The 461,373-nt window shown below is 59.4% G+C and carries 450 protein-coding genes, 6 tRNA genes, 1 rRNA gene and 2 other RNA genes (2 of these 459 cut by a window edge); 219 read left to right on the top strand and 240 right to left on the bottom strand.

Translation table 11 applies throughout. From position 1 onward, the window contains the following. The 3 genes in view from ASAC_RS04250 to ASAC_RS04240 are tightly spaced (at most 55 nt apart) and all read left to right on the top strand, a layout consistent with a single transcriptional unit that may run on beyond the window. Window positions 1-339 carry the 3' portion of a hypothetical protein gene (locus ASAC_RS04250; RefSeq protein ID WP_013266767.1) on the top strand. Its footprint begins 252 nt before the window's first position, so the window shows 339 of its 591 coding nt (coding positions 253-591); the start codon falls outside the window, past its left edge; the stop codon is at window positions 337-339. A gap of 55 nt (window positions 340-394) precedes the next feature. Further along, window positions 395-928: a hypothetical protein gene (locus ASAC_RS04245; RefSeq protein ID WP_013266766.1), complete on the top strand. Its 534-nt coding sequence runs from the start codon at window positions 395-397 to the stop codon at window positions 926-928. A gap of 26 nt (window positions 929-954) precedes the next feature. Then, complete coding sequence (locus ASAC_RS04240; protein WP_013266765.1) at window positions 955-1,518, top strand: cysteine hydrolase family protein; 564 nt, start codon at window positions 955-957, stop codon at window positions 1,516-1,518. Here the strand turns inward: ASAC_RS04240 and ASAC_RS04235 are convergent. Beyond that, entirely contained in the window at window positions 1,497-2,615 is a 1,119-nt protein-coding gene (locus ASAC_RS04235) for an MFS transporter (protein WP_013266764.1), read from the bottom strand. The two genes, ASAC_RS04240 and ASAC_RS04235, sit on opposite strands and share 22 nt — an antisense overlap. Next, the gene (locus ASAC_RS04230) at window positions 2,605-3,819 is read right to left on the bottom strand and encodes an MFS transporter (protein WP_013266763.1); all 1,215 of its coding nucleotides are present in this window, start codon (window positions 3,817-3,819) and stop codon (window positions 2,605-2,607) included. The genes ASAC_RS04235 and ASAC_RS04230 overlap by 11 nt, the downstream gene beginning before the upstream one ends. A gap of 92 nt (window positions 3,820-3,911) precedes the next feature. Between ASAC_RS04230 and ASAC_RS04225 the strand changes: the two genes are divergently transcribed. The 4 genes from ASAC_RS04225 (at window position 3,912) to ASAC_RS04210 (ending at window position 7,326) form a co-directional block, all read left to right on the top strand. Continuing rightward, window positions 3,912-4,490: a hypothetical protein gene (locus ASAC_RS04225; RefSeq protein ID WP_013266762.1), complete on the top strand. Its 579-nt coding sequence runs from the start codon at window positions 3,912-3,914 to the stop codon at window positions 4,488-4,490. A gap of 51 nt (window positions 4,491-4,541) precedes the next feature. After that, window positions 4,542-6,104 (top strand): bifunctional ADP-dependent NAD(P)H-hydrate dehydratase/NAD(P)H-hydrate epimerase, encoded by a 1,563-nt coding sequence (locus tag ASAC_RS04220; protein WP_013266761.1) that lies wholly within the window; start codon window positions 4,542-4,544, stop codon window positions 6,102-6,104. Window positions 6,105-6,158: 54 nt separating this feature from the next. Further along, the gene (locus tag ASAC_RS04215) at window positions 6,159-6,716 is read left to right on the top strand and encodes a hypothetical protein (protein ID WP_013266760.1); all 558 of its coding nucleotides are present in this window, start codon (window positions 6,159-6,161) and stop codon (window positions 6,714-6,716) included. Window positions 6,717-6,783: 67 nt separating this feature from the next. Further along, window positions 6,784-7,326 carry a hypothetical protein gene (locus tag ASAC_RS04210; protein ID WP_013266759.1) on the top strand — a complete coding sequence of 181 codons (543 nt, stop codon included), beginning with the start codon at window positions 6,784-6,786 and terminating at the stop codon, window positions 7,324-7,326. Here ASAC_RS04210 and ASAC_RS04205 read toward each other — a convergent pair. The 9 genes from ASAC_RS04205 to eno all read right to left on the bottom strand — a co-directional run bounded on the left by ASAC_RS04205 (window position 7,323) and on the right by eno (window position 14,336). Continuing rightward, window positions 7,323-8,114 carry an SDR family oxidoreductase gene (locus ASAC_RS04205; RefSeq protein WP_013266758.1) on the bottom strand — a complete coding sequence of 264 codons (792 nt, stop codon included), beginning with the start codon at window positions 8,112-8,114 and terminating at the stop codon, window positions 7,323-7,325. The genes ASAC_RS04210 and ASAC_RS04205 overlap by 4 nt on opposite strands. A 74-nt stretch (window positions 8,115-8,188) precedes the next feature. After that, window positions 8,189-8,455 carry a hypothetical protein gene (locus ASAC_RS04200; protein WP_148217140.1) on the bottom strand — a complete coding sequence of 89 codons (267 nt, stop codon included), beginning with the start codon at window positions 8,453-8,455 and terminating at the stop codon, window positions 8,189-8,191. 109 nt (window positions 8,456-8,564) lie between these two features. After that, entirely contained in the window at window positions 8,565-8,789 is a 225-nt protein-coding gene (locus ASAC_RS04195) for a CDGSH iron-sulfur domain-containing protein (RefSeq protein ID WP_013266756.1), read from the bottom strand. 74 nt (window positions 8,790-8,863) lie between these two features. Beyond that, window positions 8,864-9,610 (bottom strand): substrate-binding domain-containing protein, encoded by a 747-nt coding sequence (locus ASAC_RS04190; RefSeq protein WP_013266755.1) that lies wholly within the window; start codon window positions 9,608-9,610, stop codon window positions 8,864-8,866. A gap of 60 nt (window positions 9,611-9,670) precedes the next feature. Beyond that, on the bottom strand, window positions 9,671-10,054 hold the full coding sequence (locus tag ASAC_RS04185; protein WP_013266754.1) for a M67 family metallopeptidase: 384 nt from the start codon (window positions 10,052-10,054) through the stop codon (window positions 9,671-9,673). Continuing rightward, entirely contained in the window at window positions 10,055-10,558 is a 504-nt protein-coding gene (locus ASAC_RS04180; RefSeq protein WP_158303790.1) for a metallophosphoesterase, read from the bottom strand. Window positions 10,559-10,612: 54 nt separating this feature from the next. Next, the gene (locus ASAC_RS04175; RefSeq protein ID WP_013266752.1) at window positions 10,613-11,743 is read right to left on the bottom strand and encodes a site-2 protease family protein; all 1,131 of its coding nucleotides are present in this window, start codon (window positions 11,741-11,743) and stop codon (window positions 10,613-10,615) included. Beyond that, entirely contained in the window at window positions 11,740-12,984 is a 1,245-nt protein-coding gene (locus ASAC_RS04170; RefSeq protein WP_013266751.1) for an adenosylhomocysteinase, read from the bottom strand. Before ASAC_RS04170 ends, ASAC_RS04175 begins: the two co-directional genes overlap by 4 nt. A gap of 53 nt (window positions 12,985-13,037) precedes the next feature. After that, window positions 13,038-14,336, bottom strand: a complete 1,299-nt coding sequence (gene eno / locus ASAC_RS04165; RefSeq protein WP_013266750.1) for a phosphopyruvate hydratase — start codon at window positions 14,334-14,336, stop codon at window positions 13,038-13,040. 158 nt (window positions 14,337-14,494) lie between these two features. Here eno and ASAC_RS04160 point away from each other — a divergent pair, with 158 nt between their 5' ends. Then, complete coding sequence (locus ASAC_RS04160; RefSeq protein WP_013266749.1) at window positions 14,495-14,815, top strand: hypothetical protein; 321 nt, start codon at window positions 14,495-14,497, stop codon at window positions 14,813-14,815. A 3-nt stretch (window positions 14,816-14,818) separates the two neighbouring features. After that, a complete protein-coding gene (gene cutA, locus ASAC_RS04155) occupies window positions 14,819-15,154 on the top strand; it encodes a divalent-cation tolerance protein CutA (RefSeq protein ID WP_013266748.1) in 336 nt (111 codons plus the stop codon). Between the two features lie 263 nt (window positions 15,155-15,417). Here the strand turns inward: cutA and ASAC_RS04150 are convergent, their stop codons facing one another. Beyond that, window positions 15,418-15,993: a hypothetical protein gene (locus ASAC_RS04150; RefSeq protein WP_013266747.1), complete on the bottom strand. Its 576-nt coding sequence runs from the start codon at window positions 15,991-15,993 to the stop codon at window positions 15,418-15,420. 146 nt (window positions 15,994-16,139) lie between these two features. Between ASAC_RS04150 and ASAC_RS04145 the strand changes: the two genes are divergently transcribed. Then, entirely contained in the window at window positions 16,140-17,357 is a 1,218-nt protein-coding gene (locus ASAC_RS04145; protein WP_013266746.1) for a pyridoxal phosphate-dependent aminotransferase, read from the top strand. 107 nt (window positions 17,358-17,464) lie between these two features. Then, complete coding sequence (locus ASAC_RS04140) at window positions 17,465-18,544, top strand: NAD(P)/FAD-dependent oxidoreductase (protein WP_158303789.1); 1,080 nt, start codon at window positions 17,465-17,467, stop codon at window positions 18,542-18,544. Here the strand turns inward: ASAC_RS04140 and ASAC_RS04135 are convergent. From ASAC_RS04135 to rtcA, 3 genes are all read right to left on the bottom strand, one after another. After that, entirely contained in the window at window positions 18,541-19,353 is an 813-nt protein-coding gene (locus ASAC_RS04135) for an SAM hydrolase/SAM-dependent halogenase family protein (RefSeq protein ID WP_013266744.1), read from the bottom strand. The two genes, ASAC_RS04140 and ASAC_RS04135, sit on opposite strands and share 4 nt — an antisense overlap. Window positions 19,354-19,486: 133 nt before the next feature. Next, on the bottom strand, window positions 19,487-22,426 hold the full coding sequence (locus ASAC_RS04130; RefSeq protein ID WP_013266743.1) for an alpha-amylase: 2,940 nt from the start codon (window positions 22,424-22,426) through the stop codon (window positions 19,487-19,489). A 138-nt stretch (window positions 22,427-22,564) separates the two neighbouring features. Beyond that, the gene (rtcA, locus tag ASAC_RS04125) at window positions 22,565-23,626 is read right to left on the bottom strand and encodes an RNA 3'-terminal phosphate cyclase (RefSeq protein WP_013266741.1); all 1,062 of its coding nucleotides are present in this window, start codon (window positions 23,624-23,626) and stop codon (window positions 22,565-22,567) included. Window positions 23,627-23,704: 78 nt separating this feature from the next. On the opposite strand from rtcA, the gene ASAC_RS04120 reads away from it, so the two are divergent. The 5 genes from ASAC_RS04120 (at window position 23,705) to ASAC_RS04100 (ending at window position 27,251) form a co-directional block, all read left to right on the top strand. Further along, on the top strand, window positions 23,705-24,589 hold the full coding sequence (locus ASAC_RS04120) for a P-loop ATPase/GTPase (RefSeq protein ID WP_013266740.1): 885 nt from the start codon (window positions 23,705-23,707) through the stop codon (window positions 24,587-24,589). Between the two features lie 111 nt (window positions 24,590-24,700). After that, entirely contained in the window at window positions 24,701-25,294 is a 594-nt protein-coding gene (locus ASAC_RS04115) for a DUF981 family protein (RefSeq protein WP_148217138.1), read from the top strand. A gap of 80 nt (window positions 25,295-25,374) precedes the next feature. Continuing rightward, the gene (locus tag ASAC_RS04110; protein ID WP_048812801.1) at window positions 25,375-25,815 is read left to right on the top strand and encodes a YbbN family protein; all 441 of its coding nucleotides are present in this window, start codon (window positions 25,375-25,377) and stop codon (window positions 25,813-25,815) included. A gap of 128 nt (window positions 25,816-25,943) precedes the next feature. Continuing rightward, window positions 25,944-26,474 (top strand): DUF123 domain-containing protein, encoded by a 531-nt coding sequence (locus ASAC_RS04105; RefSeq protein ID WP_148217137.1) that lies wholly within the window; start codon window positions 25,944-25,946, stop codon window positions 26,472-26,474. A gap of 93 nt (window positions 26,475-26,567) precedes the next feature. Beyond that, a complete protein-coding gene (locus tag ASAC_RS04100; protein WP_013266736.1) occupies window positions 26,568-27,251 on the top strand; it encodes an HAD-IB family phosphatase in 684 nt (227 codons plus the stop codon). Here the strand turns inward: ASAC_RS04100 and ASAC_RS04095 are convergent. Together ASAC_RS04095 and mtnA are read right to left on the bottom strand one after the other, a co-directional pair. Next, entirely contained in the window at window positions 27,238-28,527 is a 1,290-nt protein-coding gene (locus ASAC_RS04095; RefSeq protein ID WP_013266735.1) for an NADP-dependent isocitrate dehydrogenase, read from the bottom strand. The genes ASAC_RS04100 and ASAC_RS04095 overlap by 14 nt on opposite strands. A 55-nt stretch (window positions 28,528-28,582) precedes the next feature. Then, on the bottom strand, window positions 28,583-29,686 hold the full coding sequence (gene mtnA / locus ASAC_RS04090; protein WP_013266734.1) for an S-methyl-5-thioribose-1-phosphate isomerase: 1,104 nt from the start codon (window positions 29,684-29,686) through the stop codon (window positions 28,583-28,585). A gap of 73 nt (window positions 29,687-29,759) precedes the next feature. On the opposite strand from mtnA, the gene ASAC_RS04085 reads away from it, so the two are divergent. Next, window positions 29,760-30,260, top strand: coding sequence for a DUF2299 domain-containing protein (locus tag ASAC_RS04085; RefSeq protein WP_013266733.1), 501 nt, complete (start codon window positions 29,760-29,762; stop codon window positions 30,258-30,260). A 12-nt stretch (window positions 30,261-30,272) separates the two neighbouring features. Beyond that, a complete protein-coding gene (locus ASAC_RS04080) occupies window positions 30,273-30,737 on the top strand; it encodes a hypothetical protein (RefSeq protein ID WP_013266732.1) in 465 nt (154 codons plus the stop codon). Here the strand turns inward: ASAC_RS04080 and ASAC_RS04075 are convergent. From ASAC_RS04075 to ASAC_RS04060, 4 genes are read right to left on the bottom strand one after another with little or no spacing between them, the layout of a single operon-like run. Next, the gene (locus ASAC_RS04075; protein WP_013266731.1) at window positions 30,727-31,488 is read right to left on the bottom strand and encodes a GTP cyclohydrolase IIa; all 762 of its coding nucleotides are present in this window, start codon (window positions 31,486-31,488) and stop codon (window positions 30,727-30,729) included. The genes ASAC_RS04080 and ASAC_RS04075 overlap by 11 nt on opposite strands. Before the next feature lie 2 nt (window positions 31,489-31,490). Continuing rightward, a complete protein-coding gene (ribH, locus tag ASAC_RS04070; protein ID WP_013266730.1) occupies window positions 31,491-31,958 on the bottom strand; it encodes a 6,7-dimethyl-8-ribityllumazine synthase in 468 nt (155 codons plus the stop codon). A 40-nt stretch (window positions 31,959-31,998) separates the two neighbouring features. Continuing rightward, a complete protein-coding gene (locus tag ASAC_RS04065) occupies window positions 31,999-32,682 on the bottom strand; it encodes a nucleotidyltransferase domain-containing protein (RefSeq protein ID WP_013266729.1) in 684 nt (227 codons plus the stop codon). Window positions 32,683-32,741: 59 nt separating this feature from the next. After that, on the bottom strand, window positions 32,742-34,469 hold the full coding sequence (locus ASAC_RS04060) for a hypothetical protein (protein WP_148217136.1): 1,728 nt from the start codon (window positions 34,467-34,469) through the stop codon (window positions 32,742-32,744). Between the two features lie 64 nt (window positions 34,470-34,533). Here ASAC_RS04060 and ASAC_RS04055 point away from each other — a divergent pair, with 64 nt between their 5' ends. Continuing rightward, window positions 34,534-35,628: an ATP-NAD kinase family protein gene (locus tag ASAC_RS04055; RefSeq protein WP_013266727.1), complete on the top strand. Its 1,095-nt coding sequence runs from the start codon at window positions 34,534-34,536 to the stop codon at window positions 35,626-35,628. 217 nt (window positions 35,629-35,845) lie between these two features. Here ASAC_RS04055 and ASAC_RS04050 read toward each other — a convergent pair whose 3' ends face one another. From ASAC_RS04050 to ASAC_RS04025, 6 genes are all read right to left on the bottom strand, one after another. Further along, window positions 35,846-37,114 (bottom strand): ABC transporter ATP-binding protein, encoded by a 1,269-nt coding sequence (locus ASAC_RS04050; protein WP_013266726.1) that lies wholly within the window; start codon window positions 37,112-37,114, stop codon window positions 35,846-35,848. Beyond that, a complete protein-coding gene (locus tag ASAC_RS04045) occupies window positions 37,111-38,475 on the bottom strand; it encodes an ABC transporter ATP-binding protein (RefSeq protein WP_013266725.1) in 1,365 nt (454 codons plus the stop codon). The genes ASAC_RS04050 and ASAC_RS04045 overlap by 4 nt, the downstream gene beginning before the upstream one ends. Further along, complete coding sequence (locus tag ASAC_RS04040; RefSeq protein ID WP_013266724.1) at window positions 38,472-39,434, bottom strand: ABC transporter permease; 963 nt, start codon at window positions 39,432-39,434, stop codon at window positions 38,472-38,474. Before ASAC_RS04040 ends, ASAC_RS04045 begins: the two co-directional genes overlap by 4 nt. Beyond that, window positions 39,431-40,372 (bottom strand): ABC transporter permease, encoded by a 942-nt coding sequence (locus ASAC_RS04035; RefSeq protein WP_013266723.1) that lies wholly within the window; start codon window positions 40,370-40,372, stop codon window positions 39,431-39,433. Before ASAC_RS04035 ends, ASAC_RS04040 begins: the two co-directional genes overlap by 4 nt. Before the next feature lie 222 nt (window positions 40,373-40,594). Next, window positions 40,595-43,483 carry an ABC transporter substrate-binding protein gene (locus ASAC_RS04030; protein WP_013266722.1) on the bottom strand — a complete coding sequence of 963 codons (2,889 nt, stop codon included), beginning with the start codon at window positions 43,481-43,483 and terminating at the stop codon, window positions 40,595-40,597. Window positions 43,484-43,619: 136 nt separating this feature from the next. Next, window positions 43,620-44,570: an isoaspartyl peptidase/L-asparaginase gene (locus ASAC_RS04025; RefSeq protein ID WP_013266721.1), complete on the bottom strand. Its 951-nt coding sequence runs from the start codon at window positions 44,568-44,570 to the stop codon at window positions 43,620-43,622. Window positions 44,571-44,742: 172 nt separating this feature from the next. Here ASAC_RS04025 and ASAC_RS04020 point away from each other — a divergent pair, with 172 nt between their 5' ends. Both ASAC_RS04020 and ASAC_RS04015 read left to right on the top strand, forming a co-directional pair. Then, complete coding sequence (locus tag ASAC_RS04020; RefSeq protein ID WP_013266720.1) at window positions 44,743-45,465, top strand: ABC transporter ATP-binding protein; 723 nt, start codon at window positions 44,743-44,745, stop codon at window positions 45,463-45,465. Beyond that, window positions 45,452-46,156: an ABC transporter ATP-binding protein gene (locus ASAC_RS04015; RefSeq protein WP_238523585.1), complete on the top strand. Its 705-nt coding sequence runs from the start codon at window positions 45,452-45,454 to the stop codon at window positions 46,154-46,156. The genes ASAC_RS04020 and ASAC_RS04015 overlap by 14 nt, the downstream gene beginning before the upstream one ends. Window positions 46,157-46,158: 2 nt before the next feature. Here the strand turns inward: ASAC_RS04015 and ASAC_RS04010 are convergent, their stop codons facing one another. Together ASAC_RS04010 and ASAC_RS04005 are read right to left on the bottom strand one after the other, a co-directional pair. Further along, window positions 46,159-47,109 (bottom strand): branched-chain amino acid ABC transporter permease, encoded by a 951-nt coding sequence (locus ASAC_RS04010; protein ID WP_013266718.1) that lies wholly within the window; start codon window positions 47,107-47,109, stop codon window positions 46,159-46,161. Then, a complete protein-coding gene (locus tag ASAC_RS04005; RefSeq protein ID WP_013266717.1) occupies window positions 47,099-47,989 on the bottom strand; it encodes a branched-chain amino acid ABC transporter permease in 891 nt (296 codons plus the stop codon). The genes ASAC_RS04010 and ASAC_RS04005 overlap by 11 nt, the downstream gene beginning before the upstream one ends. Window positions 47,990-48,487: 498 nt before the next feature. On the opposite strand from ASAC_RS04005, the gene ASAC_RS04000 reads away from it, so the two are divergent. Next, window positions 48,488-49,795: an ABC transporter substrate-binding protein gene (locus ASAC_RS04000; RefSeq protein ID WP_238523644.1), complete on the top strand. Its 1,308-nt coding sequence runs from the start codon at window positions 48,488-48,490 to the stop codon at window positions 49,793-49,795. Window positions 49,796-49,868: 73 nt separating this feature from the next. On the opposite strand, the gene ASAC_RS03995 is transcribed toward ASAC_RS04000, so the two are convergent. Then, window positions 49,869-51,074, bottom strand: coding sequence for an amidase (locus tag ASAC_RS03995; RefSeq protein ID WP_148217135.1), 1,206 nt, complete (start codon window positions 51,072-51,074; stop codon window positions 49,869-49,871). Window positions 51,075-51,140: 66 nt separating this feature from the next. Between ASAC_RS03995 and ASAC_RS03990 the strand changes: the two genes are divergently transcribed. Further along, on the top strand, window positions 51,141-53,375 hold the full coding sequence (locus ASAC_RS03990) for a bifunctional alpha,alpha-trehalose-phosphate synthase (UDP-forming)/trehalose-phosphatase (protein ID WP_013266714.1): 2,235 nt from the start codon (window positions 51,141-51,143) through the stop codon (window positions 53,373-53,375). Then, window positions 53,375-54,511: a glycosyltransferase family 2 protein gene (locus ASAC_RS03985; RefSeq protein WP_013266713.1), complete on the top strand. Its 1,137-nt coding sequence runs from the start codon at window positions 53,375-53,377 to the stop codon at window positions 54,509-54,511. The genes ASAC_RS03990 and ASAC_RS03985 overlap by 1 nt, the downstream gene beginning before the upstream one ends. Here ASAC_RS03985 and ASAC_RS03980 read toward each other — a convergent pair. Together ASAC_RS03980 and ASAC_RS03975 are read right to left on the bottom strand one after the other, a co-directional pair. Next, on the bottom strand, window positions 54,498-55,385 hold the full coding sequence (locus tag ASAC_RS03980; protein ID WP_013266712.1) for a metallophosphoesterase: 888 nt from the start codon (window positions 55,383-55,385) through the stop codon (window positions 54,498-54,500). The genes ASAC_RS03985 and ASAC_RS03980 overlap by 14 nt on opposite strands. A gap of 4 nt (window positions 55,386-55,389) precedes the next feature. Further along, complete coding sequence (locus tag ASAC_RS03975) at window positions 55,390-56,550, bottom strand: pyridoxal-phosphate dependent enzyme (protein ID WP_013266711.1); 1,161 nt, start codon at window positions 56,548-56,550, stop codon at window positions 55,390-55,392. Between the two features lie 113 nt (window positions 56,551-56,663). Here ASAC_RS03975 and ASAC_RS03970 point away from each other — a divergent pair, with 113 nt between their 5' ends. From ASAC_RS03970 to ASAC_RS03950, 6 genes are all read left to right on the top strand, one after another. Continuing rightward, the gene (locus ASAC_RS03970; RefSeq protein ID WP_013266710.1) at window positions 56,664-58,097 is read left to right on the top strand and encodes a SelD-related putative sulfur metabolism protein; all 1,434 of its coding nucleotides are present in this window, start codon (window positions 56,664-56,666) and stop codon (window positions 58,095-58,097) included. After that, on the top strand, window positions 58,090-58,356 hold the full coding sequence (locus ASAC_RS03965; protein ID WP_052296727.1) for an acylphosphatase: 267 nt from the start codon (window positions 58,090-58,092) through the stop codon (window positions 58,354-58,356). The genes ASAC_RS03970 and ASAC_RS03965 overlap by 8 nt, the downstream gene beginning before the upstream one ends. A 104-nt stretch (window positions 58,357-58,460) precedes the next feature. Further along, window positions 58,461-58,607: a hypothetical protein gene (locus tag ASAC_RS07860; protein ID WP_013266708.1), complete on the top strand. Its 147-nt coding sequence runs from the start codon at window positions 58,461-58,463 to the stop codon at window positions 58,605-58,607. 52 nt (window positions 58,608-58,659) lie between these two features. Continuing rightward, window positions 58,660-59,661 (top strand): galactose-1-phosphate uridylyltransferase, encoded by a 1,002-nt coding sequence (gene galT / locus ASAC_RS03960; RefSeq protein ID WP_048812980.1) that lies wholly within the window; start codon window positions 58,660-58,662, stop codon window positions 59,659-59,661. Between the two features lie 33 nt (window positions 59,662-59,694). Further along, window positions 59,695-60,765, top strand: a complete 1,071-nt coding sequence (locus ASAC_RS03955; protein ID WP_048812979.1) for a galactokinase — start codon at window positions 59,695-59,697, stop codon at window positions 60,763-60,765. A 43-nt stretch (window positions 60,766-60,808) separates the two neighbouring features. Continuing rightward, window positions 60,809-61,528: a hypothetical protein gene (locus tag ASAC_RS03950; RefSeq protein ID WP_013266705.1), complete on the top strand. Its 720-nt coding sequence runs from the start codon at window positions 60,809-60,811 to the stop codon at window positions 61,526-61,528. Here the strand turns inward: ASAC_RS03950 and ASAC_RS03945 are convergent. After that, the gene (locus tag ASAC_RS03945; RefSeq protein WP_158303788.1) at window positions 61,520-62,434 is read right to left on the bottom strand and encodes a dihydrodipicolinate synthase family protein; all 915 of its coding nucleotides are present in this window, start codon (window positions 62,432-62,434) and stop codon (window positions 61,520-61,522) included. The two genes, ASAC_RS03950 and ASAC_RS03945, sit on opposite strands and share 9 nt — an antisense overlap. Window positions 62,435-62,545: 111 nt before the next feature. On the opposite strand from ASAC_RS03945, the gene ASAC_RS03940 reads away from it, so the two are divergent. Next, a complete protein-coding gene (locus ASAC_RS03940; RefSeq protein WP_238523583.1) occupies window positions 62,546-63,691 on the top strand; it encodes an MFS transporter in 1,146 nt (381 codons plus the stop codon). On the opposite strand, the gene ASAC_RS03935 is transcribed toward ASAC_RS03940, so the two are convergent. From ASAC_RS03935 to ASAC_RS03925, 3 genes are all read right to left on the bottom strand, one after another. Beyond that, window positions 63,688-64,413, bottom strand: coding sequence for a methylenetetrahydrofolate reductase (locus ASAC_RS03935; RefSeq protein ID WP_013266702.1), 726 nt, complete (start codon window positions 64,411-64,413; stop codon window positions 63,688-63,690). The genes ASAC_RS03940 and ASAC_RS03935 overlap by 4 nt on opposite strands. Before the next feature lie 75 nt (window positions 64,414-64,488). Continuing rightward, window positions 64,489-65,244, bottom strand: a complete 756-nt coding sequence (locus tag ASAC_RS03930; RefSeq protein WP_013266701.1) for a sulfite exporter TauE/SafE family protein — start codon at window positions 65,242-65,244, stop codon at window positions 64,489-64,491. 81 nt (window positions 65,245-65,325) lie between these two features. Further along, window positions 65,326-66,174 carry a geranylgeranylglycerol-phosphate geranylgeranyltransferase gene (locus ASAC_RS03925; RefSeq protein WP_013266700.1) on the bottom strand — a complete coding sequence of 283 codons (849 nt, stop codon included), beginning with the start codon at window positions 66,172-66,174 and terminating at the stop codon, window positions 65,326-65,328. A gap of 70 nt (window positions 66,175-66,244) precedes the next feature. Between ASAC_RS03925 and ASAC_RS03920 the strand changes: the two genes are divergently transcribed. Then, entirely contained in the window at window positions 66,245-67,156 is a 912-nt protein-coding gene (locus tag ASAC_RS03920) for a beta clamp domain-containing protein (RefSeq protein ID WP_013266699.1), read from the top strand. On the opposite strand, the gene ASAC_RS03915 is transcribed toward ASAC_RS03920, so the two are convergent. The 6 genes from ASAC_RS03915 to ASAC_RS03895 all read right to left on the bottom strand — a co-directional run bounded on the left by ASAC_RS03915 (window position 67,142) and on the right by ASAC_RS03895 (window position 73,515). Beyond that, window positions 67,142-68,560, bottom strand: coding sequence for an aldehyde dehydrogenase family protein (locus tag ASAC_RS03915; protein WP_013266698.1), 1,419 nt, complete (start codon window positions 68,558-68,560; stop codon window positions 67,142-67,144). The genes ASAC_RS03920 and ASAC_RS03915 overlap by 15 nt on opposite strands. A gap of 12 nt (window positions 68,561-68,572) precedes the next feature. After that, entirely contained in the window at window positions 68,573-69,085 is a 513-nt protein-coding gene (locus ASAC_RS03910) for a cob(I)yrinic acid a,c-diamide adenosyltransferase (protein WP_013266697.1), read from the bottom strand. Between the two features lie 131 nt (window positions 69,086-69,216). Further along, the gene (locus ASAC_RS03905; protein ID WP_013266696.1) at window positions 69,217-69,777 is read right to left on the bottom strand and encodes a hypothetical protein; all 561 of its coding nucleotides are present in this window, start codon (window positions 69,775-69,777) and stop codon (window positions 69,217-69,219) included. 6 nt (window positions 69,778-69,783) lie between these two features. After that, the gene (locus tag ASAC_RS07925) at window positions 69,784-69,942 is read right to left on the bottom strand and encodes a hypothetical protein (protein WP_013266695.1); all 159 of its coding nucleotides are present in this window, start codon (window positions 69,940-69,942) and stop codon (window positions 69,784-69,786) included. Between the two features lie 216 nt (window positions 69,943-70,158). After that, window positions 70,159-72,294 carry an ATP-binding protein gene (locus ASAC_RS03900; RefSeq protein WP_013266694.1) on the bottom strand — a complete coding sequence of 712 codons (2,136 nt, stop codon included), beginning with the start codon at window positions 72,292-72,294 and terminating at the stop codon, window positions 70,159-70,161. After that, a complete protein-coding gene (locus ASAC_RS03895) occupies window positions 72,295-73,515 on the bottom strand; it encodes a DNA double-strand break repair nuclease NurA (RefSeq protein WP_013266693.1) in 1,221 nt (406 codons plus the stop codon). It lies immediately after the preceding gene. 115 nt (window positions 73,516-73,630) lie between these two features. On the opposite strand from ASAC_RS03895, the gene ASAC_RS03890 reads away from it, so the two are divergent. The 5 genes from ASAC_RS03890 to ASAC_RS03870 all read left to right on the top strand — a co-directional run bounded on the left by ASAC_RS03890 (window position 73,631) and on the right by ASAC_RS03870 (window position 79,473). Continuing rightward, window positions 73,631-74,299 (top strand): glycosyltransferase, encoded by a 669-nt coding sequence (locus ASAC_RS03890; RefSeq protein WP_013266692.1) that lies wholly within the window; start codon window positions 73,631-73,633, stop codon window positions 74,297-74,299. Window positions 74,300-74,432: 133 nt separating this feature from the next. Then, window positions 74,433-76,310 carry an APC family permease gene (locus tag ASAC_RS03885; RefSeq protein WP_013266691.1) on the top strand — a complete coding sequence of 626 codons (1,878 nt, stop codon included), beginning with the start codon at window positions 74,433-74,435 and terminating at the stop codon, window positions 76,308-76,310. A gap of 66 nt (window positions 76,311-76,376) precedes the next feature. Beyond that, window positions 76,377-78,551: a glycoside hydrolase family 31 protein gene (locus ASAC_RS03880; RefSeq protein WP_013266690.1), complete on the top strand. Its 2,175-nt coding sequence runs from the start codon at window positions 76,377-76,379 to the stop codon at window positions 78,549-78,551. Window positions 78,552-78,593: 42 nt separating this feature from the next. After that, entirely contained in the window at window positions 78,594-78,941 is a 348-nt protein-coding gene (locus tag ASAC_RS03875; protein ID WP_013266689.1) for a DsrE family protein, read from the top strand. Window positions 78,942-78,990: 49 nt separating this feature from the next. Beyond that, window positions 78,991-79,473: a deoxyuridine 5'-triphosphate nucleotidohydrolase gene (locus ASAC_RS03870; RefSeq protein WP_013266688.1), complete on the top strand. Its 483-nt coding sequence runs from the start codon at window positions 78,991-78,993 to the stop codon at window positions 79,471-79,473. On the opposite strand, the gene ASAC_RS07640 is transcribed toward ASAC_RS03870, so the two are convergent. The 3 genes from ASAC_RS07640 to ASAC_RS03855 are packed head-to-tail and all read right to left on the bottom strand — an operon-like array spanning window position 79,468 to window position 81,255. Beyond that, window positions 79,468-80,073, bottom strand: coding sequence for a LysO family transporter (locus ASAC_RS07640; RefSeq protein WP_013266687.1), 606 nt, complete (start codon window positions 80,071-80,073; stop codon window positions 79,468-79,470). The two genes, ASAC_RS03870 and ASAC_RS07640, sit on opposite strands and share 6 nt — an antisense overlap. Further along, complete coding sequence (locus tag ASAC_RS03860) at window positions 80,045-80,344, bottom strand: hypothetical protein (protein WP_013266686.1); 300 nt, start codon at window positions 80,342-80,344, stop codon at window positions 80,045-80,047. The genes ASAC_RS07640 and ASAC_RS03860 overlap by 29 nt, the downstream gene beginning before the upstream one ends. 53 nt (window positions 80,345-80,397) lie before the next feature. After that, the gene (locus ASAC_RS03855; RefSeq protein WP_013266685.1) at window positions 80,398-81,255 is read right to left on the bottom strand and encodes an amidohydrolase family protein; all 858 of its coding nucleotides are present in this window, start codon (window positions 81,253-81,255) and stop codon (window positions 80,398-80,400) included. A 139-nt stretch (window positions 81,256-81,394) separates the two neighbouring features. Between ASAC_RS03855 and ASAC_RS03850 the strand changes: the two genes are divergently transcribed. The 3 genes from ASAC_RS03850 (at window position 81,395) to ASAC_RS03840 (ending at window position 85,047) form a co-directional block, all read left to right on the top strand. Beyond that, entirely contained in the window at window positions 81,395-82,918 is a 1,524-nt protein-coding gene (locus tag ASAC_RS03850) for a PINc/VapC family ATPase (RefSeq protein ID WP_048812795.1), read from the top strand. 61 nt (window positions 82,919-82,979) lie between these two features. After that, window positions 82,980-84,038, top strand: a complete 1,059-nt coding sequence (locus ASAC_RS03845) for a HesA/MoeB/ThiF family protein (RefSeq protein WP_013266683.1) — start codon at window positions 82,980-82,982, stop codon at window positions 84,036-84,038. A 10-nt stretch (window positions 84,039-84,048) separates the two neighbouring features. Next, window positions 84,049-85,047, top strand: a complete 999-nt coding sequence (locus tag ASAC_RS03840; protein ID WP_013266682.1) for a pyridoxal-phosphate dependent enzyme — start codon at window positions 84,049-84,051, stop codon at window positions 85,045-85,047. Here the strand turns inward: ASAC_RS03840 and ASAC_RS07855 are convergent. The 3 genes from ASAC_RS07855 to ASAC_RS03830 all read right to left on the bottom strand — a co-directional run bounded on the left by ASAC_RS07855 (window position 85,025) and on the right by ASAC_RS03830 (window position 87,955). Next, window positions 85,025-85,174 (bottom strand): hypothetical protein, encoded by a 150-nt coding sequence (locus tag ASAC_RS07855; RefSeq protein ID WP_013266681.1) that lies wholly within the window; start codon window positions 85,172-85,174, stop codon window positions 85,025-85,027. The two genes, ASAC_RS03840 and ASAC_RS07855, sit on opposite strands and share 23 nt — an antisense overlap. Before the next feature lie 324 nt (window positions 85,175-85,498). Continuing rightward, complete coding sequence (locus ASAC_RS03835; RefSeq protein WP_238523582.1) at window positions 85,499-87,418, bottom strand: aldehyde ferredoxin oxidoreductase family protein; 1,920 nt, start codon at window positions 87,416-87,418, stop codon at window positions 85,499-85,501. Between the two features lie 147 nt (window positions 87,419-87,565). Next, window positions 87,566-87,955 (bottom strand): single stranded DNA-binding domain-containing protein, encoded by a 390-nt coding sequence (locus ASAC_RS03830; protein WP_013266679.1) that lies wholly within the window; start codon window positions 87,953-87,955, stop codon window positions 87,566-87,568. Window positions 87,956-88,084: 129 nt separating this feature from the next. On the opposite strand from ASAC_RS03830, the gene ASAC_RS03825 reads away from it, so the two are divergent. Continuing rightward, on the top strand, window positions 88,085-88,441 hold the full coding sequence (locus ASAC_RS03825) for a DsrE family protein (protein ID WP_148217266.1): 357 nt from the start codon (window positions 88,085-88,087) through the stop codon (window positions 88,439-88,441). A gap of 56 nt (window positions 88,442-88,497) precedes the next feature. Beyond that, window positions 88,498-88,575, top strand: a tRNA-Val gene (locus tag ASAC_RS03820). 7 nt (window positions 88,576-88,582) lie between these two features. On the opposite strand, the gene ASAC_RS03815 is transcribed toward ASAC_RS03820, so the two are convergent. Both ASAC_RS03815 and ASAC_RS03810 read right to left on the bottom strand, forming a co-directional pair. Then, window positions 88,583-89,155 carry an MBL fold metallo-hydrolase gene (locus tag ASAC_RS03815; RefSeq protein ID WP_013266677.1) on the bottom strand — a complete coding sequence of 191 codons (573 nt, stop codon included), beginning with the start codon at window positions 89,153-89,155 and terminating at the stop codon, window positions 88,583-88,585. Window positions 89,156-89,248: 93 nt separating this feature from the next. Continuing rightward, window positions 89,249-90,610 (bottom strand): hypothetical protein, encoded by a 1,362-nt coding sequence (locus ASAC_RS03810; protein ID WP_148217132.1) that lies wholly within the window; start codon window positions 90,608-90,610, stop codon window positions 89,249-89,251. 189 nt (window positions 90,611-90,799) lie between these two features. Between ASAC_RS03810 and ASAC_RS03805 the strand changes: the two genes are divergently transcribed. Next, a complete protein-coding gene (locus ASAC_RS03805) occupies window positions 90,800-91,465 on the top strand; it encodes a DUF3834 domain-containing protein (RefSeq protein ID WP_013266675.1) in 666 nt (221 codons plus the stop codon). An 81-nt stretch (window positions 91,466-91,546) separates the two neighbouring features. Here the strand turns inward: ASAC_RS03805 and ASAC_RS03800 are convergent, their stop codons facing one another. Beyond that, window positions 91,547-92,800 (bottom strand): MFS transporter, encoded by a 1,254-nt coding sequence (locus ASAC_RS03800; RefSeq protein WP_202965438.1) that lies wholly within the window; start codon window positions 92,798-92,800, stop codon window positions 91,547-91,549. A gap of 69 nt (window positions 92,801-92,869) precedes the next feature. Between ASAC_RS03800 and ASAC_RS03795 the strand changes: the two genes are divergently transcribed. Together ASAC_RS03795 and ASAC_RS03790 are read left to right on the top strand one after the other, a co-directional pair. Beyond that, window positions 92,870-93,472, top strand: a complete 603-nt coding sequence (locus ASAC_RS03795) for a TENA/THI-4 domain protein (RefSeq protein ID WP_013266673.1) — start codon at window positions 92,870-92,872, stop codon at window positions 93,470-93,472. A 105-nt stretch (window positions 93,473-93,577) separates the two neighbouring features. Then, the gene (locus ASAC_RS03790) at window positions 93,578-96,475 is read left to right on the top strand and encodes a PEGA domain-containing protein (RefSeq protein WP_013266672.1); all 2,898 of its coding nucleotides are present in this window, start codon (window positions 93,578-93,580) and stop codon (window positions 96,473-96,475) included. On the opposite strand, the gene ASAC_RS03785 is transcribed toward ASAC_RS03790, so the two are convergent. The 4 genes from ASAC_RS03785 to ASAC_RS03770 all read right to left on the bottom strand — a co-directional run bounded on the left by ASAC_RS03785 (window position 96,476) and on the right by ASAC_RS03770 (window position 100,681). Further along, a complete protein-coding gene (locus ASAC_RS03785) occupies window positions 96,476-96,805 on the bottom strand; it encodes a hypothetical protein (protein WP_158303787.1) in 330 nt (109 codons plus the stop codon). It lies immediately after the preceding gene. A 72-nt stretch (window positions 96,806-96,877) separates the two neighbouring features. Beyond that, window positions 96,878-97,963: an L-threonylcarbamoyladenylate synthase gene (locus ASAC_RS03780; protein ID WP_013266670.1), complete on the bottom strand. Its 1,086-nt coding sequence runs from the start codon at window positions 97,961-97,963 to the stop codon at window positions 96,878-96,880. 78 nt (window positions 97,964-98,041) lie between these two features. After that, entirely contained in the window at window positions 98,042-99,181 is a 1,140-nt protein-coding gene (locus ASAC_RS03775; RefSeq protein ID WP_338028407.1) for an MFS transporter, read from the bottom strand. Between the two features lie 93 nt (window positions 99,182-99,274). Beyond that, window positions 99,275-100,681, bottom strand: a complete 1,407-nt coding sequence (locus ASAC_RS03770) for a YeeE/YedE thiosulfate transporter family protein (RefSeq protein WP_202965437.1) — start codon at window positions 100,679-100,681, stop codon at window positions 99,275-99,277. A gap of 225 nt (window positions 100,682-100,906) precedes the next feature. Between ASAC_RS03770 and ASAC_RS03765 the strand changes: the two genes are divergently transcribed. Both ASAC_RS03765 and ASAC_RS03760 read left to right on the top strand, forming a co-directional pair. Further along, a tRNA-Ala gene (locus ASAC_RS03765) sits at window positions 100,907-100,982 on the top strand. 224 nt (window positions 100,983-101,206) lie between these two features. Then, window positions 101,207-102,460 (top strand): Cdc6/Cdc18 family protein, encoded by a 1,254-nt coding sequence (locus tag ASAC_RS03760; protein ID WP_013266667.1) that lies wholly within the window; start codon window positions 101,207-101,209, stop codon window positions 102,458-102,460. Here ASAC_RS03760 and ASAC_RS03755 read toward each other — a convergent pair. Both ASAC_RS03755 and glmM read right to left on the bottom strand, forming a co-directional pair. Then, window positions 102,429-102,815 carry a Trm112 family protein gene (locus tag ASAC_RS03755; protein ID WP_013266666.1) on the bottom strand — a complete coding sequence of 129 codons (387 nt, stop codon included), beginning with the start codon at window positions 102,813-102,815 and terminating at the stop codon, window positions 102,429-102,431. The two genes, ASAC_RS03760 and ASAC_RS03755, sit on opposite strands and share 32 nt — an antisense overlap. Then, the gene (glmM, locus tag ASAC_RS03750; protein WP_013266665.1) at window positions 102,812-104,200 is read right to left on the bottom strand and encodes a phosphoglucosamine mutase; all 1,389 of its coding nucleotides are present in this window, start codon (window positions 104,198-104,200) and stop codon (window positions 102,812-102,814) included. The genes ASAC_RS03755 and glmM overlap by 4 nt, the downstream gene beginning before the upstream one ends. A 265-nt stretch (window positions 104,201-104,465) precedes the next feature. Here glmM and ASAC_RS03745 point away from each other — a divergent pair, with 265 nt between their 5' ends. Continuing rightward, the gene (locus tag ASAC_RS03745; protein ID WP_013266664.1) at window positions 104,466-104,969 is read left to right on the top strand and encodes an SPASM domain-containing protein; all 504 of its coding nucleotides are present in this window, start codon (window positions 104,466-104,468) and stop codon (window positions 104,967-104,969) included. Here ASAC_RS03745 and ASAC_RS03740 read toward each other — a convergent pair. The 3 genes from ASAC_RS03740 to ffs all read right to left on the bottom strand — a co-directional run bounded on the left by ASAC_RS03740 (window position 104,959) and on the right by ffs (window position 106,577). Further along, a complete protein-coding gene (locus tag ASAC_RS03740) occupies window positions 104,959-105,546 on the bottom strand; it encodes a DUF973 family protein (protein ID WP_013266663.1) in 588 nt (195 codons plus the stop codon). The two genes, ASAC_RS03745 and ASAC_RS03740, sit on opposite strands and share 11 nt — an antisense overlap. Before the next feature lie 86 nt (window positions 105,547-105,632). Continuing rightward, window positions 105,633-106,253 carry a DUF973 family protein gene (locus ASAC_RS03735; protein ID WP_013266662.1) on the bottom strand — a complete coding sequence of 207 codons (621 nt, stop codon included), beginning with the start codon at window positions 106,251-106,253 and terminating at the stop codon, window positions 105,633-105,635. A gap of 14 nt (window positions 106,254-106,267) precedes the next feature. Next, an RNA gene (gene ffs, locus ASAC_RS07710) (signal recognition particle sRNA) lies at window positions 106,268-106,577 on the bottom strand. 197 nt (window positions 106,578-106,774) lie between these two features. Here ffs and ASAC_RS03730 point away from each other — a divergent pair. Continuing rightward, window positions 106,775-108,343: an aldehyde dehydrogenase family protein gene (locus tag ASAC_RS03730; RefSeq protein WP_013266661.1), complete on the top strand. Its 1,569-nt coding sequence runs from the start codon at window positions 106,775-106,777 to the stop codon at window positions 108,341-108,343. Between the two features lie 60 nt (window positions 108,344-108,403). Here ASAC_RS03730 and ASAC_RS03725 read toward each other — a convergent pair whose 3' ends face one another. Both ASAC_RS03725 and ASAC_RS03720 read right to left on the bottom strand, forming a co-directional pair. Beyond that, entirely contained in the window at window positions 108,404-109,903 is a 1,500-nt protein-coding gene (locus tag ASAC_RS03725; protein WP_013266660.1) for a carboxypeptidase M32, read from the bottom strand. 49 nt (window positions 109,904-109,952) lie between these two features. Further along, entirely contained in the window at window positions 109,953-111,548 is a 1,596-nt protein-coding gene (locus tag ASAC_RS03720; RefSeq protein ID WP_013266659.1) for an APC family permease, read from the bottom strand. Window positions 111,549-111,667: 119 nt separating this feature from the next. Here ASAC_RS03720 and ASAC_RS03715 point away from each other — a divergent pair, with 119 nt between their 5' ends. The 3 genes from ASAC_RS03715 to ASAC_RS03705 all read left to right on the top strand — a co-directional run bounded on the left by ASAC_RS03715 (window position 111,668) and on the right by ASAC_RS03705 (window position 115,967). Then, complete coding sequence (locus ASAC_RS03715; protein WP_013266658.1) at window positions 111,668-111,949, top strand: MoaD/ThiS family protein; 282 nt, start codon at window positions 111,668-111,670, stop codon at window positions 111,947-111,949. A 94-nt stretch (window positions 111,950-112,043) separates the two neighbouring features. After that, window positions 112,044-114,962: a pyruvate, phosphate dikinase gene (ppdK, locus tag ASAC_RS03710; RefSeq protein WP_013266657.1), complete on the top strand. Its 2,919-nt coding sequence runs from the start codon at window positions 112,044-112,046 to the stop codon at window positions 114,960-114,962. Between the two features lie 63 nt (window positions 114,963-115,025). Then, on the top strand, window positions 115,026-115,967 hold the full coding sequence (locus ASAC_RS03705; protein ID WP_048812791.1) for a hypothetical protein: 942 nt from the start codon (window positions 115,026-115,028) through the stop codon (window positions 115,965-115,967). Here the strand turns inward: ASAC_RS03705 and ASAC_RS03700 are convergent. The 5 genes from ASAC_RS03700 to ASAC_RS03680 form a co-directional block, all read right to left on the bottom strand. Continuing rightward, complete coding sequence (locus ASAC_RS03700; RefSeq protein WP_013266655.1) at window positions 115,951-119,457, bottom strand: S53 family peptidase; 3,507 nt, start codon at window positions 119,455-119,457, stop codon at window positions 115,951-115,953. The genes ASAC_RS03705 and ASAC_RS03700 overlap by 17 nt on opposite strands. Window positions 119,458-119,636: 179 nt before the next feature. Beyond that, window positions 119,637-119,945, bottom strand: coding sequence for a TIGR00304 family membrane protein (locus ASAC_RS03695; RefSeq protein WP_013266654.1), 309 nt, complete (start codon window positions 119,943-119,945; stop codon window positions 119,637-119,639). A gap of 12 nt (window positions 119,946-119,957) precedes the next feature. After that, window positions 119,958-121,163, bottom strand: a complete 1,206-nt coding sequence (locus ASAC_RS03690) for an MFS transporter (protein ID WP_013266653.1) — start codon at window positions 121,161-121,163, stop codon at window positions 119,958-119,960. Window positions 121,164-121,205: 42 nt separating this feature from the next. Then, complete coding sequence (locus ASAC_RS03685) at window positions 121,206-123,119, bottom strand: glycoside hydrolase 5 family protein (protein WP_013266652.1); 1,914 nt, start codon at window positions 123,117-123,119, stop codon at window positions 121,206-121,208. 45 nt (window positions 123,120-123,164) lie between these two features. Continuing rightward, the gene (locus ASAC_RS03680; protein ID WP_013266651.1) at window positions 123,165-124,286 is read right to left on the bottom strand and encodes a hypothetical protein; all 1,122 of its coding nucleotides are present in this window, start codon (window positions 124,284-124,286) and stop codon (window positions 123,165-123,167) included. Window positions 124,287-124,354: 68 nt separating this feature from the next. Here ASAC_RS03680 and ASAC_RS03675 point away from each other — a divergent pair, with 68 nt between their 5' ends. Together ASAC_RS03675 and ASAC_RS03670 are read left to right on the top strand one after the other, a co-directional pair. After that, window positions 124,355-124,984 carry an IS607 family transposase gene (locus tag ASAC_RS03675; RefSeq protein WP_013266650.1) on the top strand — a complete coding sequence of 210 codons (630 nt, stop codon included), beginning with the start codon at window positions 124,355-124,357 and terminating at the stop codon, window positions 124,982-124,984. Further along, window positions 124,968-126,206 (top strand): RNA-guided endonuclease InsQ/TnpB family protein, encoded by a 1,239-nt coding sequence (locus ASAC_RS03670; RefSeq protein ID WP_013266649.1) that lies wholly within the window; start codon window positions 124,968-124,970, stop codon window positions 126,204-126,206. The genes ASAC_RS03675 and ASAC_RS03670 overlap by 17 nt, the downstream gene beginning before the upstream one ends. Here ASAC_RS03670 and ASAC_RS03665 read toward each other — a convergent pair. From ASAC_RS03665 to ASAC_RS03635, 7 genes are all read right to left on the bottom strand, one after another. Then, on the bottom strand, window positions 126,181-126,474 hold the full coding sequence (locus ASAC_RS03665) for a hypothetical protein (protein ID WP_013266648.1): 294 nt from the start codon (window positions 126,472-126,474) through the stop codon (window positions 126,181-126,183). The two genes, ASAC_RS03670 and ASAC_RS03665, sit on opposite strands and share 26 nt — an antisense overlap. 94 nt (window positions 126,475-126,568) lie before the next feature. Further along, window positions 126,569-127,228 carry a restriction endonuclease gene (locus tag ASAC_RS03660; protein WP_013266647.1) on the bottom strand — a complete coding sequence of 220 codons (660 nt, stop codon included), beginning with the start codon at window positions 127,226-127,228 and terminating at the stop codon, window positions 126,569-126,571. Between the two features lie 19 nt (window positions 127,229-127,247). Then, the gene (locus ASAC_RS03655) at window positions 127,248-128,444 is read right to left on the bottom strand and encodes a radical SAM protein (RefSeq protein WP_013266646.1); all 1,197 of its coding nucleotides are present in this window, start codon (window positions 128,442-128,444) and stop codon (window positions 127,248-127,250) included. A gap of 115 nt (window positions 128,445-128,559) precedes the next feature. After that, window positions 128,560-129,450, bottom strand: coding sequence for a coenzyme F420-0:L-glutamate ligase (locus ASAC_RS03650; protein WP_013266645.1), 891 nt, complete (start codon window positions 129,448-129,450; stop codon window positions 128,560-128,562). A 33-nt stretch (window positions 129,451-129,483) separates the two neighbouring features. Then, complete coding sequence (locus ASAC_RS03645; RefSeq protein ID WP_013266644.1) at window positions 129,484-130,761, bottom strand: ABC transporter permease subunit; 1,278 nt, start codon at window positions 130,759-130,761, stop codon at window positions 129,484-129,486. Further along, on the bottom strand, window positions 130,758-131,657 hold the full coding sequence (locus tag ASAC_RS03640) for an ABC transporter ATP-binding protein (protein ID WP_013266643.1): 900 nt from the start codon (window positions 131,655-131,657) through the stop codon (window positions 130,758-130,760). Before ASAC_RS03640 ends, ASAC_RS03645 begins: the two co-directional genes overlap by 4 nt. 55 nt (window positions 131,658-131,712) lie before the next feature. Continuing rightward, a complete protein-coding gene (locus ASAC_RS03635; protein ID WP_083774032.1) occupies window positions 131,713-132,384 on the bottom strand; it encodes a DedA family protein in 672 nt (223 codons plus the stop codon). 132 nt (window positions 132,385-132,516) lie between these two features. Between ASAC_RS03635 and glcS (ASAC_RS03630) the strand changes: the two genes are divergently transcribed. Further along, window positions 132,517-134,118, top strand: coding sequence for a glucose ABC transporter substrate-binding protein GlcS (glcS, locus tag ASAC_RS03630; protein ID WP_048812790.1), 1,602 nt, complete (start codon window positions 132,517-132,519; stop codon window positions 134,116-134,118). A 56-nt stretch (window positions 134,119-134,174) separates the two neighbouring features. Here the strand turns inward: glcS (ASAC_RS03630) and ASAC_RS03625 are convergent, their stop codons facing one another. Continuing rightward, window positions 134,175-134,624, bottom strand: coding sequence for a pyrimidine dimer DNA glycosylase/endonuclease V (locus ASAC_RS03625; protein ID WP_013266640.1), 450 nt, complete (start codon window positions 134,622-134,624; stop codon window positions 134,175-134,177). 86 nt (window positions 134,625-134,710) lie between these two features. Here ASAC_RS03625 and ASAC_RS03620 point away from each other — a divergent pair, with 86 nt between their 5' ends. Together ASAC_RS03620 and ASAC_RS03615 are read left to right on the top strand one after the other, a co-directional pair. Next, complete coding sequence (locus tag ASAC_RS03620; protein ID WP_013266639.1) at window positions 134,711-135,436, top strand: 5-formyltetrahydrofolate cyclo-ligase; 726 nt, start codon at window positions 134,711-134,713, stop codon at window positions 135,434-135,436. Beyond that, on the top strand, window positions 135,437-135,952 hold the full coding sequence (locus ASAC_RS03615; protein WP_013266638.1) for a class I SAM-dependent methyltransferase: 516 nt from the start codon (window positions 135,437-135,439) through the stop codon (window positions 135,950-135,952). It begins immediately after the preceding gene. Here the strand turns inward: ASAC_RS03615 and ASAC_RS03610 are convergent. After that, a complete protein-coding gene (locus ASAC_RS03610; RefSeq protein ID WP_013266637.1) occupies window positions 135,949-136,329 on the bottom strand; it encodes a hypothetical protein in 381 nt (126 codons plus the stop codon). The two genes, ASAC_RS03615 and ASAC_RS03610, sit on opposite strands and share 4 nt — an antisense overlap. A gap of 265 nt (window positions 136,330-136,594) precedes the next feature. On the opposite strand from ASAC_RS03610, the gene ASAC_RS03605 reads away from it, so the two are divergent. The 5 genes from ASAC_RS03605 (at window position 136,595) to ASAC_RS03585 (ending at window position 140,714) form a co-directional block, all read left to right on the top strand. Next, on the top strand, window positions 136,595-137,479 hold the full coding sequence (locus tag ASAC_RS03605) for a helix-turn-helix transcriptional regulator (protein WP_013266635.1): 885 nt from the start codon (window positions 136,595-136,597) through the stop codon (window positions 137,477-137,479). A gap of 45 nt (window positions 137,480-137,524) precedes the next feature. Next, window positions 137,525-138,310, top strand: coding sequence for a class II glutamine amidotransferase (locus ASAC_RS03600; RefSeq protein ID WP_013266634.1), 786 nt, complete (start codon window positions 137,525-137,527; stop codon window positions 138,308-138,310). Then, window positions 138,307-139,170, top strand: coding sequence for a DMT family transporter (locus tag ASAC_RS03595; RefSeq protein WP_013266633.1), 864 nt, complete (start codon window positions 138,307-138,309; stop codon window positions 139,168-139,170). The genes ASAC_RS03600 and ASAC_RS03595 overlap by 4 nt, the downstream gene beginning before the upstream one ends. 375 nt (window positions 139,171-139,545) lie before the next feature. Continuing rightward, a complete protein-coding gene (locus ASAC_RS03590; protein ID WP_013266631.1) occupies window positions 139,546-140,448 on the top strand; it encodes a ribokinase in 903 nt (300 codons plus the stop codon). Window positions 140,449-140,483: 35 nt separating this feature from the next. Next, entirely contained in the window at window positions 140,484-140,714 is a 231-nt protein-coding gene (locus tag ASAC_RS03585) for a hypothetical protein (protein ID WP_013266630.1), read from the top strand. Here the strand turns inward: ASAC_RS03585 and ASAC_RS03580 are convergent. The 3 genes from ASAC_RS03580 to ASAC_RS03570 form a co-directional block, all read right to left on the bottom strand. Next, window positions 140,701-141,393, bottom strand: a complete 693-nt coding sequence (locus ASAC_RS03580) for a hypothetical protein (RefSeq protein WP_013266629.1) — start codon at window positions 141,391-141,393, stop codon at window positions 140,701-140,703. The genes ASAC_RS03585 and ASAC_RS03580 overlap by 14 nt on opposite strands. Before the next feature lie 33 nt (window positions 141,394-141,426). After that, the gene (locus ASAC_RS03575; RefSeq protein WP_013266628.1) at window positions 141,427-143,736 is read right to left on the bottom strand and encodes an Oligosaccharyl transferase STT3 like-protein; all 2,310 of its coding nucleotides are present in this window, start codon (window positions 143,734-143,736) and stop codon (window positions 141,427-141,429) included. A gap of 66 nt (window positions 143,737-143,802) precedes the next feature. Next, window positions 143,803-144,858, bottom strand: a complete 1,056-nt coding sequence (locus ASAC_RS03570) for an encapsulin (protein WP_013266627.1) — start codon at window positions 144,856-144,858, stop codon at window positions 143,803-143,805. A gap of 146 nt (window positions 144,859-145,004) precedes the next feature. On the opposite strand from ASAC_RS03570, the gene ASAC_RS03565 reads away from it, so the two are divergent. After that, on the top strand, window positions 145,005-145,418 hold the full coding sequence (locus tag ASAC_RS03565) for a DsrE/DsrF/DrsH-like family protein (RefSeq protein ID WP_013266626.1): 414 nt from the start codon (window positions 145,005-145,007) through the stop codon (window positions 145,416-145,418). A gap of 54 nt (window positions 145,419-145,472) precedes the next feature. Here the strand turns inward: ASAC_RS03565 and ASAC_RS03560 are convergent, their stop codons facing one another. From ASAC_RS03560 to ASAC_RS03525, 8 genes are all read right to left on the bottom strand, one after another. Further along, entirely contained in the window at window positions 145,473-145,823 is a 351-nt protein-coding gene (locus ASAC_RS03560) for a hypothetical protein (protein ID WP_013266625.1), read from the bottom strand. A 52-nt stretch (window positions 145,824-145,875) separates the two neighbouring features. Further along, window positions 145,876-146,547, bottom strand: a complete 672-nt coding sequence (locus tag ASAC_RS03555) for a B3/B4 domain-containing protein (RefSeq protein ID WP_013266624.1) — start codon at window positions 146,545-146,547, stop codon at window positions 145,876-145,878. Window positions 146,548-146,587: 40 nt separating this feature from the next. Beyond that, window positions 146,588-149,149 (bottom strand): ABC transporter transmembrane domain-containing protein, encoded by a 2,562-nt coding sequence (locus ASAC_RS03550; protein WP_013266623.1) that lies wholly within the window; start codon window positions 149,147-149,149, stop codon window positions 146,588-146,590. Between the two features lie 74 nt (window positions 149,150-149,223). Then, window positions 149,224-150,486: a metal-dependent hydrolase family protein gene (locus ASAC_RS03545; protein WP_013266622.1), complete on the bottom strand. Its 1,263-nt coding sequence runs from the start codon at window positions 150,484-150,486 to the stop codon at window positions 149,224-149,226. Window positions 150,487-150,528: 42 nt separating this feature from the next. Beyond that, complete coding sequence (locus tag ASAC_RS03540) at window positions 150,529-151,659, bottom strand: hypothetical protein (protein WP_013266621.1); 1,131 nt, start codon at window positions 151,657-151,659, stop codon at window positions 150,529-150,531. A 43-nt stretch (window positions 151,660-151,702) separates the two neighbouring features. After that, the gene (locus ASAC_RS03535) at window positions 151,703-152,170 is read right to left on the bottom strand and encodes a hypothetical protein (protein ID WP_013266620.1); all 468 of its coding nucleotides are present in this window, start codon (window positions 152,168-152,170) and stop codon (window positions 151,703-151,705) included. 84 nt (window positions 152,171-152,254) lie between these two features. Beyond that, a complete protein-coding gene (locus ASAC_RS03530; RefSeq protein WP_048812787.1) occupies window positions 152,255-152,599 on the bottom strand; it encodes a YbjQ family protein in 345 nt (114 codons plus the stop codon). Between the two features lie 59 nt (window positions 152,600-152,658). Then, window positions 152,659-153,942, bottom strand: a complete 1,284-nt coding sequence (locus ASAC_RS03525; RefSeq protein ID WP_013266618.1) for a hydroxyacid-oxoacid transhydrogenase — start codon at window positions 153,940-153,942, stop codon at window positions 152,659-152,661. Window positions 153,943-154,077: 135 nt separating this feature from the next. Here ASAC_RS03525 and ASAC_RS03520 point away from each other — a divergent pair, with 135 nt between their 5' ends. The 9 genes from ASAC_RS03520 (at window position 154,078) to ASAC_RS07850 (ending at window position 162,189) form a co-directional block, all read left to right on the top strand. Beyond that, complete coding sequence (locus ASAC_RS03520; RefSeq protein WP_013266617.1) at window positions 154,078-154,887, top strand: N-acyl homoserine lactonase family protein; 810 nt, start codon at window positions 154,078-154,080, stop codon at window positions 154,885-154,887. Window positions 154,888-154,942: 55 nt separating this feature from the next. Next, entirely contained in the window at window positions 154,943-156,736 is a 1,794-nt protein-coding gene (locus ASAC_RS03515; RefSeq protein ID WP_013266616.1) for an aldehyde ferredoxin oxidoreductase family protein, read from the top strand. A 127-nt stretch (window positions 156,737-156,863) separates the two neighbouring features. After that, window positions 156,864-157,448 carry a hypothetical protein gene (locus ASAC_RS03510; RefSeq protein WP_013266615.1) on the top strand — a complete coding sequence of 195 codons (585 nt, stop codon included), beginning with the start codon at window positions 156,864-156,866 and terminating at the stop codon, window positions 157,446-157,448. A 75-nt stretch (window positions 157,449-157,523) separates the two neighbouring features. Further along, window positions 157,524-158,264 carry a hypothetical protein gene (locus tag ASAC_RS03505; protein WP_013266614.1) on the top strand — a complete coding sequence of 247 codons (741 nt, stop codon included), beginning with the start codon at window positions 157,524-157,526 and terminating at the stop codon, window positions 158,262-158,264. Next, a complete protein-coding gene (locus ASAC_RS03500; protein ID WP_048812785.1) occupies window positions 158,248-159,006 on the top strand; it encodes a hypothetical protein in 759 nt (252 codons plus the stop codon). The genes ASAC_RS03505 and ASAC_RS03500 overlap by 17 nt, the downstream gene beginning before the upstream one ends. Beyond that, entirely contained in the window at window positions 159,003-160,424 is a 1,422-nt protein-coding gene (locus tag ASAC_RS03495) for a hypothetical protein (RefSeq protein ID WP_013266612.1), read from the top strand. The genes ASAC_RS03500 and ASAC_RS03495 overlap by 4 nt, the downstream gene beginning before the upstream one ends. 67 nt (window positions 160,425-160,491) lie before the next feature. Beyond that, window positions 160,492-160,995, top strand: a complete 504-nt coding sequence (locus ASAC_RS03490; RefSeq protein WP_013266611.1) for a 4Fe-4S dicluster domain-containing protein — start codon at window positions 160,492-160,494, stop codon at window positions 160,993-160,995. 381 nt (window positions 160,996-161,376) lie between these two features. Continuing rightward, window positions 161,377-161,679, top strand: coding sequence for a hypothetical protein (locus tag ASAC_RS03485; protein WP_148217128.1), 303 nt, complete (start codon window positions 161,377-161,379; stop codon window positions 161,677-161,679). 339 nt (window positions 161,680-162,018) lie between these two features. After that, the gene (locus ASAC_RS07850) at window positions 162,019-162,189 is read left to right on the top strand and encodes a hypothetical protein (protein ID WP_013266609.1); all 171 of its coding nucleotides are present in this window, start codon (window positions 162,019-162,021) and stop codon (window positions 162,187-162,189) included. Window positions 162,190-162,278: 89 nt separating this feature from the next. Here ASAC_RS07850 and ASAC_RS03480 read toward each other — a convergent pair whose 3' ends face one another. Then, window positions 162,279-163,430 (bottom strand): AAA family ATPase, encoded by a 1,152-nt coding sequence (locus ASAC_RS03480; protein ID WP_202965464.1) that lies wholly within the window; start codon window positions 163,428-163,430, stop codon window positions 162,279-162,281. Window positions 163,431-163,585: 155 nt separating this feature from the next. Here ASAC_RS03480 and ASAC_RS03475 point away from each other — a divergent pair, with 155 nt between their 5' ends. Next, the gene (locus ASAC_RS03475) at window positions 163,586-164,968 is read left to right on the top strand and encodes an extracellular solute-binding protein (protein ID WP_048812972.1); all 1,383 of its coding nucleotides are present in this window, start codon (window positions 163,586-163,588) and stop codon (window positions 164,966-164,968) included. Between the two features lie 228 nt (window positions 164,969-165,196). Here ASAC_RS03475 and ASAC_RS03465 read toward each other — a convergent pair whose 3' ends face one another. Further along, window positions 165,197-165,736 (bottom strand): class I SAM-dependent methyltransferase, encoded by a 540-nt coding sequence (locus ASAC_RS03465; protein ID WP_148217127.1) that lies wholly within the window; start codon window positions 165,734-165,736, stop codon window positions 165,197-165,199. Between ASAC_RS03465 and ASAC_RS07780 the strand changes: the two genes are divergently transcribed. Then, complete coding sequence (locus ASAC_RS07780) at window positions 165,684-166,376, top strand: ABC transporter substrate-binding protein (protein WP_158303786.1); 693 nt, start codon at window positions 165,684-165,686, stop codon at window positions 166,374-166,376. The two genes, ASAC_RS03465 and ASAC_RS07780, sit on opposite strands and share 53 nt — an antisense overlap. Window positions 166,377-166,415: 39 nt before the next feature. After that, on the top strand, window positions 166,416-166,910 hold the full coding sequence (locus ASAC_RS03455) for a hypothetical protein (RefSeq protein ID WP_013266603.1): 495 nt from the start codon (window positions 166,416-166,418) through the stop codon (window positions 166,908-166,910). 117 nt (window positions 166,911-167,027) lie between these two features. Here ASAC_RS03455 and ASAC_RS03450 read toward each other — a convergent pair whose 3' ends face one another. After that, entirely contained in the window at window positions 167,028-168,056 is a 1,029-nt protein-coding gene (locus tag ASAC_RS03450) for a glycosyltransferase family A protein (RefSeq protein ID WP_013266602.1), read from the bottom strand. A 162-nt stretch (window positions 168,057-168,218) separates the two neighbouring features. Here ASAC_RS03450 and ASAC_RS03445 point away from each other — a divergent pair, with 162 nt between their 5' ends. Next, entirely contained in the window at window positions 168,219-169,331 is a 1,113-nt protein-coding gene (locus ASAC_RS03445; RefSeq protein ID WP_238523643.1) for a glycosyltransferase family 4 protein, read from the top strand. A gap of 157 nt (window positions 169,332-169,488) precedes the next feature. Here ASAC_RS03445 and ASAC_RS07970 read toward each other — a convergent pair whose 3' ends face one another. Next, on the bottom strand, window positions 169,489-169,614 hold the full coding sequence (locus ASAC_RS07970) for a hypothetical protein (RefSeq protein ID WP_013266600.1): 126 nt from the start codon (window positions 169,612-169,614) through the stop codon (window positions 169,489-169,491). A gap of 86 nt (window positions 169,615-169,700) precedes the next feature. Between ASAC_RS07970 and ASAC_RS03440 the strand changes: the two genes are divergently transcribed. Next, entirely contained in the window at window positions 169,701-170,822 is a 1,122-nt protein-coding gene (locus ASAC_RS03440) for a glycosyltransferase family 4 protein (protein WP_013266599.1), read from the top strand. 85 nt (window positions 170,823-170,907) lie between these two features. Here the strand turns inward: ASAC_RS03440 and ASAC_RS03435 are convergent, their stop codons facing one another. From ASAC_RS03435 to ASAC_RS03425, 3 genes are all read right to left on the bottom strand, one after another. After that, entirely contained in the window at window positions 170,908-172,044 is a 1,137-nt protein-coding gene (locus ASAC_RS03435) for a glycosyltransferase family 2 protein (RefSeq protein WP_013266598.1), read from the bottom strand. A 359-nt stretch (window positions 172,045-172,403) separates the two neighbouring features. After that, window positions 172,404-173,477 carry a glycosyltransferase family 4 protein gene (locus tag ASAC_RS03430; protein ID WP_013266596.1) on the bottom strand — a complete coding sequence of 358 codons (1,074 nt, stop codon included), beginning with the start codon at window positions 173,475-173,477 and terminating at the stop codon, window positions 172,404-172,406. 49 nt (window positions 173,478-173,526) lie between these two features. Then, window positions 173,527-175,263, bottom strand: a complete 1,737-nt coding sequence (locus tag ASAC_RS03425) for a hypothetical protein (protein ID WP_013266595.1) — start codon at window positions 175,261-175,263, stop codon at window positions 173,527-173,529. 311 nt (window positions 175,264-175,574) lie between these two features. Here ASAC_RS03425 and ASAC_RS03420 point away from each other — a divergent pair, with 311 nt between their 5' ends. Beyond that, window positions 175,575-175,829, top strand: coding sequence for a hypothetical protein (locus ASAC_RS03420; protein WP_013266594.1), 255 nt, complete (start codon window positions 175,575-175,577; stop codon window positions 175,827-175,829). Between the two features lie 60 nt (window positions 175,830-175,889). Further along, window positions 175,890-176,030 (top strand): hypothetical protein, encoded by a 141-nt coding sequence (locus ASAC_RS07845; RefSeq protein ID WP_013266593.1) that lies wholly within the window; start codon window positions 175,890-175,892, stop codon window positions 176,028-176,030. Here the strand turns inward: ASAC_RS07845 and ASAC_RS03415 are convergent. Both ASAC_RS03415 and ASAC_RS03410 read right to left on the bottom strand, forming a co-directional pair. Then, complete coding sequence (locus ASAC_RS03415) at window positions 176,019-176,831, bottom strand: glycosyltransferase family 2 protein (RefSeq protein ID WP_013266592.1); 813 nt, start codon at window positions 176,829-176,831, stop codon at window positions 176,019-176,021. The two genes, ASAC_RS07845 and ASAC_RS03415, sit on opposite strands and share 12 nt — an antisense overlap. Continuing rightward, entirely contained in the window at window positions 176,828-177,811 is a 984-nt protein-coding gene (locus ASAC_RS03410) for a glycosyltransferase (RefSeq protein WP_238523630.1), read from the bottom strand. Before ASAC_RS03410 ends, ASAC_RS03415 begins: the two co-directional genes overlap by 4 nt. A 94-nt stretch (window positions 177,812-177,905) precedes the next feature. Between ASAC_RS03410 and ASAC_RS03405 the strand changes: the two genes are divergently transcribed. Beyond that, the gene (locus ASAC_RS03405; protein WP_048812782.1) at window positions 177,906-178,943 is read left to right on the top strand and encodes a glycosyltransferase; all 1,038 of its coding nucleotides are present in this window, start codon (window positions 177,906-177,908) and stop codon (window positions 178,941-178,943) included. Between the two features lie 25 nt (window positions 178,944-178,968). Here ASAC_RS03405 and ASAC_RS03400 read toward each other — a convergent pair whose 3' ends face one another. After that, a complete protein-coding gene (locus ASAC_RS03400; protein WP_274376797.1) occupies window positions 178,969-179,229 on the bottom strand; it encodes a glycosyltransferase in 261 nt (86 codons plus the stop codon). A 608-nt stretch (window positions 179,230-179,837) separates the two neighbouring features. On the opposite strand from ASAC_RS03400, the gene ASAC_RS03395 reads away from it, so the two are divergent. Further along, complete coding sequence (locus ASAC_RS03395; RefSeq protein WP_013266588.1) at window positions 179,838-181,046, top strand: glycosyltransferase family 4 protein; 1,209 nt, start codon at window positions 179,838-179,840, stop codon at window positions 181,044-181,046. A 262-nt stretch (window positions 181,047-181,308) separates the two neighbouring features. Continuing rightward, complete coding sequence (locus ASAC_RS07995; RefSeq protein WP_083774026.1) at window positions 181,309-181,668, top strand: glycosyltransferase; 360 nt, start codon at window positions 181,309-181,311, stop codon at window positions 181,666-181,668. 49 nt (window positions 181,669-181,717) lie between these two features. On the opposite strand, the gene ASAC_RS03385 is transcribed toward ASAC_RS07995, so the two are convergent. The 3 genes from ASAC_RS03385 to ASAC_RS03375 all read right to left on the bottom strand — a co-directional run bounded on the left by ASAC_RS03385 (window position 181,718) and on the right by ASAC_RS03375 (window position 183,327). Further along, window positions 181,718-181,918, bottom strand: a complete 201-nt coding sequence (locus tag ASAC_RS03385; RefSeq protein WP_013266587.1) for a glycosyltransferase family A protein — start codon at window positions 181,916-181,918, stop codon at window positions 181,718-181,720. Continuing rightward, window positions 181,911-182,099, bottom strand: coding sequence for a hypothetical protein (locus ASAC_RS03380; RefSeq protein WP_048812780.1), 189 nt, complete (start codon window positions 182,097-182,099; stop codon window positions 181,911-181,913). Before ASAC_RS03380 ends, ASAC_RS03385 begins: the two co-directional genes overlap by 8 nt. Window positions 182,100-182,169: 70 nt before the next feature. Then, window positions 182,170-183,327 carry a glycosyltransferase family A protein gene (locus ASAC_RS03375; RefSeq protein ID WP_048812779.1) on the bottom strand — a complete coding sequence of 386 codons (1,158 nt, stop codon included), beginning with the start codon at window positions 183,325-183,327 and terminating at the stop codon, window positions 182,170-182,172. 440 nt (window positions 183,328-183,767) lie between these two features. On the opposite strand from ASAC_RS03375, the gene ASAC_RS03370 reads away from it, so the two are divergent. Beyond that, on the top strand, window positions 183,768-184,724 hold the full coding sequence (locus ASAC_RS03370; protein WP_048812778.1) for a glycosyltransferase family 4 protein: 957 nt from the start codon (window positions 183,768-183,770) through the stop codon (window positions 184,722-184,724). Here the strand turns inward: ASAC_RS03370 and ASAC_RS03365 are convergent. From ASAC_RS03365 to ASAC_RS03310, 14 genes are all read right to left on the bottom strand, one after another. Further along, a complete protein-coding gene (locus tag ASAC_RS03365) occupies window positions 184,721-185,635 on the bottom strand; it encodes an FkbM family methyltransferase (protein ID WP_013266583.1) in 915 nt (304 codons plus the stop codon). The two genes, ASAC_RS03370 and ASAC_RS03365, sit on opposite strands and share 4 nt — an antisense overlap. A 17-nt stretch (window positions 185,636-185,652) precedes the next feature. Then, window positions 185,653-186,504 (bottom strand): hypothetical protein, encoded by an 852-nt coding sequence (locus ASAC_RS03360; protein ID WP_013266582.1) that lies wholly within the window; start codon window positions 186,502-186,504, stop codon window positions 185,653-185,655. Window positions 186,505-186,568: 64 nt separating this feature from the next. Then, window positions 186,569-186,784: a glycosyltransferase gene (locus ASAC_RS03355; RefSeq protein ID WP_048812777.1), complete on the bottom strand. Its 216-nt coding sequence runs from the start codon at window positions 186,782-186,784 to the stop codon at window positions 186,569-186,571. A 97-nt stretch (window positions 186,785-186,881) separates the two neighbouring features. Further along, a complete protein-coding gene (locus tag ASAC_RS03350) occupies window positions 186,882-188,024 on the bottom strand; it encodes a glycosyltransferase family 2 protein (protein WP_048812776.1) in 1,143 nt (380 codons plus the stop codon). An 83-nt stretch (window positions 188,025-188,107) separates the two neighbouring features. Next, window positions 188,108-189,085 carry a dTDP-glucose 4,6-dehydratase gene (locus ASAC_RS03345; RefSeq protein WP_013266579.1) on the bottom strand — a complete coding sequence of 326 codons (978 nt, stop codon included), beginning with the start codon at window positions 189,083-189,085 and terminating at the stop codon, window positions 188,108-188,110. A 3-nt stretch (window positions 189,086-189,088) separates the two neighbouring features. Continuing rightward, window positions 189,089-190,132 (bottom strand): glucose-1-phosphate thymidylyltransferase, encoded by a 1,044-nt coding sequence (locus ASAC_RS03340; protein ID WP_013266578.1) that lies wholly within the window; start codon window positions 190,130-190,132, stop codon window positions 189,089-189,091. A 1-nt stretch (window position 190,133) separates the two neighbouring features. Continuing rightward, on the bottom strand, window positions 190,134-190,985 hold the full coding sequence (locus tag ASAC_RS03335) for an SDR family oxidoreductase (protein WP_013266577.1): 852 nt from the start codon (window positions 190,983-190,985) through the stop codon (window positions 190,134-190,136). 9 nt (window positions 190,986-190,994) lie between these two features. Further along, window positions 190,995-191,552 carry a dTDP-4-dehydrorhamnose 3,5-epimerase gene (gene rfbC, locus ASAC_RS03330; RefSeq protein WP_013266576.1) on the bottom strand — a complete coding sequence of 186 codons (558 nt, stop codon included), beginning with the start codon at window positions 191,550-191,552 and terminating at the stop codon, window positions 190,995-190,997. A gap of 122 nt (window positions 191,553-191,674) precedes the next feature. Further along, window positions 191,675-193,210 (bottom strand): lipopolysaccharide biosynthesis protein, encoded by a 1,536-nt coding sequence (locus ASAC_RS03325; protein WP_013266575.1) that lies wholly within the window; start codon window positions 193,208-193,210, stop codon window positions 191,675-191,677. A gap of 280 nt (window positions 193,211-193,490) precedes the next feature. Next, window positions 193,491-193,832 carry a class I SAM-dependent methyltransferase gene (locus ASAC_RS07775; RefSeq protein WP_148217123.1) on the bottom strand — a complete coding sequence of 114 codons (342 nt, stop codon included), beginning with the start codon at window positions 193,830-193,832 and terminating at the stop codon, window positions 193,491-193,493. Between the two features lie 483 nt (window positions 193,833-194,315). Next, window positions 194,316-194,945: an FkbM family methyltransferase gene (locus tag ASAC_RS03320; protein ID WP_013266573.1), complete on the bottom strand. Its 630-nt coding sequence runs from the start codon at window positions 194,943-194,945 to the stop codon at window positions 194,316-194,318. Window positions 194,946-195,043: 98 nt separating this feature from the next. Beyond that, window positions 195,044-195,307: a hypothetical protein gene (locus tag ASAC_RS03315; protein ID WP_013266572.1), complete on the bottom strand. Its 264-nt coding sequence runs from the start codon at window positions 195,305-195,307 to the stop codon at window positions 195,044-195,046. 265 nt (window positions 195,308-195,572) lie between these two features. Then, entirely contained in the window at window positions 195,573-195,707 is a 135-nt protein-coding gene (locus tag ASAC_RS07965; protein ID WP_013266571.1) for a hypothetical protein, read from the bottom strand. 318 nt (window positions 195,708-196,025) lie between these two features. After that, window positions 196,026-196,856, bottom strand: coding sequence for a G1 family glutamic endopeptidase (locus tag ASAC_RS03310; protein ID WP_013266570.1), 831 nt, complete (start codon window positions 196,854-196,856; stop codon window positions 196,026-196,028). A 347-nt stretch (window positions 196,857-197,203) separates the two neighbouring features. Here ASAC_RS03310 and ASAC_RS03305 point away from each other — a divergent pair, with 347 nt between their 5' ends. After that, on the top strand, window positions 197,204-198,529 hold the full coding sequence (locus ASAC_RS03305; protein ID WP_013266569.1) for a sulfatase-like hydrolase/transferase: 1,326 nt from the start codon (window positions 197,204-197,206) through the stop codon (window positions 198,527-198,529). Between the two features lie 39 nt (window positions 198,530-198,568). Continuing rightward, a complete protein-coding gene (locus ASAC_RS03300; RefSeq protein ID WP_048812775.1) occupies window positions 198,569-198,847 on the top strand; it encodes a hypothetical protein in 279 nt (92 codons plus the stop codon). A 69-nt stretch (window positions 198,848-198,916) separates the two neighbouring features. On the opposite strand, the gene ASAC_RS03295 is transcribed toward ASAC_RS03300, so the two are convergent. From ASAC_RS03295 to ASAC_RS03285, 3 genes are all read right to left on the bottom strand, one after another. Further along, window positions 198,917-202,003, bottom strand: a complete 3,087-nt coding sequence (locus ASAC_RS03295; RefSeq protein WP_013266567.1) for a hypothetical protein — start codon at window positions 202,001-202,003, stop codon at window positions 198,917-198,919. 289 nt (window positions 202,004-202,292) lie between these two features. Further along, window positions 202,293-202,646: a DUF488 domain-containing protein gene (locus ASAC_RS03290; RefSeq protein ID WP_013266566.1), complete on the bottom strand. Its 354-nt coding sequence runs from the start codon at window positions 202,644-202,646 to the stop codon at window positions 202,293-202,295. A gap of 62 nt (window positions 202,647-202,708) precedes the next feature. Further along, on the bottom strand, window positions 202,709-204,931 hold the full coding sequence (locus ASAC_RS03285; RefSeq protein ID WP_013266565.1) for a cbb3-type cytochrome c oxidase subunit I: 2,223 nt from the start codon (window positions 204,929-204,931) through the stop codon (window positions 202,709-202,711). A gap of 69 nt (window positions 204,932-205,000) precedes the next feature. Between ASAC_RS03285 and ASAC_RS03280 the strand changes: the two genes are divergently transcribed. Next, window positions 205,001-205,438: a hypothetical protein gene (locus ASAC_RS03280; RefSeq protein ID WP_013266564.1), complete on the top strand. Its 438-nt coding sequence runs from the start codon at window positions 205,001-205,003 to the stop codon at window positions 205,436-205,438. Between the two features lie 53 nt (window positions 205,439-205,491). After that, window positions 205,492-205,767: a helix-turn-helix domain-containing protein gene (locus tag ASAC_RS07990; protein ID WP_083774025.1), complete on the top strand. Its 276-nt coding sequence runs from the start codon at window positions 205,492-205,494 to the stop codon at window positions 205,765-205,767. Here the strand turns inward: ASAC_RS07990 and ASAC_RS07770 are convergent. From ASAC_RS07770 to ASAC_RS03260, 4 genes are all read right to left on the bottom strand, one after another. Then, window positions 205,666-206,343 (bottom strand): hypothetical protein, encoded by a 678-nt coding sequence (locus ASAC_RS07770; protein ID WP_048812774.1) that lies wholly within the window; start codon window positions 206,341-206,343, stop codon window positions 205,666-205,668. The two genes, ASAC_RS07990 and ASAC_RS07770, sit on opposite strands and share 102 nt — an antisense overlap. A gap of 193 nt (window positions 206,344-206,536) precedes the next feature. After that, window positions 206,537-208,093, bottom strand: a complete 1,557-nt coding sequence (gene glcS, locus ASAC_RS03270) for a glucose ABC transporter substrate-binding protein GlcS (RefSeq protein ID WP_013266561.1) — start codon at window positions 208,091-208,093, stop codon at window positions 206,537-206,539. 192 nt (window positions 208,094-208,285) lie between these two features. Beyond that, window positions 208,286-209,242 (bottom strand): AAA family ATPase, encoded by a 957-nt coding sequence (locus ASAC_RS03265; protein WP_013266560.1) that lies wholly within the window; start codon window positions 209,240-209,242, stop codon window positions 208,286-208,288. A gap of 171 nt (window positions 209,243-209,413) precedes the next feature. Beyond that, entirely contained in the window at window positions 209,414-211,840 is a 2,427-nt protein-coding gene (locus tag ASAC_RS03260; protein WP_013266559.1) for a thermopsin family protease, read from the bottom strand. Window positions 211,841-212,238: 398 nt separating this feature from the next. Here ASAC_RS03260 and ASAC_RS03250 point away from each other — a divergent pair, with 398 nt between their 5' ends. Next, the gene (locus ASAC_RS03250) at window positions 212,239-214,218 is read left to right on the top strand and encodes a Sip1-related alpha-galactosidase (RefSeq protein WP_013266557.1); all 1,980 of its coding nucleotides are present in this window, start codon (window positions 212,239-212,241) and stop codon (window positions 214,216-214,218) included. A gap of 2 nt (window positions 214,219-214,220) precedes the next feature. Here the strand turns inward: ASAC_RS03250 and ASAC_RS07960 are convergent, their stop codons facing one another. The 5 genes from ASAC_RS07960 to ASAC_RS07985 are packed head-to-tail and all read right to left on the bottom strand — an operon-like array spanning window position 214,221 to window position 216,265. Next, entirely contained in the window at window positions 214,221-214,352 is a 132-nt protein-coding gene (locus ASAC_RS07960; RefSeq protein ID WP_013266556.1) for a hypothetical protein, read from the bottom strand. Window positions 214,353-214,367: 15 nt separating this feature from the next. Beyond that, window positions 214,368-215,537: a glycosyltransferase family 2 protein gene (locus ASAC_RS03245; protein WP_013266555.1), complete on the bottom strand. Its 1,170-nt coding sequence runs from the start codon at window positions 215,535-215,537 to the stop codon at window positions 214,368-214,370. 38 nt (window positions 215,538-215,575) lie between these two features. Then, window positions 215,576-215,905 carry an ABC transporter ATP-binding protein gene (locus ASAC_RS07635; RefSeq protein ID WP_052296726.1) on the bottom strand — a complete coding sequence of 110 codons (330 nt, stop codon included), beginning with the start codon at window positions 215,903-215,905 and terminating at the stop codon, window positions 215,576-215,578. Next, the gene (locus tag ASAC_RS07765; RefSeq protein WP_052296725.1) at window positions 215,902-216,093 is read right to left on the bottom strand and encodes a P-loop NTPase family protein; all 192 of its coding nucleotides are present in this window, start codon (window positions 216,091-216,093) and stop codon (window positions 215,902-215,904) included. The genes ASAC_RS07635 and ASAC_RS07765 overlap by 4 nt, the downstream gene beginning before the upstream one ends. Next, window positions 216,008-216,265, bottom strand: coding sequence for an ATP-binding cassette domain-containing protein (locus tag ASAC_RS07985; RefSeq protein ID WP_158303784.1), 258 nt, complete (start codon window positions 216,263-216,265; stop codon window positions 216,008-216,010). The genes ASAC_RS07765 and ASAC_RS07985 overlap by 86 nt, the downstream gene beginning before the upstream one ends. 293 nt (window positions 216,266-216,558) lie before the next feature. Here ASAC_RS07985 and ASAC_RS03235 point away from each other — a divergent pair, with 293 nt between their 5' ends. Then, on the top strand, window positions 216,559-220,443 hold the full coding sequence (locus ASAC_RS03235) for a hypothetical protein (protein ID WP_148217121.1): 3,885 nt from the start codon (window positions 216,559-216,561) through the stop codon (window positions 220,441-220,443). Here the strand turns inward: ASAC_RS03235 and ASAC_RS03230 are convergent. Together ASAC_RS03230 and ASAC_RS03225 are read right to left on the bottom strand one after the other, a co-directional pair. Continuing rightward, the gene (locus ASAC_RS03230; RefSeq protein WP_013266553.1) at window positions 220,440-222,005 is read right to left on the bottom strand and encodes a hydantoinase B/oxoprolinase family protein; all 1,566 of its coding nucleotides are present in this window, start codon (window positions 222,003-222,005) and stop codon (window positions 220,440-220,442) included. The genes ASAC_RS03235 and ASAC_RS03230 overlap by 4 nt on opposite strands. A 3-nt stretch (window positions 222,006-222,008) precedes the next feature. Beyond that, window positions 222,009-223,979, bottom strand: a complete 1,971-nt coding sequence (locus ASAC_RS03225) for a hydantoinase/oxoprolinase family protein (RefSeq protein ID WP_048812971.1) — start codon at window positions 223,977-223,979, stop codon at window positions 222,009-222,011. A gap of 128 nt (window positions 223,980-224,107) precedes the next feature. Between ASAC_RS03225 and ASAC_RS03220 the strand changes: the two genes are divergently transcribed. After that, window positions 224,108-225,016 carry a prenyltransferase gene (locus ASAC_RS03220; protein WP_048812771.1) on the top strand — a complete coding sequence of 303 codons (909 nt, stop codon included), beginning with the start codon at window positions 224,108-224,110 and terminating at the stop codon, window positions 225,014-225,016. A gap of 81 nt (window positions 225,017-225,097) precedes the next feature. After that, window positions 225,098-225,541, top strand: a complete 444-nt coding sequence (locus tag ASAC_RS03215; protein ID WP_048812770.1) for a GNAT family N-acetyltransferase — start codon at window positions 225,098-225,100, stop codon at window positions 225,539-225,541. Here ASAC_RS03215 and ASAC_RS03210 read toward each other — a convergent pair. Next, window positions 225,533-226,555 carry a zinc-binding dehydrogenase gene (locus tag ASAC_RS03210; protein ID WP_238523640.1) on the bottom strand — a complete coding sequence of 341 codons (1,023 nt, stop codon included), beginning with the start codon at window positions 226,553-226,555 and terminating at the stop codon, window positions 225,533-225,535. The genes ASAC_RS03215 and ASAC_RS03210 overlap by 9 nt on opposite strands. Before the next feature lie 136 nt (window positions 226,556-226,691). Between ASAC_RS03210 and ASAC_RS03205 the strand changes: the two genes are divergently transcribed. Both ASAC_RS03205 and ASAC_RS03200 read left to right on the top strand, forming a co-directional pair. Then, window positions 226,692-227,018, top strand: a complete 327-nt coding sequence (locus ASAC_RS03205; protein WP_013266548.1) for a hypothetical protein — start codon at window positions 226,692-226,694, stop codon at window positions 227,016-227,018. Between the two features lie 44 nt (window positions 227,019-227,062). Then, window positions 227,063-227,524, top strand: a complete 462-nt coding sequence (locus ASAC_RS03200; protein WP_048812769.1) for a phosphate-starvation-inducible PsiE family protein — start codon at window positions 227,063-227,065, stop codon at window positions 227,522-227,524. Here the strand turns inward: ASAC_RS03200 and ASAC_RS03195 are convergent. Beyond that, window positions 227,478-228,272, bottom strand: coding sequence for a creatininase family protein (locus ASAC_RS03195; protein ID WP_013266546.1), 795 nt, complete (start codon window positions 228,270-228,272; stop codon window positions 227,478-227,480). The two genes, ASAC_RS03200 and ASAC_RS03195, sit on opposite strands and share 47 nt — an antisense overlap. Before the next feature lie 42 nt (window positions 228,273-228,314). On the opposite strand from ASAC_RS03195, the gene ASAC_RS03190 reads away from it, so the two are divergent. The 3 genes from ASAC_RS03190 to ASAC_RS03180 all read left to right on the top strand — a co-directional run bounded on the left by ASAC_RS03190 (window position 228,315) and on the right by ASAC_RS03180 (window position 230,494). Beyond that, the gene (locus ASAC_RS03190; protein ID WP_013266545.1) at window positions 228,315-228,794 is read left to right on the top strand and encodes a hypothetical protein; all 480 of its coding nucleotides are present in this window, start codon (window positions 228,315-228,317) and stop codon (window positions 228,792-228,794) included. Window positions 228,795-228,828: 34 nt separating this feature from the next. After that, window positions 228,829-229,482 (top strand): hypothetical protein, encoded by a 654-nt coding sequence (locus ASAC_RS03185; RefSeq protein ID WP_013266544.1) that lies wholly within the window; start codon window positions 228,829-228,831, stop codon window positions 229,480-229,482. Window positions 229,483-229,576: 94 nt separating this feature from the next. Continuing rightward, the gene (locus tag ASAC_RS03180; RefSeq protein ID WP_013266543.1) at window positions 229,577-230,494 is read left to right on the top strand and encodes a hypothetical protein; all 918 of its coding nucleotides are present in this window, start codon (window positions 229,577-229,579) and stop codon (window positions 230,492-230,494) included. On the opposite strand, the gene ASAC_RS03175 is transcribed toward ASAC_RS03180, so the two are convergent. Both ASAC_RS03175 and ASAC_RS03170 read right to left on the bottom strand, forming a co-directional pair. Beyond that, entirely contained in the window at window positions 230,491-231,840 is a 1,350-nt protein-coding gene (locus tag ASAC_RS03175) for a RuvB-like helicase (protein ID WP_013266542.1), read from the bottom strand. The genes ASAC_RS03180 and ASAC_RS03175 overlap by 4 nt on opposite strands. A gap of 79 nt (window positions 231,841-231,919) precedes the next feature. Continuing rightward, window positions 231,920-232,738 carry a DMT family transporter gene (locus ASAC_RS03170; protein WP_013266541.1) on the bottom strand — a complete coding sequence of 273 codons (819 nt, stop codon included), beginning with the start codon at window positions 232,736-232,738 and terminating at the stop codon, window positions 231,920-231,922. 62 nt (window positions 232,739-232,800) lie between these two features. Here ASAC_RS03170 and ASAC_RS03165 point away from each other — a divergent pair, with 62 nt between their 5' ends. Continuing rightward, window positions 232,801-233,427 (top strand): hypothetical protein, encoded by a 627-nt coding sequence (locus tag ASAC_RS03165; RefSeq protein WP_013266540.1) that lies wholly within the window; start codon window positions 232,801-232,803, stop codon window positions 233,425-233,427. Here ASAC_RS03165 and ASAC_RS03160 read toward each other — a convergent pair. Beyond that, window positions 233,424-233,816, bottom strand: coding sequence for an Sjogren's syndrome/scleroderma autoantigen 1 family protein (locus ASAC_RS03160; RefSeq protein WP_420805107.1), 393 nt, complete (start codon window positions 233,814-233,816; stop codon window positions 233,424-233,426). The genes ASAC_RS03165 and ASAC_RS03160 overlap by 4 nt on opposite strands. Window positions 233,817-233,974: 158 nt before the next feature. Here ASAC_RS03160 and ASAC_RS03155 point away from each other — a divergent pair, with 158 nt between their 5' ends. Continuing rightward, a complete protein-coding gene (locus tag ASAC_RS03155) occupies window positions 233,975-235,081 on the top strand; it encodes a thioredoxin family protein (RefSeq protein ID WP_013266538.1) in 1,107 nt (368 codons plus the stop codon). 54 nt (window positions 235,082-235,135) lie between these two features. Beyond that, window positions 235,136-236,263 (top strand): tRNA sulfurtransferase, encoded by a 1,128-nt coding sequence (locus tag ASAC_RS03150; protein WP_013266537.1) that lies wholly within the window; start codon window positions 235,136-235,138, stop codon window positions 236,261-236,263. On the opposite strand, the gene ASAC_RS03145 is transcribed toward ASAC_RS03150, so the two are convergent. Further along, window positions 236,238-237,962, bottom strand: coding sequence for a chloride channel protein (locus ASAC_RS03145; RefSeq protein ID WP_013266536.1), 1,725 nt, complete (start codon window positions 237,960-237,962; stop codon window positions 236,238-236,240). The genes ASAC_RS03150 and ASAC_RS03145 overlap by 26 nt on opposite strands. A 79-nt stretch (window positions 237,963-238,041) precedes the next feature. Between ASAC_RS03145 and ASAC_RS03140 the strand changes: the two genes are divergently transcribed. The 9 genes from ASAC_RS03140 to ASAC_RS03100 all read left to right on the top strand — a co-directional run bounded on the left by ASAC_RS03140 (window position 238,042) and on the right by ASAC_RS03100 (window position 250,832). Further along, window positions 238,042-239,244 carry a pyridoxal phosphate-dependent aminotransferase gene (locus ASAC_RS03140; protein WP_013266535.1) on the top strand — a complete coding sequence of 401 codons (1,203 nt, stop codon included), beginning with the start codon at window positions 238,042-238,044 and terminating at the stop codon, window positions 239,242-239,244. Window positions 239,245-239,279: 35 nt separating this feature from the next. Further along, window positions 239,280-240,725 (top strand): complex I 51 kDa subunit family protein, encoded by a 1,446-nt coding sequence (locus ASAC_RS03135; RefSeq protein WP_013266534.1) that lies wholly within the window; start codon window positions 239,280-239,282, stop codon window positions 240,723-240,725. Window positions 240,726-240,730: 5 nt separating this feature from the next. After that, window positions 240,731-242,887: a 2Fe-2S iron-sulfur cluster-binding protein gene (locus ASAC_RS03130; RefSeq protein WP_013266533.1), complete on the top strand. Its 2,157-nt coding sequence runs from the start codon at window positions 240,731-240,733 to the stop codon at window positions 242,885-242,887. Between the two features lie 49 nt (window positions 242,888-242,936). Beyond that, entirely contained in the window at window positions 242,937-243,356 is a 420-nt protein-coding gene (locus ASAC_RS03125; RefSeq protein ID WP_013266532.1) for a hypothetical protein, read from the top strand. Between the two features lie 169 nt (window positions 243,357-243,525). Next, window positions 243,526-244,542 carry a glycosyltransferase gene (locus tag ASAC_RS03120; protein ID WP_013266531.1) on the top strand — a complete coding sequence of 339 codons (1,017 nt, stop codon included), beginning with the start codon at window positions 243,526-243,528 and terminating at the stop codon, window positions 244,540-244,542. 217 nt (window positions 244,543-244,759) lie between these two features. Further along, window positions 244,760-246,661 carry an indolepyruvate ferredoxin oxidoreductase subunit alpha gene (gene iorA, locus ASAC_RS03115; protein WP_013266530.1) on the top strand — a complete coding sequence of 634 codons (1,902 nt, stop codon included), beginning with the start codon at window positions 244,760-244,762 and terminating at the stop codon, window positions 246,659-246,661. Beyond that, complete coding sequence (locus tag ASAC_RS03110; protein ID WP_013266529.1) at window positions 246,652-247,257, top strand: indolepyruvate oxidoreductase subunit beta; 606 nt, start codon at window positions 246,652-246,654, stop codon at window positions 247,255-247,257. The genes iorA and ASAC_RS03110 overlap by 10 nt, the downstream gene beginning before the upstream one ends. A gap of 51 nt (window positions 247,258-247,308) precedes the next feature. Further along, window positions 247,309-250,083: a GH116 family glycosyl hydrolase gene (locus tag ASAC_RS03105; RefSeq protein WP_158303783.1), complete on the top strand. Its 2,775-nt coding sequence runs from the start codon at window positions 247,309-247,311 to the stop codon at window positions 250,081-250,083. Between the two features lie 41 nt (window positions 250,084-250,124). Continuing rightward, window positions 250,125-250,832 carry a carotenoid biosynthesis protein gene (locus ASAC_RS03100; protein ID WP_013266527.1) on the top strand — a complete coding sequence of 236 codons (708 nt, stop codon included), beginning with the start codon at window positions 250,125-250,127 and terminating at the stop codon, window positions 250,830-250,832. Here the strand turns inward: ASAC_RS03100 and ASAC_RS03095 are convergent. Beyond that, window positions 250,819-252,474, bottom strand: a complete 1,656-nt coding sequence (locus ASAC_RS03095; protein WP_148217120.1) for an ABC transporter permease — start codon at window positions 252,472-252,474, stop codon at window positions 250,819-250,821. The two genes, ASAC_RS03100 and ASAC_RS03095, sit on opposite strands and share 14 nt — an antisense overlap. Window positions 252,475-252,783: 309 nt before the next feature. On the opposite strand from ASAC_RS03095, the gene ASAC_RS03090 reads away from it, so the two are divergent. Further along, window positions 252,784-254,523: a hypothetical protein gene (locus ASAC_RS03090; protein WP_048812765.1), complete on the top strand. Its 1,740-nt coding sequence runs from the start codon at window positions 252,784-252,786 to the stop codon at window positions 254,521-254,523. A gap of 123 nt (window positions 254,524-254,646) precedes the next feature. Here ASAC_RS03090 and ASAC_RS03085 read toward each other — a convergent pair whose 3' ends face one another. Together ASAC_RS03085 and ASAC_RS03080 are read right to left on the bottom strand one after the other, a co-directional pair. Further along, window positions 254,647-254,916, bottom strand: coding sequence for a hypothetical protein (locus ASAC_RS03085; RefSeq protein ID WP_202965463.1), 270 nt, complete (start codon window positions 254,914-254,916; stop codon window positions 254,647-254,649). A gap of 5 nt (window positions 254,917-254,921) precedes the next feature. Beyond that, window positions 254,922-256,160: a YeeE/YedE thiosulfate transporter family protein gene (locus ASAC_RS03080; protein ID WP_013266523.1), complete on the bottom strand. Its 1,239-nt coding sequence runs from the start codon at window positions 256,158-256,160 to the stop codon at window positions 254,922-254,924. 274 nt (window positions 256,161-256,434) lie between these two features. Between ASAC_RS03080 and ASAC_RS07840 the strand changes: the two genes are divergently transcribed. Both ASAC_RS07840 and ASAC_RS03075 read left to right on the top strand, forming a co-directional pair. Further along, on the top strand, window positions 256,435-256,611 hold the full coding sequence (locus ASAC_RS07840; protein ID WP_158303782.1) for a hypothetical protein: 177 nt from the start codon (window positions 256,435-256,437) through the stop codon (window positions 256,609-256,611). Window positions 256,612-256,616: 5 nt separating this feature from the next. Then, a complete protein-coding gene (locus ASAC_RS03075; RefSeq protein ID WP_013266521.1) occupies window positions 256,617-258,053 on the top strand; it encodes an MFS transporter in 1,437 nt (478 codons plus the stop codon). Window positions 258,054-258,108: 55 nt separating this feature from the next. Here ASAC_RS03075 and ASAC_RS03070 read toward each other — a convergent pair whose 3' ends face one another. From ASAC_RS03070 to ASAC_RS03040, 7 genes are all read right to left on the bottom strand, one after another. After that, the gene (locus ASAC_RS03070; protein ID WP_013266520.1) at window positions 258,109-259,629 is read right to left on the bottom strand and encodes an ABC transporter substrate-binding protein; all 1,521 of its coding nucleotides are present in this window, start codon (window positions 259,627-259,629) and stop codon (window positions 258,109-258,111) included. Between the two features lie 114 nt (window positions 259,630-259,743). Then, window positions 259,744-260,427, bottom strand: a complete 684-nt coding sequence (locus tag ASAC_RS03065) for a TTX_0299 family putative ATP pyrophosphatase (protein WP_013266519.1) — start codon at window positions 260,425-260,427, stop codon at window positions 259,744-259,746. A 39-nt stretch (window positions 260,428-260,466) separates the two neighbouring features. After that, a complete protein-coding gene (locus ASAC_RS03060) occupies window positions 260,467-261,036 on the bottom strand; it encodes a GNAT family N-acetyltransferase (RefSeq protein WP_013266518.1) in 570 nt (189 codons plus the stop codon). Between the two features lie 168 nt (window positions 261,037-261,204). After that, window positions 261,205-261,768, bottom strand: coding sequence for an acetate uptake transporter (locus ASAC_RS03055; RefSeq protein WP_013266517.1), 564 nt, complete (start codon window positions 261,766-261,768; stop codon window positions 261,205-261,207). 4 nt (window positions 261,769-261,772) lie between these two features. Next, on the bottom strand, window positions 261,773-263,752 hold the full coding sequence (gene acs, locus ASAC_RS03050; protein ID WP_013266516.1) for an acetate--CoA ligase: 1,980 nt from the start codon (window positions 263,750-263,752) through the stop codon (window positions 261,773-261,775). A 119-nt stretch (window positions 263,753-263,871) separates the two neighbouring features. Continuing rightward, window positions 263,872-264,852, bottom strand: coding sequence for an amidohydrolase family protein (locus ASAC_RS03045; protein ID WP_013266515.1), 981 nt, complete (start codon window positions 264,850-264,852; stop codon window positions 263,872-263,874). Window positions 264,853-264,911: 59 nt separating this feature from the next. Then, window positions 264,912-265,316, bottom strand: a complete 405-nt coding sequence (locus ASAC_RS03040) for a helix-turn-helix domain-containing protein (RefSeq protein WP_013266514.1) — start codon at window positions 265,314-265,316, stop codon at window positions 264,912-264,914. A 144-nt stretch (window positions 265,317-265,460) separates the two neighbouring features. Between ASAC_RS03040 and ASAC_RS03035 the strand changes: the two genes are divergently transcribed. Beyond that, a tRNA-Arg gene (locus ASAC_RS03035) sits at window positions 265,461-265,536 on the top strand. A gap of 251 nt (window positions 265,537-265,787) precedes the next feature. On the opposite strand, the gene ASAC_RS03030 is transcribed toward ASAC_RS03035, so the two are convergent. Then, a complete protein-coding gene (locus ASAC_RS03030) occupies window positions 265,788-267,380 on the bottom strand; it encodes an N-6 DNA methylase (protein ID WP_013266513.1) in 1,593 nt (530 codons plus the stop codon). 392 nt (window positions 267,381-267,772) lie between these two features. Between ASAC_RS03030 and ASAC_RS03025 the strand changes: the two genes are divergently transcribed. The 5 genes from ASAC_RS03025 to ASAC_RS03005 are packed head-to-tail and all read left to right on the top strand — an operon-like array spanning window position 267,773 to window position 270,557. Continuing rightward, on the top strand, window positions 267,773-268,129 hold the full coding sequence (locus ASAC_RS03025) for a 30S ribosomal protein S24e (protein WP_148217119.1): 357 nt from the start codon (window positions 267,773-267,775) through the stop codon (window positions 268,127-268,129). After that, entirely contained in the window at window positions 268,129-268,311 is a 183-nt protein-coding gene (locus ASAC_RS03020; RefSeq protein WP_013266510.1) for a 30S ribosomal protein S27ae, read from the top strand. The genes ASAC_RS03025 and ASAC_RS03020 overlap by 1 nt, the downstream gene beginning before the upstream one ends. Beyond that, the gene (kae1, locus tag ASAC_RS03015; RefSeq protein WP_013266509.1) at window positions 268,271-269,326 is read left to right on the top strand and encodes a KEOPS complex N(6)-L-threonylcarbamoyladenine synthase Kae1; all 1,056 of its coding nucleotides are present in this window, start codon (window positions 268,271-268,273) and stop codon (window positions 269,324-269,326) included. The genes ASAC_RS03020 and kae1 overlap by 41 nt, the downstream gene beginning before the upstream one ends. Beyond that, window positions 269,305-270,003 carry a Kae1-associated kinase Bud32 gene (locus ASAC_RS03010; RefSeq protein WP_238523626.1) on the top strand — a complete coding sequence of 233 codons (699 nt, stop codon included), beginning with the start codon at window positions 269,305-269,307 and terminating at the stop codon, window positions 270,001-270,003. Before kae1 ends, ASAC_RS03010 begins: the two co-directional genes overlap by 22 nt. 11 nt (window positions 270,004-270,014) lie before the next feature. Continuing rightward, the gene (locus ASAC_RS03005) at window positions 270,015-270,557 is read left to right on the top strand and encodes an XTP/dITP diphosphatase (RefSeq protein ID WP_048812968.1); all 543 of its coding nucleotides are present in this window, start codon (window positions 270,015-270,017) and stop codon (window positions 270,555-270,557) included. Here the strand turns inward: ASAC_RS03005 and ASAC_RS03000 are convergent. The 3 genes from ASAC_RS03000 to ASAC_RS02990 all read right to left on the bottom strand — a co-directional run bounded on the left by ASAC_RS03000 (window position 270,520) and on the right by ASAC_RS02990 (window position 272,670). Continuing rightward, a complete protein-coding gene (locus tag ASAC_RS03000; RefSeq protein WP_013266506.1) occupies window positions 270,520-270,792 on the bottom strand; it encodes a hypothetical protein in 273 nt (90 codons plus the stop codon). The genes ASAC_RS03005 and ASAC_RS03000 overlap by 38 nt on opposite strands. 67 nt (window positions 270,793-270,859) lie before the next feature. Beyond that, window positions 270,860-271,576, bottom strand: a complete 717-nt coding sequence (locus tag ASAC_RS02995) for a DUF364 domain-containing protein (protein WP_013266505.1) — start codon at window positions 271,574-271,576, stop codon at window positions 270,860-270,862. 74 nt (window positions 271,577-271,650) lie between these two features. Continuing rightward, a complete protein-coding gene (locus ASAC_RS02990) occupies window positions 271,651-272,670 on the bottom strand; it encodes a radical SAM protein (protein ID WP_013266504.1) in 1,020 nt (339 codons plus the stop codon). Window positions 272,671-272,854: 184 nt separating this feature from the next. On the opposite strand from ASAC_RS02990, the gene ASAC_RS02985 reads away from it, so the two are divergent. Together ASAC_RS02985 and ASAC_RS02980 are read left to right on the top strand one after the other, a co-directional pair. Further along, window positions 272,855-273,544 (top strand): peroxiredoxin, encoded by a 690-nt coding sequence (locus ASAC_RS02985; RefSeq protein WP_048812967.1) that lies wholly within the window; start codon window positions 272,855-272,857, stop codon window positions 273,542-273,544. 140 nt (window positions 273,545-273,684) lie between these two features. Further along, window positions 273,685-274,650: an AbrB/MazE/SpoVT family DNA-binding domain-containing protein gene (locus tag ASAC_RS02980; protein ID WP_013266502.1), complete on the top strand. Its 966-nt coding sequence runs from the start codon at window positions 273,685-273,687 to the stop codon at window positions 274,648-274,650. Between the two features lies 1 nt (window position 274,651). On the opposite strand, the gene ASAC_RS02975 is transcribed toward ASAC_RS02980, so the two are convergent. Beyond that, window positions 274,652-275,806 (bottom strand): acyl-CoA dehydrogenase family protein, encoded by a 1,155-nt coding sequence (locus ASAC_RS02975; RefSeq protein WP_013266501.1) that lies wholly within the window; start codon window positions 275,804-275,806, stop codon window positions 274,652-274,654. A 134-nt stretch (window positions 275,807-275,940) separates the two neighbouring features. Between ASAC_RS02975 and ASAC_RS02970 the strand changes: the two genes are divergently transcribed. Together ASAC_RS02970 and ASAC_RS02965 are read left to right on the top strand one after the other, a co-directional pair. Further along, window positions 275,941-276,378, top strand: coding sequence for a peroxiredoxin (locus ASAC_RS02970; RefSeq protein WP_048812966.1), 438 nt, complete (start codon window positions 275,941-275,943; stop codon window positions 276,376-276,378). A 137-nt stretch (window positions 276,379-276,515) separates the two neighbouring features. Further along, window positions 276,516-277,949: a hypothetical protein gene (locus tag ASAC_RS02965; protein ID WP_013266499.1), complete on the top strand. Its 1,434-nt coding sequence runs from the start codon at window positions 276,516-276,518 to the stop codon at window positions 277,947-277,949. Here ASAC_RS02965 and ASAC_RS02960 read toward each other — a convergent pair. The 6 genes from ASAC_RS02960 to ASAC_RS02935 form a co-directional block, all read right to left on the bottom strand. Continuing rightward, window positions 277,939-279,117 (bottom strand): aminotransferase class V-fold PLP-dependent enzyme, encoded by a 1,179-nt coding sequence (locus ASAC_RS02960; protein WP_013266498.1) that lies wholly within the window; start codon window positions 279,115-279,117, stop codon window positions 277,939-277,941. The two genes, ASAC_RS02965 and ASAC_RS02960, sit on opposite strands and share 11 nt — an antisense overlap. 53 nt (window positions 279,118-279,170) lie before the next feature. Further along, window positions 279,171-281,447, bottom strand: coding sequence for a heavy metal translocating P-type ATPase (locus ASAC_RS02955; RefSeq protein ID WP_013266497.1), 2,277 nt, complete (start codon window positions 281,445-281,447; stop codon window positions 279,171-279,173). Next, the gene (locus ASAC_RS07690) at window positions 281,444-281,608 is read right to left on the bottom strand and encodes a YHS domain-containing protein (RefSeq protein ID WP_013266496.1); all 165 of its coding nucleotides are present in this window, start codon (window positions 281,606-281,608) and stop codon (window positions 281,444-281,446) included. The genes ASAC_RS02955 and ASAC_RS07690 overlap by 4 nt, the downstream gene beginning before the upstream one ends. A gap of 83 nt (window positions 281,609-281,691) precedes the next feature. Then, window positions 281,692-285,147 (bottom strand): MMPL family transporter, encoded by a 3,456-nt coding sequence (locus tag ASAC_RS02945; protein ID WP_013266495.1) that lies wholly within the window; start codon window positions 285,145-285,147, stop codon window positions 281,692-281,694. Between the two features lie 233 nt (window positions 285,148-285,380). Beyond that, window positions 285,381-287,192, bottom strand: a complete 1,812-nt coding sequence (locus ASAC_RS02940; protein ID WP_420805106.1) for a urocanate hydratase — start codon at window positions 287,190-287,192, stop codon at window positions 285,381-285,383. A 309-nt stretch (window positions 287,193-287,501) separates the two neighbouring features. Then, window positions 287,502-288,920: an APC family permease gene (locus tag ASAC_RS02935; RefSeq protein ID WP_083774015.1), complete on the bottom strand. Its 1,419-nt coding sequence runs from the start codon at window positions 288,918-288,920 to the stop codon at window positions 287,502-287,504. A 363-nt stretch (window positions 288,921-289,283) separates the two neighbouring features. Between ASAC_RS02935 and ASAC_RS02930 the strand changes: the two genes are divergently transcribed. Genes ASAC_RS02930 through hutI form a run of 3 tightly spaced genes read left to right on the top strand, consistent with a single transcriptional unit; the run spans window position 289,284 to window position 292,905 of the window. Then, window positions 289,284-290,183 (top strand): arginase family protein, encoded by a 900-nt coding sequence (locus ASAC_RS02930; RefSeq protein ID WP_158303781.1) that lies wholly within the window; start codon window positions 289,284-289,286, stop codon window positions 290,181-290,183. A 60-nt stretch (window positions 290,184-290,243) separates the two neighbouring features. Next, the gene (locus tag ASAC_RS02925; protein ID WP_013266491.1) at window positions 290,244-291,656 is read left to right on the top strand and encodes an aromatic amino acid ammonia-lyase; all 1,413 of its coding nucleotides are present in this window, start codon (window positions 290,244-290,246) and stop codon (window positions 291,654-291,656) included. Window positions 291,657-291,666: 10 nt separating this feature from the next. Next, complete coding sequence (gene hutI / locus ASAC_RS02920; RefSeq protein ID WP_052296723.1) at window positions 291,667-292,905, top strand: imidazolonepropionase; 1,239 nt, start codon at window positions 291,667-291,669, stop codon at window positions 292,903-292,905. Here the strand turns inward: hutI and ASAC_RS02915 are convergent. From ASAC_RS02915 to ASAC_RS02900, 4 genes are all read right to left on the bottom strand, one after another. Then, window positions 292,891-294,384 carry an amidohydrolase gene (locus ASAC_RS02915; protein WP_013266489.1) on the bottom strand — a complete coding sequence of 498 codons (1,494 nt, stop codon included), beginning with the start codon at window positions 294,382-294,384 and terminating at the stop codon, window positions 292,891-292,893. The two genes, hutI and ASAC_RS02915, sit on opposite strands and share 15 nt — an antisense overlap. 4 nt (window positions 294,385-294,388) lie before the next feature. Next, window positions 294,389-295,513 (bottom strand): glycine cleavage system aminomethyltransferase GcvT, encoded by a 1,125-nt coding sequence (gcvT, locus tag ASAC_RS02910; protein ID WP_013266488.1) that lies wholly within the window; start codon window positions 295,511-295,513, stop codon window positions 294,389-294,391. 51 nt (window positions 295,514-295,564) lie between these two features. Then, complete coding sequence (locus tag ASAC_RS02905) at window positions 295,565-296,518, bottom strand: aldo/keto reductase (RefSeq protein WP_013266487.1); 954 nt, start codon at window positions 296,516-296,518, stop codon at window positions 295,565-295,567. A 63-nt stretch (window positions 296,519-296,581) separates the two neighbouring features. Further along, the gene (locus ASAC_RS02900; RefSeq protein ID WP_013266486.1) at window positions 296,582-297,424 is read right to left on the bottom strand and encodes a fumarylacetoacetate hydrolase family protein; all 843 of its coding nucleotides are present in this window, start codon (window positions 297,422-297,424) and stop codon (window positions 296,582-296,584) included. Between the two features lie 138 nt (window positions 297,425-297,562). Here ASAC_RS02900 and ASAC_RS02895 point away from each other — a divergent pair, with 138 nt between their 5' ends. From ASAC_RS02895 to pgsA, 8 genes are all read left to right on the top strand, one after another. Then, window positions 297,563-297,841, top strand: coding sequence for a U6 snRNA-associated Sm-like protein LSm6 (locus tag ASAC_RS02895; RefSeq protein WP_013266485.1), 279 nt, complete (start codon window positions 297,563-297,565; stop codon window positions 297,839-297,841). A 62-nt stretch (window positions 297,842-297,903) separates the two neighbouring features. Next, on the top strand, window positions 297,904-299,055 hold the full coding sequence (locus tag ASAC_RS02890; protein WP_013266484.1) for an inositol-3-phosphate synthase: 1,152 nt from the start codon (window positions 297,904-297,906) through the stop codon (window positions 299,053-299,055). Between the two features lie 104 nt (window positions 299,056-299,159). Then, window positions 299,160-299,996, top strand: a complete 837-nt coding sequence (locus ASAC_RS02885) for a sulfite exporter TauE/SafE family protein (protein ID WP_048812760.1) — start codon at window positions 299,160-299,162, stop codon at window positions 299,994-299,996. Window positions 299,997-300,035: 39 nt separating this feature from the next. Next, window positions 300,036-300,797 carry an SDR family NAD(P)-dependent oxidoreductase gene (locus ASAC_RS02880; protein WP_013266482.1) on the top strand — a complete coding sequence of 254 codons (762 nt, stop codon included), beginning with the start codon at window positions 300,036-300,038 and terminating at the stop codon, window positions 300,795-300,797. Between the two features lie 83 nt (window positions 300,798-300,880). Then, window positions 300,881-301,723: a lysylphosphatidylglycerol synthase domain-containing protein gene (locus tag ASAC_RS02875; protein WP_013266481.1), complete on the top strand. Its 843-nt coding sequence runs from the start codon at window positions 300,881-300,883 to the stop codon at window positions 301,721-301,723. After that, entirely contained in the window at window positions 301,711-303,006 is a 1,296-nt protein-coding gene (locus ASAC_RS02870; protein ID WP_013266480.1) for a glycosyltransferase family 4 protein, read from the top strand. Before ASAC_RS02875 ends, ASAC_RS02870 begins: the two co-directional genes overlap by 13 nt. After that, a complete protein-coding gene (locus ASAC_RS02865) occupies window positions 302,933-303,691 on the top strand; it encodes a polysaccharide deacetylase family protein (protein WP_083774012.1) in 759 nt (252 codons plus the stop codon). The genes ASAC_RS02870 and ASAC_RS02865 overlap by 74 nt, the downstream gene beginning before the upstream one ends. A gap of 6 nt (window positions 303,692-303,697) precedes the next feature. Continuing rightward, complete coding sequence (gene pgsA, locus ASAC_RS02860) at window positions 303,698-304,276, top strand: archaetidylinositol phosphate synthase (protein ID WP_013266478.1); 579 nt, start codon at window positions 303,698-303,700, stop codon at window positions 304,274-304,276. Here pgsA and ASAC_RS02855 read toward each other — a convergent pair. Continuing rightward, complete coding sequence (locus ASAC_RS02855) at window positions 304,273-305,016, bottom strand: DUF72 domain-containing protein (RefSeq protein ID WP_013266477.1); 744 nt, start codon at window positions 305,014-305,016, stop codon at window positions 304,273-304,275. The two genes, pgsA and ASAC_RS02855, sit on opposite strands and share 4 nt — an antisense overlap. A gap of 164 nt (window positions 305,017-305,180) precedes the next feature. Between ASAC_RS02855 and ASAC_RS02850 the strand changes: the two genes are divergently transcribed. Continuing rightward, a complete protein-coding gene (locus ASAC_RS02850) occupies window positions 305,181-306,860 on the top strand; it encodes an MFS transporter (RefSeq protein ID WP_013266476.1) in 1,680 nt (559 codons plus the stop codon). On the opposite strand, the gene ASAC_RS02845 is transcribed toward ASAC_RS02850, so the two are convergent. Further along, the gene (locus ASAC_RS02845; protein WP_048812757.1) at window positions 306,839-307,516 is read right to left on the bottom strand and encodes a diacylglycerol/polyprenol kinase family protein; all 678 of its coding nucleotides are present in this window, start codon (window positions 307,514-307,516) and stop codon (window positions 306,839-306,841) included. The genes ASAC_RS02850 and ASAC_RS02845 overlap by 22 nt on opposite strands. A 48-nt stretch (window positions 307,517-307,564) precedes the next feature. Then, on the bottom strand, window positions 307,565-308,734 hold the full coding sequence (locus ASAC_RS02840; protein ID WP_013266474.1) for an MFS transporter: 1,170 nt from the start codon (window positions 308,732-308,734) through the stop codon (window positions 307,565-307,567). 145 nt (window positions 308,735-308,879) lie between these two features. Between ASAC_RS02840 and ASAC_RS02835 the strand changes: the two genes are divergently transcribed. The 5 genes from ASAC_RS02835 (at window position 308,880) to ASAC_RS02815 (ending at window position 315,633) form a co-directional block, all read left to right on the top strand. After that, window positions 308,880-309,551: an MBL fold metallo-hydrolase gene (locus ASAC_RS02835; RefSeq protein WP_013266473.1), complete on the top strand. Its 672-nt coding sequence runs from the start codon at window positions 308,880-308,882 to the stop codon at window positions 309,549-309,551. 171 nt (window positions 309,552-309,722) lie between these two features. After that, window positions 309,723-310,007, top strand: a complete 285-nt coding sequence (locus tag ASAC_RS02830) for an H/ACA ribonucleoprotein complex subunit GAR1 (RefSeq protein WP_013266472.1) — start codon at window positions 309,723-309,725, stop codon at window positions 310,005-310,007. A gap of 6 nt (window positions 310,008-310,013) precedes the next feature. Next, window positions 310,014-310,940, top strand: coding sequence for a TFIIB-type zinc ribbon-containing protein (locus ASAC_RS02825; RefSeq protein WP_048812753.1), 927 nt, complete (start codon window positions 310,014-310,016; stop codon window positions 310,938-310,940). Window positions 310,941-311,008: 68 nt separating this feature from the next. Further along, a complete protein-coding gene (locus tag ASAC_RS02820) occupies window positions 311,009-315,040 on the top strand; it encodes a DEAD/DEAH box helicase (protein WP_013266470.1) in 4,032 nt (1,343 codons plus the stop codon). 38 nt (window positions 315,041-315,078) lie between these two features. Beyond that, a complete protein-coding gene (locus ASAC_RS02815; protein WP_083774010.1) occupies window positions 315,079-315,633 on the top strand; it encodes a DUF998 domain-containing protein in 555 nt (184 codons plus the stop codon). A 2-nt stretch (window positions 315,634-315,635) separates the two neighbouring features. Here ASAC_RS02815 and ASAC_RS02810 read toward each other — a convergent pair whose 3' ends face one another. The 4 genes from ASAC_RS02810 to ASAC_RS02795 are packed head-to-tail and all read right to left on the bottom strand — an operon-like array spanning window position 315,636 to window position 318,923. Next, window positions 315,636-316,061: a CBS domain-containing protein gene (locus ASAC_RS02810; RefSeq protein WP_013266468.1), complete on the bottom strand. Its 426-nt coding sequence runs from the start codon at window positions 316,059-316,061 to the stop codon at window positions 315,636-315,638. A 57-nt stretch (window positions 316,062-316,118) separates the two neighbouring features. Next, complete coding sequence (locus ASAC_RS02805) at window positions 316,119-316,937, bottom strand: lipoate--protein ligase family protein (protein WP_013266467.1); 819 nt, start codon at window positions 316,935-316,937, stop codon at window positions 316,119-316,121. After that, window positions 316,927-317,205 carry a lipoate protein ligase C-terminal domain-containing protein gene (locus ASAC_RS02800; protein ID WP_013266466.1) on the bottom strand — a complete coding sequence of 93 codons (279 nt, stop codon included), beginning with the start codon at window positions 317,203-317,205 and terminating at the stop codon, window positions 316,927-316,929. Before ASAC_RS02800 ends, ASAC_RS02805 begins: the two co-directional genes overlap by 11 nt. Window positions 317,206-317,252: 47 nt before the next feature. Then, window positions 317,253-318,923, bottom strand: a complete 1,671-nt coding sequence (locus ASAC_RS02795; RefSeq protein ID WP_013266465.1) for an acyl CoA:acetate/3-ketoacid CoA transferase — start codon at window positions 318,921-318,923, stop codon at window positions 317,253-317,255. Window positions 318,924-319,013: 90 nt separating this feature from the next. Between ASAC_RS02795 and ASAC_RS02790 the strand changes: the two genes are divergently transcribed. Then, window positions 319,014-319,724, top strand: a complete 711-nt coding sequence (locus ASAC_RS02790; RefSeq protein ID WP_013266464.1) for a phosphoglycolate phosphatase — start codon at window positions 319,014-319,016, stop codon at window positions 319,722-319,724. A 101-nt stretch (window positions 319,725-319,825) separates the two neighbouring features. Here the strand turns inward: ASAC_RS02790 and ASAC_RS02785 are convergent, their stop codons facing one another. After that, the gene (locus tag ASAC_RS02785; RefSeq protein ID WP_013266463.1) at window positions 319,826-321,115 is read right to left on the bottom strand and encodes an MBL fold metallo-hydrolase; all 1,290 of its coding nucleotides are present in this window, start codon (window positions 321,113-321,115) and stop codon (window positions 319,826-319,828) included. A gap of 98 nt (window positions 321,116-321,213) precedes the next feature. Between ASAC_RS02785 and ASAC_RS02780 the strand changes: the two genes are divergently transcribed. Continuing rightward, window positions 321,214-321,558, top strand: a complete 345-nt coding sequence (locus ASAC_RS02780) for a nascent polypeptide-associated complex protein (protein ID WP_013266462.1) — start codon at window positions 321,214-321,216, stop codon at window positions 321,556-321,558. On the opposite strand, the gene ASAC_RS02775 is transcribed toward ASAC_RS02780, so the two are convergent. After that, on the bottom strand, window positions 321,545-322,282 hold the full coding sequence (locus ASAC_RS02775) for a helix-turn-helix domain-containing protein (protein ID WP_013266461.1): 738 nt from the start codon (window positions 322,280-322,282) through the stop codon (window positions 321,545-321,547). The two genes, ASAC_RS02780 and ASAC_RS02775, sit on opposite strands and share 14 nt — an antisense overlap. A gap of 193 nt (window positions 322,283-322,475) precedes the next feature. Here ASAC_RS02775 and ASAC_RS02770 point away from each other — a divergent pair, with 193 nt between their 5' ends. Then, complete coding sequence (locus ASAC_RS02770; protein WP_013266460.1) at window positions 322,476-323,342, top strand: sulfite exporter TauE/SafE family protein; 867 nt, start codon at window positions 322,476-322,478, stop codon at window positions 323,340-323,342. Between the two features lie 12 nt (window positions 323,343-323,354). Beyond that, complete coding sequence (locus ASAC_RS02765) at window positions 323,355-323,753, top strand: DUF1634 domain-containing protein (protein WP_013266459.1); 399 nt, start codon at window positions 323,355-323,357, stop codon at window positions 323,751-323,753. Between the two features lie 5 nt (window positions 323,754-323,758). Here ASAC_RS02765 and ASAC_RS02760 read toward each other — a convergent pair whose 3' ends face one another. The 3 genes from ASAC_RS02760 to ASAC_RS02750 form a co-directional block, all read right to left on the bottom strand. After that, complete coding sequence (locus tag ASAC_RS02760) at window positions 323,759-325,678, bottom strand: AMP-binding protein (RefSeq protein ID WP_013266458.1); 1,920 nt, start codon at window positions 325,676-325,678, stop codon at window positions 323,759-323,761. Between the two features lie 112 nt (window positions 325,679-325,790). After that, complete coding sequence (locus tag ASAC_RS02755; protein WP_013266457.1) at window positions 325,791-326,585, bottom strand: aldo/keto reductase; 795 nt, start codon at window positions 326,583-326,585, stop codon at window positions 325,791-325,793. A gap of 333 nt (window positions 326,586-326,918) precedes the next feature. Then, window positions 326,919-328,241, bottom strand: a complete 1,323-nt coding sequence (locus ASAC_RS02750) for a lyase family protein (RefSeq protein WP_013266456.1) — start codon at window positions 328,239-328,241, stop codon at window positions 326,919-326,921. Window positions 328,242-328,370: 129 nt separating this feature from the next. On the opposite strand from ASAC_RS02750, the gene ASAC_RS02745 reads away from it, so the two are divergent. Genes ASAC_RS02745 through ASAC_RS07880 form a run of 3 tightly spaced genes read left to right on the top strand, consistent with a single transcriptional unit; the run spans window position 328,371 to window position 330,113 of the window. Further along, the gene (locus ASAC_RS02745) at window positions 328,371-329,234 is read left to right on the top strand and encodes an ABC transporter ATP-binding protein (RefSeq protein ID WP_013266455.1); all 864 of its coding nucleotides are present in this window, start codon (window positions 328,371-328,373) and stop codon (window positions 329,232-329,234) included. Then, window positions 329,221-329,958, top strand: a complete 738-nt coding sequence (locus ASAC_RS02740; protein WP_013266454.1) for an ABC transporter permease — start codon at window positions 329,221-329,223, stop codon at window positions 329,956-329,958. The genes ASAC_RS02745 and ASAC_RS02740 overlap by 14 nt, the downstream gene beginning before the upstream one ends. Then, the gene (locus ASAC_RS07880) at window positions 329,955-330,113 is read left to right on the top strand and encodes a hypothetical protein (protein ID WP_013266453.1); all 159 of its coding nucleotides are present in this window, start codon (window positions 329,955-329,957) and stop codon (window positions 330,111-330,113) included. The genes ASAC_RS02740 and ASAC_RS07880 overlap by 4 nt, the downstream gene beginning before the upstream one ends. On the opposite strand, the gene ASAC_RS02735 is transcribed toward ASAC_RS07880, so the two are convergent. Then, on the bottom strand, window positions 330,114-331,532 hold the full coding sequence (locus tag ASAC_RS02735; protein ID WP_148217116.1) for a threonyl-tRNA synthetase editing domain-containing protein: 1,419 nt from the start codon (window positions 331,530-331,532) through the stop codon (window positions 330,114-330,116). It abuts the gene before it with no gap. A gap of 40 nt (window positions 331,533-331,572) precedes the next feature. Continuing rightward, window positions 331,573-332,364, bottom strand: coding sequence for a sugar phosphate isomerase/epimerase family protein (locus tag ASAC_RS02730; RefSeq protein ID WP_013266451.1), 792 nt, complete (start codon window positions 332,362-332,364; stop codon window positions 331,573-331,575). A gap of 199 nt (window positions 332,365-332,563) precedes the next feature. Between ASAC_RS02730 and ASAC_RS02725 the strand changes: the two genes are divergently transcribed. Continuing rightward, on the top strand, window positions 332,564-333,799 hold the full coding sequence (locus ASAC_RS02725) for an FprA family A-type flavoprotein (RefSeq protein ID WP_013266450.1): 1,236 nt from the start codon (window positions 332,564-332,566) through the stop codon (window positions 333,797-333,799). Here ASAC_RS02725 and ASAC_RS02720 read toward each other — a convergent pair. Then, entirely contained in the window at window positions 333,774-334,304 is a 531-nt protein-coding gene (locus ASAC_RS02720) for an inosine/xanthosine triphosphatase (RefSeq protein ID WP_013266449.1), read from the bottom strand. The genes ASAC_RS02725 and ASAC_RS02720 overlap by 26 nt on opposite strands. Window positions 334,305-334,432: 128 nt before the next feature. Here ASAC_RS02720 and ASAC_RS02715 point away from each other — a divergent pair. Further along, window positions 334,433-334,519 (top strand) — tRNA-Ser (locus ASAC_RS02715). A gap of 19 nt (window positions 334,520-334,538) precedes the next feature. Here the strand turns inward: ASAC_RS02715 and ASAC_RS02710 are convergent. The 6 genes from ASAC_RS02710 to ASAC_RS02685 all read right to left on the bottom strand — a co-directional run bounded on the left by ASAC_RS02710 (window position 334,539) and on the right by ASAC_RS02685 (window position 341,363). After that, window positions 334,539-335,738 carry a DUF1464 family protein gene (locus tag ASAC_RS02710; RefSeq protein WP_083774008.1) on the bottom strand — a complete coding sequence of 400 codons (1,200 nt, stop codon included), beginning with the start codon at window positions 335,736-335,738 and terminating at the stop codon, window positions 334,539-334,541. Window positions 335,739-335,742: 4 nt separating this feature from the next. Beyond that, window positions 335,743-336,690, bottom strand: coding sequence for a beta-ribofuranosylaminobenzene 5'-phosphate synthase family protein (locus tag ASAC_RS02705; RefSeq protein WP_048812961.1), 948 nt, complete (start codon window positions 336,688-336,690; stop codon window positions 335,743-335,745). Between the two features lie 266 nt (window positions 336,691-336,956). Further along, window positions 336,957-337,511, bottom strand: a complete 555-nt coding sequence (locus ASAC_RS02700; RefSeq protein WP_083774007.1) for a DUF4382 domain-containing protein — start codon at window positions 337,509-337,511, stop codon at window positions 336,957-336,959. Window positions 337,512-337,593: 82 nt separating this feature from the next. Beyond that, complete coding sequence (locus tag ASAC_RS02695; RefSeq protein WP_013266445.1) at window positions 337,594-339,138, bottom strand: radical SAM/SPASM domain-containing protein; 1,545 nt, start codon at window positions 339,136-339,138, stop codon at window positions 337,594-337,596. Then, on the bottom strand, window positions 339,125-340,564 hold the full coding sequence (locus tag ASAC_RS02690; RefSeq protein ID WP_013266444.1) for a B12-binding domain-containing radical SAM protein: 1,440 nt from the start codon (window positions 340,562-340,564) through the stop codon (window positions 339,125-339,127). Before ASAC_RS02690 ends, ASAC_RS02695 begins: the two co-directional genes overlap by 14 nt. Before the next feature lie 106 nt (window positions 340,565-340,670). Then, on the bottom strand, window positions 340,671-341,363 hold the full coding sequence (locus ASAC_RS02685; protein WP_202965462.1) for a cyclase family protein: 693 nt from the start codon (window positions 341,361-341,363) through the stop codon (window positions 340,671-340,673). A gap of 110 nt (window positions 341,364-341,473) precedes the next feature. Here ASAC_RS02685 and ASAC_RS02680 point away from each other — a divergent pair, with 110 nt between their 5' ends. Further along, on the top strand, window positions 341,474-342,997 hold the full coding sequence (locus tag ASAC_RS02680) for a DUF2139 domain-containing protein (protein ID WP_202965461.1): 1,524 nt from the start codon (window positions 341,474-341,476) through the stop codon (window positions 342,995-342,997). Here the strand turns inward: ASAC_RS02680 and ASAC_RS02675 are convergent. Both ASAC_RS02675 and ASAC_RS02670 read right to left on the bottom strand, forming a co-directional pair. Next, window positions 342,991-343,680, bottom strand: coding sequence for a PHP domain-containing protein (locus ASAC_RS02675; RefSeq protein WP_013266441.1), 690 nt, complete (start codon window positions 343,678-343,680; stop codon window positions 342,991-342,993). The genes ASAC_RS02680 and ASAC_RS02675 overlap by 7 nt on opposite strands. A 112-nt stretch (window positions 343,681-343,792) precedes the next feature. Then, window positions 343,793-344,281: an HIT domain-containing protein gene (locus ASAC_RS02670; RefSeq protein WP_013266440.1), complete on the bottom strand. Its 489-nt coding sequence runs from the start codon at window positions 344,279-344,281 to the stop codon at window positions 343,793-343,795. Between the two features lie 77 nt (window positions 344,282-344,358). Between ASAC_RS02670 and ASAC_RS02665 the strand changes: the two genes are divergently transcribed. Next, window positions 344,359-344,601: a DUF504 domain-containing protein gene (locus ASAC_RS02665; protein WP_148217114.1), complete on the top strand. Its 243-nt coding sequence runs from the start codon at window positions 344,359-344,361 to the stop codon at window positions 344,599-344,601. Further along, on the top strand, window positions 344,598-345,944 hold the full coding sequence (locus tag ASAC_RS02660) for a BUD32 family EKC/KEOPS complex subunit (RefSeq protein WP_013266438.1): 1,347 nt from the start codon (window positions 344,598-344,600) through the stop codon (window positions 345,942-345,944). Before ASAC_RS02665 ends, ASAC_RS02660 begins: the two co-directional genes overlap by 4 nt. Here the strand turns inward: ASAC_RS02660 and ASAC_RS02655 are convergent. Next, on the bottom strand, window positions 345,934-346,878 hold the full coding sequence (locus ASAC_RS02655) for a winged helix-turn-helix transcriptional regulator (RefSeq protein ID WP_013266437.1): 945 nt from the start codon (window positions 346,876-346,878) through the stop codon (window positions 345,934-345,936). The genes ASAC_RS02660 and ASAC_RS02655 overlap by 11 nt on opposite strands. 112 nt (window positions 346,879-346,990) lie before the next feature. Here ASAC_RS02655 and ASAC_RS02650 point away from each other — a divergent pair, with 112 nt between their 5' ends. Then, window positions 346,991-348,112 (top strand): tryptophan--tRNA ligase, encoded by a 1,122-nt coding sequence (locus ASAC_RS02650; RefSeq protein WP_013266436.1) that lies wholly within the window; start codon window positions 346,991-346,993, stop codon window positions 348,110-348,112. Window position 348,113: 1 nt separating this feature from the next. On the opposite strand, the gene ASAC_RS02645 is transcribed toward ASAC_RS02650, so the two are convergent. From ASAC_RS02645 to ASAC_RS02620, 6 genes are all read right to left on the bottom strand, one after another. Then, window positions 348,114-348,563 carry a CopG family ribbon-helix-helix protein gene (locus ASAC_RS02645; protein ID WP_148217113.1) on the bottom strand — a complete coding sequence of 150 codons (450 nt, stop codon included), beginning with the start codon at window positions 348,561-348,563 and terminating at the stop codon, window positions 348,114-348,116. Beyond that, window positions 348,553-348,957 carry a metal-dependent transcriptional regulator gene (locus ASAC_RS02640; RefSeq protein WP_238523624.1) on the bottom strand — a complete coding sequence of 135 codons (405 nt, stop codon included), beginning with the start codon at window positions 348,955-348,957 and terminating at the stop codon, window positions 348,553-348,555. Before ASAC_RS02640 ends, ASAC_RS02645 begins: the two co-directional genes overlap by 11 nt. A 95-nt stretch (window positions 348,958-349,052) precedes the next feature. Continuing rightward, window positions 349,053-349,541, bottom strand: coding sequence for a GNAT family N-acetyltransferase (locus ASAC_RS02635; protein WP_013266433.1), 489 nt, complete (start codon window positions 349,539-349,541; stop codon window positions 349,053-349,055). 2 nt (window positions 349,542-349,543) lie between these two features. Then, window positions 349,544-350,032 (bottom strand): GNAT family N-acetyltransferase, encoded by a 489-nt coding sequence (locus ASAC_RS02630; protein WP_420805103.1) that lies wholly within the window; start codon window positions 350,030-350,032, stop codon window positions 349,544-349,546. Then, window positions 350,029-351,384, bottom strand: a complete 1,356-nt coding sequence (locus tag ASAC_RS02625; RefSeq protein ID WP_013266431.1) for an NAD(P)-dependent malic enzyme — start codon at window positions 351,382-351,384, stop codon at window positions 350,029-350,031. Before ASAC_RS02625 ends, ASAC_RS02630 begins: the two co-directional genes overlap by 4 nt. A 129-nt stretch (window positions 351,385-351,513) precedes the next feature. Then, the gene (locus ASAC_RS02620; protein ID WP_013266430.1) at window positions 351,514-353,193 is read right to left on the bottom strand and encodes a long-chain fatty acid--CoA ligase; all 1,680 of its coding nucleotides are present in this window, start codon (window positions 353,191-353,193) and stop codon (window positions 351,514-351,516) included. A 163-nt stretch (window positions 353,194-353,356) separates the two neighbouring features. Between ASAC_RS02620 and ASAC_RS02615 the strand changes: the two genes are divergently transcribed. Beyond that, window positions 353,357-353,947 (top strand): hypothetical protein, encoded by a 591-nt coding sequence (locus ASAC_RS02615; RefSeq protein WP_013266429.1) that lies wholly within the window; start codon window positions 353,357-353,359, stop codon window positions 353,945-353,947. Here ASAC_RS02615 and ASAC_RS02610 read toward each other — a convergent pair. Continuing rightward, window positions 353,944-354,216, bottom strand: a complete 273-nt coding sequence (locus ASAC_RS02610) for a stationary phase-response protein (protein ID WP_013266428.1) — start codon at window positions 354,214-354,216, stop codon at window positions 353,944-353,946. The two genes, ASAC_RS02615 and ASAC_RS02610, sit on opposite strands and share 4 nt — an antisense overlap. 99 nt (window positions 354,217-354,315) lie before the next feature. Then, window positions 354,316-355,173 carry a DMT family transporter gene (locus tag ASAC_RS02605; RefSeq protein ID WP_048812750.1) on the bottom strand — a complete coding sequence of 286 codons (858 nt, stop codon included), beginning with the start codon at window positions 355,171-355,173 and terminating at the stop codon, window positions 354,316-354,318. A gap of 130 nt (window positions 355,174-355,303) precedes the next feature. Here ASAC_RS02605 and ASAC_RS02600 point away from each other — a divergent pair, with 130 nt between their 5' ends. Then, window positions 355,304-356,194 (top strand): MBL fold metallo-hydrolase, encoded by an 891-nt coding sequence (locus tag ASAC_RS02600; RefSeq protein ID WP_048812749.1) that lies wholly within the window; start codon window positions 355,304-355,306, stop codon window positions 356,192-356,194. Here the strand turns inward: ASAC_RS02600 and ASAC_RS02595 are convergent. Next, complete coding sequence (locus ASAC_RS02595; protein ID WP_048812748.1) at window positions 356,191-356,940, bottom strand: helix-turn-helix domain-containing protein; 750 nt, start codon at window positions 356,938-356,940, stop codon at window positions 356,191-356,193. The two genes, ASAC_RS02600 and ASAC_RS02595, sit on opposite strands and share 4 nt — an antisense overlap. Window positions 356,941-357,117: 177 nt before the next feature. Here ASAC_RS02595 and ASAC_RS02590 point away from each other — a divergent pair, with 177 nt between their 5' ends. Then, on the top strand, window positions 357,118-358,206 hold the full coding sequence (locus ASAC_RS02590) for an MFS transporter (RefSeq protein WP_013266424.1): 1,089 nt from the start codon (window positions 357,118-357,120) through the stop codon (window positions 358,204-358,206). Here ASAC_RS02590 and ASAC_RS02585 read toward each other — a convergent pair. From ASAC_RS02585 to ASAC_RS02575, 3 genes are all read right to left on the bottom strand, one after another. Beyond that, window positions 358,203-359,108: a mechanosensitive ion channel family protein gene (locus ASAC_RS02585; RefSeq protein ID WP_013266423.1), complete on the bottom strand. Its 906-nt coding sequence runs from the start codon at window positions 359,106-359,108 to the stop codon at window positions 358,203-358,205. The genes ASAC_RS02590 and ASAC_RS02585 overlap by 4 nt on opposite strands. A 135-nt stretch (window positions 359,109-359,243) precedes the next feature. Further along, on the bottom strand, window positions 359,244-359,591 hold the full coding sequence (locus ASAC_RS02580) for a hypothetical protein (RefSeq protein WP_048812957.1): 348 nt from the start codon (window positions 359,589-359,591) through the stop codon (window positions 359,244-359,246). A gap of 16 nt (window positions 359,592-359,607) precedes the next feature. Next, window positions 359,608-360,492, bottom strand: a complete 885-nt coding sequence (locus ASAC_RS02575; RefSeq protein WP_013266421.1) for an eIF2B alpha/beta/delta subunit family protein — start codon at window positions 360,490-360,492, stop codon at window positions 359,608-359,610. Window positions 360,493-360,618: 126 nt separating this feature from the next. Here ASAC_RS02575 and ASAC_RS02570 point away from each other — a divergent pair, with 126 nt between their 5' ends. The 5 genes from ASAC_RS02570 to ASAC_RS02550 all read left to right on the top strand — a co-directional run bounded on the left by ASAC_RS02570 (window position 360,619) and on the right by ASAC_RS02550 (window position 364,654). Continuing rightward, window positions 360,619-361,890 (top strand): ABC transporter substrate-binding protein, encoded by a 1,272-nt coding sequence (locus tag ASAC_RS02570; protein WP_013266420.1) that lies wholly within the window; start codon window positions 360,619-360,621, stop codon window positions 361,888-361,890. Beyond that, window positions 361,871-362,860, top strand: coding sequence for a FecCD family ABC transporter permease (locus ASAC_RS02565; RefSeq protein ID WP_013266419.1), 990 nt, complete (start codon window positions 361,871-361,873; stop codon window positions 362,858-362,860). The genes ASAC_RS02570 and ASAC_RS02565 overlap by 20 nt, the downstream gene beginning before the upstream one ends. Next, complete coding sequence (locus ASAC_RS02560; RefSeq protein WP_013266418.1) at window positions 362,854-363,597, top strand: ABC transporter ATP-binding protein; 744 nt, start codon at window positions 362,854-362,856, stop codon at window positions 363,595-363,597. The genes ASAC_RS02565 and ASAC_RS02560 overlap by 7 nt, the downstream gene beginning before the upstream one ends. Before the next feature lie 55 nt (window positions 363,598-363,652). Next, a complete protein-coding gene (locus ASAC_RS02555; protein WP_013266417.1) occupies window positions 363,653-364,288 on the top strand; it encodes a superoxide dismutase in 636 nt (211 codons plus the stop codon). Window positions 364,289-364,402: 114 nt separating this feature from the next. Then, window positions 364,403-364,654, top strand: coding sequence for a ferredoxin (locus ASAC_RS02550; RefSeq protein WP_013266416.1), 252 nt, complete (start codon window positions 364,403-364,405; stop codon window positions 364,652-364,654). 72 nt (window positions 364,655-364,726) lie between these two features. Here ASAC_RS02550 and ASAC_RS02545 read toward each other — a convergent pair whose 3' ends face one another. Continuing rightward, window positions 364,727-365,239 carry a DUF1641 domain-containing protein gene (locus tag ASAC_RS02545; protein ID WP_013266415.1) on the bottom strand — a complete coding sequence of 171 codons (513 nt, stop codon included), beginning with the start codon at window positions 365,237-365,239 and terminating at the stop codon, window positions 364,727-364,729. A 73-nt stretch (window positions 365,240-365,312) separates the two neighbouring features. Here ASAC_RS02545 and ASAC_RS02540 point away from each other — a divergent pair, with 73 nt between their 5' ends. From ASAC_RS02540 to ASAC_RS02490, 11 genes are all read left to right on the top strand, one after another. After that, window positions 365,313-365,654: an MGMT family protein gene (locus tag ASAC_RS02540; protein WP_013266414.1), complete on the top strand. Its 342-nt coding sequence runs from the start codon at window positions 365,313-365,315 to the stop codon at window positions 365,652-365,654. Between the two features lie 32 nt (window positions 365,655-365,686). Beyond that, complete coding sequence (locus tag ASAC_RS02535; RefSeq protein ID WP_013266413.1) at window positions 365,687-366,898, top strand: MFS transporter; 1,212 nt, start codon at window positions 365,687-365,689, stop codon at window positions 366,896-366,898. A gap of 44 nt (window positions 366,899-366,942) precedes the next feature. After that, entirely contained in the window at window positions 366,943-367,578 is a 636-nt protein-coding gene (locus ASAC_RS02530; protein WP_013266412.1) for a thiaminase II/PqqC family protein, read from the top strand. A gap of 50 nt (window positions 367,579-367,628) precedes the next feature. Then, a complete protein-coding gene (locus tag ASAC_RS02525) occupies window positions 367,629-368,681 on the top strand; it encodes a potassium channel family protein (RefSeq protein ID WP_013266411.1) in 1,053 nt (350 codons plus the stop codon). After that, window positions 368,678-369,496: a carbohydrate kinase family protein gene (locus tag ASAC_RS02520; RefSeq protein ID WP_013266410.1), complete on the top strand. Its 819-nt coding sequence runs from the start codon at window positions 368,678-368,680 to the stop codon at window positions 369,494-369,496. Before ASAC_RS02525 ends, ASAC_RS02520 begins: the two co-directional genes overlap by 4 nt. Window positions 369,497-369,556: 60 nt before the next feature. Further along, window positions 369,557-370,216 carry a hypothetical protein gene (locus tag ASAC_RS02515; RefSeq protein ID WP_013266409.1) on the top strand — a complete coding sequence of 220 codons (660 nt, stop codon included), beginning with the start codon at window positions 369,557-369,559 and terminating at the stop codon, window positions 370,214-370,216. Continuing rightward, window positions 370,213-370,497 (top strand): winged helix-turn-helix domain-containing protein, encoded by a 285-nt coding sequence (locus tag ASAC_RS02510; protein WP_048812746.1) that lies wholly within the window; start codon window positions 370,213-370,215, stop codon window positions 370,495-370,497. The genes ASAC_RS02515 and ASAC_RS02510 overlap by 4 nt, the downstream gene beginning before the upstream one ends. 94 nt (window positions 370,498-370,591) lie before the next feature. Continuing rightward, window positions 370,592-371,863 carry an NAD-dependent epimerase/dehydratase family protein gene (locus tag ASAC_RS02505; protein WP_013266407.1) on the top strand — a complete coding sequence of 424 codons (1,272 nt, stop codon included), beginning with the start codon at window positions 370,592-370,594 and terminating at the stop codon, window positions 371,861-371,863. Between the two features lie 5 nt (window positions 371,864-371,868). Beyond that, complete coding sequence (locus ASAC_RS02500) at window positions 371,869-372,915, top strand: glycosyltransferase family 4 protein (protein ID WP_048812745.1); 1,047 nt, start codon at window positions 371,869-371,871, stop codon at window positions 372,913-372,915. A gap of 7 nt (window positions 372,916-372,922) precedes the next feature. Further along, window positions 372,923-374,023, top strand: coding sequence for an MFS transporter (locus ASAC_RS02495; RefSeq protein WP_013266405.1), 1,101 nt, complete (start codon window positions 372,923-372,925; stop codon window positions 374,021-374,023). 60 nt (window positions 374,024-374,083) lie between these two features. Continuing rightward, a complete protein-coding gene (locus tag ASAC_RS02490; protein ID WP_013266404.1) occupies window positions 374,084-374,878 on the top strand; it encodes an inositol monophosphatase family protein in 795 nt (264 codons plus the stop codon). On the opposite strand, the gene ASAC_RS02485 is transcribed toward ASAC_RS02490, so the two are convergent. Further along, window positions 374,853-375,938, bottom strand: coding sequence for a pelota family protein (locus ASAC_RS02485; RefSeq protein WP_013266403.1), 1,086 nt, complete (start codon window positions 375,936-375,938; stop codon window positions 374,853-374,855). The two genes, ASAC_RS02490 and ASAC_RS02485, sit on opposite strands and share 26 nt — an antisense overlap. 78 nt (window positions 375,939-376,016) lie before the next feature. Between ASAC_RS02485 and ASAC_RS02480 the strand changes: the two genes are divergently transcribed. After that, a complete protein-coding gene (locus ASAC_RS02480; RefSeq protein ID WP_013266402.1) occupies window positions 376,017-376,688 on the top strand; it encodes a V-type ATP synthase subunit D in 672 nt (223 codons plus the stop codon). Here the strand turns inward: ASAC_RS02480 and ASAC_RS02475 are convergent. Then, the gene (locus ASAC_RS02475) at window positions 376,660-376,911 is read right to left on the bottom strand and encodes a hypothetical protein (RefSeq protein ID WP_013266401.1); all 252 of its coding nucleotides are present in this window, start codon (window positions 376,909-376,911) and stop codon (window positions 376,660-376,662) included. The genes ASAC_RS02480 and ASAC_RS02475 overlap by 29 nt on opposite strands. A 116-nt stretch (window positions 376,912-377,027) precedes the next feature. Between ASAC_RS02475 and ASAC_RS02470 the strand changes: the two genes are divergently transcribed. From ASAC_RS02470 to ASAC_RS02430, 9 genes are all read left to right on the top strand, one after another. Continuing rightward, window positions 377,028-377,843, top strand: a complete 816-nt coding sequence (locus tag ASAC_RS02470; RefSeq protein ID WP_013266400.1) for a nicotinamide mononucleotide deamidase-related protein — start codon at window positions 377,028-377,030, stop codon at window positions 377,841-377,843. Then, the gene (locus ASAC_RS02465; RefSeq protein ID WP_013266399.1) at window positions 377,824-378,018 is read left to right on the top strand and encodes a hypothetical protein; all 195 of its coding nucleotides are present in this window, start codon (window positions 377,824-377,826) and stop codon (window positions 378,016-378,018) included. Before ASAC_RS02470 ends, ASAC_RS02465 begins: the two co-directional genes overlap by 20 nt. Window positions 378,019-378,078: 60 nt before the next feature. Further along, complete coding sequence (locus ASAC_RS02460) at window positions 378,079-378,528, top strand: metal-sulfur cluster assembly factor (RefSeq protein ID WP_013266398.1); 450 nt, start codon at window positions 378,079-378,081, stop codon at window positions 378,526-378,528. Window positions 378,529-378,570: 42 nt separating this feature from the next. Further along, window positions 378,571-379,242 (top strand): ribonuclease HII, encoded by a 672-nt coding sequence (rnhB, locus tag ASAC_RS02455; RefSeq protein WP_013266397.1) that lies wholly within the window; start codon window positions 378,571-378,573, stop codon window positions 379,240-379,242. A gap of 2 nt (window positions 379,243-379,244) precedes the next feature. Continuing rightward, a complete protein-coding gene (locus ASAC_RS02450) occupies window positions 379,245-380,309 on the top strand; it encodes a tRNA (guanine-N1)-methyltransferase (RefSeq protein WP_013266396.1) in 1,065 nt (354 codons plus the stop codon). Window positions 380,310-380,426: 117 nt separating this feature from the next. After that, a 5S ribosomal RNA gene (gene rrf, locus ASAC_RS02445) occupies window positions 380,427-380,548 on the top strand. Between the two features lie 93 nt (window positions 380,549-380,641). Beyond that, window positions 380,642-381,583 carry an ABC transporter ATP-binding protein gene (locus ASAC_RS02440; RefSeq protein WP_013266395.1) on the top strand — a complete coding sequence of 314 codons (942 nt, stop codon included), beginning with the start codon at window positions 380,642-380,644 and terminating at the stop codon, window positions 381,581-381,583. An 80-nt stretch (window positions 381,584-381,663) separates the two neighbouring features. Then, the gene (locus tag ASAC_RS02435) at window positions 381,664-382,623 is read left to right on the top strand and encodes an ABC transporter ATP-binding protein (RefSeq protein WP_202965459.1); all 960 of its coding nucleotides are present in this window, start codon (window positions 381,664-381,666) and stop codon (window positions 382,621-382,623) included. A 75-nt stretch (window positions 382,624-382,698) separates the two neighbouring features. Beyond that, window positions 382,699-383,106, top strand: coding sequence for a hypothetical protein (locus ASAC_RS02430; RefSeq protein ID WP_013266393.1), 408 nt, complete (start codon window positions 382,699-382,701; stop codon window positions 383,104-383,106). On the opposite strand, the gene ASAC_RS02425 is transcribed toward ASAC_RS02430, so the two are convergent. From ASAC_RS02425 to ASAC_RS02380, 10 genes are all read right to left on the bottom strand, one after another. Then, window positions 383,107-384,168 (bottom strand): DHH family phosphoesterase, encoded by a 1,062-nt coding sequence (locus ASAC_RS02425; RefSeq protein WP_013266392.1) that lies wholly within the window; start codon window positions 384,166-384,168, stop codon window positions 383,107-383,109. Further along, window positions 384,146-384,685 carry an HIT family protein gene (locus tag ASAC_RS02420; protein WP_013266391.1) on the bottom strand — a complete coding sequence of 180 codons (540 nt, stop codon included), beginning with the start codon at window positions 384,683-384,685 and terminating at the stop codon, window positions 384,146-384,148. The genes ASAC_RS02425 and ASAC_RS02420 overlap by 23 nt, the downstream gene beginning before the upstream one ends. After that, the gene (locus ASAC_RS02415) at window positions 384,686-385,336 is read right to left on the bottom strand and encodes a hypothetical protein (RefSeq protein WP_013266390.1); all 651 of its coding nucleotides are present in this window, start codon (window positions 385,334-385,336) and stop codon (window positions 384,686-384,688) included. It lies immediately after the preceding gene. Between the two features lie 4 nt (window positions 385,337-385,340). Next, window positions 385,341-386,321 carry a DNA repair and recombination protein RadA gene (gene radA / locus ASAC_RS02410; protein ID WP_013266389.1) on the bottom strand — a complete coding sequence of 327 codons (981 nt, stop codon included), beginning with the start codon at window positions 386,319-386,321 and terminating at the stop codon, window positions 385,341-385,343. 152 nt (window positions 386,322-386,473) lie between these two features. Beyond that, complete coding sequence (locus tag ASAC_RS02405) at window positions 386,474-387,721, bottom strand: MgtC/SapB family protein (protein ID WP_148217112.1); 1,248 nt, start codon at window positions 387,719-387,721, stop codon at window positions 386,474-386,476. 54 nt (window positions 387,722-387,775) lie between these two features. Next, the gene (locus tag ASAC_RS02400; protein WP_013266387.1) at window positions 387,776-388,927 is read right to left on the bottom strand and encodes an alkaline phosphatase family protein; all 1,152 of its coding nucleotides are present in this window, start codon (window positions 388,925-388,927) and stop codon (window positions 387,776-387,778) included. A gap of 70 nt (window positions 388,928-388,997) precedes the next feature. Next, window positions 388,998-390,455, bottom strand: a complete 1,458-nt coding sequence (gene gatB / locus ASAC_RS02395; RefSeq protein ID WP_013266386.1) for an Asp-tRNA(Asn)/Glu-tRNA(Gln) amidotransferase subunit GatB — start codon at window positions 390,453-390,455, stop codon at window positions 388,998-389,000. Next, window positions 390,452-391,891, bottom strand: coding sequence for an Asp-tRNA(Asn)/Glu-tRNA(Gln) amidotransferase subunit GatA (gene gatA, locus ASAC_RS02390; RefSeq protein WP_013266385.1), 1,440 nt, complete (start codon window positions 391,889-391,891; stop codon window positions 390,452-390,454). Before gatA ends, gatB begins: the two co-directional genes overlap by 4 nt. Before the next feature lie 2 nt (window positions 391,892-391,893). Continuing rightward, the gene (locus ASAC_RS02385; protein WP_013266384.1) at window positions 391,894-392,199 is read right to left on the bottom strand and encodes a hypothetical protein; all 306 of its coding nucleotides are present in this window, start codon (window positions 392,197-392,199) and stop codon (window positions 391,894-391,896) included. A 41-nt stretch (window positions 392,200-392,240) separates the two neighbouring features. Then, window positions 392,241-393,299 (bottom strand): phosphate signaling complex PhoU family protein, encoded by a 1,059-nt coding sequence (locus ASAC_RS02380; RefSeq protein WP_013266383.1) that lies wholly within the window; start codon window positions 393,297-393,299, stop codon window positions 392,241-392,243. A gap of 115 nt (window positions 393,300-393,414) precedes the next feature. Between ASAC_RS02380 and ASAC_RS02375 the strand changes: the two genes are divergently transcribed. After that, a complete protein-coding gene (locus ASAC_RS02375; protein ID WP_013266382.1) occupies window positions 393,415-394,035 on the top strand; it encodes a trimeric intracellular cation channel family protein in 621 nt (206 codons plus the stop codon). On the opposite strand, the gene ASAC_RS02370 is transcribed toward ASAC_RS02375, so the two are convergent. Next, window positions 394,013-395,578 (bottom strand): radical SAM protein, encoded by a 1,566-nt coding sequence (locus tag ASAC_RS02370; RefSeq protein WP_013266381.1) that lies wholly within the window; start codon window positions 395,576-395,578, stop codon window positions 394,013-394,015. The two genes, ASAC_RS02375 and ASAC_RS02370, sit on opposite strands and share 23 nt — an antisense overlap. Window positions 395,579-395,805: 227 nt before the next feature. Between ASAC_RS02370 and ASAC_RS02365 the strand changes: the two genes are divergently transcribed. After that, a complete protein-coding gene (locus ASAC_RS02365; protein ID WP_013266380.1) occupies window positions 395,806-396,597 on the top strand; it encodes an aldose 1-epimerase in 792 nt (263 codons plus the stop codon). On the opposite strand, the gene ASAC_RS02360 is transcribed toward ASAC_RS02365, so the two are convergent. Then, window positions 396,594-397,340: a CoA-transferase subunit beta gene (locus ASAC_RS02360; protein WP_148217111.1), complete on the bottom strand. Its 747-nt coding sequence runs from the start codon at window positions 397,338-397,340 to the stop codon at window positions 396,594-396,596. The two genes, ASAC_RS02365 and ASAC_RS02360, sit on opposite strands and share 4 nt — an antisense overlap. Continuing rightward, window positions 397,340-398,173 carry a CoA transferase subunit A gene (locus ASAC_RS02355; protein WP_048812955.1) on the bottom strand — a complete coding sequence of 278 codons (834 nt, stop codon included), beginning with the start codon at window positions 398,171-398,173 and terminating at the stop codon, window positions 397,340-397,342. The genes ASAC_RS02360 and ASAC_RS02355 overlap by 1 nt, the downstream gene beginning before the upstream one ends. 113 nt (window positions 398,174-398,286) lie before the next feature. Between ASAC_RS02355 and aspS the strand changes: the two genes are divergently transcribed. From aspS to ASAC_RS02330, 5 genes are all read left to right on the top strand, one after another. Next, the gene (gene aspS, locus ASAC_RS02350) at window positions 398,287-399,615 is read left to right on the top strand and encodes an aspartate--tRNA(Asn) ligase (RefSeq protein ID WP_048812954.1); all 1,329 of its coding nucleotides are present in this window, start codon (window positions 398,287-398,289) and stop codon (window positions 399,613-399,615) included. Then, window positions 399,615-400,190, top strand: coding sequence for a DUF429 domain-containing protein (locus ASAC_RS02345; protein WP_013266376.1), 576 nt, complete (start codon window positions 399,615-399,617; stop codon window positions 400,188-400,190). The genes aspS and ASAC_RS02345 overlap by 1 nt, the downstream gene beginning before the upstream one ends. 93 nt (window positions 400,191-400,283) lie before the next feature. After that, window positions 400,284-401,345 (top strand): phosphoesterase, encoded by a 1,062-nt coding sequence (locus ASAC_RS02340; protein ID WP_148217110.1) that lies wholly within the window; start codon window positions 400,284-400,286, stop codon window positions 401,343-401,345. Between the two features lie 83 nt (window positions 401,346-401,428). Beyond that, on the top strand, window positions 401,429-401,782 hold the full coding sequence (locus ASAC_RS02335; protein WP_013266374.1) for a transcription factor S: 354 nt from the start codon (window positions 401,429-401,431) through the stop codon (window positions 401,780-401,782). Window positions 401,783-401,868: 86 nt separating this feature from the next. Continuing rightward, a complete protein-coding gene (locus ASAC_RS02330; RefSeq protein WP_013266373.1) occupies window positions 401,869-403,014 on the top strand; it encodes a glycosyltransferase family 2 protein in 1,146 nt (381 codons plus the stop codon). Here ASAC_RS02330 and ASAC_RS02325 read toward each other — a convergent pair. Continuing rightward, window positions 403,011-403,373: a hypothetical protein gene (locus tag ASAC_RS02325; RefSeq protein ID WP_013266372.1), complete on the bottom strand. Its 363-nt coding sequence runs from the start codon at window positions 403,371-403,373 to the stop codon at window positions 403,011-403,013. The genes ASAC_RS02330 and ASAC_RS02325 overlap by 4 nt on opposite strands. Before the next feature lie 140 nt (window positions 403,374-403,513). Between ASAC_RS02325 and ASAC_RS02320 the strand changes: the two genes are divergently transcribed. From ASAC_RS02320 to ASAC_RS02305, 4 genes are all read left to right on the top strand, one after another. Then, on the top strand, window positions 403,514-404,398 hold the full coding sequence (locus ASAC_RS02320; protein ID WP_013266371.1) for a DUF655 domain-containing protein: 885 nt from the start codon (window positions 403,514-403,516) through the stop codon (window positions 404,396-404,398). Then, window positions 404,395-405,147 (top strand): 16S rRNA (adenine(1518)-N(6)/adenine(1519)-N(6))-dimethyltransferase RsmA, encoded by a 753-nt coding sequence (rsmA, locus tag ASAC_RS02315; RefSeq protein ID WP_013266370.1) that lies wholly within the window; start codon window positions 404,395-404,397, stop codon window positions 405,145-405,147. The genes ASAC_RS02320 and rsmA overlap by 4 nt, the downstream gene beginning before the upstream one ends. After that, window positions 405,120-405,743, top strand: a complete 624-nt coding sequence (locus ASAC_RS02310) for a methyltransferase (RefSeq protein WP_013266369.1) — start codon at window positions 405,120-405,122, stop codon at window positions 405,741-405,743. Before rsmA ends, ASAC_RS02310 begins: the two co-directional genes overlap by 28 nt. 72 nt (window positions 405,744-405,815) lie before the next feature. Beyond that, window positions 405,816-406,130: a hypothetical protein gene (locus ASAC_RS02305; protein ID WP_148217109.1), complete on the top strand. Its 315-nt coding sequence runs from the start codon at window positions 405,816-405,818 to the stop codon at window positions 406,128-406,130. A 4-nt stretch (window positions 406,131-406,134) separates the two neighbouring features. Here ASAC_RS02305 and ASAC_RS02300 read toward each other — a convergent pair whose 3' ends face one another. Both ASAC_RS02300 and ASAC_RS02295 read right to left on the bottom strand, forming a co-directional pair. Then, complete coding sequence (locus tag ASAC_RS02300) at window positions 406,135-406,512, bottom strand: hypothetical protein (protein WP_013266367.1); 378 nt, start codon at window positions 406,510-406,512, stop codon at window positions 406,135-406,137. Window positions 406,513-406,547: 35 nt separating this feature from the next. Continuing rightward, the gene (locus ASAC_RS02295) at window positions 406,548-406,817 is read right to left on the bottom strand and encodes a hypothetical protein (RefSeq protein WP_013266366.1); all 270 of its coding nucleotides are present in this window, start codon (window positions 406,815-406,817) and stop codon (window positions 406,548-406,550) included. 330 nt (window positions 406,818-407,147) lie between these two features. On the opposite strand from ASAC_RS02295, the gene hxlB reads away from it, so the two are divergent. Beyond that, window positions 407,148-407,729 carry a 6-phospho-3-hexuloisomerase gene (gene hxlB, locus ASAC_RS02290; RefSeq protein ID WP_048812953.1) on the top strand — a complete coding sequence of 194 codons (582 nt, stop codon included), beginning with the start codon at window positions 407,148-407,150 and terminating at the stop codon, window positions 407,727-407,729. A 3-nt stretch (window positions 407,730-407,732) separates the two neighbouring features. Then, window positions 407,733-408,470, top strand: coding sequence for an RNA methyltransferase (locus ASAC_RS02285; protein WP_013266364.1), 738 nt, complete (start codon window positions 407,733-407,735; stop codon window positions 408,468-408,470). Here the strand turns inward: ASAC_RS02285 and ASAC_RS02280 are convergent. Then, window positions 408,467-410,272 carry a ribosome biogenesis/translation initiation ATPase RLI gene (locus ASAC_RS02280; RefSeq protein ID WP_013266363.1) on the bottom strand — a complete coding sequence of 602 codons (1,806 nt, stop codon included), beginning with the start codon at window positions 410,270-410,272 and terminating at the stop codon, window positions 408,467-408,469. The two genes, ASAC_RS02285 and ASAC_RS02280, sit on opposite strands and share 4 nt — an antisense overlap. Before the next feature lie 32 nt (window positions 410,273-410,304). Beyond that, window positions 410,305-410,991 (bottom strand): metal-dependent hydrolase, encoded by a 687-nt coding sequence (locus ASAC_RS02275; RefSeq protein ID WP_013266362.1) that lies wholly within the window; start codon window positions 410,989-410,991, stop codon window positions 410,305-410,307. A gap of 105 nt (window positions 410,992-411,096) precedes the next feature. Between ASAC_RS02275 and map the strand changes: the two genes are divergently transcribed. The 8 genes from map (at window position 411,097) to ASAC_RS02240 (ending at window position 421,125) form a co-directional block, all read left to right on the top strand. Then, complete coding sequence (gene map, locus ASAC_RS02270; protein WP_013266361.1) at window positions 411,097-412,008, top strand: type II methionyl aminopeptidase; 912 nt, start codon at window positions 411,097-411,099, stop codon at window positions 412,006-412,008. A gap of 59 nt (window positions 412,009-412,067) precedes the next feature. Further along, a complete protein-coding gene (locus ASAC_RS02265; RefSeq protein ID WP_013266360.1) occupies window positions 412,068-413,180 on the top strand; it encodes a DUF1512 domain-containing protein in 1,113 nt (370 codons plus the stop codon). Next, window positions 413,180-413,464 carry a hypothetical protein gene (locus tag ASAC_RS02260; RefSeq protein WP_013266359.1) on the top strand — a complete coding sequence of 95 codons (285 nt, stop codon included), beginning with the start codon at window positions 413,180-413,182 and terminating at the stop codon, window positions 413,462-413,464. Before ASAC_RS02265 ends, ASAC_RS02260 begins: the two co-directional genes overlap by 1 nt. Window positions 413,465-413,522: 58 nt before the next feature. Beyond that, window positions 413,523-413,801: a hypothetical protein gene (locus ASAC_RS07760; RefSeq protein WP_013266358.1), complete on the top strand. Its 279-nt coding sequence runs from the start codon at window positions 413,523-413,525 to the stop codon at window positions 413,799-413,801. Between the two features lie 141 nt (window positions 413,802-413,942). After that, window positions 413,943-415,601 carry a thermosome subunit alpha gene (thsA, locus tag ASAC_RS02255; RefSeq protein ID WP_013266357.1) on the top strand — a complete coding sequence of 553 codons (1,659 nt, stop codon included), beginning with the start codon at window positions 413,943-413,945 and terminating at the stop codon, window positions 415,599-415,601. A gap of 149 nt (window positions 415,602-415,750) precedes the next feature. After that, complete coding sequence (locus tag ASAC_RS02250; protein ID WP_013266356.1) at window positions 415,751-418,648, top strand: DEAD/DEAH box helicase; 2,898 nt, start codon at window positions 415,751-415,753, stop codon at window positions 418,646-418,648. A gap of 29 nt (window positions 418,649-418,677) precedes the next feature. Continuing rightward, a tRNA-Glu gene (locus ASAC_RS02245) sits at window positions 418,678-418,755 on the top strand. A 135-nt stretch (window positions 418,756-418,890) separates the two neighbouring features. Then, the gene (locus ASAC_RS02240; RefSeq protein ID WP_013266355.1) at window positions 418,891-421,125 is read left to right on the top strand and encodes a hypothetical protein; all 2,235 of its coding nucleotides are present in this window, start codon (window positions 418,891-418,893) and stop codon (window positions 421,123-421,125) included. Here the strand turns inward: ASAC_RS02240 and ASAC_RS02235 are convergent. The 3 genes from ASAC_RS02235 to ASAC_RS02225 form a co-directional block, all read right to left on the bottom strand. After that, window positions 421,111-422,055 carry a heterodisulfide reductase-related iron-sulfur binding cluster gene (locus ASAC_RS02235; RefSeq protein ID WP_013266354.1) on the bottom strand — a complete coding sequence of 315 codons (945 nt, stop codon included), beginning with the start codon at window positions 422,053-422,055 and terminating at the stop codon, window positions 421,111-421,113. The genes ASAC_RS02240 and ASAC_RS02235 overlap by 15 nt on opposite strands. Beyond that, entirely contained in the window at window positions 422,052-422,375 is a 324-nt protein-coding gene (locus ASAC_RS02230; RefSeq protein ID WP_013266353.1) for a 4Fe-4S dicluster domain-containing protein, read from the bottom strand. The genes ASAC_RS02235 and ASAC_RS02230 overlap by 4 nt, the downstream gene beginning before the upstream one ends. A gap of 65 nt (window positions 422,376-422,440) precedes the next feature. Next, the gene (locus tag ASAC_RS02225; protein ID WP_013266352.1) at window positions 422,441-423,223 is read right to left on the bottom strand and encodes a radical SAM protein; all 783 of its coding nucleotides are present in this window, start codon (window positions 423,221-423,223) and stop codon (window positions 422,441-422,443) included. 126 nt (window positions 423,224-423,349) lie between these two features. Here ASAC_RS02225 and ASAC_RS02220 point away from each other — a divergent pair, with 126 nt between their 5' ends. Continuing rightward, entirely contained in the window at window positions 423,350-424,198 is an 849-nt protein-coding gene (locus ASAC_RS02220) for a hypothetical protein (RefSeq protein ID WP_048812741.1), read from the top strand. On the opposite strand, the gene ASAC_RS02215 is transcribed toward ASAC_RS02220, so the two are convergent. Next, window positions 424,131-425,000, bottom strand: a complete 870-nt coding sequence (locus ASAC_RS02215) for a hypothetical protein (protein ID WP_048812740.1) — start codon at window positions 424,998-425,000, stop codon at window positions 424,131-424,133. The two genes, ASAC_RS02220 and ASAC_RS02215, sit on opposite strands and share 68 nt — an antisense overlap. 355 nt (window positions 425,001-425,355) lie before the next feature. Here ASAC_RS02215 and ASAC_RS02210 point away from each other — a divergent pair, with 355 nt between their 5' ends. Both ASAC_RS02210 and ASAC_RS07620 read left to right on the top strand, forming a co-directional pair. After that, a complete protein-coding gene (locus tag ASAC_RS02210) occupies window positions 425,356-428,289 on the top strand; it encodes an adenosylcobalamin-dependent ribonucleoside-diphosphate reductase (RefSeq protein ID WP_013266349.1) in 2,934 nt (977 codons plus the stop codon). A gap of 217 nt (window positions 428,290-428,506) precedes the next feature. Beyond that, entirely contained in the window at window positions 428,507-429,043 is a 537-nt protein-coding gene (locus ASAC_RS07620; protein ID WP_013266348.1) for a signal peptidase I, read from the top strand. On the opposite strand, the gene ASAC_RS02200 is transcribed toward ASAC_RS07620, so the two are convergent. From ASAC_RS02200 to ASAC_RS02185, 4 genes are all read right to left on the bottom strand, one after another. Further along, window positions 429,040-431,079, bottom strand: a complete 2,040-nt coding sequence (locus ASAC_RS02200; RefSeq protein WP_013266347.1) for a DNA topoisomerase I — start codon at window positions 431,077-431,079, stop codon at window positions 429,040-429,042. The two genes, ASAC_RS07620 and ASAC_RS02200, sit on opposite strands and share 4 nt — an antisense overlap. Before the next feature lie 171 nt (window positions 431,080-431,250). Continuing rightward, window positions 431,251-431,607 (bottom strand): DNA-directed RNA polymerase subunit F, encoded by a 357-nt coding sequence (locus ASAC_RS02195; protein WP_013266346.1) that lies wholly within the window; start codon window positions 431,605-431,607, stop codon window positions 431,251-431,253. Between the two features lie 18 nt (window positions 431,608-431,625). Beyond that, on the bottom strand, window positions 431,626-431,925 hold the full coding sequence (locus ASAC_RS02190) for a 50S ribosomal protein L21e (protein ID WP_013266345.1): 300 nt from the start codon (window positions 431,923-431,925) through the stop codon (window positions 431,626-431,628). A gap of 217 nt (window positions 431,926-432,142) precedes the next feature. Next, entirely contained in the window at window positions 432,143-432,430 is a 288-nt protein-coding gene (locus ASAC_RS02185; RefSeq protein ID WP_013266343.1) for a DNA-directed RNA polymerase subunit K, read from the bottom strand. A gap of 92 nt (window positions 432,431-432,522) precedes the next feature. Here ASAC_RS02185 and ASAC_RS02180 point away from each other — a divergent pair, with 92 nt between their 5' ends. Next, window positions 432,523-432,909 (top strand): hypothetical protein, encoded by a 387-nt coding sequence (locus tag ASAC_RS02180; RefSeq protein ID WP_013266342.1) that lies wholly within the window; start codon window positions 432,523-432,525, stop codon window positions 432,907-432,909. Between the two features lie 53 nt (window positions 432,910-432,962). Here the strand turns inward: ASAC_RS02180 and ASAC_RS02175 are convergent, their stop codons facing one another. Next, window positions 432,963-433,358: a hypothetical protein gene (locus ASAC_RS02175; RefSeq protein WP_013266341.1), complete on the bottom strand. Its 396-nt coding sequence runs from the start codon at window positions 433,356-433,358 to the stop codon at window positions 432,963-432,965. A gap of 133 nt (window positions 433,359-433,491) precedes the next feature. On the opposite strand from ASAC_RS02175, the gene pyrH reads away from it, so the two are divergent. Next, entirely contained in the window at window positions 433,492-434,181 is a 690-nt protein-coding gene (gene pyrH, locus ASAC_RS02170) for a UMP kinase (protein ID WP_013266340.1), read from the top strand. A gap of 71 nt (window positions 434,182-434,252) precedes the next feature. Here the strand turns inward: pyrH and ASAC_RS02165 are convergent, their stop codons facing one another. Genes ASAC_RS02165 through ASAC_RS02150 form a run of 4 tightly spaced genes read right to left on the bottom strand, consistent with a single transcriptional unit; the run spans window position 434,253 to window position 438,374 of the window. Beyond that, window positions 434,253-435,656: an ATP synthase subunit B gene (locus ASAC_RS02165; protein WP_013266339.1), complete on the bottom strand. Its 1,404-nt coding sequence runs from the start codon at window positions 435,654-435,656 to the stop codon at window positions 434,253-434,255. Beyond that, window positions 435,653-437,455 carry a V-type ATP synthase subunit A gene (locus ASAC_RS02160; RefSeq protein ID WP_148217247.1) on the bottom strand — a complete coding sequence of 601 codons (1,803 nt, stop codon included), beginning with the start codon at window positions 437,453-437,455 and terminating at the stop codon, window positions 435,653-435,655. The genes ASAC_RS02165 and ASAC_RS02160 overlap by 4 nt, the downstream gene beginning before the upstream one ends. A gap of 5 nt (window positions 437,456-437,460) precedes the next feature. Further along, window positions 437,461-438,054, bottom strand: coding sequence for a V-type ATP synthase subunit E (locus ASAC_RS02155; protein ID WP_238523637.1), 594 nt, complete (start codon window positions 438,052-438,054; stop codon window positions 437,461-437,463). Between the two features lie 11 nt (window positions 438,055-438,065). Continuing rightward, window positions 438,066-438,374 (bottom strand): V-type ATP synthase subunit F, encoded by a 309-nt coding sequence (locus ASAC_RS02150; RefSeq protein WP_013266336.1) that lies wholly within the window; start codon window positions 438,372-438,374, stop codon window positions 438,066-438,068. 168 nt (window positions 438,375-438,542) lie between these two features. Between ASAC_RS02150 and ASAC_RS02145 the strand changes: the two genes are divergently transcribed. The 4 genes from ASAC_RS02145 to ASAC_RS02130 all read left to right on the top strand — a co-directional run bounded on the left by ASAC_RS02145 (window position 438,543) and on the right by ASAC_RS02130 (window position 443,314). Beyond that, window positions 438,543-440,606 (top strand): V-type ATP synthase subunit I, encoded by a 2,064-nt coding sequence (locus tag ASAC_RS02145; RefSeq protein WP_013266335.1) that lies wholly within the window; start codon window positions 438,543-438,545, stop codon window positions 440,604-440,606. Window positions 440,607-440,768: 162 nt separating this feature from the next. Further along, on the top strand, window positions 440,769-441,269 hold the full coding sequence (locus tag ASAC_RS02140; protein WP_013266334.1) for a PadR family transcriptional regulator: 501 nt from the start codon (window positions 440,769-440,771) through the stop codon (window positions 441,267-441,269). 65 nt (window positions 441,270-441,334) lie between these two features. Continuing rightward, complete coding sequence (locus ASAC_RS02135; protein ID WP_013266333.1) at window positions 441,335-442,189, top strand: SAM-dependent methyltransferase; 855 nt, start codon at window positions 441,335-441,337, stop codon at window positions 442,187-442,189. A gap of 66 nt (window positions 442,190-442,255) precedes the next feature. After that, window positions 442,256-443,314, top strand: a complete 1,059-nt coding sequence (locus tag ASAC_RS02130) for a site-2 protease family protein (RefSeq protein WP_013266332.1) — start codon at window positions 442,256-442,258, stop codon at window positions 443,312-443,314. A 16-nt stretch (window positions 443,315-443,330) separates the two neighbouring features. Here the strand turns inward: ASAC_RS02130 and ASAC_RS02125 are convergent. Next, window positions 443,331-443,408: transfer RNA gene (locus ASAC_RS02125), tRNA-Val, on the bottom strand. A gap of 132 nt (window positions 443,409-443,540) precedes the next feature. Between ASAC_RS02125 and ASAC_RS02120 the strand changes: the two genes are divergently transcribed. Continuing rightward, window positions 443,541-444,272: a TatD family hydrolase gene (locus ASAC_RS02120; RefSeq protein WP_048812738.1), complete on the top strand. Its 732-nt coding sequence runs from the start codon at window positions 443,541-443,543 to the stop codon at window positions 444,270-444,272. On the opposite strand, the gene ASAC_RS02115 is transcribed toward ASAC_RS02120, so the two are convergent. The 5 genes from ASAC_RS02115 to ASAC_RS07755 are packed head-to-tail and all read right to left on the bottom strand — an operon-like array spanning window position 444,212 to window position 449,068. Then, a complete protein-coding gene (locus ASAC_RS02115; protein WP_013266330.1) occupies window positions 444,212-444,991 on the bottom strand; it encodes a diphthine--ammonia ligase in 780 nt (259 codons plus the stop codon). The genes ASAC_RS02120 and ASAC_RS02115 overlap by 61 nt on opposite strands. Continuing rightward, window positions 444,988-446,286 carry an asparagine--tRNA ligase gene (gene asnS / locus ASAC_RS02110; RefSeq protein ID WP_013266329.1) on the bottom strand — a complete coding sequence of 433 codons (1,299 nt, stop codon included), beginning with the start codon at window positions 446,284-446,286 and terminating at the stop codon, window positions 444,988-444,990. Before asnS ends, ASAC_RS02115 begins: the two co-directional genes overlap by 4 nt. 43 nt (window positions 446,287-446,329) lie before the next feature. Continuing rightward, a complete protein-coding gene (locus tag ASAC_RS02105) occupies window positions 446,330-447,319 on the bottom strand; it encodes a flippase-like domain-containing protein (RefSeq protein ID WP_013266328.1) in 990 nt (329 codons plus the stop codon). Beyond that, complete coding sequence (locus ASAC_RS02100) at window positions 447,309-448,784, bottom strand: B12-binding domain-containing radical SAM protein (protein WP_420805105.1); 1,476 nt, start codon at window positions 448,782-448,784, stop codon at window positions 447,309-447,311. Before ASAC_RS02100 ends, ASAC_RS02105 begins: the two co-directional genes overlap by 11 nt. Before the next feature lie 32 nt (window positions 448,785-448,816). Then, window positions 448,817-449,068, bottom strand: a complete 252-nt coding sequence (locus tag ASAC_RS07755) for a hypothetical protein (RefSeq protein ID WP_148217107.1) — start codon at window positions 449,066-449,068, stop codon at window positions 448,817-448,819. A gap of 156 nt (window positions 449,069-449,224) precedes the next feature. Here ASAC_RS07755 and ASAC_RS02095 point away from each other — a divergent pair, with 156 nt between their 5' ends. The 3 genes from ASAC_RS02095 (at window position 449,225) to fen (ending at window position 452,992) form a co-directional block, all read left to right on the top strand. Beyond that, entirely contained in the window at window positions 449,225-451,447 is a 2,223-nt protein-coding gene (locus tag ASAC_RS02095; RefSeq protein WP_013266325.1) for a CDC48 family AAA ATPase, read from the top strand. 170 nt (window positions 451,448-451,617) lie between these two features. Beyond that, window positions 451,618-451,902, top strand: coding sequence for a hypothetical protein (locus ASAC_RS02090; protein ID WP_048812736.1), 285 nt, complete (start codon window positions 451,618-451,620; stop codon window positions 451,900-451,902). Window positions 451,903-451,939: 37 nt separating this feature from the next. Continuing rightward, window positions 451,940-452,992: a flap endonuclease-1 gene (gene fen, locus ASAC_RS02085; protein WP_013266323.1), complete on the top strand. Its 1,053-nt coding sequence runs from the start codon at window positions 451,940-451,942 to the stop codon at window positions 452,990-452,992. Between the two features lie 188 nt (window positions 452,993-453,180). Here fen and ASAC_RS02080 read toward each other — a convergent pair whose 3' ends face one another. Together ASAC_RS02080 and ASAC_RS02075 are read right to left on the bottom strand one after the other, a co-directional pair. Beyond that, window positions 453,181-453,771 carry a transcription elongation factor NusA-like protein gene (locus tag ASAC_RS02080; protein WP_013266322.1) on the bottom strand — a complete coding sequence of 197 codons (591 nt, stop codon included), beginning with the start codon at window positions 453,769-453,771 and terminating at the stop codon, window positions 453,181-453,183. 120 nt (window positions 453,772-453,891) lie between these two features. Continuing rightward, entirely contained in the window at window positions 453,892-455,502 is a 1,611-nt protein-coding gene (locus ASAC_RS02075; RefSeq protein WP_013266321.1) for a CTP synthase, read from the bottom strand. A gap of 75 nt (window positions 455,503-455,577) precedes the next feature. Between ASAC_RS02075 and ASAC_RS02070 the strand changes: the two genes are divergently transcribed. Together ASAC_RS02070 and ASAC_RS02065 are read left to right on the top strand one after the other, a co-directional pair. Beyond that, window positions 455,578-456,051: a Holliday junction resolvase-like protein gene (locus ASAC_RS02070; RefSeq protein WP_158303780.1), complete on the top strand. Its 474-nt coding sequence runs from the start codon at window positions 455,578-455,580 to the stop codon at window positions 456,049-456,051. Between the two features lie 34 nt (window positions 456,052-456,085). Then, on the top strand, window positions 456,086-457,399 hold the full coding sequence (locus ASAC_RS02065; RefSeq protein ID WP_013266319.1) for a tRNA (N(6)-L-threonylcarbamoyladenosine(37)-C(2))-methylthiotransferase: 1,314 nt from the start codon (window positions 456,086-456,088) through the stop codon (window positions 457,397-457,399). Here ASAC_RS02065 and ASAC_RS02060 read toward each other — a convergent pair. Continuing rightward, window positions 457,386-457,787: a PIN domain-containing protein gene (locus tag ASAC_RS02060; RefSeq protein WP_013266318.1), complete on the bottom strand. Its 402-nt coding sequence runs from the start codon at window positions 457,785-457,787 to the stop codon at window positions 457,386-457,388. The genes ASAC_RS02065 and ASAC_RS02060 overlap by 14 nt on opposite strands. Window positions 457,788-457,803: 16 nt before the next feature. Next, window positions 457,804-458,670: an NAD(+)/NADH kinase gene (locus ASAC_RS02055; RefSeq protein WP_013266317.1), complete on the bottom strand. Its 867-nt coding sequence runs from the start codon at window positions 458,668-458,670 to the stop codon at window positions 457,804-457,806. A gap of 82 nt (window positions 458,671-458,752) precedes the next feature. On the opposite strand from ASAC_RS02055, the gene rnpB reads away from it, so the two are divergent. Further along, window positions 458,753-459,070, top strand: an RNA gene (rnpB, locus tag ASAC_RS07660) — RNase P RNA component. A 16-nt stretch (window positions 459,071-459,086) separates the two neighbouring features. Next, window positions 459,087-460,142 carry a class I SAM-dependent methyltransferase gene (locus ASAC_RS02050; protein WP_013266315.1) on the top strand — a complete coding sequence of 352 codons (1,056 nt, stop codon included), beginning with the start codon at window positions 459,087-459,089 and terminating at the stop codon, window positions 460,140-460,142. On the opposite strand, the gene ASAC_RS02045 is transcribed toward ASAC_RS02050, so the two are convergent. Next, window positions 460,139-460,897 (bottom strand): DUF1614 domain-containing protein, encoded by a 759-nt coding sequence (locus ASAC_RS02045; protein WP_013266314.1) that lies wholly within the window; start codon window positions 460,895-460,897, stop codon window positions 460,139-460,141. The genes ASAC_RS02050 and ASAC_RS02045 overlap by 4 nt on opposite strands. 172 nt (window positions 460,898-461,069) lie before the next feature. Between ASAC_RS02045 and dcd the strand changes: the two genes are divergently transcribed. Further along, window positions 461,070-461,373, top strand: the 5' portion of a protein-coding gene (gene dcd / locus ASAC_RS02040; protein WP_013266313.1) for a dCTP deaminase. It continues 248 nt past the right edge of the window; only the first 304 of its 552 coding nucleotides appear in the window; the start codon lies at window positions 461,070-461,072; the stop codon falls past the right edge of the window.

Below are 461,373 nucleotides of genomic sequence, written 5' to 3'. Positions count from 1 at the left end.
GTGGTCGGCATAATAACAACTGCTCTCGTGAGCCGCAGCCGGGGACTCCTGCTCCTTGAGGTGCTTTACCTGGTCAACTCAGCTATAGTAATAATAGTGACGCTCCTGTTGAAGTTTAAGATCAGCATACACGTCTCAACGGCGTCCGCCATAGTTACCGCAATCGTTTACCTGGACGGCCTCTCGCTGCTCCCCCTCTTTGCTATACCGGCCGCCCTGACGTGGGCTAGGGTTAGGCTGGGAGTTCACACGATAAGGCAGGTGGCTGCAGGCTGGGCATTCATGCCGTTAACCCTTGTGCAGCTGTTCCTTTACCTGGGCCCCGCGTTCAAGCACTAAGGCTGGCCGCTTCAGCTTAGAAGGTCCAGGGCCACAGCCTCCTGGGCGGTCAGCGATGGCAAGGCCCATCTACGGCAACGGCTTCTTTCACGTCACCCCTGGGACCATATTCTATACCATAGTGTTCGAGTACTCCGACGAGGAGGAAGAATATTACAGTCTGATCAGCAGAGGGAGCGAGGGAGAAGAGGAGGAGAGGCTTAGGGCTGAGATGCAGAGGATTCTTGACGATGAGAGGATCGTAATAAACAGCTCCTACTCAAGGGCGCTCGTGCTCTCAGCCAAGGCCGAGGTCAGGGGCTTAAGGAGGCTCTCGTCGGCCACGTTCTTCATAGAGATACCTTACAGGCCCCTGAGCGGCACCAACACCTATGAAAACATGTATGAGGAGGCCGTGGCGGAGTACGACTACACCGTCTACTGGATAATGCCGAGGGGAGGAAGGATAAAGAGCTTTGACATAAGCGGCGAGGCCAGGCTCTCGGAGGACGGCAGGGTGCTCTCCGTCAGGGTCAGGAGCGGCACCAAGGTGAAGGGCTATGAGAGCGTGGCCTTCGAGCTGCCCCAGCACGTCAGTGTTAATCAATAAATACCTGGAGAACAGCTGTTCTCTAGGTGAGCGCTTTGAGGCCCGCGCTTGTAATTGTTGACATGCTTAATGACTTCATTGATGGGGCGCTCGCGACCCCGGAGGCCAAGGCCACGGTGGCCCCCGCGAGAAAGGTCCTTGAGGCCTTCAGGCGCAACGGCTGGCCAGTCATATACGTCAATGACGCCCACTACCCGACAGACATAGAGATGCCCCTCTGGGGGCCGCACGCCATGAAGGGGACCAGGGGGGCCGAGGTCTACAGCGAGCTGGCGCCCAGGGAGGGCGAGTATGTCCTCGAGAAGCACGCCTACAGCGGCTTCTTCGGCACGGCCCTGGACCACATACTTAGGTCCCTCGGCGTTGATACGGTAGTCCTAGTGGGGCTTGACGCGGACATATGCGTCAGGCACACGGCGGCAGACGCCTTCTTCAGGGGCTACAAGGTTGTCGTTGTTAGGGACGCGGTGGCCGCAAGGATTGACAAGAACTGGGAGACCTACTACAAGAAGGTCTACGGCGCGACCGTGCTCAACAGTGACGAGGTGGAGAGCTACCTCAGGTCAGCTCAGCCTATTACAGCGAGGTAGCCTACGGACGAGGCCATAGCTATGGAGGCCATGAGGGCCCACCCATAGGAGGCCCCCAGGGAGTAGGCTGCTGCAGCGAAGATGGCCGAGGAGAGGTTCCTTCCAATAGTATTAGCTATGCCGTAGAGGCTCATGTGGGACCCCCTGGCCCTAGGGGAGCTGAGCTCCGCAGCTACCGCCGAAGAGACAGGCATCACTATCATTTCGCCCAAGGTAATTAGCATTATGTCCAAGGCGGCGGCCGGGACGCTGTTGACCATAGGCATGAGGCCGTAGCCCAGGCCGTAGATTGCCATGCCCGTGGCGAGGGACTTGGCCGGGCTGTGCGCGCTGGCCTTCCTAGCTACCATGTCCTGTAGTAGAACTACCATGAGGCCGTTTATGGCCAGCAGCGCCCCAGAGTAGCTCGTGCTTATCCTCAGAAACCCTGAGAAGTACTGCACGAGCGGGTAGCCCATGAGCCCAGCTATTATAAAGGTCATGAACGTGGGGGCCAGGAACTTCACCATGACAGGGGTCGGCCTCTCGAAGGCGACGGCCAGCTCGCTCCTTGGCGGCTCACCAAGCCCCCAGAGGGCCGCCAGGGAGGCCGCCAGGACGGCCGAGGTCACCGCGAGGAGCCACCTAAAGCCTATGAGCGCGTAGAGCTCCCCGCCAACAGCTATTCCGAGGGCCCAGCCGAGGTTGGAGCCGACCCTGAGCCTTCCGTAGGCCTTCACCAGGCTGGAGTGCTCGCTGAAGTAGTCCCCCACTATTGCCATGCTGGCGACCGAGTAGGCGTTGGAGAAGAAGGACTGAACGGCGAGCAGCACCTCTATGGCTGTAGCCCTCCAGAGGAGGGCCGCCACGGCCAGGCTGAGGGACGCCACGAGCCCGCTCATAAACATGGTCCTCACCCTTCCCGTCCTGTCGCTGACGTAGCCGCCGACCACCTGGCCCACGGCGCTGGCCACCGCAAGCGAAGCGTAGAACTCTGAGACCACCGCCAGGGGCTCCCTGAAGTCAAGGTTAAGCGCCAGCCCAGCGAAGGGCAACGCTATAGAGAAGCCCAGCACCCTCAGGGCGCCTATTATAGCTAGCCTGTCCTCAGGCCTCAACTCCAGCGCTTGACCCCCTTAGCCTTGCCTCGTCAGCTCCGAAGAACCTCCTATAAAGGTATATGTTAGCCCCCATGGCCACGGCGTAGGCCAAGAACGGCACTGCGTAGAGGGGCATGAGGCCGAGCAGTGATGCGTCCTGCAGGTAGAAGAACGGGGAGCCTATGAAGGTGCCAACTGATGAGAGGAGAAGCCTTGACCCCTGGTTGTAGCCTGAGACCCTCCCCCTCTCCTCGGGCGGGGTGAGCTCGAGCAGGAAGGACTGCTGCACAGGTATTGCTATGACCCTCAGCATGGGGTACGCTAGGTAGAGGCCCACGGCGGCCCAGAAGTTGCCGACCAGGGGGAACGCCAGCATTATGGGTATCGTGAGCCCCCTGGTTATGTATATGCTCCTCAGGAAGCCCAGGGACTCCTCAAGCTTCGGCGCCAGCAGCATTGAGAACGTGGCTATAAGCGACGCGGCCGTTGTCACCTCGCCGGTCAGGTACCTCGGGGCGTCATAGACATAGATGAATATGGGCACTATAAATGGCACAGTGAGGCCGTTGGTGAGGCCGTTGAGCATCCCGGTCACTGAAAACTTAAAGGCGTTGACCTTGGACTTCATGCTCAGGCCCCTGGCCCTCACGTCTGGGAGCCTGAGCTGCGGTATGAGCAGCATCGAGGCAGCGCTTATCACGGTGGCCAGAAGGAGCTCCTCCCTGTAGTTAAACATGCCGCCGATCAGAGTTCCAGCCGCGGCTGTGACGCTGCCTATGAAGGAAAGCAGCGATATGAGCTTCGTCCTGTTGCCCCTGTGGGTTAGGTCAGCTATTATGGCGTTCTGCACGGGCCCCACGACGCCCCCGACGCCTCCCGCCCCCATGGCTCCGGTGGCTGATATGCCTCCGAGTATGGCAGCCGCGAACGCTGTGGCTAGGTTAAATTTAACAAGCATTACTATGGGCGTCAGCACCAGGAGGACGGAGGATATGTATAGCGAGGCCTTCCTTCCAATGAGGTCAGCCATGTAGCCGACTATGATTGAGAGCCCCGCTGTGGCAAGCCCCGCCACGGCGTACATTATGCCGAGCTCAAAGAGGCTCCCGTGAAGCAGCTCACGCACCATGTAGGGGAACACTATAAAGAGTATCCCGGCTGCGACGCTCCTCACGGACCTCAGCACGCTCAGGTAAACAAGCGACCTGGTGGGCTCCTTCATTTGGCTACCCCTAAGCGTAAATTTTCCATATATCTCTATTAGAAATATCTAGCCTTTAAATTTGCGCCCTGGAAGCGCCATGGGTGAAGCGAATGGAGGACAGCTTCAGGAGGCTTGAGGACATAGATATCTCGAAGTATAACATTAGGCAGGAGCAGTACGCGGTCATTTACCCCATAACGGTGATGCCCAGGGAGTCAGTCTACAGCGTCTACCTGGAGGCCCAGAAGAGGGCCATGCAGGCAGGCATAGCGTTCCTGAGCGGCGGCGTCAGCAAAAGGCTTGTGGTGAGGCAGCTGAGGCCCCAGGACCTTGGCCTTCCTGGCCCTGAGTGGATGTTTCAGGTCAGGAGCGGCAGGAACACGCTTCTGAGGTACAGGGTCAGGGACGACCAGGCGATAGTGATATTTGGATTCTACAACCAGTCGCCCTCGCCGAAGGTTGTCCAGCTAGAGGTCCTGCGAGGGGGCGTCAGAAGGCTCATAATAGTGATGCAGGAGCTCTACACTAGAGGCTATGACCCCATGGGCGTGCTGGCGGACTTCGAGGTCTTCAGGCCTGGCGACGAGGTGGAGCTAATAGGCCACGCAATAGGTGAGGGGGAGGAAATACTGGGAGTAATGGGCTACGTGGCCGAGCCCGAGGGAAGGCTTAACAGGGCCGGGCTCTAGCCCGTGGCCACTTAAATAGAGCCTTGGACCCCAGAGTCAACGGGGTCAGGCTTGGAGCTGGAGTGTCCCGGTTTTATCAGGAACCCAGAGACTTGGACCACTGAGGACACCAGGGCCTACGAAACAAACACCGTGTGGCTCGGCCTCCCCCTGCTCCTCCTCATGGAGAACGCTGGGAGGGCCGTGGCAGACGCCGTCGAGTGTGTCCTGGGTGACGTGAGGAACAGGAAGGTCGTAGTTTACGCTGGCAAGGGGGGCAACGGCGGGGACGCCATAGTAGCGGCGAGGCACCTGGCCCTGAGAGGGGCTGACGTCACAGTTTACCTCCTATACGACCCAAAGCTCATGGAGCACAGGGACGCCGCGCTGAACCTGCAGCACCTCCAGAGGCTTAAGACGGTAAAGGTGGTACACCTTGACGACCCCAGGGACTACAGCCCCCAGGAGGCCGATGCGCTCATAGACGGCATACTGGGCATAGGCGTGAGAGGCAAGCTGAGGGAGCCCGTCGCCAGCGCCCTGGCAGCCTTCAACGCGTCCAAGGGCCTCAGGGTTGCCGTGGACATACCGACTGGCCTCGACCCTGACACTGGGAAGGCCGTCGAGGGGACCGCGAGGGTGGACATAACTGTGACCATGGGCACGCTTAAGCCAGGGCTTCTGGCCGACGAGGCTAAGCCTTACGTGGGTCAGGTGCTGGTGGCCGACATAGGGATGCCGAGGGACGCCTACATTTACGCCGGCCCTGGCGACGTCGCCGCCAGGATCCCAAGGAGGCCCAGGGACGCCTACAAGGGGGGCAACGGCAAGGTCCTGAGCGTCGGCGGCTCCTACCATTACTTTGGGGCGCCGTTCTACATGGCCTCCGCAGCGCTCTACGCCGGGGCAGACCTCTCGTTCCTGGCGGCGCCCGAGGACGTGGCGAGGTCCGCCGCCACGGCGAACCCAGGCATAATACCGGTGCCGCTCAAGGGCGATATCATTACTAGGGAACACGTTAAGGACCTGGTCGAGGAGGCCAGGCACGTGAACGCGGTCGCAATAGGCCCAGGGCTCGGCACCGCGGAGGAGACCAAGCAGGCTGTGGCGGAGTTCCTCGAGGCCATAAGGGGCAAGCCAACCGTCATAGACGCTGACGCCCTCAAGGCTGTCGCTGAGCTCAGGCCTAAGCTGTGGCCAGAGGCCGTGCTAACGCCTCACAGGGGCGAGGCCAGGATGCTCGCGGGCCACGACGGGGAACCCCAGGAGCTCGCGGCAGAGATAGCCAAGACCTACGGCGCTACCGTGATAGTTAAGGCGCCTAAGCCCCCGGGCGACGTAATATGCAGCCCCGACGGCAGGTGCAGGTTCAACCTGACGGGCCACCCAGCCATGGCAGTAGGCGGCACCGGGGACGTGCTCACTGGGATAACCGCGGGCTTCCTGGCCAGGAGGGCCGCCCTCTCAAAGAGCTTGGAGCCTCTCAACATAGCTGCTGCGGCCGCTTGGACCTCTGGCAGGGCGGGCGAGCTGGCGGTCGAGGAGAAAGGGGATAACATAACGGCAATTGATGTGTTGAACAAGGTCCAGGCGGCCATAAGGGAGGCCTACTCGCTCATCTCGGGCGGCGGCTGAGCCCTTCTCAAAAATTTAAACAATGACAGACGTCTAAGGTCTCGGCTGACTAGTATGCTTATTGAGTGCAGGAACGGCATCTACGTCAGCTTTGGCACGTGCGAGGGCGTCAAAGGCTACAGGGGCCCTGCTCATTGCATGGTGTACCTGAGGAGGGCCGAGGGCGGCGTCAGGCCGCTGGCATCAATGGGCCAGGCAGTTTCGTACGGGCAGGGCTCGGCCAGGAGGTGGCTCTACGCGGCCATTGGGGTGGCACTTGACGTCCTGCTCACTCTTATCCTCTCCCAGACGAAGGCAGTGACCTCCCAGGGACTTTACTTCGCTGCTGCGGCGCTGGCAATAGTTGTTATCGCGGTGGTCCTAAGGGCCAGGCCCTCACCCGCACGGAGGTTTTCCTCAATTTCAGTCATGACTAGCAGGGACGAGCTCTGCAAGGCGGAGGGCGTGGAGTTCGTAACCATAACGTCCGCCGAGGAGCGGGAGGGCCCTGGGGGCGCGAGGCAGGTAGTTGTTACAATGGCAAACGGCGTCAGGGCTACGCTTTACTTGAGCGACAGGGAACTTGAGCGGCTTAGGACTCAGGGCGTTCTGAGCCCAACGCCCACATATTGAAGTCCTACGTGTTAGCGCTCATCCTTGTGCAATCCTTTTTAACACGCGCTTAGCTTTAGGCCTTGAGATGGACAGGGATAAGGCCTGGCTGTCATACGTTCAGAGGTGCAGGGCCGGCGCATGGGTAGTCACAGGCATGTGCTCTGGACCCGACAACGAGGAGTACTCCTGCGCTATCACTATATTGTCGGGGTCTGTGGCGGAGAGGCCCATCGGGGAGGATCTAGTAATGGGTGCCGCTCGGAGCAAGAGAAGGAGCGTCTACCTGGCGGAGGCCGCGGCCGCCGTGTTAACTGGTTTGAGCTTGGCCATCTCATCGCTTAACCTGAGGGGTTCCCTAGTCATAGTCCTCGGCCTAGTAGCTGGCGCCTTGGCCTTCCTTGATTCCATGCTGTTATTGGGCAGCTCGCTTAGACTTAGCAGGGCGCTGAGGGAGTCATGCAATCCCAGTGGGCTTCAACAATATCATATACTGTCTGTCCAGGTAGTCAAGGGTAGGCTTATGAACGAGGTCCTCATAAAGTTAAGCGGAGGTCACAGGGCCAGAATAAGGGTCAGCAGGAGAGTCCTGAGCAGGCTAGGGCTCAGCGCGTACCTCGAGCCCCTCTAAAAGACTCCGTGCAGCAGCCCGCCGTCAACCGGTATGGCAGCGCCGCTCACGTAGCTGGCCCTGTCGCTCAGGAGGAACTCCACCACCTCCCCGACCTCCTCCGGCTTTCCTATCCTGCCTAGCGGGACGTCAGCCATTTCTATTTTGAGCTCCTCCTCGTAGCTTATGCCCTTAGCCCTGGCCCTGCTCTCTATCACCTGCCTCGACCTGTCAGTCTCTATGTTGCCGGGCAGCACCATGTTGACCCTGATGCCGTACTTGCCCAGCTCCCTGGCCAGGGTCCTGGTCAGGCCGGCCAGGGAAATCCTTATCACGTTGCTCAGCGCCAGCACCTCCACGGGCTCCCTTATGGCAAAGCTTGAGAGTATCACTATGCTTCCCCTGCTGGCCTTAAGGTAGGGCAGCGCCTCCTGCACGAGCCACACCGCGCTCAGCATCAGCTGCCTGGCGCCGAGCTCCCAGTCAGCAGGGCTCAGCTCCTCGAACTTCCCTGGCTTCGGCGGCGGCGCTATGAAGACGAGGCCCTCGAGCCCTCCCATTGCTTTAACCGCCTCCGAGACAAGTTTCACCACGCCCTCGCGGGCGGTCATGTCGGCCACAACGCCGTGCACCCTGCCCAGGGGGGACAGCTGCCTCAGGGCGTTGTTCACGTGCTCCTCGGAGCTGCCGTTTATCGTGACCTCATGCCCCCTCGAAAGCATGACCTTGGCGACTCCAAAACCTATGCCCCTGCTAGAGGCCGTTATTAAGGCCCTCAGCCTTAGCCACCTAGGGGAAGCTGAGACCACCAGTTAAAATGCGTAGGCCCGGTGATGTAATGTAACCGCTGACTGATGAGGACCCACTGCAGCACTGAGGGCCTTCACGTGACGCCCGCGGCCTGCTGAGGCTTTGCAACTAGGTCACCTATGACGTCCATGTTATGATAGCTTGCGAACCCCAGCAGCTGGTCAAGGTCCTCGACGAGTTGCCTCTTGTAGGCGCTCATCACTATAAACTCTATCCTTGAGTCGTCGTCGCTCCTCCCCCTGAGCTCCTCAAGCCTTGCGTCAACGCTTCCTATCTCCTCAAGGACTTCAGCTATCTCCTCCTTAAGGAGCCTCTCCACGTGAACGTCCAGGCACTCCAACAGGGACACCAGGAGGTAGTAGGCATGGAGACCATTAACGCCAACAGGGGAAATAATACCTAAGAACAAAAGAAAAGAAGAAAGAAGAGGGTTATTATTCAGGCCTGATTTACTTGCCCTGCCCCTCAGGGTAGTAGCTTATGAGCTCGACCCTCGTGCCGTCAGGCTTATAGACGTAAATCTTACCTGGCTCCTCGTTCAGGGTCAGCTTATGATGGCCGTCGCAGTACGGCTTGTTCTGGGAGAGGCCGCAGGCGCATATGTGGAGTTCCTTTCCGTTATCTAACTTTATGATATAAGGATGGTTCCTCTCATGAAGCACTATCCTTGCCATTTCCGCTCACAGGCCATTGAAGAGCTTATTAGTTAAAAAGACTTTTTAATATAGAACTCATCTGAGTTGCTTTATCAACTTCCTATCCACTTGAAGCCGTAGGCCTCATAGGCAGCCTTAAGTTCATCCCTTGAGTTCACCAGGACCCTGTAGGCCCTCCTGGCGTCCTCGCTGGCGCCGCTCAGGAGCGCGAAGGCCAGCCGCCCCCTGAGCTCAGGCTGCGGCACCACGTAGTTGAGGCCCCAGTACCTGGCCTCAGAGATCCACATGACGCCGGCGTCTATCACGTTGCCGTAGAGCAGGGGCGGTATCTCCCTGTGGTGAACCCTAGTTATGAAGGAGCGGGACGCCAGCGACTCATACCCTCCGCAGGACCTCTGTATGGCGTCCCTTACCTGGGCGCCTATGCCCTCGGTCACAGGGTTTGGTATAGCAAGCCTTGGGATCTCCCTGATGTCGCACCATGAGCTGACGTTAGGCCTTGACCCCCTGTAGGCCAGCACTATAGTGTCCTCGACGTACTCATACCTTTCCTCAAGCTGTAGGCCCTCCAGAAGCGCTGGCGGCAGGGAAACCACCTGGGGCCTGGCCGAGAAGGTAAGTGTCCCCACCTTAAGCGGCGCCCCGAGGGCCCTCTGCCTCACTATTCCAGGAGGTATGGTCTCTATGTAGGCCCTTATGCCGCTCCTCAGGAGGATCTCAACGATCTTGTCGACTAGGAACCACTGGTTGCCAGCGAAGGACATGGGAACGCCATCGGTATAGCCATGTATGTCAGAGAGCGAGTCATAGGGAGGCAGCGTGAGCTCCACGGCCTCCATGGTCGGTCACAGGCGCCTCAGCGGCCCCCTTTCGCAAAAGGGCTTTCGTTTATACTCGGACTACACAATTTCAATAGCTATCTCTTCAGGCGCGTCATTGCTTAAAACCCACGCCCTTAGGCCGCTCCTCGAGGCTATTATCCATGGAAGCGGCCAGAGCCTCATGCCCTCGGCGTCCTTATCGCTTGGCACAGGGAGGCCGCCGGGATGCGTGTGGTAAAGCGCTACGACCTCCACTCCTAGGTTCTCTGCTACTGCATAGCCGGCAACTATGTCGAGCGGGTTGGCCATGAACTCAGTCGGCGACCTCAGCACGTTCTCGGCCGGCTCCAGCGCGAGCACCCTGTTGCCTATCCCAAGGCATAGCCCCGTCTCCTCGCTCCTCCCCATGGAGAGCATCCTGAGGTGCTCCGCGAGGCCCCTGCCGATAACTAGGCTCCTCAATCAGCTCAGCCTCACAAGCTTAGCCGCCATGGAGGTCGTCTCAAGCAAAGCCATGTACGGTCCCCCAAGGAATGAAGCCAGCGGGCCTGGGTTCAGTATCAGCACCCCCCTCTCATAGGTGAGCTCCTGCTGGTGGGTGTGCCCATAGAGGACCCCGCTGTACCTGCCCGACTCAGCAAGAGCGTGGGCAAGCTCAACGGTGCTATCAGCAGGCCCCTGGCCGTGCATTACGAGGATCCTCCTTCCATCTATGTCCAGGACCCTTGGCCACCTCCCTATCCTGCCTCCAAGCGACCTGGCAACCTCGCTTAACATCTCAAACTCGCCGTCGTTGTTGCCAAAAACGGCCTCCACCCTCGCCCCAGATTGACCGAGCTCCCTGAGCGTGAACGGCGATATTATGTCGCCCAGGTGTATGATAAGCTTTACCCCAAGGGACTTCACCTTAGCGGCCGCCAGCCTCATAGAGGCCACATCGTCATGCGAGTCACTTATGACGGCCATTAACAAGGCGTTACCCCCTCTGGCGTGGTTGGGGGAACTTATTTTCCTTAGCACTCACGGGAGCCTGACGGGCGCGAGCGTCAGGAGGCTTATTATGAGGAGCAAGGTTGCCATCTCAACCCCAGCTGATATAGCGTAGCCTAGCCTGCCCGCGGCCCTTGACAGCACCTCCCTGAGCATCTGCCCCCCGTCGCTCTCCACGCCGAAGCCTGGGAGCGGGAAGGCGAAGGGGGCGGCGTTGATGAGCGCTAGGCCCATGTTAACAACGTAGAATGACGTGAGGAGCTCCACGAGCCAGTTGAGCCTGAAGCTCTGGACAACCTCTATGCCTATGTGGTCCACCCCGGCAGGCTTGACGACTGTCACGGCCTTTTCAAGTCCGTTGTATATCACGGTCAGGGTGACGTTGGCAGGCGCCGCGCCCTCAGCGCCGGCCTTTATCAGTTCCTGGAGCCCCTGGGTGACGGTCCTCACGGGCGCGCCGTTTATTGCTATGATTTTCATGCCGGGCAGCAGGCCAGCGACGTAAGCTGGGCTGTTCGCCTCCACGGACACTATGGTTATGCCGGAGGCCAGCGACGGTATAAGTAATGACATGATGTAGGCGAAGAGGAAGCCCAGGGCAACGTTGGAGGCCACGCCGGCCGCGTATATCATTACCTTTGACCTTAGCGGGGCAGCCTTGAGGGACCCCTCGTCTGGCTCCACAAAGGCCGCGGGCACGAAGGCCATTAGCAGCAGGCCGGCCCCCTTCACGGGCACGCCAGCGGCCCTTGAGACAATGGCGTGGGAGAACTCGTGAACTAGGACAGCCACGCCAACGGCTATCAGTATGAACATGAACTCATAGAGGCCTACCGTGACCCCCGGTATGAGGGGCACGAAGCCCTCGGCGCTCGCCTGCGGGGCCCTGACGAGGTACCTCTCAAGGAACAGGGAGCCGCTGACAAAGTAGAAGTAGCCCATGGCAAAAGCCGTCGCCGCCAGGCCCGCAACGCCGTAAACTTTTACAAGCTTTGACTCAAGCCCCGGCCTCAGGGGGCTCCTGGAGTATCTCAGCCTGTAAATCAGGATAAAGGGGTAAACCGTGAGGCCTTCGACCTTTCGGTTCCTCAGGCTAACGTATAGCAGGAGCCAGGCCACAACAAACAGGGCCGCCGCCAGGACCGCAGTGGCTCCATTCATTTCCAGCTCCTCAGGTACTCCTGCTGCTCCGGCGTGAGTTCATCTATATTTATGCCCATGGTTCTTAGCTTCAGCCTGGCCACCTCCTGGTCCTGCTCAAGGGGCACGTCATAAACCTTGGGCTGCAGCCTCCCCCTGTTGTTTATGTGATATAGAACCGAGAGGGCCTGGTTAGCGAAGCTCATGTCCATGACCTCGCTTGGGTGTCCCTCAGCCGCGACCAGGTTGACGAGCCTTCCCTCTGCCAGGAGGTAGAGCCTCCTGCCGTCGGGCAGCACGTACTCCACGGTGTTCGGCCTTATCTCCCTCTTGGACTTTGCTATGGACTCCAGGTCCGTCACGCTCACCTCAACGTTAAAGTGGCCGGCGTTAGCAAGTATCGCCCCGTCCTTCATCTTGAGCATGTGCTCCTTCCTTATGACGTCCTTGTCCCCCGTGGCCGTTATGAATATGTCGCCCAGGGGCGCGGCCTCGTCCATGCTCATCACGTCAAAGCCGTCCATAACCGCCTCAAGGGCCCTTATCGGGTCAACCTCGGTGACTATAACCCTGGCCCCCATGCCTCTGGCCCTTATTGCTATGCCCCTTCCGACCCAGCCGTAGCCGGCTACCACAAGCCTCTTGCCCGCGAGGAGCACGTTAGTGGCCCTGAGCACGCCGTCCAGCGCGCTCTGGCCGGTGCCGTACCTGTTGTCGAAGAGGTACTTGGTCAGCGCGTTGTTAACTGCTATGACGGGGTAGAGGAGCCTCCCGCTGGCCTCCAGGGCCTTGAGCCTTATGACCCCTGTTGTAGTCTCCTCGTTGCCCCCAATGACGTTCTTAGCCACGCTGGGCATCTCCTCGTGGAGGGTCACATGGAGGTCAGCGCCGTCATCTACCACTACGTCAGGGGAGGACCTGGCGGCCTCCCTTATGGCCTCAAAGTACTCCTGCTCGTTCATGCCCCTCCAGGCCCTCACCGCTATGCCTTCATCGGCCAGGGCCGCGGCCACGTCGTCCTGCGTTGAGAGGGGGTTGCTTGGCACCAGGGATACCTCGGCGCCCCACGCCTTCAGGGTCCTTATGAGCACGGCCGTCTCCTTGGTGACGTGAAGGGCCGCTGAGATCCTGTAGCCCCTCAGGGGCTTCTTGTCCTGGTACCTGCGCCTGAGCTCCATAAGGACGGGCATGTGGGCCTCGGCCCACTCTATCTTAAGCCTGCCCTCGCCGGCGAGCGAGGGGTCCTTGACCTTGACCTCCACTTGGCTTCCCCGGCCTAGGGAGGGGCCGCTAAAAATAAGCTCAGATGTGGGCCTCAGGCCCTGGTAATGAAGGGCTCCCTGCCTGCGTAGGTCGCCATCGGGCCCAGGGAGTCCTCTATCTCAAGGAGTCTGTTGTACTTGGCCAGCCTCTCGCTCCTGGCCGGGGCGCCGGTCTTTATCACGCCGGCGCCGACCGCAACTGCGAGGTCAGCTATGAACGGGTCCTCGGTGTCCCCGCTCCTGTGGCTTATGACGGGCCTTATGCCGGCGTTCCTGGCGACCCTTATGTAGTCCAGGGTCTCCGTGAGGGTGCCCACCTGGTTTACTTTGACCAGGGCCCCGTTGGTCGCCCTGGCCTTGATGCCCTCCTGCAGGTACTTGACGTTAGTAGCGTAGAGGTCATCGCCAACTATGAGGACCCTGGAGCCGAGCTTTGCAGTTATCTCAGAGAAGTGCTGCAGGTCCTCCTCGTGGAAGGGGTCCTCGAGGTAGGCTATGCTGAACTCGTCGACAAGCTGAACGTAGAGGTCGAGGAGCGAGCCAGGGTCGTACAGCTTTCCGTCAACCCTGTAGGCCTTCTTCTCAGGGTCGTAGAACTCTGAGGAGGCCGCGTCAATGCCCAGGAAGAAGTCAGAGCCCAGCTCGTACCCTGCGGCCTTTATGGCCGCCCTCAGGGCCTCGAGGGGCTCCCTGACCTCGTTCATAGGCGGCGCGTAGCCCCCCTCGTCGCCCACATTAGTTGACGTCTTGCCATACTTGTCGCTTAGGTAGCTCTTGAGGGACTTGTAGACCTCAACGGCCATCCTCATGGCTTCAGTGAACGTGGGGGCGCCTGCAGGTATTATTATGAACTCCTGGAAGGCTAGGTTGTTGCCCGCGTGCACTCCCCCGTTTATGACGTTCATGAGGGGGGTCGGCAGCACCTTAGCTCCTGGCCCTCCAAGGTACTCGTAGAGCTCAACCCCTGAGGAGGCCGCGGCCGCCTTAGCTACCGCTATGCTGGTCGCGGTGGTGACGTTACCTCCGAGCCTTGACTTGTTAGGGGTGCCGTCTATCTCTATCAGGACCCCGTCTATAAGCGACTGCTTCCTTGAGTCGAGGCCTATGAGCCTGGGGGCGACTATGGTGTTAACGTTTGACAGCGCCTGGTTAACTCCCATGCCGCCCCAGCCCCTGCCGCCGTCCCTCTTCTCTATGGCCTCCTTGCTGCTCTTGCTAGCCCCGCTGGGCGCTATGCCTACGCCTACCCCAGCCTTCGTCTTAGCTATTACCTTAACCGTGGGGTTTCCCCTCGAGTCGAGGGCTAGGACGCCGTGCACCGAGGATATAATGAAGTCCTCGTCGCTGGCCACTCAGCTCACCGCGTGGCCAGTGAGGGCCCTAGGTAAAAAGCGATGGGCTCCGCCTACGCCGCCACAGGCCTTGACCGAGGCCTCTTATTAAGCTGCAGACGCAAGGCACCCTATTAGGTATTTTAACGCTAAGGGTCAGGAGGCCAGTGGGCGGAAGCTTGCCAAGGAAGTCCAAGGGTAAGTCAGGGGACCCGTTCACGTGCCCCGTGTGCGGCGTCAGAGTCACGGACCCAGAGAGGACTTGGACGCTGGTGTCGCCAATACCTGACAGGGAGGGAAGGGTGACGATAACAGTTATGGGCGCCTTCAGGTGCCCCAACGGCCACACCTGGAAGGCCGTGATAAAGAAGTTCAAGAGCGGCGAGGAGGAGGGGGCCGGGGTCCCGCAGACCACTGAAAAGGAGGAGGGAGAGACCATAACGCTCGACCTAAGCGACATACAGAACTTTAACGACGAGCCGCCCGAGGAAGAGGGCTAGGCCTTGGCGGCCCTCGTGGTCCTGGTGACGGCGCCCAAGGGCGACGGCACCAGGATAGCCAAGGAGCTGCTGGACGGCAAGGTAGCGGCCTGCGTTAACGTGATACCTGGGGTCCACAGCTCCTACTGGTGGGAGGGCAAGGTAGAGGAGGCTGAGGAGGACCTGCTTATAATAAAGACCACGGAGGAGGCCTACGACAGGCTTGAGGAGCTCATAAGGAGGGTCCACCCGTATAAGGTGCCTGAGGTCCTGGCGCTCAGGGTTGAGAGGGGGCTTCCGGAGTACCTCTCCTGGCTTGAAGGCTCAGTTTCGCCCAGGGGTCAGCAGGCTAAGGCTTGACCCAATGTTCCCCCTCGCTTTTAACCGTCAAAGTGTGATATTACCTTGAGGCAAGTTGTCCAGGAGGAGCTCAGAGCTATTAGAATACGTTATAGTTGAACATGTGGCCAAAATAGCCAGCGGCCTTGAGAGCCCCGAGAGCGCCGAGCTCGGAATCCTTTCAGGCCACTACGCCGAGGCTGTAAAGCTTGTCGGCATGAGGCTGAGGAGCCTTAAGGATGGGGTTCTCACCTGCGCCCTCTGCAATGAGAGGAGGGGATCCTTCACTCCTCGGGGCTACTACCTTCACCTTCTTCGCTCTCATCACCCTGAGATCCTTGATCTTGTGAGACAGGAGGCCTCAAGGATAGCAGGAGCCTCGCGAGCCTCGGGGCCCTTACAATCCTGATCCCGTCCTCCAGCTGGAGCACGACGTACTCAACGTCGTCCTCTGCCTTGAGCGGCCCGTCGAATATGTAGGTGTCTGGCGGGGCGTCGTACCACTCCAGCGAGCTCAGGGAGAACTTTGCCATGCCCTCTGTTTGAACTGAGGAGAGGGAGCCTAGCCTTATAACCGCGAGCTTCAGGAGCCTCCTGGGCAGGGCGCTCAGCTGCCTGGTTCCCGCTCTGTCCCTGACCCCCTCGCCAATGACGTACTTGGTCTCGGGCGTCTCACCAACGATTATGACGAAGTCCCCCTTCCTGTTCCTCATTAACTTGTCGGCCTCAGTAAGCATCGAGTCCAGGACGTTGCCGCTGACCTCTATTGTGTCATCGGCGACTGGGTTCATCACCTCAAGCTCCACTGGGCCTATTGTCAGCGTCCTCCTTTTGAACCACCTAACTTGCAGCTTTGCCAATAGGCTCCCCCTCTAGTTGTCCTCTCCAAAGCGTATTTAATACGTAGTAGCGGGTTCTCTTATAGATTAAATACTTCAGATGTCCCTATCTGTATCTCAAATCCTTATAATTTCTGACAGTACAAGTTAACTTTGGTGCCTGAAAATTGTCGAATGAGCCTCCGACGCTGGGGCTCAAGCAGGAGATGTTTTTAATACAGGGAGAGAGCGCCTTCAGCTACCTCCCGATTATAAGGGAGCTTGAGTCCAAGGGAATTAAGGTTATCAGCTTTGGCATAGGGCAGCCTGACTTTCCGACGCCCAAGCACATAAGGGAGGCGGCCAAGGACGCCCTTGACCAGGGCTTCACGGGCTACACGGAGACGGCCGGCATACCGGAGCTGAGGGAGGCCATAGCCGACTACCTCAACAGCAGGTATAAGTCCGACGTCAAGCCAAACGAGATAATAGTTACCACGGGCACCAAGACCGCCCTCTTCATGGCAGGGGCGGCCTACCTGAGGCCCGGGGACGAAGCGTTAATAATAGAGCCCAGCTACTACGCTTATGCCCAGGTCACGAAGTTCTTCGGCGCTAGGCCAAGGTTTGTGAGCATGGACTTCGAGCCGGGCAAGGGGTTCAGCCTCGACATAGGGAAAGTTGAGGAGGCCATAACTGACAGGACCAGGTTGCTCTTCCTCAACAACCCCAACAACCCGACTGGCGTGGTAATAGGCCCCAGGCAGGTAGAGGAGCTAATGGAGGTGGCGGCGAAGAAGAACGTTATAGTGGTCGCTGATGAGATCTATGATAACTTCATATATGAGGGGGAGTTCGGCAGCACAATAAGTCACTCGGGCTGGAGGGACAACCTCCTCTACATAAACGGCTTCTCCAAGACCTTCTCGATGACTGGCTGGAGGCTGGGCTACCTCGTTGCAAGGCGCGAGGTCATAAGCAGGATGCTTGACTTGGCAGTTTCAATATACAGCTGTGCAACCAGCATAGCTCAGAAGGCCGGCGTGGCCGCGCTCAGGGGCGACTGGACGCCCGTGAGGAACATGATAGACGAGTTCAGGAAGAGGAGGGACGCGCTCTACAACCTGCTGAAGGAGGTCCCTGGCTTCGAGTCCTACAAGCCGCAGGGCGCCTTCTACATGTTCCCGAGGGTCTCGCAGCTCATGAAGGCCCTAGGGCTTGACAGCGTGGACAAGCTGGTCAACAGGCTTCTTTACGAGAAGGGAGTCCTAGTGCTGCCCGGCACCACGTTCCCTGACAGGCTGGGCAGGGACTTCGTGAGGTTCAGCTTCGCCACGTCCATGGATAACATAGTTGAAGGCGTCAAGAGGATAGCCGAGTTCGCCGCGGAGGCCATGAGGAGGTAACCGCGCCGCCATCTGTAACCTCTAAGTCAATCCCTTCTTTTGGACACGGCAGCTACATGCTAATGCTAATAACCCTCCAGGACTACCGTCAACGTACAGGTGCGATGTTGCATAGACGAGGAAGGGCCGCAGTCGTAGGCGGCGGCCTCTCAGGCCTCTGGATATCTTATGAACTTGTTCGAAGAGGCTATGACGTGACCCTCTATGAGGCGAACTCCGTCGGCTATGGGGCCTCATCAAGGGCCGCGGGCATAATATCGTTACAGCTTCCTAGGTCATTACTTGGATATGCCATAGAGGGCGTGAAGGCTTATGCAGAGCTCGGAGTGGAGAGGATGACAAAAACCTTATGGATACCAAGGCCTGAGGAACTTCACTGCATTAAGGACGTAATCTCCACCCTGAGGCTCGAGGGCATAGACGCTGACGTGCTGAGGCTCGAGGAGTTAAGAGGGCTAAACCTGAAGCTCGCTGGCGACGACGATTTGCCCGTTTCCATTATGGTGCAGGGGGTAGTAAGTCCGGGCGACGCCCTAGGTCACCTGACCAAGGCTTTGGCCGACGCGAGCTTCACCTTGAAGGAGGGTCCCGTAATCCGAAAAGGTGACAGGCTCTTCTATAATGGCCTTGAAGTGGAGGCGGACCTGAAGTTCATAGCGGCGGGGCCCTGGACGCCAGAGCTCGTCGGCTTAAGGGACAACTTCACTATATACAGGTGCTCTGCCCACAGCGTGCGGGGTCAGACGCCTAACGTGATAGTTGAAGACGACATAAATGGCTTCTATGTGGTGCCTGAGGCTGAGGGCCAGGCCATAGTTGGGGGTGGGGACTCCCAGCTGGTGAGGCCTGAGGATGGCTTCAGGCTATCCCAGGGCGAGGCGTATGAGGTGCTGGAGCTTGTGGCCGCCAGGCTGCCTGACGCCGAGAACTTCTACCCCGTCTCATCGTGGGCAGCGCCGTGCATATCAGCCTCAGACGGCATGCCTGTGGTCGGCGAGCTCAACGGCTATTATATACTCACTGGCCTCGACGGAGCCGGACTCACGCTTTCACCAGGCCTAGCAAGGCTAGTAGTGGACGTCGCCGAGGGAGTCAGCAAAGAGGACGGCAGGCTCTCGCCTAGAAGGCTCTTATATGGAAGGCTCAACGGCCCCAGGGAGCCCTTTGACAGGCTCTGCGAGTGCTAAGGTATCAGCGACACCTCATCACCTACGTTAACGTTAAGCTTCGAGGCAGCGCTGCCCTGGTTTATCGCGAGCTCCACGAACCCGAAGCTGTTTATGTAAGCTATGGCGTCCCCAGGCCTGACGTCAGCGAAGGTCCTGCCAGTGGTGAACAGGTGCTGGGTGCCCTTGACGTTTACCACTAGCCTGCCGCGCGGCAGCCTGTACTCCCTTGTCGTGAGCCCTAGGGCGACGTTGCCGAACTTGTCTATGTAGACCACCCTCGTGCGCGTGACGCCCTCTGAACGGAAGCTGTACCTGAGGCGAAGCGACACCAGGGAGCCAGCTGGTATAGGGGTGGCGAACTGGGACGGTGGGACCCCCTTGGCTATGAGGGCCGCCGCTGGAGCGAAGACGTCCCTGCCGTGGAACGTGTATGAGAGCGGCCAGGAGTTGAATGCCTTGACGCCGGCCAGCGAGCGGACCCTGGAGTAGTTTATTGCATAGGCCTCCCTTATGCCGTCCTCTGCGGCGGCCTCATAGGCCACTCCGTTGTCGGGTGCTACAAAGTAGTAGTTGTTGGTTCTTATGACTACTGCCCTCCTGCTGGTCCCAACTCCGGGGTCAACTACTATCATTATTACGGAGCCCGGCGGCAGCCACCTGTATGAGGAGTACGTTATGTAGCTCCCAGCGAGCACGGAGAAGTGCGGAACCTCGTTATCAATTCTTATCACGTTTATGGAGGGATCCACGTACTTTATGACGGATTCCACAATGCCGTCATAGACGGAATCCCCGAAGTCAGTTATTAGCCCTACAAACCCGGACAAGGTCCCCGCCTAGGAATTCTTCAGCGGCCAATTAACAATAAACGCGTTTTGTGGCCCAGCGGAGTCCTGAGCTTAATCAGGGAAAAGGGGAGAAAAAGAAGAATGATTAAAGGGGTCAGAGCTTTAGCCAAGCTTAGAGCCTAAGGTATCCAGCTATGACCGCTATTATAACTGCGACTATAACCAACGTAACGACTACCCAGACGCTGTAGTCGCTGGGCTGCGGTGTCTGATGGGTGGTCTCAGGCGCCGTGGTGTTCACGTTAGCTATGTGCACCGCGTTAACGTTGAACGTTACGTTGCCGAGCCCGAAGGTGCCGCTGGAGATCAGGAGCCCATACTTGCTGAAGGGCACTATGTAGGAGCCCAGCTGCGATGCGTTCAGCGGGGCGTAGATATAGACTGAGACTGGCGACGAGGGCCTGAAGTAGACGCCCTTAACTATTGCTATGTCAACGCCAGGGTACAACGTTACCTCAGCGCTCGCGTTGGCGGTGCCGTTGCTCACGACAACTATCACGTGGGACGCTATAGGCAGCGGCGCGCCGAGGCTGTCGTTTATGAACACGGTCACTCCCTTCAGCCCAGGCAGCGGTATGGCGCCGCTTGGAGTTATCTCAGAGAGCTGGGACTTGACGTAGTTTACTATGGCACTGTCATATATTATGGGCTGCACGGAGAACCACTGCGGCCCATAGTTGGGCGGCCCAGCCTGCCACGTCCAGTCGCTGCCCTCGCTGACGTAGAGGTAGTTCCACAGCGAATAGTACATGTAAAGCGGGTTGGCCTCAGTGTAGCCAGAGACGTTTACATAGGCGGGCATATGGGTCATGGCCTCGAAGGCCGCTGTGCTGGCGTTCGGCGCGTGGGCAAAGGAGAGCGGCACCAGGGGCGACGTGGGCATGCCGAGCACGTTTGAGAATGCCACCAGGTACTCCCTGGCCTCAGTCACATTCCTCCAGATGAGCACCTTGCCTATGTAGCCGTTGTTCCAGTTGTTGAGGCTGAGGGCCCAGCTCTCCTCCGGCAGGTTTGTCAGCACGGCTGACACGCCGTGGGTTGCTATGGCCTGGTCAACTGTCTGGGTGACAAGCCATCCCTGGCCCTCGGCGTTTGAGAGGGCCTGATATATGGCATAGAGGTCCTCGCCGGAGAGCGGCATCGGGTTGAATATTATCGGGTTCTCGCCGTCAAGGGCAACCACTACGACACCTCCTGGGTGCTCCATGTAGACCTTGGCCAGGTACTGGAGCAGCTCCTGCTCCGTCAGCTGCGGCGACTGGTGGAAGAAGAGGAACGCGAACTCGTTAGAGAGGTTAGTGTCCCTGAACAGCACGTAGATCCTCTGGCCCAGGGAGTTCTGAACTACGTAGACTCCGTAGGGGCCGTTGTTAAGGCTTCCTGACACGACCGTTAGGTCGGGCGCCATCTGAACGAAGGCCTGGTAGTCCAGCACGGTGGCGTTAATGCCCGTCTCATTGTAGAGCCAGACCAGGCCCATGTTGAAGGCCATCTCTGGGGTCCAGGCGCCGTTGGGCACGACACCGAAGACGTACTCGGTCATGTTCTTGCCCATGAGTATCTGTGCCAGCAGGTCGGAGGACCAGCCGTTATCATATTCTATTGCCATGAGCGGGTGGTAGAAGGGCACCGTGAGCACCTGGAGCCTGCCCTCCTTGACTAGCTTTCTGTAGAGGCTCAGCGTGTACTCGGTGGCGTTAATGTCATGGGTTACGTTGACGCCGGATGTCGTGAAGGTGGGGCTCGACTGGTGCAGGAAGGCCTCCCACTGGTAGAGGAGCACTGGCGTGAAGTCTATGGTTACGTTTAGGTTGGGGAACTCGTTGAGCAGCATCGCCTGCAGCTCGTAGGCTCCCACGAGCTGCCCGTTCCAGTCCATATCCTGGCCCGTGTGAATTTGAACCCACGGCTGGCCCCAGGTGCCGTTGGGCTCTATGTAGAGAGGCTGGTGCATGTTCCACACTATCACGACGCTTATGGGCTTCTTGCCGGTGGTGTTAAGCACGTAGAGCTGCGGCAGAGACGTGTTCTGCCACAGGCCTGAGGTGCCTACCAGGAAGTACACGTTATAGATGCCCTGCGGGTAGTTGATGGGGAAGCTGAACGTCAGGTTAGTTGTTCCCGACGGTATTGTAACTGTCGAGTTGAAGACTGCCTTAGTTCCCACGACAAGGGCCACGTCGTAGCTTGCGGCCGGGCCCTCGTTCTGCACTGTAACGTTGACCTTGGCCTGCTCCCCGACAAGGTAGACGTACTCGTTATAGTAGGCGGCAACGACGTGCACAGGGGTGTAGACGTCCTGTATTGCGAAGTTCGCGCTGGAGCTCACGTTGCTGTTGTGTATCCAGGCCCCAGTGGTGTTGTCATGATAGACCCACTGAACCCACTGGCCGGGCTCAAAGGGGCCTATCATCACGGTGTAGTTGCCCCAGAGAGGGTTGTAGTGCATGACGCTCACGTTATTTCCTGGCTTGCCAACCGTGTTGTACCAGGGCAGGCCCGTCTGCGGGCCGGTTGTGAGGCCCCACCACAGCAGCAGGGTATCCGGCGGCCTTCCTATGGTAGTTATAACTATGGAGCCGTTCGGCAGCACCCAGGCCCTGGTGAAGCCTATTATGTTAGCTGGCGGGTTAATTATGACGTTCCAGTTCCAGAACGGGTGGTTGTCGTAGTTTAGCCAGGTGCTCCCGTTCACGTTGAAGACGTAGCCTATCCACGTGCCATTCTTGAACGGCCCCACGGTGGCCTGGAAGGCCCCTATCGAGCTGTTGTAAGTCATTGGGGTCTCCATGTTCCCCGGGGTGCCGTTGACCGTACTCCACGGCCCCTGCGGGTACGGCTCTACGCCCCACCAGAGCAGCACCTTAGATGAGGGGGGCACTCCGTAGAGGTAAACGGTAAGGTAGCCAGTGGGCGTCACCGTGAAGTTAGAGTAAACTTCGTCACTTTGAGCCAGGGAGACGCGGGGTCCCAGCGACGTGAAGGGAGCTACTAGGGCGGCTACCACTAGGGCTAGCGTGAAAGCCGCAAGGACTTTCCTAAGGGCTTCCATAACTTACACCGCCGTAGTCGTAAGCTATCTTGTTTTTAACTTTTATGCTAATATGTATACACGTAAATACAGGGTTATACTTCATATACAGCAGCTGAGCGTCATTAACGGACTACATGGTGGCTGATTATATGCGGCCTACAGGAGGCCCAGGCCCTTGACTGTTGCAGTGAAGGGCGACCCAGGCTTTCCCTCAACTGATATCGAGGCCTCAGGGGCCATTATCTTGATTAGCTCCACCACCGTGCTGGCGTGGGAGGTCAGCGAGGCTCCTCCCAGCCTGCTGACCCCGCTGCCCAGGACAGCGTATATTAGAAGCATGTCAGAGGAGTGCCTGTCCAGCGCCATCCCAGTTAAGAGGTCCTGCATCAGTGAGGTGGCCGCCTCCCTGCCAACTCGCTCCGCGGGCTTGCCCTTCTCTCCAAGGGAGTCGCCGCCCAGGACGGAGTTCTCCGTGAGGGCCCACACCACGATCCCGCTTCCGGGGCCCAGGTGCGGGTCTGGCCTGCCCTCGTAATGCTCAGCTTCAATATTGACTGGCACCCCGAGGCCGCTGAGCGCCTCGCTCGCAGCCCTAGCCTGCCTTATGGCCACGTGCGCTGGGAGCCTGACGCAGTGGCTGAGGCCCTCGATCCTGATGAGCCTCCCCGCGCGCACCAGGTCAACGGGCCTGAGGGCCCCGTTCCTTCTAACCTTAACTACGACCTCGCCCCCACCCCTTGGATAGTGCCCCCTCCTGATGAGGTCTAAGTCTAGCTCTACGTTAAACTTAGATAGGAGGGGCCTCAGGACGAAGCGGTAGTAGTCTATCGGGGGCGACTTGGGCACGTCCGTGCCCCCTCTGACGCGGACCTTGACTTCGCCCTCGGCGGCGACCATGAGCGGCATTATGGCCTGGAGCAGGAGCGTTATGCTGCCCGCGGTGCCTATGTCAAAGCTGTACTCGCCCCCTGATATCTTGCCAGGGTAAAGGGTCACCTCGGTGGAGCCGAGCCTGGCGCCCTCAACCTTGCCGTGCGACATCTCCTCTATGGCCTTGACGGACTCCAGGTGCTGGTGCTGTAGTCCAGGCCTTGACCTCTTGACCCTTATGTTGTAGACCCTCACCGGCACCCCAAGGACAGCCGCCAGGGCTAATGACGTCCTCAGCACCTGGCCCCCTCCCTCTCCCATGCTGCCGTCCACCTGGAGCACCTTCATTTGCCTCCCTCTGGCCACGACAGAGGCTAAGCCGTATATGAGATAAAGGCTTACTGTTTCACGAGTCGGGGACAGAAGTTGAAGGTGCTAGTGGCAGGCCTAGTGCCAAGGAACTCAGGCAAGACGACGCTGGCGGCGAGCTTAACAGCTCAGCTGATACGGGAGGGCTTTACTGCGGCGCCTTCAAAGCCGGTGGGCGCCACGGACCTGTGGGGCTCTCCAGACGCGGCTGCATACACGCGCAGGCTTCACATCCTAACCACGGAGGACGGATACGTGCTGTACAAGGCGTCGGGCGAGAGGCTCCCAGTGGAGATAGTGAACCCCGTCGGGGCCCTGCTGGTCCCCACGCCAAGGTCGAAGTACCCCAGCAGGACAGCGTATGAGGCCTCGCTCTCACAGCCGTACTCCAGGGCGGCCCTCCTCAGGATAACAAGCTGCGTCGGCGGCAGCTCCAGCGTCCACCTGGTCAACTCCGCCGCGCTCTCAAGGGTCACCCGTCCCGTTGAGCAGGAGGTCCAGGACATAGTTTCATACCTGACGCCTCCCCCGGTCCAGGTAAATGAGCAGGTCGCCGAGGGCATATTCATGGGCTCAGCCAACGAGGCCGCCGACAGCTGCATAGCTCTTGAGGAGAGGTCAAGCGATGTGGTAGTAATAGAGTCTAACAGCGACGTTGCAGCCCCCACCTCAGCCTCGGCCGCCCCAGACCTGGTTGTCCTGGTGTCGCCGGGCGAGGCCTACATAGTCGACGGGAGGAGGTACAGGAACGCCATGGAGATCCTAGTAATGGACGGCAAGCCGTGGGTCTCCAAGGCCTCGGAGCTCTTTGAGCTCACGGGCTACGTGAGCAAGGTTGAGCTGCCCCTGCTGGAGGACCCCCGCGAGGGCTACGGGCCCGAGGTGACGGACCCCATAGTTGAGGCGATAAAGAGCGCGGCGACCTCGGGAGGCAAAGCCTAAGGATCGCCTTCAGCGGCCCCGCGTTATTTAGGGTCAATAGGGGTACGAACGTACTCTCATTAGAGAAAACCTTAAATATCGTGATCTCTAACTAGAGAAAGGGGAAGGAGCGTGGCGGATCCTCTATTCGTGGACACGCTCGACATTTGGCTCGCTGTGCTGGCCTGGGGGCTCCTCACGGCGGCCGCCTGGGTGACCTACAGGTTTGTCATGGGCAGGGGGCAGCAGGCCGACAGGGGCTTTGGGTACGCCTTCCTTGCTATAGGCGTCTACGCCTTAGTGATGGGCCTCTGGGGCTCCATGACGTGGCCTCTGCCAAGCTCTTACAACATAGTGCTTATGGATCCATACGCCCTTTACGGGGTCGCGCTTCTCATGATAGGCCTCGCCCTTATAGCCGGCGTGGACCTCAAGGGCCCCACGATAGCCATAGCGTTCCTCTCCATCTCTGTCCTGATATATGCAGCTGACATAGCTAAGTATCACCTAACTAACTCTCCTGCAGCAGCGGCGGCGCTGTTCGTATTGGTAGGGCTCTCTGGAATACTTGGTCCATTCCTTAACCTGAGCAAGTCATCAAAGTACGTCGCATACCTAGAGGTAATACTGCTCGTCTTGGCAGCCCTGCTGTCAGCATACATAGGTGGCATGGCCACGTTTGAGCACACGGCCGACTGGGCAAAGTGGGTACCCTTCTACGGGTGAATAATGAGCTACAAACTCGTCCTTTTCCTGTTATTTTCTTTTCTCATCACTTGAATAGGGGAGGGCTGAGGCGCAGGGCAGTGTCATCAGATGTTATACCTAAGGCCGAAGGCGTTTACGTCTACAGCAAGGGTAAGGGCTGGTCAAAAGCCGGCTGCTTAAGTCCATCATCCCTCAGCGACGGCCTGAACCTGATATACTTTAGGAACAACTGGTGCGCCTCCTGCGCTGTGTTGGACCTCAAGATGCCTGACATAGTTGAAATGTACTACTGTAGGGCGACAATTTACGTGGTCTCGTGCACTTGGTTCACTACAATGTGCCTTGACACGATGGCAAGGAGGGCCTTCCAGCAGTTCAAGATTAAGGACTCCCCTACGCTCTACTGGGCCGTTGTGTCCCAGGGGAGGCTGCTCAAGGAACTGCGCATGATAGGCGTTCCCTCGCTGTCGGAGCTGAAGAAGTACGTGGCCTCAAACTTGGGCGTCAGGCCCTGCGTCCCGCGGGCCAGGCCAAAGTAAAGGACAGGGCAGCGACGGCCTAATCTTGGCTTGCTCATGGCGCAGGCCCGGTTCCTAGCACATATAAGCGCACATAAGTATAATACTTCCACCTACGTGCATCAACCTAAGGCGGCGGGTGAAGTAAGTTGTGCCCGGAGGGAGCCCTTAGGGGCAGTGACGCTCTCCGGGGTATCAGACGCCGCCCTGACGGCGTCGTTGACGCTCTGCCCTCCTGTAAGGGGGTCTACGCCATTTGCTTCAGGCTCGACAGCCCAGTTATCGTTATGGGCAGAGGAGGCAAGGTGTTGGGCTCGGCCGGGCCAGGGCTTGTGCTATATGTAGGCAGCGCCGGGGGGCCAGGAGGGCTTAGGTCGAGGATTTCAAGGCACTTCTGGGGTGCCGACCGCTGCTGGTGGCACGTAGACTGCATATCGAGGGCTGCAGCCTCCGTCGAGTTCATATTCTACAGGGTTGGGAGCTCTGGCGTTAAGGCGGAGGACGAGCTGGCCGGGCGGCTAATGGAGCTCGAATCGCTGAGGCCCGTGGGAATGCTTGGGGCCACGGACTCTAAGAGGCCTCACATGTTCATATGCAGCGACAGGGCCGCGGTGGTGTCGCTTCTCAAGTCTGTGGGGACACTTGTTGATTTTGGTGATGACCATGTCGGTGGGACATAAGCAATTGAGGTGCCCGTTCACCTCGACTAAGGTCCTTATGGGTTAAAAATCATAAAGCCCCCAGGCCCCCAGGGCCGGGGGACCCGCGGGACATTGAAGGTTAAGGCAGTGATATTTGACGTTGACGGCGTCCTTACAGAGGTTAAGAGCAGCTGGGGCTTCGTCCACGAGACCCTTGGGGTCGCCGACAGGGCCAGGCGGTACGCTGAAATGTTCGAGAGAGGCGAAATAACATACCAGGACTGGCTTAGGCTGGACACCGGCCTCTGGGTTGAGGCAACAGGAGGCCAGATAACGAGGTGGGACCTGGAGAGGATATTATCAAGGATACCGCTGAGGCCGTGCATAAGGGAGGTCTCGATATGCATCCACAGGATGGGTAAGAGGATAGCCCTGTTGAGTGGAGGCATAGACCTCCTAGTCGCAAGGGTCGCTGACGTGGTTGGCGCTGACCTGTGGATGGCGAACCAGCTGAGCTTTGACTCCAGGTGGAGGCTGGTTCCCGGGGGCGTGGCGGCGGTGGGGGTCAACAAGGCCAGGGCCATAAAGCTCCTCGCAGGGGAGCTCGGGGTTAGCCTCGGCGAGGTCATGTATGTCGGCGACTCGCAGTGGGACGCAGGGGCCATGAAGCTTGTAGGCTACCCGGTTGCCATGGGTGATGATGCGTCCCTCGAGGGCGTGGCGAAGTATAGGGTGAACAGGCTCTCAGAGGTGTGCGACCTCCTGAAGAAAATAGAGGGTGAAGGACAAAAGTGGGAGGGCCTCACTGGCCCTTGAGGGCCTTGAGGTCCGCGTGCCTTATGTAGTCAATTAGGACATCCGTGTACTCCGTAGTCGATATCGGTGTTATCCCTCCCATCTCCCTGGCCAGGTCATAGGTAACCTGCTTGTGGGCAATTGCCTGCCTGACGGCGTACTCAACCAGCAGCCTGACCTCCGGCCATCCCACGAAGTCGCTGAGCAGGTACATGCCGCTCAGTATCTCGGCGGTCGGGTTTATGACGTTCTTGCCTGCGTACTTGGGGGCGCTGCCGTGGACGGGCTCGGCGACGGCCACGCCGTCACCCATGTCAAGTCCTGCGGCCATTCCAATGCCGCCCACCAGGGCGTTGGCTTCGTCGCTTATGTAGTCCCCGTTCAGGTTGGGAGTCACTATCACATTATAGTCGCCGGGCCTAGTTATTATCTGCTGCAGCATGTTATCAGCTATCCTGTCGTTAACTATTATCTTGCCCTCGGGCGCCTTGCCTCCATACTTAGTGTTTACCTCGTCCTCGGTGACAACGTAGTCCCTGAACTCCGAGAGTATGAGGTCGTAGGCCCACTGCCTGAAAGCGCCTTCAGTGTACTTCATTATGTTACCCTTGTGCATTATTGTGACGTGCTTGTAGCCGTTCCTTATGGCCCACTCCATTGCCCTCCTGACGTGCCTCTGCGTCCTCCACTTGGATATTGGCTTGATGCCTATACCCGTGTCCGGGGTCAGCTCTATTCCGAACTCCTTCTTGAGGAAGTCCCTCAGCTTCTGGGCCTCGGGGCTGTCGAAGGACCACTCAATGCCAGCGTAGACGTCCTCAGTGTTCTCCCTAAATATCACCCAGTCTATCTTTTCTGGGTGGCAGTGCGGGGTCGGCTGGCCATACCACTTGACTGGCCTGACGTTTGAGTATAGGTCAAGCACCATCCTGAGGGTCACGTTGAGGCTCCTGAAGCCTCCTCCCACGGGGGTGGTCAGGGGCCCCTTGAGGTTGACGCGGGCCAGCTTGAAGGCCTGAAGCGTTCCATCAGGCAGCAGGGAGCCGCACTCCTTCTGGGCCTCCTCGCCGGCGGCCACCTCCCACCAAACTATTCTCCTGGTGCCGCCATAGGCCTTGTCAACGGCAGCGTCAAGCACCTTCTTGGCGCTCTCAACGATCTCAGGCCCTATGCCGTCTCCCTTGAAGTAGGCCACTATCAGGTTATCAGGTACTATGAGCTTGCCGTTCTCAAACCTTGCCAGCTGGCCCTCCGAAGGAGGCTTAGCCTCGTCTGCAGTGCAGGGGTGAGAGACCATGAAAGGTCCCAGGCAGAGGGGTACATACGAGGCTTTAAAAAGGTTAAATGTAGCTTTATTCCGTTAGGCCTATGATTTCCTTTAAAGTTTTCTCGTAGGGCCTCCTCGCCACGCCCTTCTCAGTTATTATGCCAGACACGAGCTCGGGGGGCGTTATGTCAAAGGCTGGGTTCCAGGCCTCGACGTCATCAACTGTTATCGTTAGACGGCCTAGGACCGTTTTCACCTCGTCCGGCGACCTCTCCTCAATAACTATTGAGTCCTCGCCCACCACGGGCTGTATCGTGCTCGTGGGGGCCGCCACGTAGAACTCCTTGCCGTTGGCGTTGGCCGCGAGCGCCAGGTTATAGGTGCCTATCTTGTTCGCCACGTGACCACTGAGCGTTATCCGGTCAGCGCCAACTATTGCAAGGTCAGCCATGCCCCTCCTGAAGAGCAGTCCTGAGGCCCCGTCAACTATCAGGGTCACGGGTATGCCGTCCTTCTTGAGCTCCCACACCGTCAGCCTGGCGCCCTGGAGCAGGGGCCTCGTCTCGTCAGCGTATACCTTTATGCTCTTGCCCTCGTGCCAGGCGTACCTTATGACTCCCAGGGCCGTTCCAAAGCCCGCGGTTGCGAGGGAGCCGGTGTTGCAGTGCGTCACTATCCTGTCGCCGTTATCTATTAGCTTGGCCCCGTTCCTGCCCATGTTTACGTTGTTCTCAACGTCCTCGACGTATATGGTGAAGGCCTCCCTCAGCACGGCCTCCCTTATGGCGTCAGCGTCGTTCTCGACCTCAAAGGCCCTCTGCGCGGCCCTCCACGTCCTGTCAAGGGCCCAGAACAGGTTGTAGGCCGTGGGCCTGGTGGCTGCGAGGACGCCGTAGGCCTCCTTTATTTCATTCATCAGCTCTTCAGCCCTCTTAGCCTTAGAGTGCACGGCCGCCAGCGTGAGGCCAAAGGCCGCCGTGACGCCTATGGCCGGCGCGCCCCTTATCTCCATGTCCTTTATGGCCCTGGCGACCCTGTTGTAGTCCTTAGTCCTTATGTAGACCTCGTTCCAGGGCAGCTGCCTGGTGTCTATCCAGACGAACTCGTTAGTGTTGAGGTCGTAGTAGAGGGGCTTTATGGTAAGGAACTCCTTGAGCCTGTCAAGCCTGGACAGCAGGTCCTCCAGCAAAGCTCTCGCCCAAGGTTAACGGCATTGAGAAGGTTAATAACTGTGTGTAGTTAGAAGCTATCAGGCGTCTGGTTTGGGGCTCAAGGACGACGTGGCCAGGTGGCTCAAGGACGAGGAGATAGACGTTGACGAGGTTCCAGTGCCCGCGGGGGCGCCGGTCGAGTGGGCCCTCAACGCTACCGTGAAGGCCCCACTCAGGGTCCTGCTGGGGGTTCAGAAGCCCAAGACCAAGGCTGACAGGCTGGTGATAAGCATGGTCGTCAAGGTGGCCGACCAGCACAAGGCAGCGCTGTCCTCAATGGCTCCAAAGGAAAGGGCAAAGCTCATGAGCCAGCTGCTGGTCAACGTAACATCACTGTGCCCATCCTGCATAATAGTGTTTCAGCCCCAGCTCGACTTACCGGACACGATAGTTGTCAGCAAGGTAATATACGACGAGAACATAGGGCCCTCGGCTATAGGCGAGAGCGTGAGGGTGCTGGTCAATGAGTATGCGCTCATAGTGAGCTTCTTCAACGCAGAGGTGGCCCACGTGGACCAGGGCCCTGGGTTCAGCACGGTTATCCACATGTGAGGTGCCTTCGTCTTGGTCAAGGTGAAGCCCGCGGCCATCCTGGCGTCCTCCAGGTGCCTTAAGGTGGCCGCCCCCCTTGAGGGCGCACCGCTCGCCGCAGAGCCTGAGGTTGAGAAAGCGATAAACGACGCCTACCTCTCGTTCTCTCAGTGGAGCCCTCCAGCTGGGTGGGACTCCGTCAGGCTTTCCCTATGGTATGCCACTGTTTACGGGGGGCTTGTACTTATGTACACGTGCGGCCCAATAACACCTATATCTAGGGTTACGACGTCGGTAGGGATAGACATAACGGCCACAGATGACACGCCTCAAAGGGCGCTCGACGACTCCAAGGTCCTGGCCGCCTGGGCCAAGCTGTGGGCTGGGAATGAGGAGGAAGGCCTAAAGGAGCTCGAGGGGCCCCTGGAGTTCCCCCGAGGTCACTCCTGGAGGGCCGGGGGTCCCATCAAGATCGCCACGAGGGGTATCATGTATTAGCGGCCTTTCCCTCACCGCTTGAGGCCGTCACGGGGGCCCTAAGGTCATCCATGACCTTTACGTAGGCGGCCCCCCTGTGGCTCCTGATCCAGTCGAGCGACTTAGTGGCAAGCTCAGCGGCCCTTCTAGGCGTGACCGAAACTCCCACCCCAACCTTAACCCTGTCAGTCTCGGAGAGCCTCCTGGCGAGGGCCTCGTAGTTGTCAACAGGCATTACCACAAGTATGTTGTCACCTCCAAGGTACTGAGCTATGCCGCCGTACAGCCTGGCCTCCCTTGAGACGTAGTGGAGCAGCTCCTGAACCCTGTGGAAGGCCTCCAGGGGGTCGGTCCTCTCGGTAAGCCCTGTAACGTCGTCAAGGTCCACGTGGCCGAGGACCGAGACCTCCTGGCTGCATCCCTCCCGCTGGCCTCCGGCGTTCCCCCTTAGCAGCGCGAATGCCATTGAAACAGCCGCGGCAGGGCTTCGTGAGGCGGCCGTGGAGTACCTCACTTCAACGGGCGACTCCTCCCTTATGGAGTCCACTATGGCCCTTATGTCGCCATCCGAGAGCCCGCTGGTGAGGAGTAGGAGGTAGTCGTACCTCAGGGGTATGGCAAGGCCTCCCCTTGAGGAGGCCGCCTCCTGCGCCCTGCTGTAAATCCTTGACTGCTCCTCCTGTATCCTCCACTCCCTGTCGCTCCCGAGCAGCTCTGTCCACTCCCTGTACCTCGCGAGCTCCACCAGTGTTACCTTGACGCACTCGCTCAAGATCACTCCACCACTAGCGTCTGGCCCGGAGTGTAGCTGAGGGCTGACATTTCTCTCTGCCTCCTTACCAGCTTCACGGCGGCCTCTATGGCCCTCCTTGAGTACTCCTCTATCCTCTCGAGGGCCTGGGCCCTGGAGGCCCCTGGGCCTATGACCCCGAGTGTCACGGGCTTGTTGTACTGGAGCGACAGGTCCACGAGGGCCCTTGTGGCCTGGTTGGCTATCAGCTCGTCGTGTTTTGTCTGCCCCTGGATTACGGCGCCTATCACTGCAACCGCATCAACGTAGTCAAGCTTTATCACCTGGGCCACGCCAAAGGGGGAGTCGAAGAAGCCTGGCACGTGGAACACCACTGGCACCTCGGCCCCGAGGAACTTGGCGTGGCTCAGCGCCTTCTCCTCCATCATCTTGGTTATGTCATAGTTGAACTCCGAGACCACGAGGGCTATCCTCACGGGCTGCGCCGACATTTTCAGCTCCCACCTGCCTAGTGCCCTTCAAAATAAAAGCCTAGAGGTCCACGGCCCTCCTGAAGAACTCGTTCCTCCCCGCAATCCTCCTCACCGCGTCCTCTATGGGCTCGTCCGGGGGAACCTCGACCTTAAGGAAGGTGCCGGTCCTCCCCACTTCCCTCCTCCTGCTGAGGACCCTAAGCCTCTCCTCAACGGTGTCCAAGCTTATGTTAAGCAGTCTCGCCACCTCAGCCTCGTGGCCGGCCACGGGGTACTCTATGTGGCCGTCCTCCGTGGGAACTATTAGGTTCAACTCCTTGTTGACCCCCGGGACCCTGAGCCCCTTCCTGAGGCCGTCCAGGTCAAGCTTCCCTCCCCAGGAGTAGAACTCGGCCTCCCTCTTCCTCATCCTGCCCAGGGGGAAGCTGACGGTGACCTTGAGGTCTGGGTCAAGGTAAATGTAAGCCTTTGGGACGTAGTTGGGGGTCGCCTGGACTATCTCCTTGGCGTACGGCCTCAGGCCGGCGGCCTCAAGCCTGACCTCAACCATGAATGGGGACACGTTATCAAGAACTACTACATCAACGTCACTGGACGGCCTCACGTCACCCCTGGCAACGCTGCCGTACACGAAGGCGCTGAGCCCGCCCAGGGCCCTCAGCAGGACCTCGGCCAGGGCCCTCTTCCCCCGCAGGATCTCCCATCGCTCAGAGTCGTACTTTACCCTTACCCCCTGTATCAAGCCTCCTCTGGCCTGCTGTGTTAAGCCAAGGGCTTATAGTTGATTGAGGCGTGGCCGCGTCATGAGTAAACAAGCCAGTACTCCTGGTCGGAGCACACGTAAAGGTAAAGCCCTGGCTTGAGCTGGGGCAGGGACTGCCCGACCGCCAGGGGGCTTCCAAGGGAGACGCGGAGCCCCTCAACCTGCGCGGGGAACAGCAGCCCAGGGCAGGGCAGGGTCACGTTAGCTCCAGGTATCACGGCCAGCACGGGCCCTGACTCCAGGACCCCGTTGACAAGTACGGGCCTGCTGTTATATACTGAGGGCGACAGGAACACGCTGTAGGAGGAGTCGTTGACCTCAAGCAGGTACGCGAGAGGCTCCACGTAGAACGCGCGCCTGGCCCAGGCGGCGCCGCTGACGTAGCTGCCATAGTTAGTGTAGTTAAAGGTCAGGTTAGAGGTTATCGGTATCATGACCAGCTCGGGGGACTCCACAGATATTGAGCTGCTCTGTATGAGGAAGGTGCCGTTACCGAAGTACTCGGAGGCCTCGCCCAGCCTGGTCTGGAAAGTTACCTTGAAGGGGCCGTACATTGCCATTAGCTTCCCGGCCACGTAGGCCCTCTCGCTGGCATTGGTGTAGACCGGCACTGAGTAGAGCGAGAGCGGCGACGGAAGGCTGATGTTCACGTAGGAGCCTCCCGTGACGTGGTAGACCTTCAGGCTCAGGGAGGCGTTAAGGTTTATCGTGGTGGGCCAGTATATCAGCGGGTCGTGGTAGAACATCACGTAGTAGGCGAGGTTTATGGGCCCCAGGGTTGAGCCGTAGCCCGTCGCGGTGGAGTTATAGCGGTAGTAGTACGTGGTGTTAATTATGGGGTTGCCTATGAACCACTTAGAGGTGAAGTTGCCCGAGTAGCCCACCAGCGACGCCAGGACAGTCGACAGGATAGTGGTGTAGGGGCTAGAGATGAACCCTCTGACGCTGACGCGGCCCGTGTAGTTAACTAGGTCGCCCGGGCCCCCTATTGCTATGCCCACCGCGCCCCTGCTCGGTATATCGTAGGCTGCCACCGCCAGGTTCTGTCCGGAGACGTTAATGTAGCCCAGCAAGGTCACGTAGTCGCCGGCCGAGGGGTTCACTGTCCCGCTGAGGCTCCTGCCCCCTGAGGTGACAACTACGTTGATGTAGCTGAGCAGCTTCCCCGACAAGTGGACAGTCACGTTGACCTCCCCCAGGTACTCAAGCGTGGAGTTACCCCCGTCGAGCCCAGAGATGTAAACCATGTCAAGGGCGGCCGGGTAGGAGTCCGGCCCAAGGTACGCCTGCGAGGGCCCCGTCGCCTGGTAGCCCCCTCCGGCGTCGGAGATGTTCCACCCGCACGCCTTAGCTATGAGCGGATCTGAGGACGCCGAGTAGGCGAACATGGCCCCGCTCGAAGTCACCAGGTACACGCTCACGTTCTGGCAGGCGGAGTAGTTGCCCGGCAGCGGCAGGGCCTCCGATGAGCTGACCAGCCTGTTAACCCTCTCTATAAACACGTTGCCGTTGGCCTCAACTATAGCATAGGAGATGTTAAGCGGGGAGTTGGGCGACACCATCAGGTAAAGCCTGGAGCCGTTTACCAGGAGCTCTAGCTTAGGAGGGGTCGCCTCCTCCGCTGCCCTCTGAAAGAGCTGCGACGACACCTTCTCCGAGTAGCCTACGATCTCGGAGCCCATCCTGACGAGCGATATGGCGGCGAGGAGCACCACGCCAAGGACTATGAAGGCGCCTATTACCTCGCTCAGGGACCTCCTGCCCATTAACTTCACCACAGGTGGCGCAGGTTAAAGAGCATCCCTCACCCCCCGCTGAAAGTGAAGCAAAATGAAGGGCAGGGTTGGGCTTATAGTCAACCCAATAGCTGGCATGGGGGGCAGGGTGGGCCTGAAGGGGACGGACGGGGACGCCTACCTGAAGGCCCTTAGCCTTGGCTCAAAGCCCGTGGCCCCCTCAAGGGCCAGGGAGTTCCTGAGGTCCCTGCCTCGCGGCGTGGAGGTAGTGGCTCCCAACGGCATCATGGGCGAGGAGGAGGCCGCTGAGGAGGGCCTCAGACCTGCGGTGATTCGATGCGCGAGTGAAGGCAAGTTGACGAGCGCTGAGGACACCAGGAGGTGCGCCTCTATGATGATGAGTCAGGTGGACTTAATAGTCTTCGTTGGAGGGGATGGCACGGCCAGGGACGTAATCAGCGCGGTCGGCTGCAGGGTGCCAATACTCGGCGTGCCCTCAGGGGTTAAGATGTACAGCGGGGTCTTTGCCGAGACGCCGGCCGCGGCGGCTGAGGCCCTGAGGAAGTTCCTCAGCGGGGAGGCCGAGCTGGTCAGGGCCGAGGTGCTTGACATAGACGAGGAGGCATTCAGGAGGGGCGAGCTCATGGTCAGGCTTTACGGCTACGCCATGGTCCCCAGGGCGCCGGAGGTCGTGCTGGAGGGCAAGGACTCCTCAAGGCATGACCTGGAGGAGCTTAAGTCCATAGCGAAGTACGTAGTTGAGAACATGGAGCCAGGGACCCTCTACCTCCTGGGGCCTGGGACCTCGGTGGCAGCGATAGCCGAGGAGCTGGGGGTCCCTAAGACCCTTCTCGGCGTGGACGCAGTCTACGACGGCAAGGTGGTGGGCCTGGACCTCAACGAGGCCCAGATACTCGGCCTGCTGAGGACCTACCATAAGGCTAAGGTTGTGTTATCCCCGCTTGGAGGCCAGGGCTTCCTGCTGGGTAGGGGGAACCAGCAGCTCAGCCCCCAGGTGATAAGGGCGGTTGGAGTAAACAACATTATAATAGTCGCAACCAAGGACAAGATCTCAAGGCTTAAGGTGCTCCGTGTCGACACCGGCGATGAGGAGCTTAACAGGCAGCTCAGGGGCTACAGAAGGGTCACAGTTGGATATGGCGAGGAGGCGGTTATCAGGGTGGAGTGAGGGTCCAGGAGGTGACAGGGGTGAGGGTCATCGGAAGCCCCCACAGCCTGAGGCCGTGAGGGTTCCAGTGGGTCGCGGCGCTTTGGCCTGAGGGCTTGGAACCCTCAGGTTTTGGCGCTGCGGCCCTTTAGTGGCCCTCTCCCCTGTCACCGCTGTTCCTACTACTGGCCCAGTATATATAAGGGGTCAGGCTAAGAAAAGATCTCTATTCAAGGCTTCAGGTCTGAAGCCTTGGGTTAACCAGGTGGCACGCCGCATAGTGGCCCTCGGAGACAGCCCGCATCGGGGGCTCAGCGTACCTGCTTAGCTTTATAATGACCCTGCCGTCCTCCTCCTTGACCGACTCTATGGACTTAAGGGCCCTGACCCCCTCCGACTCGTTGTCTATTATGGACTTCAGCTCCTCTGATGAGATGCCGCTGACGGCCAGGGTAAGCTCGTCTATTACCTTAATTGAGAGCCTGTTGCTAAGCTCAGAGTACCTGGCCTCAGAGAGCCTGGTGAGGGCCTCTGCGACCTCGTCAGAGGTCCACCCGCAGGTCGCCACTGCCACCGGGCACCTCTCGTGGAACCTGCACCCCTTGGGAGGGCTGACAAGGCTGGGCACGTCTCCCTTGAGCACCACCCTCTGCATCAGTTTACCCACCTGGGGCACCGAAGATATCAGCGCCTGCGTGTATGGGTGGGCGGGGCTCTTTATCACGGCCGACTTGGGGCCCTTCTCCATAAGCTTGCCGGCGTACATAACGTATATCCTGTCGGCCATGTATGAGACCACGGAGATGTTGTGAGTTATGAGGAGCATGGCCATGTTGTACTTCTCCCTAAGGTCCTTCAGCAGCTCAAGTATCTCGGCCTGAACTGAGACGTCCAGGGCGCTGGTGGGCTCATCGAGCACGACGAACTTAGGGTTGGTGGCTATGCCCCTGGCTATGGCAACCCTCTGCCTCTGCCCTCCGCTGAGCTCGTGCGGGTACCTGTCGGCGAACTCCCTGGGTAGCTGCACCTCCTCCAGGAGGTCGTAGACCCTTGACATTGCCTTGTCCCTGCTGGCAAAGCCCGTCTCTATCATTGGCTCGGCTATGATGTCTGCTATCCTTAGCCTTGGGTCAAGCGACGAGTAGGGGTCCTGAAAAACTATGCCGACCTCCCTGCGGAACTGCTTGAGGGCTGACCCCCTCAGCTTGAGGATGGAGTACCTGGACGCTATCTTCTTGGCCGATTCAAGGTCGTTCCTCTCAACTGCGGCGTCATAGTTCTCAAGCTCGTTGTCAGGCACCTTGAACAGCACGTCGCCTGCCGTGGGCTCAAGGAGCCTTATCAGCAGCCTTCCAAGGGTGCTCTTCCCGCTGCCGCTCTCGCCCACCAGGCCTACTATCTCTCCCTCCTTGACCTCAACGCTGACGTTGTCGACAGCCCTTACGTAGGCCCCTCTGACGCCCTTGACTGGGAAGTACATCTTAAGGTTCCTTCCAGCTATTATCACTGCCTCTCACCTCCGGCGTAAAGCCAGCAGGCCACCCTATGCCCATTGCCGAGATCTACGGTCGGGGGCTCCCTGGACCTGCAGACCGGCATGGCAAACGGGCACCTGGGGTGGAACATGCACCCGCTCGGCGGGTTCCTCAGGTCAGGGACCTCGCCCTTTATGCCCTTGAGCTCGTGCGGCTCTATGGTAGGCACGGCCTCAAGGAGCATCTGCGTGTAGGGGTGTTTGGGCTCCTTGAAGACAGCCTCCTTGGGGCCTACCTCGACCACCTTCCCTGCATACATTATAGCTACCCTATCGGAGACCTGGTACAGCACGCTCAGGTCGTGGGATATGAACATGAAGGCTGAGCCTATGTCCTCCTTGAGCTCCTTGAGGAGCTCCAGTATCTGGGCCTGTATGGTCACGTCCAGGGCGCTGGTGGGCTCGTCAAGTATTACTAGCTCAGGGCTATTAATCATAGCTGTGGCTATGACAACCCTCTGCCTCATGCCGCCGCTCAGCTCGTGCGGGTACATCTTAACCACTTTCTCGGGCTCGGGCATGCCGAGCAGGCCCAGGAACTCGGCCGCCTTGATGTAGCCCTCCTTGATGAGCTCCCTCCTCACGATTGAGGAGATGATCGGCGTCTTAGGTATCCTGTTCGTCCTGGCCACGTCCTCCAGGGGTTTCGCTAGCATTGGGCTGATCTTCTGGCAGCAGAGGTTAAGGATCCTGAGCTCCTTGACTATGTCATGTATGTCCTTCCTTCTCCAGATAGCTATAGCCTGGTCATCAAGGCCCTCGAGCCCCCTAGCCTTGACGAACTCCCTCAGGTTGTCATAGTCGTTAGATTTGAGGTAACCTAAGATGGTCTTAACGTCGTCCTTTGTGGCCCTGGCCCTCGCAAGCCTCCTCTTGGCCAGGAGCGCGGGGTTGTGCTGAAGCACCACCTCAGCTATCTGGTAGCCCACTGGCAGCACAGGGTTAAGAGTTGTCATAGGCTCCTGGAACACCATTGATATCTTGGTGCCCCTTATACTCATCATTTTCTTGTGGAGCCTCTTTAGAACGTCCTCGTTTTTATCGGCCTTGAACTTCTTTGCCTTCTTGAAGTACTCCCTGAGAGGCGCAACTACGTCAAAGCCGTCAACAAGGACCTGGCCGTCAGTTACGGCGGCGTTCCTGGGTATAAGGCCCATTATTGTGAGGCCCAGCGTGCTCTTGCCGCAGCCGCTCTCCCCCGCCACTCCGAGCACCTCACCCCTGTAGATCTCCAGGTCAACTCCGTTCAGCGCCTTGTAGATGCCTCTTCTGGTGTAGTACGCGAGCCTGAGGTTCCTGACTACAACCACTGGGGCCCTGTCGTTCCCACTCATAGCGAGCTCCTCCTCCTCGGGTTAATCACGTCCATGAGGCCCATCCCCATCAAGTAGACCGCAACTGCAAATATCACGATGAAGGAGCCGGGCACTATGACCGTCCAGGGGGCTGTGGTGAGATACTGGATGCCAAGCGTGGTGAGGTAGCCCAGCTCTGGGAAGTTGGAGACTGGCAGGAAGCCGATGAAGGCCAACGTTGATATGACGAGCATTATGGTCCCGAGGTCCATTGACATCTGCACCAGCACTGGGGGCAGGGCGTTGGGAAGTATGTGCCTAAACATTATCTTCACGTTGCTGGCCCCGGCGGCCCTGGCGGCCTCTATGAAGGTCATCTCCTTCACCTGAAGCGTGACGCTCCTGGTGTACCTGGCGTAGAGCGGCCACCAGACAACTATGAGCGCTATTAGGAGGCTCTTCAGGTCCCTCCCAAGCACGTAGCCCACGGCAACCGCTAGGACTAGGTAGGGGATGCTGAAGAATATGTCCGTGAGCCTCATGAGCACGTCGTCAACTATGCCGCCCAGGTAGGTGGCCAGTATACCTATGACTATCCCAATGGAGGCCCCTGGAAGCACGACTGCGACGGAGAGGGCTAAGTCGACCCTTATTGACTTTATCACAGCCCTGAGCAGGTCAACGCCCGGGTAAGTTGTGCCCAGGGGGTGCTTCCAGGACGGGGGCTGCGGTATAGGGTTGGCATAGTTAGGAACCAGCACGTAGGGGTGCCTGAGGCCCAGCGCCCACGGCGCGAACTGGACGAGCAGGGCGTCAATAACATACGCTAGGACTATTATGAGGCCGGCTATGGCGGGCTTATTTGAGAAGAACACCTGAAGGGAGAGCTTCCTCTCGGGCGTCAGAATTGAGAGGGACCTCCGCCCTCTGGCGAACGTCACAGAAAGCGCTAAGATCACGAAGGCGGCGGCCGCAGCTACTGTGGCAAGCATGTTCATCCCAGCCTCACCCTCGGGTCCTTAAGGGCAAACACTATGTCAAGCACGAGGCTGACCGTTATGAATATCAGGCCGAAGAGCAGGGTCCCGGCCATAATTCCCCCCATGTCGTTCTCCTCCATGGCAAGAGTGAGCCAGTAGCCTATGCCAGGGTAGTTGAATACGTCCTCAACGACAACTACGCCGCTCAGCATGCCGGCCACTGTGTAGGCGAAGTTCGTGTAGACCGGGAACATAGCGGTCGGCCTGGCGTGCTTGTTTATAACAACCCTCTCCGGCAGCCCCTTGGACCTGGCGAACTTAACATAGTCCTGGTCCAGGACCTCAAGCATGGAGGCCCTGAGTATGTTTATGACCCCTGCCATGACGGCCAGCGCCAGCGTGAATGCGGGCAGCAGCAGGTGCTCAAAGGCGCTCAGGGCCACGGGCCAGTCCCTGTGTATTATTGCATCTATAAGTATCACGTGAGTGGGGTAGGAGGTTCCATCGCGGTACCAGCTGACCCCGGCCAGGAGGGCGGTGTTGACGGTTCCTGAGATGGGCAACGCCTTGAGGTAGACCCCGAAGATGATTATCAGGGCAAATGCTATCAGGTAGATAGGCATGCCGTAAAGGCCATATGAGATGACCCTTATAGCTATGTCATCTGGCTTGTCCCTCCTGACGGCGGACCAGGTGCCCAGGGGTATCCCCATAAGCCATGTAAGTATGCCAGCGACTATTGCTAGCATTGCCGTGTTGGGGAAGAAGATCTCTATGGCCTGGGTAACGGGGCCGCTGAAGAAACTCGTGGCAGTGAAGCCAAGGTTGCCGTGAAGCACCGCGTCAAGCCAGTAGAAGTACTGAACGTAGAGGGGCTGGTTGAGGTGGAACTTCTCTATTAGCATCTGGATCTGCTGCTGCCTTGCGGGCCCCGTGAGCCTTGGATTTATGTACATGGCTAGGAGCTTTGTGACTCCGCCGACGTGAATTAAAGCGAAGACCAGTACTGTGAGCCCTATTAGCGTGGGTATGTAGTAGAGAACCCTCTTAAGTATGTATTGCCAGAGCTTTATTTTAAACCACCCTCCACGGCAACGGAGAACAAAAGTGGAACCTAAAAAGCGTTAGGGTGTGAAAAATCAATAAAATATTAAGATTATTATTTGAAAATCTGTTGGCTAACCTTTAACCCACCAGAAGTACCAGCTGTCGCCGGAGCCCCCAACCATTGGGTTCTCCTCCCACGATATCATGCCCATGTAGCCGTGCATGTACGGCTTGATGACCCAGTACTCGTTGGGCTGTATTGTGTAGACGTACATGTAGAGCTCTATGGCCATGTCCTCAGCCTGCTTGTAGTAGGTGGAGGCGGCAGTCACGTTGTTGGCTAGCTCGGCGGCGTCGGCCTTAGTGATTACATTGTTCAGCTCCTGGTACTCCATGGCCTCCTGCCAGAGCCACTTGCCTATCTCAGGCTCGACGCTCGGGCTCAGCCCCGGGTAGCTTATCTTTGACTGGTTGAAGTACGCGCTGAGGTTCTCAAAGTACTGCACGGTCCACCCGTCAGGGCTTGGGTACGTTCCTCCCTGCTCGTACATGGCGTTTATGAAGTCCGAGGCCAGCGGGTAGTCAGCTATCCAGCCCAGGTAGTATAATGGCATTGGGTTCTGGCCTGGTATCTCGTCACTTATTATGGTTGAGAACGGCAAGTATATTGGCACAGCGTTTATGTTCGGGTCTATGTTGTGCAGGGCCGCTGCCCACATCTGGGCGGCGGTGTAGTCGGTGGTGTCGCCGCTTGATATCACTATCGGGAAGTAGACGCTTATGTTGTAGAACCCGCTCTCCTCCAGCAGCTGCTTAGCGTATGTGAGGTTGAAGGTCGGGCACCCGGTGAGCTCAGACGGCGGGAAGTAGTAGTTCAGGCCAGGTATGAGCACGCCGCAGTAAAGGCTGCCGAAGTTGAAGTGATACTTCACGTTGCCAACTATGTCGTCTATGTACTCGGTGTAGTTGAAGGCGTAGGCGAAGGCCTCCCTGACGAGCGGGTTGGCGAAGTACCAGCTCGGTATGTGGTAGGCCGGGTTGAGCTGGTGAAGCGCTGACTGGCTCACGTTGTTTACGAACACGAAGAAGAACTCGCTGAGCGTTGGGAACTCGTAGAGCTCTGCCTGGCCCTTGGACTCGAGGGCCTCAAGGCTAGGTATGAAGCTGCTAGGCAGTCCAGTCACTATGTCGGCCTGGCCTGAGGCGAACAGCTCGTAAGCGGTCGTCGGGTCCTTGACCCACTCTATGATCACGGTGTCGTTGGGCCTCGGGAAGTAAGTTATGTTCGTGGGCCAGTACGGGTTAGGCTTGAGAACCACGCTCTGGCCCGGCGTGTAAACGGCTATGTAGTATGGCCCGGTGAACCCAGCGCTTGGGCCCGAGGGCCACTGGACCGCCGTGTTGTAGCTCCCCTCGCTGCAGGTCTGCTCGTAGCTGTAGAAGGCCTCCGCCAGCTGGGTGAGGTTGTGGTCGTAGAGCCCCGTGAGGTTTATGCCGTCGCCGACCTCCTCAAGCCACTTGGCGTCAAGGACCCCTCCTCCAAGTGGGTCAGCTATTGCGGTGAAGAGCGCCTCAGGCGATGTCGGCTGTGCCAGGTGGAAGGTCACCGTGTCGGTGGTGTTGTCGTAGGTTATGGCGTTCACGATCTCCTCCGCGCCCTGAGTGTCGTTGGGGGAGGTCACAACGAAGGTGAACGGCGTGTAGTTGGGTATGAGGTACTGCGTGAGTATCCAGCCTGGGGTTCCCGGAGTGCCGCCGGCGCAGAGCATGTCCCTTATGACGCTGTACCACACGTCATAAGCTGTTATGGGGTCGCCGTTGGCGGCCCTGAGGCCTGGCCTCAGCTGGAAGGTGTACTCAGTGTAGTTGGAGTTAATGCCATGGCCGACGGTCGGCACGTACTCGGCAAGCATCGGTATGAACTTGGTCGTGTTAGCGCCGAAGTACTGTATAAGTGTTCCGTAGATGTTGGCTATGACCTCAAAGCCCACGCTCTCATAGTCTATGTCTGGGTCAAAGCTGAAGGGACCTCCTGGCACGTTCTCGGCAACCACAATGGTGCCTGGGTTAGGCACACTTATGAGTGGGCTGAATACAGCGAACGGCGAGCTGGTAGAGCTGACGGCTATGGTGTAGTACGTGGTATACTTGTACGTTGCCTTGGTAGTTATGTTCTCAGTGACTATCGTGAGCGACACGGCGTAGAGACCTGGGGAGCTGTAGCTTACCTTTATGTACTTCTCCTTCGGCTCCAGGTAAGTGGTGTTGCCTGACCCTGTTAGCCACACCTGCTCGGCGTAGCCCGTGCCGTTGACTGAAGGTATAGTTATCGTCGTGCCGTTGCCGAGGTTCCAGACGTACTCCTCTATGGTCATGTTGGTGCCCGAGGGCGGCTGCAGGAAGCCCGCCGAGAGGTTGACCGGCTGGCCCACGCTGACGACTGGAGTGGTGGGGCTGACGAGCGTTATCACTGGCACTGTTATGAGCTGGGCGTAGCTCTCGTTGAACTGCGGCGGGGCCACGAGGACCTCAAGCAGGTTGCCCTGGGAGCTGCCCACGAGCTGGCCGTTCTTATATATGGCGTAGTACACCAGGTAGTGGCCTGGGTAAGCGTAGTATACTGATGCGTAAGACTTGGTGGTGTTAATTACAGATCCATTGCCTGTGTAGACGAGGACGTAGCTGCCAGCTGATGGTGTAAATGTTGATATGGTTATCGATATGGGGGAGCCCGCGGTGGTTGAGTAGGAGCTGAGGGCCGCCGGCGACATGGTGTAGGTAGGTGATATAGGGGTGGTAGTAGTGGTAGTGGTGGTAGTTGTCGTGGTCGTCGGGCTGGTACTTGTAGTAGTAACAGGTGTAGTGGTAGGAGAAGTCGTAGTTACATGGTGCCTGGTAGACGTGTAGGCAAGGTAACCGCCTACGGCCACTATAACCACTATTACAATGATTATTGCCGCGAGGGCTGTGGTCGAGAGGGACCTTCTGTTATTTGAACCTATACTATGCCTGCCTTTCATAAAATCACCACTTTCCTGGCACTGGGAGACTCCTCCCAATGGGAATATTTAAGGCTTATCCTATCAGAAAGGGACCCATTAACATATATACATTTCAAAAATTTACTTTATTCTTTTAATATTACAATTTTGGTTTCTAGGGGTGGCCCTCAGGTAGGCCAAGCACCAGGAGCCTCGTGCCGTCGGCTACCCCCCACGGCATTGCGTTAGTGTTCGCATCGCCCCACGCGTTGCCCATAAAGTCTATCCCAATAAGGCCCGCGGTGCCAGGGCCGAAGGTATCCGTTATGAGCTTTATCTGGGACTCCACGGCCTGTGTAATGTCCCCTCTCTGAGCGTAGGCCAGCGACGCCCTAAGGCTGAGGCCCAGTGACATGATGTACTCCCCTATGCCCGTGGCCGCAAACGCCGAGAGCCTGTCAGCGTAAAGCCCGGCCCCAACAATGGGGGAGTCCCCGACCCTGCCGGGGAACTTCATTATCACGCCCCCGGTGCTCACCGCGGCCGCCAGCCTTCCGTCCGAGTCCACGGCAACGGCCCCCACGGTGTCGAGGCCCACCTCCTTGGCCATGGCGATCCACCTCCTCGCCAGCTCGTCGTCGCCCCCGCCGCTCTCCTTGAGCTGCCTCCACCTCTCCAGCGACCTCCTGCTGGGCCCTGGGAAGGGCTCAAGGCCAATTCTCTTAGCCAGCTCGTCAGCCCAGCTGCCCACTATCATTACGTGCGGGGTCCTCTCCATAACTGCCTTCGCCAGCCTGACTGGGTTCTTCGGATATGTCACGGCCGCCACAGCGCCAGCCCTCAGGTCGTGGCCCCTCATGACGGCAGCATCCATAGTTACGTGGCCCCTCAGGTCTAGCACCGAGCCCACGCCAGCGTCAAAGACGCCGGAGTCCTCCATGGACGCCACAGCCTCAACGACCATCTCAACGCTGCCCCCGTTCCTTGAGGCCCTCATGCCGTTTTCCAGGGCCTCCCTTATTGCTCTGCTCACGGCCTCCTTGTCGGCGTTTTTCCACGCGCCGGCTCCGCCGTGAACTACCACGGCGGGCCTCGAGAGCCTGATGGGCCTCTCGGCTATGTTCATAGTCGGCCTCCTCGCAGGCCTGCGATCTCTAGGACTTTAAGGTTTAGGACTTTGAACGTAACTGGGGGTCTTCGCACAGGGCTCTTAAGGGGCGGGAAACTAATACCTGGGTCGGGGTTACACATATTTCTTTCCTACCAGAAAACCCTACACAAGGCGCGGGGAAGAAGGGTTGCTAGAGGCGGAGTCGCTGGTCAAGAGCTTCGGCAAGCTGATCGCGGTTGACCACTTCAGCATGAACATAGAGAGGGGCGAGGTAAAGGCCCTCATAGGCCCTAACGGCGCAGGCAAGACTACGTTTGTCAACCTTGTGACGGGGGCCCTGACCCCAGACGAGGGAAGGATAAGGCTTGACAGCAGGTGCATAGTCAGGTTACCATCGTACAAGAGGGCCAGGCTTGGCATAGCTAGGACCTATCAGATACCCAAGCCATACCCGAACCTCACGGTGCTGGAGAACGTCATGGTGTCGTCCATCTACGCCGCGGGCCTTGAGGGGGAGGATGCGATGAGCGCCGCCGTGGAGGCGCTTAAGTACGTGGGCATTTATAACATGGCAGACAAGCTGGCCTCGGAGCTCAACGCAGAGCAGCAGAAGCTCCTCGACTTTGCCAGGGCCTTAGCCGCCAGGCCCAAGTACCTTCTTATTGATGAGATAGGGGCTGGCCTGAGCGTTGACGAGCTTGAGGGCCTGGCCTCAAAGATAAGGGCCGTGGCCAAGCAGGGGGTTGGAGTGCTCTACATAGGGCACATAATGAAGATGGTGAAGTCCGTGGCCGACTGGGTTATAGTAATGAACGAGGGCAGGAAGGTCACCGAGGGGACCTACGACGACATAGCCAATAACGAGGAGGTCATAAAGATTTACCTGGGTGAGAAGGGTGCAGTCGAATAACCCCATACTTGAGGTCAAGGGCCTCTGGGCAGGCTACGGAAAGCTCGTGGTCGTCAGGGACCTGAGCCTCTCGCTGGAGAGGGGGACCACCACGCTGATACTTGGACTTAACGGGGCTGGAAAGACTACAACCCTTAAGACTATAGCGGGCATACTGCCTGCCATTAAGGGCAGCGTAACATTTGAGGGAAAGGACGTAACTCACACGCCGTCCTTCCAGAGGGCCAGGATGGGGCTGGTCATGATAACTGATAACCCTGTCTTCCCTGACATGACCGTGTCCGATAACATAAAGCTTGCCGCGAGGACAGGGGACAGCAGAGTTGTCCAGGAGGCAGTTAAGTACTTCCCTGAGCTCTCGAAGTTCCTCTCCTTCAGGGCCGCCTCTCTCTCGGGTGGCCAGAGGAAGATGCTGGCCATGGCTATGGCCATGGTCTCTAAGCCGAAGGTCCTGCTCCTCGACGAGCCTTCAACGGGCCTCTCCCCGCTGATGGTGTCCAAGGTGGTGGGCTACGTGAAGTTGCTCAAGTCACTGGGGATAACTATACTTCTAGCCGAGCAGAACCCATCATTTATATCAGTGGCCGACTACGTGATGGTTATGGAGATGGGCAGGGCCAAGATCTTTGGGAGGGCCGAGGAGGTCGGCAAGCTGGAGGACGTCAGGAAGACTTTCTTCCAGGTGACCTAAGGCTACGGCAGCCTCAGGTGCGCCTTCCTGTTGAGCAGGTCCACCAGGCCCCTTGGCATAAAGAGTATCAGCAGCACCAGAAGTATGCCAAATACTATGTTAAGGTACTCCGTGTAGTAGATGCCTATGAACTGGTAGACGCTGCTCAGTATTATAGAGCCCAGTATGGGACCTGTAAGGGTCCCAGCGCCGCCGAATATCGCGTAGGTTATCACGTAGACGTCGGTGGCAACGCTGAATATATCAGGGTAGAAGAACGAGACGTACCAGCCATACATGGCCCCGGCGACAGCTGCCATGAGGGCGCTGATGAGCCACGCCAGGCCCCTTATTAGGGGGACGTTGACGCCGTCCATCGACGCTGTGAGCGCGCTACCCCTTATGGCCCTGAGGGCCAGCCCATAGCGGCTGTACTTAACCAGCGACGTCACGGCCAGGAATACCAGGAGGAGCACAAAGGTCACGTAGTACGTCAGGTTGGGGTCATAAATGGTCACCAGCGACGCGCCCTTGCCGCCGCCGGTCCACCTTGCCAGCTCCGAGGACGCCACGAGGTAATTTACTGCCAGCAGGGCGGCCAAGGTGGCTATTGCGAAGTAGTGGGACCTGAGCCTGAAGAGGGGCAGCAGGACTGCGGCGACGGCCATTGATATTGCTATGCTGAAGATGAACGCCAGGGCGGGGTGAAGGCCGAGGACCAGGCCTATGTAAACGCCGTAGGCTCCAAGGCCGTAGAACACCGTGTAGCCGAAGGGAAGGTAGCCCGTGAAGCCATATATCATATTTATTCCGAAGGCCAGCATCATGTAGATCATCATGCTGAGGAAGAAGAACTGGTTCCTGTAGGCCAGCGGGCCGGCCAGGAATATGACGGCCAGGACAGCTGCTAGTATGGCCAGCTCCTTGGCCTCCCTCTTGCCGAAGCCCACGGGGCTCCTCAGCTCAGACCTCACGCTGCTCACCTCCCAGCAGGCCTCCCGGCTTTGCCACGATTATCGCTAGCAGCGCGATGAACACTATGGCGTATGCGAGCGACGGCACGAAGACCTCAAGCACCTGGTAGAAGACGCCGAATATGAGCCCCCCTATGACGGTGCTCAGCGGGTTTCCCAGGGCCCCTATGATGACTATCGTGAAGGCTATCGCAGTTATCTGCGTCCCCGCCGCGGCGTAGATGTTGCCAAAGACGTACGGGGTGAAGGCGCCGGCCGCGCCGGCCAGGGCTATGCCGTAGGAAAAGGCGAAGAGGGCCACCAGCTTGGAGTTCACGCCGAGGGCTGCCGACTGTTCGGGGTTCTGCATCATAGCCCTGGTGGCCCTGCCGAGGCCCGTCATCTCGAGGTAGTAGTAGGTCAATACGAGCACTGCCGCTGAGACGCCGGCCATTACTATGAAGGCCTTGGGTATGCCGTGGCCCATGAACTCAACGGAGCCCCCTAACAGCGCCGAGAAGGGGAGGCTGAGCGGGTACTCGCCGAATATAAGAGTCGCTATAGCTTCTATGAACATGGAGATGCCGAAGAAGGCTATGAACGAGAACATCTCAGGGTCTGAGCTGCCCTGAAGCCTCGGCACTAGGACGTAATAGAGGGCTATGCCAACAACGAAGAACAGCAGGAACGCGGCCACCATGGAGCCGAGGCTGTTAAGCTTAAACGCTGAGAAGAGCACGAAGGCCAGGTAGCCGCCCATAACTATTAGGTCGCCGTGGGCTATGTTGACCATTCTGACCACGCCGAAAACCAGGTTCAGGCCCAGCGCCATAAACGCGAAGTAAAGGCCTTCAAGGAGGCCGACGACCAGGGCATATCCTACCAGTGGGCCAGCGTTCAACCTGTTGCAGCCTCTGGTCAACGTGGTATACACGCCTGGACTTAAAAGTTGATTTCTAGGCCGTCATGATGGGGGCTTGCACCCTTTTGTAAAGCAAGGCGCGGGCCCTTTCATTGGTGGGCCTCGGGAGCGCCTGTAATGCTATTTACGTAACTGCTAGTTACTTTAGGCTACTGAAGGTGCCACTGTGAAGCCCGGCGACAGTTGCAAGGCAGAGGGAGGGCGCCCAACGAGGTCTCATGGTCCCTGAGGCTAGGTAGCTCGTAGGCGGCGCCTGTCGAGGAGCCTGTTGAGGGAAAGGATTATAAGGCCAGCTATTAGCAGCGGCTTTTCGTGACTGTTGATCAGGACGAGGGCCAAACCATGGCCATTCTCTCGGTTGCTTTGCTAAGGGCGCCCCGGAAAACTTTGGGAATAATGATTAGCGACCATGATATAAATTAATACCCTGGCAGCCCAACTGTAGTCACACGATATAATAGGTGAACTTTGAGCGAGGTGACGGGTGTTTTGAGTAGGGTCCGCAGAAGTATATCAACAACCGCCCTGGCGGTCATTATCGTGGTAGTAGTCGTAGTAGCTGTTATAGGAGGATACTATGCATATATATCAACTAAGAAGCCCTCCGTCAAGTACATAACCATTGGCGTGGTCTACGACTCGAGCGGCGAGTTCGCGTCGTCGTCAATGCCAGAGTACGAGGGCCTTGAGCTCTGGGCGAGCTGGGTCAACAGCCACGGCGGCATATACGTCAAGCAGTACGGCAGGAACCTCACGGTTAAGGTAATAGCCCTCAACGCGGCCAGCAACCCGTCCACTGCCGAGAGCGACTACGAGACGCTAGTCAACACTTACCACGTGGACGTGCTTGTGGCTGACTTCGGCTCAGTGATGACAGCGCCCGCGGTGAGCTTCACTAACGCCAGCCACGTGCTGCTGTGGGACGTGACGGGCAGCTCGTTCAAGTTCTTCACTAACAACAACTACATAATATTGACCAGCCTGCCTGTCTCGCCGTACTTCGTCCTCTACGTCCCAGGGTTCCTGCACATGCTAGGAATTCATAATGTTGCAGTGGTCTATGATGATAACGACTTCAACGCCTACCAGGCGTACTTCCTGGCCCCAGGCCTGAGCAGCTACGGAATTAAGGTGGTCTACAACACGAGCGTGGCGACGTCAACGTCGCAGTACACCAGCCTAGTGGCAGCGATTGAGAGCCTACACCCGCAGGCGGTGCTTGAGCTTGGCTATCCGACTAACGATGAAGCCTTCCTCTCGCAGGTGGAGGCCTCGCACGCCTGCTTCCCGCTCGTGTTAACCAACTTCCCAGGCCAGCTGCTCCCAATATTTGTGAGCAGCGAGCCAACAGCGGTCAACGGCACCTTCACCCTGGCCTACCCGCCCATAGTGGAGTACACGCCGCAGGTGGCCTCAAAGCTGGGCCTTCAGTGGTTTGGGCCCACGCTGCCCCAGTTCGAGAGCATGTGGGTGAACTTCACCCACACGTCGCCTAACTTCCTGGCAATAGCCGGCTTCAACGCTGGACTCATAATCCAGCTTGCCATACAGGACGCGGGCACGCTGAACCAGGCCGCGCTCAAGCAGGCCGTGCTCAGCGACGTAAGCGGCAAGGTGATGACGATAGACGGCATATTCAACGTGACCTCAAACGGGATGCAGGTTGGTGAGAACCCAATACCTGCCCAGGTCTTCGTCTGGCCCAACGGCACAACTACGGTCAACCTGCTCTACCCGTCCGAGTACGCCAACGCCACGGCGATCTACCCAGAGCCCTGTCCATGAACTGGTCACCGGTCATTAACTCCTTTTAGCCAAGGCATGCCCTCATAATCCTTCCCTTTTCTTTTTTATAATCTTATAGGCTCAGTATGCGCTCAGCCAGCTCTAGGAGCTCCAGGTCCTCCCCAGGCCTCCCTATAAGTTGAAGGCCCACCGGCAGCCCATTGACCTTAAACATGGGCACTGAGATGGCAGGCGCCCCAACTAAGGGGGCAAGCCACGAGTTGCCCGTCAGCAGGTCCCTCACTGGTCCATCCTCCTTGCCCAGCACCTCATCTATCCTCGGCGCCGGTATTGCCGTTGATGGCAGTATCATTGCATCGAATTTCCTCATGACAGACGTGAACTCGTCCTTGACCCTCCTCATAACCTCCAGCGCGGTGGCGTAGTCGGTTGCCTTGAACTCCAGCCCCCTCTCAAGGAGCCTCCTGACGTCCGGGAAGTACTCCTGCCACCTGTCCCTGAAGGGCAGGTGCACGCTGGAGGCCTCGGAGAGCCTTATCACTGTGAACGACTCCCTGCCCCTGGCCCTGGCTATGGGGAGGTCAACCTCAGCGGCGTTCAGCCTCGCCGCCAGGTCCCAGAAGGCCCTGGAGACGTCCCTGTCGGCTACCAGGAGCCCCCTTGGCACCGCAAGCCTTGGCTGTCCACGGATCGGCCTGGCCTTCCTCCTTCTGACCATTATGGCCTGAAGGGCCCTCCTCAGAACGTCAAGGTTTGACGCTATGACTCCGACCTCGTCAAAGGTGGGGGCAAGCGGGAAGACCCCGGCCTTGGGAGTTGAGCCCGAGGTGGGCCTGAAGCCGAAGACGCCGCAGAGGGAGGCCGGGATCCTCACTGAGCCTGCAGTGTCAGTGCCTATGGCCACCTCAACTATGCCGGCCGCCACGGCAGCGGCGCTGCCCCCGCTGCTCCCGCCGGCTATCCTGTCCTTGTCAAGGGGGTTCCTGGTGGGCCCGAAGACGGACGACGTCGTGGTCGCCCCTGAGGCGAACTCATGGGCGTTGCTTTTGCCTATAATTACAAAGCCCGCCCTGCGCAGCCTGGCAACTACAGCCGCGTCCTCCCTGGGCACGTAGTCCCTGAATACCCTTGAGCCCATGGTGGTCCTGAGGCCCTTGGTGTATATTATGTCCTTGATAACTATTGGGATGGGCGTCAGGCCCCTCCTGGCCACCGCGTTGGCCTCTGCCTCGGCCCTCTCGTTAACCGTGACAACCGCGTTTATGTCGGTAAGCTTTGCGGCCTTCTCAAGGGACTCGTCGATCTCCAAACTTTGCACCTGTATACCTACGCCTGCTTGAAAATATATGCCTCTTAGCCTCCTTGAGAGCCAAGGAGGGTCAAGGTGTCAAGCAACATATCTTACCTGCTGGGCACGTCAAGGCTGCTGTTGGTGTCCAACAGGCTCCCGTTCACGGTCAAGGTGGACCAGAAGGGCCAGGTAAGCCTAGCGCCGAGCACGGGGGGCCTGGCCACAGGCATGAGGCCGCTCCTGGAGAGCGGCCTAGCCACATGGGTGGGCTGGCCGGGCATCAGCGAGGAGGCCGCGGGCAACCTCAGGGACTCAATAAGCAAGACCCTCAGGCTCAGGGGCGTAGTCCCGGTCTGGCTTAACTCAAGGGAGATAGAGGGGTACTACGAGGGGTTCTGCAACAGCACCATATGGCCTCTCTTCCACTACTTCGTTGAGAGGGCAGCCTACGATGAGGACTACTGGAGGTGGTACGTGGAGGTCAACAGGAAGTTCGCCGATGTGGTGCTCCAGGCGTACAGGAGGGGCGACGTCATATGGGTTCACGACTACCACCTGATGCTGCTCCCCTCGCTGCTGAGGGAGAGGCTGGGGGATGACGTCCCCATAGGGTTCTTCCTTCACATTCCGTTCCCCTCATTTGAGGTCTTCAGGCAGCTGCCCTGGAGGGAGGACATAATAAGGGGGCTCCTCGGGGCTGACCTCATAGGCTTTCACACCTACGATTACATGAACTACTTCCTTGAGAGCGTCAGGAGGCTCCTCGGCATAGAGCACTACCTTGGCGAGCTAAAGTACGGCGAGAGGAGCGTTAAGGTCGACGTCTTCCCGATGGGGATAGACTTCGGGGGCATCAGGGCGGCGGCCATGGGCGAGGCCGTGGCGGCCAAGTACAACGAGTTGAGGAAGAAGCTGGGCGACGTCAAGGTAATATTCTCAATAGATAGGCTTGACTACACGAAGGGCCTGCCCGAGAGGCTCAGGGCCTTCAAGAGGCTCCTTGAGAAGTACCCCGAGTACCGCGGCAAGGTGTCCTACATCTTCGTGGTCTCCCCCTCAAGGGAGAGGGTTGAGGAGTACGCCAGGCTGAAGAGGGAGATAAACGAGCTTGTGAGCGAGATAAACGGCCAGTTCTCAACGCTGGAGTGGACCCCAGTCATTTACATAAGGAGGTTCATACCCGAGGAAGAGCTGTTGGCTTTGTACAGGCTTGCCAACGTGGCCCTCATAACGCCCCTCAGGGACGGCATGAACTTGGTGGCGAAGGAGTACATAGCTGCCAACGTCGGCCACAACGGCGTCCTTATAATCAGCGAGGGGGCAGGCGCGTCGAGTGACCTGGTGGAGGCCATAGTGGTGAACCCCAACGATTACGATGGCGTTGCAGACGCGCTGAAGAGGGCCCTTGACATGAGCGACTATGAGCGCGAGAACAGGATGGCCTCCCTCGAGAGCAGGGTCTCAAGCTATGACGTTAACGCCTGGTCATATGACTTTGTATCAACGCTTCTGTCCTTCAAGAAGACCCAGGCAGCGGAAATAGAGGAGGCCAGGACCAGGAGGCTTTCAGGCGTGCAGCTCACTATGGTTGTGAGCTCCTTCATAGCGTCAAGGAGCAGGATACTCTTCCTTGACTATGACGGGACGCTAGTGCCACTCACGCAGTTCTCGTGGATGGCTAGGCCTGACGAGGAGCTCAAGGGGCTGCTCTCCAGGATAGCGTCAAAGCCGAACACTAAGGTGGTTATAGTGACCACCAGGTCAAGGGCCTCGATAGAGTCCATGCTGGGCGACGTCAAGGGCATTGAGATAGCTGCAGAGAATGGCGGCTGGCTGTACATCGACGGAAAGTGGTCCCAGGGGGTGGCAGCGAGCGACCTGAGCTGGAAGCAGGAGGTGATGAAGATATTCACGTCGTTCACCAAGAGGACCCCCGGCTCCTACGTCGAGGAGAAGGACTTCTCAATAGTTTGGCACTACCGTAACGTGCCCAGCGAGCTCGGCGAGGCCAGGTCGAACGAGCTGATGGACCTGCTCTCGAGGTTCATAGCCGTTCACCCTAACCTGGCGGTGGTCAGGGGGCCCATGAGCATAGAGGTCAGGCTGGCGGAGCTCACCAAGGCGAGGGCGGCGCTGAACTGGCTCTCCAGGGGAAGCTACGACTTCATATTTGCGGCCGGGGACTCGGGCGACGATGAGGACCTGTTCGCGTCGCTTCCCCAGGGAGCCATAACTGTCAAGGTGGGCTATGGCCCCAGCAAGGCGAGGTACTACGTGGCAAGCCCCCAGGAGCTGAGGGAAGTGCTCCTAAGGCTGGCTGAGTCGTGATGGCCCCGCTAAAGTACCTCCTCTACTTCTTGGCCTGGCTGCTCTCAGCGGTGACCACAGGGATCTACGTCTACGGCATAATCAAGTTCAGGGGGAGCTACTCCCTCCTAAGGAAGCTCGAGGACGGCGAAGTGAGGAGGCCGGTGGAAGTGGTAGTCGCTGCCAGGAACGAGGAGCGCAGGATAGGGGGACTCATGAGGTCCCTCTCGTGGCAGCCGCTCAGGGAAGTGGTCCTAGTTGATGACAGCAGCTCTGACGGCACCGTCAGGAAGGCTGAGGAGGAGCTCAAAGGGGTGAGCCTTAAGGTTATCAGGGCGGACGGCCCTCCGCCGGGCTGGCTCCCCAAGCCCCACGCGCTGGAGCTGGGCGCCAGCAGGGTCAGCCTAAGCTCCTCAATGCTCTTCCTTGACGCCGACGTAAGGGGTGACCTTCATGACGTGATAGTGACGGCCTCCACAGTGAGGCCTGGGGAGCTGGTGGCCTTTGAGCCGAGGTTCGTCTGCAGGACGTCGCTGTGCAGGCTCACCCAGCCGCTCCTCACGTCAATAGTTCACGGCTTCTTCGGGTTTGACAGGGCCCTCAACCCGAGCGACAGGCACTCGATGATGTTCGGCTGCTGCTGGTCTATAGATCCATACTCCTTCTGGGAGTCCGGGGGCATGGCCCAGGTGCGGGACTCCATAGTTGAGGACAGGACTTTGGCCGTGAAGCTCAAGGAGAGGGGCTTCAGGCTGAGGCCTTACGACGCCAGGGGGAGCCTGCTGGTCGAGTCGTGGGGCACGGCGAGGGACTTCGTTAACCTCATAAGGAGGGTCTCCTACGCGGTGGCCAACGTCATGAGCCTGCCGTCCTACTTGGCCTTCTCGGTGGGCGTTACGATCTTAATGGTCTGGCCCCTTGTGATGATCCCGCTGGCGGCGCTGGGCCACCCCCTGCTGGCCCTCGGGCCCGCCATCACCTACGCAGCGCAGGCGGCGTTCACTGCCATGGGCCAGAGGCTGGAGGGCATAAGGGGCCCCTGGTTCCTCGCGTCGCCGCTTGCCGGGGCCCTGGTTGCCTATGGGTTTGTCAGCGCGAGGTTCAGGCCCATCTCATGGAAGGGCAGGAGCCTCAGGCCGAGCGTCACAGGCACTTAAGTATGAGGCCGTCACTGTCAACTATAAGGGCCCCGGCCCTCCCCCCGTGGTACCTGCTTGAGAACACCGTTATCACCCCGCCGCTGACCTCGCGCCTCGAGCGCCACTCGTTGCACTTGAGCGTCCCCACGGGCCTGCCGTCGTGCCTTATCGCGAAGGCCCCGTCGACGACCTCATGCCCTCTGATTATTAGGTCCAGGCCGTTCTCCCTGAGGAACGAGGACCACGCCAGCCTTCCGTAGTAGTAAATTCCGGGACCCCTAGGGTTGGGCTCAAAGTACTCCGCGTCGCCGTTTGGGTCGTTCCACAGCATTTGGAAGAGCACGTCGTCAGCCAGCTCAAGGTAGCGTCTGGTGCCCTTGACGCCCGAGTACTGCAGCTCAACGTTGCTAAGCGATATCGGCACGTCAGGCCTCGCGCAGTCAGCGCACGGTACGCCGCCGTGGACTAGGAAGGCCCCAAGGCCCACCGCGGCAACAGGCAAATGCTGGTATGCCTCTACCACGTGCGAGAAGAGGTCGGTGGCCTGCATGTATAGCACCTCCTCGTAGAACCCGTAGCCCTCGTTCATCCTGGGGTCCTCGTGGTCGCCCCTCAGCGGTACGAACCTGTTGGGCTCGGAGCTCGCGAGGCTGAGGACCTTAACTATGGTCTGGGAGCTGTTCGGCCCTCTGTCAACGTAGTCCCCTAACATTACGGCTTTGTCTATCGAGAACTCGTCCACCAGCTGCTCAAACCTGTCGACAACTTCATCATATCCATGTACGTCGCCGAGTATTGCTATGCTTTTGGCACCGTCGAGGTGGACTATCAGGGGGAGCCTCCTGAGGGCTTCAACCGCGTCATCGACTACCTTGATGGCCTCCTCCCACAACTCCTTAGTCCCCCAGCCTTGAGAGGTAGCGATCTAAGTACTTAATGCCGTGGTCAGGAACCACTACTACGTAGTCCCCCTCCTCCAGCTTGCCCTTCTTGAGCAGGGCCGCCACGGCCGCGCCCCCGCTCATCCCAAACAGGAGGCCGTTGGTCCTGGCAACAGCTATCGCGGAGTCCATGGCCTCGGAGTCCGTGACGTCGATGATTTCATCGGGCCTCTCAGCCATGGGCCACCACTTTGAGGGGTCCTGCCTCCTGATGCCGGGTATTATGCTTCCCTCGGCCGGCTGCACGCCGAAGACCTTGACGTCAGGCCTCCTGTTCTTGAAGTAAAACGCTATGCCAGCGGAGTGGCCGCGGGTGCCAAGCGTCACGAATATGCCCCTGAGCTTGAGGCCCAGGAAGTTCGCCTGGAGGTCTATCTCCTTGGCCGTCGTCCCCACGTGCGTGAGCGGGTTGGCAATGTTTTCAAACTGGTTGGGCATTATGGCGCCCTCGGCCTTGGCCTCCGCAATGGCTGACGGAAGGGCCTCGACTGTCGATGAGCCCCTCACCACGACCTCGGCCCCGAGGATCCTAAGCATGGAGGGGCCGAAGCCCTCAGCAGTGGTCGGCACGTATATCCTGGCCCTCAGGCCCAGGGCGGCTGAGAGGGCGGCGAGTGCTATGCCGGTGTTAGAGGAGGACACCTCAAAGATTTTCCTGGCGTCGGGATTCCTTGATAGGGCCTCCATCAGCACCCCGAGGGCCGTCCTGTCCTTTATGCTCAGGCTGAGAGGGTTGTACCACTCAAGCTTGGCCCACACCCTCACGCCTGGCCCCCAGTCCCCCCTCAGCATAACCATGGGAGTTGGACGGTCGTTGCTGAGGAGCTCCATGACGTCCCTGTAGGCCCTGTACTCATTGGACATGGCGTTGTCATAGAATCCCAGCGCCTCAAGCGGTATGGGCCCGCCCTCCCTTAGGCCCTCGCTGACGGGGGCCAGCCTGCACCTGAGCCACCTCAGGGCCCAGTAGTCGACGGCGCCGTCAATTACCCTGTCTCCCTCCACCGCGAGCGAGGAGGCCACCGAGTTGGACCTCAGCATGGACCTCATGGAGTTCAGCAGCTCCTCCAAGCTTACCTCTTCTGCCTTCAGCTCCTCAAGGGGCCTCAGCCTCAAGCTTACACCAGCCTAGCCGTGCCGCTGCAGCTTAAGGACTTTTAACAGGCCATGTAATTCTCTTTATAAAAAAGGCTTAAATTCTCTACTAGAGAATGTTATCGTGAACGGCCATGGTGAGCGAGGAAGTTAAGGAGAGGCTTCGCAGGGTAAGGCAGATGGCGGCCCACTACAGGTCCCTGGGGGCAGACCCCATGTCCTTGGCTGCGGGCTGCTCCGTCAAGGTGGACCTGCTTAGGGTTGTGTACCCTGCCATGAAGTCCCTGAGGTCCAGGCTCGGCGAGTCCATAGAGATAGCCGAGAGGGAGGACGCAGACGTGTTCGTTGGAGACCATAATGACTTGGAGGTAGTCAGGGCGGTGTCGCCCCTGGGGACTGAGTTCGAGCCCAGCAGGAGGCTCTCAAGGCCTGCCAGGGCCGCCGTGCTAATACAGGCGTACCAGCTTAACGCTGAGTCCCCGGAGAAGTTCGCAGCCAGCGTGGAGCCCGCGTACAGGTCGCTCGCCAAGTGCGCGCCGCGCATAAGGATAGGCAAGGGGCACTCAATAGTGACCCCCTTCAGGGAGGACGAGTTCATACTCGCGGACCTGGTCTCGTCAGGAAAGGGCGACGAGTTCATAGCGATAAACAACGACACCATGCACATAATAGATCCTACCCAGGACCCCCTGGACATAAGGCAGGTCTCGGGGGCGCTGTCGAACGCGCTCAACGACCTGTTTGTAATAGGGGTCCACAGGGGCCTCATGATAGCGCCTGTGATAAACGCCCCTAGCCAGGATCTCAAGGAGAGGCTAATTGAGAACGCCCGCGAGTTCTCAAAGTCCATAGGGGCAGAGGTTCTAGACGTGCCGGGACCTGGCAGGGGAAGGCTCCTCATGGGGGCCACGGTAATGGGCTACAGCGACAGGCAGCCGCCCCAGTTCCACGACAGGGTGAGGCCGGGCATGAAGGTGATAGCGACGAGGCCGCTGGGTGAACTGGCGCCGATAACTACCTACCTCACAGCGGCGATAGATGAGAGCGTCGTTGATGAGCTTGAGGCCGAGGGGATAAGCTTTGACGAGCTGGAGAGGCTTAAGGAGCAGGCCGTCAACATAATATCATCGCCCAACAGGGCGGCGGCTGAGGTCATCGAGAAGTACCTGCCTGCCTTCGGCGAGGAGTACAGCCCGGACGAGCACATAGCTGCGACCACGGACGTGACGGGGCCCGGAATTTACGTTGTCAAGGAGCTGGCGGACCTCTCGAGGACGACGATAAGGATAGACCAGTTCCCGCTCCTGTTCCCGGAGATAGCCAGGTTCGCCACGGAGCACTTCATAATGCCGAACGCCACCGCCGGGACCAACGGGGGCTTCATAATAATAGCCCCCGAGCAGGTGGCTGACGACATAGTGAGGGACCTGAGGTCAAGGGGCTACTCGCCGTCAATAATAGGCGAGGTCGTGGCCAAGGGGACGCCGAAGGTGATAGCGCCCAGGGATATTTCATATTATATATACGATGAGGCCATACTCTCTGAGCTGGGTGCGGGAGGTGCCTGAGGCCTGCAAGAGGATCAGGGTGACCGGCGTGGTTCAGGGGGTCGGCTTCAGAGCCTACGTGAGGAGACACGCCACTATGTTAGGGCTGACAGGCTACGCCAAGAACATGCCTGACGGCAGCGTTGAGATAGTGGCCCAGGGCCAGGAGAAGTCCATAGAGGAGCTTCTCCAGCAGCTGAGGGAGAGCCACTTCGACATAGATAACATAGAGGTTGAGGACCTGACGGGCTGCAACTACGCCCACTTCACAACCATGTGAGGTGACCCACCATAGCTGACAGGGCGTCAAAGGTCCTTGACCTCAGGGGCCTCGACTGCCCAGAGCCAGCCATACTTCTTTACCGAGAGTTCGGGAAGCTGAGCGTGGGCGAGTGGGTTGAGGCTGAGGTTGACATAAAGGAGTGCGCCTTTGTCGCGGCAGAGCTCATAAACAGGAGCGGCTTCGGGGTGGCCACGGTTGAGGAGCTGGGAGCCAGGCGGTACAAGGTGAGGGCGATCAGGACGAGGTAAAGCGATGCTGCCTTATATTTTCAAGGGGGACCCACTGCCCCCGGCGGGCAACTTGAGGGAGCTGAGGTACAACCCGCTCACCGGCCAGTGGATAATGGTTTCAAGCGAGAGGGCCAAGAGGAGGTGGAGGCCCCAGGGGTACTGCCCGTTCTGCCCAGGGGCTGAGGAGACGGGCTACGGCTGGGACGCCCTGGTGCTCCCCAACAGGTTTGCCGTGCTCTCAAGGGAGGCCGAGCCCGTGATGGGCGGCGACATACTCAGGAGGGCCCAGGCCTACGGCGACTGCGGCGTGATAGTTGAGACGCCCGAGCACAACGTTAAGGACCTGGACGAGCTAAGCCTTGACCACGTGGTCAAGGTACTGAAGCTGTGGCAGCAGGTGACTGCCAAGGAGATGTCGGACAGGAGGATAGTCTACCTGGCCATATTCAGGAACAAGGGCGAGGAGGTGGGGGTCTCGCTCACTCACCCCCACGGGCAGTACTATGCCATGCCGTTCTTCCCGCTCAGGCCAAGGCTCATGGCTGACAACGCCAGGAAGTACTACAGGAGGTTCGGCAGGTGCGCCTTCTGCGACATAGTGAGGAAGGAGCTTGAGGACAAGGAGAGGGTGGTCTACTCAAACGGCGGCTTCGTCGCCTTCCTGCCCTACTACGCCTCGTGGCCCTTTGAGCTCCACATATACCCCCTCAGGCACGTCCAATACATAACTGAGCTGAGCGACGAGGAGCTGAAGTACATGGCGGACGCCCTTAGGGCCTCACTGGGGGCCCTTAACGCCCTGTTCTCAAGGCAGATGCCCTACACATTCAACCTGTTCCAGGCGCCCCTCAAGGGAAGGTGGCCCTTCCTTCACATGCACCTTGAGATATACCCGCTGCTCAGGGACAGGGACAAGCTGAAGTACGCGGCTGGCATAGAGATGTCCACCTGGGACTTCACCTATGACAGCGTGCCGGAGGAGAACGCTGGGCTGCTGAGGAGCGCCTGTGAGTCCGTGAAGCCCAGGCTTGGCCTCCTTGGAACGTGCGGCGCGGGGCCAGGCATTATTTAGGTGGGACGCCCACAGGGGCCCAGGAGGCTTAACATGATAACGGTTAGGTCGCCTGGCAGGGTTAACATAATTGGCGAGCACACGGACTACGCCCTGGGCTACGTTATGCCCATGGCCATTCAGCTGGGCACCACCTTCACCGCTGAGCCATCCCTGGACGAGAGGACGTGCATATTCTCAGAGGCCATGAAGGAGGAGCTCTGCTTCGGTGACGAGCTCGTCAGGGAGGGCAGGTGGATAGACTACGTCAAGGGGGTCTACTATGCAATAAGGAGCAGGGGGCTCAGGTACATGCACGTCAGCGGCAGGCTCAGCGGGGACCTGCCCATGAGCTCTGGCCTCAGCTCCTCGGCAAGCCTCGAGATGGCAATAGCCGTCGCCCAGAACGAGCTGGCGAGGCTGGGCCTCTCTAGGCTTGAGCTGGCCCGCCTGGGGGTCACGGCGGAGAACGAGTTCCTTGGGATACCGAGCGGCATCCTGGACCAGTTCGCTGCCGTGATGGGCAAGGAGGGCAAGGCGGTGTTTACGGACACGGAGACCCTTAACTACGAGTACGTTCCAATACCTGAGGACGTAGAGTTCCTGGTGTTCCACACGGGCATAAGGAGGGCGGTGGCAGGCACTGAGTACTCAGAGAGGGTCAAGGTTGTTAAGTCCGCCCTCAGGGCCCTCGGGGTGAGCTCGTCAAAGTACGTCAGGGAGGAGCAGCTTTCAAGGCTTGATGAGCTGCAGAGGAAGAGGCTCGGCTACGTCATAAGGGAGAACTCCAGGGTCCTGGCCGTGAGGGACGCCCTGAGGAGCGGCGACGTGGTGACGACCGGCAGGATACTGACGGAGGCCCACTGGGACCTTGCGAGGAACTACGAGGTCAGCGTGCCCGAGCTCGACTTCTTCGTGGAGTTCGCCACCTCCCACGGAGCCTACGGGGCGAGGCTAACGGGCGCCGGCTTCGGGGGTGCCGCCATAGCACTGGTTGACAGGGGCAAGGGGGAGCAGCTCGGCAGGGAGGCCGAGGAGGAGTATGTGAGGAGGTTCCCGCACAGGCCGCAGCACTGGGTGGTGACCCCCGCTGAGGGGGCAAGGGTAATTGACGTTAGGCCTTAAATTCACTTTAACCTTGCGATGCCAGGCTCAGAGGGGGTAGCGATTGGACAGGCAGACGGTTATTGAGGGCGTGGCCCTCATAATAATAGGGGTTATCGCGCTGGGCCTCTACCTGGGCCTCGCGATGAGCCAGCTCACGATATATTACCCACTCAGGGGCTCATCGTTGGCTGAGAACCCGACCTATGAGGCTCTCTTCTACAACGTGAGTGCAAGGCTTTACCATGAGAACAGCACTGGGTGGGCCCTGATAATGGTAAGGTTCAACCAGACGCAGCCCCCGTTCATGGTCATGGGAGTCTACGTTGTCCGTACAGGTGGATCTCCTGTAATAGTGGCGTCGCTGCAGAGCCTATCGCTTCAGCCCACGGAGGTCCTAGAGTCAGCCCAGCCCTTCGTGCTTAATGAGACGGAGCTGGAGCAGCTGCCGCACCTCGTCTACTACCTTAACGGAGCCCCCTACGCCGCGGCCCAGCTAAACGTGACCAACATAACTAACGGCAACCTGAGGGGGTCCATAACGTCCTACTATGACCTGAGCACTGGAAACCTGCTCTTCGCTAACTTGACCTACGTCTATGCCAATGGCACCCCGTACTCGACCGCCATCTATAAACTCTATAATGTGACCGTGCTATTCTATCACGACGGGGTCCTCAGGGTTCAGGACGTGCCCTTGGTCTACTTCGCCTACGGGGTCCTCGCGCTCGTGGCCGGCGTTGGCATGGTGCTTGGGGCAATCAGAATAGTCGGCTCAGCCTAGCTCCCTCCTGACCTCGTCAACTATTTTTATGGCATCCCTCATCTCATCGTCGCTGAGCGGCCTGAGGGGCTCCCTCACGAACCTCTTCACCGGGGTTCCCATGGCCTCCAGTACGGCCTTTATTACAGCCGGCGACTCGACCCCCTGCCCGCTCATCCAGTACAGCCTGCTCAGGTTAAGTATAACATTGTTAAACTTCTCCGTGAGCCCCCAGTCCTTTGACTCGAAGGCCCTTATGAGGCTCACGTAGGGCTCAGGCATTATGTTGCCGAGCCCTGGGACGACGCCGTCGCCTCCCGCAAAGAGGGTCGGGAGCAGCATGTAGTCAAGGCCTGTCAGCACGCTGAAGTCCTTCCTCACCGACTTGACTTCCCTTATCAGCTCTACCAGGTACGAGAAGTCCGCGAACGTGACCTTAGCCGCCGACACGTTGCTGAACTCCTTGGCCAGCCTCACGTAGATGCTGACCGGCACGACAACCCCGGTGTTCAGCGGGTTGTTGTATATTATCACAGGCACGTCAACGCTCCTGGCCACCGCGGAGAAGTGCCTGTACATTACCTCATCAGAGGACCTGTAGAAGAAGGGGGGCAGAACAACAACGCCGTCTGCGCCGACGTTAATGAACTCCTTTGCCATCCTGACGGAGTCCTCTGTCCTCAGGGAGCTGACGCCTGGAAGCACCATTATCCCTGAGGGGGCGACGTTGACTGCCGTCTTGACCAGCCTGAGGGCCTCGTCAAAGGTCACGTGGACGAACTCGCCCGTGGTGGAGTTTGGGAAGAGGCCGTTGACGCCGCTCTCCACGAGCCTCTTAACGTGCCACTCGAAGGCGTCATAGTCTACCTTGAGGTCAGCGGTGAAGGGCGTTATGAGAGGCACGACGACGCCTTCAACCCTGGGCAACCTTACCACCCAGCTTCCCTCGGCGTGGAGCATTAATAGGGCCACAGGTCCTCGGCTGTTGGCGTTATTTATTGCGCTGGGCAAAAGGATTCCCAGCGGCTGGGGCTAACAATGAAAGGACGGCCGGACGACCCAGAAAGATCGCGCGGAGTGATGAGGATATCGCTTTACAACCTGGTAAACGGCATGACCAGCAGCGCCTACTCGCCTTACCTTTCATTTATAGGGGCCTCCCTGGGGCTCTCAGGCTACACCCTTGGCATAGTCTCAACCGCAGGCACGTTCTTCACTAACATGGCGCAGTACTTCTCGTCAGTGACGAGGAGCAGGGCGAGGCTCCTGGTACTTGAGGGGAACTTAGTTAGGGGCCTCGGCCTCTTCCTTATGCTGTTCTTCCTGAACAGCCACATCATATACACCATTCTAGTCGCCGTGATTATGGCGGGCTCAGGCGTAAGCTCCATGGGCCTCTCCCTCCTGAGTGAGTACTACAGCAGGGGAAGCAGGAGCATAGTTTTGTCCAGGATGGCCTTCTACTCGGCCCTGGGCTCGCTTCCTGTAATAGTGGCGGGAGGCCTGTATATGGCCACTAACGTGGAGCTGGCTAAGTACATCTTCGTCGCATCAGCTGTGGTGACCACCCTTTCCACTTTCATAGTGTTTGACCTGCCCTACGACGAGCCCCAGGGACGAAGGTCCCTCAGGCTCTCCGCCAAGGGGCTTGAGAAGTTCCTGGCGTTTAACTTTGTCTACATGATTGTGTGGTCCTTCGCCTGGCCCCTCTTCCCCCTCTCGCAAATTTACATATTTAAGATGACGACCGAGCAGGTGGCCATAATAAACGTCATAGCCACCTCCTCAACGGTTGTCGTCCAGAGGTTCATAGGGGGGTTCATAGCTAGGAGGATGAAGCTCTCCATGTTCCTGGGCAGGCTCACCAACACCTTCTTCGCGCTGGCCTACGCCGTGTCACCCAACATTTACGGCATATACGTATCCCAGCTCCTGGCAGGCCTGGCCAACTCAATAAATAACGTGGCCTACTTCTCATACCTCGTCGATAAGGTGGAGGACAAGAGGGCCGCCATAGGCACCTACAGCGTCGTCATGGGCGTGGGGGCCTTGATAGGGGGCGAGCTGGGCGGCTGGGCCTTCGAGTACCTTAAGGCGATAGAGGGCTACGAGTGCCTCAGGCAGCTGATGCTGTACACGGCGATAGCCAGGGCGTCGGCGGCCTCCCTCTTCCTGCTCCTCTAAAGCGCCGCCCTGGCCTCCCTGAGGGCGTTGAGCTGGGACTCGAGGTCCCTGGGGGAGGAAACTATGACCCCGTCCACCACGTCCCTGAGCCTCTCCACGGCCTCCCTGACCTCGCTCATGGTAATGAGCTCCTCCCTGGGGATGGATCTAAGCGCATCGGCGTTGGCTTCAGTGAGCAGCACCAGGTACACGTAGAGCTTAGAGCCCCTGAGGTGGGCCTCCCTGGCCACCTCGCCCACGAGGCCCGAGCGCCAGGGCCTCGTTATCACGTAGAAGTCGGCGCCCGAGGACACCCTCCTGAGAACCTGGTCCATAGGCTTAGCGAGGCTCAGGAGGTGGCCGACCCTCACCCTTATCCCAAGGGACCTTATTACCGCTGCCATGGCCTCGGGGTCAGTGTTGCATGGGTCGCCAAGGGTGGGCCTGTCCCCCCTGAGGAGGAGCAGCCTCGAGATCCCCGCGGCCTCTATTGACATGGCAATGTTGATCGCGCCGAGGGGGCTGACGTCTAGGAGCCTCAGGTGAGCTATTAAGTCTGCCCTGCCGTCCAGGGCCGACTTAATGGCTGCAGCCATGACAGGTGACGAGGGGGCCGGCGCGCCGAGCGGTGCATCGGGCACGTCAAGGGAGTCCGCCAGCTCAAGGAGCCTTGACGCCGCCCTCGCCATCTTCTCCAGGGACCTCTTGGGCGGCAGCTCAGCGATCAGCTCAAGGTCTCCCAAAACCCTCGCCTTTCAGCTCTGCTTCAGAGGCCGCGCTTATAAATTACAAGCCCAGCTTGACTGCACGTAACTCTTTCAAATTATTTTAACCAGCTCACTTATAGTGGTCAGCACGAACACGCTCCCGAGGAACTTGTATATGGTTGATGACTTCATCCTGTTGGCCAGCCTTGCAAAGTATATGCCGGAGAGCATTGCAACGACGCCTATTATTACTGACGCCATGACGTCTGACATGCCGTCAGCTATGTAGGCCTCAGCCCCTGAGGCCGCGGACATGAACATGGCTAAGGTGGCGGTCCCTATCATCCTCTTGACCTCCATTGAGAAGAGGAGCATCATTATGGCTATGAACATTATCCCCCCGCTGGCCCCAAGGGTGCCCGTCACCAGGCCTACCACGAAACTGAGGGCAGGCGCAAGTACATAGGCGGCCCTGCCCAGTCCCAGGCTTCTCACGTTCAGCGACGGGCTCTTGGATCTCCTAAATGACACGTAGGCCATGTATGCGGTGAAGGTGGAGAAGGCTATCTCAAGGGCCCTGACGGGGGCCCTGAAGGCTATGGCTGAGCCCACCTGGGCCCCAAGGACGGCCCCAAGGCCTATGAGTACGGCCTTCTTAACGTCGACGTTCCTGTGAGTGAAGTAAACGTATATCACCGAGGTAGTAGTTATGACGTCGACCAGGAGGCTTGAGCCTATGGAGTCCTTAAAGCTAAGGCCTAGGTAGGAGAGGGCCGGAACCACTATAAGGACGCCGCTGGAGCCCGTTATCCCCGTGAGGGCGCCGACGGCCACCCCTATGAGCACGAGGGCGTACAGCGGTATCACGTGTGTCATAGCTTGGTCCAGGGAGGCTATAATGTGTAAACTAACTCTTTAAAGTTTTTGTAAATAATTAAACCGGTAACGTCAGCCAAGCGCGCCGAGGGCGAAGCCCAGGAGGGCCAGGGGAACCACGTAGAGCTCCACGTCCTTGACCCTGGTGGCGACGTCCTTTGTGGGCGACCTCACCAGCTTTAGCGACTCATAGATGAACACCAGGTCTACCGCTGCTATTGGCACGCCGTAGTAAATGGGGTTGGCTATTCCAAGGAGCGGCGGCAGCGGGCTGAGGGCTATTGCCGCCAGGTAGAAGGCCATGGAGGCCAGGGAGGCCTTCGCAGGGCCGTGCACCACTGCCAGCGTCCTAACCCCGTGGAGCCTGTCGCCCTCGACGTCAGCGACGCCCTTAGCTATCTCCCTCCCCACCATGGAGAGGAATATCATGAGGGTCTCGAACACTATGGCCATGTTGACCCCGCCCCCCATGAAGGCGCCGTAGAGCAGCGGCGAGACCCCAGTGAAGGCAACCATGAAGTTGCCCAGGAGGCCCGTCCTCTTCGTCACAGTGTCGTAAAGTACCGCGTCAACGTAGGACACGGCGGCCACGGTCAGCTCCGGCAGGCCCATAACTGCTGAAATAGCGAGGCCTACCGCAGACGTCAGCCAAAAGAGGGCCTTGGCCTCAGCCACGCTCACCCTGCCTGAAGGTATGGGCCTCCCGGGCGAGTTAACCATGTCAATCTTGACGTCAACTATGTCGTTGAGCACCATGGCTGACGACGTCAAGGTGTAGGCCACCAGGAACCCCATGACTATCGAGGCCACGGGCGGAAGCCTGCCGTGGCCGGCGACGAAGGCCCCAACTATCACTATGATTCCCATCATGACGCCGTTGACGGGCCTCATCAGCTCCGCGTAGGCTGCGGCCTTTGACAAGCAGGGCCCCAAGAACGCTGGGGCCGTCCGCTTATAAGCTGTAATAGCTATCTACAAGAGGGGACAGGGCTTGAGCGAGCTTGAGTCGCAGTTCGGCAACGCCGTGGCCAGGTTCAGGTACCCTGACGCCAAGATGTTCAGGTCGATAATAGACTCTCTGTCCGACATCATTGAGGAGGCGGCTTTCACAATAACCAAGGACGGGGTCAAGGTCTCTGGGCTGGACCCGGCCAAGGTTGCCTACGTGGAGGTTACGATACCTTACTCGAGCTTCCTCGAGTATGAGCTCTCCCAGGACTCCGTCACCATGGGGGCCAACCTGGCCTCGCTGTCCAAGGCACTTGTTGACACTAAGAAGGGCAACAGCGTTGAGTTCAGGGTCTCCCAGTCCCAGGTGCTTATAAAGGTCGAGGGTCAGGCCAGGAGGGTCTACCTGCTCCCTAACATAGAGGTGGCCAGCGAGATACCTGAGATGAAGCTGGAGCACGACGCTGACATAAAGATAATGGCGGACCCCTTCAGGAGGGCCGTAGAGGACGCCGGCGAGTTTGGGAACGCCGTGGAGTTCGAGGCCACGGACACATACTTTGCAGTAAGGGCCAGCGGGGAGAGGCGCGCCGAGGCGAAGTTCCTCAGTGGCTCCGGCTCCCTGATATCGCTTGAGGTCAAGGAGAGCGCCAAGGCTGTTTATGACTACAGCTACCTGGACAAGGTGCTGTCGCTAACCAAGGTCGCCGAGCAGGTGGAGGTCATGTTTAAGACCGACAACCCGCTTGAGCTTAGGCTCGACTCGCCCAGCTTCTCAGTTAGGTACGTGCTGGCGCCGTACACTGGCGAGGCCGCCGGTGAGGAGAAGACGGGCAGGAGGTCGAGGAGGAAGGAGGCTAAGGAAGAAGAGGCCGCGGAGTCCGAGGAGTCGGAGGAGGCCGAGGAGAGCGAGGGAGAAGAGGAGGAAGAGGAGGGCTCGTCAGAGGAGGAGTAACGAGGTCCTGGTCGTGGGCACCTCGGGCCCCTCACCAAAGTACTTAACGGGGTCGCCGACGACGTGACATAGGGCCTTCAGGGCCTCAAAGGAGTCGTCCCTTCCCCTTATTATTACTCCCTGCCTTAACTTGGAGAGCTGCAGGGCGGCGCTCACACTGCCATAGACCAGCACGGCGGTGCTGCCCTCAATCATGGCTGCTACCTGCGAGGCCTCTGAGCAGTCGTCGTAGAGGGACACGGATACTATAGGCGCCTGGACGTCGGTCCAGAGGAGCTCCGCGCCCCTGGGCACGTCGCTTATCACCAGCGGCGAGACGTAGTTGCCGTTAACGTTAACTTCGTCGGAGAGCGACGCGCCCTTGGAGGCGGCGTCGTTTATGAGCTTCACGGCCCTGTCCACGAGCCCCCTAGTCCTCAGCGGCCCCACGTCCTTGCCCTCCAGCGGGCTTCCAACGCTGAGCTGCGATATGTAGTCCTCCATTGAGTCGAGGAGCTCCTCGCCAAGGCGCCTAGACGCCAGCACCCACCTCACCGAGCCGCAGGCCTGCCCTGCGTTGGAGACCGCGGAGTCAACTACCTGCCTAGCCAGGGACTCTATGTCGTTGGGCTCGCCGCACAGGAGGAGCGCAGCCCTTCCTGAGCAGTTGGCTATCACGTTGCTGAACGTCCTGCTGACTGAAAGCCTGGTAGACTCCCTGCCAAAGAGCACCGTTGCCGCGACGTCCTGCTCCGTCAGCCTGCTGTAGCCGTTCATGTTGACAAGGGACACGAAGTCCCCAAGGTCAGTGCCCCTGAGTATTGCTACGGCTGCGGCCGTCGAGGCGGAGGCCCCCCAGGGGGACTTGACCACTGCTGGCATGCCGTTGGCGAGGAGCGAGGCGGCGCCAGCTACGGCGCCGAAGAAGGGCGACGTGAAGGGGGGCAGGACTAGGCCTACGCCCTCCCTGGAGTGAACTGTGGTCGAGGTCCACTCGCCGCTCATGTCGAAGTGAAGCCTGCCCGTGAGCGAGCCTCCCCTGGCGCTGGCAAGCTCCTGGGCCTGTGAAAGTATGGCCTGTGAGGCCTCAACCTCGTCCCTGGCCTCGGAGAGCTTCTTGCCCGTCTCCATGGAGATGACCTTTATAATAATGTCCTTGTAGTCATCTATGGCGTCAGAGGCCTCGAGGAGCGACTCGACCCTGTCGGAGGGCGACATAAGCGAGAGGGAGTCGTACCTGAGCCTGAAGGCCGGCGAGGGGTCGGGCGGGACGGTTATGTAGTACCTGAGGCCCAGCGGGGTCTCAACCCAGACTCTCCTGCCCTGCTCGCTGGCCTGCCCCCCGACCACGTACCTAACTCCGAGGCCGTCGTCCGTGACGAGGACCTCGTCTATTGATTTCAGGAGCCCGGGGACCTCGCTCAAGGCCTACACCTCCTACACGGGCTCCTCAGGGTAGCCCATGGCGGTGGCCACGTAGACTGCCAGCGCGAACAGGGCGCTGCTCAGCCTGTTGACTATCTTCAGCGCGAGGGGGTCTATCTTGTACTCCCTAGAGGCCCTTACCATGACCCTCTCAGCCCTCCTGACCACGGCCCTGGCCACGTGCAGCGCCGCCGCGGGGCTGGGGCCCGCGGGCAACACGAAGTTCTTGAGGGGGTGCCTGCCATAGTAGTTATCTGCCATGTCCTCAAGCCTCCTCAGGTCGTCCTCCGTCACCGAGACCCTTCCCGAGGCCGTGTAGCCGACCCTGAAGATGAGCCTCTGTATGTACTCCAGGTCGGCCAGCACGTCAGTCATGTAGCTGGGGACGAGCGACCTGGCGAGCCCAACGAAGCTGTTGGCCTCGTCCAGGGAGCCCATTAGCTCCACGAGGACGTGGTCCTTTGGGACCCTCTCGTTGAGGAGGCTGCAGTATGTTGTGCCCTCGTCGCCCGTCCTAGTGAACACATGGGGCAAGCGCTTCCACCGCCTGGCTAAGGCCTGCCAGGGTAATAAAGGCTGGGCTCAGCGCCGCTAAGCTAATACCTGGCCTTCTCCCCGCCCCTGAAAGGGCGAGGCTTGTAATTAATTCATATCCGTCACGTGTTGGCGCTGTAGTCGCTGAGTATCGACCTGACTACCGCGGCAGCTGTGTCGTGCGCCCTCGCTCTCCTGTCGAGCTCCTTTATGAACTCGCTGACCCTGCCCTGGGCCTCGGCCCTGGAGAGCTCCATGGCTACCCTCTCAATGGCGTCAAACAGCTCGCCGTCCTTGATGTTCTGGGCAGCGTACCTCATCACGGCGTTAGCCAGCGGGGCCCTCTTATCGTCGAGCAGCACTGTAGTGTCGACCTCAAACCCCACGTACCTGTAGATAGTCCTTATCATCACTTCTGCCTTGACCTTGCCGAACACTACGTAGGAAATTCCATTCTTAACGTCGTTCACCGCAACCGTGGAGAGGTACATGGTGCCGGTCTCGTCCACGTCGCCGAGGGCTGGGTACTTGACCACCTCAAGGCCGTCCTCAGCGAAGGCGCTCCTCACGGCCTCGTAGAACCGGTTGAAGGCTTTCGCGTCTGAGTAGGCCACTGCCATCTCCAGCAGCTCCTCGTTCATTGAGACTACGTTCATCAGCTTCTGGGCGATGGGGTCCTCCAAACTTCTTCACCCGTTGTTGCCCAGCGTGGGCAGCGGCTGCCTCTCCACCACGTCGCCGTCCTCTACGTACACGGCGGCCAAGTTAATGACTCCCAAATCAACGAAGGCCCCTAAATTACCCTTGTTTTCATGTGGTATTTTCGACCTCAACTGGGACGTGAGCATACTAACCCCTCCTAACCTAGTTATAAACTACCTCCAGTCGGTCTAAATCGCTTCCCCGCGCCACTTTTCCTTGAACTTTAAGGTCAGCTTGAAGCCCTTCGGTAAATAATCCTCTTGGCCACAACGAGTTTAACGACGCTAGCCCTCTTCATTCTCTTTCACTCACTGTTCCTCAGCGCATTTCTTTATGGTTTCTCGATAAGTCGCCAGCCGACGCTAGGCTGATATGTCATAGTGCATTGTCAGTGGCGTGGTGGTCTGGGCGAACACGTAGCCCTCCCTGAAGGCGTAGCTTACTATGGCCATGTACCTGTCCTGGAGCCTCGGCAGGTACTGCTTAACCTCCTGGGGGAGCGAGAGCGACTCCACCTGGGACTCCTCGCTCCTGAGCAGCACCTTGGTGTTAGTGAGCTGTATTACTATGCTGTTAAGGTCCTTGGGGCTGTGGGTGCTGAAGACTAGCCCTATGCCCCTTGACCTCCCGAGCCTGGCTATCCTGGAAATCATTGCTGAGATCTCGCTGACCTCTTCCGCCTCCTCCTTGGACCTACCCTCACTTGGGAAGAACTGGTGCGCCTCATCTATGAAGATAACTACCTCAGGCGAGTCCCTCTCCCTCCTCCTCCAGGCCTCGTGCTTCCACGCTATGATCCTCTCAAGCATCCTGTACGTAAGCACCCTCAGGGACTCGGGGCCTCCCTGGGAGCTCTCGAGGCCCTTCCTGAGGTCAAGCACCACGGGCACCTGCAGCAGGTTGGCCTCCCTCACGATGCTCTCCCAGCTGGGCTCCCTGAGGACCTCAAGGCCCTTGTCGGAGACTATCATGACGTCAACGAATCCAGTGTCCAGGAGGGCTGAGACCCTCCTGAACAGGGCCTCAACCGTGCTCCTGTGCGGCATGAGTGACAGTATTACCTTGGTCGTGAAGTCCACAGCCTCGTCGAGCTTGACGGCGCTGGCCCTCCCTCTCTCGTCGTAGCCCACGAGCTTCAGGAGCGGTATGTCCTCAGGGCTCGCGGCCTCCTGGGACTCCCTCCAGTTGGCCACGTAGTTACTCATGAGCTCCCAGGCCATCTTCATGGCCTCCTCGTCGGATGGACCCTTCCTGAGCTTCATCAGGGCGACCAGCAGCGCCGCCTGCAGAATCTCCATGGGTGGGTTGAACTTGAACTTGGCCTTGAACTTCCTCCTTATTGAGGCCAGCATGCTCCTTGCCAGCTCGCTCAGACCCGGCATGAGGCTGACGAGTGAGTCAGTGGTGCTCCTGCTGGTGTCGATGAAGTACGGCACCAGGGCCAGCCTAAACGGGAGCCCCTGCGCCTCAAGGTACGTCAGGCCGGTGGAGTCCGACACCTTGTGCTTTAAGTCGGCCTCAACTTCGCTCTCAAGCAGGGGAGCTATGACGTCCCTGACGTACTCCTTACCAAGCTCCCTGAGGACTTCAACGTACTTGCCTCCCTCCCTTGAAGCCCAGATCTCACCGAGGACCTGGGCAGTTATGGGCAGGACCACCATTACTCCGGGGGGCGGCGACACGTTGGAGTAGGCGTTCTCGTAGACCTCACGGGGCTCTGGGGGCCTCTGGGGCTTCATGGGCAGCTGAACGAAGTCATCATTAAGGTCAACTATTATTGCCGTGAACCCCCTCCTTGAGTTGCTGTAGGCGGCGGTTATCATGTTCTTAAGCAGGGTCGTCTTTCCGGCCCCGGTGGTGCCCACTATCAGTATGTGGTGAAGGAACGTCTGGACCGGCAGCTTAACTGGTATTCTGCCGCCCTCTATGAGGCCTCCCGGCGTGGCGAGGCTGCCGAGGACAACGCCCTCCGAGGGCAGGTCCAGGAGCTCCCTGAGGGTCTGGGGCGATGGGACAACGACGGGGGCCTGGGGCTCTATGCTCTTGACCGCTGGCCTCGGCGACGGGTCCCCGTCGCCCTTCTCCAGGACCAGCTCCCCCTCTATTATGGCGTCGGTTATGAGCCCCCTGGGCTCGACGCTGTTAACTATGGGGCTCACTGGGGGCTGGAGGCCCATCATGGCGAGCTCGTCCCTCCTGTTTATGGATGTGACCCTCACAAGGACGAGCCTCAGGTCCTTGGGGTCAACTATGACCAGGTAGTCGCCGACCCTCTGGAAGGGCGCCTCCCTCTCCCTGTAGTAGGTCGAGGGGTCTATGACGAACTCTATCCTGGAGCCCTCGCCCACCTTCACCTCGTTGAACCTCGAGACCCTGCCCACCAGCTTGCCGACCCTGTTGGCCTTCTCATAGGCGGCCCTCAGCATCTGGTCTAGCCTGTCCACCTCGCTCTCGACAGCCTTGAGCTTGTCGAGCTGCAGCCCCTCCTTGTCAGCCAATTACTCCTCACCCTCCCCTGCCAGCCCCCTAAGCTCGACCTCGCTCTCGTAGCCCAGCCTGCCGCCCAGCCCCACGACCTCCTTAGCCAACAGCGCTCTTAAGGAGGAGGTCAGGGCCTTGGCCCTCCTGTCGCTCATGGAGACGCTCACAGGCTCGAGGCTCTCCCTGGCCAGGGAGTCACCAAGGAACGCCTGGAGCGGGTCCACATTGAACTCCTCAAGCATGTTAAGGGTCTCCTCCGTGTACTCCAGCCTGAAGACCTTGGACCTGACGCCGAGCTTCTGCCACGCGCTGGGCATCATAATTACGTACTCCACTATCTTCTCTATGCCGTCGCCGCCCTTAACTATTATCTTTGGGGTAACATATACCCTGCCCGGCACCTCGTCCACGCACCCCAGCGAGGCCAGCCTCTGCAATATCATTGCGTCGGTCTCGCCGGACGCCGAGAGGCCGCAGCCCTCCAGGAGCCTTGAGTATGTCGGCGATGAGGAGAGCATGAAGCTCCTCTCAACCCTCTTGACGACCCCTATCACAGGGACGCCGGCGGACTCCAGCTGCTTAACGGCCTCATACCTCTGAACCATGAGGTTGCCGACGCCCTTGCCCTGGCTTATGAATATGGGTCCGTCGAGCATGACCACGGGCCTCCTGCCCGCCTCGGCGAACGCCCTGGCTATCTGCTCAACTGGGACCTCCATGGCCCACCTCTCGAGCGAGAGCCTGGCGTAGTCCGCGAGCTTAGATATAAACGACTGGGACAGGTCTGAGGGGCTTGCAATTACTGAGGCCACGCCCTCCTGCTCAGGGAGCTCGACGGCCCCGTGGGGCACTACATATATGAAGGGCGGGGGCGAGGGGCCGCAGCTCATGGGCTCGCCGTAGAGCGACGGGTAGTCGCACAGCTCCACGGGGCCCGGGCCTGACACCGAGAGGGCGGAGACTACTATGTCAGCGTAAGGCGTGGCCAGGAGCCTGGTGCTGGTGTCAACGCCTATGTGCACCATGTCCTTCGAGTAGCCCGGCACCCTCCTGGGCAGAAGGGGCCTCGAGGCCCTCTCGAACATGTCCACGGGCCCCCTGTCCTCGTCGCTTGACGCCTCAAGGATCTCAGAGAGGCTAAGTGACGACCTGCCGCTTCTCCTGGAGCTGCTGCCCGGGTTAAGCAGGTTCTTTGCGAGCTCGCCTACTATCTCTGAGACAGACGGCGTGCTGCTCACCAGTTATGCTCGTGGTAATAACGTTACAGTAATACCTAATAAAGGGACTCCCCTCCGGGTACGGCTATTATTCCCTGAAACTGCAGGAAAGTAATACGGAAGAGCCTTGATCTCAGTGGTTACAGCTGCCTACAACGAGGCGGAGAACGTCCCAAAGCTCGCCGAGAGGCTCAGGGCCGCGCTGAAGGGCTACGACCACGAGATTATACTGGTCGACGACAGCTCGCCTGACGGCACCGCGGCTGTGGCGGCCAAGTACTTCGACAGGGTCATAGTTATGAACAACGTGGGCCAGACCGCGAGCCTCCTGGAGGGCATCAAGGAGGCCTCAGGAGACCTAGTGGTTACTATAGACGCGGACCTAGAGAACCCGCCCGAGCTCGTGCCGGGCATCATTAAGGCCGCCAGGGACATGGGGTGCGACGTGGTGGTGGCGTCGAGGACCTGGCTCCCGAGGCCCGCCGAGGTGATAGCCTCAGCAACCCTCGGAAGGCTCCTGGGCGTCAGGGACCTCTTCTCCAACTTCAGGGTCTTCAGGAGGTCCCTCCTGGCTGACTATAACCTTAAGCTTGGGGAGACCTTCGGCTGTGAGCTCCTGGCGGCCTCGAGGCTCAGGGGGGCAAAGGTCTGCGAGGTGCTCTACAGGCCGCCCCCAAGGAGGCGGAGCCCCAGGATCGGGGGGACGCTTAAGGCTAACATCAGGGCGACGCTCGCCTGGCTCAAGTGCGCTTACTTCTACGTCGGCCTCTCCACGGCTAAGGCCCTGGGCCTAAACGCGGTCTAAGTGGTGTTATAATATGCGTCCACCTTCTATGGGATAGACGTTATTGCTAAGAACGCGCTTCATAAACCCGTGCGGTCCATATCATAATATTTTTAAAGATCATTCAGTGGGACCCCTGTTGGTGTTTTAGCGTATGAGTAGCGAGGAGAGAATTCAGAGGGCTGAGAGCACAGACAGGCAGCTCAGGAAGTCCCTGTCGTTCATAGACATAACTGCGCTGGTCTTCGGCGCCCTGGTGGGAAGCGGGTGGCTCTTCGCCTCCTACTACACAGCAATGGCGGTAGGTCCGGCGGCCTTCATATCATGGATAGTCGCTGGGGTGCTCATGCTCTTCGTAGCCCTTGCCTTCGCTGAGCTCTCTGCGGCGATACCAAAGTCGGGCTCAATAGTGAGGTACCCCCAGTACACGCACGGCAGCTTCGCGTCGTTCACGCTCTCATGGTCCTACCTCGTAGCCTCCCTGAGCGTGGCCCCGGCGGAGGCGATAGCGGTAGTCACATACCTCGCCATATTCTTCCCGTGGCTCTACACCAGCAAGACGACGCCCCTGGGAAGCGTCACCGTGCTCACGGCCCCTGGCGTTGCCATAGCCTTCGCGCTGCTGACTGCGTTCTTCCTGATAAACTACTATGGAGTTAACATAATGGGCTCAACCAACACGTTCCTGACCTACATAAAGTTCGTGGTGCCCATAGTCACGGTGCTGCTCCTCCTGGGCCTCGCGCTGCACCCAAGGAACTTCAGCACCCCGTCGTTCGTGCCCTACGGCACGGCCCCGATCATAATGTCTATATCTACTACCGGCATAGTGTTCTCATACCTGGGCTTCAGGCAGGGCCTTGACTTTGCGGGCGAGGCGAAGAACCCGCAGAGGGACGTGCCCCTCGGCACTATACTTGGCTTCGTGATGGGCATAATAGTCTACGTGCTCCTGCAGGTCTCCTTCACGGGGTCAATACCGTGGTCGGCCCTTGGCCTCAGGCCCGGAAACTGGACGGGCCTCTCCGCCACGCCCATATCAGCGGCCCCGTTCTTTGAGGTGGCCAGGCTCTCAAGCTCCTCGGCCCTGAGGTGGTGGAGCTGGGGCGTCATGGTGGGCGCCATAGTTGCCCCCATAGGCACCGGCCTGATATACATAGGCACTGTTTCAAGGGTTCTCTACGGCATGTCGACGAACGGCAGCATACCGGAGAGCTTCATGAAGCTCAACAGGCACAGGGTGCCCTGGGTAGGGCTGCTAATATCATGGCTCATAGGGGCCCTTTACCTGCTGCCGTTCCCCTCGTGGGCCTACATAGCCAGCCTGACGGTGTTCGCCACGGTGTTCACCTACACCATAGGCGGGGCGGCGGTCCCAGCGCTCAGGAAGCACGCTCCCGAGATAAGGAGGCCGTTCAAGCTCTGGGCCCCGACAGTTATGGGAGGCATAGCCTTCATAGCGGCCTACATGATAGTCTACTGGGCGGGGTTCAGCACCATGTGGATAGCGGTGCCGCTAGTGCTCGCAGGCTTGCCCATCTTCTACATTTACGTGGCGCCGCGCTGGTACAGCGTCAGCAGGTCCCTGGGAGTCGCCCTCGGCGTGACCTACTGGGTCGTGCTGGCGCTCACCACGTACTTCCTCATATACAGGGGCATAGTGCTTCCCTGGGCCTCAATAGGTTATGGGCCCCTCGCGCTCAGGCAGTCCTACCAGGTTGACTTCTGGGCCTTCGTGCTGGTCAACCTGCTCACGACCGTCGGCTTCACGCTGGTCATATACTCTAAGGGCAACGATGAGCTGAGGCAGGAGATAAGCTCGGGCTGGTGGGTCATAGCTGCCCTCTTTATCGGCCTAGTGCTTGTGTTCTACGGCACCCTGGGCCCCTTCGGGTCCAACGCGCCCATAGGCTACCCGCTTGACGACGTGAGCACAGCGGTGGTGGCCGCAGTTCTTTACGTGTTCGCGCTCTTCAGCGCTCGCAGGACCAAGGACCTTGAGGCCCTGGTGCAGACACTCAAGGGCCCCTAACTTAAAACTTGATTAACGTAGGTCCTTTTATTCACTTTTTAACTTCACTCCTTGTAGGGGCTCAGCTTGCCCACGTTTAGGTTTGATGAGAGCAGGTTCAGGGCTGTAAGCTTTCTTCCCTCGTCCAACAGGGCCTTCGTGGACAGCTGTATAGCGAGCGACGCCGGCAGGATATGCGTCTCCCAGGTCAGCGAGAGGACCATAAGGATAGCCGAGCCTGAGGCCAAGGACTTCAAGGCCCAGCAGCTGGGGTCGCCCGAGCTCGTCACAGGGGATTACAGGGTGCAGCTGCTGCCTCACATCAGGGTAACGCGCGGGGGCGTGACGATCTTTGAGGAGTGGGAGCCGGACGACAGGCTGGTGCGCGGCGCTAACAGGACTTGGGTCGACCCTCTCTTCGTTGACGTGAAGCCCACGGAGAGCTGGCTCAACTACCGCACCATAGTTACCGGCAAGGTGACCTGCGCTGACGGCAGGGCCTGCAGCTCCTTCGCCGTTTCACTCAGGCCCGGCGAGCCGCTGTATGGCCTTGGGGAGCACTTCGGGCACATAAACAAGAGGGGAGGCGAGTTCATAACTTGGGCGGCGGACGCGCCCTCGACGCCCAACTACGCCACCTACGTGCCCGTGCCCTTCATATGGTCCCCGAGGGGCTGGGGGCTCCTTGTAAACACCTACTCCCCGGTTTACTTCGACCTCGGCAAGAACTCGTACGACAGGCTCCTCATCATGGTCAGGGGCCCCCTGGACCTCTACCTCTTCCTGGGAAGCCCAAAGGAGATACTGGCGGAGCTCTACAGGCTGACCGGGACCCCCAAGGCGCCTCCGCCCAAGTGGAGCTACGGCTTCTGGCAGAGCAAGTGCGCCTACTACAGCCAGGACGAGGTCCTTAGCGTCGCCAGGGAGCTGAGGAGCAGGGGCTACCCGGCCGACGTCATCCACATAGACCCGCCGTGGGAGGGCAACTGGAAGAAGTACAGGTGCGACACTATAGACCTTGAGTGGGACACGTCGGCCTTCCCGGACCCCAAGGGGCTGGTGGACGAGCTGCACAGGATGGGCTTCAGGCTGTCGCTCTGGATGAACCCTTACATAGAGCCCGGCACCAGGCTGTGGGCCAGGCTTGAGAAGTACATGGTCAAGTCAAAGCTGGGGGGCCTTGCAACCCCGGCAGCTGACTGCCAGAGGAGGGAGGGGGCCGGCATAGTGGACCTGACGGACCCCGAGGGCTTCAGGGCCTTCAAGGAGGCGCTCAAGGACCTGGTGCTTCCATACGCGGACGTGATAAAGGCTGACTACGGCGAGGCCGTACCGGAGGAGGCGGACTTCAGGAACGGCATGAGCGGCGAGGAGGCCCACAACTACTACCCGCTCCTATACATGAAGGCCGTCTACGAGGCCACGGTGGAGGCCAAGGGCTACGGCATAGTCTGGGGCAGGTCAGGCAGCACGGGCGTCTGGGCCTACCCCCTGAACTGGGGCGGCGACGTGCCCTCAAGCTGGGAGGGGCTAAGGCAGGCCATAAGGGGGCTGCTCTCATACCACGCCAGCGGCGCCTTCTTCGGCTCCTTCGACGTGGGGGGCTTCATAGGGAGGCCGAGCGACGAGCTGTACCTCAGGTTCCTCCAGGCGGGGGTAACTGTGAGTCACGTGAGGGCCCACGGCGTGACTGACAGGGAGCCTTGGAAGTACTCACCCAAGGAGACCCTTGCAGCGCTCAAGCTGCGCTACAGGCTGCTGCCCTACCTCTACTCGGAGTCATGGAGGTCCGTAGAGGAGAGGGTGCCGCTCGTGAGGCCGCTGCCGCTCGAGCACCCTGACGACCCCAACGTGTATGACATAGATGACGAGTTCTACCTGGGCTCGAGCCTGCTGGTGGCCCCGATAGTTGAGGAGGGCCAGAGGGGCAGGGGTGTTTACCTGCCGGAGGGGAGGTGGATAGACTACTTCACGGGCAGGGAGTACGAGGGCGGCAGGTGGGTGACCATATCATATGACTCGCTCGACAGGTTCCCGCTGCTGGTCAAGGAGGGCTCAGTGATACCACTGCTGGGGGTTGAGGTCGACCACGTGCCTGACGGCCGCTTCAGCCCAGTGGAGTTCCACGCGTTCAAGGTGACGGAGGCGGAGTACCCCTACTACGACGACGGCGCCAGGGCCGCGGTAAGGTGCAGGGGAGGCACCTGCTCGGCTGAGGGGATGCCGGCGGACGTCAAGTACACGTTTATCTACCACGGCTGAAGCGTTTAATCCCACCGAGCACTCAGGTCAAGGGTGGCGCGCATGGTAAAGATATTTGTAATCTGCACGGCTGGGAGGGACGACATAAACAGGGTCAACATGGCCATAAACTTCGCCCTCGGCGCCAGGAAGAACGCGGGCGCCGACGTGTCATTCATGTTCCTCGGCAGGGGCGTTGAGTACCTTATGAAGAACGCGGCCAACGCAGACGAGGTGAGGAAGCAGATAGAGCAGATGAAGCAGGCCGGCATAGACGTGGCCTACTGCAGTGTCTCAGCCAAGGGGCTCGGGCTGACGCCAGACATGCTGATAGAGGGCGTTGAGCCCGTGATGGGCGGCGTCCACACGGCTAAGAAGGTACAGGAAGGCTATGAGGTTGTCTCCTTCTGACCCTCTAGACCCACTCGCTTCTTTAGGCCTAGACCTTGAGTTATCCCAGGTGCAGGGCTTGGCTGTCCCGGGCCACGCGGCCAGGTCTTACATAAGGGACTCCGTGGACGAGCAGGTTCAGCCGGCGGGCGTCGACATAAGGCTGGGGGAGGTCATGGAGTTCCTGAACGAGGGCGAGCTGAGGGCGAGCTCCAAGAGGCTCCCCGACGTCAGGCCAGTGAAGCCAGTGGACGGCCTTTACAGGCTCCAGCCTGGAGCCTACAAGATAAGGTTCCTTGACGTTGTCGCAGTTCCCCCGGACGCCGTCGGCATCTGCTACCCCAGGAGCACGCTGCTGAGGATGGGGGTCACCATCTCATGCGCGGTGTGGGACCCCGGGTACACGGGCAGGGGGGAGGCCCTCATGATAGTGGCCAACCCCCATGGGGCCGTCATAGAGCAGGGCGCCAGGGTGGCCCAGATGGTGTTTATAAGGCTCGAGTCGAGGCCCTCCTCGCTCTACAGGGGCTCATACCAGGGCGAGAACCTATAGCCTGACGACGGCAGGCACTATAATAGGAATTAGCAGGGTAAGCACCACCCCCTGGACAAGGCCCTCAAGGCCTGTCTCGGGCCCGGCGTACCTAGTTATGACGCCAAGCGTGGTGTCCATCGACGTGGCGCCCCCCATAACGACGGAGCCCTCCCCTATGAGCCTGTCAATCGCGGGGAAGAGGGCGAGGGTCAGGTCCTCCCTGAGCTGGTTTGCCACGAAGCCTATGACACCCATGGATGGGCTGAAGAGCGACAGGAACGGCCCTGTGAAGGAGTACCAGCCCGAGCCCAGGGCGGCGGCCACGGTGAGCCTCAGCGGGAGGCCCAGGAGCTCGGCAATGGCCAGCCCCGCCGCGGCGTCACCCACGAGCGCGGCGGCGGTGAACATGAGGCCCACGGAGAGTATCCTCCTGCCAGCACTGGCGAGCCTCCTCCACGAGAGGCCCACGTAGGCCCCGGCAGTCGCGACAACTATATACAGGAAGATGTAAGCGTAGGGCAGCACGTCGTCTGGCCTTGGCCTCAGCGCCGCCCCCAGGGCAATGCCTATAACAAACGCGGAGGCCGTCCTAGCCGCTGCCCTTAGCTCTTCCCTCAAGCCTCCTCAGCCCCCACTCAGCTATATAGGCCCCCAGGATGCCTGGAAGGACCGCTATCAGCAGGGAGGCCGCTGTTATACTTACTGCGCTCCTCCCTATGGAGAGCACCTCGGAGCCGACCACGAGGCCCATTGAGAACACGAGGGCCAGTATGAATATGGTTGACGTCGTGTCAAGGACCTTTAGGTGGCCCGACCCCTTGCCCTCGAGGGCGAGACCAACTATGAAGCCCACGGCCAGCGAGAGGTAGAGGATCTCCTCTAGGCTCACCTCAGTAGCCCCTCAGGAGGGCCGCGAAGTTTTAGATTAAAAGGGTGCACTCGTCATGCGTAGCCCAGCCTTCTGTAGAGCTGGGCCGCCTCGTTCAGGTGCTTCCTGCCTATCCTCATGTGCTCCCCCATCTCCACAAGTACGTCCATGCCAGCTATGAGGCTCTCGAGCGTGGCGTGGGACGTGTAGATCCTCCTTATCTCGTCCTCGCCGGCCTTGTATATCAGCATAGCTGGGGGCTTCGAGGCGTCATAAACCGCCACCTCGGCGGGCCTGTTGGGCTCTATGAGCGTCTCCTCAAGCCCCGCCAGCTTCCTGAGGGACTGGCTCAGCGAGAGCGCGTCGCCAAGGTCCTCGAGGCCGTAGCCTCCTCTCCCGGTCAGCACCAGGTGCTCCCTGTCGCCGTCCTCAACCTGGCCCCCTGGGCAGTCCTTGCCGCCTATGGTCACCATCCCCCTCAGTATGGGCTGTATGGAGAAGGCCTCCGTGCACGACGGCCTGGCGACGCCGTAGAAGCCGCCTATCCTGCGGGCCAGGTCAAGGGCGAGGGAGCTTGAGAGGCTCTCGACCAGGGCGGTGGTCACCCCCATCATGTGGAGCTCGTAGACGCCCGGCAGGGAGGCTGTGAACAGCTCCTCGTCCTTGAGCCTCCTGTAGAGCTCTATCCTAGCCGTCAGGGAGGGCCTCGCATACCTTATGGGGTAAGCCGCCACATCTGCCACGGCCGTGAGCCCGGGGACAACGACCCTCCCCTCGCCGCCTATCACCAGCGTGGCGTCCTGTATGTCATCGGGGGCGGGCTGAGGCCCCACGTCCCTTATTATGCCGTCCTCTATGTAGACGTAGGAGTCCCTTATGACCTCCTTGCCCGTGTAGACCGCCGCCGCGTTAATCAGCACGGTGAGGGTCATCTTTCATCCACGTTCCCTTTGGTCTTCCGTGGGTAATTACGCGTGTCGGATCGCTCCTCCCATTGAGGAAGTCCTCAGTCACGTGAGAGGTTAAAATCGCTGGACTTTATGCTTACAGTGGACTAAGGGGCCAGATGGGTTGAGCGGTGAACCGACGACCTACGTAACAGATGTGGACTCCATAGTTGACGGTAGCCTCAGGAAGCTCGTGGAGTCAGGCAAGGTTATGGGCAGGGTGGTTATACCGAAGGGCGCAGTCGACTACTTCTACTCGGAGGCCAAGGCCGGCAGGAGCGTGGGCTTCACGGGGCTCCAGGAGCTCGACAGGCTGGCCAGGGAGGCTCCCAACGGCGTAACCATAGAGGTCTCAGCCGAGGTGGAGGGCGAGAGCTACGAGAGGCTCAAGCTGTCCGTGAGGGACTACGCGCTGAGGCGCGGGGCCGTCCTGGTGACGAGCGACCCCATACAGGCCCAGGCGGCCCAGTTCATAGGCGTCAAGGTGCTCTACACTGGCATGCCCAGGGAGGGCAAGCTCAGGATAGAGGAGTACTTCAACGAGAAGACAATGAGCGTACACCTCAAGGAGGGGGCGGCCCCGCTGGCTAAGGTAGGGAGGCCCGGGAGCTGGCTCTTCGTGAAGCTCTCTGACAGGCCGCTTGAGAGGTCAGAGCTTGAGGAGATGGCAAGAGAGATAATCGAGAGGGCGCTGACTACAACTGACGGCTTCGTCGAGATAGACAGGAGCGGCTCCACCATAGTTCAGCTGGGCGACTACAGGGTCGTCATAACGAGGCCCCCGCTGAGCGACGGGTGGGAGATAACCGCGGTGAGGCCGATAGCGAAGCTCAAGCTTGAGGACTACAACCTGCCTGAGAAGCTCATGGACAGGCTCCTCTCGAGGGCTGAGGGCATACTCATAGCTGGGTCGCCCGGCGCCGGCAAGACAACGTTCGCCCAGGCCCTGGCCGAGTTCTACGCCAGCAGGGGCAAGGTAGTGAAGACCATAGAGTCGCCGAGGGACATGAGGCTCTCGCCCTCTATAACGCAGTACTCCAAGAACTACGCTGACATGACGGAGCTCCACGACATACTCCTGCTCTCGAGGCCCGACTACACGGTGTTCGACGAGATGAGGGACGACGAGGACTTCAAGCTCTACGTGGACCTCAGGCTGGCCGGCATAGGCATGATAGGAGTTGTTCACGCCACGACGCCCATAGACGCCGTCCAGAGGCTGGCCACCAGGGTGGAGCTCGGCATGATACCAAGCATCATTGACACTGTAATATTCATAGACAGCGGCCAGGTCAGCAAGGTGTACGAGCTGGGCATAACTGTCAAGCTGCCGACGGGCCTCAAGGAGGAGGAGCTCGCCAGGCCGGTGGTGGAGGTCAGGGACTTCCTGACTGGCGAGCTGGAGTACGAGATGTACACCTTCGGCGAGCAGGTCATGGTCATACCCGTGGGCCAGAGGAGGTCATCGCTCAGCATAGAGGACAAGGTCTCAAGGATAGTCCCAGGCGCCGAGGCCGAGGTCAGGGACGGGGCCCTCATAGTTAAGCTCCCCAGGAGGGCGAACCTGAGCTCGAGGAAGGTCAGGAGCCTCAAGAAGCTCGCTAAGGAGGAGAACCTGGACCTGAGGTTCGTGCCGCGCGAGGACTGAGCCAGTCGGACAGCCTACTAACGTTCAAAAACTCGCTGGGCCACGCCCAGCTGGGAGCTTTATGGCCTCAGCTGACGTTGCCGAGGTCCTCTCTAGGTTCTCAAGGGAGGCCCTGGTAAAGGGAATAGGGCAGGAGGGCGTCAAGAGGCTGAGGGAGTCGAGGGTCGCAATAATAGGCTGTGGGGCCCTCGGCTCCACCGAGGCTGAGCTGCTGGCCAGGTCAGGGGTAGGGTTCCTGAGGGTCGTTGACAGGGACGTGGTGGACTACACCAACCTCCACAGGACCCACATGGTGGGCGAGGCGGAGGCCGAGCAGGGGGTCCCCAAGGCTATAGCCTGCAGGGACGGCGTGGCGAGGATAGACAGGTCGGTTAAGGTTGAGGCTTACATAGACGACGTTGACTCGGACAACATAGAGGACATAGTTAAGGACGTTGACATAGTGCTTGACGGCACGGACAACATGGACACCAGGTTCGTGATAAACGAGGCCGCGGTGAAGTACAACAAGCCGTGGGTCTACGCCGGCGTGAACTCCTGGTATGGCACTGTGATGCTCATAGAGCCCGGCAGGGGGCCGTGCCTCAGGTGCCTCATCCCCGAGGGCCAGGAGGGGCAGCAGGCCTCATGCGATATCATACCTGCAATAGGCACCGTGACAACTATAGTTGGCGCCATGGCCGCCAACCTCGCTATAAGGTACCTGGCGGGCGACGGGCCCGAGCCAGGGGTCCTGTACTCGATAGACGCCAGGGAGAACACCGTTGAGAAGGTTAAGGTAGAGAGGAACCCCTCGTGCCCCGTCTGCGTCAGGAGGGAGTTCAAACTCCTCTCAAGGCCCCCGAGGTTCGGAGTTATCAGCAGGGTCTGCGGCAGCGAGGCGTTCAAGCTCAGGCTCCCGCTTGACGCCCCTGAGCCCCAGGACCTGGCATCCAGGCTTTCAAGCAGGTTCAGCTGGGTGGTCTCAAGGCCCAACTACGTGAAGGTGGTCACTAAGGAGGGGGTGAGCGTCACAGTGCTTGGAAGGAGGGTCGTAGTGATAGAGGGAGCCATGAACGAGGACGACGCCAGGAGGGCCTACGACGAGGTGGCTGAGGCCGCGGGGCTCCCTACCTACTGAGGTGCGGGCCTTGGCCTGGAGGCTCGTGTGCCCCAGGTGCGGCTTCAGGGGCGAGGAGGGCAGGTACTACCACAGGTGCCCCAGGTGCGGCTCGCCGCTGGAGTTTGAGGGGGAGAGGCCGAGGTACGGGAGGCTCCTCGGCGAGGGCTCAACCCCCCTTGTCTACAGGGAGACGCCGCTCGGCCCCATAGGCTTCAAGCTGGAGTACGTCAACCCGACGGGCAGCTTCAAGGACAGGGGCACGGCCTACTCGCTTCAGCTCGCCAGGGACCTCGGCTACAGGTGCGTGGTCGAGGACTCGAGCGGCAACGCGGGCATCTCCACGGCCGCCTACGCCTCGTTCCTTGGGCTGGAGGCCGTAGTGGCGGTGCCCAGGACGGCGGCCCCCTCCAAGAAGTCAATAATAGCGTCGCTGGGGGCCAGGGTGGTCGAGCTCGACAGCAGGGAGGAGGCGGCCAAGTACGCGGAGGCCATGGCTGGCAGGTGCTTCTACGTGGCCCACTCTGTGAGCGCCGCCTTCCTTGAGGGGATGACCTCAGCTGGCAGGGAGGTGCCAGAGGGCTCCGCCGTGGTGGTCCCCTCGGCCAGCTTCTCGCTGTTCCTTGGCATCTGGAGGGGCTCAGGGGGCAAGGTCAGGCTGTACGCCGTGCAGGGGGTGCAGAACGCCACCCTCAGGGGCCTCGTGGAGCCCATAGCCGTTGGCTCCGGCAGCACGTCGTCCCTGGCCGACGGCCTGGTGCTCCCCTCGGCGCCGAGGGCCCAGGAGGCCGCTGATGCCATAAGGAGGAGCGGGGGAGGCCTGGTGCTGGTCTCGGACAAGGAGATAGCGGAGGCCACCAGGGACCTCTGGTCCATGGGGCTCATGGCTGAGCCCACCTCGGCCTCGGCATATGCAGCCCTGAAGCTCCTGAGGGAGGTGGGCGTTGACGTGGGCGGGTTCATAGCCGTGCTCACGGGCAGCGGGCTGAAGTTCTACGACCTGGTCTCTAGGATCCGCACCTTGACCTGAGCTCCTCAACGCAGGACCTGACGCACTCCGCGAAGTCCTTCCCTCCCAGGCTGACCTCTGCGCACCTCTCCCTGCAGACCTCCACCACGTGGCCCCTGGTGAAGGGGTCGCACTCGTCGGAGCTCACGGCAGCTCGTGTTACCAGCCCCGGAGACGTTTATCAACTTTTGTATACAGTATTACAAGGGTATTTTCAGGTAAATATTAGGAGAAACCTTTTTTAGGCTTTTTGGATTCTATTAAATATTTGGAGAAGAGGTGAGAAAAATGGAGAGGGGGTACAGGCAGGCTAACAGGCAGAACCAGAGGCTTGAGGCCGTGGCTGACCTATACATCACTATCTACAGGGTGAGGTCCGGGTGATAAATAGTCCCTGCGGCCGTCACGACCACTGTTGGTGAAAAGCTTCCTTTTTTCCTTCAACGTCCGCTTTGTAGCATTTATCTGGATCTCAGTCAGACAATTTGCCGAGCTTCTGGAGCTGCTCCTCAACGTCCTTCATGCCAAGCCTTTCAAGCGTTGACCTCCTTATGTAGCCAGTCCTCCTGTCCCACCCAAAGGCATCGTAGGCCTCATCTACAAGGCCGTCTGGGCTCTCAACCTTGAGCCCCTTGGCGGGCCCCGTGAGTATAGGCGTTATCATCCTCTTGGGCAGCCTGTCGTGCTCCCTGGTGAACCCCTCCCTGAGGTTGAAGGCCCTCTTCAGGTTCCACGTCCTCTCGCCGGCCAACAGCACGTCCTGGGGGGTGGTCTCTATGCCTGTCAGCGCTGTGTATATCCTGGCTATCCTCCTTGGACTTATGACCCCGCTCTCGGGCCCCGCCGAGTAGAATATGCAGAGGCCCACGTTGTTGAAAGCCTCCCCGTAGCTGGCCAGCGCCCTGTAGGCTATCCCCTTGCCGACTCCCGTCTCGGCGAGCCTGTCAGGCAGCGGCCACGGGAGGCCGAAGTCCTTGAGGCCGGCGTCCACCTGCATCATGTCGTACGACGGGTATATTGGGTGCACGTGGCAGGCGCCCCTCGGGCTTATTGCATACTGTATGGCCAACAGCTTGGACTCGACCCTGGGGTCGTGGGCGGGGAACTCGAGGCCCTTGACATGGTTCACCAGCTCCTCGGCGCCCCTGCCTATGGCCTTGGCGGCCCTGTAGCTCCCCTCCGCCAGCAGGTTCCCGAAGCCCTTCCTGTAGGCTATCATCTCGACAAGCTTCACGTGTGTCTCGGGGTCGTTCCACCTCAGCTCAAGGCCGCCGGTGTCCTGCTTCGTTATTATCCCCTTCTGGTACGCCTCTATGGCCCACGCTATCGTGTGCCCCGTTGATATGGTGTCCAGGCCGTAGTTGTTGGCGAGGTAGTTGACCCTTATTATGGCCTCCATGTTGTCTATCATGTTCATGGGGCCGTTCATGTCGGCAGTCTCGTACTCGGGGCCCTCGTTGGGCGGGGTGGCGAAGGGGCCGTAGGCGACGTAGCTGTACCTGCTGCACCCTATTGCGCAGGCGTGGCACGCCCTCCTCTTTATCATGTAGTTCCTCTCGAGCGTCTCGTGCGACACCCTGTCGGCCGCCTCAAAGTAGCCAGTCTCAAAGTTCGCCGTGGGGAGCCCTCCCATGGCGTTGGTTCCCAGGAGCCCGCCTATGGTGCCGTGCTGTCCCATGAACCTCTGGCCTGGGTCGGCCTTTATGCCTCCCTGGGCCTCGAGCGCGGCAGCCATGAAGCCCTCCGGGTCGTAGACGTCTATCCCCTCGCCGCCGGCCGCCACCACGGCCTTGAGGTTCTTCGAGCCCATGACCGCCCCTCCGCCCGTCCTGCCGGCCGCCCTGTCATAGTCGTTTATTATGGCGGCGAATCTGACCAGGTTCTCCCCAGCCGGGCCTATGGCGGCCACCGAGGCTTCGTGAACCCCTGTGTCATCCCTGAGGGCGTCAGTGACCTCATGTACTGTCATGCCCCAGTACCTCTTTGCGCTCCTTATCTCAGCCCTGCCTGACTCAAGGTACAGGTAGACGGGCTCGGGGGCCCTGCCCCTTATGACTATTAGGTCAAAGCCGCTGTACTTCATCCACGAGCCGAACTTGCCCCCTGACCTCGTCTCCCCCCAGCCGCCCGTCATGGGGGCCTTGAAGGCCCAGTATATGTTGCCGCTGCCCGGGGCCAGGGTCCCCGTGAAGGGGCCGGCGGTGGCTATGAGAATGTTGTCGGGCGACAGCGGGTCTACCCCCGGCTGAAGCTCATCCCAGAGCACCTTGGCGGCGTAGCCGAGGCCTCCCATGTACATCTTGACGTAGTCCAGCCTTAGCTCCTCCACGCTGGTCTTGCCAGCGGAGAGGTCAACCCTCAGGATGCGGCCCTTGTAGCCGTACCACTTCACAGCAAGTCCCAGCCTGTCGGGGAGGCCAAGCCGTATAAAGTGGAGCTCAGGCCTGTAAGGCCTATCCATGACTATAGGAGGGCTTAGTATTAAGACGCAGACTATAGCTCAAGGAAGAATTAGTCTAAAACAAGGTGATAGGGAGGGTTAAAACCTGCGGCTCCTCCCGAAGCCGCGCCTCCTGGGCGGGGCGTCCTCAACTACCTTGTCGGAGAGGTTGTTTGACGTGTTCACGTTCTCTATCTGGGCGTCCGACTCGCTCAGGGTGCCGCCGCGGCCCAGGTTCAGCCTCATGTGGCCCTTGAAGGTGCCCACGAAGCCGTTCCTGACGGTTATGACGGCGCCCGGCCTAACGGAGTCTATGTTCCTGTCCCACAAAGTCATGAGTATGCTGCCGCTCTCGTCTCCAACTAGGGCATCGGCAACCCTGTGGGTTGACCCGTCCCTTCCGCTCACGCTCCTGGGCTCCTCAACCTTGACAACCTTCACAGTGAGGCTGTCAACGTTGACGCCAGGAGCCAGGTCCTTTACCTGCACTCCTATTTACCCAGTTCCCGTTGGGCGGGGCCCTTATAAGCTAAGATGAAGTACTTGGAGGGCGACGTGGCTGAGCTAGTCAATATCAACATTTTTAAATATCGCTGGAGGGGGGAGCCCTGTGGGAACATGAGGCTGCTCTTCGTCGTGATGGATGACCCCTCAGGCCTTGAGGGGTCCATAAGGGCCGCCCACGCCTTCCACTACGCAGTGGGCCTGGCGAAGGCAGGCCACGAGGTTAAAGTATACCTCGACGGCCCGGGCGTCAAGATACCGGTGTCGGAGTCGCCCTACAGGGGGCTCAGGCCAGCGTTTGAGGAGGTGCTCAGGAACAACCTCCTTCTGGGGGCCTGCGGCTACTGCGCCTCCCCTCCGCACCTGAACCTGAGGGAGAGGCTCAAGGGGTTCAGGCTCATAGGCGATGAGGAGCACCACTACGCCTTTGAGGACCTGGTGGCGCAGGGCTACCAGATAATAATGGCTTAGAACTTAAGGCCTGGCACAAAGCTTTAATTGGTTCCCCTTGAAGCTCTAGCGCTGGTGGGCCCGTCGTCTAGATTGGTTAGGACGCCGCCCTCACACGGCGGAGGTCGCCGGTTCAAGTCCGGCCGGGCCCACCACCTTCAGTCACAGCGTTATGGGCCTCCCGTGGCCAGGGTAGATGACCTTGGGCCTCAGCTCAAGGAGCCTCCTGAGGCTCTCCTCGGCTAAGGCGTAGTTCACGTTAAGGGCCCTGGAGGGCAGCGAGGGCCTCCCGTTGCGGCTCACTATAGCGTCGCCGCTGAACATCACTTCGTCCTTAACGTAGGCCGTGCTGCCCGGCGTGTGCCCTGGGGCGAGCACCGCCCTGTAGCCCTCGACCACGTCACCTTCGTTGACCCTGACATCTACGTGGACGGCCCTGGCCCTGAGCAGCGCCTGGAAGATCGCCGTCAGGGCGCTGCCCGAGGGCCTGGCCCTCCCCTCGATCACGTCGGCCTCCAGCGAGGGGGCAACGACCCTGCAGTTGAAGGCCTTTACAATTTCAGCCGCGTACCTGACGTGGTCCACGTGCTGATGCGTTATGAGGAGGTACCTGACCTTCACCCCGTGCTCCTCGGCCACCCTGGCCACGTCGCTGGCCCTGGCCCCGGCGTCTATGAGGATCCCGTCGCTGGTGAGGTAGGAATTTGACATGCCCTTTATGCGGAAGACCTCCACCTGGCGGACGCCCAGGTGGGAGCGCGGGGAGAAGGTAAAACGCGGGCCGGCCTGGACCAAGAAAAATAGGCTTGGTGTGAAGGCTAAAGCCTCTCAGCTGGCCGTCCTAGGCCTCACGTAGAGGGGCGCCAGCGCGTTGAGGAGCAGGTCAAGCCCTGAGACCGCCAGGGCCGCCTCAAGCAGTGTAGGTATCAGCGTCATTGTGTAGAACTGGACCCCGAGGTAGCAGAGGAGGAGGGAGGCGAAGGTGAGGTAGGCCAGGTACCTCTTGGCCTTGCCCCCTTCCTTAACTATGTAGTCCACGGCGAGCATGGTGGCGGCCAGCAGGGGTATTATCATGAATGCGGTGACCAGGTGCCCCTTCATGAAGGCGTCATCGAACATGTAGCCGGGTCCCCCGCTGGGCGGCTGGCCAGGGCTCCCGAAGCCGAAGAAGGCCTCGTTGAACTCTATGAAGTAGCCTATGCCTACAAGTATGGCCATGGCTGCAACCCACGTGGCCAGGGTGGCGAGCCTGTAGAGCCTCTCGGCGTTCTGTCCAGACCTGGCCAGGTACGCGAGCGGCCCAACGTAGAGGGCCGCGAGCACGAGCATAGCTCCCCAGCCGGAGAGCCCTGTGGTGAAGTCGTCAAGTGCCAGCCCGTTGACCCCCTGAGGCCCGAAGGGGGCTATGGTAGGTATTGAGTAGGTGCCGACGCCCGAGGCCCAGTACAGGTAGGTGAAGACGATGACGCTGGCGAGGCCTATAATGAGGCCTGCAGCCGCGGCGGCCCTCGCCCTGCCCCTGAGCTCGGAGTACCCGAACCAGATAGCGGTGAGCCCAACAATGGCGTCACCCACCGCTGGGAGCATCTGGTGCGAGTGCGACGTCACGAGGTCTGACACAAAGGTCTGGTTACCAACGGCGTTAACTGTGGAGGCCAGGAAGGACAGGTGCCACGTCTGCGGCATGAGCGATACAATTCCATAGATGGGGGCGAGGGCTATTGACACGCCGGCGGCCAATATCAGCAGGAAGGGAGCCCAATACGCCTTGAGCCAGGCCCTCTCGCGGGCAGCCTTGAGGAGCGCTGCAACTATGACAGCGAGGGCCACCAGGTAGAGCAGCACGTCCCTGACGCCCTGGACCGCGTAGTTGGCCAGCGAGGAGGGGTAGTAGTTCTGAAGTATAGCGTTACCCACGAACGTGAGGGCGAGGGTCGGGTAGGTGGCGTAGTTTGCCAACAGCTTGGCCCAGCGGGGCAGGCCGAGCAGCTCGCACGCAAGTATTGCCAGGAGCAGGGTCAGGGGTATCATGAGCGCGTGGTAGACCGCCTGGGTCGATGAGTCGAAGTCGCCCGGCGATATCCAGTTAGCGCCGAGCAGCGGTGATATGGCGAACAGGACGGCGGTGTAAACAGCTATCGCGGTTAAGTTCTTCCGGGGGTCCGAGAGGAAGGAGTCTCCAGCTGACACCTTCCCACCAATTCTATTATAAGAGAAAGGGTCGTATATAAAGTTACTTATTTTGTAAAAATAAATATATGCGAGAAAATACTGGTTCATACTCCTTGCGGCCGCTGTAGTAAATAATTTATCTTAAATCATGTGATATATAGAAGCGCTTAATAGTGACGGCGGTCCCAGCGGCTGAAGGTGACCGGGATGGCCGTTAAGGTGCTTGCTGCCCCAGGGCCAGTCTCATACCCGCTTGTGGTGGCCGAGGACAGGGCCAACATATCACTGGAGTTCAGCAAGGAGGGCTCGGCGGACGCCGTGGCCGACTCGGTAGTGTCGCTGATCAGGAGAGGGCTGAGGGTGGACTACGTGACCGTGAGGGAGCTGATGACCGTTTACCCCGAGCTGAGGGGGCCAAGGGTGGGCGTGTGGAGGAGGGGGTCAGCCGCCGACGTCCTGGTCAGGGCCGCCATGGACATGTACGGGGTCAGGGCGTCGCTGGTCTACGCGGACGAGTGGCAGCAGCTTTACAGGATGCTCTCCTCGGGGGAGGTTGACAGCGCGGTCCTGAGCATAGCTATGGTCAACAGGAGGCCAACCCTTGAGGCCATGGTGGGGGCCCCCGGGGCGTGCGGGGTGAGCGTGCTTAACGCGGACGCCCTAGGCTACGTGAGGGAGGCCTACGAGCTTGGAGTTAACATGATGAGGAGGGACCCCGAGGCCTCAGCTGACCTGATAGCCTCAAGGCTGCCCATAAGGGTCCCCAGGGACTTCGTGCTGGGCATAATAAGGAGCGCCGAGTACTTCTTCAGGCCAGCGGAGGACGTGGGGAGCTTCACGAGGCTCGTGATGAAGTACCTGGGCAACGCTTAACTCCCGCGGGGCCACTGGAGCCTAGGGATGACGAGAGGTCTCATTGGGCTAAGCCGTGGCCGAAGCGCTCTTCGCTGACCCTCAGGCCATGTTCCTGAGCTCGTTGAATATGTAGGCGGAGCCTCCCAGCATAGCTCCGGCTATCACATAAGTGTACCCGAAGCCGACCGAGTTGGCCAGGAAGCCCGAGGCCAGGGACCCGGCGAAGTAGGCCGAGCCGGTGAGCGTGCTGTAGAGCCCGAGGCCCCTGCCCTCCCTGTTGCCCTTGAGCACCTCAAACACCATTACATTGGAGGCCGTGAAGAAGGTGGCAAAGGCTATGCCGGCGGCCAGGGGGTAGAGCGTGAGCCCCGTGCCGAGCAGGTAAACGGGGCCTCCTCCCGCGGACGTGGCAATTCCAATTCCTATGTAGGAGGCCCCCCTGGCCAGGAGGGCCCTGTAGGAGGCCCCGGCGTTGCCCTTTGAGGCGGCTATTATCCTGGGTGCGAGCTGGAACCCGGCCACCTGGGCCGCCATGCCGGCTGATATTACCAGGAAGACCTCTGACCTGGAGAGGCCCAGGGCCCTCAGGCCGTAGGGGTAGAGGGTGTTAAATATGCCGGACGAGACGTAGAATATAGTTATTGCTATGAACAGCATGGGCACGTAGGCCGCGGGGCTCCTGCCGAGCTTTATGAGCCTCAGGGGCTTGAAGGTGCTCTTTGATGGCAGCCTCAGGAAGAACGTGGGCACCAGCTTTATCCTGAGCAGGAAGCCCTCAATTATGTGGAGCAGGGACTCCCTCTCAAACGAGATCGGCGACCTGGGCACCGTGAGGGAGGCCCACGCCACTGAGGCGGCTGTGATCATTGTCATAACCTCAACTATGGTCCTGGTGGGCATGAGGCCCGAGGCTATGGCAGCGGTCACGTCCCCCGAGAAGTAGCCGACGGAGGAGAGCATGTTATACCTTGAGTAGGCGGAGCTCCACCTGGACTTCTCTATGGTGTCCATTATCAGGACGCTGACCGCCATGCCTACGGCTGAGGAGAAGAGGGACGCGGCGGCGTAGTACGCCGCCACCTCGGCCAGGGAGCTCGAGAAGGCCAGGGCGAGGAGTGAGAGCAGGGTGCCGGCGAGGCCTACGGTCAGCACGTCTTTCCTGTCGTACCTGTCTAGGGCGAAGCCCCATATCAGGGAGGCCAGTATGGAGGCCGCGGTGCCGGCTGATATAGCGTAGCTTACCCCCACCGCCCCTCCCCTGAGCTCGTAGACCTCAAGCGTCACCAGCGTGGAGAGTGGCCCCATGGCGAGGTTGAACGGTATCAGCGATATCATCCAGTCCCTGCGGTTCAAGCTCTTCCCTTGAAAGTGTAAAGAGGGCCCTCTTTAAAGCCGAGGAGCCCTAAGGCTCAGGGGTTTCGGGTGGGCCGCGTACTTGACGAGCTCAGGGGCTATGTGGCCGACCTGACCAGGCAGGTGGAGTCATCGCTGCAGGGCCTCGGCCCAAGCCTTGAGGCCCTCAGGAGGTTCGTGGTGAACGAGATGTACATAGCGCCCTACGACTACAGGGCGCTCTCGCTCTTCGTCCCCAAGGCGGCCGCTGACGACGAGGTGGACTTCATAATGGGCCTCCTCGAGGGAGGGCCCAGGTGGATAAGGAACATAAGGTCGCTCGCGGGGGAGCTGGGGGTGTCCTACAGCCCTGACCAGGTGAGCCCTGACGCCGTGGCCTACTCCCACTTCCTGACGTGGCTTGGCGTGAACGGCACCATGGGCGACCTGGCGGTGCTGGTCGGGGTCAACTTCAGGTCGTTCTGCGTCAACACCAACGTCCTGGCCGAGTGGGCCGAGTCCCTCGGCGTGAGGTCTGCCGGCTTCCTCAGGTGCAGGGGGATAGACGAGGCCAGGGAGTCGCTTGCAGAGGCCATAGCTGAGAGACACCTTAACATGGAGATGTACAGGCACGTGGCCCTGTCGGCCCAGACCTATGAGCTTAACTTCTGGAGGCACGTGGGCGGCCGGTAACACCGAGGGCGGCCCTCCATGGGGCTGCGGCTTAAGCCGAGGCGAGTAACGCAATTAGGTTCCCCTTAGCTTGAGTTAGCACCATGGGGCGCGCCCTTGTTAAAGGTGTGGACAGCAGCGCTGCTGATATTATTTATAGCGGCAGCCCTAGGTCCCTACGCTGCCAGTACCTCAGCGAAGGCCTCGGCGACCCTGCCAGTCCTCCTTAACGGGAGCTCCGTGGGGCTCTGCTACCCCTACCTCATAGCCCAGGGCGGGGTGCTGGACCTGGCGACGGGCTCCTTCACTGACCCTTGGCCTGGCGACGTCGCCCTGGGGGCGTCATGCGGCGACGGCTTCATAGCGGTCCTGGGGTACCAGGGCACCTACTTCCTGTACTCCTCCAACGCGTCCCTGGCCTGGGTGGTCAGGGAGCCCTACTCAGACATAATAGGCGTGTACAGTGGGATGGTGGTCTACAACCTGAGCAACGAGGCCTACGTCGAGGGCCCAAGGGGCACGGCGGCTGTGATCCCCCTGCCCCAGGGCTCCCGGGTCCTGTCGTTCAGCTACGCCAACGGCCCCCTGCTCCTCGAGGACGTCAACGGGACCCTTGAGCTCCAGTCGCCCCAGGGCGCGCTTCCGCTTAACGTGAGCGGCTCCGGCGGGCAGCCCACGGGCATCCTGAACGGGACGAGGGCCTACGTCTTCGGCTACGTTGACGGCCAGGGCCCCATGCTCTTAATATTTGACGTCAGCGCCAGCCCCCTGAGGGCAGTCCCCGTGGGGGAGTTCGTCGCCAGCTTTGTGCCGCTCGCCGTCTACAGGGCTCAGGGCGACGAACTCGTTGTCCAGGGCCCCCCAGGGCTGGAGCTGGTGACCGCCTGCTGCGGCAGGACCAGGGCGCAGGTCATAGGTGACGCGCTGCCGGTGCCTGACGGCTACTACGTGCCATCCTCGGGCTACAGCTACGTCATGAGCGGGGGCTCCTGGATCCCTGTCCCAGGGCTTGAGGTGGCCTCGCTGGGAGGGGTGGCCTTCATAACCGACTACAACGGCGTCACCTTGCTCGCGCCGGCCGTGCCTACAACCTTGGTCGCGGAGGCTCCCGTGTACGGCACGCTTAACATAAGCGGCCTCCTGGTCCAGCTGAACCTCACGCCCGGAGCATATGAGCTTCCTACCCCCTCCCTGCTGCTCGTCGGCAACAGGCTCCTTGACCTGCTTGGGGGCACGCTGGCCTACCCTGCCAAGGTAGGCGGGCCCGTGAGAGCAGTTTACGTTGTAAGGCCGCCGGCCGTCTCGCCGCTGGAGGTCTTCAGGCAGGTCACCTACATGGCCTCAGGGGGTGGGTCCCTCCTGCTGGTGGTGCCGTCAAAGGCCATAGTGCTCTCCCCTGGCGTTAATGTTACTGTGTCGCCTAGGCCCCTGGTCATCCCCGGCGAGTGGCTCTACGGGGGCCTCGGGCCGGGCGGGATAGCCCTGTACTCGGCCAACGGCACCGTCTACGTGTTCAGCTACAGCGGGAGCCCCGTGGCGGCCTACAGGGCCAACATAACGTTCGTGCCCACCTACATGGGGGTCTACAGGGCCTACGGCGGCTACTACGTCATGGTGGAGTCCTCAGGCCCCTTCGGCGCCTACATGTACGTCTACGGCCCTGGCGGCGCCAGCGAGTACCGGCTGCAGTCGCCGGTTGTTGAGGACCCGTCCTCTGGAGTTGCAGTTACGCCCGCGGGCGTTCAGGCTCCCGGGCTCAACATTAGCCTGCCCGCCGTTGTGAGCACCGCCTCAGTCAACGGGGCCTCGGCCGCCTTTCAGGGGGCTGACGGCAACCTGTACATAGTGAACCTGAGCTCCATGACGGAGTACGTGGTGATGCCCGCCTGGGGCGGCTACCTGAGGTACGCGCCGATGCCTGGGGGGCTCCTCGCAATATACAACAAGAGCAGCTTCACCGTCGAGATAGTTAGCTACGAGGGCCTGGTCCAGGGCGCCTGGCAGGTCAACATCTCAGCGTCGCCCCCCTCGGCTGTCATATACATAAATGGCACGAGGGTCGGCGTGGGCTCCGCCACGGTCTACGACATAGCGACGCCAATTAACGTAACCGTCTCTGCCGCGGGCTACGCCGCCTACTCCTCCACGGTGCTGCCCCTGACGTCTGAGGACATAAAGGTCAGCCTCAGGCCCGTCACCGTATACGCGACGCTCTCGGTGGTCTCACCCATACCCGTGAGCTACGTCGAAGGCTACATAAATGGGTCAAGCTTTAGGCTGCCGGTCAACTCGAGCCTCCAGCTTCTCTCGGGAATCCCCTACGAGGTCGAGGTCAACTACTTCTACCCGCTTAACGTCTGCGCCCCTGTGAGCGAGACAGTTATAATGAAGTCCAACGGGACCATCGAGGTCAGCTGTAGCCTCACGACGCCCGTCTTAAAGCTGGTCAGCTCGCTCCCCGCCTCAGTTAAGGTCAGCAAGTCAGGCGTTACCGTGTTCTCTGGCCAGCTGGAGCCCGAGGCGCCTCTCTACCTGCCCGTGGCGCCGGGGAGCTACGACGTGCTCTCTACAGCTAACGGCCTCTCAGCCAGCATTAAGGTCAACGCCACGCTGCCCCAGCTTTACTCCTACAACGTGACGCCGACGGCGCCGCCCGCCCCTCCCAGGGGCACAATAGAGGCGGTTAGCAACGTGAGCTCCGCCTCTGTTTACGTCAGGTTCCCCAACGGCACACTTGTGGCGGTCGGCGTTGGCCGCGTGGAGGTCTCCGTCTCCCCGGGCCAGTACGTGGTCTCGGCGGAGGGCACCGGCTACGTGGGAGTTAACAGGACCGTGACGGTCTCCCCAGGCTCCACTGTGAACGTTACCCTGGGCCTCGTCCCCGTCAGGCGCGGGGCCCCCGTTGTGAGGAACGTTAAGTACTACATTATAGCCGGGGCCCTGGCCGCCACTGCGATAGCGGCCTACATGGGCTACTCCTACTACAGGTCAAGGTCCCCCTACCAGGAGCAGCAGGAGATCTGATCACTGGGCCGCCCTGTTGAGGAGGGCTAAGAACTTTGACGGTATGCCCGTGCTGAGCATCTCCACTGCCAGCTCCACGTCAGCCGAGGAGGCCCCGAGGCCAAGCCTCAGGGCCGCCCTCAGGGCCGCCCTGACGAGGCTCTCAGGGTACCTGCTCGCCGCAAGCCTGTAGGCCCTGACAGGGTCCTCCATGAGGTACTGGACGAAGCCCCTGCCCACGGTCTCCCTGAAGTAGACCTCCAGGTCAGCCAGGAGGCCCAGGGCGGCCCTCCTGAGGCCGCGCTCTAGCATGAGGGCTTCAGGGTTCCGCGCGCTCGAAATAGGCTTCACCAAGCCTTAGCTTTGGAGCCCATTGGTTAAAAGCGAAGGCGTGCGGCCAGGCCAGCTACCTTGAATGGGGCTCTAGACGCGGATAATACTGAAGCCGCTGGCCTTCCTGGCCCTGTTCATGACCGCGAGGCCCAGGCCCCTCTCCTCGAAGCCCTCCATGAAGGCCTCGTCCACGTCAAGCATCTCGTCAATGGCCCTGAACGTCTTGAAAAGGTTCCTGGCGACTATGAATATGTTGCTCCTCGGGCCGAGCACCAGGTGCCTCAGGCCCTGCTGCTCGTAGTACTGGGCGGTCTCGGAGGAGCAGAGTATTATGGGCCTCGCCCCCTTGGCTATCTCCTGCTTAACTACCTCAGCCACCTTGGCCGCGTAGGCCTTTAGGTCGCTGTAGTCCCCCTCAACTATGGTCAACCTCTTGAAGGGGGCGTAGTGCCTGTACTTCATGCCGGGGGCCAGGGCCACGTCGGCCTGCCCCAGGCCCCTCGCAAACTGCGGTATAACTACCTCCTTGCCCAGCTCCCTCTCTATCTCCTCCACCGGCAGCCCCCCGGGCCTCAGGAGGACCGGCGGGTCCCTGGTCATGTCAACTATCGTGGACTCAACGCCGTAAACGGTCTCGCCAGAGTCAATTATGACGTCAGCTCTGCCGTAGAGGTCCCTTACCACGTGCTCACCAGTTGTAGGCGAGGGCCTGCCGGCGAGGTTAGCGCTGGGGGCGGCTATTGGGACCCCGCTCTCCCTTATGAAGGCCAGGGCCACTGGGTGGGCGGGCATCCTGACGGCCACTGTGGGCCTCCCGGCAGTCACCTCCGGGGGCACCTTGTCCGACTTCCAGAGCAGCAGGGTCATGGGGCCCGGCCAGAACCTCCTGGCTAGCTTCTCTGCCTCAGGGGGTATCTTAACTGCCACCTCGTAAAGCTGGTTGAGCGAGTGTATGTGAACTATGAGGGGGTTGTCCATGGGCCTCCTCTTGGCTATGAACACCTTCTTGACGGCCTCGGGGTTGTAGGTGTCAGCCCCAAGGCCGTAGACGGTCTCGGTGGGGAAGGCCACTATGCCACCCGCCCTTATAGCGGCGGCCGCCTCCCTCACCAGGTCCATGTCTATGTTCTCCGGGTCTATCCTCAGTACCTTGGTGTTCACCCTGAGGTCCTCCAAGGGCTGTCACTAAAGGTTAAGTGACATCCGTAAGGTTTAAACGTTATTTATAAATTAAGAAATATAAAATATCTAAAGTTAATGAGGCCCCCTGCCTCCCGCGGGCCTCAGCGCCCTGTAGGGGCCCCTGAACTTGGCGTAGATGCTAATGTCATACCCTACCTTTATCATCCCCGCCAGGAGCACCGGCAGCTGGACGGCCCCAACGCTTACCAGGGCGCCAACTATTGCACCGCCCGGCAGGGAGGCCAGCAGCCTAGCGGTGTTAGTCAGCGAGTTGGCCGGGGCCAGGTCCTCCCTGGGAAACACCTCGGACATGAAGGCCTGCCTCGTAGGCACGTCCATCTGGGAGAGCGACTGCCTTGCCAGCAGCGTGGCCGCCGCCAGGGTGAAGTTGGGCGAGAGGGCCACGCCGACAAGGAAGACGTTAGACGCGAGGTGGCTGAATACCATGATGTTTAGGTTGCCATAACGCCTTGCCAGCGGGTACGTGGCCAGTATGGAGACCCCGGTTAAGGCTAACGCTACGGAGAAGAGCGGCCCAAGCCTGTTCAGGCCGACGCCGTAGCGGTAGTGGAACCAGAAGGAGAGCAGGGACAGCGACACGAGCCCCCCTCCGAAGGCGTCGGCCGCAAACATGGCGGCCAGCAGGGCGGCCGTTGACCTCGACCTCTCGTTAGAGAAGTACCTCTTGCCTGGCCTCCTGGCCGGCATTGTGAGCCTGGAGTAGAGGGCCAGCATCGCCAGGCCTGAGGCCACGAGGCCCAGGTAGACCGCCCTGAGGTCCCTGAGGGGCGTCACGGCAAGGCTTCCCAGCGACGAGGCGGCGTAGCCAAGGAAGTTGTAGATCGTGTATGCCATCTGGGGGTCCCTGGAGACCAGCGGTATCACTGACGTCTCGACGGACTGGTACGGCCCCGCCTCGGTGCCCGTGGTGCTTATGTTGCCAAGCGCCAGGAACGCCATTATGACAGCCACTTCCCTGGAGGCGTAGAGGGCGACGCCGCTGGCGGCCGTCAGCGCCGACATTGCCATCAGGGTCAGCCTGAGGCCCTGTCCGTGGAGCCTGGCCACCAAGAGGTTTGACGCCACGTTGCCTAAAACCATGAGCACAACGGCAGCGCCGACGTAGAGCGGTCCAAGTCCGAGCGACTCCAGGTACAGGGGCGTCACGACGCTGACAGCGGCCGAGCTCAGCACCCTGATTAACTTAACCAGGTATAGCGACAGCTCCTGCGGAGTCAGGGCCCTATCCTGGTAGCCTCAAAAAGGGGGAGAGAAAAATAAAAATTAAGGTTGTTGAGCTGAGGTTTATTTCCTGAAGCCCCACTTGTTTATCCTCAGGCCGAGCACGCCGTAGAGGGTTATCCAGGCGCCTATAAGCACGAATATCATGAAGACGAAGCTTGATATGGCCATCTGGGTGTTGCCGCTCAGTATGTGCCCGCTGGCGCAGCCGTTGGCCATCCTGGCGCCGAAGAGCACCAGGTAGGCGCCGAAGAAGCTGCCGAGGGCCCTCTTGGCCTCGCTGTCGCCGAACCTCCTGGCCCACAGGGTCGGCACCTGCCTCCTGTAGCCCATGAACCTCCTCGTGACGAAGAGCGAGCTTATCAGCGCTCCCAGGAAGGTGCCGAGGTCGCTGAAGGGCTCCCAGCCTATCTCGCTGAAGGGCTTGTCGTACGGCACCCCGTTCTTGAAGCCGAGGCCTCCGAAGAGCTGCCAGTAGGGGTTAGCGGCTGCCCACCTCGGGTTGATGGCGTAGGCTATCTGCGCGCCTATCCATGAGAACGTGGTGGACTCGCCGAAGATCTGCCTGAGGTAGATAACGGCCACGGCCGTCACTGTGAAGGCTATGCCCAGCAGTATGATGGACCTCGAGTTCCTTATGCTGCTCTCGTTGGTCAGCCTTGTTATGAACTTGTTAGCCTTAGGGTACTTCCTCATCTCCTCAGCTACGACCTCCTCCCAGACGGTCGACTCCTTGCTGGCGCCCGACAGGTGGTAGGCGCAGGACTGCCTCACAGGCTGCCCTGGGTACCTTGGCAGGAACATGAACATGCTGAACATTATTATGAAGAACACCACTGCAACGGCAAAGTACCCGAGCCTGTCAGACATGCTGAAGCCAGCCAGAGTGGCCCAGGTTATTGGGCCGAAGTTGAGGGTGTTCCAGAAGAAGCCCCTGGCGGCGCCGAATATCAGCGACCAGGTGAGGGCGCCGAGCAGGCCGCCTATCACAGCGTATATGGCGTCCCTCCTGCCCTGGCCGAGGCTTATCCATATCAGCCCTGGGAAGTACCCTGAGAGGCCAACCCCTATGCCGAAGAGCAGGCCTCCAACTACAATGCCGGGCACGAAGAAGTCCTTGATGCCGAAGTGGGGCGCGGTGCCAGGTATCAGGTAGAGGCCGTAGAGGAGCAGGGCCCCAAGCCCAATGGCGAAGCCGAAGCACACCATTAGGAACCTGTCCTGGAAGGACACGACCCTCCAGACTATGTCAGGGTCACCCCAGTTCCAGATCTCCAGCGGGGTGGCCAGCACGAAGCCCGCAAGTATGCCGAGGAGCAGCGGGGCAGGCTGGTGGTGCAGGTCAAGCTGGAAGTAGAGGCCAAGCCCGAGGAGTATTATGGCGAGCGCCAGCAGGACGCCGCTTATGGTCCAGTAGGCCTCCCTGTCCCTCTTCTCCTCGGCCTCCTGCGGCACAGTTGGATTCGCCACGGTATTCACCTCACAAAAGGTGAAAAGATGTAAAACAAACTTATAAAAGTTTATTGTTTAATTAAATGCATTTTTAAGAGTTATATTTTTGGCCTATATAATTAAGTTATTAAAAAGAGTTTCAAAATTCAATTATTCTAATTAATGTTCCATTTTTCTAAATTTTCCTGCGGCTCCAGCTGTAAGCTTTTTAATGCTTCCCTAAAGTATTGTTAATGGCCCTGTGGGCCGGTAGCTCAGCTGGAAGAGCGCTCGGTTGGCATCCGAGAGGTCCCGGGTTCAAGTCCCGGCCGGTCCACCAGGGCCCCTAATTATGCCTTCGATCGCTAAGGCCTCATAGAGGCCTGCCGCAGAAGCCCTGGCAGGCCCGCAGGGCCTGCTGCTTCGTCCTGCGGCCAAGACATCAGTTAAGCCCATGGGCCTGCCAGCCGCGCGGAGGGCCCTGGGCCCCTTAGGTCACCAGCCCCAGTGTTACTGTGCCCTACCTCTGCTCACCGCCTAGCTGCAAGGCTTCCTCTGGAGCCGGTGTTTCCCTTGGACGAGATAGACAACATATTCGAGGCCGCCGCCAGGAGCAGGGTGTTCAAGAACAGGGAGGTGCTGCTCCCCGACTACGTGCCCCTAGAGCTGCCGCACAGGGAGGCTGAGATAAAGAGGCTGGCCGAAGTGGTGGCCCCGGCCCTCAGGGGCGAGAGGCCCAGCAACGCGTTCATCTACGGCCTCACGGGCACCGGGAAGACGGCGGTGACGAAGTACGTGCTGAGGAGGCTTGAGGAGCTTGCCAAGGCCAGGGGCTCCAGCGTGTCGTGGATATACGTCAACGTGAGGCAGAGGGAGACCCCGTACAAGGTGCTCGCCGACATGGGGGAGCAGCTGGGCCTCAGGGTGCCCTTCACGGGGCTCTCCATAGGGGAGCTGTTCTCAAGGATAGTCAAGAGGCTCTCAAAGCTTGAGGGCGTCTACATAGTTGTGCTCGATGAGATAGACTTCCTGGTCAGGAAGGGGGACGATGTCCTGTACGACCTGACCAGGATAAACGAGCACCTGCCCAGGGCCAAGGTGTCGCTGATAGGCATAACTAACAGCGTGAAGCTCGTGGACTCCCTGGACCCCAGGGTCAAGAGCAGCCTGGGCGAGGAGCAGCTGGTATTCTCGCCCTACAACGCTGAGCAGCTGAAGGACATACTCTCCAGGAGGGCCTCCATGGCGTTCAACGAGGGCGCGCTGGAGGAGGGAGTCATACCGCTTGTGGCCGCCCTGGCGGCCAGGGAGCACGGCGACGCCAGGAGGGCCCTGGACATGCTCAGGGTGGCGGGGGAGATAGCTGAGAGGGAGGGGGCTGACAGGGTGAGCGAGGACCACGTCTACAGGGCCAGGCAGGAGATAGAGAGGGACAAGGCCAGCGACGTCATAAGGACCCTGCCCCTGCACAGCAAGCTGATACTGGCGGCGATACTCAAGGCCTCGTTGACGTCGCCGGAGGGGAGGGCTACCACGGGAGAGATATACGACGCCTACAGGCAGCTGGCCTCGTCCCTAGGCCTCGAGGAGGTGACCCTGAGGAGGGTGAGCGGCGTCCTCGGGGAGCTCGACATGCTGGGCATAATAAGCAGCAGGGTGATAAGCAGGGGCAGGTACGGCAAGACAAGGGTAGTTGAGCTGGCCGTCAGCCCTGACACGGTGATAGGCTCCCTCTCGGAGGACCCCACGGTGGGCTCAATGGTCCAGTCAATGTCAACTAAGGGGCTCACTGGGAAGAGAGGGAGGGCCACTTCATGAGCTTCCTCACGTCCTCCGGCACCCTGTCAAGGTGTGAGGTGAGCCAGGCCACGTCCTCCTTAACCTTCCTGAACTTGTCGTCCAGCATCCTCGGTATGCCGTCAATTATTGGGTACCACCTGCCGCAGCTCCTGCAGACTAGGACCCCCTCTACGACGTCCTTGTTGACGCACTGGGCGCAGGTCTCCAGGGGCACCTGGGCCGCGGGCCTCCTGAGCAGGTAGCAGGTCTCCCTGCACCTAACCTTGGCTGGGTCAACGTTGGCCCTGCTCTCGTCAACCCTGAACTCTACCAGCACCAGGTCAGGGCTCTTGCACACGGGGCAGGCAAGCAGCTCAAAGAAGTAGTACCTCACTTCCCGGCTCCCCCGCACCTGGAGCGGTACAGGTCCTCGACCTGCTTAACTATGGCCTCCGCCCTCTCCCTTGTCCTGGCCTCCACCGATATCCTCATTATTGGCTCGGTCCCGCTGGGCCTCACGAGGACCCAGAAGTCGTCGCCTATCACCTTGACCCCGTCTATGGTTATCTGCCTGTAGCCCGAGAAGGCCTCCTTGACGGCCTCGACGCCGCACAGCGCCTGCTCCCTGGTGGCCTCCACCTTGGTCTTTATGGCGTAGTACTGGGGCAGCGAGTCGTAGAGCTCCCCGAGGCTCCTGCCCTCGAGGGCAAGCATGTAGAGGGCAAGGGCTGTGGTCATGCCCCCGTCCCTGACGGTGTGATGTGGCACGTGCATGTAGCCGCCGTTGTCCTCGAAGCCGCTTATGGCCCCTCCCTCGCTTAATATTGTCCTCGCTATGGTGACGCTGCCCACGGGCGTCCACCTGACCTCAACGCCCGTCGGCCTCAGGTACTCCTCGACCAGCTGGCTGCTCGAGACGGCGGTGTAGGTCCTCATGGGCAGGCCCTTCCACCTGCCGCTCTCAACAACGAAGCGAGTCAGCAGGGCGCCTGCCCTGTCGCCCCATATGAGCCTCCCCCTCTCGTCTATCAGTATGGCCCTGTCGGCGTCGCCGTCGTGGGCAACACCCATGTTGACGCCCGCCTCCCTCACGAACCTGAGCGTGAGGGCAAGGTTCTCCTCGTTGGGCTCCGGGTTCCTCCCCGGGAAGCCGGGGTCGAGGTTGCAGTTCACAGTTATGGCCCTAACCCCCAGCTCCCTGAGTATCAGGGGGGTCGTGACGGCGCCGACGCTGTTGGCGCAGTCCACTAGGACCGTGAACCCCTTCTTCGCTATAAGGTCGCTGTCGACCTGGGAGACGACCGCCTTAACGTACGTGTCTATGACCACCTGGCTCACGTCGGCGACGTCATATACCATTGACCTCCACGGCAGGTTGGTCTCGTGGCCCTTGAAGTAGTAGTCCTCTATTATGGGCTCCCTCTCGTGGGGTATCTCAACGCCGTCGTGCTCAATCACCTTTATTCCGTTGTACTCCCTCGGGTTGTGGCTGGCTGTTATCATGACGCCCCCGTCAAAGCCCAGGGCCTTGACCCCGTACTGCATTGTGGGGGTGGGCACCATGCCGGCGTAATACACCTTTACCCCCTCAGCCATGAGCCCCGCGGCAACCGCCCTGGCCAGGGCGTCCCCAGCTGCCCTGGCGTCCCTGGCCAGCAGCACCCTGGACCCGGGGCCGAAGTAGGCGCCTATGGCGTGCCCCATCTTCAGTGCGAAGGTGGGAGTCATGAGGTCCCCGACAACCCCCCTGACGCCGTCAGTGCCAAACAGCTTAGCCAAGGCTTCCCCCGCTGCTGTGAAGTTGGGCAGGCTATTAACCCTTCAGCCGGCGGCTGCTCGCCTTGGCCGCGAGAGTCGCTTTAACGGAAAACCACTTATACGTGGTAACATTATCTGATAAGTGGTGAAACATTGGAGAACCTGGGCATGAAGATCAAGGGATTCCTGGCGCTCAGCAGGCTGCCGTTCCTGACGCCTGGGCTCTCGCCGTTCATAGCAGGCCTCCTGCTGGGCTGGGAGCAGGAGGGCCTCAGGTTTTACGGCCTTGACGCCGAAGGAGGCCGTCTACGTTGTCAGGAGGGCAGCGGAGCTCCAGGGCAGGTCAAACCTGGTGATAGCTCCCATAGGCGTGCCCTGGTACTACGCTTACCTTGCCTCCAAGTCAGGCCTGCCCCTTGGCGTCTCCAGGTACTTCGTCTACGGCTGCGCCGCAGGCAGGGGGATGTTCTACATAAAGCCTGACGGCGAGGTCTGGCCCTGCCCGTTCCTGCCCGTCTCAGCCGGCAACGCGGCCAGGGAGCCGGCCTCAAGGATATGGAACAGCCCCCTGTTCAGGTCCCTGAGGTCAAGGGACTCCCTACAGGGGGCCTGCGGGTCCTGCAGGTTCAAGGAAGTCTGCGGCGGCTGCAGGGCAAGGACCTACATAAGGCATGACAGCCCCTACGCCGAGGACCCCCTATGCCCGCTCTCAAATGGGGCTGAGGACCTGGTCAGGGCTGTCGAGGCTGCCGAGCCGACGCCCTGCACTGCCCCCATAGTCATAGGGTAGGGGGCGACACTGTAGGCGCCGCGCCTGGCTGGCTCGCCTGGGAGGCCCTCAGCTGCCCCTCAACCTCGCCCAGGCCGACGTAGTCTAATATGAGGCCCACCAGAGGGAGGAACGGCACGAAGAACAGGGCGGTGAGTATCCCGCCTATCTTCAGGGTGCTGTTGTTGTAGGCGCTGCCTACGCTGTAAAAGCCCACGCCAATCATCACAAACCCCACGATTATTATTACCAGGCCCATTATCGCCACCGCGGCGCCGCCGAGGAGGACTATGAACATCAGCAGGATTCCGAGTAACGCTATCGCCAGGCCCACAACAATGAGCATCACGCCGGAGGCCCCTAAGGACCCTCCCTTGCCCATGGAGGAGAGCGTGGTGAAGCCTCTCCTGAGGTTCATAAGCGCCATCACGGCTAATACTAGGCCTATCAGCAACGACACGACTTCAACTATTGGCGATGCCGAGTGGGTTATGAAGCCAGACACGTAGAAAACGCTGCTCAGGAGGTCTGATATGAAAATGTAGATCAGGCCCCTCTTGAGGTCCCCAACTCCCTCAAGCTCGCCGCTGTTGGACAAGCATAACACCAATGTATAGCGGTATAGCCCATATATATGTGTTAACAGGCGTTTTTACTAGTGCTTTTAAAATTTTTTGTGCGCAGTTAACTCTTTGAACCGGCGGCCTGGGTGCCAAGCTTTGTCTCCACCTCGCCCAGGCCCACGTAACAGAATATGAGGCCTACGAAGCTGGTTATGAGCAGCGGTATGGCCACCAGGATGCCGCCCGCCTCAAGGATGCCGTTGTTGTAGGAGGAGCCGACCTCAAAGAAGCCCACGCCTATGAAGATATACCCAACCACGATGATAACCAGGCCAACCATTATGAGCAGGAGGCCCCCTATGAGGCTCAGCAGAGCCCCTACTATGACTATCAGTATCCCGACAAGGACCACTATGACTCCCGCGGAGCCCGTGAGGCCTCCCCTGCCGGCAAGGGCCAGCATGCTGAAGCCCTCCCTGAGGTTGACAAAGGAGAGGACCATCAGGACCAGCGATACGACGCCCAGGGCCACGGCCGCCGTCAGGGCCCCCAGGGCGGCCGCCCCGCCGTAGCTCACGTACCTGACGTGCACCATGCCAGGGCCAACTATGGTCCTGGGGTACCCGGTTAGGCCAAAGCCCAGGGCGACCACCGCCGGCAGAAGCATGAGGAGCAGCGGCACTATTATCATGTAAAGCGCTCCTGACCTCAGCCTCCTTATGCCCTCGAGCTCCTGCGACATCCTCTCACCGCGGGCGCGCGGACCCCCGCCGCGTTCCCGGAACCAGGTCAGGCTTTAACCCCGCGGCTCCTCACGCCCAGTCACCACGAACGTCAACGGCCGGGCTAGGTTGCTCCCTTCCGGGCCTGGCCAGGTTAGCCCGGCTGAGGCCGTCAACGCCCGTCCTCCGGCGGGCGCTCGGCCACCGTTGACCCCGTGGGCTGGGCGCTCACAGTTACCGCGGGAGCCTTGGCCTGGCCCTGTGGCCCGCGGCGGAGTTACTGGCCCCCGCGTGGCGCCCTCGGGCCATGGGAGGGAGGCGGCCCCTCCGGCCCTTCCCGCGCGCCCAACACTAAAGCCTTGGGGGAAGTTAAAAGCTACCCCTGGCTTGCACTGACAACCCTAAGTTATCCTGGGTCGAGGGACGCTTCGTCTTGATACTGTATTAATACACATCTAAGATATTTAATCCGTATGTATATATTTTCAAGGGCACCCCGCTTATTGTCCCCTTGGCCCACCGCCCTCCTTGGCGAGCCTCCATGCCATTCGTGAACGAGAACACATACAACAGGTACGTGGCCGAGGGCAGGGAGGAGGAGTTCCACAGGCTTTACGAGGCGGCCCTCGAGAAGGTGAAGGAGGAGCTTGGCAGGGAGTACCCGATCCTGATAGGCAAGGAGGAGGTCAGGACGGAGAAGAAGATTGTCGAGAGGTCCCCCATAGACACCTCCATAGTGGTGGGCGTCTTCCAGTCAGGGAGCGTTGAAGACGTCTCACGCGCTGTTGACGTGGCTAAGGCCGCGTTCAAGGAGTGGTCCTCCGTTGACTGGAGGGACAGGGTCGAGCTGTCGCTGAAGGCGGCGGAGGAGATAAGGAGGCAGAAGTTCGAGCTGGCGGCGCTCATGACTTACGAGAACGGCAAGAACAGGTTTGAGAGCGTCGCAGAGATAGACGAGACTATAGACTACTTCACGTACTACGCCCACATACTTGAGGAGAACAGGGGCTTCGTGAGGGAGATGGAGAGCCGCATATACAGGAACGAGCACGCCTACTCCGTTATGAGGCCCTACGGCGCGTGGCTGATAATGGCCCCCTTCAACTTCCCGGCAGCAATAACGACAACTATGACCCTCGGCGCGGTGATAACAGGCAACACAGTAGTGGTGAAGCCGTCGCCCCACACGCCGCTCCTGCCCTACAAGATGGTTGAGGCCATGAGGAGGGCAGGCTTCCCGCCGGAGGTCGTCAACTACATAACCGTCGAGAACGAGGTGATAGCCAAGTACCTCGAGACTGACAACAAGTTGGACGGCCTCGCCTTCACGGGCTCCAAGGAGGTGGGCCAGAGGCTGCTGAAGCAGTTCATAAACATAAGGCCAAGGCCGGCCGTGCTGGAGCTGGGAGGCAAGAACGCCACGATAGTGACCGCCAAGGCGGACCTGAACAAGGCGGTCGAGGGGGTCTTCAGGGGAGCCTTCGGCTTCGGGGCCCAGAAGTGCTCGGCCACCGCCAGGGTCTTCGTTGAGGCCCCAGTTTACGACAAGTTCGTGGAGATGCTCGTGGAGAGGGTCAAGAATGCAGTCATAGGCGACCCGAGGAGGAGGGAGACGTTCCTCGGGCCAATAATAAACAAGGCCGCGGTGGAGAAGTACAGGAGGTTCATAGAGCAGGCCAAGAGGGAGGGCGGGAGGATACTAGTGGGAGGCCGCGTCATTGAGGAGGAGAAGAGCTACCTGGTCGAGCCCACAGTGGTCGTGGACCTGCCGTACACCAGCGACCTCTGGAGGACGGAGCTCTTCGTGCCGATACTGCTAGTGATGAAGGTGGACAGCCTGGAGGAGGCGGTAAGGTACGCCAACGACGTGGACTACGGCCTGACCGCTGGGATATTCTCAGAGGACCCGAAGGAGGTCCAGTACTTCTTCGACAACATAGAGGCCGGCGTCACCTACGCCAACAGGGTGGTGGGCTCCACGACCGGCGCTATGCCAGGCGTGCAGCCCTTCGGAGGCTGGAAGGGCTCAGGCTGGACCGGCAGGAACGCCGGAGGGCCGTACTACCTGCTCTCGTTCATGAGGGAGCAGGCCCGGACCTGGTACGACTGAACTCAAAAAGGAACCCTTTAGCTTAGTTTCTTTTCAGCTCTTCCCTCTTTTCTCTTCTCTTTAGTGTTTGAGGTACTTTGATGACAGGTAGTCCAGGAGCCTCTGGGCGTTGTACTCCTCCCCTAGCTGCCTCCTCAGCAGCTCCTTCGGGGCGTAGGTTGCCCCGTACTTGTGCACAAGGTCCCTCAGGAACGACTTTACTGTGTCAAAGTCGCCCCTGGTGACGTAGCTGTATATGTCCCCCACGCGCGAGCTGAACGCGAAGTACATCATGGAGGCCACTATGTTACCCAGCGTGTACGTCGGGAAGTAGCCTATGGTTCCGTGGGCCCAGTGCACGTCCTGGAGTATGCCCTCGGCGTCGTTCTTTGGCCTCACGCCTATCAGCTTCTCGCTCTCGTCGTTCCACATCTCGGGCAGCTCGTCAACCTTGACCTCGCCGTTTATCATGAGCTGCTCCAGCTCGAACCTCAGGAGTATGTGCAGGTTATACGTGACCTCGTCGGCCTCCGTCCTTATGAGGCTCGGCCTCACGGTGGCGAAGTACCTGTAGAGGTCGTCCTCGCTTATGCCCTTGGTCAGCCCGAGCTCCTGGTCAAGCACGGGCTTTATGAGGGAGGCGAAGGCCCTGCTCCTGCCTATGACGTTCTCCCAGAACCTGCTCTGGCCCTCGTGAACCCCCAGGCTCACGCCAGACCCTATGGGGGTCATGGCCAGCTCGGGGTCGACCTGGAGCTCGTAGGTGGCGTGGCCGAACTCGTGAACCACGCTGAACAGGCTCCTCTTGAAGTCAAAGCCCTCGTACCTGGTGGTTATCCTGACGTCGTTGACCCCCATGTTGGTCGTGAACGGGTGTGGGCTCACGTCAAGCCTCGCCCTGTCCTGGGGGAACTTGAGTAGCTCCAGGACCCTCTGGTTGACCCTCCTCATGGCCTCCTCCTGGTACTTGGCCTCCTCCAGGGGGCTGGGCACGGTGTAGTAGCCGTCACTGACGACCTTGTCGAGCAGCCCCCTGAGGCCAGGGCCAAGGACGTCAAAGACGGCCTTCACGTCCCTGGTCCTCAGGCCCTCCTCGTACAGGTCAAGCAGGGCGTCGTAGGGCACCTCCTCGTAGCCCAGCTTCTCCGCCATCTGCTTGTTCAGGTCTATGAGCTTCTGGAGGTACGGCTTGAACGCGCTGAAGTCGGACCTCCTCTTGGCCTCGCTCCAGGCCATGAAGGCCTCAGAGGAAGTCTTGGCCATCTCGTAGGTCAGGCTCGGGGGCACCTTCCTGGCTATCCTCAGCTCCCTGTCGACTACCCTGACGACCCCCCTCTCGTAGTCGTTGAGGTTCTCCTGGGCCTTGGCCCTCTCGACTAGGGAGACGAACTGGTCGCTCAGGAGCAGCTCCTGGTACAGGGCCCTCAGCTCGGCGGTGGCCACAGCCCTCTCCTCGACGCCCTTAGACGGCATGTAGGTCTCCTCGTCCCACCCCATGAGTGACATGGCGTGGTTCAGGGCCCACAGCCTCCTGTACTTCTCAATAAGCTCCTTTATGACAGGATTCTCAAACTTAGGCAAGGCGGACCCCAGCTCTAGGAGCGGTGCGGGATATAAATGGTTAGCACCTTCACCCCTTGGACTCCAGCCTCTCCTCCTCCACTATGTTCACAGTGACCCCAGCGCTCCTGTAGGCCTCAGGCCTGGAGCGCGAGAGCCACGCGGTGTAGCCTATTGAGAACGCCAGCAGCGCGACGCCCACAATTACCGCCTGAGTCACTGGGAACTGAGGCGGCCATATGGACTCAACGAGCACGAACGCGAATATGGCCGTTGCCAGCGCCGGCAGGAAGTAGTGGAGGAGCGGGTGCACCACCTTGTTGAGCCCGAAGTGCCTCTCCCTGAGCCTCCTGAACATAACCATGACTGCGGTGTTGTTTATGAAGTGGGCCGTTATGAAGCCCACTAGGGCTATGGTAGTGAGGAAGTCAAAGGCGTTGCCCAGCGCCGTGACTATCCTCTGCGAGGTGGCGGGCAGCGCGAGCATGGCCAGCGGGCTGACGCCGCTGTAGTAGCCAACTATGAATGCGGACGCCACGGCGGCAGCGCTCGAGGCCACCCCCACGAAGAGCAGCGACTTGCTCGGGGTCACCCACCTGGGGTGCACGTATGAGAAGAACTTCGGGAGTATGCTGTCCCTCCCCATGGCGAAGTAGACCCTGCCCGCGTTTGACTGCATGGCGACGCTGTCTGAGAAGGCTGAGTTGAAGGCGAAGAGGGCAAGCATGAGGCCGCCAGCTATGCCCAGGTACTCGGTGTAAACTATTATGCCAGGTATGGCGCTGCTCGCGAAGGAGGTCAGCCTGTCGGTCCCCCACCCCACGGTGAGGCCGTAGGCCACCTCTGTCAGCACGACCCCAACTATGAGCACCCCGAGCACAAGGGCCTTGGTTATGTCCCTGCTCCTCCTCACCTCCTCGCCCAGCGGGGCGGAGCCCCCGTAGCCTATGAAGCTCGTGAGCCCAAATATCATGCCCAGCCCCAGGGCGGCCATGGGCCCCCCGTAGGCCTTCCAGTGGGGCCCGTATATCGCCTGCCAGGCGAAGGGGTCGAAGACCTTCCACGTGTTGTCGGGGGCCCTGAGTATTATTATGAGGGAGGTGATTGCCAGAAAGCTGACCTCAGTAAGGGCAGCGTACCTGAGGAACTTCATCTGGGGCCTTATGCCAACCGCGGCCAGCGCTATGGGGACCATTATGAAGACCACTATGAACGGCAGCCACACCCACCCAGGGAGGCTGACGCCCCAGAAGTAGTGGACGACGCCTGGCAGCACCACCCCGGCGACGTAAACTGGTATGGCCGCCGTGCTGGCTATCTGGTAGACCGGGTACATGAGCCCAGTCACTATGGCTGGGAAGGGCCCGAAGGCTGTGGCGACGTAGCCGTAGTAGCCCCCTGCGCTGGCGTGCCTCCTCGAGAGGTGGTAGAGCGTGTTGACCTCTATGAACATTGTCAGCGTGGCCAGGAGGAAGGCCAGGGGCGTCAGGACGAAGGCGAACGCCGCCGCGGACGTTATGAACGCCACGGTGTCGCACGCGGGCGCCATGGCAGCTATCTCCTGGGCTACGGCCTCAAGGGTTCCCACGACCCCCCTCCTAAGCCTTGGGACTGCCCTGGCTGCGCGGGGCTTTTCCTTGCCCTGGGCTGAGCTCGAGCTCCTCACCGGCCTCTGGAGCTCACAACTTGTGCATAAAAACCTTTGTATTTTAAAATCCGTGTGCACAAGGAGTGTACTGGCTAAAGCCCTTATCCCTTGGGGCCCAGGGACGGCGGGGCTGCGGGTTGAAGGTCAACGTTATGTATGGCGGCGAGCTGGCCTCCATGGCAGGGGTCAGCAGGGAGACCGTGGAGCTCCAGGAGGGCTCGACGCTGTCGGACCTGCTGGCATATATTGAGAGGGCCCACGGCAGGAGGCTCCTGGAGGCCCTGGGCAACAGGCTTCTCCTCCTGGTCAACGGCAGGTCGGTCAAGCCCTCCGAGGTGAGCAGCCTGAGGCTGTCCGAGGGCGACTTCGTCTCGCTCCTGCCCCCGGTCCTCGGGGGCCTGCGTGGGCGTACAGTTTAGCCGCGTTTATTTTTCAGAAACTTTATATTAAACTAAATGAAAGCTAAGCTTTTATAAGAAGCTTTATACAGCGCAGCATGGGAAGTGGGATAAGTTGGCAAGGACAGGGCTGGTCCTATGGTTTGAGGAGGCCGACTGGAGGGACAAGAAGCTCCTTGGCGGCAAGGGCGCCTCTCTCGCCCAGATGACCCAGATAGGCCTTCCCGTGCCGCCGGGGTTCATAATAACCACCGAGGCCTGCCGCAAGTTCTACTCCTCCAGGAAGGCGGAGATGGACGAGCTTGAGAGGCAGCTCAGGGGCAACCCGCCGCCCGCGGTGAGGGATGAGATAATAAAGAAGATATGGGCCCTGATAGACCAGTGCGACCTGCCTGCCGGCCTAATGGAGGACGTCAGGGAGCACATGCAGGAGCTGGAGAGGAGGACTGGCAAGAAGTTCGGCGCAGCAGATGGCATACCGCTCCTGGTCTCAGTTAGGTCGGGCGCGGCGCTGTCAATGCCAGGCATGATGGACACCGTCCTCAACCTGGGACTTAACGACAACAGCGTCCAGGCCCTGGCAAAGGCAACGAACAACGAGTGGTTCGCATACGACGCCTACAGGAGGTTCATACAGATGTTCGCCAGGATTGTGCTGGCCCTGGACGAGAAGCCGTTCAACGACGCCTTCGACAGGAAGAGCGAGCAGTTCGCCAGGGAGGCGGAGACCACGTACAAGGACGAGCTTGACGCCATAAGGAAGCTCTACCCTGAGTACACTCCAAGGCTGGACGCCCAGCCGCCGAAGGACATAGCGCCCAGGCTGTGGGCCCGCTCGTTGGAGCTCATAAAGGAGCTGGTGGGCGAGTACAAGGACCTAGTAAGGAAGATGTGGGGCGAGTTCCCGCAGGACCCGTATGTGCAGCTCGAGCTTGCCATAAGGGCGGTGTTCAGGTCCTGGATGAACCCGAGGGCAATATTCTACAGGATAGCGAACAACATAACCCCTGACATGGCGGACTGCACGGCCGTGAACGTAGTAACGATGGTCTTCGGCAACATGGGCTGGGACTCGGGCACGGGCGTCTACTTCACCAGGGACCAGTCCACGGGCGAGGACAGGCCATATGGCGAGTTCCTGCCCAACGCCCAGGGCGAGGACGTCGTGGCAGGCATAAGGACCCCGCTGGGCCTCGACGAGCTCAAGAAGAGGATGCCGGAGGTCTACAACCAGCTCATAGAGGCGGGCAAGAAGCTCGAGCAGGTGAACAAGGACGTCATGGACATAGAGTTCACGGTGGAGAGGGGCAAGCTGTACTTCCTGCAGAACAGGCCCGCAAAGATGACCCCGCTGGCCAGGGTCAGGAGCGCGGTCGAGATGGTGAAGGAGGGGCTGCTGACGAAGGAGGAGGCGCTGCTCAAGGTTGACCCAGAGCAGGTGAGGAGGCTGCTCTACCCGACCATAGACCCCAAGGTTAAGGCCACGCCTATAGCCAAGGGACTGCCGGCCTCACCTGGGGCCGCCAGCGGCCAGGTGGTCTTCAACCCTGACGACGCCGTCGAGTGGGCCAAGCAGGGCAAGAAGGTCATACTGGTCAGGGTTGAGACCAAGCCAGACGACGTCCACGGCTTCTACGCCGCCCAGGGCGTGCTGACCTCAAGGGGAGGTATGACCTCGCACGCGGCCATAGTGGCCAGGGCCATAGGCAAGCCGGCCGTCGTCGGCGCAGAGGCCATAAAGATAGACTACGACTCCAAGACTTTCACGGTGAACGGCGTCACAGTGAAGGAGGGTGACTGGGTAACCATAGACGGCAACAGCGGCTCCGTCTACCTCGGCGAGCTGCCAACCGTGACCCCGGAGCTCGGAGGGTGGCTCGACGAGCTGCTGAAGTGGGCCGACGAGGAGAGGAGGCTGGGCGTCAGGGCCAACGCGGACGTGCCAGAGGACGCCATGATGGCCAGGAAGTTCGGCGCCGAGGGCATAGGGCTGCTGAGGATAGAGAGGATGTTCAGGAAGCCTGAGAGGCTGGAGGCCCTGAGGAGGGTCATACTGGCAGCTGACGACAAGGAGAGGGAGGCCCACATGAAGGAGCTCGCCGACATGATAAAGCCCGACTTCAAGGAGATGCTGGACATAATGGACGGCAAGCCCGTGGTCATAAGGCTCATAGACCCGCCGCTCCACGAGTTCCTGCCCTCAAGCGAGGAGCTGCTGGCGCAGATCTACGACCTCAGGGAGCAGAGGGAGAAGGCCCAGGCCTCCGGCGACGCCGCCAAGGTTAAGGAGCTTGACCAGAAGATAGCTGAGCTCCAGGGCCTCTACAACAGGGTCAAGGCGCTGCAGGAGGCCAACCCAATGATGGGACACAGGGGAGTCAGGGTGGGAGTGACCTACCCGGTGATATACTACTACCTGACCAGGGCGATGGCTGAGGCTGCCGCGGAGCTCATAAAGGAGGGCAAGCGCCCCGTGCTTGAGATAATGGTGCCGCAGGTGTCCGACGTGAACGAGATAAGGTTCGTCAAGAACAACGCCATACTGCCAGCGCTCAGCGACGTTGAGAAGGAGTACGGCGTCAAGCTCAACGTGAAGATAGGCACCATGATAGAGACCGTGAGGGCCGCCCTGACCGCCAGCGAGATAGCTAAGGAGGTTGACTTCTTCAGCTTTGGAACCAACGACCTGACCCAGGCCACCTTCAGCTTCAGCAGGGACGACGTTGAGAACAAGTTCATGAACCAGTACCTCGAGAAGGGCATACTGGCCAACGACCCGTTCGACACGGTTGACGTTAAGGGAGTCGGGAGGCTCGTGGAGATAGCCACCAAGGAGGGCAAGGAGGCCAACCCCAAGCTAGAGGTTGGCGTCTGCGGCGAGCACGGCGGCGACCCGGCCTCAATTAACTTCTTCCACGGGGCCGGAGTTGACTACGTGAGCGCCTCGCCGTTCAGGGTGCCCGTCGCCAGGCTGGCCGCCGCGCAGGCCGCGGTAAAGGAGAAGCTGGGCATCAGGGGAGCTGTAGGCGAGTGATCGCCTCCCCTTTATCAATTTCATTTTTATAACATGCCCCTCCTGGTCGGGGCGGGAGGCAGGTTGAGGGCCCCAGCTGCGGCAGCAGTCCTGCTGCTAGTGGCGCTCATGGCAATAGCGCCGGCCATGGCGGAGTGCGGGCCCGCCATATCTGGCGGCGAGGCGGCCTTCGCTTATGCGGAGAGGGCCTACCACAGCTACCTCTTCGTGAACCTGAGCTATGACAGCGAGCTAAACGAGCTCATGATAAACGCCTCTTACGCGAACGGCACGGCGTGCAGCTCGCTGGCGTCGAGGGCCAGGGCCCTCGAGTCGCAGGGCCCGCTGATCCTCGCGAGGGCCAGGTCGGACTTCTGGACGCTCATGGGCTCCGTCATAGCCTCAGTTGTTGCACTCTCGCTTGGCGCCTTCGCCTCAGTCAGGTACGGCAGGAGGCTAACCTGGAGGCTCTGGATGTACGCGCACAGGAACTACAAGGTGGTCCTCAGGGAGGGCCCCAGGAGGGAGGCCAGGCCCAGCGAGGCGGGCCCCGAGAGGTTCCCGCTCTACGTGGCCGGGCTCTTCATAGTGCTCGCCATAGGCCTGTCAGGGGCCACCCTGGCCCAGCTGTACTGGAGGCCCGGCCCCTTCAGCGTCATAGCCCTCCTCAACAGCAACCTGGAGATAGGCGATTACCCTCAGGAGCTACTGCCCAACTCCAACGTGACGCTATACGTGCTCATAAAGAACGAGATGAACGACGTCATGCTCTACCAGGTCAGGGTCGGCGTGCTCAACGCCTCCCTGCCCCCGGGGCCCTCGTCGCTTAACGAGTCCATAAGCGGCTACGACCTATACATGGTTATACCCTCGGGCCACAACGCCACGGCGCCCATAGTGCTGAGGGCCCCCGCGAGGCCGGGGCAGTACAAGCTGCTGCTACTGCTGTATTATTATAATGTAAGCACCGGGAGCTTCTACTACTCGGGCCTGTTCAACCAGCTTTACTTCAACGTGACCGGCTAGGGCGCCTCATGAGCAGGAGCACGGCAACCAGCAGCGCGGCCCCCAGGGACGCGGCCACGGCAAGGTTCCTGTAGCCCGCCGACGCTGTGGCCCTCTCCCTCTGGGGCTGGACGGCGCGGGCCTGCTGCACAGGGGCTATGTAGGGCCTCGAGGAGGAGATCGCTATGGAGCGCTGCGGGGTCCAGCCGGTTATCCTCGCTATCTGGTACTGGCCCCCGACGGAGCCTATGGTTGAGTAGCTCGAGGTGTAGTTCGAGCCCGGCCCCAGCACAAGCCTGCCCACGCTGGAGTACCTGAGGTAGAGCCTGCTGTTGATGAGAACCACCTCGCTGGCGCTCACGTAGTTCATGCTGACGACGCTGTCATATATTATGAGCTCGCCCTCAGCGTCGTCAAACTCAAGGCCGAGCGTGCTGTTGCGTATGTAGTTCACGCCCTCGAAGTAGCTCCAGGTTATGTTGCCCCTGTAGCCCTCTATGGTGACGTTGTTAAACATGGCGCCGCTGGCCTCAAAGGGGGGCGTCAGGGCCTCGTTGGCGTAGTAAGCCACCCTGCCCTCTATCACAGATGTCTGCGAGTACGTCAGCACGTTGCCGAAGGGACTGACCCCAGTGACCACTATGTACCACTCTTCCCCCTTGCCCACCTCGAAGGGGCTCACGTTGCCTATGGAGCTCGGCCCGGGGAGGTAAGCCTGGCCCACCCAGAGGCCGAGGGTCGAGTTGTAGTAAAGGGGCACCTCCACCTGCTGGCTCGCGTTCTCGTAGAGCTGCCTGAGGCTGGCTGGGACTATGGTGGCTGAGAAGAGGCCGTACCTCACCGGGGTCCCGTTCTGGTACGTGATCCTGGCCTCTATGGTGACCCTCCCGCCGCCCTCAACTATGGGCGGCAGCACGGCCACCTCAGCGCTCAGGGGCTGCCCCACGTATATCATGTCGACCCCGTAGCCCTCCACGAGGCCGCCCAGCGTGGTGGAGTTGTAGGAGGCGTTGAGCAGGACCCAGTAGAGGCCCGGCTGGGCCTGCCTGGGCACCCGGAGGAGGCCATAGTAGAGGCCGGAGCCCGTCAGGGGAACCTGCGAGGAAGCGGCGTTGTAGCCCGCCGGGCTCACCAGGCTGGCCGTGACGTTGGAGCCGTAGAGTATTGCGTTGAAGAGGTCAAGTCCCGTCTGGGACGACACCAGGGCCGTGGTCTCTATGGGCGGCACCGGGATCCCTTCAACTATTACATAACCTCCCTCGGGCACGGCGCCTGGCATGGAGAGGACCTGGGGGAACAGGAGGAAGAGCTGCATGAGGTCGCCCATGTATATGGGCGTCAGGCCGTAGGCCTGACCTGACAGCCTGATTATATAGTAGCCTGGCGGGGCGGTGAAGTTTATGCTCGAGGTCCCCAGCGTTATGGGCTGCGAGTAAACCTCGGTGTAGGTGTTGTTGAGCGGGTTGTACCTGAGGACCTCCACCTCCATGCTGACGTTGCTCGGGGCCCCCGTGGGCGAGGTGGCGAAGGCGGCCAGCGGCACCCCGAGGTACGGCATGTACGGGTACATGGGGGTCGGGAGGGACATGGCGCCGAAGTAGCCCACGAAGGCCTCGACCGCGTATGAGGCCCAGGAGCCTTTGTAGCTGCCGCTTACCTCGATTAAGGCGGGGCCCGATGAGTTCAGGGGCACGTGAAGGAACGCCTCCCAGAGCCCCCTGGTGGAGTTAAAGTACATGGGTTCCTCAGCAACCACGCCGTTCATGAGCTTCAGGCTGGCGACGAAGGAGCCGTTAACCACCTCGGAGCCTCCGTAGGTTATGTTCGCGCTCACGTTAAGCGTGGAGCCAGGCTCTATGAACTGGGACGCGTTGCCCAGGAGCACCTTTATGGAGAGGCCCCTCTCATGGACCATTGAGAGGTAGCGGGCCAGGTTGCCGGCGTTTATAGCCCCAAGCCCCGTGACTAGGTTGTAGCCGTTGGACGCGACCCAGGGTATGTTATAGCCAAATGTCACGGGTATGAACGCGCTCCTCGTGGACGAGTTAGAGTACAGGCTGTAGAGCGTGGGCGCTATGAGGCCGAGCCCGTGGCCCACGTAGCCCTCGACCAGGGCCAGGAGGCCGGCCACAAGCTGGACCGCCTCGCTCGTGCCGCCGGCCAGGACCGTCTCGTTGTCCTCAGCGACCATAATGGCCCCTGGGAATATGTTTGCGTTGGCCGAGACGTCCGGCACGGCCCTGCCGTGCGGGAAGCCCTCGGGGGGCCTGGGCACGACGCCCTCCTGCCACCACGGCATCGGCTCATACGCGCTGTAGCCGCCCGTGGAGCCGCCCACGTTCTGCATGTACGGCACGAAGCCCGCCGAGGACCACGCGGTCTGGACGCTCGAGTTCCCGCTTATATAAGTTGTCGTGCCCCCCACGGCCAGCACCCAGGGCGAGGAGGCAGGGTAGTTGACGTCGCCGACGGGCCCAGCGCTGTAGCCCATGCCCCCGCCGTCGCCGCTGGCCGCCAGGAATGTTATGCCCTCAGCCGCTCCTAGGGCGTAGTAGACGTCGCTCAGGTAGACGTTGTAGTAGTAGAAGCTGAAGCCATAGTAGGAGAACGCGGACTCCGGTATGCCGAAGCTCTGGCTCACTATTGAGACGTTGTCGTGCTGGTCTATGTAGGCTATTATAGTGGACAGCGGAAGGGCGCCGCCCGCCACGTACAGGTATATGTGGGCCCTCGGCGCAATGGAGTGCACTGCCTCCACGTCCAGGTCTATCTCCACGTCCCAGCCCGTCAGCACGCCCAGGTTAGGGTTATATGGGCCTATGGGGACGACCGTTATGTTCGCCGGCGGGAGGCCGACGAGGGAGTCGTAGTAAGCTACGTCCTGGAGCAGCGTCGGGTTACCGTAGAAGTCTATAATTCCTACGTTGACCCCCTGACCCTCGTCGCCGAGCGAGTAGAGGTACGTCGCGTTGTAGGCCTCGGCAAGCGAAGTCATGGGGTATACCTCCTCGGGGTATGAGACGTTAACTTCATAGAGGGACCTAAGCCTGATCAGGTCCTGCTCAGTTACCAGGAACTTAGGGGTGCCCAGCACTACTCCTGTAATGTTAGATATGTAGGGCACGGGCCACGGGAACTTGCCCCTGTACCCTGTGACGGCGTAGTAGCTGGAGGTGCCGTTGCTGAAGACCCCTATGGAGACGCCGAGGGCACCCTCAACGGCTGAGGCCGGGCCGCTGAAGGCAATCATTGAGCCTGCAACCGCTATCACCCTCAGGCCGTGGGACCTGAGGTAGCTTATGGCCTTGGCCACCTCGGCCTCGGGGTAGAACATGCTTGCCGCCTGGGAGGGCGTCAGGAACTTACGGTAGAGGGGCGAGCCGGGGTCGCTGACGGCCTGGGCGTAGTAGAATATGAGGGGCACGTCCCTCAGGGGCACGTAGAGGACTCCAACTACGTTGACATTACTTGGAAGGGGCCCCACGTACTTGAAGCCCCTCAGGCCTCCCATGTAGCTAAATACTATACTGTTAGGGCTGGCGGGCCCAGCGACGGCCTTAACGTAGCTTACAGGAAGGGCCGCGGCAGCGATGATGATTGCCAGGAGAACTGTTGATATGAGCTTAGCCCTCAGAGCCAGTCGCCCAGGAGGCTCTGCCGGCCGGTGGGCTTAAGCTTAAGCTGTTATTTTCAAGTGGGCCTCAGGAGCAGCGCCGCCAGGGACTCCGCCCTAGGCAAAGTCATGCCCCTGGCCAGCAACATGAGGGCTATCGATATCACTATCAGCACTATTGCTAGGACCATGGCTATTATGGCCATCTTCCACGAGGTGCCAAACACTATGGGTATGGGGCCTATCATGACGACGCCGCCGGCCTGCACCTGGCCCTTGGCCTGGGAGGACTGCCTGTAGGCCTCGTAGACGCCGGCCGCCACTATTATGAACATGCCAACAAGTATTATCAGGAAGCCTATGAGGAACCAGGCCGCGGCGTTCATGTAATCACCACTTTACTCCTCCGCCCGAGCCTTAAAGGCCTTGCCTCCCCTGTCGAAGTAGCTGAAGAAGGCGTAGTAGAGCACTGGGTCGAGCACGGAGATCCCCGCGGCCGCGGAGAACACTGCGACGAAAGCGCCGACCTGGAACAGCACTGAGCCGGCTGCAGCCGCCGCGCCGTAGGGGAGCCTCCTGAACACGCCAGTTATGCTGAGGCCCCTGGACCTCTCCGAGGGCTCGTAGAGCTCCATGCTGACGTTCTGCCTTATCGGCAGGGCCGCCTGGTAGAGCCCGGTCCTAATTGCATATATGGCCCCAGCCAGGGCCAGGGGCCTTGAGAACGGTATGGCCGCCAGCAGCAGGGAGCCGAGGCCCCTCAGCACAAGTATTGACCTCACGGGCCCCATGGCCTTCTCCGCGAGGGGCGCGATGAGGGCCCCCGCCGCGGCGGCCGCGTAGGAGGCGTCGTATATCAAAGAGACCTGGAAGTCGCTCGCCCCCAGCTCCCTGAAGTAGACAGGCAGCAGCGACATGACCATTCCGAGGCCCAGGCTGCCGAAGAGGCCCGCCAGCGAGACCTTGCCTATGTTCTTGGCGGACCTCCTGGGGACAGCGCTGGTGGGCCTGTGCGCCCTGTCGGGCTCCTCCGAGACGAGGAGCACGAGCGCTGACGTGGCCACAGTTATCAGCAGGGCCACGGCGAAGAGCTCAAGGTAGTAGCCCCCTGAGGCCCTCATGATGGCCCCTGAGAAGGCCGAGCCCGCCAGGGCCGAGGCTATGGCCGCCATCATTAGGTACGAGTAGACCCTTGTCCTTGCCTCAGGGCCGACCCTGCTGGCCACCATGGCAGTCTGGAGCGGCGCCACCGGGCCGCCGCCGGAGCCCCCGCCTATGGGGCTCATGGTGAGCCCGAAGGCGGCAGACGCCATGAGCGCGGCGTAGCTCCTGGTGGAGAGCACTATGGCGTAGGTGCCCGCCGGGAGCAGCGACATTATGGCCAGGGCCTTCCTCCTGCTGTAGAGGTCGCCGAGCCACCCGCTCGCAAGCGTTAGAACGGCGCTGCTCAGCGTGGCTATGAGCGTGTAGAGGCCGATCATCTCGTAGGAGAAGCCCACGTACTTGAGGTAGAGCGGGAGCAGGAAGGCCACGTAGCCGAAGCTGAAGCTCCTCAGGGTCCTCACGGCGCCAAGTATGTAGATGTCCCTGGAGTAGTCGCTCAAGGCAGCTCAGGGGAGCCGTGAGTTGGGAGGGTAAATAACTTATCAGCCAAACCTTATCACTGCGACGCCCCTGGGCGGCATCACGGCCTTGCCCTCCCTCACCTGCGAGTTGCCGGCGACCAGGTCGCCCTTGACCGGCAGCGAGGCCGTCAGCTCGCCCGGCCAGTGGCTTATCATGAAGGCGAGTCCCCTGCTGCCATCGCTCAAGACCTGGACCTCAACCCTGGGGTCGTCGCTGGCGGTGGGCTCAACGCCAGCCTGCACGGCTAGGGCCCTGTAGAGGGCGGCGTAGGGCGACCAGTCGCTCACGTAATACAGGTCCGCCAGCACGGCCTCAAGCGGGAACAGCGACAGGATCATCCTTCCGCCGCCCCTCCTGGCGGCAAATGCTATTGGCCTGCCGTTGGCCGTTGCCATTACCTCAGCGTCCACGGGCCTGACGTCATAGGTCAGCACGGGCTGCTGAAGCCCAACTGTAACCTCGTGCCCCGCCCTCAGGTCGCCGAGGTCCGCCTCGAGCCTCAGCCTGACAGAGCCCTCAAGCCTCACGCCAGGGGAGCCCACCCTCAGGGCGGGCTCAACGCCAAAGAGCTCGCCCCACATGTGAGTGGCCGACTCGTGCATGAAAACCATCTGGCCGAGGCCCCTGAGAAGCGAAACGTAGACGAGCCTCCCGCCCTCGGCAAGCCTGAGCAGCCTCCTCCAGGTCACGGTGAGCCCGCTTATGGTTGAGGGGAACATAACAAGCTTCCTCGGGTCGTCCTCCCTGAGCTCGGGCTCATACCTTATCGATGCCTGGGCCCCCGCCATGGTTAGCAGCTGGTGGGCCAGCAGCGTCGGCCTGGCCACCTGGTAGAGGCCCCCGGCCCACCTCCTGTAGTCGGCGAACTGGTACTCGCCGAACACGTAGAAGGGGGCCACTATCAGCGCCTTTGAGCTCCTCCTGAGGCCCTCAAGTCCAAGGCCTTCAAGGGCCTCGAGCTCCCTTGAGAACCTCCTGAAGCTCTCGGCGGAGGGCTTAGGCCTTCCGTCCCTGTCGAACAGGCCGAAGCCAAGCTCAAGGGGCCTCCAGAGGTAGGGCGTGTCGGCCTCGTCAGGGAAGTCGGAGAAGCACCAGACGAAGGCCCCTGAGGCCCGGTGGGCCAGGGCCGCGTAGAGCGCCTCGTAGATGAAGGCGGCCCTGTCGGCCTCCGAGTACTGAAGGCTGCTGAAGCCGAACTCCTCGAGTATGACGGGGCTCTGGCCGTCGTCGGAGAACAGTTCAAGCATGCCAGAGTATAGGTAGCCGTGCCTGACTGGGTCGCTGTCGTAGAGGTACAGGTGGGGGCCCACGTAGTCGGTTATGCCCCTGACCAGGTGGGGCGTCTGCCCGTAGCTGTCAGGCACGTCGCCCGCGCTGAAGACGTGGCCGCTGTCCACTGAGCTTATGGCCTGCCTGACGGCCCTGAGCAGCGTCAGCTCCTCCTCAGGCCTCGAGGCCCTCCTCACCAGGCTCATCTCGTTGCTCAGTATCCAGCCCCCCAGGCCCCTGCTGTCCCTGACCCTCTCTGCCACCTGCCTGGCGAAGCTGGCGGCGCCCTCCACAGCCTTGGGCGAGTATATGTCGTTGTCTGGGGCCCACGGTATCCCCCAGTTCCTGCCGCTCATGTGGCCCACCAGGAGCGTCACGAAGCCGGCAATGTTGTTGTCGCCGAGCCTGTCAAGAAGCCACCTGAGCCTCTCAAGCTGCCGCTGGTCCACGTCGCCGCTGGAGCTCACGAAGTCCTGGTCAAGGAGGAACAGCCTCACGGCCCTGACCCCTATGGACTTCATGGCATTTATGTCTTCAAGCAAGGCACCCTCGTCCCAGTCCCTCCACATCCTTATGTTGGTCCTCCTTGGCCAGTAGTTGACCCCGAGCAGGAACCTGAAGGAGCCGTCGGTGACTACCAGGTTCCCCCTGGCCTCGGTCCTCAAGTTGGCCCACCAGGCGCGCAGCCATTGACAAAACTAAAAGGGTTGCTAATGCCCGCGCCTTAGAAGCGTGGCGGCGACCGCTGCTATTATGGCTATCAGCGCGCCGACGGCGAGGTACAGGTAGGCCTTGGCGGGCGACCGCGCGGCGGGCTGCTCCCTCATAATTGAAGCTATGTCGGTAGCGCTCACGCTGGCGGTGGTAGTAGAGTTGGACGAGGGGATAACAATTAAGGCCCTTCCCGAGTAAACGTCATCGGGGCTCGTGAAGTTAATTGTCATCTTTGAGCCCGCCGGCGCCACAGCTATTAGGAGGGGCATCGGGCTGAACAGGCCCCCGCCCGCGCCAAAGCCCCCCACCTCGAGGGCAGCGTACACGTCGTCGCCCAGCGCTGACACGTAGCCGGTGCTAACGTAGTGGCCGCCGGTGACGTTGACCTCAAGCACTGGCAGGAGCGCGCCGTCAGCCAGCCTGTAGACTTTAAAGAAGTCAAGCGAGGAGGGCTGAGGGCCGAAGTCGCCGTACTCTTCTACAAAGTCCTGGTTGCCCTGGGTCACTATCATGACAAAGAGCAGGGAGCGATGGCTTGGAAGCCGCGAGGTTGCGGCCAGGGTCACCTGGCCAAGGTCGTTAACCCTGTAGATTTGCAGCGTGGAGAGGTTGTAGAGCGCCAGGAGGTCCCCCTGGGCGTTAGCGAACAGGAGGCCCTTCATGCTCAGGTTAGCCAGCACCTCGAAGCCCTGCTGGGTGACGTTTACAAGCTCCACGCTGCCGACGCCGCGCATGGAGCTGGGCCTCGCGAGCGCCAGGTAGCCCTGCCCCGTGACACCGGCTATGAGCGCTCCAGGGACGCTGACGTTTATGATAACCCTGCCGGAGGGCGTGACCTCCAGGAGCCTGACGCCGCTCAGGGATTGGCTAAACCTTGGGCTCCACAGCACGTAGAAGACATCATTGACCTCGACGAAGCCCCAGGGCATGCCGCCGCTCACGAGCGTTAAGGGCTTTGACCAGCGGCCGTCGTAATAACAGGAGTACCTAAGCGAGCCCGTCGTGCTGTTTGAGAGGTGAAGCCCTCCCGACAGGTAGGCCCACGCAAGGCACAACTTGCCATGGTCCGTGAAGGCGTAGAGCCTCGTGGCATTAACTAGGGGTAAATCCTTTTTCATTATAATTCATTACAATAGAAATCCTTTTATATCTATTCATTATCACTAATCTAGCAGGGTTTGCCTGAGTGGAGAGGCTGCTGAGGCCTAAGGAGGCCTGCCAGCTCCTAGGGATATCATACTCAACGCTCCTGCGGTGGATCAGGGAGGGGAAGATAAGGGCGGCAACAACTGAGGGCGGCAGGTACAGGATACCTTACAGCGAGGTAAAGAGGTACTTGGAGGGGAGGGAGGGGACAAGGGCGGTAATCTACGCAAGGGTCTCGTCAGCAGACCAGAGGGAGGACCTGGAGAGGCAGATAAACTACCTCACTAACTACGCGACGGCAAAAGGTTACAGGGTAGTTGAAGTGCTAAAGGACGTCGCCAGCGGGCTCAACACGCAAAGGAAAGGGCTGCTCAAACTGTTCAAGCTGGTCGAGGGGAGGGGCGTAGACGTCGTGTTAATAACATACAAGGACAGGCTGACGAGGTTCGGCTTCGAGTACATCGAAGAGTTCTTCTCGGCAATGGGCGTCAGGGTCGAGGCAGTTTTCGGCGAGGAGCCGAAAGACGCCGCGCAGGAACTCGTGGAGGACTTAATCTCCGTTATCACGTCGTTCGCTGGCAAGATTTACGGAGTGAGGAGCCACAAGAAGACGGCCCTCGTCCAGGGAGTAAAAAAGCTGTTGGGTGAGCTGAGTGGAGCGGACGGTTAAGCTGAGGGTCAAAGTTGACCACGCCACGTATTCAGCACTTAAGGAGGTCGAGAGGGAGTACAGGGAGATCCTTGAGGACGCAGTAGACTACGGGCTTCGGAACAGCACGACGTCGTTCACTAGGATCAAAGCAGGCGTTTACAGAGTTGAAAGGGAGAAGCATAAGGACTTACCGTCTCACTACATCTACACGGCCTGCGAGGACGCGAGCGAGAGGCTGGACAGCTTCAAGAAGCTCAAGAGGAGGGGCAGGGCCTACACCGACAGGCCTTCGGTGAGGAGGGTCACCGTCCACTTGGACGACCACCTCTGGAGGTTCAGCCTCGACGAGATCTCGATAGCGACAAAGGGAGGAAAGGTTCGCATCTCGCCCACGTTCCATAAGCTCTTCTGGAGGTACTACAACGGCGGCTGGAGGATAGCGGGCGAGGCCAGGTTCAGGCTCGCAAAGGGCAACGTGGTTGAGCTGTTCATAGTCTTCAAGAAGGAAGAGCCGAAGCCTTATGAGCCGAAGGGCTTCACCCCAGTAGACCTTAACGAGGGCTCGGCCTCCGTGCTTGTTGGCGGGAGGCCGATCCTCTTGGAGACCAACATCAAGAAGATCACCCTGGGCTACGAGTACAGGAGGAAGAGGGTACAGAGCGGCAGATCCACTGAGGACAGGGACGTCAGGAGGAGGCTAAAGAGGCTTAGGGAGAAGTACAGGAAGGCCGACATAAGGAGGAAGCTGGCGAGGCTTATCGTTAAGGAGGCCTTCGAGAGCAGGAGCGCGATAGTTTTAGAGGACCTGCCGAAGAGGGTTCCAGAGCACATGATAAAGGACGTGAAGGATCCCCAGCTCAGGCTGAGGATCTACCGCTCGGCGTTCTCCTCAACTAAGAACGCCATCATTGAGAAGGCCAGGGAGTTCGGCGTTCCCGTGGTCTTGGTGAGCCCCTCCTACACCTCTTCCACGTGCCCAGTCCACGGGTCGAGGATCGTCTACCGACCCGATGGGGGCGCTGCCCCGAGGGTCGGAGTCTGCGAGAAGGGAGGGGAGAGGTGGCACAGGGACGTCGTGGCGTTATACAACCTGAGGAGGAGGGCTGGGGATGTGAGCCCAGTGCCGTTGGGCTCGAAGGAGTCCCATGACCCGCCTGCCGTTGGGCTAGGCAGGTGGCTGAGGGCTAAGTCCCTACGCCTGATCGTGAGTGAACTTAAAATGATTGAGATGAAGGCGTAGGGACAAACGGCACGGGGGGCAGCGGCGCAGGCGACGCGTACCCCTCGTTGAGGACGTAGCCGCCCATGTTGGTGGTGTTGTCGCCGACCAGGTAGGTGTAGTAGATGTACAGGGACCCGCGGTAGGCCAAAAGGCTGACCTGCCCTGACAGGGCCAGAGGGCTGACCACGATTAAGCTAACCGGCGCGGCGCTGGCGACGCCAATCAGCAAGGAGGCCAGGGCTGCGGCCTCAAGGACAACAACGGCCAGGAGCTTGATTAACTTCACATTTACCTCCGGCGGTTTTGCGGCCGGGCTAAGTTAAATGTACAGCGGGGCTCACAGTGGGCTGCATCAACGGCCGCTTAGCTACTAGCAGCTTCTAAAGGCCAGTGTCGATGCCCAGCTCGTCTACAACCGCCTCAAGTTCCCTGGTGAAGCCGCTGAGCTGCAGCACGGGCACCACGGCGACCCCGTTGACAACCTTTGGCAGGTCCTCCCTGAGGACCACCAGGGCTGGCAGCAGCCTCCTTGGCATGTCTGGGAGCCCGAGGGACCCCCAGAGGGCTATCAGCCTCCTGGCCCTCTCAGCGTGCCTTAAGGCCGCCTCCGCTATCCTTGAAGGTGAGCTCGACCTGTAGGACCACCTCTTGCAGTCAACGACGACGCCTCGGTCGCCCTCAAGGCCAAGCACGTCGACCTCGAGGCCTCCCCTGCCCGGCACCCTGAGGTTCCTCCACACGCGGAGGCCGGCCTCGCTCAGGGCCTCCGCCACCAGCCCCTCAAAGTCCCTCCAGCTGAGGAGCCTTGACACGGCCTCCGGGTCAGCCCCGAGCCTCACAGCCGCTGCCGCCAGGAGGGCCCTGTTGAGGGGGCACGCGGAATCTCCCTCAAGCCTCAGGCCGCCGACCTCCTCCATCCTGCTCAGGTAGGCCTGGACAACGTCACGGCTGAGCCCGGCCCTCGAAGCGACGTCGCTCAGGGGCACGCAGCCCTCAGAGCCCAGCAGGGCCAGGGCGACGTCGGTGGCGGGGCCCAGCAACGGCGGTCCCGGCGCTGGCTCAGAGGCTCGCCCTTATAGCCATAGCCCTTATGTGGGAGACCTTAATGTAGAAGAGCTTCATGAGCAGGCTGACCGCGTAGAGCCCCCTGCTGGTGGGCACTATGCTCCTCCCCGTGTCCTTGACGAGCCCGAGCAGCTCCATTAAGAGCAGCTCCCTCGGCATGGCCCTGTAGACGCCCCTCCCGAACTTCCTCCTGAAGCCGTCCTTGTCAAGCCCGAGGCCGTAGAGGCCGTAAAGCGCGTAGAGCCTCTCCTCCTCTTCCCTGCTGAGCCTCCTGGCAAGGCTTACGGTTGGCTCTCCCTTGGCCACGAGCGACTCATACTTAGATATGTTGAATGTGTTGGCCGTGAAGAGCCCCCTGAGGTGGCTCATGGCCCCCGCCCCGACACCAACGAAGAGGTCTGAGTCCACTATGTACTCATCACTGAGGCCGCCGGACGACTTAGAGAAACACCAGGCCGTCAGTTGGGTCAGGCCAAGCCTCCTGGCCTGGCTGACGGCGAGCCTGTAGAGGGCCCTCTCCCTTTTCTCACTGCACGGGCAAACGGTGGCCGGCTCCCTTATTGAAGGCATGAGGGGGTAGAGGGTCAGCTGGTTTGCCTTGCTGTTGTAGAACGCCTCGACCTCGTCAATGAGGTCCCCCTCCCTCTGCCCGGGGTAGTTGAAGATTATGTCAACGTTGACTGTCTTTACCCTGGAGCAGGCCTCTATGGTCGAGAGTATGGCCTCCGAGCTTATCCTGGGCCTCCCAAGCCTGGCAAGCCTGTCCGGGAAGAAGGACTGGACCCCAAGCGATATCCTCGTGACCCCGGCGGAGGCCAGCATCGAGACCTTGTTGTCGTCAACGTCATAGGGCGAGCCCTCGACAGAGGCCTCCACGGCCCCCTGGTAGGACCTTATAACGTCGAGGAGCTCGCACACGCCCTCGGTCAGCATGGTGGGGGTGCCCCCTCCCACGTAGACCTCAGGGAAGCGGGCGCCCTCCCAGCGGCTCATGAGGCCCTCGACCTCAGCCGTCAGGGACTTGACGTAGGCCCTGGCAGCAGCCTCCCTGTAGGGGACGCTGAAGAACACGCAGAAGGGGCACATGAAGGGGCAGAAGGGGACGTGAACGTAGAGGGGCAGGGGGCCCTCGGGCTCCGACAGCTCAAGGCCGTCGACCAGCTCAACGTTAAAATTAAATCTGTCCATCATCTTTTTAACAAAGCTCTCAAACGTGAGCTGTCCCCTGTATAAGTTAGTCCTGGGAGAGATAAAAGCTTTCTATGTTAAGAGAAAACGGCGCTGTCGGGCGACTGAGGGCCTGGCCTTAGGGAGCGAGGTCGCCAACAAGCTTGGCTAACGCGTCAGGTCCCAGGGCCCTCAGGCTCGCCCTTATCACGGCCCTCAGCGCCTCGGTGGGCTGCCTCATGGAGAAGTCCCTCAGGCCGCCCTCGTACCACTCGTAGCTTATGCCCCTCACTACAACCACAGGTATTGACTCGCTCGTCTGCCTCGCCAGCAGGGCGGCGGAGGCGCAGACCTCGTTAGCAATATGGTCGACGCCGCCGTACTTGGGCACCCCGTTCCTGTCGGGCTTCCCAAAGCCCCTGTCGACGGGCCTTATGCCGTAGGAGCCTATGGCCCTGTCAGTCGAGGCGCCGGCCACGCTGACCTCCGTGTCGCAGAGGACGACGGCCACCCTGGCGCCGCACCTCGAGGCTATGCTGTTAGAGAGCTCCCTGGCCTCGGCGTCCGGGTCTGGGGGAGGCACTGCGTAGAGGCCCCCGGGCACGTTGGAGGCGTCTATGCCCGCGTCAGTCCATATCATGCCTGAGCGCCTCACTATGAAGAGGTAGGGGAACCTCTCAAGGGCCCTCCTGGCGGCCTCCGCGTCATACGCCACGTCCTCGAGCCTCAGCACGCCAGAGTCGTAGAGCTCCTTTACAGGTATGACGCCAAGAACGTCGTCGCTCTGGCTTAGCACAAGCTCAACCCACCTGGGGTCCATGCCCAGGGCCGACGCTATCCTAATGGCCCTCTCGCTCGGCCTCACCTTACTGACGTCAAGCAGGTAGCCCTTGGCCTTGGACACGACCTTGCTGGCCACCGCTACCACGTCGCGGTCCCGGAGGCTTACGGAGGAGCATATGAGTGAGGCCAGGTCGTCGCCCTTCCTGACCTCGGGCAGCTCGACGCCTATGAGGGACGCCTCCCTCAAGGGACTCCCCCAGTCCCAGTGGCCAGGAGGTAATTATGGCTCGCCAGACCTTGAGTACAGCGCTATGGCGGCCGCTATGGGGACCACAGCCCACGCCGCCAGGGAGGCGGCGGCCTCGGAGTAGCTGACGCCTGACTGAAGCAGCGAGGAGACCCCCAGGTAGCCGCTTATGATGGAGCCCGCGGCCCCCAGGGGCCCAGCGTAGACGAGCCAGGGCCGCTGCGCTATGGCGGCCGCTATAAAGCTGAAATTGAACAGGTAGAGGACTATATAAAGGATGACGGCTATGGCTATGAAGTGCCCCCTGGTGGCCGCGGAGACGAGGTAGAGGAGCGAGTAAAACGCCGCCGCGCTTGCAAAGGAGGCAGCGAAGACCACGAGCGCGTCGCTTAGGGTCACCACGGGCCCAGCCATGAGGTAAACTATGAGCCCCAGGGCCGCTGAGGCCAGCAGCGCTGAGATCAGCAGGGCCAGGAGGCCGGCGGAGTACCTTGAGGTCAGCAGCTGTCCCTTGGTTATGGGCCTGGCCAGGAGGAACTCTATGGCCCTGGTTGACCTGAGCCTCGCGAACAGGTCATTGGTCAGGAACAGGGCTACGAGTGGCAGGAACTCGGCCATTATGTTGGCAGCTGTGGCCATGGGCTGGAAGGCCACTGACTTGAGCTCCAGCTCAGGCGGCATGAGCTCTGTGGTCTCATTTGTCGCGGAGCTCGAGTTAACGGGCACCGCGGTGATAACCACCGCGGGCTCAGGCCCTACCTTGACCTCGGCCCTCCATATGCCGGGCCCGTACTCGCCCAGGTACTGCGCGGCCGTGTAATTGATTATCCTGCCCCTGAGCCCGAGCTCCGCCTGGCGCACGTAGACCTTGAACTCCCTGGCCCCAGGCTCGGGGTAGACGCTGAAGAACAGCGTCGCCCTGCCCGCCCTCAGGTTGACGTTAACCAGCGCCGCGGTGCCCAACATAACTGACCTGTTGGCTCCGTTCACGTAGACGGGCCCTATTCCCACTCCGCTCCCAATCAGGACGTAGCCGCTGGAGTTGGTGACCAAGACGCCCGGCGACGAGTTGGGGTATATCACGTAGATCCTTGCGTTGCCCAGGGGGCTCCCGGAGGGGCTGAGCAGGAGGCCCAGCGAGCTGCCGTTGTGGAAGGGCTCGATCACAATGTAGTAGGGCGCTATTGACCTCGACAGGCTGAGCTCCAGGTAAGCTATGCCGGCGCCCAGGGCAACCACCGCTATCACTATTATGATCAGGGCCTTGTTGAGGAGCGACCTCCTCAGGTCGTAGAGCGCCGCCCCCTTCAACTCCCCTCACCCCCTATGAGGGAGAAGAAGTACTCCTCCAGGCCGCCGACCTGGGTCACCTGCATGACCTTGTAGCCCCTGGCCACCAGCTGCGACGTCACCTGGTCAGGGCTCGCCCCTGAGACCTCGAAGGAGTCCCTGCCCATCGCCCTGGCCTTGCCGAGCTGCGAGAGCACGTCAAGGACCTTGTCGTCAGGGTTAGCGACGACTACCTTCACGGCTGCCCTGGCCTCAGCCATTATCTCATCCATGGCCTTCACTGCTATCGCCCTGCCCCTGTGTATGAAGACCACCCTGTTGGCCACGTTCTGCACCTCGCTCAGTATGTGCGAGGAGAACAGTATTGCCTTGCCCCCCTGCCTTGAGTCGAGGGCGAACTTCCTGAAGAACGCTATGCCCTGGGGGTCAAGGCCGTTGAGCACCTCGTCAAAGAGGTAGTTGTCAGGGTCAGATATCATGGAGGCCGCCAGGGCGAACCTCTTCCTCATTCCCTGGGAGTACTCCCTGAGCCTCCTGCCCTCCGCGCCCGAGAGGCCCACCTCGGCCAGGAGCCTCTCGGCTAGCTCATCTGCCTGCCTCCCAGTTATGTTATAGTAGCCCGCCAGGTAGACCAGGTAGTCCTTGGCCCTGAAGTCGTCCTCGAAGTTGGGCAGCTCCGGCACCCACCCGACCCTCCTTGACGCCTCGACCTTGTCGCTCACAATGCTTATGCCGTCTATTATCGCGTCCCCGGAGGTAGGCCTCAGCACCCCGGCCGTGACCTTTATTGTCGTTGTCTTGCCGGCGCCGTTAAGGCCAACCAGGCCGACCACCTCGCCGTTGTTGACGGAGAACGTAACGTGCTCAATCCCTCGGGCCCTTCCATAATACTTTGTCAAGTCCTTGAGTTCTATCAAATTCAGACGCCACTCCCTGCTCCGCTTGAGACGCTAATAAACGCTGGCCCGGGACCTACGCCCTGAAAAGCATCACGAGGCCAAGGATCACTAGCCCCGCGGCCCCGGCGTAGTCAAGCCACGGCGAGGATATTATGGCGTAACCGAAGCTGTAGCCCAGCCAGGCCAGGAGGGAGTTCCAGGCCACCGAGCCCGCCAGGGTGTACGCCAGAAACCTTGCAACGGCCATCCTGAAGAGCCCAGGAGGGGCTGATATGTACGTCCTCACGGCGGGCAGCACCCTGCCAACTATAACGGCCAGGCCTCCCCTGCTGGCGAAGAACTCCTCGGCCCTCCTCAGCTCCTCCCTGCCTATGCCAAGGGTCGATGAGTACCTGTAGAGGAGCCCTCTCCCGCCCTCCCTTGCTATAAAGTAAAGCGCTGCTGACCCCAGCAGGTTGCCGGCAGTTGACGCCAGGACCACGCTGATGAGCCCCTGCGGCGACCTGAAGTGAAGGGCCGCCAGGGGGACGACGACCTCGCTTGGCACTGGTATGGCAGCGCTTTCAAGGGCCATGAGCCCCGCGACCCCCGCGTAGCCCAGCCTGCCTATGGCGAGCTCCGTCAGCCCTGCAATATACGATATCAGCGCCGAGTCAGGCCTCACGGCCTTGAACGCTGCCAGCCCGGCGCCAACTGCTATTACTGCGACGGCGAGCCAGCGGACGGCGTTCAATTGTTCTCCCATACGTGGTACCTACGCAGGGCATTTTAATTGTAGGCCTGCGCCTCGGCAACGCTTGATAAAAAACGGCAATACCTACGTGTATACATGTCAGGCTTTTAACTCTCAGGGCTGTGGCTAAAAGGTGTGAATGAAATGAGCTCGAGGTCCTTGAGCTCAGCGGCCATAGCGGCCATAGTTATAGTCATCGTGGTGGTCGCCGCCGTTGGCGGCTACCTCGCGTACGTCTCGACGAGGCACCACGTGACCACGACAACGCCGACCACTACCACAACCAGCGTGACGACGCCGATAACGACAACTACAACTACAACGGTCACTACCATAACGTTCTACACGTGGTGGGCCACTGAGGGCAGGATAGCGTTAGACCACGTCATCAACGCCTTTGAGGCCGCCTACCCCCAGTACGTGATAAGCCCTGAGGTCATACCAGGCGCTGGCGGCACCAACGCGAAGTTCGTGGTGCTTGGCATGATGGCGGCCGGCAAGCCCCCCGCGGCCTTCCAGGCCGACACGGGCCCCCTGATAGCCTCCTACGTGCTCGCCGCCCCCAGCGGGGCGAGGAGCTTCGTCAACTTCACGCCGATAATGATGAGCATGAAGGGCCTCTGGGACAATGTGGTGCCTGCGGTAGTTGAGGCCAGCGCCTACAACGGCACAATGCCCTCGGCGCCCATAGACCTCGAGAGAGGGGCGCTGCTGTTCATCAACATGAAGGCGCTAAGGCAGTACAACCTGCCGCTGCCAACAAACATGAGCACGCTCATCTACGACACCGTTCAGCTGGCCGAGCACGGCGTCACCCCGTGGATGGTGCCAGGCGCGGACGGCGGCTGGGACCAGCTGGAGCTCTGGAACAACATATATCTGTCCCTGCTGGTCCAGAACTTTGGACCCGTCGGAGGCGCCAGGGTATACCTTGAGACCATGTACGGCGTTGTTGACCTTGGCAACTCCACCATACAGAGCATAATAAACGAGACTGACTACCTCTTCCTCAACTTCACCTCCTACGACTACCCCGGCTGGCAGGACCTCACCTGGACCCAGGGCCTCAGCGACCTCATTGATGGGAAGGCCGTGTTCCAGGCCAACGGGAACTGGGTGCCGCCCTACGCGTACGACTATGACAACACCACCATATACCCTGCCACCGAGCCCTACATAAGCTGGCCCAACGTGACCGTGGTCGCCGAGCCGTTCCCGGGCACACAGGAGGTCTACGCGATAGCCATAGGCTCCATAGGCGTGCCCGCAGGGTTCCCGACCACCCAGGAGGGCGTCACGTTCGCCGAGTTCTTCATGTCCTACCAGGGGCAGGTGACGTGGGGCACGTGGAAGGCGGTGCCCATGTACAAGAACGCGACCTCGCCGAAGTGGTGGTCATTCGCGCCTTCAAGGTACGTCGACTGGGAGCAGGCCATATCGACGCCGCCCGACCAGTTCGTGTGGTGGATGCCCGACGGGGGCACCTTCGCTGACGTCTTCGGCACCTGGATATCTCAGCTCCTGGCCCTGCAGGAGGTGGGGAAGCCCTACATACCTGTCTACAACAGCCAGTTCGCCTCAATGATGCACGAGGAGTGCAGCGAGTGGTATGCCGCCGCCAAGGCAGGCCTCGGCTACCTGGGCCTCTCGGGCAAGCCCTTCGACGGCTACTACCCGCCCTGGGTCATAGCCTCGACGAACTCCGTGAACACGAGCTACGTGTGCCCGACGTACTCACTGCCGTGAGGTGGCGGCATCCCAACGTCTTTTTTCCCTGAAGTCCTTGCCTCAACACTTCCTTTTTAACCTTCCCTCCTTTCCTTCACCCTCTCCCAGGGCTCCACATCGCCTTCAATTACGTAAAACAGCGGGTGCGGCCTCACCTCCCTGACGTTGACAAGCGCCCTGTACCTCTCTGGGTCCCTTGCCGTGAGCTTGGCGAGAAGGTGCCTGAACTCATAGGCAAGCTGCCCGCTTGTGACTGGGACCCTCTTCACTGAGGTGCTGTACTTAACGACCCTGCCCAGGTCAAACCTGTAGCCCCTCCTGACCCCCTCAAGGTAGACGTAGTAGAGGTAGCTGCCTATGTAGAGCACAGGGTCCCTGGTGGCACTGAACCTGAGCAGCTGCGGGTGGTTGACGTAGCCCCTGGTCATGCCCATCAACGCCCTCTGGGCCAGGAGGCCCTCCCTCCAGAGGGCTACAAGCCCCCTGGCGTCAAGGTATGACGGATCTATGGACCAGAGCCTCAACGCTCCCAGGCTCCCAGGCTGAGGCCGCGGGCCAAGCTAAAAGGCCCCGGGCCCATAACTCAGGGCGAGAGCTGGGAGCCTTGGATGTGGCTGACGAGAAGCAGTCGCTCAGGCAGATGATATGGGACCTCATGGAGAGGACCAACGTGGCCTCGTTTCCAAGGCCAGTCCACGGGAGGATACCCAACTTCGTGGGCTCCAGGAGGGCGGCCGAGAACCTGGCGTCAACAGAGGAGTTCAGGAGGGCCAGGGTAATCAAGGTCAACCCGGACTCCCCGCAGAGGCCTGTCAGGGAGCTGGCCCTGAGGGCCGGGAAGCTGGTGCTCGTGCCGACGCCGAGGCTGCGGGGCCAGTTCTACCTCCTTGACCCGTCCAGGGTGGACCCGGGCTACGCGTCCTCAATAACGGGCTTCACCAGGGTAGGCGAGAAGATAGACGTGGAGTCGGCGCCTAACATAGACCTTATAGTGGTCGGCTCCGTGGCCGTGTCGCCGGGCGGCTTCAGGGTGGGCAAGGGGGAGGGCTACAGCGAGCTCGAGTACGCCATGTTGAGGGAGATGGGGAAGGTGAGCGACTCCACGCCAATAGCCACCACAGTGCACGACGTTCAGGTAGTCAGCGACGTCCCCCACATGCCCTACGACGTGCCTGTTGACATAATAGCGACTCCCACCAGGGTCATAAGGGTGTCGCCGAGGCGGCCCAGGCCCCCCGGGCTGCTCATGGAGTACCTGAGCGACGGGAAGGTTCAGGACACGCCGTACCTTAAGGCCTACCTCCAGAGGACTGGAAGGTGGCCGAGGAGGTCATAATTGGTCGGCGACAGGGAGCTGGCGGCCAGGTATGACTACGGCGCAGAGGCCTACGACGAGCTCTACGGCCAGGAGCAGGTAGAGAAGTACGAGGTCGGCCTCAGGCTCCTGCCGCCCAGGGGCAGAGTTATTGACGTGGGCTGCGGCACGGGGCTCCTGCTGGAGTACATGGCATCCACGGGCCTCATGAGCGACGTGGAAGAGCTAGTGTGCGTCGACATCAGCGGCTCCATGCTCTCGCTGGCGTCCAGGAGGATATCGGCCCTGTGCCCTGAAAGGTGCGCGGCCATCATAGCTAACGCTGAGGCCCTGCCCTTCAGGGACGCGACGTTCGACGTGGCCTACTCCTTCTCTGTGGTGAACCTCCTCGAGTACCCCGCGGCGGCCGTCGCGGAGATAGCCAGGGTCTCCAGGTCCTCGCTGGTCACCCTGGTCCCCAGGGTGAGCGACTACAGGCCGGGCGGCTGGAGGCGCGCGGGCATGGCCGGGAAGGACGAGGCCTACGTGAGGCCTTAGGCGCCTATTATGGGCAGGGGCACCTCCCTGCCGCTGTTCATGTAGGCGTAGGCCACGGCCGTTATGGCCAGGTTTATGAGGACCACGAGCAGGCTCACTACCTCGGTGGTCACGTCAAGGTTTGACTGCACCAGCAGCCAGGCGATCACGACGTTAAATATGACGCTCACGGCAAGCATGGACCTCCTGTAGCCGGCCATGGTGAGGCCGAGGGAGCCGGCCATGCCTATCAGTATGAATATCATGCCGCCAAAGAAGGTGTAGAAGTCATGCCTTAGGGCAGGCCCTCCCACGGCCAGGGCCACCAGGAGGAAGACTATGGCTATGATCAGGTCCGCGAGCAGGGCCCCGACCATCAGGTAGGTCGAGTACTTCAAGCCGCATCCCACCCAGGCATAGGCTCAGCGACATTTATGCATTTAAGTTGTGGGGGCCCGGCACGCAAGGCGTCAGTACTCCGCCTTATATTTTGTCTTAATCAAAGGCATAGCGGTGGTCAGGACGTCCCAGGAGCAGAAGGCCAAGAAGAGGAGGGGCGGCTGCGGCCAGTGAGGCCGCGGGCAGTTAACGTCAACTTTTTTGGCATCGCTAAGTTGCTAAAGCTTAAGAGCCAGGCCAAGCCTGATACCACAGGTCGCCCTCATGAGGCTTATGGCTGTCGCCCTGGCCATACTGCTGTTGGCCATGCTCCCCGCTGCAAGGGCGCAGGCCACCTGTTACTCGTCACGCGCCTCTATAGATGTGGCCGGCGACCTGAGCCTCTGGGCGGCCTACAACGTCACCAGGGCCCCCGCGCTCATAGCGCTCCCTGCGACCTCCCCAGTGGCCTACCAGGCGGTGGAGAACGGCACGACGCCCCTGCCGGTAAGCTACAACGGGACTGACCTGGAGGTCGCGGTTGACGAGCCCGGGATAGTTAACGTGAGCTACCTGACGCTCCAGGCCACCTCAAAGGCCGGCGACCTGTGGCAGGCGCAGCTCTACATGCCCTGCGAGGGCTGGCTTGTCATGCCCCCTGGCTCAGCCCCGGTCCAGGTGAGCCCGATCCCCATACAGGTGAGCTACACCGACAGCTCACCGGAGCTCCTCCTGCCCGAGGGCCAGGTCTCGGTGGACTACATGCTGTCGCCCATTACTACCACGCCGGCGCCCGTGACAACAACATCGAGCACCCCGACCACCACGGTCACCAGGCACCCCGCGAGCTCTGAGTATTACATGGTGGCGGCCGCAGCTGTGGTGATAGCTGCGGTCGCCGCGTTCCTCGGCCTCAGGGCGGCCAGGGGGTCCAAGGAGGGGGAGGCCGCTGGGCCCGAGAACGCGCTTGACGACAGGGACAGGGCCATACTCGACGCCCTGGCCAGGAGGGGAGGGGAGGCGACTGCGTCGGACCTGATGAAGGACACGGGCATACCTAAGACGCCCATGTACAGGAGGCTCTCCAAGCTCGAGAGCATGGGCTACATAGACGAGTACATGAAGGGAGGGGTCAAGGTCTACAGGTGCAGGAGGCCCGGCTGCAGGTGAGGCTAGGCATAAGAGCCTCACCGCCTCGTCCTCCCCGGGAGCCCTATGTGCAGGATGTTGGGGGCGGCCTCCTCCTCGCCGGGCGAGGTCAGGCTGCTGGTCTCATGCCTGGCCAGGGCCGCCCAGAGGGACGTGCTGAGGCATGACGAGGTCCACGGCGACGGGTGGGGCATGGCGGCCTACTCGCGCGAGGGGCTGTTAGTCAGGAGGAGCGCCAGGCCCATATTTGATGAGCTCAGTAATGCGAACTCCCTTCAGCTGCCCGCCGGGGAACAGCTTGTCATGGTGCACGCCAGGGCGGCCTCGGACAGCTCGAAGGTCGGCATAGCCTACTCCCACCCCTATGAGGCCCTCAGCGCTGACGGCAGGAGGCTCTACCTCCTTGCCCACAACGGCTCAGTGGACAGGGAAGGCCTGGGCAGGGCCCTGGGCCTCGGGGAGCTCTCGGGCAACTACGTGGACAGCGAGCTGGCCCTTATGGTGATAGCCAGGGAGGGGCTCAGCGAGGGGGCGCTTGAGCTCCTGAGGAACTACACGGAGACGGCCCTGGACCTCCTGATAATGGAGGTCGACAGGCCCTCGGGCGCCGCGAGGCTCTACGCCTACAGCTACTGGAGGGACCCAGGCGAGGGCGAGTACTACGAGCTCAGGGTCATCAGCGCGGGCTCGACAACTGCCGTTGTTTCATCTACCGTCGCCAAGTACTGCGAGGCGCTCGGGCTGAGGCACAGCGGCCTTGGCCCAGGCAGGCTGGTCATGGTGGGCGAGCTCTCCGTCAACAGCTCAGGGGGCCTCACGGGCTTCAGCCGCTGGCGGGGGCCAACGCCTTGAGACCCCTCGGGGACGCCGCGGCCCTGGCCACAGCGATGATATGGGCCTACGCCAGCCTGGCATACAAGCCCTTCATAGCCAGGCTCGGCGCCCTCAGGACCAACGTGATGAGGATGCTCTACGCCTCGCTGGCCACCCTCCCCTTCGCCCTGGCCCTCATGACGTTTAAGGAGGGGGAGGCCTTTGCCGTCCTGAGCGGGGTCCTCTCGCTCAGCGTCGGGGACACCATGTACCTCGCCTCCATAGGCTCGGCGGGCCTCTCCGTGGCGGCCCCGCTCTCCTACACCTACGTCATACTGGCCGAGGTGATATCAACCGTGCTCCTGGGCGAGAGGCTCACGCCGGGCCTGGCGGCGGCTGGGGCCCTCATAGTGGCTGGCGTCGCGCTTATCAGCGTTGGCCCGGGCGGCAGGGCGTCGCCGAGGGGCGTGGCAATGGCCCTGGGGGCCTCGGGGGCCTGGGCCCTCGGGCAGGTGATGATAGGCCTCGCCGACGCCGGAGGGGTGCCGCCCGTGGTCATAGCCTTCCTGAGGGTGGCCGCCTCGGGGGCCCTGCTGGCGGCGGGGCTGAAGCTGGCGGCTCGCCTCAGGGGAGGCGACGCCGGCCTGATGAGCGCGCTCAGGAGGACGGCCCGCTCCTCCCTCCCGCTGGTGGCCGCCCTGGACCTCGGCCTCGGCGTCACGCTGTTCGCCCTCTCGGTCAGGGCATCGGGCTTCGACCAGGCCGTTGTGATTGTCAGCTCGCTCCCCCTCTTCGCTCAACTCATGGCGTGGCTCTCGGGGGCTGAGAGGCCCAGGCCAACCGAGGTGGCAGGGGCGGCGGCCGTGGTTGTCGCCGTTGCAGTCGCCTTCATGGCCTAGCCAGGAGGCCCTTCACCGAGGCCCTTGCGAGTGTCCCTCAGCCCCTGAAGGCGATCCGCGCTCCACACGCGTTCATCGCTGTGGGCCCGCGCCACGGCTCTTCACTGGTCGCAGGGAAGGAGCCCCGCTGGCCGAAGACTTTCGGCTCCCGCCGTCAGTTAGCATAACCGCCGCTGGCCTCTTCGGGATCTACGTGCACAAAGGCGTTTCCCTTGAGGTCGCAGGGCAGGGTCCTCCAGCCGCTCGGCAGCGGGTAGCTGAAGCCGCCCACTCTGGCACCTAGACATCCAGGTTATATCCCATGTGCAGGGCCCTCAGCATGGCTCAGCTGGGCCGCGGCGACCGTGAAGGCTAAAGCCCAGGCCAGGACTGCCCTTGCCGGCAGCCGCCGTGAGGCCCCAGCTAACCTCGGTGGGAAGCTACAACGTAGATTACTACATTGTGGTCGACAGGCTGCCCATGCCGGGCGAGACCCTCAAGGCCAGGGAGCTCTACGTTGGCCACGGAGGCAAGGGCTCAAACCAGGCAGTCTCGGCGGCCAGGCTCGGCGCCTCTGCAAGGCTCATAGCGGCCGTTGGCAACGACGAGGAGGGCAGAGAGGCCCTGAGGTTCCTCTCTTCGGAGGGGGTTGACGCCTCAGGGGTCTCCGTGAAGCCGGCGAGGACCGGCAGGGCGTACATAATTGTGGGCGGCGGCCAGAACATGATAGTTGTGGACCCAGGCGCTAACTCCATGCTAAGCGAGGAGGACGTCCTCAGGTCGCTGCCGAGGGGAGGGGCGCTGATGGCATCACTTGAGGTCCCGCTGAGCGCCGTCAGGGCCGCACTGGAGGCCTTCAACGGGGTCAGGGTGCTCAACCCAGCTCCGGCGACCCCTGAGGCGAGGGATCTAGCAAGGCTGGCTGACGTGATAACACCAAACGAGGTGGAGGCGCTCCAGCTCACAGGGGCCTCCTCGCCGGCCGAGGCCGCTGAGAGGCTCCTTGAGCTTGTCCCCGCGGTGGTCATAACTCTGGGCGAGAGGGGCGCCCTGGTGGCCGAGAGGGGCAGGGGCAAGGCTATCATAGAGGCCCCCAGGGTTGAGGCAGTGGACCCCACGGGGGCAGGGGACGCGTTCAACGCCGCCCTGGCCCACTCGCTGGCCTGCGGCCTTGACCTCGTGGAGGCGACTTCAGTTGCGGTTAGGGCGGCATCATATAAGGTCACCAGGAAGGGGGCCCTGGGCCTCAGGGCCTCCGAGCTGCTCAGCCTCGGCCTTGAGATCCCCTGCAGCAGATAATAGGCCCGCCCGCCGTCTCAGGCCGGGGAAGGGAAGTGAGGCTGCTGCTCTTAGTTGTCCTCCTCGCGGCCGCCGGAGGGCTCGGCGTAACCGCGCACGTGGCCCTTGGCCACGGCCTGTTCCTGGTCCACCTCCTCAGGGTGGTCCACGTCATTCACGCCGCTGGCCGCGCCGGCCCCAGGGGGCCCGTCACGTCCAGCGGACCCTCCAACCTGCTGATATCAAGGACGTTGACCGGCATAGCCGTGCTCCCTAGAGCAGGTTAACCAGGTCCCCGTACCTCCTCAGCACCTCCTCGCCCTCTGAGAGCTTAAGCCACGAGAGCCAGGTGACGGCCACGGGGCTGACGCCGTGCTGCCTCAGGGACTCGAGGAGCCTCACGAACTCCACGTCGCCCTGCGGCACGGGGACGCCAGCCCTCTCCCCCACGGCCTTAACGTACTTCTTGACTATCCTGTCCGGCATGGCGGTGTCCACGCCACCCATCATCCTGAGGTACTGGTAAGTTATGAGCCCCACGCCCCTCACTGAGCCCACCGGGTCAGACCTCCAGCCCTCAAGCCTTGACTGCGACGCCCAGGACCTGAGCCTTGACCTGTCGTCGCCCCCGAAGCGCAGCAGGGAGGAGGCCACCCCCTTGGCGACAGACCACGACCTCCTGTTCCTCCAGTACCTCAGCAGGAGGCCCTCGTCAGCCGAGGCGAGGTCCTCCAGCCCCCTTATCCTGCCGGAGTCCACGAGCTCCTCCTTGAACCTGAGCACCCTGGGGACCACGGCGGTGAAGTAGCTGAGCCCCGCCGACGTGAAGGAGGCGTCAACAACCATGAGGACCGCGCTGCCTCCCCACCTCATGGAGTTGAGGCACCTCTTGGCGAACTCCTCGGCCGAGGGCTCCGACTCCAGCTCTTTGGCCAGCTCCCTGGCGAGCCTCGAGGGGGAGTCCAAGGCGTTCCCCTGAGCCCTCTCGCGGCCCCAGCTTTAAGGCAGTCCTCCCCACCTGTAGAGGAACACTATGACCGCGTAGAAGTACGTGACCCCTGCCCCCTGCCAGGAGTACGGCACTGAGACGAAGAACGCCACGGGCACGTAGTAGGGCTCAGGGCTCGGGGCGCTCACGGGGGCCGGGACAATGCCTCCCGTGGGGGTCACGTAGGCCACGGCCGCCGGGGTGAACGAGGAGGCGCTCCTGAGCCACGAGGCCCCCTGGCCCAGGACGCCGTAGTTGCCCAGCTGCGAGAGGCCGTACATAATGAGGTCGTATATGGTGGTGTTGAGCGTGTTACTCACGTTCTTGGCCGGGCCGCCCGCAAGGCCGGGGAACTGGAGCACCTCGACGTTGGACTGGTAGCTGACGGAGGAGTAGCCTGTGAACAGCGCCTGGCCCGAGTAAGGGTTGACCCTGCCGGCTATCCTGAGCATCTGGTATGACTTGGCCATGTCGCCCAGGCCGTAGGTCACCGCGTAGACCCCTGGGCCCACGCTGACCACGTTGGGGAACGGCATTATGGTGACGGAGCCCGTGGAGTTGTCGTATATGCCGAGGAAGACGTCGTATACCATGACGTACGTCTCGTTCGCCGGGAGCCTCAGCATCCTCAGGTAGGCCCCGGACTGCTCTACGGGGGCCGTGAGGGCGTCGGCGACGAGCTCTATCTGGGTGCCGTTTATAGTTGAGCCGTCGACCACGGACGCCCTGTTGGCCAGGACGCCCACCCAGTAGCCGTAGTCCCACCAGGTCACCACCACCGAGCCCGGGGGCGTCCTTTCCTTGACGTAGCTGAGCGCGAGGGGCCAGGCGTTGTTGACTGGAACTATAACCTTCCCGTCGGGGGACCTCAGGGCCCCAAGCCAGCCGGTCTCTATTGAGGGCGCCTCGAGCTGGAGCGCGCTGTAGTCGACGGAGGCGTAGTAGGCCATGGACGCCAGCACTATTGCCGCCAGCAGGGCGGCCCCTATCGCCGCGCCCCTGCCAGCAGCCTGCCGGGGCCTGCGGCGCCGCGAGGCGCCGTAAGCGGGCCTAAGCGACCCGACCAGGGCCACTGACACCCCTCCCGCTATTATCGCGTAGAGGGCCGCCGACGGCAGGTAGTAGGCCTGGTTGACGGAGGCGTAGGTGAAGATAACCATGAGCTCCAGCGACACCACGACCATGGCGTCAGTGGGGGATGGCGCCAGCCTTCCGGTGGCCCTGCCCGCGATCATGGTAGCCACGCCTATCAGCGACAGGACGAAGAAGGGCGCATACGATGATATCACCTGCTGCGGCGGGACGCCCATGTACTCCTGCACCGTCAGGGGCACCACAGCCCCGGGCGGCGGGGTCACGCCGAGGCCCATGAGGACCCTGGAGGGGAGGCTCACCATGCCTGAGGCCACAGCGACCGCCGCGAGGCCGGCCAACACCGCGAGGGTCCACGCGTGCACCCTGAGCCTGCTGAGGCCCCTTAGCCTGGTAAGCGCGAGGTACTCAAAGGCGTAGGCGAGCAGGGACGCCTCGGCCGCCAGCCCGACCCCCCTGGTGAAGACGTGGGGGCTCACGGCCGGCGAGGTCAGGGCCACGGCTGCAAAGGCCGCCCAGGCGGCTAGAAGCCTCAGGAGGCCCGGCAGGGAGGGCTCGTTCAGGAACGGCTCAGTTACCGCTAACAGGGCCACGACGAGGGCCATGTACTGGTAGCCTCCCCAGAGCCACGCTATGAGCCCCCCTGAGGCCCCGGCGGCGGCCGCCATCGCTATTGACGTGGTCGCTTTCGGCGCCCTGTACGACCTGGCCATGAAGTAGAGCGGGTAGGGGAGCAGGGCTATGCCGTCAAAGACCTTGGCTGGGTCGGTGGCAAAGCCGTGGTCCAGCACAGTTATCGGCAGGAAGGCGAAGCCCGCCGCGGCCGTCAGGGCAGCCACGGAGCTGCCCCTGGCCTCCTTCACAGCAAGGTAAACGCCTATCACGCCGAGCACCGCAAAGGCCACCGGGGACAGCGAGAGGGCGACCTCGACGCTGGCCCCCGTGAGCCTTGACGCCAGGGCCGAGAGCCACGGGAGCCCGAGGTACTCGCTGCTCAGGAAGTCCCTGCCCCACGGGTACCACCAGAGGGCCGAGTGGGCGAGGCCATGGAGGCCGCCGAGGCCGTGGGAGTAGAAGTAGTTAGCAAGCCAGAGGTACTCATATGGGTCGACCTCGCTAAGCGTCGGCCCGTACCTCAGGTACGGCACTAGCCTCAGGGCTGCAGTGAGGGCCGCGATCAGGGCCAGCAGGACGTACTCGAGGGCTCCCCTGAAGGCCTTTCCCCTCATCAAGTCTTCTCACGAGAATGACAGGGGCCAACTTAAAAATACTTTGTGAATAATTATAAATAAAAATCAGCCCGTAATTACGGCTATGGCCTGGGGCGACTTGACCCTCACGGCTGCGGTCTCCCAGATGGCGAACCTGTGGGAGCTCCCGCTGGGGCCAAGGTAGTCAAGCCTCAGGTCCGAGCCCACCACTACGTCAGCGACGTCAGGGTAGGGCGGAACCAGGATGGCTACGCCGTCGCCCACGCCAGGGGAGACGACGACCCTGTCGACCAGCCTCGAGGCCCTGCTCAGCTCGTCAACCCCGGCTGGGTCAACCACCGAGGCCAGCCTGGCCCTCGTCGAGGGGGAAATTATCAGCAGGTAGGAGGGGTACCTGACCTTCAGGTCCTCCAGGGCCTTGGCCAGGAGGGAGGTGAACGAGCCTGGGGACGACCAGCTGCCGGCCTCCTTGACCGAGGCCGAGGACGCCAGCGAGTTGGCTATGAGCGCGTCCTCCTCGAGGCCAAGGAGCGAGGCGGCCCTGGCGGCTGAGGCCGGCCTGAGGGGGGCGGAGAGCCTGCGGGAGTAGTCTATGAGGTCCTGCTCCACATCGAAGTAGGTTATGAGCCTCGAGAGCTGCACGGGCTGGGAGGAGGCCTTAATCACGTCCCCCTCGGTTATGGCCTCTGATGGGGCCACGAGGGAGCCGTCGCCCAGCACCGTCACTGGCAGTGAAGACCTCAGGGCCCTGGCCCTGCCCAGGGCCTCGGCTATGGCCGACCTGAGGGACTCGGCCTCCTCGCCGCTCAGCGGCCCAAGCGGCTGTGGGTCCCTCGGGTCGCCCTGGACCTTAACCTGGCCGCTGACCAGCGAGGCCACCTCCTTGGACCCAGCCTCCAGCTCCTTGACCTGCTCCGGGTCAAGCCTCCTGAGCAGCTCGAGGAACTCGCCGAAGTGGGTCTTCTCCTCGCCGGCCACGTCCAGGAGGACCTTCCTCACGGATTCGTCGCTCACGGCGTCGGCGAGCTGCTGGTAGAGGTTTATGGCGTCGAGCTCAGCTATTATGGCAAGCCTCACCGCCTGGGCGACCCCTGAGCCCTCAACCCTCTGCGAGGGCTCCGTTGGATTCCTTGAGAGCAAGCGCTGCACCGCGCTTTTGTGGAGCTGCAGGTTAATATTGATATGCAGTCGTGGGAGGCGAAGGGGCCAAGCCGTGAGCTGCACGTTTTTCTCTAAATAGAAAAAATAAATGGACCCTCTCTATTTATAGAAAGTGGGTGCGGGGCTTGGCAGGGAAGGTCTCGATATTCCTCATATCCCCGACCTACGAGAAGCTCCTCTCGGCCGCGGTGATAGCTCAGGGCGCGGTCGCTGAGGGCATGGAGGTCTTCATTTTCCTCAGCTTCGCCCAGGTGGCCTTCAGGAGGGGCGAGGTCGAGAGGTTCTCGAAGCTAGGCAAGGACTACGAGGAGTACAGGGACGCGGCCATGAAGTACCTGTCGCAGAGGAACGTGAGCTGGCACTCGATGCTGAGGGACGCCAAGAGGGAGGGCAAGGTGAGGGTCGTGGCGTGCAGCCTCGTGGCTGACATGCTAGGGCTCAAAAAGGAGGACTTCGACCCAGGCCTAGTAGATGACATAGCCGGGGTAGCCACCTTCCTCAGCGAGGCCGCCTCATCCGATGTGATCCTCTACATATGAGCCGCTAGCCCGTAAAAAGCCCCTACCATCCCCCTTCTCTTTCTCCTTTTTTATTTACTTGAAGAAGGCCACCGCGGCCCCTATCAGGAACCCCACGAATATTATGATTGACGTGAACAGGGGCTCTATGATGCCCAGGAACGGCGCGAGCGACCTGAGGCCCTCCGCCAGCTCCGTCGTGTTGCCTGAGGCCACACCGGCGGCCAGGGACTTGAAGTTCAGCGCGCTGATCTTCCACACGCTCAGGAGGTCGCCTACTATTAGTATAAGGAAGAACGCAATTATGTACTTAAGCCCCTTGAACAGCACGTACCCGGCGCCAAAGCCGAGCAGGAACTCTATTATGGTGATGGCTATGCCCGTCGGCGACGAGAGGCTGACTCCCAGGGCCTGGAACATGTTCACCGTTTCCCCACCGGGAGGAAAGCCTTGGCAAAGGTTATAAGTTGATCAGCACTTAGGCCTCGCAGGTGGGGCCCTCCTGGGCCCAGCCCACCGCTGAGGACAGCTTGACCGTGAGCTCAACGGCCTGGCCCACCAGCCCCTTCTCAACCCCTGGGACGCCGGTGCCCACTATCAGCGCCCTCCTGGTGGACTCCCTCACCGAGGTTAGCGATGAGTCCCTGTGGGCGTAAAGGTGCACCACCACGCCCCTGGAGTCAACCATTATTGGGTACCCCTCGGGCAGCTCCTGCTCCCTGCCCCCTATGGGGTAGAACTTGACCCTGCCCCTCGACAGCGTTATGGTGAACGGAGGGGAGGCCAGGTCGAGGTCGTAGATGCCTATGGGCACGAGGGTCCTCAGGGAGGCGAGGTTTCCCGCGTCAACCAGCGGGCTCACCCTGGGAAACTCGCCCCTCAGGGCCCTCCTCGCCAGCGCCTCGGAGCTCGGCCTCACCTTGGTGGGGTCTATGCCGAGCCTCCAGAAGAAGTCCCTGTAGGCCCTGACCACCGGGTGATACTTGAGCCCATCAAGGGTGAGGGAGGACCTCAAGTAGGCCACGTAGTCTGAGACGACGCCGCCCAGGGGGTCGCCGTCGGCCCTTTCCCTGAGCTCAACCGTGGTGTAGACCACAAAGACGCCCCTTCCCCTGGCCTCCTCGGAGACCTTGACCAGGTCGCAGCTCAACCCTGCCCCCGCGGACCCTGGGCCCCGAGGACTTTTGGGCTTAGCCGACCGTCTCCCTGAGCAGCTTAAGGCTCCTGCCGTCGAGCTGGTCAGGGTAGACCTCGTATATCACGCCGCTCCTGCTGTCTATCACGGCTATCCTGTTGTTCAGCAGCAGGACGTCGCCCCTGCTCTGGGACAGCACGGAGGCCTCGAAGCTCCTGGAGCCGTCCACTGCTATCACCCTCCATGAGAGCCCGTCGCCCGTGGCCACGATGTCCTTGATCCTGGAGACCCTGTACTTCACCAGGCCCCTCCTTATGGCGTCGGCCAGGGCCCTCCTGGAGGCCTCGTCAAGCCTGTTCATGTCAAGTATTATGGCGACCTCGTTGCCCTCGCCGTCGTAGAGGCCAACAACCTCGGGATGGGTTATCGGGAAGAGAAGCTTGGGCCTCAGGCCCCTGTGCGTGACCCCGTCTATGCTTACGTCCACAAGGCTCCCCCTGCCCGAGGGCATAACCTTGACCGCTGACGGGTCCTCTACGATCGGCGCCTCCCTCGCGGGCCTGGGGGGCGGGGGCGGGACGTACTCGCTGTAGCCGTAGGACGACATGAGCTCGTAGAGCTTGCCGTGGGACTCCATGAGCTCCCTCGGCGTGCCGACCTCCACCACCCTGCCGTCCTCCATTACCACCACCTGCTCGGCCCCCATGATCTCGACCGGGTTGTGGGTTATCATTATGGTGGTCCTCCCCCTTGTCAGGTTAGTTATGGCCTGGTACACCAGCGTCTCGCTCTCGACGTCAAGGTTTGACGTGGCCTCATCAAGTATGACCAGGTCAGGGTCCTTTATGAGCGCCCTCGCTATCCCAACCCTCTGCCTCTGCCCGCCAGAGAGGTACGTGCCCCTCTCGCCGGCTATCGTGTCATATGCCAGCGGGAACTGGGCTATCTCGCCATGTATCATGGCGGCCCTGGCGGCCTCTATTATCTCCCTGGGGCCCACGGGCCTCTCCGCCCCGAAGGCTATGTTGTTCCCAATCGTGTCGTAGAACAGGGTCACGTCCTGGGGCACGTAGGCCACCCTCGACATGAAGTACCTCCTGTCAATCCTGCTCACGTCGACGCCGTCAACGGTTATTGAGCCCTCCTGGGGCCTGTAGAGGCCGAGGAGCAGCTTGACCAGCGTGCTCTTGCCTGAGCCGGAGCGGCCCACTACGGCTACCCTCGAGCCTCCCCTGACCCTTATGTTCACCCCCTTGACCACGGGGACCAGCGGGTCGTAGCCGAACGTCACGTCCTTGAACTCCACGTCGCCCCTCATGTTGGGCCTCTCACTGCCTCCCTGGCCCGAGGCTGGGGCCTCGAGCAGCTCCCTGAGCCTGTCGGCAGAGGTGAGGGACTGCTGGACGAAGGGGAGCACGTTTCCCAGGTTGTTTATCGGCGCGTAGAACTGGCTCGCGTAGGCAACAAACGCCACCAGGACGCCCAGCTTAACCGCGCCGCTTATGACCTCTGTGCCCCCGACCCACCATATGACTACCGTGGCCAGGGAGAGCAGGAAGCCCAGGAGGGGCCAGTAGGTCTGGTTCATGATTGTTATGTCTATGCTTGACCTGAGGAGCCTCCTGAGGCCCGACTCAAGCCTTGAGCTGACGGCCTCCTCCTTGCCGAAGGACCTTATGACAACGTAGTTAGGCACGGTGTCGTTTATGAGTGAGGTGACGTCAGCGCTGTTCCTCCAGTTCCTGTGGTAGAGCCTGTGCGACTTCCTCCTGTAGCTGTATATCATGTAGGCCACCAGGGGCACCGGTATGACTAAGTAAATGGCCAGCCTGGCGTCCATGGTGAAGAGTATGACGCCTATGCCTATCACAGTGAGCACGTTGGTCAGCACTGTCGGCAGCCCCCAGACCATGAGCCAGTTGGTGTTGCCGGCGTCCGTGGTGAGCCTTGAGAGTATCCTTGACGGCGTCACCCTGTCTATGAACGACGCCTCGACGTTGTTGACCACGTGCCTGTAGAGCTCATGCCTTATGTGGTTTATTATCATGGAGCCGGTGGAGTTCAGCACGTAGTTCTGAACCGCAGACACTATGGTGAGCGCCACGTAGGAGCCCAGGAGCGTGGCTATGAGCTCTGTAAAGAGGCCGCGCGGGTGAGTTGGACTTTCAAGGACGCTGTCTATGAGCACCTTCAGCAGGTACGGGGGGACCAGGTTGAGGGCGGTGGCCACGAGGGCCAGGGAGGTGCCTATTATGAGCCTCCTCCTGTAGGGCCTCGCGAAGGTGTAGAGCCACCTTATAGTGCTCGCCCTCCTCTCCCTCCTGCTGCCGCCCCGCCCCGCCTGCTCGCCCTCAGCCCTGAGCCTCCTGTTTATGGCCTCAGCCATCCTCCTGAAGTCCTCCTCCCTGGGCCTGGTGAAGTAGAGGGCCTCCACCTGCCTCCCGTCGTTCAGCTCAAGCACAAGCCTGCTGACGTTAACCCCTGGCTCCACGAAGGCCCTCCTAACGTCGCTGAGCCTGGCTATCACCCTGCCGTCGGCCAGCAGCGCCTCGTCCGTGAGCTCAACGTTTATGCACGCGGGCGTCAGGTCAGGGCCCAGGTCGGCGCAGGCTCTCAACGCGGTTCCCTTTTCCCATTAAGGAGTGAAAGGGACGCATTTACGTGTTAGGGTAACTTTTAACAGGTGAAAGGTCAGGCCCTGGTGGTCAGGTCCTTAATTACCTCCCCTCCCCTGACCACCAGCTTTACCCTTGACCTGTCGGTGAGGGCCCTGACGTTATCAAGCGGGTTGCCGTCGACGAGTATGAGGTCCGCCAGGGCCCCCTTGGCTATTATGCCCGCCCTGCCCTCCAGGCCGGCGGCGTAAGCTGCGTTCCTGGTGGCAGCTATGAGGGCCTCCTGCGGGGTCATGCCGACCTTCTCGACAAAGATTGCCACCTCCTCCGCGTTCTCGCCGTGCCTGCCCACGCCGCCCGAGAAGTCCGTGCCCGTGGCCAGCCTCACGCCCATCCTGTAGGCCCTCCTTATGTTCTCTAGGTGTATGTCCGCCAGCTCAGCTATCTTCCTCATGCCCCACTCGGGCACCCCAAGCTTCTGGCCCTCCTCCAGCAGCCTGTAGTCGATGGCGAACGTGGGCACGCAGGTCGCCCCGGCCTTGAGGACCTCCTCCGCGGCCTCCTCGTCCATCATGTCGCAGTGGGCCACTATCTTGACCCCTGCCCTGGCGGCGTTCACTATGCCAGCCTTGCCCTCCGCGTGGGCGTGGACCCACCTGTTGGCGGCCCTGGCCTCGTCTACAATAGCCTTCAGCTCCTCGAGCGTGAACTGCCTGTACTCGGGCCTGTCCCTCTGGCTTAGGACCCCTCCCGACGCCATGACCTTTATGAAGTCGGCCCCCTCCCTCATGGCGTGCCTGGCGGCCTTCCTGCACTCGGCCTCCCCGTCGCATATCAGCGACGCGAACGGGGTGAGCTTCCTGGTGGTCCTGTAGTCGACCCACTCAACTGGTAGGTAGTGGACGTCGGCGTGGCCGAAGGTCTGCGAGAGCACGGGGCCCGCGGCCACCACCCTGGGCCCCCTCACGGTGCCCTCGGCCACGGCGTCCCTCAGGTGAAGCCCAACTATGCTGCCGGCGTCCACCACTGTGGTGAAGCCCGCGTCGGCCAGGGCCTCCAGGTCCCTCACGGCCCTGGCGAAGAAGACGCCTATGGGGGTCACCAGGTCCTCCTCTATCCTCCCGCTCCTTGAGCCCGTGAGGTGGAGGTGGGCGTCTATGAGGCCAGGCATCAGGAACATGCCCCTGGCCTCCACCACCCTGGCCCCCTCAGGGGGGCTGACCTCGCCCCTGGTCCCGACGTCCTCTATTACGTTATCCTTTACTACTACAGTGCCCCTGAAGGGCTGCCTCCCGGAGGAGTCGAAGATAAGCGCGTCCTCTATAACGAGCGTGCCCACCGTCAGGCACCTGGCCCAGGGAGGCCAGGCTAAAATATAAGCTTAAGGCTTGTCCCTCCTGATGACCTTGAAGTACGACCCCCCGGCCAGGGCGAAGGCGCCTGGCACCAGGGGCGAGGTGAAGGGGCCCAGGAAGTTCACTACGGCGAGGACCAGGAGGCTGGCCGTCACCCTGCCGGTGTTGAGCATGAGGTGCCTGTTGGTCATGTACTCGGCGAACCTGTCGTGCCTCATGGAGTTCCACGTCTCTACGTCAACGAAGGTCACCATCTGCCCCATGAACGAGGAGGCCACTAGGTACGCCGGGGCCGCCCTCCAGGTCACAGCAGTGGCGGCGGCTGACGCCATAAGGGCGGCGGAGGAGTACAGCACCAGGTTGCCAGCGCCGAGCCTGCTCGCCATCCACCTCCTGGCCCTCACGACGGCAACCCCGAGGACGTTGAGCGCGTAGTTGAACTCGGCGAACCTGGAGTAGCTGTCGCCGAAGTAGACGTACGTCAGTATGGGGTTAACGTAGGACGTGGAGTAGCCGTAGCCGAAGAGCATCGAGAGCGCGGTCACGAGGCCCCCGTACCTCCTGTCCCTGGCTGGGAGCGAGGCCATGTGGAGCACCGAGAAGCTCCCCAGGCTCGGCCTGAGGCTCGGCATTAGGGCGCTGGCCACCGCGAGGCCGACAGCCGATGAGGCGAAGAGCACGTAGTAGCCCGAGGACCTGAGCGCCGCCAGGACGCCGCCGTAAATGGCTGGCAGCGCCAGGGACGAGGCGAACCCCAGGTAGGAGAGCCTGTTGAAGAACGTCAGCCTGTCGCTTATGAACTCGTAGTAGACTATGTCCCAGCCGCTCCAGTAAAGCCCGGAGGCCACCCCGTAGAGTGCAGCCAAGGGAGGCACGCAGCTGTGGGCCCTGGGGCCCAGGGCCAGGAGGGTGAAGTAGAAGGCCGCCAGCAGGGCGAGGCCCGGCCTGTAGAGGGAGGCCGTCGACCTGAGCCTGCCGCTTGACATGCCGACGGCTATGTAGGTCGCCAGTATGAAGGCCGCGCCCACTATGTAGAACTCCACGGAGACCTCCATGGAGCCCCCGGTGAAGAGGTAGAGGCCCAGGACCGGCGACGATAGGCCGTTGGCTACGCTGAAGGTCCAGCTGGCCCACAGCAGCCTCGAGCCCCTGTCCAAGGGCCTGCCCCAACGTCCTGGGCAGGGCTAAGCTTTAAGCTGGCTACAGGTACCTGTCGAGCTCCCTGTAGAGCTCCTCCCACTCCTCGCCCTGCCCAATTATCCTGCCCCTCACCAGGGCCTGGTAGAGGTCGTGAAGGACTATGTGGTGGAACTTCTCGTCCCTCAGCAGGAGCTTGAGCACGAAGGTCAGCTGCAGGTTTGAGGCCACGGCGGGGTCCCTGAGCTGGGACTCGAAGAACTTGATCGCGTCCTCCTCAGTAGCTATGTGCTCCCTTATGTCGTTAAGCGTGCCCTCGAACTCGTCAACGCTGAGCTCGCTTTTCGTGAGCAGCTCCTCCGCTATCATGAGCAGCTGGTAGTGCTTCTCAGAGTCAACGGCTATGGCCGTGAGCACGGCCCTCACCAGGGGGCTCCTGGCCCTCCTGGCGGTCTCGGAGAGCCTGTTTGCGTGGGCCACCTCAGTCTTGGCCCAGCCCTCGAGCCTGGCCCTGAGGTCAGCTGATGACATCGGTGCCACGCGACTTACAGGAGACCCTCACACACTTTAAAGCGTTTGGCCTTGCCAGCTGTGTGAGCCGCGAGGCCAGACGCCTCAGGCGGTGGGCTCGACCACCACGGCGGTGCCGTAGGCTATTATCTCGTCCATCGTCTCGCCTATCTCGTTTGAGTCCAGCCTGAAGGCTATGACCGCGTTGGCGCCCATGCTCTTGGCGTGCTCCACCATCCTCTGTATGGCCTGTATCCTAGCCTGCTCTGACATCTCCGTGTATTCTTTGATCTCGCCCCCGACCAGGGACCTGAGGCTCGCGAGCAGGTTGCCCCCGAGCCCCCTTGACCTCACCGTTATGCCCAGGGCCACGCCCAGGACCTTGACAACCCTGTGGCCCGGCACGTCGTTGGACGTCGTGATTATTATGTCAGTGCTCGTGAAGCTCAAAGTTTCACCTGGGAGGAGGGAGGGCATACCAAAATAAAAGGGCTCATATAAAGGTGGGGCTACTCGAGCATCTCGCTGTAGAGCCTCCTTAGGTCGTCCTTGCTTATGGCCTTGGGGGACAGCACCAGCAGCCTCTGCTGCGCCCAGGCGCCCTCTACGAGGCCGTCGAGGTCTGACCTGCTGAACCCTATCTCCTTGAGGTTGGTCGGCACGTGCAGGTCCTCGAGGAGCTTCAGGTAGAAGTCAAATATCCTCTCGCCCACCTCCCTCGGCGTGCCGCTGTCGTCAAGCCCCAGGGCCCTGGCGACGGCCCTGAACTTGTCCTCGTTGTATGGGGCCAGGAACCTGAAGGCGTAAGCCGCGGGTATTGCCGTGCTTATCCCGTGGGGGACTATCGGGTAGCCGAAGTCGTAGTCCGGCGGGTGCCAGTCCCTCACCATGCCAGCTATGGGGTAAGCCATGGCGTGGGGCACGTGGACCCCGGCGTGGCCGAAGCCCAGGCCTGCCAGGTTAGCCCCGAGCTGCATGTAGTACCTGGCCTCTATGTCGTATGGGTCCGCGTAGGCCCTCCTTATGTACTTGGCCGCCCAGGTTATCACCGGCAGGAAGAGGTCGCCTATGGGCGTTGAGCCGGCGTAGACGGGCCTCTCCGCTGGTGAGACCGCGGGCCTCGCTGTGTAAGGGTGGGCCGTTATGGACTCTATGGCGTGGTTAAGCACGTCGAGCCCGGTGGAGGCAGTCACCATTGGGGGCATGCTAACCGTCGTCAGCGGGTCCACTATTGCCACGGACGGCCTGAGGTACTGGTTGCTCACGCCTGTCTTCACGTGGAGCCTCTTTATGTCCAGCACGGCCACGTTGGTGTTCTCAGCGCCCGTGCCCGCGGTTGTAGGTATGGCTATCATGGGCTTCAGGGGGCCGGGAGGGGACATGCCCTTGCCCACGGGCCTGTTCACGTAGTCCATCAGGTCCGCCGGGTAGCTGTAGAGGAGGTTCAGCAGCTTGGCCGTGTCGATCGTTGAGCCGCCCCCCAGGGCGACGAAGCCGTCGAGCCTGAGGTCCCTGACCTTTGAGAAGCCCTGCACTATGGCCTCGTCGTCAGGCTCCACGTGGACGTCGGTGAAGACCTCCACCTTTATGCCCTGGGACTCGAGGCTGCCCCTCACCTGCTCCGCCAGCTTGGTCTCGGCGAGCCTCCTGCCGACGACCAGGAGCACGCTTGTCATGCCAAGCCTCCTGGCCTCGTAGCCGACGTCCTTCGAGGCACCTAGGCCGAACTTGATGTAGGGCAGGTTTATCACGAACACGGAGTCCGTGAGCTCCGAGTACGCCAGGTACGCCACGCTCTCACCGCGATTCGCGGGCTGCCTGAAGTGTTAACCCTGGGCATGGCCTGAATTATTAATGTCCCACTGTATTTATCTTACAAGATATATAAAATAAGAGCGACAAAGGGGGAAGGCCAAGGGGTGAGTCGGTTGGCTGAGACGGGCGTCAAGCACGCGTACCTTTTTGACTACGGCCTTATGCAGGCGGAGTGGGGCTGGTTCCTTCCCGACCCCGCCACGAACGGCCAGAGGGACAAGCCTAGGAGGTGGGTCGAGTTCCCCATGGCAGGCGCCCTCATAGAGCACGAGGACGGCTGGATAATGATAGACTCGGGCCCGAGCCCCGACGCGGCCAGGGTGTGGCCCAAGGAGTCCTTCGAGGCCTTCCCGGTGGTCAGGTTCACGCAGGACAACGTGTCGGTGAACCAGCTCAAGCAGCTGAACCTTAAGCCCGAGGACATAAGGGCAATAATATTCACGCACCTGCACCTGGACCACGCCGGCCAGGCGTACATGTACAGGGACAGCGCCTACCTAATAGCCCACAGGCTCGAGCTCCAGCACGCCCTGACCCAGATATGGGAGGGCAAGTACGGGGCCTACGTGCCCTCGGACTTCGAGCCGCTCAAGGGGGCCAGGTGGGTGCTGGTTGACGAGGAGAGGCTTGAGATCCTTCCAGGCATAGAGGTCATACACACGGGGGGCCACACGCCGGGCCACATGGTTGTCAAGGTCGAGGCCCCCAACGGGGACACGTGGTACTTCATGGGCGACTTCTTCCACATGCCTGAGGAGTTCGAGACAGAGAGCAAGGGCTGGCTGCTCTACAACGGGGACCAGTTCGAGTCGTTCACAAGGAAGATGAAGTTCTGGACGTCATCTAAGAGGGTTCACATGTTCATGACCCACGACCCCACCAACTGGCAGAAGTACCCGAGGATACCCAGGCCCCTGTTCTGAGCCGTAGGGGCGCTGTCTTAATACTTCTCTTTTTCAGCTGGAAAGGGGGCTGGGCTTGGGGAGCTTCAGCAGGCTCATAAGGGTCGACCTGGGCAGCGGCGAGGTGAAGTACGACGAGCTGAGGGACGAGGACGTGAGGGCCTACCTGGGGGGCAGGGGCATAGGACTCCTGCTCGCGCTTAAGGGGGGCTACGGCAGGCCCCAGGACCCCCTCTCGCCGGAGCTGCCCCTCATAATTGCGTCCGGCCCCCTCTCAGGCGCCGGAATACCCCTCTCGTCGAGGGCCACGGCCGTGTTCTTCTCGCCGCTGAGCAGGAGGTGGAGCTACTCCACGGTGGGGGGCTCCCTGGCTGTGATAATGAGGTACGCGGGGGCCGACGTGCTAATGGTGACGGGCAGGGCCCAGAGGCCCTCATACATAGTGGTCGAGGGGGGCAGGGCCGAGGTCAGGGACGCCTCGGGCCTCTGGGGCATGGGGACCTTCGACGCCGAGAGGGCGCTTAAGGAGGTCCACGGCCAGGAGGCGGCGGTGGCGGTCATAGGCCCGGCGGGGGAGAACCTGGTGCCATTCGCCTCCATAAATCATGAGACGTGGAGGCAGTTCGGCAGGTCAGGCGGAGGCGCGGTCATGGGCTCAAAGAACCTGAAGGCTGTAGTCTTCGTGCCGAGCGGCAGGTCCATCGAGGTCGCGGACCCCGAGAGGACCTGGTCAATGATAAGCTACATGACCCAGAGGCTCGCGACGGCAGCTAAAAGCTACAGGGACAACGGGACCCTGGGCACCATAGACGCGGCCAACGGCACCGGCTTCTTCCCCTCGCTCTACTGGACCGGGGTGTCGGCCCCGGGCTGGAGGAGGATCTCGTGGTACGAGGTGCTCAGCAAGAACTACTACGTCGGGAAGAGGGCCACGTGCCTCCACTGCCCCGTGGCCTGCCACAAGGTGGTCACCTCCAGGAGGTACGGGGGCTACTACGAGCTGGAGTACGAGACCACAATGGCCTTGGCCGGCCTGACGGGCGTCGTGGACCCGGACGAGCTTATACAGCTCGCCTCCCTGGTTGACGACGTGGGGCTGGACACCATAAGCACTGGCAACGTGCTCGGCCTGCTGGCGTACCTGACGGAGAAGGGCTACGTGGACCCATCAGAGGGCGTGAGGTTTGGGGACGCGCAGCGCTTCAGGGAGCTCATAACGGCCATAGCAAAGAGGGAGGGCATAGGCAAGGTGCTCTCCATGGGGACCAGGGAGGCCGCCAGGGCCCTGGGGCACCCCGAGGTGGCCATAGAGGTCAAGGGCCTTGAACCTGCGGGCTACGACCCGAGGACGCTGAAGGGCATGATACTGACATATGCTGTAGCGGAGAGGGGCGCGGACCACCTGTGGAGCAGCGGCTACGCCATAGACATACCTGGGCTGGCCGGGGGCAGGCAGGCCACGGGCGAGGAGAAGGTCAGGGCCGTCATGGACCTTGAGGAGAGGAACGCGATTTACGACAGCGCGGTGCTCTGCAAGTTCGGCAGGAACGCCTACGGCTGGAGCGAGCTGGTCCAGGTGCTCAACGCCGTGACCGGCTTCAGCTACGACCAGGCCTCGCTGAGGGAGACGGCAGAGAGGATAATAGTTATACACAGGTACATGAACGGGACCACGGTAGAGGATGACAAGCTGCCGCCCAGGTGGCTCAATGAGCCCGTGGAGTTCGATGGCAAGAGGTACGTCGTGGCTGAGGAGGAGTGGAGGCGCATGGTTATGACGTACTATAAGCTCAGGGGCTACGACGAGGAGGGGAGGCCAACAAGGGAGACCCTTGAGAGGCTGGGCATACTTAAGGCCGCCGGCGGCTGAAGGCCATGACCTGCCCCCTGTGAAATTAGAGTTAAAGTAATACTTAAATCACTTTTTCTTAAGAAAAAACATATTAATTAAAAAGAAAGTTTTTAAGCGGCTCCAACAGGCACTTAGCGGTGAGAGCATGAAGGGTTACTTGAAGGTAGCCATGCTGGCATCCTTGCTGGCGGTGGCCCTGGCGGCCCCCATGGCGGCGGCGCACATCATATTTGTCTACAAGGAGCAGGTTAACTTCAACGCGGTAACGCCGGTGCTCTTCAAGCCCGGCCCCGAGGCAGCAGCCGTCCAGCTGAGCTTATATAATGTGACGGGCAAGACGGGCCAGAGCGGGGCTTTCATACAGCTTACCATACCAGTGACTAACGCGACCTACGAGTACGTGTATCAGGCCCTTGAGCTCTACGTCAACAACGCCTTCGGGCAAGGCACCCCGGAGCTCTCGGTGGCCTCTTGCAGCTACACGGGCTCAGCCACTTTGACCAGCGTGACGCTCGTGGTCTATCCAACCACCGACAGCAGCCCCGGCCAGGGGCAGAACATAACTATAACACCGTCGACTTCAGCCTGCACGGCCTCTGGCACTGCGACGTTGACCCAGGGCACAACGTATTACGTTGACTTCAAGGTGCTCCCTACCATACCAGTGCCGTATGGCAGCAGCGGCACCCTAACCCTGTACCTTGAGGTCGAGAACGTAACGTCGTCGTGACGTCTCACGGCCCCTTTTACGTTCGCGCTGCCCTGCTTACTAGAAGGAGGCCTTAAAGGGCGGCAGGGGGCAGCCTTGGGCAACGATGAGGTCAACTACGCTTACGCCGCCGTTGTAATAGTGGTCTCGGTCCTAGGCGCGCTTGTAGTGCTGAGGTACCTGGGACCCCTTGGCCGCCCCCTGCCCGAGCCCCCGTTTAACGTCAGCCTGGTTAACGTCAGCGGCGTAGGCGACAGGCTTTACGTTAACATAACGATAAGCGACTGCCGCGTGAGGCCCCTCGGGGGCTCAGTGGAGGTCTACCTGGGCGACAGGGTGGTGGGCTACAGCACCTTTAACGCGACTTGCGGAATCAACACTGTCTCGCTGCCCCTCCAGCCCCAGCTGGTGGGCTCTGAGGCCAGGTTCGCTGTCAACGTGTCCCTGGGCGACAGGGGCTACGTGATCTCATACTTCGAGAGGCTGGTCACGGCGGTCATGTCGCTGAGGCCCGTTAACGTAACCTTCGAGGACGGCGAGCCGCTCCTGTTCCTGAGCTACGTCTCGCCGTTCCCCGTTATGATCTCCGCGGGTCAGGTCACCTACATAAACTACAACCTGTCCGCCCTGGCGCTCTCAGGGTGCGTGACCCCCAGGGCACTGGCGCCGGCCGGCCAGGGGACCGTCAAGCTTCAGCTGCTGAACTGCAGCTATGAGGATCTTAGCGCGCTGAGGCCAGGGGACGTCTACCAGATCAGGGCCCTGGCCAACGTCACCTACATCTCACCTTACGGCAACGTGACGCAGGAGGTGGGCCTCCTTGGCTACCAGGGCTAGGATCTTGGCCGCGGCCGCCGCGTCCCTGATAATAGCCTCCCTCGGCGCCTTGGCCGCCCTGCCGGCGGTGGTCGCAGACGCGAGGTACTACTACATAGGAGTTGGCCTGGTCTCAAGGGTAGTCACGCCCACCTACTCCAAGGTAACAGTCTACCCTCCCATGGCCGTCCCCGAGGTGCTCCTGGGGGCCTCAGCAGTTTACATAGCGTTTAACAGGAGGGCCAGGGCGGCCTACCTCGCGCTCGCGGCCCTATCCTATTACTTCACCGCAGCCCTGGAGGTGGCCGAGGGCCTCAGGGGGCTCGGGGGCCTCACCATAAACTACGGCCCCTCGTCAGCCCTCGTGGTGCCCGGCGCCTCGGTCAGCCTCAACTACGCCTCCGTGGCCCTGCTCACGGCTTCAGCGGGGGCCGCCTTGGCTGCCTCGGCCTGGGGCGAGGTCAGGAAGATTGTTGAGGCCGCTGAGGCCCTGGCGAGGAGGAGGTTCGGCGTCGGCCTTGAGGAGCTCAGGAGGAGGAGCCCGGGGCTCGCCAGGGCGGTTGAGCTCTACTCAAGGTACTCGCCGGGCTACGGCGAGGCCAGGTCGCACATATATGACGAGGGGGAGCCGGTAAGGGAGGTCGCCGACAGGGAGGCCAGGAGGATCTTCGGGGTAGGCATAGATGAGCTGGAGAGGACGAAGCCGTGGGCAGCCAGGGAGATAATGAGGAGGGCCAGGTACATAAGGAGGCGCAGGGCTTGAGGAGGGCAGCCCCGCTGCTGCTAGCATTTGCAGTGCTCGCCGCCCTGGCGGTGGCGGAGGCGGACCTTATCATAGTTTACAGGGCAGCTGTAAGCCTGGAGCCCGTGGCAAGCCCTGTAGTTTATAAGGCCTCGGCGCCCGCGTGCGGGTTTGCTCCCAACCTCTCCGTGCTCTACTACGGCGCTGTTCAGGGCTCAAGCGGCTACGCCTTCACGCTCCTGGTCCCAGCCCAGCGGGGCTATGAGTACAAGCTGCAGTGGCCCATATCAGTGTTCACGGCGGCGGAGAACGGCACCGCGACGATATCCCTTGGAGGGGGCTCGACTACCATCAGCGTTCGGAGGGGGGACACCTACCTGTTGTACCTGCTCTCCGGCGCCCCGCTGTCGAGCGTTAGCCTCTCCGGCAGCCTTGCCTTCAGCCCCTCCTCGGCCCTGGGGCTCAGCTTCGTCTACGGCCTGAGGACGGCGGTCCACCAGCCGCCCCAGGGGGCGGCGCTGAGCTTCGTTGACGGCCAGTCGCTCCAGACCACTATGTACTACCAGGGCGACTATGACGGCACGCCAAGCGGCGGGTGGCCCTACGACCTAGGCCCCTCGGCGGCCGAGGCCTACTACTGGGACCTGTGGTACGCGGGCTCGGCCGCCCAGCCAGTAATGGACATGACTGGCTACCTGCAGGAGTACTACGGCAATCTTCAGTACGCCCCCTCGGCCGGGGCGGTCCTCTGGAGCTACAGCTATGCAGGAGGGCATAACCTGACGATCGCCGCAGTGGTAACCTACAGCAGCCCAAGCCTGGCCCTGGGCCACGGGGTCTACTTCTACCTCTTCCTGGCGCCGCAGGGCAAGGCGGCCAACCAGTCAATACCATACGTTTCCTCGGAGAGCCTGAGCCAGCCCCCTTCGCCAGTCATGGGCGACGTCATGTACCCGGCCTCCAATGGCTCCTACCTGGTGGTCCAGTTCGACCCGGCCTGGTACTACAACCTCTCGTTGGCCACGGGCCCGGGCATCGGGGGCAGCAGCGGCCCCTGGAACGCCTGGGTGGTGAGCGTCACCGTCGCCGGCAAGGGGAAGAAAGCTGGGCTCACAGCAAACTTTGAGCCAAGCCCGAGCCCTAACCTTGGCCCTCCGTGGAGCGGATGGGACGGCGTCGGCTCCTGGAGCCCGACCCCCTGGGTCCCAGGGCCAGGCGACTACGTCCTCGTGTGCGTCACCTACGACCCGTCCAACGGCTACATATACGGCAGGGCCGTGGACCTGAACTACCCCTTCTACAACTCCACCTTCAGCGAGTACGTGGGCAGCTACTTCAGCCCGCCGGCGGCTGGAGCCTACTACGTCGGCGTCGGCTCAGGCACGGGCTACCTCTACGCGGCGGACTGGGGCCTCGTGTGGGCCTGGGCGGGGCCTTAGAAGCCTTTTCGGGCCCCCGTGGATATATTGAAATACTCTAGTCGGCCTGATACCCTGGGAGGACCCCTTGAAGCAGCTCATTGCCATTCCTGAAAGGTGCACGGGCTGCGGGAGGTGTGAGCTCGCCTGCAGCTTTGAGCACTTCAAGGTCTTCGACCCGGAGCTCTCCGCTATCCACGTGCTGAGGCTCGAGAGGGAGCCCCTGGACGCCCCCCTATTCTGCATACAGTGCGGCCTCTGCGCCGTGGACGGAGTGTGCCCGCACAACGCCATCTACAGGGACCCCAACACGTTCTCGGTGGCGATAGACAGGGCAAGGTGCGACGGCTGCGAGAGGTGCGTGGAGGTCTGCCCCTACGGAGTGATAACGATTGACCACCTCGAGAAGAAGGCCGTGAAGTGCGACCTCTGCGGCGGCGACCCGCAGTGCGTCAAGGCGTGCCCTGAGAACGCCCTGGCATACGTTGACGTCAACGAGGCCGCCTACTACAAGAGGTACTTCTTCGCCAAGCTGCAGGAGAAGTTCATGGTTCCCATAGTCCCCTACCCGGCCAGGGGCTCGACGAGCTGAGGGCCTGTGGCTGGACTTACCGCGCCAGGGCCCACTCCCTGGTAGCTGTTTAGGTCGTCCGCCCGTAAACTGCAGGACCAGCAACGCGAACCCTAACGCTCGGCGGCCACATCATGGCTTGCTTGACCAAGGCTCGCAGGCCTATCTCTGGACGGGCGGGGCGGATACCTTCAGCGCCGCCAGCCGCGAGGTGATAAGGTGAGGGCGGTGAGCTGCAGGCCTGTGGGCAGTCCTGTAAGCCTTCATCCTTCAGGGCGGGGAGGGTGTCAGGACAGTTTTGCATCACTCCTACGATGCAAGCACAGTTATGATCATGCGCTCTGCTAATCAACGTGACATTTTTAAGCATTGAAGTTACAAAATAGTTAACTGGCGATATAAGTGACAGGAGATGTGTTGCACGACAAGCAGTTCTGGGAGGGCCTCGTAGTACATGCGGTCTCAACGCTGTTTGAGGAGTTCATAACAATGTCCGCTACAAGCGCCCTTGCACACGAGGGCGTTACCAATAAGAACGTCACGTTCATCGTTAAGGAGGCCACGAGGCTAGTCTCCGCATGGATGTTCTACGTTCTCTTCAACTACCTCAAGAAGCCAGCGTGGGCCGCGATGACCGCAGGCACTATAATTGCCATATCCATATACGACCTGCTGAACTACTTCCTCGAGAAGGACGTCAGCTAGCCGCGTCAGCTGCTCTTGCCGCCGCTAACGCAGTTGGCATGAAGATGGCTAGGATAAGGTCGGCAGAGGCGCAGGCGCCCCCAGCGGCCTCCCCGTGGTCACCTCTACAGCCAGTACCGATGCCAGTAGTCCAGCAGGAGGCCCGTTAAGAAAAAGGGCAACTGTGAGTGCGACAAACATGCCATCTGTCAGCGCGGCTAACGTCCCAAGCGTTAACGTTGCTAATACTCCCAGTGCTAATGTTTCCAATAAACCTAACGTTATAACTAACCTATCCGGTTACTTCTACCACGCCCTCAGCTTTGCTGCGCAAGCTTCGGCACCGCTATAATCACTCTTGTGGGCTCTGGCACAGCTGCCTACATAACTGGCACCCTGTCCGGGGTCAGCAGCGCCTGGGCCGTGAACGGCGGCAACGCTCTGTCTTCTGGGGTCATCTATGAGTTCCAGCTTCACATGCTTAACGGCGACGTGATGTCAAGCGTGTCCAACGCCGCGTTTATTAGCTAATAATTATAATTATTTATAAACAATTGCGCGGATACTGGGTGAGGTAACAAAAGGTTGGCAGGCCTCGCCCTGGAAGAGGCGGGAGGAAGTCAGATCCTAAGGCTGTGAGTAGTCTCGCTCCCGCCCTGCCGTTGGAACGCCCTCCTGATAAGGACGTCAGCGGGCCTGTAAAGGTCGCCCTCCCTCGTGAGGAACGAGGCGTCCACGAGGTTCCTGATGAGCAGTGTGACCTGCTTGTCGTCGACCCTAGCCCCCTCCCTGGCCTCAAGGGCCCTCTTCACGTCGCTCCACGTGCAGCCCTCCCTGCAGGCCTCCATGATAGTGTAGTACCTCTCCCTTGCAGCCTCCCTGCCAACGAGGAAGCCCCTGAACTCCTGCCTGACCAGCTCGACGCCCGTTGATATGGTTTTGTTGAGGGCCTCCCTGTGGTCCCTGAGCTGCATGTAGTAGAAGCCGTAGTACGTCAGCCACCCGGGGATCCCTCCGAGGCTGTCGTAGGCCTCCTCGACCTCGGCCTCGGGGACCTTCATGCCGACCTCCTCAAACCCCCTCCTCAGGAACTCGAGCGAGAGCCCCCTGCTGAAGGGGCCCACGTTGATCTCCGTCACGGCCCTGCCGTAGAGCGGCGACCCAGGGTCGTTAAGCCTAAGGAACCTGTACACCATGCCAACCTCGCTCCCGGTGAATATGAACCTGACCCTCAGGTTGTCGTATGCGTAGGCTATGGGGTACAGCAGGTCGTAGCCCTTCAGCCTCCTCAGCTCCTGCGACTCGTCAAACACCACGACTGGCCTCCTCCCCTCTTCCTCAGCTACCTCCGAGAGCCTCTCAAGGACGTCGCTTATCTCCGCCCTGTCCCCTGGGCCCCAGGAGAGCCTGACCTCGACGCCCGCCAGCCTGACACCCCTCAGCCCCCTGAAGGCCTGCCTGAGCCTCTCGGGCCACGAGTTGATGGCCCCCTCAAGCTCCTGCACCAGGTCCCTGTAGGTTATGTACGCCCTCCCCTCGAACTTCCTCATGTCAAGGTAGACCCACAGGGCGTCCTCCTGTCTCATCAGCACCTTAACAATGGACGACTTGCCGCTCCTCCTGAGGCCGAGGAGGAGCGTCACCGGGTAGTTGATCCCTGACCTGAGCGCCTTCAGCTCCTCCTCCCTGTCAAAGAGGTCCCTGGGGTCCTCCTTCGGCCTGGGGTCGAATAGCAGGGTACCTCCCCAGTAACTGGGTACCTCCCCAGCCAATAAGGGCCGCGCGGCCGAGGCCCAGCCCGTGAGGCGGGATGCCATGAAGGGGCCTCCGACGGCCAACGGGGCCTGCCGCCCCGCCGCGGGGCCCGGAGATGAACGTTCAGCAGGGCTGATTACTTATGGGTTTCAAGTAAACCCCGGTGGGGCCAGTGAGGTGGACCGTGGCGGCCGCCATCATAATAGTAGTCGCGGTGGCGGCCTCCCTGGCAGCCTACCTCTACAGGCCAGCGAGGCAGGTCACCATAACCGTGGTGACTTACAACGACGTGGCCCCCGTAGTTGAGATGGCGGCAGAGGAGTTCGAGGCCCAGCACCCTGGCGTCAAGGTCAGGGTGGTCTCGTACCCGTGGGACACCTACGTGGAGCAGGAGATCACGGTGCTCAAGGCCGGGAGCCTGGAGTACGACGTAGTAACCTTCACCCCCACCTCCTCCCAACTCATAGCCCCCTACCTGGTCCCCCTGAACACGAGCTACTTCAACTGGAGCGACATAATAGCTGACCAGGAGGACTTCGGAGGGCTCTACTACAACGCCTCCTCGGGCAGGGCAGAGGTCATAGGGATAGCGTTCCAGACCTGGGTTGAGCTGTTAGCCTACAACGCCACGCTTTTCAACAACGCCACCCTGCAACACGAGTTCCAGGAGGAGTACGGCTTCAGCCTCAACCCCTGGACCTGGGGCAACTGGAGCCAGGTTGTAGACGCAGACAAGTTCTTCGTGAGCCACAACATAACAAAGTACGGCTTCCTGGTGGAGGACGAGCCGAAGCACGAGCTTATAGACACGTTCCCGGCTATCTTCGAGTGGTACTACATGCACAACCAGAGCCTCAACTGCGGCAACCCGGCCGGCCTCCCGGGCTACGGCACAATGTTCATGGGGTGCGTGCCCAGCTGGTGGGGCCACGGCTTCCCGCCGCCCGCGTTCAACAGCACTGCAGGCGTTGAGGCCCTAGAGACCCTCAGGGAGCTGGTCAGCTACGAGCCCCCGCCGTCGCAGCTTGCCATAGGCTACAGCGCCCTGGTCAGCATACTCTCCCAGGGGAGCTCGGCTGGGGCAATAGCGTGGGCCAACGACATAATGGGCATGAACTCCAGCGTCGCCTCCCAGCTCCTGATGGCCCCCCTGCCGGGGGGCTACGGCGAGCCCGGGTCCACGTTCCTGGGAATAAGCAGGTACTCGCAGCACAAGCAGCTCGCCCTTGAGTTCCTGCAGTTCATAGTGAGCCCACAGTTCCAGGTCAGGGCCTTCTACGCCCAGGGCTCGCTGCCCATATCAAGGGAGGCCTACCTGCAGGTCATGAACAACGCCTCCCTGCCGGCCTATGAGAGGGAGTGGCTCAGGGCCATACTTGTCGCTAACGAGAACGCCACTGCCACGCCGCCAACCCTCCCCCAGACCTACCCCGTGCTCATACCCTCCTTCAACGGGCCCGTGTTCGAGTGGCTGTCGTCGCCGACATCATCTCCTATGCAGGTGCTCCAGCAGGCCGCCAGGGCGTGGGTGGAGGCGCTGGGCGGCGGAGGCTGACTTAGCGGCGCGCCGGCCGGTGCGACGAGCATAACAGTTAAGCCTGAAGGCCGCTAGGCAAAGTCTCCCCCTGACTCTTTTTCCTCACCGGCCCGTCCCTGTCGGTCACGCCCTTGATGTCTGCGGCCCTCTCACTGGGGCTCCAGCTTTGCGGTCTGCCCGCTACCTTGAGGATGTCCCTTAGCGAGCCCAGGTCGCACATTGCAAGCTCGCCCAGGGGCTGCCGCCTTAGGCCTTCCTGAACCTTGAGCACACGAAGCCCTCAGCCCCGCTGTACTCCCTCGGCTCCTCCTCCCTTGGCTCGTCGAGGGGGCCGTAGGTCAGGGTCGCGAAGTGTCCCTCTGGCCTTAGCCCGGCCGAGACCGCCATGGACTCCACCTCGTCGACGTCGTAGAACTTAGCAATGGAGTAGAACGGGTGCCCGGCCCTGCCGAGGCCGATGTAGTGCTGCCCCCAGGGCGAGCTCCTGGCAACAATGCAGCTCACCAGGACGCCTCCCCTAACGAGGGCCCTCGAGGCCTCAGCCATCGCGGCCGCCGGGTCGCTGAGGAAGCAGAGCGTCACAACGAAGATCACAGCGCTGACCGAGGAGTCCCTCAGCGGCAGCGCCTCGGCCCTGCCCTGGACGCTCTGCACCCCCCTCCTCAGGGCGAGCCTGGCCATGTTTACGCTCGGCTCCACGCCGAGGCAGCCAAGCCTTGAGGCGAAGAAGCCCGTGCCCGAGCCTACCTCGACGCACGGCCTCCCGGCCCCCTCGACGGCCTTCATAAGAGCCTTCACCTCGTTCTCCGCGGTCACGGCGTTCCTGGAGAACCAGGAGTCGTACCTTGAGTGCAGCCTCTCGAAGGGCTCCCAGCCCAAGCGGCCACCCGGACTGCTGCGCCCGCTTAACGTAAAATTACTGAGCCCCGCCCGTGCCGCCCTCGCTCATAGGCGGGTTCAACTCAACCGTGGTGAGCGTGGCGAGCTCCTTGCGCCGCCGGAGGGCAACGTCAGCGGCGCAATACACTGGCTAGAGGCCCACGGCTGGAGGTTTGTCAACGGCCAGCTCTACGCCCCCAACGGGACTGACGTGTCGGACATACAGATGACCATAATTGAGCCCTCCGGCGAGGCCGACTACGACGAGTCAGCCGTGCTCATAGCCGACGAGCTGAAGGCCATCGGCCTTAACGTGGTGCCCGAGACGCTGCCCTTCAGCACCTGGTTCTCGGACCTGCTCAGCGGGGACTACTGGATGGCGAGGTTCTGGGGCATGGGGGCAGTGCCCGTGGCGGCCCAGCAGTTCCTGGCCAGGCTCTCGCCCAAGACTACAAATGAGTCTGCAATGGGCTTCGGGGGCTTCATGTGGATAAACCTCTCCCAGTACCCCTTCATGGAGTACATCAACGAGGCCATGCAGTACTGACTCGTCAACGAGACGCTCTACGAGAAGTACATAAACGACGTGGGCATGCTCTGGGTTGAGACTCTGCCCTCCATATCGCTGCTCTACCCGTACTCGCCCTACGAGTACATTAACGAGACGATAACTGGGTTCCCGAGCCAGGGCCACGACTACTGGGCGTCCTACTGGCTCATAGGGTGGCCCGCGGCGCTCCTGTGCCTGCACCTGGTGAACCAGAGCGTGCCGGAGCCCTGGTGGTACTACTACAGCGCATACTCGATGAGCCAGGTGCCTGAGCAGTGGGTCACGAGCAACGACCCGTACGTGACGACGGTCACTACGACAACGCCCGTGACCACCACGAGCACTACAACTACGACCACCACCGCGGTGACCTCGGTTACGACGTCTACCGTAACGGTGACGTCAACAAGCACCAGCACGTTCACAACAACTGTGTACAGGTACGTTACCTCAGCCGGCGACATAGCAGCCGCCGTGGTCGTGACGGCCGTGGTGGTGGCCCTGGCGGTGTGGGCCGTGAGGAGGAAGTAGTGCGCGTCGCGCTTCCTTACCTAGCTTCTTTTTTTAAACCTGTGTGGGGGCCCAGCAGACTTCCCTCCCTTTCTTTCTTTTTCTCTTCTTCCCTCCCTTTTACTCTCTCACTTCTTATTATTGTCCGCCGGCCAGCCACCTGGCTTTCCAGTACAGCTCCCTTAGCCTGTCAGGCGCCTTTGACATGAGGGAGTCCGCCACCATCACAAGGTAGTTCCTTGCGCTCACCGAGCCCAGCCTCCTCAGGGCCTGGGCCTGCCGGAGCCTGCGATACAGCGTGACCGTGAGCCTCTGGCCGGCGGCCCAGGAGGGCATGGAGGCGATCTCAACGGCCCTGAAGGCCTCAAGGTGCTCTACGTACCTCTCGCACGGGGTGCCGGCCAGGTACGACTTGACTAGGTGGGCGTCGAGGGCCCAGGCGTAGTATGACCTTGCCAGGGCCCTCAGCGAGCTTGCCATGTCGCCCGACCTTGAGGAGTACGAGTGCGACGTGGTGGCCCCCGTGTGGACCCTCCAGTAGGTCAGCGGCCTGCCCATGAGCAGGAGGAGGCCCCTGCCGCGGCGGAGCGCAGAGGCCAGCGCGGCGAGGTCGGGCGACGAACGGACATACCTCAGGGGACCGCCCTCAAGGACATGCCTCCTGGCCGCTATTGAGCTGTTGTTGTGGAAGCCCCCGGGGTTAACTAGGGCCGCGTAGCAGGCGACCTCCGTGGGGGGCAGCGGGATCACCACGTCATGACTGAGGCCCTGAAGGGGTCCCAGGCTGGAGCCGCCCTCGTCAATGACCTCCTGGCCGTTGTGAAGGTATATGAGCCCTGGGAGGTCAGCGAATGCCTTGTAAACCACCGAGAGCCTCTCAGGGAAGTACATGTCGTCGTCCTCAAGGAAAGTCACCACGTCCCCCCTGGCCTCCTCGAGGCCAATCGCTATCTTGCCCCCGAGGGGCACTACGTCAGTGATTATGTTCTTCCAGCCGTTCCTGAGAATTATCTCGTCGCTCTCTTTGTCATCAAAGTTCTTGACAACTATTACCTCGAACCTGTCCCTGGGGAGGGTCTGGGCCTCGAGGCTTCGCAGCGCGTAGGGCAGGTACTGCTTTCTGTTATGCGCTGTCACTATGACGGAAATCAGCTCTCCTGAGCTCAAGCTGCAGACCGGGTATGGCTATCTTGGACGCCTTTTTAGGTTGATGAGGTAAGCCGGCTTAGGGTAAAAGCCCTGCAATGGGGCCACCACGTCAAACCGTGGAGAACCCTTATACTTCTGTTGTGCGATAGTTAGCATTGGGCGCCGCGGCAATTGAGGATAGTGCAAGTCTCGCCGTTCTACTCGCCTGTCGTGGGCGGCGTGGAGGAGGTAGTGAGGAGAATAGCTGAGTACATGGCCTCAAGGGGCCACGAGGTCCACGTAGTAACGTATAACAGGCTCAGGTCGGACGGCCTCGGCTCGCTGCCAAGGGAGGAGGTAATCAACGGGGTCCACGTGATAAGGCTGAGGCCAAGGTTTACCTGGAGCCACGGCTCGTACAGCCCTGAGCTTCCTGACGTAATAAGGTCCCTGAGGCCCGACGTAGTTCACGTGCACGTATGGAGGCACCCCCACGTCTTCCAGGTGGCTAGGCTCAAGGGAGAGCTCGGTTTCACTGCTGTGCTTCACGGCCACTCCCCCTTTCACACGCTAAGCCAGCTGGGCCTCGTCACCTGGCTTTACCACAGGCTGGCTGACGCCTTCGGCAGGGGCGCCCTGGCTGCGTATGATGCGTATATCGCGCTGACCTCCTATGAGTCCAGGGTAGTTCAGGGGCTTGGCCTGGACGAGGGGAAGATTCATGTCATACCAAACGGGATCGACGAGGACAGGTGCAGCGCCGACTTAGACTCGAGGAGCGGCTCCGCGGTGCTATACCTTGGGAGGGTGAGCAAGTCCAAGAACTTGGGGCTCCTGGCCAAGTCTATGGAGTACGTCAGGGGCAAGGCAAAGGAGGTGAAGCTGGTCATCGCGGGCCCGGACGAGGGCCTGGTTAATGAAGTTATCAGCTACGTCAGGTCCCACGGAGTTAAGGCAGAGTACCTTGGAGCCGTCAGCGAGGGCGAGAAGCACAGGCTCTACTCTGCAAGCGACGTCTACGCCTTCCCGTCTACCTTTGAGCCCTTCGGGATAACGCTCCTGGAGGCTGAGGCTCATGGCACGCCGCCAGTCATAACTGGGCAGGGAGGGCAGGTGGAGGTTGCCCCTCCAGGCGTCGTAGGCCTGTGGGCTAGGCCTAAGCCAAGGGACTTCGGCGAGGCCATAGCTGAGCTGCTTACCAATGAGAGCCTAAGGAGGAAGCTAGCCTATCAGGCCAGGCAGTGGTCCCAGAGGTTCACGTGGGGCAGGCTGCTCCCCAAGTATGAGGAACTTTACGGAAAGCTTACGGCATAGTATTGCTTCTCTCATATTTCAAGTATATTTCAAGCTCCTCAACCTAGCCAGATCAAATCGAATTTTCCATTTACGTTACACGCCGTAAACTCATAATAAACCTTGCATCTAAAAGTAATTAAAAGGTAAAGGGGACAAGGTAGTATAGTGCAAGGCGCTAAGGTATTGATGGGCCTTGGCTACTACGAAGGGGCTTAGTCACTGTGGTGAACTCCCTGGCCGAGTACCTTCCAAAGCATGGGGTTGAGTTCATCAGGTCCTTTGGCTGAGACATCATGGCCATGGAGTACGCCTCGCTTTACAGAGAGGCTGTGGGCGAAAGGAACTAAGAGGGCCCCAGCGACCAGCATTAGGGGAGCTGGCAGCGGGTTGAGGATAGTTCACGTGGTTCACAGCTACTGGCCCGCAGCAGGCGGGATTGAGAACGTCGTGAGGGCCTTAGCTGAAGGCATGGCCTCGAGGGGCCACGAGGTCCACGTTGTAACGGCAGCTTACGGGGGCAGGCCCAGGGAGGAGGTCGTTAATGGGGTTCACGTGCACAGGGCCAAGTCTATTAGGCTTGGCTTCCCTGACCTGACGTACCCCCTCTATGTGCCCAGGGAGCTGCTCAGGTCAGCTGACATAGTTCACGGGCACAGCCAGAACAGCCTCTTCACGGTAAAAATCCTGGAGGAGGCGAAGGGCCTCGGCGCTAAGACAGCGCTGCACTTCATGGCGGTTGACTCCCTGGGGGACCACCCAAACCCCCTGGTGAGGCTCATAGGCCCGCTTTACGGCAGGAGGAACGTCAGGGTCGCCCTTAAGGCCAGTGACCTCAGGCTGGTCAAGAGCCACAGGGACGCTGAGTTGCTAAGGGCAAGGTATGGGGTTGAAACGGTTTACGTGCCAGACGGCGTCGACGAGAGGCTCCTGACAATGCCCAACATGGCTGAGAAGTTCAGGGAGAGGTTCGGGGTTCACGACCCGTTCGTGGTCTACGTGGGGAGGCTGCACAGGCTCAAGGGCGTGGACGTGCTCATAAGGGCCATGACTGTTGTAAAGAGGGAGTCACCAGAGCTCAAGGCAGTGGTCGTGGGGCCGGGGGACCAGGGGCCTTACCTGGCGCTCGCCGAGAGGCTCGGGGTCAGGGACAGGGTGCTCTTCACCGGCTACGTTGACGAGGAGGCAAAGGTTGGGGCCATAGACGCGTCCCTGGCCCTCGCGCTGCCGAGCGTCAGCGACTACGCCGAGGCCTTCTCCCTGGCAATAACTGAGGCCTGGGCCAGGGGCAAACCAGTCATAGCGTCCGCGGTCGGCGAGGTGCCATACAGGGTCAAGAACATGGTCAACGGCCTCCTGGTCCCCCCTAGGGACCCACGGGCCTTGGCTGAGGCCATACTTTTATTAGCACGCGACCCCTCGCTGGGGGGGAAGCTAGGAGCAGAAGGGAGTAAATCGGTATTGTCATGGAGCGAAGTTATAGACCATCTATTGCGTATATATCAAGCTTGAATGTTAATATAAGATTAGGATCTGCATCGTTTAGATTAAATGTCAATGGCGCTATTTTGTAAGGGATTGCATGAATGCCTGAACGCTATATGGCGTAGTAAATCTTCCTAGTAACGCCTCCTGCAAGATCATATAGCGATCTCCTTAAGGGCGTGATGGGCATATAGCCTCCGATCCATAATAAGAGCGACCCAAACGTTAATATGATCGAGCTCATCGCAGCCCTAGCTTTGTTTTCATCATGTAACTGCTTAAGCTTTATGGCGCATCTGAGGTAACCATATAGCTCCTTCAACGATGTCGGGAACTCGTTATAGACGTAACGCAGCTCTTTAAGAGGTATAGCGTAAAGGTGAAGTTTACTACCTACGGCAAACAGTCTATACCTGTTACACCTGCAACTCTTTGGGTAAAGGTTCCCTATAAGTTGATTGCCATTAATATAAAAGATTTGATAGAGAGCCTCCCTGTATAAGGCTTCTAAGCGTTTACTACGTTCCTTCCATGCATTGCTGAAAGACGATGTATTTTTTTGATGAAGCCTATAGTAGGTTAGTTGTCCCATATATATAGCAAGTAGGCCCTCAGAGTTCCTAGCTACCGAGCCTATAAAGAAGTCAAGAGCTAGTTTAAGTGATCTTAGGTTCTCCTTGTAATCCTCTAGCACGGCTTTTCCGATAGCCATAGAGCTGCTGTTAAAATCGTGAAGCCCGATCACCCTAATAAGGGAGGGCTCTTCAAAAAGGCATAGGCCAAGTCTTTGGTTGACTTTTAGAAGAGCTCTAGACTTTACTAAATAAAGCCTTTCTGTAGCCGAGGATTTCAGTTGAGTATATAGGATGTTCCCTTGTTCATCAATAGGTTTTTGTGAGTTGTAGAAATAGACAACGTCAGTAACAGATTTAAAAGTAGTGTAGACCTTCTCGAGCCTGTCCTCCCTGTACATGTCGTCGTCATCCAGGAAGGTTATTATGTCGCCCTTTGCCTCCTCGAGGCCCGCTAATAGGAACCTGCCCTGGTACTGCTCGTCGCTGTAGACTTCCTTCCAGCCGTTCCTGCGAATTATGCTGTCGCTAACTGGATCCTCGAAGTTCTTGACCACAATTACCTCGAACCTGTCCCTGGGGAGGGTCTGCGCCTCGAGGCTTCGCAGCGCGTGGGGAAGGTACTGTTTCCTGTTGTAGGCGGTGACAATAACGGAGATCAGGCCTTTTGAGCTCAATCTGTAGACCGAGTATTGGCCTTCTAGGCACGTTTTAAATTTATTGAGGCAGCGGTTCTTAAGTTTCTTGCAATAGCGATTATCGAGATGTTGTAGTAGAACCCTTGTAGTTCCGCGTAAGCTAACAGAAGGACGCTGCCTTGAGGAGGCGGAACTCACAGTCAACGCCTCCTAGTTCCCCTAAGAACCCGAGAGCCTTGGCTGCTGCCATAATCACGATATATAATGACAGCGGCCTGGCTTACAAGCTAGGCCTTAAAGGAAGGGACGGAGTATATACGTGGAATCAGGTCACTGATAAACTACTGTCACTATACGCTGCCGGCAAGGCTTAGGTGTCTCGCACGCTAGCGACCAAGTTAGCCCTTATTGATAATTTCGTGGAGCAGGGACTCGTACTCCTTAGCCACAGTCATGTAATCATACCGCTTAGCCCAATTGACCCCTGCCTCACTAAGCCTCCACCAGAGGTCCTCGTCGTTAATGAGTCTCGCCAGGGCCTCCGCAAATGCCTCAGGCCTCAGCTCTGGGACCCTTAGCCCGTTGACGCCATCCATAACTACTTCTTCAGGGACGGCCTCGGAGACGATGGGAGGCGTTCCGCTTGCCATGGCCTCAACTGCTACGTAAGAAAAGGTCTCATAGCTAGACGGCAGCAACAGGGCCTTTGACCTCGAAAGCATGTCAGCCTTGACTTCCTCACTGGCATTGTCAAGAGGCAGGACCCACTCGGGCACTTCACCTAAGAAGTTTTTTACAGAATTTGAGGCGCCGGGGCCTATTACCGCCAGCCTTAAGTTATAGCCCCTGTCCCTCATCATTTTAACCGCGTGAATGCTTATGTCGACGTTCTTCTCACCCCTGGTTCCTATATGGACAACCAGCGGCTCCCTGTCACCTCTTGGCCTAAAGGGCTTCAGGTCAACTGGGTTGTAGATTACCCTGCCACACCTGACGCCAGCTGATAACGCCTCTGAGCTGGACTTTTTGGAGACGCACACTACAACATCATAGGATTTGTAAAGCCTCCTATAAAGCCACCTCGCGACCCTGGAGCGAAGCCTTGTCACATTATGAAGCACAGCCACCCTTGGCCTGAAGGTTAAGGGGGCGACGCCGCTAATTATAATGGCGTCGGCGTCCCACTCCCTGAGGACCCTACTCCCCCTGAGGAGCCAGTCAATGGACACGCGCGGCTCCGGGTGAGAGCTTACGTGGCCTCGTATGGTCAAGACGTCAATAGACTCTATACCATAAACTCCCTTAAGGTAGTCGTTAAAGTCGCTGTAGCCATTTGGCGCGTCCAGCAGGCCCCAGCTCATCAGCGCGACCCTGTGGCCAAGGAGGGCCAGGCCCTTAGCCAGGGTCGCCGTGAACCTTGTGACGCCATCCATGTGAGTCAGTGAATCCCTCCTAGCAACCACTATCCTCACGGACTCCTGACCCCGCCCTTTGCACATAGCGTTAACAAGAAATTAAGGTTTACCTCATCAGGGCCAGGAACCCCACCGGGGCATCTATCACAATGCTGTTATTGTATTCTGCGAGAAGGACGTTGGAGTAAAGCTTTAGATAATCGCTGCAGGAGGAGTACGCGGAGTAAACAGAGTAAGGCTGATAATAGAACCCCATGTAGCCAGGCGTGAACCAGCTCTCGCTGAGGGTCTCGTTGCACCACTCTTCCGCTGGTATAGGTGGCAGCCAGTAGGCTATTATTGTGTTGGGCGCCAGTTCACCGGGCACCGCCACAGTGAAGTTAGAAGTCAACGCTGGTTCTCCGTTACTTGTAACTATCCACCAAATCCCCAGGTCCCACCCAACTTCGGGGAATGCTACAGCTGGGTACCCAGCGAAGGAAGCGTAAAGGCATAAAGGCGTTAAGACAATGACTGGGGCTAAAGCCACTGCAACGGCGGCCCTCCTGTGTGATTTAACTTCAACTAGGGACGCAAGTATTACCGCGAGGACGCCTATGAACATCAGAGGCACCCTGTCAGCCCAGCCAACAGCGCCAAGGCCTAAAGTCAAGGCTGCCCCGACAAGTCCCGAAAGCCCCAGAGCCCCCATGAGGGCCCTGTGCTCGGGCCTCCTGAGGCTCAGCGCTACCGCTATTGCAAAGGGTATGAGAAGCTCGGCGATGTAGGCCGCAGCCTTAACTTCAACTGCGACGTGATATGAGGGCATGGCCCTCACAGTGGCCTGGTATATTAGCTGAGGGGCGCGGGAGGTGAGCCTCCTCAAGGTGCTTATAGTCAGGCTCCAGTAGTAGTGAATTCCCTGCTGAACAAAGCCGTAAGAGTCGTAGACGCCCATTATTAGGTAGGCCGCCGTTACCGTCAGCAGCGCCTTAGCTGTAAACGTCCTTGAGTTCGACTTGCCTGGGAACATTAAGTAGAGGAGCCCGCCCCCGAAAAAGGCCACCCCTGCTAGGGCCGCTATGAGCTCGTGAGTATAGACCGCCGCGAGAGTCGCCACGAGGAGCATAGCTAGGGACCTTCTGTCCCTTTCCCTTAAGGCTAACACGAAGGTGGCCGCCGCTATGGTAAAAGTCACCGTTCCATAGTGATCCGACACGGACTCTGGAATGTCGGACCACAGAACTATGGAAAGAGGTATCGCTACCGCTGCGGCTCTCCTGCTGAGGCCCAGCGACCTCGCTAATAGGTAGGTCGCGGGAGCCATGAGAAGCGACATGAGCTCCGGAACCCACTTAATCACGAAGTAGAACGGCGGGTCCTTAAACCAGGTGGGGTGGCCCCAGAGGACAAGTATCGCCTCAGCTAGAGTGAACCAGAGGGACCTGTTGAGCCACATGAAGTCAGGCCATGGAGTTAGGTGGCCGTACTCCGCTATATACATGGCACGGAACATGTGATTAAAGGAGTCCTCGAAGTCAGTTATGTAATACCTATCTGCAAGGTCAGGGACCAGGAACCTGACGCTAACGACAGTTAGGGCAGACATCACTATAATGAGGGCAGTCCACCTGCTGCTGAAACTCTCGCTGAGGGCCGCGTAAAATGCCATCATCAGCGACAGAAGCGTTATAAGCGTTCCAATAACGCCTAAGGCAGTCGCGTGTGAAAGGGGTCCATAGACGTCGCTGACCCCAAACACCTCATTGCCCACCTCCTCGAAAATGACGACATAATATATAATGAGGGCAAGAAGGACAGCTATTGCAAGCGTAATTAATGATGTGCGGCCCTGTCTAGTCACTGCCGAGGCCTCGCTTCACTATCTTAGGCACATTAAAAATGGTTTATGGGATCACGACTTCTTGTCAAGTTCTACTGCCCTATTTGGATAAGGCTTTTCCTTCGCGTAACAGTATATATAATATATGATATGAAACAGAAATTTTAACATGATTTGATGAAACGTGTCATGCCAAAGAGCAAACTCTATCAACCTCAGTTTCCTCTGGCACAGTGCTAGGCTTGCTCAAAAGAGGTTTCTGCATATAAAGGGCCTACAGGAACATAGGCTATATTCTTGCATAGCTATGTTATCAGTGTAGGACTGAAAACTTGATAATAACCCTGGTTGACGACACAGACCTCTCCGTGCCTGGGAAGGGGCAGCAGGTCAGGACCTACGAGCTGTACTCGAGGGTCGCCAGGAAAGCTGAGGTCAGACTCGTGACGCAGGGGGCCAGCCACCCCGAGAGGCTCGCCTGGGCCTCAGAGCTCAGGGTCGTCAGGCCGCTCCCAGGTAGGGCTGCCGCCTGGGTCGGAGGCATAAGCTCGCTGGCCCGCAATAACGGAGGCTACCAGAGGCTCTGAGTTCATAATTGCTGAGCACGTATACGGCATTAACAGGTGGGCGTCCCTTGTCCCAGGGCCTTGTTCAGCATTAGCCAAGACCTGGGCAGCATCGTAACCAACCTTGCGGGGAGGGCCAGGGGGCCCTTCTCAGGCAGGGCCAAGCTCCCTACGTGGGACGAGCAGGCCTCAAGGCTCCTTGACTTCCTCTCATCCGTTTAGCCTGCTCAGGGCCTCAGCCATGTACCTCCTCATGGCCCTCTCCTCGGCCTCTGACCTATGGGACCTGGAGATGCTAGCGTGGTGAAGATGGTAAACTGGGTTGCCCGACGTGTATGCGTAGAGGTACCCCTTTGCTGCCAGCATTACCCCAAGGAGCTGCTCGAAGCCCCTCGCCGCCCCCAGGTCCCTGTCCTCTGGGAGCCTCAAGCCGTCAACCGCCTCCTTTCTAAGGGCCATGTTTACGGCCCTGAAGGGGAGGGATATGCAGTCGCCGTTAGGTATGCAGGGCCCGTGCCTGACTCTCAGTCCCCTGTCAACGAAGACCCCCCTTGCAAACGCCTCAAGGCCTGGGTAGGGTCTCACTAGGTTAGCCACGTAGAGCCTCCTGTAGAGCTTTACGAGGGCGCTGTCGTCGGGACCCTTCACAGGGCCCCTGTCCCTCTCATAAAGTATGTCGCGGCTGCACGCCCCGGCGAAGGCCCTGGGCAGCCTTCCTAACAGCTCCTCGTACTTCAGCAGGAGGGGGGAGGGGGCCACTGCATCATCGTCTATGATTACTATGATTTCCCCCTCGGCGGACTCCAGGCCCTGGTTGACGGCCCCCGTGACCCCAACGCCCCTCTGGGGGTAGGCCTGTATAGGCAGTGGCTCGTCCTCTATCAGGGGTCTAAGCCTTGCAGTCTCGCACGCGTATATTATAATCACATCGTCTGGCCGCCTCCTCTGCAGGCCCAGGGACGAGAGGAGGTCCCTGAGCTCAGGCCTGCACAGGGTGGGGATGACGACGGAAACCCTCGTCATGGCGAATCCACCTCATCGCAGTCCCTGAAGCCCACTGATGCCAGGGCTCCGCTTGAGGTCACGCCTATCAACACCTTTGAGCCGCCCTGGCTGCATGTGTAGGGTTTAAGGTTAGCTGACCTGACCTTTGCGACTACCCAATTAAAACCTAGCCTACTGGCTGTTGAGAGGGGTACCGAGAACACTGCATGGTCGTCGTCGGCCCCGACCTCCTTAATTGGGTCTACAAGCCCGCTAACCATGTACTTAAACATTAAGTCGTGGTTGTTAAGCAGCGGATCGTACCTGTATATGCCTTTAACAAGGGCCATAGTGTAAATCAGCGGGACTGGGGCCACAAGTAGGTAAGGCCTTCGCCTTATGTAAGGTAGGGACGCTAACTCGCCATATTTAAATCCGTTACCTCTAATTAGGTCAACGACGTTTCTTACAGACCTAGAGACCGCGCCAAGGGTTCCCCTCACGTAACGCCTGGCGTCTCCCATCAGGCTCCCTCTGCGAGGCCCTGATAAAGGCCTCCTGAACAGCACCGGCACATGAAAGTCAAGCCCAACCCTTGCGAAGAACTCCACGTCCTCAGCCACGTTAAGGTCCCTCCAGCCTCCCCTGGCAACCGCGTAGTCCCTCTTTACAAGGTAGTACAGAGGCCTCTGGCTGCCGGTGGCCATGCCCCACTCTATAGCCCTGTGGAAGTAAGCGTTGTACTCGTCGTCAAGGTCAAAGTATGCTGCATAGGAGCCCTCTGGGCACATGCGCAGCGCGTAGTCCCTGCCCCTGCCCCTGCTTGAGCCAGGCAGCCTGTACACCTTCACGTTGTAGTCCTTGGCAATCTCAAGGAGCCTCTCGTAGGTGCTGTCCCTTGAGCCTCCGTCTACAACCACTATCTCCGCGTCGGGCCTGTAGACGCTGCGTATCGACCGCTCTACGGTGTCAACGGAGTTAAGCACAGTGCCGTAGAGGCAGAGGCCTTGGGACGCCACTGCAACCACCAAAGCTTTTGAATCCATGATAAATCTGCTAAAGCCTGGTAGAAATAAATTAAAGCTGAGGCGTAGCCTTAACGGGTGATGGAGCTTGAACGTTTGTCTGCTGTTAGACGATGCCGAGACGCTGGGCGGCATCCAGCTAATGGCTCTTGACACCGTTGAGTCACTGTTTAAGGGCGGCTTTCGCGTGACACTGGTCACTAGGCGAGTGGGCAGCTGGTTCTTAAGGAGGCTTCTGTCCATGGGAAGTGTGCAGGTAGCTCTCAGGAGGCCCCTACCGACCTCCACGGCTAACATAATACTGGATGCGGTTCAGTCCTTTCCCTCCGACTGCGGGCTGAGGTTTAACTTTCACGGCGACGTGCAGCCCGTGGACGCCGACATAATTTACTTTCACCAGTTCAACGTAGACTACGGCTTCAGGAGCAGCGCTAGGGTCAGGCTGAAGCTCCTCCCCCAGTGGGAGATCAGGAGGAGGTTCCTTGAGAGAGTGAAGGAGAACAACAGGCTTGTCCTGGTGAACTCCACGTTCACGATGGCGGAGGCCAGGCACTTCTGGGGGCTCACCAACGTTGAGGTCCTTCATCCACCAGTTCACGTGGAGAGGTACAGCGACTGGCCTGACGGGCCAAGGCCGAGGAGGGTAGCAACCGTACACAGGCTTGATGACTACATGCTTAAGGTAATTAAGGAGGTGGCCTCCTCCCTTGACTACGAGTTCGTCGTCATGGGCTCAGTCAAAAACGTCAGCTCGCTCAAGGAGCTTTCAAGGCTACCGCGCAACGTTAAGGTGATTCCAAACGCGGACGAGCCGACGAAGAAGGCATACCTTCAGGCTTCTCGGGCCTACTTCAACGCCAACATGTTCGTGGAGGGCTTCGGAATAGCGGTTGTTGAGGGCATGGCCGCCGGAGCCCTCCCCGTGGTTAGGAACGTTGGGGGACACTTGGATTACGCGCCTGAGGATTACATGTTCAACGGCATTGACGACGCCATAGATAAGGTTGAAAAGGCCGTTGAGTCCTGGGACTATGAGAAGGCGAGCCTGATGAGAAGCATCGCGCAGCGGTTCTCGCTCGGCGCATACACTGATAGGCTGATTAATATAATTACCAAGTTTCTTTGACCTCCTAATTGTTAAATAAGGCCTGTTAAGGGAGGCCTACGCACGCCTTAAACCTCTTCATGAAATCCTCAAACCTGAAGTTGGCCGCAGTTCTCCTAGCATTAAGGGGAAGCTCATCAGCTAAGGCTGGGTTGTCAAGGAGCTGCGAGACTGCAGAAGCCACTGTCTCCGGGCTCCTTTCCTCGACTATCAGGCTGTTATAGCCGTGTCTAGCATAAGAGAGGGATCCCAGGTTCTTGGTCATAACCACTGGCGTGCCGCAAGCCATGGCCTCAAGCGGAGGCAGACCAAGCTCTCAAAGCGGCTTGTGGAGACAAAGACGTAGAGGCTTTCGTAGAACTTAGCTAGGATTTCATCAGGAGCAGGGCCAAGCTCAACGTAGGGGGAACTTTGCATTGCCGATTCTAACTCTATCGGTGTTGAATATAGCAACGCTGAAGTCCTGCCTCCTTTCCTAAAGCTTATTCATCGACTCTACGAACAGCCTAAAGTCCTTAAATGAACTTCTAATGAGCTTCTACTGGCTATAGTTCCTATACCCTTGGCCTCCTGGAGGGAGGCTCTTGGCTGCAATTCCTTGCGAACTTATCCCTCAGGAAGTTATTAGATATGAAGCGGGTTCTGGGCTTTTGATATCTCGAGAAGGGCCTGATACATAAAAGACTAGGGCCTCCTCATAGGGAGATATAGCAAGGTAGGTTGCAGGCTTCGACAATGCCTTAAGGAACTTGCGGTGAGTTCGCTGTGGCCAGCTCTCACAGGCAATATAGGCTTCAAGAACGTCCTGCTATAACACATATATGTCTCCAAGAGACTATGTTAGCGCAACTGTATACATTGATAACATTTAAAAACTTAAGGTTATTATGACCTATAGCTTGGGCGACAGAAAATTTGGAGAGTCTTAACATTAATCTAGTTATAGAGACCAACCAACGAGGTACATATGCCACAACAAAAGTGGTTTTCCAAAAGCTTAGAGAGAGGGGACATGAAGTTAGATTGTGGACAACCTTTCCCTCAGAGTTCAACGTTCTTCCTAGGCCCCCCTCATTTAAGCCCTTTGGTTATGACGTGGCTGTCAACCTTCCAACTTATGCGAGAAAAGTCTTGAAAGTGATCAACCCGCCTAAGGACTCCATAGTTCATTCAATGAACGCCATGCATGAGCTGGCATACCTTGCTCACGGTCAGGGCGTTAAGAGTGCAATCGCTGTTCATTACGCATGGCCCATATGCTACTTTAACGCCTATAGCTACAACGCCTGCGACTGCACCTCAAGCGTGCTGGAGGCCGCCAAGTGTATCTACAGCAGGAGGAGAGGGCCGAGAAAGGCCTTTGCCCTGGGGGAGGCCCTCTACTGGAAGCTGAAGAGGTCGTGGATCAGGAGGAACTTAATGGGGTCCAGTGCAATTTTGGCTATCAGCAAATTTACAAAAGAACTGCTCGTAAAGGCAGGTTATGAAGAGGCCAAGATAAGGGTCGTATATATTAGCGCCTTAATGCCGTACAACATAGAGTACTCGCCCTATGAGCCCTCCGACGCCTTTACTTTCGCCTACCTGAGCTACCCCGACGAGGGTAAAGGGATCTTCCAGCTGATCAAGGCCTTTGCCCTGGCCATTAAAGCAAACCCTAAGCTAAGACTTAAGATATACGGCGGGCTAACAAACCCTGACGTTGTAAGGTTAGTAGGGGAGCTGGGGATAAGGGATAAAGTGGAGCTAACTGGTTGGGCGCCCTTTGAGAACTTCGTCTCCTCGCTTGAGGATCTGCTCAGGGACGTTGACGTTGTAGTTGTTCCATCCATGGTGTTTGAAACCTGGGCAAGGGTTGTCACAGAGGCTATGCTGTCCGGAAGGCCCGTTATTGTCACCAAAGGTAACGGAGGGCTTGTTGAGCAAGTAGAGGATAAGGTAACGGGATTTCACGTTAATGTGTACAAAGTGGAGGAATTTGCGAGGTCTTTGATAGAGATAAGTTCTATATCAAGAGAGGAGCTAAGAAACATGGGCTTAAGAGCAAGGGAAACCGCCTTGGCTAAATGGAACCAAGAAAGGATAGTTGATAGCCTAGAACATTTTTACAAGGAGCTTCTGTAAATTTAGGGTTATACATATGCCTTTAGAGAATGAATAAAATAAATATAACCTCAACTTTGGAAGATTTAGCGGAGCACACAGTGCCAGAGCCTTTCATATCAGTTTCTAGTATTAGCTCACGAAAGGAGGAACTTCATTCCAAGAGTGCTAAGGAGCTTAGAGCAGCAGAGCTTGGATAAAGCGTTATTTGATGTAACAGTTGTTAGGCCTTATGAAGATTATTAAATAGACAGTATAGTTAAGTAGAAACGGATGGAAAAACATAGTTACTTCGGAGCCGCACGTTGGAGGCAAGGTAGCCGTAGGGGTAGAAGAAGCCAGAGGGGAAATCATTACTATTTTAGATGACGATGACGTTTATGAGACTGATCGATTAAAGTTTATTATGACTTTTATTAGTCATAAAAAATTAGTTTATTTCCATAACGACTATGGTTATATTGATGATAAAGGAGTTTACCTTGGACCAAGGGAGCATTACTATCCATATCATGATATGCTAATTCAAGACAGTGTGAAGAGAAGGGTGACTGATCTTTTGATAGCAGTTACTTGGGCCTCCCTTTTTAATTGCGCGATGGCTATTAAAAAGGAGATAGTTGAAAAAGGCTTAATATATTAAAACATCTTATCTATATCGATCCCTGGCTTTTCTATATTTTACTGATTGATCAAGGGGACCTATATATAACCCCTAAGGTTGTGAGGTGGAGGTAGTGAAGGAACGCGAGGCCCTTCACCTCCTTAAAGCGACTAGCCACGAACCTCAACTTGCCCGGCAGCCACACGTCATCGTCCTCCAGTAAGGCGATTACCTCACTCTTTGACTCTTCTATGCCCTCGGCTATCTTTGCTCCAAGGCTTTCATTCATTGTCTACGGAGACCCACCTGACACCCGTGGCGAGGCCACTTGTGTTATCCTCGTAATCAGCCATAACAACAGTCTCCAGCTTAAAGTCCCCCGCCTCCTGAGCTAGCACGGAAGCCAGGGCCTGGGGCAGGTACTGCCTTCTACGCTTGTGCACTGTAATGATTGTTGTTATTATTTGCATCTAACCCCCAACGTTAGAGTTATAGGGCGATTTTGCTTTGCTTTCCAGCAAACCCTAAGGGGGACGTAATCTACCTTGACCTTAAGAAGCTCAGCGCTCTTCTAACATACAAGGGGACGCCAGAATTGTGCGGGAAGGCTCTGTCTACGAGTACCAAAACATAAGGCATTAACAGGAATGCAAGAAATCTCAGGGTACCTAATATTTTTACGCTTTCCTTGCTCGACGACAAAGCAAAGTTCGTCACGGCGCACTTAGCGATCTTTATGAGCTCACTGGCTGGGGGCGTCAAGCTTTGAGATAACGTTCTGGCCAGCGGCATTGGCAAATATATGGCCTCTAACCTAGCAATAGTTGACGAGAAGCCATAGGCGTTACAAACACATTCCTGCGGAAGCTCCTTACTCACAAAGCCATGCCACCTGGCTAACTTTAACAACCACTTAACTCTGTTAACCAGGTAGGCTTCGTTGTTTAGCTGATTAAGAAGGGCTGCCTTACCGAAAGCTGTATTGAAAGCTATGCTGCTCGCATTATCTTCATGAACCCTAAAATACGTAAGGGGTTTGCCAGTAAAGTAAAGGGTCGAGGCCTCGCCCTTATACTTTAAGGCCGAGGCGAAGAGCTCTATGTCTACAGTGATTTCAATGTCCTTCAATTTGTCTGCGCTTACTACCCCCCTTCTAACAGCTATTGAGCTGTTGTTAAGGCCAAGGCCTGGACCGAAAGCCTTAAGCAGGGGGAGCAGCTGATAATAACAGACTCCCATTTTCCTTTCCACCTTGCTCAAAAGGCTGGACCTGATAACATAGTCGCCTCGATCCCTTACTGCAGGGAAGAGGCTCTCATCCGAGATGACATCGCCCCTTTCGTCTATAAGAACCTGCTCGTTGTGGAAGTAGATGACGTCCCTATGCAAGGTAAAAACCTTGTAGACCTTCTCGAGCCTGACCTCCCTGTACATGTCGTCGTCCTCCAGGAAGGTTATTATGTCACCCTTCGCCTCCTCGAGGCCTATGGCTATCTTGCCCCCGAGGGGCACGACGTCTGTTACAACGTTTTTCCAGCCGTTCCTCCTTATTATCTCGTCGCTCTCTTTGTCCTCGAAGTTCTTGACCACAATTACCTCGAACCTGTCCCTTGGGAGCGTCTGCATCTCGAGGCTTCGCAGCGCGTGGGGAAGGTACCTCCTACGGTCGTGGGCAGTGACGATGACGGAAACCTGCAAATTATCCGTTGAATTCATGTAACCTGTAGCCCTTATTAATTTTGAAACTAGATGGATGTATTAAAGCGTATCCTAAAAGGGCGGCTGTAAAGTTAGTATAATGGTTGTAGAGACGTCAGTGCCTGCAATACCTGTATTACTAAACAAAGTAATTCCTGCCATTAAGAAGCGCGTCAAAACCATAAAATGTACTTATATTACCACGCAGGCCCCATAGTTCCTAGGCTTCAGGCGCGTTGAGTGTGGAACAGAGGCGTAAAATTGCCTTCATTGTCCCTGGCCTCTTTATAGCCGGCGGCATACGTGTGGCACTCGCGTTGGCTAACGCTTTAGGAGAACATTTCGATTCTAAGGTCGTCTCCCCAGAGCCAGGTAACCCGTGGCCCCAGTACAAGGTTCCTATAGTAAGCCCAAAAATGCCACCCATATTGGGTTCGCTGTTGAACTTCGGCAAAAGGGTCTCGGGCCGCAAGGGCAAGGCCGGTCTACCTACATTAGACTTTGTGATTCAGAGGCTAACGGGCTTCAGGCTTGACGAGCAGCGCGCGCTGCTCGGGTTACTAAAGGACTTTGACGTCGCCATTGCTACGTGGTTTCCGACGGCATTCATAGCCTTGCAGAGCGACGCTAAGCCCATGATCCTCCTCCAGGACTTCCCTGAGCTAGTAGCTGAGACCATGGGTAATGTTGGGCTCAGGCTATTTAAGGCCGTCTTAAGGGCGCCCCTCGGCTTCCTCTCAATTTCGTCCTATATAACTGAAATCATAAAGTCGGAAAACCCTTCAGCGAAAATATATTATATAGGCAATGGAGTGGACCTTGACACGTTTTACCCTAGGAAGGTCACGAGAGGCGACGAGCCGTTGGTGAGCGTAATTCTGCGCAGACCGAGGTTTAAAGGTTCTGACATTGCGGTTGAGTCGCTGAACTTAGCTGCTATGAGGACTACGTTTAAGGCTATTGTGATATCAGAGTTCCCCGAGGACGAGTTTAGGCTTAAGTTCAGGCCAAGGTTCCCTTATGTGTTCTACCAGAGCGGCGTAAGTGATGAGGAGCTCGCAAGGATCTACAGCTCCTCTGACGTCTTCCTCTTCACCTCTAGGGCCGAGGGCTTTGGGCTTCCACCCCTTGAGGCCATGGCCTGCGGGACCGCCGTTGTAAGTACCAACGCTAAAGGGAACATGGACTACATGGTGAACGGCTACAACGCCCTGGTGGCCAAGACCTTTGATCCCGGCGAGATTGCCGACCTCCTGGTGCAGGCCCTAGACAACAGGGAGCTGAGGCAGTCACTGGCCCAGGGCGGCCTTGAGACCGCGAGGAGGTGGGACTTTAGGCTCGTCGTCGATAGGACCAGGAGGGCAATTGAGGAGGAGCTCCAGAGGCAGGGCGACTAGCGCCTCCTGACGCAGTGCAGCATCCCGATCATCTCGCTGTTCCAGGACGAGCCCGCGTTCTTCAGGTAGACCCAGTCGTTTGCCCTCTCGCAAACGAACCCAGCGTTTGAGAGGGCCCTGATGAGCTCGGAGACAGGTATACCAGAGTTAAAGGCGTGATATTCCAGCCCTATCTCTTCAAAGCCACTGAGGGCCTCCGGCTCGCGCATCGCTATGTGATACTCGCAGCCCTCGCAGTCGGCCTTCAGGGCAGCGTTATCGACGCCGTATAATTTGACTACCTCGTAGAGCCCCATGGCCTTAACAGAAGTTAGGGTGTCGTCCTTTCTTTCAACCTTTGACCTCCCTACCCACCGGACTCGGGCTCCCTTCACGTCAGCGGCGTCCTTACTGATAGGTACAGGGCCTGCCTCGGCTATAGCAGCGTTTACCGCCACGACTTTCGCCTGCGCTCCGTTAATTTTTATTATATCGTCAGTTAGCTCTTTAAAGGCGCCTGGGCTAGGCTCCACTGCTATCACCTTGCTCGCGCCCTTCTTCACAAAGTACAGCGCCGTGTCACCTATGTAGGCGCCAACGTCTATCACGGGCCTGTTGTTAACTTCAAGGAAGGAGTACTCCTCGTCATCAAAGGTGCCAAGGATCTCCTCGTGCATGTGAACGAAAGAGACCCCGTCCTTACTCCATCTATCGTCCCTGAAGAGCCACCCGTGAAGAATCGCTTTACGAATGGCGGCAAGCCCTCCGTTAGAGGCCATGACTTCAGAGATGGGCACGTGCACTTTAGCTCCGTTGACATTAAATATGACCTCGCAGCCACTGAACTCGACTAAGCCTCTCCTTACGAGGTCCCCCAGGGCGACGAGCTCGCTAGGCCTTAAGTTCAGCTTCTGGCCATCACATGGGACCACGAACGACCTCCTCGCAATTATGTTGAGGGCCCCCGCAGGCCTATGCCCATAGCCCTGCTCGCCTGTAGAGTGGCTGCACCCTTTCTTTCTATATAGTATGTCAACAGCCTTCCTAGGGCTCTCCTCAAACCATCGGGAAGAATTAACGATGTGGCAAATATCATGCAGTCCTTTAGAGGCATATTATTTAAGTTGCACCACGACCTTAGGACATCTAGCTTCTCCCTAGGGCCTGACCTCACGTTAAGCTCCTTCCTCAGCTCCTTGTCCGCGAGGAAGAGGGTCAGCTTGGCCGAAAGCATATCGTTAGCTATGACCGTTCTCATGGGGTTCCTGGGCGAAATTGTTCCAAGTAACCTTTCGTGGTCCTCGACGGCCCTTGAGAGGTTCCTTAACGCCCTCAGCCGTCCAGGGGCGTCAAGCCCTATGGATGAGTTATTGATATGGAACCTGTAGACGGTGAGCCTTCTCGACATATGGTAAAGCTTGCCGCACTCCGCAGCTATGGCGGGAATGGCCCTTTCAGCCGAAATTTCTATGTCCTTGAGGATGTGGACCCACCTATCCAGGCAGCTCCTACGCACAGCCATAAGGCTGACCGTGGCGACCATCCCATGATATTTCAGTAAATAGCCTGCTGCACCGCTATCCTTGGGGTCAACTAAGACGTCCTGATCCGTGGGAGTTATTGACTCAAGGTATCCAATGGCACCCTCAAGCCACGTGTCCTCATATGCAGCCTGTTTGTTAATTCCATCAAAAATTAATTTATTTAGTATCATATACTTCCTGGTGTCGTGGAAATACGTTATGTCCGCCCTTTCCTCAAAGACCTTATAGACCTCTGAGAGCTTCTGAGGCTCATACATGTCACCATCTTCAAGGAACTAAATTATGTCACCCCTTGCCTCCTCCAGGTCTGACAGTATGAACTTACCACAGTATTAACTTACCGTAGCTTCCTTCTTCGCTAAAGGAGTTCTTCCACCCGTTCCTCCTTATTATCTCGTCGCTCTCTTTGTCCTCGAAGTTCTTGACCACAATTACCTCGAACCTGTCCCTTGGGAGCGTCTGCATCTCGAGGCTTCGCAGCGCGTGGGGAAGGTACCTCCTACGGTCGTGGGCAGTGACGATGACTGAGACCTGCAAAAGGCCTTCCCAGGAACTACTGCTTCTAGGAACGCCTAATTAAAAATTCAATGCATTTATTAGCGAGGAAGCCTAAGCCTCGCCCCGAGCCTTGCCCTCACCGCCTCAAGCGCCCCCTGAGGCGCAAGGGGACCTCTGAGCTGCGAGGGGCCACTCTGTCTATGAAGGCCAACACGTAGGAGAGTGTCATATACATCAGTGACCACGCTTCGTGCATAACTAACGAGGTGGCGCTTCTTTCCTGTGACAGCGCCGAGTTGACCAGGTCGCAGCGAAGAAACCTGAGAATCTCGGAGGGCCGCAACACTAAGCTTTGTGAGAGCTCCCTGGCAAGCCGCGTTGGAAGGTACAGGGCCTCTAACCTTAGGTAGGCTGCAAAGAGTTCATAATTGTTACACTTGCACCCTTCTGGGAGCTCTCCGGCCACGCGGCTGGCCGCCCTGTTTGACTTAAGAAGCGACATCACCTTTTCAACTAGCCTCAGGTCCTTGAAATGGGAGGCCTTAATCTTGCCATAGGCCTTAGCGGAAAAGCTGTTGCCGTGGACCCTATAATATGTGAGCGGCACACCTGTAAGGTAGAGGAGCGAGCGCTCGTCCCCGAGTCTAAGAGCTAAGGCAAAAAGCATATTGTCAATTCCCACCTCCAAAGGCTTCAGCTTTTCCTTATCGATCACCTCCCTCCTAACTGCAATAGAGCTGCTATTGAAGTCAAAGTATGGACCGAACTCCCTGAGGAGAGGGAGCAGCTGATAGTAACAGATGCCCAGCCTGTCCTCAACTTTTGAGAGCAGGGAAGAGCTAAGGACGAAATCCCTCTGGGCTTTGACTGCAGGAAGCGGGCTCTTGTCAGAGATCACTTTGCCCTCCTCGTTAATTATTACTTGCTCGTTGTGAAAGTAAACCACGTCACGTGACGAAGCAAAGGCCCTATAAATGTATGAGAGCCTGTCCTCCCTGTACATGTCGTCGTCATCCAGGAAGGTTATTATGTCGCCCTTTGCCTCCTCGAGGCCTGCAAGCACGAAGGGCCCCTGCCACTCCTCGTCGCTGTAGACTTCCTTCCACCCGTTCCTCCTTATTATCTCGTCGCTCTCTTTGTCCTCGAAGTTCTTGACCACAATTACCTCGAACCTGTCCCTTGGGAGCGTCTGCATCTCGAGGCTTCGCAGCGCGTGGGGAAGGTACTGTTTCCTGTTGTAGGCGGTGACGATGACTGAGACAAGGCTTTTTGAGCTCACGACAGGCCCTCGCTGAGTGGCGACAACAGCCAATATATAAACTACAGGTAATAAGCTGCTAAGCGCTGAGAGACTGAAAAGCCTTAACCAACAGATCTCCATGGAACCTCGTTTACGAAGAACTTATTACCTAACAGCGGCCTCCACCACTCCTGGTTTTCAATGTACCACCTAACGGTTCTCCCAATGCCGTCCTCCAGCGGCGTGGTCCAGTAGCTGAAACTTGGCCTCATGCAGTACTCAACGTCATGGCCGGGCCTGTCCTCCACGTGCTTAATTTTTACCTCCCTTCCCAGGGCCCTCCCTATGAGCCCCAGTATCTCCAGGTTGGTGGCCACGTGTCCCCCGGGCAGGTTGTAGCCCCTCCCGGCTTCCCCCTTTAAGGCGAGGTCCACCAGCAGCCTCGCCGTGTCCTCAACGTACATCCAGTCCCTCCTCTGCAGCCCTGAGCCGTAGACAGGCACCTCAAGGCCCAGGAGCGTCCTGATTATGGCCTTGGGTATGAGCTTCTCAGGGTGCTGCCTCGGCCCGTAGTTATTTGAAGGCCTTGCTACCAGCGCCTCAAGACCGTACGTCCTGACGTAGGCTAACACAAAGTGCTCCGCGGAGGCCTTTGAGGCGCTGTAAGGCGACGACGGCCTGAGTGGCGAGCTTTCATCAGCGCAGCCATATACTGAGGCGTCCCCGAAGACCTCGTCGGTTGACACGTGGAGCAGCCTGACCCCAAGCCTCCTGGCGGCCTCAAGCACGTTTACAGCACCAATTACGTTGGTCGTCACGAAGTCCTGGGGGGAGTATATCGAGCGGTCCACGTGGGTCTCCGCGGCCAGGTTAATTATAACCTCGGGCCTGAACCTGGAGAGGGCCTCGTGGAGCTCCGGCCCCCTTATGTCGCCCCTGACGAACTCGTGGTCAGTTCCCTGGAGGTTCTCAGGCCTTCCGGCGTAGGTGAGCAGGTCAAACACTAGGGGCCTCATCCCCCTCCTGTTGAGCTCCCTCACGACAGCAGAGCCTATGAAGCCGGCCCCTCCGAGCACCGCAACCCTGACGGTCTCCGTCAACTCTCACACCTCGAGCACGGAGCTCTCGCCGACTATTAACCTCGTGGCCTTCGGCTTCCCGTTTCCCCTGGCCACCCTGGACCCCTGGCCTATTATCGAGTCCCTCAGCGAGATGCCAGCCACGGTTGCCCCGTCAAGTATGACGGAGTTCTCAACCTCGGAGTCCTCTACGGTGCAGCCGTCCCCGACCATGGTGTAGGGCCCCAGGTAGGAGTCCCTGACGACCGAGCCTTTGCCTATGAAGGCGGGCCCCACTACCCTGCTGTTAACCACCTGGGCGCCATCCTCAACTATGACCCTGCCGTCGATCCTGGAGTTGGAGACGAGCCCCCTTATTGACCTCGTGGCGTGCCTGTCCAGCAGCACCATGTTTGCCTCCAGTATGTCCTCGGGCGTCCCCGTGTCCTTCCACCAGCCGTCAACGACGTCATAGGTCACCTCCCTGCCCCTGTCTATGAGGCCCTGTATCGCGTCCGTTATCTCAAGCTCGCCCCTCCAGCTGGGCTTTAACCCCTCTATGACATCGAAGACCTCCCTTGTGAAGCCGTAGACTCCCACCAGGGCAAGGTCACTTATGGGCTCCCTCGGCTTCTCGACCACCCTGACGACCCTGTTATCCTTGAGCACAGCGACGCCGAACCTCTGCGGGTTGGGCACCCTGGCCAGCAGTATTGAGGCGGACCCCCTGAAGCTGAGAAGCCTCTTAAGGTCGTAGGGCACCACGTTGTCCCCCAGGTAGACTATGAACCTGTCGCCGACCAGGTTCTTAACCCTGTAGACGGCGTCCGCCAGCCCCCTCGCCCTCCCTTGGTAGAGGTACCTTATCCTGAGGCCGAGCCAGGAGCCGTCGCCGTAATATTCAACAACCCTCTGGGGGTTGTTGTCCCCAAGCACAACTATAACGTCCTTTATGCCGGCGTCCCTCACCTGCTCGAGGACCCACTGGGAGACGGGCTTGCCGGCCACCTTTATGAGCTGCTTCGGGCCCGTGTGGGTCAGCGGCCTGAGCCTGGTCCCCTGGCCGCCGTGAAGCACCACGGCCTCCATCTCACACCACCGCGTGCCTCAGGTTCTCCCTCAGGCTGTAGAAGTCGAAGTTAAGCAGCGCCCTGGCCCTTGAAATGTCCAGGGAGGAGTCGTAGGGCCTCTTGGCGACCCAGCCCTCCACCTCCTTGACCTCCGTTACCGGGGAGGGGTCGAGGCCGAAGGCCTTGGCGACCTCAACGGCAAGCTGGTACCTCGAGACCCTCTCGCCCGCCACGTTTATGATCCCGGTCTTCCTGAGCTCTGCAAGCGCGAGTATCGCCTCGGCCAGCTTCCTGGCCGATATTGGGCTGTAGAAGCCCGCGTAGGCCTTCACTGCCCTGCCCTGCCTGAGCTGCCTGACCACGAACGAGGGGAAGCCCTTGTCCCTGAAGACCCCCGAGGTCCTGACCACTAGGGAGTCGTCGTAGGAGAGGGCGTACGCCTCGCCTAGGAGCTTCGTGAGCCCGTAGTAGTTTATCGGGTTCGGCTCCTCGTCCTCCCTGTACAGTCCCTTCGTCCCGTCAAAGACGTAGTCCGTGCTCACGTGGATCATATAGGAGCCGACCACCCTCACCGCCCTGGCCACGTGCTTTACCGCCTCAGCGTTAACCTTAAGCGCCCTCGCCCTGTCGCTCTCGCACGCGTCAACGTTTGTCATGGCCACGGCGTTTATTATGACGTCCGGGGAGACCTTTATTATGAGGTCCTCGAGCAGCTCGAAGTTGGTCACGTCAAGCTGTTGGCCGAAGCCGAAGGGGTCAGAGCCGTGGTAGGTGTAAGCTACGTCCTTCCCCTTCTCCCTCTCGCCCCTCAGCAGCCCCACCAGCTCAGAGCCCAGCTGGCCGGTTCCCAGCACCAGGTACCTCTCCCCCATGTTATCACCTCACGGTATGAAGCCCCCCTGCAGGGCCTCCCTCAGCGTTGGCCACCTGGCGTCCTTCTCAGAGAGCACCGGGCCGCTTATGGGCCAGCTGATAGCTATGTCTGAGTCGTCCCACCTTATGCCTCCCTCGGCCTGCGGGGCATAGTCGTTATCAACAAGGTAAACCACTATTGCATATTCGCTGAGGACCTGGAAGCCGTGGGCAAAGCCCCTCGGTATGTAGAGGGCGTAGCCGTTGTCCTCGGACAGCCTCACGGCCACGTGCTTTCCAAAGGTGGGCGACCAGGGCCTTATGTCGACGGCCACGTCGTATATCTCCCCCTTGACGGCCCTCACTATCTTGGCCTGGGCCCACTGCCCCCTCTGGTAGTGGAGCCCCCTGATCACGCCCCTCCTTGAGTATGACTGGTTCTCCTGGACAACGTTGAACTTGACCCCGGCCTGCTCAAAAGCCTTCGCAACAAAGGTCTCCATGAAGTAGCCCCTCTGGTCCCTGAAGACCTTTGGCTTAACGAGGACCACGTCTGGGATGTCGAGCCTCTCGAACTCAAAGGGCAACCCGTTTACCCTGCGATGTTGCGTACACCAAAAATAAAACCTTTCCCACGGGAGGCCTTCGCCCGCTAAATGCTAGCGGGAAGCCATTACTCAAGGAAGCCTGGCGGCCAAGTTGCGTGAGGTCATCTAGCGTCGTCCAAGTATCCGTTGGGCAGGGGGAGCCCGAGCCCCCTCCACAGCCGCGACATCACCCCGTGGAGCTCGGCTGGCAGGGCCTCCATCAGGGCCCCGTAGTCGTCGGCGTCCAATACGTGAAGGGCCCTGACGCTGGCCCACGTGAGGGCGAGGCCAAAGGCTATGTAGGCCGGCAGGAGGACCAGCCTCAGCCCAGTGGCGAGCCCAAGGGACAGGGTCCCGGCGAACACAATTATTGAGGCAAGCGCGAGCCTTGCATAATCGCCCAAGTCTACCCTCAGCAGGCCGTAGCGCTTAACCCTGGGCATCGCCACTGCCAGGAAGCCCACGAGCCTGGCGACCACGTAGGCTATCGCCGCCCCCGCAGCGAACCAGAGGTCTATGAGCGGCGGCGCGAGCAGGGCTATCGTAGCGGCGGTTACCACTGACTGCATTGCTAATGCCTTTGAGTCCCTTTTAGCTGCTAGGACCATGCTTATCGGTATGTCGTATGTCATGAGGCTGTGCCCCACTGTCAGTATGGTGAAGGCCTCCCAGTCGTGGACGAAGCTAGGCCCCAGGAAGAGGAGCACCAGGGGCCTTCCAACAGCAGCTATGAGGAGCAGGGGCGGTATTGAGAGCGTCGTGATGTACCTAACTGCTTTCTCCACGGCCTCAGGCCTCAGCTCCCCCCTCTCCTCTAGGCCTATCATGGCAGGCCCAAGGGCCCCCGCTATGGCTCCCGGGAGCATCTGTGGCACGCCTGACGCCAGCATTATTGTTGAGTATGACCCCAGCTCTGCTAGGCCCAGCTTGGCCAGCACGAAGATTCTGTCGAAGCTCTGCAGCACTGAGACGACAGCGCCGCTAAGGGCGAGGGGCGCAGCGAACTTTATCACGGGTCTTAACGGGTGGGCCGACGTGGGGCCTAGGAGCAAGTCCCTGGACCAGTAGGTGTTAAAGACAGCGTTGACCAGGTCGCCGGCCACCCAGCCAGCTATGAGCCCTAGCGGGCCGTAGCCTGCAATGAGCAGCGCTATGCCCGTCAGGTACCTTGCAAGCGCCCAGAGGACCTGCACCAGTGATATCTTGCCGAACCTCATGGTGGCCCCGAGGCCTATGCCGGCGTAGGAGTTGTAGCTGCTGAGGACCATGTCAACTGCAAGTACCCTGACGAGGCCTGCGTAGTGGGCGCTCCTGAACATAAGGGCCGCGGCCTGAGGAGCTAGCACAATGAAGGCTGTGGCCGCCGAGAGCCCGCCGAGGAGGCCTATCATCACGCCGAGCCTGTATAGGTGCCTCGCCCTCTCAACCCTGCCTGCCTGGTACTCGCCCGTCACGAACCTGTTGAAGCCCTGGGCCGGCCACGTCAGGGCGAAGCCCGTGAGCGTCCATAAAATCGTCGTGTCAAAGTAAGCGCCCAGGCCCTGAAGTCCGAGCACCCTGACAATGGTAATGTAGAAGGCGAACTGAAGAAGTGTGACAAAGGTGCTCGCCGACAGCAGCTTGGCGGCCCCCCTGAAGACCCTGGCCCTCAGCGACATTGACTCAGCACTTCCCAGCCTCTTGAATAGTCCTTAAAACTGTTTGATCCTTCTACACTAAAAATGTTTAGGAAATCCTCTATGTGGAGTTAAATGGGCAGCTTTTAAGTTAAGGTGTCCTACAACAGGCATTTTCTGGAAAAACTAGCGCATTAAAGAGCCTAGTCCTTAGGTAGGAGCTCAATTTAAGTCTTCCTCGCATCAGAGCTGTGAACAAAAAGACGCCTAGCCGAGCCCTCTTTGGGACTCCAATCAGGGCCGCAGCCAATAGCCAGCAAGTTCATCGCTTGGTGCAATAGAAGGTGGTAGCGTCAGACACGGTGACTCCAAGGCGTCTGCAGGTAAAGCCAAGGCCCTCTATTGACGATATCAGTCTCTCGTGAGGGATTCCAGTGACGTGAGGATGCGACTTCAAAATTATATATTTAAACGCTTCTACTGCGTGGGGCTCCCTGCTAACTAAATCAGCCTCACATCCCTCGCAGTCGACCTTTAGTAGGTAGGGGCTCCTCACCTCCGAGAGCAGGCTTTCAAGGCTAACCGCAGGGACCCAGCACCCCTCATTACCTGGCGATGTTGACGAGACCGTCGAGAAGCCTCCGGAGTCACGCACAGAGTGCATGCAGGGAACCTAATCTTTGAGGCGCTGTATCCAATAGCTGCATTTAATACCTTCACTTTATCACTGAGCCTATTAAGCATGACGTTTTCTTAGCGCACTCGGCCAGGTTCGGCAGGGGCTCCACGGCTACAACTGTGCTAGCGCCGTTTATTGCGAAAAATATGGACGAGTCGCCTACGTTGGCGCGATATCTATTACGTCAAAGCCCCTGAGGCCGCCCAGCGCGTCAGGCAGGTCGTACTGCATTAGGCCGAAGGTCTCATATACGGCTACGTTAATACATTAAGGGTCCTGCTGGACCCTAAGCCTCCCCTTGGCCACCTCCAATGACCTTGGACTCCCGTTAATATTTACTGAGGCGCCGCTCTCAAGGAGCAGGGTTACTGGGTCAAGGGATCTTACCAGCTCAGATACGTTCTTAGCATCGCTGTATATGGAGGTTGCGGACTCTCTGACGAGCTAAGGGAGTCCAAGCCCTTAGCCTTAGCCTTGCCTCTTCTTCACCGCGTATATGTAGCCAAGCTTTGGGTCAAACGGCTTGTGAGCGAGCCTGCCGCCGGAGTAATGACCTGAGTACATAACCTCGAAGCCCTCCTCCCCGAGCTTTTTAGCGAGGGGCTCATAACCGTCGTGGTACTCTATCAGGACCTCCCTGAGCTCACCTAACCTCTTGCTGTAAGGTATAGAGCCGTACTCGCACCCCTCGCAGTCCACCTTCAGGACCTCGAACGGCCCGTACTTCTCAATGAGCGAGTCAATAGTGCAGGTCGGCACCTCGTAGCTGCCGCTGCCGTCTGCCCTCTCGGCGCTGAAGACGGTATTTGTCTCCGACTCTGCGAGCCTCAGGGCCTTGCCCTCATCCCTTCCCACGGCGCAGTTAAGGAGCGTCACCCTGTCCGAGAGCCCGTTTACCTCAACGTTCTTCTTAGCCGCCTGGAACGCCCAGGGGGAGGGCTCAACGGCGACGACCCTCCTCGCGCCCCTCAGGGCAAAGTATATAGCCGAGTCGCCCACGAACGCGCCTACGTCAAGTACCGACCTGCCCTCCACGTTAAGCATGACGTAGTCGTTTAAGTCAGCCAAAAACTGTATGTTATGCCAGAAGTAGAGCACCGCCCTGCTTCCGCTGACGTCTATCGTTATTGAGTCAAGATCGTCAGAAACCCCGACGAGCCTGCAGCACTTTACACCATAAAGACCTAACAGATGTGTTAGCCCTTTTGGCGCGCGCCGTTCTGAGAGGCCATTTCTATCAGCCTCCTCTTAACCTCCGTGGCGATGTTCTCCACGGCCATTAGCCTCGCGACAAGGCCTAGTAAGGCCGCGTCCCCGCTGAGCTCGACGCCCAGCCTCGTCCTGGCCTTAGCCCTCCCCCTCAGGACCAGGTTGAGCAGCACCAGGGGCCAGTTGCTGTAGGCCCCTCTGTAGAGCCTGAGCACCTCCCTTGACCTGGTTACGTAGCTTAACGCCTGCATTGTCTCCTCTCACCACAGCTTTCACACTTTTTCACTTAAAAGCTCTCTAGGTGACGGCGGCAGCCGCAGGGCCTAACGTCTTAAAGACCCATTTCTCACCTTCAACTTTGAAGCCTGCCCCAGCAGGATGAGGCACCAGGCTCAGCCCCTCCACTTAGCACTTGGAGCTCTCGAGGAATTGCTCTATCCTCAGGGGACCACTGCCTCATCGTTCTGCCGAGGGGCCCCTGGCCCTGCGCGAGGCACATGAGGCCGGGCCTGCAGACTACCCAGGCACCTGCTTGCCGAAGTTCTTCACCCAGAACTCCGCTATCTCGTCCCTCCTGGCCATCCAGACGTCGTCGAAGGACTTTATGTACTTTATGAACTCCCTGAGGGCCCTTATCCTCCCTGGCCCCATATTATCCTGACGTGGAAGCTCACGCTCATCATCTTGGGCTGCCCCTGGCCTCTGTTCCTACTCTACTTCCACTACAGCAGGGAGAAAGGAGGCTGAGCTCCAGGGACTTCAGAGCGGGGGCCGGCTGCCCCTCCACCTGGCGCCACCATGGTGATATCGTACCTCGGCAGCACGGGCACTAAGGTGATGCTGCTCCCCTACGATAACATATTGTTCATAGCCATCTCGCTGGCTGGGGCTACGCCGGCATAAGGTATGAGTACTGAGCCAAAAAGAAAGGAAAGGTTAAGGTTAAGGCGACGGCCCGCCATCGTCTTTTTACTTGCCGTGGTGCCCTCCGCTGCCAGACGAGCCGCAGGGGCCGTAGCAGACGTAGAAGCTCGAGCCGTAGGCGTAGAGCCCCGACGGCTGAGCCAGCACCTTGCCCTGGTCGTTCACCATAATCATTTCGTAGTAGTTGAAGCTCGATATGTTGCCTGCCGAGCCGTTGGCCAGCCTCACATAGACTCCCCCGGGCGGCAGCACACCGGTGTACTTGACGTTGAAGTAGGCCGTGCCGAAGTCTGCGAGCGTCGTCAGGCTCCCTCCCACAGCTGGCCGCTCGACGACCCACTCAGCGCTGCTGTCCTCCGCCCCGCTCACGGCCGTCCACGGGGAGGTGAAGTTCCAGCCCTGGGTGACGTCAACTAGCACCGTCCTGTACTCGCCGGTGGAGGTGTTGTAGATGACCCAGCCGACGACCTTGTCGCCTGGCCTCACAACATAGCTTGAGGGCGCGTAAACCGGGGACGCAGGGTAGAACTCGTACCACGCGCTGTAGTATGCCCTGCCGCCCTGGCACTGCACAAGTATGCCGGTCTGCTCCACCGTGCTGTCGTTGAAGCCGTCTATGCCAACCCATACTGCCACGTCGCTGCTCCTGGGGCTGCACTGCACGTCGGGCACGTACCAGCTGGCGTTTACAGATATGAACGAGTGAGGTGCAAGTACGTCTGCGTAGCCGGCCCAGTTGAGGCTCTCGCTCGTCGAGCCCCTGAGCGGGAGCCTCGGGTAGAGCTTGGCCTGGGCCCTGGCCGCCCCGCCGCCGTGCGGCGCTGCCGCAGCCAGGAGTATGACGAGCGCCGCCAGCGCAAGGTACCTTGGGTTCACGGGGACCGACCGTGGGGAAGTCGTGCCAGGAGGTATAAAAGCCGTGCCCCGCGTCAGCTTAGTACTCGCCCGTCACGAACCTGTTGAAGCCCTGGGCCGGCCACGTCAGGGCGAAGCTCGTGAGCGTCCATATTATTGTGGTGTCAAAGTAGGCCCCTAGGATATATTCGTGAGAGCCCGCGTATCTTTGAGAGAGCTGGCTTCACGGACTACCAGCCGCCTCTGAATTAATCGAGGCGCCTGATAGCAGCTTGCCGTAATTGCAAATCAATTACGTGAAAACGAGTTAACGCTTTTTATTCAGCACCGCACGAGGCCATACGAGCTAAAATTTTGGGTGTTTAGCGGTGGCAGGGGCGCCGACTAATGTAGCCATAGTGCTCTGCGACACGCTCAGAAGGGACGTGCTCGACGTCTATGGGGGCACGGTATCTACGAGGCCGCTGCTTGAGGCCCTCGGCAACAGGGCCATCGTCTACACCGGCTACTCAAACTCCTTCTGGACGGTCCCCTCGCACTTCAGCCTCTTCACGGGGCTGCAGGTGGACAGGCACGGCGTCCATGAGGGGCCTAACAGGAATACACTCATGTCCGTCAGCGGGCTGGGAAGGTCGTTTTCTGGACACACTCTAGCGTCAGAGCTCAAGAGAAGGGGTTTTTACACCATAGGGTTCTCGGCAAACAGCCTGGTCAGCTACATCAGCGGGCTGAACAAGGGATTTGAGTGTTTAGCCGTTAATGACTCATGGTTGATATACGGGCCCCTCTTTACTCCCATTATCGCGCTTAATAACCTTAAAATTATTGAGGAGCTTGGAGCGAAGCACCGCGGGAGGCTGAAGTACCTGAGCGCCTTCCTGGACATCCTGAAGAACAAAGGGGTCAGCGGCGCGGCCTCCATCACTGCCCTTTACTTTAAGGTCAGGCTGCTCAGAGCATTATCAGACTACGTCGCTGACAAGGGCTACACGGACGCTATATCTACAGTCCTCTGGGACGTTAAGGGCGAACCGTTTTTACTTTTCGTCAACATCATGGAGGCCCACGAGCCCTATTACTATAACGATCCCTATTTCATCAATAACGCCAAATGGGACTACAAGATCATAAGTTGCGCAAGGTGCGTGAGGAGGGAGTTTAAGGGGTACCTTAAGGGCGCCTCCACGTGTGTAAGGGCTGCCGCCGAGATAGCTAACGTCCTCAGGTCCAAGGGGCTTCTTGGCAGAACCCTCTTCATCTTCACCTCTGACCACGGCCAGGAGTTCGCTGAGCACGGCGCAATAGGCCACAACAGCGGCCACCTTTATGAGGAGAACATAGGCATACCAATCATCGTAAAGCCTCCGGAGGGAATGAAGCTCTCCAGGAGCGACTGCTACGTCGGCCTGCACGAGCTCTACGGCCTAGCAATGGCCGCGGCCTCGGGTGACCGGGAGTGGGCCCCATCCTGCGGCCCAGGGCTGGCGGAGTCCTACGAGGCCGTGGCGCCTGACCCGAACGCGGGCAGGGGAATAAGGAGGGTCGCCGTCTTCCTCGGCAGGCACAAGGCCGTGTTCAGGCTCAACGACGACAAGGTAGAGGAGGTCGCAGAGGCCGGGAGGCCCCTTGACCTGGGCTCTGACAAGGCTAAGGGAGTTATTGACGAGCTGAGGGGCCACCTCCCCTCGAGCTGACTTGGCCTTACATCGCCTACGGCCTCCCTTGACCTCATAGTGGGCCTCACTGCCTACGTCAGGCCGACCCCATACCTCAGGTGTGGCCCTGTCCTGAGGCTGCTGGCTTACCTGGCCCTCGGCGCCCCAGCGGTGGTCGAGGCGGCGGCAGCCGCTGAGGTAGCCGGCCTGCCGACTATTGCCCTGCCCCTGGCCTCCCCTGTGGTCTCAGGGGCCCTCGAGGCCGCTGGGTGCCTCTTGGGGACGTTTATAGCCGTAATCATAAGGTCGGCGCGTGCACGGGGATCAATGCCGGCGGCCAGGAAAAGGAGGGCTTAGGGGAGTCTAACAAAAGGGAAAGGATAAGGAAAGAATGGGTTTATCGCTTCAGTGACCTTTGCCTGCGGCTCAGCGCCTCCTGAGCAGCAGGACGGCGGCGACAACGACAATTATGATTACTACCACGGCCACGCCCACGTAGAGGCCCGTTAAAGCTGGCCTGCGCGGCGGGGCCGTCGAGGTCGCCGAGCTAACGGATGTCGAAGTTGTCGACGTGGCTGTGGTTGCCGTGGCGGCAGCGCTGGACGTGGTCGTAGTGCTGCTGGTCGAGGTTGTTGTGGTCGCGCTCGCCGTGGCCGTCGCGGCGCTGGACGTTGTAGTAGTGGAGGTACTTGATGTAGTCGTGGTTGTCGGCGGGGGCGCGGTCGTGGTATTGGTTGTAGTGGTCGTTGTTGTGGTAGACGCAGTGAACGATATTGTCACAGCCGCGGGGCCCGCGACGCCCACCACGCCCGAGGGCGGGCTGGGCTCATAGCCCTGGACGGCCCCGACGCTGTAGTAGTACTCCCCGGCCGCCATGAGCAGTGTTATGCTGGTCGAGTTCGAGCTCACCGTGGTCCCGTTTACGTCAACCGACCACGCTGTGCCGGGCGGCAGGCCGCTCTCCGTGAAGGTGACCCTGTAGAGCCTCGCCGGGGCCGCCGCGGGGTACCTGAGGGGGTAGAGGTCCACCACGCTCCCGTTGACGTAGGGCGCGTCGCACAGGTACGGGTCGAAGGGCAGCGGCGGGGTCACCTGCGAGAAGCCTCCCCCGAAGGGGCTGAGCCAGGCGTTGCCGGCTATCACGAGGCCGCCCACTATGTTGGTGCCCGGCCTCGGGCTCACGTAGAAGGCGGCCTCGCTGTTCACCATGACGACGTTCCTGCTGTTGTTGAAGACGTTGTTGTAGACCAGGTCGCCCGTGGAGTTGACGAGGACCAGGCCCACCCCGTACCTGGCTATGAAGCTGTCCGGCTGCCCCGCCAGGGAGAACACGGTGTTTGCCAGCGTCGAGTTGGCCAGGGTGACGTCGTCCCCCACTATTACAACGTCGTTAACGTCGTCCGTGAAGTTGGAGCCCGCTATGGTGGCGTGGCTGCCGTTGAGATAGACCCCGTAGCCTGAAGGCGGTATGCCTCCCCAGTCGAAGAAGAACGTGGAGTTCTCAACGACAAGGTAGTCGCCAGTCATGTTGACGCCGCCGTAGCCGTCCTCAGATATGTTGTCGTCGTTAAGCGTGACGTGGCTTCCCACAACGTAGATCCCGTACTTGGCCCCAAGCAGCTCGGTGCCGCTCACGCTGAGGTTGTCTCCAACCATGTATATGTCCCACCAGCCGTAGAGCAGGCGCGAGCCCACCACGGTGACGTCGCTCGCGTCCGCCTCGAGGCAGGCGCCGAAGGGGTTGTAGAGCGTGGTGTTGACTATGGTCAGGTTGCCCCCGTAGTAGCGGAGCAGCGTGAACGGGGGGACGCGGTTAACGGCGCTTTGCCCGAAGGTGAAGTTGGAGTCCACCACAGTGACGTTGTAGCCGCTTATGTTAGCAGTGGAGCCATATAAGAGGACGCCCTCAAGGTGGAGGTCGTTGCCGTCTATGCTGAGGCCGGTGCCGTTGTTGAGAGGGGTCACGCTTATTGAGACTCCAGTCATGTTGACGTGGTCTCCCGATATGAAGAGGCCCAAAGAGGAGAGGAGCGTCGTGTTCACAATCGTGGGGCTGCTGCCGCTTATGAAGACCATTGGGTAGGTGAAGTTGTCCCCAGCGAGGTACGCGTCGTTCCCGGTGACGTTAACGGTGAGCGCGAACAGGGCCTTAGTGTCCCTTATCACGGGATGGGAACCGGTAACGTTTAGCCCCCACCTGCCCGGGCCGTAGATTACGTCGCCGACGAGCTCAGGGCTGTCGCCCTTCACTATTATCCCAGCCCCGCCGGATGTGTTGTCATATAGTATTTCAGCGTCGTTGCCCGTGACGTTTATGGCGTCTGTTGAGACGCTAACGCTGTCCCCGTAGAGCAGAGGCCCGTCGCCAACTATGACGGTGCCGTTGGTCCCGTAAGTCATGGAGGCGCGGGCCACCACTACGTTATTGCCGTGTGCCACCACGCCGTCCTTGAAGAACTTGAGGAGGGAGCCGTTTATCGTGAGCCCCTGCCCGCTGAAGATCACGTCGTCTGCCTCCCAGACCCCGGTCAGGTTCCTGGCGGATATGTTGTCCCCCAGGGCCACGAGGCCGGTGCCGTTCTGCCACAGGTTATCGTACATACCCACGTCGACTAGGCTGACGTTGCTGCCGTCGACGTAGAGCGCTATGTTGTTGTCAAGCAGGGTGGAGCCCTCCAGGGCTATATCCGTGCCCGTGACGTTTATGCCGACCGTGGGGGCGTAGTAATAGCTGTGGGTCGAGCCCGTGACGTTCACGTCGCTCAGCATTACATGGCTTCCTCTCACCCTGACCCCGGTGCCGTTGCCCACCGCTACGACGCTGACGTCGCTTATGTTTATGTAGTCGCCCTCGAAGTAAAGCGTGTTGTTGTCTACTATGTCCTTTGAGCCCGTGAGGCTTACATGATCGCCGCTGACAACTATGCCGTAGCCCCTGAGCCTGCTCGTGGAGCTGACGTTGCGCATGACTATGTAGCTCCCGCTGACGTTTATGCCGTAGCCCCCGGCAAACCACGGGCCGGCGAAGATGTAGTTGTCCCAGGTGTTGTTGAGCGTTATGTGGGAGCCCGCGGCCTCCACCGAGAAGTTGGAGTTTACCACCAGGTAGTCAAAGGTAATGTAGTCGCCAAATGCCCTGACGCCGTAGGTGTAGTTGAGCACCGTCAGGTCCACTACCGTGACGTTGTCCCCCCTTATGTAGATGCCCGTGCCGTCGCCGCACCCCCTCAGCTGGTGCCAGCTCCCGTTTAGGACTACGTTGTCCGCCAGCACCCCTATGGCTATCCCCGAGGGCTGGGCGCAGGATACATCGCCTGCAAGCTCGTAGTACCCGGGCCTCGTTATGTTGGTGGGCCCGGTTATTATGGTGACCCCTCCGCCACCCTGGGCCCTGGAGGGCGGGCCTGGGAGCGCGAGGGGGACGAGCAGGAAGAGGAGGAGGAAAAAGAAAAACGCTATAGCGATGGGGGCCGCCGCGGGCCCCCTGAGCTCCCTGAAGTAGGCCGCGGTCAACAATCACCAGCTCAGCCTGACAAACCTCCGGCGGAGGGCCTATCAGGCCGCCCACCTACTGTGGGGACGCGGTTAAATGCCTTGTATAAAACTTTGGCACGCCACGGTGCTGACGTAGGTTAAACGGGCGTGGGTGGCGGGGCCTCAAGGCCCGCGCTATCGCCCCTGGCGGGCGGACGTTGACAAAGCCGCGGCTGCCGCCGTCAACGGTTTCCGCTACGTGAATTTTATGTGCAGTGAAGGTAAGACCTCGAAGCCCCTCCTGCGTCCTGGTTGGCGGCCTCAACGTTTACGCCTCCTGGCAGGCCCTCTGAAGGTATTCAGCCAGCGCCACCGCGCTGTTGTGCTCCCTGTCCCTGGCCGAGTAAAGGAGTACAGCGCAGCCCCTCTCCCTTATCCTCGAGCAGAGCTCCTTGACCGCCTCCCGGCGGGAGTCGAGCTCCCTGAAGTACCTTGACTTGAACTCCTCCCACTTGGCTGGGTCGTGGGAGAACCACCTCCTCAGCTCGTCGGAGGGCGTGAGCTCCTTTGGCCAGACGTCCACCTTGAGCTCCTCCCTGCTGACGCCCCTTGGCCAGAGCCTCTCGGCGAGGACTGCGAGGCAGCCGCCGGCCTCGCGGCTCTCGTAAACTCTGGCCACCATTACCCTCAAGCTGATCCCAAAAGGAGGTATGGGTTATGGTTAAAATGGGCTAGCCTAAAGCGTTAGGTGGACCTCCTTGAGAGGACCCAGTCCAGGGCCATGGGCACCACTATTATCGCGAACGAGGCCGCTGCCGTCAGGTCGCCCGGCATCCTGAGCCATATGAACAGCTGCGCCAACCGAGTCTCCCAGAAGCCTGGGGCTGGGTCGAGGCCGACTGACGGCACTATGACTGTCTTCGCGTACCAGAAGCCGTACCTCAGCTCGTAGACGGTCTGCAGGACGCCGAGCGGCACGAGGGAGAGGAGGGCCTGGAGGTAGAAGCCGACCCCGTAGCCTATCGCCCCGAGCCTTATGTACTTCAGGTGGGACTCCCTCACGTGGCCTGCCAGGTACAGGGCCACGAACCACATCGTTATGCTCGGCAGCCCGTAGGCGAGCGGGAACGCCGCGTGGGCGTGGGCCATCGTGTACTGGAGGTCGTGGACGTAGTAGTTAACTATTGGGGCGTTTATGAGCCCCGCCCCGAGGAAGACGACGCCCATGCTTCCCCCTATCCCAGCGACCAGCACGAGGGTCAGCAGCGTCCTGTCAAAGGAGGTCAGCGTGCCCAGCGTGCCGGCCCTCCTGGCGACTAGTACGACGTATGCCATGGCGAAGCCAAGCGGTATTGCCTCGAGGATGCTCAGCGCTGCCCCGACGTACATCCAGACGGCCGGGAAGCCAGTCCAGTAGTAGTGGTGGGCGGCCCCTATCATACCAGTTATGACCTCGGTCACCGCGTCAATCATTACGACCGACCTGGCGAGGCCGGCGGGTATGAGGCCCCTGACGACGAGGAGGACCGCGAGGACCGTTATCACTATGGAGGGCCAGAAGCCCTCGACGGCGGCGTGTATGAATATCCACCTGAAGAACTCGTCCTCGGTGAAGTACGGCCAGGGCCTCACCACAGGAAGGGCCCCCACGACGACGCCCACCCCGAAGCCGGCCAGCACGTAGGAGAGCACGCTGGCGAATGGCCTCAGGGGCTCGGCGGCCAGCCTTGAGGCCCTGTGGAAGAGGTAGGAGAGGTAGAAGACGCCAACTGCTGTGAGAAGCAGCCAGAGCGAGCCGACCTCTATTACGTCCCTCCCCTCCGCACCAAACATGAACCACGGCTCAACGGGGCCCGAGCTGAAGGGCACATAGCCTAGGTAGTCGAGCCAGACCCCTGCAAGCGAGGCCACCGCTACGGCTGAGAGGAAGCCCATTATTGCTATGACCTTCCTCCTCGAAAGCTCGACCCCGAAGTAGGGGAGCACGAAGAGGGAGAACGCCACCCAGGTGAGAGCTATCCAGTATATCGCCAGCCATATGTGGAGGGCCCTGGCGACGTTGAAGGGGAGGAGGCCGATGAGGTCGAGGCCGTAGAGGGACTGGGTTGCATATAGGTGCATGAGGTACGTGCCCAGGAGGCCCTGAACGCCGGCGGCCACCATGAGGAGTACCATGAATGGTATGACGGCCCTCTGTGCCGGGCCCGGGGATGGAAGGTCGACCTTTAGCAGTGGGTCGTTCCAGTGGGAGACCAGGTCCCTGACTATGAAGGCCCCCACCGGGAAGCCCACTGCCAGTATGGCCGCTATCATTATCATGGTCGCGGCCCAGGCGTTCGTGGAGGGCGACGTCAGGCCGGGCATGTAGGGGAACCCCTGGGTGTAGTTGTTTAGTGATATGAGGGCGCTCCACGTGAAGTATGCCACGAGGTCCCTCACCACGGTCCTGTTAGTTATGAAGTCGGGCCTCAGCCTGAGCTCCGAGGAGTTCTGGCCGAGGTACTGGGAGTAGAGGTCCACGGCGTAGTTGAAGGCGCCCAACATGTAGTCGCTTACGGTGTAGTTCCTGCCCCAGCTCATCGTGCCCCCTGGGTCAAGGATGAGCCTCTTGACCTCGGCCGCCTCAGACGGCGGCAGGACAGGGACCCCGCCTTTATACGAGACCGTCAGGTTGAGCCTCTGGGCCAGGTAGAGCTCGTAGAGCTCAAGGGTGTAGGAGGTGAAGTCGACCCCGAAGTACGCCCCCATCCCCTCTATGGAGCCGTAGTCCATCAGGCCGTACTTCTGGAGGTAGTATTTGCCCATTATCACCTGCTGCCTCGTGAAGAGGACCGTGCCGTTCTGGGTCACGACCGCCGGAGGCACGGGCGGGAGCCTGGAGAACGTGTAGGCGAAGAGCGCTCCTGAGAACGCGAACACCACTATTATGGCCAAGAGGACGGGCAGGGCGTCACGCCTGAGGCTCAATCAGCTCACCAATTTCATTAAGGGCTTTAACTGGGATTAACATTATAACCTAAAATTTTAGGGAGGCGTTTGGTAAGCGCGCTCAGGGTCAGGGTAAGGCTAACGAGGCACGACTGCGAGGTAGCCAAGGCGCTCGGGGGCAGGGGAGGCTTCAGTATTGTGAGGATGTCTGCAAGCAGGGGGCTCTCAACCCACCTCGTCGAGGTCGAGGACGAGGAGGAGCTGAGGGGCCTGAGGAGGGTTAAGATAGGTCGGAGCCTATACCTCGTGACGACGTCCAGCTGCTCGGCGTGCAGGGCGCTCTCTGAGCTGGGGGTCATAGTCCTCGGGGGGAGGTCGGAGGGCGGCGACGCGGTAGTTTATGATATAATCGTCCACAGGAACAGGCTCGGCAGCGTCCTTGAGGCCCTGGAGCAGAGGGGGCTCAGTCCCAGGGTCCTCTCCAGGGAGCCCTACAGGGAGCCGGCCCTCTCCCAGGCGCAGCTGGCCGCCCTCCTGACTGCCTAAGGGAGCCGGCCCTCTCCCAGGCGCAGCTGGCCGCCCTCCTGACTGCCTACAGGATGGGGGCCTTCTGCCCGGAGAGGAGGGCCAGGCTAATTGACGTTGCTAAGGAGCTCGGCGTCTCACCCGCGACGCTCAGCGAGAACCTGAGGAAGGCGCTGTTCAAGGTCATAGGCTGGTACCTCTCGAGCAGGGGGCTCAGCGAGGGGCCGGACGACATAGCGTGCAGGTGGCTAGAGGAGCTCCACGGCGGCCAGGACAGCGAAGGAGGCGGCGGACGCCGCCGCGGAGATCACGCCGAGCCTCCTGAGGGGCCTCGGCCCAAGGTCCCTTAGCGAGGTCCTGCTCAGCGCGGCTGTGAGCGCGGCCGGCGGCGCCAGGGCTAAGGCGCAGGCGTGGCACCCGAGAGCCAAGTCAAGGGCCGCGCCGGCGGCCGCCGTCACAGCTGAGAGCGCTGTGGCCCTGGCCCTGTTCGCCTCCTTCACGACGCCCAGGGCGGCCAGCGAGACCGCCAGGGCCGAGGACGCCCAGGCGATGGCTATGCCCGCCGGGACCCCTCTGCCCAGGGACGCCAGGGGGAGGATCAACAGCGAGACCCCGAGGGAGCCCAGGACCGTTGACGCGTCCCTCCTCCTTGCCAGCTCCAGCGCCCACGAGGAGAGCATGGCAACGCCCGCGGGCACCGAGGCCGCGAGCACCCTGGGGCCGGCGAGCGCGTATGCAGCTGCTAAGGCTGCTGCTAAGGCCACGGAGGCCGGCGAGCGGGGCCTCCAGAGGGCGAAGTTCGCGGCGAACACCGTGGCGAGCCCAAGGGCTACGGCCGTGAGGAGGGCGGGCGACAGGTCAAGGGTCAGCGCTGAGAGTGCAACTGTGAGCAGGCCCAGGCTCATGAGGCCGTGAGCGACCCTCAAGGCTTTCACTGGCGGGCAGTGGGCGGGCCAGGGATTTGAGCTGAAGCCTAAAGCTTAAGGTGCCTGAGGGCCGCGGGGGCCGCCAGAGGTTGGCATCGGCTCCCTGAGGGGACAAAGAAAAGGAAGAAGAAGGAAGAGATGGAGGGAGAAACCAAAAAGTTAAAAACAAGGTAAAGGGGCTTGAGGCCTACGGTCACGAGAGGCAGGTGTAGTTAGAGGTGAACGTGAAAGTTGACGGGTTGACCCACGGCGGCACGTACCCTCCGAAGGGCTCGCCCGGCAGGCCGAGGTAGCCGAGGCCCATCTTTGCGCCCGTCAGCCACTCCTCGCACTCCTCGTGCATGGCGTTCTCAAACATTGACGTCCAGCCCTGCAGGTACGAGGGCCCCGTGCTCTGGAGCGCCAGGAGGCCGCTGTAGATGGTCTCGTCAGTGTCTGCGAACAGGGACAGCGGGTCTATGACGAAGTTCTGCGGCGCCGTCCTGCTCAGGTTGACCAGGTGCTGGTACATCCACCACTGCTGCGGCGTGTTGTACCAGTCCGTGCCGTTGAGGTAGTATGTGACCGCCTTCCACCTGGTCCAGGCCTGCTGGCCGCTGTAGGACAGCCAGTACTTCATGAATGTAAGCGCGGCTTCCTGGTAGGGCGAGACGGGTATTGCTACGGCGTCAGAGACCACTACGAAGTAGTCCTGCGTGCCCGGGAACGGCTCGGCGACCACGGTCACGTTGGGCCAGCTTATGTAGGGCTCGGTGGCAGGGTAGACGGTTATGTTGTCGAAGTCGTAGAGGTAGTTAGTGGCCGAGTCGACGTCAACCTCGAAGACGGCCTTGCCCAGGGCCACGTCAGCTATTCCCTGGGACCACGTCATGGACCTCCAGGCCGGGTAGTTGTAGGAGGTGAAGTTGAGGAACAGCCTGTTTGTCTCGTTGAAGACGCTCCAGAAGGTCGGGCTGCTGAAGTTAACAGTGCCGTAGAGGACCTCGTCCAGGAGCCTGGGGCCTCCCAGCGAGAGGAATATTGCAAACCAGAGCTGCTCCTGGTCATAACCTCCGTCCGCGCCTGGCACCATCCACGGGGTGACCCCGTGCTCGGCCAGCTGGACGGTGTCGTAGATGAGCGTGCTCATGTTTGTTGGCAGCGGCAGGTTGTACTGCCTGAGCACCTTCATGTTGATGTAGAGCACGAAGCCGCTGTGCACGCTCACTGGGGCGTTGAGTGTGGTGCCGTTGTAGGCCGCGGCCTCAATTATGGGCAGGGAGACCACGGATGGGTTCAGGAAGCCCATGGACTTCAACGCGGGGGTCAGGTTGAGAAAAGCCTTGACCCCCTGCGGGGCGGCCTCGGCATAGCTAAGCATGTTGGCCCCCAGCAGGCTCTGGAAGAGGTCCGGAGGCCTGCCAGCTATTATCATGCCCATTATGGCGTACCTGGCGTTGGTGCCGCCCGCCCCTGGGATTATCTCCTTCTGCACGGTGTACTGCGGGTAGGCGGCCTCAAAGGCCGGTATGAGGTGGTCCAGCGCCACCCTGCCCGTGGTCGCCCACCACGTGTAGAACGTTATGGTAGTGACCGTTGTAGTTGTAGTGGTCGTTATCGGCGTCGTCACGCTGGTTGTGGTAGTGGTGGGCGTTGTCGTGGTCACGTGGTGCCTCGTCGAGACGTACGCGAGGTAGCCGCCCACGGCGGCGACCACCACGATGACTATAACTATGGCCGCTATGGCCGCGGTGCTGAGTGAGGACCTCATACGGGCACCTACCTCCCTAATTCTACACTTTCTTACACGGGGACCTATTTAAACACTGTCGTGCGTAAACTTCAGTATACAGCTTTCGTTTAGTTGCAAAAGAACTCGTTGTAAGCAATTTATAAGCTATAAAGCAACTTTACTACTCCCACAGAGCGGCCTCCCCTGCCTGCCAGCTTAAGGGACCGCTGGTTACCTCAGCCTCAGGGCCGCCTCCCTGTAGACGTTGTCAAGGAACCTGTAGTCCTTGACTATGCTGAGCCTCTCCAGGGTCCTGAGCATGTTGTCCAGGACGCTGGACGATAGCGTGGAGCCCAGCTCCTGGCCCAGGCACGACATAACCTTGCCCCAGCTGTCGCTCCCCCTGGCTATGCAGGAGAGCAGGGCCCTGTACCTCCTGTAGGTCACCTCGGGCGTGAAGGCCCTGGACCTCAGCAGGTCGAGCAGCTCGCCCTCGGCAACCTTAACCGCCTCCTCCCTGACATCCTCAAGGCCCCTGCCCTCGGCCACCCTGAGGCCGGCGAAGGTGAGCCAGCCGGGGATTCCGTCAAAGTACTCGGCTATCCCCTCAATCACGTCATCGCTTACCTCAACGCCGAGCTCGTCGAAGCCCCTCCTGAGGAACTCGACCGACTGACCGCGGCTGAACCTCTCGAGCCTCACCTCCCTGAAGTACCTGCCGTAGAGGGGCGAGGACTCGTCCTTGAGGCCTATGAAGTCGTAGAGCAGGCCTGCCTCGCTGCCGGTAAGCACGAGGCTCACGTTCCTATCGTAATCGTAGGCGTGTGCTATGGCGTCCCTGGCCTCCGTAGAGAGGGGTCTCCTGAGCCTCTGGGCCTCGTCCAGGGCTATCACAGCCCTCCTCGAGTTCAGCCTGTCCAGCAGGTCGGCCAGGCTGACGGAGTCCCTCCCCCTCCACCTCAGCTCGACGCCGCTCCCCATAATGGACGCTCCCCTCAGGCCCCTCAGCAGGTCAACCACCCTGTCAAGCCTTGATGAGAGGGCCTCCGAGAACAGGGAGTAGAGCTCGGCCCTGCTGTAGTTGGGCCTGAGCGTCCTGCAGTCTATGATTAAGGTGACCGCGTTTACCTCGCTCAGGGCCACGTTGAGCACCGAGGTCTTGCCGATCCTCCTGATGCCGCTTATCACCGTGAGCGGTGGCCCAGGCCCTCAACGACCTGCGAGACCTCCGAGTCCCTGTCGAAGAGGTCCCTCCCTCCTGCCCTTGGGCCTCTAGTCAAACAGCAAGGGTTCTGCCCCAGAAGCTTACTTCTGCCCCAGAAGTAATAAGGAGGTGAAAAAAGAACCGTTTTACTGACTCTAAGGCCTCCTCCTCAGCAGCAGGAGCGCCACAGCGACGACCGCTACTGCGACGGCCGCGGCCCCCAGCCCCCCGACCTCGGCCGCGTTGATGGTTACAGCCTCCCTCTCAGCCATGGGCTCGCCCACGCTAACCGAGGCGCCGTTGGGGAGGTCCAGGGTGCCGACCCACCTCACGGCGTGGAGCGGCGGGGCGGGCGCCTCAAGCTTAACCGTGTAGCCCTGCGGCGCCCAGAAGCTCCTGGTGGTGCCGTTGGCGTACGTCACTGTGACCAGGAACCTGGGTGAGTACTCGACCACTATGGCCCCAGGCGAGGTGACGGCCACCTCCTCAGGAGACACCAGCTCGTAGGACACGCCGCTGCTCACGTTTATTGTTGTTGGGAACCTGAGCGTGTAGCCCAGCGGTAGCCAGCCTACGAACGCAGTCCCGTTGGGCAGGGCGTAGCTGACGAGCACCTGCAGCTGGTAGGCCGGGGTCTCGTTCACCGGGGAGTCAACGACGAGGGGGCCGCCGACCTGGAGCACGTACCTGGCGGAGCCGTTGACGTATATCACCTCGGGCGGCCTTATCACGGTGCCGTTTGCGTACCAGCCGCTGATGGTCCCGTTGGGAAGCGATATGTGCACGTAGTACTGCAGCACGGGCCTCAGGGGCAGCGTGAGCGGGGAGCTCAGGTTGATGACTATCATCTCCGGGCTGACGTAGAGCCTCTCAGCCTCGCCGATGTAGAAGTACCTGTATATGATTATCCTTGTCGAGGCGTTGTACCAGCCGCTGGTCAGCGTGGCGTTGATCCCGTTAACGTTAGCAGGGACAGGCTGGCTCAGGTTGACGTAGTACTGCAGCACGGCCCCCTCTACCACAGTGGTGTTGCCGTTGACCGCCAGCAGGAGCGAGGTGACGTGCGCAGGGGTGCCGTTGACCAGGACCTCGCTGGGGAGCACCCTGATGCCTGCCGACGGCATGTAGGCTACGAAGGTCAAGTTCGCCACGAAGGGCTGCTGCGAGTAGAAAGTGTAGTTGCCCGCCATGAACATCTGCCCGTTGTATATGAACGGCGTCTGCGAGCTCACGTTAAGCGCTATCACCTGCTGCATGCCCGCCACGGCCACTTCGGAGCTGAAGGAGTACACCGGGCTGCTGCCGGCGTAGAGGGTTGCGGTAACGATGTACTCGCCGGAGGGCACCTGAATCAGGGCCTGGGGCGACGTCACCGCCACAGTACTTGAGAAGCTCACGTTCACGCCCATGACGCTCACGACCCACAGGGCGCCGGCCGGCGTCAGGTTAACGGAGACCTCGTTCGGGGCCGGCGAGTAGCTGCTTGCCGAGGCCTGCCACAGGGCCTCCTGGTAGCTGCTGCCGGATAGCTGGTACACGAGGCCGTCATAGTAGTACTCCGCTATGCCCTGCACCGCGCTGACGTTCTCGGCCGTCACGCCGCCGGAGAAGTTGTACGGCTCCAGGGAGAAGGCCCCCGGCACGGCGTAGAACCTGCCGTCGTACCTGTAGTAAAGCATCATGCTGGCGTCCCAGGAGTAGGCGTAGAGCGTTGACCCTTCCCCGCAGCCGGCCGTGACGAACTGTATGACGTATGGGTAGCCGTTGCTGGCCACCCCGGGCACGCTGCCCGCGAGGAAGGTCGGGTTGTCGTTGAACGCGGTCTCGTTAGCTGTTATGGTGTCGTAGAGCACCCAGCCGCTGTCGTAGGTCGAGTTGACGAACCTGAAGTACATGTATATGACCGGCTCCATGGCGGCGTTGACGCTGACGTTCATCATGACGTAGACGTGGAACGGCTCGCTGCTCTCAAACTGAACTGGGTAGGTATAGGCGTAGTACTGCTCACCATGATAGCTGCTTATGTTCCCGTTGCCGCTGGCGCTGAGCACTGCAGGGTTAGTCGCGTTCCACAGGTTGTTAGTCGCGTTCCACAGGTTGTTAGTCGCGTTCCACAGGTTGTTAGTCGCGTTCCACAGGTTGTTAGTCGCGTTCCACAGGTTGTTAGTCGCGTTCCACAGGTTGTCCTCTATCTCCACGTAGTATGTGCCGTTGCCCGCCGCGTAGATATGTATCACGTCCTGGGCCCAGAGCACCACGTCAGGGGTCACGTTGAGGTTGGCGTTGAGCTGCACTGAGGACCAGTTAGCGTTCACCGGCGGACCAGAGTAGAAGGAGCCGCCGTAGAAGTTGAAGACACCCAGCAGGGAGCGGGTTGTGTAATAGTAGTTAACCTGGCTGCCGTTAACGAGCGCTGTGCCGTTGTCGTTTATCCCAACGGCATTCTCAGTGGCGGCCTCAGGAAAAGGCATCACGGGAAGCCTCGGCACCGATGGCCTGCTAACGTGGAGGCCTGCAGCGTGCTGCTGAGGCGCCAGGAGGATCAACGCCAACAGGACTATTATTAGGTGCGCGCGACTCAAGACTGTCGCCGCGGTGGTGATGACCCTGAAATTTAAAAATGTATCCAGCGCGGAACCTAAAAGCCCTTATAAACGAGAACGATCGTTCTTAACATTATAGTGTAGCGCGGGCACAGCGTGCTCAGGGTGAGCCTCCACAGGGAGCCGCCTCTGCCGCCCATGTAGCCGCTTATAATAGCCACAGGCCCGCTGCAGCCAAAGGGCTACTGCGTCAAGCAGGGCCTTCGCGATCTTCAGGAGCCCCTCAACGGCCTGGTGGGAGGCCCGAGCGTCGAGGGCTACCTTGGCAGTGCTATGGCCAGGGCCGGGGTCGGCCATTGAGGTGGTAGGCGCCTCAAGCGCTCTGCGGTCCTTGAAGTTTAATTTATGCACACTTGCGCCTTCACTCAGGTGGACTCATGACCTTAGAGCTCAGGGGGCTCGCCGTCAGGGGGCCCAGCGGCGAGGAGGCCTGCGAGGGGGCCGGCAACAGGTTCAGGTGCCCCTCGGCCGAGGTGGAAGTGACTGACGACGGGGGCTCACTGTTCGTCAGCTTCACATCCCTCGGGCAGGTGGACCGCTCGTGGCCCCTCAGCCTTAGCCTCTCGCTGAGGGTCTCGGGAGGCCTGGCCCTGACTAACGACCCCGCCCCTGACTCAGCCTATGCAGTTGGCTTCAGGTACTACAACCTGCTCGGGACTGGGGCCACGCCCTCCGTTGAGAGGCCCCCTGACGACGTCGAGTACCCTCCCAGGGAGTTCAGGGGAGGGAGGCCAACGTCATGGCTTTACCCCATATGGCTCAGGGACGAGGGCTCAATACCTCCCCTGACGGCCGGCCTGATAGCCTTCACGGGGGACGAGTGGCTGGCCGCGGTGGCCATATCGTCTGGCAGGCTCACCGGCTACCTGGGCCCAGGGCCCAGGCTCTCAGTTTACCTCGGCTCCCCGGCCGCCTCGGCCTCAGGCCACGTCCTTGCATATGCGCTCTCGGGCGACCCATACGACGCCATAGCCCAGGCGTGGGCCAGGGCCTCGGGGCGCGCCAAGGTCAGGCTGAGGTCCCAGAAGCCCAGGCCATCGTTCTCAAGGAGGCTCGGCTGGTGCTCATGGAACGCGTTCCTCGGCAACGTTACCGAGGCTGACGTGAAGGCCACCGTCAGCTCCCTGATAGCCAGGGGCGTGAGGCTCGGGTGGGCTCTGGTTGACGACGGCTGGGAGTCCCTTGAGGGGAAGTCGCTGAGGGAGTTCTCAGCCGACGGCTCAAAGTTCCCCGGAGGGCTGAGGGGCCTGTCCGAGGAGCTCAGGTCCATGGGGCTCAGGATGGGCCTGTGGACGACGATAAACGGCTACTGGGGGAGCCTGTCCGAGGGCCTGGCGGGCCGCTACCCCAAGGCAAAGGTCAGGGACGGCCACTTCGTGAGGCCCGACTCGGCCGACAGGTTCTACGAGGACTACCTGGGCTGGATGGCCTCGCAGGGGGTCAGCTTCGTCAAGGTTGACAACCAGGTCTGGCTCCACGACGGCTACGTCGACGTCCCCTCAGCCGAGGCTGCTGGGGGCGTCGAGGAGGCCCTTCAGTCCGTGGCTTCAAGGAAGGGGCTCGAGCTGCTGATGTGCATGGCCCTGGTGCCTGAGGCCTACTCTAACTTCTCAGCGGCGGCGACCGCCAGGGCCTCGGTGGACTACATACCTTTCTGGAGGGCCGGGGCCAAGCTGCACATAATGTTCAGCGCCTACGCCGGCACCTTCCTGTCGCCCATACTTTACCCTGACTACGACATGTTCATGTCCTACGACCAGGGCGCCCTGGCCTACGCCGTGGCCGCTGCGGTGAGCGGCGGGCCGGTGTACATAACAGACAGGTTCCCGGACAGGACTAACGTGGACCTGCTGAGGAGGCTGACGCTGCCCGACGGCACCTTGGCTGTAGCTGACGAGCCGGGCCTCGTGACCAGGGACGTGCTGCTCAGGGACCCATACAACGAGGACGTCCTGCTGAAGGTGGCCTCCGCCGCCTCGGGGGTCCCCGTGGTCGGGGCCATCAACGTGACCAGGAGGGGCTCAAGGGTCAGGGAGGCCCTCAGGCCGTCTTACCTGCCGAGGCCGCCGACCGCCGAGAGGCTGGCCTACTACAAGTCCGTCAGCGGCGAGGCTGGGGTCATCGGCGGCTCCGGGAGCGTTAACCTGGAGCTCGGGGAGCTCGAGGCGGAGCTGCTGACACTCTCCCCAGCGGTGGACGGCGTCGCAGTGATAGGCATAGCTGAGCTCCTGGTGCCGCCCGCCGGCGTTACTGTGGAGGGAAACAGGGTGAGGGCCAGGGCGCCCGGGACGCTGGTATACTATGACGGCGCCCTCAGGGAGGTCAAGGTAAGCGAGGGCGACGTAGTTGAGGTCTGAGGTCACGTGACAGGCTCAAGCTTTACCCTGCTGAACTCCGGCAGAAGGGAGGCTATGAGCTCCTCCTCGGGCCCAGCAAGCTCGCCAACAACGGCCATGTTGTCGTCGGCCGGGGCGTCCTGAGCATTATCCACGCCTTGACGTACTTCTCATCGTTGAGCTCCAGGGAGGCCGCGCTGCCTACATAGTGGTCCAGGTACCCAGGGTCGACCCTGCAGCCCTCCTCTATCCTTGATGGGTTGTCCCAGGCTAGGCCCAGGGACACTAGCATTGAGAGCAGCCCACCGGCGTTGATGCACTCGTCGTCGGGGTGAGGGGGCGACAAAGAGGACCTTTGCAGCCTTCACTGCCGACCCCCCGGGCTCCTCGCCTGCCGGCAATAAAAATCGCCGAAGTCGCAGGGCCCTGACGAGGTCCGCAGGCACGAGGCACAATATGGAGCCCAGCACGGCCCCCCTGTTCACCGGCCAGCCCCTCAGGCGGAGCCAGACGGCCTTCAGGGGCCTCACCTTCACCTCCACGCCCTCAATCCCCCTTCCAAGGCAGAGTATGCTTCCAAAGTACGTGGCCCTGAAGTCAAGGAGCTCCCTGGAGACCTTAGACGTGGTTGCCTCCCTTAACGCCATGTAGTCCCTGTAGTACTCCATGTACTTCCTTGCCAGCGCCTCGGCCGTGAGCCCCCTGGTGGCCGATGTGTTCTCTGAGTGAACCCTGTAAAGCGTCAGCCTCTCAGGCACAACCCTTATGCTGCCCGCCTCAAGGGCGGCCGCAGCCAGTGCGGTGTCTACTGACTTCCTCACCAGGTCAAGCCTTGCCCTCTCGGCCACGCGCCTCTGGACGGCCATGGAGCTGGCGTTGAAGTCAAGATTATACAGGACAACCTCTCTGGCGTCGCTGACCTCAAGCTCCCTGGGAGGCTCCCTGGGCCTGAGCCTCACGCCTATTTCCCTGCCATTTGCGTCTATGGGCTGCTGCAGGTTGTAGAACATGGCGTGAGACCCAAGCCCCCTGTAGACCTTCTCGAGCCTGACCTCCCTGTACATGTCGTCGTCCTCCAGGAAGGTTATTATGTCCCCCTTCGCCTCCTCGAGGCCCGCCAGGAGGAACCTGCCCTGCCACTGCTCGTCGCTGTAGACCTCCTTCCAGCCGTTCCTGCGAATTATCTCGTCGCTCTCTTTGTCCTCAAAGTTCTTGACGACTATTACCTCGAACCTGTCCCTTGGGAGCGTCTGCGCCTCAAGGCTTCGCAGGGCGTAGGGAAGGTACTGTCTCCTGTTGTAGGCGGTGACTATGACTGAGATCGGGCCGGCTGAGCTCAAGGCTCCTTCGACCAACCAATTCCACGCTGGAAGCACTCTTAAGCCTCGATCCTTGAATATGGGTTCGGCACGCTCTCTATGAGCAGCCTCGTGTACTCATGCCTTGGGTGGGTGAGCACCTCCTCTGTCGGACCCTCCTCCACGATTCTCCCCTCCTTCATCACATAGACCCTGTCAGTTATGTAGCCCACCGTGGCTATGTCGTGGCTTATGAAAACCATTGTGAGGTCCCTCTGCCTCTGCACCCTCCTTATCAGTCTGAGTATGTCGTGCTGCGTCACTACGTCAAGGCCTGTGGTGGGCTCGTCCATTACAACTATCCTCGGGTTGAGCATGAGGGCCATGGCAAGTATGAGCCTCTGCTTCATGCCCCCGACATCTGGAACGGGAAGAGCTCAAGCACCTGCTTGTCCCTGGCCAGCCCCACCTCCTGGAGGGTGTCAAGGACCAGGTCCACGTGCTCCTCGTAGTCAATGCCGTGGGAGGCCAGTATGTCCTTTATGGTGTCCTTGACCTTCCTCACCGGGTTCAGGGAGTTCTGGGCGGCCTGGGGCACGTAGCTGATAGATAACTGTGCCCCTGACCCTGTTGAGCTCCTCCTGGGAGGCCCTCAGGACGTCCACCTTGCCCTCTATCATCACTGAGCCGGACTCTACGACGAGGGGGAGCTTGACGAGGCCGACCATTATATTGGCGAGCGTTGACTTGCCGGACCCCGACTCGCCCACCACGCCGGTTATGCCCCCTGGGGACGTCGAGGTCCACGCCCCTGAGGACCCTGACGTAGCCGCCGTCCTAGGTTAAGTAGCCAGCCCTCAGCCCCTGACCTCCACAGCTGCGTCCAAAGGAAACCCCTTTCTGTCTCTAGGTGTTAACATGGGGTGGCTAAAAGTATTTTATCGTGTATGCAGACGCGGCCTAAACGGTATTAAAGTAGGCCAAGCCCTAGCCTTGGCGGGCTAAAGGAAAGGAGGCTAACCCTTATTACATTTGTTCCTCGCCATAACATTCGGTGCAGCCCATGAACTTGGCCAAGGGGCTGGTCCTGGCGCTCGTGGCCCTCATGGTAATCTCAGCGATTCCCTCGCTGCCAGTGGCCTCGTCCCAGGGGCCCGAGACGGTGGCCGTGCTTTACGTGCCCCTCAGGGACCTGGGCCTAGTCTTCCTCTACGCCGAGGCCTCGTCGACGCCGGGCAACCCACTCTACGGCCACCTGATGAACTCGACCATGCTCTCCCTGGTGCTCCCCCCTCCGTCCCAGGTGAGCGGCAACGCCTCCCTGCTGCAGGGCATGGGCTTCAGGGTGCTGGGCGTCCTGGAGGGCTCCATGATACTCTTCGGGGCCCGCCTCGGGCAGCTCGAGGAGGACTTCGGCGGCCAGGCCAGGTACTTCAGCTACATGGGCCGTGAGTACTTCGTCTACGCCTCATACGTGCCGGGCATGGGCTACGTATACGCCTCGAACTTCACGCTCCAGCCCCTTGGCCTGACCTCAGGCCTTCAGGGCGTCGGGCCGGGCGAGCTCAGGGAGGCATACGGCGTTGGCAACATGACTGGCTCCGGGGTGCCCGTCGGCATAGTCACTTACTACGGCGACCCCCTGCTTGAGGACGAGCTGAGGGCCTTCGACGCCGCCTACGGGCTGCCGGGGGCCTCCATGTCATACGTGCCCGTAGGCCCCTACGACCCTAACCTGGGGCTCTACTCCGGGTGGGCCGAGGAGGCCGAGGCCCTGGCCGAGGCAGTGCACTCCATGGCCCCGGGCTCTCCAATTGTAATATATGCTGCCTGGCAGGGGCTCCCCTTCTCGGCTATAGCCGCAGAGGTGGACCAGCTGAACGCGACGCCGGTAGTTCTTATCCCCTTCGGGGCCCCCGAGGGCCTTGTCAACTACCTGGGCTACGGCTTCTACCTCTTCAACTTCTACCTGGCGGACGCCTACTTCGCCCTTGGGGCCGCCGAGGGAATAACCTTTGTAGCGCCCACTGGAAACAACGGAAGCCTCTACCCCTACGGGCCCCTGGGCTCGCTCTACTACCCGGCGTCGTCGCCGTGGGTGCTCTCAGTGGGGGGCTCCACGTCATTCGTCTCAGGCAACCTGACGGCCCAGTCCTCCTGGTCAGCTGAGGGCGACCTGGGCAGCCAGGCCGGGGTCAGCGGGGTTGAGCCGATGCCGTGGTGGCAGGGCCTGCTGAGGCAAGCGCCTCCCCAGGGCTTCCCCCACGGCAGGAGCTCGCCTGACGTGGTGGCAGACGCCAGCCCGGCCACGGGGCTGAGCGTGGTCACCGCCTCCGGCCAGGGCTCCGCCTGGGGCAACGGGCTGGCAGCTGCAGTGGTGGCAGGCGAGCTGGCCGACGTTGAGGGCTACGTGGGCCACAGGCTCGGCCTCATAGCGCCCACGCTGTACCTCATGTACAGGGGGACCCCGTGCAACGCGTCCACGAGGTCAGCCTTTGAGCAGGCCTACCCTGGCTACAGCTTCCCGTGGCTCGCTGGGCGCGGCTACAGCGTGCTCGACGGCCTGGGCGCCGTAAACGCGGGCCAGCTGGCCAGGTGGCTCGCCAATGGGTCCCTCCTGAGGGCGATAAACTGCACCGTGCCCAGGCTGCTGGTCTCGGCGAGCCTGAGCCCTCAGGGGCCCGAGCTGCTGCCTGGCCAGAGGCTCAGCGTGGTTGCATCGGTGACCTATTATAACGAGACCGTCTCCTCGGGCTTCGTGAACCTCTACATAGAGACCGCGCAGCAGGGGGTTGTTGAGGTCGTCCCGATGAGCTACTCGGCCGGCCTCTGGAGGGCCTCTGTCACGGTGCCGGCCAACGCGTCGGGGCCCGCAATGATAGCAGTTGAGGCCAGGTACAACGGCACCTGGGGGATCTACGAGTACGAGGCCTTCATTGGCTACTTCGTGGAGGACCTCAACCTGAGCCCGGGACCCCACTTGGGCCCCCTCAGCATGAGTTATGAGGTGGTCGAGCTCAACGGGACCCCAGTTAATGTGCCGCCGCTGTTTGACGTCCTCTACTACTGCTATAACAACAACACCTACGCGCTCGAGGGGACAGCGCTAGGGGGCTCAATTGAAGTTAAGCTGCCGGGCTACTACGTTGTCGAGGCCCGGCCGCCCGCCTTCGCGTCGCTGCCCCTGGTCTCAGGACCCCTGGTGGCCGTGGGCTACTCGCCCGAGGCCGCAGGGGGCTACGCGCCTTCGCCGGGGGGCTGCCTCTACTTCACAGTCTCCCTGAAGGCCCCTGCTGAGGCGGGGCCTGAGGCCTCGGCCATGATTGAGCGCGGGAGCAACGTCACAGTTTACCTGGCCTCCAACAGCAGCGGCCTGGTGTCCACCTTCTACCAGGCCTACGTCTACTACAACTCCACCCTCGGGGAGTACTGGGGCTGCGTGAGGCTGCCCAGCTACGTGGGCCAGGGCTACTACGCCGTCATAGTTGAGACCAACTACAGCTCCGCCGAGCTGGGGGCAGTGGAGGGCGTCACCTATGGCTACGTCTACGTGTCCCCGCCGCTGAGGGCGACCCTTAAGGCGCCGGCGTACTCAATGATGGGGCAGCCCATCAGGGTCTACGCCAACGTGACCTACCTCAACGGGACCCCGGCGAGGCTGGGCTACTTCACCCTCTCCGTGAGGCCTGTCAGCGGGGGCCCCTCGGCCTCCCTTCCCATGGAGTTCAACTCCACCCTGGGCCTGTGGGAGGCCACGGTGACGCTGCCCTGGAGCAACGGGAGCCTTGAAGGCATTAGCGCAGGGCAGCCCCAGGCCTGGGACCTCGAGGTCTACGGCCAGGGGGTCTACTCGCAGCTGGCCCCCGTGGAAACTCAGGTAATTGAGGTGCCCGTGTACTACTATTTCAACAGGACCCTGGGGGCCGGCCAGTTCTACCCCGTGGACTCGTACTTTGACGACGTGAACATGACCTTCAGCGGCGCCCTCTACAACGACGTGTTCGCGGGGACTGACTACATAGTTGACAGCAACGTGACTATCCTTTACTCCAGCTCCTATGGCGTCCTGGTGATAGTCGACTCCAACGTGACCCTCGCCTACAGCCGCCTCGGCCGCGTCGTCCTGGTGAACTCCAGCCTCACCATGCTCTGGTCCAACGTGAGCGGCCTTGCCGTGGGCCCCGGGTCGAGGGTCAGCGTGGTGGTCCCAGCCTACGTTAGGGAGGCCGTGGGCTACCTCCAGTCGCTCGTGGCTGACTACTTCTCCCAGGCCATGGGTAACGTGAGCCTCGTCAGGGAGGAGCTCCTGGGCGACCTGGGGCGCCTGAGCGACGAGCTGTCAGGCGTTAGGTTCAACGTAAGCCTGCTCCAGGGCCAGCTCTACCAGACCATGGAGAACCTCACGGCCGCGTGGCAGCGCCTGGAGGGGCTGAGGGCCAACGTGACGGCCCTCGGGTACGCCATCAACGCCTCCCTGGCGTACGCCAAGGCCATGCTACAGGAGGCCAACTCCGCTGTCAGCCAGGCGGGCTATGTAGTCGGCGAGTTCAGGTCGCTGGCCTCCCAGCTGAGGTCTAACGTCACAGCTGAGGCCGAGCTCGTCAGCGCGCTTGAGTCTAACGTGTCGTCGCTGGGCAGGGCCCTTTCAATGGCTGAGGCAAACATAACAGGGCTCAGGCAGAACGTGACGCAGCTCATGTCGTACCAGGAGGCCGAGGCCTCGAGGCTGTCCTCGTGGATAGGCGGGAACTACACCGCACTGCGCTCCCAGCTCCTCCAGCTGTCGTCGTCGGTCAGCGCCCAGGGCAGCAGGCTGTCGTCGCAGGCGTCGTCGCTCGCCAGGGCCACGGCTGTTGCTGTGGCTGGGCTCGCCCTGGCCATAGCTGCCCTAGCCCTGGCCCTGCTGCATGTGATGCCCAGGAGGCCCAGGCGGGCCCCTCAGGCCTAGGGGCTCCCGTAGCCGCCTCCCCCGGGCGTCTCAATGATCACCTCGTCGCCGGGGCCAAGGTCAACGGTGGAGAAGGGCGCGACCTCCTCAGCCCTGCCCGAGGCCCTCACTATTGTGACCCTGGCGGGGGCGCCCGGCAGGCCTCCCCTGAGCCCCCACGGCCTTGACCTGAACCTGCTTGCTATTATTGAGAGCCTCGCCGGGGCGGTGACCTTGAAGGACCTCACTATGCCGTCGCCTCCCCTGTATTTGCCGGCTCCCCCGCTGCCCTCCCTTACCCTGTAGGCTGTGAACACCACCGGGTACGAGGCCTCCGCGACCTCTATGGGGGTGTTCATGGTGTTGGTCATGTTGTTGTGAACCGCTGAGACGCCGTCGCCGTTGGGCCTGGCGCCCGAGCCGCCGCCTATTGTCTCGTAGTAGGCCCACGTCCTCCCCGTCCTGGGGTCAACGCCGCCCAGCATGACGTTCATCATGGTGCCTGAGGAGGCCGCCGGCACCCTGTCCGGCAGGGCCGCTGACATGGCCAGGAGTATAACGTCAACAACCCTCTGGCTGACCTCAAGGTTTCCGGCCGCGACCGGGGCTGGGGGCCTGGCGTTCAGCATTGAGCCCTCCGGCGCCTCCACCTCTATGGTCGAGTAGAGCCCCTCGTTGACGGGCACGTCAGCCCTCATGAGGGACCTTATGGCAAACGAGGAGGCTGCGTAGGTCACCCCAAGGACTGCGTTGACTGGCCTCTGGAGCTGCCCAGGGGCGTTAAGTGAGACCCTCGCCCTCCCCCTCGAGACGCTGACCTCCGCGCTTATGTTAACCATGTCCCCCTCGCCCGGGCCCACCTCAAGCACGTCAGAGGCCCTGTAGGTGCCCTCGGGCCACGACGATATCTCGGATGAGGCGAGCTCCCTCGCGTATTCAATCGACCTGGCCCAGCCCTCCCTGACGGCGCCCCTGCCGTACCTGTCTATCAGCTCCCTGACCCTTGAGGCCCCGACCCTCAGGGCCGCCAGCTGCGCCCTCAGGTCGCCCTCCGAGGCCTCGGGGTACTTCACGTTTGCCAGGTAGAGCCTCAGAATGTCATCCCTCAGCCTGCCCCCCTCGACTATCTTCACTGGAGGAACTACGAGGCCCTCCTCGTATATCGTCCTGGCGTCAGGGTTTATGCTGCCGAACGCCGGCCCTCCAACGTCAACGTGGTGTGCCTTGTTGACAACGTAGCCCTCGAGCCTGCCGTCCACGTAGACCGGCGAGATAACGGTTACGTCGTTGAGGTGGGTCCCAGTTATGTAGGGGTCGTTAGAGACCACTACGTCGCCCTCCCCGAGCTCCACGCCCTCGGACTCCATGGCCCTGAGCAGGTTCCTGACGCCGACCCTGAGGGAGCCCAGGTGGACTGGTATGTGCTCGGCCTGGGCCACTATGTTGCCGTCACTGTCGACAACGGCGCAGCTGTGGTCGGCTCTCTCCCTTATGTTGGGCGACAGGGCGGACCTCCTCAGGGCGACCCCCATCTCCTCCGCTATGAACACCGTGGCCCTGTGCACTACCTCCCAGCTTACCATTGATCACCGCCTCAGCTCCAGGACACCCATGGGGCCTACCTCGAGCGTCCACCCCCTGGGCACAGCTGTGGTCGAGCTGTACTCCTCCACCACCGCCGGCCCCCTCAGCCTGAAGCCCTGGGGCAGGGACTCCCTCCTGTATATGGGGACCTCGTCCCAGCTGCCGCCTATCCAGGCCCTCCTCTGGGCCACGGGCCTCGGCTCCCCCTCCCTCGGCGGCCCTCTGAGCCTGGGCTTTGGCCTGGAGATAACTGCGAAGACCCTGGCGGCGACCACCTCTATCGGCCTGTCTAAGGTGAAGCCGTAGGCCGCCTCGTGGGCCCTGTCGAACTCCTCCCTGACCGAGGCGGGCGAGAGGTCCGCCGGGGCCCTTATGGTGAGCTCCCAGCCCTGGCCGCTGTACCTCACGTCGAGGAGCCTGATGAAGTGGTCCACCCTGCCGAGCCTCCTGGCCAGGGAGGCCTCGAGGCCCTCAAATGCCGCCTCCAGGTCCCTCGGGAACGGGAGCCTGGCCTCGTACTTTGAGTCAGCTACCAGGAGGCCCAGGGCTGAGAAGAGGCCCGGGTCAGGGGGCACGAGGACCCTGCCGACCCCCATCTCGTCCGCGAGCTCCGCCGCCACCTGGGGGCCGGCCCCGCCGAAGGCAATTAACGTCATGCCCGAGGGGTCCAGGCCCCTCTCAACAGTTACCAGCCTCACGGCCCTGGCCATCTCAACTATGGCCAGCTCCAGGGCCTCCTGGGCGACGCCCTCGGGGTCCCCAAGCCTTGAGAGGGCCTGGGCCGCGAGCTCCGGCCTGAGCTCCACGGCGCCCCCTGCGAGGGAGGTGCCGAGCCTGCCAAGCACGAGGTTGGCGTCAGTTATGGTGGGCTGCGAGCCTCCCCTTCCGTATGACGCCGGCCCCGGGTCTGCCCCCGCGCTCAGCGGGCCAACCCTGAGGGCCCCCGCCTCGTCCCTCCATATTATGGTCCCTCCCCCGGCCGAGACCTCAGCAAGGTCAACGAACGGGAACCTGACCGGGTAGCCCGAGCCCTTGACCACCCTGCCGTGGTGCGCCTCGCCACCGACCTCGTACTCAGTTGTGACCTGGACCTCGCCGCCCACTATGGAGCTGGCCTTGGCCGTGGTGCCGCCCATGTCGAAGCCTATGGCGCTGCCCACCTCCAGCTCCCTGGCAAGCCACGAGGCCGCTATCGCCCCCGCGGCGGGGCCGGACTCTATCAGCTGCACGGGCCTCAGGGCCGCCTCCTCGACGTCTACAAGCCCCCCGGCGCTTGACATAACCGACAGCGAGGAGGCGCCCATGGAGCCCAGCGATGACCGCAGCGACGAGAGGTACCTTGAGACTATGGGCCTCAGGGCCGCGTTGATCACGGCGGTTGAGGTCCTCTCGTACTCCCTGGGCTCCATGGCGACCTCGTGGGAGGCAGTGACGTAAGCGAACCTCCTCGACAGTAGGTCCCTGGCCCTGGCCTCGTTGGAGGGGTTGGCGTAGCTGTTGATGAAGCTTATGGCCACGGCCTCGACCCCCATGGACTCCATCCTTGAGGCCACCTCGTCGAGCTCGGGCTCGCTGACCTCCTTGACCACGGTGCCGTCGCTGAGCGTCCTCTCGTCCACCTCAAACCTGAGCTCCCTCGGCACCAGCGGCCTCGGCTTGGCGAAGAGGAGGTCGTAGAGCCTTGGCCTCGCCTGCCTCCCTATCTCTATTACGTCCCTGAAGCCCCTCGTGGTCAACAGGGCCGTCCTTGGGAGCTCGAGCCCCACCTGGCCGAGGAGGGCGTTGGTTGCTATAGTGGTGGCGTGCAGCACCTCGAAGGCCCCCGAGGGGGAGACGGAGCGGACGCCGCTGACGACCCCATCCTCGGGCCTCCTGGGAGTCGTCGGCACCTTGGAGAGCCTCACGGAGCCGGAGCTGTCAACGTATATCACGTCCGTAAAGGTGCCTCCCACGTCGACCGCCACGACGTCCAAGGCGCCGCCCACGTCAACGGTTTTTGGGCCGCTATTAACGCTTAGCGAAGGCAGGCGGCGACATTATAATCAGCTTTTTATGAAAGCTTTTTTACACAACTCTTTAGTGGTGTAACATGGGTGTCGGCTTGAAGGGAGGCCTGAGGGAAGGCCTAAGGAGGTACTTCCTGGCCACGAGGCCGTGCGCCCTCCTCTCGAGTATCTCCCTCGCGCTGACGGGCGGCGTCATAGCCATGAGGCTCTACACCGGCTTCACCATAGCAGGGGCTGCAGTGACGCTGGTGGCCGCCGTGGGCCTCTCGCTCTTCCTCGCGGCTGAGAACGTGTTCGACGATTACCTGGACACCCTCAGGGGCGTTGACATGCCTGGAGCGCCGAGGATCACCTATAACCCCCACGGCTTCTACTCGCTGGGCATGAGCGTGGGCCAGCTGAGGAACTACAGCCTGGCCCTCTTCGGCGCCGGCTCAGCGATAGTGGCCCTGGCGACGTTTCTGCCCAACAGGCCGCTGCTCCCGCTGTTCCTGGCCCTGGGCTCCCCCCTGCTTTTCCTTTACCCCGCCCCTCGCGGCTTCAAGTACGGCGGCGTAGGGGAGATAGACGTGCTCCTGATGGGCATCCTCATGGTTGTGGGCACCGCCTACGCCGTCTCAGGCGCGCTGTCCCTCAGGGAGGTGGCCCTCTCGCTGCCTCCGTCAATCATAACCACGTCAGTCCTCCTGGCTGACAACATGAGGGACTACAAGTGGGACAAAGCCCACGGGGTGAGGACCCTGCCCGTCAGAGTAGGCATGAGGGCCACCTCAGCGCTGTACGCGGCCCTGGTCTTCACCTCACTTCTCCTCCCGGCCTTCATGGTGTGGCCCTGGGGCCTCCTGAGCCTAGCCGTCGCGCCGATGGCCATCTACTCCACGCTCATAGTGGTCGGCGTCGTGAGGGTCCAGCTGAGCACCGCAGTGAAGTTCAGGTTTTACACTGTGCTCGCGCTGACCGTGACTTACCTTGTGGCCCTCTCGCTGCCCCGCGCCCTGCCCTGACTCAACCGCTAACTCCAAGGCGCACTTATGTGCCAAGCCTCAAGGCCTTTAACCCCGCCTAACAGGGCAGCGTGGGGCAGCTTGGTCAGGCTGAGGCCCTACAGGCCGGAGGACATTGAGGCCATACTGAGGGTTGAGGAGGAGAGCTTCCCTCCAAGGCAGAGGTACACGCCGGAGACCTTTGATTACCTCCTCTCCCTCAGGGGCTCATTCATGATAGTGGCCGAGGAGGACGGCGAGGTCGCGGGCTACGCCCTGGGCTACGTGGAGGGCAGGGGGGTCGGGCACCTGGCGTCGCTGGCGGTGAGGCCCGCCTTCAGGAGGAGGGGGATAGCGTCGGCCCTCCTGGCCGAGGCTGAGAGGGTGCTGAAGGGTGAGGGCGCGGTGGCGGTCAAGCTTGAGGTCAGGGAGACGAACTACCCTGCCATAAACCTCTACCTCAAGTTCGGCTACAGGCCGGCGAGGAGGCTCCCCAGGTACTACGGCGACGAGGACGGCATACTCATGGTTAAGGTCCTAGCCTAGGTCGACCTTCATGGTCAGCTTGCCCGCCAGGGAGCCCTCCTCCATCACCCTGTGGGCCTCGGCCGCCTGGGAGAGGCCCAGCCTCCTAGTTATTATTGGCCTCACGAGGCCCTGGGCGTAGAGCTGGTATGCCTTAGCCATCTCCCACGGGCTCCCCGTGTGGGTGCCGACGACCCTTGCGTGCTTCAGGTAAAACCTGTTCCAGTTTATCTCCTTCACTGGCCCCCCTAGGTAGCCGAAGACAACTATGGTGCCCCCAATGGCCAGGGCCTCGAGGCTCTTGTCGAGGGTTGTGCCCACTACATAGTCTATCACCACGTCAGCCCCGTGGCCGTCGGTGAACTCCATGACCCTTGAGACCGCGTCCTCCTCGCTCGTGTTAACTATAAGGTCAGCGCCCGCCTCCCTGAGCACCTTCGCCTTCTCCTCGCTCCTGGTCGTTGCTATAACCCTGGCCCCGAAGGCCTTGGCCACCTGTATGGCAAGCGTGCCGATGCCCCCGGTCGCGCCCCATATGAGCACGTACTGCCCCCTGGAGACGTTGGCCACGCTCACCAGCGACCTGTAGGCGACCAACAGGGAGAGGGGCAGGGCGCCCAGCTCCTCCGGGTCACCCTCGGCGGGTATCACGGCCCTGGCCGGCACCTTGACGAGCTCCGCGTACGACCCGTCCTCCTGGAAGCCGAGCATTGACCAGAGCCTGCACATGTTCTCCCTGCCCGTGAGGCAGTACTCGCAGTGGCCGCAGCCGTGAACCGGGGCAGCTATCACCTGCTGCCCCTCCCTCAGGAAGTCGACGCCCTCGCCGACCTCCTCAACAGTGCCAGAGACGTCAGAGCCGAGTATGTGGGGGAGCTTCACCTTTATGCCGGGGTAGCCCCTGCGGACCAGCGAGTCTATCCTGTTGAGCGAGGTGTACCTGACCCTGACGACCACCTCCCCAGGGCCCGGCCTCGGGTCAGGGACCTCGGCCTCGTGGAGCACCTCAGGGCCTCCGTGGGAGTTGAAGACCACGGCCTTCAAGCCTGACCCCAGGGTCCCGTGTACACCACTAATAAATGGTTTTTACCAGGAGGGCCCAAGCCTTGGGCCACGCCTTTACCTCTACGCTTAAAACCCCTCGGACACCCTGAGGGGCAGGCGAGAGGCCTTGGGCAAGGTAGTTAAGCTTGTGCTCGACACGGAGGACTTCCACCCCCTGCACAAGAACTGGATGAACCTGGCCCAGCAGCTGGCCAAGGAGCTCAACGTCGAGCTTGAGGTCAAGAAGGAGGACTACGTCTACGCCATATCCTACGGCGACAAGGACGACCTTGGCATGGCCTGGCTCCCCCAGCTCTTCGCCCAGCTGGAGAACGGCGAGGTGAAGCTAGTTATGAGCCAGTACCCGTTCGACCCCAAGACAACGAAGCCCAGCGACCCCATGGCCCTGGAGGAGGCCAGGAAGAAGCTGCAGGAGATAATGAAGGACCCGTGACCCTTTTTAATTTGCAGGCCGCCCAGGACCCACAGGGAAATTTATTGTCAGCAAGCCTTGGAAGGACCTCAAGGCTCCTCCTGCTGGCGGTGGAGCTCCTCATAGCCCTGGCAATAATAGTGGTCATGGTCCTCTCGCTCTGGAACCTCCTGGTGGAGGTCGAGGCTGCCTCGGCCCAGCTCTCCTCTGGCGACGCGGCCGCGGCCCACGTGACGATACTCAGCATGGTGGACCTTGTAATTATTATGCTCCTGGCGGCCGACCTCATGAGGACCATAGTAATAAGCGTGAGGGAGGGCTACATATCAATAAGGAGCATAGTGGAGGTGGCCATGATAGTTATAGTGAGGGAGATGGTGGCGAGCTCGATAACCCAGCAGCAGATAAACCCGGTGACCATAATGGAGCTCGCCCTAGCCTTCCTTGCCGTGGCCGCCGCCTACGTGATAACCGGCGTGTTCAGGGGCGGGGAGGAAGCACACCAAGGGTGCCCGCAAGCCCCCTGACCCTGTCCACTATCTCGCTGACGACAGCCTCAAGCCACTTTGCCCCCCTGTCAGCCGAGGCCTTTGTGGGGTCGCCGAGGACCGCGTAGGGGTAGAGCGCCTGGTCCACCGCCTGGGACTCCACGGCCACCCCCTGGACGTATATCATCGAGTTCCTCATGGACTTCAGGTCCCTCGCCTCCCCCTCGCTGCTGGGGCTCCAGCCGCTTGGGTAGGCCCTGGCGGCCGACATGTCTACGTGGGCCCCGTCTATGTAGAGCATGGCGCTGGTCTCGTCCTCGCCGGCGTGGCCCGGGCTCGTGAAGAGCTGCCTCAGCGCCTCCCTGCCGGCGTCCCTCCACCAGTCGAACATCACGAAGGTGGCCCCAGTGCTGTAGGCCGCGTCCTTCATTGCCACCCTTATGGCTGTAGTGTTGCCCCCGTGCCCGTTTATTATCACTATGAGCCTGTAGCCGTTCCTGGCTATCTCCTTCAGGACGCTCCTCACATAGGCAATGAAGGCGTCAGTCTCCACGTTTATCGTCCCTGGGAACCTGGCCAGGGCGGGCGACACGCCGTACCATATGGTTGGGAAGAGGTCGGCGCCTAAGGCGTCGGCCACCCTCTGGGCGACCCACGCGGCCTCTATGGCGTCGGTGCCCAGCGGCAGGTGGTCGCCGTGCCTCTCCACGGAGCCTATGGGTATGACCGCTATGGACCTGGGGGAGGAGTCAAACCTTGAGCCGGGGAGCTCCCAGACCTCAGTCAAGGGCGTTCCTGGTTAATAGCTTCCGGGCCCACGTATTTATAGGTGACAGGGACGCTCAGGCAGCCCCCGAGGATAAAGGTGCTTGAGGCCGCAGGGGCCATAGCGGACGGCAGGGTGCAGCTGCTCAACACTGTGAGCCCCGACGTCCTTGAGGCCGTTGTGACCAGCAGCGAGGGCGACAGGAGGTATCACGTCAAGGTAGTTAAGGAGGGGGACCACTTCAGGGCGTACAGCGACGACAACGGCACTAAGCTGAGGGGCTACGTGGGCTACCCCATAATATCAGTCCTCATGCTGGCCGGCGTAATAAAGAGGGACCCTGAGGTGGAGCAGGCCCTGAAGGGCATAGACTGGAGGAGGCTTAACGAGACCTACAAGAAGTACGCGGTGGTTGAGGACCTGGTGCTTAAGCAGGCCGAGGCCAGGGTGCCCAGGGAGAGAATCGAGGCCTACAGGGACTCAGTTATGAGGGCGCTGAGGGGGCTCAGGATAGAGTTTGACGGGAGGCTGGCTAACGCTTAAAAAAGACTTGAGGCTCGAGCGTCTGGGGTAGGGGTTGATAGACCCTGGAGTGGCCCTGGCCGCCCTAGGCATAACCCTGCTCGAGCTCTCCGAGGCAGCGGCGGTTGGGGTTGCGGTCTACGCCGAGCTCAGGAGCGCGCTGGCGTCCTTCGGCGCCATGGTTGCCGGCGAGGCCCTGGTGCTGGTGCCCACGTTCGTGGCGGGCAAGGTCATAGAGGAGGTGCCCGTGACCTACGTCCGCCTGTTCTCAGCAACCCTCCTCCTGTACTTCGGCCTCCGGCTGGCCAGGAGCACGAGGAGGACCGTGCTGAGGTCGAGGAAGGGGGCCGCGGCCTCCGTGGCCTCGGAGCTCTCGGAGGGCAGGGGGCTGGCCGCCACCGCCTTCAGCGTGGGCGCCACGGAGGCCCTCGAGGCGGCCATTGTTATACTTGCACTGCTGCCGGAGAGCTACGCCTCCGCCGCCCTCGGCTTCGCCGTGGGCGCGGCCCTGGTTGCGGTGCTCGCCTACTTCCTGAAGCAGAACATACTCAGGATAAGGGTGGCCCTGCTCAAGAACTTCGTCTCAGCCATGCTCCTCACCTTCTCAGCCTTCTGGTACACTGAGGCCTTCTACTCGCCCAGCGACCTCCTGCTTATACCGATATTCGCTGTTGCCTTCCTGGCGGTCTACGCCTACGCCAACAGCTGACCCCCGCCCTGAGGGCGAGGCCCCGCGGGCCAGCGAGGGCTGTGAACGCTTCACATAAAATCCCTGGAGGCCAAGTGTTAGACAGGCAGCGCGTTTGAAGGCGTCCCCAGAGGACTGCGCCGAGGAGCTTGAGGGGATATACCTCACTTCAAGGGTCTACAGGGCAAGCGTCGAGCTGAGGGAGGCCCCGAGCCCTGAGGTGACCGGCGGCGAGGTCTCCCTGCTTGTCAAGAGCGTCCACGAGCCGAGCATAGACGAGGTGCCCCTGCTCAATGCCCTCCTGGACTCCTTTGACTTCGCTGAGATCTACGAGTACGAGCGGGTGGCCGAGGTGCCGGAGGGCGACAGGACTGAGCACATGGTGAAGTTCATACTTGACGCGCTCTCGAGGAACAGGGGGCTCATAATAGTGGCCCCGGACCTCATGAGCGTCTCCCTGGCCGGCAGGCTGCCCGACGAGGTTGCAGAGGAGCTTGACAGCGCCGGGGTCGCAGACGTGAGCGTCACTGCCGAGAACACCCTCTACCTGCCCCTGCCCGACGCGGTCGAGGACTCCCCGGTGGAGATAGTGGCCAAGGCCAACAGCAGGAGCAGCTACGAGAGGGTCTCGTGGCTTATGGAGGAGGCCAGGAGGAGGGGGCTGAACGTCAGGGGGCCCACGTTCATGCCTGACAACAGGTCCGTGATGGAGTATGTCACCTCGACGGGCTCCAGGGGGTACGCCTACAGGGTCCCCGTGACCAAGCTTGCCGCCATGCTGGTGGCATTCGACAGGTGCTCTGAGCAGGGGCTCGTGGAGGAGGTCAGGAGGGCCGAGACGAGCACGCACACCGTGTACGCGCTGAGGGTGCCCGAGGAGTACTCAAGGAGGCTCCTGGGGGCGCTGAGCGAGCTGCAGAGAAGGTACTCAGGGGCCCCGCTGCTGAGGCCGTCTCCAAAACTTCAGCCCCTGCTCGAGAGGGGCCTCAGGGAGTCCATGGCTGAGCTCATGAGGAGGCTCGGCGCGTTTTAGTGTAACAGCAGGTCCTTGTACTTCTCCACGTACTCTATGCTCGTCTTCAGGTCAGCGAAGAGCTTCGACACCTGCTCCACGTCGGACGCCTCGACCCTGCTCGACCCCCTCCTCTCGGCCGCGAGCTTGGCCGGCTGCAGGAGCTGGACCGCGTACCTAAGGCTCCTCTCCGCCCCTATCTTGGTGAGCGCGCTGAGCGCGTCGTCGCTCAGCTCAACTTCCTCCTCCTCGGCCCTGACCCTTATTATCTCCCTTATCTCGTCCTCGCTGTATGGTTTTGTAGTTATTATCAGCAGCCTGTCCAGCAGGTCCCTCGGCATGCCGTGGGGCGACACCTCGTCGGTGCCCCTTACTGTTGTCATGCCCCTGTTGGTGGCCAGCACTATTATCGGGGCGAACTCTCCCTCCATGGCCTTCGTCAGGAAGCTGAAGGCCTCTATGTCGAGCATGTGGGCGTCATCTATGAACATTATCCCAGGCACGAGCTCCGCCTTGCCCTCGTCCCTCAGCTTCTTCACAAGCTCGTCAGTCCTGGACCTGACCTCGTCGCTTATCGCGGACTCCTCCCTCAGGAAGCCGAATATAGTGAAGGCCGCCCTCTGGGCCGCTATCGAGGCGTCTATGTCGTGAAGCGTGAGGGTCCTGACTATCTCCCTCCTGGACCTGACCCTGCCGCTCGGTATCTCAACGTTCTCAGTGACGTCTATGTCATAGCTAACTGCGGCCTTCTCCTTGACCCTGCCGAGCCTCCTGACCTCGCCCGTGTTGACGTCTATCATTATCACGTCCCCCTTCCTTATGCCGAGCTCCTGGAACTGCTGCGCGACCTCTGGGCCCACGGTGAAGGTGCCCGAGTCGTCCCTGGTCTCGAGGGTCACCTTGGCGCCCCCGAGGACGGGGTAGGGGTAGAACGGCGAGGTCCTCTTGAGGTACTTGAGGTCCGTGACTACTCCCGTGACCACCTCCCTCTCGTCCCTCATCCTGACGCCCACGGCCCTGCGCATGGCCTGCATCAGGAACTCCGTCTTGTTCTCGGCCGCCAGGACCTCGGAGCCGTTTATCGCCACGAACGGGGTGTCCTCGCCCAGCTCCCTGGCCATGGCGACGGCTATTGCTGTCTTGCCGGTGCCGCTCGGGCCTACGATCAGCACCCCCTTGCCGCCCAGCCTGCCCTGCTTCACCATCTCAACGACGAGGCCCGCCGCCTCCCTGGCCTCCGTCTGGCCTATCATGCCGTCAGCTACCCTGAGCGCCTTGCCGTTCTTGTCAAGCCCGAGCCCCCTTATGTGGCTGTGAACTGATGACCACTTGGGCTGCCTCACGGGCGTTATCTGTATTTCGGACATGTCGCACACCGTCTCCATGGTTGTCCAAGGGGCCTTTAAGCTTTAGTAAGGGCTGACGCGATTCCAGTGCATGAGGCCTTCAGCGGAGGGCAACGTAGGCGCCGAGGACCATTATTCCAAGGCCGAGGGCCTGGAGCGGGTCCGGGGGCTCCCCCATGACGGCCTGTATCCCGGCGGCTGCGGCGGGCACCAGGTAGCTCAGCAGGGTGACCCTGGAGACGCTCATCCTCTCGAGCAGCCTGCTCCAGGAGAGGAACTGCAGCGCCCCTCCCATGGTGGAGGCCCAGGCGAGGCTCGCGATGAGGGTCAGGTTAAACCTGACAGGGGAGGGGTCGAGGGCCACGAAGGGGAGCATCATGACCGTGCCGAGCAGGAACATGGAGAGGTTAACCGAGCTCATGTCAACGCTCTTGCCCATCTTAGCTATCTTCCTGTAGAGCACCGTGTAGCCGGCCCAGAGGACGGTGTTAAATAGCGTCAGGCCAACGCCGAGCGCCGTGTTCCTGCCCCTTATGGACTCGACTGCGTAAAGGGACACCCCCACCGCGCCTATGGCGGTGCCGGCGGCCCCCCACTTGTCAAGCCGCTCTCCAAGCGCGAGGAAGCCCATTATTATTGCCACGAACGGCATGAAGTAGCTCAGGCTAGCTGAGGTCGCTGGGAGGACCAGCATGAGTCCCCAGGCCCAGACCACGGAGCTCGCGGCCGCCAGGAGGGCCACGTACCTGTTGAGCGTTAGCGACCTGGTCAGCGCCAGCAGCACGGCAGCCGACAGGACGAACCTGAGCACTGTGTACTCGAGCGGCTGGGCGTAGGCCAGGCCTGCCTTGACGAAGAAGTAAAGCAGGGCTGAGCCGACGACGTAGAGTCCCAGCCAGCCCGCCGACGCCCTGTCCAAGCCTTACCCTAACAGCGCTGGGCCTTCTCACACATTTAAAGTGGTCGCTTTACAGTTAAGCCGTGGGCGTCGTGAGGAAGGCCTCCCTGGGCTTCATGGTAGAGGCGGCCCGGGCCTTAATAGCGGGCTGCAGGGAGAGGGGGCTGAGGTGCAGGGACCCGCCCCTGGCCACGTCACGGCTCCTCTCCAGAATTGGGCTTAACCAGTACCAGGCCAGGGCCTTCTGGAGCGACGCCAGGGAGGCCTCGGGCCGCGAGTACGTCATTTACAGGTACCGGGGGGCCTCCTTCTCGCTGGGCCTGAGCGTCGTTGAGTCCGAGCTGCTCCACATAGACGGCTGGCTGCCCGCCGACTACTTCGACTGCAGGCTCATGGGCGACGCGTGCTCCAGGTCCCCCAGGGGCAAGGCGCTCTACGCCTACGTGTCAGGCTTCATAGCAGGCGGCAGGCTGAGGGTCAACTCTGTTAACCTGCTGAGGATCCTCGACATGACGGTCCCTGGCCTTGTTGACGAGCTCCTCGACGGCGTGAGCGACGTAATATGGGGCAGGGGGCACGAGAGGCTGGTGAACGCAGTCCTGAAGGCCACGGGGCTGGACAGCATAAGGATAGTCCTCCCGGCGACGCCCGAGGACGTGGAGGACCTGCTCAGCCTCTCGCCGCTCCTGGCGAGGCTGCTTAAGGGCTAGGCCTCCTCCTCTTCCTCCTCTTCCTCCTTGCCCCTCTGCCTCGGCGGCTGGGGCGGCTGCGGCTGGGCCTGCCTTGAGGTCGACGAGAGCCTCTCGAGCCTGAGGCGCAGCACCCTCTCCGCCTGCTCCATTATGCCCAGCAGGTCGCCGGCCTCGCCTATGTCCCCCTTATCCATCAGCTCCCTGAGCTTAAGGCTTGCAAAGTACTCCAGTCGCTTTATGGTCTCGTCTATCTCCACCTCTCGAGCCTCCTCGTCGCTGCTCACTATGTAGACCTTGCCGTGGAGCGGGCAGACGACGTCGCCGCTCTTAAGCCTGAAGAGGGGGAGGCCGCATATGGGGCAGGTCTGCTCCAGCATGACCCCGCCCTGCGCCATGAGCTGCGTCATTATCTTGATTACCTTAGGGTCCTTCCTGGCGTCGTACTTGTTTCCCTCCTCACCCATACTCTTTCCCCGACAGCTGTGTCCCCTGAAGTTAAAACGCTAAGCATACTTACGAGCAAAGCTAATCTGTCTGGGAGGCGGTAGCCCTGCCAGGCCACAGGATGGAGCTGCCCAGGAGGTCATCCAACCTGGGCGTCAGGTGGAAGTACGCTGTGGTGGCAGGCCTGATAGTCGCTGCCTTAGTGCTCGCCCTGAGGCTGGCCCCGGCGACCGCGAGGCGCCAGTCCATGATAACAGTGACCACGGGGCAGCAGCTGGCCTCGGCGCTGAACACGAGCAGGCCGGTGCTCCTCATATTTGGGGCCACCGACTGCGTCTACTGTCACGTACTGGACCCCTACGCTGAGCAGTACGCCCAGGCCCACCCAGGCGTTGAGGTGGTCAACGTTGAGCTTAACCTGCTCTACTCCAACGACCCAGGCCTCGTCGAGAGGCTGGTCTCATATTATGACATACAGGGGACCCCCACGGAGCTGGTGATATACCACGGCATGGTCTACGGCTACCACGTGGGCATATGGCCCCCTCCCACGGCTGACCAGCTGCCCTACATAGAGCAGTTCGTCAACAGCTCCCTCAGCGGCAGGCCAATAGCCCCGGCCCTCAGCGTCGGCCCAGCGCCGGCCGCCGCGGGCAGTCCAACCTCAGACCTGAAGTACGTGAGCCCCGCGGCAGCCCTTGGCGTGGGGGCCCTTGCTGCTGTGAGCCCGTGCAGCATACCCATGCTGGCGCTTTACTCCGCCTCCTCGAGGAGGAGGGCCCTGTCCAGGATGGCCCTTGAGCTGGCCCTCATGACCCTCGGCGTCGCCGCCTTCGGGGCCCTGCTGGCCAAGGTGTACTCCCTGTCGCCCCTCATAGAGTCCTCGCTGGAGGGCTTCGCCGCGGGCTTCTCCGCCTTCCTGGGCTACGAGCTGCTGAGGGGCAGGGTTGTCATGCTGGGCGGCCCAGCGGCCGCCTTTGCGCCCCTTGCCGGCCTAGAGTGCTCCCTCCCCTTCTTCGTGGCGGCCATCTCAGCTGTGGCCGCGGCGGGCCTAACGACGGCCATCATGAGCTCCATAGCTTTTGGCGCCGGGTACTCGGCCGTATACGTCGGCCTCTCGGGGGCCGTGGGCAGGGCCATGTCGCTGAGCAGGAGGTACGGCACGGTGGCCGGGCTGACGCTGGTGCTCATAGGGGTCCTGCTGTTCGTCTACGTCGTAGTGGTCTGAGCAGTGCTTTTTGGCCTCCCCTTAAGCCCTAGTCGCGGTGGTCCCTTGACAACAGTGGTAGCAACCCTGGCGGGGGAGCTCGGCATAAAGGGGAGGCCCACGAGGGCCCACATGGTCAACGAGCTCATAAGGAACGTCTCAGCCACGGTAAGGCTCAGGTCGTGGAGGGCCTACGGGGGCACGCTGGTGCTGGAGGTTGACGGCGACCTGCCGGCCCTCTCGAGGGTCTTCGGCATAGCTCACTACTCCGCGGCCACCCCGGTCAAGTACGAGGACCTCCAGGACCTGACCAGGAAGGCCTCGGCCCTTGTAGTGGAGGACGTCAGGGGCAGGAGGTTTGCCGTGAGGGCCAGGAGGGCAGGCGGCGAGGACAGGTTCACCAGCATGGACGTCAACAGGGAGCTTGGGGCTGCCCTGCTGCAGGCCTCAGCCGGGGTTGACCTTGAGAGCCCGGAGGTGACGGTGTACGTTGACATAGTCGAGAGGGGCCTGGCGTACGTGCACACTGGCCTAGCCGAGGGCGCCAGAGGGCTTCCTGTCGGCGTCGCGGGCAGGACCGTGGCCCTGGTCTCAGGGGGCATAGACTCCCCGGTGGCAACGTGGATGATCATGAAGAGGGGCGTCGTGCCGCTGGTGCTTAACCTGTCCATAGGAGGGGAGGAGCACAGGAGGGCCGTGCTTGAGGAGGTCAGAGCGCTTAGGGCCTGGTCGGGACGCCACGACATAAAGGTGTTCTTCGTAGACGGCATCCCGGTCATGAAGGGGCTCGCCGAGGTCAGGAGGGAGCTGAGGGTGGTCACCCTCAAGAGGGTCCTCTACAGGCTTGCCGAGGCGCTGGCCATCCGCGAGGGGGCGCACTCCATAACCACTGGCGAGTCCCTCTCCCAGGTCTCCTCGCAGACCATGTGGAACCTGGAGGCAGAGGAGCACGGCATAGAGCTGCCAGTGCTGAGGCCCCTCATAGCCATGGACAAGGACGAGATAGCTGAGGTCGCGAGGAGGATAGGCACCTACAGCGTATCAGCTAAGGTGCCGGAGTACTGCGCGATAGCCCAGGCCTCGACCACGAGGGCCAGGGTCGAGGACGTCATCAAGGCGGAGCAGGCTATGAACCTCGACTACAGGGAGCTCGTAAAGAGCGCTGAAGTGGTAAAGGTCAGCCCTGAGGGCCAGAGTACCTAGAGGCCTCCCTCTCGTATGCCCTGACCACGTCGTCAAGGGTCACTATGCCCATGAACTTGCCGTTGTCCTCAACTATCGCGTACCTAGAGTTGGTCCTTGACATCATATTTATGGCCTCCTCAAGGCTCGAGTCTGGCCTCACGTGCCCCGGCTCGGGCCTCATGTACTTCATCGCTGGCTCCTCGGGCCTCCCCTGCCTCAGGTCAACAGAGTTAACTATGCCGAGCACCCTGCCCAGCGGGTCCACCACGGGCAGCGACAGGAGGCCCGCTGACGCTATGACCTGGAGGGCCTCGGAGACCCTGGCGTCCTGCCTCACGTAGAGCTGCCTCGGGGGCACCTCGGCCACCCTGACCTTCCTCAGCACGGGTATTGCGTACTCGCCGGCGTGGACCGGCGACCTGGCCCTGCTCTCGACCTGCTCCCTCAGCAGGGTCGGCCCCCTGAACACTATCATTGCCACTGCCAGCGCTATCATCTCGCCCGGCAGCAGCGCCAGGCTGCCCGACATCTCAACCGTCATAAGCATTGAGCTCACTGGGGCCGAGCTGGCCGCCCCAAAGGTCGACAGCATGCCAACTACAACGAAGGGGCCGACCTCCCTGAAGAGGCTGGGCGAGGCGAAGTGAAGGGCCTCCCCGAACGCCAGGCCGGTGAAGGCGCCTATGTCAAGCCCTGGGGCGAAGACGCCGCCCTTGGCCCCGCTCCCGAGGGTAAGCGATGTGGCGAGGACCTTTGAGAGGGGCAGGAGCAGCAGGGCAAGTACAAGGGGCAGCAGGGTCACCACCTGGCCGCCCCCCATGAGCGACCTGACCCAGCTGAGCCCCTCGCCCATGTCCTCAGGGAACAGAATGACCAGGAGGCCGACCAGCGCGCCTCCCAGGGCTGCCCTGACGAAGGGGTTCGCCAGCGACCTGAACAGCCTTGAGAAGTAGTTGAGCGACCTGACGTAGAGCATTGCCATGCTCCCCGTTATCAGGCCCAGGACTGCGAAGAGGGGGAGGTAGAGCGGGTTGAAGGGGCAGCTGCACAGCCCGAGTATTGGGGAGAAGCCCGTGACGGAGCCGTATATTACATACGCTATGCTTGACGCTATGAGCGACGGGTATATGACCTCAGGCTCCATGTCCCTCCTGTAGAGCAGCTCTGCGGAGAGTATGGCGCCTGCGAAGGGGGACTTGAAGACTGTCCCTATGCCAGCCCCGAGGCCTATGGCCACCGCCCTCCTCCTGTCCTCTGCGCTCATGTTCATTATCCTGGAGAGCCACTGCGATATTACAGCCCCGGCGTGCGACGCTGGCCCTTCTCTCCCGGCGCTGCCCCCGAGGCCTATGGTTATCGCCGACGAGATGATCGCCGCCGGGGCCTCCTCAAGCCTCATCCTGGCGTTCCTGTGGTAGGCCTTCACCGCAGGGTCGCTGCCCACCTCAGGCGTCCTCATTGCAAGTGCAACGAAGAGCGAGAGCGGGAAGGCGGCCACGAGCACCAGGGGCATCAGGAGGAGCCACGGGAGGGAGGCGTAGTACTGGTGGAGCGTCATGCCCCTCTCGTTGACATGGAGCACGTCTAGCAGGACAAGCCTGCCGAGGGCGTAGACCTCGAGGTAGTAGAGGGCCAACGCCATTAGGCCCACTGAGATCCCTATAACTATGCCAGCTATGAACCACCTCTCGTAGTAGGGCAGCTCTGATAACCTCAACGTCGGCCCCGCGGTAGACCTGGAACTGGGGTATAAAAGTGAGGCCGAAGGGGCTAAGGCCAAGGGTAACGATAAAAGCTTGGGGGACACGGGGGCCTCGGAGACCGGCATGCCCAGGAGGCTCAGCTCCAGGCTGTCCTCGCTGGCCGCGTCGCCAATGAAGATAATAGACTCGCTTCTGGGCCCGGCAGGTGCTGACGTCATAAGGCTGCACGCTGGGGAGCCGAGCCTGCCCCCTCCCCTTGAGCTCGTGGACTCCCTCGTTGACGACCTGAGGAGGCCGGAGAGCTACGCCTACGCGCCGACCAGGGGCCTGCCGGAGCTGAGGGAGGCCGTCGCCGAGGAGCTGAAGCGCGACGGCACTTCTGTCAGCTTCGACGAGGTAGCCATAACCCCCAGCGGGACCTCAGCCATATTCTCAGCCATGTCCGTGCTCCTGGACCCCGGGGACGAGGTCATACTGGTGGACCCGACGTTCATGATATACAGGCCTGTCATAGAGTACCTGGGCGGCAGGGTGAGGTGGGTCAGGGCGAGCCCCGAGAGGGGCTTCCAGCCCGACCCGGATGCAGTGGCCGCAGCCATAAACGACAGGACTAAGGCGATAGTCCTCGTTGACCCTGACAACCCAACTGGCAGGCTCCTTGACCCCGACATAGGCAGGGCGATAGCTGAGCTGGCCCAGGACAGGGGGGTCTACCTAATGGTTGACGAGGCCTACAGGAGGATAGTCTACGAGGGCTCCTACAGGAGCGTCCAGCCGTACGCGCCTGACAGCGTGATAGGCCTGGGCACCTTCTCCAAGGACCCCGGCGTCCCCGGCCTGAGGCTCGGCTACATCTACGGCCCCAAGGACTTCATAGACGCATACGCCTCCTTCAATGGGCACGCCTTCTTCGGGGCTTCAAACATGTCACAGCTCTACGTCCTGCGTTACCTGAGGTGGGAGGGGAGGGAGAAGTTCATAGAGTCCGTGGTCGCCGAGTACAGGAGAAGGAGGGACGCTGCAGTAAAGGCTATGAGGAGGTACGTGCCCTCGGCGAGGTTCACGGAGCCCCGGGCCTCCATGTACCTCTACGCCGACCTCTCGCCGCTGGTCAACGATGCTGAGTCCTTCGCCTCAAGGCTGGCCTCAAAGTACAGGGTCACGGTGATGCCTGGGACTGCCTTCGGGCCGGCCAACAGGACCTTCATAAGGGTCACCTTCGTCAGCCAGCCGCCGGAGAGGCTCGAGGAAGGCATAAGGAGGATTGGGGAGGCCCTGGGGGAGGCGGGGCAGTAGGAATTTATCTATCTTAGGATACTTAAGGCAATAGGGTGCCTCTGACGATTAGGATTAACCTTCCAAAGCAGGAGGTGAACACATTCTACTCGTTCCCTGACTTCGCGCCGCCCGAGGAGCACTGCAGGGGTCTGGCGTGCTACGCCGCCAGGTCCCTTGACCCTGAGGCCTGGAAGAAGGCTGTGGCACAGCAGCCGCCGACCTACTGCCTCGGCAAGTGCTACGCCGGGCCCTCAAGCACGCTGACCGGCGGCGCCCCTCACGTCGAGGTCAGGTCCAGGAAGGCCATAGTGCTCAGGCACATAGTGGACGGGCCAGTCAAGTCCCTCAGGGACTACCTGGCCAGGGGAGGCATGAGGGGCCTGGAGAGGGCCCTCTCCATGCCCCAGGCCGAGGTCATTGATGAGGTAAAGAGGTCCCAGCTCAGGGGCAGGGGAGGGGCATACTTCCCAACGGGCCTCAAGTGGGAGTCAGCCATGAGGCAGGCGGCGCCCGCAAAGTACGTCATTGTCAACGGGGACGAGGGGGACGCGGGGGCCTACGTGGACAGGTTCCTCATGGAGTGGGACCCATACCTTGTTATTGAGGGGGCCCTCATAGCTGCCTATGCCATAGGCGCAGGCAGGGTCTACTTCTACATAAGGAGGGAGTACCCGGGCGCCGTCGCAGCCGTCAGGAGGGCAGTAGAGGAGGTCAGGGAGGCCGGCTACCTGTCGCCCCCTCTGCCGTCTGAACTTGAGGTCCACGTTGGCAGGGGCTCCTACGTTGTGGGCGAGGAGACGGCTATGATAAACGCCATAATGGGCAGGAGGCCCGAGCCAACCCCGAGGCCTCCTTACCCAACCGAGAGGGGGCTATTCGGCATGCCGACAGTTGTGAACAACGTGGAGACGCTCTCCAGCGTCCCCTGGATAGTTGAGAACGGAGGCGATGCCTACGCGGAGCTCGGCTTCAGCAGGAGCAGGGGCACCAAGGTGCTGAGCCTGAGCTCAACGTTCTCGAGGCCTGGGCTCTACGAGGTGGAGTTCGGCGTCAGCCTCAGGGAGGTGGTCTACGACATGGGAGGGGGAGTGAGGTTCGGGAAGCTGAAGGGGGTGATGATCGGAGGCCCCCTGGCCTCCCTCATACCCTCTGAGGAGCTTGACGTGAAGCTCGGCGTGGAGGAGCTGAGGGCCATAGGGGCCAGCCTGGGCCACGGCAACGTCATAGCTTTCAGCGACGACACAAGTGTCGCTGACATGCTACATGAGGTCCTGCTGTTTGCCTCCTTCGAGTCGTGCGGCAAGTGCTTCCCGTGCAGGCTCGGCACGGCCAAGCTGGAGAGGATGTTCAGCAAGGGCTACCTGACCGAGGAGGAGGCCAGGGAGGCGATGAGCATAGCTAACACCATGGCTGTGGCCAGCCTGTGCGGCCACGGGCAGGCCGCCGGGCAGGCGGTGGCGGTCACGCTTAAGAAGTTCTGGAAGGAGATAGTGAGGTGATCAAAGTGCCTGTTAAAGTGATAATCGACGGAAGGGAGGTCGTGCTGGAGAAGCCCACCACCATACTCAACGCCGCCAGGAGGGCGGGCATAGACATACCCTCGCTCTGCTACGACGAGAGGCTCTCGCCCTACGGCAGCTGCAGGCTGTGCCTCGTGGAGGTCAAGGGCAGGGGGCTCGTGACCGCCTGCACGACGTACGTGCAGGACGGCATGGAGGTCTCAACGGAGACCCCTGAGGTGGTCGAGCACAGGAAGGTCATACTTGGCATGCTCGCGGAGAGGCACCCGAGGGACGCCAGGGGCAGGCTGGCGGAGCTCTTCAAGAGGTACGGAGTAGAGCCTGGCGGCGAGGAGAGGCCTGAACTAGTTGACGACAGCCACCCGCTCCTCCGCTTCGACTTCAGCAGGTGCGTCCTCTGCTACAGCTGCGTCAGGGTGTGCGACGAGTACATAGGGAGGCTCATATGGAGGGCCATGTACAGGGGACAGCAGACCGTGGTCATCCCGGAGACGGGCAAGTTTGGCACCAGCTCGTGCATAAGCTGCAGGGCGTGCGTCGACGTCTGCCCCAGCGGGGCCATAGTGGACAAGGTGATGTCCTCGTCCGTGCCGGACCGGTGGGGCGAGACCGCGTGCTCCATGTGCTCGCTCTCGTGCCCTGTCAGGGTCGGCCTCTCGGGCTCCAGGCCCGTCTACGTCGACGGGGACAGGGGCCAGCTCCCCTTCTCCGCGGAGTGCCTCAAGGGCAAGTACCACTGGGAGGACCTGGTCTACGTGCCCGAGAGGCCCGAGGGGCCCAGGGTCAGGTCCAACGGCCTGTGGTCAAAGGCTGGCTGGGACGACGCCCTGAAGGCCGTGGCCCAGGGCCTCAGGGAGGCCGTGAGGGACGGAGGGCCAAGCTCGGTGGGCGTCATAGTGTCCTCCAGGCTGACTGCCGAGGCCTACTACCTGTCCCAGCTTCTGGCAAGGGCGGGCCTCGGGACCAACAACGTCGACACGGCGTCGACCCTCCTCCCGTCAACCGGGGAGTTAACGCCAATCGGAGGCCCCCTGCCAACGGTGCCCTTCACCGCGGTCCAGGACGCCGACGTGATAGTTACCATAGGCCAGGTTGAGGAGTACCACCCGGCCCTGGCCTCAGCGATAAGGAGGCAGTCGCTCCAGGGGTACTCGAGGCTGGTGGTCATATCAACTAAGGACGACAAGCTGTCGCGCTTCGCCGACGTCTTCGTAGAGTCTGGTCAGGAGCACATGCAGGCCGCCGTAAGGGCCGTGGAGGCCTCGCTAGCCGAGGGAGGAAGGGTTGACGTGGCCGGGGCCTCAAAGTACCTCCCTGGCGCCGCGTCGCTGGCGTTGAGCCTCAGGTCGCTGGGAGGCTCGAGGGCCTCGAGGCAGGCCGGCGTCGACGAGGGGGCCGTGAGGGCCGCAGCTGAAACCATAGCCTCGGCCGGGAGGCTGGTCATAGTCTCAGAGCTTGACGGCACGCCAGGGGTCGCCTCAGAGTCGCTCAGCCTGGCAGCCCTTTCAGGTGCCCTGAGCAGGGAGGGCTCGGGCCTCCTGCCGCTGCTCTCATACTTCGACAACTACGAGGCCGTGGCCTTCGGCGTGAGCCCCTCAAGGCTGCCTGGAGGCCTAAGGCTCGACGAGGCCAGGGGGCTGGAGGGGGCCTGGAAGGTCAGCGTGCCAGGGGAGCCGGGCATGAGCTCCGCTGAGATGATAGAGGCCGCCAGGGACGGGAGGCTCAGGGCCCTGGTCATCATAGGCTACGACCTGGCCTCGCCATCGCCCATGAGGGAGTCGATACTTGAGGCCATGTCGAGGGTCCCGCTGGTCGTGTCCATATCGCCCGCGGCCGGGGTCGGCGTGAGCTACGCCTCAAAGTTCCACCTGCCCCTGGCCTCGCACGTCGAGGAGGAGGGGGTCTACGTCTCAGCTGACGGCAGGCTGACGCTGGCCAGGGGCAACGTGGTAATTAATAACGCCATGAGGGGCTGGGAGGTCGCCTCAAGGCTCCTGGAGGCCCTCGGCTACCAGAGGAGGTACTCGTCCTCCAGGGACGCCTGGGACGAGCTGAGGTCCCTGGTGAAGGCGCCGCTGCCCGACTACGACTCCATGGCCAGGGGGCCGGCCAAGGTCGACCTGAGGCGCATGGCGGCGTAAGCGCCCTCAGTTAAAAACCTGCGACGCCTACCATGACTGGGCACTGCGGTTGGGCAGCTGGGAAGAGGACGAGTGTTACGAGTTCAGGAGGGAGCTCGACGAGCTCTTCGAGAGGGTGTACAAGGACGTAAAGGCGGGCAGGTACGACTTCCTCAGGAACGCCATAGACATAGACGTGGTCAAGAGCATATACGTGGACAGACCCCACGAGATCATAGTTATACCTGACATGGGCAAGCTCAACAGGAGGGCCGAGGTGCTCATATACGTGGACCCCATGTCCCTGGCGGTCACGGGCACCAAGGGCGAGTGCAAGTACAACAGGGTGGCTGACCACAACAGGGTGAGCTTCTACAACAGCCTCCTCGAGTACCTGGACTACCTCTCGCAGAGGCCCGAGCTCCAGGTCAAGGGGGTCGGGCAGAGGACCAGGTCGGTGATGTCGATAGCCCTGGACAGGGTGAACTGACCTCTAACGTGTAAAGCATTAGTGAACTTTGCTACTTTAGTCTCGTCAGACATGATAAAGAGGGCTTAATGATCACCCTATTAAATAAAATAGGTATTACAGCTTTACCTCAAGAACGTGGAAAAATAAAAAGAAGGAGCATCAAATGTCATGTAGGGGCAAATGAGCCTTGCCAGGCCTCTGCCTCTACGGCACTGTGCTTAACTCGGTCAACACGGTCGAGGCCTCCATAAGGAGCGTCTACAGGCCCGACGCCGAGATAGTTGTAGTTGACGGAGGCTCAAGGGACGGAACCTACGAGAGGCTCCTCGAGCTGTCCAAGGACTACAACGTGAAGGTGTACAGGCTGCCTGGATCCACCAGGGGCAGGGGCAGGGACTACGCGCTGCGCATGTGCCCAGAGGGCTCATACGCCGCCTACTTCGACCTTGACGACGAGTACAACGCGTACTTCCACAGGGCGATAGAGTGGGGGATGGCAACGGAAAGCCAGAGGCCGCTGTACTACCTCGTGAAGAGGGACTACGCGATTGCCAGGGGAGGCTGGAGGGACCTCAACTACGCCGAGGACATAGAGTTCTTCACGAGGGTCGGCTTCGACTACTACCTGCCCCTGATAACTTCGAGGCCCGTGGTGAGGCACTGGAGCAGCGGCCGCGCTGAGGCGCAGAGGTACGGGCGCGGCTCCATTTCAAGGGCCCTGAGGCTCATCAGAATGACGATAGACGACATAAGGGGAGGCGCATACAGCTTCACTGAGTTCGCGTCCACCATAAGGAGGGCTCACTACAGGCTTGCGTCGCCCCTTGTCTACGCGGCCGCCGCGGCTATGGGCATATACAGGAACGCCGAGGGGGTGAGCAACAAGGTAGCGTACTTCAGGGCCGTCCTGGAGAGGCTGGTCAACCCAGTGGAGGCCATAGGCGCAGACCCAGCTGACGTCATAGTTATCGTTGAGTACCTCCCCGCCCTCAGGCTCGGCCTCGGCTGGGCAGCTGGCAGGATCGCCGCGGCTGGCCTGAGCCCGCTCGTGTGCAAGATGGACACCAGGGACGCCCTTGTGGGCGTTGGAAGTGAGGAGGCAGTGCGCAGGTGGCCCAGGGCCCCCCTGCACAGCTGTAAGACGATAGCTGTGACCTCGCCTGCCCCTACACTTTCATCCAGATCATTCCACGATCACTCATGATGCTAAGCCCCTGCGATTTGCTCAGTCGCTGTGGCAGGCGAGCCTTGGGGCTCCCTTAAGCTAAAGGCAGGGGCCATGTCTCCAGCTTTCCTTAACAACAAGCATACAATGTAACGACACTCCTTGGCCTGCGATGTTAAAGGCGTAGGATCAAAAACTTTTTTGCTAATACACAACTAATTAATTTCCAGCCGCCATAGCTACCTGGGACCCGCTATTGTATCGCATACTGGGTAGGGCTGGGAGTACAGCCCTGCTGATGGGCAACGAGGCGGTGGCCAGGGGCTTCCTAGAGGCTGGCGGCGGCTTCGCCGCGGGCTACCCTGGCACGCCGTCAACTGAAGTAATAGAGTCGCTGGCCGAGGTGGCCAAGGAGGCAGGCATCTACGTCGAGTGGAGCTCCAACGAGAAGGTCGCCGTTGAGGCCGCATATGGCGCCTCCCTCGCGGGAGTGAGGAGCATAGCGACAATGAAGCACGTTGGCCTCAACGTTGCCGCGGACGCCCTCATGAGCATAGCCTACACCGGGGTCAGGGGCGGCATGCTGGTCTTCGTAGCAGGGGACCCGAGCATGTGGAGCAGCCAGAATGAGCAGGACGACAGGTACTACGGCCTCATATCGTATGTGCCCGTGCTGACGCCCAGCGACCCGCAGGAGGCCAAGGACCTCACCGTGCTCGGCCTCGACCTCAGCGAGAAGTTCTCGCACCCGTTCATGATGGTCAGCACCACCAGGGTGTCCCACACGAGGGGACCGGTGGTCCTGGGCCCGCTGAGGCCCCCCAGGACCGCAGGCAAGTTCGAGAGGGCCAGGGGCCTCACGCTGGTGCCAGCTGTGGCGAGGGAGCAGAGGGAGAAGCTCATATCCAAGTGGGAGGACATAAGGAAGACCTTCGCTGGCCTCGGCCAGTTCAACAGGGTCGAGGGGGACGGCGACGTTGCCATAGTAACTGACGGCGTCGCCTACGGCTTCGTTAAGGAGTCCCTGTCCGAGCTCGGCCCAGAGGCCGACAAGGTTAAGGTGGTCAAGATAGCCACGCCGCTGCCCTTCCCCAGGTCGTTCGTGATTGACGCAATATCAAACGTCAAAAGGGTTCTGGTAGTTGAGGAGCTTGAGCCCGTGGTGGAGGGCCAGCTAAAGCAGGCCCTCGAGGAGGAGAGGCTGACGCCCGAGGTCCACGGCAAGGACCTCGTGGGCCTGGCCGGGGAGCTGACGCTTGACCGCGTCAGGAGGGCTGTGAGGTCCTTCCTCGGCCTGCCCGTGGAGGAGCCGAGGCTCTACAAGGTAGACCTCCAGATACCCCCCAGGCCTCCCGCCTTCTGCCCGGGGTGCCCGCACAGGGCGACCTTCTACGCCCTGAGGAGGGCCGTCAACAGGCTGAGGCTCAAGGCAATATACAGCGGCGACATAGGCTGCTACAGCCTGGGCCTCTACGAGCCCTTCAGGGAGCAGGACATAATTATTGAGATGGGAGGGAGCGTCGGCGCCGCCAACGGCCTGGCCCACGCCGCCCAGGACCAGGTGCCCATAGCGATAATCGGCGACTCCACCTTCTTCCACGCCGGGATACCCGGGCTGATAAACGCCATGTACAACAGGGCCCCCATGCTCCTGCTGGTGCTCGACAACAGGACCACCGCCATGACCGGCGAGCAGCCCGACCCAGGGTCAGGGGTCACAGCCATGGGAGACGAGGCGCCAGTCATAAGCATAGAGGGCATAGCTAGGGGCATAGGCATAGAGAAGGTCGTGACCTTCGACCCATTCGACATAAACGGGGCCACGAACGCGATGGCCGAGGCGCTGGAGTACGTGGTCAAGGAGAGGAGGCCCGCGGTTGCAGTGGCCAGGAGGGCCTGCGCCCTTGACGCCCTGAGGAGGGCCAGGAAGGCCAAGGTTCAGGTGCCCCTCTACCAGGTCGAGGACGACAAGTGCACGGCCTGCGGCATATGCTACAACGCCTTCTCGTGCCCGGCCATATTCGTCAAGGACGACAGGAAGGCCTGGATAGACCCGAGCCTGTGCACCGGCTGCGGGGTCTGCGCTGAGATATGCCCGTACAAGGCCATAGTTAAGGTCGTCCAGGAGGGCAAGGGGTGGGAGGAGGCATGGATGTGAGCCGCAGGAGGATAAACATAGTCATGACAGGGGTCGGGGGACAGGGGCTCATAACGGCCGCCAGGATCCTCGGCGAGGCGGCCGTGGAGGGCGGCTGCAAGGCGCTGGTCGCCGAGACCCACGGGCTGAGCCAGAGGGGAGGGGCCGTGGAGGTCCACGTGAGACTTGGCGACGTCTACTCCTCCCTCGTGCCCAGGGGGGAGGCGGACGTGGTGCTGTCGTTTGAGATGATAGAGGCCGTCAGGGGGGTGCCCTACCTAAGGCAGGGCGGAGTGCTGCTGACAGCAGATACGCTAATGATGCCGCCCACGCCTGGCCTCAGGCCGCTGAAGAGGCAGCAGATAGAGGCCGCCCTCAAGGGGGCCGGGGTGAGGTACGTGGTGATACCGGCGAGGGAGGCGGCGGAGAAGGTCGGGAGCTACCTGGCAGAGAACATGGTAATGCTTGGCGCGCTAGTGGGCACCGGGGCCCTGGACGGCTTCGTTGAGCCGGAGAGGATAAGGGCCAAGGTGCAGGAGCTCCCCATGGCTGACAAGAACCTGGCGGCGTTTGAGGAGGGCATCAGGCTGGGCTCCCAGGCGAGGCTCAGGCCTTAATTAAGCTGTCAGCTTTTATATTTCCCGTCACCTTTCCTTATGGTGTTACATTTGCGCATATCATATTATGACACCTCCCTGGCAGGCGTCCCCATGGGAGGCCTCGGCACGGGCTCCTTTGAGATAGGGCCTGACGGCAGGTTCAGGGAGTGGCTGATATTCAACAACAGGCCCTGGGCAGGCTACGGCCAGCCCCAGTGGTTCATGACTCCCGACGACCTCGTGTTCTTCCTGAGGATTGAGCCCGAGGGCCAGGAGCCCATCCTGAGGGGCCTGTTCACCGGGCTCTGGTACGGCTCGGCGGAGGACTACACCTACAGGGGCTGCGGCCCGTGGGTCGTGGCTGAGCCGTACCACCTGCCCTGGGCCAAGGGAGTTGAGGGCGTGGAGATGGACGTCAGGTACCCAAGGGTGACGCTGAGCTACAGGGACTCGCTGCTGGACGAGCTAGGCGTCGAGGTCAGCCTTGACGCCTACTCGCCCCTGCTCCCGGGAGACCTGAAGGCGTCGTCAACGCCGGCAGTCATACTTAGGTTCAGGGTCACCAACAGGGGGACGTCCAGGGTTAAGGTATCACTAATGGCCGTGGCCAGGAACCTGGCCAGGTCAGCCGGGGGCAGGCCGTCAAGCGAGGTGAGGGAGGGGCCGGACTGGACAGCAATGATAATGAGCGCCTGCTGCGTCGACGAGAGGCACCCCATGGCAAGGGGGGCCCTGGCGGTCGCCTCGCTGGGCCAGCAGTCCTCAGGCGCTGTGGGGTCGGTTGACTCCTCCAACAGGCCGCAGCTCGTTAACCTCCTGAGGAGGCTCCTGGTTGACTTCAGGGGCGACGGGACCCTGACGGGGCCCTCAAGCATGACTTCAGACCTAGACGTCTTCTCAGCCGTGGCCACAAGGCCTATAGAGCTGACGCCTGGGTCCTCGGAGGAGCTCTACTGGGCCATAGCGTGGCACTTCCCCAACCACATAGACGCCTCGGGCCAGAGGGTGGGGCACTACTACGAGAACTTCTTCGGCAACGTGGAGCAGGTGATCTCTTACATCTTTGAGAACAAGCACGAGCTGACGGCCAGGCTGGAGGCCTTCTCGAGCGCTATGTACGACGCGTCATACGACGACTGGGTCATAGACCTGGTCACCGCCCAGCTGACGAGCATCCCGAAGCTCTCCTGGCTCACGAGGGACGGCCACTTCGGCCTGTGGGAGGGGGGACCTGGGTGCTGCGGGCTCAACACGGTTGACGTGGTCCTCTGGGCCTTCGCCGGGGTCATCAACATGTACCCTGAGCTGGTAAAGGTTGCAGTTAAGGACGTTGTCAGGCACATACTCAGGCCTGACAAGCACTACTACTACGAGCTCTTCGCCCTCGGCTTCCATGAGAACATGAGCCTCTACAGGGAGATGCTGAGGAAGGACCCATCGATACAGAACGACCCAGCTAAGTTCTCTGAGGCCATAGCTGAGGTCGTGAGGAGGACCGGCAAGGACCCGACGGGCAGGGTGCCCCACTCGTTCAGGGCGTCCTTTAACCTGATAGACAGCTACGACAGGAACGACCTCATGCCCGAGTTCCTGCTCATAGCCCTCCTGCCATATTACGCCACGGGCGACAGGGAGTACCTCAGGTCGCTCTGGAACGATGTGCTGACAGTCATAGATGGGACCAGGAGGCAGCACGACAGCAGGGGCACGGGGCTCATAGAGCACTACATGCCCTCAGACTACGAGGGCCTCTCAAGGGTGGCCCAGGACGCGGCGGAGAAGGGCCTCGTGCCTGGCTTCTACGGCGGCAACGTGGTCAAGCTGCTGTTCTCAGGCCCCGAGTTCGTCATGAACTCTGTGAACACGTTTGACACGTTCAGCCTCCTCGGCGTGGCCTCCTTCACCGGGGACCTGTGGGCTGCCTCCCTAAGGGCAGCAGCCGAGGCGGCCTCAAGGGAGGGGCTGGCGAGGGCCGAGGAGCTGAGGCAGCTTTCACTAAGGGCCTACGAGAGCATGGTGAAGCTGCTTTGGAACGGCAGCTACTTCGACGACTGGTACGACCCCGAGAGCGGCCTGAGGGACAGGGCTATACTCTCGGCGCAGCTCACGGGGGAGTGGTACCTGCAGGTGCTCGGCCTTGGCGACGGCGTTGACAGCGAGAAGGTGAGGTCGGCGCTCAGGGAGGTCTACAGGGCCAACTTCAGGAGGTGGGAGGGGCTCCTCAACGGCACCTACCCGGGCACCCCAAGGCCATCGATGGTGGGTGACGTAGAGGAGCCTAACGGAACCAAGATACTGAACAGGGTGTCGTCGCAGGCCGACACGCCGTGGACCGGGGTGGAGTTCGGCGTCGCCTCCCAGATGCTCTACGAGGGCATGGTCGAGGAGGCCATGGAGGTCCTCAGGTCGATCCACGACAGGTACCGCTCCTGGGGGCTCTACTTCAACCACCTTGAGTGCGACGGCCACTACTCCAGGCCGCTGGCGGCCCTCGCAATACCTAACTCCATCGCCGGCGCAACCTATGACGGCGTCCGCGGTGAGCTTGCAGTAGCGCCGAGGCTCGGAGGCCCCAGCTTCAGGGGGCCAGTGATGGTAGCTGGTAACCTGCTCAGCGTCAGCTACAGGAGGGAGGGCTGCAGCGGCTCGATAACGCTGAAAGCCGTTGAGGGTCCAGGCCTCAGGCTCTCGTCGCTAAGGCTTGACTTCAAGGGCTGCAGGGCGTCAGTGAAGTACAACGGCTCAGAGGTCCCGCTGAGCTACGTTAAGGACGGCGAGCTGGGGCTCTCGAGGGAGCTAATGCTGAGGCCGGGGGACCTGCTTGAGGTTAGCCTCGGCCAGTGAAGCTTTTAACTCAAGTGAGGCAGCGACAGCGGGGCCTTAGCTTGAACAGGCTTAGGCTCGTCGCCTGGAGCCTCTCGGCCTTATACCCTCCCTTCCTGTTCCTGTCAGTCCTTGACGTCCCGCGGCCCCTCAGCCTCGTTGCGGCCGTAGTATCAACCCCTATCTTCTTCGTCACCTTCTACCTGCTGGCGTCTTACTCCGAGCTGGGAGGGAGGAGGACCCTCTACTTCCTCGCGGCCTCGGCGGCCATATCGTACGCCTTCGAGTTCCTGGGGGTGCACTACGGCCTCCCCTTCGGGAAGTACTACTACACGAAGGGCCTCGGCCTCAAGGTGCTTGGGGTGCCGGTCTACATACCGCTGCTCTGGGCCTCCCTGGGCTTCTACTCGCTGGCCGCCACTGGCAGCTACCTCGCGGCCTCCCTGGCAATGGTGGCCATGGACCTAGCCTTTGACCCCTTCCTGACCATAGAGGGCCACCTCTGGGTCTGGCAGACCAGGGGGCCATACTACGGGGTGCCCATAACTAACTTCATCGGCTGGTTCGTGGTCTCCATGGCGTTCTACTACGCCTACGACGCGCTGGGGAAGGCCAAGCCAAGGCCGCGGCTAGTCTCCAGGGCCTTCTACCTTGAGTACGTGGCGGCATGGTCAGCCATGGACTTCGTCTCAGGCCTTTGGCTTGCAGGGGCCGCGGGGCTCCTGGCGGCGTCCCTGGCCCTGGCCCTTGGAGCCCTCACAGGAACTTGAGGCCGCTGGCCCTGCTCCCCCTGGCTATGAGCGACAGGAACACTATGTCAAGCACCATGGGCGGCAGCGCGGCGACCAACGCCATGGAGGCCAGCAGGCCCCAGTCTATGGTTGACTCCTGTATTGCGGTCAGCGCGTATATGGTTACCGTCTGGGCCCCCTGGGGCGGGAAGCCGAAGTTGTACGGGGTCGCCGAGAATATCAGCGGGTAGAAGAGGGCGTGCCAGGCCCCCACGGCGGCCAGCAGGAAGGTTGAGAGGAGCACGGGCCTGGAGAGCGGGAGTATGAGCCTCCTGAACTTGCCCTTTATGTTGAACAGGTCAGCGACCTCGTCGTAGGCCTTTGGGAGGTCAACGAAGAAGCCGTTCATTATCCACAGGGCGTAGGTCACGTAGCCGAGGGGCATTGCCGTTATAAGCGCCCACCAGGTGTTGAGCAGGTGCGCCTTTGCAAAGGCTATGTAGAGGGGTATGACGAACGCCATGGGGGGCAGGACGTAGAGGTAGATGGAGAGGGGCAGCAGCCAGCCCCAGGCCCTGCCCCTGGCTATCTCATATGAGGCCCCGGAGGCCAGGAGGACCGCTATTACCCCAACTGCCACGCTGACGACCACGCTGCTGACCATGTAGGGCACCGAGCCCCTGAGAGCCTGCACGAAGAACGCGCTGGTGAACTTGACGGGTATCATGATCGGGGGCGACCTGAAGTCAAGGGTGTTGGGCCTGAATGCCACGAGGAACATCCAGTATATGGGCATTACGTTGAAGAACAGTATGACTGAGAGCACTGCCAGCATTATCCCCTTGAACACCGGGTCCGGCAGCCTCACGCTGACCGCGGGCAGCAGGGCGCGCCTGCTCCTCAGGACCCTGAAGAGGGCTATGGCCGGGACTGTCGCCAGGGCGGCTATGGCGGCCGCTATCAGGGCCCCTGCGGAGTAGCTGTTGAGGTTGTACACGGCCTCATAGGTGAGTATGCCCAGCGTTGTAGTAGCGTAGCCCGGCCCTCCCCCGGTGAGCACGTAGGGCGCGTCGAAGGCGCCGAAGCTGAAGGCGAGCTCTATTATGAAGGCTATCAGTATGGCCTTGCTCGCCAGCGGTATGGCCACCTCGCCGTAGTACCTTGAGAGGCCTATGTTGTCTATCATGGCGTTCTCCCTTATCTCGGGCGGTATGGACCTGAGCGTCGCGTATATTATTATGAAGGGGAACGCTATTGCGCCCCAGACGCTGACAAGTATGACGCCGTAGAGCGCCGTGTTAGCCAGGTAGAGCGGGTCAAAGCTTATGTGGAGCAGGTAGGTGAACCACCCCCAGCCGCCGCCGTAGAGGCTTATGGACCATATGAGCGCCGCCGAGACGAAGGGCACCGTGTGCGGGAGCACCGTCAGCAGCGAGAGCGGCCTCTGGTACTTCACGTCAAGCATGTCAACGGCCACGGCGGCCACCAGGCCTATCAGGGTGCCGAGCACTGAGGTGGCCACGGCAAGTATGAAGGTGTTGAGGAACACCTGGCCCACGGGCACGAGCCTTAGGGCCACCAGGGCCGAGCGGAAGTCAAGGCCGACCAGGGCGAACGTGGCGAAGAAGGGGACTACCCCAAAGGCCGTTATGTAGGCCACGTAGGGGGCCGTTAAGCGCAAGCAGCTTCCCAAGGAACTGGGGGACAGGGATATTTTAAGCGTAGCATGGCCAAGAGGGCTCCCCAGGCCCGCGGCGGGCCCAGAGCTTAAGGCGGCAATTTTCCTACTGGTCCCCCATACGGAATTTTTAACATGTAATGGCAGCATATAAGAGGCTAGGGTCAGTTGCTCAGGCAAAGGCCTAGGGCACGGCAGCGCTGAAGGGCGGCGGCTCGAAGTCGTCACTTTGGCTGCGCGATGCCCGCCGGCGGGGCTAAAACAACTCTCCGATGAAGATTTTTAACGCTAAACGGGGGCCGCCAGTGGGGCGTGCTCCCTGTGTCCCTCCTCCTTCACCCCCGCGGGAGGGCCTCGCTGACAGCCAGGGCCGCCGCCGTCCTCATAATAATTGTCACCGCGGCCTCGGCGCTCCTCACGGGCATCTACGTCCTGCCCGGCGCCTTGGTGAGGGGCAGGCTCATCATAAGGGCCTTCTACCTCAGGGACGGCAGCCCGGTTCAGATAGAAAACGCCTCCTTCTCGGTGTGGGCCTGGGCGCCGACGCAGAAGGGCACCGAGCTCATGCCTATATTCAACGGCACCGGAGGGGAAATTAACATAGACATGTCAAAGCTGCTTGCCTGGGTCGAGGACTGGCTGAGGTACTACGGCCCCGGCGCCATGACCTCCTTCATGCCATCCATAATCGTCTGGGTGATGTACCCCATAGACCTGCCCAACGGCAGCGTTGAGCTGGCCATAGAGCCCCAGCTGGAGCCCCTGAACCTCAGCGTGCCCCTGAGCGGCTCAGGCGCCGTGCTTGAGGTCCAGGTGTCCCACCCCTTCAAGGCCATAGTGGGCCCTGGGCAGCTCAGGCCTAGGGCTGCCTCCGTTGGCGCCGTCATGTCAGCTCAGACAACGACTACTACGACAACAGTGCTCATCACAAACACGACCTCAGCCCTAGGGGGGCAGCTGGGGCGCTGCTGGCACAGTTACTACTATGAGGCCGCGCCTCACGTGCTCTCCTGGTACCCAAACAGCAGCGGCGTGGCCCCCATAAGCCTTGCAGTGGCGGTCCTGCAGCCCAGCCCTGACGCGACTTCAAACAACCTCCAAGTGATGCTGCTGGGCCCTACGGTCCAGTACGTGGGGTTCAACGCGGTCATGATAGCCTCCGGGGCAATAGGCGCCGCGGCCCAGCACTTTAACAGCGCGGGCCTTGAAGCGCTCAGCGAGGCCACCAAGGCCCTGTCGCCGCTTGCGGTCAACCCTTCCCTTTCCTTTGAGTACGTTTCAGTATCTTCATGGGAGGACGGCAACGTTTTTACGGGAGGGCCTGACGTGGCGCAACTCTACGTTGTCGGTCAGATAGCCTTCATAAACTGGACCGTGGTTAAGTACAGCGCCGCCTGCGACAGGGTTGTTGACTATATACACGCCTGGTACTTGGGCCCCCTCGTGACTGCCGTAAACGTCTACAGGAGCGGCACGGGTGTAGCGCCTATAGTGCACCTCTGGTATAGCTACGTGAACCCCGTGAACCTCAGCGCCTGGGCCGAGGAGAGCGCGCTGGCCTACGAGGCCTCCCAGGGAAACGAGGGCGCAGCTGAAATACTGGGAAGCCTCGAGGTCGCCTACCCGCCGCCCCCAACGCCGGCCCCCATCTTCTGGGGCTCGTACGACGTCAACCTCACGCCCCTTAAGGTTGTGCCCACCTTCGGGAGCCTCTCCATTAGCTACACCAGCCTCGAGGTCGACGGGCCCGAGAGCACCTACGCGGTGGGCCTTGACGTGGGATCCATAGCTGTTTCAGCCCTGGGGGACCTCGCCTGCGACGGCGCCCCGTGCGGCCCCCTGCTGGCCGGGGCCCTCGAGCCTATCACCTTTGGAACCCACACCTTTGCCGTCGACAGCGATATTATAAGCGTCCAGGACGGCCTCAAGAGCCCGCCCGTCTACGTCTACTTCAGCAACCTGACCCCGGTTTACTATAATTACTGCTCTGGCATTAACTTCACCATGCCCCATAACATAATCTACGTGACGTTTAATGGGTCCGCCGGCTGAAGCGCCTTTACAAGAGTTTAGAAGCTTCACTTTCACGGGCGTGCCAGAGGGGAAGCCTAGAAGCGGTTACCAAAAAAGGAGAAGTAAAGTGATTACCAAAAAACTTCGTAAGCTAGGGGATCGTCACTTCTTCTCTGCCTGCTGGCCTCCCTGCTGCTCCACGGGCTGGCCAAGCACTGAATACGGGTACTGGCTGTAGATGACGGCAGCTATCACCAGCAGTATCACAGTTATTATACCTACTGAGGCCACCTGCCAGCCCGTCAGCGGGGTCGTAGTGGCGTCGTGCGTCACTATTGCAGCTATCACCAGCTGCATTATGAAGGCTATTATGAATATCGCCTTGAAGGTCCTGTCCATCTTGTCCAGGGTCTCCTCGCTCACCTTCGCCATCTCCATCACCTCCTCCTCTGGTAGTAAACCCTGCCGACCAGCACCATGCTCAGGAACACGAAGCCGGCGAACTCGAGGCCGCTGAGGGCCATCTCAAGGCCTCCGCTCAGTATGTGCCCGCTGGCGCAGCCGTCAGCCATCCTGGCGCCGAGCAGCATCAGGTACGCCCCTCCGAAGCTGCCCAGGAACCTCACTGCGCTGTTGGTGCCGAACCTCTCGGCCCAGCTGGGCGGTATTATGTTCCTGAAGGCCGTGAACCTCCTGGTCAGGAATATGGCTGCGAAGAAGCTGCCCATCAGCGTGCCTATGTCGCTGTAGGGCTCCCACCCTATGCCCTTGAACACTATCTTGCTGTAGGCGAAGTTGGGCATGAAGAGGTGGCCAGCTATCCAGCTGTCCGTGGTAGACTCCCCGAATATCTGGTGCAGGAACATCTCCGCAACCACCGTGAGGGCCACTATGCCCGCCACGGAGACCATGAACCACCTGGTCACGTTGCTCTCAACCGCGTAGTACTCGTTGAGCTTCTGCGCCAGGCTCCCCTTCTTGTATGGCAGTGCGCCGTCCGTGAGGTACCTCGCGGTGTCCTCGTGCATCTTCATCTCAACGGGCGTCACCCTCTTCTCAATGTTGGCCCTCAGGCAGCTCCTCGAGCCTCCCCTGTACCTCGGCACGTAGTACGCTATGAGGAACATTATTATGCCGTAGACGAGTGCTATGCCGAACAGTGAGTACCTGTTAAGCCCAGGCCACGGCACCAGGTACTCCGCCCCGCTCGGGTGAGTTGCGCCTATTATCTGGCTGCCGAAGTTGAGCGTCCCCACGAGCGCCTTCCTTATGGCCGGGTCCTGGTACATCGCCGTCCACGTCGCGGCCCCGAGTATAGCGCCGAACAGCGCGTAGACGGCGTCCCTCCTGCCCTCGCCGAGGGCCATCCATATGGATCCTGGGAAGTAGCCTGAGAGTGCCAGCCCTGAGCCGAAGAGCACGCCTCCAAGGCCAACTCCTATCACGTAGAGGGGCTTGGGGCCCCAGTGGAAGCCCACACCAAGGGCGTAGAGGCCGAAGAGCACTGGCGTGCCTATTGCAAACCCGAGGGCTATGCAGTCAAGGAACAGCCTGTCCTCCCACTTCGCAAGGCGTATCAGCGTCTCAGGGTTTGCGATGCCCCAGGCCTCCGCCGCGGCCCCTATTATGAAGCCTATTATGAGGCCCACCCACATGGGGGCCGTGTATGTTATCAACCTACGCCTCACCTCACTAAGGTTATTTGACTAAATTAGCTAGAATCGTAAACGGAGGTTTTACACCAAATACGTTATAATTACAAATATCGTTTAATAACTTATTAAAAAATTGTATTAAAATAAAAAATATGTCGAAAAGTAATCTAAAGCTTCTAATATATATAAGCGTTCTTTTTATTTAAAAGCTAGTTAATTCCTAAAGTGCTATTATGACTTGAGCTCCACGCCAACGCTTTAAAACTCTGGGGCCCAGGGCCAAAGTGTGGTCGCCTTGAGCTCCATAGACGACGTGCTCAGAAGGAAGGAGGACGAGTCCCTCAGGAAGCTTAAGGAGGGCTACGAGCAGTACCTCAAGTCCATAAGGGACATGAAGGAGCAGGCCCTGAGGGAGGCCTCCAGGAGGCTGGACGAGGCGGCCAAGGAGTTCGTCAGGTCGCTCACGGGGTAACTGACTTGTCCCGCCCCTGGAGGTACCCCAGGGAGTACCTCAGGCTAGTGTCAATAGTGACCTCATTCGCGGCCATCCTAACCCCCCTGGACAGCACAATAGTCAGCGTCTCCCTGCCGGCCATAGCCAGGGGCTCGCACGCCAACTACCTGGAGACCATCTGGGTCCCCGTGGGGTACCTGGCCTCGCTCTCGGCGTTCCTCCTGCTCTTCGGCAGGCTTGGCGACGTGCGTGGCAGGAAGAGAGTGTTCACCGTGGGCTTCCTTATATTCACCGTTGGCACGATCATGTGCGCCCTCTCGGTCAACGGCCTCGAGCTCGACGCCTGGAGGGCCGTGCAGGGCCTCGGGGCCGCCATGATACTGTCCAACAGCGGCGCCATAATTACCGAGGCCTACCCGCCGTGGGAGAGGGGCAAGGCCTTCGGCTACTGGACGCTTGCGGTCTACACTGGAACAACTGTAGGGCCCGTGGTGGGAGGCGCAATAACAAGCTTCAGGTACATAGCTGGGGTGCCGAGCTGGAGGTGGGTCTTCCTGGTCACTGTGCCCCTTGCCGCCCTCGGCTACGCCCTGTCCCAGGCGTACCTTAAGGAGTCGGAGCGCGTTGACGAGCCTGTAGACGTGCTCGGGGGGCTGCTGGCGGCCGCAGGGATATGGCTCACCCTCATGGGCCTCACCGCCGGGGCCTTCGAGGGCTGGTCCCCTGAGTACCTCTCGCTGCTGGCGGCCGGGCTCGCCCTCATCTCAGCGTTCGCTGTCAGGGAGTCGAGGCTTGGGCCGCGCGCCCTCCTGGACCTCAGGCTCTTCAGGTCAGTGCCCTTCTCCGCGGGGAACCTGGCGGCCCTCCTGAACTACGCTGGATATTTCTTCGTGCCCTTCTTCCTAAGCTACTACATGATAGAGGTCCTGGGCATAGGGCCCATATACGTGAGCCTCGCCCTCCTCTCCCTGTCGCTGGCCATGGTTGTCCTCTCCCCCATAAGCGGGAGGCTCTCGGACAGGGTGGGGGCGAGGCCGCTCGCCACCGCTGGGATGGCAATAATAGCGGTCGGCCTGGCCCTCCTGATGCAGCTCGGCCTGAGGGCGTCGCTGCAGGACATAACGTGGAGGGCCGTGCTCCTGGGCATTGGCATGGGCCTCTTCTCAAGCCCTAACACCGCGTCCGTCATGGGCGCGGCCCCAAGGGACAGGCTCTCAGTGGCCTCGGGCACGCTGAACCTGATGAGGTTCGCGGGGCAGTCGCTGAGCCTGGCCCTCGCGAGCGCCCTGGCGGCCTCCTACATTCCAAGGGGGGTCCTCGTGACCATATTCACAGGGCTGCCGGCGGCCCAGGCCGCCAGCGCGGTGAGCTTCGTGCGCGGCCTCAGGGCAATATACATGGTTATGATATGGCTAGTGGTGGCCGGCGCCGTGGCGTCAGCCATAAGGGGCAGGAGCTGATCGCCTACAGGAAAAGAAAAAATGACTATGATTACAATGATTATATATGCCTCTGTCACGAAGAGGAGGTCGTGGTCGAGGCGTAGTACGACTTCAATATGCTTATGTACTGCGCTGCCACCGAGTTGAGCACCTGCTGCGGGCTCTGGCTGGTCGGGTTCTCAAGGTAGTTCAGCAGCGCGTTGCCGAGGGCGTTGCCGAGCTGTAAGGTGACCGGCACCAGCGGCTCCCACGCGTTGCCGTACTCAGCCGAGATCTCGTTGGCCAGCAGCCAGTTCTTCTCGTAGGCCGGCACCGAGGAGTTCGACAGCAGCACGCTGTAGGCCTGCTTCGATATCGGGAACAGGCCCAGCTTCAGGAACATCTCCTCCTGCACCTGCGGCGACTCTACGAACTGCAGGAACTCAAGGGCGAGCTGCTTGTTCTGCGAGTACCTGCTTATGCCAAAGTAGGTGCCCCCTGCCATGGAGTAGTTGCCCGGGAGCGGGGCCAGGCCTATCTCGCTTGGGCTCACGTTCTGGGCAAGTATGGCGGCCAGCCTTGAGGCGTAGTTCACGGCCGCGGGGCCGTAGCCCTCGGCGAAGAGCTCAGGCGTGTTGTCAAACGACACCTGGAACACAGTCGGCGAGGGCTCGTAGCTGACCAGCTCCCTGAGTATCTCAAGGGCCTGGACCCCGGCCGAGGTGTTTATGGCGGGCGGCGGGAACGGGTAGGTCCAGCCCTTGGGGTAGCAGCCGTAGAACTCTATGCCGAAGCCGGGTATTCCATGTATTGTGCCGCAGTTGAGGCTCTGGTTGTGTATGTAGAACCAGCCGTATATGGACTCGAAGCTCGAGTCGAGGTCGCCGCCGGCCGTGTCGTCCATTATGAGGACGCCGTACTTGGTTATGTTGTGGCTCACGAAGAACTGGCTCACGTCAACCACGACGGTCCAGTTGTGCCAGGTCCACGGGTTCAGCTGCATGTGGTACTCGTTGTAGAACTCCTGCTGCAGGGTGGCGTTGTCGAAGTACTTGGTGTTGTATATTATGAGCACGTTTGAGACCCAGGGGGCCACGCCAACCATCTCTGAGGTGTTGGTGGTGGCGTTATATATCACGCCGCCGAAGCTCTCAGCCGGCCAGAGTATGTCGCTGGTGTTTATCACCGACGAGTTCAGCGGCACCAGGTAGGGCGCCAGCAGCCTCGCGCTGGTGGGAGTGAACGTCACTATGTCATAGGAGCTCTCGCCGGCCTTCAGGACTGTGAGCTCGTTTGTTATGTACTCCGTGAACGGGTAGGCGTCGACCTTGATTACAACGCCGGGGTGCTCCTGCTCGAAGAGCTGGGCGGCCATGCTGAGGAACTGCTGCGGCGCGCCGGTGTAGGTCGCTATCGTTAGCGTGACCTGCTGCGAGCTCGCTGACGTTGAAGTTGTGGTCGTAGATGTGGTTGTTGGCGTCGGCTTTGTTGAAGTTGTGACCTTAGAGGGCCTGTGCGTGTAATATATAGCGAGGCCGGCCACCGCGACAATAATTATTACAACAACTATGGCCGCCAGGGCGGCCGTGGAGATCGAGCCGCGACTATTTCCCAAAACCGAACCCGTCTGACCCCTGGGATTACTCAGCTATAAAAGGCTCCCTCCCGCTGGCTACCTATTAAAACGTAATGTAGGTAATTTACCTAAAGGTCCATAAGCCTATAGAGGCTACGGCGTGCCGAAGGCCCTTATGTAGGAGCCCAGCGCGGCCTGGTTGAACGGGGCCGCCACAAGCTCTATGTCGCAGCACTCCATGGATATCCTCCTGACGTTGAACGTCCTGAGCGGGGCCCTGTGGAGCGGGGAGTTAACGACGACCGTATGGTACTCCCCGTTCTCGCCAAGGGGGTCAGCCCCGTCGCTCTTGGCAAGGGACAGGAACCACTCTGAGTTGTGCCTGTCCACTACCTCGCCGACGGCCCTCCTCAGGGCCCTTGTCCTGGCCCCCAGGACCTTCATGGAGTAGCCCTCCTCAAGGTCCTTCATGAGTATCTCCAGCGTGTCCTGGCCCCACAGGGGCTCGAGGAGCGACGCCCCGGCCTCCGAGGCCAGGGACTCCATGTACTTGAGGTGGTCCTCAACGAAGACGTCGCCAGCTATGAGTTTGTCAGCGTTCAGCTTCCTCAGCAGGTCGGCAGTCTCCTCAAACTCCTTGCCCCTGTCAAGCCTCGCGACGACTATGGGCTTTCCTATGAGCGAGGCCTCGGCTATGGTGGCGCCGACGTTCTCTATGTGGGGGCTCGGCTCAGGGAAGTCGTACACAAGGAACAGGAGGATGTCAACGGGCCAGGCCAGCGAGGCGGCCCTCAGCCCGTCCTTGCCGCCGGAGAACATGGCGACCCTGCTTCCCATCCTGATCCCAGCACAGCCAGGGTCCAAGGGATTAAATGCCTAAGGCTTTACCGAGGCTATGGCCTCGAGGTACCAGGGCTCCAGGGAGCCCCCCTTCTCCCTTATTGCGTTTAGGCACCTGTCCCTTACCTTGGCCACCTCGGCCTTACCGTGATAGACGTCGCCCTCGCACTCAAGGTTAAGCCCGACCTTCTCGCCTATCCTTATGGCAGCGTAGTTGTCCCCGTGCATGTAGGCCTCCATGGTCTTGATCCCCCTCCTGTAGGCCTCAAGTATCAGCAGGGCGGCTATCACTGTGGCCAGCCCCCTCCTCCTGTGCTCCTCCTTCACTGCGAAGGCCAGCTCGGCGCTCCTGCAGTCCGAGAAGCCCTCGCCCAGGGCAACTATGTCATTGCCAAGGAATGCGCCTATGGCGTAGTTGCACTGCCCCGAGAAGAGCCTCCTGGCGTGCCCCTCGAAGTCCTTGAATATCCCCAGGAACCTGTAGTAGAGCGAGAAGGCGTCCAGTGACGAGTAGAACTCCACCACGTACTTGGCGTCCTCGGGGCAGAGGAGCTCAATGGAGTAGCTGCCCAGGGCTGCGAGCCTCTCCCTCCTGCAGGAGCTCAAGGGTCCACCGCGCTAAAAATGCGAGATAACAAATATATAAATTGAGGAAAAATGGCCCGTGAGATCATGGTTACTGGCACTCCTGTGGGAGAGCCCCTCAGGCGATAAGTTAAAGGAGGGCCGTAAATTAAAAAAGTCAAGCTATTAAAGTAAAGGGTCCCCTGGGCCTCAGGTTGGCAGCGCCTGCCCCCTGGCGACCCAGTTAATCAGCAGGGCGGCCCCGAGGTAGAGCGCGTCAAGTCCAGTTATGACGCCTATCCACCCCCCTGCCCTGGTTATGGCCGCGCTGCCGGAGAAGAACGCCGCTCCCAGGACCCAGAAGGTCAGGGTCAGCAGGGCCAGCACTGAAGTGAGCACCCTGGCCTTGGCCATGTAGGCGCCCACCGCGTAGATCAAGGTCAGCACCCCCCAGAGCACGAACCACGCCCCGAGCTCGGCCCCGCTCATGCTGAACACTGAGGGGTCCCAGCTGCTCAACACGAAGGCCATGGCCAGCCCGATCCAGAAGAGGCCGTAGGTGCTGAAGGCCGTGCCCCCGAGCATGTTGCCCCTCTTGAAGTCCATCCAGCCCGCGAAGACCTGGGCGGCCCCTCCCCAGAAGAAGGCGTAGGCCAGGGTGAGCCCCGCAGTTGATATTAGGCCAGCGTTGTGAAGGCTGAGCACTATGGTCGTCAGGGCGAAGCCCCAGAGGCCCAGGGAGCTGGGGTCCGCGAAGGGCTGGTCCTGGCTCAAGGTCTCACCTCATCTGCGACTTGAACTCGTCCCAAGCCCTCTTGAGCTCGTCGACCGCGGTGGGGTCCTCGAGGGTTGTCGTGTCGCCCAGCGGCCTGCCCTCCATTATGTCCTTCAGCAGCCTCCTCATTATTTTGCCGCTCCTCGTCTTTGGCAGCTTGCTCACGAACAGTATCGCCTGAGGGGTCGCTATGGGCCCTATGTTGGTCCTTATCATGTCTATGAGCTCCTTCTTCAGATCCTCGCTGGGCCTGTAGCCCGCCTTGAGCACCACCGCGGCCACGGGCACCTCACCCTTTATCGGGTCAGGGACGCCTATGACGGCCGCCTCGGCGACGGCGGGGTGCTTTATCAGCGTGTCCTCTAGCTCCGCCGTGCCTATCCTGTGGCCAGCCACCTTGAGGACCTCGTCGGCCCTGCCCAGCAGCCAGAAGTAGCCCTCCTCATCCTTGACCGCGTAGTCGCCAGGGTAGAAGTAGCCGGGGAACCTTGACCAGTAGGTCTTGACGTACCTCTCAGGGTCGCCCCAGACGCCGAGCAGCATGCCGGGCCACGGCCTCTTTATGACCAGGTACCCCTTGACGCCCGGCGGCGTGGGTTTCCCGCTCTCGTCAAGCACGTCGGCTTCTATGCCAGGCATCGGGAAGGTGGCTGAGCCCGGCTTGAGCTGCACAAGCGATATCCCGGGGGCCGGAGCTATCATTGCGGCCCCTGTCTCCGTCATCCACCAGGTGTCCACTATTGGGCACTTCCCCCTGCCGACTACCTCAAAGTACCACTTCCAGACGTCGGGGTTTATGGGCTCGCCCACGGTGCCGAGTATCCTCAGAGTCGAGAGGTCGTGCTTCTTGACCCACTCGTCGCCGTACTGCCTCAGCATCCTAAGGGCAGTCGGGCTCGTGTAGAATATCGTGACCCCATACCTCTCCACTATCTGCCACGGTCTGTCGGGCTGCGGGTAGTCTATGGCCCCCTCATACATCACCTCCGTCGCGCCGTTGAGCAGCGGGCCGTAGACTATGTAGGTGTGCCCCGTTATCCAGCCCACGTCAGCCATGGTCCAGTGCACGTCCTCGGGCCTTATGTCCCAGTTCCACTTGAACACGTTGTAGACGTAAACCATGTAGCCGCCCACGCTGTGCATTATCCCCTTTGGCTTGCCGGTGGTCCCGCTGGTGTACAGTATGAAGAGGACGTCATCGGCCTTCCTCGGGACGGGCTTAACGTAGGTGTTCTCAGGGTACTTTGAGACGAGCTCGTGGTACCAGACGTCCCTGCCCTCGTTCCAGGCCACCTGGTTGCCCAGCCTCCTGACAACTATGACCTTGTCGACCTTTGCCCCCCTCTCCTCGGCCAGCCTAACGCCCTCGTCGGCGTTCTTCTTGAGCTCGACGACCTTTCCCTTCCTCCAGTAGCCGTCGGCAGTTATGAGGACCCTCGACTTGGCGTCCACTATCCTGTCCGCCAGGGCTGACGGGCTGAAGCCCGAGAAGACCACGCTGTGTATCCCGCCTATCCTGGTGACCGCCAACATGGATATCGGGAGCTCGGGTATCATCGGTAGGTATATTGTGACCGTGTCGTTGGGCTTGACGCCCAGGTCCTGCAGCGCCCTGGCGAACTTGTTGACCTCGCGGAACAGGTCCCTGTAGCTGAGCACCCTCGTGGTGCCGTCCTCCCCCTCCCAGTAGTAGGCGACCTTGTTGGCCACGTGCGTGTTCATCCACCTGTCCAGGGCGTTCAGGTTTACGTTGGTCTCGCCGCCGACGAACCAGCGGTAGAAGGGCGGGTTGGAGTCGTCAAGCACCCTGTCCCAGGTGCGGTACCACACCAGCTCCCTCGCCCTCTCGTCCCAGAACCTCATGGGGTCGGCCAGGCTCTGCCTCCAGAAGTCGACGTACTTGTTGTGGTACGGGTGGTACTTCTCGCCGTAGGGCAGGAGCTCTATCTCCTGTTTAGAAGGCGACTCGGACAAGGACTCCACCTCCCTCTGTCCACTCCGTTCACTTGTATACACTATTGGATTAGTTTAAAAGATTTCTATGGTGGGCTTATATGTAAATATTCCCACTATTTTATAATTTAAAAAGCACTTTTATGACGTCAGAGCCCCACGCCGTCGTAGAGCGGCGTGACGCAGGACGCCCTGAAGACCTCCTCGGCGACGCCGTGGGCGTAGCCCTCGAGCTCCTTGCCCCTCCAGCCGGAGGCGAGGAGGGTCATGAAGACCTCCTCCATGTACTCCCTCAGGCTGGAGTTCGCTACTGCCGGGTAGTCGGAGCCGTAGAGGACCCTCCCAGCAGGGAAGTCCCTGAGCACCACGGGCACCAGCTGCGGGGGCAGGGCCGAGGTGTCAACGTAGACGCTTTCGAACCTCCTGGCAAGCGAGAGGGCCTCCTCAAAGAAGACGCCCGGGGCTATTGCGCTGTAGCCGCCGGCGTGGGCCACTATAACAGTGGCGTCCCTGTGCCTGGAGAGGAGCGGCTCAAGCTTTGAGGGGTCGCCGTACTTGCAGTACCTCGGCAGCTCCCATATGCCGGGGTCGCAGCCCCCGTGGACCACGACAGGAACCCCCTTCCTCTCGGCCACTTCTATCACTGCCTCCACCTGCTCCGAGCTGAGGTACTTGAGGAAGAGCGTCGAGATAACCTTGAAGCCCCTGAAGCCCAGGGAGACTGCCTCCTCGAGCTGCCTCGCGAGCTCGTCCGGGCCCAGGCTCAGGTTGGCCGGGTACATAACCGGGAAGTTCACTACCCCGGCGAGCTCGGAGTGCCTGGCAAAGGAGCAGAAGCTCTCGGAGAGCTTAACGGCTGAGAGGTAGAGGCTCTCGGGCTCCAGCTGGTCCATTATGTCGCCGGCCAGCTTCTCTATGAGGCCCCTCACCCTCTCGTGCTCGCTCTTAACCTCCTCGAGCGGTATGGAGGCCAGGATCTCCTTGAACGGCGGTATGCCCAGCAGCACTGCGCCGCCGACGCCGCTCTCCACGAGCCCCCTTATGTAGCTGTTGACCTCGCCCCTCTCCCTGAGCAGCGGCATGTGGACGTGGGCGTCCACTACGCACTCTACCGGCACGTCTGCCCTCATCAGCCGCGCCTGTGCCGCTGGTGGGCAAGTGAAGTTAATATGTACACAGCAGTGTGCCCTCATGAAGACTTGCGACAGGGCACAAGCCTGTTGGCCGTGAGGTAAGCCTGTATGTCCTGGCCTGGCAGGAAGTAGTAGGACCTGCAGGGCCCTCCCGAGGTTGCCTTGACGAGCATGACCAGCCCCTTCCTCACCAGCGAGGTCAGCGAGTACCCCAGGGAGCCTATGGAGATGCCCACGCTCGCCGCTATCTCCTCCCTGGTGTGGAGCCCCCTGGAGATGGCGTCCATTATGGCCCTCTGCACCGCGCCTACCTTCCTCGACCTGCCGTCGACGCCCATGAGCGCCTTGGAGACCCAGAGCACGGCGGGGCCCTCAACGACTATGCTGCCGTCGTCGTAGCATGTGACGTTGCCGAACTTAACTGAGACCCCTATTGAGTTGCACTGGACCTGCTTTGCCAAGACGCACCCCGTACCAAGACTGAAGCTTGCTAATGCGTGAGCATAAATACATTCAAGGGCTCTTCATAAAGACCATAGGCCCTGGCCTGCGTTGCCGTGGAGTACTGGAAAGAAATAATGTCCCCTGTCCCACCTTGTAAACAGGGGTCCGTGGCGTAGCCAGGACCAGCGCGCCGGCCTTCGGAGCCGGAGGTCGGGGGTTCAAATCCCCCCGGACCCGTCAGGACCTCGTGAAGTCCTTGCCCAGGGCGCCGCATGCGGGGCGCCTGGGCGGCGGCTCTCTGCCCGCGTACGTGCGGCGCAGAAGGGCATGTCCAGACGTAGCCGCATGGCTAGGATTAAGAGCTGTAGTGAAGCGTTTTATGAGCCCTTTGAAGGCCTAGAGAGGAAAGGAGGCGATGGGAGTCATATTAAAAACCTAAGACAGACCTACCCCCGTCCTGTAACCGGTTGCAGCTTAAACTTAAGCCCTTAGAGTTCATGGATAGAGTTAGGGGGGTCCTTGATAATTGTTGCATTAATGCTTCTAATGTCTAAATACTCTTCTATCGCTTTTTCCGCGTTTTGAACGCTGCTTAGATCCACATCCTTGACTTTCGAGGGCACAGGAATTTCCAAGTAGTCATCCTCTAACAGCCTGGTCCAGTTGTCCGATATCCTCTTACTGAAGGTCTGCAATATATACTGCATAATGCTCGAGTTAAGCCAAGCGGCTATCAGCGGGTTGTTCTCCCTTATGATGTAAAAGTTCTTTGACGCGCACAGCGGTTTCTCGCTGTAATTGGCCAGGATCACGTGTCTAGTCGGATCTAACTTGTCATGAATGAAAACGTGCCCATATGGCTTTTTGGTCTGCAGCTGTCTCCAGACGTGCTGGTACCACTTGCTGCCAAACTTTAAGGCGGGTATGTTCTGCCTCTCGCCCCACTCAACGTACTTCGCGACGTCGCCCTCCGGGTCATCATTGATTGCAATAGCGTAAAACCTGGGGTCGTGCACTACAATGCTGTCATTATAGTACTCGGGCTTCCTGAGGCACTTGACTAAATACCTCTTGGGAAGCCTCAGGGTCTGCTCCCTGTTGCTTATCAGGACGGAGCTTTCGTCCTCCCCTACGATGCTCCACGCCCTGTTTGGGATGAAAAAGAAGTCTGGGCCGTACATTTCCACGCCCCTTATAATTTCCCCCTTCCTCAGGTAACGTAATAGCCCCATATCTAAGGCTTTCTCAATCATCTCAGCCACCGCTTCTGCGTTATCATAATCGAATAAGCTTAGCCAGTTCCTGTCTAAAAGTTTGGGCATTTTACTTAGGTTTACCCTGCGCGATTCCTTTAAGTTGCCATCATACTGGTATATGGCCGTCTGCACGGCGTTAAACTCGAACAGCTTTCTCTTTCTAAGGAATACTATGAGCTCCTTGAATCCGCTTCCAGAGCTGAACGAGGGCGACTTTAAGTTCTCCGCCATTGCGATGACGTCGTACCTGTACTTCAGGAGCTTCTTCACTCCGTCGCCCTGCCTCGTGTAAAACGTTGACGCCGGGAGCACGAGCAGCGCGTGCCCGCCCTCCTTCAATATGTAGTCCATTAGAAATATCGACAGTATGTGAAGCCCGGGGTCCCTCCTCGAAACGAAGCTGCCGTAACCGTGCGAAATTACGGAGTTGAGCAGCTCGTCCCTGTTACTTATCAGGTGCCACCTGACGAAGGGAGGGTTAGAAACTATTATATCGGCCTTGTACTTCCACGCCACCTTGAACGCGTCACCGCATATAACTTCCACGCTATCGTAAATTGAGGAGAGCATTTTACGCCCCAGCTCGCAGGGCTCTTTATTTATCTCAATGCCAATGACCCTGCTAGGTTTAACCAGGTCGTCAACTGAGGAAAGTAGGACGCCAGAGCCCATGAAGGGGTCCATTAATACAGCCCCTTCCCTGCTTGGGACTTCCTTTAGGAAGGACCTTATGACTGAGATTCCATCATATGTAGTGTAGTATGAAGACGTCCTTTTCCTGTCCACGAGGTCCTGCACTTTATATTGACTTTCATCTATGTGCATGATCACGCCCTTTCCGCTACTACCTTTTTAATTATAGTTATACCTAAGGCCCTCCCGGCCAAAACTGATGCCGCAGCGCGGCCCTCGCCCCACAACTTACTTCTACCCAACATCTTAGCCATACTATGGCTTAGGCTTGATATTATATAAACCTAACGCCGGCGTGGCCGGTAATACCAATTAACTCCCCAGCCCTTTGAGAAAGATCCGACTTCTTCTCTTCTTCTATTATTACCTGCTACTAAGCCTTGCTCATAGCCGGGCGGCCGCCCTCGCTCATAAAGGTCCCTCCGACTTTAGCCGACCTCAACACTTAAGCTGAGCCGCCGGGTGACGCCTGAGGTGCTCAAGGGTTAAAATCCCAGGTGACAGGCCTAAGTGAGGTGCCAGGCATGCCAGAGGCCAAGAGGGTTGACCTGGGAGATGGCTCTTGGCTGGAGGTACTCTCAGAGAGGAGGAACGACCTCCTCAAGCGCACTGAGGTAGAGGCGCTGGCGCACCACGAGCTCAAGTCGACCCCCGCCAGGAGCGCCATAAGGGAGGCAGTTGCAAAGGCCTACAACAAGGACGCTGAAGCGGTCTACGTTAAGACTATAAAGACCAGCTACGGCGTCGGCATATCTAAGGTTCACATCCACGTATATGACAGCCACGACGACGCAGTTAAGGTCGAGCCCCAGTACGTCCTTGCAAGGCACGGCGAGGCGGAGAAGAAGCAGGCCAAGACCAAGGCAGGGGGTGGCAAGTGATGGCGAAGCAGGTAAAGGCCTACGTGCACCTGCTCTACGAGGTCGACTACAACAACATGACTATAAAGGCAAAGAACAGGAAGTGCCCCAAGTGCGGCAACTTTATGGCCCACCACCTGAAGCCTGTCGAGAGGTGGCACTGTGGCTACTGCGGCTACACGGAGTTCGTCGTCCAACAGTGAAGTAATTGTACTTGGAATAGAGTCGACCGCCCACACGTTTGGCGTCGGGGCCTCCAGGTGGACCTCGGCCGGGCCCGAGCTCCTCAAGGACGCCAGGAGGAACTACGTGCCTAAGCAGGGCGGCATACTGCCCAGGGAGGTGGCCCAGTTCTTCAGCCAGGTGGCCGCGGAGGTAGTTGAGGAGGCCCTCTCAGTGAACTCGCTTACGCCGAGGGACCTGGACGCCATAGCGGTGGCCCTGGGCCCCGGCATGGGGCCCCAGCTGAGGGTCGGGGCAACGGTCGCCAGGGCAATGGCGGCGGCCCTCAAGGTGCCCCTGGTCCCCGTGAACCACGCCGTGGCCCACCTGGAGGTGGCGAGGTACACCACGGGGCTCAGGGACCCCGTGATACTTTACGTCTCCGGCGGCAACACTGCAGTGACTACGTTCGTTGAGGGCAGGTACAGGGTCTTCGGCGAAACCCTTGACATGGCCCTTGGCAACCTCCTCGACACCTTCGCCAGGGAGGTCAAGCTGGGGCCGCCGTACGTGGTCAACGGCAACCACGTGGTTGACGCCTGCGCCGAGGGAGGGGAGTTCATAGGGTGGTTCCCCTACGTCGTGAAGGGCCAGGACGTCTCCTACTCGGGGCTGCTGACTGCAGCGCTTAGGGCCCTCAGGAGGGGGGCTAAGCTGAAGGACGTGTGCTACACACTCAGGGAGGTGGCCTTCTCAGCCGCCGTCGAGGTCACCGAGAGGTGCCTGGCCCACACGGGCAAGAGGGACGTCGTGCTCACCGGTGGAGTCGCCGCCAACAGGGTGCTTAACTCAAAGCTCGACTCCATGGCCAGGCTCCACGGCGGGACCTACAGGGGGGTCCCGGCTTACTACAGCGGCGACAACGGAGCCATGATATCGCTGGCCGGCCTCCTGGCGCACCTGAGCGGGGTGCACGTTGAGCCTGAGAGGGCGTTCATAAACCAGAGGTGGAGGCTCGACGAGGTGGAGGTACCTTGGTATGGGAAGCTTCTATGATAGAGTCCTGGGCCTCCTCGCTGACCCTGCTCAAGAGGGGGGCAGAGTCGGAGGTGAGGCTGGGGGACTTCATGGGGATGAAGGCGATATACAAGCTCAGGGTCAGCAAGCCCTACATGGACCCGGCCCTGGACTCGAGGCTCAGGGCGCAGAGGACCCTCAAGGAGGCCAAGGTGCTCTCCGTGGCCCTGGCCAGGGGGGTCAGGGTGCCGAGGCTCTACGCGGTCTTCCCGTCGCTCGGACTCATAGTGATGGAGTACGTCAGGGGGCCCACCCTCAAGGAGCTCGTGGGCTCCCCTGGCTGGGAGTCGCTCGCAGAGGACGCCGGCCTCCAGCTGGGGCTTCTCCACTCGGCCGGCATAGTTCACGGCGACTCAACCACGTCTAACATGGTGGTGAGTGACGGCGGCGTGACCCTGATAGACTTCGGGCTCGCCGACTTCTCGTCAGAGCTGGAGGACAGGGCCGTGGACGTGCACCTGCTGAGGGAGGCCGTCACCAGCACCCACCCCTCCGCGGCGGGGAGGTTCATGGAGGCCTTCATGAGGGGCTACTCAAGGGCCCTGGGGGAGGGGGCGGCGGAGGAGGTCAGCAGGAGGGCCAGGGAGGTGGAGATGAGGGGCAGGTACGTCGCCTCGAGGAGGAGCGTGTGGGCTGAGGAGGGGGGAGAGGGGTGAGGAGGCTCTACATGGTGACGCACAACGACAGGAAGTTCCTCGAGGCCTCGCTCATACTTAAGCCCTACGGCATAGAGCTGCAGCAGATAAAGGCTGAGAAGCTTGAGGTGCAGGACGAGGACGTCGTGAGGATAGCCGAGGTGGCCGCCAGGCACGCCTACGAGCAGTTCAGGGTGCCGCTCATAGTTGACGACTCTGGCCTTTACATAGACGCGCTTAACGGCTTCCCAGGGCCCTACAGCAGCTTCTTCCTTGAGAAGGTCGGCCTCGGCGGCGTCCTGAAGCTCCTCAGCGGCGTCACTAACAGGAGGGCCTGCTTCAGGACCGGCCTGGCTTACGCGGATGAGGGCGGCGTCAGGACCTTCGCTGGCGAGGTCTGCGGCTCCATAGCTGAGTCGCCCAGGGGCTCGGGCGGCTTCGGCTACGACCCGTTGTTCGTGCCTGAGGGGCACAGCAGGACCTTCGCTGAGATGGGCGTCGAGGAGAAGGACTCCATGTCGCACAGGGGCAGGGCCCTCAGGGCGTTTGCCGAGTGGTACCTGAAGCGCTCCTGATCCACGGGGGGCAGAGGTAGACGGAGGCGAAGGGCTCCCCCGAGCTGCAGAGGGTCACCACGTAGCTCCTGGCCTCGAGGCCCTCAATCCTGCTGCAGTACGCCCTGTCCGGCTGCCTCGAGAGCCTCGGCACGCTGACCTCCTCCACCAGGCCGGGCCATAGCGTGACCTCGAGCCTGGCCCTGTAGGGCCCCGGCCCCGCGACCTCCTTCAGGTTGACGAGGGGGAGCCTCAAGCCTATCCCCCAGTTGTTAAACTTGTATACAAGAGGTATTATTTTAACCTTTCTATTAATAGAGAAACTAGAGCTGAACCGTTGCCTTCCTCAGGACCTTAGAGTGGAGCAGGGCCCCGGCCCCGTAGCCCATGGTTATCATCGAGTAGGCCTGCTCCCTGTCGACCACCGTGGAGCCCCCCAGGGCGCCCCTGAGGCCCTCGAAGGCCTCGGGGAGCATAGGGGTCGTGGGGCCCACAACTATGAGCTGGGACCCCCTGGAGAGCTCGGCTATCCTGTTTATGGTCTTGTTGACAACAGTCACCCCGGTGGCTATTACAAGGTCCATCTGGGGCAGCATCTCCTCCTCGGCGTACCATGGCAGCACGAAGTCCTCCTCGGAGGGGGACAGCTCAAAGACGTACACCTTGGCCGTCCCGCTGAGCCTCCTCACGTAGGGCCTTATGTAGCCCACTATGGCCACCTTTGAGCCGGGGCTGACCTTGACCAGGTCAAGGGGGTCAACCGGCTGGCCCCCGGTGTTTACAAGCGCGTTTATGGTGGCGACCCCCACGGCTGCCATAACTGGGTCGTAGGAGAGGGCCAGGCCAACCGCCTCCTCGGCCGACCTAGGGGGGCTCCAGGGGTCCCTGTTGGGCTTGACCCAGTCCCAGTCAACATAGGCGAGCCCTGCCCTGCCGTCGTCAAGCTCCACGTAGGCGTACCTGCCCACGGCCACCCTCCTTATTGCCCTGCCCCTGGCCCTCGGCAGCGACTCCTCCACGAGGGCCTTGACTACGTTCAACGCTTCACCCCTCAGTGTATGGCATGTGAAGGATAAATCCCTACCAGCAGGACTTAGCCGAGGCCCCGCTCAGCCTAGGAGCACTCCCTGAAGGCCTCAGCGGGGTCCTCGGACTCCGCCTCGCAGAGCACGGGCGACCTGGCCTGGGTCGGGTAGGTCACCACGACCCTCGCCACGGCGCCCTTTGGCAGGCTCACCTGCTCCCCCGGCCTGAAGTAGCCTATAACGTCACCGTCCTCGCCAACTATTTCGCCCCTGGCCACGGTCCCGTCGTCCAGCGGCACCTCGTACCACCTCAGGTCCCTTGAGGCGGTCCTCCTGTACCTGTTCCTCACCTGGACCAGGTCCTTGAAGGAGACTGGGCAGAAGTGCACCGGCACCCTGACGTTGCTCTCAGCCCAGGAGAGCACCTCCATGGCGGCCCTCAGGGAGCCCTTGACCGCCGCCTCCCTCGAGTCGTCGGGCCTGAGGCCCCTGAGCCTGAGGGGCTCCCTGTTGGGCTCGGCGAACTCCATCTCGTCAAGGTTAACGAAGTGCCCCCCAACTGAGTCCACGAACTTTATGACCTCCTTGACCCAGCCCTCGAGGCCCGGGGCTATGGGCATCTCAGCCCCCACCCTCATGCCGGTGAGCCTGACGGCGTACTCTATCCCCTTCATGTAGTTCTTGCTGACGGGGTGAAACCTTATCTCGTCAAGGCCCGCCCTCCAGAGGGCCAGCAGCGCCTCTGGGGTTGAGTGCCTCCCGGGCGTGTAGAGGTGTATGTGGAACTCCGGCCCGAAGGTGGCCTTCAGGGCCCTTATGAGGGAGAGCGTCAGCGGCAGGTCCGCGAGCGGGTCCCCGCCCGTTATGCTTGCCCCGGTGGCTCCCTGCCTCTCCACCTCCCTTATTATGTCGTTGATGTCATAGGCCCTCTCGTCGTTCACGTACATCACCCTCCTGCCGAACCTGTCCCTGTCGACGGGGCAGTAGAAGCAGTTCTCGTCGCAGACGCCGGTTATGAAGATGACCGCCTTGAGGCCCGCGTAGCAGAGCTCGCAGCCCCTCGTCAGCCTCCCCGTCATGAGGCCCTTGGTGGCGTCGCCCAGCAGCATTTGCTCCCTGCCGGCCTGCCGGGGGCCGGGGACCTTTATGCGCTAGTAATGACTGCGCGCCTACTGCTGCGCTGGCAGATGGCCTTAAAGTTGCGGCTATACTAAGCTATTCTCTACATAGAGAAAGGCTTTTAGCGATGCCCTGCACAGTCAAGCGCGACCAGCCATGTCGGCCTCGGAGGTCATCTCCCAGGAGAGGATGCCCCTCATAGGGGAGAAGTTCCCAGAGGTTGAGGTAGCGACGACGCACGGAAGGCTGAAGCTGCCCGACTACTTCACCTCCAAGGGCAAGTGGTTCGTCCTCTTCAGTCACCCGGCCGACTTCACGCCGGTCTGCACGACCGAGTTCTACAGCTTCTCGCTGTACTACCCTGAGTTCGAGAAGCTCAACACGGGCCTCATAGGCCTCTCGGTGGACGGCAACCCGAGCCACATATCGTGGGTGCAGTGGATAGAGCGCAACCTAAAGATAAAGGTGCCGTTCCCTATAATTGCAGACCCCCTCGGCCTCGTGGCCAGGAGGCTGGGCATGTTCCACGCCCAGAGCGCTACCAACACCGTAAGGGCCGTCTTCTTCGTTGACAGCAAGGCCACCATAAGGGCGATAATATACTACCCGCTGGAGCTCGGCAGGAATGTGAAGGAGATACTGAGGGTCGTGAAGACCCTCCAGCTGATAGACAAGACCGGCGCCGTTGCCCCAGCCAACTGGCCGAACAACGAGATAATAAAGGATAACCTGCTCAACCCCACGCCTGCAAGCGTAGAGGAGGCGTCCCTGAGGCTCACCCAGTTCAAGGGCTACGACTGGTGGTTCACCTTCAGGGAGGCGCCGAGGGAGGACGTTGAAGAGGCTAAGAAGTATGCCCCCTGAGGGCCGCTCAACATTACCATAACTTTTTTGAAAACTCTTTCTCGCTGAAACAATTTTTAGGTGAAAATACTAAGTAAACGTTAAAACTTCTCACATGCATAGACAAGGTAGCAAGGTCCAGTATATACGGGGTTGATACTTTGAACATAACGCCAAGGAAGCTCCAGAAGCTCGGGGCCTCGTCGCTTGTCGTGACGCTGCCGCACACGTGGATAGAGGCCCACGGCCTTAAGGCGGGCGACGTGGTCTACATAGTTGACGAGGGCGACAGGCTTAAGATAGTCCCAGCCAGCACGGGCAGCGACAGGAACGCCTACGAGTTTGAGGCCTACAAGCTCGTCATGCCTCAGCTGGTCTCCTGGGCACTCACTTGCCTCTACGTTAACAACGTCAACGAGGCCACCATAGACCTGAGGGGCATGGGCCCGGAGGCCATGCAGGTCCTCAAGGAGGCCTCTATGAGGCTCCTTGGGCTTGAGCTGCTTGAGGTCGAGAGGGACAGGGCCGTAATGAAGATAGTCCTGGACGACTCAAAGGCCGACCCCAAGCACGCCATAAAGGGCCTGGGCTCGGCAGTCTCGAACATAGCGGAGCTCCTAAGGCAGGTGGCTGAGGGGGGCCAGGTCACCGAGGACCAGTTCTCAATAGCCACAAACGAGCTCACGAAGTACCAGCACCTTATCATGAGGTACGTGGTCGGCTCCATGAACAGCGGCAGCGTCGAGGGAAACCTGCAGGGCACGATAGTTGGCACCGCCCTCCTGGGCGTCGTGGGGAACACGCTGCTTGACGCGGCCAAGATGGCCTCAAGGCTCGAGGTGAGGTCAAGGGTCGTCTCCCAGCTGGCGTCCCAGGTGAGGGACCTGGCCCCCCTGGTGAGCGCCATGGTGGCCCAGCCGAGCGTGAAGAGGCTCCACGAGGTGGCGTTCAACGTCGTGGCGACCATAAGCTCCATAGAGTCCTACATAAAGTCCTCCCAGAGCGCGGCGGAGGCCGCAATAATAGCCAAGGTTGACGACGCCATAAAGACCATGGCCATAGTGTTCATGACCATACTCTGCGGGGCCGTGATGGGGGAGGAGTACCTGAAGCCCTCGACCCAGTGAGCTAGCCCTGCCTGACAGGCCTTATCCTGCCCAGCAGGCTCCTGGCTATAACTAGCCTCTGGGCCTCGTTCGTGCCGTCCCCTATCTCGACCATCTTCACGTCCCTGTAGATCCTCTCGACCAGGCTCTCCTTGCTGTAGCCGAAGCCGCCCTCCACCTGGACGGCCATCCGGGCCACGTCGACGCCCCACTCTGCCGCGGCCAGCTTAGCCATGCTGCTCCACATGGGGTACTCGGGGTCGCCGGCGTCAACCCTGCGGGCCGCCTCGTAGATTAGCTGTTTTATGGCCTCAACCCTTACCTTCATCTCGGCCAGCATGTACTGGACCATCTGGTGCTCGGCTATGGGCACGCCCATGCTCTCCCTCTGCTTGGCGTAGGCCAGGGAGTCCTCGAAGGCCGCCTCCGCCAGGCCAAGGGCGGTGGCCGCCGTGACCACCCTCCCCTCGTTGAGGGTGTCCATGACTATCTTGAAGCCGCCGTTGAGCTGACCAACCATGTTGGCCTCGGGCACCCTGCAGTCCTTGAACAGCACCTCGCTGGTCCCGCTCCCCCTGTACCCCATCATGTCAAGCTTCGAAACCTCCACGCAGGAGCCCTTGTCCACGACGAACAGCGAGACGCCCCTGTGCCTCTGCTCTGGCGTGCCGGTCCTGGCGGCCACCAGGAAGAAGTCCGCGTAGGGCGAGTTGGTAATCCAGGTCTTCCTGCCGTTTATCACGTACTCGTCGCCGTCCTTCTCGGCCCTCGTTGTTATGGCCGCCGCGTCGGTGCCGCAGCAGGGCTCGCTGAGGGCAAAGGCGCCTATGGAGCCCCTGGCCAGCTTCTCAAGGTACCTCCTCTTTATTTCATCGCTTGCGTAGTGCACGAGCGGGTAGGCCACCATGGTGCCCGAGACGGTGGCCATTATAGCTACGGCGCCTGAAGCCTTTGCCAGCTCCTCAACGACCACGACTGACTCAAGGGTGGAGAGGCCAGGCCCCCCGTACTCCTGGGGCACCCTCAGGGCGAAGTAGCCCATGTCCGCTACCTGCTTTATCACCTCAGGCGGTACCGTGTTGTCCCTGTCTATGTCCCTGGCCACGGGCTTTATCACCTTCTCCGCGAACTCCCTGACGCTAGACCTGAGCAGCTCGACGCTCTCGCTGGACGACATTGTATACACCTTGGCACCTCTCTACTGTTTACTTAGCAAGGTAAATAAGTTGTGGCTCATTCCACCTATTAACACCCCGCCAGCTGTACCTCCGCTTAAATATTTCCCTTCAGAAAAGGTGTTCGGTGAGCTATATGGTTCAGGTTGGGGACCAGGTGCCAGACCTGGAGCTTGAGACCACGGCTGGCAAGGTTAAGCTCTCCGACTTCAGAGGCAAGAAGCTTGTGCTCTACTTCTTCCCCAAGGCTTTCACCATGGGGTGCACGAGGGAGCTGAAGAGGTTCACGGAGCTCTACGACCAGTTCAAGGCCCTCGGGGCCGAGGTGATAGGAGTCAGCGTCGACAGCGTCGACACGCTTAAGAGGTTCGCCGAGAAGTACGGGGCCAAGTTCCCCCTGGCGAGCGACAAGGCCAAGGAGGTCTCAAAGACCTTCGGCGTCCTGAAGCTTATGACGGCCTCAAGGGTCACCTTCGTCATAGGCCCTGACGGCGTTGTGAGGCAGGTGATAAGCAACCTGAAGAGGGCCGAGGAGCACGCCGACAGGGCCCTTGAGGCCGTCAAGTCCATTTAAGCCCCTTGGCGGCCCGTGAAGGCCTTAGGCGAAGCTATAAGTTCTTCCCGGGACAGCGCGGGAAGGGGCGGGAAGCCAATCCCGCCAGGTCCCTAATACGGCCTGCCCGACAACTTCAGGCCTGAGGTGAGCGAAGCTTGAAGGTCGCGCTTGCCCTGGGCCTTGTGGCCCTTGTGGCCCTGGCCCTCGGGGCCCCCCTGCTGTTACAGGTGAGAGTGGGGGAGGCCCAGGGGGCTGGCCAGGGGCAGGCTCAGGCTCTGCTAAACCTGACCCAGAGGGCCATAACTGTGGGCAAGTCGCTTGGGATCAACGTCACCCAGGCAGAGGAGCTCTACTCCAGGGCCCTCAGCTACTACAACAACGGTAACTACACCGGCGCCCAGGACCTCTGCCTGGAGGCGCTTAAGTACATAGCGTCCGAGGCCAAAGGGGTCAGGCCAACGTACATGCCGCCGGCCTACGGCATAGAGGCCCAGCTGCTCGCCATAGAGAGGTTCGTGAACGGCTCCCCAGCAATAAACTCAACTGACAGGTCGTATGTGATATCACGGGTGGACGAGGCCCTCAAGGACATCTCCAGCGGCAACGTGAGCGGAGCCGCTGAGATACTTGCTGACCTGAAGGGCTACCTGGCTAACCTCAGCGTCAGGGTGTCGATGTACGCCAAGCACGCCATGATAGGGAGGCTCGTGAGGGAGCTCCACAAGGCCAGGGGCGAGCTCGAGGCCAACTGGTCCTACATGCAGGAGGCCAACGTGAGCCCCGCGCAGGTGGCCGACGAGGTGGTCAAGGAGCTTGAGGAGGAGCTGAACTCCTCAGCCGCCAACGCGACGCCCGCGCAGCTCGTGGGCCTGGCCAGGGCGGTAGAGGAGATAGAGAGCAGGGCCCCGATGGCTGAGCCCTTCCCCAACGCCACCGGCAGGGTCATGCTTTACGGCGCCCAGGTGAAGGCGTTAGTGGGAATTAACAGGAGCCTCAGCAGGGTCGAGTCGCTTATGGCTTACCTCACAGGGAGCGAGGCCAACCTGAGCGAGGAGGCCCTCAACCTGACGTTCAAGGCCATAAACGCCACGCTCACGGCCCTTCACTACTACGCCGCAGGGGAGGACAACCTGTCCCTCGAGTACATCAACCAGTCCATAACGTTTGCCAACGAGAGCGCTGGGATAGCCGAGAACTTGACCTCCAGCGGCCACGGCATGGCAGCCGCCGTGGGCAGGGGCATATACAGGGCCGACGAGCTCATAATAGGGCTTGACGAGAAGCTCTACGCCTACGTGGAGTCACAGAACATAGTTGGCAAGGTCTACGAGTTCAGGGGCGAGCTGCTCTTCGCCGTGAACCAGACCACCTACGTGGCCGTGCTGAGGATAGTAAACGGCACCCAGGAGACCCACCACGTGATATTCGCCCTGGTTGTCATAGGCGAGGGGGCCCACGTGAACGCCAACCTGACGCAGCTGCCGCTCAGGGTTGACGTGGTGGGCCAGGTCGCTGGGGCTGTGCACTACCTCTACGTGGTCAAGGCGTTCAACGTCACGGAGCTGGCCCCTGAGGCCGTCAGCCCCTGAGCTCCCTGATGGCCTCTGACAGCGCTGTGATGTCATCCTCTTTGTTTGGGAAGTGCACGGAGACCCTTATCCCCCAGAGGCCGGCGGCCCCCCTGGCGGAAACCGCTATCCCCCTGGCCCTGAGCCTCCTGGCGAGCTCGTAGTCCTCCCTCACGCTGTCGCCGACCCTGAAGAGCACTATGCCAGACGCCTTTGACTGCTCCGGCATGGTAAGCAGGTCCGCCCTCAGGTCCTCCAGCTCCTCGAGGAGGGCCTTTCTAAGCCTCATGACCTGGGCCTCCACGTTATCTATTCCGACCTCGTTTATCAGCGAGGCGGCGGCCTCCGCCCCCCTGAGGGAGAGCGACGACAGGGAGCCGCCGTACTCGAACTTGAGGGCTGAGTCCCTCCTGTAGGGCTCAACGTAAAACGGCGCCTTGTTCGGGTCGAGCCAGTAGGCGTCCCAGTCCTGGACCGGGGCGTTGGAGTACCCGGGCCTCGCGGGCTGAAGCTCCTCGACGGACCTCCTGCTGACGCACATACCCCCGAGCCCGAAGGGCGCCAGGAGCCACTTCTGCGTGCCGAAGGCCACGAAGTCTGCCCTCTCGAGCCCCCTCGGCCTGATGGCGCCCGCCTGCTGTATGGCGTCCACGACAAGGTAGGCCTCGGCCTCGTGGGCCACCTTGGCGACCTCCTCGACGTCAACCCTCAGCCCGTTCACCCACATGACGGAGCTCACTATGACTGCCCTGGTCCTCCTGTCGACCACCTCATAAAGCTGGTCAACATCATAGTCTCCGTCCCTGTTCCTGACCACCCTGACCTCTACCCCCCTCAGCCTCAGCCTGTAGGCCTCGGCGTGCACGAGGGGGAAGTCCATGTCAAAGATGACTACGTTGTCGCCCTTCGACATAGGTATGGAGTCCACGGCCTCCTGCACCGCTGAAGTGGTGCTCGTCCCCGTGAACACGAGGTTGTCGGGGCTACAGCCCACGAGCGGGGCCAGCTGCCCCCTGGCGGCGGCCTTGAGCTCGGCCTGGGAGCCCATCGAAGAGGCCTCCTCGGGCGACGACTCGTAGACGTCCAGGAGGGACCTGATGGCCCCTATGGCCCTGAGCGGCGGGACGCCGACGGCCGCCCAGTCCAGGTAGTGCCTTGACCTGAGCGAGGGGAACTCGGCCTCATACAAGGTGCAACCCCAGCTCACTGTGGCCCCAGACATTAAATGGGTGAAACCTGCCCCTACAGGGGGACCGTGGACCACAGGGAGACTATAACGCTGCTCATTGACATGGCCAGGGCCGCGTACTGGGGGCTCAGGTAGACGGCGGGGTAGAGGAGGCCGGCAGCGACCGGGACAAGCACGCTGTTGTAGCCGAACGCCCAGGCCAGGTTCTCCTTCACCTTCCTTGTTGCTATCCTGGACTCCCTGAGGAGGAGCTCTATGCCCTTAAGGTTCATCACCACGACGTCGCCGGCGTACTTAGCTATGTCCGTGCCGCCCGCCAGCGCTATTCCAACGTCCGCCTCCTTCTCGGCAACTGCGTCGTTAACGCCGTCACCCACGAAGGCGACCCTGTGGCCCTCCTGCCTCAGGGACCTCACAAGCTCAGCCTTGTCGTCCGGGCTCAGGCCCTTCCGAACCTCGACGCCCAGGGCCGCTGCCACGGCCTCGGCCGAGGGGCCGCTGTCGCCCGTTGCTATTATCACCCTCCTGCCCATGGACTTAAGCTTGGCCACCAGCTCGAGGGCCTCAGGCCTAACCGGGTCCTCGAGGCTGAGCCACCCGGCCACCCTGCCGTCCACGCAGACGGCCACGTCGCCCTTGGCCTGGCCCTCGCAGTTCTGCGCCACGAACTCAGGCCTCCCCACTATAACCTGCCTGTCCCCCACGGTGCCCGCGACCCCGTCCCCCGGGAACTCGTTGAAGTCCTTGACGGAGCCCCTGAGCCTGGCCCCGAACCTGTCAACTATTGCCTTAGCCACTGGGTGGGAGCTGAGGGACTCGAGGGAGGCCGCGAGCTCCATGACGCCCGGCTGGAGCTCCACGTAGTCCTTGACCCTTGGCCTTCCCTCGGTCAGCGTGCCGGTCTTGTCAAAAACGAAGACGTCAACGTCCTTGACCCTCTCAAGGGCCTCGCCGTCCTTGACTATGACCCCGCGCTTGGCCAGCCTGTGCACTGAGACCAGCACTGCCATGGGCGTCGCCAGGCCGAGGGCGCAGGGGCACGCCGACGCCAGCACGGCGACCGCGAAGAGCACGGCCTTCGGCGTTGGGAAGCCCAGGGCGAAGTGCCACGCCAGGAACGTGACGACGGCTATGGCTATTATGGTCGGCGTGAACACCGCCGCCACCCTGTCCACCAGGTCCTGGGCCCTCAGCCTGGCGGCCTCGGCGTCCCTCACTGCAGTCATGAGCTGGGCCATGTACGTCCTCTCGCCGGACCTGGTGACGTACACCTTCAGGAAGCCCGAGACGAGCCTGGAGCCCCCGACGACCGGGTCCCCCTTGGACTTTGTCACAGGCATCGGCTCCCCGGTCACTATGGACTCGTCCACCTCCCCCTTGCCCTCGTCCACGACGCCGTCGGCAGCTATGGACTCGCCGCTCCTCACCACCAGCAGGTCCCCAACCTTGACCTCGTCAGCGCTTACCTCCACCTCGCTCCCGTCCCTGATAACCCTGGCCCTCGAGGGCAGCAGCCTGACGACCTCGCCGGAGAGCCTCTCCTTTATGTAGGCCTCTATGGTCTTGCCTATGAGGAGAAACGATATCAGCAGGGAGGCGGCGTCGAAGAAGACCGGGCCGTGAACCGCCAGTGAGTAGGCGCTGTAGAGCCACGCCACCAGGGTGGCGGTGGAAACCAGAGTGTCCATGTTGGTCGTCCTGTTCCTGAAGGCCCTGTAAGCCCCCAGGTGGTACCTGAGGCCGGCGTAGAAGACCACCGGGGCCGAGGCCACCATCGCCAGGAGCGGCCTCGAGGTGTACTGAAGGTAGAGGGTCAGCAGCCCGAAGGACCAGGCGACGGCCAGGGCCCTCAGGTAGCCCCTCAGCTCCCCTGCTGAGGCGGGTGCGGCCTTCGATATCACCTGGGCCCTGAAGCCGTGGCCCCTCAGCGCCTCAACTATGGCCTCCGCTGATGTCGAGTACGGGTTGACCTCGATGACGGCCTCCCCGGTGCCCGGGTTCACTGAGGCCTTAACGACGCCGTCAAGGCCCTCCAGGAGCTCCGTGACCCTCCTGGAGTCCTCCGGGTTCATGGAGATCCTAAGCCTCAGCCTCTCAGTGACCACGTCATAGCCTGCTCTCCTGACAGCCTCCACGAGGTCCCTTAGCCTAGCCCCTGAGACCACCACCTTGGCCGTGCCGGAGGCCAGGTTCACCTCCGCCTCCTCAACCCCCTTGACGCCCCTCAGCGCCTTGGCCACTGTAGTTGAGCAGGTGGCGCAGTGCATCCCAACTACTCTGAGCTGCTCCTCCTTGCCTATCCTGAGGGGCCTCCTCTCGTTTTCGCTCAACCAGGCATCCCCTTGGGCCCCTCGCGGAGGTACTTCTCCGGGTCCCTCCTGAAGGCCTTCAGGCAGCCCTCGGAGCAGAAGTAGTATACCTTGCCCTTGTACATGGTCTTGTAGGGGGTGCTCTCGTCAACCTCCATGCCGCAGACCGGGTCAACGACCAAAGCCTGTCCCCTTGGCTTGAGCCCGCCCAACTTAAAAAGCGTGGGTCCTTGCTGAGGGGGCTTGAAAGTCAGTGCCATTAAGGTCATCTGCCTGCCCTCCTCGACGGCCACAGGGCCCTCTCTCCAAGCATGTAGAGCACCGCAGGCGTGAAGAGCAGCGCGGCCAGTAGTCCTGCTGAGAGCACGCCCGCCATGAGGGCCACGCCCATGCCCCTGAAGCCCGGGGCCGAGAAGGCCAGGAGGCCCGCGAAGGCCCCAGCCATTATCGTTGAGAGGCCCACCACAAGGACGCTGGTGCTCCTCACAGCTATCTCAACTGCCGTCCTCACGTCGTGGCTGCCAGCCTCCTCCCTGACCCTGTTTATGATGAAGCTGTTATAGTCCATGCCGACGCCAAGTATCGCCGTGAAGACAACTATGGGCAGGTACCACGGCAGGTTGACGCCTGATAGCCTGTAGGCCTCTATGGCTAGGGAGCTGCCGAACACCGCCGCGATCACGACGCTGGCCAGCGCCGTCAAGGCCATGGGCACGCTGCCGAAGAAGGCCAGCAGCACTATAAACATGAGGACTATGGCTATGGGGTAGACCAGGTGGTAGAAGTCGTGGTACACTATGTTCTGAAGGTCGAGGTTTATGGCCGCCTCTCCCCCGACCATGGCGCTTGGGGAGACCTGCTTCGCCAGCTGCCTTATGGACTGGGCGCACGCTATGGCCTCCCTGCCGAGCGGGTACACAGATAAAGTGACGCTAAGGACAGGCTCGGAGTAGTTATAAAGCTGGGTTGACTGAACGCAGCTTAGCCTCGATATGGACGAGTTTATCGCCTGCAGCGTAGAGTAGTTGGCGGCCACAACGTAGACAGGGTACATTATGCCGGCGGCGTAGTTGTCAGTTATGTAGTGGAGGGCCTGCACCGACTGGGCGCCCTGGGGCATCATTAATGTGAAGTCGTAGCTGCCCCTGAAGGTGGCGTAGATGAAGCCTGCAGGTATTAATATGAGTGCTATGACCACAACAAACGCTATGTACCTTGCCCTGGGGCTGCGCCCTGGACTCGCCCGGGCAGCGCTGGCCTTCACCCTGGAGGGCCACCACACTATCCTGCTCCCGCCCACTATGGCCAGCACCGCAGGGACCACCGTGAGGCTCACGGCCATTGTTATCAGTATCGATATGGGGGCCGCCTCGCCTAGGCTCCTGAGGAACGGGAAGTTTGAGGCTATAGTCATGGCCCCGAAGCCTATGGAGGCCGTGAGCGCGCCCGTGACCACCGCCCTCCAGCTCCTTCTCGCGGCGGACCAGGCCGCCTCCGCTGGGCTGAGGCCCTTGCCCAGCTCCTCCCTGAACCTCCTAGATATCAGGCTCGAGTAGTCGACGCCCAGCCCTAGGCCGGCCTCGTACATTATAGTCCTGCTTATGGAGTTCAGCGTTATTACGTTGTGGCTGGCCAGCAGGTACCCAACGCCAAGGGCCACCACGAGGCCCACGCCTATTCCTATAAACGGCACCAGGACGGCCACCAGCGACTCGAGCACTATGGCCAGTATGACGAGCACCAGCAGGGCGCTTATCATGTCCCCCCTGCTTATGCTCCTGAACGACGAGCTTGAGAGGTCGTGGTTTATGGCCTGCGTGCCGGTAAGCATGACGCTGGCGTTCCCGTAGCCCGCGGACCTCAGCTCGCTGACCAGCTGGCCCCTGACGCTGAGCGCCTCGTCATAGGACATGTTGACTGAGTACATTACTAGGAAGCCGTCAAGGTTCCTCTGCACAAGGAGCCCCCTGAGGTCGCCCAGCAGATTGGCGAAGGTTCTGTTAAACGCGTACTCAGTTACGTTTGTCACGGCCCTCCCATACAGGGAGGGGTCCTCAAGCACGACGGCGGCCTCGCTTGACAGCACGGGCGTCAGGTTTGAGGGCACGCCCAGCCTGGCAAGGGAGCTGTTCAGGAGCGATGGCATCCTTGACAACAGTGACTGGTAGTCCTCTATGGGACCCGCCGAGGCCAGCTCTGCCAGGAGCAGCCTGGCGGTCGGCGACGTGAGGCTCCTGTTGACCAGGTCCAGGGACAGGGAGTAGGCGCTCTCGCCGCGGAGGAGGGCCATTGACAGCGACGGGGTCACGTTCAGGCCCCTCTCGGCTATGGCTGACGCCGAGGCCTCGGCCAGGGTCATGTTAGAGCAGAGGGCACAGGTGGCGTTGGGGTCATACTCCAGGAGCTCCTCAGGCACGTAGCTGAGGACCAGCGGAGCGTAGCCGCTGAGGTTGACCGGCAGGCGGGCAGCCAATGTTTTGGCCGCCAGCTCAGCCGCTGCCTCCCTGCTGAAGGAGCCGTTGGCCACGTATGACGCCATGTCCATCGCTACGTCGCTGGGGAGCCTGCTGGAGAGGAGCGAGTACGTGACGTTCCTCACTATCAACGTCACGTCGCTCTCGTTGAAGCCCGAGGCGGCGTACTCCTCAGCTAAGGTCGTCAGCAGCTCCTTGGTCTGGCCCGGCGCTGGGATGGAGGAGACCACAGCCAGGAAGGCCTCCCTGCCCGAGGCGCTGCCTATGGAGCTCAGCGCGTAGTAAAGCCTGTACTGGTTGTCCTGCGTGAGGTTGTTCATAAGAGACTCAATGTAGCTGCTGTATGCGGCCGAGGCGTTCCTGAACGCCAGGCCGTAGGCCTGCAGTAGCGGCAGGGCCCTCTGCTCGCCGCTGGCGTTGAGCTCCCCGTAGAGCACCGTGTAGGTGAAGTTCTCCGCTGAGGCCAGGCTGAACCTTGAAGGCCCCCCGGTGCTTAGCACGTAGTGGAACAGGGCCTCCACAAGCTGAGGGGAGGGGGACTGGGCGCCGCCTATGGGTGGGCACTCGCTCACCACGAGCTCCACGTCGCCCTGCGTCAGGTTTCCCGTGGAGTAGGCGTCCGTCATGTTGGAGAGCACGTACTCAGCCCTGATGGTGTTGAAAAGAGTAGACACGTAGGCCCCTGAGAGGCCCTCCGTCTCGTTGCCTAGGGCTACAACCTCGGGGACCGCCTGGGAGTACGCTAGGCTGAGGTTCCTGCCCAGGGAGTAGTACTGAGCGTAGGCGTAGTCGGCGTTCCTCAGCATGTAGGTGAGGCCCACCAGCGTCGAGTTGAGCCTCTCGAGCCTCAGCGAGAGGTTATTAACGGCCTCCCAGAGCCTCACAAGGCCCTCTGCAGTGGAGAGGCTGACGTTAAGGAGCCTCTGGGAGACGTTATTAAGCTTGATGTAGACCCCCCTCGCCACGCTGACCCAGCTGGTGCCCTGCGTCAGTGTGCCGTTGAGCCTGTAGAACGTGGTCAGGTTGACGGGCACCCCTGTGACGACATATATGTAGTTTCCCTGCTCTGACAGGTTGCCCTCCCTCGAAATTATGTTCATGACCTTTATGCTCTCGACCCCCTGGGGCAGCATTGAGGACTCGTTGGTTGAGACCACGCTGTTGATCCTTGTCATGAATGGGTAGAAGATCACGGCCAGAGCTATCGCCACAACCACTATTACGTAGGCCGTTCTCCGGCTATACATATCTATCTCCGATAGATAACTGCTATATATAATCGCTTTAAAACTTTAGCCAGGACCCTCAAATGATAAAATATTTAAATAACTGTAAAAGTTACCTATGGGCCCCGCAGCTGCAACGCCTAGCTTTGGGTGGCGAGCGTCACACGTCCCACACCCGTCCTCAGCAAGAAGAGGAGGCCGCGGCTCAAGAGCAGCAAAAAGGGGTCTATGGCTACCCTAAGCTGAATGTTACGCTAAGTGTTGAACGGCGGCGAGTAGTTGCCCTTCTTTGACTCGTACTCCTCCAGGTCCTTCTTGACCCTCTGGTAGGTGTAGTCTGATATCCTGCCCTCCTTCTTGGCCTCCTCTATTACCCTCCTGCTCTTCTCCTCGAGCATCTTCATTATAGGTATCCTCACGCCCTTCTCCCTGGCCACCGCCAGCGACCTTGGATAGCCTGCGTGGGCGTGCCTCACCACCCCCATTCCTGGGTCCACTGTGAACACCCTGATGGCCTTCTGCTCCGCCAGCTCAGTGCCGTCAACTACCATGCCGAAGCCAGCGTGTATCGCGTAGCCTATGCCTGTGCCTCCGCCGTGGTGGAAGCAGGTCCACGTGGCGCCGACCGCCGTGTTGAGGGCGTAGTTAAGTATGGGCCAGTCACCTATGGCGTCGCTTCCGTCCAACATGCCCTCGGTCTCCCTGTAGGGCGAGGCCACGGAGCCGGCGTCCAGGTGGTCCCTGCCGAACCATATGGGGCCTGAGAGCTCGCCCCTCCTGACCATCTGGCTGACCACCTTGCCGAACAGGGCCCTCTCGCCGTAGCCGAGGTAAACCACCCTGGCGGGCAGGCCCTGGAACTTGACGTACTTGTGGGCTGCCGTTATCCACCTGGCTAGCCTCTGGTTCCTGCCGAACAGCTGCAGCAGGACGTCGTCCAGCTTATATATGTCGTTCGGGTCGCCCATGAGGCTGGTCCACCTGAACGGCCCCCTCCCCTCCTCGAACAGTGGCCGCATGAACTCCATCTGCCCGGGTATCTTGAAGGCCTCTGTTAGGCCGGCGTCGTAGGCCTGCTTCCTGAGGTTGTTGCCGTACTCAAAGGTCACGGCCCCCCTGGCCTGGAGCTCAAGCATGAGCTGGACGTGCCTCTTCATAGTCTGCTTTGCCAGCTGTATGTACCTTTCGGGGTCCTGTGACCTGAGCCTCGCCGCCTCCTCGACGCTCATCCCCTCCGGCACGTAGGAGAGCGGGTCGTGGGCCGGCGTCTGGTCGCTGAGGACGTCAGGCACCACGTTCTCCTTGACCAGGCGCTCGAGCAGGTCAACTGCGTTGGCGAGGACCCCTATGCTGGTGGGAGTCCTTGACCTCTTGGCCTCAAGGGCCATGTCTATGGCCTTATCTATGTCGTCGGTCCAGGTGTCCAGGTAGCCCGTCTGTATCATCCTGTCTATCATGCGCTTGTCAACGTCAGCTATGAGGGCCACGCCGCCAAGCATCTTGGCCGCGAGTGGCTGGGCGCCACCCATGTTCCCTAGGCCCGCGCTCACGTAGAGCCTTCCCTCGAGGGAGCCGTAGGCCCTCTCGGCCGCCGCCCCCACGGTCTCATAGGTCCCCTGGAGGACCCCCTGGGTGCCTATGTAGGCCCAGCAGCCCGCCGTCATCTGGTGGAAGCTTATGAGCCCCCTCTTCTCGAGCTCCCAGAAGTAGCTCCAGTCCGCCCACTTGGGCACCAGCATGGCGTTGCTCATGACGACCCTCGGGGCCCTCAGGTCCGTCTTGAAGACCGCCACGGGCTGGCCGCTCTGTATCACCATCGTGTCGTCCGAGTCCATGGTGAGCAGGGTGTTGACTATGGCCTCAAAGTCGTCCCAGGACCTCGCGGCCTTGCCGGTGCCGCCGTAAACTATGAGGTTCTTGGGGTCCTTGGCAACCATGGGGTCGAGGACGTGAAAGAGCATCCTCAGTATTCCTTCTACCTGCCAGTCCCTGCTCCTGACGTGAAGCTCAGGGCCAGTGATTGCATGAACTGTCCTGGTCTCAGGGTCGTAATAGCCCTCGGATATCAGCTCCTCAATGGGTTGACCCTTATACTTCGAGGGAACAGACACTGACCATGCACCTCATTAACCATTGAATAATTGTATACAATATCGGTGTTTTTAATTTTGATTACACAAGCATATATACGGTGTAACTATCTATATTACACCTTATATTACACTTCCTGATAGCTCTAGATGCTCTTTACATCGCTTACTGCCGGCTTTTTACATCAAGCTGACCTTGTTAGTAGTAGCTGTAGTAGCTTATCTGAAACTTTATATGATCATTGGCAAAAAAGCTATGATGTATACGTTATGATAAAGGTAAAGTCATAGTGTGAATTCACCAAATTTCTTCATGTTGTCTGGCTTTCTTCTCTTCTCTACTAAGTATACTATGTTTCCTATGATGAACCATACTAACGATGTAAGGCCGGCATAGTCTAGCGGTGGAGGCGCCATAGCGGAAAGCACTATGGCCGCTCCTAAAGCCAGTACTAGGGCTATTACAACCGCTATCAGACCAGCGCCTACCCTCTCCCCTCTCTTCCTCTTGAAATTCACTAGCCCTATTGATGCCAGAAGGTGATTGATAAAGTTAAAGTAACCGTTTGAGGTGAGCAAGAAGACGCTTCCCATCACAGGACCCCATACTAGACCTGAGGCTATGGCAGTGCCCGTAACTATTATAGCTGAAGCTGTGACGTTCTTCCCTGGTACCTTAAATTTGTTAGGTTTCGTGAACCAGCTAGGGAAAAGGATGCCATCTCTTGCTATGCCATACCCAGCTCTCACTGCAGAATTCAGGAAGCCCACGGCAGAGGCGTCAAACGCATATATCACTAAAACGGCGAATATTATGGCTGCGATGGAACCTAACACACTACCATAAATAATTATTCCAGGGTCAGGGAGCTGAGAGTACTTAAACATGTTATCAACGCCATAGACTATTTCCTGCGCGTAGGCGTTGAATATTATTGGCACCCCTATTAGGAACGCCAGCCAGGCTAACGCCTTAGGAACAGTCCTCTTAGGGTCTATAGCTTCCTCACCTAGGGGCACTGCTTGGTTCATGCCTCCGAATGTAGTTATTGCGAAAATCATAGTTGTAAGTATGATTGGCCAGTCCTTGCCTAGCGGGATTGGTGTAAATGGCAGGAAGGTGTTCTTATGAATAAACATAAGGACCAATATTAAACCCGTTAAGAGCAGGAAGGCCACCTCGATAAGCCCTGCTATCAAGTTATACGTTGTACTGACCTTAGCTCCCGTATAAACAACTGCCCAGACCTCTGCAGCAACCGCTATTGCTATCGGTATCCATATCCATGGATGAGTTTGATAAAACGAAGGAAATATCAGTGATATGAATGCTGCTATGCCCAGAATTGCAAACCCGGCCGCGCCCGTTATATAATAATACCAGTAACCCCATCCCCCTATTACGAAGGAGAGGTACGAGCTGCCAAAGCCCTTCTTCTGCATTACAGCCCAAAGATACGTCGATGTTATATTTTTGCTCCACTCGTACACTATGTATGTCATGCCCACATATATCAACCAAGCAAGAAGCAGAACCAGCGGCAGAGAGCCGCCTACGAGGCCTGCTAATGTTGTAAAGTAAAGCGCGGCCGTTGCGGCAGGCCCATTAGCTGCCAACCCATTGGCAACTATTAGCCATGGCGAGAGTATCCCTCTCGCTAGACCTTCGTTTCCACTAGAACTGACGTCCTGTGAGTGGGACAAGTTACATCACCAATTACTGTTTTATATGTTTTGATTAGACTCGTATTTAAGTATGTATACCATTTGGACACTAACACTCATTGCTATATATGTCTTTACAATGTTCCTAACTTATTAATTTCTAAAATATCTAAAATGAGTTAAATAGACCCTTCATAACCATTTACATGAAGACTCTTAAGCCTCCATACAGTTCCCTCCACTACATTATTCCTTGACATAAACTAGCTCCTGAATTCCTGTGGCTGACATCTAGTGTTACTTCTTAGAGGTCTAGGAACATATCCAGTGAAGAAGTGGATGCTGTTCGATGGCACTACATTAAAAAGGCTGTTGCAGCTACACTATAAGGTAGGTGAAAGCTTGAGTCTAGTCAAAAGGGCCCGCTTTTTGAAGGACCCTTATGACAGGAGAGTTGGAGAAGTAGAGCCCTTAATTCCGCTTGCTGGCGTCCCATGGGATTGGTCAACTGCTGGCAGGCCCGGGGCTAGGTTTGCCCCTTCAGCCATAAGGACAGAACTTTACTCGCTGACACCACTCTCCGAAGACCTTGGAGAGCTAAGGTGGGGTTTTGATGATATGGGTGACATTGATATTGTAGGAGGCGATATTATAGAGACCGGCCGAAGGGTTGTTGAAGCCTCAAGGCACGTCATGGAGGTAGCGATGTCCAGAGGGGTTCCGGCTATTTTCATTGGAGGCGACCACTCAATAACTAACTGGACGTCTAGGCCCTTCGTAGAGCAAGGCGCTTCCTTGGTAGTTCTTGATGCACACTATGATATAAGAAAACTGACGGAAGGCGTTACCAGTGGATCGTGGCTAAGGGAGTTAGTTGAAGCCACTAAAGTCAAGGCACTTGTCGTCGGAGTATCTGAGTATGTAAACCCTCCTTACGCCCCTTCTAGAGCTAAGGAGCTGGGAGTTGATATTATCAGCAGGGTCGAACTGCTAAAGGACTTCAAGTCGTCTCTTGAGAGGCTAAGGTCGCTAGTAGCTGGTTCCAAAGTCTATCTGAGCATAGATATGGATCACCTGGCCCAAGCCTTTGCGCCTGGAGTCAACAGTCCTACCCCTCTTGGTATGACTCCTTTCGAAAGCATGAGCGTAATAGATACAATAGCGTCATCAGCTAAGGTCGTGGGAATAGACGTAGTCGAGGTAGTGCCAGGGGCAGACGTTACAGGTTCTACGCCTAGGCTGGCAGCTGCCCTACTTCTAAGGGCTGTACAGAGATCGCTGGTCTCGATGAACATGAAGTAATTACTTGTCAAGGCCGCCGACTCTAATACCTTGAACTGCCAGTGCGCACAGGTGCATGCCTTGAAGGTCTGCGCGGGCCAGAGGCTGACCGTTGAAGACATATGTAACGTCGCTGTTAACTCCCCAGTTAGCATGTGCCAGGAGTCGCTCCAGCTGCTCTCAAGGTCCAGGAAGGCCTACGAGGCCGGGGCCTCGCTGGGAAAGGTCTACGGCTACTCCACCGGCCTCGGGGCCCTGGCCTCGGCCGAGGAGGGCACGTGGAGGGGCAGGGAGGCCCAGGTCCTCAGGGAGCACGACCTCGGCATTGGGCCTGAGGCCCCAAGGGAGGTGGTCAGGGCGGCCATGCTTGTGAGGGCGTCCCAGCTGGCCCAGGGCTTCGCGCCCGTGAGGCCCGAGGTGGCGCAGAGGCTCGTCGACTCGTTAAACTACGACATAGTTCCAGCTGTATCGCTGGAGGGCAGCGTGGGCGCGAGCGGCGACCTGGCGCCGCTCGCCAGGATCTCCAGGTGCATCTACAGCGGGGAGGGGCAGGCAACCGTGAGGGGCAGAAGGCTTAGCTGCGGGGAGGCCCTTGAGGCCGCCGGGCTTAAGCCCCTGGAGCTTGGGCCGGGCGAGGCCCTGGCTATAATTAACAGCAACGCCTTCAGCGTCGCCATGGCCTCCCTGGGGGTCTGCGCCTCCCTGAGGCTTTTGGGCGAGTCCCTCAATGTAATGAGCGAGACGCTTGAGGTCACGGGGTGTAACCCCCAGCACTTCTCTACAGCGGTGGCCAACAGCAAGAGGCTTGAGGGAGTTAAGGACGTGGTAGCCTCGCTTAAGGTTGACTGTCAGAGGTCGCCGAGGCTTCAGGACCCCTACTGCATAAGGTGCGTGCCCCAGGTCTACGGCTCAGCCCTCGAGGTCCTCAGGTTTGCTGCCAAGCTACTTGAGGCGGAGGCGTACTCGTCGTCAGATAACCCGTTCGTCTATAATGACAGCGTGTATCACGCCTGCAACTTCCACGCCTCGGCTGCAGGCATGGCGTCAGACATGGCTAAGGTCGCCCTGGCGCACGTGGGCAACATGATAGAGAGGAGGACGGCCCACCTGCTGAGCTCCGCCACCACAGGGCTCCCGGACTTCCTGGCAGTTAAGGGCACCGTCGTGGGAGCAATGATCTACCAGTACACGGCCGCGTCGCTTGCTGCCAAGCTCCGCCAGCTGGCCTCCCCGGGATCTGTGCACTCCATTCCTACCAGCGGCTTGCAGGAGGACGTGGTCTCAATGGCGCCCAACTCCTCCTACGAGCTGCTAAGGTCGACGGCCGTGCTGGCAAGGCTGATAGCCGTCGAGGACGCGTTGGCCTCACAGGCCTCCAAGGTCGCCAGGGGGCTCCCCCTCGATGACCCTAAGGACGCCCTAGAGAGGTCGCTGGCCAAGGTAGTGGGGGAGGCCGGCCTCTCGGGCCTCAGCTTCATAGTGAACCTGGCCTGAGGTGGCGCCCTTGCCCGAGGCCGACCTAATTATATACAATGCTAACGTTGTCCTCTTTGAGTTCAGGCCCGTCACTAGGGCCTCCCAAGTGAAGGTCCTGGCAGGGGGCGAGGTGGCGGTTAAGGGCAACTACATAGCTAAGGTAGGCCAGCGAGGCGAGGTTAGGGGAACCTACAGGGCAGGGCTTGAGCTTAACGCAGGTGGAAGGCTCCTCTCGCCAGGACTTGTTGACATGCACACCCACGCGGTCTTCGCCGGCAGCAGGGACGACGAGCTTGAGGCTAAGCTGAGCGGCGTCAGCTACTCAGAGATCCTCAGGAGAGGAGGGGGCATATACAGGACCGTCAGGGCCACGAGGTCGGCCAGCGACGAGGAGCTCAGGGACCTGCTAGTCAAGAGGCTCAGGCTGATGCTTCACCTGGGGACCACGACGGCTGAGGTCAAGAGCGGCTACAGCCTCGACCACGAGGGCGAGCTCAGGCTGCTTAGGGTTGCGAGGGAGGCGTCTAGCACTGCAAAGGTCGACGTGGTTCCAACCCTGCTTGCCCACGTGCCGCCCGAGGAGGCCAGGGAGGGGAGGGCCAGGGAGGAGTACGTTAAGGGCTTTGCCAACGACCTAGTTAGGAGGGCGGCAGGGTTAGCTAACTTTGTGGACGTCTTCTGCGATGAAGGTGCCTTCACGCCTGACGAGTCAAGGCTTATACTCACGTCAGCCAGGGCTGTAGGCCTAGGAGCAAGGGCTCACGCGGACCAGCTGGCCAGGATAGGCTGCGCCGAGGCCGTGGCCCAGGCGGGCCCCGCCTCGGTTGACCACCTGGAGGTCTCTGACGAGAGGTCCGTGAAGGCGATAGCCGCCTCAAGATCCACGGCTGGCCTCCTGCCGGCAAGCCTCATGGCTACCATGGGCTCCTCGAGGCCTCCGGTGCCCCTGCTGAGGGCGTACGGCGTGCCCATGGCACTGGGCAGCGACCTCAGCGCGAACAGCGTCATGCCGTCGATGCAGACAGCTATTGACCTTGCAATTTACCTCTACGGCCTGACGCAGGCTGAGGCCCTGGCCGCCGCCACGGTTAACGCCGCGCTCTCGCTGGGGCTGAGCGACAGGGGGTCCGTGGAGGCCGGGAAGCTGGCTGACCTGGTGGTGTGGGACCTTGAGAGGGTCAGCGAGCTTGGGTATGACTGGGGCAGGGACAGGGCACTGGTTGTTATCAGGCGCGGCTCCGCGGTCAAGGACTTACTGAACCCCTGAGCCCCCAAGGTAAGTGGCCAGCGTCCTCAGCTTGCCCAGCTCCCCGGGCTCGACCTCCAGGGGGTCCCCTGAGGCTATAATGAGATCTGCCATCTTGCCTACCTCAAGGCTGCCCACGTCCCTGTCCATGAGGACCTCGGCGGAGCCCCTGGTGTAGGCGTCTAGGGCCTCAGCCACGCTCAGCCTCTCCCCCACGCCCTCAACGCCGTTCACGGCGGCCGAGAGCGTCGTCCACGGGTCGGCGGGCTCCACTGGGGCGTCAGTGGAGAGCCCCACCACGGCGCCCGCTGAAATCATGGACTTGAACCTGTAGGCCCACCTGACCCTCTGGCCCAGCCTCTTGTGTATCCACGGCAAGTCGTCAACCTCAAACATGGGCTGCACCGCCACCCGGAGGCCCGAGAGAGCCGGGAGCTGGTCGTCCCTCACGAGTGAGGCGTGCTCCACCCTCAGCCACCCGCGCAGGCCCTCGGAGCCCCTTAGGACCACGTCGAGGGCCGCGTCACCTATGGCGTGCACAGCCACCTGCAGCCTAAGCCTTGAGGCCCTGGCCAGCAGGGACCTGAGCTCCTCGGGGCCGAGCAGCGGCCTCCCCCTGTTCCCAGGGTCGTCCGAGTAGGGCTCGCTCAGGTAAGCCGTCCTGGCGCCGAGGGAGCCGTCGGCGAACGCCTTGAGCCCCATCACCCTGACCAGGTCGTTTCCGAAGCCGCCAGCCACGCCAAGGGACTCAAGGAGGCCAACGCTGTCGGCGTCAAGGTAGAGCCTGAGCCTGAGGGGCAGGGGCTGCGAGGTCAGGCCGGCCATGAGCTTAAGCGGCACGTTCATGAAGCCTACGGTGGTCACCCCCTGCAGGGCCAGCCTCCTGGCCTCCTCGGCGACGTAGGTCATGTACTCCTCGGGCGGCGGCTCGAGCTGCCTGAGCGCCCTTATCACGGCCCCCTCCCTGACCAGGCCGCTTGGCCTGCCGTCCGGGCCTATGTCTATGTAGTCCTCGAGCCCCCTCAGGTCAACCCTTCTCATGGCCGAGGAGCTCAGCACGGCGGCGTGGCCGCAGACCCTTATCAACATCACGGGCCTGTCGCCCGCTACGTCGTCTATGTCGGCCGAGGTGGGAGGCCTCCTCTCCCTGAGCCTTGACTCGTCCCAGCCCCTGCCCAGCACAGCTGTGACGTTGGGGTGCCTCTCGAGGAACTCCTTGACCCTGCGCCTCAGCTCGTCCAGGCTGTCAACTCCCCTGAGGTCGACGCCGCTGTCCTGTATTGCCAGGCCGCTGAGGTGCATGTGGGCGTCTATGAAGCCCGGCAGCCCCACGCCCCTGTCTATGTCCACCTCCTCGCACTCAAGCTCCCTGCAGGCCCTCTCAACCCTGCCCCGGTCGCCCTCCAGCACCACCCTGCCGTTCACGGCCAGCAGGGAGTCGACTGCCCTGGGCGGCCTGAAGGAGACGTATATCCTGCCGTAGAAGGCCGTGGCCCTCAAGGGGCTACCTCCTTATCAGCGGGAAGTCAACTATCTTGGCCTCCCCTGACCTGCCCCTCTCGTCCACTATAGTTACCGTCTCCCCGAAGACGGCGTACCTCACGTCAAGGTAGCCCTGCCCGACGCCCCTCTGCAGCACGGGGCTGAAGGTGCCGCTCGTCACCCAGCCGACCTCGACGTCGTCAACCATCACCTTGTAGCCGTTCCTCGGTATGAACCTGGCGGAGGACTTCTTCATCTCAAACCCGACCCTGACCCACCTCAGCCCCTCCCTCCTGCACGCCCTGAGCGCCTCCTCACCTATGAAGCCCCTCTTGCCCCAGTCTATGGCCCCCAGGCCATACCTTAGGCTCAGGGCGCAGGGGAACTTGAGGGGGTCCTCGCCGTACTCGTTGCCTCCGAGCACGAAGCCCATCTCTATCCTGAGGGTGTCCCTCGCCGCTATGCCCACCGGCTTAGCCCCCAGCTCAAGGGCCTTCCTGTATATCCTCTCGGCGTCGCCTGGGGCGGCCCACACCTCGAAGCCGTCCTCGCCGGTCCAGCCGCTCCTGCTCACGAGGAAGGCCCTGGCGTCGCCCAGGCCAACGTTGAGGAGGAACTGAAGGGGCTTCAGGGAGCCCGCCTCCTTGAGGCCCATCCTCTCCATTACCTCGGGGCTCCTCGGGCCCTGTATGGCCAGCATGGCATACGTCGAGGTCAGGTCCTCGAGGCTCACCTTAAGCCCCCTGGAGGACGCCGCCTGCTGCAGGTGCGACTTCATCCTCTCGGTGACGGCGGCGTTTGGCACGGCAAGCCACTCGTTGTCAGAGACCCTGTACCACATCTCGTCGTCGATCACCCTGGCCAGCTCCGTGAGGGCGAGTGTGGGGCCGCTCATGAAGCCCTCCTTAGTTGCAGAGACCTTCTTGGTAAACACGATCTCAAGGAGCTCCGCTGCGTCGGGGCCCGTGAGCCTCAGCCTCCCCATGTGGCTTATGTCAAATATGCCCACGTCGGTCCTGACGGCCATGTGCTCCTCCATGGTTGAGGTGTAAACCATGGGGACGCTCCAGCCGGCGAACTCGCCGAAGGACGCCCCTAGGCCTTCATGAAGGGAGGAGAGCTGAACCGTCCTGAGGGCCAAGCTCACACCTGCGGGCCAAGGGCCTGGGAAGAATAAAAAGTGGCGAGGGCTTCCCACTCATAGTATGTCAACGTATGATATCCTGAGCCTCTTGCTCGCCTCGTCCAGGCGCCTCCAGTCCTCATACGAGAGGGCCCAGCCCGTGGCCCCAGCGTTCTCCTCGACCTGCTCAGGCGACTTGGCCCCGGGTATCGGGAGCACGGCGCTGCTGGCCCTGAGCAGGAAGTTGAGGGCCACCTGTGACAGAGTCTTGTCGTACTTCTTTGCAACCTCCTTTAGCTCCTCAACGAGCTGGAGTATCTGCGAGTAGTTCTCGGGCCTGAACAGCGGGTTGTTCCTCCTGACGTCATTGAACTTAGTTACGTCCTCAAGCGTGTACTTACCCAGTATGGCGGCCTGGGCCAGCGGGCTCCAGGCGAGCACGGTCATGCTGTTAGCCTCGGCATACGGTATGTGCTGCTGCTCCGCCTGCCTCTCAACTATGTTGTACCTCAGCTCCAGCACCTCCACGTCGTGCCTGCTCAGGCAGTACCTGAACTCCTCTATCAGCGCCACAGGGTAGTTGCTCAGCCCTATGTACCTGACCTTGCCCATCTCTACTAGCCTCTCAAAGGCCCTGGCGTACTCGCACGTGGGTATGTTGTGCCACGCCGGCGGCCAGTGGGCCTCAAGGGCGTCTATGAAGCTGGTCTGGAGCCTCCTCAGGCTCCCGTCGACCGCCCTGAATACGTCGTCATAGCTTAGGAAGTGGCCAGGTATCTTAGTTACTATGAAGACCTCGCTCCTCGGGACCCCAAGCTCCCTTATGGCGTCCCCTATGAACTTCTCGCTCATGCCGTTGCCGTACACCATGGCCGTGTCTATCAAGTTCATGCCAAGCTCCAGGGCCTTGGCTATTGCAGCCTTTGCCTTCTGGTAGTCCGTGACCCCCCAGGCGTCGCTGAACTGCCAGGCTCCAAGCCCTATCCTGGGCACCTTCTCCTTGGTTGACCCGAACTCCGTGTACTCCAAACAGGGCACCCCTCCTGAACGAAGAACTAGGAGTTTTAAATTGAAGCTTTTACTTGAAGGAAGCTATGAGCTCCTTGGCCCCGGGGGCCTGGCCACGACGTTAACCAGGGGGTCGAGGCCCCTGACCACTATTTCAACCCTGTCGCCGTCCTTAAGGTACCTCCCCCTCGGGTGTCCAACGCCCGGCGGGGTCCCAGTGAATATCAGGTCCCCGGGGTAGAGCTTCATGTACTTCGAGAGCTCAACCACTATATCGGCAAAGTCGTATGTCATCTCATCGGCGCAGCCGTGCTGGACCCTCTCGCCATTTATATAGGTCTCCACGCACGAGCCCTGCAGCTCGGAGTAGTCCTCGAGGACCTTGACGTAGGGCCCCGTCGGCGAGAAAGTGTCCAGGCTCTTTGAGAGGCACCAGGGGAGCCTCTCGTCGTACTGGAGCTCCCTGGCGGTCACGTCGTTCCCAGCCATGTAGCCGAGTATGGCCTCCTGGGCCTCCCTCCTGCCAGCGTGCTTCACTGCCCTGCCAATGACTATCACTACCTCGCCCTCGTAGTCCGGCTTCTGTATGAACTCAGGCACCTCAATGCTGTGGAGGTGCCCCGTCAGGGCGCTTGGGGCCTTCATGAAGAACACCGGCCTCTCCACGGACCCCATCTCCCTGGCGTGGGCCGCGTAGTTCTTGCCTATGCCAATTATCTTTGAGGGCTGGGGCACCGGGGGCTCAAGCGGCCTGTCGAGCCCCTGGACGGGCTCCCCCCTCTCCAGCTTCCCCACGAGCTTAACCGGGTCCCTGAAGAACTCCGCCGGGTCCACCTGTGAGCCGTTGAGCAGAGCCAGGTAGACCTGGCCCCCCTCGACCAGCGCCAGCCGAGGGGCTCCCCCTACAAGCACGGAGGCAAGCCTCAAGGCAAGTCACGGGACACCAAGACCTCGGGAAGTTTAAAAGCGGTTGCAGGCCACGCAGGACGCCGCTCGAGGCTTAGGAGGGTTAATTTTATAAGATGAGGTGACAGGCTCTACGCGGAAAACCAGGGTGCTTGAGTCGTGGCCGCGAGCCAAGAGAAGAGGGTCGTCAACCCGCTGAGGTACCTGAGGGATGCGGTTGACAGCCAGATATACGTTAAGCTGAAGGACGGCACCGAGTACGTGGGCCAGCTCTTAGTCACTGACTCAACTATGAACCTAGTGCTTGACAACTCCGTGGAGGTCAAGGACGGGAAGCAGATAGTCGCCAGGCTGGGCAAGATACTGATAAGGGGGAGCATGGTACAGTACGTCAGCTTCAACCCGGAGCTGGCGGCCCCCGACGTGGTCTCCAAGTGAGACTTTCAGAAAGTGAAAGGCGTAAATATCCCTAGGTGAACAGCTTGGAAGGGCGCGGACATGTGATAAGGACTGTGCTAATAGGCGCCGGCAGCGGCGCCTCATACTTCCTCGCTGGCCTTGAGAAGCTGAAGGCAAGGGAGATACAGCCCGTGGGCATACCCCTCGTGAACTACATGAAGGCCCACAGGCCGGAGGACATAGACGTCGTCGCAGTGTATGACGTTGACAACTCAAAGGTTGGCAGGGACATGTACTCAATAGCTTCTAAGCTCTCGCCGTTCAGCTCGGTGCCCAGGACCCTGAAGGACATAGTTGTGAGCAGGGGCCTCCACTGCGGCAGCCTCAGGGGGCTTGATGTAGATGCCTCAGGCCTTGAGGACGCGCTGGGCAGCCCCCAGCAGGCCCTGGAGGAGTTCATCTCTGAGCTCGTGAAGCTTAAGCCTGACGTCATCGTTAACGTGATAACCACGGAGCCCATGAGGTTTGTCGAGAGCGAGGGCGAGTTCGTCAAGTTGGCCTCCACGTGCTCAGCGGGGGCCACGCTGGCGTACGCCTACGCCGCGAGCGAGTACTCGCTGAGGACAGGGAACCCCGTGGCCTTCATCAACCTGACGCCCCCCGCCGCCGCCAACAGCCCAGGCGTCGTGAGCCGCTTCGAGAGGGCTGGGGCCCTGGTCTTAGGTGATGATGCCGCCACAGGCGCGACGCCGCTGACCGCCGACCTGCTCGAGCACATGGCTGAGAGGGGCCGCAGGGTGCTGTCGGTGGCGCAGTTCAACATAGGCGGCAACACGGACTTCCTCAGCCTCACAGAGCCAGAGAGGAACCACTCCAAGGAGGTCACCAAGAGCAGCATGGTTGCCGACATACTCGGCTACGACGCACCCCACTACATAAGGCCCACGGGCTACCTCGAGCCCCTGGGCGACAGGAAGTTCGTCGCCATGCACATAGAGTACGAGTCCTTCGGAGGGTTCAGGGACGAGGTGATAGTCAACGCCAGGATAAACGACAAGTCGAACCTGGCCGGCCTCATGGCGTCGATCGTACCGGTAGCCAAGTCGCTGCTGGAGAGGGGGGTCCACGGGAGCTACGCCACTGTTAACAGGTTCTACATGAAGATGCCAGGGCCCCGGGGCACCAAGAACATAAGCAAGATAGTCGCCTACCAGGACCTGCTCAAGGAGCTCAAGAAGCTTGACATCATCTGAACGACAGCCCGGATATATTTAATTAAAAGATAAACACTTATAAAGCTTCTGTCTTACAGGTTAACTATACTGAAAACAAGTAAATAGCTGTGGGGCGTGAGAGTATGATACACGTAACGATGCTGCAATACATACTCTCGGTGATCTCAGGCGTAGTGGTGGGGTTCTCGCTGGGCCTCATAGGTGGGGGAGGCTCCATACTCGCAGTCCCATTGCTGCTCTACTTCGTCGGACTCAGCAGCATACCTAACGCGGCACACATAGCCCTTGGAACGACAGACCTTGCAGTGGGCATGAACGCCTACATAAACTCCTACATGCACCTCAAGAAGAGGAACGTCTCCCCTAAGGTTGGAGGCATATTCGCGGGCGTCGGAGTGGTCGGCGCCCTCCTGGGCACCTACCTGGGGCACATAACGCCGGGCGGAAGGCTGCTGCTGTACTTCGCCATAGCAATGATAGTCCTCGGCGTCTACATAGGGTTCTTCAGGAACGCCGCCAAGGCCGGGACCCACGAGGAGGTAAGCAGGGTTGTTGAGGCCTACTCCAGGTGCCCCAAGCTGACCGCTAAGGTGGCCAGCCTCGTGGCCATATTCGGGTTCGTGGTTGGCCTGATAAGCGGCTACTTCGGCATAGGAGGGGGGTTCCTGATAGTGCCCGCCCTCATGTTCTCCTCAGGCCTCTGCATCACCAGGGCCATAGGCACCTCGCTGCTCAGCGTCGGAACCTTCGGCATGGCCGGCGGCCTTGAGTACGCTGTTTACGGCGACACCCTGTTCATAATCTCGCTGCTCTACGTGCTTGGCGGCGTAGGAGGGGGCTTCCTGGGCACGTCGCTGGCCGTTAAGGCGCCTAAGAAGACGCTCCAGAGGGCATATGGAATAATAATAGTGCTGGTGGGCATCTACATGATATTCAAGGTCCTGCACCTGTCGCTCTGACCGCGCTTTATTTTCCAGGCATCGCGCTGAGCCGGCGAGGTGGTCGCCTTGGAGGAGAGGTATGTTGTCGTCACCGGCGGCGACAGGGGCATAGGCAGGGCCACCGTGCTCAGGTTCGCCAGGGCGGGCTTCAACGTCGTGTTCACCTACAGGAGCAGGCAGGACGCGGCGGAGCGCACTGCCTCAGACGCCAGGGCGCAGGGGGCCCGCAGCGTCCTCTACTACAGCGTTGACGTCTCCAGCTGGGAGTCCGTGTCCAAGTTCGCCCAGGAGCTCTCCGGCAGGGTGCCCTACGTTAACGTCCTCGTAAACAACGCTGGCATAATTGACTACAACGACTTCGAGGGTCTGACCCCGGAGAGGTGGAAGGAGGTGCTGGACGTGGACCTCACGGGGCCCTTCCTGGTCACAAAGGCTCTCCTTGACCTGCTGAGAAGGGCCAGCTGGGCCTCCGTGGTTAACCTGGCAAGCATAGCTGGCCAGACCGGGAACGTGCTGGCCAGCGTGGCCTACTGCACTGCCAAGGGCGGCGTAATTGAGCTCACCAAGAGGCTCGCGGTGGAGCTGGCGAAGTACGGCATAAGGGTCAACGCGGTTGCGCCCAGCTTCGTGGAGACCGACATGGTGGCTGACATACTCAACGACCCAAGGAGAAGGCGGGAGGTGGAGCAGATGCACCCGCTGGGAAGGATAATAAAGCCCGAGGAGGTGGCCGAGGTCATCTACTTCCTGGCCGACCCAGCCCTCTCGCTCAACATAACCGGCCAGGTAATTGGAATCAACGGCGGCAGGTACACTTGAGGACTAAAAGGCGTCAGGTCCCCTGAGGCCAGCTTAGGCTTTAATCCTAGGACCCCCTGCTCAATGTACTTGAGGACAGCGCCTTGCTAGACCTCTCGCTGACGGCGCTACTCAGCGACCTTAAGGAGGTGGGCTACGCCGTCCTAGTGGGATCGCTGATAAACGTTGTTCTTACGCTGCTCTGGGCCCTGAGGTGGAGGGCCGGGCTAAAGTACCTGGGCGTCAGGGTCAGCTACCTTCAGTCGCTCGGCGCAATAGTGGCCAGCTTTCCCCTGGGCAACCTGCTCCCGGCGGGCAAGGCGGCCCAGGAGGCGTTCAGAATAGCATACCTTGACGTCAAGGAGGGCAAGAGGACGTCAGTTATGGCGGCGGCTGCCGTCGAGTGGGTCGCCGAGGGCCTAATAATTTCGTTTCTGCTGTTGGCTGTGATAATAAGGCACTACGCGCTCGGCGCCGCGGCCCTCACCCTTGTAGCAGTGGCGGCGGGCCAGCCCCAGGGCATGACGGTTAAGTCAGCCGTCAGGGACCTGGTCAAGGCCTTCAGGCTCCTGTCCAGGGACCGAAGGCTTATGGCAACTTACCTGGCCGTGAGCTCTGCCATAATAGCCATAGACGTCATTAAGGTGTGGCTCGTGGCCCTCATGAGCGGCCTCTACCTTGCGCTCTTTGACCTTATATTGCTTTACGTCATCCTCAGGGTCACGTCCGCGGCGCCGACCCCGGCGGCCCTGGGCTTCCTTGACTTAGGGGTCATAGGTGCGCTGAAGTTCATGGGGTATCCCGTGGGGCTAGCTGTCCTGTTCCTGGTGTCCATCAGGCTTGTGGACACGGTGATGCCAAGCATAGCGGGCATTATTGTGCTTGTCGTGACCGGGAGCTACCGCGTGCTCAGGCAGGCCAGGGGCGCAGGGAGTTGGAGACGCTGAGAATTGCAATGGTCAGCGACTGGTTCCCTCCAAGAGTTGGAGGGGTCGAGACCAGCATAAGCGAGCTGTCCAAGGCCCTGGGCAGGCTGGGCCACGAGGTGATGGTTGTAACTCATGAGAACAGCTCCTACAGGGGCCCGCCGGGCCTCGTCAAGGGCGACGGCTACCTGGTCTACTGGATCGGGACCCGCCTCCTGGCCAAGGACGACGTCACCTATGACCCGCTTGTAATAGCGAAGGCGTCGCTCTTCGTCAAGAGGAACGCGGTCGACGTAGTTCACGCCCACGGCGTGACCTCAGTGCTGGGCCTCATGACCTCAATGATAGCCAGCGGGGGAACCGGCGTGCCGTCAGTGCTCACTAACCACTCGCTCCTCAGCGGCTCCCTGAAGGGCCTGGGCAGGCTGTCCCTCAAGTACGCGCTCAAGTGGCCCACCCTCCTGGTGGGCGTGTCAAGGGCCGCGGCCGAGGACGTCTCAAGGATCAGCGGGAGGCCGGCGGACGTAATACATAACTGCATAGACGTCGACTCGTGGAGGGAGATGGCCACCTGGTCCCACCTTGACGGGGACCCGGCCATAGTTATAACATCCAGGCTGTCGCCGAGGAAAAACCCCCTTGAGATAGCCAAGGTGGCATCCCTGGTGGCCAGGAAGCTCCCCAGGGCTAGGTTTTACGTGGTCGGCGACGGCATGCTCATGAGGGACCTCGTGGAGTCGCTCAGGGGCTTCGGGGTTGAGGACAGGGTGAAGGTCCTGGGGCTCATGCCCAGGGAGAGAGTAGCGCAGCTTCTCTCTGGGGCTGACGCCTTCGTCCTGACAAGCTACAGGGAGTCCTTCGGCATAGCCGTCCTTGAGGCCATGGCGCTCGGGGTGCCGCCGCTGGTCTACAGTAGCCCGGGCGTCCTAGACCTGGTTGAGGACGGCAGGAGCGGCATCATAGCTGATGGACCTGAGGCCATGGCGGATGCCATAGTAAGGGTTGCCAGCGACGAGGGCCTCAGGAGGGACCTTGCAAGGGGCGCCGAGGACAGGGCAAGGCTCTTCGACTGCAGTATAATAGCCAGGAGGTACGTTGAGGAGTACCGGAGGGCCGAGGAGGTTAAGTGCAGCGACGACAGGAGGTTCCTGGCCTACAGGCTCTACAGGGCCCTCACGGGGGATCCCGTTAAGGAGGGCGAGTGGTGCAGGGGGAGGAAGTGGGAGTACCATGAGAGGTCAGCCGATGGCATTGTTCCTGTCGTCAGACGTGGAGCAGGACGCCCCGCCGTACATGAACACTGAGAGGGGCATCGTCGAGGGCCTGCCCAGGCTGCTGGAGCTGCTGGACGAGCTTAAGGTGAGGGCCACGTTCTTCGTGGTTGGCAGGGTGGCCGAGAGGCACCCAAGGGCTGTCTACAACATAATTGAAAGGGGCCACGAGCTTGGAAGCCACGGCTACGCGCACGTAAGGCTTGACAGGGTCCCCCTCAGGGAGGCCGAGGACGACGTGAGGAGGTCGCTGAGGGTCCTCAGGGACTTCAGTGAGGTCAAGTCATTCAGGGCCCCCAACCTTAAGCTGCCCCGGCAGCTCCTGCCTGTCCTCAGGGAGGAGGGGGTCAGCGTTGACGCCAGCCTGGCCTCCTACAAGCCGCCCTTCCCGCGGGGCCTCACTGTTGAGGGCGGCGTGGTCAGGGTCCCGGCCACGGTGACGAGCAGCGTGCTGCGCGTGCCGTGGGCCCTCCAGAGGCCCCTGCTGGCCCTGATGCCCAGGGTTACCACGCTCTTCGTGCACCCCTGGGAGGTCTCAGGCGTGGTGCACTGGAGGCCCGACATATGGGTCGGCACGGGCCCAAGGCTCCTCGGGCTCCTGAGGAACGCGGTGAGCTACATGGTTAGGAGGGGCTACAGGCCCATGACTATGAGTGAGGCGCCCTCGCTCCTTGGCAATATTAACTTCAGGGCGCTGGCTCAGCCGGGCGGCAGGTGAGAGCACTTGCTCGGCAAGCTGAGGAAGTTCGTTAACTCCGTGGCGCCGACGACCGTGGGCAAGGCCCTTTATAAGGCCGGCGTGACCCCTGACGAGCTCACCTACACGGGCCTCGCCCTCTCCGCCCTGGCGCCCCTCGCGGTTTACCTGGGCAAGCTCATAATGCTGCCGTTCCTAATACTGTTGGCAGGCCTCATGGACGTCCTTGACGGGGCCGTCGCCAGGGCCTCCGGGAGGACCACGGCTTTCGGCTCCTACCTTGACTCTGTGACCGACAGGGTCAGCGACGCCTTCCTGTTCCTGGCCATGGCCCTGGCCGGGGTGAACCAGTACATAACCATGATAGCGCTCGCCTTCTCGCTCATGGTAAGCTACGCCAGGGCCAAGGGCGAGCTGCTCAACGTCAGGATGGAGGGCATAGGCCTTGTCGAGAGGAGCGAGAGGCTTATAATACTCTTCGTCATGTCGCTGCTGCTCCTCCTCAGGCAGCTGCTCGTGGACAACATAATAATGGCGGTAGTGGCCGTGCTGGCCGCCGCCACAGTGATCCAGAGGTCCGTTCACGTCAAGAGGTCGATAGGCTAGACCGCGCACAATGACTTGAAGCGCGAGGCGTCGTCCTTCATGAAGACGTTGTTAAACATAACGTAGACTTCCCTGGCCTCCCTGAGCCCCCTGACCTTGTTGCAGAGCGCCTCAAGATCGTTGTCCGTGTACCTGTACCTATAGTTGACCTCCCCGCCCCCTATGCCGTGGAGCCTGAAGTAGACAACAGGCCTCTCGACGGCAGGGCTGGCCCTAAATGGGTCGACCACGTGTATGACCCCGTCAAGGTCCCCTATGACCTTAGCTATGAGGTCCGGCCTTGAGCGCCACGTGCCCCTGGGCTCCCACCCTATCGTGAAGTCCCTCGTTGCCACGGCCCTGAAGAACTCCGCTGCCTGCCTCACGTTGTCCTCCGAGGCCCCGAAGCCCGGAGGGGTCTGGACCACCACCACTGAGGCCCCGAGGGCCCTCGCGGCCCTGGCGATCACGTCCCACGCCTCAAGGTTCTCCTTTGTTGTCCTGAGGTTGCCGTAGCGGTCCGCCAGCTCCTCAGGTACCCTGTGCCTGGCCCTCCTCCACGTGGGGCCCCCAGGGGGGTGGGTGACCGCCTGCCACGCCTTCATTGTGAACCTGAAGCCCTCGGGCGCCTCTCCCCTCAGGGACCTCAGCCTGCCCTCGTCAGGCATTTCATAAAACGTGTCCTGAAGCTCGACGACGTTGAAGCTGGCGTAATACCTCTGCCTTCCCAGGCACCAGCCGCAGCAGCCCACCAGCAGCATGGGCGCCCCTGGGGGACTTACCCGCGCCTGAAGTTTAAGCCGTCCAGGCCCCTCGGCTTAGCTGTTAGCTTCCTCGCTGATAGGTAAGGCTTTTAAGTTTAGAGTTAAGCAATTTTAAATAGCTCAGTAACCGATACTCAGGTAACTGATATAGGGGTGAGGTCATGGAGTACAAGTGGACCGTGCTCACCAACACCACGCTTGGGATACTCATGGCTATGATAAACTCCTCCGTGCTCATAATATCGCTCCCTGCCATATTCAGGGGCATCCAGCTTAACCCGCTGGCCCCGAGCTCCTTTGACTACCTTCTCTGGCTGCTCATGGGCTACGGCGTCGTCTCCTCCTCGCTGGTAGTCTCCTTCGGCAGGCTCTCCGACATGTACGGCAGGGTCAAGCTGTACAGGCTCGGCTTCGTGATATTCACCGTGGGCTCGGTGCTCCTCTCAATAACTCCGGGCAGGGGGACGGTGGCCGCGGCCGAGCTCGTGGCCTTCAGGATGGTGCAGGCCGTCGGCGCCGCCCTGCTGATGGCTAACAGCGCCGCCCTCATAACTGACGCGTTCCCCATAACTGAGAGGGGCAGGGCACTCGGCATAAACCAGGTCGCGGGCATGGTAGGCAACCTGGTGGGCCTGATCCTCGGGGGCGTCCTGGCTACAGTTAACTGGAGGCTTGTGTTCATAATAAGCGTCCCCTTCGGCGTGGCTGGGACCGTGTGGTCATACCTGAAGCTCAGGGAACTCTCGAGGCCCAGGAGGGAGGAGAAGGTCGACGTAATCGGTAACCTGACTTTCATTAGCGGCCTGGTGCTCCTGCTGGCTGGCATAACCTATGCCCTGGAGCCCTACCATGGGGAGGCCATGGGCTGGGACAGCCCCAGGGTCATAGCGCTGATGAGCGCCGGGGCCGCGGTGCTTGCAGTGTTCCCGCTCGTGGAGATGAGGGTCCAGTACCCCATGTTCAGGCTCGAGCTGTTCAGGTCAAGGCAGTTCTCGGCCGGGATATTTGCGGCGCTCCTGGCGGGCCTTGCCCTTGGGGGCCTCATGATCACGCTCACGATAATGCTTCAGGGCATCTGGCTCCCGCTCCACGGCTACAGCTACAGCTCGACGCCGTTCTGGGCTGGCATATACATGATGCCCATGCTCTTCGGCTTCGTGGCCCTCGGGCCCCTGAGCGGGGCCCTCTCAGACAAGTACGGGGCCAGGGAGCTGGCCACCGGGGGCATGCTGATAGCGTTTGCAGCTATGATGGCCATGATGACGCTCAACTATAACTTCTCCTACCTGCCCTTCGCCCTGATGATATTTGCTGTGGGCGTCGGCAACGGCATGTTCGTGGCCCCGAACACCGCCTCAATAATGAACGCCGTGCCCCCGGAGCACAGAGGGGTGGCCTCAGGCATGAGGTCGGTCATGACGAGCATGGCAAACACCGTGAGCATAGCCCTCTACTTCTCCCTGCTGCTGAGCGCCTTTGAGGCCAAGCTTCCTTCGGCCATATACTCGTCGCTTGTGAGCGCTGGGTTCCCGCAGGCCCTGGCCCTCGAGGTCTCCAGGATGCCCCCGACCGCGGCCCTGTTCGCGGCCTTCCTCGGCTATAACCCCATGCAGGTGGTCCTCCAGGACCTGCCGCAGGGCGTGGCGAGCAGCATAGAGGCCGGCGACCCCTCGGGCTTTAAGGAGGTGATGAGCAACACCTGGTTCCCTCACGTCATAGCTCCCCCGTTCATGTACGCGCTCAGGTTCACCCTGATGATATCAGGCGTCATAGTGGTGGTGGCGGCTGTGGCCTCCGCCCTCAGGGGCAGGACTGCCCCTCAGAGCCTGGGAGGGAAGTGAGCCAGGCCCGCCGGTAGCAGGTACCTCATGGCCAGGAGCAGGAGGAACGAGACGAGGGGCACGGTGATGTTATCGTCGACCCCGTTTATCCTCTCCACAAAGGAGGCCGCCACGCCGGCCGCCACCCCCTCAAGGCCGAGGAAGTAGCCCCCTATGAGGGACGACACGACAATCATAGCTATGGTCCCCGACCACGCCTTGCCCCTGACCCTCCTGAGGCCCCTCACGACCCCCGTGACGCCGTCGCCGACTGACATGAACAGCGCCGAGACGGCCCCGATCACCATGCTTGGGTCGAAGAACCAGGAGGCGAGTATGACAAGGCCCCACATTATGGTGAAGTGGGCCTCGTAGGCGTTATCGGGCTCCTGGAACCACGCCATTAAGCCCTTCCTCCTCCTGTAGAAGATGTAACCAGTCAGAGCCATGGCTGAGGCAAACGCCATCCACGGCTGGGTGTAGACAAAGGGCACCAGCGCGGCCACCAGGCCGCCGCCCAGGATATGTATCGTCTTCCTAGCCATGTACCTTGATATGCGGTCCCCAAGTCCATGAGAGGTGGACAGCCTGTAGACGGCCTTTGAGATGTAGAGGACTACAGCGCCAACCCACGCCGCCAGGGCTAAGGTTATGGCCAGCTGAAGCGTTATGGACAACATACTCTCGCTGACCCTGTGTGATGCGCAGAATTAAAGTGCTTGCAGCTAAATTAGGGCCGCGGCTACGGCCGCCGCCGTAATCACGGCCGGGGTGGCCATGAAGGCCAGCGGGCCAAGGTAGAGCGCCAGCCCCCCTGCCAGGGAGCCCACCAGGGAGCCCAGCTCCCTTAACATCATGTAGCCGTGCACCCTGTAGCCCCCCGTTATCCCTATGTATATCCTATATAGCGACAGGTCAAGCACGCTGAAGAGGGCTACCAGGACCACTATGTAGGCCACTATGCCGGCCAGGGAGTCTATGAACCTTATGGCCACTATGGCCCACGCCCCCCTTATCGCTATGCCCGCCGCCGCCAGCGACCTGGAGCCCGTGCCCTGGACTAGGGCCAACGCCGCGGCCGCCGAGAGGCCCGCAGCTGCAAAGGCAACCATGTAGTCCCTGAGGCCCAGGTTGACGTACCTGAGCATGAGCGGCAGGGCAGTCAGGTAGTAATCACCGACAAAGGTCGTCAGCATAGCCGACACCGCCACCCCTGTCGACGATCCCGCGCCCCTCTCAACTGACCTGGAGATGTTGTAGAGAAGCCCGTACTTGCCGTAGGCGAAGGACCCCACCGCGGTGGCGTAGAGGCCGAAGCCCTCAAGCCTTAGCATGAGCCCGTGGAGCTTCCTCTCGAAGGGGGGCCAGCCTGAGGGGAGGAACAACATAAAGGCGAGCCCAACGGCGAGGGAGGCGACGCCTACCCCCACGGCCAGCCCCATGAGGGGTATGAAGGGGACCACGAAGGACAGGGCAAGCAGCCCAGCGCCCTTTATGCCGAAGAGGCCCAGCCTCTGGCCTGATGCCTTCGCCTCCCACTCGGTGTCGGGCGACAGCTCAAACATGCCAGCCGAGAAGCCGAGGTTAGCGGCCGCAGTGGCAACAGCGTGGAACATGTAGGCTATCGCCATAAGCTCAACGCCCCTCGCCAGGCCAAACAGCAGGGAAGCCACTGCTATGGCCACGAGCGACACCGCCGTCAGCTTACGGTAGTCCCCCCTGTCGGCCAGCCTGCCGAGGAACTCGCTGGAAGCTATGAACACGGCGCTCCATGCGGCCCCGATTATGCCGTAGTCTATGTCCGACACGTCCGTCCTGAACCCTATGTAGTTGAACATCATGAAGTCAACTATTGAGAGCGCCGCTATGTAGGTGACCCCCAGCCAGTACCACACATGTACTCCCGACGGGAGCATACGGGCATTGGAGTTAAGAGGGTCGGACCCCCTTTGACCGTGGACTCCTGCGGGGCTGATGGCCTCGGGTATACTAATTAAAACTTTATATCTTTTCCCGACTTACTCGCATCGCGTGGGAGCAGTGGTCCTTCAGGTGACGAGCAGGGTCTACAGGGTGCCCGTGGAGGAGACTAACGGCAACATATACTTTTACGTCCAGGAGGACGGCCTCATCATAATAGACACGGGCATTCCGGGCAAGGACGGCCTGGTGTTGGACTCCATAAGGTCCCTGGGCTTCAGCCCCTCCCAGGTCAAGGCCATAGTTTTGACCCACTACCACCTGGATCACTCTGGCAGCGCGAACGCCATTCGCTCGGCCACAGGGGCCAAGATATACGTGCACAGGGACGACGCCCCAATACTTGAGGGCCTGGTACCCCCTCAGCTCCCCAAGGAAGCCCCAAGGGAGGCCGTCGAGGCCTACCGCTGGTTCAAGCCGGTCAAGCCAGACGTTGTCCTAAACGACGGCGACGAGGTCCACGGGCTCAGGGTGATCCACGTCCCAGGGCACACGCCCGGCTCCATAGCCCTCTACGACGGGGAGCACCTATTCGCCGGCGACAACCTGAACTTCCGCGACGGCAGGGTCCAGGGCCCGCCGCCCCTGTTCACCGCTGACATGCAGAGGGCCAGGGAGTCGGTGAGGAGGCTGCTGTCGCTGGACTTCAGGGTCCTGCTCCCAGGGCACGGCGAGCCCGTGGTAGGGGACGCCTCAGCAAGGGCCAGGCAGGACCTGAGGGAGCTTCTGTGAGGTCTTTTTAAGCTTTATCTCGGTTTACTATCCTTTCAGCTTTAGGTGAGGACTTGGCCTCCCGCTTCAGGCGGCCCCTTTCCCACAGCTTGGGGGCAAGGACCGCGGTTGCCTGCCAGGTTTTCTTATAGGGCCGCGACATCTAACCTTGGCACCCGCTGGGGGGAACTTATGGAGGGAGGCGCCCGGGAAGTCCTAAGGATCGGCAAGGTCTCAGGCATAGTCAACGGCCTAGCCGTGGTCAGGGCCGACATAGATGTAAGGAAGTTCAGGCAAGGGTCGCCCGTGATCAACCCTGACCGCAGGCTCGTGGGGTCGGCCGCCGACATAATAGGAAACGTCAACTCCCCATACCTGCTGGTCAAGCTGAGCCCGGGCGCCTCAGTTAAGGAGGGGGACGAGCTCTTCCTCATATTCTCGCCCCCCAGGAGGAGGAGCCATCACAGGAGAAGGTGATTAGACGTGGTTGCCCCACTCGTGTGTCCCAGGTGCGGCTCCAAGCTTGTTGATGATAATGGGGTTCTCGTCTGTCCCAACTGTGGCTACATATACGACGGCAACGAGCTCAGTGACGGCCCTGAGTGGAGGTCGCTCAGCAACGGCAACGTGAAGGGCGTTGAGAGGGCCTCGTACTCCAACGACCCCCTGATGCATGACCTAGGCATAGGCAACCTGAGGATGAGCCCGGCCAGGTCAAGGTCGCCGCTGATGAGGGTCAGGAACCTGAGGATGAGGATAGGCAGCTCCCACCCGCTGCTCAAGGGCGAGGCGCCGCTGGTCAACATGTTCTCCATAGCCAAGAAGGCGGCGAGCGCCTTTGAGCTGAGCGACAGCGCCAAGGACGCCCTAGGGCAGGTGCTCCACGCCTACGCTGAGAGGGCCAAGAAGCCCATAGGCAGGGACGTGAACAAGGTCGTGGCCGCCGCCCTGGAGAAGGTGGTAGAGGTCTACAACTTAAGCATATCTAAGGGCGAGATAGAGAGCTTCTTTGAGATAGACGACAACGACCTATGGGACGGCCTTAAGAAGCTCAACGACGTCGGCGCCCTTGACATGCTTAAGGTCGTCGTGGCCTCCGAGGGCCAGGGCAGGGTGCTGGAGAGGTCCTTCACCTACATTAACAGGATAGCGTCAAGCCTGTCGCTGCCTCAGCAAGTCGTGCAGGACTCGCTGAACTTCATAAGGAAGTCCCTGGGCGTGGCAGGCAAGACACCATACGGCAAGAAGCCCGAGGCCCTGGCGGCGGCCGCCGTCTACCTGGTTGCAAGGCTTAACGGCTATGAGATAAGCCAGAGCGACGTGGCCAAGGTAGTCGGCATAAAGGAGTCCACCGTGAGGAAGCTCTACAGGTTCCTGATGGACAACATGGTAGTGGTCGTTGACGTCTGAGCCTTTTTAGCTTTTGAGCTCTCCTTCCCTTAAGCGGGCCCGGTCCTAGAGGAGCCAGGAGAGCCAGCGTGCAAGAGGCCGTCCTAGCTGCAGGTGCAGCGGCCGCTGCGGGCGCGGCGACCTATGTAGCCTACAGGAAGAGGCTGCTGTCAAGGCTCCTCACCTCCCTGAGGCTGAAGGTGAACCCCGACAGCATAGTCGAAGTGGCCTCCTCTGCCGAGTCCCTAGGCATAAGCAGGCAGCAGGTCTCCGCTATAGTGAGGTCCCTGAGGTCGTGCCCCAAGGGCTCGGAGAGGCTGGCGGAGTCGCTCATCTCCCTTGGACTTTACGAGGACGTCATATACCTGGCCTCAAGGGGCTGCTCGGTGCCCTCCGTCACCCTCCGCAGGGCGAGGGCCTACTCACTTGGGCTGGCGCTCTCCAAGTGGGAAGCCGAGGCGTCAAGGCTACTGCAGGAGCAACCAAAGCTCTCCGGCAGCTCAAAGGTCATGGTTGCTGTGTGCGAGGGCGACTACAGGGAGGTCATGGTAGATGGCGTCGTAACCGAGGTGCCGCCGCCTGGGAGCTCATGGAGGTCCCCGCCGCCGGAGGAGGCAATGAGCTCCATAGCTGAGCTCTCAGGGGCGAAGCTTGTCATAAGCTGGGGCAGCTGCGGCCTCAGGGGGGCTGTAAACGCCAGGAGGCTCGTGAGGCTGGCCTACCCTGACGTGAGGCCCTCGCTGGCGTCAATAGCCTACAACCTAGGGGTTAACCCCATGCTTCCCCCGTCAGCCGTGGTCCTTGCAGCGGTCGAGAGCTCGGTTGACATACTGAACAGGGTTGGGGTCGAGTGGGAAAAGATGCCCGAGGACGTGAGGGGCGCCTCCGAAATAGTCAAGTATAGGGACGTGGTGAACTCCGTCGTGGGGCAGCGCGGCGTCAAGGAACAGCGCTCCATAGTTGTCACGGACAGGCCCAGGGCCTACATGCCGCTGTGGAGGCCGTTCTCGGTGAGCCCCTCGCGGGCCCCCCAGGACGACTACGTGGCAGCTACAGTCATCAAGGCGCTGGCCTCAAGGGGAGGCGACCCCCTGAGGGCCATCAGACTCTCAAGCCTTGACGGCGACGAGGGCAGGTCAATAGCTAAAGCCATAATGGCCTCCCTGGTGCAGACGGCCGCAGGCCCAAGGCCTGGCAGCCAGGTTGAGCCGTGGGACCTGGCGTGCCTCGATGATATAGAAGTCCTACTTGACTGCGCTCGCACCTACGACGACTGCATCCCCTCAAGGCCTCCGCCTGACGAGGAGGAGCTCCTTAGGAAGCTCAAGGTGAGGTGCCCCGGAGCCAAGAACATAAGGCTCACCGCCAACTCTTACGTCCCCCAGAGGCTGGCGGAGTCCCTCGGCATGGCGGCCCCCAACAAGGGCAAGGTGAAGGCCTACGGCGAGCCCATATTGGGCGGCCTCAGGGGGGCCTCTGAGGCGGTGTCGTCAGCTGTCGCCATGGCCTCGGGGGCCTCCAGGCCGCTGATAATAGTCCCAACGAGGGCCCTCGCCAGGGCGGCCGCCAGCGCCCACGGAGGCACGTTCATAACTGCTGAAACCATAGACTCCTGGTTCTCCAGGGGAGGCCTGGGCTTCATATCATGGGATGACTACCTGGCCATGCCTGAGGCCGGGGGCGTGGCCGACCGCTCCATTATAGTGTTCCCCGAGAGGCTGATCAGAGCAGAGCCCGAGGACACGGCATATGGCGTCCACGACAGGCTTGTGGACTCCGTCATAGAGCTTGTGGCCAAGAACGGGGGCCTGGCGGTCAGCAGGGCCCTCCACGCCGAGGCCGAGAGGAGGGACGACATAGAGCTGGTGGCACCGGCGAGGCACGAGATTGATGTGGAGCTCAGCGACACTGATATAATGGAGGAGGCCGAGAACGCGTTCAAGAGGCTCTGGGGCGCCAACCTGAGCCTGAGGCCCTACCAGGGCCTCGCCGTGAGGGTGTTGGCCCAGATGGCCTCCTCGGGCAGGGCCTCAGCGCTGATGGTCATACTTCCCACTGGGGCCGGGAAGAGCGCGATCTTCCAGGTGACTGCGAAGGCCTTCGAGGACCTGGGACTGGGGTCAACGGCCATAGTGATAAGCCCCCTGAGGGCGCTCATGCACGACCAGGTGAAGAACGCCAGGTCGAGGGGGCTCAGGGCCGCCTACATAGACTCGAGTGTGCCGCCTTCAAGGAAGAGGGAGATAATAGCCGCTGCCAGGGAGGGTCTCCTGGACCTGGTCTACGTGACGCCCGAGGGCTTCAGCTCGGGGCCTGCCTCCGAGCTGGTGTCAACCTCGGGCGAGGCGAGCCTCGTGGTGCTCGACGAGGCCCACGCCCTCTCAAGGTGGGGGCTCAGCTTCAGGCCAAGCTACCTGTACGTCGCCAGGCAGCTCAAGGACAGGGCCTCGGCCGGGTGGCCCCCGATAGTTGCCCTCACCGCCTCAGCTCCCTCTGACGTGGTCAGGGACGTCCTGAGCGAGCTCGGCTACCAGGACTACGAGGAGCGCCGTATATCCCTGGGCCCTGAGACCGCGGAGGTGAGCTACTCGGGCAAGCCAGTGGTCCTGAGGGCCCCGTCCCTGAGGCCTGAGATCTCCATTGATGTTGTGCCAGCCAGGGACGGCCCTGACAGGCTTGAGGACATAGCGGCCCACGCGGAGGAGCTCACCAGGTGGGCCGACTCGCTCGGGGGGCCGTGGGTTGGTATAGTGTTCGTGCCGTTCGTCCAGAGTGACTCAAGGCCCTGGCTTAACGCCGAGGAGGTGGCCAAGTTCCTGGGCAGGAGGCTGGGCGAGGACATAGCCGTGTACCACGGCCAGCTGAGCGACTCCGAGAGGAGGCGGGTCGAGGAGGAGATAGTAAGCTCCTCCCGCACGGGCAGGGGGCCAAGGATAGTGGTGGCCACCAAGGCCTTCGGCATGGGTGTTGACATACCTAACATAAGGTGGACCCTTCACGCCGCGCCGAGCGGCAGCGTGGAGGACCTGTACCAGGAGATAGGCAGGGCCGGGAGGGATGGGAAGCCCGCGAGGGCTGTCATACTTTACAACCCCTCTGACATGACCGTGCAGTCGGCCATGGCCAAGGGGGAGGCCATAAGGCCCCTCAGCGTGCACAGGACCCTGCAGCTGATAGCCGAGGCCATGCAGTACGTCAAGTACAGGGACGGCGTCATCCCGATCCCCATCAAGGGCAGGGAGGGCGAGTGGGGGCTCGTCAAGTACCTTGACGTGCTGAGGGTGGCGGGCCTGATAGACTACGAGGTCGTCAGGGGGCCGCTGCTGGCCTACGACCTGCCGAGGGAGAAGGTCGAGGAGGAGGCGGGGTGGTGCATACCGATGAGCGACGGCACGTGCATATCAAGGGCCGTGAGGGGGCTGGAGGGCCGCAGGGTCTACTTTAACATCTGCGACAACGACGCCTCAATAGGGCTGAAGGCGCAGGAGGCCTGTAAGTCGATAAGCTACGACGGCCTCGTGGCCCTGGTCTCCGTGACCTCGGGCTGGAGGAGGCCGAGGAGGTACCTTGACCCTGAGCTCTACGCCATATCGCTCTGGCTCTCCCTGAGGGAGGGCAGGAAGGTCAAGGAGCTCTCGGACCTGCTGGAGGCGGCAGTGGCGGCCAGGGCAAGGGGAGGGCAGCAGCTGGCTGACTCCCAGGTCAAGAGGGCCATAGAGGAGCTCCTCGCCAGGGGGGTCAGGCCCCCTCTGGGAGGCGTCAGGCTGGGCAAGGTGGTGAGGTGTGACAGCCTGGACGAGTGCGTCGACCGCGCCATAAAGGACGTTATAGAGGTTGAGGAGCTCGTGGGGGAGGGCTCAGTGGTTATAGGCGCCTCCCCCACGGCCGCCCCCCTGGTCTCCGCCAGGTACCTCAAGCTCACTGGCAGGTCGCCCTCCGTTTCGCCAAGTTACTACAGGAGGCTGGCCTCCCTGGCCAGGAGGGGGGAGCTTGAGAAGGCTATGAACATGGGCTACGTCGTTGTGGTGGCCAAGGACAGCGAAAAAGTTAACGAGGTCGTTAAGCTTGTCCACGGCTACCCCTACGCCAGCTTCTACCTCTACGCCAGGTCAAAGGCTTAGATTTTAGCCTCCGGCCCCTTAACCCACAGGGGTTTTACTTGCGGGCCCTCAGGTACCTTGGCATCACTGCGGCGGCGGTGGCATGGGTAATTATTATTGCTTGCGTGTCCATTAACCCCTGGTTCGTGTTCACCAAAAACGCCTTCAGCGACCTGGGAGGTCCCAGGGCCACAGACCCATGGCTCTACAACTATGGCCTTATAGCGGTCGGCGCCCTCATAATAGCCTTCGCCTCGTACGCGGTCAGCGTCAGCAGCGAGAAGCTAGAGGCCGTGGGCGCCTCATTTATGATGGTCGCCGGCCTGTTCCTTGCCCTGATAGGCGTGTTCCACGAGGGCACATACCCCCACGTCTTCGTCTCGCAGTGGTTCTTCGCTCAGATGGACATGACGTCCATAGTGTGGGGCGCGGGCTCCATAGTCTCGGGTAGGGCAAAAAGAGGGGCCGCGGAGGTGGCCATTGGGGTTATCGGGCCCGCCGGGGCCATAGCCTTCAGGTGGCCCTCGGCGGCCACCCTCGAGGCCTACGGAATAGTGCTCATAGACCTCTTCGTGATACTTATGACGTTTGACCTGCGAGACCTTGAAGGCTGAGGTCACTCCGAGACGAAGCCTGTCGACGCCAGGTACCTCTCGGTTATGTCAACTATGTCCCTGGCCGTTATTATGCCCACGAGCTTTCCCTCCCTGTCAACCACGGGCAGGTGCCTTATCTTGCGGGTTGAAAGCAGCTCCACAGCCTTAGTTATGGGCTCGTCATCCCTTATGGTCACCGGGTCCTTGGTCATTAAGTCGCCGAGCTTTGAGTCATAGCTGACCCTGTCCGCCACCACCCTGCTCAGGTCCCTCTCAGTGAAGATGCCTATCACTTTCCCCTCTGGAGACACAACTACGACGCTGCCGGTGCCCTTGGTGTACATGAGCCTCGCGGCCTCCGCAAGCGTGGCATCGGCGGTCGCGGACACCACGTTCTTCCTTGCAACGTCACCTACCTTTGAGGTCCAGACGCTCAAGGAGCTCACCTTAATAGTGTCCGCACAGTGGGGATTTTAAGCGCTCAGCTTAGTGCATATGATACGCTACCTCCTACATACCCTCATGAGCTCCTCCTCGGCCCTCCTGAACTGCCTGTGGGGCGCCCTGTCCATGTTCCATGACCTGTCTGAGTACTTGTAAGTGTAGAGTATCTCCGCCATCTCCAGCTCCTCAGACGTGGGCAGGTCGTACTTAACGCCGTCGTAGCCCAGAACCTTTGCGAACGAGCTGGCTAGGGCGGAGGCAACATCGTTGACAGTGGTCCCAGGCCTCAGGGCGGCCAGGTTCGTTACCCTGTACTTGACGCTCGAGACCCCCTTGTCTATGAGCTTCTTGAGGGGCACCTTAAGGACGGAGGCCAGGGCGCTGAGGTCTGCGCTCACCAGCATGGCGCCATGGAAGAATATGGAGCCCCAGGACACCGTTGCCGCCGTGCCGCTCACCTTCCTGTTGTCAACAATTATGTCGTTGACGTTCTGCACCGAGGCCTCAAAGCCCAGGGACCTTAGCGCCTCAACGGGGGCCCTTATGAGCTCCGTGAATATGAAGTCGACGGGGTTGCTTACCTTCCTCTCGCCCAGGGAGAGCGATATTGCGTAGTTTATGTTGCCAAGGTCATGATATGCTGCCCCTCCGCCGGTGAACCTCCTCACCACCTTCACGCCCTGCCTCTCTGCCTCTGCGAGGTTCACCTCCTCCTCGGCCCTCTGGAAGTAGCCTATTACAACTGCCCTGCGGTTCCTCCAAAGCCTAAGCGTGTCAGGGGAGATGCCGCAGCCCCTCGCCCTGGGCAGGGCCTCCTCGAACGCCAAGTTCATGTATGGGTCGTCAGGGGTCTCGTAGAGCAGGACCCTAAGCTGCATCGCCCTCACCCGAGCACATTATGGCGTCCACAAAGTCCTCCTCGGAGCAGCCTACCAGGCTTGAGCCCTGGAGCACCCTCCTGACGACGCCGGAGACCTCGCCCCTGTCAAACCTGGTGTTAACGAGGCTCTCCTCAAGCTCGAAGACCTTGTCCTCCGGGATAACCATGAAGTCTCCCGTTATGCTGACCCTGGCTATGACCCCTCCGACGACCTCGGAGGAGACCCTTATGAGGCCCTTTCTTGCCTTAACCTCGCACGTGCCCACTAAGGACCCCGCGCCCTCGGGCGTGGAGGAAAAGAAAAGCGTTAGCCTCAGACCCTTATGGCCTTCACTAGCTCCTCCTTCATGCCCATCTTCTTGGGCATGAAGATCCTCGGGTCCATGAGCTCCGGCTCCCTCTTCATTATAGGCTTGAACTCCATCTTGGCGAGCACGTCCTTCTCCAGGTCGACGCCAGGGGCCACCTCTATGAGCTCCAGTCCCTCGGGCGTCAGCCTGAACACAGCCCTCTCGGTTATGTAAAGCACGTTCTTCCTATTCTCTATCATAACCTTCGAGGAGCACCCGACCTTGTCCACCTTGTTGACAAACTTAACTATGTTTCCGTCGGAGATTATCCTTAGCTTCCCGTCGGCCACCTCATACTTTGTCCCCCTGCCAGCCGTGAAGAGGCCTGCATAGTAGATGTCAGGCGCCCCTGACGCTATAGCTGGGAACCCTCCTGGCCCAGGTATCTTTGACTCCGTGAAGAACGAGTTGACATTGCCGTACTTGTCTATCTGCATGAAGCCCAGGGAGGCCGCGTCGATGACCCCTCCCTCGTACATGGTGAACTGGTCCGGCACCGAGAGCACTGCGAAGGCCCCTATGGAGACCCCAAAGTCAGGGCCGTAGAGCGGCCTTCCTCCCCACGTGCCTGACTCAACGGTGAGCACCACCAGGTCCTGTATGTCCTCCTCCATCGCCACCTCGCCCACCATAGCCGGTATGCCCACGCCGAGGTTGACCACCACAGGCCTCCCGTACTTCTCCACGAGCCTGGCAAGCTCAAGGGCCACCCTCCTGGCCACTACCTTCCTCTCGTCCAGGCCGCTCTCCATCTGCGCCGTCATAACGTCAGCCGGGGGTATCACCCTTCCAGCTACTATGGGGTCGTAGTCAAAGCTGTGGGACTGCCTGTGGTACTCCCTGGGCGCAACTACAACGTAGTCCACCAGCGGGCCGGGAACGACCACGCTCTTGGGGTTAATGGTGCCGAACCTGGCCACCCTGAGCACCTGGGCTATGACTGTGCCCTTCTCTGGCATGGCCTTAGTCGCCTGAGCTATGTTAAGCACGGTGCCGTAAGCCACCTCGTCCTCGAGGGACAGGTTTCCTATCTCGTCGGCCGTGCTCCCCCTTATGAGGGCGAACTTGGGCTTCGGGGCGGTGTAGAGCAGGTACTCCTTACCGTCTATGTTGAGCAGCTGCACCTTGACAGTCCTCCTCTCCTTGGCGGTCTCGTTAAGGGCTGTTCCGTCATACCTTGGGTCAGCGGTGGTGTTGAGTCCGACCCTGGTCAGGACGCCAGGCCTGCCGCTCCCGACCTCCCTGAACCAGTAGGCCAGGATCCCGATGCTCCAGGCGTAGGCCTCGAACCACTCCTCCTTTATCATCTTCTGGAGGGTCTCGCTCCAGCCGTAGAAGGCCACCAGCATGCCCCTTATGAAGTCCCTGTCCCCCCTCTTGTACATCATCTGGGCTATGCTGTCAAGCCCCCTGCCTGGCGTCCCAGGGAACGTGTCACTTATTATGAAGAGGTTCCTGGGGTGGCCGGTCTTCAAGTACAGCCTGTAGAGCCTTTCTATGAGGTAGTCGGGCGACGTTATCTCGTTGAAGCCTGAGATGGCAACGACGTCGCCGTCCTTTATCTGCGACAGGACGAAGTCTGGGTCATTAACTATTTTCTTTCTTGCTATCAGGCTCACAACGCTGTCGCTCATATTAAGTTACCTCCGAATCTGTGCTTCAATTACTTTAGAAGTATGTAGGGGCTTTAATATTTACTGCGAGAGCTAAAGCTGGGAGCGCGGTTGCCGCTGAAGGCTGTCGGGTCAGACGTTGACGGCACGCTCACCGTGAGGAGGGGCGACCTAAGGGTAAGCGTGCACGCGATCAGGGGGATAAGGCTGCTGGAGTCCCGCGGGGTCAAGGTTATCCTGGTCTCAGGCAACAGCCTCCCCGTGACCGCAGGCCTCAGCGTCTACCTTGGCTCCAGCGGCCCCGTCGTGGCTGAGAACGGCTGCGTCATAATGTACAGGGGACAGATATACCACGTGTGCTCCGGCAGGCCCCCCGAGGGGCTGCTCAGGAAGCTCCAGGACCTCGGCCTCAGGCCCAGCTGGCAGAACGAGTTCAGGTACCACGACATGGCCTTCTTCATGCCCAGGGGGGTAGACGAGAACTCGAAGGCCGAGCTGCTGAGGGCTGTGTCAGAGATAGCCGAGGCCCACGGCCTCAGAGTCCTCTGGAGCGGCTACGCCGTCCACATAAACCCTGGCAACGGCAAGGGCGAGGGGCTCCTGAGGGCCCTTGAGCTAATAGGGGTCAGCGCCTCCGAGGCGGCAGCCATAGGGGACGGCGAGAACGACCTCGACATGCTCTCAGTGGTGCCCATAAGCGGCTGCCCGGGCGACGCGGCCCCCGCGGTTAAGGTTAAGGTTAAGTTCGTGGCCAGGGGCAGGGGAGGCGCCGGCTTCCTGGAGTTTGCCAGGTGGCTTCTCGCTAAGGGAGAACGCAACTAAGCGTCAGGCGAGGTTCCCTCTCTTCACAGCCTCAACGGCTCAGCACTCGGCAAATTCCTCATTCACTTGAGCTGTGGAGGTCCAGACAAATAAGGCTGCCGCTAGTCGACGGGTATCTCGTCGCCGTTCTGGGGCACCAGGACCTCAACGTCGCCCAGCTCGTCCTTTATCTTTGACGCCAGCCTCATCTGGCCCTGGGGCTCCCCGTGGACCAGGATGACCTTCCTGACCCCGGCCAGGGACTTCAACGTCTGTAAGACTCCCTTCCAGTCTGTGTGGCTCGAGAAGTCGAATATCTGCAGCCTCGCCTTCACGGGCAGCTTCCTCTCGCCGTCAAAGAATACTCCCTCCTCAAGGGCCTGCCTGCCAGGGGTGCCCGGCGCCTGGTAGCTCACTAGGAACACTGCGTCCTTCTCGTTCTGAACCATCCTTGTGTAGTAGTACAGGCTCGGGCCGCCCTTCAGCATGCCCGCGCTTGATATTATGACTCCGGGTTTCTTTAGTGCCTTCTTCCTGTCCCCCCAGCCCTTCACCACCTTCTGGTCCTCAAGGGCCTTGGCGAGGAGCCTGGGGTCCTTGATGAAGCTGCTGTGCGCCAGGTAAAGGTCGGTGACGGACCTTATCATGCCGTCTATCCAGACGGGCCAGCCGAAGCCCTTCTCCTCGAGGAGGCACATTATCTCCTGCCCCCTGGCTACGCTGAACGCGGGGACAAGCACGGTGCCGCCCCTCTTGACCACGTCCTCCACTGACTCGTAGAACTCCTTCTCGGTGTTTTCCCTCTCGGGGTGCGTCACGGTGGAGTAGGTGGACTCTATTATCACGGCGTCGGCCTTCACCCCGGTCAGCTTGTGGGGGTTCATGAGCTTCGTCTCTATGGTGTTCATGTCGCTGGTGTACAGCACCTTCCTGCCGTTCACGTCAACCAGCACTGAGGCGGAGCCCGGTATGTGGCCGCTCGACATGAGGGTCAGGGTGAAGTCGTCGAGTTCAAAGGACCTCTCGTAGTCCACGCTCTCGGCCACGCCAAGCATGTCATCAACTGTGCTGTTGTCGAATATCAGGTTGGGCCCGTTGAGCTTTATCATGTCGTAGAGCAGCAGCCTCGTCACATCAAGGGTGAGCGGGGTTGCCAGGAGCCTCGGCTTGACAGATATGAACAGCGCCGGGGCTGCCCCCACGTGGTCCAAGTGGCTGTGGGTCAGCACCAGGGCCTCAACGTCCTTGGGCCTCACGTGAAGCGGGTATATGGGCTGCTCGTTCTCATCAAAGTTGACGCCGTAGTCCAGGAGGACCATGCGGCCCCTGTGCTCTACACCTATGGCTGCCCTCCCGACCTCCCTTCCGCTGCCCAGGATCCTTACCTTGGGCGTTTCGTCACTGCTACCCATCTTTCATCTGACCTGTTCCAATACAGCTTCCGCTGCCCTTGTGTAACAGAAGGCTATATTAAGCGATACTTACCATGAAGTTGTAGGAGAGGCCGTTGATGGGGGTCAACCCAAGGGAGCTCAAGAGGATGCTCAAGAGGATGGGCATCGAGGCCGAGGAGCTGGAGGCCACCAGGGTCACCATAGAGGCCAAGGACAAGCAGTTGGTCGTCGAGGAGCCTCAGGTAATAATAGTTAGAGGGAGGAACCAGCCCACTATGATATATGTCGTGGGGGAGCCGAAGGAGGTCAAGCCCCAGCAGCCGGCGCAGCCCCAGGTGAGCGAGGAGGACGTGAAGCTCGTGGCGGAGCAGGCCGGGGTCGACCTTGAGACCGCCAGGAACGCGCTCATAGCTGCCAACGGCGACATAGCTGAGGCCATACTCAAGCTCAAGGGATCGTGAAGCCCCTGCCGCCCGTGCGGCTCCTAAGCCTCTGGACGAGCTCGTCGACGCTGTTGAGAGTGCTGAGGACGAGGGGTATCCTGTCCAGCCTCGCCAGCTCTATTGACAGGTAGTCCACGTGCTCCCTGGGGCCATGGATCACTATTATGCTGGGCTTCACCAGGGACACCCTGACCGCTACCATGGGGCTCCTGCCCGCCGTGACCTTAGTGAACACTATGACCCTCTCGGGCACGGAGCCCAGCATGGTGTAGAACTGCATGCTGGTGAGCTCAGTTATGGCCTTAATGCTGTCTATCACTGTGTAGCCGTATGCCACTATGCCCTTGGGGTAGTCGGGGTAGAGCAGTATGCCGTCAACGGTTATTATTATGTCCTCAAGTGTCATGGGCTCGCTGAACTCCTGCATGTCTATTATGCCAGTGGTGGGTATGCCGAGCGCCTTGACCAGGTTCTCGGACCTCTTCGTGCCCTTCTCGGCGTCAACCTTGAGGAGGGCAGTGACGAACCTCCTTATGAACCCCGCCCCCGGGCTCCTCCTGCCCTTCTCGTAGTCACTGAGCACGCTGGAGGAGACCCCCATATACTTAGCGACCTCCTGCTGGCTCAGCTTGAAGTACTCCCTCCACTTCCTCAGGGCGGCGCCGGGGGAGTCGCTGAGCACTATGTCGCCAGCTATCCTGACGGCTACTGCCTTGTAGGCGAACTCCTCAAGCTCCTCCAAGGGGGTCCCCGCAGGGGGTACTATGGGCTATCTATTAAGCGGATTTAGATCAACAAATTAACTAGTACTCGTTTGAAAATATAATTACTGGTTTTAAAACATAGCTATCAGTTCATAATTATATTGAAACATTACAGCTGAGGTGAAAGTCTTTTTAATTACCCTACCTAACCCTTGCCTTAGGGCACAGGGGATGCTTCACGTACCGATAGACGTCTTCTTCGCCCTTGTGGTAATAGTAAGTATAATATCGGGCTTCCTTGGCGCCCTGGTAGGCCTTGGCGGCGGGACCTTCCTGGTCCCCCTTTACACGCTGTTCCTTGGAATTCCAATAGCCTACGCCACAGGCGCAAGCCTTATATCAACGATAGCCACCTCCAGCGGCTCGGCCAGCGCTTACGTTAAGGACAGGATAACTAACGTGAGAATAGGCATGGGGCTGGAGATAGCTACCACCACTGGCTCCATAGTGGGCTCCCTGACCGCGGCCTTCGTCTACGCCCACCACCTAGAGTACATAATTTATATAGTGTTCGGCGTAGTCCTCCTGAGCCAGATATACTTCCAGATGGAGAGGTCCAGGTTTGAGCTCCCAAAGCCCATAAAGCCTGACTGGACGACGAGGGTCTTCCAGCTGCACGGCGAGTACTACGACGAGGCCCTGAAGCAGGAGGTTAAGTACTACGGAGTCCGCTGGTGGCTGGGGGAGACGATAATGTTCTTCGCAGGCTTCATATCAGGCCTCCTCGGGATAGGCAGCGGGGCCCTCAAGGTGCTCGGCATGGACTGGGCCATGAACCTGCCCATGAAGGTCAGCACCACGACCAGCAACTTCATGATTGGCGTCACGGCGGCCACGGGGAGCGCCATATACTGGGCCTTCGGCCTTATACAGCCCATACTCGCTGGCTTCACGGCCCTCGGCGTCCTGCTGGGCTCAATGACTGCCTCCAAGATATTGCCCAAGATAACCAACAGGTCCATAAGGTACATATTCACTGCAATACTGGCGTTCCTAGGAGTTGAGATGGTACTGAGGGGTGTCGGCATAATACACTGAGGGGTGAGGACGATGCCCAGGAACATAAGCTTCGAGGACATAATAGGGTGGACCCTCAGGGTGGGGGTCCTAATATCGGCAGTCTTCATAATATTCGGCATAGGCCTGATATACGTCCACAGGGGGGCAGGCATCTACACGTTCAAGGACTTGGTCGCCGCCAACTCCCCGGTTAACACGTCGATACTGCCGGTCAGCTACATAAACTCCAGGACAGTCATGGGCCTCAACGGCCTGGCCTACGTGCTCATAGGCCTCATAATCCTCATGGCGACGCCCGTGGTAAGGGTTGCCATAGGCATAGCGCAGTTCGCACACGAGAGGAACTGGCTCTACACGTTCATCACCGCTGTGGTGTTCATAAACCTGATGCTAGCAATATTTGTCATACCTGCCCTGGTAGTAAAGTAGCCCTTTTACGACTGCTGCAGCAGCTTCCTGAACTCCTCCCTCACCTGCTCTATCATCCTCCTGGTGTCCTCAAAGGCTGCTGGGTCGTCAAGGGTTGAGGTGTCGCCCAGCGGCTCCTGGTTAAGCGCTGCCCTCAGCAGCCTCCTCATTATCTTCCCGCTCTTGGTCTTTGGCAGCTTCCTCACGAATACAACCCTGTCAACTATGTAGCCGGCGTTCCTGGCGTAGGCCTTTATGTCCTCGGCCAGCTGGTCGCTGGGCTGGTAGCCGGGCCTGAGCACAACGAAGGCCAGCAGCGCCGAGCCCTTGCCTCCGGGCAGCGGCATGCTGGCCGCGGCCACCTCGGCAACCGCGGGGTGAGTGCCTATGGTGCTCTCGACCTCCATGGTGCCTATCCTCTGGCCCGTGGTGGCTATGACGTCGTCCGCCCTGCCAAGCACGTAGAGGTAGCCGTCCTCATCCATGTAGCCGTAGTCGCCCGTGTAGAAGTAGCCCGGGAACCTTGACCAGTAGGTCTTAATGTACCTCTCATAGTTGGGGTCGTTCCACATCTTGCCCAGGGCCGGCGTGTAGGGGCTCAGCACTATGTAGCCCTTGTTGCCGGGCGGGAGCTGCTTGCCCTCGTCGTCAACTATGAGGACCCTGGTGGGCGAGAAGGCTATCCCGGCGGAGCCTGGCCTGAATGGGATCTCGGCTATGCCGTAGGGCGTCGCGGCTATGGGGCTCAGGTGCTCCGTCATCCAGTACGCGTCGCCTATGTACGTGTTGGGCAGGTTCTCCCTGAACCACTGCCAGGCGCCCACGTTGAGCGGCTCCCCGGTGTTGAGTATTATCCTCAGTGTGGACGTGTCGCCTCCCGTCACCGACTCCGAGCCCAGGCCCTTCAGAGTGTAGAGCGTGGTCGTTGAGGACCACACGTGGGTGACCCCAAACCTCTCAACCACCTTGGCGAAGAGGTCTGGCCTCTGGCCCACGAAGCCCTCGAAGAGCACGGCAGTCACGCCCATGACAGGGGCCGTGTAGAGGTTTGCCATGGGCCACACCGGCCACCCCAGCTCAGATATGGTCCACCAGACGTCGCTGGGCCCCAGGTTGAACAGCGCCTTGAACGTCCAGTTAAGCGCCACCGCGTAGCCTCCCTGCGTCTGGGTTATCCCCTTGGGCCTGCCGGTGGTGCCGCTCGTGTAGTATATGGTCCCCACGTCGCTCGCGTCCACGGGCTCCGGCGGCACGTAGACCTTCCCCCTGGGAGCTATGTCCTCATAGACCACGTCACGGCTGCCGTTGACGTTGAAGTCGCTGAAGCCCCTGCTGACCACCAGGACCTTCTCGACGGGAGTCTTGAAGTTGTTGAGCACCCTGTCGGCTATGTCCTTTATCCTTATCTCCTGGCCGGCCCTGAAGCCCTTGGACGCGACCACCAGGACCTTTGACCCGGCGTCCTGGAGCCTGAAGGCCATTACGTCGTCACTGAGCCCAACGTAGTGTATCGCCAGTATCGCCCCAAGCCTGTGGACGGCCAGGCCAAAGTAGACGGCCTCAGGTATGCTCGGCATTATCATCGAGACCACGTCACCGCGCTTGACGCCAAGCTGCCTCAGGACGTAGGCGGCCCTGTTGACCTGGTAGTACAGCTCCCTGAACGTTATTGCCCTGTAGTCCAGGGACTCGTTGGTCCAGTAGAAGGCCACCTTGTCGGCCTTGTCCCTGAGGTGCCTGTCCACGGCGTTATATGAGACGTTCATGAGGCCTCCTGCGAACCACCTCTCGGTCGGCGGGCTCCCCTCGAGGACCTTCGCCGGCCTCTGGAACCAGTCTATCAGGTCCACCTGCTGCGCCCAGAAGGCGGCCGGGTCCTTTGAGGCCAGGGAGGAGAGGGCCTGGAGCTTCCTTACAGAGTATATCTCCTCCGTAACCTTGGACAAGGCAATAATCACCTCTTATTCCACACTTTTCCTACTTCTTTACAAAAATGTATACAGGAACTTATAACCTAACTGCAATCGCCTATATATGCGGCAAGGCCCCGCTGCTGGCCTAGAGGGACCTTATGTAGTTATAGTCCTCGTCGCTCAGGCTCCAGCCCACGGCGCCCAGGAGCTCGTCTATGTGCTCCTTCCTCGAGGCCTTGGGTATGGGCAGGGAGCTCCTCATGAGGTAGTTGAGGGCCACCTGCACGGGCGTCTTCCCATACTTGGCCCCGACCCTCGCAAGCCTTGAGTCAGAGCTCACGGAGCCCCTGCCGAGCGGCGAGTAGGCAACTATGGTGACCCCCGCCTGCCTCGCGAACGGTATGAGGTCCCTCTCGGCCCACCTGTTGTAAACGCTGTACTCAACCTCGTCAACTACCACCTCGTGCCTCCTGGCTAAGCTCATGGCCTCCTCCAGCAGCTGCCTGTCGAAGTTGCTCACCCCCATGCACCTTATGACTCCCCTGTCCACCAGGTCCTCAAGGGCCCTGATGGACTCCTGCAGCGGCACGTCCCTGCTGGGCCAGTGCAGCAGGTAGACGTCTATTGACTTCACCCCCAGCCTCCTCCTGCTGGCCTCTGCCGACCTCACCAGGTCGTCGTAGTGGAAGTGATTGGGCCAGACCTTGCTTATAATTATCACGTCATCCGCGACGTCCGCGAGGGCCCTCCCCACCAGCTCCTCTGTGTGGCCGCCCCCGTACATCTCGGCCGTGTCGAAGACCCTTATGCCGCGCTCGTAGGCGTACCTTATGGCGTTAACGTAAACGTCATCCCTGCTGTGGTCAGGGCTCCAGAACCCGCCGCCCATGCCCCAGGTGCCCAGGCCGAGGGGCGAGGCCTCCTTGTCGCATAGCCTCAAGCTTGACCCTATTTAGCGGCCGCAGCATAAGGAAATAAGCCTGAACCAGTATAGCATTCAGGGCTGTGAGGACCCAGCTATCCCTGAAACGTGATGATAATGGCCTTTGCTGAGCCCTGAAAGCCCTCGGCAAGTTAACCTAACGCGGGCTTCGGAGCCCTCAACTAGGTAACGGCTGTGGACAGGTCTGAGCCACGGCCCGTTCAACAGCGTTGAAAGCGTAGCCTTGATGTTCAGGCCTAAGCAACTGCTAGAAGCTCATCCAGAGCCTTCGCAGCCCCTTGTTATCATGCCGCTGCGAGTTACCCTGCCCATTAAACATCGCTAATCGGGCTAGCGCAGCCTCACGGGACCTGTAAGCTTCCTTACGTCCGAGAGCAGCTCTACGACTTTCCTAGCTTTCTCTTCATCCTTGACCGCTGACCTCACGGCGTCCTCGAGCGAGGCCCCCCTGCTTATGGCCTCCGAGATGGCCGCCGCGACGTCGTAGCCCACGAGCGGCGAGAGGAACGTCACAAGGGCCTGGCTTGAGGCTGCGAGCTGGAGCATCCTCTCCCTGTGCGGTATGACCTGTGACACCGTCCTTGCAAGCTTCCTGGCCATCTCAGCAAGCAGCTCAACCTCCTTAAGCACGTTGTACGCCACCACTGGGATGCCCATGTTAAGCTCGAGCTCCCCCAGCGAGGCGCCCCAGGCTATAGCCTGGTCGTAGCCAAGCACCTGGGCGGCCCCCTGGTTAACGGCCTCAAGGGTCACGGGGTTCTTCTTGCCCGGCATCATGCTGCTCCCAGGCACGTCAACTGGAACCTCAACCTCGTTCAGGCCAGTGTTGGGGCCGGAGTTCAGGAGCCTCAGGTCGTTGGAGATCCTCAGCATGTCAAGGGCCAGGGACCTGAGGGCCCCGCTGAGCGCTACTACGTCAGAGAGCGACCTCATGAGCGCCGACTTAGACGGCGAGGGCCTGAGGCTCACCCCGCTCAGGGAGCTCAGCTCCTTCAATGCAACCTCTGCGAACCTGGGGTCCGTGTTAGCCCCAGTGCCCACCGCGGTCCCGCCGAGGGGCACCTCATACAGCAGGCCAAGCACTGATGTCACGGCTGAGAGGTCCCTCTCAACCATGTGCGCATAGGCTTCCATCTGTTGCCCGAGAGTTATGGGGAGGGCGTCCCTCAGGTGCGTCCTCCCTGGCCTCACTGCGTCGCTGAACCTGGAGCCGGCCTCCCTCAGCGCTGAGACGAGCTCCCTGACGGCCGGCAGTAAGTCCTCATTGATGGCAGCTACTGCGGCCAGGCGGAGGGCCGTTGGCATGACGTCATTGCTGGACTGGGACATGTTGACGTCGTCGTTTGGGTGAACCCTGCAGCCGCAGAGCCCCGAGGCCAGGTCAGCCACCACGTCATTTATGTTCATGTTTATGCCAGTCCCCGAGCCAGTCTGAAACACGTCAACAGTTACCTTGTCGTCGTGGGCCCCCTTGGCCACCTCGAGGGCTGAGGACTCTATGGCTGAGGCCTTCACGGCGTCCAGCAGGCCCAGCTCCCTGTTGGCCCTGGCGGCGGCCGCCTTAATCATGGCGACTGCCCATATGAGCCTCCTGGGGGGCCTGGTGCCGGTCTCAAGGTAGTAGGGCCTCGCCCTCTCCGCGTACGAGCTCACGCCTACCCCAGGCTTTTCCTGCTACTGAAGGCTATTACGGCTGAGGCCTTACCGCGCCAAGTCCTGGGTAGCAGTTAATAGGGCTTAAGGCGACCCGGTATCACTAGGACTCCAGGCAAGGTGGGGCCTTTGGACGTAATTGAGACCGAGGACCTGCGAAAGGTCTACCCCAACGGGGTTGAGGCGCTCAAGGGCGTCAGCGTTAGGCTTAGCGCCAGGGTGCCGTGTATAATAGGTCGAAACGGGGCCGGCAAGACAACGCTCGTCAGGATACTCTCAACCCAGCTCAGGCCCACAAGCGGAAGGGCCCGAGTCCTGGGCCTGGACGTGGTCGCTGACAGGGAGGCGCTGAGGAGGAGAATATGCAGCATACCGCAGGAGGCAAGACCCATGGGCGTGGCCTCGCCCTACGAGCACGTGGTGATGTACCTCGTGGCCAGGGGCTGGTCAATGTCGGAGGCCAAGCAGGCGGCCCGAAGGGTGCTCAAGGACGTAGGCCTTGGTAACTTCATGGACATAGCCACGGACGAGCTGAGCGGCGGCATGAAGAGGAAGGTGTTCCTGGCCATGGCCCTGGCCGCCCAGGCGGAGCTCACGTTCCTGGACGAGCCCACTGCCGGCCTTGACCCCCTCTCTAGGCTTGAGACCTGGGGGGCCATGAGGCAGCTCAAGTCCTACATACTCCTCACCACCCACGACATGGAGGAGGCCCAGACGCTGTGCGAGTACCTGGTCCTCCTGGACTCGGGCAGGGTGATAGCCCAGGGAACCCTTGAGGAGCTCATGAGGCCTCTCCAGGGCAAGGTCAGGGTAGAGGGCTACGGCGACATAAGCATAGGTGGCATGAGGATATCATACATGACGCCGGAGGAGGCCAGGGGGCTCATAAGTGACGGCCTCAAGGTCACGATAAGGCCGGTTAACCTTGACGACGTCTTCATAATAAACGGCATCAGGCCCCTGAGCGAGGATGAGGGGAATGGCGAGGCTTAAGTTAAGTCCAAGGTTTGTGCTGACGTTCGCCTGGTTCTACGGCTGGTCGTCAGTTAAGCGGGGGCCGGGCTGGGTGCTCTCATACATGGCCTGGCCCCTGGCCCTGCTCTTCATGATATACATGCTCAGCAGGGGGAGGCTCATTGACTACGCCATACTCGGCGGCGTCATCTCAACAGTCACCAGCAACGCCCTGAGCGCCCTGGGCGACACAGCGTTCATGAAGCTCGAGATAAAGCTTCAGGACCTCCTGGTTGCCGCGGACGTGAGCCCAATAGAGTACCTGGTCGGCATAGGCCTCGGCAACCTCCTCTACTCCTTCCCAGGCCTTGCGGTGTTCCTGGCCCTGCTAATAGTGTTCAGGGTCCTGACGACCCCCCTTGAGTGGGCCGTGCTGGTCGTAGCCCTCCTGTTCCTGGCCGTCGGGGGCGCCGGGCTCGCCTTCCTGGGCGGGAGCAGGCTGAGGCACGTGAGGAACTCGTGGGGCCTGGCCTCCTTCCTCTCCATATTCCTCACCATGATACCGCCGATATACTACCCGTACACGGCGCTGCCCAGGCCAGCCCTCTACGCCCTCATGCTGTCCCCCGCGACGCCCGCGGCCGTCTTTCTACAGCAGCTCATGGCTGGCGACCCGCCCTCCTTCGCCCTGCTAGGCATATTTATAGTGGAGAACATCGCATACGCCATGTTAGGGCTGTGGCTGGGAAGGTGGGAGGATTGACCAAGTGGAGGGTCAGGTGCACCGAGTGCGGCCTCGAGAGGGACCTTGAGACAGGCATGGACCTGAGCACGCTGAAGGGCAACAGGATATACATGTACTGCCCCAGGTGCAGGAGGAACACGTTTCACGAGATACTCGGGAGGAGCGAGGACTAGTCACTCGGGCGGCTGGAAGCTCCTGCCGGGGCCTGAGGCCAGGAGCTGGGAGACCTCCTCAACTAAGGCCTCGGCCTGCACTACCTCCTGCTGGCCCTGGAGCCACCTCCTCCTTATGTTTACCGTGTTGCTCTCCACCTCCTTGTCGCCCACGACCGCTATTATTGGAACCCATGCCTTGCCTGCGGCCCTGACCCTGGCCCCAAGGCCCTTGGTGGGCGGGTCAAGGTAGGCCCTGGCGCCCACGTCGATGAGGTCCTGAAGGAGCCTCCTGGCGTACTCCACGTGCTGGTCCTTAACGGGTATCACAGCCACCTGGAGGGGTGACAGCCAGAATGGCAGGTACGGCGTCTTGCCGGAGTCGGCCAGCTTGAGGCCGAAGTCTATAAGTGACGACATTATCAGCCTCAGCGGGCCGAAGCACGTCACCTGCCTGTCCCTAACAGCGCCGTGAAGGCCCAGGGCGGCCAGCCCCCCTCCCCTCGTCCTGTAAGCGAGGAGCCTGAGGGAGTACTGGATGTCGTAAGGTATCGAGAAGCCCTTGGAGGTCCCCACGTCAATCCACGTCGTGTCCTTTGATATTCCCTCCTCAAGCTCTTCAAGCATCTTAACCATGGCCTCGTCGCCCACGTCGGTGGGCGCAACTATCATGTCAGCCCCCGGCAGCGGCGACCTGACCCTCACGCCCGACTCGGCGTACCTGCCAGCGTCAAGGCACGACTTGACCACCGCCGCGACGCCGCCTATTCCGTAGACCTGCTCTGGCCCGCCGCCCCTCGTCTCAACGTTTGCGAGCCTCAGCCTCTCTGCAAGCCATGATGAGAGGGCCCCCGTGGCCACCTCGCCAAGCGACGTCAGCCCGCCGCTGGTCAGGCCCAGCTTTGACTGTGAGCCCAGGGACTCGTTGTCCCATGGGCTGCCCACCTCGACCTCCTTAGGCAGGAGGCCCCTCTCTATGGCCTCCCTTATCCCAAGCTGGGAGCCGTCGCCCGGCAGGTACCAGGGCCCCTTGGGCGCGGTTATGGTCCTTGAGAGCTCGCAGGCCGGGTGGCCCGGGCACGTTATTGTGAACCCCTTGTACCACCCGAAGGGGGCTCTGGCCGTCTGGAAGCCCATTGACTTGAGCTCGTCCTCAACCTTCCTAAGTATTTCAGCCGCCACGTCCGGAGGGGCCAGGCTTGGCGACAGGTGGGCGAAGGGGTAGACCACGGCGCACTTGACGCCGGACCTCCTGGCGTGCTCCGCTATCTCCATGGCGGCCTGCCCTGCCAGGTCCGGCGTGTCGCCCTCCTCAACGCTTATGAAGCCCACCACGCAGTCCTTGCCCTCAAACTTTGAGGGCGGGTCGGGCGGGTTGTCTATGGCCTCCTCAACGGCCCAGAACTTGACCTCCGAGACGTGTATCATAAGTAGCCTCAAGGCCAGCCCCAGCTCCCAGGAGGCTTAGGCCTTAAAAGCGTCAGCTGAAGACGTTCCTGTTGAACATCTTCAGGAACCTGACGTAGTTGTCACACTTCGCCTCGGGGCCGCCGCACGAGACCTCGTAGGTTATCTGGCCGTCGAAGTGCAGCAGGGCCCCGGCCACCCTGTACCAGTCCACTGTCCCAGTCATGGGCAGGGCGTGCTCGTCCGCGTAGCCGTCGTTATCATGCGCGTGCACCTCCGCTATCAGGCCGGCCTGGGACGCCTTGCTTATCTCGTCGGGCGGGCTCTTCGTGTTGACGTTAAGGTGACCGACGTCTATGCACAGCTTGAGGCCGTCGACGGAGCTCGCCATCTTAATCAGCTCGTCAACGCTGGAGCCGACCAAGTCGCCCTCCAGCCTGTTCTCAACGGCCAGCGTGAGGCCCAGCTCCCTGGCCTCCTTGACGAGCCTGCCCAACACGCTTACGTTAGCCGCTATGGCCGACTCGGAGCGCTTGAGGGGGAGCGTGTGAATGACCGCTATGGTGGCCCCCATGTCCCTGGCGGCCCTCATCCAGCGTATCATGCGGGTAACTGCCCCCTCCTTGCCCTGGGCAAGCATGTCAAGGGTTGGCTTGTCATAGGGCAGGTGCACGCTTGAGACCAGGAGGCCCTGACGTTTAAGGGCGGCCTGCGTCTCCTCAAGCAGCGCGTCCTCCTGGCCCTTCCTGTTGATGAAGTTATCGTAGCTAAGCTCGTAGTAGTCGACGCCCATGTTGTGCAGTTTCACTACCGCCTCCGCTGGAGGCAGCGTCCTGTAAAGCATAGTAGCGTAGGCGACCCTCATGTGCGCCACCGCTCAGTGGTAGCCAACTCTAAGTTTTTAAGCACTGGAAGGCGCTGCCCTCTGGGAGCAGTTCTAATAAAAGAGATTGGTTACTGCACAAAAGTATACATGCTTCTAGACAAAATTTTCTTCTAATTAAGAGATAAAAACGTATAAATGCTGCTTTTAATTAACTTAAGTTAGAATAAAGGTGACAGCAGTGAGCTACGCGGACCTCAGCTCCGCAGTTAAGGTAGTTGACGGGGTTTACTGGGTTGGCGTCAACGACACCAGGAAGGTAAGGTTCGAGAACATGTGGCCCATACCTGAGGGGATCTCCTACAACGCCTACGTCATAGGGACGGGCGGCGGCTACGTGCTCGTTGACGGCGTTGAGGAGGAGTACACCGACCTCTACCTGGCCAAGCTGAGCAAGGTAGTTGACGACATGGACAAGGTCAAGTACATAGTGGTGAACCACCTTGAGCCGGACCACCAGGGGTCCCTGGAGGAGACGCTGAGGAGGGCGAGGAACGCCAAGGTGCTGATATCTGCAGTGGGCGCCAGGATGATAAGGGACTTCTACGACGTGCCTGAGGACAGGGTGGTTCCAGTTAAGGACGGCGACAGGCTTGAGGTAGACGGAAAGATCCTGAGGTTCATCTACACGCCCTGGCTCCACTGGCCTGAGACCATGGTGACCCTTGATGAGACTGACTCCGTGCTCTTCACGTGCGACGTCTTTGGCTCCTACGTGGCCCTGAGGGGAGGGCTCTTCGACGACCAGCTTGAGATGGAGCACTACATAGAGGAGGCCAAGAGGTACTACGTCAACATAGTGGGGAGGTACACCAAGAACACCATTGACGCCCTCAACAAGCTCTCCGCGGTCCTTGACAAGGTGAAGGTTATAGCGCCTGCCCACGGGCCGCTGTACAGGGGCGACCCAAGGCTCCCCGTGAAGCTCTACTACGACTGGGCCCTTCCAAGGCTTGAGCCAGAGGTGTCAATACTTTACATAAGCATGTACGGCCACACGGTGGACGCCGTCAAGAGGCTCAGCGACATAGTTAAGTCCCACGGGCTCAGGGTGAGGCTCATAGACGCCGCCGAGGAGCACATGTCATACGCGCTGAGCTACAGCAACAACTCGGCCGCCGTGCTCACGGTGTTTCCAACGTATGACGCCTCGATACCGATGCCCCTAAACAACATACTCTACACATACCAGGTCAAGATGTTCGGCAGGGGCAGGGCCGCCGGGGTGGTCACAAGCTACGGCTGGGGGCCCGTGGCGAAGCTCGCGGCTGACACGCTGACTAAGGCTGGCTTCAGGGTCGTGGAGCCCCTGGTCACGTTGAGGACAAGGCCGAGGAAGGAGGAGCTCGAGGCCCTGGACAAGCTTGGCGAGAGAATCGCCGAGGAGGCCCTCAAGGCGCTCGAGGGAGGCCATTAAGCCCGGCTAACGCCATCAGGGAGGCCCACCTGACCAGGTCCTTCCTCACCACAATTCCCTTTGTCATGAGCCCTATTATGCCCTCCCTTGAGCCTATGTCCCTTATGCCGTACCTGGCCTCAACCGCCCTGTCAAGCTCGGAGCTCATGGATTCCCTGGCCAGGTCCTCAGGCACCTCAAAGGCGGGGGAGGCGCCGCAGGCCACCTTGCCGCCCTTCATTACGCAGGCAATAGTTGTGACATACCACGCGCTGTCAACCTTGAACATGCCAGACTCGACGCCTACCCCAACGTGGGCCCTGGCGGCCTCAAGGGCCCTTGACGCCCTAAGTATGGCCAGCCTCCTCGTCTGCTCAAGGCCCACAGGCTGGGGAGGCAGGCCGCTGACGCTGACAGGAATTACAGTGGCGCACCCGTAGAAGGCCTCAAAGGCCTCCCTGACGCCGTCGACCTTGACGGGGTTCTGGCTCCCCAGGGCAACGTCCAGGCAGGGCCCCTCAGCCAAATGCCTTCACCTCATCGGTACCCTTAGTGCCGGAGGTAATACATCACTGAGGCCCTCCCCCTGCATGCAGGAGCTGGGCCTGGCGGAGTTAAAGGTTATAAGCACCTTGCCTTTCCTCCTTAACAGGTGCCGCGGTCGCCTAGCTGGCCAGGGCGCCGGCCTGCTAAGCCGGTGGGGGAAACCCCGCGCGGGTTCAAATCCCGCCCGCGGCGCCACTCACTTCTGTGACGGCCATCATTGCTGTGTCCCCTTGCCTGATCCATAGCTTTGTTGATATCCTTCTGGCATCGCCCTTGGCTCGGGGTCGACGCCCAGGAGCCTTGAGTAAGCTCTCCTCAGCTCCTCCCTGTCAAACATAGTCACATAGTCAAATATTGAGCCCGAGCTCTCCCTCAGCCTCATGACATCCACCAGCTTCCTGTACCTGCCGCCCGCAAGGCCGTTGGCTATGACCGCCGCGCCCTCCGCAGCCTCCTTAGCCACCCTGCCGCTCGCCTTGAGCTTGACAACCCTGAGCCCCGTCCAAAGGCCCTGGAGGCCCCCGTTTATTGCCCTGCCCAGGTCATCAACGAATCCCTCGATCCTCGAGAACCTGCCGCTGACGTAGACGGCCTGTGGCCTCGTCGACACCAGGAGCGACATGACGTCCTTGGCGGCTGACTCTATAAGCGCCCTGTAGCCGTCGCCCCCAGAGGAAACGAAGTCCTCCACTGGCCTCGTGAAGGGGTTCCCCTGGCCCAGGTAGGCCGCTCCCCCCGCGAAGAGCATCTCCTTCGTGATCCTGGACACGTTAGAGATGGCATAGGCCACCTCGCCGTCAACGCAGCCGGAGCCCAGGTAGCCCGGGAAGCCCGCCGTGCCGGCGACGCCGTCTACCAGCTGGCCTGAGCTGACCGCCATGGCCGAGGTGTACGCAAAGCCCACCTCAACTACTATTAGGTTAACGTCGTTATAGCTTAAGTTGAAGGCCTCGGCGTGCCTGGCTATGGCCAGCGCTGCGCTGTAGACCTTGTCAGAAGTCCCCATGTCAACCCTGTTCAGCTTCCTGTAGGCAGGCACCGTGGGCAGCTGGACCACGCCCGGGGTGAAGTAGGTGATATCCCTGAGCTCCGGTTCCTCCTTTATCATCTTCAGGAGCCTCCTCAGGCCAAGTATCCTGTGACCCTTGGCGGCGTCCTCGGCCGATATGAAGGTGGCAAGCGCTATCTCCTCGTCACTGGCCTCCCTGGCCAGCTTTAGCGGTATCCCGTAGCCGCTTGAGGCGACCACGGCGTCAACGCCCTTCTCCCTCACTATCTCCTTAAGCCTCCTGAGCACGGCCCCCGGGTCCCTGACCATGTAGTCCCTGGGTATTGACTCGTCAGCTATGACCTCGTTAGTTTCATCGTCGAAGCCAAAGATGTCGTAGCTCTTCGTGCCCGAGTCCGTCCCCAGCGCCCTAACCGTAGTCCACCACCTCGATACCCCTGTTCCTGCCCCTGGTTATGAGCACCTCACCCCCTCCGTTAGCTTTAAGGAGTTCCTCGATCTCTGAGGCGGCCCTCTCGGCCTCCCGCTCGTCGTCAGTTAGGCCGTAGAACGTGGGTCCCCAGGATGACTGAGCGACGCCATAGGCGTGCTTCAGCATGATCTCAATGCCCTTCTCAACGAGGGGGCAGCAGTACGTGCCCCCCTGGTAACTTGACCAGGCGAGCCCCAGCAACCTGTTGAACTCCGTCAGCGACTCCCCGAACTCCTTGATGTCGCCCTCGACGAAGCCCGGGAGCATCTTCATTAGGACCAGCCTCGAGAGCCTGGAGGCCAGGCCGCAGTCCTCCCTGACCTCCGAGAGCGCCTTGTCCTCTGAGCTGGCCCTGAACCTCTGTATCCGCGGGAGGGGACCGTAGGGGAGGGCCACTATGAAGAGCCAGTGGGCGGGTATGTCGCCCCTGAAGATCAGGGGAGGCACCTCCCTCTCAGCCATGTCCTTCCTGAAGCCCCCCTCAACTATGAAGCCCCCCACCTTGGCCGCGTAGAGGCCTAGGGCGGTCACGAGCCCCCTCCTGACCGCAAGCGCCACGTCCTCTAGCCTCAGGCCGAGGCCGTAGAGCCTTGACACCCCCTCCGCCACAGCGAAGTAAAGGCCCGTGACGTAGCCCAGGCCTGAGTAAGGGGGGTAGCTCCTCTCTACCGTCACCCTGGCCCCCCTCAGGTTAAACCTCTCCCTAAGCGTCCTGAGGGCCTGGAGCGCGTGCTGGTCGTTTGACTCGAGGATGTCGGACTCCTCGACCCTAACGACGATTCCTGGTCCCTCCAGGGTAAAGCCCACGGTGCCGTAGAGCCTGCCCATGTCGCCGCACAGGTCAAGGTTGCCGGCGTGCAGGTGGCTCGGTGCGAACACCCTCACGTACCTCAAGGGGATCCCCTGCAGTGCTGGCCATCAAGGTAAAAGTGAGTTGCGAGCCCGCTGCGAGGGGGCAGGGTAGTCGCTAGACGCGCCCGCTGGCAGTGAAGCGATAAGGCGAAAGGCGGTAAACTGCAGTTCCATGACCCGCCTGCCGTTAAGCTCGGCGGTCGGACGAGGGTCAAGTCCCTCGCTTGATCGCGAGTTAACATAAAAAACGACTGAAGTGAAAGCGCAGGGACAAACGGGCAGGATAATTAGGGGCGCGGCTAGGCGGTGGTGTTAGTCGTGGTGTTCGGCGGCGCGTAGTAGGCGTAGGCGACGGCCACAGGGCTCACTATGTAGCCTCCGGCCGCCTGCGTCACGTGCGGGCCCATTGATATGACCAGGTACGCCCTCCTGCCGGCGGTCACGTTGAGGCCCCCGTTAACTATCGGTATCTTGAGCGCGTTGCTCGGGAGCTTCGCTGAGACGTTTACGGAGCCGAGCTGCACAGTGACGGAGCTCACGTAGAGCCTAACCTCGTTGTAGACGCCTGGCGGCAGGTTGGCCTGGGCCACCGCCTGGGGCACGCTGGAGAGCAGCACGGTTATGGTCCTGTTAGTTATTGTAAGCCACTTGCCCGTGCTGGCCGAGTGCACCATGATTGACGTCACCGTGAGGTATATTCCTGTAGTAGTAACGTTACCTCCCCTGCCGGGGTCGCTTATGTAGACGTAGACAGAGCCCTGAGACCTTGAAACGGCCAGGTACGCGCCTCCCGCAGCCACGGCTATAATCACTATCACTATGGCCGCTATTGCCGAGGCCCTCACTCGAGTCACCCCAGCCCCTGTGTAAGGCCAAAGCTGAAAAGGGCTGGGCCGGGAGAGGGCGCGGGAGGCCTAGGGAAGGGCCGGCACGCCCTCACTCCCGCCCTGAGGTCTCTTTAGCGTTGACTACCCTCACCCTTGGCGCCTTCGACGCCAGCTGCTGCCACTCCTTGAAGTTATAGATGCACCCTGGGTCAGGGGCCAGGGGGTCGCCGTAGTAGCCGTAGGCCCTGGCCCTGCAGCCGCCGCATATGTTCCTGTAGGGGCAGACCCTGCAGTACCCCTTCAGCTTGTCCCTGTCCCTGAGGTCGTTGAAGAGCGGGGTCTTGGTCCAGATGTCCCAGAAGCTCTGCTTCCTGAGGTTCCCTACCACCACCGGGAGGAAGACGCAGGGGGAGACGTCCCCGTTGGGCTGTATGGCCGCATATATCCTTCCGGCGCCGCAGCCGCCGACGAACTCAGCGACGGCCCTAACTATCGGGTCACCGCTGACGGCGAAGTGCGTTGGGGCCACCTCCTGGCCTCCGCTGACCTGCAGTGCGACGCGGCCGTACTGGGGCGCCGTGCTCACTATCTGAAGCCCTGGCCTCCTCTTCATCTCCTGGTATATGCTCCTGAGGAACTTCTCCCTCTCCACGGGGTCGAGGTCCAGCCAGACGTTCTCGAGGCCCCTTCCGGTGGGCACAAAGTTGAAGAATATCACCCTCTTCACCCCTATGTCCTCGGCCAGGTCCAGGAGCTCCTTCACTTCATCTATGTTCATCTTAGTTATGGTCACAGCCATGCCGTGGTCCATGCCAAGCTTCACCGCGTTCTCAAGGGCCTTCACCGCCCTCTCCCAGGAGCCGGGCACGCCCCTGAACTTGTCGTGCTTCTCCGGGCTGGCGCTGTCTATCGAGACCTCGACATACTTCAGTCCCTCCTCCTTGGCCTTCTCAAGCTCGTTTATGTTAGCGAAGACCCAGCCGTTGGTGGCCACCGCCGCGTGTATGCCCCTCGACGCTATGGCCTTAAGCACCGCGTGGAAGTGCGGGTGTATCGTGGGCTCCCCTCCGCTGAGGGCTATCGAGGCCACGCCGGCCCTGTCGAGCTCGTCAACCACCCTGAGCTTCTCCTCAAGCGTCAGCTCGTCAGGTGTCGGGGCCCCCGCCCTCTGGTAGCAGTGTATGCACCTGAGGTTGCACATGTTTGTGAAGTTCCACACTATTAGGAATGGCGCGGGCATCTTCTGGGGCACGGTGACTCCGTAGAGGCCCAGCCCCTTCATTACGAGGGCGACGCCCCTCCTTATGGCGGGGTCGCTTATAGACTTCCTCGCGTCCTCGACGTCGCCGTGAAGCATCCTGATGCCAAACTCTATGGTCTTGTCTATTATTGGTATGAGGAACCTGGCGTAGAGGGGGCACTCTACTATCTGCTCCCCAACGAACCTGCTGAGGGCGTGGTAGATAAGGGGCGCCTCCTTCACCGTGCCGTCGCCGTACTTGACCCTCACGGTCCTTGACGCCAGCCTAAGCGACGCCCTGGTCACAGGGTTGTTGAACACCAGCCTGACGCCGGCCAGCAGGTGACCTATGTTGCCCCTCCTGCCGTCATCAGGGTCCGGCCCTGCTGGGGAGAAGCCCTCACTCACCTTCACCACCCCACCTCAGGGGCTCAAATATGCGGCCGACCGCGTCACCGAAGGCCGAGAGGGTCTCCCTCGCGAGCACTGACATGAGATCGCCCAGGCGGCCGGCCCTGAGCTCCTGCGATATGAAGCCCAGCCTCAGGTAGAACTTCCTGTAAGCGTAGATAAGCGCCCTGCCCAACTGCTCGGCAGTGAAGTGGAAGCCCCTCATGACAGGCCTCACGGTAGTGTAGTGCTCCCAGTTGGTGTCCACTATCAGGTTGTGCTTCACCGCGAAGTCCCAGAGCGGGGTGCCCGGATACGGGGTCAACGCCGTGAACTGGGCGTAGTCCGGGCTCAGCTCCACGGCGAGCTGGGCGGTCCTCTTCATGTCGTCAACGGTCTCCCAGGGGAAGCCAAGTATGAAGGAGCCCGTTGCGAACCCCTTGAGCTCCCTCTTCCACTCAAAGACCCTCCTGGCCTGCTCTATGGTTATCTTCTTGCCTATCCTGTTCAGGGTCTCCTGGCTGGCCGACTCAACGCCGAAGTACAGCGCGTTGCAACCGTTATCATAGAGCAGCTTCATTATGTCCTTGTTCACGTGGTCCACCCTGCTGCCGCACGAGAACTTTACGTCGAGCCCCCTTGACTTCAGCTCAGCGATGAACTCCCTCACGAACCTCCAGTTGGCGGTGAACTCGTCATCAGTGAAGACTATCTCCCTGGCCCTGTACCTGTTCACCAGGTACTCTATCTCGTCAACCACGTTCTTGGCGGACCTGTACCTGTACCTCCTCCCCCAGTAGTAGCTTGTTATACAGTACATGCACCCGTACGGACACCCCCTGCTGGCCATGACGTGGGCTATCCTGATGGGCTTGTTGAAGAGCGTGTATTTATCCATGTCCAGCAGGTCCCTGTCGGGCCAGGGAAGCTTGTCAAGGTCCTCTATGAACGGCCTGTCGGGAGTCACTACGGTCTTGCTTCCCTCCCTGAAGGCTATGCCCTTCACCGACCTCAGGGCCTCGTAGTCCTTCCCCTTGGACTCAAGGGTGCTCGTGAGCTCAAGCATCGTGAACTCACCCTCCCCCCTCACGACAAAGTCAAACCCGGCGTCGAGCGCCTCGTCATACATGTAGGTTGGGTGCGTCCCCCCTGCAACTAAGATTACATCTGGCATCTCCTGCCTAAGCGCCTTGGCAGCCATGTAACCCTTGGGGGCAAGGGGGGTCTGCATCGAGATCCCAACTATGTCTGGGCTAAAGGCCTTGACCTCGGCCATCCACGACTTCAAGTTGAGCTTCCTCGTGGGGCTGTCAACTATCTTCACCTTGTGGCCGGCCTGCTCAAGGACTGAGGCTATGTATGCAAGGCCGAGGGGAGGGGCCCTCATCCCCGTGACCTTGTAGATCTCCAGGTTATGGATGTCCGGGGGGAGGGCCAAGAGCACCTTCACTGTTTATCTCCCTATTATTGATATATAGATCTAATAGCTATACGCTAAGCTGTAGATGACCTAGGGCTTGCCCCTATGATAGGCTGTAGATCAGGGTCGCTTGACGCTAGCATATGGCAAGGACCCTCGCCATGGCCCCCTCGGCCCCGCGAACCTTAAGCGGCGCTATCACCAGCAGCGGGTCCCTGCAGCCCGCAAGCTCGCCCAGGTTGCATGCGCCCTCCACTATAATCACTCCCGAGGACAGCAGCCTGACGTGAACGTAGGCTGCGTCCTCCTCGCTCACTAGCGGGGGCCATGGGTATCCCTTAGCCCCAGCCCAGCCGGAGACGCTCATAGCCTCTGTCACGACCGCCCCAACCCCCACGCCTGCGAGGTAGTCAGCCGCGTCCCTGCTAAGGTAGGGCCAGGCGTGGAGGTAGTCCTCAGACCCCCTCAGTCCTGAGAAGCCAGTGTAGAGCGCGGCAGCCCTCCCCGCGTGCACCTTGCCCTCGAGGTCCCTTGACGTTATGGCCTCCTTAGGCCTCTTGTAGCTGAGGTCAACAAAGTCAACGGGCAGCACGAGCCTCTCAGGCGGTATCCTGTCCACGCTGAGGCCGCCAGGTATGAAGTGCAGCGGGGCGTCCACGTGGGTTCCGGAGTGGGAGCCCGCCTCAAGGCGCGACAGGGTGACCTCGCCCTCCCTGGAGCCCATGAGAACGAACTCGTGCCTGAAGGGCGGGTCCCCCGGATATGTCGGCATTCCGTTGTAGACCTCACACGTGAGGTCTATCACCCTCCCGGAGAAGCCGCGACTCAACGCGCTCACCAGGGCTATGTCACGGCAGGACTATAAAGACGCTGAGTAGACCCGCGTTGTGCCTGAGACCCGTTTTTACCCTGGGCGCACAGGCTCCCTGGGGCAGCGCCGTGGGTACAAATGAAATACTCGGAATGCTGCACGACCACCCGCCAAGCTACGCCCCCGAGTGGGGCAGCGGAGGCATATTTGGGCTGAAGTACTACAGGGGGGTGCTCTACTACACCCTGGCGTTTGACGCCATAGCCAACTTCGTCACCGACAGCGGCGTGGAGAGGTACAGGTTTGAGCAGGTAGGCCCCCTGCCGACCTCGGGGGGAGACACCTATAACGCCGTTGATGCCGTTGACGACAACATATACTTCGGCGGCTGGGTCCACGCCCCCGCGGTTTACGAGGGCTCTGAGGCGTCACTGAGGGGCACCATATCCTTCGTCAACAAGTACAGCCACGTCCACTTCTATGACGTCGAGGACAGGAGGGTCTCGCTGCTGTGGAAGGAGGGGGCTGCCAGGAAGGACGAGTGGGCCGGCGAGGTCTCCGAGATCATCTACAACCCAGTCCAGGACGAGCTGCTCGTAGCCAGGGGGGACGGGACTATAAACCTGGGAGTTTACGGCATTGACCGCAGGACGGGCGAGCCAAGGAAGCTCTCAGAGAGGCCCGCCCTCAAGGGGGCGCTTGTCTATGAGTATGCCTGCTTTGACATACTTGAGCGTCAGATAAAGGACATACATGGCGTGCTGTTCACTAAGGCTGTCACCGGGATACAGTGCGTTAACCTCACCAACGGTAAGGTAACGTACACGAGCCTTGGCGACATAAGCAGGCGCTCAGTTGACGGCGCACCTGTAAGCTGGCCCCAGACGGGCCCGGCGGCCTCAGCCTACGGCAGGTTCTTCCTCTTCGTCAAGGGAGGGGCCTTCGTGGGCAACCCCATTGACGAGGGGACGGAGCCCGTCAGGTTCGTGAGGCTGTTTGACTTCGGCGAGTCGGGCTACTTCTCAAGGAGGACGGTCGCCAAGCCAATAGGGGGAGGTGTCATGGTCGCGTTCAACGCCTACTCTGAGTCCCTCGTGAGGCCCACCAACCAGTTTGAGGAGATGGTTGCAAGGGCTACAAACACAATAGTGGGCCCCAGCGTGCTCCTCTACATAACCCCGCCCGTGGCAAGGATAGTGGGCGCCTATGGCGCCAGGATAACAAGCTTTGAGTCGGTGGGGGACAGACTCGTCATAGGGGCCAACACCATGTCCAACACCTCCAGGTACAACGCCCTGCCCCTGGACATAGGCTACAGGGGGTTCATAATAGAGCCCATATCGGAGGTCCTGGAGAGGGGGCCGCCCGTCAGGTTCTCAGTGCCAGGGGCGCTAGTGAAGGACAAGGTCTTCGGCGGCATACCCTTAACAGGCTACAGCAGGCCAAGGCTTGTCATAAGGGCTGGAAGGAGCAACAGGCTTCACGTGTATGAGTACGACTTCTCGCTGCCCGCCCAGGACGCCTACGAGGAGACCTATGACATAACTGGAGGCAAGAACGTCATGGACCTCAGCGGCTTCGGCAGCTCAATACTTTCGTTCAGGCTCGAGGACCCAGACCCCAGGGCGAGGATAGTCATTGACCTTCAGTAGGCCCTTCCAAGCCTCCTGCCCACGCTCCACTCAACGGCCTCCCTCAGGGCCTTGAAGCCCATCCTGCCCTTCGTGGGCCTGCACATGCCCTTCTTTATGGCCTCTATTATCTGCTCGGCCGTGCAGCCCTCCGCGAAGACTACAGTGGGCGCTTCCCCAAGCTCAGATATCACGTGGGCGTCGCTGCCGCTTGTCATGGGGAGGCCCTTTGACCTGGCAAACCTCTCCGCGAGCCAGTTAAGAGGGGGCAGCCCCCTGGCGTTCCACACCTCCACGGCGTCGAACTCCGTGTAATGAGAGAACAGGTACCTGCCGACCCCCTTCCTGCCGGGCTGGAACGGGTGGGCGGCTATCATTATGCACCCCCTCTCGAGGCTCCACTTCCTCAGCTCAGGCGGCTCTATCCCCTTGGGCGGGTCCTCGTCAGGCAGCGAGGGGCAGAGGACCAGGACGTCGCCCCTTGAAGTCCTCACCTCGTTGGCAGGTATAATCGTTATGTCGAGGTCCAGCTCCTTGGCCGAGGCCTGGGCGAGGGCCGAGCCCCTGAACGTGTTGTGGTCCGAGAGCGCTACGGCGCTCAGCCCCAGCTGGGCGGCCCTTATTACGACCTCCTCAGGCGTCGGCTTGCCGTCGCTGGCCCTGCTGTGGGAGTGAAGCTCAGCCCTGCAGGCCAAAAAGCCCACCAGCGCTGAGGGGACTCCATCTGAATTAATAATCGTTAGGTTCAGACGTGTAAGTGTGATGAGCTCGGCATTGCTGAGCGCCCGCGATGAGGAGGGTCTTGAGTGCTGACCTTCACCTGCCGGGATTCTGCTCCTCCCTGACGTACTCCTCTATGTAGTTAATGACGCCGCTCATCATGTTAAGGACCTCGGCGGCCTCCGCCTCCGTCAGCCTGTGCCTCTGGGCCACCCTTGTTATGTTGGCCCCCTCGTCGCTGAATATGGGCGGGGGGCAGTCGGCCCACCTGGGTATTATGTGCACGTGGAAGTGGAACACCACCTGCCCGGCCTGGCTGCCGCTGTTAGTGACAATGTTAACACCAGGCGCCTTGAGCTCCCTCTTGAGGTACTTCACTATGGCCGCCGCCACGAGGAAGGCCCTTGACACCACGTCAGGCCTCACGTCCTCGACCGCGGTGAAGTGGTCCTTTGAGATCACCAGCATGTGGCCCCTACATATGGGGGACCTGTCCAGTATGACCATAACTTTGTCGTCGCTGTAGACAACGTATGCCTTGGACTCGCCCCTGGCTATCTTACAGAACGCGTCGTCCTCAGGCACAGGCTTACACCCACCTGAGCCTTATTAACGCGGAATAAACTCCTTTGGCACGGGTAGCTTTGACCAAGAGGAGAAGCGTGATAAGGCAGGTTATAAACAGGGCCCTGATGAGCGGCAGGCCTCAGGATTACGTAATAGTCTACGTTGACAGGGACCCCCAGGCTGGCCAGAGGCTGGCGGAGCTCAACGCCTCGAGGATAGCCGCAGTGAGCGAGTGGGCCCTCACGCTTGACGACGGCGACACAGTTATACCGCTGCACAGGGTAGTCGAGGTGAGGGGGCCTAACGGGGAGGCCTGGAGGAGAGGACTAAAGTCTTGAGCTACGTAAAGGGTCCATCATACGCTATAAGGGTTGTCGAGGGCCTCGCGACACCCAAGGTAAACGGCAGGGAGGTGACCGTCGGGGCAGAGCTGCTCAGGCTTGACGCTAGCCTGGGAGTGATGGGCGAGTCCCTGGCCTCCCTGCTCCTTCCAGCGGTGGACTACAGCAGCGACCTTGCCAGCATAGTTAAGTCCTACAGGACAAGGGTAGTGGTGGAGGAGGCCTCGGAGGCCATAACCAGGCTCGGGCCCCTGGCTGGCCTGGCCAAGGTGCCTCCCTACTTCTTCCCGATAGCCAGGATGTCGAAGCTCTCGTGGCTGTACTCGTGCATATTCAACGAGTCCACCCGCAACGTTGACCTGCTGGGAGAGATCTACAGCGACTACGCTAAGCTCGTGGGTGACCTGACGCCCGAGGGCTACGTTAAGCTCAGCGAGTCCAAGGTCAAGGGCTCAGTGGCCTCGCTGATATCTGGCATTGTAAAGAGCGTGGCCGCGGGCATAAGCGTGGCCGGCGCCTACATGTCCTTCTTCATGAGGTCCTCTGAGTGCCCTCCCAACGTCCTCCTCGAGGACCCCTACAGGACCGTGGTGATCCCCGAGGGCATTCTCTTCAGCTCGTGCAGGTGGACCTCTCACCCGGTTGAGCTGGAGATGGAGAGGGCCACGTGCAGGAGGTCATCGCTGCTCTACTCCTCGCTCCTCTGCGAGGACGGCAACTCAAGGGCTGTCATTAAGGACTACGGCTATGGCACCTTTAAGTGGCTCTTCGCCGGGGTCGTGTCAATAACGGCGTACCCCTTCATCCAGACGCCCTCTGGCAGGGCCTCAAACGAGTACCGCAGGCTACTGGAGCTCAGGCAGTACGTCAGGACGCCCAGGGTGCTGGCCCTCTGCATAAACCCCATGGAGGCCTCCATGGTAAGGGACTATGTGGACGGCAGCGACGTGCTGAGAAGCAGGGACCCGGCCCACTGGCAGGAGGCCGGCAGGGTGCTCGCCACAGTCCATAGGTCTGGCTACGCGCTCGGCGACCCGAATCCGAGCAACGTGGTAATTGGCAGGGATGGGGCATGGCTCATAGACGTCGAGCAGGCCGGCAAGTTCACGCCCCAGAGGGGGGCCTGGGACCTGGCGGTGTTCTTCTACTACTCAAGGTTCTTCGGCGCCCCCCTGGACCTGGTCAAGGAGTCCCTCAGGAGCTACGCCAGCAGCCTTGAGCCGTCCCTGTGGAAGAAGGTGAGGGGACAGCTCTTCAGCGCAAGGCTGGCGCCGTTCCTGGCCAGCCTGCCGTTGCTCTTCTTTGAGCTGAGGTCAGCCGTCGAGTCCATTAAGCCCTGACGGCCTCGCTGACGGCCGAGCTCGGGAGGGCCACGGACCTCATGTAGGGCAGCAGCCTCCTGAGCACCTCCCTGTCGGGCCTCTCAAGGAAGCTGTAGCTCCTGACGGACTCGCTGACGAGCTCGTATGGCATCCTGACCAGGTTAGCGTAGGCCTGTAGGTCGGCCTCCCTCACCTCAGAGACTGCCTCCTCCATAGCCTTGGCTATCCTGTCGTACTCGCCCTCAAGCGAGCTGTTGGCCCCCAGGAGGCAGCAGGTCTCGAGGTCGCACTGCTCCACCTTAAGTCCCCTCCTCTCGGCAATGGATAGGTAGGGCTCCCAGATGACGGCCTCCCTCACCTGTCCCCTGAGCGCCATGTCAAGTATGCTGTCGCCGCTATTAGCGTAAACCCTTGGGGGCTCAAGCCTGCTGACCTCGGCGCAGAGCTCCATAGAGGACATCCTTGACGTGGCGTGGCCGAGCTCCCCCCTGCCCGTGACTATCCCTGCCCCTCCCTGGCTCCCCCCGCCAACTATGTGAACGGAGCCGGCCGTGAGCCTGTTGAGGGTTACCAGAGTTATGGCAGGAGCCATGGCTAGCTGTATCCTGCCCGCCGCCAAATCCATGGCCTCCTGAAGCGCGTCATCATAGACTTTTACTGTGACCGAGCCGTACCTCTCCGAGAGCTTCTTGACGAGCCTCATTATGTACGGGTACTCGCTCGCCCTCACTATGCCTATTACAGCGGGCGCCTTGGCCCTCGAGCCCCCGGGGCTTATTATTATCACCCCTCCCTCGTCCCTGACCCTTATCAGCCCGAGGGACTCGAGCTTCCTGACCCTCTTGAGCACCATGCTCTTGCTCCAGCCCAACGTCCTTGAGAGCTCCGAGAGCGTCAGCGGTCCGTAGTCGGCTATCGCCCTCATGACGTCAGTGTCCACCTGGTCCAGCAAGGCACTCCCTAAAGCACAGCTGTTCTTCAACTCTTAAATAACTTAATAACCTCTTAATATAACGCGGCTTAGGCTTAATACTTCAGCTGAGGCGTGGGAGGAAGGAGAACTCATGAGCAGCGAGGAGAGGATAGACCCCTGGGGAAGGCCTGACATAAAGGACTACAGGAGGCTGTACGAGGTCTTCGGCATAAGGCCCTTCTCCGAGATACTTGAGAAGCTTAAGTCAATGGGGGTGGAGCCCAGCGCCTTCATGAGGAGGGGGATAATATTCGGACACAGGGACATGGACGTCGTGCTCAACGCCTGGGCCTCGGGCGAGCCAGTGGCGGTGGTGACGGGCTTCATGCCGAGCGGGCAGTTCCACTTCGGCCACATGCTCACGGGCCTTCAGCTCGTGTTCTACCAGAGGCTCGGCTTCAGGGTGTTCGTCTGCATGGCTGACGCCGAGGCCTACGCCGTGAGGAGGGTGAGCAGGGAGGAGGCCATTAAGAGCGCCCTGGAGGAGTTCATACCTAACCTCCTCGCCCTGGGCCTTGACCCGCAGAGGACCGAGTTCTACTTCCAGACAGGCAGGGAGGGGCCCTACCACGAGCTTATCCAGCTCTTCAGCGCTAAGGTGACCTTTAATGAGATGGAGGCCATATACGGCGACCTGAGCCCAGCCAAGGTGATGAGCGCCCTCACCCAGGCGGCGGACATACTTCACCCAATGCTGAAGGAGTACGGCGGCTACAAGTACGTCGTAGTTCCAGTGGGCGCCGACCAGGACCCCCACATAAGGCTCTCCAGGGACATAGCTACCAGGATGAAGGGCGAGATAGAGCTCACGCCGCCGGCGGCGACCTACCACAAGCTGATAAGGGGCCTCGACGGCGGTAAGATGAGCAAGAGCAGGCCTGAGGCCACGATTTTCCTGACCGAGCCCATAGGGGAGGCCGTGAGGAAGTTCAAGGTGTCCCTCACAGGGGGACGCAACACGGCCGAGGAGCAGAGGAGGCTTGGCGGGGAGCCCGACAAGTGCCCCGTCTTTGACCAGTACCTCTACTACCTTGTCCCTGACGACTCAGAGCTCTCCTCAATAGAGTCCAGGTGCAGGGGAGGGGCCCTGCTCTGCGGCCAGTGCAAGGCAATGGGCGCCGAGAAGCTGGCCAAGTTCCTTGAGGCCCACCAGCGCTCCCTTGAGGCCTACAGGGACAAGGCGCAGTCCCTCGTGGAGCTGCCAAAGTATTAACTTAGAGGGTCACCCTTTCCTCCCCTTTCCTCGTCGGTTGGGCCGCGCTCTCCGGCATTGAGAAGTAGGACTCCAGGGAGAGGCTCGGGAGGAACCTGACCCCGCACCCCGCCGCGAGCAGCTTGCCGTGGAGCTCTGATATCCTTTGGGAGGGCCCTGAGAGCATCAGGACCTCAAAGCACTTGCCGTTCCTGTGCGCGTGTATGTAGGTCTCAGCTATGTCCGAGTACTGCTCTATTATGTCTTCGCTTCCCCTGCTCTCAGGGCACAGCGCAACCATAACTCCATCGCAGTCGTGTGGAACCAAGTAATGTATGTAGTCGCTCAGCATGTTCCTGAGCGCCTGCTCCACGAGCTCGCTCCTGCTCACGTTAACCTTGGCTGCCAAGAGGTCCAGCTCCCTGCTCAGGTCATCAGGAAGGCTTACCCCAAACCTCACCTTATTGCCCATGGCCGCCACCTGAGCACCTCTTCACAAAGTCGCTAAGCTTCTCGACGGCCTCGTCGCTCATAGCGTGCTCAAGCATGCACGCCAGCCTCTCGGACTCCGCCTCACTTATGCCCATGGTAATCAGGGCGGACCTTATCTGCATCTCCCTCCTCACTATGGGCTCTGCCACCGAGGCCCCGCTTTCCGTCAGCTTCACCCCCCTGTACGGTATGTAGTCAATGTAGCCGAGGGCCGCGAGCTTCCTGAATGCCTCGGTGACGCTGGCAGGGGTCATCCCCAGGTCTGCAGCGACGTCCGTAGTGCGAACCCACGAGTTGAGGCCCCCGCGCTTGTAAATGGCCGTCAGGTACTCCTGCAGGCTGGGTGATATGGGCCTGCTGCCGGTGTACGTCACAAGCACCCTTAGCTTTAGCTTGCCAGAAGGGTAAAAAGAGTTAGTAGGTAGCCCTTGAGGGACGCAGGCCATCAGGTAGGCGTCAGTAATACAGCTCAAATGCTGCAAGGCTTGTAAAGCTCCTTGTTGAGTTCCGTGAATCCGAGCCTCGTGTAGAAGCTGTCGGCTATTGAGTTGCCTGCTGGGTAAATAGCCGTCACTATCCCTGCCCCCCTCTTCCGTGCCTCCTCGAACGTCTTGTCTATCAGCATCTTGCCAAGACTCTTCCTCCTGTACTGAGGCCTGATGTAAAAGTCCGTTATCTGGGCCTTAAGCCTTGGCTCGTAGAAGAGCCTGTCCTCTATGACAAACCTTATGATCCCCGCTATCACCTTGTTCGACGTGTCCTCAGCGACAAGCACCACCGTGTTCTCATCCTTAAGCGACCTTGCAAGGTACTCCTTGACCACGTCATATATGTTGGGAACCACCTTGAAGTGCGGGTCCAGCTCCTCGTTGAGCCCCTTTAGCCTTACCACGAGCTCGGCTACCTGATCTATGTCGGCCTCTGTCATGTTCCTTATCACTATGTTCTCTATCGACATGCTCACACCTCCTTCACGTACCTGACCAGGTACGGCCTGAACCCCATCTTAGCGTAGAGGTCCTCAGCTATTTTATTTCCAGCTGGGAACTCAACCGTCACTAGCGACGCCCCCTGCTTCCTGGCCTCGTCCCTGGCCCTATTCACCAGGAGGGTCGCCACGCCCTGCCTCCTCTGCTCCGGCTTAACGTAGAGCTCCTTGATCACCAGCTGCCTACCATTTATCAGTAGGTCGTTCTCCTCAACGTAGGCCACGAGGTACCCTATGACCTCGAGTCCTTGGACGGCCACCAGGACAAGCGACTCCTGGTCCTCAACAAGCTTGTTGGCACGATCATTAGCTAGCTCCCTGAGGTTATTTACTGCCGCCCAGCTGGGGTCAAACTCAGCGTTGAACGAGTAGAACCTGTAGATGAGCTCCGAGAGCTGCTTCACGTCCTCCTTGATCGCCCTCCTTATGTTTATGCCTGTCTCCGCGTACAAGCAGCTCACCCCTGATAGTCAACAGGGGGCTTAGGTATAATGCCGTTGCCCCAGAGCAGCTGGATCTTCTGCCTCACGGTCCCTATTATCTCGGTCGCCCTCTCCAGCTCCTCCCTGTAAGTGGTAGTCCTCCTGGCGACCCCCTCCTCCACAGCCTTAACCGCAACTGCCGCGGCGACCCTCGGGTAGACCTCCCACTCCTCCATGGTGGGCAGTATCCTTTCCTCCCCCACGCCCCCCCTCTCCTCGGCGAACTTAGCGAGCTCCACCGCGGCCGCTATGGCCATGGTGTCGGTTATTGTCCTCGCCCTCACGTCCAGCACCCCCCTGAAGACCGCCGGGAAGACGAGGCTGTTGTTGACCTGGTTAGGGAAGTCGCTCCTTCCCGTGGCCACCACCCTGGCCCCGGCCCTCCTGGCCTCCGATGGCCATATCTCGGGCACCGGGTTCGCCAGGGCGAACACCACGGCGTCCCTGTTCATCCTCGAGACCCACTCGGGCCTTATGACTCCAGGGCCCGGCACTGAGGCGGCTATTACGACGTCCGCCCCATCGAAGGCCTTCTCGATAGGCGAATTAGGTGGGAGCCCTCCTCCGCCGGTCTCTATGGCTATCTGGTACTGGTATGGATCTGTGAGCATGAGCTTGTCTATGTCCTTCATCTCAGGGTGGAGGACACCCTTTGTAGTAACCGCGACCACGTTGTGCATATTATGCCCCAGGGCCTTCAGCAGCCTGTAGAAGGCCACGTTGCTTGCCCCAGCCCCAAAGAGCACTATCCTGACGTCCTGGAGCTTCTTGCCAACAACCTTAAGCGCGTTGATGAGGCCTGCGAGCACGGCAGTCGCTGTCCCCTGCTGGTCGTCGTGCCACACCGGTATCTGGAGCTTCGACCTGGCCTCGTCCAGTATGGTGAAGCACTTGGGCTTCTCTATGTCCTCAAGGTTTATGCCGCCGAAGGAGGGCTCTATGAGCTGAAGGAGCTCCACGAACTTGGCCGCGTCCCTGGCCCTGTGCACTATGGGCACGGCGTCGACGCCCCCCAGGTACTTGAAGAGCAGCGCCTTGCCCTCCATCACCGGGTAGGCGGCCTCGGGGCCGACCTTGCCGAGGCCCAGAACCCTGGTGCCGTCGCTCACGACGGCTATAGTGTTCCACCTGGAGGTGAGCTCGAAGGAGAGGTCTGGGTCCGAGCTTATGAGCCTGCTGGGCTGGGCGACGCCTGGGGTGTACCATATGGCAAAGTCCTTCAGCCTCCTTACTGGCACCTTCGGCAGAACCTCTATCTTGCCGCCGTAGAACCTGTGGAGCTCCGTGCTCAGCTTATACCACTCCTCTGTGCCCTCTTCCTCCTCTGCCAAGAGCGCACACCTGCAGGTATCCACCTGCGCTCAGAAATATTAAAGGGCCTCCTATTCATACATAAGGAAGATCTTGAAATGTAGTCACGACTTCGCTCCCTTCTGGCCTAACTTCCGAGGACTCGCCATTTACTTTGCTAAAACGTCGCTGTACTGGGCGCGGAGCACCTTCTTGTCGGCTTTACCAGTGCTTGTCAGGGGCAGGCTCTGGACCTCTATTACCTTGTCGGGAAGCCACCACTTTGGTATAGCTCCCCTGTTAACGAAGTTCTCCGTGAGGAACCTGTTTATTTCCTCTGTGGTAAGCTTGCCCTCCCAGCCCCTCCTTGGAACCACCAGGGCGACAGGCCTCTCGCCCCACTTGGGGTGCTTGGCGCCTATAACTGTGACCATCAGAATGCCCGGGTGCTGGCTTATTGCGTCCTCAAGCCTTAGGCTGCTTATCCACTCGCCCCCGCTCTTTATCACGTCCTTCTCCCTGTCCATGATCAGTATGCTGCCGTCGGGGTACCACACCGCCAGGTCGCCTGTGTGGAACCAGCCTCCCCTCCACGCGGCCTCCGTCTTCTCAGGGTCCTTGTAGTACTCGTAGGTGACCCATGGAGCCCTGACGACCACCTCTCCAAGAGTCTTGCCGTCCTTCGGCACAGGCTTCCCGTCCTGGTCGACGACCGCTATGTCCACGAAGAATATTGGGTAGCCAGTCCTTAACTTTATGTAGAAGAGCTCCCTGTCGCTCAGCTTATCCTGAAGCCTTGAGGGCGGGAGCGCCAGCGTAAGCACGGGGGCCGTCTCCGTGAGGCCATAGCCCACGAAGACCTTCATGCCCCTCCTCTCAGCCATAAGGGCCAGCCCCTCGGGCAGCGCCGAGCCGCCGTTTATGAATATGACCCCGCTCAGGTCGTACTTCTCGCTCTCCGGATCGGTCAGAAGCATGTAGAGGATGGTCGGCACGCCAGCGAAGTAGGTGACCTTCTCCTGCTTTATGAGTTCAAGGTAGGCCTTTGAGTCAAACCTCCCTGGGAGCACGGTCTTCTGCCCTGACATTATTGATGAGAACGGGAAGCCCCAGGCATACACGTGGTACATGGGCACAACTATCATGCTCACGTCCCTGCTGGTTATCTGTATTCCCTTGGGACCTGCCCCGAACCCAGCGACTGATGACAGTATTGAGAAGGCGTGCAGAACCACCTGCCTGTGGCTGTGGTACACCCCCTTGGGGAGGCCCGTGGTGCCGCTGGTGTAGAACATGAATGCCGGCCTCCTCTCGTTGAGGGCTTGGAACTCGAACCTGCCGCCGCGCTCCTTAAGTAGGTCCTCGTAGTGGTAGGCCTGAACCCCTCCTACCTTGCTGGGCACGGAGTCCGCGTCAACAACTATCACGTGCTTTATGCTCTTGACGTTCGGCACCACCGCCTCCGCCAGCTGGAGGAAGTCAGCGTTAACAATCAGGACAGAGTCCTCGGCCTGGTTCATCGTATAGACTATCTCCTGGGGCGCAAGCCTTACGTTGACCGGGTGAAGCACGGCGCCCATCATTGGAACCGCGTAGTACTCCTCAAGGTGCCAGTGCGTGTTCCAGTCCATCGTGGCGACCCTGTCGAGCCCCTTGACGCCCAGCGACGACAGGGCCGACGCCAGCCTCTCAACGCGGTCAGCAAAGTCCGAGTAAGTGTACCTGAAGACCCCCCTCCTCGTCCTGTAGACTATCTCCTGGTCAGGGAACAGGTACTTGGCCCTCTCGTATATCCTTGTTATAGTCAGCTCCGAGCCTGGCCTGTCTGGGACCTCCTCAGGTAGGGACACAGGTGTGTACACCTCTCTTTTCCTTCTGAAGGAAGTTTACGATAAGGAAAATATAAGAGGATTATTCGTAAAAACTACTTAAATAAGCCACCTTGGGCCCCTTTAAATAGGACCTAAGACGGCGTCAGCTAGGGAAGTCCTCAGGGACAGCGGTTACGCCCTGGTGCTCAGCGAGGGACCCTACGACCTCCTCTGGCGCCCTGGCGGCAGGGCCGCCTGCGTGGCCCTAGTGGAGGACTGGCCCATGGTGACCCTCAGCGTCGCCTCTGGAAGGCCGTCCATAACTGACCCGCTGGGCCTCCTTAAGGATGCCGGGGAGGCCACAGCCAAGGTGAGGAGGCCAGGTGACCTAAGGGTAATAGGGGAGGCCACGCTGGCTGACGGGGACGTCGAGTCCCTTAGGGCCCCAGTCAGGGGCTGGGCCCTCGTTGATGTGCTTGACCTAGAGGAGGCTGTAGCGTGGATCGCCAGGCTGGTGGCATCAGCGAAGCCAACGTTTATCTACCTGGTCAGGGGGTTCACGTCGCCTGCCTCAGTTGAGGCCTCGTCCCTCATTGTTAACGCGAGGCTCCCGCTGATAGTGCCGGGGCTCAAGGGTGCTAAGGAAATCTCATCGCTCTGGAGAAGGGGGCCCAGGGTTATAGTGGGTCTCAACAAACAAATAAGCGAAGACAAAAAGTGGGCGTTGGAGGAAGGCCTTGAGGAGCCACGCCTCATGGACATCATGCTGGGCCTCTCAGGACTCGGATGTTAATCCCTTATGGTCTCCAGTGTGGTGAGAACCTGCCATATCTTAGTCCTAGCGTGGAGGGGCATGTTGGGGTCCTGACTTATCTCGTCAAGGGCCCCCACCGCGTTGGCTGCCCTCACGGCAGGCGACAGCTTGGTATCCCTTAGGTAGGTCAGCGCCGTGGCGGCGGCCCTCCTTATGTTTCTTGGAACACCCGCGTCGTTTACTATTGTGGTCAGAATGGTCATGGCAAGCCTAATCTTCTCCTCAGTACTTACCTGTGCGGCTGACACGCTGGCTCACCCCGCTTCTCTGTTAGCTGTGTTCTTAAAAGTTATAAGGAGTTTATGGAATCTCCGCCCTGCCCACTAAGTACGGAACTCTGCGGCGTATTAACCCTGAGGCACCACGGCAAGCCCTATGCCTGCAAGAGTGACTGCCATATATACATACTGTATGAAAAGTATGCTTTGACCAAGTATTAGGTAAGCCAGGACCGCGGAGCCCACGGGCTCAGCCATCATTGCTATGGTGGACGCTATGAAGTTCCTCCTACCTATAAGGTAGTTCATCACCGTGTGGCCGCCCATCATTGGGACAAGGGCCAGGCCCAGAAAGCACAGCCACGTTTTAACGCTATAGTAAAGCAGGTTGTAGCCCAGGGCCAGCGACGCCGCGGCGCTGAAGGCTGCGGCCGGCGCATATATTGCTGTGACGTAGCTGAAGGTGTCAAGCCTCGTTCTCATCGACTTCCCGACGCTGAGGTAGAGGACCATTGCAGCCATGCCTCCCAGGCTCAGCAGCACGCCAATCGCAAAACTGTCCCCGGGGTCCGAGAGCGACAGGAGGGCGACGCCCACCATGGCTATTGCCGAGCCCAGAACCTCGAGGGGCCTGTACTTCTCCTTGAAGAAGGCAAGCCCAACCACTATAAGGACTGCTGGGTAGGAGTCCACTAGGGTCACGCTGACGGCCACGCTTATGTAGCGCAGGCTCGTCATCCACAGGTCGAAGTGCATTGCAAGGAAGAGGCCCCCAGCTAAGGCTATCATCAAGTCCCTCCTGGAGAGCTTCAGCAGGGAACTTATGGAGCCCCTGGCCCACGCCAAGATCGCTACAATGGCCGATGATATTATTAGCCTCCAAGTGGCTGCCACGGGCCCCGGCGCGCCGCTAAGCACGACTAGAATGGCAGCTGACGAGAAGCTGACAGCCATCACTGCCATTAGGGCGTAGTCGGCTACGCGCAAAGTCCTTCCAGGGGACCCCTGGGGTGCAAGGGATAAAACGCGCCAGCTGACCAATACATATAGCCTGTTATTATGATTCTGGCACCTTACTCACAGCTTTAACCCAGCGCTTCGTCCAAAACTGAGGTGATTGGAACTGACGGAAGTGAAAGTTATCGACGTTAGCCCGGGGGAGCTCAGGGGCTACATCTCATCCTTCGTGATAGTAGATGAGAAGGTGGCCGTGGTGGACCCGGGCCCTGAGAGCGCCTACGACAAGCTCAGGTCTGGCCTTGAGGCCCTCGGCGTAAAGCCTGACCTAATAGTAGTGACGCACGTACACCTCGACCACGCGGGGTCGGCCGCCCACCTGCTGAAGGACTTCCCCTCAGCTATAGTCTTCTCGCACCCCAGGGGTGTGCCCCACATAGTGGACCCCTCAAAGCTTTACGACGCCTCCTTCAAGGTGGCCCCAATACTGCCGCGCACCTACGGTAAGCCCCTCGCAGCGAGCCCTGAGAGGGTCTTCCCAGCCGAGGACGGGAAGGTCCTGGAGCTTGGCAGCTCGAGGGTAAGGGTTATATACACCCCGGGACACGCCAGTCACCACATGAGCTTACTGCTGGAGCCTGACGGCATAATCTTCACCGGGGACTCGGCAGGCGTCATATTTACAGTGAAGGGGCACGAGGTAATGTTGCCCACCACGCCGCCGCCCTTCAAGCCGATGATGTACGTCGAAAGCATAGATAAGATGGCGTCACTGAAACCAAGGAGTATAGCGCCAACCCACTTCGGGATTCATGGGGACGCCATGGCATGGCTTGAGAGGGCGAAGTCCCAGGTGACCCTCTGGCTCAAGCTCATCAAGGGGTCCAGCGATCACAGCTACGGCGTCCTGGAGGACCTGCTGGCCAAGAACGATGATCACGTGAGGTCGCTGCTCTCGGACGGCGAGGAGTTCATGATAAAGGGGTTCCTTGAGAACACCATTGACGGCCTCGTGGACGCGGTGAAGAGAGGGGAGCCCCTGCCCGCCTAATGTGAGATGAACTCGCTGAGCCTCCTGTACATGGCCTCTGAGAAGTCCTTATCAACTACCACCACTGCAACGGCGTCGTTGCCGTGGGGAAGCCCTATTATGACGGCGTTACACGAGACCATGAGGTCTATAAAAGCTGCCTCCGACTCCACGAACTCTATGCCGAGCCTCTTGAACTCGTCGGCCAACTGTCCGTACCTTTCAAGCGATCCCTTGGGCACTATTACAAGCGCTCCTGACGGCAAGGAGGCCACGAGCTTCCTCAGCTCTGGGAGCAGCTCGGCAAGCCTGTCAAAAACCTTGAACGCCATAAATATGGGCCTTGAGCTGCAGGAGCTGCCATAGGACATGGCTGCGCCGAAGACGTTGTTCAGTCCCCTCACCAGGCTCACCCTGGCCCCCTCCTTAATGCTGGCCCCGTAGGTTCTCGAGAGCATGTCCCCGAGCTCCCTCAGCCTGTTGGCCTTCTCAAGGCTCTTCATTATCTCGCTCTCAGCTATGGCATTTATGGCCTGCCTCGGCTCAATGGGCTGATAGACCCCGTCAAACTCCGTCACTAAGCCCATGGACTCGAGGCTCCTGAGCACGTCGTAAATCCTCTGGGAGGGGACGGAGGACTCCTTGGCTATGTCCTGAGGCTTTGCCTTTCCAAGCTTCAGGAGGGCCAGGTAGGCCGCCGCCTCATACTTGTTGACTCCCAGCAGGCTCCTGATGGTGGTCTCAAGTTCATTCACGTCACTGCTCAACCCTACTTCCCGCGCGTTGTAAGTAACTTATGCATCTTTTAATGCTTAAATGTCTGATACCGAACAGAGGGCCCACCTGCGCGCCCCGCGGGTGCTTAACGATAAAACACTCAAAGGGCTAGAGAAAAGGGTCAGCTAGCGAGGTGCCTAGAGACGAGAAGGAGCGGGCTCCTGGCCATGAGCTTCATAGTGATGGCCTTTAACTCTCTTTACCAGTACTCCTGGAGCGTCCTCAGCCCGCTGATAGCCTCAGGGCTTCACATAAACTTCCTTAAGGTCAGCGTGGCCTTCACTCTCTTTGCAATATTCTCGACAGCTTCACAGCTGGCAGTGAGCCCACTCGTGGACAGGAGGGGGCCAAGGCTCATAGCGCCCCTCGCCTCGCTGCTCTCAGCCATGGGCTTCCTGGGCACGGCCTTCTCTACTTCCCTGATAGAGTTTTACGCCTTCTGGAGCGCTGGGAGCGTGGGCGAGGGGGTACTTTACGGCATAGCCTCAAACGCCGCGGTGAAGTGGTTCCCTGATAGAAGGGGCCTTGCCACTGGGCTCGTGAGCCTTGGCTTCGGCCTTGGGGCCGCGGTGGCTAACCCATTCATAGGCCTCTCGAGGAGCTTCAGGGAGGCGAGCCTAACCATAGGGGTCGTGGAGCTGGCGGCGCTTACGGTCATCTCATCGCTCATAGAGTATCCAAGGGGGCTCAGGGGGGTCGACCTTACAACGACTGTCAGGTCGCCCAGCTGGTGGCTGCTTTACGTTACCTTCGTCCTCTCCCTGGTTCCGCTGGTGTCCTTCTCAAGCTCGCTGGGGAGGCTGACGGACCTCAAGGGGTACCTCTTTGGCGTGGCCGCCTCCCTCTTCCCCCTGTCAAGCGGCCTTGGAAGGCCCGCGCTTGGGGCCTTATCTGATAAGCTGGGAAGGCCCAGGACCATATTGGCGTCACTCCTCATAATAGCCTTCTCCTCGGCCCTGGCACTTTATGGCCCTGCGCTCGCCAAGGTAGTCGCGGTATCCCTCGTAGGCTTCTTCAACGGCGCCCAGATACCGCTGTTCTTCAGCATTGTCGGCGACCTCTACGGCGAGGCCTTCTCAACGTCAAATAACGCCGCTATGTACACCGGTAAGGCGTTCAGCGGCCTCTTGGGCGGCGTCGTGATAGCCGCGCTTATAGAAGGCGGCTACGGCGCTGGGGCCCTTGTCGTAGGCTCACCCCTGTTGGCCTCGGCGTTAATGTTAGCCGCCGTGGAGGCCAGGAGGAGGGGACGCTAAGGCTGGCCAGCCGGCTTAGCCCTCTTCTGCTCCTCCTGAATCGCCTTGACGGTCTTCATCACTGTTATCAGGATGTTGTGCCGCGCCTCGTCCTCAAACATGGTCTTGCACCTGGCATCTATTGCTATAACGTAGGTGCTCTGGCTGGTCTCTATGACCCTTATTGTTGGCACATCGGCTACTATAGGGAGCGATGAAAGCTCCTTCTTGAGCCTCTCTATGACCGTCTCAGGGTCAAGGTCCTTGGGGACCTCGTAGCGGGTCCTGACCCTCCTGACCTCGTTGTCCGAGTGCACAAATATTGCCGCCTGAGCCATGATGCTGTTCGGCACCTTTACCGGGACGTTGTCGTCTGAGAGTATAACCGTGTACATCAGGTTTATCTCCTGCACAACTCCAGTATAGCCAGGTATCAGGTAGTCTGTTGAGAAGAACTTGGGTGGGTAGGAGGGCACTATGAGGCCATACTGCCATGTGCTGAACGTTATCCTGTCGCCTACCTTGAAGGGCCTTGTAAGTATTATTACGATGCCTCCAAATATGTTAGAGAGGACGAACTGCGAGGCAAGTCCTACCACCAGCCCCGCAAAGCCGCCAGCCGCCAGGGCCTCTGTTACCCCCACCCTTATTATTGCCAGGAACACCACGAACGCTATCACGTAGCCGCTGAGCCTCACTATGAAGGCCACGGAGGAGGCGTTGGCGGGGCCCACCGTCGAGGCGAGCCTGTTCCTAAGGGCTATTGCAATTAGCTGCGTCACGGTCACTGAAGCTATGAGCCAAAGCACGCCATAGACGTAGTCTTCGAACCCGGTCGGTATGAGTTTCAGCTTTATAAGCACGTAGCCCACAAGTATTACTATAACTACCACTAAGGCTGACAGCAAAAGGAAGTACAGCATGCTGTGGCCAGGACGCCGCGGCATTGCATTATAAGTGCTGCTTACAGCCATCTTGCACCCAAGGGACCTCACCACAGGCAGAGGTCCCTTAAATCTTGTTAGCCAGGCTCATGGTAAGCTAGAGGCTATTTTAGTTTAGATATCGTGAGTTCCCTCCTGCCTCATGGCCTTGTAGATCGTTGACGCCAGCTTCCTTCCCGCCTTGGTTAAGTCGTAGTAGACGCCGTTTGGCTTGTGGCCCATCTCCCTGGACTTGAACTTAAGCCACGGCTTGACTGAGGAGGTCACTTCCCTCTTAAGTTGTCCCTTGAACCTGGTTAGGTACCCCTTAGCCTCCAGGTCGTTGCAAGCCTGCTCTATCTCGTCCTCGCTGTACTTAGGGGCCCACCCGCTGGCCCCCATGAGCCTCCTGGCCATGTACCACGGGCTGTCAGGCCCGTACTTGTATATGTGCGCCAGGATTAGCTTCTCCAGCTCCGTCAGAGGGGCCTCATTGTCCTCATCGCTGCCTTCCTTCAATCCTTGACATCACCCACTCCTCAAAGGACCTCCTGAGGGAGGATATCTGGGCGGGGGTGTTATCTGTTAGCCCCCTCACGCTGAGCACCGCGTCAACCAGGTCCCTGGTCAACTCATCAAAAACTTTGTAGCTCACCTCGCCCCAAGGGTCGGCCTGGTAACTCCTTTCCACCAACTTGACGCCCCCGCACTGGGAGTCCTCCGTTATCTTGTACGGCTCGAACACGGCAATCACCGGCTTTCCAAAGTAGCCGGCGAGTATTGCGAGGTTCTTGGAGCCCACCTTGTTGTATATGCAGCCATCGGAAGTTACGTTGTCCGCGCCTATGAGAACCATGTCTGTGCGTCCCACGTAGGAGCTAGCCGCCGCGTCCACTATTAACTCCACGTCAAGCCTTCTTGACCTGAGCTCCGCCGCCGCGTTCCTCCCCTCGCCTCCTGGCAGGCTCTCAAGAACGTAGACCTTCCTGACCATGTTCTGTAGAGAAGTCAGAACGTCAACTACGTTGCTGCTGTAACTTATCGTGATGACGCTTATCGGCTGGCCCTTGACTAAGTCCACGGCGTGCCTGACGACCTCCTCCCTTGACCACTTCATATAGTCAAGGAAGGCCTCGGCCCCGTCCTTAAGTGTCCTGCCGCTGTAGCACGCCTCCTTTAGCGCCCACACGAGGCTGTCTATACTTCCCATAGTTGGGTTGGCCGATATGAGCAGGCCTGAGATGCTGTCCACGTTATCGCACGACGCCCTGCCGCCCGAGAAGTCATCAATGACGGCCCTGGCAAGCGTCTCAGCGGACCATGAGGCCCCCCTTATCTGCTCTGATGAAACCTCAAGCACAGCCCTTCGTATGCTTTCCAGCACATTACCCCCAGGGCACGCTGGGAACAAAAAGGGATTTTTCCTTTTCGCAGGGACTAGGCCTTTTACGTTCGCGCTGGGACGAAAGCTTTTAATTAGATGCCTGGATACGGTATCCAGGGATCTCATATGAGCCTAGGAGGTGCTAAGGGGTCCGCGTCGACGGTCCTCCTGGCGGCAACGCTGATAATTATGGTGGTTCTCGTGGGGCTAACTGCTTACTCCATGTACCAGGTCCAGGTGATTAACAGGAAGCTCAGCGACATCAGCTCCTCGGTGTCAAATATAAACAGCACCGTAATGAGTGAGGTGTCGAGCAGGCTAGCCAACGAGAGTGAGTACCTTGGGGAGCTGCTGTCGCAGCTTAACACGAGCGTCAGCTCCCAGGTAGCCAAGATAAGGGGCGAGGTCTCAGGCCTTGAGGCGAGCATAGGGTTCCCCGTTGCCATAGTTGACGCGCTCAACCAGACCGTCTACGTGCCCTCCATGCCCCACAGAGTAGTGACCCTTGACCCGGCCTCCACCGAGATAGCGCTTGCCGTAGGTGCCGCCGGCCAGCTGGTCGGAGTTGACAATGACAGCCTCGTGTACCTTCCGCCGCCCTTCAACTACACAATAAATAAGCTCTACCAGAACGGCTCCGTGGCCAGCATCGGCAGCACCTGGAGCTCCCCGAGCGTTGAGGCCATACTTGCGCTGAGGCCTGACCTAGTCATTGGGACCGCGGGGTGGGGCTACAACAACTACATAGCCTCGGTGCTCAGCCAGTACGGCATACCCGTGCTCCTGCTGCCCTCGTCGAGCTCCCTGAGCGACGTGTATAAGTCCATAATTATGGTAGGCGAGGCCACAGGCCACGTAAAGGATGCTGTAAGCATTGTAGAGAACGACTCCGCCATAGTTGACTCCCTGGAGTCGAGGCTTCATGGCCTCCCGGAGGTCAGGGTGGCAATAATACTCTGGGTGAACCCAACCTACGTGGCCGGCGGCGGCACCTTCCAGGACAACCTTATAACGCTTGGCGGCGGGGTCAACGCCTTTGCCAACAGCAGCGGGTGGCCAGTGGTGACCGCCGAGGAGCTCCTTGAGGTGAACCCGCAGGTGATAATATTGATGAGCAACGGGGGTCTCTTCAATGAGTCCTACCTTATACAGTGGCTCAACTCTTCCATAGGGCCAGCCTACAAGAACATCAGCGCCATAGCCTCAGGTAGGGTTTACCTGGTTGAGGGCTGGTACGAGAGCGTCCTGAGCGAACCCTCCGTGCTCGCGCCGTACGGGGCCCTGCTCATAGCTGAGATACTCCACCCGCAGGCCTTCAACATAAGCAGCCTGCCAAGCGTGATCTCGCCGTCAACCTTGGGCGTGCCAGGTGTGAACCTTGAGGGCGGGCCAGCTTAGGTGGCTGGCGCCCCCGATACTGCTGGCGCTGGCCTCGCTGGCGTCGGTGTCCATAGGCCCCTACTCCAGGGTCGGCCTGCCCCAGCTGGTGGACCTGATGGTAGGCCATGACATACCTAGCACCTACTTTTATATTATAGTATACAGGCTGACCAGGACGGCCGCAGCCATAGTCCTAGGCGTGTCCCTGGCCTCAGCCGGGGCATCCCTGCAGTACACGCTCCGCAACCCCCTCGTCGACCCTTACCTGGCAGGCGTGGCCTCGGGGGCCCTGCTGGGGGTCACGCTCATGATATACCTGGGCCGCGTGGGCTTCCTTGAGCTGTACGCCGCGGCGATGGCTGGGGGGCTCCTTACGCTCGCCCTGGTTACCGTGGTCTCCTCACTTGCTGGCGGCGGCGCGTCCACCTTCTTAATAACTGGCGTCGCCGCCTCCTACCTGTTGAGCGGCCTGACGATGTTCCTCATGATAGACCTCGGCCCGAGGCTGCCTGGGGCCCTTTACTGGATGTTCGGCAGCGTGGCCTTCGTGACGGCTAATATACTTGAGAAGTCCGCGGCCGTGGCGGCGGCGTCCCTGGCAGGGCTCCTCCTCCTGGCAAGGAAAGTCAACACGTTCATGCTTGGCGACGAGGTCGCCAGGAGCCTGGGCGTCAACGTCAGCCTAGTGAGGGCCCTGTCATTCCTGCTGGCCTCCTCCGCGACGTCGGCAGTCGTAGCCATGTCAGGCCCAGTGGGCTTCATAGGCCTCGTGTCGCCGTGGCTTGCAAGGCGCATGTATGGGAGCAACTTCACCACAGTGCTTCCAGCGGCAGCCACTATAGGCGCTACCCTCACGGTGCTCAGCGACATAGCTGCGAGGCTTGTAATATATCCCTCAGAGGCGCCGCTCACCGCCGTCACCAGCGTCTTTGGGGCCCCCCTCCTGGTCTACATACTGTTAAAGTCGAGGAGCGAGGGCTCATGGTAAGCGTGGCTGTAAAAAACCTCAGCTATGAGGTAAACGGCGTCCACATACTGAATGACATAAGCTTCACGCACAGCTCAGGCCTGCTCATGATAATAGGTCCCAACGGGGCTGGCAAGACGACGCTGCTGAGGGCCCTGGCCGGGCTCGTAAAGTTCAGGGGGTCCGTTGAGCTTGATGGGGTTAGGCCGGAGGAGTACCGCAGGTACATATCATATGTGCCCGCGCAGCCCTCCCTGGACCTCATGGCCAGGGGCCTCGACGTGGCCCTTGCCATGAACTACCGCCCCCCTGACGGCCTCTGGAGGGAGAGGTTCCTGGAGGTCCTGGGCAGGTTTGGCCTGGGAGGGCTCGCCAACAGGCCTGTCATATCGATGAGCAGCGGCGAGCAGAGGCTCCTGCTCCTGGCCGCGGCCCTGTCCCGTGACCCAAGGCTGCTCATACTTGACGAGCCCACCGCGTTCCTAGACGTCACCAACAGGACCAAGGTCATTGAACTGCTGCAGGAGCTCGCAGGGGATGGGGTCTCAGTAGTGGTGGCCACGCACGACATAGAGTATACCGCCGTGGCGGACAACGTTGCCGTGCTGAAGTCCGGCAGGCTGGTGTCGTTTGGCCCGCCCAGGGAGGCCTTAAGTGAAGAGCTCCTGAGCGACGTCTATGGGATCAGTATAAGGCGCGTGGACAGGAACACGCCATCTTACATGCCTGAACTACTCTTAAAAAGATTTTCTAAGTGAATAATCATACATCAGTTTATATTCCAGCAGCGCCCTGAGCTCCTGGGCGAGAAGAGTGGTCTCCCTCAAGAGGTACGAGCTCCCGCCTCTTCCGTATAATTATGATGCTCTCGAGCCAATAATAAGCGCTGAAACGCTAAGGTATCACCACGACAAGCACCACCTGGGCTACGTCAACGGCGCCAACGCTGCTCTTGACAAGCTTGAGAAGTACCTCAACGGCCAGCTGACTGACATAGACGTGAGGGCCGTGAGCAGGGACTTCGAGTTCAACTACGGAGGACACATACTTCACACGCTCTACTGGCTTAACATGGCTCCCAAGGGCAAGGGTGGAGGAACCCCTGGAGGCGCCATTGGGGACGCAATAAACAAGTTCTTCGGCTCCTTTGACAAGTTTAAGAAGCTCTTCGGCGACGCGGCCAAGAACGTTGAGGGCGTGGGATGGGCCATACTTGCATATGACCCGGTCACAGGCGACCTGAGGATACTGCAGGTTGAGAAGCACAACAACGTCGTCACCACAAACCTGATACCACTGCTGGCGGTTGACGTGTTCGAGCACGCCTACTACATAGACTACAGGAACGACAGGGCCAAGTACGTTGACAGCTGGTGGGACCTGATAAACTGGGACGACGTCGAGGCCAGGTACCAGAAGGCCTTGAACACGCCAAAACTGATACTTTGATCTTATGAACAATAAATAGGTCTGTATATATTTTTGTTATCATTTAGTTTTTAATTTTTAGGTACATATTCTTGCTTTTTTCTTTCTAAAAACTACTGAGAGGTGGGACCAAAAATGACCATAAAGGTCAGGATAGACCCCAGGGACAACTGCATAGCTGACATGGTCTGCGTGAGCCTGTGCGGAGACGTCTTTGAGATGAGTGACGTGGACGGCAAGAGCCAGATAATAGCCAAGTGGAGGGCCGACCCCAACGACATAAACCACGGCGAGGTGCCGGACGAATTCCAGGACTGCGTTGACGCGGCAGCCAAGAGCTGTCCGACGCAGATAATTCACTACGAGGGGCCTAACGGCTCTTACTGAAGCCGAAAGCTTCTCAGTTAAAAAGGGCCTAACGCTAGCCTTCTAAGCCCCAAGGTTTTTGTTGACCTAAGACTAGATTTTTGAGCCTCCCACGGCCTTGTCCGCGGATACCCTGAGGGCCACACCAAAGGCCTTAAGTATAGCAAGTATGACGCCCAGCGCGTAGGCCACGTCAGGGTCTGACATGGCCCTTACCATTGCCATGGGGTCGTAATAAGATGGCGATATGAGGTTAAGGCTCTTCTTAAAGCCCTCCGAGGTCCTCCTTATGACCTCGGCCACCTGCGGGTCGCCCAGGGTCTTTGAGAGCTCTATGGCAACGCTGGCAAGCCCCTTGAAGGACACCACCAGCTCCTCAACCAACTTGCCAACCTCCTGAGGGGGCAGCTTTGAGTCTAACACCCTTGATATCTCCTGAGAGGTGGAAACGGCCCACCTCGCTATCTGGCTCGACGGTCCCTCGCTCTGGCCGCCCTGCCTTGCAATCTCCTCCAGCGACGCTGGAAGGGCGGTGAGCAGCGAGGACACGAAGGCGCCCAGGGCCGCGCCAAGCAGCTGGGCGGCCTTAATGTTGTCTTCGCTCAACCTGCTCTCCTCAGCCTTCTTCTAATAGTTACGCCTTTATAAGTAGTTCTTAAATAATTACTTAGGGCCAGCTGTGAACAGCCTGGATGAAAGGGTCTACGAGGTCGTCAAGGCAATACCAAGAGGTAAGGTGACCACTTACAAAGCCATAGCTGAGCTGCTGGGCGTTTCCCCCAGGGCGGTGGCCAGAGCGCTAAAGAGAAACCCAAGGCCCATTGAGGTGCCATGCCACAGGGTGATAATGTCCGACAGGAGCCTCGGCGGCTACGCCTTTGGAGGTCCTGAAGTAAAGAGGCTGCTCCTGCTATCCGAGGGCGTCAGGTTTGATGAGAAGGGCAAAGTGCTCGAGGACTTCATAGTCAGGGACCTGAGGTCTATAGATAAAAATTTATGGGTGACTAGCCGTAATACGTAAAGTCTCGCGCTGACAGATAAAGGTGAAACTAAATGAAGGCAGCCAAAGGCAGTGGAGACTCGTTCGCGGTGATAGCGGCCATAGTGATACTGGTGACGTTCGGCGCCAGGGCCTCAAATAATATGATAGCCACCACGCTGCCCCTCCTTGTCAAGAGGCTTTTCAACTTTAACGGCCTCGCCGTAGGGCTTATAGCTACGGCCTTCATGGGGTCCACCTTCGTCTCGAGCACCTTCATAAACGCCAGGCTTCCTGCGGTGTCCAGAAGAAGGTTCTTCGTGGCAGCGGCTATAGCCTACGCAGCGCTCTTCCCGCTCTACGCCTTCTCAAGTCCTCTGACCGTCTGGGTGCTCGCCGTGGCTGCCGGCATGGCGCTGGGCCCTATAATGCCTAACATAATGACCTCCGCTGGAAGCGTTAGGGACCTCAAGGCAAGGGAGAGGCTTCTGACCATATACACGCTCGCCCTCAGCACGTCCCTACTCGTGGGCCCTGCCATAGACTCCGTTATAGTTAAATATGTTGGGCTTAAGGCCTCCTTCATCTTCTTTGAGCCTATAGCCGCCCTCGTCGCCGTCATGGCCCCCCTGGTCAGGTTCCCTGAGGAGGGGCACCCCTCCAAGGGTTCAACCAGGCCCAGCGTGACCTCGATACTTGCCAACAACGGGTTCATAGCGGCCTCCCTCAATAATTTAACATACTCAGTGCCCTTCGCCTTCATAACAAGCTTTGCTGGCCTCTACGCCGAGTACAGGTTTCACGTGAGCGACTCCATAGCGCTCCTGTTATACTCATTATTCTACACAACGTCATTCTTGGGGAGGCTCGTGCTGGCCATAAGGCCCCCATATAACGTGGTGAGGCTAATGATACTCTCGTCAAGCCTCACGCTCCTGGGCCTCATAGCAGCCTGGGCCTCGCCCACACTGCTGGTGTACATGGCTGCACTGCTGCTACTTGGAATTCCACACGGGCTCACCTACACGCTCAGCGTGATCTCTATATCAAGGACTTTCGAGCCAAGGAGCCTTAACGCCGCCAACAGCTACTTCTTCTCAATAATGATGATAATAGGCTCCGGGCTGCCGGCCGCGCTTGGAGCCATAGTGACGGCCGCCGGGTATCAGACCACTATACTGAGCATAGTGCCCATAGTCGCCGTTATCTTCGGCGCCACGATGTTCTTTGCCCGGAGGGCCTCAGCCGTGCTTGTCAGGCCCCCCATGATTGCTGAAGGCCCCTAAGCTAGCTTTTATTTTACCACCAACAGTAGTAAGCGGGACCTAACTTGGCTAGGGCCTCTGAGGTCCTCAGGCAGTCGGCTGGGGACCTGTGGAACCAGTACGTGAGGAGTCGGTTTGTTGAGATGCTCCGTGACGGGACTTTGCCGAGGGACGCGTTCAGGTACTACCTGATACAGGACTCTAAGTACGTGGAAGAGATGCAGAGGGCCGTCATAAGGGCGGCCTCCCAGGCGCCCCTGCCAGAGGCGGTTAAGGTCCTCCTGGCGGTCTTTGCAAACCCTGAGCGCGGGGCCGAGGTGCACTCAAGGCTCTTCAGCGAGCTCAACATAGGCGAGGTCGAGGTGAGCTCCACAGGCATGAACCTGACCAGCTACGCCTACACGAGACACCTTAACTACTACGCGTCGCTAGGCTGGCCGGAGTTCCTGGCGGCGTGGGCCCCCTGCATGTGGGGCTACAGCGAGGTCGGCAGCTATGTTATGCACTCCAGCGATCCCCTTTACAGGACCTGGGGGGAGTTCTACGCCTCTGACGACTATAACTCGCGCGTGAGGGCCGTGCTTGAGGTGCTTGACCAGTATAGCGTGACGCCGGAGATGCAGAGGGCCTTTGTCAACAGCGTCAGGTTCGAGATATCCTTCTGGGAGTCGGCCCTCAGGAAGGATCCAACCGTTTACTGAGCCTGCACAAGGCTATTAAGGCCGCCGCCCCATCTAGGCCCAAGGGCTTAATGGTAAGGACTCGCAGCAGGCTGCTGCTGGAGGTGCTTGAGGTCCTCTCAGCTCCTTATTCCGTGCTCTCAAGGCTTATGCCGCAGATGGCAGCCCTTGCCGTTATAATAGCTATAACCGCCTACGTCTTCATGTACTTCCAGCACATTGACCTGGTGTCTGCAATATACGCGTCCGTGGGCCTGGTGACCACCATAGGCCTCTACACCCCGTCGATAAACGCTATGCCGGACTCCGAAAAGCTGTTCCTGACGGCCCTAGTATTAGCATCGGTGGCCACCTACACAACCATAGTAATGAATATAGTCTCAACCATAACTAAGAGGACTGTGTGGACTGACGCCAGGGCCAGGTGGAGGGCTTCGCACGTGAAGGACCACGTGGTGGTGCTTGGCGACGTGCCTGAGGTGGCGGCAGAGCTGGACAGGATGGGGATTGAGTACATCATGGTTACGAGCAACGAGTCCCTGGCTGCTAGCCTTCAGAACCACAGGGTTATAATAGGGAACCCGACAAGCGAAAGGGAGCTGAGGGCGGCCGGGGTAGAGTCAGCGGCAGTTGTAATAATAGCCCTTGAGAGCGACTCCGACTCGCTCACGGCCCTCATCAGGGTGAGGAGGCTTAACCCGAAGGTCAGGACGGTGGTAATGATACACAACGAGGATCTAACCGACGTGTTCCTAGACTCAGGGGCGACGCAGGTAGTTAGGCTCAGGAGGTTCATAGGGAGGGCCTTGGCGGGCATGGCTCTGTCGAGCAACCTTGGAGGAGTGCTGCTGGAGTCTACAGAGGGCAGCAGCAAGGCGCTTCGCCAGGCGGGCTACGGCATCGGCTTCTTCAAGGTTGAGAAGGGCTCCAAGTGCGATGGCATGGCCTTAAGGGAGCTGCCGAAGGGGGTCATACCTGTCCTAGTGGAGCGTAACGGCGTCTTCACTCCATACTTCTCCATGGACTTTAAGCTCAAGGAGGGCGACGGCCTCGTGGTCCTTGGGGACCCAACCAAGTTTACCGGAATAAGGGAGATATGCTCGGCGGGTGGTGGACCTTCTTGAGGGCGATTATAGTAGCCTCCCCAACGCTCGACAGGGTGAGGCTTCCTAACGGCGTGGTCAGACTTCAGGCCGGCGGGCCAGCCCTTTACGCCGGCTTCGCCCTTAGGAGCCTTGGATATGAGGTGTGCGCGCTGGGAACGTACGGCCGCCTGGTCAGCCCCACCCTGAAGCTGGAGTCGTCCCTTGGCATAAGGAGGATCTGCTGCGAGGGCCGCGGCGAGGGTTACGTTTTCGCCCACTACTATGACCCTGGGTCGCCGGCCAGGAGGTCAACAATAGAGAGCGTCTCTGGTCCGCTCACGGCTGACGACCTTTACTCCGCCCTTAAGGAGTGCGACCCTGACCTTGTAATCATATCCCCCGTGTACTCCGAGGTGCCCCCGGAGCTACTAGGCTCCAGCGCGCTCAGGGGCAGGAGGGTAAGCGTTGACGTGCAGGGCTTCTCAAGGAGCTTGGGCGACGGGTGGTGGGAGAGGCTGAGCCCTGAGCACGTTTCCCTGGTTCACCTCTCCAATGACGACGCTGGCGAGTCCGTCGCCGAGTCCCTTGCGAGGAAGTTCCCCAACGTGCTCTATACCGTGGGGCCTGGCGGGGCGCTGATCTACGTTGGTGGCAAGGTCACCGCCGTGCCGTCGCCTCAGGGCAACGAGCTGCTCGAGGACAGGACCGGGGCGGGGGACGTCATGCTTGCGCTGGTCTCTCACAGGTTCCTTATGCAGGGCCTGCCCCTCGACGAGGCCTACCTTAGGTCTCAGGAGGACTTCCTTGAAATAATGAGGAGGCTCTCAAAGGCTAAGGTGCTCGGCCAGTCCTAACCTTGGGCGGCCCTCTCAGGTTTATTTTTATACTTTTAAACTTGTCCCCGCAGCCAAATCATGGCAGGAGGCCAGCTGATGTTACTCAGGGACTTCATAACGCTGGGCGGCATGCTGAGCCTGCTGAGCGGGGTAGTGGCGCTGATCACGAGCTACATAGCGTTCATGTACCAGAGGACGGTAAGGGCGTCTCCCCTGAACTACATAAGCTTTGGGTTCCTGCTCCTCGGCATCGGCCTTATAATACAGGGGTGGCTCAGCATGTCATTAGGGCTAGGCATAGGCAACATATATGAGGACGCCAGGCTGACCTACCTCGCTGGAGTCTCCTACCTGCTCCTGCAGAACGTGGCCTACCTGGTGTTTGCAATAGGTTACACCAAGGCCGCCTACTGGGGGGCCCTGGGAGCACTGGTAATTGAGCCGAGGCAGCTGAGGGAGTACTTCCTTTTAGGTCACCTCGTGTTCGACTCGTCTCAGGTTATGTCAATAACCCTCCTCTCAATAGTCGTCTTTGAGGGCCTCCTGCTCGAGAGCAGAGGGGGAAGCAAGGTCTCAAGGCTTATCCTGCTCTCCTTCGGCTTCCTGCTGGCGTCACACGTAATAATGCTGTACTCCTCGGCCGTCAGGGACCCCTACTTCTACATCTACGGCGAGCTCGTTCAGTTCGTCTCGTTCGCGCTGCTGGCGCTCTTCCTGCTGAGGTGGAGCAGGTATTGAGCAGGTCGCCGCCGAGGAGCAGGCTGAAAATCTACTACGACGTGCTGAAAAGCATAGCAGACGAAAACGGCAGGGCGAGGTTCTCGCACGTGCTCTCAAGCGCTAACCTTCCCTATGACAGGTTCATTATGTACCTCTCGGAGCTCGAGGAGAAGGGATTTATAATAGAGGAGAGAGGCAACGATGGTAACTACCTCGTGCTGACGGAGAAGGGCATGAACTTCTACCGCGAGCTCCGCAGAATGGACTACTTCCTCAGGGGCTTCGGGCTCTCACTTTAAAATGAAGTGAACTGCCTCAGAAAGGAGCGCACTGTACTCCGAGTACAAACTGCTTATTTGGAGGGAATGACATTCCTAGCAATGATGAAAGGCAATGCCACAGCTCAAGGGACCAATAATAGTTTTCGGCGGCGACGGCTACATTGGATGGCCCCTTGCGATGCACCTTGCGATGAGAACTAGCGACGATGTAGTCATATTTGATAACATGTCAACTAGGCTGCTCGTAAAATCTGTGAACTCGGACAGCTTAATCCCCATAGCCGCCATGGCCGAGAGGCTCAAGGCTTTTAAGGAATACACAGGAAGGGACAACCTCGTATTTGAGCCAGGCGACGTGAGGGACCCTCAGAGAGTCGATGAAGTCATAGCTAAGTATAAGCCTTCAGCGGTGGTTCACCTGGCTCACCAGAGGTCTGCCCCGTTCAGCATGATAGACCAGAGGCATGCTGTCTACACAGAGGTAAACAACGTTGTTGGAAACCTCAATATAATCTTCTCCTTGGCAAGGCACGCGCCCAACGCTCACCTGCTTAAGATGGGCTCCATGGGGGAGTACGGGACTCCCAACATCACTATAACGGAAGGTGACATAGAGATAGAGTATGGGGGCCGTAAGGACAAGTTCATGTTCCCAAGGATGGGCCAGAGCTTTTACCACCTCAGCAAGATCTTCGACACATACAACCTGCTCCTCGCAAACGAGATCTACGGCCTCAGGGTAACCGACATAATGCAGGGCGTTGTCTTCGGAACAAGGACGCACGAAACCACAATAGCCGAGGAGCTTCAGACCAGGCTTGACTTTGACTCCACCTGGGGCACGGTGATAAACAAGTACGTGGTCCAGGCAGTCCTCCTGAAGAAGCTCCTGATCTACGGCAAGGGAAGGCAGACCAGAGGCTTCCTGTCGCTGTACGACAGTATCAACGCGATGACTCTGCTCCTCGAGAACCCGCCCAAGGAGGGCGAGTACAGGACTGTCAACCAGCTTGACATGATCTATGATACGCTGACCCTGGCCCAGATGGTCGCTGAGGTCGCCAGGGAGTACGGCATAGACGTTGACTATGAGAGGGTCGAGGACCCGAGAGTTGAAAAGGAAGAACACTTCTATGACGTAGAGCACAGGATACTCCCCTCGCTTGGGTTCCACAGGGAGAAGGACATGAAGGACGTCATAAGGGAGATCTTCGAGGATGTCATAAAGTACAGGTCCAGGGCTGAGTCCATGAAGGAGCTTATCTACCCGTATGCCAGGTGGAAGGACTCGTACATCTACGACAGGCAGGGCTTCAGCCTGCCCAGGGAAGTCGAGAGGCCTCTGACTGTAAACGAGATACTCAAGCTGGCGGGCTTTGGGTGACCCCGTTGGACGAGCTTAAGGTGCTGCTGCTCTCCGAGTATGACAGGAGAATTGGGAAGTTAAGGAGAGGGCCGCTGCTGAGGCTCCTCAACCCGCCCCCGCACGTGAGGTACTTTGCCCTGCAGCGCTCAAAGATGTATGAGGCCCCAGCCAACTACAGCGAGCTCTCGCCCCTGGAGCTGCTCAGGTCGCTCGTCAGACAGGCCTCAAGGGTCCTCAGGACGCCGCTCGGGGAGGGCTTTGACCTGGTCCACAGCTTCTTCATAGACCTAACTCGCACTTCGGTGCCGTGGATTCACGAGAGTGACGAGAGCCCTGGACAGTACCTTGATGAGTACGTTAACGTGCCAGATGTCGCCAAGAACATCATTACAGGGGCCCTCGTGGACAGGCTTGTTGACGACAACTGTAGGGCCGTGATAACCTGGTCCAAGTGGGCCCACGAGGGCTTCGTGAGGGACGGAGTGCCAAGCTCGAAAGTTCACGTCATCCCTCCCCCAGTTTCCGTCAAGAGCAGAAGGCCCCACGATGCCGTTAACATACTGATAATAGCCAGGGATCCCATTAGAAAGGGGCTCGACGTGTCGCTTAAGGCGTTTGTAAGGGTTCACAGGCACTTTAACAACGTGAGGCTAATAGTTGTCGGCCCCAATGCGTCAAGGCTCGCTAAGGTAGGGCTTAAAGGGGTCAGGGCCTTTGATAAGGTCGACGATGACACCTTACATGATGTCATTATGCCCACGACCGACGTCGTGCTTGCCCCAAGCAGGGCTGAGGCATATAACTTGACTGTGCTTGAGGCTATGGCCTATGGGGCCGTCCCAATAGTGACCAACGTAGGCGCCCTTCCTGAGCTCGTCGGGGAGGCAGGTCTTATAATAGAAAGGGACGACTACGATATGCTTGCTGACTCCCTGGAGAAGCTCGTTAGCGACCAGGGCCTCAGGGAGAGCCTCTCTTTAAGGGCACAGGAAGTCGTCAGGAGGGACCACGACCCTGAAGTTATAGGGGAAAGCCTCCTTAAGGTGTATAGGCAGGCTTTAGAAGGCTGAGGGGCTCTTGAGGAGGGAGTCAGTAGGCTTCGTGCTTTCCGCCGCCTCCATAAGGTTCGCCACTGCGTCCCTTCAGGCCACCGCCGTGGCCTTTCTCGCGATCACAGGCGTTAAGACCCCGCTCATCTCCTACATGGTAATCTTGATGTGGGCATCAATAGCCATTGGCTCGCTCGCGGCGACCCTGGCTAAAAGGGCCAAGGCAAGTAGCCTTGTAGGGCTTCCGCTCATGGCGCTGGGGCTCATAACCTTAGCCGTGAGCCCAAAGCTCGCTGTCCTAAGCATTATAGTTGCTGGCTTTGGGTCTGGGATGGCAGGCTCCGCGCTGGCACCGTCATTGCACAGGCTTTCGCCAAGGGAAAGACCCATGGAGGGGCTGGGCAGCTACTCCCTGGGACTCTCCCTTGGACTCATCACCGCCACGCTGGTCTCCTCGCTGATGCCGCCCTCAAAGCTCTGGATAGTCTTCATCGCTGCTGGGGCGGTGGCCGTCGCCTCAGCGGCCCACGTGCTCTTAACGCCTGTGCCGTCCCACGCCAACGTACACATAAAGTTGCCTGGGCTTAGCGACGTCAAGAGGTTCTTCACCACGCGGAGGTTCACTAAGGCCTTTTACGTGAACTTCCTGTACTCTACAATATTTCCGCTGGTCTTATCCTACTGGTCCCTCTACGCAATTAAAGTGCTGGGCATGAGCACTGGACAGGCCTTTGGGCTCCTGACGGCCATGTTTATAATATCGGCAGCCATAAGGCTTGCCTCAATTAGACTCAAGAACGTGAGGGCCGCGGAGATCACAGCGTTGGCGGCCCTCACAGTATCAACTGCCCTGCTGTCAACTAACGCCACAATGCTTGTAACCGCCGGCATTATACTCTTCGGCGTGCCTCACGCGCTCATTTACCCTGTCTCACTCTATGAGTCGTTCGAGTCGTCCCCCGACAGCGAGATCAAGGCTAGCTACGTGATAGCTCTCTCCTCAGGTGCTGGAGAGGTGCTCGCCCCGCTTGTGGCCTCGCTTATGGTTACGCTGGGCGCTATAGAGCACATATACATAATTTCTGTGCCCCTCGCAGTCGTCGCGTTGTCGCTGGCCCTGGTCCTCTGAGCCCGACGGCCAGTGCTTCCACTTTAAATCGCTGATTGGAACAGGTGCAGGGGATGAGAGATGAGCAAGGAGGTAGAGGACCTCAGGTCACTGGTGGTCAAGATAGCTGAGGGGGCCGCCAGGATGCTGAGGGAGGAGTGGTGCACGGAGTCAACAAAGAAGGTCAAGGGGGAAACCATAAGGGCTGACCTTGAGTCCGAGAGGGCCATATTCGAGGACCTCAAGGCTCAGGGCCTAAGCTTCAGGATGGTGAGCGAGGAAAGCGGAGTCATGGGCAGCGGGGACTACACCTTCATAGTGGACCCCCTGGACGGGAGCCTCAACTATGAGAACTGCATACCGTGGTGCTCGGTTTCCATAGCTGTTATACCGCCAGGCTCCAGGTCCCTGTCCGATGCAGTGGCCGGCGCGGTGGCCCCCATAGGGTTCGGCAAGACCATATCCTTTGGCAGGGGAGAGGGATGCTTTGAGGGCAGCGAGAGGGTTTCGCCGGCGACCTCTGAGAGCGAGATAGTTTTTGTCTACGTTGAGAGGCCTGAGGAGGCTTACAGGATATCCAGGCTTTTCAATTATATGCCTAAGCTCAAGGTCCGGAGCCTCGGCAGCTCAGCCCTAGAGATAGCCATGGTAGGCCTTGGCAGAGGGCTTGCCTTCATTGACCTCAGGGATAAGCTGAGGAACGTTGACGTGGCTGCGGCCCTTGGCATAGCCAGGGAGTGCGGCGCCGCCACGCTGAACTCCAGGGGCGATGAGCTGAGCGGGGACATAGATAAGGTGTCGGTGGTCGGCGACGTTATAGTTGTCAGGAAGGAGAGGGCAGGGGATATCATCAGGGCGGTCTCTGAGCCTCCCTGAGCTCCCTGGGCACCTTGTACCTCAGGATGGCTATCACGCCCCCCATGGAGGCCACGGTGTCTGATGCCGGGGACTCCCTGGTTATCACTACGACCTCTCCTCCCCTGGACTCCACGCTCTCAATTATATTCTGGGCCGTCTCCCTTTCACTATCATCGATGGAGTAGAGAAGGGAGTCAATTATAACTAGGGACCTCACGGCCCCCAGCTCCGCTGCCAGCTTTACCTCAGGGAGCGTGTAGGCCACCAGGTCGGGGCTTGTGGAGACGAGCTTCATGAACTCGTCAAGTATGCTCTCAGCCCTAACGCTATTCATCTCGTTAAGCGCCTCCAGCACGCTCTGCCTTCTCATAACTTCATAGACCCCCTCTATGCCCCCAGAGGAGACGGTGTCCTCTACGACTCTCAGGCCGCGGGCCAGGAGCCTTACCTTTGACGCCACCTCGTCCTTCACAGCAGTTGGGCCTGCGACCACGACTACGTTTGCGCTCTCCTTGGAGGCCTGCTCGACAAGCTCGTTGGCAATTCTATCTATAGCCTCCTCAAGGTTAGCCTCCCTCCTCGGGTCATCCTTGGAGCCCAGGGAGAGGGGGTTCTCGTAAAGCACCCTTAGGCCCACAGGCGTCAGGACCGCCAGCGCGTAGCTCTCGTAGTCAACAGCGAGTATAATTGCCTTGCCCCTGGGCCCGCTCGCCCTCAGCTTCTCTATAATCCTCTGGCTCCACCCCCCGTCCCTTATGAGGGTTACCCACTGGTTGAGCCCTATGTAGGCCGACTGGTGCTTGCCCTTGACGCCGAACCTGTCTGGGCCCTCCTCAATGACGCCAAAGATCCTCAGGGCCCCAGTGAACGGCTGAAATTCAACGTTCTCAACCCTTAACAGGACCTCGATGGGCCTCCTCTCCTTGCTCTTTGCGTCCCTTCCGCTCACGTCACGGGTGACGACAGTCCTGATAAGGTCCCCCTGCCTTAAGGTCATAGCTAACGTCCACAGGTCCTCCTCGCTTCTGGGCAGCACCTCTATGTACCTGGCCTTGGAGTCCAGCAGCCTGACCTCCATGCCGTGCTTCCTTTCCTAGTCCAGGTGGACCGCACCGCTTAAAGTCTAGCATAGCCCGTAGACACTGGGGCCTGAGGCTTGGCCATAGACGTCAGGAGCACGCTGCCAACAAAGATAAACTTGATAAGGCTGCGAAGGGAGTACGCCACCATAAGGAGGATTAGGAGGGTACTCGAGGAGAAGAGGGACGTCCTGCTTCACTACATAAGGAGCGTCGCGGAGGACTACAACAGGTACCAGAAGGAGGTCTACAGCAGGCTTGAGGAGATGTTCACAGAGTTCTACAGGGGTGAGGCCTCCGAGGGCATACAGAGGACGTGGGCCTACGCCGATTCCGTGAAGAGCTCTCTCAGGATAAAGGCCGGGGTTACGGTTATGTTCACGGTAAGGGCTCCCGTGTTTCAGCTCATACCTACGTCTGTGGCGACTCCCGCCATACCTCCCGGCTCCTCGCCTGACCTGGTAGAAAGCTACGTTATGCTAAGGGAGGAGGTGCCCGCAATACTTAGGCTTGCCCAGTACGAGGAGACCATAACTAGGCTGATAGAGGAGCTGAAGAGGACGCAGAGGCTCATCAACTCGCTCGATTACGTCATAATACCAAGCTACGAGAGGGCCATAAAGTTCATATCTATGGTGCTTGACGAGAGGGAAAGGGAGGACTTCGTCAGGCTCAAGCACCTCAAAAGAATGCTCACGGCTGCTGAGGAGAGCAGGGCCGCTAGGGCGCCAACGCCCCAACAACTATGAACGCCACGGCAAGGCCTATGAGCACCGCCAGGAACTTGCCCGGCGTCAGGTTTCCTATTGCTTTTATGCCCCTGGCTATGAGCACCACTCCCCCTATTACTATTATGGCGAGCAGCATTGCAATGCCTACTAGGGCAAGCACGTTACCCGCGGAGCTCAGCTGGAGCCCGCCAAAGTGACCAAACACGGAGTTTACAGCGTACTGCAGGGCCTCTAAGGTCACCCCTTCTCACCGGTACTTACTTACTCCTAGGGCTCACTAAGGGTATCACACGTAGTAATACTTCCGAAGCGCAACGCTGTTTTCCCTCGGACCTCACTTAGCATGAGGGTTTGCATATGGCCCTACAGCAGGGCCCCAAGGCGTGGCTGCTGACCATAGGCAACGAGATATTGATAGGAAGGATAGTGAACACCAACGCCGCGTGGCTTGCCAGAAAGCTGACCTTCCTAGGGTTCAGCGTCGAGAGGATTATAGTGACCCCTGACGACCTCGAGCAGATAGGCGATGAAATAAGGAGGGCCCTGTCACATGGCGTAAGGCTAGTCATAACCACCGGGGGGCTCGGGCCAACGTATGATGACAGGACCCTGGAGGCCGTGGCCCTGGCCACTAACCGCAGGCTTGTGCTGAACAAGGAGGCTTACGAGATGGTCTTAGCCAAGTACAGCCAGGGCGGCATGCAGATGACTAAGGAGAGGGAGAAGATGGCCTACATGCCCGAGGGGGCGGTGGCGCTGAGGAACTCAGCGGGGACCGCCCCAGGCTCATGGCTTGACCTCGGCAGCACCATAATAGTCTCACTCCCCGGCGTGCCCAAGGAGATGGAGGCGATATTTGAGGAGGAGGTAATGCCAAGGCTTAAGGCTATAGCCCCGCAGCTGTCGGTGGTGGAGTGCGGCTTCAAGGTAGTTGGCGTGCCCGAGTCGTCGCTCGCCCCCTTCGTCGAGGAGGCTGAAAGGAAGAACCCAGGCTGCTACGTAAAGAGCCACCCCAAGGGGGTGGAGGTCGGGAACCCCATCCTAGAGATAAAAGTCCTGGCCTCGGGAAACACGAGGGAGGAGGCCCTGACTAAGGCCATGTCAGCCCTGGAGGCTGTCAAAGTTGGAGCGCAGAAGCTCGGCGGAAAGATTAGTGAGGAGGGCTGTTCGTGACAAGCTAGTGTTGACCTTCTCTATAGCCGCCGCAGGGGGAGCTCTGGTTGCCATGAGCCCCAGGCTTGGCAGGGCCTACCTTTTCCTGGGCGCAGCTATAATGTTGGCGGCCCCCTGGATCTCATACCTCATAGTACTTTGGCTCTACAGGGACGAGGTGCTCCGCGAGAGCTGAGCGGAGTCTAAACGGCTTTATATAAATTTTCCCGCGAACCTTACTATGAGGAGGTAAGCCTTGGCTGAGAACCGCGCAGGGCCACCTAAGCTTAAGGTGAGCGGCGACCCAGAGCTGATAAAGCTCGTTGAGGACGCGCTCAAAGAGGTCTATGACCCGGAAATACCTGTTGATATATTCAACCTTGGCCTAGTCTATGAGATAGAGGCCACCAAGGAGAACGGGAAGCCCAAGGTCAGGGTACTTATGACGCTGACGGCTGTCGGCTGCCCCGTAACAGGCTCAATACTAGGCTACGTTGAGCAGGCCATATTAGACAGGGTTCCTGGAATCAGCGAGGATGACATAGAGATTGACGTGACTTTTGACCCGCCCTGGAGCCCTGACATGGTCAGCGAGGAGGGCAGGGAGCTGCTCAAGGAAGTATATGGCTATGACGTAGTTGAGGAGTGGAAGCAGAGGTACCAGCAGATGAACGAAGAGCAGAGCCCGCAGCAGGGCAACGCATAAAGCTTTACCCAGAGCTATAGCCGTTAGCGTAGGCAGGGCGTCGTGAGCTGGATAATAGGCGTTGACGAGGCTGGAAGGGGGAGCCTTGTCGGAGAGCTGATGCTGGCGTGCTTTGCAACCAAGGAGGAGAACCTGGGCCTCCTTAAAGATATGGGCGTGAGGGACAGCAAGCAGTTAACCCCCCACTCGAGGGAGACGCTCTACAGGTCTATAGTGAGGCTTGGCGAGTTCGTTGTAGTTCCAATACCGCCAGCCGAGATAGACAGGGAGAACGTCAACGTGCTTGAGGAGAGGGCTGCGCTCAAAGGATTAAAGGTCCTGCTCAGCAGGCTGAGGCCCGAGCTCGTCAAGGCCATCTATATCGACAAGTTCGGCGAGCTCAGGATCCTTCCTGGGGAGCTTAAGAGGCTTGGCTTCAGGGGAAGGCTCGTAGTGGAGCCTAAGGCTGACGCAAACTATGTAGTAGTCTCAGCGGCGAGCATAATTGCCAAGGTAATAAGGGACCGCAGGATAGAAGTGCTCAGGTCAATGTATGGGGTTGAGGGCAGCGGCTACCCTTCGGACCCGCTGACCGTGAGCTGGGTCATGAAGGTGCTCTCCTCCGGCGCCAGGCCACCAATAATAAGGTACTCCTGGGGCACCTTGAGGGGCACCAACGCTTTTGTTAGGAAAGCTAAAAGCCCTAGGAGGACACTTGAGGACTTCATGGTATAGGGGTGCTGGAGACGAGCGATAAAGTTCAGCAGAGCCTAGAGTCAAGGCCTTCTGGGGCCCTCCTCAAGCTTATGGACGCCTATGGTTATGACGTGCTTGGGTCAAGGGAGTGGCTTGAGGGGGACAGGCTCTACAGGCTGGGCTTCCAGTACGCGGCGGTTGAGATGCTGATAAGGGAGTACTTCCTCGGCGAGGAGACCTTCAAGGGCAAGAAGGCTTACGAGACCGAGTGGAAGGGCAAGAACAAGTCAATAGTGTACGGCAAGGGAGACGTTAATGCTGATGCCGTAATAGTGAGGAAGCCCTCCCCCACTGAGAAGACCGTCCCGTGGAGAGCGCTCCTTGACTACCTGCCTCAGCCCCCACTTCCCCTCTTCGTGATAGACCTCAGCATGAAGTTCCTGCACACGCCCGAGGAACTCTCTAAGCTCAGGCTTCAGCTGGGAGTCACGCTCTCAGTGATAAGGGAGTACCTGTGGGACGCCCACATGTCAATAACGGGAGCTGATGAAGAGACCGCCAAGTGGATAAATGAAGTCATGGGCGTCAACAAGGTGGCCATAGTCAACGCCAGGCCCAGCGAGGTCCTTTGGGGATACGACGCCGACAAGGTCATAATACTGAGGCCTGACGCCTCTACGCCCCTCAAGCCGGACGACGTGATGACCGCTGATGCCTTCCTGATAGGGGGCATCGTGGACAAGATACCGAGGCCTGGCCTCAGCAGAATGCTGGACAGCCTTGTGCCGTGGGGCGTGCCAAGGAGGATAGAGCTCAAGGGCTCTGTAATAGGGGTTCCTGAGAGAATAAACAGGATAGTAGAGGTCCTCCTCAAGAGCCGCTACCTCTACGGCGGCGACATAGAGAAGGCCATAATAACAACTATGAGCAAGAAGGACAGAATAGCTAGGGCCTACAGGGAGATAGTGAAGTACTCCAACGACAAGGGCACAAACAGGGTGAACAATGATCTCTATGAACAGCTGAGGTCATGGCTTCCCCTCACCTATGACGAGTTCCTTGAGGCCGCCAGGCGCGCCCACGTGGAGGTTGTAAACAGCGGCTGAAATGGCGCTCTTTGGCTTTAAAGCGACAAAGGCCTAGGCTTCTGGTTAAAAGATCTTCAGGCCGCCACTACCGTAAGGAAACGCTTATTTACCCCATTCTGGAAACTGTAAGCCTGCCGGCCCGGCCATAGTGGCCTGGCAACACCCGGACTCATCTCGAACCCGGAAGTTAAGCAGGCCACGTTGGAGGGGGCCGTGAGGTCCGAAAGGCCTCGCAGCCCCCTCCAAGCCGGGGCCGGCGCTTCTGAAGATCCTCGGCTTAAACTAGGGCCGAGGCTGACACGTGATAAGGAATTAAAGTTAAGGGTCCACAGGAGGCAGGGTACTGCTACTTGGGGCTTTCAATAAGGGGCCTAGTTAAGAGCTTCGGAAAGCACAGAGTGCTAAACGGCATAGACCTTGATGTCCACGACGGAGAGCTTTTTGTGATACTGGGATACTCCGGGTCAGGAAAGACCACCCTGCTCAGGTGCATAGCAGGCCTTGAGAAGGTCGACTCAGGAAAAATATACATAGATAATATTGATGTCACAAACCTGCCCCCAGGCAGGAGGTCCGTCTCCATGCTCTTCCAGAACTACGTTCTGTACCCTCATAAGACTGTCCTTGAGAACATAATGATGCCCATAGAGGGTGAGCCGGACGCCCGCAAGCGCGCCATTGATATGGCTGAAGAGCTCGGCATAAGGGACCTGCTTGACCGCTACCCCTCGCAGCTCTCCGGAGGGCAGCAGCAGAGGGTCGCCCTGGCCAGGGCCCTGGTCAGAAGGCCCAGGGTGCTCCTCCTGGACGAGCCCCTGAGCAACATAGACGCGCCGCAGAGGATATCAGCAAGAAGGTTCATAAAGGACCTGCAGAGGAGGGAGAAGATAACCACCATATACGTCACGCACGATCAGATAGAAGCCATGGCCGAGGCTGACAGGATGGCGATAATGATGGAGGGAAGGATACTTCAGGTGGGCACGCCAGAGGAGCTATACTACGATCCTGCTAACAAATACGTGGCAGCATTTGTTGGAGACCCGCCCATGGCCATAATTGACGGCTCCGTGCTTGGCCTCAAGGGGACGATAGGCGTTAGGGCTGATGACGTAATCATAGGCCAGGGCCCCTACGAAGGTGTAGTTGACGCTGTGGAGTTCATAATGGGCAGGTACCTAGTCCACATAGAGCTTGGAGACTACGAAGTTAGGGGCTACTCCAACCAGAGGCTAAAGGAAGGCGAAAAGGTCAGGTTTAACATACTTAAGTTTAAGACGTTTGAGGAGTAACCGCGCCCCAACTAATGAACTTCCTTGTCAACTCAGTGCCTTTTAAACTCTCAGCTATCCGTCAAGCTGGGGCCGTTAGCTTGCTGAGGAGCGCCAAGATGCTGTCCCTTACAGCCAAGTTTTACAGGGCCTACCTCATGAAGCGGGAGATAAGCATAGGCTTTATTGCGGCTATGGCAGCCTTCATTCTCAGAGCATACGCCTCAGGCTACCTTGTGCCGCTCTCTATAACTAACCTTGTAAACTACCTTCAGAGGGGTGACGGCCTTGGGCTTAGAAGGGCCCTGTTTATGATGGCACTGGCTGCAGCTATCTATGGGGCCACGGAGTGGCTCTACAGGCCCTTCTGGGTGTCGATAGTTAAGGGTATCTCCGAGATAAAGCTGAGGCTAGTCAATGGCCTCAGGAAGTCCGGTGACCCCTCAGACGTAGTAGGAAGAGTTGCAAATGACGTTGACTTTGTGATGTGGAACGTGGGAGGCATGTATACCACGTTCGTCCCTAACCTGCTTACAGCCGCCACCGCGGCGGTCACTGTGTGGGAGCTGTCGCCCTTCATAGGCGCGCTCACGGTAGCCGCTATGCCCCTCTCCCTGGCCATACTGGAGCCTTACCTTGCTGGGGTCGAGAGGGCCAGAAGCGTTGAGAGGAAGTACTACAGTGACATGATACACAGGATCGAGACCCTGCTGCGGGGCGAGTCGCCTGAGAGCGAGGTCCTGGGCTCTATCACTAAGTGGCAGCACGGCATGGTAAAACAGGTACACTATGACAGGGTGTTCTGGTCGCTCTCGCTGCTCTATGGGTATGGCCTCCCAGCGCTGATGGCATTTGTTGGCGTTCAACAGGTCAGGTCAGGAAGGCTCAGCATCGGGGGCCTAACGGGCATGATTTACGCGCTCTATAACGTGTTCCCACCGCTCATAAATGCCATGTGGGGCCTCTGCATACTTGGGCAGAGCATGGTTCCTATAATGAGGATACTGGAGCTCTCCGGGAAGGGTGGCGTGGCTGAAACTAAAGCATTAGCGGCAAAGTGACGGCATTATCTATGCATCCGCGCAGAGGGAGAGCTTTTATAACCATTCCTTGTACAGAGCCGCTGGTGATGCTATGTGCCAGTAGAGCTGTTAAGCGTTGATGACCTCGTTAAGGTGGCGCAGAAGGCGCTTGAGTGCAGGGTTAAGAGGGTAACGAGGGACGGCAAGGCAAAGATAAAGGTAAGGACCAAGAGGTACCTGTACACCTATAAGGTCGACCCCTCGCAGCTCAATGATGTGCTCTCAAAGCTCAACTGCAAGAAGGTAGTTGACGTAGATCAGGAGATAGCGGAGGCCAAGAAGAGGAGGGCTGAGGAGAGGAGGAAGGCCAAGGAGGAGAAGGCCAAGGCCCAGCAGGCGGCTGCCACACAGGAGGCGCAGCCAGCAGCCGCAGGCGGAACTCAGGAGGCGCAGGCCTCACAGGGACAACAAGTACAGGCTCAGCCTGCCGAGGAGAAGAAGGAAGGTTCTCCCCAGCAGTAATTACATGGAGTTGCCCTGGCCGCCCGCATCCGCTGTTGACTTGCAGGCCCCGGTTGCCATAGCAACTTCCAGGAGCCTCTGAGACACGTATTTGGCTATGTATTTCCTGCTTATCATGCCCAGCAGCGCCACGTGAAGGGGCAGGATAATTGAGGCCCCTGAAGCCCTCGGGTGGCCGCCGCCTCCGAGGCGCCTTGCAATTACCTGGACGTTAGCGCCTCCCCTGCTCCTTAATGAAAGTGAGACCCTCCTAAAGCCCTTCCTCTTAATCAGTGCGGCGGCGTTTGCATGAGCTCTTGAAACGAGCATTGATCCAAGTATGCTGTCTGACGGCAGGTCCGAGTCCCTCACCACAGATGCAATGACGCACCCGTTGCTGCTGGCGGAATAGCTGTTCTTTAGCTCTGCTGACGAGTTTGCCAGTTCCTCCTTCAAGTAGCCTTCAAGTCTGGCCTGAAGCTCGTCATCCCATAAAACTCCGTTGAAGAACTTCTCCACCAGCTTCTCCTTCCACTGGCCATTACGGGTGTCAGGGGGCGATGTTGAGGCCCTGAAGAGCTTAGGGGCCAGGGGGTCGTCCCACCTCCATAGGTCTGCTGCACATACGGCCTTCTCAAGCCTATTCATGAAGTCGTCTACCTCGACGCCATAAAGCTTAGAGGCGTACCTTATGACTACCCCGGCGCCGCACGTGCTCCTGTCAACGAAAAGCCTTGCCCCCAGCTTCTGCACAGCGTTAACGTCCTCCTCGGCCCAGACGTGGTGGTCGTACCACTCCACCTCAAGGTCCTTGACGGCGGCTGACCTAAGCCTGTCTATAGCCCTGGGGGTTGACTGGGAGTTAAAGCCTATGTCCATGAAGGCCACGGTGGTGTGCGGCTCAAGGTAAGGCGTTAGACGGTCTATAACCTGATCAACATTATAGGGCTCTGCGAACAGTACCACAGCGTCCTGCGGCTTAACCCCTACTATCCTGAGGTAAGAGGCCGCGGCGGCCGCGCCGTCTAGGTCATTATGAGTTATTATAACTATCCTCCTGTCAGTCCTCGGCTGTAACTCCATACTTCCTCGCCGCCTTCTGCACCTCGGGTCTGAGCTTATCATAGGTGTCCTCCAGGGCCTGCGAGATGACCTTGGTGCCTCCGACTACTGTTATGTAATTAGCGTCCCCCTTCCACCTGGGCACCACGTGCACGTGTATGTGGCCTGGCACCCCGGCGCCCGCCACGTCCCCTATGTTTATGCCTATGTTGAACCCCTCAGGCCTGTAAACGGCCCTGATAGCCTCGACCGAGGCTTTAAGCAGCAGGCCTATCTCCCTCATCTCATCCTCCGTGAGGTCCTCAACTGAAGCCACGTGCCTGTAGGGAGCTATCATCAGGTGGCCCGTGTTATAGGGGTACTTGTTAAGTATTATGAATGAGTACTTACCCTTGAAGAGGACCAGGGCGCTTCTCTCGTCCGGGTTCCTTGGTGCCTCGCAGAGGAAGCACCCCTCAGACTTTCCAGCTATGGTTGAGATGTAGGTCATTCTCCAGGGAGCCCACAGTATGCTATACCACGACTTGGGCCAGTCCATCTAAGGCACCCTGAACAACGTAAGCTCCAGGACTAGGGCCAGGGGCAGGGCAATTAAAATGAATGTAACGAATGGCATTCCTACCTGCAGGCGAACTTCGCCGCCTCCCTGGCACGCCCTTGATATGGACTCCGAGGGCACCTCCTTAACAGCCGAGGCGCCCTCTGGGAACCACCACCTGACCCTGTGGGCCATGTCACAGGGCACTGACATGCTGAGGCCTCTCGCCCTTAAGCCCAGCTTAGCTGCCGTAACAGCCGTGACAAGAGGCCTTGACGCAAGCTCCATAGTTGCCGCCAAGAGGATCACCAGCAGCGAAGGGGGCATGAGGCTTCCCAGCGGAGGCGCTGGCAGCATTAAAGAGATGGCTAGGGATGCCCAGAGGTCGCCTGCCCCCATGAGGCCCATCGCCACCGAGGCCCCTACGGCTGCAGGCGCCACCAGAGATTCAAGGTAGAACATGGAAAGAAGCCTTAAAGGGTAAATCTTAAGATATATCAGGAACGAGATCACCGCCACGACCTTACCTCCTATATACCATAGGTGCTCTGGCACCGACCTGTACAGGAAGTCAAGCACGGCGGGAGGCAGGGACACAATAGCAGCCAGGGCCCAGGGCAGGAGCGAGAGTGAGAGGGAGGACCACTCCAAAAGGTCACTCCTCCTCAGCGTCGCGTACGCCATACTCTGTTATTGCAAATACGGTCTCGCCCTCCGGCAGGTGAGGCGCGTCGACTATCCTGGCTATCCTCTTGTTGTTCCTGCTCTTCTTGAGCTGAACCCTTATGCCAGGAGCGTGGGCGACTACGTTGCCTCCAACGGCCGCCGTGGGGTCTCCGTAGAACACGTCAGGCCTAGCCATTACCTGGTTAGTGACAACTACAGCCACGTCGTAGACCTCGGCGAGCCTCATGAGCTGGTGTAGGTGCCTGTTGAGCAGCTGCTGCCTTGCGGCCAGGTTCTCCCTCCCTGGGAACTCGGCCCTGAAGTGGCTCGTCAGCGAGTCGACCACCACTAGCCTAATGTTGTCCTTATCTAGCATGTCAAACAGCTGGTCAACTATCGCCATCTGGTGGTGGCTGTTTATAGCCCTTATCCAGTATATATTGTCCATGACCTTGTCAGGGTCGAGGCCGAGGCCTCTGGCCATCTGCTCTATCCTCTCCCACCTGAAAGTTCCCTCGGTGTCTATGTACACGGCCTTTCCGTTGAGGCCTCCCTTGTCCTCAGGCAGCTGGACGTTTACGGAGAGCTGGTGGCAAATCTGAGTCTTGCCGGTGCCGAACTCCCCGAAGAACTCGGTTATCTGCTTAGTCTCTATGCCTCCGCCCAAGAGGTCGTCAAGCGCCTTGCTGCCGGTAGTTATCTTCCTTACGCTCATCCTCTCCTTCTTGAGCTCGAGGGCCGTCTTGAAGTGTATCTCGAGCGCCTGCCTCGCGGAATCCACTATCTTCTGGGCCGTCTGCAGCGGTATTCCTGTGGCCTGAGCTATCTCCTGCGGCGTCGCCACCGCTATGGCCTCGATGGTGGCGTATCCGCTCTCCACAAGCTTCTCTGCAGTGGTAGGCCCCACGCCGGGCAGCTCCGTTATGTCCTTGGGCTTTTTAACTGCCTGACTCGCATTAGCCTCTGACACTTTCGGTCTCCTCGATACTTCTCTAGAAACTAAGCCCTATATTTCCAAGTAAGGCAGCCGCGCCGCTTGAAACTATTATATAGGGAAGCCTTAGTAATACTTCAATGGGGTTTACCCCCAAGCGGAGAGGGCCTTGGGCTACCGGAAGGCCTTTACGCAACGCCAAGGAGATACATAAGGACTGCCGTGAAGGCCCCCAGGGCCGCAGAGCCCGCTATCACCAGCCTCCTGTAGCTCCAGCTGGACGATAGCAGTGAGAGGAAGGCCTTCTCTATCACTCCAGCGGTCAGCGAGAGCAGCGCCAGCTGGGCCGCCACCTTTAAGGTTATTATAGAACGGTTGTAAAGGATTCCGACAGCTATTACAGCTCCAAGGGCGTTCCCGAGGGCGCTTACAAATATTGTAATAGGTAACAGGCTTGGGAAGAGGACGCCTATGGCCTTGGCGACTGAAGTTATTATGAAGAGGAGCACGGCAAACTCCACTATCCTCAGTATCGGGAGCGGCGTCGAGGGAGGCTCTATGTTAGTTGGGCTCAGCTCCTTGAATTTAATCGCTCCAAGAAGGGTTAAAACTAAAGCTATGAGCATGGTCGGGACAGCAACTATGGCTGCGAGCTGCGCCGAGTAAGTTGTGAAGTATATAGCTGCCAGCACCTGTATGAGCGCGAGAGGCACGTTAGAGAGCAATGTATTTAGGGCGAGCGACCTCGAAGCCTCCCGCCTCTCGTTGCTTAGCTGTATAAGGCTGAGCGTCACGGTAGTGCTTGATATGAGGCCGCCTATTATTGTAAACGCCAGGAGCCCCCTCTTAGAGACCCTCAGGGTCACGTACTGGGCGAAGAATATTATGGCAACGACCACCACAGTGAACCAGAACTCGTATGGGTTGAAGATGCCGAGGGGCCCTATGAACTTGTCTGGCAGCAGCGGCAGTATGACTAGTGATATCACCAGGAGGTTCAGGAGCGCCAGCAGCTCCTCGCGCCTAATCCTTGATATAGCATTAAGGAGCTGGGTCTTGTAGAAGCTGAGCACGGCCACGAGCACTGATATTACAGTGCCCTGAAGGTACATGCCCATGCCTACTAATATCCCTGAGGCGAACACGAGGAACATGCTGACGTAAGTAGTCGCTCCAAGGCTTCTCGTGGCCCTGGCCCTCTCCACGTATATTGTGGCCGCTATCACCGTAATAGAAATGAAGGCGACCCCCAGGAGCAGGTAACCGGCCTTCTCATAGAGCAGAGCAAAAACGTAGCCCAACATTGAAGTGAAAATGGAGGTCCTCAGCCCCAGGAATATCCTTGAACCAGTTATCTTTCTATACTCGTTGACGAGGCCGACTATCGCCCCCACCGCCACAGACATCAGCAGAGGCTCCAGCTCTGAGTAAGCCATAGCCACCTACTCTTTCACAGCTTTAGCCTTGCAAGGGCTTTTAAAATGTGAAGGTTACTGCCAGACCACCAGGGGTATGTACATCTCTTCAGGCGTCATTCCGCTGTGGTTGCCCCTGAGCCTCAGGGCAGGGTCGTCATCCCTGTAAGAGTAGTGGTACTTGGAGGCCGGGTCCGTCGCCACGCCCAGGTAGTCACCCAGTATGTTATCAGCTACAAAGCCGTCGACCCTGCCAAGTATGCCGCTCTCTATGACCTCCTGCTTGCTCATCACCTCGAGCTTATACTTGGACTTTAGCATGTCCCTTATGTTCTCCCTGGTCCTGAACCAGACGGCCCTTGAGTCGCCGTAGGGAGGCACCTCAAGCACCTTAAGTAACTCCTCGTCATTGTTAAACACATAGACGTTGTTCACGGTTACTTGACCGTGATCTGACAGCAGCAGGAACGTGTACCTGTCCTTGTACTTCTGGGCGAGCTCGTCCAAGTGCGTCAAGGTGAGCCTGAGCTCCTCAAGTATCAGGTCCCTGTGCTGGCTCCTAAAGCCATAGCCGTGCCCTATGTGGTCAGGGTTATCATAGTACACGTATATGAGGTCGTAGGGCTCACCCTCTAAAGCCTCCCTGAGGGAGGCCACCATCTCAAACGAGTTGGAGTGGGACTTTATCTTAGTTAGGCCCTCCTGAGGCCTGGTGTTCAAGTAGGTCCTGGTGAGCTCCCCGCTGGCGGCGCCGCTTGACATGAGCGCCAACACCTTGGCTGAGCTCTCAGCAAGCCATGGCTTGACGGGAAACGCCCTCTGAAGCGGCATATAATCTATGGTACCAGACCCGCTCTCAGCCATATACGAGTACTTTATTCCGTTTATCACGCCGCCGAGCCTTTTATTGAAGACCGTGTAGCCCACTAGACCGTGCTCGCCCGGCGACTGGGCCGTCATTAAGGTGCTCAAGGCCGCGGCAGTTGTTGATGGGAACACCGTAGTAGCCCTAGTTACAGAGCCTGACACCTTGACTCCCGACTCCACGAAGAGGTCCCAGCTGAGCGCGTCAAGGTATATAAGTACCAGCCTCCTGCCAGTTATCTCAAAGCTCTTGCCTATACACTGCCTTTTGACACCAAAGAACTCCGCAAGGCCACATGAGACGGAGTACAGGTTGCTCTCAGTAGTATAATCTGGCCACACGAAGTCCTGCTTCTCCTCCATACTTGCCTCCCAGCGTCTTGGCCCACAGCAAGGCTTTAACTTCTATGTATTAATCTTAACAGTGGAGGCCTCAGTTGTCCTTATTGTTACCTTGAAGCTGCCTTAGTTCCTTGAGTATGACGCTGCGCACAAGCTTAGGGTCAACGGCGTAGCCCCTCCTCATCTTGAGCGCTGAGCCAACCAGGTAGTCGAGGGCCTCCTCCCTGCCACTTAGGTAGTCTTTAACCGCTTTCTTCTCCTTAGACAGGACGGCTGTGATTACCTCGCTTAGGTCGCTCAGCCTGGGAGGCAGCAGCCTCTCAATGGGTGTCTCAGGGTTTGCAGCCAGCTGCGGCAACGCGTTATACTTAATCTCATCGTAGGTGTATTCGCCCCGACTGATGAGCTCGGCTAGAGCGGCTATGGTCTCTGGCGAAGGCCATGAGCTGTCCTCGTGCGGGTCCACACCCTGCTTCTTCATGAGGCCCTTGAGGTCAACAGCTATCATTCTGGCTACTATAAGCGGATCCGCTCCCTTCTCCACGGCGCTCAAGTAAACCGAGAGGGCCGGCCTGTAGAGCACTATGCTCCACGCCTGCCTTCTGGGCACTCCATGGGCCGTTATGACATCCATGAATTTGGCGGGGTCCCTGAGCGTCAGCGGCCTGGCCTCCTCTATGAGCTCCTTCATGGGCACCGGAGGTATGTCTGGGTCTGGGAAGTACAGGTACTCCTCCTCAGTCTCCTTAGCCCTCTGTGGCTTAGTGACCTTTCTAACGGGGTCCCAGCCCCTCGTCTCCCTCTCTACACGGCCTCCCTGGGAGACGAGCTTGCTCTCCCTGAACAGCTCATACCTTATGGCCCTCTCCAGGTCAAGGGTGCTCCCTATGTTCTTAATCTCCACCCTCTCGCCGCCCTCAACGCTGACGTTTGCGTCGACCCTGAAGGCTCCGTCAAGGCGCGGGTTAGTGGCGCCTATGTACTCCATGATGAGCAGCAGGTACTCCACGAACCTTCTTGCATCCCTGGGGCTCCTCAGCTCCGGCTCCGTGACGACCTCCACTAGGGGTACCCCACTCCTGTTGTAGTCTATATAGGCGTTCTCGCTCGACGTTATCGTGCCATCGTACTCAGTCCTGCCGGGGTCCTCCTCTACGTTTATCCTCCTTATTGTGACCTCGCGCCACCCGTCAGCGTCAGGGTCGTAGTACCTAGCCCTGCCCCTAAGACATATGGGGGCGCCGCCACCGCCCTGGTACTGCGTTATCTGGTAGTTCTTGGGCAGGTCTGGGTAGAAGTAGTGCTTCCTCGTGAATATCATCGCTGGCGGCATCTCACAGTTCATGAGCATGGAGAGGGCTGTGGCGAACCTGAGCGGCTGCCTCCTTGGCACAGGTAAAGCGCCTGGGAGGCCCATGCACACTGGGCACACGTTACTGTTCGGCGCCATGCCCCTGTAATTTGACCTGCAGTCGCAGAACAGCTTGGTCCCGGCCTCGGTGAGCTGTAAGTGTATTTCAAGGCCTATCTTGAAGGGCAGGTAGCTCATGCCATCACACCCCCGAGCCCTGTAACGCTTTCAACGAGCTCGCCCAGGGCTACCAGCTTGGCCTCCTCAAGAGGGCCTCCCATGAACTGCACACCAACAGGCAGATCACTGTAGAAGCCTGCAGGCATGGCAAGGGAGGGGACTCCGGCCAGGTTAGCAATTACCGTGTAGACGTCAAGGGCGTACAGCTTGAGCGGGTCCGTTATCCTTTCGCCTATCCTGGGCGGCAGCGTTGGGCTCACGGAGCCCGCAACTACGCAGTTCCTGGTAAGTCTTAGGACCTCGTCCCTCAACAGCCTTCTGCCCTTGGCCGCTGCCACGTAGAACTCGTCGCGGTAGCCCTCGCTCAGGGCCATAACTCCCAGCACTATCCTCCTCTTGACCTCCCTGCCGAAGCCCCTGGCACGGGTGGCGGTTACCGTCTCCGTGTAGTTGGGCCTCAGCTCAGCGAAGGGGTAAAGCTTGCCGTCATACCTGGCCAGGTTGCTCGCGGCCTCGGCCAAGGCTATTGTATAGTATATGGGCAGCGCGTCGGCAGCTGAGGGAAGAGACACGTCGTAGTTTACCTCGACGCCCTCGGACTGCAGCCTGTCAAGGAGTTTAATTATGGTTCCTCTCACGGGGGCGTCCGAGCCGTCTATCATCTCATGGGGAACGCATATGCGAAAGTCCTTGGGGTTCGGCGAAGGCGTAGAGCTTAAGCTGATCCTGTCAATAGTTAAGCTGGTAGCGTCGCGAGGGTCGTGACCTGCTATCACTTCGAGGAGCAACGCGACGTCCCTCACGGACCTGGCCATAGGGCTTATCTGCTCCAGGCTGTTGGCATACGGTATGAGGCCGTACCTGCTCACGAGGCCATACGTCGGCTTAAGCCCCACCGTGCCAGTGTAAGCAGCGGGGAGCCTGACGGAGCCTCCTGTGTCACTTCCCAGGGCCAGGTCGGCGCCGCCATAGGCCAGCGCCGCGGCGGAGCCGCCACTGCTTCCCCCTGGCACCCTGTCTAGATCCCAGGGGTTACGCGTTGGCCAGAAGCCGCTGAGCTCCGTGGTGCTGCCCATCGCGAACTCGTCCATGTTGGTCTTTCCTATTATTATGGCCCCCGCTTCCAGGAGCCTCTCAACAACGGTTGCATTAAATGGCGGCACGTACCCCGAGAGGATCCTTGAGCCTGCAGTGGTCGGCGCGAAGCTTGTTGATATGTTGTCTTTAACTGCAACAACTAAGCCTGCAAGTGGGAGCTTGCGGCCCTCCCTGAGCTCCCTCTCAACTTCCTTCGCCCTTTTGATCACCACATCCCTGTCAAGCAGGGTTATGAAGCCCTTGACTTTTGGCTCCCACCTCTCAATAGCTTCATATACCTCCATAACGTGCTCCTCCGGCGTCTTAGAACCCGAGAGCACCTCTGAGAGCACAGAAGCGGCGGTCCTTGCCTTCATCGTTACCCGCCCCTCCACGGCACCCTGACCATGCCATCCTTAAGGCGATCCTCAGGAAGCCACGTTATTGTGATGCGCCTCTCGGCCACCTGCTGAGGCGGCGACAGCGTCTCGTCCCAAACATTATAGAGAGGCTCCACCCTGAAGTCCCTGTACTTCGAAACCCTTGAAAGCAGCGACCTGATGTTACTTACATCAACGCAGAGCTGTTGAAGTTCATCCTCCTCAAAGGAAAGCCTGGAGAGCCTCAGAAGCCGCAGAAGCTCCTCAAGCTCCTCCCTCGAACATTCCCCAAAGGGAACCTGCACCCCCGCACAACTCAAAGATAAGGGCGTTTTATTCTTTTCTTTCAGGACGCGAACGCCCTTCTGTTCTCAAGGCTCCTTAGGGCGTTCAGGCCCATCATGGCCTCGAGCAGATCTATCGTCTGCGCCACTATCCTCCTGGCGCCGTCAAATATTGGGTAGCACTCGTTGGCACAGCCAGAGGCCCTGGCCTTTGAGTAGAGCTCCGCCACCCACACGGCCTCCCTGTGAAGGGACTCATACATGAGGAGTATCTGCTCCTGCGAGAGCGTGTTTATGAGGTCTATGGAGCTGAGGACGCTCAGCTTCACCTTGTCAAAGAGCTGCCTTATCTCGGGGGTCAGCTGGCCGTTATAGTCAAGGAGCCACTGGGCTATTGAGACGACTTGGTCAGCTATGCGCTCAAGGCTTTTGACCATCGTGTAGAGGTTTATAGCTTCGGCCAGCGCGTTCATGCCAAGCTCCTTGGGGCTCATCAGGCCCTGGAGCGCGAGGTTCAGCTGCTTGAATATATAGAGGTAGAGCTTATCTACTATATCGTCGCGCCTTATTATTGCGTCAAGGAGGTCCCTCTGCTTTAAGCCCTCAATCACGTCCGAGAGGTCAGTTATCATGGACTTCACTACCCTTATCATGTTCTCCACTGCAGTGTGAGCCGATATGGAGGTGAGGTCCACCACCGTCTTCAAGGTTAGCTGATCGTTGGACTCCTCCAGCAGCTCAAGGCCTATAGTCTTGGTTCTCACGAAGTTAGCTATTCTTTCAGCGGCCTCGGCCATCTGGGTGTCGAACTTTATATTTATGGTGTCGTAGCCCGCCAGGTAAGCTGATATTATCTGCATGGATAGCACCGCGTCGCTCAGGTTAGGCCTCAGCACTACTTCAGTAGCCCTCTCAACGCTCCTTGAGGCGGAGTTCGGCGACCTAAGCCTTATCCACCCCTCTGGGTTTAGTTCGAGGAGAACCTCTGAGCCCTTGTCTATATTGAGCACCTTAGCCCACTCTTTAGGAAGAGAGACTATATAGGTCGAGCCGCCAGTTATCTGAACCTTCCTCTTGACAATGAAGGAGCTGGCCTCCCCTTCCTCGTCCTGTCCCTGCAACTCTTAGCCCCTATATAACTTATATGCCTAAACGAAGGGTTAAATATAGTACCTGAGGCCATTGGACAAGTAGATCTGAAAAGCGCGCCCTCTGCGCTTTTAAAGGTGACGCAGTATGGTCTCGCTGCTCGGGCTGCTTAACTATATAGGCATAGTGAGCTTCTCAGCCTCTGGCGCCCTTAAGGGCGTCAGGAAGGGCCTGGACATATTTGGCGTCGCGGTGCTTGGGCTCGTAACCAGTTATGCTGGCGGAATAATAGCCGAGGTCCTCCTAGGCATGGTGCCTCCGCTCGTGCTTAAGGACCCCCTCGACCTGTTAATGTCGATAGCGGTCTCCATAGGCGTCTTCTACTTCTGGAGGGCGTTGCAGAGGCCCTCAACTGCAAAGGCCCTCTTCGTCGCCGACGCAATAGGCCTCGCGGACTTTGCCGTCTTTGGAGCCTACTTGGCCACCTCAAGGGGGTTGAACGTAGTGGCCGTTGCCATAATTGCGACCTTGGTGGGCACGGGCGGTGGAGCGCTCAGGGACGTGCTGGTAGGGGAGATCCCTATGGTGCTCAGGAGGGAGATCTACGCCACCGCCGCTGCCGCTGGAGGCGTTGTCTACTACCTTGCGCAGGAGCTCTCCAAGGTATATGCCTCGGCCTTTGGGCTTGTGACCGTGCTGGCCTTAAGGCTTGTCTCCTACGAGCTCGGCCTTGAGCTTCCCAGGGCTAACCAGGCTCAGGCTGTATGACGCTTCCCTCCACGGCCCTCGCTGAGTGAACCCCCTCAACCCTGACAGCATCTATGTACTGTAGCCTCGGGTAGCTTCCCCTTATCATAACCATGAGCGGGTAGCTGCCAACCTGCCTTGCGTAGCAGTAGCCCAGCTCGCACTCCTCGACCCAGAGGCTCTTCATGATGGTGCCCTTCGGCGCTACCCAGGACAGCTCCGTCCTGTCAAAGACGTGCCTCACGAAGTAAGTGAAGGACTTGGCCTCGGCCTCAAGCTTTCTGCTTATCCCCCACCTCATGTTGTAGACCCTCGTGGTGGGCAGCGCGAGTATCTTCCTCACGTTGACCCTCCTGACGAGCAGCTTCCTTCTCAGGATCTCCTCGAGGAACTCCCTGTTAAGCCTGTAGCTCTCCCTCCTCTCGCCGGGCAGGCCCAGGATGAAGTTTATTCCTGGAAGCAGCTCAGGAAGCCCGTTGTAACCCCTTGAGGCCCCTACCTTGTTTATTATCTCTATGGCCTTCAAGGCCTCATCAGCGGTCACCTTTAAGTTATTGATCTTAACTACCTGAGGATCAACGCTCTCGACGCCCAGGGCCGCCACGTCCCCAGGCGTGTGGTACTTAACTATTACCTTGAGGGCCTCAGTCGACTCCTCCGGGTACCTGGCTATGGTGCCCGGGTTAACGTTGTCTATGTGAAGTACCTCAAGGTTAGGGGCCTCCGTATGAATACCATGAAAGAGCCTCTCGAGCTCCTGCGGCGAGGGCCTCGGCCACTCCTCAGAGCCCAGCTGGCTTGAGTTGTAGACCAGTATGTCTGCCTGCCTCCCCAGCCTGAAGTTCCTGACGCCAACCTCGTAAAGCGCTCTTATCTCCTTAACTATTGCCATGGGGTCCCTGGCTATTGGCCTGCCCCTGAGGGGCTCAACGCAGAAGGAGCAGCCGCCGCTGACCCACCTGGCGCAGCCCCTGTAGGTCTCTATCTCTGCTATGAGGTTCTTGCCGAAGTTGGGGTGAAACCTTACTATGCTAGCGCCGAGGACCGCGAACCTGTTAACCTTGCTATAGTCCTCCCTGATAGCCCTCGGCGACGCGGCCTCCTCACCGTACTTAACAAGGTCGTAGACGTACTCCTCCGGGTCGCCCGTGACGAGAACGTCAAAGCCGTGAGCCTTAAAGAACGAGGGAGGGTAGCCCGCTGAGCCGCCCTCGGGCCCCATGCCCCACCTCGCGGCTGGGCCCACCAGGACCTTGAGCGGGCCCTCAAGCGACGAGGCTATGGAGGTCAGCTCCTCGGCCGTTGCAGGCCTACCGCCTATGTACTTTCCTGGAACTACAACGCCGGCTATGAATATTATGGCCTCATAAAGCCTCAGCAGCTGAGCCGGGTTGGGCCTCTGCCTCAGCTCATCAATTGTTATATAGTGAACCTTGGCAGCCTTATCGACGTCAAACACGGCCCCAGCTATGTATCTGGCATACACGTCTATGTATGGAGGCACTCCCAGGCCTCCTGGCTCGTCGTTGTAACCATCTACTATCAGCAGTTTCCTCGGCCTCACGACTCGCTGGCCTCTCTGCCTGCGCAAAAGCCGAACCTTTTGAAGGCTTTTAGTTAAAACCTACGGCGTCGGGAACCCTGAGCCCCTCAGCACCGCTAAGTCGGGTAAGTTCTCCTCATCCGCCACCCTTAACGGGGACCCAGGGCCTTATTTACACTTAGCCCACCAGACTATCATTCTTAGCCTTAAAATAATCTGTTTTAACTGCCTTCTCTGGGTGAAAGTCGTTGATAAGGCTTCAGAGCGGCGGTGACGAGGCAGTCATACATGAAAAAGGCGCCTACCTGGCAGCTCTCAGGCACCGTGGGAGGGCTGTAATAACGGAGGGAGATCCCTCCACACCAACAAAGGCAGGCATGGCCTTCCTTGCGCCGTTCGCCAATAGGGTCAAGGGCGCAACTTACGTCTTTGACGGAATTATATACAGCCTGCCCCGCAACAGCGAAGGAAACGCCATTCATGGCCTGCTTCTCGACAGGGAGTTCAAGGTTGTCAACTCATCTGCGGACTCCGTGACGCTTGAGACTGTGCTCTCTCACCCAGGCTACCCCTCACAGCTCAACGTACAGGTCACGTATTCCATTAGCGAGGGCCTCCTGACGGCCGAGGCCGTGATCAGGAACCTAGGACCCAGGAGGGCGCCCTTAGTCGTGGGTTGGCACCCCTACTTCGCCGTCGGCAGCCTGCCGTGGAGGGTAGAGGCGGAGGCCTTCAGGTGCGAGGCCGTTGATAAGATACCAACGGGGAAGCTCTACTATTACGAGTTTGGCGATGACGGAGAGTATGATGACTGCTTCCTCGTTCCCTCAGGCCTAGTCAAGCTCATAGTCAATGGTAGGGAGGCCGTCAGGGTAGTAAGCGACAGTATGAAGTATTTCCAGATATACACTGGAATTAAGGGCTCCGTGGCCATAGAGCCCATGAGTGGGGCCCCTGACGCCTACCATAATCGCATGGGCCTCGCCATCATTGAGCCCTCACAATCGGTTAGAGTCGGCTTCAAAGCATACTACGGTTAGCCGTAGCCCTCCTCATACCTTAGCCCGCCGCGGTCCGCCTCTGAGATGACCCTCAGCTCCTCCTCGCTGAGAGGGGGTATCACACCGACCCTGTCAGGCACTGCTATTCTCATTGATGCGGACTTCAGGACGTCGTCCACAGTGAAGCCATACAACAGGGACCTGAGCACGGGCCCCTCTCGGGTGAACTCTATGAGGGCCCTGTTAGTGCACAGGTAAAGCGGCAGCCCTCTCCTGAGCCTCTCCTCGCCGCTCCCCGTGACGAAGTCAACCCTATGAACCAGCACCCTGGGCTCATGCCTTGCCCACACGACTATTTTCCTCACCAGTGGGAACAAATACGCGGCCGCCGCGCCCCCTGGGAGCTTCACCTTGGGCCTCTCGTAGCTGCCTATGGCCGTCAAGTTTATGTTCCCGCTCTCGTCCACCTGGGCCGCGCCAAAGAACATCAGGTCCATCCTACCCTTGGCAGCTATGTCAAAGGAGTCTATAGTGGTGAAGAACCCCACTGGGTCGGGCTCCATGGAGGGGTCGCCGGTGGAAGGCCTCACCGCAACCCTCGCGGGGTCAGGCATGAAAGACTCGCCTACGCTGTGCCATACGAAGTCCCTCTTAAGGTACCTGGCAGCATATACCATGGCAAGAGCTGGAAGTATGCTGTCCAGGCCGTGATATACGTAGTCGCCATCACGTATAAAGCTCGCCATACATTTTATCATAAGGTCCGTCGGCCTACTCGACATCATTGCCACCTCCTCAACAGGTTGTCCCTGATCCAATTCGCTGCTAACCCCTGTTTGGCAGCCTTGTAGTAGGCCTCTATGGCTCCGTAATCAGGCTCGTAGAGCCCATAGACTCCCGTGGGCCACGCACCCTCAGGGGCCCTGACCACGGCTGAGACGTACAGCGAGGTCGCTGAGAGCGTCAGGCCCAGGTCCCTGGTCAGCTTTCTAAGCTCCTCGCTGCCGACCACCTTCTCAGCAGATAGTATAACCATCTTGGCAGCCCTTATCTTCAGCTCGTCCTCAAACCGCGGTCCCATTATCATCGCATTGCCGTACTCGTCACTCACGTGAACGTGAATCAACGCGACGTCGGGCTCTATGGACCTTACCGCGACTAGCTTCTCCCCAGTAAATGGGTCCTCTATGACCTTCCACGTGCCAGCTGCTTCATGTATTTTGAGCAGGTCAGAGCCCACGACGCCCCTTGTGGGCATGAATGGGACTCCCTGAGCGCCGGCCCTGAGGCCGGCTATTACAGCCCCGCAGGTGTCTTCCAGGTAGCTTATGGCGCCCTCCTCAGCTTTTCTCCTCACAGTAGGCGCCAGGCCGTAATGCTCAAAAGTTGCCATAGCGGCCCTAACCCTGTTAACAGCGCCTGAGGCTACCATAATGTCGAGGCCAAGACCTGGCTCCCTGTCAACGAACGAGAGGTTCTTTACGCCAGCCCTTATTATTGCGGATATTAATGCCATTGGGTTTCTAAAGAACGTCATGCCGCTTATAGTAACCTCATCGTTGTCTCTCACTAGGCCAGCTGCCTCACTTAGGCTGGTAAGCTTTACTGATGGCATAAGCCCCACAGATATTTTGTTAATAGCTCCACATTTTTAACCTTAAAATGCAGAACGTATGGTCCCTATCAAGCTTAAAAATATGCTCACCGGCGTGCGACGCGGGGGCCAGCGTGCTAAAGGACAGCTTCATTTCCCAGGTATACGACAGGGCTAACAGCCTACTAGGCCAGAAAATCAGAGTGTGCGGCTGGGTCGACAACATAAGGGACCTGGGCGGCGTCAGGTTTGTGCTGCTCAGGGACAGGAGCGGCGTCCTTCAGGTCGTTATAAAGAAAGGCGTGACCCCCGAGACTGCCATAGAAACCTCTAAGGAGCTTGTCAAGGAAACCGTGGCCTGCTTTGAGGGCACCCTTGTTGAAAGCAAGAGCAAGCTGAAGTACGAGCTTCAGGCCTCAGGCATTCAGGTCCTCTCAAAGCCTGTGGAGCCCATACCCCTTGAACCGGCCACGAGCACCGAGGCCCAGCTCAACGTGAGGCTTGACTACAGGTGGCTTGACGTCAGGAACCTTAAGGTGTCGGCCATCTTCCAGTTTGAATCATGGGTCGCCAACAAGTTCAGGGAGTTCTTCAGGCAGAACGGCTTCGTCGAGGTGTTCACGCCTAAGATAGTGGCTGCCGGCACCGAGGGCGGAGCCGAGGTCTTCCCTGTGATATACTTTGGCAGGGAGGCTTACCTGGCCCAGAGCCCCCAGTTCTATAAGCAGATGGCGGTCATAGCAGGCCTTGAGAGGGTCTTCGAGGTGGGCCCCGTCTTCAGGGCCGAGGCCCACCACACCGTGAAGCACTTAACGGAGTTTCACGGGCTTGACATAGAGATGGGCTTCATAGAGGGGCCGGAGGATGTAATGAACATGCTTGAGTCCTTCTTCAGGTACCTCGCTAAGGAGGCCGAGATTGACGACTCCATTGAGACTGTCCGCAACTACTTCGACCTGGCGCTCAGGGTGCCGTCCAAGGTACCCCGTATAACCATAAGGGAGGCGTACGAGGTCCTCAAAGAGAGGTACAACCACCAGCTGCCCTACATGGAGGACCTTGACCCCCAGGCGGAGCGCGAGCTCGGCGACTATGCCCTTAAGGAGTACGACAGCGACTTCATCTTCGTCACCGAGTACCCGTGGAAGGTCAGGCCCTTCTACACGATGAGGAAGCCCCAGGAGCCGGAGTGGACGCTGGGCTTCGACCTCCTCTTCAGGGGCCTTGAGATAGCCACCGGCAGCCAGAGGGAGCACAGGTATGACCAGCTGCTCGCGAACCTCAGGGACAAGGGCTTGAACCCTGAGAGGTTCCAGTTCTACTTGAACTTCTTCAAGTACGGGGCGCCTCCGCACGGCGGGGCGGGCCTTGGGCTGGAGAGGATAGTTAAACAGTTCCTTAACCTTGATAACGTGAGGGAGGCCAGGCTGCTCCCAAGGGACCCAGAGAGGCTAACGCCCTGATGCCGTCCTTTGTTGGCATAGACTTGGCGGCCAGCCCGAAAGGGGTAACGGGGCTGGCCGTTGTGAGGGGCCGAAGCATCTCCACTAAAAGCGTTCACACCGATGAGGAGATTTTGAACTTAGTAGTGACGGCGTCCCCCGAAGTTGTGGCCCTGGACTCGCCGCTTAGCCTTGGAAAAGGACCCTTTAGGGACTTTGAGCTGGCAGCCATGTCAAAGGGCTTTAGGCTGCTCCCCTTAACGATGCGATCTATGAGGTTGCTTGCCATCAGGGGCATGAGAATAGCCCATACCTTATCTAGTCTTGGTATTAAAGTTATAGAGACCCACCCCGCCAGCGCGGTTAAGTCAAGCGGCTGCGCTGATGTGCGTGACGTTATAAGAAGCCTTGACCTTGAGGCGCTTCCGGGATCCATGTCTAACAGGCACGAGGTGGACGCCGCGGTGGCGGCCCTTGTTGCTATGTGCTACTCGGCTCAGACCTACTATAGCTTCAAAGGACTTGAGGGGGAGCTAGTCCTGTTGCCTGAGGGGCTCTGCAAAGGAACGTGCGATGCTGTAAGGCCTAAGCTTTAACTCTTTAAAGCGATAACAATTAAAAACGCTTTTCATTGCTGGACATGTAAAGTGAACTGGGGCTCCGCCGGGGCAGGAGGTTTTAGAGCCGCAATGAGCGAACAATGCCCTAAGATACTGATAGTTGGCGACTGGGACGCAGACGGAATCATCGCATCAGCTGAGATGGTCTATGCCAACGAGGTTGCAAAGGCCTTTCCCATAAAGGGTAATAAGTGTCCGACAGAGCTCCGGCCCGCGAGCCCAAGGACCATGTCTGAGGCCTTTAAGGGAGGCTGCTGGGACTACGTTATAATATTGGACATACCGTTCACTCAGGAGGTAGAGGCGTCCTTAGATCAGCTGACGGCAAGCGGCTGCAGGCCTAAGATCTACTACTTTGACCATCACAAGATAACCATAGAGAAGAGCACGTACATAGAGGGCAAGTACTCGGCCGTTACATTCATAGGGCTCTCGCCCACCTCGGTGCTAGTAAAGGTCTTCCTGGAGTCCATTGGCGTCAAGCTGACTCCAAGGCTTAAGGACCTCGTGTCGAGCGCGGCCGTGCTTGAGGGGGGCGGCTGGCTGAGCAGAAACAACAGAAGCGCAACTGAAGGCATGGTAAAGCTGGCGGCCTCCATATCTAAGGCAATAAACCAGTCCAAGGACCCTGAGCTCTGGAGAAAGTACGTACAGTGGGCCTCGAGCGTGTTGCCCTTTGAGGTCTCAGTAGTGCCGTCAGCCAGGGATTATGAGAACCTAGTGTCAAAGGGCCTTGAGGTCTCCGAGAGGAGCGACAAGGAAATAAAGGAGGTGGCCACGGGGCTGGCCATGACAGCTAAGGCCGTGGGCTTCCTGAAGCTGGTCGATGCCAGGGGCAAGTGGAACAAGAGCGGGGCCTCGGCGTTAGCTTCAGCCCTTTATAAGATCACCAGGGGCACCGTGGCCCTCCTTGTTTCAAAGAGCGACGACACGGAGCTCCTAATAATAAGGAGTGGCCACGGGGAGGCCATGAGGATAGCCGAGGAGCTCTTCAAGCAGGGCGTAATAGAGGACCTGGGAGGCCATGAGAACATAGCGTCTGGAAGGGTGAGGAAGGGCATCAGTGACAAGGAGCTCGAGGACGCCATTAGAAAGGCCTCGCTGGCAGCTTTCAGGTTCAGCGGCCAGTAACCGCCAAGGGCTGTGTTAACCTATTTAACTTGTAATTTATACCTCTGCCAGAGGCTGACGGGGCAGGAAGCATGGCACAGCAGATGAAGTTCTGTCCAAGGTGCGGCACGCTAATGAGGCCGAAGTCCATCAACGGCAAGTTAGTGTTCGTTTGCCCCAAGTGCGGCTATGAGGAAGAGGTGCCCAGCAAGGCGCGCGTTGCCACCCCGCTCAGCTTCACTGAGAGGGTTGCCCACACGCCTAAGGAGAGAATAATAGTAGTCGATGCAAACGCGCCGCCGCCCACGGCTCAGGTGCTTAAGGGCAGCGTCAGGTGCCCTAGGTGCGGCAACGACGAAGTGCTGGCGTGGATGATGCAGACCAGGGCCGCGGATGAGCCGCCTACCAGGTTCTACAGGTGCACCAAGTGCGGCTACACGTGGCGTGAGTACGCCTAAGCCATAAGTGACCCTGCCGAGCAGCTGCTTAGGTTAATATATTTCACCCCTTAACATCTTCTACAGGTGCCTTCGCCACGGACACGGTGCAGGAAATAGTTTCATCGCTTCAAATACCTCAGTCAGAGCCCTACGTCAAGTACGCAATTGCGGTCGACTGGGGCATGCTGAGCGTTTACCTCATAGTGCTTCTCATAGCCCTCACCGCGTACTCCGCGAAGAGGAGTCCAACAAAGGCCAATAACGTGGCCCTAGTGATACCTTCCGTAGCTGATGAGAAGGTCAGGGACTCGCTCATAATGTCCCTGAACCACAACAGGTTCCTGAACATTCCAATATATGTAGTGATTGATGAGGGCGCGCCTCTAGAGGGCTACCTGAAGAGCCTGAACTGGATCAAGGTGGTCGTCGTACCTAAGGATTACAGAAGGGACCTGTTCGGCAAGGGAAGGGCCCTGAGGTACTTTGTGGAAAACTACGTAAGGCCTGACATGTGGTATGTCTTTCTTGATGATGATAACCTTGTCCTTGACGACAGCTTCCTCTACGAGATACCTTACTACGAGAGGAGAGGCTTCGTGGCCTTTAACCCCATCCTCATGCCCCGCAGGGGGAGGTCCTACCTGACATTTATAATGGACTTCACAAGGTTCCTTGACGACATCTCCTTCTTCAGGCTCTTCACAGGACTCGTAAAGAGGCCCTACGTGGGCCTCCACGGCGAACTGCTGGGAGTAAAGGGCTCCTTCCTGTTGAAGAGTAACGCCTTCAACGTGCCCAGCAGGGTGGAGGACTACATGTTCGCCGCCGAGGTCCTGAGGCTTAGGGGTCACACGTGGCAGAGCAGGACCAGGGTGAGCATACTCAGCCCCAACTCGGTGAAGGACTTCATTAGGCAGAGGAGCAGGTGGCACGCGGGAATACTTGAGAGCTGGAAGAGAGTGCCAAACTCTATGAAGCTGATGACCTTCATTAAGTCGTTCCTGAGGACCGTGGGCATCGTAGGCCTGTGGGTCCTTGTGCCCCTGACCCACTCCCTTCTCCTGCTACTGCTGGCGGCGCCCACCAGCGCAGCCTACTGGTTCGTATACATCTATGGGGTCAGGAGGGCCGGCAAGCTTAGGTATCTCCTGGCAGTACCAGCCTTCTGGATGCTCGAAGGCTTTGGGTTCATATATGGCATCCTAAAGCTGAGGAGCAGGGACTTCGTAGTAATAGATAAGTCAATCTAGGCCTTAACTGGAGGCTGAAGGAGCTCTACTGCCTCCTTAAGGCTCTTCTCCCGGGCTGAGGGATCCGTTTCCCCGCACGCCTCCACTATCTTGGCCAATATCTTGTATATCCTTATTATCTCATCAGAGTGAATGTTAACCGTGGACTCCAGGCTCTTGTAGTTCGCGTTCAGCGAGTCCACCAGAAGCTCAAGGACAGAGACGACGTCCTCCACTTCCTCCTCATGATGATGGTGGTGATGCTCCTCTTCCATCTCCGAGTGCTCCCTGGCCTCAACTTCTTCAGATATCCTTTCCAGGTCCTCGCGTCTCTTTGGGAGATCCATCCTCCTCCTTCCTTTGCCGCCCTCCTCGCTCATGTAACTTCCCTGGGAAACGTGCCTCGGGAGGCTTAAAGTGTGTTACCGAGAGGTCAGGGCGTAGGCACCTTAGCTCTGAGTAGACGTTTTATAGCAATATAAAGGCTTCGCAACCAGATAATAGTTAGGTAGGTAACATAATGGCAGCGCCGAGGGGGCCCCCGAGGAGAGGAGAGCAACAGGCAGAGGTGTCCCAAATAGAGCGGAAAGCTGTAATCTTGGACTACATGGAGGCCGGCTACTACCTGGACCCGCACAGGTGGCACAGGGAGAAGCCGGTGGCCCAGGCAATCGGCGAGAGCAGGTTCACCCTGCTTGACGGCATTCCACTTCAGCCTGTGGAGCCCCTCGAGGAGGTCGCAGTGACCAAGGAGGTCCTTGAGACTGTGGAGGAGCCCCTAGACCCTGTTGGAAGGCACACAAGAAAGGTGAGCATACCTATGGCCTGCATTAGCACCGGCGACTCTAAGAGGGTCTGCCTGCCAACAGCTAAGGTTGAGCAGAGGCTACTTGACCTCCTTAAAGTTATGGCTGGCGATGAGCTTGAGATAGTTAATTCCCCCGCTGAGTTCTCCAGGACGCTCACCAACATGGGGCTGCCCCCTAAGGCCATAGCTGCCCCAAGGACTCCCCTCACATATGAAAGCCTAACGGAGATAGCCAAGAGGAACCTGAGGGAGGCTGTAAAGTTCATAATAAAGGCCAACGAGAGGGTTTTCATAGAGTTCTTCAATAAGGCTGAGCCCATAAACATAAGGCTTCACTCCATAGAGCTCCTCAGGGGAGTGGGCAAGAAGACCCTGATGGCCATTCTGGACGCCAGGACCAAGAAGCCCTTTGAGTCCTTTGATGAAATACGCAAGCTAATAAAGGACGACCCTGTTGAAGTGCTCACCGACAAGGTTCTTGAGGAGCTCGAGGGTCGTTCGAAATACAACCTATTTGTGATGCCCTCTGCCAGCGGGGTGCCCTTCCTGGATTACCTCTCGGTCCTTGAAGGAGCTCGCAAAGAGGGCCGTAAATGAGGTACCCGAGGGACCTTGGCCAGAGGTTCCTTGTCAACAAGGATGGGGTAAGCCTCTTCCTTGAAGGCCTCAGCGGCTTTGAAGGACTTGATGTATTAGAGGTGGGCCCCGGCGAGGGCCAGCTGACTGTATCAATAGCTAATGTGGCCAGGAGAGTCCTGGCGGTGGAGTTTGATAGGGAGCTTGCAGCTAGGCTCGTGGCTAGGGTCCCTTATAATGTCTCTGTGGTAGTCGGTGACGGAGCTAGGTACGCGCTCATAGCTAGGTCACCAGTGCTGGTCTCGAACACCCCATTTTACCTCAGCAGCTCCATAATAACCAACGCTGCCAGAAACAACAACCTGGAACTCATGGTTCTTGGACTACAGCTTGAGGTCGCTAAGAGAGTCACGGCGCGCCCTGGAAGTGAGCTATACGGCAGGCTGTCAGTGATCTCCCAGGCCTACTTCAGGACGCAAATTATAGGGGTAATGCCGTCGTCGTGGTTTAAGCCAAGGCCTAAAGTTGACGCCGCCGTGGTGCGGATGGTAAGGATAAGAAGGTGGGACCCCACCGGTGAGGCCTTAGAGAAGGTCACCAGGTGCCTGTTCTCTTACAGGAACAAGCTGGTTACGAAGGCCGCTCTCCGTTGCCTGGGCAGCGTGCCAGAGGACTTCAAGAGCCTTCCCTCAAGCACCAGAGTCAGGGACCTAGCTCCAGAACAGCTGATCGGTGTTGCCAAGTGGCTGAGCTTAGGTGGGCAGATATAACTACTGCGGCTGGAAGGCTTAGAGTGGCCTTGTCCAGGTGTGTTTACGAGCCTAGCGACGACTCTCTGTTAGCGATAGACGCTATGGTAAAACTCAAGGAGATGGGAAGGACCTACGAGGCCGTGCTTGACCTTGGCACGGGTTCTGGCGTGCTGGCGTTGGCGTCTTTGCTCCTTTTCCGCCCTAGAAGGCTTGTCGCTGTTGACATCTCTCCCTACGCTGTTGAGTGCGCCAGGGCAACGCTAGGCCCTGACGCGGCAGTTATACAATGCGATGGTGCCAGGTGCCTCAGCGGTGGATGGGATCTGATAATACTTAACCCTCCATACCTGCCCTCGAGCGATATTCCTCATGATGAGTGCGACTTCTGGGAGTTCATGGCGTGGAGCGAGGGCGCAAACCATGAAAGGCTGTGCAGGGATGCCGCTGAGGCCGGCAACGAGGTGCTTATAGTAAGGTCGTCATTGTCCTCGTTTAATGTAGACAGCTGTCTTAGGAACGAGGGGCTTCACATGGATGAAGTCTTGGCTAGCCGAAGGTTCTTTATGGAGGAGCTTCGCGTTGAACTATGGAATCGGTTTAGCGTTAAAAAATAAGGGTATTTCCCCTCTTTCGACAGGAATAGGATAATAATTAGTACAGGTTATTAACCTGTGGGGCTTTACGCTATGCAGAGCGTGTACTCCGAAACGCAGGGCGCTGAGATAATATCACTTGACGACATAAACGTCTCAAAGATTATAACTATAAGCGCTAAGATATCGCTGCCCGAGTCTATAGCAATAAACGCCATAGCCGAGATCTGCCACGTCAGCAAGAGCTCGCTGGTAAGGGCTGCCATTGCGAGGCTCATAAGGGACTTCTACGCCGCAGCTCCTGAATCGCTGGCTGATCTGAACAAGGGCTTTATGGCATCGGCTATTATTGTGGATGAACAGATATCCAGGTGCCTGGAGAGGCTTTCTAAGAAGGAACCTAAGTAAGGGCTCAGGAGGAAAGGACCTCGCAAAGATCCCTAACTATGGCATGAAATACCTCGCTGATCCTCCGGGCGCCGCACTCCTTTGCGCACAGGTTCCTCTCCACAGGGTCGCTCTTGGCGCCGCACTCCTCATAGGAGCACGCTTTCTCAAGCCTCTGCCTATCTATATAGATGACCACCAGGTTGCCCAGGTCGCTTACCTGAAGGAGTCTTCCTGCGCCGCTTACGTTTATTATCTTTAAGAGTGACTGGTAGTCGTCGAGCTTCTTATCTACGATGAACGCCCTCGGCCCAGACGACAGGGACCTAAGGAGCCTCTCAACGAGCTGCGACTCAGGTCTAGAAACCCCTTTACAGAACCCCTCGGCCTCAGTGGGGGACAAGTCTCGTCACTTCCGATCAGCGGTAATACCTTACATCACCGGCCTGAGTCCTGCCTTACAATAAACTTACTCCACTGCCTGAGGTATAAGTTCATTACCATGACTTCCCTCCTGGCGGCGTCAGGCTCGAGGCACCCAGTTTTAATTACCCTGCCATCTATGGTCTCTGCCACTATCCTCTGGTACCCCTTTGGCTTGCCGCAGTCCTCAACGCTGAAGCTCTTCAGGAGGCCGTTCATGGCAAGGCCCTCGACCTCTATGACTCCCCTCGGAGGCTCTGGAGAGTCTTCCCTGTCCTTCTTCAAGAGCGTCCCCATAACTGAGGCCAGGGCGGCCCTTAAAAATTAAGGATTATAACGCGTGTGCCCCGCCTAACCGTTTGCCCATCATCTTCATCTCCCTTATGGGATCTCAGGCAACGTGAGACCGGCGGGGCCACGTAGACCTATGGAACTTCAGGGGTGAAAACACTTCCGCTAAAGTAAAATATTTTATTTTTTAGAAATTCTAGGTTGCTTTACTTAACGGCAGAATCGCTGGACTGCAGCTTAACATTTTCATGAAAAACTTAAAGTTAGGGGTACTCTTGTTTGAGAGGGCTACATTTGAGCTCCGAGCACCCTGCCATAAAGGCTATGAAGGAGATCTCCGAGTTCGCGATTAGAGCTGCTGAAGTAATAGATGTCAGTGAGGTCGACAAGATGGTCGACATGTTGACCGACGTCTACCGCAGGAAAGGCAAAGCTTTAGTGATGGGCGCCGGCCGCAGCGGCCTTGTAGGCAAGGCCTTTGCCATGAGGCTCCTCCACCTCGGCTTTAACTCATACGTGCTCGGCGAGACCATAGTGCCCAGCATATCCAAGGGCGACGTTGCCATAGCAATCTCAGGCTCCGGCAGAACTGGCCTAATAGTTGACGCCGCTGACGCCGCCAAGAAGGTGGGCGCCTATGTAATAGCAATAACCACTTTTCCGGAGAGCCCACTAGGGAGCATAGCTGACCTGGTCGTCAGGATACCTGGGAGGTCCAAGATAAGCAAGATGGATGACTACTTTGCGAGGCAGATACTTGGACTTCACGAGCCCTTGGCCCCTCTGGGCACGCTATTTGAGGACACGGCCATGCTGTTCCTTGACGGCGTCGTCTACTACCTCATGATAAAGCTTAACGTGAGCGAGGATGAGATGAGGAGCAGACACGCGAACGTCGAGTTCTAAGTGATGGCCTTGAGGCTCAGGCTAGTGGCCGTGGGCATAGAGGGGCCCGTGAACCTGGGCTACATCTTCAGGCTCTCGGAGAACTTTGAGGTAGACGAGCTTTACCTGGTGTCCCCCACCGCCAGCGTCGCGGAGTCCCTCAGGTGGGCCGCCAAGGCTTCAGACATGGCCTGGAAAGCAACCGTCGTGGGAAGCCTTAAGGAGGCCCTGAGGGATGTCGAGCTGAGCGTGTGCACCTCCGACGAGAGCTCCGCCAGGGACCTGTTGAGGTCACCCGTCTCGCCAGAGCAGGCGGCTGAGCTGATGATCGCCAGGAAGGGCACCGTGGCCCTAGTTGTTGGGAGGGAGAGCGTCGGCCTCACAAGGGATGAGCTGGCCCAGTGCGACCTCCTCTGCACAATACCTGCATCGCCAAAGTACACCGCACTTAACGTGTCCAACGCCACCGCCGTACTCCTTTATGAGATTTACAAGGCCAGGAGGAAGTCACCTGAGTACGAGCCCCCGAGCAGGAAGACCATTGCGCTTGCTGAGGCCTACGCAAGATCACTGGCAGCGGCAGTTGGCAGCAGCGAGGACGACCCAGGCCTCTCGGTTAGGAGGCTGCTCTCAAAGGCCACAGCGGCTGAGGCGAGGCACCTCCTGAACCTGCTCAGCAAGGCCTGCTCGTCGCTCGGCTGCAGGGACATGGCAAGGAGGAAGCTGGAGGAGCTCTGCGGGGGTCCCTGCGAGGAGGCCTAGACCTCGAAGTAGACCTTCCTGGCCTTCTGAAGCCTGTCCAGGTAGGAGCCCTCCTTGTTTATCCTTGGCCTGCCGCTCTCCTTCTCCTGCCTCATAGTTATGCCCAGCTGCGAGAGCAGCTCATTCATGCTGGCCCTTAGCGGCGCTGGCGAGGACGCTATTCCATGGACTCCCGGGGTGCCGCTGAACACCATAGCCCTATTGCTTATCATGGCTATCATCATTATGTCGTGCTCTGCCACGAAGGCCGCAGCCTTCCTCGTCTCGGTTAGCCTCCTTATTATCTTGCCAACCGCGAGCCTCTCCTCCACGTCAAGGTGTGCTGAGGGCTCGTCAAGCAGGTAGAGGTCCGCCTCCCTGCTCAGGGACATAGCTATGGCCAGCTTCTGCATCTCCCCTCCGCTCAGCTCCCTTGCCTCCCTGTCAAAGAGCCTGTGGAGGCCCAGCTTCTCAGTGAGCTCTATGTAAAGCCACGTGCCGGTCGTAATGGCCTCCGGGTTAACGCTCCTGAGGACGTCGGCCACAGTCATGCCCTCCGGGAAGAAGTCAGGTCCTATATACTGGGGCTTGTAGCTCACCTTGAGTTCCCTGTAGGAAAACGGCACTCCCTCATCAGCCTTGAGCTCGCCCGTTAGGTACCTTATGAAGGTCGTCTTGCCTATTCCGTTAGGTCCTGTCACAGCTATAACTTCTCCCCCGTTGATATAGCCTGGCATCACGTCAAGCGTGAAGTCCCCAAGCCTTACCCTAGCCTGGGTCCACTCAAGGTACTTGTACTCCGCCTCCTGCTGGGCGGCCTGAACGGATCTGCTGAATATGATTGGCGTGCTCCTTATCCTCATGTTCTCTGACTGCAAGTAGCCGTCAAGGAAAGCGTTTATGCCGACCCTGACTCCGTAGGGCTGTGAGACTATGCCGTAGACCCCAGGCTCGCCGTAGAGTATGTGAACGTTGTCGCTCAGGTAGTCCAACATAGCAAGGTCGTGCTCTACCACTAGGAAGTACTTGCCTGGCTTCACCTCAGACCTTATGAGCCTTGAGACCCTTACCCTCTCCCTTATGTCAAGGTAGCTGCTGGGCTCATCAAACATGTAAACGTTTGCGTCTTTGCTCAGAGTGGCAACTATGACCATCCTCTGCAGCTCGCCGCCGCTAAGGTTCCTTACGTCCCTGTCCCATAAAGCGTCCAGGCCTACCTCCTGGGCCAGGTCCCTGGCGACCCCCCTCTCATCTGCACGCTTAAGGAGCTCCCCCACGGTTCCCTTTAGGTACCTGGGCACAAGGTCTATGTACTGGACCTTGTGGGCCACTGTGAGCTTTCCATCATAAAGCTTCTGCAGGTAGGTCTGCAGCTCGCTGCCCCTGAAATGCCTTAGAACCTCCTCAGCTGGCACCTCCTTAACGTCGGTCCTGCCAAGGTTGGGCATCAGCTCACCGGCAAGTATCTTCAGGGCGGTTGTCTTGCCGACGCCGTTCTTGCCCAGGAGCCCTATGATCTGCCCGTCCTTAGGTATTGGCAGCCTGAATAGCTTGAAGCCGTTAACGCCGTACCTGTGGACGGCCTCCTCACTGAGCTCCTCAGGCAGGTTAACTATAGCTATGGCGTCAAAGGGGCACGCCTTGACGCAGAGGCCGCACCCTATGCAGACGTCCTCATGAATTACCGGCTTTGCCCTGGCCTTGGTGTCGGCCTCGATAGCTACGTCCTTCTTACTTTTGTTTATGGGGCACACCGAAATACACTGATAGCTACATCGCTTAGGCTTGCACTCGTCGCTGTCTATTACAGCTATCCTTGTCATAAGTGACCCTTAGCTAAAGGGCGACTGGAACCTTAAAACTTAAACTCAAACCTTTCTCCTGGCTTCAGAACTACAACCTTGGTCGGCAGCCCTCTTGACGTTACCATCCTTGCGAACTCCTGGGGGTCACCGTAGAGCACTGGGAAGGTGCCGTAGTGCATTGGTATGGCTACCTTGGGCCTTATTAGCTCCACGGCCTTGGCGGCCTCGTTGTGGTCCATCGTAAAGTGGCCGCCTATGGGCAGCATGGCTATGTCGGGCTTGTAGAGCTCACCTATGAGGCTCATCTCAGCTGTGATGCCAGTGTCGCCAGCGTGATAAAGGGTTCCCTCGCCTGTTATTATTACCGCGCCCACTGCCGAGCCGTGAGTGCTCGTGTGGTTAGCGGGCACCAGGGCCACCTTTATGCCTCCCTCCAATACCATAGGGCCACCCATGTTGCCTCCGATCGCCCTTGACTCGTCACCTATCTTCTCAGCGATGAAGTTGGCTATCTCATAAGTGCTGACAACTTTAGCCTTGGGGTTGTTCTTCATGATCTCAAAGGTGTCGCCCAGGTGGTCGTCGTGATCATGCGTCAAAATTATGTAATCCACCCCTGTTATGTCGCTTGGCTTCACCGGCGAGAGGGGGTTAGTGACCCATGGATCAATGAGTATCTTCTTTCCTGAGACGTTAACCTCAAATGCGGAGTGCCCATAATAGACTAGGTACCCCATGCCTGGTCCCACTGGCGCTGCCAGGGATTAGGGAGGATAAAAGCAAATACCTATGTGTCTCCACTTATAGCCTTCCCAGGGACCCCGCAGCGTGAGGGTTAGCCTTTGATAAGCCAAGAGGAGATCTCTAGGATTCTGGAGGCCGGCCGCATAGGCGCTGAGGCCAGGGAGCTTGGAGCCTCGCTGGTGAAGCCCGGCGCAAGCGCAAGGGAGATCTGTGACGAGGTAGAGTCGCTTATCATCAGGAGGGGGGCGAAGCCCGCGTTTCCGTGCAACTTCTCCATTAATGAGGTCGCGGCGCACTATTCGCCCGGCATAGATGACGACGTCAAGGTACCAGACAAGGCCGTCGTAAAGGTGGACGTGGGAGCCTCCGTTGACGGGTACCTTTCCGACACTGCCGTGACAGTAGCCATAGGCAGCGAGTCCTTCCAGCAGCTGGCTCTCGCGGCCAAGAGCGCCCTCGACAAGGTGGCTGAAGTTATGAAGCCCGACATAAGGGTTTACGACATAGGCAAGACCATAGAGAGTGTCATAAAGTCCATGGGCTTTAAGCCAGTGAGGAACCTGACAGGCCACACCATAGAGAGGTATACCCTTCATGCTGGCCTCTCAGTCCCTAACTACGCGGAGAGGACGCTCTTCTACCACAGGCTGAGGCCCGGAACCCAGGTCGCGGTGGAGCCCTTTGCCACCAGCGGGAGGGGCCTCGTGGTTGACGGACCCAAGGCATATATATACTCCGCCACGGGCAACAGGCCCCAGAGGATTTCAGAGACCGCAAGACAGCTCCTTGAGTATATACTTTCTCACTACAGCACGCTGCCCTTTGCTAAGAGGTGGCTCTACCCGGAGTGGAAGCGTGAGGAAATAGAGGCCGGACTTGCAGAGCTCGTTAAGGCGAGGGCCCTGGTCGAGTACCCAGTCCTCATAGAGGCCTCCAGGGCCCCTGTCTCGCAGTTTGAGCACACCTTCGTAATAACCCACGATGGGGTGATAGTTGCCACGAAGCTGTGACCTTAGTTGCTATAGTTTAAAAGCTTCTGCGGTTTTCCGCTAAGCGGAGAGAAAAGAAGATGGCTACCAACGCGTTGGCCACTTGGATAACTGTGGGCGTCAACATACTGTGGATAGCGCTCCTATTCCTATGGCTTACAGGCCTGGGCAACTGGATTCAGGTCTACTGGTACAGGGCCGACATAAGGTCAAAGCTTAACCTCCTGGGGGGCCTCGCGGACGAGGCTAAGAAGGCAACCTTGGACTTCATGAACAAGAACAACGCTAAGGACGCGGCCTCCCTGCTTGACAGGCTGACCGACTTCTTTACAATAGACCCTGTGTCCGTTGAGCCCACGGACATCATAAGCAGGATGAGGCACCTGCTTAACATCAGGGACATGAGGTTTAAGGACTCGTTCATAGAGGCCATGCCTAACTCCGACGATGTCACCAGGAGCATAGCCTCCACGGCTGCTGAGATAACTTCAGCGTTAAACTTCATCTATAAGTACGTGAGGCACCTCCTGCTCTTCAGCGAGAAGACCAAGAACTGGTACCTGATACTTCAGCTGGAGATATTCATGCCACAGATAGTGCAGCTGGCGCAGACCTACAGGAAGGCCCTGGACGACTTCCTGACCAAGGTGCCGGTAGGCGACGGCGCCGGCCCCATGGTGGCGCTGAGGCTTGCAGGGCCCGACGCGAAGTGGAGGGAGGTTACGGAGGACACCGTGGTCACAGAGACCAACTTCGAGGGGCGCAACATAATACTTGTCAAGGCCAAGGGGCCCGCGTCCACCGTTGGGAGGCCGGGCGAGGCCGCGGAAAAGGTGATAAGGGAGGCCATAGCGCAGGGCAGGAAGGTCTCGCTCATGATAACAGTCGACGCGGCGCTGAAGTTCGAGGGGGAGGCCACAGGTGACGTCGCCGAGGGCGTCGGAGCTGCTATAGGGGACCCTGGCCCCGAGAAGATAAGGTTCGAGAGGGTAGCCACGGAGTATAACATTCCTCTGAGGGCCGTGATCGTCAAGATGGGCATGGATGAGGCCATACTTGCCATGAACCAGGACATATATAACGGCGTTGAGAAGGCCGTGGAGAGGGTCAAGCAGATCATCAGGAGCGAGAGCAGGGAGGGCGACACGGTAGTGGTAATAGGGGTTGGCAACACCGCGGGGGTGGGCCAGTGATGAACACCCTGCAATATTACATGCTGATGTTCCTCATAGTGCTGCTAGCCGCGACTACCGTGATGACAATAAAGCAGATGAACGACATAAAGAAGTTGCAGGAGCTCAGGAAGAGGCCTAAGATAGTCACCGTGGAGCAGTGCGGGGGCTCCACAAGCACGAGAGACTTCAGGGAAGGTGACTACGTGGGCCTCGTCACGGGCTCCTGCTCCGACGGAACGCCCAGGAGGATCATAGGAATATACGCAATCAAAGAGGAGAGCAAGAAGCGGGGAGGCCTCTAGTCGCCGGTGATCGCGTAATAAGGGCTCCTAATCGTATAGAGCTAGGTGGGAGCTAGCTTTGCGCGACACGCTATCATGGGAGGTCTGCGACATCTGCGAGAGAAGGGTGCCTACGAGGCTGTGCCGCGTTGATAGCAGGGTGCTCAGGGTCTGCGACGAGTGTTTGATTACCCTCCAGGGGCTCCTATCGTGCGGCTCCGTGGGAGGGGCCACGGCAGCCCGCAAGCCAAGAGAGCTAAGCGTCAACGAGGAGCTCCTGAGCTCCCTCAAGGAATCCCATGGCAAGGAAGAAAGGAAGTACACAAGAAGGAGGGCCTATCACTCCAGGGAATCTTAAGGGAGCCTTAACTTAGCTCAACAAGACAGGGCTCGCTTCTCTGAATTAAACCTGTTGGCTTAGCCAGGGCCTGCCGTCAGAGAAAAGCTTTTATAGAAGTAATCTCACGATAGCTTATTGAGAGCTATACGGTGGTGGATTATGGCGGCAGCCCAAGGGATACCCGTGCTGATACTCAAGGAAGGAACCCAGAGGTCTTACGGCAGGGAGGCCATGAGGAATAATATACTAGCTGCCCAGGTCCTGGCAGAGATGCTTAAGACAAGCCTCGGGCCTCGCGGCCTGGATAAGATGCTAATAGACTCGTTCGGTGACGTCACAGTAACTAACGATGGCGCCACTATAGTTAAGGAGATGGAGGTCCAGCACCCCGCTGCCAAGCTCCTAGTTGAAATAGCTAAGGCCCAGGACGCTGAGGTGGGCGACGGCACCACCAGCGTCGTAGTACTCGCCGGGGCGCTGCTGGAGAAGGCCGAGGCCCTGCTGGAGCAGAACATACACCCGTCAATCATAATTGACGGCTACACCAAGGCCATGAATAAGGCCCTTGAGATCCTGGACAAGATAGCCATGCCTGTCGACGTGAACAATGACGAGAACCTCAGGAAGATAGCCTACACCACCATAGGCAGCAAGTACGCGGGCCAGGGGCCTGAGAAGGACAAGATGGTGGACCTGGCGGTTAACGCCATAAAGATAGTTGCCGAGCCCAAGCCAGAGGGCGGCTTCAACGTAGACCTTGACAACATCAAGATAGAGAAGAAGAAGGGAGAGAGCCTAATGGACTCCGTGCTCGTCAGGGGCATAGTCCTCGACAAGGAGGTCGTCCACCCAGGCATGCCAAGGAGGGTCGAGCACGCAAAGATAGCCGTGCTCGACGCCCCGCTTGAGATACAGAAGCCTGACATAACAACAAAGATAAGGGTAAGCGACGTCGACCAGCTCGACTCGTTCCTAGATGAGGAGACCAAGATACTTAAGGACATGGTAGACCAGATAGCCGCCACCGGCGCCAACGTTGTGATAACCCAGAAGGGAATTGACGACGTGGCCCAGCACTTCCTGGCGAAGAAGGGGATACTTGCCGTCAGGAGGGCCAAGAGGAGCGACATAGAGAAGCTGGCCAAGGCTACCGGTGCCAAGATAGTGACCAGCGTGAGGGACCTCAAGCCTGAGAGCCTGGGCTACGCTGACCTAGTCGAGGAGAGGAAGGTCGGCAATGACAAGATGGTCTTCATAGAGGGCGCCAAGAACCCCAGGAGCGTGACCATACTGCTCCGCGGAGCCAACGACATGCTACTTGACGAGGCTGAGAGGAACCTTAACGACGTGCTTCACGCACTGAGGAACATAATGAGGGAGCCAAAGATAGTGGGCGGCGGAGGTGCCCCAGAGGTTGAGATTGCCATGCAGCTCAGGGACTACGCTGCCACCATAGGAGGCAAGGAGCAGCTCGCCATAGAGGCCTTCGCAGACGCCCTTGAGACCATACCGAGCGTGCTGGCCGAGAGCGCCGGCATGGACCCGCTTGACACCGTGATGCAGCTCAGATCCCTGCACAGCAAGAAGCTCACATTCGCTGGCGTTGACGTACTTAACAGCAAGACTGCTGAGAACATGTTAGACATAAACGTTTACGAGCCTCTGTTGGTCAAGAAGCAGGTAATAAAGGGAGCCTCTGAGGCCGCCATAGCCCTGCTCAAGATAGATGACCTCATAGCCGCAGCGCCGCCGAAGGAGGAGAAGAAGGGCAAGGAGGGCGAGGAAAGCCCCTCAAGTGGCAGCAGCGGGAGCAGCTAAGCTCTTAGACTTAGTCTGAACTACCCTCGTAACTCCACTTTTATGTTATATTATAATTATTTTATAGCCATGCAGTTTCTTCTTTAACTCAATGACCCCCTCTCCCTTAATAGCCTTCCCTTCCCCCGTTCAGGGGTGGATGAAGCCCGTTGGGGAGCTCCATAGACATGCTTAACCCCAAGCTGAGGGCGGCCATAGCATCCCTCGGCTACAGAGGCCTTCTTCCTATACAAGAAAAGGCCATACCCGTGATATTAACGGGCAACAACACCCTGGTTATCTCCCCAACGGGCAGTGGCAAGACTGAGGCCGCTGTCTTTCCAGTCGTGTCCATGATGCTTGAGCGCTTCACGCCGGGCGATGGCACCGTTAAGGCCATCTACATAACCCCGCTTAGAGCGCTTAACAGGGACGTAACTCTGAGGATCTCTAGGATCGTCGAATCCATCGGCTTCACGATATCACTTCGTCACGGTGACTCGACGAGCACCATAAGGAGGAGGTTCCTGCAGAGCCCCCCTGACTTCATGGTGACCACGCCTGAGAGCCTCAACCTGCTACTGACGGTTGCTAAGGGCAGGGACCTCTGGTCGTCAGTCTCCTTTGTCATAGTTGACGAGATTCAGGAGATGCTTGACAATAAGAGGGGGGCTGAGCTCTCCGTGGTGTTGGAGAGGCTTGAAGAGGCTTCCAGGAGCAGGATCCAGAGGGTCGGCCTTTCCGCGACGCTCTCCGAGAAGTCTAAGAGGGAGGCTGCGTCGCTCCTGGCCTTCAACAGGCCAGTCAACATAGTTGAGGACAAGGGGGAGAGAAGGTATGTAATTACTGTGGATGTAGTAAGGGGCAAGGGCCAGGACGAGTTCCAGGAGGCCGCCAGGAGAATAGCTGAGATAGGTGAAAGGGAGAGCGGCTCGGTGCTTGTCTTCACAAACACGAGGTCTGTGGCAGAGAAGCTGGCATCACTCATAGGAAACATTGTTGGCGATGACAACATAGCTGTACACCACGGAAGCCTGTCCAGGAGCGTGAGGGAGACGGCAGAGGCCAAGTTCAGGGAGGGCAAGGTAAAGCTAATGGTCGCTACCTCAAGCATGGAGCTTGGCATAGACATCGGGTCCGTTAACCACGTTGTTCAGTTCATGTCACCAAGGGAGGTAATAGCTATGACCCAGAGGGCGGGGAGGTCCGGCCACGTCTTCGGGGGGACGAGCAGGGCCACGATAGTTACTTTCGACAACGTCTTTGAGGTCCTGGAGTCCACCTCAATAGCAAGGAGGACCGAGAAGGGCGAACTCGAGGACCTCGGCTTCCCGCGCAGCCCACTTGATGTGTTAGCCCACCAGATGACCGCCATGCTAGTTGAGGGGTCAGCGGACAACATCAGGAGAGTGCATGAGATAGTCGCAAGGGCCGCGCCGCTAGCCCACGTGTCCCTTGATGACGTTAGGAAGGTGGCCGAGCACCTGGACTCCGTGAAGGTTATTAGGTTCGACCCCGAGACAGGGGAAATTAAGAGGTCGAGAAGGACCTTTAAGTACCTCTACGAAGTTTCAATGATACCCGATGAGATAAACTTCAAGGTTTACGACTTATCCTCCACGAACCTCGTTGGCGAGGTCAGTGAAAGGTTCGTGGAGGTCGCAATGCTAACCAGCGGGAGCACGAAGTTCCGCTTCACCCTGGCCGGGAAGGTGTGGGAGGTCGTTAACATAGACTATGACAGCGAGAGGATAGACGCTAAGCCAGTTGGTGAGGCTGAGGGCGCAATACCCATATGGGAAGGGGAGCTCATACCAGTTAGCTCAAAGGTTGCCAGGGAGGTCTGCAGCATACTGAGCTTCTCGATGATGGAGCCTGAGAAGGGCCTTGAGCTGCTGAAGTCCAAAGGCATTGATGAGGAGACCGCCAACAGAATTGTGAGGGTCGCTGAGGAGAGCCGCAAAACGTGGGGCACGGTACTGACGTATAGCGAGCCCGTAGTGGAGGAGTCGAAGGGGGTCAGCATACTTTACGCCTGCCTCGGAAGCAAGGGCAACCTGATGCTCGCGCTCCTCATATCTAAGGCCCTGGAGAGCAGGATGAAGGTCTGGTTCGACTACATACCTTACGCCATAGTGTTCTCGTCGCCATCAGGCGTCCCCGCGGAGGCGATAAAGGACGCCCTTGAGAAGCTCAAGTCGCTTGACCAGGCGGAGCTCGTGGCCATGAGCTATGACGCCGTCAGGTCAACGCCCCTCTACATAGCTAGGTTCCTGCAGGTCGCTAAGAAGCTAGGCGTGATTGACCCTGACGCCAGGATCTCGCTGGAGCAGGGCAGGAAGGCCATGGAAGCCTACAGGGGCTCAATAGTCGACGAGGAGACCCTGAAGGAGATAGCCTTTGATAAGCTGGACCCTCTGGCAGTTCATGAATTCCTCTCAAACCTCAGGGAGGTCCACGTGGCGAGCTCCTCAGCCCCCTCGCCGCTCTTCAAGGAGGTCATAAATAACCCCTACCTTAGGAGGGAGCTGGCCACTAACATAAAGGAGGTGGCAATAGACTACATAGCTGAGGGCCTCAGGAGGGCCGCGCTTTCAAAGGAGGCGCTGTTCCTCTGCACCGCCTGCGGCAACGCCTGGAGGGCCAGGGTCTCTGACATAGGTGATTCCATCAGGTGCCCCAGGTGCGGCGCCATGATGGTTGCCCCCCTGCCCGCCACTGAGTGGGGGGAGGAGGCCGCCGCAAAGTACGCCGCCTGGAGAAGAGGATCCCTCAAGAAGCCCAACAACGACGAGAGGAAGCTGATAAAGGAGGTCCAGGAGAGGGCAATACTTTACATAAACTACGCGTCACAGGGCCTTGGCAGGTACGTGATCGAGGCCCTAATGACCTCTGGTGTTGGCCCAAGGGCTGCTAAGAAGGTCATGCAGGAATACTTCAAGGGAGGAGAGCAGGCGTTTTACAAGGCCCTGCTCAAGGCCAAGGAGGAGTATCTTGTCTACAAGAAGTTCATAGATAATAACGCTGGGAGCAAAAGGGAGCAGCCTCAAGGTCACGGCTATTTTTAAATATCCCAGGTCCCATATGGTACCAAGGTGCCGCGGTAGTATAGCCCGGCCCAGTATGCAGGCCTCTCGAGCCTGTGACCCGGGTTCAAATCCCGGCCGCGGCACCACCTTCATGTTAAAATGACTTCAAATAACGTCTCCAGCCCAGCAGTTACTCGTTATAATTAAAGTCATAGAGGTCCAGCCCTTTTATTTCTCCTGACACACCCTACCGGTGAACAGCAGATTATGGCGATACCAGCATGAATTCCAGGGACTTTAATAAGCTGCTCATCTCACTAATTGGGTTTAACCTAACCGTCCTCTCAGTCATGGTCTACGGGGCTGATGGCACGGATGTTAACATAGGTCGCTTCATGGGGTACCCCTTCCCCTATTATGTTCCTTATCCAGCTGCCGTGGCAATAGCATTCCTGCTCTTTGCAATAGGCATTAGCATGATGCTGCTCTCAGGGGTCGTAGTTAATAGAAGGCTGGAAAGCAAGGCTGTGCTAACCTCAGTGATAATAGCTGGGGCCTCAGCTTTCATGACTTTTCTGACATATTTGCACGGTAAAATAATAGTAAGCGGCGGCCGTGAGGACTCCTATGTAATTCAGTTAGAGGCTGCCAGGGAACTGCTCAAAGGCTTGAACCCCTACCTGGTTAACTACTCAGGCGTCCTGCTATCAAGGACCGCTATAAACAAGTTGACGCTTATCTACCAGGCGGGACCTCCATATAATGCCTCTCATGCCGTAGGCTTCGTCTCGTCGCTCGACTACCCGGCGTTCTCCTTCATTTATTACATTCCGGCAGTGCTACTGCGGATACCAGGTAATGTCTGGGACTCGGCAGTCCTCGGGGCCGCGCTGGCAATTTTATATTTAAGGCTCAGGCAGGCCGGAAGGGACCTCTTCCCCTTAGTAGTTGCGTCAGGAGCGCTTTACATGATAATGGACCCAGCAACCTTTGATCCCATAACTGGCTGGCTCGCGCCGGCCATTCTAATGGTTACGTTCGCAGATAACCCAGTGATAGCTGGAGTCATGATAGGCCTTGCAGCCTCGTATAGGCAGTACGCGGCCGCGCTGGCCTTCGTCTATTTCCCGCTGTCGCTTCGGAGGCTTGGCAGATCAAGGACCCTGAAGGGCGTTCTCTCGATGTTAATTACTGCCGCCATAGTAAACTTGCCTTTCCTTGTCGGCTCCCCGCGCGTTTTCGTAAGTGACGTCCTGCTTCCAGCAAGGCTTGACCTGGACCTGGAGGGCTTCGGCATCTCAAGCGTCTACTTCATATCGCACCTGACGTTGCCAAGGCTGTGGCTTGACGTCACAGCAGTCACAACCCTTATAGTGGGTTCAGCGATTACCTACTCGTTTTATGATGAGCTGGAGGCCGCTGCATTCGTGTTTCCAGCACTTGCATTCTTCATTTATCCACGCCCCCTTTACTCCTACTGGCTCTGGTTCCCCTTCGTTGGACTTCTAGCCTCCCTCACTAACGTGAAGGGCGATGGCAGCCCCTTGATTAGGTCCATTTCATTAGAGGGCCTGGGCATAGCTTCAACTATAGCCGCAATTTCGATTTACGCCAGCGGGGTGCTGAGCCTACTTACTATTGCTGTATTTTCGATGTCATTAACTATGATAATCCTGTTGCCGCGGGCCGGGGACCTCTTAAGGTCGAAAGAGTCGCTGGACGTTATGATCGCCACGCTCGTGTTGCCCATGGGCCTAGGCCTTGTGGCCCTCGCTGCAAGGAGCTACATCTCATGGCCTGTCGTCATGGCCTCGAGAGCGGCTAATGGGCCGCCCGCTTTAATCTATGACTTAAGCAGTGGGCTGCCGTTGGCCTTAGGATCCTTTGAGTACGGCACCCTTTGGCCTTCTAAAGCAGTGGGCCTTCCTCTGACTTTAGCTCTGGCGGCCTCAGTAACGAGCGCCTTCGCTCTGCTCTCGGCTATGCTCTTCGTGTCCACGCGCAAAGATAGCCTTACACTGCTACGTGCGGCCGCCCTAATGGACGGCGCCGCCGCCATACCATTATTGACGTCTGGGCCTCTAACGTCGCTCGCTGCCTTAATTGTAATCATAGCTATGGCCCTTTACGTCAGCGGGGAGCCTCGCAGCGTAGCGGCCTCACTCATGCTGGGGGCGACCACGTTCCTCACCCCTGCAGCCTTGTCCATGTGGATAATTAGTGTAACCACCAAGGTTAGAGGGAGGCGTAACCTCATGATTAATGCCATAACCTATGCGGTCTCTGCGGCCATCGGCATAGTCATAGGAGTGCATTTCAAGGTATCGTGGATTCTTGAACTGTCAAGCCTTCCATTGGCCCTCATCTCCCTAATCCTGGCCGTTGCGCTGCCATTAGCTTACATCACCGCCTCGCGCGCCAATAGAATCGCCCCCCTTATCGCTGCTATACCATCAGCCGTATTAGGTCAGGGTATCATTGCGGTGTCGCTAGCCATGGCGTCACTGCTTGACTAAGCCATTCAGAACCAACGCTATATCTACTACAGATCCTCCGGCCCGCCTGAGGTTACTTAGGCATATGGGACACATAGCTATGGCCATGTCAGAGGCCTCCCTGAGTTCCCTGACCCTCCTCACAGCTATGGCCTCGGCCAGGCCAGGCGAGAGGGATTCCACTGGCCCGCCGCAGCACGAGGTCCTGGTGCCATGATTCCTTGGCTCCACCAATGAAACGCCTGCCCCCTTAAGCAGCGACCTGACCCTGTCGGCGAGCCCTAGGTCCCTCGCATATATACATGAGTCGTGAATGGTGGCTTTAATCTGGGTGGACAGCCTAGGTTTGACCAACTCTAAGTAGTTGACGACTTTAATGTCAAAGCCCACGAGCTCCCTGTAGTGCATCAGGGTGAGGGTCGTGTGCGGATCTATGGTTATTACACCCTCTACTTCCCCCTCGGACTCTATGGCCTTAGCTACCTTCGTCGCGTGCTCCCTGAGGCCGTCAGCTATCCCATAGTCAAAGAGCAGAGCGCCGCTGTACATGTTTGAGACCGCAGGGTCATACATGAAGTCCACCTGTGAGCTGGCCAGCAGTGAGGCTATAGATCTAAGGATCCCATTATATTCTTCCACCTCGCGGGGGTCGGGCCTAACAAGTCCCTGAAGGTAAGAGGGTCTCAGCTTCGCGAGGCTCTCAGCGACGTCAAGCAGGTCGGACAGCCCCCGCGACTCCATGAGGCTGAGGAACCTCACCGTCGCATTGATGTAGGGCACCAGCTGATAGAGAGCCCCCGTGAACAGGAGATACCTGCTGCCCCTTCTCTTCAGGTCGAGGCCCCGTGACCACTGTGAGGCGAAGCCGGGCGGCGCCGGCACCGGGTAGCCTGTGAGGAGCGTGTAAGTTCTCATGAACCTGAGGACCGAGGAGATCTTAAGCCCCCTCATCTCGTTCTCACCGCCGCGTTAGAGCTGATCACGGGGCTGCCCCACAGCATCGCCCTGGCCATCCTCATCAGGTCCCCAACCCTGATCCTGGCTGGGCATACTGTTGAGCAGGCATTGCATAGCAGGCAGCTGTAGAAACTTGACAGCACCTCGTCACTTAGGCTCGCGCGGCCCTCCAGGAGCTCCCTCAGCAGGGTGACCCTGCCCCTGGGACCGTAGCCCCTGTGCGGCCCAAAGGGCTGGGTAGGGCAGACGCTCTCGCAGAAGCCGCAGTACACGCACTTGTTGGCCTCGCTCAGCAGCTGGTCCCTGTAGCTCAAGCGCCCTCTTGTATTACAGTGGCCTCGCCCCTATTCACGCTTCCGTATTGTCGAGCAGCGGAGGTTCATATCATGCTCACGGGTATGTTGTCTGGGGTAACAGCCCTCCTCGGCCTTAGCCCCAGCCTCCTGAGCTGCTCCTCAACGTGCCTGTAAAGTATGACGTACTCCCAGTCCACGTCAGCGAGCCTCTCATCTATTGAGGCTAGCCTCCTCACGAAGTCCCTTATGGAGTTGTCGTCGCTGAAGCCTATCATGGCGGCCGCGTAGACCTCCCTGCCGGGCTCCAGGCCCGCCGAGACCAGGCTCTCAATGGCCCTGAACTGAAGCTCAAAGAACTCAGCCCTGGCCCCCGTGAGCCTGTGGAACTCCTCCGCGTTGGTTCCCTTGAACGACACCCTGACCACGACGTTTGGGTGAGCTGCGAGGTCCTTGGCGTATGAGGGGTCGTTTCCTATTAGGAGGCCGTTGGTCTCAAGTACGAAGGTTATCCCCCTCTCGTCAAAGAGCTCTATTAGGTCGAGCAGGTGCCTCCTGCTTATGGTGGGCTCCGCGCCGCTCAACCTGACCTGCGTGAAGCCCTTGGACTTGGCTATTGAGTATATGGCGTTGAAGGCCTGCTGAGGCGTCATAAATTTACCAAGGGATATGTTGTCCCTGAAGCGCCAGCTCCAACAGAAGCCGCACGAGAGGTCGCAGCCTATGACGTCACCGGTGGCTATGCCGCCATACCACCTATCAGCCCTGAACCTATAGTATAGCCTCTGCTCCACGCCGTTAACCTCCCTCGTAACCAGCCTCCTGACGGCCTCAGCCCTCTGAAGGGGGTCGTAGCCCTCCTGGCTCAACTCTGCTCGCTTGCCTGTACAGTGTTGACGGCGGCCTAAACGCCTGAAGCTTAAACCGCGACGGCAAGACCACGGAACTGCTAGCCCTATTACCTTTCCTAGAACCAGACATGGTGGATGTGGAACTTGCCCAGGGGCAGAAGAAAACAGCGCGCAGAGGAGCCCCAGGACGCCGCCGCTGCCGCTCAGAGAAAGCGCAGGTCTTCGGCTGTCAAGAGGGGCACCAGCGAGGAGGACGTGAAGGCGATTGCCGAGTCCCTCTCCTCAAGGCTGATACCGGCCTTAGGGCTTGACCTGATAGGCCTGCAACCGGCTGACATAAAGGACCTTGTATACTCAATTGTAAGCTCCCTGGCTGAGTCCAGGTCTTCCAAGTTAACCGAGGAGGCTGCCATGAAGAGGATAGTGGCCATGAAGGATAACGTACTTAAGGCGGTGTCGGCATCGCTGCTCTCGAAGGGACAGCACCTGACCAGGGAGCAGTTGGAGTTCATAGTGGCCTATGCGCCCGAGATGGCTGGCAGGGCAGCCCCTTACCTGTACAGGGAAGCCCTAAGGCTGAAGGCTGACGACATAATTGACAGCCTTAGGTCCCTCTGGTCCCAGTACGGTAACCCAACGCCTGTTGAGTGCCCCAGGTGCGGGTTCAGGGCCGTGACCCCTGACCTCACCTGCATGGTCTGCGGCGCTGAGCTCAGCGAAGGTGAAATTAAGAAGCACATCGGGCTCGAGAAGGTCCTCGAGTCCCTGGCAACGAGGCTTCACCCGAGGCTCATAGAGGAGATAGCGTCGGCCGGCTACGTAGTGCTTGATGATGACGTGAAGCCCCCCAGCCTCGCCCCTAAGCAGGGCTACGCGCTGGTCCTGCACCTGAGCAGGTCTGAGAGGGAGATCCTGCAGAAGCTCCTTAATAGCCAGGGCCGGGCCCAAGGGGCCGGGGACCAACAGTTACCCTCAGGCTCTCAAGTCCCATAGCCTTGCAGTACCTGCACATGCCCCCCTCTGAGGCGCCGCCGCAGACTGGGCACGTTGACGTAACGGAGGCCGCTAGGTGCTCTACAAGCTCTTCAGAGCTGTGGTCTAGCTCTGGCCTCCCAGCCACTGAAAGGTAAATGCCTTTAACCGTAATCGTTGCCCTGCAGGCTGGCCGCGCCTCGCTAAACCCTTCCAGGAACTCTGCAGCCCTCACAGCCTCATCCTCAAGCCTGTAAAAGGCGTTTACAACCTTAACCTTGTTTACGCTGAGCACCTCCAAGGACTCCGTGCGCCCTATCCCTCCATCCGTCATGAGCGACTCGAGGAGCACCAGCGTTGATGTGGTCCTGGCCAGCGGCATGACAATTATATCAACGCCCAGCTGCTCCGAAGCCCTAAGCGACCATGACCTGTCGTACCTAATGCATGAAATTATTCCTGAGCTCCCAGGAGGAGGCGGGTCGACGGTAACGTCAACCACTTCAGCCGGCTGAGGCAGGCCCTCAAGGAGGCCCTCGAGCCCGCGGTAAAAGCTGGGCAGAAGCACGTATACCTTAGACTTAAACTTGCGCTCCACGTGCGCTAATACCTTAGCTGCGAGCATGGAGCTTGACGGCGAAAACGAAGTTATAGGCACGGCAAACCTGCTGTCCTCCCTGGCGGCTGCCCTGCTGAGGGCTCTGGCCATCGACCTCTCAAGGAGCCTGAAGAGGCACCTGTCGCATAACTTTTCGCCACTGGAAGCCCTGTAGTACCTCGCCTGCCTGACGCCGCAGACGCTGCAGGTTCCTGAGGGCTCCAAGGCTGGCCGCACAGGCTTTAAGTTTCAGCGGAAGTTATAGATATTCGGCGGGCCGTGTGAATAGTCAGGTTATACCCAGCCTAAAGATTGTTGCCCTAAATATATGACCGGGGCTCTAGCAATGCAGCCCAAACGCCTTAGTAACACGGTATATGGTACTACCGCTGATGCCTACAGGTCATACCGAAGTCCCTATTACAACATCAACTATGACTTGGCCCTAAAGCAGCGAGAACTTTGCAGTTTCTTGCAAAATATAGTCCTGCCGAAATCGAGGTTCCTCCCACGCAATGGCAGCTACAGAAGAGCCTCCGCTCACACACATCTGTTGCTAGCACGCTGAGGTGAAGATACAATGAGCAGCGATGCAAAGCAGCTGGAGCTCATAAGGGCCTCGCTGACAAGGCCTGAGCTTGAGGATGAGGCTAAGAAGCTGCTGCTGTTAGACATATACTCAGAGGTCAGGCAGGCCTACAGCGGGCGTGCCCCTAACGGCGGCAAGGTCTCCGAGCTTCCTGCGTGCGTAAATAGCATATGTGAAGACGACATGAAGTTTACCTACAACGCCATCAGGGTCCTCATGAGCAGGTACATGACCAAGGACCTGAGGGGGAGGTACATAGAGACCCCCTCGATGGTAATGAGGAGGGTGGCCCTGGGCTTCAGCGGAAGGGTTGACCCCGACTCCCTCTACAGGGCTATGATAGAGGGCAGGTTCATGTTTAACTCGCCGACGCTCTTCAACATGTACGCTGACGGCGCAAAGGGCGCACTGAGCGCCTGTTACGTGACCCCCGTGTATGACGACATGAGGGGCATTATGGACGGCCTCACCGTCCAGGTCATGACGTTCAAGTACGGCGGCGGCGAGGGCTTCAGCTTCTCGGAGCTGAGGCCAAGGGGTGACGTGGTGGCGGGGACCAGCGGCGTGGCCAGCGGCCCCCTGAGCTTCATGAGGCTCTACGACGTCTCAACCGATGTAGTCAAGCAGGGAGGCAAGAGGAGGGGGGCTAACATGGGCATCCTGCACGACTGGCACCCCGACCTCTACAACCCGGACTACGACCCCTGGAAAGCCCTGGCCTCCACGCTGCCCCCGCAGGTGAGCGCGATACTAGAACAGTACAGAAAGACCTTAGAGCAGCTTGAGAAGGACGGTTACTATGAGGTTGATAAAACGGCCCTCGAGGCGCTGACAAGGCTAACCTCAGGCTGGCAGAGCCCTGAGGAGGCCGGCTTCATACAGGCCAAGAGGGCGCCCATGCAGGATGCCTTCCTGACTAACTTCAACATAAGCGTCGGAACGCACGACGCGTTCATGGAGGCTGTCATAAACGGCCAGGAGTGGTGGATGGTAAACCCAAGGTACAGTGATGAGGGTGATGGAATCTACAGGCTGCACTACTCAGTCTCTAGGGCCACGGGCGAGGGAAGGGCCCTAAGGGTGCTCAGGGAAAGCAGGATAGAGACCCCCTACATGAACGTGTTTGAGGAAGTCGTTGAGAGGGCAAAGTCAAGGATACCTAAGGACATGGACACTTCAAGGAGAAACCCGCACGGCTGGCACTACCCTGCCAGGAGGCTGTGGGAGGAGATTGTAAGGGGTGCCTGGGAGGGCGGAGACCCAGGCATGATATTCCTTGACAACCACAACAAGTGGGTCCCAACTCCATGGCTTGGGGCCGTGGCGGCCACCAACCCGTGCGGCGAGGAGCCGCTGTACCCCTATGAGAGCTGTAACCTGGGGTCCCTCAGCCTTGACAAGTACATCAGGGACGGCAAGTTTGACCTGGACTCCTTCGCCAAGGACGTAGACCTAGCCGTTGATGGCCTTGACGCAGTAATAGATTACAACAGGCAGCCGGACCAGAGGCAGGACTTAGTCAACAAGTTCACAAGGAAGGTAGGCCTTGGAATAATGGGACTTGCTAACGCCCTGGCTAAGCTCAACATTCCGTATGACAGCGAGGAGGCAGTGGCGTTCACCATGATAGCTATGGCAATGATAGAGGCCGAGGCCTGGAAGAGGAGCTGGGAGCTCGGCTCTAGGCTAGGCCACGCCCCAGCGTTTGAATGCAGGAAGTTCGACTGGAAGGAGCTGAAGTGCGTGGAGAAGGCCGACCCAGAGGAGATGGTGAACCTGCTGACTCCAGCGCTGCTGAAGGCCGCTGAGGTGGCGAGCATAAGGGATGGCTACCTGACCGTTAAATACCATGATGTGAAGCTCAGCGATTACATAATGAGCCAGCTGGAGGGCGAAAGCGCGAGGAGGGTCTCCGCCGACGGCTCCGTGAAGCTGCTGAAGCTTGAGGCCCTGGAGAGGGTCCTGAGGGACGTGTTCGGCGTAACAGAGGAGACCCTCTCAGAGGCCGAGAGGATGAGGCCCCAGGAGCTGGCCGCGAGCCCAAGGCATATGTTAGCCATGGCCATATATGATCCGGCCAGGCTCTGGAATGCCCTGAAGGATTACGGCAGGTCCCTGGGGGCCAGGGCGCCGAGGCACACCGCAGTGAACACCACCGCGCCGACGGGCACCATCTCTATAATAGCTGGCACTACGAGCGGCATAGAGCCATACTTTGCCCTGGTGTACCTCAGGAGAGTTACAATAGGAGAGCTCTGGGAGGTTGTGAGGGAGTTCAGGGACAGGCTATACTCTGCTATAGCTGAGGCAGGGGCCCCTGCCGAGCTAGGAGAGAAGCTGCTTGAGGCGATATCAAGGCATAAGGGCAGCCTAAGGTGGGCGCTGGAGGACGTTGAGAAGGCCATAAGGGACGCCCAGCTGCAGGAGGTTGACGGGAAGATAGTTAAGGCCAACTGGGATGCCGAGAAGCTAATATCGAGGATTAAGGAGCTGGCCAAACTCTTCGCCACCAGCATGGACTTCGACGTGTGGTACCACATAGCCCACCAGGCGGCGGCCCAGCTCTACACGGACCAGGCCATAAGCAAAACCGTGAACCTGCCCAAGGATGCCAGCGTGAACGCCGTGGCAACGGCCTACTTAACCGCGTGGCTCACGGGCCTCAAGGGGGTCACAGTCTACAGGGATGAAAGCAAGGGCGTACAGGTCATCTACTTCGGCGGACAGCAGCGCGAGCTCAACAGGGTTCCAGTGAAGCTGCTCAAGAAGCCAAGCATGAGGATGGCGCTAATAAAGAGATCCATGAATGCTGAGGAGGCCTTAGCCGACGAGAAGTTGGGCGGCCTCTTCAAGATAAAGAAGGACAGCAACATTGTGGAAGTTGAGTCTGATGAAAACAGCACATGTAAGACCTGCAACCTCTGATCTGACAGCCGATTCTTGAGCCCAGATCGCAGTTCGTAGTTTCCATCTCTAGTCCTTTTGTATCTCCATGAGCGTGGCTGCGCACGCTGGCTGCGCCTTACCTTACATAGAAGCTCGCGAGGACCTTGCGCGCACGACACTACTGAAAAGCTAAGTGCTAGTTGCGTCACTAACAAACAATTTTAAGGGCTCTGAAGTAAGCTCCCTATGAGCTGTCATGTCCCAGAGCCCCAAGGCTAGACGAGAAGGCCTGGAAGCCGCTCCCTTAGGGCTTGTTGCCCTTATCGTAGTTATAGTAGCGTTAACGTCGCTTATAGCATACTGGCATGTGGCATATGGCCTTCAGGCCGTCGTAGTTGACGGCAGGAGCATGTTGCCAACCCTTCAGACCGGCGACGTAGTGTTCATAGAGAAAGTTAATCCTGTGGACATAAGGGTTGGTGACGTAGTGGTATACAAGTTTACAGGTAACTTTTACGGCATATATCTTAACGACGCGCTCATAATTCACAGGGTCATCTACAAGTACTATCATAATGGAATACTGTGCTTTGTCACCAAGGGCGACAACAACCCGTTCCCTGACCCGGGTTACCCGTCGATATGCGGCACTGTTGACATAAATGGCTATGAGGTCGGCGGGACTCCGTATTTTTATGTTAAGGGAGTGGTTATAGGCGGCCAGCACCCCCTGGTGATACCTTACATAGGCGGGCTCTCGCTCATGTTCCATCCCTCGTCGCAACAGCCCTAGGGCCTCTCCTTCCCTGATATCATTAGTGCGGCCACGTCCCTAACCCATTTGCCTGCCAACCTGTTGTTGGAAATTCTCCTGAGGGCCTCCTCCTTGCTAACTCCAAGCCTTCTGGCAACCTCATCTATGCTCTTCTCCAGGTTGCTCTTGGCCGCTAGATGCAGCTCACAGAGGCTCTGACCATCCGTCGGCCTTCCACATATGGCGCACCTGCTCCTGGGCCTGACTTTACCTATGAACTCAGCCAAGTAGGTGCCCATCACCTTTATGTTGTTACTGTTTAGCTGTCTCTCAACCAGCTCTGATATGTATTTCTTGGCTCTGCTCACCACCTCTTCTCTGCTTGCCTTCCCCATTGATATTTCATCAAGCATCCTCTCAAAGTCCCTTGTCAGTGAGACGCTCATCAACTCGGGCGCCACCTCGCTGAGCACCTTGTAAACCGCGTAGCCAAGGTTCGTTATCTCAGCGTGTGAACCCCTAGACGTTATGAAGCCCCTCTTATAGAGGGTCTCTATGATCCTAGCCCTGGTGCCCTTAGTGCCCAGGTCGTTGGCCTCCATCCATTCAAGCAAGGAGAGCCTGCTGAGCCTGAGCCCAGGACCGCTCCATGAAACCTTAACGGTTATCGACCTAACTAAAGGCCTGTCCCCTCTGTTAAGCGTGGGAAGCTGCGACTCATCGAATTTGTGGAATGGATAATACTTAAGCCAGCCCCTCTCAGCTACGTTCAGTCCCCGAGCCTCCCACCTCCTTGCCTTGACATCAGTGAGCACCGCCGACACCGTGCTGAGCGTGGCTGGCGGCGCAAAAGCAGCCATGAACCTCCTAACAATAAGGTCATACACGGTCTCATGAACTCTGTCAAGCCGCGTAGGCTGCTCACCGGTGGGATATATGGCCGGGTGCGCAGGGTCGTCAGCAGGTCCCTCCCGCGGCCTCAGAACCCCTCCTGTCTCCCTAAGCAGGTCCCCCACGAGCCCCCTGTACTTGGGCTGCCTGCCTATGCTGTCAAGTACTTCCCTGTAGTTAAGCGTGGGGGGCAGCTTCTCGCTGTTGGTCCTCGGGTAGCTTATCAGGGCAGCCAGGTAAAGGTCCTCTGCCACCTCCTGCGTCTTATATGGGGAGAGGCCATAGATCCTCGCGGCCTCCTTCTGCAGGTCCGTCAGGTTAAAGGGAGGCGGCGGCCTGACGCTCTCCGAGGCCCTGCTAAGTGATATCACCTCCATGTACATGCCCTCCTTTACTTCCTTAGCGACCTCCCTGGCCTCCTTCACCGTGCTAACGGACCAGCCCAGCGGGTATGCCGTGAACTCTACACCCTTGTGAAGCAGCCTTGCTGTCAGCGAGGGCTGAGGAATAGGCACGTGCGTGTTTATTTTGACCCACCTCCTTATAGCCTCCGCTAGAGTTGGGGTCTGCACGCGACCTGCGCTAAGGGAAAGCCTTTCCCCCGTCACTTCCCTATAAGATTTCATCAATAGCCTTGAGATGTTTATGCCCCAGAGCCAGTCAAGCTCCGCCCTAGCTATGCCTGCCATGGCGTTGTTAACGTCAAGCGGCTGAAGCCTCCTGAAGGCCTGCCTGAGCTCCGCTGCGGTCAGACTAGAGAACTTCATCCTCTTTGCCCTTGACTTGTCACCGAAGGCCTCTATTATCTTGTAGCCTATCGTGCTTCCCTCTATGTCATAGTCGCATGCATTTATGAAATACCTAGCCTTGGGCACAAGCCTGGAGAGGACCTCATAATAGGGCCTCAGGTACTTCGACCTCCTGTCAAAGCGCCAGAGAGGCTCCCACCTTATCATGGTAACTGGAAGGCCCTCAACGCCAGTTGACGGTCCAAACATGTGCCCTGCGCTTGAAACTACGACTATGTTAGTGCCGTTTACATTAAGTATGTAAATGGGAACCCTGCCTATGGCGCATCTGAACGGGCTCCCGAGCGCATGAGCAATTTTGTCAGCTGCCTTAGGCTTCTCAGCTATTATAACGTCATAGTACTGCGGTATGTTGCAGTCCCTGCTAGAGCGCAACCTCGCTACCCTACATTAAGTTAAGGGCTCAAGATGGGAAGAAAAGGAGATAAGGAGCCCTCTAAGGTAAGAGCGGCCGTTAATGGCTTCCACTTTATCCTTATATGGAGCCGTTAGGACTTGACCCAAGTCATAGCTGGGTAGACCTATGACTTATCTATAGGCCAACACTTACTTTGAGGGCGACTGAGTGCACACCTTGGAGAGCGTTTCCTTAACCTTAGCTAAGAGCTCCTCTTTTATTTCAAGACCTTCCTTAGAGCTAAGTATTGCATTTATATAGCCGTCCTCGTTGGGGCACATATTGACAAGCTGCACAGCGAGGTACTCATCTAGGCCCTCCTTGACCAATGAGTCTACCGCCTCCCTGGCCGCTGCTGGGTCTGTAGTTCCAAACAGCTTGAGGTACTGCCACGTCCTATCCTGTGTCGGGTTTAGAGCACCGCCGCTTTCGGCGATCCTATCTTCAAGGATCTTGCGCGCTTCAGCGTAAGTCAGGTACCTCCTGCTCTCTATCCTCCTTAACATGGTTAAGGGGCACCTCCCTCAGGCCTTAAGGGGCCTGAGGTGAGCAGCGTATGTTATTATAGTCTTCACGCTGTCGCCCACAGGAACAGAGACCACGTAGGCCCTACCTCTGACGCCGACTATAGTACCTGTAAGCCCGTGGTAGCGCCTATGGGGCATGCCTTTGTGGAACGACGGATCTATCTTTATGGCTACCTTGTCGCCTACTTTATATGGATAAAACATAACGCTGGCCCTTGGTATTGCGCCCTTCTCACGCACGTCCTTGGTTAAGAGCTTCCTTGTCCTGTGCCTGTAGCCCTTAGGCGCCTTGACCATGCTGTGCCACCAAACCTTCTTTTACCTGCCTTTAACTATTTAAAAGCGTTGCTGCCCGTTTACTGTATTTGCTCTATGTCGACAAGTTCGATAGCTTGACTCTATGACTTAGCGGAAACCCTGTAGTTGACGGCCTCAGGGCGCAGCATAAATGAAGGCAGCTGTTCCATGTACCTGCCTGCGCTTAAGGAGCTTTCCGCTCGCTTTAGGTCTGAGACTATTGATCCTGCAGTAGGAGCTTAACAGGTATTATCTGAACAGCTCCCGAGGGCGTGTATCTCACGATAGATATCGGAAGAAGTCCATGGTCCAGCTCGTAGGCCGCTATTTCCACTGAGTCCCTCCTTACGTTAATCTTATCAACATCCACCAGGGGTAGAGCGCCGCTGTCAAGTTGAAGGGCCCTTAGCCCTATGATCTTAGCCCTCTCGTACTTTGTAAGGTAAGGAGGCCCAATGACTATCTCCTCCTTACTAGTCGGGTGCAGCTTGACTTGCTCAGGCATCAGAGGCACCTGCTCTTTCTAACATTTGTTATGTTGTTTTAAATTTTTAACTCACGCTTCAGCACTTAACCAAATCGCTGAGGAGGGGCCCCGTGAGCGAGGACCAGGAGGAGTCTAAGGAAACCGAAGAGGTCACCACTGAGGAGAGCAGCGAGGCTGAGAGTGAGAAGACCAGTGAGGAGGCAGAGACCTTAGAGTACAAGGTCAGCAGCCCAGAGCTTCTACAAATAATGCTTGATGCATTTGACATACTGGAGGAGGCGGAGGAGGGCAAGATAACCGTAGACGAAGCTAAGGCCCTTTACCTTGAGAAGGTCGAGGACGCCCTCAAGAAGGTCGGCGAGAGCGTAAAGAAGAGGCGGAGGAGGGGTTCAAGGTCCAAGTCGATCGCTAAGAAATCCTCAACGCGGAAGAGGAGAAAGGGTTCAAAGAGCAGGGGAGAGAGTGAGTCGCAAAAGGAGCCGGGAGCCAGCTCCTGAGGCCTTTAAAGTTCGGGCGGAAGGACCCCCTTTTTCTTTCGTATCTACCGGCACTACTTGGCCTTGAGGAACTGCATTAGGTCAAACCTCTTGACCTCTACATCAAAGCCCAGCGACCTCAGCGAGTCAATTATGACGCTCTCATTGATCCTCCTGTCAAACGTAACGACTACTTCTTTAGAGGACCCCTCCTTTATTAGCTTCAGGCTGTCCACAACGACAGCGCCCTTTATCATGTCGCTTATGTCCTTATCTGGCACCACGTAGTCCTTGAACTTCTTCTGTTGAAACTCGTAAAACTCGTCGAAGTTCCTCACTATCCTGAGAGACTCCATAACGTCCTTAGACTCTATGTTCAGCCTCTTGCTGACGTCCACTATGAGCTTCTCAGCGACGTCTAAGGGCACCTTCACGCTCTTGTACTTGCCCATGTCAACCTCGAGGGTCACAGACGCCAACTTAGGCACCAAGGTAGCGGGGGACGCGTGAGCTTTTAGCCTTGATGTAACCGCAGAATTCTGCCGATGATGTAGGTTAAAAGCGGTGAGAGGTGAACGGGGCTAGGCGGCTGAGGCTGATAACATGAGTGAGCGGAAGGTAGCTGTAGTGAAGCTCAGCGGATCTTTAGTAAGCCCTCCCTCGCCCCTATATCTAAGGCGCCTCAGGGATTCTGTTGAGCGGGCCAGGAGCTCTGGGTGGAGGTTAGGCATAGTGGTGGGCGGAGGGGCCACGGCCAGATCCTATATAACAGCGCTTAGGGAACTTGGCGTTCCTGAGTCCATACTTGACGAGGTAGGCATAGAGTCTGCCGTCCTGAATGCAATGGCCGTCGCCTCAGCGCTTTACCCATACTCGCCCATAGAGATACCAAGGAACGTCAGGGAGGCTCTCACTGTGTTCGAGGAGGGCCTCATACCTGTCCTCGGGGGCCTTCAGCCAGGCCACAGCACTAACGCGGTCGCGGCGGTCCTAGCTGAAACCATAGGCGCGGACCTGCTGCTAAATCTGCTTAACGGCGTGGCAGGGGTCTACGCCGGCGGCGCCCCAGGGGAGCCTGGGGCAAGGTTGCTGAGGGCTGCCACATACGATGAGCTTGAGAACATCGTAAGAGACAAAAGGAGCCTGGCCGGCACCTATGAGCTCTTTGACTCTGTAGCCGTGAGCGTTGTCAGGAGAAGTCACATAAAGGTGAGGTTCGTGGATGGGAGGGACCCAGAGGTTATACAAAGGATCCTACTAAACCAGGAGGACCTGGGCACGCTGGTCGGCTGAAGTTAGTGTCAAATAATAAAGCTAGTAAAATAATGGGCTATATGCTAGGGTACGTAGAACTTTTTATCTGTTTAAGAGGCCCCCTGCGACCTGTACTTGGGGTGGTACTTCTTTATCATCTCTTCCCTAATGTTAGTCAGCTCATCCTCTGGCAGCTCAGCCAGTATCTCCCACGCTATGTCTAAAGTCTGCTCTATTGAGCGGTTCTCCCTAAGGCCCTGAGACAGGAACTTCTTCTCAAAGAGGTCGGCGAACCTCAGGAACTTCCTCTCCGTCTCGCTGAGGCTCTCCTCGCCTATCACGGCCGCCAGGCTCCTGAGCTCCACTCCCCTGCTGTAGGCGGCGTAGAGCTGATCGCTGACCTGGGCGTGGTCCTCCCTCGTCTTGCCGGCGCCTATGCCCTCCTTCATCAGCCTCGAGAGGCTCATGAGCACGTTGATCGGCGGGTATATGCCTCTGTTGTAGAGGTCCCTGCTCAGAACTATCTGACCCTCAGTTATGTAGCCGGTTAGGTCAGGTATGGGGTGCGTGATGTCGTCATTAGGCATGGTAAGTATGGGCATCTGAGTTATACTTCCCTTCCTGCCGTGAACCCTGCCTGCCCTCTCGTAGATGCTGGCCAGGTCGCTGTACATGTAGCCGGGGTAGCCCTGCCTGCCCGGCACCTCCTCCCTTGCCGCGCTGATCTCCCTAAGGGCCTCCGCGTAGTTAGTCATGTCAGTCAGTATCACCAGGACGTGCATGTCGTTTTCATAGGCTAAGTACTCAGCGAGCGTCAGCGCGGCCCTCGGCGTCACTAGCCTCAGCATCGCTGGCTCGTCAGCCAAGTTGACGAACATTGCCACCCTCTTCATAGCGCCAGTCTCTTCGAAGAACTTCCTGAAGAACATGTAGTCGTCGTACTTTATGCCTATGGCGGCGAAGACCACGCTGAACTCCTCTTCCTCGCCCCTTACCGTGGCCTGCCTGGCTATCTGCGCTGCAAGCTCGTTGTGGGGCAGGCCAGTGCCGCTGAATATAGGAAGCTTCTGACCCCTCACAAGCGTGTTCATGCCGTCTATGGCGCTTACGCCCGTCTGGATGAAGTCCTCGGGGTAGGCCCTGACCGCCGGGTTTATAGGCGAACCATTAATGTCATACTTCTCCTCAGCTATTATGTCTGGGCCTCCGTCTATGGGCTTCCCAAGCGCGTCGAAGGTCCTGCCAAGCATGTCGGCCGACACGGGCATCTCAAGGGTTCTGCCCAGGAACCTGACCCTGGCCCCCGTGGTTGAGATGCCGGTCGTTCCCTCGAAGACCTGAACCACAGCTGTGTTGCCAGCTACTTCAAGCACCCTGCCCCTGCGCCTCTCGCCGCTGCTGAGCTCAACTTCAACTATCTCATCAAAGGCTACCCTGCTGACGCCCTCCACTATGAGCAGGGGACCCCTGATCTCGGAGATCTTACTATACTCTCTGGCCCCCAGGACGCTCATGCCTGGCCACCTCCAATGTTATTTATAATGTTAACTATGTCCCGCGTCATCTTGTCTATTTCATCTATCTTATCATTTGGTATCGTGAACCTGGCCCTCATCATGTAGCTGTACATCCTGCCAAGCGAGTCCTTTATCTTATTCACGGGCACGTTCCTCCTCACTGCGTCGCTGGCAGCCCTGTAGAACTCAACGAACATCCGCATCAGCGCCATCTGTTTTTGCACCGTCGTGAACGTGTCTATGGGGTCAAAGGCGTTCTGCTTCAGCAGGCCCTCCTTTATGAGCCTGGCGGTTTCAAGTATTAGCTTGTCCTGCTCGCTGAGGCCCTCAGTTCCGATGAGCCTAACTATCTCCCTGAGCTCGTTTTCCCTTATCAGTATGTTCATCACCTCCTGCCTGTACTCGCTCCAGCGCGGATCCACGTTCTTGTGCCACCACTCGGCAACTGTGTCAGAGTACGCGCTGTAGCTCGTTATCCAGTTGATCGCCGGGTAGTGCCTGCTGTAGGCCAGGGCCGTGTCAAGGGCCCAGAACACCTTGGTGAACCTCCTGGTGTGCGTTGTAACCGGCTCCGTGAAGTCGCCGCCCGGCGGGCTGACAGCGCCTATGACTGTGACGCTGCCAAACCTGCTGGGTTCTCCCAGGGTTCTGACCCTTCCTGCCCTCTCGTAGAATTCTGCCAGCCTTGAGGCGAGGTAGCTCGGGTAGCCCTCCTCTGCCGGCATCTCCTCTAGCCTTCCGGCCATCTCCCTCAGGGCCTCGGCCCACCTGCTGGTGGAGTCGGCTACGAGGAGCACGTCATATCCCATGTCACGGTAGTACTCGCCCATTGTTATACCCACGTAAATGCTTGCCTCCCTGGCCGCCACGGGCATGTTGCTCGTGTTAGCCACCAGGATGCTCCTCTCCATGAGCGGCCTGCCGGTCCATGGGTCCTTGTATGTTGGGAACTTGTCAAGGACCTCGGTCATCTCGTTGCCCCTCTCGCCGCACCCTATATATATTATGACGTTAGCTGATGACCACTGCGCTAGGTTATGCAGAGTCACTGTCTTCCCAGTGCCGAAGCCGCCAGGTATCATGCCGGTGCCTCCCTTAGCCATGGGGAACAGGAGGTCTATGATCCTCATCCCAGTTATGAGGGGCTCCGTCGGCTCGAGCTTCTGCACGTAGGGCCTTGGCTGTCTCACTGGCCACCTCTGGTATAGGTACAGCTGCTTTATCTCGCCACCACCAACGTCAATCTCAGCTATGGGGTCTACTATTGTGTAGTCGCCCTCGCCAGCTATCCACTTCACCGTCCCCTCAACGTTAGGAGGTACCAGTATCTTGTGCTGGATTATCTGCGTCTCCTCCACTACGCCTATTATGTCGCCTGGGCCAACCTTGTCGCCAGGCTTAACTCTATCTGATGGTGTGAAGTGCCACTTCTTGTCCCTTGGTATTGGGGGTACGGTGACCCCCCTCTCGACGAATATGCTCCTCGCGGGGTTAGTCCTAGCTATTGTCGCTACTATGCTCGGAAGCGGCCTCTGGACGCCGTCGAATATGCTGCCAATAAGTCCAGGACCCAGGTCTACGCTCAGCGGGGCCCCAGTTCCCTCCACGGGCTCGCCGGGCCTGAGGCCGCTAGTTGACTCATAGACCTGTATATAGGCCATGTCGCCCCTAATCCTCGTGACCTCACCTATGAGGCCCTCCTCGCCAACCCTGACCACCTCAAACATCTGAGCCCCTGTCATGCCCTCAGCTATAACTAGCGGCCCTGATATCCTGTATATCCTTCCCCTTACCACCATTGTCACTCACTTCCGAATAATGCCCTTGAGGCCAGCCCCCTCAAAGACGAGAAGTTCTCCTTTATAAACTGATCAATAGAGTAGTCCACCCTTAAACTGCCATCCTTGGAGATAGCTATAAGGCCGCCCGTTATGTCCGCTGTTTTCTCAGAAAGCTCAAGGGTAGGGTAAGCCTTTATCATGTCAGAGACCAGCTTCCTGTCATCATTGTTAACCTGTATGATAAAGCCGCCATATTCCTTGGACTCCTCGGCAAGCTCCTCTATTACAGACTTTATGTACCTGGTGTACCACTCGCCCCTGTCTGACCTCAGCCTTGATATGGCTTCATTTATTACCTCGCTTATCGCCCTGTCCTTTATCTCGTCCTCCTTAAGCTTAACTTGAAGGTCTGCGGCAGCCATGTCGCTCCTGAGCCTCTCTTTAAGCTCCGTGGCCTTAGCCTCTATGGAGTTCCTGAGCCTCCTCTCAGCATCGCTATAGGCGCTTAAGAGCAGCTTCTCCGCGGCGCCTTCCGCCTCGCTTAGCATTGAGTTGAAGCTAGCTAACTTCTTTTTGACGATGTCAGTCGCCACCTTGTCTGGGTTCCCGCTCATGCTCACTTTGCTCACCCTAAACCAAGGGCTTCAGCCAGCAGCTTTTCTATATTAATAGGCTCTGACTTGGCCCACTTAGTTGGAAGCACAAGTAGAGTTGCGTCGTACTGCCGCGCCACTTTCCTTAAAGAATCCTCGTCAGATACCAAGTGTTTAAGCACTATGATAAGTCTTGTGCCCTTTGAGGCTGCCTGCCTGACCGCCTCCTCGGCGCTTCGCTGGTCGTTAGCTTCAACCACATCCATACCTATCATCCTGAAAAGAGGTAATGTCTCCTTATCGCCAACTACTACAACGTTTGACTCCTCGCCCGCCGACATCAACAATGGGCCCTTGGTTCTCATCAAGACGAGCTAGTTTTAAAGCTTTTGATGTATTCATTTTTTTATTTTATTTTAATTCACGATTTGCAGCCCTTGAGGGTACGTAGTAGTCTCTCCCTGTGAAGTTTAAAATGCCCTTCAGCACAGAGGGCTCCTGAGAAAGCTATGATAATTGCGAACAGGCTTGAAGAAGTGCTCATAGCAATACCTAACGAGCAGTACGACCGCGCAGTGGCAGCCTTAGCCTCCTTAGGGATATTTCACGTAGAGGAGCCCTCAGGGGACCTCTCAAGGTACGTCAACCGCAGCTACAGGCGCCTGATGACAGAGTCCACGGAGCTCAAGTCAAGGCTTGAGGGGTTCTTTAAGACCGCTGGGCTTGCGCCGTCAAGCAACATAAACGTAACTATAAAGGTCAGCAGCTGGGAGGAGACCTTCAATAGCGTAGTTAAGGTCCACGTAAACCTCGAGAAGGACCTAGAGAAGCTCTCAGCAAGGGCCACGGAGCTCACCGCCCGCATAGCTGAGCTCCAGAACATAGCCTTGGCCCTTGAGCCGTTCAAGGGACTGTCCTCCGATGTCAGGTCTGCCTGGGAAGGGGGCAACATAAAGGCCTCGGCCGGCATAGTAAGCGCCGCGCAGCTGGACAACGCCATAAGTATAGCTAGCAGGAGAGGGCTGCTTTATGCCATCGAGCTAATAGGCAAGGATACAGCGATATTTGCCGTGGCAGGCGAGCCCGGCCAGGTCAGGGACGCGACGGCCGAGCTCACGAGGTCCCTTGGCTGGAGGCAGCTAGTCCTGCCACCTGAGCTTCCCGGATCGCCCTCCCAAGCGGCCTCCCAGGTGAGCGACGAGCTCTCCAAGCTGAGCTCTGAACTGGAGGACATAAAGAGCGATATAAAAAAGAGGCTGCCAGAGCTTGAGGAGTACTACGCCGAAGTTTCAGCGCTATCCGAAGTCTTCAAGATACTGAGCTACTCTGCCAAAACCGAGACGATTACCTTTATCCACGGCTTTGTGGACACCAAGGATTCTAAAAAGCTCAGGGAGTCGCTCGACGCGTGCTGCAACGGCTCTTACATGGTCCTAAGCCTTGGATTTAAGAGGGGCGAGAGCTACGTTCCCTCAAAGGTTGAGCTTCCAGGCTACTTCAGGTGGTTCCAGAGCATAGTTGACATGTATGGGACCCCCTCAAATAATGAAATTGTGCCGACCCTCTTCCTTGCGATTACAATGCCCATAATATTTGGACTCATGTTCCCTGACATAGGTCACGGCCTCCTGGTGCTCCTCTTTGCGGCGCTTTACATACTCCCAAGGGACAGGAACCTCGGCAAGGTGGTTGTCGTGCTAGGGGCCGCCGGCATGGTAGCTGGCTTCTTCGCCGGCGAATTCTTCGGCCCCATCCCGGCCCACTTCGTTGGGCTGGACTCGCTCTGGAGATCGCTGGGATTCAAGGTGCCGCCGCTTGAGTCGCCCGTAGCTGAGGCCTACGAACACCCGAGCAGTAACTACACTATGCTGCTCTTTGATGAGATCTTAGACCTGTCATTCTGGATAGGCGGCTTTATGCTAGTGTTTGGCAACGCCCTCGGAGTTGCTGACGACCTGATAAGCCACGATTATGAGGACCTGGTCGCCAGGAGGGCCCCACTGCTCCTGCTCTTCCTTGCAGCAGACCTGCCGTTCCTAGCGTACTTCAATGCCTACAGGGCAGGCTACGTAATAGAGCTTGCCGTGTTCGACCTGGGCCGCGGGGGCCCCATGGAGGCCTTTGTCTTTTACGGCGGCATAGCCTCCGTAATATGGCTTGTGCTGGGGGATGGCCTGTATAAAGCTTCTGTGGGCGAGGGCTTTAGGCTTGACCCATACGAGAGCTTCCTAGGGGTCTTTGAGGGACTGATAATGGCCCTTGGCAACACTATAAGCTTCCTGAGGATCATGGGCCTCAGCCTGGCCCACGCGGGACTCATGGTAGGCTTCACGGTGCTTACATACGTGGTCCTCACAGCGCACCCAACGCCTTACACAATAACCGCCGCAGCGGTGATATACATAATTGGCAACCTGCTGACAGCAGGACTTGAGGGCATAGTGGCTTTCGCTCATGACCTGAGGCTTCACTTCTACGAGTGGTTCAACAAGTTCTACAGAGGCCTTGGAGTGCCGTTCAACCCAATAAGGGTGCCTGGAGTTACCTTTGTAATCCTTCCCACCTCCAGCTAAAACGAGGCGCTGTGAGGAGAGCTGGTATTACCGAGAATATATGAGGAGTGACACCAGGGCTGAGCGCCCGAAAGTTAAGGCAACCTTTAGATAGTAAAAGATATATATGTTAGTTATACTTACAGATTTAGATGGGACAGCTGCAAGAAGACGGGATCCTGCATGACTGAAGCCGAAGAGGAAACTAAAGGCGCAGTGAGGTATAGGGACACGCTAATATGGTTCATGTTGTTCATACTTTCAGAGAAGCCCATGCATGGCTATGAGATAATAAAGAGAATTAGAGAGCTTACCATGAATCAGTGGAAACCCGCTGCGGGCTCCATATACCCGCTCCTGAGCTACATGAAGGATCTCGGACTTGTTGACATAGCTAACATTGAGGAGAACAAGGTCAGAGGTGGCAAGAAGATAACCTATACCCTGACTGATAAGGGGTGGGAAGAGTTCAGAGAGCTGCTGCTAAAGAAGAGCGACCTCTACATGAACTTCCTCAGCTTTATAGTCAAGAACTCGATAAGACGCTTGAGGGAACATGGATATAACGAGGACGCAAGCCTTCTGTGTAATCGTGTCAGTAATTGGACCAAGGAACTCATTGAGAGCGCTCAGTCCGAATGCGGCGATCTTAAAGCCGCCAATCAGCCCAACAAAGCACAGTGAGGCTTTCCATACCCTTGAGAAGCTTTTAAGTAGTATTCGCAATTCTCAAGATATTAGGAGTCCCTATGCTAATCCTTGTAGGCAGCGGTCTAAGGGAGTCCCAGCTGACACGTGAGGCCGAGGAGGCCATCAAAGGCGCCGATATTGTTATAGTAGAGACTTACACTATGCCTTCAAGTAAATGGCTTCCCACTGCAGTCAGAAAACTTAACAGTAACGTGAGAGAGGCTTCAAGGTCTGAGCTAGAGGAACTATCGTCAAATATTGTAGAGCTGGCCTTTAAGCTCAAGGTCGTTCTCGTAGTTCCTGGGGATCCCCTAATAGCGACCACCCATAGCTCGCTAGTGGTGGAAGGCCTGAAGAGAGGGGTCGAGGTCAAAGTTGTAAGCGGCATCTCTGGTCCCTGCTCTGTTGAGTCCCTCCTTGGCCTTCATTTCTACAAGTTCGGCAGAACTGTAACGGTACCGGGTCCCTGGAGGGGTGTGGGCGCGGAGGAGGCAGCGCTGGGACTGCTAGGTAACTTATGTCATGACCTTCACACCCTGCTACTCCTTGACGTGTCCCCTGAAGGCCTAAGCCTAAGCCCCTCCAGGGCCGTTAAGGAGCTGAAGGAATCGCTTAGGAGGCTGATAGGAACCAAGCTGGATGAGCTGATGAACATGATGGTACTTTTGGTCTCCGTAGGCGAAAATACTATAGTAAAACACTTCACTCTTGGCAACGCGGACTCCATCCCCGACGTTGATGTTGGAAGCCTTGTGGTGCCGTCTAGGCTACATGTGAGCGAGAGGGAGTTCCTGCGGTATGCCTACTCGGTTCCTGAGGACATCATGATGTCACACAATAAACTTTTACAGGGCTTTGACGCGTGTAGTGCGTACAGCGAGGCGCTCAGGGTCATGTATTCTAGCAGCGCCTGAGGCGGTGTCATGAAGTAGGTTTAATTAAATCCGGAGACTCCCTGTACCCTGGGGAACTTGGAAAGGATGGACTACCAACACGACCCTGCGTACCAGGTCGCGATAAAGTACATGGACTTAACAGAGCGCGCAGAGCTTGAAGGAGGGGCCGTTAAGTATAAGGTTATAGGAGTTAAGGGGGATCTGACTCACTCCTTCAAGTCACTCTACAAGGAGCTTGTCAGGATAGGCCTGGCGCCGGCCCTTAGGAAGGAGAGCGACGGCTCGCTTACGTTGATAGTGACCAAGTACAGCAGGGGCTCTAACCTGGCATTACTAATAGGCCTCGCGGCTTTCACGATAGTGACTGTCTACGTGTCAGGGATGGCCCTGACAGGACTGCCAGGCGGAGGCGGCTTAACCCCACTGCTTTACATGGTAGGGCTGCTGGGCCCCCTCCTAATACACGAGGCGGGCCACTGGGCCTTCATGAGAAGGTTCGACGTGCCAAGAAGTCCGCCCTACCTAATACCCGCGCCGCCGCTTCAGCTCGGCTTCCTTGGTACGTTAGGAGCCGTGATAAACATGAAGTGGATACCCGCCACCGCTGATGAGCTGGCCCTCATAGGGGTGGCCGGCCCCTTGGCTGGTTTCCTTGCGGCGATACCGGTAGCTCTGCTGGGCCTTCACATGTCTGCCCTGGTGCCGGCCGCCGCGGTACCTCCAAGCTCTTCCCTGCCTGCGGTACCTGTAATCATGGACCTTCTTCTGGCGTTCATACACACGCCATCCGGTTATGTAGTGGAGATGTCCCCTCTGTCCTTCGCCGCCTATATAGTGTTCTTTGTGACGTTCCTTAACTTAATCCCTGTTGGCCAGCTTGACGGAGGCCATGTGCTGAGGGCGGCGCTGGGCGAGAGAGGCCACATGTTGATCTCGCTTGTGTTTGTAGTAACACTGTTAATCGCTGGCCTCTACCTGCCCACCTTGGGCCTCTTTGGGATAATAGCGTTATTCCTGCTGCTTCTCACCAGGGGCAGGCACCCTGGGCCCGCAATAGAGACCTCCAGGCTTTCATGGCCTGGCATTGTTGCCATAATAATATATGGCATACTGTTGGCGCTAACTCTTCCGATACCTGCATAGCGCAGGCCCATTAAATTGGTGGGCCCGGCCGGACTTGAACCGGCGACCTCCGCCGTGTAAGGGCGGCGTCCTATCCAGTCTAGACGACGGGCCCACGACCTCGGCTCCTTGCCGGGCCCTGTAGAAACCTCTGTGGCCTCCCTTAAAGGCCTTTTAGCTGTCGGAGCCGTTGAAAGTAAACTAAAGGCCTTTAAGTATAGCCCCACAGAGAGGTCGGGTGACGCCCTTGTATTATGACATGCACTGTCACCTTAGTGAGTTCACTGATAAGGAAGTAGAGGATCTGTTCGAGACGATTAAAGACTTAAAGGTAGTAGCCGTGTCCGAGGACCTAAAGTCGTTCAACAGGGTACTTGAGCTCTCCGAGAGGTTCCCCAACGTGGTGCCCTGCGCAGGCTTTCACCCGTGGTCACTTAAGGACCACGACATATCCGAGGCCTGGGACCTGTTAAGACTTGCTACCAGGCACGGAATAAGGTGCCTTGGAGAGGTAGGCCTTGACAGGCACTTTATGCCTATAGACACCATGCAGTCCCAGGTAAAGGTCTTCAGAGCTTATGCCGAGGCGGCCAAGGAGCTTGGTGCGATGCTCAACGTGCATTCGCCCGACGCCTGGCGCGACGCGCTCTCAATAGCTGTCGAGGTCGGCGTACCTAAGGTTATGTTCCACTGGTACAGCGGCCCGCTCAACCTGATACCTGAAATAACCGGCAGAGGCTACTTCGTTTCGATAAACGTTGCCCTGAAGGTTCAGCCTAAGCTTAAGGATGTGGCTAAGGCCACCCCCATAGATTTCATGGTATTCGAGAGCGACGGCCCGTATAATTACCATGGACTTAGGCTCACGCCGCTTATGATCCCTGACCTGGCCAAAGAGGTGGCCAACCTAAAGTCTGTTCAGCTTGAGGAGCTTCTAAAGGCTGTTGAGGCTAACTCGTCACGCCTCCTGAATACGTGATATACCTCTGAATCCACAGATATGGCCACGTCATCACATAGCTGAGCGGAAGAAACGCTTAGAACGTACTGGTACTCCGCTATTTTCTCCCTGGAAGCCCTTAGACATATGCCCTTCTTAAAGTGAGGCGCCATAACTACAAACGTCTCGGCCTCGCCCCCTTCGAAGGCTGGATGGAAGCCATACCTCCTTGAGAGCCTTAATATCTCCTCCACCTGAGAGAGCTCCTGGACCGGCACGCCGAGCATTCTCATATCAAGGCCTTCGGTGGTTATCTGACTTATAACAAAGACCACGCCCTTTCTCACGAGCTCCTTCATGTACTCCTCTGGATCCATGCCCCACTGGGGGTCGTAAACCTTCACTCCTAGGTCCTCCGCTATTGCTCTAAACCTCTCATACTGGTACCTGCTCGCTATGCCCCCAACTGTTATGGTGTCAAAGCCATACATTGCCTTAAGTTTCCTGAGCCCCTCCCTGAGCTCTGAGACCTCGCTCTCCTTAACGCCGCTCACGCCTATGGTATGATACCTGTCGCCGAACCCCATCGCCTCAGCCTGAAGCTTTACAAATTCAACCAGGGGCCTGTGAAACATCCAGCTGTCCTCCCTGGCTGGAGCTGCGGAAACTATGCAGCTTACCTCGGCGCCCTCCCTTAAAGCCATGTAAAATGCATAGTTGCTGTCCTTGCCCCCAGAGAGGAGGCCACAGACCTTCATGGGTATATCCTCTCGCGAAGCCTCGGGAACGGTATGGAGTCCCTTATGTGATCGAGGCCCGCTATCCACATCACCAGCCTGTCCACGCCTAGGCCAAAGCCGCTGTGTGGCACCGAACCGTACCTCCTCAGGTCGAGGTACCATTGATAGTCGTCAGGGTTTAGGTTACTCTCCTTTATCCTCTGCAGCAGGACGTCGTATCTGTCCTCCCTCTGGCTTCCACCAACTACCTCCCCATAGCCTTCAGGGGCCTCGAGGTCGAAGCCTAACACAACCTCTGGCCTCCTGTCGCAGGTCTTCATGTAGAAGCTCTTGAGGTGCTTTGGAAACATGGTGAGGAAGAAGGGCACGCTAAGGTCCTGCGTCAGCGCCTTCTCCTCGTCGGCGCCTATGTCATCGCCCCACTTTATTTTGAAGCCCCTCTTCTGCAGCCTCTCTATGGCCTCGTCGTAGGTTACCTCCTCGAATGACGACTTCAGAGTCTCCTCGAGCGGCTCCTGGTTCCTCCTGAGGAACTGCAGCTCCTCCTGCCTCTTATCCAGGACAGCTTTAACGGCGCTCTTTACTAGGCCCTCGACGAACTTCATCATGTCGTGCATGTCCATCCATGCAGCCTCGCCCTCCAGGTGCCAGTACTCGTAGAGGTGCCTCCTGGTCCTGCTCCTCTCGGCCCTAAAGCTTGGCGTGAGCGACCACACCCTCTCAAGGCTGAATATCATGACTTCTAGGTAGAACTGCGCGCTCTGGCTCAAGTAGGCCTTCCTGCCGAAGAAGTCCACTGGGAAAAGCGTGGCTCCGCCCTCCACCGCGCTCTGGGTCAATATGGGGGGACTGACCTCCCACCAGCCGTTTGAAATGAAGTAGTTCCTCAGGGCTTCAAGGACCGTCGCGCGTATCCTCATAATCTGGGTTAGCCTCCTTGACCTGAGCCACAGGTGCCTTATGTCAAGGAGGTAGTCTACGCTCTCCCCTCCCTTTATGGGGAAGTCGTCAGCTAGGCCCACTATGTTCAGCCTCTCCACGTTCACCTCCTTGCCTCCAGGGGCCCTTTGGTCGCTCCTAACAACTCCCTCCACCTCCACGGAGGACTCTATGGTCACCTTCTCCGCCGCCTTTGAGAGCTCCTCGTTGCTCCTGTCAACCACGCACTGAACTATGCCCTCTGAGTCCCTGACCACAATGAATATCTTCGAGGAAAGGTCCCTCTTGCGATACACCCACCCCCTTAACTTAACCCTGCTGCCTTCGCTGCTTGCAACCACTTCCCTGCTGCTCATAAAGCTCACAGACATCATGTGCCCCTGCAGAGGATGCCGCGTAGGTCTTATATATTTGGCATTATCCCCCGCGGCCCCTGAGCATTGCCCTGTAGTGAGAGTAAACGAGGCTTCCGTAGTCTACATACCCAGACACGATCTTTCCGAGCAGCACTATGGGGACCATAGCAACTATTATGTAAGCAGTCCTCCACAGCACCGCGTCTACTCCTTTGAGCACCAACGCTAAGGAGTACTCAACCCCTCCCTCGCCGCCAGGCGTGGGCACGTTGCCTCCTACATATGACATCATTAGGGCCTCGAGGTCTATAAGGAAGCCGTGAAGGCCTCCCAGAGTAAGCACATAGATAGAGAACGCCTCTATAATGTAGGAAGCCGCTGACACCAACAGCATCGGTATCATTGATCTCCTTGACGCTATAATATGGCTTAGGGAATCCCGCATGTTCTCGATTTCCCCCTCTATTAATCTCGCAGCGTTAGAGTTCAACCTCCTTGAGACCTCTGATAGAAACCAGGTCGTGAGCCTTCTCGATATCACCATGGCCCAGATAACTATGATAGTTATCGAGATCAGCAACACCACCACAGACCTAGGCATGAGTGACCAGGCAAAGTACAAGGATACGGCGGCTGGCACTACGGAGTCTATGAACGTGGCTGAGAGCGCTACCGACAGCGCTTCTGGAGGAGGCGCCCCCGTGGCGCTGCCTATTATTGCGGTGGCCGTAGGTATGGCCCCTGAGAACGCGGGCGTCAGCATTCCTATGAAGAGGCTTGAGAAGTGGGCCTCCCAGGCTCTTAAGGGGGAAAGCCTCAGCCCTCTCGACCTGGCAGCTATGACAAACCTGACGCTTTTCAGGGACTCCTCGAGAAATATGATGGCGGCAGCTATGAGAACAGCGTCATAGCTGCGCGACAAGTAGTATACTACGTGCTCGAGACCGCCTCCTACTATATTAAAGATTGCGAGCACTAGAAGCGCAAAGAGTATAACTATAAAGACCAGGTACCTCTTAGCGCTTCCCGAGCCGTTAACTTTAGGCTCCACGCTGCTCCACAGCCCTAGCAGCCTCCTCGGCCTTCCTCTCTATATACCCTATGATCCACTTGACCGCTGCCCTCACTAGGAAGTACCTGGTTCCCTTAAGGTAGAACCTATCCACTATATCCCTGGCCCAGTAGGCGCTGTGCCTGAGCGTGGCCCTGAGGAGCTCCACGTGCTCAGGCCTCACCATGTTCCTCCTGAACCACTCCATGTTCTTGAAAGCCCCCATGGGCACGAAGAACATGGGCACTATAAGGCTCCTGTAAGGCCTCAACTTCTCCACGAGCTCGGTAGTGGCTACTACGTCATCAGGCTCCTCGCCCGGCTGGCCAATTATTAATGTGGCGGCGGGGATCACGTTGTGTTCATGCATTATCGCGAACGCGTCCTCCACGACTTCTGGGTACTTCTCAGTTGGGTAGGGGGCTGACTTGGCTGGCATGACCTTCCTGGCGAGCTTGACGCTGCCCGTCTCCAGGCCAACCTCGACGCCCAGGTACCTCTGCTTCTCGCTTGAGAACATTATCTCGGTCAGCTTAGATATGAGCTTGTAGTTGTCCTCAGCGTACTTTATGGCCGCCAGGCTCGCGTGACTCCAGCCTATGGGTTCATCGGTAAGCTGCCTCACCGCAGTGTGAAGCTTTAGCAGGCCCTCAGGTCTTGGTTTTATGCCATCAGCGTAGTAGAGGAGAACGTCCTCGCTGTGGAGTATAATGCCCTTCTCGCCCTCGCTCATGTTAACCTTTATTTCACTTATTACGTCGTCGACCGGTATGAACCTCCACGGCCTTAGGGTCACGCTGCAGAACTTGCACCCCCTTGGGCATCCTCTCATGATCTCCACTAGTCCATTGACGCTGGCGTGCTTTATCTTAGGTATTTCATCCGCAGTTGCGGGCGTGTCATAAGGCCCTACATATATGTAGTCTGGAAGCTCCTGGCCCTTGATGGCCCTGTCCACTACCTCTGAAACCACCCTGTCAGCCTCGCCGTCAATTACCGTGTCAACGCCCCACTTCTTCCACTCGTCAGTGCTCCAGAGCCACTGCCAGGCCGCGGGGCCTCCAACTATTATCTTGACACCCCTCCTCTTGGCCTCCCTGACGGCCGGGCTCTCCATGAACCTCCTGAAGCTGACCCTGTTGAAGGGCTCCCTGCCCGTTATAGTCCACCACTCGCTGCTGGGCGGCCCATAGGCGAAGAAGTCGTGGTGGCCTATCATGAGGACCTTCATTGTGTCCAGGTGTTTGCTTATATGGTCAGGGTCCACGACTGCAGCGTTAAAACCAGCGTCGACCAGGGCGGCCTCTATCTTCCTGAGTCCGTAGGGCGCCACCTTAGGCCTTCCCAGGCTGTCTACCTTGGGCTTTGGTGCCGCTATCCACCTCCATACCCACTCAGGGACCCCAAAGGCGGGCCCCGTCGTCATGAACCCCAGGAACTCGTGATGATGATGATCGGTCATCATGCTTCTATCCGTAGTTATCACAACATCGAATGTCAAGCTATCTCCACCTCCTTCTCCTTAAAGATTACTATGGTTTGAGCTATGAAGCCAGCTATGACTTCTCTGGCCTTTACCATATAGTCGACGTCATCTGATTTAACTATGATAGCTACCCTTTTGGCTCCCTTCTTCAGGCTGTCGGCCAGCATTTTCCTGAGATCGTCCTCTCCCTGGACCTTTGGGTCCCATCTAATTATATGATAACTATTAATATCAAGTGTAAACTTCTTCTGTTGCACCTGCAAATGCTATCTCCGCCTTCCATAACTGAAGGGCACCTATAAAAAGGTCCTCTAATATTAGTATTAATCTAATTTATTTTTATCTTTGTTTTTATTTTTAATCTAAAGAGCTCCATTTTATTAGGCCCGACACAGGAGGAATATTGGAGGTGCGCTTAGTTGGCCGAAAACAACAGCAACCAAAACCAACAGAGGCCTCCATCTAAAGAAGTCGTCCTAAGGGTCTCTGAGACCAAGCCAAGGGACTCAGGCAGAAAGAGGGTAAGAATAGACATCGATATAATGAAGGAGCTGGGCGTTGAGGCTGGTGACATAGTAGAGATAGAGGGCAAGAAGAAGACAGCCGCCATAGTGTGGCCAGCGCTGCCCGAGGACGCAGGGCTTGACATAATAAGGATGGACGGCAGCCTCAGGAGGAACGCGGACGTCAACATAGGTGACAAGGTCATAGTTAGGAAGGCTGAGCCTAAACAGGCCATAAGGGTTAAGTTAGCGCCCACCATACACTCAATATCGATAGACGACAGCTTCAAGAAGTACGTGAAGAAGAAGCTCATAGGCCTTCCGCTCGTTGAGAACGACATAGTTCAGATACCTGTAATAGGGCAGGCCGTGCAGCTGGTGGTAATAGATACCAAGCCAAGGGGCGTCGTGGTGGTAACTGAGAAGACCGCTGTTGATGTGTTGGAGAAGCCTATAACCACCTCGTTCCCAAAGGTTACATATGAGGACATAGGAGGCCTGCATGAAGTCATAGCCAGAATTAGGGAGCTCGTGGAGCTGCCCCTGAGGCACCCAGAGCTCTTCAGCAGGCTTGGCATTGAGCCTCCCAAGGGGGTCCTGCTCTACGGGCCTCCAGGTACTGGGAAAACGCTCTTGGCCAAGGCCGTCGCCACCGAGAGCGACGCGTACTTTGTTGCGATAAATGGCCCTGAGATCATGAGCAAGTTCTACGGCGAGAGCGAGCAGAGGCTGAGGGAAATATTTGAGGAGGCTAAGAAGAACGCGCCAGCCATCATCTTTATTGACGAGATTGACGCCATAGCGCCGAAGAGGGACGAGGTCATAGGTGAGGTCGAGAGAAGGGTTGTCGCGCAGCTCCTGGCCCTAATGGACGGCCTTGAGGGGAGGGGGCAGGTCATAGTAATAGGGGCCACTAACAGACCCAACGCCATAGACCCTGCCCTCAGGAGGCCCGGGAGGTTTGACAGGGAGATAGAGGTACCGGTACCAGATAAACAGGGAAGGCTTGAGATACTTCAGATACACACCAGACACATGCCGCTGGCAGACGACGTAGACCTTGAAAAGCTGGCTGAGATGACCAAGGGCTACACAGGCGCTGACCTAGCGGCGCTGGCCAAGGAGGCAGCCATGCACGCCCTAAGGAGATACCTGCCTGAAATAGACATAGACCAGGAGAAGATACCTACGGAGCTGTTAGAGAGAATGGTAGTCACAATGCAGGATTTCCTTGCGGCGTTCAAGGAGGTAACCCCCAGCGGCCTGAGGGAGATAGAAGTTGAGGTGCCTGAGGTTCACTGGAGCGACATAGGCGGCCTCGAGGACGTTAAACAGGAGCTCAGGGAAATAGTTGAGTGGCCGCTGAAGTATCCCAACTCATTCAGCAGGCTTGGCATTGAGCCTCCAAAGGGCGTGCTGCTCTTCGGCCCGCCGGGCACCGGGAAGACAATGCTTGCCAAGGCGGTGGCCACCGAGAGCGGGGCCAACTTCATAGCCATAAGGGGGCCCGAGGTGCTGAGCAAGTGGGTCGGCGAGAGCGAGAAGGCCATAAGGGAGATATTCAAGAAAGCCAGACAGTACGCGCCGGCTGTCGTGTTCTTCGACGAGATAGAGTCGATAGCGAGCCTTAGGGGAACCGAGGAGGACAGCAACGTTGGCGAGAGAATAGTGAGCCAGTTGCTCACAGAGATAGATGGGATAACCAACCTTGAGAACGTGGTAGTAATAGCGGCCACCAACAGGCCTGACCTCGTGGACCCAGCCCTGCTCAGGCCTGGCAGGTTTGAGAAGCTCATATACGTGCCTCCGCCAGACGAGAAGGGCAGACTGGAGATCCTGAAGATACACACGCGCAACGTGCCCTTAGCTGAGGACGTCGACTTAGCCGAGCTGGCAAAGATGACCAACGGCTACACCGGCGCAGACCTAGCCGCGCTTGTGAGGGAGGCGGCGCTCACCGCGCTGAGGGAGGATATAAACTCCCCGATAGTGAAGTTCAAGCATTTCGAGCAGGCCCTTAACAAGGTCAGACCCAGCGTGACTAAGTATATGATAGACTTCTACCTTAGGTGGCTCGAAACTGCAAGGCAGATAAGCGTGTCATCACAGAGGCCATCGCAGCCTTCTCTCTCGCTGTAATTATTCAAATCTAGAGAAAGGCCGACGACCTTTACGGCCTTAACCTTAAGCTGCCGCTGCTCCCTTTCATTATAACACGTTATAATTAAAAGTAAAATTTTAAACTACTCTCAGGTAAGTTAATCTGTTTGGAGGACAGCGTTAAGCTACTCCGCAGACGGTGAACAGGGTTGTCCGTATGGTACAATCAACCTCTAATAAACATAGTGTATGAAACCCTGAGGGAGATGACTAGCGATGGCAAAGTTCCAGTGACTGACGAGGAGGTGTTATCCTACCTTATCAAGAATGGGTACTCCATTTCCTTGGCTGACCTGACAAAGATTCTCCTCAAACTTGAAATTATGGGACTTGTCAGGGTAAGCTCCAGCACAAAGGAGGACAGACAGATAGAGTTTGTAGGACGTCATGGAAACGCTGAGGAGGCCAAAAGCGTAGAAGAGCAGCAAACATAGATAGCTTCGCAGGCTCCTAACATACAAGGGGGCCTCCGTGGGCGTTAACATTAGGGACATAATACCTGACCAAGCGAGGCGCGAAGTCGACCTGAAGGCGCTTAAGGGCTATGTGATTGCCCTAGACGGCTACAACATGCTTTACCAGTTCCTCTCAGCAATAAGGCAGCCCGACGGCACCCCACTCAAGGACTCGCAGGGAAGGGTCACAAGCCACCTGAGCGGGCTCTTCTACAGGACTATAAACCTCGTGGAGGAGGGCCTGAAGCCGGTCTACGTCTTTGACGGCAAGCCGCCGGAGATGAAGAGGAAAGAGATAGAGGAGAGGGTCGCGAGGAAGAAGGAGGCCGCGGAGAAGTATGCCAAGGCCAAGGAGTCCGGCTCCATTGAGGAGGCCAGGAAGTACGCCCAGGCGACCTCTGAGCTCTCCAGCGACATGGTAAGCGAGGCCAAGAGGCTGCTAGACTATATGGGCATACCATGGGTTCAGGCGCCAGCTGATGGGGAGGCGCAGGCGGCTCACCTGGCTCAAAAGGGCGACGCCTGGGCCGCGGGGAGCCAGGACTATGACAGCCTGCTCTTCGGCGCCCCCAGGCTGGTCAGGAACCTGGCAATAACTGGTAAAAGAAAGCTGCCTAACAAGGACGAGTACGTCGAGGTTAAGCCTGAGATCATAGACCTCAACGCCATGCTTAAGGCGCTGGGCATAACTAGGGAGCAGCTAATACTCCTGGGCATACTGGTAGGGACGGACTTTGACCCAGACGGCATCAAAGGCTATGGACCTAAGACTGCCCTTAACTTCGTCAAGGGCGTGAAGGACGTCACCAAGGCTCTGGAGTCCATAAAGTCGCAGCTTCCTGGAGACGTCGACCCCTTTAAGATATTTGATTACTTTGCTAAGCCTCCAGTGAGCTCCGACTACAGGATACTTTTCAAGGAGCCCGACGTTGAAAAGATTAAGGAGCTGTTGGTCAGAGAGCATGACTTCAGCGAGGACAGAGTTGTCAAGGCTGCTGAGAGGCTTGCTAAGGCATTCAAGGAGAACCTGAGGGGGAAGCAGTCCAGGCTGGACATGTGGTTTGGCTGAACTCCTCCCAACACTAGGGCGAGTTCTTTGACGCCTAGAGAGTCCATCATGGTTAGAGCGGTCCTCGCTGCCTAGAATCATCGCCTCGCTCAGGGCCGCGTGCTAACCCCAGCATAGAGCCCGTCAAGACTTTATAAGCTCCCTGCCCCTGAGGGCAGGGCTTCTCATAAGAGTCCGCGGCCTGCCGCTTAGCTACCTATGCGACGCAGGACGTCCGAGAGCTTTGTCTTATCTATCTTGCTCTCCTCAAGGTCCCGAGGACGGCCTGGCACAGTTACGTTCTCGTACTCTATGTAGAGGTCGCTGCCGCTCAGCGACTTGAAGACGGCCTTGGTGCTCTGCTCTAACTCCGATATCCTCCACCTCTCATTCGAGGGCAGCTTAGCTATATAGTAGGTCGAGCCGTCAGGCGCGTAGTAGGTGTTCACGGAGAGCACCTGGGAGGGCAGCAGGCTCTCTATGAGTTTCCTTGGGTCATTTGAGCCCGGCACGACAAATATCCTCCTAATGTTAAGGCTTGAAAGCTCCTTCTCCAGGGCCCTAGCTAACTGCCTGCTAACCACAGTAACATTGTCTAGCACTATGTAAAGCGTATCCCCCACTATCACGGACTTTCTGTAGGAGGCGTTCTTCAGTTCCCTAAAGTTTGACTCGAGGTTCAGAAGGGCCCTCATCACATCGACTTCCCAGCCTTGGTACTTTCCAGAGTCTATCTTAGCCTTGCACTTGTCACAGAGCACCCCGCTCTTGACGCAGATCTTGTCTAAGGGTATCTGCATATTCTGTTACACCAAAGAGCTACATGTGAGCAGGAAAGCTTAAACGTTTACTTTAAAATTAATGCTGTAACCGAGGGCCCTTAACTAAGGTTAGGCGCAGGCCCCAGTGCTGGCTTGCTATCACTTCGTCTGGGCAGCCCTGAGTAGGCCCACATAGGGTGGGCTGGGTGACAGGGGCCTGCTCTTGAACTCTGGGTGGGGCTGCGTGCCTATGAAGAACTTGTGCTCCTTGCGCGGCAGCTCTGCCGCCTCAACTAGGCCCTGCGGGCTCCAGGCACTTACTATAAGGCCCGCCTCGACGAGCTTCTCAACATACTTAGGGTTAACCTCATACCTGTGCCTATGCCTCTCATATATCACGTCCCTACCGTACAGGTCATAGAGCTGGGTGCCTTTGACTAGGTTTATCTGTGAGGCTCCAAGCCTTAGCGTGCCTCCAAGCTCCTTAACGTCGCGCTCCCATGGAAGCAGGTCAACCACAGGGTAAGGGGTGCTTGGGTCTATCTCCGTGCTATTTGCATTCTCGAGACCTACCACATCACGGGCAAACTCCACCACCGATAGCTGGAGCCCAAAGCAAATCCCTAGCGTTGGTATGTTATTCTCCCTCAGGTACTTAATGGCCCTTATCTTGCCCTCTGCGCCGCGCTTCCCAAAGCCGGGCAGCACAACAGCGCCGTCGACGGTCGACAGAACATCCTCAACCTTTATCTTGCCCTCCTCAACCTCTGTAGCCTCGACCCAGACTAAGTTCGGCTTAACGCCAACTGCAACCCCGGCGTGCCTCAGCGCCTCAACTATGCTGAGGTAGCTGTCCCTCAGCTTGGTATACTTGCCCACCATGGCTATGTTGACGGTCTTCTCGATGCTCTTGAGCCTGTCGACAAAGGATTTCCAGGCCTCAAGATCCGGCTCCCTGTCCTGAAGGCCCAGCCTCGACAGTAGCCTGGCCGCATAACCCTGGGACTCAAGGAGCAGTGGGACCTCATAGACATAGTCTACATCGTGATCACTTATCACGTCCGAGGGAGATAGGTTAGAGAAAAGCGCTATCTTCTGGCGGGACTCAGCCTCAAGGGGCCTTGGACTTCTAACCACGACCATGTTGGGCTGGATCCCTATCCTGCGAAGCTCGTAAACGCTGTGCTGCACAGGCTTTGTCTTCTGCTCTCCCGTGGTGCTCAGCACTGGGGCCCAGGCAACGTGAACGAATGCCACGTTGTTTGAGCCTAGCTCAACATACATCTGCCTGGCCGCCTCTAGGAACGGGAGCCCCTCTATGTCGCCTACAGTGCCGCCGATCTCTACAACTAATACGTCAACTCCAGTCTCGCGGGCAACTGAAGATAAGCGCTGCTTTATCTCGTCAGTTATATGAGGTATTATCTGCACAGTCTTGCCTAGGTATTCGCCCTTCCTCTCCTTCATTATGACGTTGTAGTAGACCTGGCCAGTAGTTATGTTGTGTTTCTTGCTTAGGTTCTCCCCAAGGAACCTCTCATAATGGCCTAGGTCTAGGTCGGTCTCACCGCCATCTTCAGTGACGTAGACCTCGCCGTGGGCGTACGGATTCATAGTTCCTGCGTCAACATTAAGGTAGGGGTCAACCTTAACTATGCCAACCCTGTATCCACGGGACTTAAGCAGAAGGCCCGTGGAGGCCGACACTATGCCTTTGCCTATGCCTGACATCACGCCGCCAGTTATGAACACGTATTTCGTCTCTGGCACTGTGCCTCCTGGTCTCTGGACTAGTAGCTCTTTTAACGGTAAGCGCTCCAGCCGCGGTTAGAGCAAGGTGGGATGATGCAGATCCTGTATTATCTCATAGCTTCAATAATACTGGCAGAACTAATAATTATAGTGGTCCAGACGGTTAGGCTAGCCCTGGCCCAGAGGTCCTTGAAGACCCTGGAAATGAACATAGATAAGCTCGCTGATGCCAGAGCCCGAGAGATGGCCGCGGCCATAGTAGATAGGGCCAGGGAGGACGCCGCCAAGAGAAGTTCGGCCGTCACTGCAGGCAAGATATATGAGCAGCTCGCCCCTATTTTGCCTGGATTTAAGTTCAACCCAAAGGACGTGAGGTTCCTCGGAAGCCCAGTAGACTTCGTAGTATTTGACGGGCTTGAAGATGGTAAGAGAGTTTATGTAAGGTTTGTTGAGCTTAAGAGCGGCGATTCGAAGCTGACCGACAGGGAGAAGGCAGTCAAAGACGCTGTGGAGAGCTGCAGGGTCTCGTTCGAGGTTGTTAAGGCTGAGGACCTTCTAAGGCGCTAACAGTTATAACTAAAGCAGAAAAGTTCAGGCCACTTTGAAGGTTTCGGTGGGCTCCACGACCAAGTACTACATTGAGACCTATGGCTGCGCCCTGTCGGAGTTCGACAGCGAGATAATGAGGAGCATCCTTAGAGGTGCCGGCTATGAGGAGTGCAAGGACCCGAGGGAAGCAGATGTAATAATAGTTAACACCTGCGCAGTGAGGCTCGACACGGAAGCCAAAATAGTGAAAAGGCTTAAGGAGTTAAATGGCCTGTCGCTTCAGGGCAAGAAGCTCGTAGTGAGCGGCTGCCTCTCCAAGGCTAGGCCCTCCCTGATCCTGAGGACAGCCCCTGCAGCCAGCCTGGTATCTCCTCAGAACGTGACTAGAATACTCGACGCGGTCACTCTTGATAGGCCCATCTACATGCTAGATGGTGAGAGAGATGTAAACTTCTTGCCAAAGCCTCCAACGAGGGACAGCGTAGCCACGGTAATGATATCCGAGGGCTGCCTTGAGAACTGCAGCTTCTGCGAGACCAAGCTGGCAAGGAGGTACCTGAAGTCATACCCTCCTAGGGCCATAGTCAGTATAGTTAGGGACCTGGTGCAGGGCGGGGCAAGGGAAATTAGGCTCACCGGGCAGGACGCGGCAGCTTATGGCGTAGACCTGCCCGGCAAGCCAAGGCTTCCCGACCTCATAGCGGATATACTTGATAAGGTGCCAGGCGAGTACAGGCTCAGAATTGGCATGATGACGCCGAATCAGGCCATGGAGATAATTGATGACCTGCTGGACGTTTACCGCGATGGACGCGTCTTCAAGTTCTTTCACATACCTGTCCAGAGCGGCGACGACCGCGTGCTTAAAATAATGAACCGCAGGTACACCGTGGCTGAGTTCAAGGAACTTCATAGCAAGGTTAAAGCTAAGTACCCATCCTCGCTCTTTGCCACAGACATCATAGTAGGCCATCCAGGCGAGGATGAAGGGGCTTTTATGAACAGCGTCAGGCTGGTGGAGGAACTCAAGTTTGAGAGGGTCTACCTCGCCCAGTATAGCATAAGGCCCAGGACAGCCTCGGCCTCCATGCCTCAGGTGCCCGAGCCTGTCAAGAAGGAGCGGAGCCTGAGAATACAGGAAGTAATTAAGAAGATAGGCGTTGAAATTTACGGCAGTTACGTGGGTGGCAGGTTCAGGGGGCTGTTGGCGTCGAGAGGTTTCAGGGAGGGCTTCAGCACAGTAAGACTTGACAACTACTTCCCTGTGGCGGTGCCAGCGAGCACGTTAAGAAGTTACGGAGAGTTCGTAGACGTTAAGATCACGGGCGCCACATACTTTGACCTGAGGGGAGTTATCGTAAGTTAGCCTTGCCCTTCCTGAGCTCTTTAATGCCTCTGTACCTCACCCTCACCACGTCAAGTCCTGCATGGACAGAGGCCAACTGAAGGGCATAATCGTCCGTCACTACAGAAACCCTGTTGCCGCAATCCCTTAGCTCTATGGCTAGGGAGAGCACGCTTAGGTCGGCGGCGCTCAGCTTTCCGAGCACTCCGGCAGCTCTGGCGTACTCTAAGGCCTTACTTCTCGATTCCGCTGAGGGCGTGATGACAAGGAGTTTCCCAGCCCCAGCGGAGAGATCTAAAGCCGCCCTCGACTCCTCATCTCTGACTTCCTCGTAGACCTCCTCAGTGGTGACGCACGTCAAGGGCAGGTGCAGCTGGACTGATGCCAGCAGCGCAGCTGTGTCTAGCACAGCTGCGCTGACGCCTTTACCAATAGCTGAGCAGACGGGCGAAGAGCCTCTCGTAGTAGTTTGACCACCACTCAAACCTGGCCACCTTCAGGGGGACCTCGCAGGGATAAATGTTAACCCTGTCACCTGGCCTTAGGTTAACCTTGACTTGGCCATCAAGGACCAGGTAAGCGGGCCCGCTTTCGTCCCTCATTATTATGCTGAGCCTGTTGCTCCTAGACATAACCACAGGTCTTAAGAATAGCTGCACAGGATTGAGGGGCGTTATGATAATTACGTCAAGCCGAGGGTCCACTATGGGCCCCCCAGCATTAAGGCTATATGCTGTGGAGCCCGTTGTAGTGGATATTATGAGCCCATCGCCGTCAACTCCCATAACCCTTTCCCTAAGCTTCTCCTCATCATGATAGACGTCAAGCCTGACCATGGAGCCCTCCGAAGTAAATATGACGACATCATTTACGGCGCAGGGGAGTTGATTACCGTTCACGTAAGCTTTGATGCGCTGGTGGAGCACCAGTTCATACTTGTCGTTAACGAAGTCCCTAATTCTCTCGCTCAGCACTGACTCATCGACGTCTAAGAGGAAACCGCGCTTGCCTGCGCGCACTGCAAGGAAAACAACTTCGTTGCTCCCAGACCTTATCGCTGCCCTGAGCAGGGTCCCGTCGCCGCCTATCACTATCACCTTATGCGGCGGATCGCGTTCTATGTTAAAGGTTCCCAGCTTCCCCAAGGTGTTACTGTATGCAGCGGCGGTCTCCGCCTCAACAAGGGGCTCCACCCCGAGCTGCCTAAGGACCTCCGCTGCCTTTAGTGCAAGGCCCTCAGCAATGCCACTTGATGGCCTAGCAACTATTCCAACCGCCTCCCTTTCTGTCAAGCCGCCTCACTTACTGCCGCAGATATCTCACTTACAGCCAACCCTTATTACTTGCGTCCCCGACATTTAATGAAACCCTGGGAGGCCGAGGCTGGCGGCCACGGGCCCGAGAGGGCCTGAGGAAACACCGCCCTCCCAGCGGCAGCCGGACCCCGCAAGGGGCCAGGGCAGGCCCCTGGGCAACGGCACAGAGACGACACGGCCCCCACGGCATGGCGATGACTCCGCGAGGCGGGCCTGGCGACAGGCCCGCAGTAACCGGTCGAGGACCGCGGGGGATGCGGTGAAACGGCCGTCCCCGGCGGAGCAAGGCCAGGGCCTGTGAGGGGCCGCGGGAGGCCCTGGAGACCGCTGAGTCAAATGCCGCCGAAGTACAGAAGGCGGGTTATAGCCTCGGCCTCCCAGGTGCTGCTAACTTGGCCAGTGAATATCATGACTGCATAGCAATTAAGCTAACGGACGCCGACAGGACGCTGAAGATGCTCAGGCTAGCAGGGCTCCTGACCAACTTAAAACCCAGAAGGCTTGGAAGTGATGAGCTTGCAGTGCCAGTTAACAATGTCGAGAGGGCTATCTCTGCGCTTTTAACCGAGGGTATAAGCGCCAGGCCCTGCAAAGAAACATTCGATGTCAAGGGGAGACCCAGCAAGCTCTCCGACGAAGTGCCAGGGCTATCCGGCTTCCTAATTATAGGCAGCATTGTTTTATTGAACTACAATTCCAGCGTCGGGATTCCAGCTTACGTAAGGGCCGCCGAGGCGATTTCGAGGATGTATCCTAGGGTGACCTCAGTGTTTCTAAAACTTGGAACTACTGGCGAGCTGAGGCTCCCCCAGCTGGTGCTCATATACGGTGATGGCAACACTATTACTATAACCAAGGAGTCAGGCCTCAGGCTCTACGTGGACGTCGCCAGGACGTACTTTAACCCCAGGCTTTCCGGGGAAAGGCTTAGGATATCATCGCTAGTAGAAAGCGGCGAGAGGGTGCTTGACATGTTCTGCGGCGTAGCGCCTTTTTCACTGTTAATAGCATCCAGGAGGAGGGCCTCAGTGATAGCTAATGACCTTAACCCCTACGCAGCTGCCCTGGCAGGCGCTAATGCCAGGCTTAACAGGAAGCTGCTTAAGGGCAACGTAACTATTACGAGGTCCGACGCCAGCGCCCTGCCATCACTGCTTAAGGGAGGCTTTGACAGGATAATAATGAACAACCCTACTTCTTCGCCTAAGTTCATAGAGGCTGCCTGCCAGCTTTCCCTCGCAAGTGGATCCATACTTCATGTTTACTATCTAGCTGAAAGTGAAGACCTAGCAATCAGGGCAATAGCTGAGGAGGCTTCGAGAACCTGCAAGGAGTTCACAGTTGTATCTTCGCGCAAAGCCATAGAGTACAGTCCCTCCAAGTCCATATACGTGGTTGACCTTGAAGTAAAGGGTTATGCGAGACGCCCTAACTCGCTCAGCCTCTAGATGGCCAGGAGAAACGCAAGGACTCCGCTCATGAACACCCCATCAAATACCCCAGCGCCGCCTATACTTAGTACCGTGGCCGTTAGATTCCTGTAGCTCCGCGATAGCCTAATGACGTCAGCTCCAAGGAGGCTGCCCAAGGAACCGCCTATGTAGGCGGCGGCCGCCGCCGGGACTCCAAAGCCGCTTGTAGCTATGGCAACAAAGGCCGCTATTAAGGGCGGGATAAAGGCGGGCACCACAATGCCCACGCCTGGCATAGGCCTTGAAAGTGCGTATGTAACAGCTGCGACTACTATTACATCTATGGCAGCGGAGGCCACGAACATGCCCTTATAGGGAGAGTTGACCAGCAAATATGAGAATATAGCGGATGTGGTTATCGGCACAAGGGCGCCGCCCACATTCATGGCTAAAAGCGTCTTCACCTCGCGCATCCTAAGCCTCGGTATCGGTATTGGTATTCCAAAAAACTCTACATAGTTAAGCTCGATTTCACTGGCAATGACTCCAGTGTTAAGCTTCTTAATTACAAGGTTTATGAAGCTCAGTATAGGACTTAACACTATAAGTGCTATAGCTATCGACGCCAGCTCTAAGGAGTCACTGCTATAAGAGACCTCTGCAACGTAGAGCGGAAACCTCGAGAAGAGGACTGCTAAAATCAAGGCCACTGCAAGGTAAGCCCATAGGAACATTGGATGCGTTGGGTAAGTTATCAGCACTTTCCTGTTCTGTATTTCATCCCTATCCATTAAGTCGCGCTCCCAGGCCAACTAGATATTCAAAGATTTAAAATTTAAGATCCGAGTTACTTGCAGTTGAATAGGTTGTCTACAATTTCCTTAGGCAGGGTAAGGTAATATCGACCCTAAAGATGTAACTACCTTGCCGTCCTAGAATAAATATGAGCAAGGGGAATCATCTATGATACTCAGCGACAGGGACATCGAGACACTCATAAGGGCAGGGGAGCTGGGCATAGAGCCGCTGGACGACGAGGTCATAAGGGAGAACGGCCTTGACCTCAGGCTGGGGAGCACCTACTGTGAGTTCAGGAGCACCGGAACCGTGCTGGATCCCAGGTCGCCAGGGGACCCAGGAGAGTTCTACGACTGCAGGGATGCTGGGGAGGGAGGAAGCTTCATCATTGCGCCTCACAGGCACTACCTGCTTCACACGGCGGAGTACATAAGGCTGCCGCCCTACGTGGCGGGCCTCGTGAACCTCA

The organism is Acidilobus saccharovorans 345-15 (assembly GCF_000144915.1).
In the GTDB taxonomy this organism is placed as follows: domain Archaea; phylum Thermoproteota; class Thermoprotei_A; order Sulfolobales; family Acidilobaceae; genus Acidilobus; species Acidilobus saccharovorans.
Note: the sequence above shows the minus strand (reverse complement) of the source record. Positions and strands in the feature narration are given on the sequence as shown.

Coding starts and splice junctions, on each gene's coding strand:
- ASAC_RS04245 (WP_013266766.1), top strand. CDS start 395: ATGGCAAGGCCCATCTACGGCAACGGCTTCTTTCACGTCACCCCTGGG.
- ASAC_RS04230 (WP_013266763.1), bottom strand. CDS start 3,819: ATGAAGGAGCCCACCAGGTCGCTTGTTTACCTGAGCGTGCTGAGGTCC.
- ASAC_RS04225 (WP_013266762.1), top strand. CDS start 3,912: ATGGAGGACAGCTTCAGGAGGCTTGAGGACATAGATATCTCGAAGTAT.
- ASAC_RS04215 (WP_013266760.1), top strand. CDS start 6,159: ATGCTTATTGAGTGCAGGAACGGCATCTACGTCAGCTTTGGCACGTGC.
- ASAC_RS04210 (WP_013266759.1), top strand. CDS start 6,784: ATGGACAGGGATAAGGCCTGGCTGTCATACGTTCAGAGGTGCAGGGCC.
- ASAC_RS04195 (WP_013266756.1), bottom strand. CDS start 8,789: ATGGCAAGGATAGTGCTTCATGAGAGGAACCATCCTTATATCATAAAG.
- ASAC_RS04190 (WP_013266755.1), bottom strand. CDS start 9,610: ATGGAGGCCGTGGAGCTCACGCTGCCTCCCTATGACTCGCTCTCTGAC.
- ASAC_RS04180 (WP_158303790.1), bottom strand. CDS start 10,558: ATGGCCGTCATAAGTGACTCGCATGACGATGTGGCCTCTATGAGGCTG.
- ASAC_RS04175 (WP_013266752.1), bottom strand. CDS start 11,743: ATGAATGGAGCCACTGCGGTCCTGGCGGCGGCCCTGTTTGTTGTGGCC.
- ASAC_RS04130 (WP_013266743.1), bottom strand. CDS start 22,426: ATGGAAGCCCTTAGGAAAGTCCTTGCGGCTTTCACGCTAGCCCTAGTG.
- rtcA (WP_013266741.1), bottom strand. CDS start 23,626: ATGAAGGTGCTCCAGGTGGACGGCAGCATGGGAGAGGGAGGGGGCCAG.
- ASAC_RS04095 (WP_013266735.1), bottom strand. CDS start 28,527: ATGGTCTCTCACCCCTGCACTGCAGACGAGGCTAAGCCTCCTTCGGAG.
- ribH (WP_013266730.1), bottom strand. CDS start 31,958: ATGTCGGCGCAGCCCGTGAGGATAGCCCTCGTGGTCTCGGAGTTCAAC.
- ASAC_RS04060 (WP_148217136.1), bottom strand. CDS start 34,469: ATGGGCAGGAGGTCCCTGAGCGAGGTAATAGGCGCCTTCATAGTCCTT.
- ASAC_RS04055 (WP_013266727.1), top strand. CDS start 34,534: ATGAAGGGCAGGGTTGGGCTTATAGTCAACCCAATAGCTGGCATGGGG.
- ASAC_RS04045 (WP_013266725.1), bottom strand. CDS start 38,475: ATGAGTGGGAACGACAGGGCCCCAGTGGTTGTAGTCAGGAACCTCAGG.
- ASAC_RS04040 (WP_013266724.1), bottom strand. CDS start 39,434: ATGAACATGCTTGCCACAGTAGCTGCGGCCGCCGCCTTCGTGATCTTA.
- ASAC_RS04035 (WP_013266723.1), bottom strand. CDS start 40,372: ATGTACATAAATCCAAGGCTCACGGGGCCCGCAAGGCAGCAGCAGATC.
- ASAC_RS04030 (WP_013266722.1), bottom strand. CDS start 43,483: ATGAAAGGCAGGCATAGTATAGGTTCAAATAACAGAAGGTCCCTCTCG.
- ASAC_RS04025 (WP_013266721.1), bottom strand. CDS start 44,570: ATGAACATAGCCGAGAGGCCCATCAGGCTCTCGAGGCCCGCCGTGGTA.
- ASAC_RS03985 (WP_013266713.1), top strand. CDS start 53,375: ATGGCCCCGCTAAAGTACCTCCTCTACTTCTTGGCCTGGCTGCTCTCA.
- ASAC_RS03970 (WP_013266710.1), top strand. CDS start 56,664: ATGGTGAGCGAGGAAGTTAAGGAGAGGCTTCGCAGGGTAAGGCAGATG.
- ASAC_RS03955 (WP_048812979.1), top strand. CDS start 59,695: ATGATAACGGTTAGGTCGCCTGGCAGGGTTAACATAATTGGCGAGCAC.
- ASAC_RS03940 (WP_238523583.1), top strand. CDS start 62,546: ATGAAAGGACGGCCGGACGACCCAGAAAGATCGCGCGGAGTGATGAGG.
- ASAC_RS07925 (WP_013266695.1), bottom strand. CDS start 69,942: ATGCTCACGTCCCAGTTGAGGTCGAAAATACCACATGAAAACAAGGGT.
- ASAC_RS03885 (WP_013266691.1), top strand. CDS start 74,433: ATGAGTAGCGAGGAGAGAATTCAGAGGGCTGAGAGCACAGACAGGCAG.
- ASAC_RS03875 (WP_013266689.1), top strand. CDS start 78,594: ATGGTAAAGATATTTGTAATCTGCACGGCTGGGAGGGACGACATAAAC.
- ASAC_RS03855 (WP_013266685.1), bottom strand. CDS start 81,255: ATGACCCTCACCGTGCTGATTAACGCGGCGGCGGTCTACACGGGCAAG.
- ASAC_RS03845 (WP_013266683.1), top strand. CDS start 82,980: ATGGCCTCAGCTGACGTTGCCGAGGTCCTCTCTAGGTTCTCAAGGGAG.
- ASAC_RS03825 (WP_148217266.1), top strand. CDS start 88,085: ATGAGGCTGCTCTTCGTCGTGATGGATGACCCCTCAGGCCTTGAGGGG.
- ASAC_RS03805 (WP_013266675.1), top strand. CDS start 90,800: ATGGCCGTTAAGGTGCTTGCTGCCCCAGGGCCAGTCTCATACCCGCTT.
- ASAC_RS03735 (WP_013266662.1), bottom strand. CDS start 106,253: ATGTCGCAGGAGCTCGAGGGCATAAGGAGGCTGAGGTCAGGAGCGCTT.
- ASAC_RS03730 (WP_013266661.1), top strand. CDS start 106,775: ATGCCATTCGTGAACGAGAACACATACAACAGGTACGTGGCCGAGGGC.
- ASAC_RS03700 (WP_013266655.1), bottom strand. CDS start 119,457: ATGGGAGGCCTGAGGGGCTTCAAGTACGTGGGGCCCCTTCCAAGTAAT.
- ASAC_RS03695 (WP_013266654.1), bottom strand. CDS start 119,945: ATGAACGCCGCGGCCTGGTTCCTCATAGGCTTCCTGATAATACTTGTT.
- ASAC_RS03680 (WP_013266651.1), bottom strand. CDS start 124,286: ATGAAAAAGGATTTACCCCTAGTTAATGCCACGAGGCTCTACGCCTTC.
- ASAC_RS03655 (WP_013266646.1), bottom strand. CDS start 128,444: ATGATGGACAGATTTAATTTTAACGTTGAGCTGGTCGACGGCCTTGAG.
- ASAC_RS03635 (WP_083774032.1), bottom strand. CDS start 132,384: ATGGGAGAACAATTGAACGCCGTCCGCTGGCTCGCCGTCGCAGTAATA.
- glcS (WP_048812790.1), top strand. CDS start 132,517: ATGAGCTCGAGGTCCTTGAGCTCAGCGGCCATAGCGGCCATAGTTATA.
- ASAC_RS03605 (WP_013266635.1), top strand. CDS start 136,595: ATGAGGCTTATGGCTGTCGCCCTGGCCATACTGCTGTTGGCCATGCTC.
- ASAC_RS03600 (WP_013266634.1), top strand. CDS start 137,525: ATGTGCAGGATGTTGGGGGCGGCCTCCTCCTCGCCGGGCGAGGTCAGG.
- ASAC_RS03575 (WP_013266628.1), bottom strand. CDS start 143,736: ATGAGGGGAAAGGCCTTCAGGGGAGCCCTCGAGTACGTCCTGCTGGCC.
- ASAC_RS03535 (WP_013266620.1), bottom strand. CDS start 152,170: ATGTCATCAGCTGACCTCAGGGCCAGGCTCGAGGGCTGGGCCAAGACT.
- ASAC_RS03510 (WP_013266615.1), top strand. CDS start 156,864: ATGAAGGGTTACTTGAAGGTAGCCATGCTGGCATCCTTGCTGGCGGTG.
- ASAC_RS03465 (WP_148217127.1), bottom strand. CDS start 165,736: ATGAAGGCCGTCGAGGGGGCCGGGAGGCCGTGCGTCGAGGTAGGCTCG.
- ASAC_RS07970 (WP_013266600.1), bottom strand. CDS start 169,614: ATGGCCATGATGTCTCAGCCAAAGGACCTGATGAACTCAACCCCATGC.
- ASAC_RS03415 (WP_013266592.1), bottom strand. CDS start 176,831: ATGACGAGGGTTTCCGTCGTCATCCCCACCCTGTGCAGGCCTGAGCTC.
- ASAC_RS03385 (WP_013266587.1), bottom strand. CDS start 181,918: ATGAATGAAAGCCTTGGAGCAAAGATAGCCGAGGGCATAGAAGAGTCA.
- ASAC_RS03380 (WP_048812780.1), bottom strand. CDS start 182,099: ATGCAAATAATAACAACAATCATTACAGTGCACAAGCGTAGAAGGCAG.
- ASAC_RS03360 (WP_013266582.1), bottom strand. CDS start 186,504: ATGTATGAGCCTCAGAAGCTCTCAGAGGTCTATAAGGTCTTTGAGGAA.
- ASAC_RS03340 (WP_013266578.1), bottom strand. CDS start 190,132: ATGGAGGCCGTGGTGCTTCACGGCGGCCAGGGGACCAGGCTCAGGCCG.
- ASAC_RS03335 (WP_013266577.1), bottom strand. CDS start 190,985: ATGGGGGAGAGGTACCTGGTGCTGGGAACCGGCCAGCTGGGCTCTGAG.
- ASAC_RS03325 (WP_013266575.1), bottom strand. CDS start 193,210: ATGTCGCTGAGGGCCAGGGTCTTCAGGGGGGCCGCCAAGCTGCTGTCG.
- ASAC_RS07775 (WP_148217123.1), bottom strand. CDS start 193,832: ATGCACTCTGTGCGTGACTCCGGAGGCTTCTCGACGGTCTCGTCAACA.
- ASAC_RS03315 (WP_013266572.1), bottom strand. CDS start 195,307: ATGCAGGCGTTAAGCTACGTAACCAGGTCAAGGGAGGTGCTCAGGCTC.
- ASAC_RS07965 (WP_013266571.1), bottom strand. CDS start 195,707: ATGGGGCCAGGGAGGATAAGGGCCCTCAGGGAGTTCATAAAGTACATA.
- ASAC_RS03290 (WP_013266566.1), bottom strand. CDS start 202,646: ATGGTGGCCAGAGTTTACGAGAGCCGCGAGGCCGGCGGCTGCCTCGCA.
- ASAC_RS07990 (WP_083774025.1), top strand. CDS start 205,492: ATGGGGGCCTTCTGCCCGGAGAGGAGGGCCAGGCTAATTGACGTTGCT.
- glcS (WP_013266561.1), bottom strand. CDS start 208,093: ATGAGGTCCTCACTCAGCACCGCGGCCATAGCGGCCATAGTTATAGTC.
- ASAC_RS03250 (WP_013266557.1), top strand. CDS start 212,239: ATGACCTTAGAGCTCAGGGGGCTCGCCGTCAGGGGGCCCAGCGGCGAG.
- ASAC_RS07635 (WP_052296726.1), bottom strand. CDS start 215,905: ATGAAGCAGAGGCTCATACTTGCCATGGCCCTCATGCTCAACCCGAGG.
- ASAC_RS03235 (WP_148217121.1), top strand. CDS start 216,559: ATGAACTTGGCCAAGGGGCTGGTCCTGGCGCTCGTGGCCCTCATGGTA.
- ASAC_RS03230 (WP_013266553.1), bottom strand. CDS start 222,005: ATGGTAAGCTGGGAGGTAGTGCACAGGGCCACGGTGTTCATAGCGGAG.
- ASAC_RS03175 (WP_013266542.1), bottom strand. CDS start 231,840: ATGTCCGAAATACAGATAACGCCCGTGAGGCAGCCCAAGTGGTCATCA.
- ASAC_RS03160 (WP_420805107.1), bottom strand. CDS start 233,816: ATGACGCAGCTCATGGCGCAGGGCGGGGTCATGCTGGAGCAGACCTGC.
- ASAC_RS03155 (WP_013266538.1), top strand. CDS start 233,975: ATGGAGCTGCCCAGGAGGTCATCCAACCTGGGCGTCAGGTGGAAGTAC.
- ASAC_RS03110 (WP_013266529.1), top strand. CDS start 246,652: ATGGATGTGAGCCGCAGGAGGATAAACATAGTCATGACAGGGGTCGGG.
- ASAC_RS03085 (WP_202965463.1), bottom strand. CDS start 254,916: ATGGCGAAGGTGAGCGAGGAGACCCTGGACAAGATGGACAGGACCTTC.
- ASAC_RS03065 (WP_013266519.1), bottom strand. CDS start 260,427: ATGGGAAGCAGGGTCGCCATGTTCTCCGGCGGCAAGGACGGGCTGAGG.
- ASAC_RS03045 (WP_013266515.1), bottom strand. CDS start 264,852: ATGAGGGCAGACGTGCCGGTAGAGTGCGTAGTGGACGCCCACGTCCAC.
- ASAC_RS03030 (WP_013266513.1), bottom strand. CDS start 267,380: ATGCACATAGATGAAAGTCAATATAAAGTGCAGGACCTCGTGGACAGG.
- ASAC_RS03025 (WP_148217119.1), top strand. CDS start 267,773: ATGCCAGAGGCCAAGAGGGTTGACCTGGGAGATGGCTCTTGGCTGGAG.
- ASAC_RS03020 (WP_013266510.1), top strand. CDS start 268,129: ATGGCGAAGCAGGTAAAGGCCTACGTGCACCTGCTCTACGAGGTCGAC.
- ASAC_RS03005 (WP_048812968.1), top strand. CDS start 270,015: ATGGTGACGCACAACGACAGGAAGTTCCTCGAGGCCTCGCTCATACTT.
- ASAC_RS02990 (WP_013266504.1), bottom strand. CDS start 272,670: ATGCTGCTGGGCGACGCCACCAAGGGCCTCATGACGGGGAGGCTGACG.
- ASAC_RS02975 (WP_013266501.1), bottom strand. CDS start 275,806: ATGTCGTCCAGCGAGAGCGTCGAGCTGCTCAGGTCTAGCGTCAGGGAG.
- ASAC_RS02970 (WP_048812966.1), top strand. CDS start 275,941: ATGGTTCAGGTTGGGGACCAGGTGCCAGACCTGGAGCTTGAGACCACG.
- ASAC_RS02945 (WP_013266495.1), bottom strand. CDS start 285,147: ATGTATAGCCGGAGAACGGCCTACGTAATAGTGGTTGTGGCGATAGCT.
- ASAC_RS02885 (WP_048812760.1), top strand. CDS start 299,160: ATGATACACGTAACGATGCTGCAATACATACTCTCGGTGATCTCAGGC.
- ASAC_RS02865 (WP_083774012.1), top strand. CDS start 302,933: ATGAGAGGTCAGCCGATGGCATTGTTCCTGTCGTCAGACGTGGAGCAG.
- ASAC_RS02855 (WP_013266477.1), bottom strand. CDS start 305,016: ATGCTGCTGGTGGGCTGCTGCGGCTGGTGCCTGGGAAGGCAGAGGTAT.
- ASAC_RS02850 (WP_013266476.1), top strand. CDS start 305,181: ATGGAGTACAAGTGGACCGTGCTCACCAACACCACGCTTGGGATACTC.
- ASAC_RS02830 (WP_013266472.1), top strand. CDS start 309,723: ATGGAGGGAGGCGCCCGGGAAGTCCTAAGGATCGGCAAGGTCTCAGGC.
- ASAC_RS02805 (WP_013266467.1), bottom strand. CDS start 316,937: ATGCAGCTTAGGGTCCTGCTCTACGAGACCCCTGACGACCCATACATG.
- ASAC_RS02795 (WP_013266465.1), bottom strand. CDS start 318,923: ATGAGCGACAGCGTTGTGAGCCTGATAGCAAGAAAGAAAATAGTTAAT.
- ASAC_RS02785 (WP_013266463.1), bottom strand. CDS start 321,115: ATGGGTAGCAGTGACGAAACGCCCAAGGTAAGGATCCTGGGCAGCGGA.
- ASAC_RS02780 (WP_013266462.1), top strand. CDS start 321,214: ATGGGGGTCAACCCAAGGGAGCTCAAGAGGATGCTCAAGAGGATGGGC.
- ASAC_RS02770 (WP_013266460.1), top strand. CDS start 322,476: ATGCTTCACGTACCGATAGACGTCTTCTTCGCCCTTGTGGTAATAGTA.
- ASAC_RS02765 (WP_013266459.1), top strand. CDS start 323,355: ATGCCCAGGAACATAAGCTTCGAGGACATAATAGGGTGGACCCTCAGG.
- ASAC_RS02740 (WP_013266454.1), top strand. CDS start 329,221: ATGGCGAGGCTTAAGTTAAGTCCAAGGTTTGTGCTGACGTTCGCCTGG.
- ASAC_RS02730 (WP_013266451.1), bottom strand. CDS start 332,364: ATGAGGGTCGCCTACGCTACTATGCTTTACAGGACGCTGCCTCCAGCG.
- ASAC_RS02650 (WP_013266436.1), top strand. CDS start 346,991: ATGAGCAGCGAGGAGAGGATAGACCCCTGGGGAAGGCCTGACATAAAG.
- ASAC_RS02645 (WP_148217113.1), bottom strand. CDS start 348,563: ATGGGCAATAAGGTGAGGTTTGGGGTAAGCCTTCCTGATGACCTGAGC.
- ASAC_RS02635 (WP_013266433.1), bottom strand. CDS start 349,541: ATGTCGATAGAGAACATAGTGATAAGGAACATGACAGAGGCCGACATA.
- ASAC_RS02590 (WP_013266424.1), top strand. CDS start 357,118: ATGAGCTTCATAGTGATGGCCTTTAACTCTCTTTACCAGTACTCCTGG.
- ASAC_RS02585 (WP_013266423.1), bottom strand. CDS start 359,108: ATGCTGTACTTCCTTTTGCTGTCAGCCTTAGTGGTAGTTATAGTAATA.
- ASAC_RS02570 (WP_013266420.1), top strand. CDS start 360,619: ATGAGCCTAGGAGGTGCTAAGGGGTCCGCGTCGACGGTCCTCCTGGCG.
- ASAC_RS02560 (WP_013266418.1), top strand. CDS start 362,854: ATGGTAAGCGTGGCTGTAAAAAACCTCAGCTATGAGGTAAACGGCGTC.
- ASAC_RS02550 (WP_013266416.1), top strand. CDS start 364,403: ATGACCATAAAGGTCAGGATAGACCCCAGGGACAACTGCATAGCTGAC.
- ASAC_RS02535 (WP_013266413.1), top strand. CDS start 365,687: ATGAAGGCAGCCAAAGGCAGTGGAGACTCGTTCGCGGTGATAGCGGCC.
- ASAC_RS02525 (WP_013266411.1), top strand. CDS start 367,629: ATGGTAAGGACTCGCAGCAGGCTGCTGCTGGAGGTGCTTGAGGTCCTC.
- ASAC_RS02515 (WP_013266409.1), top strand. CDS start 369,557: ATGGCAGGAGGCCAGCTGATGTTACTCAGGGACTTCATAACGCTGGGC.
- ASAC_RS02505 (WP_013266407.1), top strand. CDS start 370,592: ATGCCACAGCTCAAGGGACCAATAATAGTTTTCGGCGGCGACGGCTAC.
- ASAC_RS02490 (WP_013266404.1), top strand. CDS start 374,084: ATGAGCAAGGAGGTAGAGGACCTCAGGTCACTGGTGGTCAAGATAGCT.
- ASAC_RS02485 (WP_013266403.1), bottom strand. CDS start 375,938: ATGGAGGTCAGGCTGCTGGACTCCAAGGCCAGGTACATAGAGGTGCTG.
- ASAC_RS02470 (WP_013266400.1), top strand. CDS start 377,028: ATGGCCCTACAGCAGGGCCCCAAGGCGTGGCTGCTGACCATAGGCAAC.
- ASAC_RS02425 (WP_013266392.1), bottom strand. CDS start 384,168: ATGGAGTTACAGCCGAGGACTGACAGGAGGATAGTTATAATAACTCAT.
- ASAC_RS02420 (WP_013266391.1), bottom strand. CDS start 384,685: ATGGACTGGCCCAAGTCGTGGTATAGCATACTGTGGGCTCCCTGGAGA.
- ASAC_RS02405 (WP_148217112.1), bottom strand. CDS start 387,721: ATGGCTTACTCAGAGCTGGAGCCTCTGCTGATGTCTGTGGCGGTGGGG.
- ASAC_RS02400 (WP_013266387.1), bottom strand. CDS start 388,927: ATGGAGGAGAAGCAGGACTTCGTGTGGCCAGATTATACTACTGAGAGC.
- gatB (WP_013266386.1), bottom strand. CDS start 390,455: ATGAGCTACCTGCCCTTCAAGATAGGCCTTGAAATACACTTACAGCTC.
- gatA (WP_013266385.1), bottom strand. CDS start 391,891: ATGAAGGCAAGGACCGCCGCTTCTGTGCTCTCAGAGGTGCTCTCGGGT.
- ASAC_RS02375 (WP_013266382.1), top strand. CDS start 393,415: ATGGTCTCGCTGCTCGGGCTGCTTAACTATATAGGCATAGTGAGCTTC.
- ASAC_RS02360 (WP_148217111.1), bottom strand. CDS start 397,340: ATGTCGAGTAGGCCGACGGACCTTATGATAAAATGTATGGCGAGCTTT.
- ASAC_RS02355 (WP_048812955.1), bottom strand. CDS start 398,173: ATGCCATCAGTAAAGCTTACCAGCCTAAGTGAGGCAGCTGGCCTAGTG.
- ASAC_RS02345 (WP_013266376.1), top strand. CDS start 399,615: ATGCCGTCCTTTGTTGGCATAGACTTGGCGGCCAGCCCGAAAGGGGTA.
- ASAC_RS02340 (WP_148217110.1), top strand. CDS start 400,284: ATGAGCGAACAATGCCCTAAGATACTGATAGTTGGCGACTGGGACGCA.
- ASAC_RS02335 (WP_013266374.1), top strand. CDS start 401,429: ATGAAGTTCTGTCCAAGGTGCGGCACGCTAATGAGGCCGAAGTCCATC.
- ASAC_RS02325 (WP_013266372.1), bottom strand. CDS start 403,373: ATGAGCGAGGAGGGCGGCAAAGGAAGGAGGAGGATGGATCTCCCAAAG.
- ASAC_RS02320 (WP_013266371.1), top strand. CDS start 403,514: ATGGCAGCGCCGAGGGGGCCCCCGAGGAGAGGAGAGCAACAGGCAGAG.
- rsmA (WP_013266370.1), top strand. CDS start 404,395: ATGAGGTACCCGAGGGACCTTGGCCAGAGGTTCCTTGTCAACAAGGAT.
- ASAC_RS02305 (WP_148217109.1), top strand. CDS start 405,816: ATGCAGAGCGTGTACTCCGAAACGCAGGGCGCTGAGATAATATCACTT.
- hxlB (WP_048812953.1), top strand. CDS start 407,148: ATGAAGGAGATCTCCGAGTTCGCGATTAGAGCTGCTGAAGTAATAGAT.
- ASAC_RS02285 (WP_013266364.1), top strand. CDS start 407,733: ATGGCCTTGAGGCTCAGGCTAGTGGCCGTGGGCATAGAGGGGCCCGTG.
- ASAC_RS02280 (WP_013266363.1), bottom strand. CDS start 410,272: ATGACAAGGATAGCTGTAATAGACAGCGACGAGTGCAAGCCTAAGCGA.
- ASAC_RS02275 (WP_013266362.1), bottom strand. CDS start 410,991: ATGGGGTACCTAGTCTATTATGGGCACTCCGCATTTGAGGTTAACGTC.
- ASAC_RS02265 (WP_013266360.1), top strand. CDS start 412,068: ATGGCTACCAACGCGTTGGCCACTTGGATAACTGTGGGCGTCAACATA.
- ASAC_RS02260 (WP_013266359.1), top strand. CDS start 413,180: ATGAACACCCTGCAATATTACATGCTGATGTTCCTCATAGTGCTGCTA.
- thsA (WP_013266357.1), top strand. CDS start 413,943: ATGGCGGCAGCCCAAGGGATACCCGTGCTGATACTCAAGGAAGGAACC.
- ASAC_RS02240 (WP_013266355.1), top strand. CDS start 418,891: ATGAATTCCAGGGACTTTAATAAGCTGCTCATCTCACTAATTGGGTTT.
- ASAC_RS02235 (WP_013266354.1), bottom strand. CDS start 422,055: ATGAGGGGGCTTAAGATCTCCTCGGTCCTCAGGTTCATGAGAACTTAC.
- ASAC_RS02210 (WP_013266349.1), top strand. CDS start 425,356: ATGAGCAGCGATGCAAAGCAGCTGGAGCTCATAAGGGCCTCGCTGACA.
- ASAC_RS07620 (WP_013266348.1), top strand. CDS start 428,507: ATGTCCCAGAGCCCCAAGGCTAGACGAGAAGGCCTGGAAGCCGCTCCC.
- ASAC_RS02195 (WP_013266346.1), bottom strand. CDS start 431,607: ATGTTAAGGAGGATAGAGAGCAGGAGGTACCTGACTTACGCTGAAGCG.
- ASAC_RS02190 (WP_013266345.1), bottom strand. CDS start 431,925: ATGGTCAAGGCGCCTAAGGGCTACAGGCACAGGACAAGGAAGCTCTTA.
- ASAC_RS02185 (WP_013266343.1), bottom strand. CDS start 432,430: ATGCCTGAGCAAGTCAAGCTGCACCCGACTAGTAAGGAGGAGATAGTC.
- pyrH (WP_013266340.1), top strand. CDS start 433,492: ATGAGTGAGCGGAAGGTAGCTGTAGTGAAGCTCAGCGGATCTTTAGTA.
- ASAC_RS02165 (WP_013266339.1), bottom strand. CDS start 435,656: ATGAGCGTCCTGGGGGCCAGAGAGTATAGTAAGATCTCCGAGATCAGG.
- ASAC_RS02155 (WP_238523637.1), bottom strand. CDS start 438,054: ATGAGCGGGAACCCAGACAAGGTGGCGACTGACATCGTCAAAAAGAAG.
- ASAC_RS02150 (WP_013266336.1), bottom strand. CDS start 438,374: ATGTCGGCGGGCGAGGAGTCAAACGTTGTAGTAGTTGGCGATAAGGAG.
- ASAC_RS02145 (WP_013266335.1), top strand. CDS start 438,543: ATGATAATTGCGAACAGGCTTGAAGAAGTGCTCATAGCAATACCTAAC.
- ASAC_RS02140 (WP_013266334.1), top strand. CDS start 440,769: ATGACTGAAGCCGAAGAGGAAACTAAAGGCGCAGTGAGGTATAGGGAC.
- ASAC_RS02135 (WP_013266333.1), top strand. CDS start 441,335: ATGCTAATCCTTGTAGGCAGCGGTCTAAGGGAGTCCCAGCTGACACGT.
- ASAC_RS02130 (WP_013266332.1), top strand. CDS start 442,256: ATGGACTACCAACACGACCCTGCGTACCAGGTCGCGATAAAGTACATG.
- ASAC_RS02115 (WP_013266330.1), bottom strand. CDS start 444,991: ATGAAGGTCTGTGGCCTCCTCTCTGGGGGCAAGGACAGCAACTATGCA.
- asnS (WP_013266329.1), bottom strand. CDS start 446,286: ATGATGTCTGTGAGCTTTATGAGCAGCAGGGAAGTGGTTGCAAGCAGC.
- ASAC_RS02100 (WP_420805105.1), bottom strand. CDS start 448,784: ATGATGACCGATCATCATCATCACGAGTTCCTGGGGTTCATGACGACG.
- ASAC_RS02080 (WP_013266322.1), bottom strand. CDS start 453,771: ATGCAGATACCCTTAGACAAGATCTGCGTCAAGAGCGGGGTGCTCTGT.
- ASAC_RS02070 (WP_158303780.1), top strand. CDS start 455,578: ATGCAGATCCTGTATTATCTCATAGCTTCAATAATACTGGCAGAACTA.
- ASAC_RS02045 (WP_013266314.1), bottom strand. CDS start 460,897: ATGGATAGGGATGAAATACAGAACAGGAAAGTGCTGATAACTTACCCA.